Source organism: Clostridium acetobutylicum ATCC 824 (genome assembly GCF_000008765.1).
GTDB classification, from domain to species: Bacteria; Bacillota; Clostridia; order Clostridiales; family Clostridiaceae; genus Clostridium_S; species Clostridium_S acetobutylicum.
This window is the reverse complement of record NC_003030.1, coordinates 919,216-1,380,588: the sequence shown is the minus strand read 5'-3', so window position 1 is coordinate 1,380,588 and position 461,373 is coordinate 919,216. Positions and strand designations below refer to the sequence as shown.

The window sequence follows — 461,373 nt, the reverse complement described above, 5'->3', positions numbered from 1 at the left end:
CCGTACCAATACTGTATGCTTTTTTCAAAAAATCAATCTTAGTAAAATGTTCTCCGAGTATATCTCCAACTAAAGAACCGCCTACGCATCCTATTAGAGACAAAAACAAAACATTTTTGAAAGTCTTACCATTCACTTTATTAACTCCCTACATCAAATATACATCTTTTATAGTTTATCATTTAATATACCGTTAAACAAGTCCTTAAAAAATTATTAAAGATTTTTTTATTTTAATTTAAAAAAAGGAGTAGATTTTTAATATCTCTCCTACTATTTTATCTTAACTAACTCATTATAAAGAAAAGTTTCCTCATTACTTAAATTATTTTTATCAATTCCAGCTGGAAGATCTTCAATATGTTTCTTTATTTCTTGAGTAATTTTATAATTTTTGTACGTATCATCATATTCTTTAATATTGGAACACCATTTTTTCAAAGAAGCCGTTTGTACCGATTTTACATCCTTATCGCCTAACTTGTTTACTGCTTGAAGGTATGCACTAATTATACTATACAATTCGGCATCACCCGGGTCCCCTTTATTAAGATTAATAGTGAATTTATTAAATTCAATCTTATTATCTTTAATAGCTTTTTCATAACTTGAATAGTCTTTTTCAGCACATATTGCATAAATAATCTTATACAAACCATTGCTCTTAACCTCAAAAGGATTTCCTATATTCTCTAAACTGTTAAGTGTCTTATCTGCATTCTCCTTTTTTGAATTAGCAGAACATTGGATTATAAAAAGCTTTCCCCCATTTTCTTTTTTCCCATAGTCATTAGATATGTTTTGTGGATTACCATAACCTTCTGTTCCTTTAATAAACGTCTTAAAAATGAATGTTCCTATAAAAAATGATAAAGCCAAAATAATTGTTAAGCACATCAAAAATGGTATGCTACTGCTTTTCCTATGTTTTAAATCATATCTTGTATATCTCATTTTCTCATCTCCTAAAGTATAATATCACTATGTTATGTATATTAACTCTAAGTACAATTTATGAATTATACATAAAAATTATATGTAATTAAAACCAATTTATATAGCACTATACTTTTTCATTATAACTAAATCTTCCTTATATCCTCTATCTGAATAAAATTCCTTATTTATTCTAACAGTTTTAAAGTCGTTATTTTCCCACAGTTCTATCATATCTTTTTCACTATTCGTGACTCCTGTTATAAAATCAGTCACTCCGAAGCTTTCAGAAAAATACTCTAATATATTCATCAATATATCCTGACTATCTTTATATGAACTGTATCTTTCATCTACATAGAAGTAAGATATCCAAGCCATATTGCTGCTCTTAAATTCTATTCTCCCTCTAAATACCCCTACAAACTTTCCTTTTTTTAATATCTTAGTAAAAAACTCACATTCGCTCATATAGTATTCTAAAAATATTTCTTTTAATTCCTCATCATTTAGGTAAAATTTTTTGTCCTTCAATATTTCTTTTAATTCACCTATATCTTTTTCTTCTATATTCCTTACATATACGTCTCCAAATTTTATATCCACATCAAACATAATTTCACCTCTAGAATTTTAATTCTATATTAAAGCAAATTATCCTTTAATTTTTTATAGGGCTTCTAGTTTAATTCAAGAAGCCCTATAATACTAATCAAATAATTCTTCTTCACTCACTTCTTTAAAATTAGGGATACCAAAAGGTGCTCTATAGTAGCTAAAGCCAGAATAAGCTCTTTTGTAACTTTCCCTATAAGGATTAAAGCCATAAAAACAATTGTCACAAGGTTCATTAAACATATAATTCATGTTATTTTCGTAGTCATTTTCATAATAATCCATAACATTCCTCCTAAAATATTAAATTTATGTATAACTTATATTTTTGTGTATGTAAATTGTTAATTAAACTATTTTCTATATGATATATATATGCTTTCATAATATTTTTATGATTTAAAAAGAAAAATTCACCTTGCTAATAAAACAAGATGAATTTTCACTAAACTATATTATAACTGCGCCATTATTATCGTTTTCTACCTCAAATATCCTCCACCCATCCTTCAGCGAATCAAGATAAGTTTTCATCTTTAAAATGAAGTTCTCATCAGCTTCTTCTAAAACAGCAATCAAGGTAGATCCCGAACCACTTATAAATTCACCAAGTGATCCATATTCTTTTGCTTTTAAAAAAATACTATCTATATTATTTATAAGTTTTTTTCTATAAGGCTGGTGGATCTTATCTTCAAATAAATATCTAAGCTTTTCATTTTCACCATTATTTAATGCAGATACAAGCATGGAACATCTAGATATATTAAAAAGTGCATCTTCCCTTGAATATTCATTAGGCAAAACTTTTCTTGAAAGCTCAGTACTAACCTTAAAATCCGGAACCATAACAGCATATTTAAGCTGTGATTTCACATTAATTCTTGAATATATTATATTTTCCATATCCTTTATGCTTATTATAACTCCTCCTAAAAGAGCTGGTGCAACATTATCTGGATGTCCTTCAATATCCACAGCTATTTTAAGCATATCCTTAATGGTCATTTTTTCATTCAAAAGTGCATTAGCTCCCACTATGCCTCCTACAATACATGCTGCACTACTTCCTAACCCCCTAGAAAGAGGTATATTAGTTTTAGACATATCTATCTTAAAGCCCTTAAATTCTTTATTAAAAAACTCATATACCTTTATAATACTTATGTATGTTAAATTATTCCTATAATTTCTATCAAGCTCACCACCTAAAAGCTTAATCTCAGTTTCACCTTCTGTTTCTTCTATAGTTATTTCGTTATAAAGCTTTAGAGCCATTCCTAGTGTGTCAAATCCAGCCCCCATATTTGCACTTGTAGCAGGTATTTTAACTCTAATCATTTTTTTAACACCCCAATATTGTTTTATTCCATTGCCACTATTTCAACTTTCAACACATTTTTAATTTTCTTTAGTTCCTCTACAATATTTTTTACGTCTCCTGATATACCACTTATATCAAAAGTAATATTGACATTAGCTGTATTATTTATAGGTATATCCTGATTTATTGTAAGTATATTACAGCATCTTTGAGCAAGCTTATCTAATACTTCTGATAAGGTTCCTCTTCTATGTTCAATTAAAATTGATATAGTTACCTTTTGACTTTTAAGTCCATCAGAAACATTAAATACATAGTCCTTATATTTATAATATGTACTTCTACTTATGCCAACTTTCTTGACCGCCTCTGTAATATCCTTTACTTTTGCTGATCTTAAAAGTTCCTTTACCTGTATGACCTCTTCAAATACATCAGGAAGTACAGATGTATCAATAAGTAAATACTTTTTAGCTTCAGTTGTACTAATTTTAATCACCACTTCCATGTTTTTATTTAACAAACACTTGTATGCACTTCAAGAACTAATGTACTAATAATATCACAAAGTACACCTAAAAACAATATTCATCTCTACTTCTAAAATAAACGTATATATTTCCCAAGAAATAGAATAGTAACTTTTATTGTCTTTATCTTAAACTTAAATTTATTAACCAAAAAACACAAAGAAGAGAGGCATCCACCTCTCTTCTCACACATATATATCCAAAATACCGCTGCTCTTTCATTGACACCTATCTAATGATAGGTGGGTGCTCGCAAAAATACTTCTATCTTTTCTTAAAACATAAGAAATCCATATCCATATTTATATATTGAACTCCCGTTTTTAAACTGTAGGTTCAAGATAAGAGCTTGGCGTATACTCTAGAAGATATTTGATTTATAAAGCATTAATACGTTTACTTAAGTTTATTATAACATATAAAAAAATAAAATCAATACTTTTTGAAATGGCATTTTTTAAATAATAATGCACTTAATTATTTAGTTCAAACAATATCAATAAGTTAATGAAGATCACTATTTACTAACTAATTCATCTATAATTCTAACCAACTCTCCAACTTCAGGCTTACTTATCTGAGCATTCGCACCAACTGATTCACCCTTATGCTTTAATTCAGAAGTAATAAGTGATGAAAAAATTATAACAGGAAGCTTTCTAAGAAGAGGGTTTTCTTTTATCTTTCTTGTAAGTGCATGTCCATCCATTTGAGGCATCTCGATATCTGTTATAACTAATTGAACCTCATCTGTTACTCTATCGCCTTTTTCTTTTGAAATTGCTTCAAGATAATCCAAAAGCTGTTTTCCATCATCAAACAACTCCAATTTTGTAAATCCAGCCTTGGTTAAAGTATCCTTTATAAGCTTTCTTATAAGCGTTGAGTCATCTGCCATAGCAATTTTTATATTCGATCTATCTTTATATTCTATATTTCCTATTCTTTCCTGACTTATTCCTGTACTTGGGCTTATATCTGTAACTATTTTCTCAAAATCAAGCATCAATAATATTTTTTGTCCCAAAAGTACGTGTGCTATAACTAGTGAATTTTCAGAAACATCATCTGGCTTTAATATTTCTTCCCATTTAACACGATGAACGCCTATTATTGCATCGATATTAAATGCAACCCTAACCTTATTGAATTCACATATTATTACTTTTGAGCATGATTCAACTTTCGCTCCCTTATTCACTACATACTTTAAATCAACAAGGGTTATTATTTCGTTTCTACACAATATCAGTCCAGCTATTGCAGGATTAGTTTCAGGCAACTTTGTTATTTTTCCTCCGTCTACTTCAACTACTTCCTTAACTTTTATAATATTTATAGCAAAATGTCTATCCCCTATTACGAATTCAAGAATTTCTAATTCTCCCGTTCCTGATTCCAATAATATATTACTTTCCATAATAGCTTCCTACCTTTCAATTTATTTCATATTCATACAATACACTCATATATTAATAAGTTAAGCTTAGAAGTACTACTTGATAAAACCAAGATAAATCTTAACCTATGTACACTGATAACATCCATATTTAGTATTCATAAATTGATAGTTGAACTGGTTTTATTACACTAAAACTTAATCTACATTGATTACAAAATATTAATTCTAAAGACATTATTGAACATGTACAGCTATATAAAACTAGCTTCAATAATATATATCGTAGATTTTATGTAAATTATTATAGCCATTATACAATAAAAATAATTAAAGTAATTAGCTTATGCATACTAAAATATTAAATTAATTAAATCTGCATTTGCAATAACATTGCCATATTACTAATATCTCAAATAGCCTCCATTTTCATCTAGTAACATTTTCCAATGACATCCCCTTAATTATTGCTAACACATTAAAATTCCATTTTCTATATCTAACTATATATTATAAAAAAAAAAGATTTAACAAGAAATTATATTCTCACTAAATCTTTTTTATTTTTACAAGCTTCTACGTAGAGTGGCTTGTACATCTATAATAAACCTCATTTAATATGCAAATATTAATTTTCCAGACACAAGTGATACTGGTTTTGATGTAAGCCAAGTATTTGATACGGTATTATCATAAAAATACAAAGCTCCTTTTGTAGGATCTGATCCATAAAGAGCTGCCTTGGCCGCACTTAAAGATGAAGCTGTAGCACCTTTATTAATCATTCCATTTAAAACAGGCGTGAACTGATAATATCCATTAGATACTTGATATATTACTCCTGTAACAGTATTTGGAAAAGCAGAACTTTGAACTCTGTTTACGATTACAGCTCCTACTGATACCATAGCATTGTAACTTTCTCCACCAGCTTCTGCATTAATAAGCCTAGCTAATAAATCGACTTCAGAGCTTGTACAAGAAATCACATAGCTAGGAGTGGCTGCTGTGGACGTATTAACAGGTATTACTATAACTTGTCCTACTTTAATAATATTATTTGATATATTATTTGCAAGTTGTAAATCACTAAGTAATACTCCAAATCTTTTAGCTATACTATAGAGAGTATCTCCGCTCTTGATAGTATATTTCACATCCGGAACTTTAAGGCTCTGTCCAGCATATATAGCACTTGTCTGCAATTTATTAGCCGACATAAGATAATTATAGTTAGTGCCATAGTTTCTACTTATGCTATAAAGAGTATCTCCACTTTTTACACTATAGGTAGCAGCATGTACAGCATTTTTTCCCATTCCTACAAAGGCTAAAGCCGCTGCAAAAACAAGAAATTTAAACTTAGATTTTATCATATTTTTCTCCCTTCTATTATTGATAAAGGATAATAATTTCCTTTATCAATTTTGCCTCCGAGGTTAGCTTACGGATTCGGGTTGAAGGCACCCTACTTACGAATAGTCGTAAGATTCACCCACAATGTGTTCCCCCGTACTTAAATATTATTAAGATTCGGCACTCTTAAGGATTTATAGCCTAAATCCTACAGCTAAGATTCTAACAGATAAAATCCACCTAATCTATGTAAAATTTATGGAAGCTAAGGAATATTTAATTTTTAAATCAAGTCTCCTTTTTTCAATTCTAATGATATATAAAATGCTTATACATGCCTTTATAACTTATTTATACTATTCTTTTTTTCAATATATAATTTAATATCAATCTTATGATTATCTCTAGGTATTGGAATACCATCCACAATTAAATTTATACTTCATATCACTTTTTACTACCTATTATCTACCATCTCATTCTTACACTATTTACTTTCTATTCAACGGAAAATTTAGTTTTTATCTGCTGGAAACACAAGTCCTATCTGCTTTCTTGCCTCATCCATAATTTCCATTACACTTTTAGAAACTTTAAGTCTCTGTAGCGCTTTTTTAGTATCTTGTTCTTTTACTAATCTTATAAATTCCTCAAGTTCATAGCACATATTATCTTCTATATGTACTCTGGACAAATCTTCCTCTTCTCCATTTCTAAATACTATCTTTACCTTTTCAAAGGTATTGATGTTATCTATTACTATATTTCCTTCTTCCCCTTGAATCTCTGAGCTTACTCTTGAATTAGTTATTTTTGAATACATAACTACAGCTTCCATATTATCATAATTGAATAATATACTTCCTTCCCCATCCACACCCGATTCTAAAAGCACAGCATTTGCCTTTAATTTATTTGGCTCTCCAAACAAATATACCATTGGATGAATACAATAAACTCCTATATCCATAATACTTCCATTAGATAATTCAGGTTTAAAGGCATTTAGGACTATGCCCTGCTTGAATTTATCATACCTAGAAGAATACTGACAGTAATTTCCAAAATATTTTCTTACCTTTCCTATTCTATGGAGGTTCTCCTTAACAGCAAAAAAACCAGGCAAATATTCTGTTTTCATAGCCTCCATTAAAACCATCTTATTTTCCTTTGATACACTTATCATTTTATTTACTTCTTCTACATTAGAAGCAAAGGCCTTCTCACAAAGTACATGCTTTTTATTTTTAAGAAATACCTCAGCTTGCTTTGCATGCATTGCATTTGGTGATGCAATATATACAGCATCTATCAAATCACTTTTAGCCATTTTCTCTAAATCAGTAAATATGTTCTCAGCTCCATATTTTTTTGCAAAATCTCTTGCCTTACTCTCTTCTCTTGAATAAACTGCCGTTAAAGAAAAGTCCTTTACATGATTAGATCCATCTAAAAATTTTTCTGTTATACTACTCGTTCCTACAATCCCAAATCTTATAGTTTCACTCATAAAAATACCTCCTTGTTTTCTTTGGTATACAATGTAAATGTTATCATTAATAATTAGGAAGCTCTCCTAAATCATCACCCTCTATACCATCTAATCTTATTTTAACATATGGATTCCCTTTTATATACTCTATACTTACAATTTCTCTCCTTTCCCACTTGTTATTATTCTTATACATAGTATAATATTTATTCCCATCTTCTATATCAGCAATTAAAAAATCTCTTGAAAATTCAACAGGCATACTCACATTATTATCTTTTATAAAACAAACTTTAGTAGATTGAATAAGATTATTTTTGTCATTTCCATCATAGCGAACAGCATATATCCCATAATCATAAACGTTTTTCAAGGTAGAAGTCCTCCCCTTTAAACTATTTATTATATACATATTTATTTATCTTCTTATGTAGAACAACTCAATCATGTATATTTTGTAAATATGTTACTAAAATTCACTTAAAATCACTAAAAATTATAATTAAGTATAATAAAAAAAGAGAGGTCTTTAAAACCTCTCTCTACATTCAAATGTAAATCCAAAATACCGTTACCCCAATTTTGACACCTATCTCTACGATAGGTGGGTGTCCTCACAGATGCATCTATCTCATTCAATACCGTAAAAGGATTCACATGAAGCACATATACTCATCTAAATATTGAACTCCCTTGTTTGAACTGTAGGTTCAAAATAAGAGCTTCACAAATACTTCAGAAAATCATTTATTTTGGTGCGAAGGACGGGACTTGAACCCGTACGGTTATCCCACACGCCCCTCAACTGGACTGCTCCTCTATGACAGTAAAAGTAGATTTTAGTTCTGAATGTAATTTGAAAGGAGTGTTTACTCTTATATCTAATTCTAATTCCCCTGTACAAGATTGATGGACTATTATTTTATCTACTAACATTTGTAAATCTGCACTAACTAAGTCCTTTTCTTCGATTATTTTATCTATTATTTCCTTGCTTTTCAATAGTCCTGCTTTTGCATTTTTACTTATTTTCTTTACCTCTTGAAAAGTATCTATTTGATTTTCTAGTATATCAATTTTTTCTTTTGTTTCTTGTGTCAACTCTTGAAACAATTCTTCATTTATAAGTTGTTTTGCTAATTGCTTTGCGTAAGCCTTAACCTCGGTTTTTAAAGAAAAAATTTCTCTTTGAATCTTATCTATAGATTTATCATAATTTCTTTTTTTACTATTCCACTTTGTTATAAATTTATCTGCTCGATTTAAATTTTCTTCACATGTTTCTTTTAATCTCTCTAAGAATCCACATAAGATATTATCTAATTCTTCTTCCCTTATTCTATGTGGTGTACATACTGTTTTCCCAAATCTGTGATATGCATTACAAATATATTCAATGCGTTCTATTCCATTCCATTTTCTTTTTTTAGCAACAAATCCACTACCACAATCCTTACATATAAGAAGTCCTGCGTACTTATGTATTTTGCTATTACCTGAAGCCCTAACGTGACCTCTTGTTCTATTTTTCTTAATAGCTTTTGTTTTTTCCCAAACTTCTTCATCTATTATAGGCGGGTAAAAATTTTCATGTATTATTTGTTCATCCTTAGGTATTAAACCCCTTGTTTTATAAATAACGCTTCTTGTCGTAGTATGACATTTAAGTGTTCCAATATAAGCTTCATTTGAAAGTATTCTTGCTATTGTTCTATCACTCCAGATATCTTGTCCGATCCACTTCTTTCCTGCGTGATATACTTTTCCAGATTTCTGAAACTGATGCCAAGATGGTGTGTGAACTTTTTCTTCTGTTAACTGTTGTGCTATTTTTTTATACCCAAATCCACCTATATATAATGAAAAGATTTTTTTGACAACACCTGCGCATTCTTCATCAATCTCTATTTTATTAGTCTGATTATTTTTTTCATATCCAAATGGTGGTACTATAACTAATCCCTCCTTTTGCTTTTGGTGAAACGCTGCTCTGATTTTTCTACTTATATCTTTAGCATACTGTTCATTAAGTATTTGTTTGAACCCTATTAGTATATCATTATTTTCATCCATATTATCAAGATTTTCAGCAATAGATATAACTTTAATCTTTTTAGATCTTAATTCTTCCATAAATAAAGCAGAATAAGCTTTGTGTCTACCTATACGAGATAAATCCTTTACAAGTAAAATATCTATATTGCCATTTTCAATAACTTCTTTTAATTCATTTAAACCTTCTCTATCAAAGGTCATTCCAGAGACATTGTCGTCTTCAAATATCTTAACTAATATATACCCATTGTTCTTTGCATATGTTCTAATAATTTGCTTTTGATTTTCTAAGGATGCTTGTTCCTTATCTTCATCTCTACTTAATCTTACGTAACCATATACCTTTTTTAAGTTTTCTTTTTTCTCTATTATTTTTTCCATTCTAAATTCTCCCTATTATAAAAAATCATAGAGTAGTCATATAATCGTATCTACTCTATGATAAAATTGTAGTACCTTTTTTTTTATTAGTCAATTAGATTATTCCTTCTTAAATATCCTAATGCTAAAGCTTTAAAAAAATCATCAGTTTTCTGCTCCTCTCCTCCTATATGAGTAAATTGAACCTTAGATATATTACTAGCTGAATTGTTTATCTTGAAAATCTCCTGTTGCTTTTCTTCATTTACTTCAATTAATTTCATCTTAAGCATATTCTAGTTCTCTTTTCATTTTGTTTATTATCCTTTTAACAGATTGTTGGACTGCTTGTCTTGTTATGTTATACTTTTTACCTATATCTGTAAAAGACATATCTTTTAATCTTTCTCGAATTAAATTTTGCTGGTTTTTAGGAAGATTTTCTATTAAGCTTCTTATTAATATATTATCTACAATTTCTTTTTCAAAACTTTTTCCATATTTATATTCGTAATCATCTATGGGAATATACTTATCCTTATTTAAAAAGCAAATTAAATTTATTGCTTTTTCTTTTTCAATTCCTAATTCAGCAGAAATTTCAGTTATATCTATATCTTTGTTTTCCAATTGTTTCTCATCAAATAATTTTTTAATTCTTCTCAGATCTTTCCTTTGATATTCTGAGAGATGTATAAGTTCATTCTTTTTACAATAATTCTTCATACCTCCTTCAACACAATGCCTAGCATATGTGGAGAACTTTACGCCTTTATTATAATCAAAGTTTTCCACAGCATTAATCATACTAATTGCACCACTTTGAACCATATCCTCTAACTCTAGAGTTCCAGAACGGTTTATATATTTTCTAGCGATACTCTTTACCAATGTCATGTATTTTTCTACTACTTTATTTCTCTCATTTATATTCAAATTTATCATCTCCGTTTTACTCATTGAATACATTTTATCATACTAAACGCTATAAGTCATTTTATTTTTTCTTCACATATTTTGAACCCATCCCATAATCCTGTTCTTCTTTCGCCATCCTGCATACCGATATATTTACATGCATATATCTCTTTTATACATTTTGTAGTATCGGAAGACCAACATTTATTTTTACATATACTTGATAAATTACAGTTAGATTTATTGGCTCTTGATTTAATTAGTCTTTTATAAGGGCATCCTAAGCAAAATCGTCCTTTGGGAATATATTTTTTAAAACTCCTTTTTTTCATCAATTCACTCCTTTTCTAATTGTTCTAGCTTCAAATAATTTGAATTGCGTACTATCCCATATTTTTTTACTTAACTTAACATTTATTTATTAATTCTTCCACTACCTTATCGTTAACTATTTTTTTCTTAAAATGTTTTGTTAATCAAACATAGGCGATAGATCATATTTCCATCTAGTCTTCTTTTTTTCTTGATTCAAGAGAATTCCATGTAAATTTAGCCATTCCATGGATAAGCTTTTTTTATTTTCATCTATAGCTTGCTTGACTTCTCTACAATCTACGCAATAAGTTCTATCTTTTTCAGATAAATTGAAAATAAATATTCCATTTACATTCTCTTTTTTATGATATTTTATTAGATCATTAATTTGATTAGGTTTAATAACACCATAATTGCTAACCTTTTTAGGAATATACTTCTCTATATTTAAAAATTTAAAACTATGCATTACTTGCGCTATTTTGTACCATTGCTTTCTATTTATTTTAATTTTCTTCATTCGTTTCTTTTCCTTATATTTAGGTGCTATAGGAAAACTAGCACCTTTATGACTTTTTAGTTCAACTAAATGTAACCATTTGTTGGCAAATACAATATAATCACATGGATTATTTATGGTGAACCTAGAACTTGTACCACCATTCCATGATGAAGCACTATCTTTTAATCTAATAACACAATATTTTTCTGGAATAGATTTTTTGAAATCTTCTTCAAATCTTTTACCTGTATTTATAGCCACAAAATACCCTCTTTCTGTTGTATTTTTATAAAATACTTTTTTAATATATTAAGAAGTATTCATTCAAAATATTGTTTTTACTATCTTTTTGTTAGAAGTAGTCTTTTAAATTTCATAATCACCTCCAACAATTTCATCTTTAATAAAGATAGGAATAACCCAAAACAAATAGTACGTAGTTCTTTTAATTTTTTGTCTGTCTGCGTAAGAAACTCTTTTATTTATATGCCTTATAAAGTATCTTTCCTTTTTTCTAATTATTGTACACACTTCCTTTTAGTTCTTTTTTCCATTCATCTAGTAACTTTATTTCATCTATACTAAACAGCGTGTCTTTTTTCTTTCCTAAACACATAATTTTTGTTCCTGATTTTATAAATTCCTGATAACGAGAATAAATACTACTCCATGTTACAGCTTCTATAATCTTACTTTCTTGATTTATAAGTGATACAAAAGCATATTTATTATTTTTTTTATCTACTTTATTTTCTATTGCAAAAATAGTTCCAGCTATTAAACCAATACCTTCTCCCATATCATCAAATGGTTTTAGTATCTTCCTAAGTTCTTTAAATGGATCAACTGTTAAATACATAGACAAAGTTTCAAATTGCCAATCTTCTATACTACCTTGCATATATTTTTCTTCAAATTCTTTATAACATTTCTCATATCTTTCTTTTTCTTTTTTAATATACTTGTTCTTGTTGTATGCATTTAACCTAGCAAGGCATAAATCTTTATCTTTCCAAGTAATTTCATCTTCAACTAAACCTAACTCAAACATTTGTTTTTTTGTTTTAAGGTTTTTTACAGGTTTATATACTGTTGGTGTATATGCTGATTTACAATATTCGTATAAAAGAGTGCTTTTATCTTTATTAAACTCATTAAAAGCTCCTGATTTTATTAATGCTATAGTAGCTCGTTTACCTATATTGCAGCGTGTTATGAAGTCATTAAATGACTGGTATGGTCTGTTATTTATAATATCTGGAATAACAGAATCTCCAACATTTTTAATCATATTTATTCCGAATAATATAGAACTTTTACTTATTGAGAAAAAATCTATAGATTTATTTATATCTGGTTCTATAACTTTTACATTCATTTTCTTGCATTCAATTATATACTTCGCAATTTTTTCATAATCACCTATTTCTGAATTCAATAGCGCTGTCATAAATTCAGTAGGATAATAAGTCTTTAACCATGCTGTAATATAAGAAAGTAATCCATAAGCAGTAGAGTGTCCTTTGTTGAATGAATAAGTAGCTTGTTTCAATAAAAGTTTCCATATGTCTTCTATTTGTTTATCTGCCCATCCTCTTTGCTTCAGTCCATAATGCCATAGAATATGACCATCTTCATCTTTTACTACTTTATCTCTCAATTTTTCTTCAAGCGATTTCATGATTTCCATATCTTTTTTCCCAATGGCTCTACGTGCTAAATCCACCTCTGAATCAGGAAAATTCGCTAATCGGAATATAGATAAAGATTGCTCCTGATATAACAATACTCCATATGTGCTTTGCAATATAGATCTTAAATCTTCATGAATTAATTTCATATTTTCTGGATGTTGTTTGTTTTCTACAAAATCAGGAAACATAGCTTTACATGCAGGTCTATTAAGAGCATTAAGTGCAATTACATCTTCTATATTATCTGTCTGAGCATCAATATTCATTTGACGAGCTTCTGCACTTTCCATTTGGAAAACGCCTATTGTGTTGCCCTTCTTATAGATATTTTTATAAACTTTTGGATCATTTAAATTTATTTTATTTATATCTATATCATCATAAGTTAATTTTGCTAATTTCAAAGCATCATCTATAACATCAAGAGTTTTTAAACCTAAAAAGTCCATTTTTACTAAATGTAAATCGTCTAAAACATTATGCATTTCTAGTTGAATCATTGGCTGTTTATCTTTGTTTAAGCACAATGGAGCATAATCTATAATTGGTTTAGGGGATATGACAACTCCTGATGCATGACATCCTAAAGATTTTGGTAACCCTTCTAACTTTATAATGTATTTAAACCATAATGGATATTTTTTAGCATAAGTTTGTAATTTTTCATTAGAATCTATTATACTTTTTAATTGCTGGTCTTCTTCTATAGCTTCTCCTGTTTCTTCATCATATCTTGTAACTTTTGGAATCATTTTTGCAACAATGTCCCTAACTTGATATGTTAAATCAGGATAAGTATTATTTACCTGAAGAGCTTTTCCTATATCTCTACAGGCAACTTTCGTTGAAAATGAATTGAATGTACATATCGGAGCTACTTGTGTATGAAGAATATCTTCATATTTATTAAATAATTCTTTTGAAATGTCTATAATTTCTTTCCTTCTACGTTTTGACATATCCATATCATAATCTGCTAATGAAGTTCTACCTTTACTTGCAAATCTTGAAAAATCTAAGTTATATCTTAAGCTATTTATTCCTGTAACCCCCATGTCAAACAATGTCAAACAATTTCCTCCTGAACCACGACTAAATCCAAGAGGTATATTTCTTTTTTTTGCTGCCTTGGTTAGCATATATAACATTACAAAATAATCTATATAATGAACATAATCTAAAACTTCATATTCTGATTTAATTCTTTCAATATGTTTTTTCAATTCATTCTTAGGAAGTTTATTTAATTTTTTTTCCTTAAATCCTTTATTAATTAAATACATATAATATTGATTAATATTTTTAAATTCTTTTGGTATGGGTATTTCTGGCATTTGATTAGGAAGTGATAAATCTATTTTTACATTACATTCTTTTGCTATTTTTTCAGTATTACTTATAGCAAGTTCTATATCATCTTTGTCTATTTGTTTCATCATTATTTCTTTTATTTCTTTTTCTGATTTCAAATAACAACCATCATATATTTCTCCAACCTCTCTTTTTTCATTTGTTTGAATAAATATAGAATGGGCTTTTTGATCTTCTTTATTAATATAATGAGAATCGCTAGTCATTATATATGGTGTACCTGTTTCTTTTCCTAATCTTACAATTAATTTGTTCAGATTGGCTTGTTCTATTACATCATGATGCTGCATTTCTAAATAGAAGTTGGGAAATACTTTTTTATATTTATAAATCCATTCTTTAGCTTCATTATATTTATCTGCTAATAATAGCCTATCTATTCTTCCAGCCATGCAAGCACTAGATATAATTAGGTCTTTTGCATAAGGCTCAATTTCTTTTATATCTAACCTAGGTTTTTTATAAAAGCCTTCTAAATAAGAAATGGAGGATAGTTCATAAAGTGCTTTCAACCCTTCGTTATTTTTTGCTAGAAGAATTAAATGGTATCTTGTATCGTCTTTTATCCTTAAATTGTCTGCTTCATAAGCTTCTATTCCTAAAATAGTTTTTACTCCCTGTTTCTCTCCTTCTTTTTGAAAATTAACCATTGAGAACATATTGCCATGATTAGTTATAGCAATAGCTGAATATCCATATTCTTTTGCCTTGCTTATAATCTCTTCTGGTTTAGATATAGCATCTAATAAACTATAGCAGTCATGGCAATGCAACTCTGCGTAAGACATAAATTTATCATCTTCCTTTCAATATACTAAATGTCACAAGTCCTAATCATTTTTAGTGCAACATGTTTTATTCTTTAGTCTAATCTTCTTTTCATCAACAGTTATAAAATTTACTATCTGTTATAGTAAAATAACAAATTCCATCAAAATAAGTATGCTTTTCTTTTATTGTATCTACTATCTGACAATCACTCATTGACACACCACTCCTTGATTTAAAATCTATCTATCCTTTTATATACATTCTCATCTTCTGTATAAAGTAGATATCGAGGGTACTCTTTCTTAGTTCCTTTTTTACACAGCTATTTGTTTATTATTCCATTCCTCTAAAACCTGTTTGAAAATACTTTCTAGTATCGTTACTGGAATACTATTTCCTGCCTGCTTATATAAATCTCTTCGACTATTCACTTTTGCGGCTGCTTCAAAATCTTCTTCTGAAAAGCCTTGTAATAACCAACACTCCTTTTCGGTTAGAAAACGATATTTTCCATTTCCTAGACTGATAACTTGAGCAGGACACCTATCTTGTCGAGTTGTTATTGTATAGCAATAATCTTTTATTATTGTGGCTCTACTGACACCTTTTTTACCTATGGCTCTCAGAATACTAGGTTGGGTAACAGTATAGTACTCATCAACATTAGTTTGTAAAAAAGATGATAAAGGTCTTAGTTTCCTATGCTCCAATTTATCAAAATCAAATTTTTTACCATCTAAACAGCTAATCGTAAAAACTCTTTCCCTACGCTGAGGCAGTCCAAAATCCATAGCATTTAGTATTTCATAGTTATTGGTATATCCCATTTTTTTCATTTCTTCTAAATACTTATCAAAGTTATGTTTCATGTGCTTTGATAGCACATTTTTTACATTTTCCCATACTACAACTCGAGGTTTCCAAATACCCATTTGTTTAATTATGCTGATAGTCTCCCACATAAGACTTGACCTTGTCTCACTACCTTGCTCTGCTCCCTTTTGATACCCTGCTATTGAAAAATCTTGGCAAGGACTTCCATGTATCAAAACATCTGGTTTGAGATTATATCCAATGACATTTTGCGTTTTATACATTAAATCCTTTTTAAACATTTCATTATAAGTTTTTACTGGCTTTGGATCTATCTCTACGTAATCAATAGCCTTTATGTCTATTCCAATATTTTTAAATGCTTTTCTTGGTGCGCCTATTCCTCCGAATAGCTCTAACGTTTTTATTATAATATTTTCCTCCAATCTTCATGTAAATTCTATTTTTTATCTTTAATCCCATATTGACAAGATGGATCAGATGGTGGTCTTGATGCTTTTTCCTTCTCTATTGTAATTTTCTCTTTAACTTCCTCTATGGTTTTACAGCAATCATTACAACAATAAGTGAAAAAATATCTTTGTATTTATCAGATATACTTCTATATAAACTCCTCTGCACTTTACATAAATCCTCTATCTCAAAGCCTTGTTCTTTTTTAAATTCTTTATGACAAAATCTACATTCTTTCCAGAAGAAAGGTTTAATTATTTTAATATTAGGATATGTTGTTACTTTTTTATCTCGTTTCATTTCAATCTTCCTTCAAACTCTAGCGATATACTACAATAGTTTTCATTTGATAAATACTTATTTTTTATATCTATAAATTTATCCCATATTTCAGCCTCAATTGTTATATAACCATTATCATTAATGTGTTCTGTTGCTTTAGTAATTACTCCAATTGGATAATCTTTAGTTCCTTTTTTGATAATTGGTTTACCTATATAATTTTCTAATTTTACCTTATGTTCCTTTTTTGTAATAAATTTAATATGCAAAATTTTCACCTCACATTTTAAATTAGATTGACTAACAACTCATATCATAAACAAGCGTATTGTTTTGAATATCAAATTCTAATAAAGGTTTTATTTGTTCTATTGTCTTTTTTATCTCTTTTTGAATCAAATCTATATTTTCTATAACATCTCCATTTCTCATACAATAGAAATCGTCTTTGTTTATATTGTATTTTTCATATCCCTTATTTAATAATTCATTACAAAAATTATAAAAATTATAGATATCTTCTTTTATTAAAAGAAATTCATCCCTAAAAGAAAATTTTGCATTTTTCTTAAACCAATCATTTATCCAATAATGTTTTCTCCAATAGCATAACTCTTCTTCCTTAGAGCATCCTTCTTTATTAATATAATCTTGATATTCTTCATTTGTTTTTAATTTTATATTTTTAAATTTATATATACTGATATCCATTCCCATAAAATTCGACCTTTCATTGATTTTATTTTACAATTATTTATAAAATCTTAGTTTTATATACTAAATGTCATAAGTTGTTTACAAGAAATCTTTTAATGACTCACATAAAGCTTTTGCTTCATACCAATCTCTAGCCCTCACAAACCTGTTTTCGCTTTTGTTATGGTGTGCATCAAACAAGATTTTATTTCCCTTAAAGTTTTCTAAATTTAGTGGGTTATCATCAATTAAAATATCTAAGTGTACTAAGCCTTTATTATGACAAAATATAATATTTTGATAAGATATAAAAGGGAACTTCTCTTTAATCCAATTTCCTTTATCTTCACATACTTTATAATGTGTTGCTGATACAATATAAATATTAAAAATTGATGTTAATTCCTCTAGGGCTGTTTCAGCAAATGGTTGCACACCTAAATTTCTAAAGAAATGAGGTTCTTTCAGGATATCATAGATTTTTTTACCACATTCAGGCTTTACATAATTTTCTATATCCCAGCCCTTTATATCTGATGGCAATAATTTATCCTTATATATTTCATTATATCGTTTTACCCATTCTCTATCTAACGTGTTTAGAGTTGTATCTAAATCTATTCCTAATGTTGGTTTATTCATTTATAACACCCCACTTAGCTAACATTCCTTTAACTTTTAAAAAATTTTCCAAAGATGTTTTTCCATATACCTTTTCGATATCAGGATCTAATTCTACTTTTTGAAATGCAGTTAAATCATCTAACATCCTTCTGTAAAATTCAAGAAAAAAATCCTTACGGTTACTTTTAACCTTTTCCTTTTCTCGTTCTAAAAATCTTTTAATTTTTGTCTTTTCAGGACATTGTAAAAAAATACCCTTTACATTTTGTTTTCCAAATTTATTTATTAAAGTATAGTATCCACCTTGATCAACAATAATAAATTGGTTTACTTTTGGGTTTACTGCAATTTTGGGTAATCCATAGTACCATATTCCTTCTTTTGTTTTATATTTCCGATACTCTACATATTGATCTAAAGATAAACCATGCAAAAATTCTTTTTCAGTTATAAAATTATACTCTTTACCTTGCTGCTCACCCTCTCGAATAGTTCTAGTTGTATTTGAAATGCAAATACGAATACCTGTGGCAGCATAAAGCATTTTTAATACTGTATCTTTACCAACACATGATCCACCCATAAGAGCAATTAACACTAACGCTCACTCCTTTCAATTTCTTCTTCAAGTAGTATTAACACTAATTTTTTTATTACCCTATTGATTGAGAAATTACCTCTATTTATATCTTGAAAAAGACACTTTCGTGATACATTTCCCATCTTAATAATAATTACGTTCTTTTTTCTATCTACAGATATTTTCAAGTCTTTTATGTTAAATAAATTATTTAAAGATGTTTTTATTTTTTCTTCTTTTCTTTCTTCTTTTTTATAGTTTTCATTTAACTCTTCAATAGCCACATTTATATTTTTTATTACTTCTTTAGCATGTTCAATAGTTTCTGCATCATATGAAAAAAACATTTTATCACCCTTATCGTCTGTTCCCTTTAAATACAAATTATGCTCTGACATATAAGGAGAATCTATACTTTTTAAATTAATACCATTGGTGGCTTTGAATCTAAAACTTCCTCTTTTAATAATCTCCTCATCTTGGTAAAGTATCCTTCCAATAATTAAATTACTCATTTGTCTTAACTCTACTTTTAAAACAACACTTTGTTTAGCTTGAGAATTATTAAAAAGTTTTGCTTCTACAAAACCATACTTTTCTCCTTGAGCGATATCAGAAAAAGATTTAAACTTCTCTTTATATCCTAAATACAAATTGTTAAATTTACCATTTAGACTTGATCCTTTAAACCCATTTATAAAAGCTTCATTTTTAATATTTTTTATAATAAAATTCTTCCCACATATGATATCTATTACATCTCCCACTCTAAATATTTCTCCTTGATTTTTAAATGCGTAATCCCCAATATATCCATAAAAGCTTTCATCTTTTTTATATTTAAGTTCTCCTCGAAAAAGAAACACTTGAATACAATTATCAAAATAAATATCTCCATCTTTTAAATCTTTATAACTTTTAACAATTTTCCAATTATTAAAGTTTTCCTCAAGAATATCTTCTATTGTAGATGCTTCCCTCCCCATAATAAATGGATAACTACAAACACTCTTATTCTCAACAAATATAGATATTCTATTCCCAATTTTTATTACATCTCCAATATGAAAAACTCCTTTAGGTGTTTTTATTTCTTTCCCTATCTCTCCAAAGCAACTACCACTTCTATAATATAACTTTCCTAACATAATACATTTCTCCTTCATATACTAATTGTTATTAGTATATTGAATTTTTTTATTCTTTTAACATTTAGCTATCCTAATATAATAAGGACTACTCTCTATTTACACCTCACTTTCTTTTGAAGAACTCCACTTCTTTATAAGAGTATCCACAAAGCAACCAGAGAAATCCTACTCCAAACCTGTTTGGGTGCCATATTCCTAAAAAAGATAATATAGCCATTAAGCAACAAATTATTACTCCAACAATATCTAATTTTTTAATACTAATCACCACCTTTTCACCTCACAGTTATATTACCATACTAATTGTCATAAGTCAATATAGTATCAATAATAAAGATAAATGAGATATCTACTTTGTATTTCTTATAAGATAAAAACAGCATAAACTTATACATACAAGCTATACTTTCCCCATTAGATATTAAAATAGTGTTGAAATTAAGAGAGCTTATAAGTCTTCTTAATTCCAACACTATTTTACCTTATTACTTTATATCTCTTACCATGGTGCATCAGGAAACATTGATAATATTGATATTCCACCTTTAGTTGTTACCAAAACACCTATTACTAATGTTAAAACTAGCATTGATAAAAACTTTTTGTGCTTTTTTAAAAAGAACATATCTACTCCCCCTATGAAATTCTTTTATTAAAATTATATAATTCTTTAAGCGTTTGTATGTCTTCTGCTTCTAAATAAAATTCTATCAGTTTACATTCGAGATTTCTAGATATTTTTTTCTCCCTTCCACAGATTACAAAAAACTCATCCTTCATTTTTGATATACTTTTTTCATCATTTAGTGAAATATATATATCTATTAAATCTGAAAGTATATCTTTTATCAAAGAGTTACGATTGAATTTTTTAGCATAATTTAAAGCTATATAATAAAATTTTTCTGCCTTTTTTGTTTCATTCAGTTTTGAATGCATTCTTCCTACTTCACAATAAGTATTTGGTAAATACTTATTGTTTTGGTTCAAATTATTTATGTATTCATCTACAATATTTAAAACTTCTTTTGCCTTTTCCTTATTGTTAAGTTCCATATGAATATAAATTGAATTAATTAAAGCCACTAAATAGCTTTGACAGTTATCCTTATTTATATTATTGATTATTCTTTCATTTAAATCTAGACTTTCAGCATACCTCTCAAGTTCTCCAAAACAAACAACTTTTTGATTCATGACAGCATAATACCTATCCATACCTATTCTCTGAACTTTTTTTTCAATCTTTTCTAATCTTTTTAAGGCTTTATCATATTCTTTAAGCTTAATGTAACATAACGCACTATTATACATGAAAATACAATAATATTCTTCATTTATGTTTTTAAAGTTATTTATTGCAAAGTCACAGCACTTTATGTTCTCATCATATTTGTCCATATAAAAATACACCATGGACAATTTTCGTAAAATAGATATAAGATTATCACTATAAATAGTATTATCCATCAATGCTTTGGCTTTTTCGTAATACATACAACTATTATGTAAGTCATTCGTATTAAAAAAGTAATCTCCAGCTAATTCAAAAATAATAATTTTTTTATCAATTATATTCCAATTTACGGTGAAGTTTTCGACTTCATCTAATTTATTTTGAAACATTCCATCCTTATAAACACTTAAATCCTTAAGTTCTGTTATATATCTATCAAGTATTTTATTAGCTTGTGATTCCTCATCCTCTAATAAATACTCTATATCCTCATCAGTCTCTATATCCCGATTGTTACATATTCCCTGTAAATTTTTAAACATAATTTCAGCTGCATGTCTAGTTAGTCTTGCCTTTCCATGTTCTATCTGGCTTATAAGGTTTCTTGTTATTTCATTTCCCGCTAGATCATCTTGATTTAATTTATATTTCTCTCTTAGTTTTTTTAACTTCACACCTGTAGGTAATATCTCATAGACACACATATGACAAAACTCTCCTTACAGTAATAAATTTTATTTACTATATAATAGCATCATATGGAATTAATGTCAAACTAAAAAAAATAGCTCACTATTTCTTCTATATGGTAGTGAGCTATTTTTCTAACATTTTTACTATTTTAATTTATTTATATTGTTCATCTCTATTGAGATTCTCCTGATACTTTATATCTAATTTACTTCTTTTTAAGTATATACCTTCACTATAGAAGTTTCTGAAACTTTAACATTTGAAAATATTATACTAACCTTTATCCTCAGAAAATACATGTTTATTTTTTATATTTATAATCAATCTTCTATATATTTATCTATTTTATTAACATGCTACTTAAAAATATAATATAGAACATATATCCATAATAAACAATATCTAATATTGTAAAGGTAATATTCACCAAGCTTAATTTTGAATATTTATCTATTTTTATCTTAAGCTTTGCTCTATCTTCCAAGTTATTGAGGTCTATTTTTCTTTTGTTTTTAGTAGATTTTATTATAGTAAATGAAATTGTAATAATAAATATACATATCATTATAAGTGTTAGATATTTGTATCTGTCATAATTTAATTCATTGATATAATATCCGATTTCAACAATTATATCTATTGTGACAAGAATAAGTCCCAACAGTCCTATAAGAGAACCTTTTATTAAATTCTCTTTTTCTATCATTCTTGATCTTTTTCGTAAGTATTTAAAATCTTGTTTCTAGATAGAAAAAACAAATATTCAACTAAACTTCCTTTGAATAAATGAATTAAAGACAGTACTAAGAAAATATTGTTAATAATTTCAACATAAATTTACCTCATTTGCATTATTTTATTTTCTGTAAAAATCTCCTTATTGCTATGACAAAGTTCTAAATCCATATTGCTTGTCCTATTATCTTTTTTACAAAGATATTCATATATTAGATCGTTAAAATATTTCTTGAAAATATATCCTTTTCCCTATTTAATTACTACTTTTTCTTGTGATTTCTGAATTTCTATTTTACCTGTTACATCTTCACCAGTTTCTTTGTTATAAACTCTGCCATCAATTATTTCTAACTTAGTTTTTAAGTTTTTCCAATTTAAAGTTTTTACTGTCTGTTCTTCAATAAATGAGGGAAATGTTTTAAGCAAATCTTCATTAAGATCAGGTTTTATAAGTGTTTCCTGTGGTATTTTTATTTGCACTGTACCTGATAAAAATTTCAAGCTATATTGAGTTTTTGTTTTCTTCTTATTTTTATCTGACATTACTGCTTGTTTTAGATTAAAAGCAATCCATTTCTTTTGTTTCTCTAGTTTAGAAATCTGGCTATTTAATTTTAAATCTAAATTATCTTTTTTCTCTTTATAAATAGACTTAAACCTTTCTTGCTGCTCTTCTAACTCTTTATATTTTTCAATAGCATCATCTATGCTACCATCAGAATAAAATGCTAGTTTTTTAACTTCTTCAGCATCTTTTTTCTCCTCATCTGTAATAAATAGAGAATTAAAAAAATCCTCTATACTATTTTTATTGTTTTTATCTATCATTTGGTTTTTTTCTTTATTTTCTGACATAATATATCTCTCCTCTTAATTGTTTTAACTTTTATAACTTAAAGTTCCCAACAACCATAAGCATAATGCCCTAATTGTCTACCACATTCTTTACATTTAACTATATATTCTACCATCCAATGTTCTTCATAGTACTCATTGATATTTCCCAAATTAGTACACCCACAAAAACATTTTAATGGAGTACCATCTTTTGCTATTAATCCATCTTCTATCTTCTTATCAATATATTTTTTATATTCATCTTCCAATATCTATTCAGTCCTTTTCAACAGCATTTAATCATACTAACCGTTATAAGTTCATTACTCTATTCCAGTAGAACCAAAACCCTTATTTGCTCTTTTTGTATTACTTAAATTATCAATTATATTTAATTTGTATCTTCTGAATTTGGCAAAAACTAATTGTCCCAACCTGTCACCTTCATGTATGACAAATGGTTCATTGCTTGTGTTTAATAAAATTATACCTATATCGCCCCTATAATCATTATCAATTGTACCAAGTATAGCGGTAATACCATGCTCTAAAGCAAGACCACTCCTAGGTCTTAATTGGGCTTCTATATTAGGAGGTAACTCAATATGAACTCCCGTTTTTATTAAAATCCTTTTATGAGGGTTTAAATAAAAATCACCTGAAAATTTATGCATTTCTTTACTTTTGGGTAAAATATATCTCCACGCTCTTAAGTCTAGTCCTACTGATCCCTCCGTTTTATACTGAGGTAAAAATCTCATATCTTCAAAATCCACTTTACACTTTATTTTTTTCATAACTTATTTTTATTCCTCTCTATATATATGTTTTTCCGTTACTTGTGATATTCTATCAGCTCTTTCTGCTGCTTTTCCAGCACCAAATCTTTCATCTAAACTTAAATATCCTGTAACTCTTGATATTCCCTGAATATCGTGGCTTCCGCACTTATTGCACTTCATATCTGATGCATCCAAATACTTTCCACAGTCCTTGCAATATCTTATATGAAAATTCATTCCAATATAACTTATATTAGTGTTTTCATAAGCATATTTAACTATATTCATTACAGTTTCTTCATTTGGATAACCATCAAGTTCTATATATGATATATGTCCACCATTACATAATTTGTGATAAGGTGCTTCAATACTTATTTTTTTCTTTATAGATATACCAAAACTAACTGGTATATGATAACTATTAGTATAGTAATCCTTGTCTGTAACGCCTTTTATGTTTCCAAAACGAATCTTATCTTTAGCTATAAACTTTCCAGACAAGCCCTCTGCTGGTGTAGCATAACAGCTCCAATTTAGATTAATTTCTTTTGTCATTTTATCCGTATAATCTCTTATATATGAAATTATCTTAAATCCAAGTTCTTTTGCTTCTTCTGTTTCTCCATGATGATGTCCTGTAAGTGCCACAAGTGTTTCTGCAAGTCCAATAAATCCAATAGCCCAAGTTCCTTGTCTTAAAACTGGTTCTATTGAGTCATTTGATTTTAAATTTTCAGAACCTTTCATAAGGCTTTGTCCCATAACAAATGGTAAATCTTTAACTTTTAACTTTTTAAGCACACTATATCTGTGAAGCAAGCTTTCTTTTGCGATTTCAAGTCTTGAATGTAAAAGTTCAAAGAATTTATCTACATCACCTTTTGCAAGTATACCTAGTCTTGGTAAGTTAATAGTTGTAGGTGCTATATTTCCTCGTCCTATTGAACCTTCTTCACCATTAATATTAGAACATACATAGGTTCTACATCCCATAGTTGCTGGTATTATACCTTTATCATAATACTCTTTATTAAAATCAGCATCTATATTCATAAATGTAGGGTTCATTCTTTTAGCTGTGACTCTACAAGCTAGTTTAAATAAATAATAGTATGGATCATTTTCGTTTCTATTCACGCCACTTTTAACTCTAAAAATTATATTAGGAAAAATTGGCTGTTCACCATTTCCAAGTCCTTTTTCATATTCCTCTAGAAATATTCTACATACAAGTGCAGCATCCTTAGATCTTGGTATTCCAATATTTATAGACGAAAATGGCACTTGTGAACCAGCTCTACTATGCATTGTATTTAAATTATATATTACACCTTGCATAGCCTGATGTATTCTATGTTTTAATTCTTCTTCTATTCTTGTATTATCTATTCTCCCAATTGCACTAAGATTTTTTCTTATTTCCTGTCTAGTTGGCTCAACAAACTCAGCCATATCGTTATCAAAATCAGGATGTGACTGACCTCCAAACATATCATTTTGCGTTGATTGTAGAAGTATGCATGAAAGTTCCGAAGCTGATTCTATCCTCTTTGGTGGTTTTATATATCCATAACCTGTATTAAATCCACTTTGTAGAACTTCTTTTGTCGGAATATGAAGGCAGTTTGTAGTTAAATTATAGCTATCTAAATCATGAATATAAATGTCTCCATTCTCATGCGCTTGAGCTATTTTCCTTGGCATTTTTAATAAGTTATGAACTTTATTAGATTCACTCGCTATTCTAAGAAGCTTTGAACTAAAATTATTCCCAACATTAGCGTTATCTCTATCGGTTTCTACCCCTATCTTGTCTATAATCTTCATAAGATTAGACTTATCTTGTCTTATTTTTGTCCTTTCTTTTCTGTAATCTGAATAAGCCTTTGCAACATTTTTATTATATTTATTTAGGACATCTATTACTATATCTTGAACTTTTTCAATTTCAATTTTTTTCAAGTTTGTTTCATCTATTTTCATCAAAATGTCACATAAAGCATCATCATCCCAACATTCGTTTACTTCGATAGATTTTTCTGCTTTTTTTATTGCATGTTCTATTCTTAATATATCAAAATCCTTTTCTCTACCATCACGTTTTATAACTTTTTTTATCATTAAACTAACTCCTCCTTACATTTTTAAAAACTATATCGTATGGTCAACATAGATATTTTGCATATTCCAACTAGCTACAACACTTGTACCAAATTGATTTTCCAATTCAGATATAGACATAAACCTATATTCTTGTTCAATTTCTGGATATTTGCAATGATCTACTTTAGATATAAACATTTTAAAAGGTCTTACGTATACTTTTTTTTCTCCATACATAGCCTGATACACTACCACCTTTTCCTTATCTTCACTATTTTCAGCTATATAAAGTACTTTATAGTAATTTCCTTTAAAATGCCTATAATATGATCCTTTTTTTATAAGCCTTTCTGCTTTTTCTACTTGAATAGACATATCAGCACTTTTTGAAACAAAAGTAAGTTTATTTACGTTTCCTAGTTTATCTTTTATTTTAAATATAATAAGACCGTTATTCTTCTTATTATGGCTTCCATTAAAGATATTTTCTATTTGGAGTATTTCCCCATCCATTAAAATATCTTTCCATTTAGAATTATTTTTATTTGATTCCATATATCCAATCACCATCTTTCCTTTATAATGTATTAAGTGTTAATAATTAATTACATTATAAAAAATCATTTTATTTTTTTATTCTTGTTGGGCTTAAATAAATCTTTGAATTCACTTAAATCATTTGCTACACTAATTGCTACAATCTTAATTCCTTTAGCAAATTTATGGTTTAAATTATCATCATAAGTTTTATCATAATACTCCTGTTTCTTATCAAAATTTTCTTGATAATTTACTATAATCTCTGGCACAGGAAAGCCCTCTATTTTTATTACTACAGCAACATAACTATAAGCTTGATTTTTTGCCTTTATGAAACATTTATCTAATTCTTGCTTTCTTGTTTTTTTCATATTATTTACACTTCCTTGTTAGATTTTTACTCTTACTATTACTAAAACAAAGTATTTTATTTCAGACTTTATTTTCTTTTCTTTTTAATAAAAATTATAATAGCAGCTACAATTATAAAAATTATTATAAATGTAATTACATCAAACATAACCGATTTCACACCAACATATGACCTATAGCTATAATATCCATTGTTATAAATAGGTTGAGAACTATGAGTTATAGCTCTATATAAAAAATAATTACTCCAAAAATTTCCTTTATACCCACCATAAGAATTATAACTATAGTGACTATGGTTATGATTGTAATAGTGATTATGAACCACAGTAGTGTGATAAACATTTATATTTTTCCTAACTATAACATGTTTTTTAATAGTAGGTATTTTAGCTTTTTTACTTTTCTTTGATGCTATTTTAGTTTTTGGTGCTTTACTAAAGTTTCCTGTTTTAAATCCATTTCTTAAAGTAGAATGTTTTATACCTGATGAATGAGTAATACTTTTACTACTAAATGAATGTGTAGATATATGACTTGATGAAGAATGAAAAGAACTATGAAAACTTCCAGAATGAAACCCACCATGAACTCCCCTTGCGCTAATGCTAACTGCTATAAGTGAAGCAAAAAATAATGAAATAACTAGTAAACTAAATTTTTTTATCATTCAACTTATTCCCCTCTTTTATAATATTTCATCTCTAAATTAAAACATTTTTTCTTTTTTTATTTTTTCTATAATTAATAACATTTTCAGCATATTTATATTGTCTTTTTATATAATCATCTTTTAATGTTCCTCCTGAATAAATCCAATCCCTGACTCTTTGGTAAATGTCATTGAATATATATGGTTTTAGTAAACCAGAACAATATATTAAATCAGATAACCTATTTATACTTATATTTCTCTTTATCATCTATTATCTCCTTTCTAACAGCATTATCTTCCCATTCAAGTAATTTATTTATTCTTGCTTCTAACTTAGGTAATATCTTTTGTTTTTGAATTTCTAGGTTATATCCTTTAATAACTAGATTCTTAAGATAAGTTTTATAGCTAATTATCTTTCCCATTCCCATTACCTCCTTTATACCTTAAATCATTTTCCATCTTATATAGTGAATCAGAAATTTTTTCCAACTTATAATTTAAATTGTCACTATATAACTTTGTGAGGTTTTCTATTTGCTTTATTTTTCCACTCAATGCATTCCAGTTATCAATGGTTGATTGATTTATAAACGCTTTGTTATCTATTGTTTGTCACTTCCCTTCTTATAAAATTCGTATTTTATACGCTTTTAGTGTCTACTACGTTATTTCTCTTTAAATTTAGGAAATCTATTATATCCTATTTGAGGATTATTGGATTCATAAAGTCTTATATATTCAATTTCTTTTTTGTTAACTTCTTTGTCTGTTGCGCTTTCTGACTCCCATAATATTTCTTTCCTTATTGTGAAATCTCTTTTTTGTTCTCTTGTAAAATCTTTTTCTATTAAATCATTATTTGCACTTCCAAAATAGTTAATACTATCGGTCAAATCTTTGCCAATATAAATTTTTCCATTTGGATAAGTTATTCTATATACAACTTTCATAAAACATCCTCCTTTTACCTTATCATGTTATCATACTAAACGTTATAAGTCAAATAAAAAGTGTACTCCCCTATTTGACTCTACTTCCAAAAATATTTTTACAGTTAGTTCTTCATGTGACATAAATCATCTCCACGAATTAGCTATTTTGTACGTTTTATAAAGTGAAAATGCATTGGTAAATCTTTATAGCTTATTTTTTTATAACAGTTTAAATCTTTTATAAAACATTTAAAAAACCCTTTATTGTTCACTCCTGATTTTGATTCTGCTATATAATTTACATTATTAATTTCTAACACAAAAAACTTTTTAGTTTTAATATCTTGCTTAAACGTATTTAATCGAAAATAATCCCAATCAAATTTACCTCCTATTATCCTACCTAATTCACTATACTTACTACTTTTCTTCATATAATAATCTTTATCTGTTCCACCCATAGCTGACTTAACAAATCCACTGCAATTGCAATCAACAACATTATCACATTGACGAATCAAAGAACATCCACCACAACATCTATCATCTTTAAATGTAGGACATTGTGGTTTACCATATGGGATTTTATATTTATTGTTTTTATTTCTATTTCTTGCTTCGAAATTATTACAAATATAAAGTTGTTTCGAATTTTTCACCAAAGTATAATTTTTATTATACTTAAAAATCCTTTTAATAAACTTTATTGTTCTCTTCACCCTTTTCTCCTTTCATTTCTAAAATAGGCTGCACTTATCTTTTCTATACTTAAAAACTTTATTCTTAAATGTTTTTTTATCAATATTATACTTATCGCAATAGCATTTCTTACATAAATAATCTTCATCAGCAACATTACTGAATCCCTTTTCTTGTCCTGCAACTTTTAACGACATTCCAATCTCTTCTGGATTTAGTTTTTTACCACAGCAAAAACATTCTTTTTTAAAGTATTTTTTAGCAAGTTCTTCTGATATACCAAGTAATTTCATAACTTTTTGGATTCTTTCTTTTGTCATTTTGAGCTTTGTAATTTCATAAATCTGGCTTTTACCTTGTTTCCATCTTCCTTCTAACCATTCTTTTAAACTCCATTTTAAATTACTTCCTACACTACATACTTCGTAATTCTTCTCAACTATTTTCATCCATCTACTCCATTGAAAAGGATAAAAATATTGAGTTAATAAATCTATATAATCACTTTGAAAAGGACATATAAGACATCCACAGCGATTATATCCTAGCTTGTACATATGATTTACTTTTATATTATTCATAAGAATATAAAGCCAAATATCTATATCTGTCCATTCAAGAATAGGTAAAAACCTTTTCCAATTCTCAGGAACATTATTTTTCTCTCCCATTGATTTATTTAAATCATAATCATATTTTGATCTATCTGGAGACTCATCTCTTCGCATCCCCAAAATAAGCAAATACTTTTTGTCCTTATCCAAGTAGTCTTTCATCCTACCTTCTTTGTAATTACTGCAACAATTTCTATTTGTAACGCATGGAAGAAAATAATTTTTATCTTCGGTTATCCATTCAATAATTCCTTTTTGGGGATTGTGAATGTTTAACTTATCATTGGGTAGTTCTTTTATGTGTAAATAAGTTTGTGCTGTATCATTTGTCGTATTATTAAAATCAATTTTATAATCTTTGTTTTTAAGCAATGGTAAAATTTTATTTACAAAAATATAGAATAAGACATCACTATCTTTTCCACCTGAATGAGCTAACCTTTTTTCGTGATACCTATATTTCTTTATAAATTTTAAACTTTTACTTACTGACCTATTCTCTAAAAAAATCAACCTATTTTTATTAAGTGATATTTCTTCTTCTAATGTATAATTGTGAAGTACTTTTACTTGCTTTTTATCTCTTACAGCAACTATATTTTTTTCAAATTTGTATATGTTGTTTTTAACAATTTTTATAATATTATCTTCTATTTTAAATCTTATTAGTAATTCTTTGTTGCTTGAATTTAGATATATTTTTGTTCCATTTCTCCAACAATTGTTGGGTATCTTTATTCCTGTTTTTTTCTCAAAGAATAACTTTTCTTCTTCAAAAATTGGTTTCATTTTCTCCACCTTATTTAATTCAAATTGTCTGAACTAAATAAGGATTAAAACATACTTACCTTTAATCTGGTTTCATGATCTTTTGCATTTTCTATGCTCATCACTCTTACCGCCTTAAAGTAAAAATAATGAATATTCTTAGGCGTGTTTTTTACGTTTTAGCCTGTTTTTTTTGCAAAATAATAAGTGACTAAATTACTATTTTGCTATACAACCTCTTTGTGAGGAACTTGAGAATAAAACCAAAATTGTAACTCAAAGAGTTACTAATCCTTTACAACAACTATCAAGAATTTGAACGTTTGATAATTGTCTATTAGGAAATTTTTTATTGAAATCATTTATATATTTATCCAAATATTTTTGCATATCTTCCTCTGGAGAATATGTTTTTATTAAAAAATACATCTCCTTTTCTCTCCTGTTTCCTCGAAAAGTTGTATATCTGAATTTAACCTTATATATGCTTATAGGAATCTCTTCAAGAAAACTTATAACTTGTCTAGGGTGTATTTTCTTTTTAAAAGTACTTTGAATTTTCTCTTTTGAAAAATCATCTTTGTCTGGTAAAAAAGTAATACCATCTATAAGCTTCAACATAGCGTTTATATTAGACATCTTAAAAACAGATCCTTTCATACTAATTGCTATAAGCTATATGACTTTTACTTGTGCGAATTTATTTTTTTCTCCCTTCTTCCACACATAATGGGCGTATACAATAGAGTTGATCTTAGCATCATTAGTAAAACTCATTCTCTATCCCTCCACATTAATTAATAAATAAAAGCAACATAAGCAAATATATAAAAATAAATATTATAAATATCATGTTCTGCAAATGAATTAAAGCAGAAAAAAATGATATAATCGTCATTGTTCCGACTACGAACAGTTTCTTACTCATTATTTTCATTTATAATATATCTCCTGTTGTATATCCTTTTAAAAATTCGAAGTTATCTTTAACATCTTTATAATCTTGTATCATAATTTGCTTTTTCTCTCTTCCTCTAAAATATGAGACTTGAGGTATTCCCATAACACTAAGACTTCTATACAAACCGCTACAAGTAGTCTTAAAGTCTTGTATTTTATCAATAGAATTCCAATATACAAACTCTATATCTCTAAAATTAAATTTTATATGCTTCTTTATCATTATGGTAAAGTCTACTGGCACAACATTCTCCAAAACCACATTTATTGGTTGAAAATTTTTACCTGTTAACCTATTTATTTTCTCTATTTGCTTAATCAAATTTAATGTTAAAAATTCTGCTTTTATTAACAAGTCAAACTTATCTACCTTTTTAAACTCCTTATTTTTTAATTTTTGTTCTAATGTATCAAGCAATTTTTCTAAATTTTCTTTTTTTATTTCTATTCCTGCTGCTCTTTCATGCCCTTGTGATTTTGCTAATTTTGTATTATTTACAATAGTTTTAAAATCTATATTAGACCTTAAACTTCCTATATATTTATCAAAATCTTTTGCTGGATTTGGGTAACTTAAAACTATTGCTGGCTTATCAAATTTACTACAAACTTTTGTAGCAATAACTCCAGCTATGCCTTTATTCTCAACAAATCCAAAAGATACTTTTTTGTTTTCGGAGTTATTTTGCTTCATTTGAAATTCCAAATTGATCATAGATATATCAACCAACTTATTCTGCTTTTCCTTTATTTCTTTTAATTTTTTAAGTAATTTTTTTGACTGTTTTTTTTCTTCTTCAAATAAAAAATCAATTGCTATTTTATTTTCTCTCATCCTTATAGCTGCATTTACCAGCGGTGCCACAGAAAATAATATGGATGTACTATTAAAATCATACGTTCCTATAGCAGTCTTTAATCCAACATTAACAAGGTGCTTAAACCCCATAGTTATAATTAACCTGTTCTCCATATATGATTCACCAACATCCATTACATCCGCTAAGATTCCTGCTGCTGCTAAATCAACATAATTCAAAGCATATTTTGTTTTCATTAGGCTATCTATAGCAAGACAGCCTTTCCATACTACTCCTGCTCCACTTAATTGTTTATTTGGGTAATCTTCAAACTGACTATTAACAATACAAACATTCTGATTGTTAGGCTCATCATGATGATCATATATTATAACTTCAACCCCATTTTGTTTTAAATAATCTTGCTCCTTGTGGTTGCCTGTACTAGAGTCTACAGCAATTAAAATATCTGTATTTTGGATAATATTATCTAAATTAATACTGCTTAAACCATGTTCTTTTCCAATACTATAAGCAATATCAACATTAGGTGTAAAGTTCAACAAATATTTTCTCATAATTGTTCCTGCGGCAGTACCATCTAAGTCACAATCATAGAAGATTGTAAATTTCTTATTTTCTTTTATTCCTTTTATTATTATTTCTGCTGCTTCAAATATTCTTTTTAATTTACTTAATGGAATGAAATCAGAAGGTAATGGATTAAGAAAATGTTTTAAATTTTTTATCCCTCTATTTCTCAAAATATTTTCTATTGATAAATCTGTAGGTTTTTTGTTTAAATTTACCCATTGTTTTTCCACTCGATAACAGGCACTTCCTTTCTATAAACGCTATATAAGATTCTCCAAGTATCTACATTGTCACAAGGAGATTCTTTTTCTTTTTTCATTAAATTCGCTTCATCCTTGATTATAAAGATATTTACAGTCTTTACTGGATACATTAGTTTCTTAATGTTCTCATAAACTTCTTCCTCAGTTACATCTTTATCTAAAGCTAAAGTTATTGTCACATTCATTCGCAACAACTTTTCTGCCTGTACTTCTGAAATGCACTTTCCTCCTATTGCTACTACATTCTTAATTCCTATCCCCCAGAGCTTTATAACAGATTTTTCGCTTTCTACAACTATAACTTCACTTTTTTCTTTTATATATTTTTCATTCTGCCAAGCTCCAAAAAGTATTTTTCCTTTAGGGTAAACATATATTGGAAAATATTTATTTTTATCAATTAACTCATCATCTAATAATCTTCCTTTTACTCCTACTATTTCTCCTGCCGACTCTTCTCTGATAGGAAATATTATTCTTTGACTTATTACATCTAAAAAACATTCCCAATATTTTTGAGTTTTTTCTGAAATCCCTTCATCTAACCATTTTCTATTGGGTATCTTTACAAATTGATTTAAAATGTTTTCTGGGAAAGACTTAAGAATATCTTCTTCTGTTTCCTTTTTACCTGTTTCAACAAAATCTAAAAACTTCAAAAAGCTTGGTTTTTGTTGTTTAGGTTCATAGAAGTATGATAAACCAAGAATATTAGTTATCTTTCTCATAGCCTTTGAAAAAGATAACTTACATAAGAATTCAACTAAAGCTATAATATCTCTACATCTTCTCTGCTGAAAAATTGCACGAGTAAAATCTTCGCAATTCAAATTATCGTTATCAATATAGCAGCAAATAGCAGTTGGATTATTACCATCTGGGTTTGCCGCTTTAATTGTATTGCCATCTTTTCTTACATTATGGCAACCCACTTCTTCTAAAATTTTAATAATCTTTTCAGGAGTTAATAATTCTTTTAATTCCTTTGCTGTCATTTTATCACTCCATATAAAGTAGATTTTACTTTTTTCTCTCTTTCACTTTAAAAAATATTTCATCTAATAAACCGCTATATCCTATTTTAGATATATAATAATCCGTATTTTCTTCATCATAAATCTTAAAATCATTTTTGTTTAAAATATAAATTATTATGTTTAAAATTTCTATCAAAATATTAAAAGATTTACTTTTCATATATTCCCTCCTTCTACAATTACTGTACCATACTAAGTGTTGTAAGTCAAATAAAACCTACTTTACACTTTCTATTAATTCTTCAAACTTTTCTTCAGTTAATATTTTAACTCCAAGTGCTACAGCTTTGTCATATTTAGATCCTGCATTTTCACCTGCTATTACATAATCAGTTTTTTTACTAACACTTCCAGCAACCTTAGCACCAAGGCTCTCCAACTTTTCTTTTATTTCTGTTCTGCTATAATTTTGAAGACTTCCTGTTGCAACTACAGTTTTATCATTAAATACACTTTCTGAAACTTCACTTTCTTCATAAGATGGTTTTACTCCAAGTTTAAATAATTCATTTAGACTTTTTTCTATTTTTTCTTGTTTAAAAAAATCAACAATACTTTTTGCAACAATTGATCCTATATCTTGAACCAAGATAAGCTCAAAATAAGAAGCTTTTTTTATGTTCTCAAAGCTTTTAAATTGCTTACATAAATCTGTTGCTGTTTTTTTTCCTACATTTGGTATACCCAATGAGTATACAAATGAATCAAGATCACATTCCTTACTTTTCTCTATAGCATTTATAAGATTACTAGCCTTTTTGTCTTTAAACTTATCCAATGACATTAATTCTTCTTTAGTTATTCTATATAAGTCAGATATGCTTTTTATGTTTAATTTCTCAAATAATTGTTCTGCTGTTTTCTCACTAAAGCCTTCTATATTCATAGCTTTTCTGCTAGCAAAATGGACTATACTTTTTACCATTTGGGGTTTACAGGACAAAGTATTTTCACAAAATAAATGTACACCTTCTTTTACTATTTCACTGCCGCAATATGGGCATATTGTTGGTGCTTCTATTTCCTTCGTTTCTCCCTCTGTCTCTTCTGTAACTCCCATAATCTCTGGTATTACATCATTAGATCTTCTTAGAAATACTCTAGCACCTTTTTTAATCTTTTTCCTCTTTATATCATCCATATTATTTAATGTAGCTCTTTTAACTATTACTCCAGCTAATTCTACAGGTTCTAAAATAGCTGTTGGATTGATTCTTCCACTTCTGCCCACGTTCCATTCTACATCTATTAGCTTTGTAGTTGTTTCTTTTGCTTTAAATTTATAAGCTATTGCATATTTAGGACACTTTATTGTATAGCCCATTAATCTACTCGTTTCTATATCATTTAATCGAATTACAACTCCATCTATATCGTATTGTAAGCTACTTCTTACCTCTCCTATATTATCAATAGCTTGGTTAATTTCATCAAAATTATTACAAATATTGTACTCAGTTATGTTAAATCCTTGAGATTTTAAAAATAATAAAATTTCACTATATTTTTTTAACTTCTTATCTGTATAGCTAAGATCATAAAATTGAGCTACTAGCTTTCTTCTTGCAGTTTCTTTTATGTTTAAATTTCTCAATGCTCCTGCTGCACCATTCCTTAAGTTTTTAAGTGGTGTTTCATTTACTTTTAAATTACTATTATATTGTTCTAAAGCATTTTTTGTCATTAATGCTTCTCCATGAACATCAATTTCTCCACTATAATTTATAGCATTAGGAAGATTGAGAATGGTTTTACTTTGTTCTGTAATATCTTCTCCTATTTCCCCTGTCCCCCTAGTTGCAGATTTAATTAATCTACTTTCATTGTATGAACAATTTATAGTAAGTCCATCAAGCTTTTGTGTTACAACGAATTGTGGTGAAGGCAATTTTTCACTATGTGTTAAATTATATTGCTCTACAAATTTAACACACTTATTTACAAAAGCTTTAACTTCATCCTTCTTTTGAGCCTTATCAAGACTCCAAAGTTTATTTTTATGATGTGTTTTCTCAAATTTATCAAGGATAATATCACCAACCCTTTGAGTTGGACTATTAGGATTAATATACTCTGTTTCTTCTTCTAATCTTTTAAGCTCATCATACATTATATCATATTCCTTATCAGCTACAATTGGATTATCAAGCACATAATAGCTGTAGGAATATTTATTTAACTTTTCAATTAAATCTTCAATTAGTTTCATTTTATCTAACTTATTTATTAAAATCAGCTCCTCTTTTATTATAATACAGCACTATATATAGTATTATATTATAAATTTTTCACACAATATATAGTTTTTGATTTCTTATAAAGTCAGCTTTTATAATGTATCACTTCCTATTTTTTCATCTAAGTTATCTTCAATGTAAAACTCTTCAATTGGATTTCTAACTCTATTTTCACTATTAGAACAGATCATTGTATACAGAATTGTTAATATATCCTTACTACATTTCTCATAATATATTTTATGGAATTTTTGCCCTCTTACTACATTAGAATTAAATTTTAATAATTTATAGCTTGTTGTTTTAGTACAAATTTCACCACATTCTTTATATAACCTAGTACTAATTATCAATTCATCAATTTCATTTTTAACAAAATCATACTGTTTTTTCATATTTATATCATCATTAAAAAACACTATACCAACTCTTAGTATTTGTTTTTTACTGTTTAATTCATTTATTAATTTTCTTAATCCTTCATCTTTTTCTATCTTTTCTTTTATCATCCCTAAACACCCTTCTTCTACACTCTTTATTCAAGTAATATGGACATAGATAACAACTAAACTTTAGTGTAAAATATTCTTTATTAAAAGTTAATAATTGTTTATTTCTACTAAGATATTTCTTATGATAACACTCAATTGTGTTATAAACACTGAATATGCTTGCAATATTTTGTGAAAGCCATCCCTGATAAAATTCTTCTTTGTTTCTCAATCCATTTATGAACCCATCTAACAAAACCCTTTTTATCTCCTCATACTCATTCGGGGAGCACTCTTTTATCAATATCGTAAACCTCCTCTCGCCAATATATTAATGCTATTAATTCTTGCTCTTTTTATCTTTTCCCATAATCTTTTTTAAACCAAAATAGGCAAACCCTAATTCTTTAAACATTATCTTCCCTTTATCAACTTCATAAATGATAAAATCTTTATCTTTTCCTCCTCTGTTTTTTTCAACTTTTGTCATATAATAAGTTTTATCTACACTTAATATTTCAACTTGTCCATTATCTGGGTTATTAGGTTGTTGAATTTTCACACCTATGTTTTCTTTATCTTTATAATCTAATATTCTTGACATTTTCATCATATCTAAATTATGCTTCATCTGTTTTCCTGAAGCTGTGGCTGTGTTATCTAAAACTTTATTTACTACTGCTTCATCTAATAATTGAAACGTTAGCCATAAAGCCATGTCTAGTCCACGTTTCTTAGGTGATCCAACTATCTTTTTAAACAATTCACTTGTTGCAACAAATTGCTCCCAACTCGCCATATTACTTTTGGAAAATCTAAAAACCTTATATGTGTCATAAAAGACATGACTTATTCCTTTTAGCTTAACTTTTTTTAGGTTTATTTTGAGATTATCATAAGAATAATCTTCAAGTTCCAGAAAATTAATATTGTGATTCTTTTCTATAAATTCCGCTGCCATCTGCACAGCTTCGTCTTCTTCTTCATTGCAAGTACCAGTAACAATTTTTTCTTGATCTACATAAACACCTGTTTTGGGTGCAATTATATTATTAGTAACTGTAGTAAGTAACATTTCTTTCCACTCTTTTTCATCCTGCTCGTTTACAAAAATCGCTAAAGGTGTATTCTTAAAATATGCTAAATACATTGCTATAAAACATACTTCTCTACTCTTTCCTAATCCTGAACCCATTCCACTACCATATACACATCTCGTTCTCCATCCTCTTGTAAATGTGTTTAGAATAGGAAATGGTAATGCAACCCCTATATCTGGCTTCTTCTTTAAATTAGTATAGAATTCTTTCATTCCTTTTCCTAAATCTACTGAATCATTTAAATTTTTTATATATGAACCTACTTTTGCTAATTGCAAGTCATAAGCTTTTAGTATTTCATCAGTTTTCCTTTTTTTTAACTGATCTAAATTATTTCTTACTGGAAAACCTCGTCTATCTAACTCCCTAATTAAATTCCACGTTTTTAATTGCTGATAAATTGTATCAAAATTTTCATAGTTTGCAGCAACTTTAACTAATCTATTTATTGCATTATTACCACCAAAATTTTTAAATGTTTTTTGTGTTTCTTCATCCATTTTAGATACTTGTATACTAACAGTTGTCTCATTTATTTTTTGAACCTGTTTATATGTTAGAGTAAGTACTAAATACAACAATCTTAAATTATCATCTATAAAGTCATATTTAGCTGAAATTAATTCCTCATATTCTACAAGAGTATCAGGTACTCTATATAAATATCCTATTGCTAAAGATTCTGTTGTTATATCTTGTAAAACTTCCATTTTATCGCCTGCCTTTAATGTTAATTTTCTAAACCCATTCATTTTTAATTCTTATTTGTTCTCTCCACATACAAACAACTTCGTTTTATCTATCTTTATTGTCAAAGCCCTTGATTCGTCTTTTTCTAAAGATGTTATATCAAACCCTAATCCTTTTAGATACTCAGCTGCTTTTACTCCATTGGGGTTTCTTTTTACTACAATCCTTACTTTGTCGTAATTATCTTTTACCGCTTCAATTTCCTTCTTTTCCTCATTCTCGATTAATTCAACAGATCCTCCATGAAAAGAGCAATTCTCTATAGTTCTTCTAACTATTCCTTCTGATGTAAAATGACTTCCTTCATACTCGAAGTTATAGTATCGTCCAGTGCCATAATCAACTGCTTTATTTTCATTCATTTCCAAAGCTAGATTGTTGAACTCGTCAAATATCAAATTAAAGTTCTTCTGAATTTTTTTAAGCCTTTTCATATATCCTGTTTCCTTAAGTATCTTTATCTTTTCGTTTTTTATTTTTTTTAAATATCTTTCCTCAACACTATTTATTGCTTTTTTTTCAACCTTATCTATAAATTCTAGACATTCTCTTTTTTTAATCATTTTGATTTCCTCCCTTGATATTAATTAATTTTATATTTACATTTTGGCAAACTTCCACTTAATATTACATTTCCACAAGTTATTCTTCCTAAGTCCTCATCATAACTTGGTACAAACACTAAAACATCAAATCCCATTTTCTTCAAATCATTCTCTATATCTTTATATGGAGTATACGACACATAACCTTTTGTTGTTTTTATATCATTTTCAATAGAAGATACTGTCTTATGCAATGGTGTTATCTTAACCATAAATTTACTTGGATCAAACAATTTCTTCAGCACTTTTGCATCTACTTCATACTCATCTGCTAATGCAAAATTCAAGCAGTATTTCCTTCCCTTTGGCATAGGTAAATCATTTCCTATTGAAGATATCTCATTTAAAGTTAGAGCATTTCCTCTAAACATATCTCTTCTTTGATTTTCATTTGTCGAATTTATACTTAATTGGAGTCCTGCATCACCTTGAAAAAGATTATTTTTTATATCTACCCATTCATTTATTCTATGAGCCAAAAATTTATTTTTATTAGGACACATGGTTGTAAATACTGGATGTATCAAACTTTCTCCAATATAAGGCTTTACTATATTTTTTAAATTTCTTGTAAAATCCAAAACATCATTATTCCATGATGGTTCTCCCATTCTTGCATAGTGTATATTCAATCTTTCTGTACGATCTATTTCTGGATGAAGATTTAAAGCCTGTTCTAACTGTGTTTTTAAATCATTGTAAGTTACATTAACGCCTTTCCCAACTTTAGGCACATCACAAAATTTACACCCTGAATCACAGCCATATTGTGTACTCATGGTTACAACCCATTTTTTAGTTAAAGGTTGTACTTTGCCATTTGGAACTCCTTCTAAATCTCTAGTAATTCCTAAAAAATCAGCTTTAACGTTTACTTCTTTGCCATAGTCACCTAATGATAGAAATTCTAACTTACCTTTATCTCCTTTTATAACACATATATTTCCTGTTGGAACTTCTAAATTTTTCAAGATTATACTTTCTTTTATCATTTTTAAAATCTCCTTTTTGTATACTAACCGCTATAAGTTGTCTATTTTAAGAAATCAAAATCACCTTTATTATCTTCTTGCTTCTCTATATTTTCTGCCTTTATAAATTCAAAACTATTTGTATTAATTTCTGATATTTTTTGCTGATTCTCTTTTCCTTGAAAGCTATCTATTTTATTTTCAATAATAGTCATTATATAATTGGCTTTTTGGTTTTTAGAGTTAAATTCTTTTCCTCCGATAGCCTGTTCAACTTCTTCTTCATAATTTCTGAAACATTCCAAAATTAAATTATATTCATATCCAGCTTTTGAATCTATAATTTTTCCTAATCTTGAAGTGCCATTTCTAAGATCCTGTAATCTTACAACCATATTTGATGGTAAGTTTACATCAAACCATTTTTCTTTTATCCATTCATATAGCTCACACCAACTCTCACGCTCATATTTTGCTCTATCTTCACATTCTTTATGAGCATAATATACATCTGGAATCTTATTTCCTTCTTTATCTACTCTAAATTCCCTCGTTTTTTCTTCATCTTTTAATACTATTTTTTCTTTCCATTTTAAGTTACCTTTTCTATCATGTTTTTGATATGAAGGCAGAATTCCTTTTAGTCCACAATACTTACACTTATGTTCCTTTATCAAAGCATCTATCTCCTTACATTAAAAATTTAATGACCAAACTCTTTTTATATCCCACTATTTCTCCATATTCACCCTTTCTCTTGGAATTATTAATCCATTTACACTCAATATTTTTAGGATACTTTTCAAGTTTATTTTTAAACATTTCTGTAAAATGTGTTAGTTTAGTTATATTATTGTTAGAATTTATATCTATGTTATGATAATACCAAATTTTAATTTTTTTATCTGTACAAAATCTCATCTCATCAAAAATCGTATGCCATCCAAAATCCTCATTACACCAACTACATATGACAAATTCTCTTTCTCCTTTAATATGATTGTAAACAATATTTCTTTTAATCCACAATTCAGTAAATCTCTTTATTACATATTCATCTGACCACTTAAATATTTTTTTATATTCAGATTTCTTTTTAATATAACATATTTTATTAATTAACCAAGCTAAAGGATATATAATTTTGCACCAGTAATCTAATAATTTCTTTTTTAATTTATATAACTGTTGCTGCTTTTTAATATTCATATTTTCCTTATTTCCTTTTGATTATATTTTACTTTTTTTATTTAACTATTTAAAATTGTAACTTATTTAATTTAGAAAATAATATATATGTTATACCTGTATTGATATCGACTCCACCAATTATAAGTCCTTCTTCATTTTCTATTATTTCCATCAATAATGTTTTGTTCTGTAAGTTTTCATACTTAAAAGTTGGAATATTATCTTTGACAGAAAACCTATCAATATAATCCTCCTATTTATATCAAACTATTTTTCTAAAAATCCATCATTAGTTAAATCAAATACTGTTTCCTCTATGATATCTAAATCCCGACCTCCTATATGATAAGTTCCTGAAGGTGTGCACTCTATATACATATCATTAGGAAAACTATCTCCTATTCTTATTGATATCTGCACTACAGGTTGATCATATTCTTCATTAGCATATAAAATTTTATCAGGATTTTCTTCATCCATAAGAAACTTGTGATACCAATTATGTTGGTATTCATATCCACTCCCTTCTAAACACCTCTCACCTTTATCAGCCCATTCTTTTCCTGTTTTAAATCCATATCTTCTTAACTGATCTACACTAATACCTTTTTTCAATTTTAACACTATTTACATTCTCCTTTTTCTTTATAAGATTTTCCACAAAATGGGCAATATCTAACTTGCATATTGACGATTTCGTGTTTATTTTGAATTGTCCCTTTTTTTGTTTTACTTTCATACTCAACCTTCAAGGGCATGTATGGTTTTACAACCCAATGATCTTCTGTATCAAAATATAAATTTTGCAATTTAGCTTCTTTAGTATTTGACTCTGGATGCCTTTTTGAAAAATTATTTTTAATTTTATTTTGTATTTGCTCTATGCAATCACACACAAAAACTCATTCCTTCCTCTCTTTAAGTATTTATGCAGATATACATATATCTGCATAAGCCTTCAACTTTGCTAAACAACAATTATTCTAACTACATATATATTAAATAGCATCAATAAAAATAAAACTCTAGCTAAATTGCTCTCGTTTATCTAATAATTTCTTAATTTCAATACAACTTTTTTTTGCTTGATTAGAACCTGGGAGGACACTTATAAACTCATTACACATTTGCCTTAGTAATTTATTAAGATTTTCATTATCATGCTCAGATAACGTTTTTAAAAGATACTCCCAGAAATTATCATCATAAAACGTCTTTCTTAATTTTAATCCTTCTTCATATATGTTTAAATTTCTTCTTTTATCTTCATAATAAATTTCATATGTTCTAAGGATTGGTTCGTATTTTTCTATATTTTTTATAATTGAATATATACTAAATTTTCCTTTCCCAATAACATTAGAATGTTGACAATCAATTAAAGAATCTAAAATATAGTAGTAATTTTCTTCTGAATAGTCTTTTGCCTTTGAGTATTCCTTTATTTGGAATATTAAAAAATATACATTATTAAAAGGCAACGAATCCCTTTGCATAAGTTTAATAATTGAATACATATCAAGCAGTATATCATAAGCCCTATGCTCTATTTGTTTATCATTCATGATTCCATTATGTGCTACCTCATTTCGATATATTGGAACTTCAAACGCAAAATATGGATAATACATAAGCTTTTGAATTTCATTATCTTCAAAAACTTTATCAAGTTTGTTGATAATAGTACCTTCCTCAACGTTCCTTTCCCCCCCTTTAATTGCAGAACAAAAATCATAAAAAAGCCCTTCAACTTGTATGGCTCCTAAACTTACAAATGTTTGGTATGCCGATTTCTGAAATAATGCTAATAATATTACAAATACTTCTTTTTTAATTTTTAAAATATAATTATTTTTTACATTAGATAAAATATAGTTACTAACCTTTTTATGCGAAATAAAATCTTTAACATATTCGTAGTACTTATCCTCATTAGTTTTCTTTAATTTAATAAGTTCTGCTACCTTATCCTTGTGGAAATGAAAAGCGTCAAAAAATTTCACTGAAACGCTAAAATCATATTCTGGATCATAATATTCTTTATACCAGCTATAATTATCATCCTTTTCAAACATACCAACTTTTTCTAACCCATTCTGTTGAAGTTTCATTCTTTTTTTTAGCTCTGACAATAATTTATTTAAAATATAATTTTCTTTGCTTAATTTAGCTTTTTTGTTTATTTCTATAAAATAACTATGTTTTTTTGATTCATAATTATCTTTATCCTTATTTTTCATAGCATTTATGCTTCTTTCGATATTTTTATCAATTGATTTTAAATCCCTAAAGGCATCAGCTACTAATCTAATAAAATTATTAATAAATTTACAAGCCTGCTCACTAATATCCTCATTTTTTACAAAATTATAATTTTCTACATAAAACTCCTCTATTAAATTTTCAGCAACTTCTTGATTATCAATATTTTTTGCAAAATTCATCAAAATACTTTTTATTGTTTTATCTGTATGTTTATCATCTTTTATGCTTGACAAATTGATTAATGATTTATATTCCAAGATAAATCCTCTCCCCTAACAAGTAAATAATTAATTATGATAAAATTATAAACTTTTTAAAAATGACATACAATAGTAATCAATAGTACCTTTAGAAATTTACCATTCTTAAGTCTCTATTAAATTTCAATATTCTACATTGCCTATACCACGTATTTACATACATAACAAAATTCCACCTCGTCTACACAATACACTGATTTTTTATTTTGCATATAAAAATTTTTTTAATAGTTTTCCTCTATAGTATTGTTAACTTTATTTAATAACCCCTTAAAATCAATATAGTTACCACTAAAACAATTCTCTATAGTTTTTAATTCATAATAAAAAGATTTTTTATTTTTGATAGGTTTTATAATTGAATCTTCAAAAATTATTGTTTTCTTAAGTATTAATACATTCTCATGATTATAAGATATTCTATAAATATCTTGATACTTATTTCTTGAACTATCTGATAATTGAAATTTATAATTAATACCTTCCTTTTCTCTCGTATTTTTTATTTAAGCCTCTCTTATATGTACAAACAGGGATAAAATTATTTTACTTAATTACCCCTGTTGTTTTCACTATACCCTTACTGTTAAGAAATTCCTCTGAGGCTCCTAAAACAAAAACATCCAATTTCATAATTTTATTTCCATCTTGATCATATTTATAATGTATTGCTCTACCCCTATCAACAACAATTAAATCACCAAATCCTTTAATTGATATAATTGTCCCAAATGGAATATCTGGAGGTGCTGCACAATACACATAAGATTCATCAAGTTTCTTTCCACTTTTAGAAATTGCATCATTTTTTCCACAATCAATGCAATTATTTGTATAAAAGCTCAATTCAATTTTTATAGTTTTTAATTCTTTTTGCCTTTTTAATTCAACTTGCTGCTCACATGTTTTTTGCTGTAATATTCTTTGCTTCTCTTTTTCTTCTAAACACAATTTATATTGAACTTTTTGAAACTCTTTATCCCCATCAAATTCAAACTTATCTACCATTTCTGATTTTGGTGGCAAACAAGCCGTTATAGGCTTATTTATTTTTATTGTAGTGTTATTGTTTAAACATAATGTACTTATTACACACAATCCAAATAAGCCTACTCTAGCTCTTTTTGTCAATTACATCACATCCTATTTAAGCATCTTTTATATACAATTGTTTAATTTAAATCTTGTAATTCTTTTAATATTTTCTTAGCAAGATCTACTTCCGAGATAAGATGTGGATCTGTTATACCATTATCAGTTAAAATAGGCATTATTACAGATGGCGCTTTGCCTTCCTTAGTTAGAGTTCCTATTTCTGAAAGAATTTGTTTTATTACTTGTGATAACTCAATCTCATTTTTTTTCCCTGATAGACTCTTTGTTATCTCTTTATTCTTTTCTTCTTGCTGTTCTTTTGATAAAACATCTAAATCCTTTTCTATCCCTGCATTTATAAGTGTTTTTCTTATCGAATCTTTAAAAGCATTTTGAAACTTTTCCATTGCTTCTTCTTCTGTATCAAAAACAATATTGTGATCAAGTCTAACTCTTGATCCAGCAGTAACCATTTCGTCACTCTTAGTCAGTAATACACGTTTTGGAATCTTATTTCCATTTCCATCATCTGCTAATGTCCTTTCACCATAAATAATATATGAAACCAAAGGGTTTATAATTTTTTGTAACCTTTCTGGCATAGTACTAGTGTATATATCATAAGGCTCTCCTTTCTTAGGTGTTACTGTTTTTTTCTCTAAATGACTTATGAATAAAGGCATAAATCCTAGATTTTCAATTCTTCTAATTTGCTCCATAAAATCTTTATCTTTTTCTGAATAAAATTGTCCATGTGGAACTTCTCTTGCTGCCATATAGTTTTTACCATCTAAAATACTTAATCTTTGTAACGTATATCTGTCTACCATACTATACGCTTCATTTACTGTATCAAAAACAAGTACCTTAATTGTATCTCCAATTTCTTCTCTTTTTTCTTCTAACTTATCTATAAATTCTATAAAATCATCCCATGAAAACAATCTCTTAAAGATATTTGCTACATTTCCTTTATAGCCTTTTTCGAAAGGTAATATAATTGCATTAGGGTACAGACTTGATAAAGTTGTTTTCCCCCATTTTGGTTCAGCAACTATCAAACCTGAATACTCTGTAAAATTAACCTTTGGTATATTTTTTTCTACTCCTAATTCACTTAAATCAAAACTCATAATCATTTCTCCTTTTCGTGCTAATTGTTATAAGTGGGAGAAATAAAATTCTCCTCTTTGTAACTAATCTATAATTGGAATGGGAAAACTTCATTATTATTACTATTTTCCATATTTTCTTCAGATGTTCCCCATCCATTATCATCTTCTTGACTTAAATTATCTTGAGATGCGTTTCCATTAAAAATATCTTCTGCTTGTTGTTTTTGTGTTTTCACAAAATCTGTATTTTTATATTTTTTCTTTATATAGCTTTTAGGATCAGCACCTGTTACCAGTAAGCATTTATCAAAATTACTTCCAACTTGTGTTCCCCAATCTGTATTTTGAACCACAACCCTATTTTCTATAATTCCATTAACCTTAACTACATCTCCAAATTTAAATCCTTTTACAACTTTTGCAAACATAGGATTTGTTTCTATATTAACTCTAAACGTAGCTGGCTCAAAACGTCCTGCATATCCAATTATATATGCATATATATATAATCTTTGCTCTTTTTTATCTTCTCTTACTTCTCTTATTGTAATTTCCTGAGTAAAATTATTTTCTTCCTTAAATTTTTCATCACTAAAGTTTATAGGATTAGTACATTGTTGTACTTTCGAAATATTTAATGTATATTGTTCTTTAGTTACACCATCTTTGTTTTGATAAGTACTATATGATGGTTTTCCTATAATTACCACATCCATACCATCTTTAAAATCATCATTAATCCTTTTTGCTAAATCATAATCCGTTTCAATAATCTCATATCCTTTAGGTAATGGATTATTTCTCTTATTCCAATCAACAGCCAACGCCTTTTCCTTTTCTTTGTTATAAGCATATGCATTATCTTGCGTGCATCCAAAAACCTCAACAACTGGACTATTACTATCTGATGTTTGTAAGATAAATCGTATTTTTCTGTAAGCTCTCTTGTCTGCTTTTTCTGGAACATCTTCAAATCCCAATGATTTTCTAGGTTCTGTAAGTCCTTGAATTCTTCCTCTTAATCTAAATGATCCTTTCTGTTCTTGTAAAATTCCTTTATACTCTTGTTTTGCCATTGAAACATTCCTCCTAAAATTTATCATTATATTTATAATACAATACTAAGTGTTATAAGTCAAGTGAAACTAATAGCTCCAAAAAATTTCAGCACCCAACCACATACTGCAATAGGTATAGTTATTTCTCCTGTAAATAATCCTATTATTAAATTACCTATCGTAGGTATAGCAATATGAAACCATGAAAGGATCTCTTGTACCGACCAAGCTCCTATACTTATATTAAGAATTACTAAAAAAATCGGAACAAAACACCCTAAGCATCCTGATTTCTTCATATAAACACACCACCTTATTTTATTTGTTATTTCTTAGATTAAAAATTTTCAGACTACTAGATATTGCTTCTTCTAGTGTGTTGCCATATCCATGACAAAAATGTTTATTATTTAACGGATCACTGACAGGTTCTATGTTCATTATCCTATCAGCTAAATTGCAATGCCACTTATCTTCTAATCTATTTATTAATGGATGGTACTTCTCGTACTTTTTTAAAAATTCTGCTACACAAATTTTCATATTAAAACTCATTCTCCTTTATTTTTTTTATATTGTAAGACTCTATATAATCTGCTTTGGTTTTTAAGCGAATATACCTATTTTCTAGGACTACCAACCCCATATTCTTTCCTTGTAATGCTGCAACAATATCTTTTTTCTTTTTTAATGGTGGATTTAGTCCACTATTATCTGCATATACAGCACAATCACAAGCAGTACCTTTTCCAGATATAAACACCACATCAACAACGTAAACTTCTTTGTTCTCTGCCGTTTGATTCGTTTCTAATGTATCAATTTTCAAAACATAACACCTCTTTATTCTTCTAATATAGAATATGATTCAATCATACTTGTACAAGATATATTCCCTTGAAAATATTTTGTACAAATCCAAATTAAGTGATTATTGCTTTCTAAAATTCCTTTAATTTCTTCCTTTGTAGAACAAAAAAATGCAATATCGCCTTTATTACATACTTTATTCTTTGCTATTCTAGCTTTATGAATGAGTGTTCCATCCCTTAGTAGAATATTCACATATATTTCTTTCACTTATATCTCCTCTCTCTTCTTATAAAAGCTAGTTTTTATAAGAGTTGCACTACCATCTTTGATTTCATATATAGTCTCCACACTATAATCTTTACCACTCCATAAGTCTATTGCTAGAAATATTTTTTCATAAACCTTTTTCAGTAACTTAAATGGCTTATACTTTTTGCTATAACAGGCTTTATTAATATTCCTATACAATATTGTCTTATCGTTTCTTTTACTACACATAGTTAAATGTGCGTTAAAAAAACGAATACGCTTATTGATATTCTTACTTATCTTTTTAACTTGTCTTCTATTCATACAATTACCTCTAATAACTCAGGATTTTCGTAGATGTTGCCAATCACTTCCACCCTGTTTCCATTCCTCACACAATTAAATAAATCTTGATTTGAACGTTTTTTACACATATACAGCAAAGGTACTTTTTCATTCGCACCAAGATACTTCTCCCACTCTTTCCTTTAATCCATTTTTTTGTTGCATATAGCGATTTTGGTAAATCAAAAGTATATTTGATAACATCACACCCATATAATTTTATTTTTAATTCTTATCTATATCTCTTCCTATATCGCCTTTACTCCTCCTTGATCATAAAATTAATTGCTTCTAATTGCCCTACAGATAAGTTTACCCCTTGTAAATCACTAATTGAAATTTGATGAACATCTATTTCATTTTCAATATCTAACAACTCCTCAAAATCTTTGTTCCACTGCTCTTGGTTGTCACTTTTAGGTAACCCTTTTTTATCTTTTAATGGATTTCCATTTTCATCTCTTTTCACATATTTATCTGTTAATTTTTTTGATATTTCATCAAAATTCTTTAATACACTATTAACTTTATTTTTGTTTTTCATTAGTGCATACGAAGCCCTTATTGGTAGCTCTTTTTTCATTAGCTGTTGCATTCCACTTATCCCATTTATCATTTCCCTGTTTGTTATTTTTTTTATCATTTCTAACTCCTCCTAAATATTATTTATATTTAATAAGATATAATTGTAATTGTTTATATAACCTTTTTACACTCTTATATCTTAATTTATAACCTTCTAACAGCTATTGTTTATTCTTATAGTTTGGCTATATTCTACTTCCAATTTGCTTTCACTTTCTATGTTAAATAAAGCTTTTCTCATTTGCTTTTTGTGTGTTTCCTTTTCTTCTTCGTTTTGATATTCGTATTTCCATAGTTTCATTTGACAAATTTCTTTATGAACTTTTCTTAACCTCATTTTTTACTCCTTGTCCTTGCTTTTTTAATGCATTTTATAAAAATAAAATTCATTTAACATAAATTTTATTTTTATAAAATTGTAAAATACTAATCGCCATAAGTGATTAAAATAAAGCGGATACCTCTCTATTCGTTGTAAATGTATATAAATAACACTTATTTATTATCTCTTTATTAGGGATAATACCCATTTCTATTTTTCTTTCATAATAATCATATCTCTTTTTTTCATCTTCTGTAAAAACAGCCATTTTTGCTAATTCCAAAATTTCTTCTATTGCACTTTTACAAAATTCAATGTCTTTTGAATCTTGTAAATTAACATTTATGGGATTGCTTATCTTTTCATTCTGCTTTTCCCCATACTGATATATTCCTACTTGCCAATCCCATTCGTTTATATAAAGAACAACATACCCATAAGAGATAGGTATCATATAAAACCTATCTCCATCTATATTCTCTCCTTTAGATAAGATATACTCTTTAACCTTTTTAAATAAGTCTAATTTTGCCTTTGCTTTAGTTTCATTTTTCATTTTATTATCCCCCTCTATAACTACTTTAATTTTGTTAACCATTTAATAGAGTCTGCTGTTGCATAGCCATAAGCAGCAGCAACAACTTCAATAGATACTCCCTTTTTTAGTAGAAATAACATCTTTGACATTCTAACAATTCTTAAATCTACTTTCTCTAAGTTTATGTTTATTTTCCTAAATTCGTCTTTATATTCCTGCTTAGTTTTAGAAAAAATATTTCTTATTCCTTTCACTTTACCATCAGTACGACATCCTATTAATAGTGCCTTTATAACATAAGGACATTCTTTATAATCTATTGTATATACTCTCCCATCCTTCCCCATCTTCTCCTTTCCCTTTTCATTCTCTATATTATGAAGATCTTTTATAATATCTTTATCTTCTATAATATATTCTTTATTTTTTGTTTTTAATAAAGCTTTTTTATTCAAAAAAGAAATATCTTGCATTTTTAAATTTTGTATTTCATCAGGTTTCAATCCCTCCCAAGATAATTCAATAACTAATCTATCCCTTATACATTGCACAACACCACACATATCTTTATATTGTTTATATGAAATTAAAGTTTCCTTAACTTCATCCTTTTTTACATATCTTGATAAATCTGTAACAGGAAAATTTCCTATAGTTATATTTTCTTCGTATGCAACATAAGCAGCAAACTGTCTGAGAACTAATAAAACTGAATTAACTCCTCTAGGTGTTGATGGTCTTACAATATCCATTAACATTCCTACTTCTTTTCCATTCTTTTGTTCCCACTCCATCAAACCTTTTCCCGTTTTTTCTTCTACTTCTATAATAGTCTTTAGAATTCTTTTGGAAGCTTTTGGGTAAAATTGCGTAAATAAATTATAATAGTATTTACTCGTGTTCTTCATCTTTACTTACTCCTTTCTTAATGATGTAAAAGGACTTAGGAATAATACCCAATTCCTCTATAACAATAGCCTTTTTGTACTTTTTAACAGCTCCTGATGATGTCATATAGCGCACAAAAAGTTCATCAATTTCCTCATCTTCAACTACCACTAACTCTTTATTAACTGTAATAGAAAGAAGCCCTTTTAATCTATTGTTATCTTCAGCAGCCTTTTGTAATGCATTCTTTAAGCTTTGTATATCTTCATCCTTTTTTTGATTTGATCTTTTAAGTTTACTTAATTCTATCTTTAAAACATCCGCATTTGTATCGTTATCAACCTTATTTTTATTTTTTAAATCCTCTTTAAATAAAATATTCTTAAATTCTTCTTGATCCTTTTCTGTTTCAAGAATACTATAGTCTCCCTCTAGCATTTTTTCTATCTCTTTTGAAATAGATATGGGAGATAATAAAAATCTCTTCTTTAGAAATGCGGAAATTTCTAGTTCTTTACCTTTCAAAATTTGATTATCTATATTTAAATTCATTTTTTTCACCTCACAAAATCAATTATAGCAATTCGTATGAAAAAAGTCAATATACTAATTGCTATAAATTAAAAATTCAAAATATCTTATTAAGAGGATTGGCTTCTACTGCATTTTTTAATTGCTCTTTAGAAACATCTGTGTATATTCTGGTTGTAGAAACATCTTCGTGTCCTAATAATTCTTGTAACTGAAATAAATCTACTTCTCCACTTTGATATAATAGAGTTGCAAACGTATGTCTTAATATATGTACTAAAACATCATTGTCACCTTTAATTCCTGCATTGTACATGGCATTTCTGATAGCATTTTGAACAGTTCCTCGTGCTATTCTACCATTTCTTTCTGATAAAAATAGAGCTTTTGTCTTTAAATTTTTTGGTCTTTGTTTAATATATAATTTAACAATCTTTTTTGCCTGATCTGTTAAATAAACTACTCTTTCTTTATTTTCTTTACCTATAATTCTTATTTCTTCTTCTAATATATTATCTACATTTAGGGATATGAGTTCTGATAATCTCATACCTGTTGATAAAAATATTATTATAATACACTTATCTCGAATAGTATTTCTGCTATTAACACTATTTATCAACCTTTTGCATTCTTCTATACTTAATGATTTTGGCAATCTTTTAGGAATCTTAGGTAAATCTCTTTTGTCTATCTTATCAAAAGGGTTATCTAATACAATTTTTTCTTGATCTAAATATTGAAAGAATAACTTTAAACTAATAATTTTTCTTCTAATTGTTGTTGCTGCTCTCCCATTTTTTATTAAGTAGTTAATGAATTTTTTTATCTCCCTATAATCTATATTAACAAAATCCTCATCTTTTGTTATCTGCCTTTTTTTGTTTTTCATATATCTAAACCATACTTTTAAATCATTTAAATATTGTTTTCTAGTTCCTTCAGACTTAACTAAAAGATTTTTTTCATACATTTCAAGTCTTTCTTCTACCTTCATTTTCTTTTTCGCACCTCCAACTCTTTATTTAAATTATTCTTTTCTTTAATCCATACTATAGAAGAAAAAACGTCTCTTAAAAATCTTATTACCTCTATTACAATCTCTAGTAGTATTTTTATTATTCCGAAAAACAAAAATACTCCCATTTAAGCACACCTTACTTTCAGTGGAAGAAAGAATCTGTTATCATGCGATTCGATTTCTTTAAATAAGAACTTCAAATTTTTATGTTTACCATGGTGATGCATACCCACCCCTTGGCGTGTATTTTCATGATATAATACAATTCCTTCCTTCATCACCTGATTTCTTTTAATATACCACGTATCTAATTTACTTTTTATCCTAATAAAATTCCCTATAAAATCATATTTAAAATTATATATTCTACATAAATTTTCTATTTCCTTTTCTTTATTATTCAATACTGTCACCTTCTTTAAAAATCTCTTCTATTTTTTTGTTGATTTCTTCATCTTGATTAGAAAAATACTCGTTATAGTCTTTTTTAAGTTCCTCTAATCTAATCTTGATAGATTCTGATCTTGCCGAACCTGAACCAGCAGCAGAATTATATTTTTCACTTATAGAAGCTCTTCTTTTTCCACTGTAAAATTTTAATAACCAACTTGCTAGTTCTTCTATAGTTTTATCTGATTTAATTACTATAGGTATTATTGTAAGTAAATGCGTTCTTGTAAGAATTCTTTTAGCTATCTTTTTATGTTCTTTATCTTCTGTATTTATTGCTTTCCATATATCTAATATTTTACTATATGCTTTTTTTATCTCTTCTTTTTGTTGTTCTGTAAATTCTACATCTTGCATAAGCGGTCTTATTTTTTTAGTTTCAAAACTAGGGTTTTCTGTATATAACATTGCATACGTCTTTATTACAATATCTTCATTTGTATATTTATTTACCTGCTTTAATGTTAGAGCATTTTTAAATATTTCATGATTACCTAATTCCCTTATTGCATCAAAACTTTTGGCTTTAACTCTTGTTAATTCTATTGCTGATAAAGCTTTTCCATTGTTTAATCTATAAAACATTTCACTTACTTGATCATCTGATAAATCCAAAAAGAAATATACTGTTAAAGAGTAATCTTTTACTCTATCTTGTAATTCCTCTGGTAATTCCTCAAAACTCATTCCATTTACATCAATTGATTCTCCATCTTCTAACTCAACTTCTTCTATTCCATCAAGTTTAAACTTTCCTTCTATAAATTCCTTAATTGCATGACAACGCTGTTTTCCATCCAACATATCATATGTTTTATCTTCATTTCTTGCTGCATAAAAAGCTGGAATAGGATAATTCTGAAACATTGAATCTATAAGCAATATCTTTTTATCAGTTTTCCAACATAAACCACGTTGTACTGAATTGTCAAATCCAAGAGTACCCTTGTCCATCATTTTTGCAATCTGTTTAGCAGTCCATTGTATATTTGATTTTTTTAACATTATTAGAACCCCATTTCTTTTATTATATTTTTGTATATGAAAAAGCTAGTAATTGATTCCACTAACTCTTGCTTAAAGATAAAATTTTTCTATACTTTTTACTTCAATTTAAAGTAAACCTTCTATTTAGTAATCTAATGGCTTTATAGCTATTTCCAATTTGTTCTCTACTGGTTGGATTGATAAAATTGTCCTTTCAAGGTATTCACACTCTTTATCATTCACTTTCATTTTTACCTTAAATTATCCACTTAAAACTCTCATTGATGAACCATGTACTTTTAATGATTTATTAATGAGAGTTCTTTTTCTAATTCATTTTGTCTTTTTTCTAAATTAGAAATTTTCTTTTTCATTTCTGATTCTATTCTCTTTGATAATCTTCTTTCTATTTCAACCTTCACTTCGTTCCAATTTTCTATAGCATAAATTACATATTTCATATAATTCCTATAAAGAAGATCTGTCTTAAATGGTTCTTGTTTCTTAATAGTAAAAAAATATGTTTCTGTTCTTGGTTCAATACGTTTACCATCACAATTAATATGCTTCCAAGAAATCACACAAATATATTCATCTCTAATTTCAAAACCTAGCGTTTCATCTCCACATTTATACAATGAAATTCCTGTATCAATAAAACATGAATATTTTTTCAAGGAATATAAATCATCAAACATCTTATTCCAACCTATATTTCTTTTTTCTGTAATCTCATTTTTTAATTGTACTTGCTCTAATTCTATTTTTCTTAATGTTTTATCAAGTTCTTTTCTTATTTCATATAATCTTTCTAATTTATTCATTTTCACACAACTCCCTATAATTTATTTTTCAATTTTTTCTTTAACAATCTCATTTAATTTGTAATGTTCTTTTAATTTTCTTATATTCATTGTTTGTTTTGAAAGCTATACGTGGAGTTTTCCCCGTATAATAATCTATTTCCACTACACTACTTATTAAATAGCCTTTACTTTCTTGTTTCGCTAAATATTCAAATAGCTCTTTTTTGATTTCTGCTTCTACAATTTCCACCCTTGTATAATATTGTATCCTATATAATTTATTCTCTATTTTTCTCAACCTTTCAACATCTCCATTCAATAGACTATAAAGTAATTTCATTAAAGTTATTAACTAATGATAATTCATCAATTAATATATTACATGAATCATTATGACATAATCTAATTAGTCTATAGTGTCCATTTCTATTACTTTTTTGTTAGTTAAGTATATTGCTTTTTCATCTTGCTTATCTTGATATAAAAAATAAATTTTATCTTTCAAAAATTCTTTTGCTATTTTTTTAAGTTTTACATTATATTTATTATCCTTTGTTATCGCTTTAAATCTACCGTTTCTCAATGGGCAATCACCACAATTTTTATCATAATTCATTATACATACAGTATCTAGTAATATTTTCAATTCATTCATCCTTAACAACTCTCTTTCATAATCTTATTTTTTATTTAAATAACTTTGATGAGTCAAAATATACTTCTTCGCTATTATTATTTCTTACTGCTGACCAATAAAAAGCACTTCTACAAATTCCGCTTAAATATGTTTTTCTTCCTAATACTTCTAAAGCTTTCTTTGTGAGATTTTTTATCATCCATTTTATATACTGTCTTTGATGTTGCTTCTTCAATTTGTATCAAGTCTTCTTCTTTATACCCCATCCTGTTATTGTTTTTTTATCTTCACTTGTTAATTTCATTTTCTACCTCCTAAAATACCTATAAAAGGGTGATTTTATAATTTTCCAATATCCATTTTTTAACTTCATCTAAAGAACCTAAAAGTTTTCTTTTAGAAAAAGTTTCTTGTTCTGAAAGAATTTCTGCTATAATTTGATTGCTACTTTCTTTATATTCTGCATACAAGTCCTCTAAACTTTTGTAATAAGTATTTACAGCGTTTTCAAGTTCCTCTTTCGTATAATTATTTAAGTCTATTGAATGATAGCTAATAGCATATATTTCATTTATTTCAGCTATATTTATTATTTTAAAAATACCTTTAGACACTTCCTTCACAAACTGAAAATCATCAGTTTGTATCCATTCTTTTCTAGCATCTTCTATTTCTTCAATCATCAAATAACCTCCTTTCTGTACTATATAAACCCTTTAAGTTGATTTAATTCATTTTTACGTCTTTTATCATCTTTATGCACCTTATTAGTATTAACTGGTTCAATTATTTTTTTCTTTTTCGTATCCATATCACACCTATTATCATCTTGTTGCACCTCAACGGTACTGCTTTTAATTTGACTTATATTATCGTTCTGCACCGAAAGGCAACCATTTATAGCTAAACGATATAATATTTCTTTAATGGTATCTTGCGCTCTATAAGATTGAGAAAGATAATCTAAAATTTTTTTATCTTTTTCCTTATCTTCATTTAATGTAATATATATTCTCTTACTCATTCTTCTTCACTCTGCCATATTATTTCTGCTGCTCCTGCTGCACCATTCGTATTACTATTTAATGGATCATTGTGTAATTTTGAATTATTTAATGGTAACTTTTCTATTTGTTCTTTTAACATTAAAGCAGTTCCTCCTGTCCAAATCACTTTATATGTTTTTAAGTTAACATAAGCCTTTACTTCATTAAGCACTTCTGTTAAAAAATCCTCGTATTCAATATCACTTATTTCTATTGTCCCATTCTCAACCAGCCTTGGAATGTCCTCTTCTGTGTAGTCTTCACCTTTTGAATTTTCTCTAGTCTTAACCTTTGTATAAAAATCAAAGCTACCCAATTTAATTGTATGCAATAGTTGAATAGCCCCATCTTGTAATACACATATGTTTATTGTTCTGCTGCCTAAGTCTATTATGCAAAGACTACTTTCTTTATCCTCTTCTGATAAGCTAAAATAAGTAGCATAACCCTCTGGGAGAACTATTGTATCATTAATAAGAACTTTTCTCTTTTCTCCGTTGAACTGAAAATTGAACTCTTTTTCTTTTAAATTTTCAATCATCTTTTCCTTATTTTTCATTTGAACTATTGGTAAAAGAGTTACTAAATTAGTTTCTATATTGTCATAATTATTTGCCCTACAAATCGCATAAAGCAATTGTGGCAAATAATTTCTTGCCACCTTGTTAAATTCTTTATTTAATTCGCCAACACCTAGATATGTAATCTTACTTTCTCCTTGCATTTGTATTCTTTCAAACCCTTCTGGGTATGGTTGATAATCGGTAATTTTACTACTAAAATTACCCTGATTGCTTCCTGATTTATATTTGATATTAAAGTTTCCTAAATCAACTACAGTTATCACTTTACATTACCTCTTTCTTTATGTTTAACGTATTATACGTTACTTAATTTTTTTGTAAAAAAATAAGAGACTATATAATAATCTCTTATCGTTTATTCCAATTTTCAAGCATCAATTCCAATTTTGCCTTATGCAGCTTTTCTTCAAAACTCATATTTTTTTCTTTTTCTTTGTCCTCTTCTTCCCTAATCTCACATACTCCTTCTAAGCAGCTTAACCTTGCTGCAACTTCTATTGGCGATTTTTTTAAAAAATCCAACTTTTTAATAAGGTCTCTAAAGTCTTTACTAAAAGTCATTTGCTGTTCAATACCATACAATGTTTCTCCTAAGTCGCTTAATAATTTCTTTTGTTCATGAATTAAATGTTTTTTCATTTCTTCATCAAATTTATTTATATGATCTTTCATAGTATACACTCCCCATACAAAATACTATTTAATAACATTATAATACACTTAGAAACATATATAAATATATTTATCTTGCTTTTGAAAGAATTAAGTTTTCTATATTTATAAAATATTTTTTCTTACCATATTGAAGATAGTCTAAATCTTCAAGTTCTTTATCTTGTCTTAATCTAGGATTAAAATCATAAAAATCATTTATAGTAAATCTCTTACTTGAAAAATCCAATATTCCTCTCAATGAAACATTATAATTTGATTTATACTCAACTTTACCTATATCTTTTAAATATATCTTTATTGATTTTTTTCCTCGCAACCATTTGCCTAATTCTAATAATTCTACAAATGTTTTATTACCTTTTCCATGCTTTACTTGTTCTAAAGCTAATAAAATCAATAATTCTATCTTACTATAAAAAACATACTTCCAATCATCTTCTGTAGATAATTCTTTTGTTAAAACATTAAATTCTATAGTCTTATTATTAAATTGAAATTTAATAATACCATCAATTATATTACCAAAATCCCAATTGTTTACACAATGTTTTTCCTCTTCAAAGTTATATGTGAATCTATAAAAATTTCGAAAAAAATACTCATCATAAAAATTAATTTTGTTTATATTATTGTCAAGAAAAACTTTTAATACTTGTTTCTTTTTTTCTTCTAGCTTAGTAGCTATAATTTTTGATATATCTACTAAGTCCCTTTCTCTATAATCATCTGATTTACACGAACTTACATAATCCATATAAATTTTATTTGGCTGAGATTTGATAATAAAACCAAATAAAGAATAGTCTTTTCTATTATGACTACAACTATTCTCTAACAACAAAACTATTTCTTTTCCTTCTACTTTTAAAAGCTTTTTATCCATAATTTTATCCTTCTTTCTATTTAAATACTAACTGTTAATAGTAGACTTCTAATCTTCTAAATTAATTTCACATATACTTTCTACCCACTTAACAATGGTATCACCAAAGCCGATAAGACCATTCCACGCAGTAACTTCATTTAGGACTCTTGACTTACTCCATTCCATAATGATATTGTCTTTTGAGGTATCATTCTTTTCTAAACCTAATCTTTGCCTGCAATCTTCCATTATATCTTGTGAATACTTTTCCATTTATAATAACCCCTTTCTTATCTCCATGGTATCTTCAAGTTGTGATAACCTACTTAATGACTCCCTGAGTTTCTTTAATAAACTATCTTTTTTATCTTTTGATATTTTACCCTGCTTAAATGCGGCATTAACGACTATAAAATTTTTATTTATATATCCTTCTACCTCTAATTTTTCCTTTTTAATATCCTGTAACATAATTATTCTTCCTCCTTAAGCTCATCTGCAAATGCTTGAATCTCAACACCATTTGATAACCTAACATTATACATTTTTCCTACCTCTTTTTTATCATATAAACTTTTATTAAGTTCATTTAATATTTTACACCCCGCCCATTATATTCTATTAAATCCGTCTGAGTTGTGTTAAACCTAATTTTATAATTTTCTTCTCTTGTCATTTTATCTTCTCTCCTTATTATAAAAAATTACTTTTATTTGCTTTTTTATAATAATTGTTTTAATCCCAATCCTCAAAAATTTCTTCTTTACTCAATAACCCATTTAGATACAATCCACCTAAACATAATTCCATGTCTTGCTCATTACAATCACAAGTTCTGTTGTTATGTTTATCAATATATTCCTGTAATAATTGTTCTTTTTCAACCTCACTCATTTTTAACACTCTCCTATTTTTGTTTTCCCTATCTTCTAGCAGCACTTTAAACAGAATATGATCATAAATAATCCCTAAACCCATAAGCGCCACGAATAACATTATTAGCCCTCCTGTTCTTTTAACTCATCAACTTTATATAAAGGCGATAAGCCATAAGAATTAATACTATTATTTATCTGTTTCTTTATTTCTTCTAAATGACTTTTTAAATTTTTTAGTTCCCCTTTTAACTTTTTTCTTGTTTTTTCACTGCCAATTAAAAGCACACCTGTTTTACCTTCCGTAATAGAATAAACACCTCCACACTTTTCTATAAATAAATCTAAGCCTTGCCATTTTAAATATTCACCTTTAGAAAGCTTAAAGCTTGTCTTATTAATATCTTGCTTATCTCTCACAAGCTTATAATAAGAGCGCATATCTTTGTTATGCTGCTGTCTCTTTTTATATTCTTGTATGCCTTTGTAGTCTTTACTGCTTACGTTATTTAAAATCGTATACGTGCCTTTATCTGTTAGCGGTAACTTAATGCCAGTAAGACAATAAAAAACCTTTTTACTTGTTTTATTACCATTCCATAAAACACGTTTTAAAGCTTCTTTACATTTTGGGTTATCTATATTAAGCGTTAATATTATTAGCTTTTTAAGATAGCTTTCATTGTAGCTGTTCGACTCATTTAAAAACATATCCTTTGCAAGTTCTAATTTCCCATTATCTTTAAAATTTAAAATTTGATTATCCAACCAACTTTTAAACTGATTTTCTTTATTTTTATTCTTTTCTAATACTTGCTGTTCTTTCAGTTTCTTCTCCTTTTCTTCTTGCTGTTCTTTTATCTTCTCTTCCTGTTCCTGCTTTAAATAAATTTTAATATCTTCTATAGTTTTAAAGTTTTTCTTAAGATATAAGGCAAATTTATATAACGTCTTTGTGGTTTTTATATAGCCCTCATTATTTCCAATACCATAAATATTTTTAGGCTTTGTAAGTGTTCCATCCCTCTTATAATGTTGTTCATTTTCGTTGATATAAGTAGCGTAACCACATTGAAACATACGATAAATGATAAAATCTTTGCCCTTCAAGATATAACTATTGTCTTTTATGTGCATACGATATAATGTGTTTAAAGCACTTTCAACCTTACATTTTTGAAAAGGCTTTAAGCTTTTAGTAAACCCTAAGTTACTATTGTTTAACTCTAAAAAATCCATTATTACTCCTCTTTTCTATTGTTTATTAAACTCCATTGTTGTTACATCTAATATTCTTCATTGTCTTCTATGTAATTTGGTGCATAATTAGTATATAAAACTACATCAAAAAGGTTGTCGTATACTTGAACATCTGCAACCTCTTCTCTTGAGCATAATATGTTTTCAATTTCTTCTATACTCTTCTTATCTAATTTACAATTAAACTTTTCCTCTAATTGTTGATTTTCAATTGTATATTGAAAACCACTCATACTGGAATCGCTTTCTTCTTGAACACATTCTATTATATATTTCGAAATTTTTTCATTAAGTGTTCTAGGAAGCCATGCTTCAACAACACTTATAATTTCATCATTTACTAAATGACTATTTATTCTTTGTTTCCATGCATAAAGTTGTAGTCCATTTAAAACATCTTTATTCCTATTTTCACTATCTTTGTATTTATATATAACTGTATACAATTTATTTAGTACCATTTTGTTATTCCCTCTTTTCTTTATACTAATTGTTATAAGCTATTTATTTTATCTTTCTTATACCTATCTAAATCAAATCCTTTAAAATTAAACGAAAACCCGCAAAATATTTCTTTATAGGAATAGTTTATATAATGCCTCTTGAAAAATTTAATTAATCGTGTTGGATCAAGTATAGTAATATCTTGACCTTTTAAAAAATCATATACACTTTTTTTAAAATTATAAGAATACATATCTAAACCATAACGTATTTCATTTTCAACCTCATTTTCTAATAGCAATATATTCACCTCTAATTTGCATATATTATGTTTACTTTGAAACTTCAATTATATTTTCATATAAGTTCTTCTATTGCTTTTAATTGAGTTTTATAAAATTGTTTTTCTTGTTTATCCAGTTCTTCTTCAAGTGATATTCTATGTATAATTAATTTTAAGACTTCTATAGCTTCATCTATGTTATTATCAAGTTCATATAACAACGTATCTAAAGAACTATTACTATCATTTTTCATCATCATATCAATAACATTTTTATACACTATATTTTTTATTATATATTTATTCATTTCATTACTCCTATCTTTTATTTATCTCTTTAGTCTTCCAAATTAAAGCTACTTCTTAATATATTTAGCGCATTTATAGTAATTAATCTATCTTGTTTAAAACTGGATTTCTTATAGTCTTGGCTTATCTTATTTTTATATCCTTTACCTAGGTTATTTAATAAATCACAACAACTATAATCTTTTCTTACGCCTATAGCCTTATATTCACTTCCATTAATTTTTTTATACTCTTCTATAGCTTCCTTAATATTTAAATTTTCTACTACTTTGTTTGCAGTAAATACATAAAATTTATACATAACAATACTTCCTTTCTTATAAACTCTATAAGACACATACACTTAATTATGTGCCTTAACAATTTATAAAATCGTTCTTTTATTCTAATGTGTAGATAAGTATACTAAAAAGCTTCTTCTTCTATCTTTTAACCATTTTATGAGTTTTTCACAAGTACCTTTCTTTACTAAATAATAAGTTTTTGTATCATGCTCATATTTGTATTCCTTTATTTTGCCGTTTTTATAATTCACCCTTATTAAAGCATTATGTATATATATTTCTTCCACTTTATCATAATCGAGCACTTCATCAAGTTTAAAAGTATACTCGAATTCCTCTCTTTTAAATTCCCAATACTCCGAATCTATTACTACCCATATAATTAAATCATCTTTCATTTTTATATTCTCCTTTACTAAAGAATTTTCTATATATTGTATTTTTCTATTGGATACTTAAGGGTATATACGTAACCATCTTTTTATTTTTATCGTCATACACCCTTTTACATTCTCTTAATCCATATTTTAAATTCCCATTACAATACAACGTATCTTTTATACCTTCAATTTTTTCGTACTCTTCTTTAGTTTCACAATAAACTTTTTCACTTTTATAAATCCACACTGTAAAACATTTATCATTAAACTTACTCTTTTCTATGTTTCCTTTATATGCTTGAATCCATGCTGAAAAGATTTCATCATTCTTCCAAGCTCCATATCTACTAGTATATTTGTAATCATCTTCTGGATTAATTGTTATATAAATTTTGTCATAATATTCTGTTGTGTATTTTAAATTTGGAATTTCTTCATATTTCCATACGTTTACTATTGCTTTAAAAGTTATGGCACCATTTCCGCAGCCGCCACAATGTCCCCAATCACGAAAAGATTTTTCCCGTTCACCTATTAATTTTAATTTTGTTGGGATATAAGCCCAAGCGCCACCACTTGTTGAGGTGTTTATCTCATTAAAAGCAGAACAAAGAAATGGTACATATGGTTCTTCACATATGTATATTTTTTTATCTTTGACATATATATTTTCAATATGTGCATTTTTATAGTAGTCTCCATTTTTTGTTGTGTACTCCACTATATCACCAACTTGTGGAAAATTTTTATTTCTACTTCCTTCAATCTTCTTTACCCAACTGTTAGCTTTTTCCACGTCAGATTCATTTAATGTATGTTCATAATCATATGACTTATTTAGCTCCCTTAATTTTTCTAAAGTATACATTTTTATTCCTTCTTCCTTTTTTAAGATTTTATTAGTAACTTTCAACATGAGTAAATGACTTATTTATTACTTCTTCAATTTCTTGCTTATGATGAAAAACATACTCATTAACAATTTTCATATTTTTACTTGTTACCATACTTTCAGGGTCAAAAGATTCACAAGCTATATAAAAAGTACTTTCATCTTTACATTGATTTATAAATGCCATTTTTAAGGCTTTAGGAGCTTTGCTATTTTCTTTTATAAATGTTTCGTATTCCCACAAACTCATGTTCATTGGTGTTAATTCATTTCTTATAATGTCCAATTCAAATATTTCTAAAGGTTGTTTTATTAAGCATTCCAGTGTATATTCTTCTCTTAAATAACTTGGTAAGCATGAATTTATAAAGATTTTTTCTATTTCTGGAATGTCTTTTAAATTATCGCTTTCAAATTCCCATATGCTAAATAATATTTTTACACCCTTTTTCTCTATTTTAAAATATCTTCTATTACCTTCTTTAGCTAACTTTTTTATCATAATTTTATCCTTCTTTCTATTCAAATACTAACTGATATAAGACGTTTAATTTGATTCGTCCTATTCCATTATTTTTTTTATTGCTAAATCTAAAGCATTTAATAACCTTTTATCATTTTGTACTTCTTCATATGTCAAACTTAAACTATCTAGCGTGTCTCCTAATTCATATGTGATACTATATTCATGATTTCCTAATTCATAATAGAACATATCAAAAATAAAGGTATCATTTTTCATAGCTTCCTTTATTTCCTTATCATGACGATTAAGCATTTTTTTAAGTTTGGCTGAATCCGTTCTCTTATAAAAACCCCCAGTATTTCCAAACTTATAAATTTTGTTTGTTTCTGATGGTTCAAGTCCTAATTTTTTCATACCTTCTTTGAATTGTTCTTTAGAAAAGGCAAAGAACATTGGAAAATTATTAACCTCTTTTTGATGTTTTCTTTTCATTTCTATGTATTTATTATTCATTTTTAAAACTCCTTTATTATATTTTATTTTTAATGCTAATTGTCATAAGTGGACTATTCTAATACTCTAAACTCTAATTCTATTTTTCCATCATAAACATAAGCTTTATATGTTGCCATACTAAAAGTTATTTTTAAATAATCTTCTGTACCCATTCCATTGTTAAAATATTTAACCTTGAACCCAAATTTATCACGTCTTAATATTTTAACTTCTGTAATGCTTTTTGTTAATACATCTTCCATTATTCTTTTAATTTCTTTTTTAATAAATTCTCTTTGTTCTTTTTTTGTCATCTTATTATTATCTTCCGCCTTATCATATGTCTTTACAAAATTAAATAATTCTTTAAAAGTATTCATAATAATAACCTCCATTTTTATTTTAATAATATATGTATATATTTATACCCCTTAAGATCATCTTTTTTACAAAAAAGCAATTGCGGAATACGGGGGATTTTGTATCCCACAATTTAAGTTGTTTTAATTTTGAGTTTTTATAAACTCTATGAAGTATATAAAATTAATTATATACTTCAATACAATTTATAAACGTTCTTCTCTATCTCATTATTTTTGCTGATTTTAGATACTATATAAAAATACCCAAAATAAAAAGAATAGATTTTAAATCTATTCTTAAGAATTTATAAAGCTTTTAACTTATTAAATTTACTCTCATGTTCGTTTACTTTTTCATCAATAGCATCTAATTTCTTATCAATATTATCTAGCTTCTCTACAATATTTTCATACATACCTTGTAGTAAACTTAGAAGTTTGTTATATTGTTCATTTTCCATTTTTAACACCCTCTTTACTTATGTATTATATCATAAAATATAAATATCTTTTATATTCTAATTTAAAAATACACCTGTTAATATATTCTTAAATTAGAATATAAGACTATAAAAATGCACACACTTACAGCATGATTTTACAAATATAATATCAATTACTTTAAACTTATTTTTATTTACACAATAAAATATAAGGTAATATATAATTATTTAGATGTCATTTTTATAATCTTATAATAGTGTATTAGTTTAATTTTAAAAATATTTTTCATTCTAGTAATTAAAGAACATGGATATATAAGGACTATATATATTCTTTTATGAATTGTTTTGTCATAGTTTTTTAAAATTAAAAATATAGAAAATAACATTTTAACAATTGAAAATTTACAAACAACGATAGAATAAGTAATTGAACCAATAGAGTTATAAAACGGTCGTTGTAATAAATCGTGCATTCCTTTCACCCTTCCAACCTATTTTCCAAGGTGTTTTCTTATGCTAGTGTTATACACTTTTAAATATCTATGACCATTATCAAATAATAATCGCCACGATATAGCATAGTATAAGTAGCCTATATGAAGCATAGTAATATACTTATTTTTCAAAGTGCGTTATGACCTGATGAAATAATCGAGCCTTACAATTTAATTAGTCCGTAATTTGATGTAAATAATTGTATGCTACCATTGTATTACTGTATAGAATTAACTATTATTTTATGTTATTGTTATATGCTTACTGTTGTAAGTCGTTTAAGTTGTTTCCCTCAAGCACATGTATATAATACAATATATATTTATTTAATTCAATGTGTATTTTAGGTCGAATACTTATTGTGCTAACTGTTATAAGTCATTAATTTAAATTAGCTATGTATACCTGCCTTTTTCGTTTGTTTACTAAGTCGCCTATAAAAGCTATTTATAAATTATAAGTAATACTGCTATATACTCATATAAGGCTATTTAACACGTGTTTATATTTGATATAGAATTGTACTACTATAGTATTAAAAATCAATTATAGACGTTTTAAGCTGAATATATAGTCATAATCTATTTATATATCAATAGTATATTAACCTATAGTATATATTATAGTGTATATCATTAGATATAAGATTATCATTAAATTTAAGAACCTATACAATATATAGTACTAATATGTATGTATTATTCAGCCATAAAAAATACTATAGTTTTTTTATTCCACTATTAATAAAAACAAGTAAACATTATTTTTTTGAAAAAGTAATCAAACAAAAAAATATATTAACTAATAACAAATATTAGTTCATAAAGATTCAACTATAGCTATTTTCTGACTACAACACCCTTTTTTTACAAGAAATTACTTTACATTAGATTAAATATGTATTTAATTCAATGTTTTTCACTCAAACCCTCTACGCTAAGAATATCAATGTGTTTTAAGAATTATTTATTGTCATGATCGTAGGAAAATAAAGCTATTTGCTGCAAGAATTACTACATAGGGGGGTACTTTACGTTTCAACGGGTTTCGGGTTTTCAAAATTTCCCCACCCCTAGTCTCTTCTCTTACTCAGTTAAAATTTAATATTATATACAGTAATTAAAACGGGAAAAAACTCTAAATCCTTTTACATACTTAATTTTTTATATACTTTTCTAACTTTTTTGTTTTTTTAATACCCTTTCACCGTAAATTCTAATCCCTCATACCGTAATTTTCCACCGTAATATTTTTGCTAATTTATTTGCTTAATCCAAAAAATCACGCTTTAACCCTTGATACTATTTTGTTTCACCGTAATTTAATTTTAATATATTCATTGAAAAAACATTTCCTAATAGCTTGCTATATCTAACTTCCTCCGTAATTCAAATTAATGATATTAATTTTGATATCTTAAATCTTTTAAATTGTATTTATTTGACTTGTAACACTTAGTATGATAACATGATAGAAAAAATAAAGGAGATGATTATACGAATATATCTAATTTATATGAAGGTCAACAACTAAAATCTTATAAAGCCCTTTGTAATACTATAGATGAAAAAATAAAGAGTGGTTGTAGTAAAAAAGCTCAATTGAAGCAATTAGAATCTCTATGTTCTTATCATAAAGATGGGAACTCTTTTATTATTGATAAAATTTATTGTCATAAAAAAAGTCTATCTGATAATAGACACAATGGTAATAATTCTGTTTATAATGATAAACTACAATTGTTAATAACTTGTTTACTTGCTGGAACTGATGATGGAACTTTGCTGATTCCTATTAGTAAGCTGTTACAACAACTTAAAATGATAAATAAAGATTATATATATTTTAAAAATGCAAAAAAAGAATTATCAAAAGAAATGAAAATAAATCAAGCATATATCGAAGATTTTTATAAATATAGTTATCAAATGCTAAAAAATGCTTTAAATAAATCTTTAGAATCTTTAGAAAAACGTAAACTTATCTTCTACTCTAAAGAAATACTTATATGTTATCTTGATGAAAACAATACATGTAAATATAGGTTAGCAACTGATATTGAAATTAAAGAAATATTAAGTGCAGAAAAAAACACTTTAGAAGAAATGAATTGTAAATCTGTTTTAGATGTATTCTTAAAAAAACAAATAGGAATATTTAATTTAAAAGTAATAAATAAGCTAAAATTCGATCTTGAAAATACAGAATACTATTTTTCTATATACAAAATAATTAGTAATAAACATCATATAATACAAGCCTTAGAAGAAGATAAACGAGAAGAAGTTGAGAAAAGTCTAAATTTAATAATTCAAGAAAGAATAGAAAAAAACACTAAGGTTAGACGTAACAAGATTTTAAAACAGAGAAATAATGAATGGGGAACTCAAATTTTGCCCATCTACCAAGAAATAAAAGAATCTGAAGAGTATATTGAAAATACTATAAAGTTAATACAAAAGCTTATAAAGCTTAATAAATAATAAAGAATATGAATTTTATTAATTATCTTAAATAATTAACTTTTATTCTTTTTTCTTTGAACCATCTCTTTGTATTTCCAGCAAAGCTGATAAATCCAAAGACCTTCGCCAAAGAAAAAGAACCAAAAAAGAAAGCTCCTTATATTGTTTTCTTTTATATTAAATAAAAGTTGGCTATTTAAAGATACCTATAATAAATAAATATATATTATATAAATATAGATATTTTTAAATAGCCAACTTTTATTTTTTAGAATACTATTAGCTGATTTTAAATAGCCAAGAAAGGATATGATATTTTGAATAATGATAAGCAGCATTATACTTTTACGATAATACCTATTAGGAAATTATTCTACAATGATGCAAACAATTTTGGTATATATACATGTACCATAGAAGACAAACAGGATGTTTTTAATCCTAAAAATACCGTTATAAGCGGTACTATGCCATCTTTAGAATTAGGCAAAGCTTATAAAGTTATGGGGTTTGAATTTATTCATAAAAAATATGGACAGCAATTACAGATAGAAAATGTTGAAATTAAAAAATTAAACTCTTCAGCAGATGAAAGGAATTTTTTAAAGAATATAGTTACTCTAAATCAATATCAAGAGATTATAAAAATTTATAAGTCTCCTATAACTGCTATAACTTCTGGAACTTTTAATATAAGTAAAGTGAAAGGTATTAAAGAAAAATATTTTGAAGTTTTAAAGAAAAAAATAATAAAAAATTTAGAATACATGAATTTTTATTCTGAATTTACAAAAATAGGTTTTAATTTTAATCAAATGAAAAAAATTATAGATTTTTATAAGGGCGGAGAATTATCTTTACAAATAATTAATAAGAATCCTTACAAGTTGTATATGGATATAAAAGGCTTTGGATTTAAAACTGTAGATAGTATAGCTTTAAGTATGGGTATTGAACCTGATAGTAATTTTCGAACTAAAGCAGCTATATTATATTGTTTAGAACAGAAAGAGCAGAATGGCGACACTTATGCTTTTATAGAAGATATTCATCAGCAAGTTGAAAAGCTACTTAATATTAAAATAAATGATATAAAAAACTATTTGGATAAAGAATATTATTATTTTGATGTTTTAAGATTAGCAAAAAGAACAACTTGGGAAACAGAAAAGGACATTTCAGTAAGATTAAAAGAAAAAATAAATAATTCGCAAAAACTTTTTACGAATAATGTTATACATTTGATTCCTGAAATAGAACGAATTTTAAGAATAAAGTATGATGATAAGCAAAAAGAACTTTTTTATAAAATAAATGAAAATAATATATTAGTATTAACTGGGTTTGCTGGTACAGGAAAATCTAGTGTATTAAATGGATTACTAAATTTATTTGATAAAAAAAATATAACATATAAGCTAATGAGTCCAACTGCAAAGGCAGCAAAAAGAATGGAAGAATGCACAGGTAAAAAAGCTAGTACAATTCATAGAGCATTAGGTTTAGCAGAAGGAAAATTTTTAGTAAATGAAAAAAATCCCTTTGCCGAAGATGTGATTATAATAGATGAGACAAGTATGGTTGACATATATTTATTCTTAGCGGTTTTAAAAGGTATAAAGAATACAACAAAACTTTTATGTTTAGGCGATTATGGACAATTAGAAAGCATATCAGCAGGAAATGTATTATTTGACATGATTCAAGGAGGAATTCCATGTGTAAAATTAGAAAAAATTTTTAGACAAAAGGAGGATAGTTCTTTATTAAATGTAATTACAAATATAAGGAATGGAGATAATCCTTTAAAAAATACTCACAAAACTTATTTAGAATTAGGACGAGACTGTAAATTTTGGTTGGGTAAAAAAGAACAAACTTTATCAAGAGTTTTACTTTGCTATAAAGAATGTTTAAAACATTTTTCAAGGGAGGATATAATGGTTTTATGTCCAATGAAAAAAGGAAATTCAGGTGTAAATAAATTAAATCAAGAACTACAAAAAATAGCAAATTCTCAAAATACTGAGGAACTAAAATTAAAAGATTGTGCATACAAAAAAGAAGACTTGGTTATGCATATAAAAAATGATTATAATGCAAATATATTTAGTGAAGATTGCAAAGATACAATAGCTAAAGGTATTTTTAATGGGGATGCTGGTAAAATAGAAAAAATAGATTTAGAAAACCAAAAATTATACGTGTCTTATGATTCAGGTATTGTAGAATATGATAATTCTAATCTAAATGAATTAATGTTATCTTACGCATTGACTATTCACAAAGTACAAGGATCTCAATCTAAAGTTGTAATAGTAGCCTTAGATATGTCTCATTATAAAATGTTAAAAAGAAGTCTATTATATACCGCTGCTTCAAGATGTGTAGAATTATTAATTTTTATATGTGATCCAAAAGCATTTAGTATTGCACTAAATAATAATCAAGTTACACACAAAAACACTTTTTTAGGAGAACTTTTGAAAATAAGTTGATTATTGACTTATTGCAGTTAGTATGTTATTATATATATAATATTAGAAAGAAAGGATTAAAGATGGAGATAAATAAGCAGCAAAAAGAAGTTATAAACCTTAACGAAGGTATTTATTGTGTTAGCGCTGGCGCTGGAAGTGGAAAAACTTTTTCGTTAGTTCAACATATAATTCATTTAGTAAATGATTTGAATATTCCACAAAGTGATATTCTGCTAATTTCTTTTACAAGAGCAGCAGTTAATAATCTAAAAAAAAAGTTAGAAGAAAATTTTATTTATGACGTTTCCGTTCATACTTTTCACAGCCTATCAGCTAAGATACTTAGCGAATATGGGTTGAATGTTTCAAAAACATTACCAGTTTGGAAGATTCAAAAAGAATTTGAGAAAATAAATTCTAATGTTGAGACAGAAAAAATTTTATCGTGGATTGGTTTTCAAAAAAATCATGGAAAAACCCCAAAAGATAAATTTTATCCGATAGAAACAGATTATACAGAAACTGAGCTTAGAGCTATGTTTAAACTTTATGAAAATTTAAAAGAAAAAGAAAACTGTTATGACTTTGAAGATTGGATTATTTTAGCTTTAGAAAAGTTAAAAAAGCATCCCCGTAAATGGAAATATGTAATGGCTGACGAAGTTCAAGATAGTAATGATTTAAATATAGAGATGATCAAACTAATTTCCAAGAATCTTATTTGTGTTGGTGATGTTAGACAAGCGATATATAGTTTTCGTGGAAGCAGTCCTCAATTCTTTTTAAATTTTGATAAAGAATTTAATGGGGCAAAAATACTTCATTTAGATATTAATTATCGTTCTAAAAAAAACATTGTAGACAAAAGTAATAAATTCATAAAACCGTATTTTAAAGATTATAAATATTATTCAGATAGCATAGCAAACTTTAAAGATAATGGAGAAATAAAATATTTTTCTTTTGTGAATAAGTTAGAGGAATCTGAAAAGATATCTAATTTAATAAAAGAAAAGATAACAAAAGGTGAAGATCCTAACAATATCGCTGTTCTCTATCGGTTAAATGATGACTCAAGTTATTTAGAATGTGTTTTAAGAAGAGATAAAATACCTTATTATATTGAGAATGATTCTAGTTTTTTTAAAAGAAAAGAAATAGCTGGAATTATGGGATATTTACGATTAATTCAGAATTCAAAAGATGATGGAGCTTTTTTAGATGTCTGGAATCTAAGAAATATTCCATTAAAATATATGTCAGGTACAATTTTATCAGATATAAGGAAGCAATCAGTAAAAGAAAATAAAAGTTATTTTGAGATTTTTAAAAAAATGGATTTTAATAAAATGTTTCAAATAAGATCAAGAAATGATTTTATAAAAAGCATTGAGAAATTAAAACATAAGAATAAAGTATCTATAAAGCAATTAATAGATGATATAGTAAAAGAATTTAATTTATATCAATGGATAAAAGAAAAATATCCCAATAAAGATGAGCAAGAAGAAAGAAAAGGTTCAATAGACGTTTTGAAATCTTTCATTGTAAATGATGATTTGCAATTTTTTATAGATTTTGTACAAACATCAAATATGAATATTAAGAAAAAAGATAAAGATGGAGTAAAGCTTATGAGTATCCATAGATCCAAAGGACTTGAATGGAAAAGTGTTTTTGTTATTGGAATACAAGATACTAGGTTTCCCAATGCAAGAAATGGCTTGAATGAAGAAGCCAGATTGTTCTATGTTGCTACTACTAGAGCAATTGAGAATCTTTATTTAAGTGAAATTGGCAGAAATAATTCTTTTATATGTCAGTATAGAGATGGTGTAGGCTTACAAAGTAGGGCTGTAGATAAAAAACAATTTAAGAAAGAATTATCTTCTACCACTTATGGCAATTAGTATATAGAAAATATTAGGAGGATTTTAAATGATTTTAGAGTTTGGAAAAGATTATAGAATACGAACAGATGAAAGAAATTTTATTCTACAAAAAAGAGGTGGAAAACCTTCAAAAGCAACACCTGACTACAATATTATAAATCGAAATGAACGCTGGATAGATTGCTTGTATTTTGGTAAGTTGAAATACGCAATAGATCAGATATCTACTGAGATATTAAAAGAGAATACTAACATAAAGATTATATTAAACAAATTAGATGAAGTAAAGAATATCACATGCAAATTCATAAAAGAAATGGAGTCCAGAGGTGAGAAAGTTGAAATGTAATTGTTCTAATTGTGTTTATGCTGGTAGCATATTAAATGATGGGGATCAGCAATGCCTAAGACGAACTCCAAAACTTATTATAATAGAAAAAAAGAATATTTACAAAGAGTGTCCCTGTCACCATTTAAGAGAAACTGAACATTCTGATGATGGATTATTTACACCATCTTTAGAGACGAGACTTATGTTACGACTATTTAAATAATTTTGGATAAATGACTTGTATCATTATGTATGGAGGGATTTAATGAAAAATATGTTTGATGTAACTAAAGGTTGTTATATAAACTCCCTCCAAGCTTCTTTAGTCATGAATCATATGGAGTTTGGAAAGGATATATATACAAAAAAATATCTAGCTTCTCTTGATTATAGTCTAGAACTTATATATCTATACAACATATATAATAAATCGGTAAAGATACTAGATAGGCAAGTTTCTGATGTTATTATAGATATAAAGTTTTCTAGGAATCAAAAGGATAGTAATAATAATGTCATTAGAAATAAACGACAGCTAAGAAAAGAATTGTATGAAAATGGTTTCGTTCTTAATGGAGTAAAGTATATACGGTATAAAAGAACTACTGCAAAATCTCGAAAAGGACATTGTTTATTTATTATAGAAAAATTATATAAAAAAATGATAAATTGGAGTAGATTAAATTTACATTTTGAAGAAAATGAAATACTTGATTTGCCTTCCCTTTTTGCATATGAAAGTTTACCACTGTCTTCAATTGAAGACATTATAGAAATTGATCCTGAGTCAATTTTGATAATAGATGATATTGAAAGTAAATTTTTCAAAAGATGTAGTGTTACAAGATTAAATAAAGAAACTGGCTTATTACAAGCAAAAGATGAAGAAATTGAATTATTTAATAACCTGTTTGATGGACAAAGTTTAGTAGATAAGTCTATTTTTGAAAAGGCTGTTAGAAAAGATAAAGGAATGATGTTACTTAGAAAACAAATGTTTAAATCTTGTGGTTTCAATACAAACATACAGGAATTCTTTGAAGATAATAATATTCTTTTAGTTAAAGATATGTTTGGTGTAGAACATTTAGCAAAAGATATAAAAATGATTATAACTCCATCTTCTTTAAAATTTCTTAAATTTTCATATAAATTCTCTTCAAAAAGAGAATGCTTTGAATATTGGAAAAAACATATTTCTAATGTCTTCGGTATTGTAAAATCAGAACATAAAAGTAAATATAATAATGGCAAAAATAAATTAGCCTACCAACATATTAACAGCTTACCTCTTAATTTCAATGATGTTCAAAATTTAGCACAAGATGAAATAAATTATGTAAAAAAATTAAGAAATGACATTTCTGAATTCAAGAAATATTGTGGATGTTGCGAAGATAGCGGATTATTTATATGTGCTGCTCTTTCAGTAAATGATAATTTCCAATATACAAAATTATTTAAAGATTATAGGAAATATCTAGTAAAAAATTATATAAATAATAACCTAAGATTGGGAAAAATCAAGATACAAAAAGCTGATTATTGTACAATAGTTGGAAATCCTTATGAAATGCTACAAGCAACAATAGGTAAATATAATCCAAAGAAATGTATCTTTTCTGATGGGGAAGTTTATACACCATTATTTAAAGATAGCGAAGAAATTGTTGGTTTTAGAAATCCTCATGTTTGTTCAGGGAATGTTTTATTGGTAAAGAATAAATATGATTGGAGATTAAATAAATATTTTAATTTCACAGAAAATATTGTTGCAGTAAATTTAATAGACTTCCCTTTGCAGGATACCCTGCAAGGATCAGATCAAGATTCTGATACGGTATTACTAACCAATAATAAGATAATATTGAATTCAGCAAAAAAATGTTTTGGAAAGTATAATATACCAGTAAATAGAGTTGAAGCAAAAAAAAAGACAAGAAAATATATTGTTGAAGATATTGTAGATGTAGATTGCACAATATCAGAAAATCTAATTGGACAAATAATTAATTTAAGTCAATTTTTAAATTCTTTATACTGGCATAATAAATTTAATGGTATAAACATAAAAATGCAACAACACATTTATAATTCGATTTCTATTTTGTCTAGCATGAGCCAGATTGAAATTGACAAAGCAAAAAAATTATATGATGTTGACATGAAAAAAATGCTAAAACATATATACACTCAAAAATTTCTTATAAAAGACAAGGATACTCAAAAAATAATACGCCCTGCTTTTTTTAAATATGCTGGTCAATCTAAATCTAGTAATTTTAAATTTATGGATACCCCAATGGATTATTTAAATAAATTAATAAACGATATTCCTCGTGGAAAACATACAAAGCTAATAAAGATAGAGGATATCTGTTGTAAAAGTATAAAAACAAGGGGGTATGCAAATACACAAATAAATTCCATAAAAAAGATTTTTGAAAAAGCTCAAAAACAAATAAATGGTGCGAGAATGAATTGTGAGAATGATAAAGAAAGTGAAAGAAAAACCAAAAATATAATAAGGTGGGTAAAAGCTGGATTAATAGAAAAAATGTCAAATAAAAATATAACTTTACCAACAATGAGAGTTATATTATTCAATTTAGATGATTTTAAAAATTACAAAATGCTTTTACTAGGTACTTTGTTTGTAACTCATAAAAAAGTATTGCTAGAATGTCTAAAAAATGCATAAAATCATTGTAATTTTTTTTGAACACCGCATGAATAAAGGGATAAAGCTATGTTGAAAAGTGGTATTATGGTAGAGATAAAGATAATTCTCTACCTGAGAGTGATTTGGAATAGATCATTTAAAAGGGGGTTTGGTCAGCCTACTGGACATTGTAGACCAAGAAACGTGAGAGTTACTATATTGAATTTTAACTCAATAAAAGTTTCGTTTGTTCTGAAAGGGGAACGCTTAAAAAACCTTAATTTTATTAAAATACAATAGGTCAGGAATTGCTTTTATGTTTTTTAAAGCTATTTCTCCTATTGAATATTTTTCGACTTACGACAATTAGTATATAATATATACATAAGTTTATTTTGGGAGGTTTTATTTTATGGTAAAAAGCGAAAGAACAACAGATTTCAAAATAGAAGGCAAAGGTGAATTGACTATAACTGATACAGGTTTTGATTTTAAAGATGATAAAGGGACAAAAAATATTTCTTTCTCTAAATTAAGAGATATGTTTTCTGGTAAGAATGTTTCTTTTGTATTTAAACAACAAAGGAAAGAAACGCTTTAATTAATAAAGAGAGGTGAAGCTTGTGAATATAAATGGATTAGAAATAGATGATAAATTTGCACAGCATAAAGATGAAGATGATTTTATTTATAAGCTTCGTCTTAATAGTGCTAAATTAGATAAAGAAATTGATGTTGATTGGGAAGATATAGTTGAATTTCTGGATTTAAGCATATCAGGAACACATTTGAGAAAACTTAGTTATGGCTGGAGAGAAGTTTTAGAATACTTCCAACTTAAAGGTGAAGATGGATGGAGCCAATTCAAAAAGTTTTTGCTAGATTTACCTGATAAAAATAGACAATTTAAAGAATTTAAAGGTGAGGAAAATGTTTCAAGTAATTCTAAAACACTTGAAACATTATGTGGATATTCTAGTTGTTTATCTAATCCAGAGGACAAAATTCAAGTGTTTGATAATGGCACAAAATTAACTTTTAATGATGGCAAGAGAGAAGTTAAAATTTCTAAAGATAAAGTTAAGAAAATCAAAGAGTTATATTGTGATGATAATCCTTTGAATATAAATGAGGTTTGCAGAAAACTGAATATTCCTAGAAGAGATTTTAATATGGTGAAGACTGGGTTAAATATAGTACATAATGATGTGCCATATTTGGATCAGGATATTACAGATAATAATATAGACAGTCTTGTTGATACGACTTTAGAAAGAAGAAAAGAAAAGTATTTCATTAAATTGCAGCAACAAGAAATTAGAAAGATGAAACAAGAGTTGGGATACTACAGAAGAGAAGATTATATTTTTAATAATGTAGTTAAAAGACTTAATAGTATAGTCATAACACCTAATAAATATAATGCTAAAATAAAGAAAATTGGCAAGCATAGAGAAGCTTTAATTGATTTAATGGATTTACATTTAGGAATAAAAATTAATAACTACTGGAATAAATATTCTGTTGATGAAGCAAAAAAGAGAGCAGAATTTTTAACCAGACAGGTGATACAAAGGTGTGCCGAAGCAGGAGCGAATGTATTACACTTAAGCTGTTTAGGCGATTTTATTAGTGGACTTATTCATCAAAGTTTACACTTGCAACAAGAAATAGATGTTGCGCAACAAGTTGAAGTGGTAGCAGAGATATTAGAAAAAATGATTGCTGAATTTGCTGATTCTAATGTTTTTGATAAAGTTGTTGTAGCATCTGTAGTTGGGAATCATGGTCGAATGATTCCCCAAAAAGATTCTTCTATAGATAGAGAAAATTTCGAATATCTTATTTATTGGGGTATTAAAAAAGGTTTAAAGAATTTAAAGAATGTTATTTTTGAAGATAATTTTTATGATGATGGAATTATAGTTAAAGAAATTTGTGGAGTTACAATTTTTGAGTGCCATGGTCATAATGGACAAGTAAATAGAATCGCTGGAGATTTAAGTATGATGATTAAAAAGCCAGATGAAATTCATTTGGGGCATTTTCATCAAAATAAAAGTTTTGAAAATATTTGCGTTGAGATATTTATTGGTAGGTCTTTCTCTGGCACAGATGAATATGCTAAAGACAAAAACTTATTTAGCAAAGCTGGACAAAGACTATTCCTTTATGAGGATGGCAAAAGACTAAGTATTCAAGATATTGTTTTTAATTAAAAATATATGGGAAGTTTAATTCTTCCCTATTTTTTTATTATATTATATGAGAAGATATTCATGTATGGAACATGGGCAGATTGTAAATCTGTCGCAAAAGCATTGTAATTTCAATTCTTACCCTTCTCATCAAAAAATGTATAGAAAAGGTGATGTTGTGGCAGTTTTTACCGAATGTATAAAATGTAACAAAAGACAAAAACTATCATCTTTTTATGTAAATAAATTAAATAAAACAAATGAAGGACATGATTTTTGGTGTAAAAAATGTGTGTCAAGCTTTGTAAAAGACAAAAATAGCTTAATTGAATATTGCAAGAAAAATAGAAGACTATTTAAAGAAGATCTTTGGAGTACTCAAAGTGAAAAAATCAAAAATAAATATAAAAATAATTTAGAATTCGAAAATCTTTCTGCTAAACAACAGAAAGATTTTTTATTGAACAAAACAATAAAGGGCTATTTTGGTTCAATGAATAGAGTAAATTATTACTCTTATGATCAAGGTCAAGATAAAGAATTATTAAAAAAAGATATAGTTATAAATAGATCTATTAGTGAAAATGTAAAAGAAAAAGATAAAAAGCCTAAGAAAATATATTCACAAAAATGGATAGGAACATACACTCAAGAACAATTGGATTACTTAAATGATTATTACGAGGATTGTTTAAAAGACTTTAATATTGTTACCAGAAACCATAAAGATTACGCAAGAAAAATTGCTAAAGCAAGTTTAGTCATGGATGAATCTTATAATGACATGATGAATGGTATTAGTGGAGCAGATAAAAGGTATAAAGAAGCAAAAGCTATTTTTGATAGTTTAAGTACATCTGCAAAATTCTCAGAAAAAACCAGAAGCATAAATGATTCTGCTGGTTTTGATAATTTAGGAGAAATTATTCTTAATTTAGAGCAAAATGGATATTTGGCAAAGAAAATTATATTTGATGATCCAGATGATGTTGACAAAATTTCAGCAGACTTTAGGTGGACACTAAATAGCATTGGTGATGGATAAATGAAAAATTTTTCTCAAAAAATATACAAAGAAAACAAAGGGGTATATAAAGATCCTTCTGCTGCTGAAAGTAATAAAATTGTTAAAGAAAACACTGTAGAAAACCCAAAAGAATGGGAAAAGCAGGTTTGGTGGTGGAGACAATATTTGGATATTTTCATAGAAAATTATTTTTCTACAGAGAAATCTCCTGTAAGGTTTTATGATTTTCAAAAAGTTATAGTAAGAGAATGTGGAAATTGCTCCATAGTTCGAGATACAGAAGCTCGTTCTATGGGAAAAACTTTCAAAATGTCAAGAGTATTAGCAGGGCTAGCAATTTTATATCCTCAAAATAAAATACTAATTGTTTCTAATACAGTTAGACAAGCTATTTTAACTGTAAAATATATTAACGACTTAGGTGAAGAAAATGCCAATTTTGCTAGAGAAATAATACAACCTATTAAAATAAGCAAAGATGGAGCTAAAGTAAAATTTAAAAATGGCTCAGAAATTGAAGCAATGGCTATGAACAAAGATGGCAGTAATATAAGAGGAGAAAGAAGGAAGATAATCTATATAGATGAATCAGCTTGGGTTATGAGTAGCGTTATACAGTCTGTTTTAATTCCAATGCTTCGATATAATAGAAAAGTTGTTGAAAATAATAGATTAAAAGGACTTGCTTTTGAAGATTTTTCTTCAAAATTAATAGAAACAAGTTCAGCGTATCTAAAGAGTTGTGACTATTATCAACGATTTAAAGAAACCATACAAGATATTAGAGATGGGTACAAAGATCGTTTTTGTTGTGCTCTGTCGTATAAAACCGCTGTAAGATGTGGCATAGTTGAAGAAGATTTTGTTTTAGAACAGAAAAAGAAAATGCCATTATCTGTTTGGGAAATGGAATGGAACTCTAAATTTGTAGGAGAAACTGAAGGTTCATATTTCCCTTATGATTTAACAGAACCATGTAGAGATTTTTCCCATGTAGAAATACAACAACCTAAGAACTCTATGTCTAGGTATGTTTTATCTCTTGATGTAGCAACATCAGAAGATAAAAAAGCAGATAACGCTTGTATTACTGTTATAAAAATAGTTCCTAAAAATGATGGAACTTATGAAAAATATATTGTTTTCATAAGAACTTATCATGGCTATAGTTTGGAAATGCTTGCAGAGCAAGTTAGGATAACTTGTTGTAGGTTCCCAAATATCATAAAAGTAATTATAGATGCTAATGCAATTGGTGAAGGTGTAGTATCCCTATTAAATATACCTTACGTTGATGATTTAGGACGAGAATATCCTCCTTTAATAAAAGATACTATCGAAGTTTCAGATTCACGAAAGGCTATAAATATTATTAGTGCTATAAAAGCAGATAATAAGAAAAATGAAAATATGGCAGTTCACACTTTATTATTTTTAGAAAATCATTCTCTTCATATACCAATACCTTCTGTAAAAATCAGAAGACAGATTGAAGAACAAAAAATAATAATAAAAGATGATACTGGAACAAAAAGAAAGATATCAAAAGAAGAAGTAGGCGTTTATATAGAAGCTGATGGGTTACAAATGGAAATGGGGAATATTGTTAGAATTAGAACCGCAGCAGGAAATTATTTATATGATGTAAAAAAGAGCACTCAGCATAAGGATAGATACTCTTCTCTTGCTATGGCTTTAGATTTTATTTTTAGTTTAGAAGATAAAAACAGAGGAGATGCTACAGAGAATAGCGGAGATAACTGTTGGGGTAGAAGTATGAATTTTTAGTAAAGGAGGAGTAAAAATAGGTAAAAGAAAAACATCTAAAAACAATATAAGTAATAATTTTTGTTTTGGAGCAAGTCTAGCCGAAGACGACATTGAAAACATTAGGACATATGAAAATAGTACATTTTCTTATAGAGGAATCCCAAGAGGTTATTCTATAGATACTCTTTTGCTAAATCAAGAAAGCAACATAAAACAATTGTTTGAGTTATGCACATATTATTATGCAAAAGAACCCCTCTTAGCCAACTCGGTAAAAAATGTACTTGTACCTTTTAGTATGAGTAGCTGGAAACTAGAAGGAGAAGATGGGGAAATAAAAGACCAGATGCTTGATTATTTAGATAGTATATCAATAGACGATTTATTGAGAGATTTGTTTCATGATTTCTATGTATATCAAAATCTTTTTGGATATATAAAAGAAAATGGTACTCCAGAACTTTTTGCTCCTTGGAGAATAAAGGTATCTTCTATCGCAGAAAACGGAAATCCTGTTTTGGAATTTAGCATAACAGAGATACTTAATAAGCCATATTCTATTACAAATCAAGAGTTTATAGACACTATTTCTAAAGCTTATGATGGTTACCCAATAGAAGTTGTTAATGCAATAAAAGGCAAAAATTGGTCAAACTCTGGTACTGGATGGATTCAATTAAATCCAAAGCATACTTTTTGTATACAAGCTGTAAAAAGTAGATGGAGCAAATATGCAACTCCTGTTATTTGCTCTGCCTTAGAAGCTTTAGGTAAAAAACAGCTTATAAGTATATATGAAGATAGTCAATTAAATAATGGAATGAAATCTTTTCTTCAAGTAAATGTTGGAGATAAAGACCATAAGAAAACTATAAATATAAATGATATTGAACAAGTTGGGAAAATATACAAAGATGCAATTAATGGTTATCCTCTTGCTGTTGTATCTTGGAATGTAGACTCTCAATGGAAAAATATGGATACAAAAAGTCTGTTTGATAAAAATAAATATCAAACTGTAAATGAATCCATTCTTAGTTCTATTGGTATATCTGCTATAGTTGTTACGGGAAATGGTGGAAGTGGTTCTTTTGCTCAGGCAAGTATAAATCTTAGTACTTTAGCGAAAAGGATAAAAGATGGTCAAAACAAAATTGCAAAATTTATAAATTTACTTTTAAAAAGAAAATTTTCAGGAAGAAGTAGTACTTCGGATGGAATTCCTTCCTTTAAATTTGAATCCCTAAATTTACAATCGGAAAAAGATTTTAGAAGTGAAGTTATGCAGCTTTATACTTTTGGATTATTAAGTAGAGAAACGACCTTATCTGAATTAAAATTCGATTTTAAGCAAGAAAAGAAAAGAAGAGAAAGTGAAAATAGTGAAAATTTAGATATTGTTTTCTCTGTTCCACCATCATTTAATCATCAAAGTTCAAATAGTAGTGGAAGACATGAAGAAGAAAATTCAGATAAAGATAAAAGTTTATCTGGTAAGCAGCCAAAGCCTAGCACAGTATCGAATTAAAATTTCGTTAATAGTAAAATTATATAAAATGGCTTTTTTATTTTTAAAAACTATATAGTAAGAAGGTGAAATTTTGCCTGAAAAATTTAAATGCAAAAGCAAAAGAATTATTTCAATTGCAGAGAAACAAGTTGGTTCAGATCTTTTTCTTATTATAGATTTTCTACTAAATGACACTAATACCAATTTAAATGGTGTAAGATATTCAAAAGAATTTTTACAAGAGATAGTTGATAACCAAGAAGAATATGTAGGACTTCCCCTTAAGGTTGATTTGAATAATTTAGTAAGTGGTAATACTGAAAATCTTACCCACAATTATTCTCCAATAACAAATAAGTTTTATAATCAGATGATAGGTTCATTTGTTAAATTTTATAGTACTAAAAGTGATGATGATATATATGAGCTAGCTGGTCAGGTAAGAATACCAAAAGAATTTAAAGATGCTTGCGACATTATACAACAACTATATGAAGATGAAGCTCTTTTTGTAAGTTACGAAATTCTCGTTGGGAAATATACAGAAGAAAATAATGGAGAAATTAAATTTGTTGATGTTGACGAGTCAAATAAATTGAGTGGTTATTCAATTGTTAGTACTCCTGCCGTTGTATCTGCAAAAGCCACAAAATTAGTTGCGGAATTATTAAATATTAAGGAAAGTGAGAATGAAATGGTAAAAAAAATTAACCCTTTAGAGTGGGAAGAGAAAATACTTGCAGAACTAAAAAAGTCTTATAGAAGAACAGAGATTGCAGAATTAAACTATAATCAAGTAATGCTGAGTTTAAGAAGCCAATTAAAAGATAATTTAGGTGATTGCTATTGGAATTTTTATATTTTCTCAAATGGTGTAGATTTTCTTGTAATGGAGAATTATGATGATGGTTCTTTAGTAAGAATTGATTTTACTGTTGATGGAGATAATGTTGTAATTTTAAATGTCTATCCAGTAACTATAAAATATGACTCTATTGAAAATGAGGAGGAAAACGAAATGGCAGAAAAAAAGAAAAATCCTAAAAAGAAGTTAAATGATACAAAAGAAACTGATTCGGATTCAAAAAAAGATAAAGCAGATGATGAGGGAGATGATGAAATGTCTAGTGCGGAAATAGCTGCAAAATTAGAGTTAGAAAAAGTTAAAAGACAAGATGCAGAAAAAAAATTGGAGCAAGCCAATAAAAAAATAAGTACTTTATCAGCTTCAGTTTTGGAAAAAGATAAAAAATTAAAAGATATGGAAGAGCTAAAAGCAGAAAATGAAACTTTAAAAAAAGATAAAGCAGAAAAAGAGTTAGCTGAGAAGAAGATAGCTTTAAAAGCAAAATATGAGAAAATACTTTCAGAAGATACTATGAAAAAGTCAGAAGTTGCAGAAGCTTTAGAGAAAGGTAACGAAGATACTCTCCAAAAAATAGTTGTAGCAGAAGCTTTAGCTTCTTCAGAGAATATCGAAAGACAACCACTAGGAACTCGTATTACAGATAATGCATCCATAAGTGACAATTATATGGTAAGTTTTTTTGGCAAGTAGCATCTTATAACAATTAGTATATGAAAAATATTAGGAGGATTTTTAATATGGCAGGAATGGTTACTATGGGCAACCACAATTATTTAGGTACAATAGAATTAGATAGTAGTGTTAAAGATGGTGTAGAAAATGGTTCTTTTGTTTGTGTTAACTTTGCAGATAAAACAGCAAAACCATGTACTTCTAATACCCAATCAGCATGGTTTGTTGAAAATTTAAATGATAAAACAGATGAAGAACTTATAAATAAAACCGATCATGATTTAACAATAAATGCAGGTGAGAAACTTAGATTGCATAAACTTTTACCTGATGAGCATTTCCAAACAACAAAAGCGGTTGATGGAGATTCCCTAAAGGAAGGAGACGTTGTAGATGTAGGTACAACTGGTTTAATTACTAAAACATCTGGTACACCAGCTCAAACATTTACAATAGATTCTATAGAAACAATATGGGGTGAAAAAACTTTTTGTTGTATAGCAAATTAATTTTTCAGCTTATAGCAATTAGCATATAAAGGAGAAATGATTATGTCAGAAAGAAAAGTTACTCGACATGGAGATGCAGTTAGAATATTTTCTGCTGCGGCAAAAGGAAAATTAAAAAATAGAGTGGAATTAGAAAATGCAAACAGAATAATGAATAAACTTGCAATGAATCCTACTCCTCAAAATAGGTATATGATTGCCCAAATTGTACAATATTCTGTGGAAAATGTAGTTGATGAGGAAACTCAATTTTTAAATCTTATAGCTGATACAAAATTAGATTTAGAGCCTAATGAAAAAGCAGAATTCAAAGTGAAATTAAGAGGAGTTAGAGCTTTTTATTGTGCAAAAGGCAGTACAGTAGAAAGAAGCACAATTTCTCACAAAAATGTACTTCTTGATACCGAAGCTGTTACCGCAATACCAACTATATCAGATATAGATATGAGAAGTGGTAGAGTGAATTTTCAGGAAGTGGTTCAGGATGCAGCTATCGAGATGAACAATAGAATGGTTACTAGAGTTCAAAGTGTTTTACAAAAGGGTATTAGTACATTGTCTAATCCAAATTATGCAACAGGAACAGGATTAGTAAAGGCTACATTAGATGCTCAAATAAGAGCTTTTCAAAGACTTGGTATGCCTGTGTCTTTAGTTGGTGATATAGAAGTTGTTTCAAAACTAGGGGAATTAACTGGTTTTGTTACTGCAAATTCTAATGGAGTAACACAGCAATTTGATCCAATGCTTATAAATGAGCAAAATAAAAATGGTTTTATAGGAACTTATAATAATTGTAATGTCATACAGCTTACAAACCCATTTTCATCAGGATCATTTAGTAATACTATTTTAGATAAGAGCCTTTTATATATTGTCCCAACAGGTCAAAACGATAAAAGATCCCTAAAAGTAGCAAAAGAAAAAGCAATTCCAACTATAGATGATCTCCACTTAGAAGATAGATCCTACGAGATGAGAATGGATGCTGTTTTTGGTGCTGGGTTAGTATTTGGAGATAAATGCTATATAGGAGCGTATAAAGATCTTTCTATTTCTTAATCTAAGTAGAGAATTTTTTTAATTCTCTACTTATTATTTGTATAAAGAAGGAGTTAATATAATGGCGAATACTGAAAAAAAAATAAAAGTAAAAAATTCCACAAAGCATGATGTTGGAATTAAGTTTTTAGATGGAATTAGAAGTATGAATATAAAACCTAATGTAGTTGTCTCTCTAAAGGAAGAAGATCTCGATTATCTTAATGCTGTATCAACTATATTTTTAGGCAAAAGTTTAGAAATTTTAGATAAAGATAAAAAAAATGAGATCTTTGGAGATAATACAAACCAGAAAATGTCTCTATCTCCAGTAGAAATAAAAAAGATATTTGATATGTCTCTTACTGATATGAAAAAAGAATTAGATAATATTACAGAAGATGAATTAAAGTTTACTATATGGGATACAGCAAAAGAAGTTGTAGAAAATTTAACTGCTAGTAAAATAAAATATTTGTCAACTTTCTGTAACAGAGATGTTGAGGAATTAAATATTTCATCTAAAAATAATTCTGCTAAAGAAGAGAAATAAAGGAGGTAGTGTTTTGCCTTCCTTAGAGTATTTAAAACAAGATTTAGAAGAAGAATTAAAACCTTTTGTAAAAGAAATGAATATATTTTTACAGAATATAGATTATTGGCATTATCTAAAAAATGGGCTTAAAAGATTATATGTAGATAAAGGTATTGGAGATAGGTTTAAAGTAGAGTGTAAAGAGATAAAAAATATAAATTCAGAAGAAATTATTGATATAAAAATTTCTAGAGATATAAATTTAACTGAAGAAGAATACATAAAAATCTCTTCAGAACTTAACTTTTTTAAGTGTGCAAGGAGTAATTACATTGACATTGTTAGTTATACAACAGATGCTTTGTCGATAACTAATGCAGATAAACCATATAAAAATTTAAATGAAATCATAAAAGAATTAGAAAATAGACTATTAGATATAGGTTTTTCTTTTAGCTTATCAAAAACATAAGAAGGTGATAAAATTGAACTTTTATATACCACCTCATATAAATGAAAATTTTCAAGATTCTTTGAATTCACCTATAGCAACCTCTTTCATTCTAAATTCAAATTCGCAGAATATTATTAAAGCTATAGTACCAGAAGTAGATCATAGACTAAAAAGTGGTTCATCAACAAAAGGAACAAAACCAATCTACGCAGATATAAATTTTAAGTTAAACCTTGGAGATTATCTTCAAGCAGGTGATGATGAGATTTATATTGTTTCACAATTAAAGATAGAAAAATTCCCCAGATGCTATAGAATTCTAACCTCAGTTATTAATTCAAAAATAGATTTTTTAAGGCTTCAAGAAGCAACTGTAGATAATAATGGTACAATTTTAAAACAGAAAGGTTGGAATTCTATTTTTGAAAAAGAATTCTTATGCTCTATTGATTCTCAGAACTTTGCATTCAAAGCAAATAGTACCTCTATAGGGCTTGAAGCAAGTAATGAAATATCAATTCAAACTCAATTTAATTTTTATACAAAAAAATTGAAAATTGGAGATAGATTATATTGGGGTACAGTTCTATATGAAATAAGTTCATTTAATTTTTCACAAGTTGATATAAACTTCAATAAAGGTTTATTAACAATAATAGCTAGGAGTATAACATTATGACAGTCAAAATTGATGAAAAAAGACTAATAAACGCTATAGTAATAGCTTTAAACAAAAAAATAGATGATGTTTGTAAAATTTTAATAGAATTTATTGTTGCAGAAATCTATCAATCTAATGCTGGTAATCCAGAATGGAAAAATGATGTAATACAATCCATTAAATTTAGAAGTGCTGTAAAATCAAATGCTCTTGTGCGAGAAATAGGCATTTTAAATCAAAACGAAGGAACTATATATAAAGCTATGTTAGAGAATTATGGTATAGGACAAAAAGCAGATATAGAAAATAATCCTTACATAGAAGAATATTTTAATTCAAGTTATTATAATAAAACAAGAGACAATATGAAAATTTACAGCAGACCAAATGAACCTATTTTTGATCCTGATGAAAACGCTTGGAAACAAAGTTGTGCAAAAAGTCGCTATGAAATTCCAGCTTTTTCACAAGGACAAGAAGGCTCGCATTTTTGGGAAGATGTTTTTGGTGCTTCAAGTGGATTGGCAGAAAGTTATTTTAATGAAGCTATTCTTGATGCGATCAATTCAGTAAATTTTGCGGACTATCTGTTAGTAAGAAGTGATTGAATTTATGGGTATAACAGAAGATTATGCTTCTATAACAAAACTATTAACAAATGATTTAAGACTAAAAACATTAATGAAAATACCAACGGAAGATATTGATAACTATGGAAAGTTAGTTACAGAATATTTTATAGAAGGTAAAATTTCATATGTTCCTATTACCAAAAATGATTCATGTAGAATAAAATTTTATGCAGCCCCCTCATTAAGCACAAATAATATTTTTATTAAAAGAGAAACTTTAGTTATAGAAATATATATCCCAAACGAAATTGATAGAGATGAAAATAACTTTTTTAAAAGACGAGGAAATAAAATTGTTGATAGGCTTATACATCTAATTCATAATAAAAGAGTTGCACAAAAATTATTTTTGTTAGAAAATCACAATGAGCTTCCATCCAGTACACCAAATTATTCTAGGATGTTTGTTCAATTTTTATATAAAAAAGTTTATGGGAATTAACTCATAAACTTTTATTTTTTAAGGAGGAAGGTTAATGTCAGAAAAAAATGTAACAGGTTTTATTGCAGATGCTCCAAACGTATTGATAAGATCACGAAAAACCAGAGCCACTTATACTAATCTTACAGCTACTTCTGGAGAAATAACTTTTGGAGGAGATACATTAAAGGTAACAGGTGGATGGAGCTTTTATAATTTAGCAGAAATAGATAAAAGCAAAAGTATAACAGGAAAATTCACAGATGCAGAAATGAATATGTCTTCTCTTGCAATTGCAAGTGGTGGTAGTGTATCACAAGGAAAAAGCGAGTTTGAAATTTTTGGAGATTCATACCAAGTAAATGACGAAGGAAAAATTACTATAAACGATATTGTAAAAGATGGTTCTTTAAGGATAAATGGATATGAACAAATTGCTGATGGAAATGTTGGAGAAGGACAATTTAAAGTTAGTATAGGAAAAAGTTCAACAATTGTTGAATTACCTCCTTCTGATAAAGGTACAATTGTATCCCCATCTTATACTATAGATGTAGACAATATTACTTCTTTATCTGTACAAACAGATGATTTCCCAAAATCAGGGGAAGTTATTATTGATTTCCCTGTTTATGCTGGAAGCGAAGAAGATGAACAAGAAATTACAGGTTATTTACAAATTATAATTTATAAAGCAAAGATTCTCCAATCAACAAAGGTTGGAGGTAATTATAAGACTGCATCAACATTTGATGTACAAATTAATGGTCTTGATCCTAAAAGACCAGATAAAAAAATGTATGATATTAGATTTAAGCCAATTTCTAATACTGTAGATACAATTCCTCCAGCTATATTATCAGTAGTTCCAGCAGATAAATCCACTTCAGCAACTAATGATATAATTTGGACATTTAATGAGCCTATTGATCCTGCTACAGTAACTCTATCTAAATTTTCTCTTATAAGTACTGATGGTTCAAATATAAAGGGTACTTTAACACTATCAGATGATAGAATGACTGTAACATTAAAGCCTAATGTTGCTTTAAATACTGCTACAAAGTATTTAGCAACAGTAAGTGGAGACGTTACAGATTTAGCAGGGAATAGATTAGGAGACAATTTCACAACATCATTTACTACTGCCACATCTTAAGACAAGGTATAAGCCTTGTCTTTATACATATAAAATCAAATAATATTTTAGGAGGAAAAAAATGGGACAAAAAATAGGAATAGGTAATAAAGAATACGAGATAAAACCTGTAAAAATGAAATATATAAAACAGAACTTTTATGCTGATTATTTGCTTATTAAAAAATATGGTTTTTTAAATCTTGTAAGCAAATTTGTTGATGGGGAAACCATTATTATAAATTTTTTAAAGGCAGTTTTTGATAAGGAAGAGCTTCCAAAAGAATTAATTGATAATTTGAACAGTCCTATTCTCAAAGAAATACTAGAAGAAACAAAGAAAATAAATGAAATTGATGATGAACAGAAAAAAAACGAAAAAAGGACTCCAATGATGAAGGAATAACTCTTAGACGAGGTTATTCTTTACTTGGAGTCCATTGTGGATTTACAGAATCAGAAATAGATAACTTTTCGTATGTATTTTTTAAAGATTGTATCGTTGATTTAAGCTTAAAAGTAAGATATGATGGGATAAAAGGCTTAATAGGAAATTCTTATGCTAAAGATGCAGTCAAAATAATACAGGAATATAATCCTATAGAATTTAAATTATCTAAAAGCCAAAAGAAGCAAAAACATAAGCTAACTTTAAATGATATAAAAAATATACAGCCTCTTATCTAATAAAAAACCGAGTGAATTTTCACTTGGTTTTTTTATCCTTTTTAAAAAATAATTCCTCTGTTTCTTTTGAACGATATGGTACAACATTTTTCTTTTTAAGTAATTTAAAAAATATAAAACTCTCTATTATTAAAAAAGAAACTGTAAGTAGTCCTGTAAAATCACTATTCCAATTGAATTTTATCCCAACTATAAAAATTATAATTGCTGGTGAAAAAACCAGTACATAAGGAAAAATTGCTCCTAATAAAAAACAACATATCAGCAAAACAATTGCTAGAATAATCATTTTTATTACCTCCCTCTCATTTTGAATTATACATATTTTTTACATAATGTCAATTTTATCTTTTAAAAGGAAGTGATTTTTAATGGAATCTAATAACGGTGAAAAGTTTATTGGTAGATTAACCTTAGATTTAAATAAACTAAAAGAAGATATAAGTCAGGCTAATAAAATCTTAGAAGATTTATCTAAGGTAAAAATCGACTCTATAGATATTGAAAGTGGTAAAAAATCCATAGAAGTTCTTCGTTCTATAGAAGCAGAATTCGAAAAGCTAAAGACTGCATCTGGAAAATCTTTTGATTCAGATATTTTTAGGAATATAGAAGAACAATTAAGCAAACTTGGAATAACACTTGATTCGAATACAACAAAAATCACAAAATTTTATAAAGGAACATCAGAAGAAGCAAAAAACGGAGCAAACACATTCAAACAAATAACAGAGCAAATAGACGAATTGGGCAGAAAATATCAGGAAATAAAGAACTTAGAAATTAATGAGAATGGAGAAATTTTAGATAAAGGATCAGTTACAAAAGTTACCGAAAATCTTGAAAAAGAAGAAAAAGCTCGTAATGAAATTCAAGCGGCGATTAAAAAAACAATAAATGCTAGAGAAGAAGAACGAAGAACTATTGAAGAGAATCAAGCTAAAAATATAAACAAACAATTAGACCAAGAAGAAAAAGATAGACAAAAGATTGAATCAGAAATTTCAAAAACAATAAATGCTAGAGAACAAGAACGAAGAATTATTGAAGAGAATCAAGCTACAGCTATAAATAAAAGTTTAGAACAAGAATATAGAGATAGACAAAAGATTACAGAGCAACTAGAAAAACAAAGGGTTGCAGAACTTAAAGAGTACACTCAAATTCAAGCTAATAGTTCTGCGTATTTAAAGTTATCAGAAAGTATTTCTCAGATATCAAGTAAATCAAGTTTAGCAATGGGATCAGGAAACGCAAATAACACTTTTCTTGATAGAATGAAAATTTCAGCAGCTTACGCTGGTTCTGCTGTTGTTATTGCATCAGTAACGGGAGAAATTAGAAATGCGATTAGCACCAATACAGAGTATGAAAAAAACCTTGTAGACCTAGGTAGAGTCTTAGATAGTAATAAAAAAAGTCTACAAGATTTTGGACAATATGCAGTTAGAACCTCAAAAGAATTTGGACAGGATCTTGGGGGTATACAAAGTGCTATGTCAAGCTTAGCTGCACAAGGTGTTAGTGCTAAAAAAGACTTAGAAAGTATGACAAAGACTGTTTCATTAGGGTTAAATACTAGTGAAATTACAAACTCTAATGAGATGGTTCAATTGTTAGTATCATCAATGAAGCAATTAGGAATTAATTTTTCTGACTCAGAAAAAGTTTTGGATAGCTGGAATAAAACCGCAGATATTAGCATGGCAAAAACCGCAGATTTTGCTCAGGTTACAGATAAAGCTGGTATGACATCAAAAGATATGGGTATTAGTTTAAATCAATTAAATGGTATTACTGCTGTGCTAGCTGACAATACTGGGAAAAGTGGAAACGAAATAGGTGATGCTTTAAAGTCTATGGAAAATAGACTTGAACGCCCCAAAACATTAGAGACTTTAAGAGGTTATGGTATTGAAGTAATGAAAGATAAAGACCATTTTAAAGATTTTGGAGATATAGTAAAAGAAGTTTCTTCAGCACTCGATAAATTTGGAGATAACACTACTCAGAGCAATAGTATTTTAGATGCTTTGGGTGGGACAATGAGAAAAGACTGGATTGATGTTTTAGCGAAGAATTGGAAAGATGTTGATAAATTCGCTAAACAATCTGCCAATAGTGCTGGTTATTCTGCTAAAAAGAACGCTCAAGCAATGAGTACTGTAGAAAAACAAGTAAAAGTTCTTGAAGCTTCGGTAAAAGAATTTTTTGTTACTCTTGGTCAAAGTGGTGGATTGACAGAAATTAGAACCGTTGTAAATGGTGCAAATGATGTTGTTCAAGCTCTAGAAGGAGTAAATAAGGGTTTTGGTTCACTTTTATTGCTTATTCCTCAAGTAGCCTTAGCAATAAAAGGTTTAAATTTTGCTTCTAACGCTATAACAGGGAAATCATGGAAACAGTTGTTTAATGATCATGGTGGTGAATCAACTGCTTCCATAAAAGCTTACAGTTCTGCTGTAAAAAGCGTACAAAGAGATGTCGCATCAGGTAATATAACTTTGGAAGAATCCGCAACAATTTTAGATGTTATTAGACAAAAGGTAGGTTTAAGTAAGGCTCAAGTAGATATATTTGCAGCAGCAGAAGAAAACTTAAAAGCTAAGGTCGCAGCAGGAACAATGACAGAAGAAGAAGCGTCAGAAGCCTTAGAAGCAATGCAAATAAAAATGAAAGCGACTACTGTTTCAGCAGAAGAAGCTAGTTCTGCAAATAATGCGCTTTCTGTTGCTCAAAAGTCAGCTACTTTAAGTACCATGGGACTTAATTTAGCATTAGGTGGTATTGTTGGTGCATTAACTATAGGTTTGTCTATGGCTATATCAGACATTATCGAAAAACATGAAGAGCAAAAGCAAAAAGTAGATAAATTAAAACAGGGCTATGAAGATTTAACAAAAGCCATGAAGGACAACTCTATCACAGCAGATAATGACGATTATAAAAATTTAGAGAAGGAACAATCAACTTTAGAAAATGCTTTAAAAAGAAAAGCAGAACTAGAAGGCAAAATCAATTCTGTAAATAAATCTAAAAAAAATGATAAATGGGGAAATTCATTAGGCGATACAGGAAAACTTAAAGATTTTCAAAGTGAACTAAACAAAGTAAATAAGGTAATAAGTGAAACTCAAAAAAATTTAGACACTACTGGATATTCTTATGATAAAACTACTGGTAAAATCAAGCTCTTATCAGAAGCATCTGAACAAATTGCTAATAATAAAAGTATTGAGGGTGTTGCTAGAGATCTTACAGAGAATTCAGATAAAGCAAAAACTTCTATAGGACAGCTAATACAATCCTATGTTACTTTATATAAACAATCAGATAAAACAGCCTTGGAATCACAAAAGCAAAAAGGTTTAGCACAACAACTAGCCTTAGTATTTGGTGATTTAACTTTATCAACAGATAAGAATGGAGACACTATTATAAAAAACGCTTCAGCTCTACAAAAGGATACTGAAGCCTTTATAAAAGGAAATGCTGTAGTTAAAGATGCTATATTAAATGATAAGGAATTGCAACAAGCACAAGAAAAAATAAATAAAGCCATACAATCTACTACAAATAGCTACAAATCATATTTATCGTATTCAAATCAAATTGAAAGAAATAACAAACTTGATGCACAATCTGTAGCTGATATAAAAAAAAATCATCAAGAGTTAGTACCATATTTAAATAATACTAAACAATTGTATAGTAAAATACAACAGGGAATTAGTTCTTTTAAAAATACTGTAGTTATGTCATATGCGCAAATGCAAATGGCAGAACAAAAGAATTACTCAAAATTGGGAGCAGAATATCAGCAATATACAAAGCTACAGAGACAAATAAGTAAGAATAAAGGTTCATCCAAAGAATTAGCTGATGCTAAAAAGCAAGTTGGTAAAATCGCTCAGGATTTAGCAAATAAAATAAAAGGGCTTAGTACTGTAACAGATAAAAATGGAAATGTAACTCTTAAAGCTGGGAATAAAGAAAAAGAAATTATAAAAATATTAAAATCAGAAGGTAATACCTATAAAGAATTAGAAAAAATAAAATTAGGTAGTTCAAAATCTACAACCATGATAGAGGATGGCAATACTGCTGTTACTCAGAAACAAGCTCAATATCGTATAGGTTATTATACTAAAGAAGCAAAAATGATAGCTGCAAAGGCAAAAGTAAAAATAAATGCTTCAACTTTAGAGATAAAGGCTGGTCAAGCTTTAACTTCTAAGGCTCAAAAAAACGCAAAAGAAAGAATAAAAGCATTACAAGAGGAAATTGATTCCCTAAAGGAAGCTTCAAAGGAAATTGACAAGCTGTTTGAACAAGCTCAAAGTGCTGCTGACTCATCAATGAATACAGTAGATTCAGATAACATTGGTGACTATGCATCTGAAGATGCGGCAGAAAAGGCTGAGGAAAAAGCAGAAAAGGCTGAGGAAAAAGCTGAAAAAAAACAGCAAGAAGCTGAAGAAAAAGCTGAACGTCAACGAGAAGAAACTCAGAGAAAGGCTGAAGAAGCTCAAAGAAAGGCTGAAGAGCAACAGAGAAAGAGTCTCGAAGAAGAAAAAAAACACATGGATGAAGCTTTGGAATCAAGCTATAAGATAGAAAAACAACACCAGCAAGAAATAATAGATATGTATAAATCTCAACTAGATGAATTAGAAAAAAAACATGCCCTTCAAGAATCTAACAATGAACAACAAGAATATGAAAACAAACTTCTTGAGGATAAGCAAAAATTAGAAAATGCCCAAACAGAAAAAACTGTTAGGGACATAACAACAGGACAATGGATTACTGATAGTGATGCTATATATGAAGCACAAAAACAACTAAATGAAGATCAAAAAGAATATGATCAATGGAAAGAGGAACAAGATTATAAACAGCAAGAAGACACTTTAAATGGGCAATTAGAATCTGCTCAAAGCAAAATGGATGAAATAGAAAATAATTATCAAAATCAAAAAGATAATGTTGATCAATCTTATGAAAGTAAAGAAGAAGCACTTGGTGGATATGTTGATGGAACTGATTATGTTCCTGAAAGTGGTTTTTATGATTTAGTTGAAGATGGTAAACCAGAATTAGTTGTAAAATCTAGCAAACAATTTTTACCAAAAGGCTCAATGGTAATAAATAATGAAAATTTAAACAAACTAGGTTCTATTACAAGCAATCAGGCAACAGAAAAAGCCCCTAGCCCAAATAGCTCAAATGATATAAATGAAATTTCTGTTAACGCAAAACCAATAGTTTCTTTAGTAAAAGATATAACTAAAAGCTTACTGTCTTTCGAAAAAAATTCTTCAAATTTTAGTAAGAATACCTTAAAAAATATTGGGGATGCAATTACCGATAATAAAGAATTAACTTTAACTCCACAACAAAAATTTCAACAAGATATAGATAAAACTATTTCTCAATTTGTTAATAATACAATAAATTATGGTAAGAATAGTGATAAAAATATTGGACAAGGAATATCTGATGAAAAGCAAAATGTTATAGACCCTATTAACCTATTAACTGCTGAAGAAGCACAACTTTTAAATGATTTTTCTAAAAGTTGTGCTTCTTATGGCTCAGATTTAGTTACTGAACTAGGTAATGGAGTAAAGAGTAGTGAAGATAACCTTACAAATATTGTTCAAGATCTAACTCAGAAAGTAATAACTAAATTTAAGGAAGGCTTTGGGATACATTCTCCTAGTAGGGTTATGTATGAGATTGGTGATTACTTAATGCAGGGCTTAATAAATGGTATGTCTGATAATGATGTAACAGAATTTATTAAATCTCAAGTTTCAAGTGCGATAGGTGTGGCTGGTGGAGCAGCAAGCGGAAGTTTATCAGAGTGGATAAGAACCGCCATGTCTTTAACTGGTGTTGGAGAAGAGTGGTTTGCACCATTAACACAAATTATTGAACATGAATCTGGTGGTGACCCTAATAGTATAAACCTTTGGGATATTAATGCTATAGAGGGACACCCCTCAAAAGGTCTTATGCAACTAATAGACGAGAATATGCAAGACTGGCATTTACCTAATTTACCAGATGATATTTATAATCCAATATCAAACATAGCAGCAGGTATAAGGCTTATAGAACATGATTATGGAAACATATTTAATGTTCCAGGCATTAAAGCTTTAGCAGCAGGGAGACCTTATGTGGGTTATGCTAGAGGTGGAAAAGTTGAAGATAATGGTTTGGCTACAATAAATGAATATGGTCAGGAAATGAGAATGTTAAATGCAGGAGATCAGGTGGTTACTGCGCAAAAAACTCAAAGTATAGTTAATTTTGCTGAGAATATTCCTAATTTAATGGCGTCTATAAGAACACCAAAAATTATTTTACCTAGTAGTTTAAATGTTAATGGAAATAGTCCTAATTCTAGTGGATTAGCTAATCAAAGAGTCTTTCATATAAATAACCTAAATGTCCAAGCGAATGATGCAAAACAACTAATAAAAAGCTTGGAACTAATGGTTGAAACAGGAGATTATTAAAGTGTTAGGTTTTAAAATCTAACACTTCTTTTTAATAGGAGGTTATTTAAATGGCAACAATTTTCCAACCAAGTTTTATGTATCCTTATGGTTCTTGTGTAGATTTAAGTGAAGATATCGTTGTTTCTGCAAAAGTTAATGGTATAAAAATAGATTCATATCAATTAAAATTCTATAAAAACGTAGATGGCTCTCTTCTGTGGGATAGTGGAAAAGTTTCATTATCCACTCCACTACCAACAAAAAATCAAAAATATTTAGAAGTTAAAATATCAGCTAATACTATAACTTTTAAGGGTGAAATAAAATGGACTTTAACTTACTGGAATGGTGACGAGTCTATTACATCTCAAGAAAAGATTTTTTACAATATGACAACCCCTATTATAAATCTCTCTTTACCAACTCAGCTTGCTTCTTCGCAAGTCTCTTTTACAGCTACATATTCACAGGCAGAAAATATACAACTTAAGAGTTGGCAAGCAGCTTTATATCCTGTTAGTTATAGGCTTGATGGTGGTCATATTATTGAAAGAGCTGATGGATCGGTTTTAGATAGTGGTCATATTACAGATTTGATAAATAAAAGTGTTGAAAAAAGATACAGTCTAGATGAAGGACATATAAATGATTTAATTGAAAAAATAAAAAAATCTGGTGAGGAGGGTTAATTAAAATGGCAAATAATGTTGATATTATAAGATGCGCATGGGGTTATGAAAATGAAATTCCTGATGTGTTACCAGATCGAATTCAAATGGTAACTAGAGATACAGGTAAAGTTATTATAGGCAATAATGGAACAAATATTGTTATACCTACACAAAAAGATTTATTAAATGTAGAAACAGCGATAGATGATGTGAAAAATTCAGTTTCCTTAGCAGTTCAAACAGCTAGTAATGCACAAGCTATAGCTAGTGACGCTAAAAATACAGCCGAAAATAATTGCGAAAAGATTATAGCGTGTACTACTCAGAATAGACCTGAAATAAATGGAATGCCAATGACAATTTTTGATACAACACTAAACAAACCTATATGGACAAATAAATCATTATCAGGATGGGTAGACGCTACAGGCACATCAGTTTAAAAAAGATAAAATAGCAATTTTATATAAAAAATGGTGGTGTATAAATGATAGTAGAATGCGCTGATGCCCCAATAAAACAGACAGATAAAGAATTTTGTTATGATATAAATGCTAACTTTGATGGACTTTTAAATAATAGAACTTATAAAGTAGTTTTTAAAGCAGAAACTCAAAATCCTATAAATGGCGAGGGAATGAAGCTTGAGGGTAGTGGAACATTTTTTACACAATATGAAGAGATGAAATTAAATCAAAAGCCAAAAGTTACACAATTAGATGAAAAAGGTGGAGTAAAAATAGATTTTTCTAGCTTGGTTACAAACAATGGAACATTAGATGGAGATTATTCTTTTATAAATAACTTTATTTTTTATGAAAATGAAGCTTTATCGTTGCCAGCAAAAACAACACTAACTTATAAGGATAGTGTAATTCCATCCATGGGTAGTATTAATTTTACTATTAAGCTAGACTTACAATTTGATGGTTTAATTTGTAGTTCAATAGATTTAAAATATAAATTTGGGTATTCTAGTCAAAATAGGAAGTTCTATTATACAATAAATGATTTTACGATATATAGCGAAGTTATCAGGATAACTGAAAATCCTTTTTTAGTTATCCTTTTATCTGATCACTTTATTATAAAACAATATAATATTTATAATTATTTAGATAATATTAAAAATTTCAATTTAGATGATTTGCAAACTTTCCCATTAGATTTTATGGTTCAAGAAAACAAATGAGGTGATTTGTATGGAAGTAACAAACAGCTTTGGTTTTAAAAAACCAGCTTTTGGACAAGATCAAAAAATTTTGGATTTAGTAAATATAATAAGAGATAATGCAGATATATCAGAATCTCAATTAAAAAGACTTTCTGATGCTTTAAATGTTTGGGGGAGTCATAATGGATCAATAGTGTTTTACCAAGAAGATCCAAATAAAATTTATATACAACCAGCTCAAGAAGTTGTTATAAGAAGCTCCTACTCTAATGGTTCACATAACTCTGATGCCAAATTAACTGTAGTAGGAGATCTTTATGTATCTGGTGCAAAACATAGAACTGTAAAAACGAAATGCTATGGAAAAATAGGATTAAATGCTTATGAGACAGCAGATTGCTTATTTGGAGATGTTGGCGAAAGTAAATTGGTAAATGGCACATCAACAATAGAATTAGACAAAGTATTTTTAGAAACAGTAAATACAAAAGATTGTTCATACCAAGTATTTTTGACAAAGTACGGTAAGGGAGATATATGGGTAGAAGAAAGAAACCCAACTAACTTTACTGTTAAAGGCACAACAGACATTAAATTTACATGGGAAATTAAGGCTAAACAAAAGTATTATGAAAAGTGCAGACTCCCTGAAATAAAGTGAGGTGGGATAAATTGACTATAGGAGATGGATTTTTAATAGGTAATAGTGTGTCTCCAAGAACATCATTACTAAGTACACCATCAGCTATAAAAAATTCTTTTACAGGGTTAAAATTTTATGGAGGGTATATAATAGATAGTATATTCATCTCAAAAAAGGTAAAAAGTGATATTGAAATAATTAGTGAAACAGTCTGTTCTTTACCTGAATGGACTTGGGACATAGTATTCTTAGCTGCAATGAATGGTACTGTAGATGGAAGTAATATAACAGGAATTATAGAACCTCCTCAAAAATGGCTTTTATACAGAAAAGAGGAAGGTGTAGATTGTTTATATAAAGTTACTGAATTAGATTTAGATACTACAAGCTATATAGATTATAAAGTTGCTGGATTAAAAAATGTCCAGTATTTTTTGTATGCAGCTAGTACTTCCATGATATCTGCCCCTATAGTTTTTGATAAATTTAATACAACCTTTTGTGGTTATTTTTTAATTGACGCAGAAGCAGTAGATAATGGAAATGTATATGATGTAGAGACATACCATTTAGATTTAAATTTATCTACTGAAAAAGTAACAAACAATAATGATGTTACTTTTTTAAAGAATTATACAAAATATGATTCCGTTATTTTTGGAAACAGAGATTTTTTGAGCGGTTCAATAAATAGTATTTTAGGTTATTATAATCCTGATAATGATGAATTAGAATATACTTGGGATTCAGATTACATTGATCAATTCAGAAAATTTATTAATAACCAAAAACAAAAATATCTGAAATTCAAAAATGGAAAAGTTATAAAAGTTGTAACAACAAGTACTAATGGTGTAAGCTTTGAGTACAAATTTGATGATAGTATTTCTCAGCAAATACCAACTGTTACAGTTTATTATCAAGAAGTATCTGATGTTGAAGATTTGATAAGTTAGGGGTGTTTATATGGGGCAAATGTCTTATGAGAGATATGAAGAAATAATAAAAAAGGGTATCTTAAAAACTCCTCTTGTAAAATTGGAAATGTTAAGGCAAGAAGATGAATCAGTTTATGATGAAATAATAAAAACTCCTTTAAAGGGTTCTACTTTAAACATAACAAATCAAAGTGGTTGTCGAAGAAGTCTTACTATGAACCTAAACAACAATGATGGTAGTTTTTTACCAACACCAAATGGTAACCTATGGATAAATACAAAATTCAAATTTTCTATAGGTATTCAAGATACAAATGGAGATACTATTTTTTTTCCTCAAGGCGTATTTTGTTTAGCACATTCTGAACCAGAAGTTACTTCTGAGCTTTCTAATAAAATAGTAACTATTAATGCAAGTGATAAATGGAGTCTTTCTGAGACAGTTACAGGTAGTATTTTTCAAATTGGTATTAATCAATCTATAACAGATAATATAAGGAAAATTTTAAATTTAATAAAGGATTCAAAAAATCCAATATTAAAAACTATTTTAGCAGATATAACACAATATGATTTAAGATGGGATAATAATTCTACTTATGGACAAATTCTTAAAGATTTGGGAAACATGTTTCAAAGAGATTGTTATTATAATGAGATGGGAGTATTGGTATATGAAGATATGCCAAGTACTGAAAGCTTAGAAGTTATATGGAATTTTAATAAATTAGATAGGGTTTATATGTCAGGAAAAAGAGTGTTCAGGTTTGATCAGATGTATAATCAAGTATACGTGCGAAGTGACACAACATCTGGATATACATACAGTGGACTTGCTCAAAATACAGATTTGACCTCAAGTTCAAATATATATTTGAATTCAATAAATACTCTTGACATCTCTGATTCCAAACTACAAAGCGATACTGCTTGTTTAAAAGAAGCTCAATACTTGTTAGAAAAAAACAAAAGAGTGCAGGACTCTATTGAAATAACTTGTTTACCACTTCCTCACGCTACAGTAAATAAAGCTTTTACTATAGAAGATAACAATTTAAGTACGTTTAAGAATTATTATGCTATCCAATCAGTTTCTTTACCCTTAGACCTTTCTCAAAATATGAGTATATTAGGATTTAGATATAATGATACTACTGATTTTCAGGATTTAACAAGTGAAAGTGGTAATATTCACGAATTACCTACGGGGAGATGATAGAATGACTGATGATTCTAATGCAATAACACAAAATGACTTAAGAAAGTTTGTTACTGGTGTAATACTAAAAATAATTGATAAGAGATTATCCGAAAATAAAAATACAGAAATTTATCCAGCAACAATTATTTCTACAGATAGTACAAACCATTATGCAAATATAAAAATTACAACTGGTGGTCAAGTATCTATATTAAATAATGTAAAAAATAAGTCAGTCAATATTTTAAACAATGGAGATAAAGTATTCGCTGTTGCTCCAAATGGAGATCTAAATAACTTGTACGTAGGTACGAATTTAATTGGAAATGGCATAAATGGTCAAGATATTGTAGCAAATAGTATTCAAGCAAATAGTATTCAAGCAAATAGTATAACCGCAGATGAGATTCAAGCTGGATCAATTACAGCTAATGAGATAGCCAGCAATACTATAACCGCAGAAAGTGGAATAATAGCTTCTTTAGATGCAGGAAAAATTACAACAGGAGTACTAAGTGCAGACAGGATAGATACAAATAATCTAAATGCAAGGAGAATAACAACACCTGGTTCAATCCTTCATGGAACTATAGGTTCTTGGCAAGAGGCTACACAAAACATAAATGGTTTTCAGTTGTATAATACTCAAGAAAATCGTTCTGTTTTTAGAATTGCCGATATGAATATGACTTGGGCAGGAGATTTATTAAGATATTCTGTTTTACAAGGCAACGCAGATGGATTGATTTTAACTCCAAGCAATACTACGTACAATTCTAACAACTCTGCAGAAGGTTTTTTAGATGCAGCGGGACAGTTTATCTATCTAGGGGGAGGGACAATAACTCTTGCCAGTGGTGGTCAGGGAGGAAACAGTGTAAATGTTTCTAGTTCAGCTATAGACATAATATGCAATAACACTTCCGCTAATAAAGGTATAGGAGTATCAGCAACTGCCATTGAATTCGAAGTTGGATTCGATGATGGTGGTAAAAGTTGGAATTATCATTTGATACGAAATACAATAGATAATGGCACATCCCAAGATTACTATATTCTAAGTTCTAGAAATGTCATGGACTTTATCATGAACGAGGATAGTAATGGATTAGGAGTACACTGTAACAACGGAACGACTTACTGGGCGTATAACTTTAATGCCAGTGACGAAAGACTCAAAACAAATATAAAGCCAATTACCACAAATTGTTCAAGTATTATAAATCAAATAAACTTAAAAGAATTTGATTTTATAAAAACTGGAGAGCATATAGAAGTTGGTACAATAGCACAGCAATTATCTAAAATAAATAAAAAGTTTTCTAAAATTTTATATACAACAGAAGATGGGACAAACTTTTTTGCCCCCGATTATAATTCTATTTTGCCCTATATTATTGGCGCAATACAAGAATTAAGTGCCAAAAGTAAAAGTTTAGAAACTAGAGTAACTACTTTAGAAAATTCTATTCAAGAGTTAAAAGCATCCAAATAGGGTGTTATTTTTATATAAAAAGAAAGTGTAATGAAAGCAAGAATGTTTTATATCGTTTAGCTATAAATGGTTGCTTTTTGGTGCAGAACGATAATATAAGTCAAATTAAAAGCAGTACCGTTGAGGTGCAACAAGATGATAATAGGTGTGATATGGATACGAAAGATGATGAAATGAATAGTGTCTATTATTACCTTTAAAATATAAAACATGAAATTTATCGTCACAAATTTGGAAAGAAGGATTTATACGGATGGATAATTATATAAAAATAAATTTAGTCAAAGCAGAGCCAAATATATCATGTAGTGGAAATATTCCTAGTTATAAAATTTATGAAGATAATTTTAAAAAATGGATTTGAGATTACAGAGACATCAAGTTGTGTTAATAGAGACAATTATGATGAAAAAATTGGAGCAAAAATCTGTATAAACCAAGCAAAAGAAAAAATATGATTTTGCTTGGTTTTTTATTACAAACAGCTAAAAATGGGGTTGAATAAGTACTAGGAATGATTGAATATGAGAAAGGCTAATACTCAAATTATCAGAAAAAATAGAAGTGGTCTTCCTTATGCCACAGAAGAAAAGTTACAAAAAATAAATAAGAGAAATAAGATATTCTTAGACTTATTTCTAAGCTACTTAAGATTACAGAATAAGTCACAAGATATTTTGAGAGTGTATGAGACAAATATAAAAATATTTCTTGTATGGTTATTGAATTATAGAAGAAATAAAAATTTAAAAAGAATAAAAAATATTGATAAGGTATTATTCAAAAAATTCTTAAATAATACCTTATCTTTGTCCCAAGGAAGAGTTCACAATATTATTGGCACTGTGAATGGCTTCCTTATTTTTTTACAAGAAAATATATAGAGGGTGATAATGTGCCAAGGAAAACTAATCAACATAGGTACGTTAATAATGATAACTGGGATAAAGTAAATCCTTTAAACAAACAGCTTTTCGAAGAATTTATTCAATATTGTGAAGCAGAAGATAAGTCAAAAGAAACTGTAAGGGTATATAAGAGTAACATAAAGATATTTTTAGTATGGTTATTGAAATTTGCTAGAAATAAAAGGTTTGTAGACATAAAGAAAAAAGATATAATGCTATATCAGAATTGGTTGCTTAATACACAAAGATTATCTCCTGCAAGAATAAAACATTTACGAGCACCATTATCTTCAATGTCTTCTTTTGTAGAAGACATATTAGATGATGAATACCCTGAATTTCGGAATATCATATCTAAAATAAAGCCGCCAACCAAGCAAGAAACTAGAGAAAAAACAGTGTTTACAAATGAACAAGTTGAAAAGTTAATTGAAATGCTTATTAAAGATAAAAAATATCAACAAGCTTGCTTTGTAGCTTGTTTGGCTGCATCAGGGGTAAGAAAATCAGAAATATTACAATTTAAAGTTTCCTTTTTTACAGAAAACTCCTTAGATGAAGAAGGAATGTATCATACTCCTAAGATTCGTACAAAAGGACATGGTAAATTAGGAAAACCATTGGTTAAATTTATAATAAAAGATATTGTTAAGCATGCCTTCGATTTATGGATAGAAGAAAGAAAACAACTAGGAATAGATACAGATGATTTGTTTGTAGTTAAGCATAAGGATAAATGGTATCCAGCAAAAGTAAGTACAGTGAATGGATGGATGAACAAATTCTCAAAAATAATTGGAGAAGATTGTTATACTCATGCTTTTAGGCATTATGCTGCTACTTGGCTAAAAAGAAATGGCGCTACAATAGATCAAATAAAAGACTTTTTAGGGCATAATGATACTTCTACAACACAAATATATATAGACATAGATGGTGCGGAAAATATGAAGGGTATGCTTTCATTTATGCATAAAAAAGGAAAAGGAGAAATCAAGAAAGAGGACTAAAAAATGAGTGAAGATTATGATTCAAAACTTTGTGAAAATAAGCATCAAAACATTGATAAAAAAGTAAACGAACATGAGAGTAGATTAAATAATCATTCAGAAAGATTAGATAAACTCGAGCAATATAAATCTAAAAGTGAGGAAAAGATAGACAATTTATGTGTAGATTTAAGAAATCTTACAAGTACGCTAAGATGGGGCATAGGTATTTTAGCTGGTGGAATAATAAGTTTTTTTATCTACTTATTACAATTACACGTAAAATAAAAAGAAGGTGTTTAGATGAAAAATAAAAATAGAATAGTGACTTTGTTAACAGCAGTTTTAGTTATATCTGCTGTTATTTTTATGCCTTTAAATATTCATGCACAAATTTATAAAGGTGTGGATGTGTATGAGTATGATAATATTTCAAATTATCAGCAATTAAAAAGCAATGGTGTTTCTGTAGTCATTCAGAAAGCTACAGAAGGTTTGTGTCACAATGACAGTCTGTTGAATTATAGATATAATGCTATAATTCAAAATGGTTTTAAAGTAGGGTATTATCACTTTGCAGATAATACAGGGCAACCTGTAGCTGAAGCACAACATTTTTTATCAAAAGTTCAAGGGCTTCATAGTGACACAATATTGTGGCTTGATATAGAGAATGAATCTAATTGGACTAAATGGCAAGCAATTGATTACACAAATAAATTTATAGGTTACGTGCAATCACAAGGTTATAGAATAGGACTTTATAGTGGACTTTCATTTTATTATGAATATCTAAAAGGTAATATTACTAATGTGCCTTTATGGTTAGCTTCATATGGTAGACAGCCTGCTCAATTTCCTAATATAGTAAGTTGGCAATATAGTGAAAATGAAAGAATAAATGGCGTTGTTGGAGATATTGATTTAGATTATTTTAATGATAGTATCTTTACGGGACAAGCACCGCGGATGGTACAATCTAACATGCAAGTCCAAACATACAACAGAATTAAAACTATACAAGCTCAATTAAATGCAGTTTTATATTCTAGCAAGCTCGTTGTAGATGGGATACAAGGTAATGCGACTACACAGCAAATTAGAGTATTTCAACAAGTCTGTGGTCTAAAAACAGATGGCATTTGGGGACAACAATGTGTAAATGCAATACAACAGATTTATGGAAAAGATTTATGCGGCAGACCTTATATTCATAGAATACCTACTCGTATTATTCAATATAATATGGGCATACAGTTTGATGGTATATATGGACGAGATACCGCAAGTCATGTACAAGCATGGCAATCATCTCATAGTTTAAAATCAGATGGGTTGTTTGGTTCTCAATCGTGGTTAACTTTATTGTCAAAATAAATAAAAATAGAGAAAATAATTCCATGCAATAAATTACATGGAATTTTATTATAAGGAGAGATGTATAAATGAAAGAATTTTTACAAATTACAGGTGTAACTATTGGAGTTGTTATTTTATTTTTCTTAGCCTATTTTTTGAGATATAAGAAAGTAAATGTTAAGGCTATTTTAGAAGAAATAAAGATGCTAAGTAAAAAGGTAGATGATTTTGCTACCGCTGGTAGTAATATTAGTACAGGAAATGCTAAGACAGGTTTCAATGTCGCAAAAGTTGTAGCTGAGTATGCTTTAACTGCTGCTAATGCCGCTGAAGATAAATTTCTTAACTTAGATAATATAGCAAGTGATCCCACTGGCTCAATAAGAAGAGAAACTGCTACAAATGATATTTACGCTCTTTTAAGAGAAAGCGGTGTAACTATTACAGATGATGTTAAAACCATTGTAGAAAATGAAATTAGAAATACTGTTTTTAGTAATAAAGATATACAACAAATAAATGAAAAAGTAGATAAGCTTATAGCAGAAAAAGTATCTGCATTGCAAAAACAAGTAACTGATTTAACTTCTAAAAACACAGAAGTTAATGGTTTAGTAAATGAGCTAAAGACTAAGATAGCTCAAACTGCTAATGAAAATAATGTTTTAAATACTCAGATAAGCACTCTTACAAATCAAAATACTATTCTAAATGAGAAAATTAAAAACATAAATAATGCAGTATCTCAAACTTCTGCGGATAACATTACGACAGGGGCTATAGATACAGCTAAAATAGCAACAGTAGGAACTATAAGTAATGGACAAATAGCGAAATAATTTTAGAGTAAGACTTTATCTTACTCTTTTTATAAGAGAAAGAAGGTTCTTTATGATACAAACAAGTGGTTTTTATTCCTATAGGGCGACTTCAACAGCCAATCAAGAACTTTTGGATTTTTCTAAATTTACAGATTTACCTTCAGATAGTTTAAGAGCTAAAAAGATAAAGCTAGTACCAGATACTAAGTGTACTATCAGAATAAATAACCTTTCATATACGTGTGCTTTAGAAAATTCTTTTGAAACATTAAAAGAAGATTTTTTTATAAATAGTTTAAAAATAATAGAGCCAAATGTAGGATTCTATATTCAATATTTTGTATAGAAGGTGATAAGATTGAATGTAAATATATCATATTCAAATTTTTTAACAGAGAATGGAGAACAAATTTTAAATAGTATTTCTGCTACTTTAAGTCCACAAACAGAAATGTTATTTAGCATAAAAAAGCAAAACGATAATCAATCTGAAAGCATTTGTAACATAAAGCTTGCAGATAAAATAGGAGTAAATGAGATTTCAGACAATATACAAAAACAAGATGTTAGAGAGCTTATAGAGATGTTAAAAGTAATATATAAAAATATGTAAGGAGATGCTTATATGAATTTCAATACAACTCAAGATGTTACAAATAATATTTTCACAACAACTACCACTTTTGATTCTTATGGAAATCTTGCTATGACAGCCGAAGATGAGCAGGCTCTATTAAAAGATTATCCTTTAAATTTAACTTATAGCGCTATTTCTTTTACAGGAAAGTATACTGTTAATGGAAAAGATATTGTGGAAGACGAAACTAATGGAGATACAGTTTCGCTGGTAATCCCTAATAAAATAATACCTATTGATGAAAACTTTATAGCAAAGTATTCTATTGCAGCAGCACAAGTTTTATCAAGCGAGTTAGGCACAAAATTAACTACTCCAGAATTAGTTGCTCAAGCAAAATGTATTTTATTTAAGGATAAAGTTTTAGCTCAGATAAACACATTGTTGACCGCAGTTAGAGCAAAAGATAACAATTTTGCAAAAACTAATCCAATAAAAACTACCATATAAAAAGGGAGATTTACTTCTCCCCTATCGATTATTTTTTTAATTTTCTTCGACCTAAATTAGAGAATCAAATCTTTTTTATTCCAAAAGCTTCTAGTACAATCAGAATATAAAATTTCAATATTATCTTTGTCCACTTCTATTTTTACAATATTTTCTTTAATAAATCTTTCTAAATCTTCGTATAAAATCTGTTTTTTATGCGACTTATTTAAATGTTTACTCATATGTAATTTTACTAAACTAATAAGATCTTTCTCATGTACAACATTCCTTGGACAAAATTTTGATCCATAATTCTTATAACCACTACATATATAAATATAAATTCCATTATCGTTTTTAAAATTAAAAAACTTACCACAATTCATACATACTATTTTTTTAGAGAATAAATGTTTCATACGATTTTCACTTCCATGATGTTATTTATTATAGATTCCTAAGATATTTTACCATAAATATATAATTAATTTCAAAATATAAAAAGGCTCTTGATAATAATCTAAGAGTCTTTTATGTTTAATTGTTCATTACTTTACTGTCTATTGGTATAACCTTATTTTCTTTACTGAATTCCTGATTGTTATATAACTCCAATATATATTCATTACATAACTCCATTTTTATTCTTAGTAAAAATGGATCAATTACAAAGTGCTTAATTTTATTTTTTAATTCTTTATCGTCCTTACTAATTATTTTTTCTCCATATGTAGATATATTTAATACAGAAGATATATATTTAATATTGTTTTTTCTCAATGACATGTCTAAGCATATTATTGAACCTTCATTTTGACTAGCTTGATCCTTAACGTTTGGTAAATATTGATTTTTTTCTATAGCTTGTCTTTTATCGTGAAAAAATAAAGAATCATATTGTCCATTTATAACTTGATTTGCTGTTGATCTTACATCACTAACAATATTATTAATTTCACAACTATTCGTATTCCTATAATATTTACATTCCCATTTATTCCAAAAGTCAAATTTTTGGAATATACTTATCTCTATATTATCCCTTCCTATACCTGTTACATAGTTTAAACAAATCTCTAATTCTTTTAATAGTTCTTTTATTTGTATTTCTGGTTTCATTGTATCACGAATAATATTGGGTAATTTTTCTTTTTGTGAACTTTTTTCTATATATTCGATTAAGTTATGAAACTTATTATTGCATACAGAAGTTGTGCTAGAAGCAACATTCTGAAGTATATTTTGGGTTTCACTTTTTTTGCTATTCATATGACAATCGCAATAGCTTTTAATAACGCCATACGCAAAAGTAAAAAATATAAATATACTAAACAATATACCACCCAAAAAAGTTAAATCATCTTGTTTATTTACTAATCCTATATTTTTACCAATTACTTTAATAGCCAAAAAAAATATGGAAGGAATAACTGTTAAGCTGCAATTCAGCCAAAAATTTTTTAATATCTTATTATATATTTTATTTATCATCATACCCATAGAACCAAGCAAATTCTATCCTATTAACTCCTTCTGGAATTTGATCAGGATGTAATATATAATATATCTTTTTTAAAATAATGGATATTTTTTTCTCACTACAAAGTTTTACATTTAGCAATATTAATACCCCCTTAATTATTGTTTACTAATTATATATTAGTATAAATTATACTTATTGTCAAATTAAGCCATTATGTTAGTATGATTTCCTTTTATGTGATTATATTCATTAAGTATAATAAAAAAAGAGAGGTCTTTAAAACCTCTCTCTACATTCAAATGTAAATCCAAAATACCGTTACCCCAATTTTGACACCTATCTCTACGATAGGTGGGTGTCCTCACAGATGCATCTATCTCATTCAATACCGTAAAAGGATTCACATGAAGCACATATACTCATCTAAATATTGAACTCCCTTGTTTGAACTGTAGGTTCAAAATAAGAGCTTCACAAATACTTCAGAAAATCATTTATTTTGGTGCGAGAGACGGGACTTGAACCCGTACGTCAATGACACACGCCCCTCAAACGTGCCTGTCTGCCGATTCCAGCACTCTCGCAAAACAATATTTATTTTATATTATAATCTGCATTTTGTCAAGATTATATATTTTACAAAACTCATTTAATATGCTAATCACCGAGTAGTCGCCCTCACAAACGTGCGCGTCTGCCAATTCCGCCACCCTCGCATATTAGTCCCAAAACAGCTGACAAAGAATATTATACTACATAATTTATTTTTGTCAACAACATTAATAAATTTTATATATAAATAAAAAATAGACACATGTATCCTAGAATTCTCTAGTTACATGTGTCTATTTTTAATCATTATCATATAATCTTTTATACACTTTATAATCCATCATTACTTTTTTAACATACTTACTTGTCTCACCATAAGGTATATAGTGAAGTGTCTTTCCGTCCTTAGAGTTTGTCTTATTATTCAGCCACTTTTTCACATTGCCTCTTCCCCCATTATATGCAGCAAGAATTAATGTTTGATCTCCACCAAATTCACTCGACAAATCCTTTAGATACCAACAACCTATCTTTATATTAATTTCAGGATCAGAAAGGTCGTCCACCTTGAAATTTTGCAATCCCATTTTTTCTGCTGCCCATTCTGCCGTTTCTGGTGTTATCTGCATAAGACCGTATGCATCCTTATTAGATCTTGCTGAAGCATTAAAATTACTCTCTACTCTTATTACTGCCATTACAAAATAAGGATCAATATCGTTTTCCTTAGAATACTTCTCTATATAACTTACATATCTTACTGGATAAAAGTGCTTTAATATGTTTCTTGTATTTAACGCTAAGAATAAAGCGATTACTATTATAAAAAATATAAAGATTTTAGCTTTCATTTATTTTCCCTTCATTATACTTACAGACTGCATTATTCTGTCGATTTGTTTAATTGTATTTTCAAATTCGCCACTATTATCAATAATAAAATCAACATATTTCTTCTTTTCTTCTAAAGACATTTGAGAGTTAATTCTCATGATTACCTCATCTTCTGACATGCCATCTCTTTTCTGAACTCTCTTTATCTGAGTAGCTTTATCAACCCATACAAGTATATTTATATCCATGTCCTTATAAATGTCATTTTCAATTAACGTTGGTGCATCTAATACACATACATTTTCATTAAGACTTTCATAAAGTTTCATGGTTCTAACTATGTCTTTTTTTATATATGGCATTATTATGTTCTCATATTCTTTTCTATGAGGCTCACTGTTAAAAATAAAGTTTCCAAATTCTCTTCTTGTAAATTCCCCATTTTCATCAAAGAAATTGTCACCAAACTTATTTCTAACAGCTGTTAATATTTCAGGATGCTCTTTTAGCACCTCTTTAGATACCTCATCTGCATCAACCACAAGAATTTGTCTTTCTTTAAAAATTCTCGAAATTGTGCTTTTACCGCTGCCTATTCCTCCTGTCAATCCAATCTTTAACATTTATCCCCACCACCAAACAGATTATTTTGCTTCATACCAGGTATTTCCTGATTCTATATCTACTTCCAAAGGAACTTTAAGTTCCATAACCTCTTCCATTTCAAGTTTTACTAATTCCTTTACTTTTTCGAGTTCATCCTTATGTACATTCAAAATTAGTTCATCATGCACTTGAAGTATAAGCCTACTTTTAAGCTTTAGTTGCTTTATTTTACTATACACATTAACCATTGAAAGTTTTATAAGATCTGCTGCACTTCCCTGTATAGGTGTATTCATAGCAAGTCTCTCTCCAAAGCCTTTAACAATTTTATTTGATGAGGCTATTTCTGGAATAATTCTTCTTCTGTTCATTATAGTGTTTACATACATATTCTTTTTAGCTGTAACCACTATATCCTCCAAGTATTTTTTTACATTTGGATATCTTTCAAAATAAGTATCAATGTATTCTTTAGCTTCCTTCTTGGATACCTTTATATCCTGAGCTAGACTGAAATCACTTATTCCATAGACAATTCCAAAGTTTACAGCCTTTGCATTACTTCTCATTCTAGACGTAACCTCTTCAATAGGTACTCTAAAAACCTCCGAAGCTGTCTTTGTATGGATATCACTGTGATGTTTAAATGCATTAATTAAATTTTCATCATCAGCAATATGAGCTAAAACTCTTAATTCTATTTGGGAATAGTCTGCTGAAAGTATTATACAATTATCATTTTCAGGCACAAAAACTTTCCTTATTTCTCTTCCCATCTCATTTTTAATAGGTATGTTTTGAAGATTTGGTTCTGTACTTGAAAGCCTACCTGTTGTAGTTACAGTTTGATTAAAACTTGAATGTATCTTTTCATCAACATCTATAACAGGTTTAAGTCCTTCAACATATGTTGAATAGAGTTTTGTAAGCTGTCTATAGTATACAACCTTTTCAATTATAGGATGCTTATCCATCAGCTTTTCCAAAACCTCAGCATTAGTGGAGTAACCCGTTTTGGTTTTCTTTATAACTGGTAAATCCAATTTTTCAAATAATATTTTTCCAAGTTGCTTTGGAGAACTTATATTAAACTCCTCACCTGCCATGTTATATATTTCATCTTTAACCTTTGCTATTTCAACTGTAAATTTATCGCCAATTTGTTGAAGTTTATTTTTTTCAACCTTAAATCCTTCACTCTCCATAGAGGATAAAACTTCTATGAGTGGAAGCTCTACTTTATAGTATAACTCATCCATATCATATTCTTTTATTTTGTCTTTAAGTTTATTGTAAATTTTATCCATAACGTAAACTTCTTTTATTTTAATATCATTGTCTTCTCCCGTCAAATCCAATAAGAGCATCTCTTCCGCCGCGTCTTTTAAATTGTACTCTTTTTTAGATGGATTTATAAGGTATTCTGCTATTGCCGTATCAAATGCCAGATTCTCTATTTTTATGCCATTCTTCATAAGCACTGTATACATATTTTTAGAATCATGTATTATCTTAGCTATTTTCTTATTCTCAAAGAACTCTTTTAAATCTTTGAGAACATCTTCTCTATTTTGCTCAATTATTTTCTTTAAATCTACTATATATGTCTTTTCTTCTACTTTCATAAAAATTGTATCAATATAAATCTTAGAATACAGCTCTCCATTTCCTATAGAATATGACATATAAATTTCAGTATCTTTAATAGCTGAAAATAATTCATGAAATTTTGGAAATTCGTCTATTAAATTATACTCTACAACAAAATCACTTTTTTCCGCTTCAACATTAAGACTTGGAATTTTTTCTATTATACTCTTAAATTGAAGTCTTCTTAAAAGATGTCTAGCACCCTCAACATCAAAACTTTCTTTAGATCTTATTTCCTCAATATCTATTTCAATAGGAACATTAGTCATTATGGTTGCAAGCTTTTTACTAAAAACTGCTTGCTCTGCATAATTCTCTAAGTTCTCTTTTATTTTTTTGCCTTTTATATTTTGTATATTGTCGAGAACATTCTCTACACTGCCGTATTCTTGTATGAGCTTAAAGGCTGTCTTAGGGCCTATTCCTGGTACTCCCGGTATGTTGTCAGAATTATCTCCCATAAGTCCTTTTACATCTATAAACTGAACTGGAGTAACACCAAACTCTTCAATCATTCTATTTTTATCGTATATTTCTTTTTCGGTCATTCCTTTTTTATTTATAACAACCTTAACATTATCATCTGCAAGCTGAAGGGCATCTTTATCCCCTGTAACTATGTATACTTCTATTCCCTTTTCTTTAGCAAAACATGCTAATGTTCCTATGAGGTCATCGGCCTCAAAACCATCTATTTCAAATATGTTTATAGCTAACTTTTCAAGTAATTCTTTTAATACAGGAAACTGCTCACTAAGTTCAGGAGGCATTTTTTTTCTTCCTGCCTTGTAATCCTCGTATTCCTTATGTCTAAAGGTAGGTGCTTTCCTATCAAAGGTTGTAACTATGTAATCAGGCTTTATTTCATCTCGCATTTTTATAAGCATAGTCATAAAGCCATATATTCCATTTGTATGGAGTCCTTCAGCATTTGTAAGTTCAGGCAAAGCATAAAAAGCCCTATTCATAAGACTATTACCATCTAACACAAGCAGTCTTTCCATTTTATCACTCCTAAATTAAGTTTCAATGTTTCTTCAAATTAAGTCACACTCTTTTGTGAAACCTTACAAAACTACAAGTTATATAAGAATTAAAATCACTTGGTGATTGTGTTTTTAATTCTTAACCTTAGTCTATCCTTGGGATTTCACTCTTTTGTGAAACCTTACAAAACTACAAGTTATATAAGAATTAAAATCACTTGGTGATTGTGTTTTTAATTCTTATATAACTTAAGTTTTGTTAAGGTTTCACTATATTATACCACAACTTATAGGTATTTTATAATCAATGCGGTTGCAATATATACAATTAAATTTTACAATATATTATGACATTGTTTGTAACTTTATATGTCTAAATTTTTTAATGGGGTGTTTTAATTGATCAAGAAAAATTTAAGTAAACTCATAAGTGAGGAATTTACAACCTCCATAGATGAAATACATAGATTAAAAGACTTAGGAGAAAATGCTCTTCCTGAAATAGATGCTTCTTTAAAAAAATTCTCAGGTATGAGTTCTAGTTTTATAAATACATTATCACTTTCAGACCTTTTAAATCTTTTAAAAACTAATGGCATCCAAGATGCAAATAAACTTGTAATTGTATCCTCTCTTCTTTTTGAAGAAGGAAAGATTTATGAAGATAACAATAACCTATCTGAAGCTTTTTTTAGATATGAAAGAGCGTTTTATTTAATCTTTGAAGTTTTCGATAAAAATCTTGAATGTGATATAGAAAATTATAAGTCTTTGTCAGATATTGAAGCTGAAAATTTACTTCAATACGAATTAGATGAAGATTTTCTTGAAAAAGTTTTTGAGTATTTTAAGATTACAGAAAACTATGCTAAAGCAGACGATTGCATTTATGAACTTATGAATTCTAGCAGTGATAAGGATGGTTTCAAAAGAAAAGCCGCTGCTTTTTACTCTGAACTTCTTAATAAGTCTGACGAAGAGTTAAAAAAAGGGAATCTTAATAGATCTGAAATTAAAGACTACCTAAATGAACTTTCTGATTATATATAATTATATTAAATCGGCAAGAAATCTTGCCGATTCAATTTTAAAATATGTTTCTAATTTGCGGTGCTAAAAAAGGATTATATATAAATTTCATAATTACGAAAAGAAGCATGCCAACAAATCCACCTACAACAGAACCATTTATTCTTATCCACTGTAAGTCACTTCCAACCTTATCGTCTATAAATTCATTCAACTTCTTGTCGTCGAACTCATTAAGAGTATCTCTTATGAACTTTCCTATTATATAATGCTTTTCCTCAAGTATATCTACAGCAGCCTTCTCTACCCTTTCACAAAGCTTACTTAACTTTTCATTATCGCTAACTACTTCCTCAAACACATCTGAGAAAAGCTTAAACAAAACCTTTGATACAAAATATCCTTCCGTTTCATAATCCTTAAAAACTATTTTAGATTTTGTAAACATCTTATCTACAAACTTTTCTATGTTTTCATCTTTAAAAATATAGTTTTTAAATTTCTCCAATTTATTATCCTGAGAATCTAAGTTATCTAAATATAACTTAATTTCAGTATTTATTTTGTTCCTATAATAATCTTTAGGATTTTTTAATTTTCTAACCCCTTTTAGAAGTTCATCATGGAATATTCTGCTGGCCTCCCTTAGATTAACACTATCGGATGCTTCAAAAATTGATATTCCTATTCTCGCAATAAATCCTCTAGTATTTTCTTCTTTAAGTTTAGCCATTACCTCATATATGTACTCTTGAACCTCATGCTTTTTTACTGAATTTATAAGAAAATCAAAAATATCATCTAAAATTTTTTCCCCATCTTTATTATATATACACGAAAGTACACACTTTATTCTCTTTTCATCATAAAATTCTTGTAAATATTTAGTTTTTAGTTTTTTCACCTTTTCCTTTACTTTATCTCTATCAAGTTTTTCAGCATATTCATTTAATAATTTTATAGTTTTTATATTTATACTATCTTTGTTATTAATAATATTTTCAGAAATTTTATTGGCAATATTATTTTTCTCCATCTTGCTCTTTATAGCTTCTTTACTTAATAATTCATTTTCCACAAAAACAGCAGTAGCTTCTATTATTTTCTTTCTATTTCTAGGAATCAATGCTGTATGAAAAGATATTCCAAGTGGTTTTCTATAAATTGCTGTTATTGCAAACCAATCAGCAATTCCTCCTACAAGTGCTGCTTTAATTACTGTGAAAATAAAATCTGTATATGCATTATTCACAATATAATATTTTAATATAAAGGAAAATATAAAAAACGCTGATACAATGCCAAGAATTACGTTGGCTTTATTTTTATAATTCATATTTCTTACCGTCCTATTTTCAAACTAATATTTTTGTAATTAAAAATACTAACATACCTACTATTCCTCCAACAACAGAACCATTTATTCTTATGAGTTGAAGTTCATCTCCAGCCTTATCATATGCTAAGTTTATTATTTCTTCATCATTATATTTATTTAAGCTTTCTTTTACTAATTCCCCTATTTCCTTATGCTTAGAATCTAAAATTCTTTCAATAATATGAACTATGTATTTGTTTATTTGTTCTTTTCCTAAACTATTTACAACTCTAATAAGTAATTTCGAAAACATATTTTCACTTTCTTTATAATCAATCATTTCACAGTTTTCAGAACAATTTTTACATCTAATACTACATTCCTTTACTGAACTCAATATTGAAGATATTTTTTCTTCATCTCCATCTTCGTAAACATCCAATATAAGATCTTTTATTTTACTCCTGTACTTATCTTTGTTCATCTTTATATCATTTAATCTTTGTATAGTTCTATCTATAATAATGTATGGAGCCAACTTAATATCTCCCTTTAAAACAGTACTCACTATAATTTTTGTTGCAAATCTTCTTCCCGCGCTGTCCTTTTCATACCTATTTATAGTTCTATCAACTATTTCAGAAATAAATTTTGCACTGTCTTCTCTTTTCAAAATTCCTACAACTTTATCAATAATAGCATTTATTCCCACATCATAGATACTGCTTTCTAAAACTTTTGATAAAGCCTTATCTACATATACTTTGTTTTCATATACTCTTTTCTTTAATATCCTTTGAAGTGCATCCTCTGAAAATAACGTCTCCAAGGTTCCATCATTGATAAGCTTCATATTTAATATAAAAGAAAAAAAATCATAATTTTTAATTTTGTTATTAATCTTTTCCCTACTTAAAAGATCATTTTGAACCATATCAACTATAGTAAAAATAAACTTTTCTTTATTTTCTCTAAGTATGTCCGTTCTAAATATTCTTTTAGGCCAGTTTATATTAAAAGGCTTCTTAAAAATAGCAGTAACTCCAAACCAATCTGCTATGCCACCCACAAGTGCAGCTTCACATATACTTTCCATTAACCCTCCGTAAAAGTTACTTCTAAACGCACTACTTATAAAATATCCACCTGCAAAAATAGCCAATAGCATAGTTGCCTTATACTTATTATTTTTGTTCATTTTATTACCCCAAGTTCTTAATAATTTTTTCTCACGAAACGTATCCAGAATTAATACTATATATAGAGTTCCTTATGCACCCTTAGCTTATACCAATCTTAAATGTATAAGTTTATTAAGGCTGTCTTTAATATGCTCTAGTAAAACTCTTAAATTATGAATTATTATACATCAATAAGCTAATACTCTATATGTATATTATATATTAAAACTAGATTTTTTAAAAATTCTTTGCACAAGCACAAACATGAATTGGAGAGATTAAAATGAAAAAAATAAATTCAGCAGTTCTGTCTATAGCATCAAATAGCATGCTAATAATTTTCAAACTTACTGCTGGTATAACAATGAATTCAATTAGTGTACTATCAGAGGGGGTTCACTCTTCTATTGATCTTATAGCTAGTTTAATAGCATTTTTTTCTATAAAGAAATCCTCCTTAAAAGAAGATGACGACCATCCATTTGGCCATGGCAAATATGAAAACGTATCTGGTTTTGTTGAAGCAATACTCATAATGTTTGCCGCAATAATGATAATTTACGAAGCCTTTAATAAATTAGTATCTAATTCACATGTGAAAAATATAGATTCAGGTATATATATAATGCTTATCTCTTCTGCTGTTAACTTATTTATTTCTATAATACTTTTAAAATCCTCTAAGGATACAAATTCTATTGCCCTTGAAGCCGATGGTATGCACCTCTTTACAGATTTTTTTACTTCCTTAGGTGTTTTTTTAGGACTCGTATTATTAAAATTAACTAATATAAAAATTATTGACTCAATAACAGCTTTTTTAGTAGCAATACTCATAATAAAAACCGCAGTTGACTTAATAAAAAAATCTTTAAGAGACTTAGTAGATAGCAGTTTGGATAAAGATGATATAAATAAGATAGTTAAAATAGTAAAAAAATATCCCAACATCAAGGAATATCACAAACTTAGAACAAGAAGATGCGGAAATACAAGAGAAATAGACATTCACATACAAATAGTTGGCACAGATTCTCTAAAAGAAACACATGATATATGTTCCTCAATTGAAGATGAAATAAGAAGAGTTTTTCCTGATTCTTGTACTGTAATACATGCAGAACCATACATTGAAAAGTTCCACAAGAAAAGTCTTACTTAACTTTGTAATAAAATAAAAATTCTCTTCATATTTTAGATTATATAGGGTTTCTAACTTGTTTTGGGAACCCTATAAATGAATTTAAGTAAGCTGGTGATTATCATTAAAGCAAAAAAAATTACTTTCCTAATTCTATTAGTGATTTTTTGTACATCTTTTTCAGGCTGCAATGAACTTATAGATAAGAAGAAACCTTTTAACTTTTATTATACTAATCTGCTTGCAAAAAGTTTTGTAAAAGAGAAGGCTTTAAAATTTTCTTTGATAGATACCTCATATTATAAAAATCACAATTTAACTGCCACTGAAATAGATACAATAAGGGACTTTTTAGTTCATTTGAAGAAACATAATTACATAAACAAGCCTTCAAAACTTCCCGCTAAACCTATGTATAGACTTTTTTTAACCTTCTCAAATTCAAAGTTTGTTATTGATGTATATGACGAGAACTATGCTGCTGTATATCCTTGGGACGGCTACTATCCTAAGGACTTCCTTAATATAAAGGATATACCACCTTCTTGTAATCCATATAATTTTTGCACTTACATCATACCAAGGTAACTTTAAAAATCGACAAATGAATTAATTTTTGGTATATTATTTTTATAAACAATGCAGTTTAAAGGAGGGGATTTTGTGTATCTTAAAGGTGACTTTCACATTCACACAAATGCATCAGACGGAAAATATACTCCAGAAAAAGTATTAGAACTAGCAAAAACTGCTGGTATAAATATACTTGCTATAACTGACCATGACACTACGTCTTCCGTTAAAAAAGCAATAGCTGTAGGAAATGAACTGGGTATTAAAGTGCTTCCAGGTATTGAGCTTTCAACTCTCAAAAATGGAGAAAGCATCCATATCCTTGGATACTTCAGAGATATTTCCTACGAAAATAAGGATTTTCAAAATTTCTTGACAGAAATGCAGAATTATAGAGTATGGAGAGCCAAAAAAATAGTTGAAAACTTAGATACTTACTTTAATATAAAATTAGATTATGCGAGCATTCTAAAAGAAGCAAGCAATGTTATTGCAAGACCACATATCGCACGTGCAATTCTTGCAAAGGGCTATAATTATACTTACGAATATATATTTAACAATATACTGAACAAAGAAAGTCCTGCATACATTCCTAATAAAAAAGTAAGTGTGGAAGAAGGAATTAAACTTTTAAAGGCTGCAAATGCAGTGGTTGTTTTAGCTCATCCCGTTCTAATTAAGAAAACTCCAATAGAAGATTTTTTAAAACTTGATTTTGATGGTATTGAAGCTATTTATCCAATGAATTCCGAATCTGATACTGAAAGATTTTTGAGTTTAGCAAAAATTTATAATAAGCTTGTTACCGCAGGTTCTGACTTTCATACGGATGATTCAAGCGACACGAAGCATGGAAGAATTGGAGAAATATATTTAGATGAGAATAACATAGATATCCTGCTTTCAAAATAAAACTATTTATCAATTTTATTATAAAAAAAGAACCCCACAAGGGTTCTTTTTAATTATTTAAGAAAGCTGAATAGCCATTTTTAGTTTCATATATATCTGCTTTACTTGAAATTTCCCATGGAGCGTGCATATTTAATAAAGCAACACCACAATCTATAACCTGCATACCGTATTCTGCAAGTATATATGCGATTGTTCCTCCACCACCTTGATCTACTTTTCCAAGTTCAGCTGTTTGCCAATTTACACTTTCTTTACTTAATATTCTTCTAAGCTCTGCTATATATTCAGGGTTTGCATCATTGCATCCTGACTTACCTCTTGAACCAGTGTATTTATTAAATACTATACCTTTTCCTAAATAAGCAGAATTTCTTTTTTCCATAACATTAGGATAATTTGGATCAAAAGCTGCACTTACATCTGAAGAAAGCATTTCTGAATTGTAAAGTGCTTTTCTAAGCTTTAGCTCATCGTAATCTCCACATAGACTCATAATATCTGCTACTGTATTTTCAAAGAATTTTGACTGCATACCAGTTGCACCTATGCTTCCAACTTCTTCTTTATCTACAAGTATTGTAATGCAAGTTTTCTTCGCATTTTTCATTTCAAGCATAGCTTCAAAGGATGTATACGCACATATTCTATCATCCTGTCCGTATCCCATTACCATACTTCTATCGAATCCATAATCTCTAGCTTTTCCTGCTGGAACTATTTCAAGCTCTGCAGACACAAAATCCTCTTCTGAAATATCATACTTTTCATTGAGTATTTTCATTATATTATGCTTTACCTTCTGCTTTTCTTCTCCATCTTTAAGCGGAATACTGCCTATTAATATATTTAAGTCCTCTCCTTCAATAACCTTACTTGCCTTTTTCTCAAGCTGCTCACTTGCAAGATGAACTAATATATCTGAAACACCAAAAACGGGATCATTATCATCTTCACCTACACATACATTTACTATAGTTCCATCTTTTTTAACAATAACTCCATGTATAGCTAGAGGCAGTGTAACCCATTGATATTTCTTTATGCCACCATAGTAATGAGTTTCAAGCATAGCTAGATCAGTGTCTTCATAAAGCGGATTTTGCTTTAAATCTAGTCTAGGAGAATCTATATGTGCACCTAATATTTTAAACCCGGTATAAAGTGGTTCTTTTCCTATAAGGAACATTATTAATCCTTTTCCTCTATTATTAGCATAAACCTTATCGCCTTCCTTAAGCGTTTCACCCTTTGCTAATATGTCTTCTATGTTTCTATATCCACTTTTTTCTGCTGTTTTTATAAGTTCTGTTACACATTCTCTTTCTGTCTTGCAATTAGAAATAAAATTTTTAAATCTATCTCCTAATGCAAAAACTTCCTTTAATTGTTTATCGTCGTACTTATCCCATGCATTCTTATATTCTTTTAATAAATCATTTGGCATAAATTTAACCTCCTCAAATAATGAAATTCTTTAGCCTACAATAATTTTATCAACTGGAACATCGTTAATATTCATAATAACTTTATCTATTACCTGAAAGTCATAGCATATTCCAACTTTTACTGCTGACTTATCTAAAAGACTCATATATCTATCGTAAAATCCACCACCGTAACCTATCCTGCCTCCACTTTCATCAAATGCAAGTCCGGGCACTAACAGTAGTTCTATGCTCTCTGGCTCTATGTAATTTGAACTTTTAGGCTCTAAAATTCCATAAGCACTCTTTTCTAAATCAAAAAAACCTCTAATTTCTGCTGCCTCCATTCCCTTTTCCTTGGAAATAACCTTCGGCACAAAAACTTTTTTTCCATCTGCAATTGCTGTTCTTATTATATTATGAGTATCAACTTCACTTTTGTAACTAACGAACACAAATATATTATTAGCACTTTTATATTGTATGCTATTTATGACTTTATTATAAATCATATTATCCTTTATTGATTTTAAATCTGGCTCTAAAGAATCCCTTTTTAAAACCATATTTTTCCTAAGTTCTTTTTTACTATTAATCATAATTTGTAGACTCTTCAATTCTCTTATTAATAGTATCTACAGGAGATATTTTACTGCTTAAATTATATCTATAATTAGCAGCTGCTGCCTCTATTATAACAGCAACATTCCTCCCTGGACGTATAGGCAGCGTCATTTTTCTCACAGGAATATTTAAAATTTTTATGTGTTCATCATCTGTACCAAGTCTATCGTAGTCTCTTCCCTCTTTCCATTGTTCAAGGTATATTACAAGATTTATATTCTTTTCTGACAAAACAGAACTAAGACCATAAAGTGCTGGAACATCTATTATTCCCATTCCTCTAACCTCAAGCATACCAGAAGTTATGTATGGTGATTTTCCAACAAGAACTGATTCAATTTCTTTTATATCTACAGCATCATCTGCAACCAATCTATGCCCTCTTTTTATGAGCTCAAGTGCAGTTTCACTTTTTCCGATTCCACTTTCTCCAGTGATTAGTATACCTAATCCATAGATATCAACTAACACTCCATGAATTCTTGTTTCAGGAGCCAGCTTGTCATCAAGATAGTTCATTATTTTATTTATAAATCTAGTAGTTTGAGCCTTTGACCTTAAAAGCCACCTATTGTACTCTTTGGAACAATCAAGAAGTTCCTTTTGTGGTTTCAATCCTCTTGCAAGAACAATACATGGTGTTTCAAATTGAAAATATTTTCTAATTCTTTTTTCTCTTATTTCTGGAGGCATTGCATTTAGAAAACTCCACTCAGCCTTTCCTATAACCTGCACTCTTTCATTGCCAAAATAATCATAGAATCCGGCAAACTGTAGTCCTGGTCTGTTTATATCACTTAACCCCAGTTTTATTCCATCTTTCCCCTTAACCAAGACCTCTAAATCGAGATTTTCTATTATATCTTCAATACTTACCTGCATTTACTATCCCCCTTCGCCGTAAATCGAACATTTTAATTTTATTCTACCACTAATTTACTTTTATTCAAGTCATGAATAGCTTCAACAAATCTTATTGTACCAGTTTTAGATCTCATTAATATGGAATGGGTTTTTGCACGTTCATTTTTAGAAAATACTATGCCCTTAAGAAGATCACATTCTGTTATTGCTGTAGCTGCAAAAAACACATTATCACTTTTAACTAAATCATCTATCATGAAAATTTTATTTACATCATCTATTCCCATTTTGTGACATCTATCTATTTCTTCCTGAGTATGAGGTATAAGCTGAGCCTGCATTTCTCCGCCCATGCACTTGATAGCTGCTGCGGCTATAACTCCTTCTGGAGCTCCTCCAATTCCCATAAGTATGTCTATTCCAGTATCTTCAAAACCACAAGCAAGTGCAGCTGCAACATCGCCCTCACCAAATAGCTTAACTCTTGCTCCAACTTCTATAGCTGCTTTTACTATGTAGTCATGTCTTTCTCTTTCTTGAACTATAACTGTTAATTCAGATATGTCCTTGTTTAATGCCTTTGCTACATTTAAAATATTCTCTTCAGGAGATTTATTTATATCTATAGCACCTTTTGCTCCAGGTCCCACAACAATTTTCTTCATATACATATCTGGGGCATGAAGTAAACTTCCTTTTGGTCCCATTGCTATTACTGCTATTGCATTAGGTAGTCCCTTAGAAATTAAAATCGTTCCATCTAAAGGATCTACTGCTATATCCATTTCAGGCATATAGTCTTTTCCCATACCAAGCTTTTGACCTATATAAAGCATAGGAGCTTCATCAAGTTCTCCCTCTCCTATTACAACCTGGCCTCTTACTGGCATAAAACTAAATGCCTTCTCCATTCCATCTACTGCTGCTTGATCAGCTCCAATTTTATCTCCTCTTCCCATATACTTTGAAGATTGTAGTGCTGCTGCTTCTGTTACTCTTACTAAACTCATGGATATATCATTATCAAACATGAATTTCCCTCCTTGATTATATTAAACATTTGTTTATAAACACATTGCAACCATAAAAATTTATATATGCGCTATAGTGTCCTAAAGTTTTATTTTTAAGCATACATAAAGTTAAACCTTACTATAAATAACTTATAGCAAATATGTAAAATTCAAGTATGAAATTTCACCTGTTATAGCAAAACTTTTACTTAAAACCCAAAAGTATTATATCATATTAATGGCATAAAACAACCTATAGTGCTACTTAAATACATAATATTTAATAATATATTATTACTAATTTTTCTAAACCATACTACTATATTATCAAATCTAAATAAAATACTCAATTTATTAAAAAGTATATGTATCATAGATAAATAACCCTTTATATCTCGTACTAACTCTTTGTTTCTCATATTGTATCCAATTTGTAAAAACAAAAACTACTATATTAAAATAATATTATTCTTAGACGGTTAGATAGAATTTTATTCAAGCCATCCTTCTAAGAGAATATACTATCATTAATATAGTAGTCATAGCTTTTATTATATAATTTTAAATTAATCCTTTATTCCTACAATTGTAAATGCTTTTTACCATTATTTTTAGAATATTCATGATAACCCTCATCTTTTTTTAGGTTATGATAAAAACTTATAGACAGAACCTATAATGCCAGCATCATTTCTGTGTTTACATGCGCTTACTTCTACCTTTAAATCTTCCCAATACTTGTTTTTCTCTAAGTGATTTAATATATTTTCAACAAAGTCCTTCCTTTCACTTATTCCTCCTCCAATTAGTATTTTCTCCGGATTTAAAATAACTGCAAGATTAAATACAGCACGTGATAACCTTTCAAACCAAGCATCAATTATCTTACTAAGTTCTTTATCCTCTCTTGCCGCCTCAAAAACTTCTCTCCCATCTACTGAAGCCTCTTTATCTATGTTCTTATATTTTTTATATTCCTCTAAAAGACCTCTTGTTGAACAATTTTCACTTATTGTCTTAACCCCATCTGTATCTTCTGTTATTGTCATAAATCCTATTTCTCCACCTCTAAAGTTATGGCCATACAATAATTTTCCATCTGTAATTATAGCACCCCCAATACCAGTTCCAACGGTCATCAGAACATAATCATTACAATTCACTGCATTTCCGCTGTACCTTTCTGCTAAGGCAGCACAATTTGCATCGTTATCTATTTCTATTGGAAGTTCTATATTATCATGAAGAATCTCTTTCAAATTTTGGTTATGCATAACTTCAATAGCACCCGCTTTTTCTGTATGCCCTGTGCAAGGATTTACAAAACCAGGCATACTTATTCCTATTCCTGAAATATCATACTTTAATTTATAGATTTTAATGACTTTTAAAATATCTTCTATGAATTTATTTCTACATTTATAGTTTGTATCATAGGCACCTTTTACCTTTATTTCTCCATTATCATATATAACAGCATGCTTAACCCTTGTTCCACCAATATCAAATCCTATATACTTCTTCACCTCTTAAACCCCCTCTGTAAAATACTTTCTAATATTTCCATGACTTAATCTAATATAGAAAAATATTAGGTTTCTTCGTCTTTCTTATTTAATGTCCAATCAAATATTAATGCAACCCTCCATACTCATATATTCTAGTAATAGATACCTAGAGTATTTTTAACTAGATTAAAGTTTAATTGTAAGCTTATCACAGCTTAACTCTATTTTCACCCCGTCTGCTTCAGACTGCCATTTGCCAGAGGATACTCTTGAGACCTTTTTAATATTTCTTAAAAGTATACTGTATTCTCCCTTAATTCCATTAGTTGCAATTTTTATTTCATCATCTTTTTTTACTGCTGTTATTAAAACTTTTTTAACACCCAAACTATTATAAATACAGCTTTTAGCTATTTTTTCTTCCTGTAACTCAAATATATTAAATGAAGGATTTTTAGTGTAGTCATATTCAGCTTTAGAATCTATATACCCAAAGGTTATTATAGAATTTTCCCTGGCTAAAAGAGGCAAATTCATATAATCATATTCTTCTTCATACCACCTTTCACCATCTAAAACTTTATTAGTTAAGATATTTGTCCATCTACCTTTTGGAATATAATATCTAACTCTACCACTTTCCTTAAATATAGGTGCTACAAGCAAACTGTCTCCAAGCATATATTGCCTATCCAAATATGAACAAGCTTCATCCTCCATAAACTCTAACACCATAGCTCTAACCATAGACACACCTGTTTCAGAAGTTTCACATGCATTTTTATATAAATAAGGCATTAAACTGCACTTTAGTTTTGTAAACTTTCTTGTAACCTCCACAGCTTCTTCATCATATATCCAAGGAACCTTGTATTCACCACTTCCATGATATCTGCTATGAGTGGAAAGTAGTCCGAACTGTGTCCATCTCTTATATAAATCTGCTGTAGTTCCATTTTCAAACCCTCCAATATCGTGACTCCAGAAACCAAAGCCACTTAGAGTAAAGGAAAGTCCTCCTCTTAGAGATTCTGCCATGGAAGTATAGCTTGAAGTACAATCACCACCCCAATGAACTGGAAACTTTTGTCCTCCTACAGTGGCTGATCTTGCAAATAAAACTGCTTCTTTTTCACCCTTTTTTCTTTTTAACAAATCGAAAACAGTTTTATTGTATAGATAAGTATAATAATTGTGCATTTTTTTTGCATTCGAGCCATCATAATAAACTACATCCGTTGGTATTCTTTCTCCAAAATCTGTTTTAAAAGCATCTACTCCCATATCTACTAATTCTTCTAGTTTATTTTGAAACCATACAGTTGCCTTAGGGTTAGTAAAATCTACAACTCCCATTCCTGCTTGCCACATATCCCACTGCCATACCTCTCCATTAGCTCTTTTAAGAAGATATCCATTTTCAACTGCTTCATTAAATAAAGGAGATTTCTGAGCTATATATGGATTTATCCAAACACAAGTCTTTATTCCTTTACTCTTTATTGTTTTAAGCATTTTTTCAGGATTTTTAAACATCCTGTCATCCCATTTAAAGTTGCACCACTCAAATTCCTTCATCCAAAAACAGTCAAAATGAAATACATCAAGAGGGATATCTCTTTCCTTCATTCCATCAATAAAACTATTTACAGTTTCTTCATCGTAATTTGTAAGAAAAGAAGTTGATAGCCATAGTCCAAAGCTCCAAGCCGGTGGAAGGGCTGGCTTACCCGTTAAGGTTGTATAGTTCTCTATTACTTTTTTCAAGCTAGGTCCATTTATTATAAAATACTCTAAATACTCTCCTTCAACAGAAAATTGCACCCTTGATACTTTTTCTGATGCAACTTCAAAAGAAACCTTTTCTGGATGATTTACAAATACTCCATAACCTTTATTACTAACATAAAAAGGTATGTTCTTATAAGATTGTTCACTTCCGGTTCCCCCATCTGCATTCCATATGTCAACTGATTGACCATTTTTCACAAATGGAGTAAATCTTTCTCCTAATCCATATATGAGTTCTCCAACATCTATACTAAGTTCTTCCTTTACATAACTTTCCTCTTCACCCTTTGTTACATATCCAATTCCTCCTGGCAGACTAGCTGTTATAAGCTTTTCTTTATTATAAAAACCTATCCTCCAATTTTCTTTATCTACCTTAGCGCATAAATTTCCCGATTTTATCTTCACTTGTAAAGAGCTCTCTTCACAAACTAAGTCCAATTTTTTATCTTCTATTTCAAAATAAGGTCCAACCTTTAAGTATCCAGCATGATGATATATGCGAACCTTTAAAACATCCTCTAAAGGAGAGGTTATTTCTATTGTTATCATTCCTCCATCTAAAGTTTTCCCTCTATTTTCAATAGTAGTACATGGTGCGTAAATAGTAGCTTTTTTGTCTTCTATCTTAATCTCATAAGCCACCTTTGGATTTATTATTTTATATCCTTCTTTAATAAGCCAATAGCCGTTAGTAAACTTCATAATTACTTACCTCCCATAAATATTGTCACTATTTTTCTCTATTACGTCCTTGTACCAATAAAAGCTTTTCTTTTTAATTCTTCTTAAATCCTTTTGTGAATGTTCATCTCTATTTATATAAACAAAGCCATACCTTTTTTTATAACCATTAAGCCAACTTAACAAATCAGTAAATGACCAAGGTAAATAACCAATTAACTGTACTCCATCATCAATAGCCTCTTTGCAGGCTAACACATGTGCTTTTAAGTACTCTATTCTATAATCATCATTTATTCTTTCATCTTCTTCAAGTCTATCAACCGCTCCAATACCATTTTCCGTTATTAAAATTGGTAAATTATATCTATTAGTTAATCTTCTCAAAGCTATTCTTAAGCCTTGTGGATCTATTTCCCAATTCCATTCCGTTTTCTTAAGAAATGGGTTAGAAATATACTTAAATCCCTTATCTTCTTCACTGTTTTCAACTAAATAAGGATCTTTTTTATCTAAGTTTTCTCTAATTACATTGTCATTTGCCATAACAGTTCCACCATGATAATAATTTAGTCCTATAAAATCAGGCTTAGCTTCTCTTAAAAGCTGTAAGTCCTCTTTGGTTATTTCTGGCATAACCTTTAACTTTTCTAAACGATTTAAAGTAATTGTTGGATATTTTCCGAAACAATATACGTCAAGCCACCAATGATTAAAATACTCCTCTGCCTCATCCCCTGCTAAGACATTTTCAGGCTTACAATCAAAAGAATACACTGGTCCCATTCCAAAACTTGGTCCTATCTTTCCATTTGGAACATATTTTCTAAATGCTTTTATTGCTGAAGCATTGGCCAAATTAACAATATGATTTGCTAAATAGTATTTTTTTATATCTTTAATACCTGGTGGATGAACAGCACATCTGTACCCTAGGTTTGTAAATACATTTTGTTCATTAAAGGTTATCCAGTATTTAACCTTATCCTTAAAGTTCTTAAATAAGGTTATACAGTAGTTTTCAAAATCAGATATTACATTTCTTGATTCAAAACCTCCGTATAAATCCTGAAGCGCCTGTGGTAAATCCCAATGATATAACGTAAGAACTGGTTCAATATTATACTTAAGTAATTCATCTACTAAATTTTTATAAAATTCTAAACCCTTTAAATTTACTTTTCCTCTTCCTTTAGGATATATTCTTGACCAAGACACAGAAAATCTATAGGCCTTAAGCCCCATTTCTGCCATTAACGCAACATCTTCCTTAAACCTATGATAATGATCTACTGCAACATCTCCATTTGTGCCCTCAAAAGTTTTTCCAGGAATCTTAGAAAAGTTATCCCATACAGATTCTCCTTTTCCATCTTCTTTCCAAGCCCCTTCAACCTGGTAGGCTGCTGAAGATGCTCCCCACAAAAAATTCTTTGGAAATTCACTTAACATAACACACCTTCTCATTGATTTTTATAATATTTTTTCTTCTATTTAAAAGTAAAGTATATTTTTCTAGTGAACTTGCTTTAAATTCAAAGAAATCGTATACATAGATTTTACTCATATAATGTATGAATTTATTACTAGTTACCTTAACTTCTTTGCATTTTACATTATATTTATTACTATGTATATTTTACCATGAATTAATTACATTTTTGAAGTACTTTATAAAAACACTTATTGTCTCACTTTAAATTTATTTTTTATACAATACACAAAAAACATAGCAAAAACCATATTGTCTTCACTATGTTTTTTAATGCAATTATTTTATTTTCAAAATTATAGCTAAAAAAACTATAAAAGCTAATCCACCTGTAAAGTGATCTAACATAGATCCTGTATGAACAAGCTTTAAGGATATCTTTTTTTTGATTGGGTAAAAAACTTCTATTCCACTATTTGTAAAGGTATCTGCCACCATATGGGATATAAAACCTACAGCAAAATAAATAAATATATTTCCTAGTAATAACTTAACTCCCACCGTAAACAATATGAGACCTAATATACTATGTGAAAAGCTCCTGTGTTTTGTAAACTTAGAAAATATAATACATCCTACAATAATTAATAATCCTGCATTTGAAAGTTTCAAATTATAAGGAATATAATCTTTAAGTTTATATACTCCCATATTTTTAAGAAATAAATTAGTCTTTTCAACTTCAGGATAAAAATTAGCCATTAAAATATACGCACCTACTATAACTAGTGCAGCATACACTACTATCTTTCGTAAATTATAGCTAACTTTGCTTCTGCTTGTATCTATATCTGGCATTAACGCTCCTAAAACTCCAACTGCTAGACCCACCGCTATATTTTCAGGCGTTGGATTATTTACTGAAAGAACTGCTGCAGAAGACATCAAGCCTATACTAATATGAGTTTTTCCTGTCACAATAAAATCCACCTTTCAGCTTTATAAATTATATTAAAACTTTAATAATACCCTATTATATCATAAGTTAGATGATTCTAATGGGTATTACTAAATAAAATATTGGATTTTAGTATGGTGTCCTTTGTTATAGGTTTCAAGTGACTAGACAAACCTAAAAGTATTACTATAAATTATCCAAGCTCCCCTGGTAAAACGATATCCACCCTCTTTTAACAAATTCAATACCTTGAGCTTGCTGCAATATAGGCTGTCTTCTTATGTACATGTTAAACCCAGTAGAATAAAAGCTTATTTTGCCTTCTTTTGTATCAATTATCCATTTCCATTCTACTCTTTTACTTACATAATCCTTTATGCTGAGATGTTTTATTTCTTCTCTATATACTTTATTAATATGTATTTCTAAATCACTATTACTATCCATATGCATTTCCAGCTTATGTACATTTTCAAATACCAATGTAGCAGGTGAAACCAAAAACTTATAATATTCACCTTCGTTTTTAGAACTTATCCTTTCAAATATGTAGTCAATATCAATCATTAATTTATAATTATACTTATCAAATGCAAAGGCATAAATATTACAATTCTGCCACTTCATTTTATCAAAGTCCCACTCTGTCCAAATTAATTTTTCCATAATATACTTGTTCTCCATATCCTATGCACCTCTTATTATATAACTAATTCCAATGTACTTTGATAACAATTGTATTTTTCCTTCAACATATCTTTTATCGTTTTTCAGCTTATCCATAGAGTCAGATTATACCACTGATTATTGTTGAATTTTGTATAATTGAGTCGTTAAATAAAATTTTTTTTGATTTATGTATTAAAATAGTTCAGCATTTTTCCATTAACTCATGCTCCTTATACATAATAGAAAACGAGCTTACATTTCTGCAAACTCGCTTTTATTATCTATAAACTTAGTAAATATTACTCTGGAACCTTAGTGTATCCTACTGTATTAACATCTACAATTTGCCCATTTACAATTTGAAATACATTCCAAACATCTCCTACTTCATTAGGAGAAATTGTATAAGTTTTAACCAGTTGATTCCCTTTATATACATTTACCTTTGCTCCTGAATTTGACATTAAATTTGAAGTTGTACTTGACTGATCACTATAATCGAAAACTGAATATTTATAAGTTCCATTACCGTCAACATCAAGTGTAACTGTTTCTGGTCCATAACTAGATTGATCATCAACATCTAAGCTTGCAACTTCCTTGCCATTGTCATAAGCCTTCTTAGTATTATAATTCACATGCAATATTGTTCCATCTGCTGTTGTTCCTGTAAGATGTGAATCTAAATCTCTTGGAACTACCCCCCAGGTTAGTACTATACTATATTTTTCATCATTTCTTATTGGTACTAAAGCCGTGTTTTGTTGTACACTTTCATTTGCTGCATTAGCTATAATTGAAAACTCTTGAGCAATATATCCGTCCATTTGAGCTACTGCCGTATAGTTTCCTTCTGGCAAATCAACACTATATTTTCCATTAGCATCTGTATATACAACAATTTCTACTCCATTTTTAGAAAGATATTTATCAATGCCAGTTCCATCATTTATTTTAAACTTAATTGCTGCACCTACTACAAAATTACCAGTTGAAGCATCTTTAATATATCCAGAAGCTGTTGATATCTGAATAGAATTTACTAAATTTAAAATTCTTTCTTGGACAGCCTCTAAGGTTACTAAATTTGCTCCCTTTATTCTTGCATTCACATAGTATAAATTGTAATCAATAACCTCAGTAATATTGACTTCACTATAATCGTTCAAGCTGGCAGTACCATCATTTATTTTCTTTAAAATTTGGTATACATTGAGATCTTGTTCAATTGTAACTTTTACTTCATCTACATTAGTATAGTTTTTCCCTTGTAAATCTGCATTTGCATACACTACTAAGTTTGAATCCAATCCTGTTATTCCTAAAATTCCGTAATCACTAAGCACTGCCTCTCCAGCATTGATTTTCTGGAGTGCCTTATAAATATTTATTTCAGCACTTATTCTTTCTTCTATTTCCTCTACTGTCTTAAAATCTTTCCCCTGCAAATCTGCATTAATGTATATAATTATACTACTATCCACATTTGTTATTCCAAGGGTTGAATAATCAGTAAGTACTGCTTGTCCTTTATTTATTTTTTCTATTATTGCATATATACTTACCCTGCTACTTATCCTATCCTGAACTTCTTGTATTGTCGTGTAGTTTTTACCTTTTAAGTCTTCATTTACATAAACAAATAAACTTGCGTCTATACCTGTTATATTTAAAGAAGTGTAATCAGTTAAAACTGCTTCTCCTAGGTTTACCTTGTTTAAGAATACATATACATTCATTTTTTCATCTATTCTTTTTTGTACATCTTCTATAGTTTTATAATTTAAGCCCTTTAAATCACTATTAACATACACCAAGATATCCTTGTAAACCTCTGTTATACCTAGAGTACTAAAATCCTCTAATGAAGCTGTACCTGAATTCACCCTATCTAATGCAGCCTTAATTTTAATTATTACATTCACTCTTTCACGAATCTCTTCAATATCACTGTAACCCTTTCCTTTAAAATCTGCATTTATTGCATCTACATTTTCGTCAGTTACACTTGTAATCTCAATGTAGTTGTAATCACTTACTGATGCTGTACCTAAATTGATTCTTTGTACTATTTGTTCTATCTTAATACTTATTTCATACTGCGCTACAATTTCATTCACAGATGCTTTAACATCCTCAAGTGACTCAAATAACTTTCCTTTAATGTTGGTGTTTACATACGCTAAGTTTTCATTAGTAACACCTACAGCCCCTGCTGCTTCATAGTCACTTAAGATTCCCTCAGATGAATTTATTCTTCCTAGAACAGTTTGAAGACTAAAAACAGCATCTATTCTTTGTTTTATTTCTTCCACACTTAAATAACCTTTTTCTTTCATATCTTGGTTTACTAAGGCTATATTAATATCCGCAACTCCACTAACTCCAATAGCTGTATAATCATTTACTGAAGCTGTACCCAGATTTATTCTAACAAGCTCTTCATAAACTTTAACTACTTCATCTACTTTAGCTTGAACCTCAGCACTTTCAGCAAAATTTGTGCCTTTCAATTCACAATTTATATACTTTATATTATCCTTTGTAACACCTGTTATGTTTATAGCTTCATAGTCTTCTACAGTTGCACTACCTTTACTAATTACAATGTAAGAATTATATTGCTTAACAAGTACTTCTATTCTAGCCTGAACCGTTGGTGTATCAAAACAATTCTGCAAATCTATATTTAAATTAATATAAGCAATATTTTCTTCTGTTACATCTTTTATTCCTACCTTTGTATAGTCTCCAACAACTGCCTTTCCTGAAGTTATTTTTACATAAGCCTCATACTTTTCTTCAAGTACTTCTACACTGCTTTTTAAAGATGTCAAATCAAAATACTGTCCTTCTTTAATATAAGTATTAATAAATATTATATTTTCTTTCGTTACTCCTGTAATACCCAAGGAAGTATATACATCTACAGTAGCTTCTCCTTTATTTATTTCTTCATAATAACCATATACGCTTATTAATGCGTTTACCTTAGTTTGTATATCAGAAGCATTAAAATAACTACTTTCTTTGATATTTAGATTTATATATGTTATGTTCTCTGTCGTCACGCCTGTAATACCTAAGGAATTGTATATATCTAAAGTAGCTGTCCCTTTATTTATCTCCTCATAAATACTATACTGTCCTACAAACACCGTAACAGCTGCCTTAATTGCATCGATTGTTGTATATTTATCATCTTTTAAATGATCATCTACATATTGTATATTAAATGAGTTAACTACAGTTATTCCCATAAACTCAAAGTCACTTATATTTGCTTCCCCTAAATTAACTCTTCCTATAACAACATCTGTATGTGCTACGGACTGTGTTTGTTCTATAACCACATCAATTTTTGCTTGAAGTTCTTCTCTTGTAGTTAAATTTCCACTTTTAACATAGTCATTTATGGAGGTTATATTAACAGAGGTAACCCCTGTTACCTTAATATATTCATAATCTGCTACAGTTGCTTGACCTAAATTGATTCTTTCATATATTTCTTTTTCCTTTATTATAGCTTCAACCGCTTCTATCAACTCAACCTTGCTATAATATGTATTTTTAACCACCCTATCCATGATATAAGAAATATTTTCTTCTGTAACTATGCTTAATCCTAAAGACTTAACATCTTCTGCAGTAACTTGTCCAGAACTCCATCTTTTTAAACTTTGTATTTCAACGTTAACTTCTGTTATTATATTGCTAATGGCTTCTGGCGATGCATCTCCTCCTTCAATTATTACTTTATTTATATATTTAATATTTTCTTCTGTTACTCCTGTATATCCTGCTATTGTAAAATCTTCTACAGAACCTACTCCATTTTTTATATTTTCAGTAGAAATCCTCACCCTAACAGCTATGTTAATTCCAACTTTAAGCTCCTCAAGAGTAAAGTAATTTTTGCCTTTAAATACTCCATTATAATAGGTTACCTCTTCAATTTTTATTACAATTCCTATCTTTAAATAATCATCGTACGTTGCATCACCATTATTTACTTTGTTATATGAATCATATAGCTTTAAAGCATCTGATACTTTAGTTTTCAGCTCATCTATAGTTTTACAATTGCTTCCTTTAACTTGATTATTTACAAAGGTTAAATTGTCACTGGTAACACCCTCTATCCCAAGCAAATTATAGTCATCTAAGGCTGCACTTCCTGCATTTATTCTGTCCATTGCAGAAAGACGCTTTAAAGAATTATTAACAGAATCCTGTATTTTTCCTTTATTTAAATCGCTGCCATTAGCTTGTTTTGCAGTTTTTATATCATCTCTTATGAAGGATATATTATCTTGTGTTACTGAACTAATATTTAAATTTGTGTAATCATCCGGAGTATCCGTTCCTGCATTAATGTTTTTTAAGGATTTAATTATAGAATTTATATTATCTTGAAGCTTATTTAATGTTTTTATATCTCTATTTTTTAACAGCTCATTCATATCTGTCACATTATCTTCCGTAACACCTGTCAATCCAATAGCATTATAATCAGATACCTTTGCAGTTCCTTTTTTTATTAGGTCATAAAAATCCAATACAGTTTTGTACTCCTCTACTGCGGATTTTATTTCTGCTATATTTAAATTTTTCCCTTTAAGCTGCTTTTTTTCAGCTATAACCGATTTTATATTATCAATATTGTTGTCATCTACTCCATCTACTTGTATGGCATCATAATCTGCTGCTGTACTATCTCCAGAATTTATTCTGCTTAATGGCTCTACAATTGAATTTATCTCCTCAATTGCATTATTTCTTTCAAACCATCCTTTACCGTTTGCCCATCCATTTACATCCTCTAAATTATTTTCATCTACATTAGCTGCTCCAATGAAGTGATAATCATCCAAAGTACCTTGACCTAAATTAATTCTTTCTAAAGCATCTTGAAGCTTACTTAAAGAATCCTTTACCACAGTATTAATTTCGGATGAACTCAAATCACTACCTTTATTTTTTTTAGCAGCACTTATATTTTCATTTAAGAAAGGTACTAAATCTTCCTGTACATTATAAATTTGCAGTGCAGTAAAATCACTTTCGTGGTCATTGGCATTATTAATATTTGAAACCGCTGTTGTTATTTTATCTACAGTACTTAATATTTTACTTATTAAGGCATATCTTTTTCCTGTTAACCATGAATTAATATCTTGTAAATTATTACTATTTACCTGTGTTATTAAAAGAAATTGATAATCACTAACTACTGCTGTTCCCTTAGTCATTCTATCAAAAATGCCTTTGATGCTATCTGAAGTGTTTGCTATAGTGGTTCCAATTTCATCCTTTGTCAAATCTGCACCTTTACTTGTCCTAGCATTCTTTATCTGCTGTTCCATAACCTTAATATTATCTGGCTTCACGTTTGTAAATCCCAAGGAGTTATAATCTGATAAATTTTCTGATCCTGCATTAATACTAGCAATTAATTTTTCTTCATCTGTTTCATTTGAAGATGTTTGAGTATTATTTACAGTACCTTGTACATTTTTTTTAACATCTGCTTGCACTTGAAGATTTTTTGCCTGTTCTTCATAACTATTATCTGGAGTCTTTATTTCATTATTATTAACAGCATTGTTCCCCGACTCAGAAGCTTTTTCACTTGTTACAATTTTACTACTTGAAACATTTTCTGCTGCATAAGCCTTTACAGCATTTAAGTCCATACCCATTTTTGTCCCCAAGGCTAGAACTGATGCAATTAACAAAGTTTTTTTAATATTATTCATAAATTTTCCCCCTAATTAATTTAGTATAAATATAGATATAGGAATAACCCTATATCTATATTTTTAATTCCTTACTATTCCCTATCTCCTGTTATGCTGTTCACATCAACTATTTGTCCATTTTCAACCTTAAATACGTTCCATGTAATTCCTTCTGCATTAGTAGGAACAGTATATGTTTTTATTTGCTCGCTGCCCTTATAAACCCTTACTGTGGCTCCTGATAAAGATAACTTATTTGAAGCTGATGATGAACCATCACTAAAATCAAACACCGAGTAAGTATAGCTTCCCTTTGAATCAACAACAAAAGTTACTGTTTCTGGACCATAACCAAACTTAGCATCTGTATCTAGCGACACCACTGTATCTCCTACTTGAGCGCTTGGAGCTTGATAATAAACATTTATTGACTGACCGCTGCCTGTTGTACCACTAAAATGCGAATCCAAATCCAAAGGATTAGCTCCCCAGGTTAAAACTACGCGATATTGGTTTTCAGATAATGTTTGAGATATAACTATATTCTGTATATTATTTTCAGTGGCCTCACTTGAAATAACCACACTATATACATTAATGTACCCATCTTTTTTTGCTTCAGCTGTGTATGTTCCATCCTCTAAGCTAACAGTATATTTTCCCTGTGCATCTGTATATACCACAACCTCATTACCATTAACTGAATAATAGTCTCCTGATTTATTATCTTGTCCAATCCTAAATCTAATTGCTACTCCCTGTAGTGGATTCCCTGTTTGTGCATCTTTAACTACACCACTTACTGTGTATTGAAGCATCACTAACTGAATATTTTGCAGAACTGTTTTAGCCTTTCCATTTGAAGTAATTACAAAGTTCTGAGTAACGTATCCATCCTTTTTAATTTCAACTGTATAGCTTCCCTCAGGTAATTGAATACTGTATTTTCCTTGAGCATCTACAGTTGCTTCAACAGGTGAGCCATTCTTAGAGAAATAATTTCCTGCAATATTGTTTTCTCCAATTCTAAACCTTATCTCAACTCCTTGAAGTGGAGTTCCTGTTGCTGAATCAGTAATTGTACCACTTACGCTTGATACTATCATGTTATTAAGTATTATATTAATAAATCTTTTAGCATCAGAAACCTGTGGTATATTCATTCCTTTTATTCTGATATTTACATAGGAGATATTGTAGTCAATTACTGTGGTTATTCCAATTGTTCTATAATCGTCTATGGTAGCTGAACCAGAATCTATCTTAAGTAATGCATTATATATTTGAATATTCTTCTCAATTTCTGCTTTTACTTCATCAACGTTCACATAATTTTTGCCTTGCAAGTCTGCATTCACATATGTAAGTATGCTGTCATTTACATCTATAATTCCTAAAGTATTGTAATCAGCTGTAGTTGCTTTTCCTAAATTAATTTGCATTAATGCCCTGTAAATTTCTATTTGTGCTTGTACTCTAGCTATAACTTCATCAGCAGTCTTATAATTCTTATTTTGCAAATCTGTAGTTGCGTATAAAAGTAGTCCATCATTTATATCTGTTAACCCAAGAGCTTTAAAATCGTCAGTTACAGCTTCCCCAATATTAATTCTCATTAAAGCTTCATAGGAACTTATTTTAGCTTCTACTCTTTCAATTATGTCGTCTACATCTTTGTAATTTTGAATTTTCAAGTCTGCATTCACATAATCTAAAATATCTTGATAAACATCTGTAATTCCTATATTAAAGTAGTCGCTAAGTACCGCATCACCTGCACCTATCTTATTTATTACATCTATATTGTTAATGGTATTGTCAACTCTTGTTTGTATGTCTTGAATTTTAACATCCTTTTTATTCTTTAGTTCTGCATTTATATAGATTATGTTGTTATCATTGACATTGTTAATACCAAGTGTCTTATAGTCTACTACTGTTCCAACTCCAGTAACTATTCTGACATAGACCTCTGACAGTTGTACTATTGGTTCAATTACAACCTTAATATTTTCTATAGTTATGGTTATTCCACTTTCCTTAATTCTTTCATTAACAAATTCTATATTTATCTCTGTAACTCCATCAATTCCAATTGTAATGTAATCACTAACACTTCCGTCTCCCTTTGAAACATTGGAGGTCGAATTGATATAATCTATAGTTTTCTTAACTGAATCTCTTATTTCCTGTATAGTTAAATCTCTACCTTTATCTGCTTTTATCTTTTTAATGTCATCATTTACAGCTTCTAGCTTTGATGCATCAACTGCCTCTGTTTGAAGCTTACTGTAATCATCAATATTTCCTATTCCCGAATTAATATTTTTAAGTGAATTTAATATTGAATCTATTTTGTCCTGTAATGCTTTCAATGTTTTACAATCTCTAGTTTTCAGCATGTCGCTTAATGTAGCTACATCATCTTGTTGAACTTGAGCATTTGGATCAACATTTTTATAATCCTGCAAGGTTGTCTGTCCTGCTGCTGCATGATTATAAAAATCCAATAATGTTTTAACCTCTTTTACTACATTAGCTACTTCTGGTATTGTTAAATCCTGCCCTTTGGCTGTTTTTTTCTCAATAATGTTGGCATTAAGGATATCATAATCAATATTTCCTTCATTTGAATCTACCGCATGCGAATTTATGTAATCGTCTTCTGTTCCTACGCCACTATTTATATTATTTATATAAGTCATTATGGTGTTTATTCCATCAATTGCTTCACTTACGTCTCCCCACCTTTGATCCATTGCTAAGCTGTTAACATCCGCTACATGAAGTTGAGGTACATTATTAGCTCCAATAGCCTGATAATCCTCTAACGTTGCCACTCCTGCATCCATATTATCCAATGCAGTATTAATTCTTGCTATAGTAGAAGCAGCTGAATCTGATATCTCAGTTATTGTCAAATCTCTACCCTTGTTCTGTTTTTCTTTAACTATGTTTTTATTAACTAAGTCCAAATAAGGCTGAGTAACACCGCTTACTTCTAAGGCAGTATAATCAGTTTCTCCTCCTTGACCATTATTAATATTTTTAAGAGCATTTGAGGTTTTTGTAGCTACATCCTTAAATTTTGTTACAGTAGCATATCTCTTATGATAAAAATACTTATTTACAGAATCTAGATTTGCATCATTTACAAAAGTTGCACCAAGCAGTGTATAATCCGAAACATTTGCTACTCCATCGTTTATGTTACGAAATGCCTCTTGTATAGCTTCTGCCGTCTGAGATACTATGTCATAAATTTCTACCTCAGATAAATCTGTACCTTCCGCGCTTCTTGCATCAACTATAGCTTTGTTAATGATATCAAGAGTATCAGGCTTTACTTTAGTTTCTCCTATTGCAATATAATCTGACGTTTGAACATTACCTGAATTAATCTTCTTAACCTCATCATCTACGTTTGAAGCAGCTAATACTGACTTATTATTTTGCTGAACTTGTAAATTAACATTCTTATTAATACTTTGAATTTCACTTGATGAACTTACCTTGGGATTTGAATTTTCTTTATTAGAGACTTGATTTTCATTTGACGAGCTTACCTTAGAATTAGAGTCGTTATTCTTATTAACATTCACCTCTTTTTCTTGAACTTCTTTGCCTTTAACATTAATTTCATTACTATTTGAAATTGAACTTTTGTATACGCTGTTATCTGCCGCATAAGCTTTTATTGCAGGCTTACTTAATAACACCGCACTAGTTGTTACTGATATTGAAAATACTAGCAGAATATTCTTAATTCTACTCATATTGTCACCCCCCATATTTTATATTATAGCATCTTTTGCCTTTATATGCCATAATAGTTAATTAAATATGTATATGCTATTTTTATCAACATATTGTAATGTTTTCATTGATATTTTAGTATAATATGTAATAAAATAGAACTTGAAAGGAGTTGGTATAAATGTTAAAAAATAAAATAACATTATTACTATCAAGTATATATATATTAGGATCTATTTCTACTCCAACTTTAGCCTCTGAACTAACAAAAAATTCTTCAGCCTTGACAAAGAGAAGCTCTTCAAATAATTTTTCTTTAAACAAAAACCATGTTTTTACACCTATCACTTCAAATGTAAACGGTAGCAATGCAAAAAACAATTTAAATACCAAGGTACAAACTAACACTGCTTCTAGTTCTATGCCTAATACAAATCCCAAACAAGCTACTAATAATTCTAAAATTCTTGTTAACCCAAAACTTAACCAGGCTTCTTCTCCTAATGAAGGTATTACTCCTAAAAAACAAGCTTCCATACCTTATACAAATGTTACTGATAATAAAAATACCTTCAAAAATGAAAGCTCAATTAATAATGAGGCGCCCATTATACCTAAGGACACTTCTAAAACTAAAAGCACCTCCTCTGCCCAAACTAAAGGCTCTAACGATAACAATATACCTTCTAACAATACTTCTACCAATACTTCTAAAAACGAGAATCCCTCCAATACTGATATTAAGACCACTGAAGCTCCAGCAAATGCGCCTATAAAAGATACTCCTAATAACCAATCTGATTCTGCACTAGCAAAAAATAAAGCTTTATCAAATAACAATCTAGCTGCTGATTCCTCTCAAACATCAAAGGTAACTAGTTCTAATAATGATGCGCCTAAGGTAAACACCACTAGTACTGACAAAAAAGCTTCCAATTTAAATAATGATAGCCAGGACGGCTGGGTAACCAAGGACGGTAAAAAATATTACTATGTAAATGGAGTTCAGCAGAAGGGATTTCAATCAATAAATAAGAGCATTTATTATTTTAATGATGATGGTTCTATGCAAACCGGCTGGCTTAAATATAACAGTAATAGCTACTATTTCGATGCCTCTGGGGTTATGCTAACTGGCCTTCAAAACATTAATGGCACCTATTATGGTTTCAATGATGACGGCAAATTATTAACTGGCCTTCAAGCCATTAATAACAATTATTACTATTTTAATAATGACGGTGTTATGCAAACCGGCTGGATTACCTGTAATGATAGCAAGTACTACTTTGATAATAATGGCGTTATGCAAACCGGATTAGTTCATATCAATAATAAATATTATGGATTTGGAAATGATGGTAAATTGCTAACTGGTCTTCAAAACATTAATAATTATACATACTATTTTGATAGTAACGGTGTTATGCAAACTGATTGGATTACTATTGACGGAAGCAAATACTATTTTTCTGTTAACGGTGTTATGCAAACTGGAATAATTTATATTAGCGGTTATTACTATGGTTTTGCAAATGACGGTAAACTACTAACTGGTCTTCAGGTTATTAATGGCAATAGCTATTATTTTGATACTAACGGAATTAGACTTGTAAGCCGCTGGATTACTATTGATGGAAAGGACTACTACTTTAATCAAGATGGAATACTGACTGATAACTGGATAAATTATGATGGTAAATATTACTTCTATATAAGCGGTGTTAAACAAACTGGTCTTCAAAATATTGATGGTAACTACTATTATTTTGATTCCTCTGGTATTATGCAAACTGGTCTTCAAAAAATAGATGGAAAAACTTATTACTTTGGTGATAATGGAATTAGACAAATAGGTTGGATAACCTACCAAAATAACAAATATTACTTTAATTCAGACGGCAGTATGCAAACAGATTTAAAGATTTATTCTTATTCTACTTCTCCTTATAATTACCATTATCAGTATTACGGTTTTGATAACGATGGTAAATTACTTACTGGTCTTCAAACTATAAAGGGCAATACCTACTATTTTGATTCTAACGGTATTAGCCAAATGGGATGGGTTAATATTGATGGAAAAGACTTTTACTTTAATAGCAACAGCATCATGACTGAAAATTGGGTTATTAATGACGAGAAATACTACTTCTATATAAATAATGTTAAACAAACTGGTTTCCAATATATCAATGGCAAATATTATTACTTTGATCCTGATGGTATAATGCAAACTGGATTTCAAACAATAAGTGGTAATACTTATTACCTTGATGACAATGGCGTTAAACAAACTGGTTGGGTAACTATAAAAGGTAAGGATTATTATTTTGACGGCAATGGTGTAATGATTAATTATTGGGTTTTTGACAACGATAAAACTTACTATTATATTAACGGTAATATGCAAACTGGTGCTATATCTATAAACAATCATTATTATGGTTTTGACGATAATGGCATAATGCAAACTGGATGGCAGCGCATAAATGGCAGGACTTACTATTTCGATAATAATGGAGCTGCTAAAACTGGTTTAGTTACCTATGAAGGAAAAACGTATTATTTTAACACTTATTATGCCTATCTAGATACAGGCTTTATATACTTTAATAATAACTATTACTTTTTAGATAACAACGGAGTAGTAAGAACTGGTTGGATTAATTACTCCAATAATCGTTATTATCTTGATTCAACTGGTGTTAGAGTAACTGGCTTTCAAACTATTGATGGGAACAAATATTACTTTGATTCCAGTGGCGCAATGTGCACTAGCTTTATAACAGTTAACGGAAATACTTATGGCTTTAGTAAAGATGGAATTATGCTTACTGGATGGCAAACTATTTTAAGCAGTAACTATTCATCTTATAACATCTACTATTTTAATTCTGATGGCAGCGCACAGAAAGGCTTCTTTACTTACCTAGGAAAAACCTATTACTTTGAACCAAACTATGGATATATGCTACTTGGATATAACTATATTAATGGGAAGTATTATTATTTTGACAATGATGGTGTAATTCAAACTGGATGGGTTACTGATCGCTCCTCAAAATATTATCTTGATCCATCTGGTGCTGCAGTGACTGGTTTTCAAAACATCAATGGAGATAAGTACTACTTTAATTCCAGCGGCATCATGCAAACTGGTTTAGTTTATGTAAATCCTGATTATTATGGTTTTGATGACAATGGCCATATTCTTACTGGTATGCATTCTATAAATGGATATATATATTATTTCGACTCTACTGGTAAAGCTCAAAAAGGCTTCGTTACTTATTTAGGCAAAACTTATTATTTTAATACAAATATGTATACTGGCTTTGTTAATGCCAATAATAATCTTTACTATTTTGACAATGAAGGCGTAATGCAAACTGGCTGGATTAATTATAATTCCAATAGATACTATTTTAGCGCAACTGGTGCCAGTGTAACTGGCTTTCAAACTATTGATGGTAACAAGTATTGCTTTGATTCCAACGGCGCAATCTATACCGACGTAGTTACAATTAATGGAAGCACTTATGGTTTTAATACAGACGGTATTATGCTTACTGGATGGCAAACTATACGATATAATCGTGGTTATTCTTCATATTTTAACACTTATTATTTCAATTCCGATGGCACTGCCAAAACAGGGTTCTTTACTTATTTAAACAAAACTTACTATTTTAATCCAAGTGATGGCCGTATGCTTCAGGGCTATCAATATATTAATGGAAATCATTATTACTTCGCCCCTGATGGTACTATGCAAACTGGGTGGATTACTAATGGATCTTCAAAATATTATCTTGATCCCTCAGGTGCAGCTGTAACTGGACTGCAGACTATAAATGGTAATAAATATTGTTTTGATTCTAACGGTATTCTTCAGCATAATGGTATATTTTATATTGGCAATACTTATTATGGCTCTGACAATAACGGAATTATGCTTACAGGCCTTCAGTTAATAAATGGTTATCTGTATTGTTTTAATTCTGATGGCTCAGTAAAAACAGGTTTAGTGACTTATCTAGGCAAAACTTACTATTTTGATTCTTATTCAGTATCTGGTTTTCAGAACATAAATAACAACACTTACTACTTTGGAAACGATGGTACTATGCAAACTGGATGGGTCAATTATGGTTACTACCGTTATTACCTTAACGACTCAGGCATTAAGGTAACTGGATGGCAGACAATTGATGGTAATAAGTACTATTTTGACTATTACGGTGCAAAAACAGGTATTGTAAATATTGATGGTAATTACTACGGTTTTAATAATTCTGGAGTTATGCTAACAGGTTGGCAGCATATTAATGGAAGTACTTATTATTTTAATTCCAACGGTATTGCTAATACTGGTTTTATAACTTATTTAGGTAAAACCTATTACTTCGATAGCTATGGAAGAATGCAAATAGGTTCAATGACTATAAATGGTACAAGCTACTATTTCTATGCCAATGGCGTTATGAAAACATCAACTGATAGCCCTAATACTTTGGCAGTTGGTTGGGTACGTGATTCCTACTACTATCAGTACTATTTAAACGCAGCCGGAACTAAATTAACAGGACTTCAAACCATTGACGGAAACACATATTATTTTGATTCTAATGGCATAATGCAAACAGGTATTATAACTATCAATGGAAATCGTTATGGCTTTGGTGTTAATGGAGTTATGCTTTATGGCCTTCAATTTATAAATAATAATACTTACTACTCTAACTCCTATGGAATATCTCAAACTGGCTTTGTTACATTATCAGGTAATACCTATTACTTTGATTCCTATGGAGAAATGCGAATTGGCTTAACCTATATTAATAATAACTATTATTATTTTAATAGCAAAGGTATTATGGAGACGGGGTGGATTTCGTATCTACGCTATGCAAATCCAAATGGTATACTACTAACTGGCTTTCAAACCATAAATGGTAAAACTTATTATTTTAACAGTGATGGTTCCTTACTTTATGATCTTCAATATATCAATGGAAGCTACTACGGCTTTGATAAAAATGGAGTCATGCTTTATGGTCTGCAAACTATAGGTGGTAATACCTACTATCTAAATTCCAATGGTATTTCTCAAAGTGGTTTTATTACTTTAAACGGAAAAACTTATTACTTTGATTCCTATTACGGTATGAGAACAGGTATTCAAAATATTAATAATAACTACTACTTTTTTGGAGACAACGGTACTTTACAGACCGGCTGGATTTCACAGGACAACCTTAGGTATTATGCCAATTCTTCTGGAGTATGTCTAACCGGCCTTCAAACAATTGATGGTAAAAAATACTACTTTAACTCCTACGCACGTATGGAGACTGGTCTCGTATACATTAATAACACTTATTATGGCTTTGACAATGATGGAACCCTACTATACTCTTGGCATAACATAAATGGAAGAATGTATTGCTTCAATACCGATGGAACCGTAAAAACAGGATGGATTAATTATTTAGGAAGATCCTGTTACCTTGATTCAAGTCAAGGCTTCTTAAGTACGGGACTTTTAACTATAGGACATAACATCTACTATTTTGGCAGTGACTATTCTATGAAAACTGGCTGGGTTACCTCCGGCTCTTCAAAGTACTACTTTAATGAATCAGGTATTATGCTTACTGGTTTTCAAACAATTGACGGTAATACTTATTACTTTGATTCCTATGGTAATTCCACTACTGGCACACGATCTATTAATGGAAATTGCTATGGCTTCAATGATGATGGTATTATGCTTACCGGTTGGCAGACTATTAGTGGCAATAATTATTATTTTAACCCTGATGGCACGGCTAAAATTGGTTTAAATACCTATGAAGGTAAAACATATTATTTTTCCACTGGAGGTTACACTCAAACTGGAATTATTAATATAAACAGTAATACTTATTACTTTGGTTATGATGGTGCACTAAAAACAGGATGGATTAGAAATAATTATATTTATTACGCTGATAACAATGGAATTATACAAACAGGACTTAAAACTATCGATGGTAAAAATTACTTATTCAATTACAGTGGTATTATGATGAATGGTATTCAATCAATTAACAATAACTACTACGGCTTCGATAATGACGGCGGTATGCTATTTGGAGTTCATAGCATAAATGGACAAACTTACTATTTCAATGCTGATGGCAGCGTTAAAACTGGATGGATTCCTTATGAAGGAAAAATGTACTATGCAAATCCTTCTTACTGTACTGGCTTTGCAACTATAAATAACAACACTTATTATTTTGATAATAATGGTGCCATGGAAACAGGTATTATAACCGTAGACAATTCTAAGTACTATATAAATTCATATGGTATTAGAGAAACAGGCTATAAAATCATCGATGGTAAAACCTACTACTTTAACCCTAATTATAGCGGTATTATGCAAACTGGTGTAATTTCTCTGAATGGAAACTACTATGGCTTTGATGATAATGGTGTTATGCAAATCGGATTGCAAAAATTGAATGGAAACACCTACTACTTCAATAGCAATGGTACTGCAATAACTGGCTGGACTACTTTAGGTTCAAATAAATATTATTTTAATCCTAATTCTTATGGTGCCGCAGAAGTTGGTATAGAATCTATAAATGGACATTATTACTACTTTAACAATAATGGTATTATGCAAACTGGAGTTCAGCGAATTAATGGCTATGTTTATTGCTTTAACAATGACGGTACTGCTATGAATGGATTTCAGTCTATAAATGGGAATACTTATTATTTAAACATTTATGGCTGTACATACACAGGTTGGCAGACAATTAATTCAAACAGATACTACTTCAATTCAGATGGCGTTATGCTTACTGGAGCTCAAAATATTACCGGATATATTTATGGTTTTGATTCTAATGGAATAATGCTTACTGGCGTGCAAACTATAGCGGGAAATACTTATGACTTTAGTTCCAATGGTACTGCTACTACTGGTTGGGTAATACTTTCAAATAAAACTTACTATTTTAGTCCTTCCTTAGGTTACAAATTAACTGGTTTTATTACTGTTTCAGGGGATAACTATTATCTTGACGCTGATGGCGTACTGCAAACTGGTTGGGTCACAGTTGATGGAAATAAGTATTATCTAAACTCTAATGGTGTAAGGCAAACTGGCTTCTTAACTCTAAATAATAATAAATATTATTTTGATACTAATGGCGTAATGCAGACTGGTTTTACTACTATCAATAACAATGTTTACTACTTTAATGATGATGGTATAATGCAAACCTTGTGGATTACTATTGACTACAATAAATATTATTTTGATTCCACAGGAATTAGACTTATTGGCTTTCAAATAATTGATGGAAAAAAATATTATTTTAATTCAAACGGTATTATGCTTACTGGTGTGCAAACTATAGGAAATAAATTTTACGGTTTTGATAATTACGGTGTTATGCTCACTGGTGTGCAAGATATAGACAATCACACTTATAACTTTAACCAAGACGGAAGTGCCTCTACTGGCTGGACTAAACTTTCTGATAAAACCTATTATTTCAGTCCTTCTTTAGGCTACAAATTAACAGGCTTTCAAACTATTGATGACAAAACTTATTACTTTGACACTGATGGAGCTATTTTAAGCGGCTGGATTACTGCTAACTCTAATAAATATTATCTTGACTCTAATGGTGTAGTTCAAACTGGCTTCTTAACTTTGGATAATAACAAGTACTACTTAAATTCTAGTGGTGTTATGCAAACTGGAATCGTTCCTATAAATGGCACCTATTACGGCTTTGGCCAAGATGGTATTATGCTTACTGGTATACAAAAATTAAATGATCAAACTTACTACTTTAACTCTGATGGTACCATGTTTACTGGGTGGTTTAAGGATTCTTCTTCCTCTCAACATTATTTTGATTCTAACGGCATGATGCTTACTGGTTTAAAAGATGTAAATGGAAATAAATATTATTTTAATGAAAATGGAGTTATGCAAACCGGCTTAATTACTTTTAGCAATAACAAATATTACTTTGATCAAAATGGTATTATGCAAACTGGATGGCAGAACTTAAGTGGATGTAACTATTACTTTAATAATGATGGCGTTATGCAAACTGGAGTTAATACTATAAATGATTCAATCTACGGCTTTGACTCTAACGGCATCATGCTTACTGGATGGCAAACTATTAATTCTAAAACCTACTACTTTGCACCTAACGGAATCGCTAAAAATGGCTGGCTTAACTACCGCGGCAAAAAGTACTATTTCGACCCTCAATACGCTTACATGATAACTGGATTTAAAACTATTACTGGCTGCACATATTACTTTGACCAAGATGGTGTTATGCAGACTGGAGTTGTTTCAATTGACGGTGGTACTTATGGATTTAACTCTTTAGGATTTTTATTAAAGGGCTGGCAAAATATCGATTCTAAAACCTATTATTTTGATTCTAATGGATTGGCTCCTAAAGGACTTAAAACAATTGATGGAAGTATTTATTATTTTTCTTCAGACGGATACCTTGAAAAAGATACTAAAATTATCGTAGACGGTATAACCTATAAAATAAATGACAATGGTACTGCTACTGAGGTTAAAAATATTTAATAATTATATATGCAGAACTGTATGCGACTTTTTTGTCCATGCAGTTCTTATTTTTTACTTAAATCTAAATGAATCAACAATTAATATCTTTAACACTTATGTAACTATTTGACATTTTTTAATTTTTATTGTATTCTTTAAATATTAAGTTAACTTTTTGTAAAATAATTTCATTATAATTAGGAGGCTGTTTATGAAAAAAAGTAAGAAGCTATTAAAAACTTTAACTGCAACTATTTGCACTATGGGAATTATTTGTGCAACTTCTATTACCGTAAATGCCCAATATTCTTTCGACGTTATTTCTGATACTCATATAGGAGCCGATTCATCTTGGGGTGCTTGTAATCATTTAACAGATGCATTAACCTGTATAAAAAATAGTATTAAAGCTGCAAAAAGCAATCCTAATAGCCCTCTTTATAAAAATTATTTAAATGATCAGTGCATAGTAGTAGATGGCGACATAGTTGACTATGCTTCAGATCAAAATTATAAGGAGCTAAGTGATACTATACTAGGCTGTAAAGATTCTAATCTTCCCTATGTATACTTTAACATCGGCAATCATGAATTCAAAACTCAAAGTAGTCCTAATACAGAATGGAATTATACTGATGCACTTAACTTCTTTAACACCAAAACAAATGCAATTCAAAGCTCTCTACTAAGTAATGCTGTAGGCATAACAACCACAGGACGCAATAACTCATATGATTTACAATATATTAATAACAAAAATAGCAGACTCTTTTTCTTAGGTACTGACGAATTACCATCAGATGCTCCAGACACTTCCACTATCGGCAGTAGTCAATTAGGTTGGTTGAGCCAAGCTATTAATGATAATTCAAATGAAGGAAAGCAAACATCAAAAGGTAAAAAGCCTATGTTTATTTTCTCTCATCAACCCGTATATAGCACAGTTTATGGATCTGATCGTGATGATTGGGGCTATATAAACAAGGATGCTAGCTACAATATTAAAAATTTACTCAATGGTCACAATGAAATTGTAATGTTTACAGGCCATACTCACAAACAATTTGATAATAATGATCCTTGGAATTCAGGTAATGGGTATGCTCTAAATGGAGATTCATCAGCTCATATCTTCAGCGTGCCTTCAACTGGTGAAGTCGATAGCAATGGTCCTGAAGGATATCATGTTACAGTATTTAGTGATGGCATCGTAGTAACAGGCGTTAAGTATCAAGCAAATGGTACTTGTAAAACAATGAATACCTACACTATTGATTTTTAATATAAGTAAAAATATAAACTCCAGCTTTTTATTTTAAGTTGGAGCTTATATTTTCATATACATACATTTTAATTTTTGGCTATGTTAATGAACAGTGTTGATAGCATAGTATATAATAATTCATTAAAGTTATTCATCTAATCTCGCTTATAAATTGGAATCTATTTAATTCTCTCTGAAAGCTATTGCATCAACCTGAAAGGCAATTCCATCTCTAATAAACTTTGTTTCATATGCCTTTCTTGCTGGATATTTTCCTTCAAATCTTTCCTTAATTATTTCTCCTAAAAACGATAAATCTTTAATATCTCTAAATAAGCAATCCATTTGTACTACAGATTTCAATGTCAAGCCTATCTTTTCAAGTCTTTCACTCAAAACATCAAATGCACCATTTATTTGGTTTTCGATTGATTGTCCCTCATTCTTCATGCAATAGCTGATATAAACATAATCACCTGCCTCAACAATCGCAGAGTGTGCCCATTCTTTGTCTATTTCTGTTCTTATAATTTCTCTCATTCTACATTCTCCTTGTATTATATTTTCGTTACAAATTCCTATTTATCACTCACTATATCTTACAATTATCCATTTGTTTAATTATATACTATATAGCCACAAATATTTAATTATTTGCATAACTATATATAAATTGCTTCTCTAAATCTAAAGTCTTTTAATTTTGTGTCAGAATGACAAGTATGAGATTGTACCAACAGATTTTTACTCTTAACAGTATCTTTCTCTGTATTAAAGACTTCCAACCATTTAAACCAGTATATATAGTTAGCAAGATATTTAGTTGCAACACCATTAAAACTATCCATCCATTTATTTAGTTTACTATGAAATGCATTAATGTGTTGAATATGATATATACCTTCCTTATGATTACCACGCTTGATTTGTTGCAATTCAATACCTAAATTTTATGCGAACTGAATATAACTCTTATGTGAATCTGTACAAAAGATTGCTTCCTGTCCTGATTTTCCTAAAGCCTGAATATCTCTTTTTACTGACTCTACATTTGGCATAATATGACCTCCATAATTATTTATATAACCATATTATAACCTTTTTTACAACAAGTAACCAATTCCCAAGACTGTTCTTTAACATAGCCTAATTTTCAAATTACTATTCGATATTCCAATCCACCTCCAATTGCAATTTATCTTATCACTTTATAAAAATATATTTACTTTTATGAATTTTTTTGATTAAATGGTTGAATATTACAATGCATAAAGATATAATATATACATCCAAAGTTGTAAATGTTTTCATTTACTTTTTTATTCTATTTAAGGGGGAAAAATTAATGAATAAAAATCTAAAAAGAAATTTAGCTGTTTTGGTAAGTTCTACATTTCTTGTCTCTACAACTATAAATCTAACATCATCAAAGCCTATAAAAGCAGAGAATGCCAGAAAACCTGTTTATTTAAATCCTAATGCAAACACTGAAGCTAGAGTTTCAGATTTATTAAAACGAATGACATTAGATGAAAAAGTTGGCCAAATGCTTCAAGGAGAACTAGGAACCTCTTCTGATAACGCAAAACCAGAGGACTGTATCAATTATACTTTAGGTTCAGTATTAAGCGGCGGTAATGCAGACCCAACTACAGGAAATGATGCTCAAAGCTGGTATGACACTGTAACTAGCTTTGTTGAAGCATCAACACAAAACAGACTTCATATACCTATACTCTATGGAGTCGATGCAGTACATGGTAACAGTAACATAATTGGAGCAACCATATTTCCACACAACATTGCTCTTGGCGCTATTGCAACAGGTAATCTTAATGAGGGTAAAAAAATTGTAAGAAAAATTGGCTCTGCTACCGCAAAAGAAATGAGGGTTACTGACATTCCTTGGACCTTTGCTCCTTGCCTTGCTAATCCACAAAATCCTACTTGGGGAAGAACTTATGAAGGCTTTGGAGAAGACATAAATCTAGCCTCTGAACTTGGTAGCTCCTATATAAAGGGACTTCAAGGTAATGACATTAATGATTTAAAAAAGCCTAACAAGGCTGTTGCCACTATAAAACATTATCTTGGAGAAGGTTACACAGAAAACGGCACTAATCAAGGAAATGTGACCTCAATGACAAAGGAGCAGGTTGCTAAAAATCTTATAAAACCTTATGAAGATGCAGTAAGGGCAGGCGCAAGAACTGTTATGCCTTCTTACAACAGCATACAGGGAGTTAAAATGACTGCAAGCAAATACCTTTTAACTGATATATTAAAGAACAAACTAAAATTTGATGGTTTTGTCATTTCCGATTACAATGCAGCTCAACAAATCACCGCGGATGAAAACGGTAACAGTGTAAGTGGACTTAAAAATCAAGTTAAAGTTTCTATAAATGCTGGTGTAGATATGCTTATGGAACCTAACGATTGGAAAAGCTGTATTGGCTACATTAAAGAACTTGTTGCAGATGAAAAAGCGCATCCTGGTACTGGAATACCAATGTCTAGAATTAACGATGCTGTATCAAGAATATTGAGAGTAAAATTCCAATCAGGGTTATTCGAACATCCTATTTCTAATAACCCTGAAAATAATCCAAAGGTAATGGCACAACTAGGTTCAAACAAACATAGAAAATTAGCAAGAGAGGCTGTAAGTAAGTCTCTTGTACTGTTAAAAAATGATGCTGTAGGTGGAAAACCAATTCTTTCTCAGCTTAAGAAAATGAAAAAAATCTTTGTTGCTGGAAAAAGTGCTAACGATATAGGCAATCAGTGCGGTGGATGGACTATAGACTGGCAAGGAAAGAGTGGTAATACAACCAAAGGAACAACCATACTTCAAGGTATCAAAGATTCAATCAGTCCAAAACAAAATGTTACTTTCAGCGAGGATGGTGCTGGAGCTTCCGGAAATGATGTAGCTATAGCTATAATAGGAGAAACTCCTTATGCAGAAACTAATGGCGATAATCTTAATGGATTAAATTTAGATTCAACTGACAAAAAAACTCTTGCAAATCTAAAAGCTTCAGGTGTACCTACTATTGTTGTACTTGTATCAGGAAGACCAATGATAGTTACTGATTATATAAAGGACTGGGCAGGCTTAGTCGAGGCATGGCTTCCTGGAACAGAGGGTAATGGAGTTTCTGATGTTCTATTTGGAAATAAGGACTTCACAGGAAGGCTTCCAGAAAAATGGGCTTTTTATACAGAAGCATACCCTATAACAAATAGTAATAAACAATATATGCTATTTGATTCAGGCTACGGACTTACTAAAAATCAGGTTACACCAAGGCTTCCTATAACACCAGCACATCCATAAACATAATACTAGAGCACCGCAAAATGATGAAAAATCACCCGCGGTGCTCTTTTATGATTAGTGTAAATATAAATTGAAGTACAATATTACTATAACTTTATAATTTTTTGAGGAATATTGTTTCCAATTTTAAGTTCAGATATCACCATTGATAACAAAATAACTCCACACCCTATAAAGGTATTTATTGTAATTGACTCACAGGAACCATTATTATTGGGTATAAACATTGCAAATATTGTTGCAAATACGGGTTCTGCACAAAATATTAATGCCGTATGAGTAGGCGATGTAAATTTCTCTAAAAACACGATTCCAGTATATGCAACCGCTGTTCCCAATATTCCAGTTATGAATATGCTCACAGTCAGTTGAGTATTAAATACTATAGGTTTCGTTCCTATTATAAATAATACTATATTATAAAATATAGCACAAAACACAACTTGAATTAAGGATAGTAAAGCAGAATCACACTTAGAGCAAAATATGTCAATAAATATTATCTGAAAAGTAATACATATTGCACATAAAAACGAAAACAAATCACCTATATTCAGCTTAAAGTTCACCCCACCAGAAATAAAGAAAAGCCCAACAACAGCAAATAATACTCCTAATACACAAGAAAAATCTATCTTTTTTTTATAATATCCAGCTGATACTAACGGAACAATTACAACACTTAAAGCTGATATAAAGGATGAATTTGATGATGTTGTGAATCTAAGGCTTGCTACTTGAAATGCTAATGATCCAAAAAACATTAGCCCTATTAATGAACCATACAATATTATTTTAGTATTGATAAGCTTTAATTTCTTCCAAAAAATAATTATTAAAATTACGGCAGCCGATGTGAACCTTAATGATAAAAAAGCAAAGATTGATGTATAGCCAAGTACATTCTTCGTTAACGGAAATGATAATCCCCATATTGCAGTAAAAAATAGAAATACTAAATCCACTTTAGTTGACTTTGACATTATTACTCCTCCACAGCGAAAACTTGCCAGTTATGCTATCGACATATTTGCTTTTTCCATAAAATATTGCACCTAAGTATTCTAAATCTTCTTCCAAAGACTCGCCTAATGATTTTACTAATTCATCATCATGTTCAGTAATTAACATTTGTCTTGGAAAATCCACCATCAAAATATCATTACTTTCCCTTGCTTCATTTATTGCTTTTCGTAACTTTTGTTGCTTTGCCTGAGTAATAATAACAGGATATTTTGATATTCCTATATGAGGTTTTCCCGACTTATCCATAATATGCGACTTTCCCATAAAATTATCATTTGCATAAAATCCAATAGAAATCCCAAGATGTCCTATTACATTAAAAGCTACCTCTAGCGGAATATTTACTGCAAGTGTAACTACTATCTTTTTTTCTCTGTAATCATATGATAAATCACTCATATATTCTCTCTCCACTCTCCTAAATTTTATACAAATTCATCCTCAAGCCATCCTTGGGAATCGGAAAAGCTAACAAGACCATGTATTTCTTGTGCTGCCTTATTTAATTCTTTCCTAAACTCTAAATATGATTTCAACGAATCCAAACCAAAATAATATTTAAAGTAATCCCTTTGCATTTCATCCAATGGTACATAATCATTTAAATAGTACTTACCAGGATATGCTTTTAATAATTGATTATAAGCTATAGAACCAGGACTAGGCTCTATAAGATTCCCAACCATTTCTCTAGGCGGTCTCCCCAATTTTTCCGTTATTATGTTTACAACCTTTTCAGCACACTTAATTGTTTTCTTTAATGATTCTGAATTTTCTCCAGGTAAACCCAATACAAAACTTGCTGTTATATCAATTCCTGCTGTAGCTAATGCATCTGCTGCAATTAAACTAGTTTCAGTAGATGTATCTCGTTTATTACAACGACGCAATACCTCTTCATCACCGGATTCGAATCCAATAACAACATCAGTTACTCCAATCTTTTTAAGTTTTTTTGCTATTGATAAATTAACTCTATTAGCCCTTGCGAATATACCTAATTCAAACTTTTTTCGTATATCAGGCTTTATTTCAGCCACTTTTGAGACCCAATCATGGTTATATAAAAAATCATCTCCTACATCAAATATATAGTCTGCTTTAAACTCATCTGCACATATTTTAATGTCTTCCCAAAATTTCTCTGGACTTTTAAATCTTACTCCTTTGTCTGCTCTTCCACAAAATACGCAGCCCACACTATTTTTACGATTGCCGCATCCTTTATGTGAATAAACACGAAGATAATTATTTATAGGGTTAGGGTTTGTAAAGTTACTTTCATTAAGCAATTTTTGATATGGTTTAAAATCTACGATGGAATAATCTAATTTTGGTGCATTTTTTAAATCTAGTTGAAAGTATTTTGTCCTATTAATTTTTCCGTCTTTCATAAAAACCAAATTAGGAATTTCGCTAATATCTCTTTCTTCTAATAGTCCTAGTAAAGACTCCTCTCCATCCTCAATACTTACATAATCAATTAATCCTTGCTGTCTAAAAATTATTGCATCTGCCATTTGGGTCGCATGCTGTCCACCAAGAACATTTATAGAGCCAATGTTATGAGCACTTTTCGCAATTACCAGGGAATTTTCATAAGATATAAGTTGTACACTTTGAGCAACTATATCTGGTTTTTCATCCTCTATAAATTTTATAATGTCCTCCATCGAGTGGGTAACACTCCCATCAAGAATTGATATTCTCACATTTTGCAATCTTTCAGATATATAATTTGCAAGAGCAACTAATCCTAATGGCGGTGCATAGTGTGTTAATGCATCCTTATATTTTTTGTTTATGGGTGTAAAAATTAACGCTATATGTTTTTTCATGCGCTTCCTCCTAAATATATAAAATTTGTATTAATTATACATCTATGTGATGTATTTTACAATATTACCATAAGAGGGAATTATTGAAATTATAAAAAACGCGCATAGATTAATTTAAACAAAACTACGCACGTTTCTTAAATTTAGGTTCTGTAAAGAAATGTTTATAAGTCCATCCTTAAATAAAATAAAGTTATATTCTTTACTTATTATCTTTTTTATTTAATCTCTTATTACTGTTTTTTCTATAACTTCTTGTAATAACTCCAATTACTAATACCGCTATTTTTAAAGTATATAGTCGTGTTGTTAAATTCTTTAAATCCATTTTTTGTATAGAACTTGAGGTTTATTTCAGAATTAGTAATTAAAGCAACCTCTTCTCCACCATGACTAGCTATACAATGTATAAGGCAATCATTTATCATTTTGCTTCCAAGACTTTGACCTTGATATAAATTATCAACAGCTAATGATTCAAGATACCATACAGGTTTATTTAAACTTTTACATGATTTTTCAGCATCACCTAAAAATTTAAAAAAGCGTAAAACATTTAATAAACTGCTTTCTTTAAATAATTTGATACATATATTAATACAATCTGCAATTATTCTAACTTTGTACATTAATGAACACTTAATAAATATTTGTATTATTTTTGGAGGAATTATGAAAGATAGACGATTTGTAAAAACAGAACATGCTATTCGCAAGGCATTTTTAACGCTTTTAAAAGAAAAATCTCTTAACAAAATAAGCGTATCTGAAATTTAAAGAATGGCTGACCTTGGAAGAGGAACTTTTTATTTGCATTATAAAGACACTTATGATTTATATAATACTCTTGAAAACGAACTGTACACTGAAATTTGTGAGTTATTTGAAAAGTCCAATCCATATATTAATGAAAACAACCTTATGCATTTAATCAATAATATTATGGACTATATATCAATACACAGTGATATATTCCAAACCTTTACTCGTTTTGAACTTGAAGGAAATCTGTTTTCTAAACTAAAAAGCTATTTCTATAATAAAGTTTTGCATGAGAGCATAGTACTCTCTAGACCTATAAATAATAATATTGATTATGATGTAGTTGAAGCTACTTTTATTGTTTCAGGTGTTATTGGAGTTATAGAAGATTGGTTAAACAACGGAATGATGATGACAAAAGAAAATGTCTCTGATATACTTCAAAAAATACTAACAAAATTTTAATTCTTACAAATTATAAGCCTTCTATATATTCTTATAATTTGTAATGGGTAAAATAAATTTTTATAAAAAAACACGCATAGATTCATTTACACGAAGCTAAGAACGTTTCTTAAATATTTAATTATAAAATTGTATAATCAAGTAGTTTCTCTATTCCACTTTTTACTGCAAAAGATTTTTCTATTTTTAATCTTTTAATTAATGCTCTTTCTATTATTTCACGACTTTCATTTGAAATTAATTCACCTAGTATATTTACAACCGCACATCTATTTCTATAATATCTATTTTCTAATTCGCTTACCAGTGTATTTAAGTAGGCTTTGTCTCCTAATATATATAAAGCTTTATATATATTAATCCTAACCCATTGAGTATTTTGTTTTTTTAGTATATGTTTAAGGAACTCAATATGTTCGCTTAAATTATTATTTAGTGTAACAAAAATATCTACTAAGGATAATATAGCCTATCCTTTTACCAAACTACTTTTGTCTTTTAGAATTCTATCTTTCAGATGATAAATAACATCATTTGAAGAGCTATTACAAAGAGAATCGCATGCATTAACTCTTACTAATTCTTCTTTATCTTTTAGCAGCTTTATTAGTATATTATCTCCCTCTACATCATTTGACAAAACTAATATTTCAGAAACTTTTACCCTTACTTCATATTCTTCATCTTCGGAAAGATAATCTAAAAACTTATACATATCTTTTGTAAAACAATTCATATCCTCTAATTCTTCAAGCATATTTATTTTCTCAATTGAATTTTTCTCTTTTAGATTAGTTTCAAAATATTTATTTATTATAATAGCACCCTTTAAATACACCTTTAATTATTATTTGATGATATATTATTCTTTATTTTTTAATGCTAACAAAATCTTTAACAGTTTATTAGCAGTTATATTTTTGGGATCTTTAATTAAAATTTCATTAATCCATTTTGATGCGTTATCTAAATCTTTAATTATCAAATATAATTCTGCAATATATATTATATTTTCAATTTTTTCAGGTTCCATTTTATTTATACATAAAAACATTTCAATTGCCTTATTGTAATCTTTCATAAAAATAAATACCATAGCTTTATTGAATAGTGCATCTACACTACTATTATCAAGCCTAAATGCATCATCAAATTCATCAATAGCCATTTCATCTAACCCTATTTTTGAATAACATATTCCAAGATTCAAGTGTACTTCTGGTATAGAATTATTTATTTCTAAAGCTTTTTTATAAAATTCTGTTGCTTTATTGAAATTCTTCATAGTAAAATAGTATATTCCTAAATAAAAATATGTTTCTTCTTCATTTGGATTTATCTTCAAAGCTTTTTGAAAACATTCTAATGCTTCTGAAAACATTTGCTTTTTTATAAATACTCTTCCTAAATTCAATACTGGTCTTTCCCACTCGGGGTAATCATTTATTAATTCACTAAATGTAGAAATTGCAGATTCAAATTGATTTGTTTCTAAATAACAACAACCTATATAATTTAAAGAATTATTATCTAATTCTAATTCATAACATTCTTTAAATAACTTTAATGCCTTTTCGTAATCCTCTGACATGTAATAACCCTCAGCTTTTTTATACAATTTATCAAACGTCATATATTTGTCCTCCTTTAATTTATTCTGCAAAAGCCCTTACAATTAAAACTGCTTCAACAGAAATCGTTTAAGGATCATCTCCCCCTGTAACTCTATATCCTCACTATTGTTGCTATTATAATTGCTGCTGTACCTGCAATCAAAACAATCTTTTGAAGATTACTTTATAAGTTTAAGTGCTCACAGCTATAATTTCTTACTATGAGCACCCTTTAAATACACCTTTAATTATTATAAGTTATAAAACCTAGTTCTTTTTTATTTTACACATATTATTTTAATACCACAGGATATTTACTTTAATTTAACACATCTAAGTTTATCATCTTTTGTTGGATAATATAAATAACCATTAATTATCTTTACTGTGTTCCAAACAAAATAATTATCTACTTTAGACGAATCCCTGCAGTCTACTTGCGATATAGTATTATCCTTAGCAGAATATTTTAAAAGCTTGATTTTTTCATCAGAACTATAAGTCGTAAAATATAAATCTCCTTTATACTCTACCATATCTTCACCTATAACCTCGTTGTCGTTTTTCATTATAATTGTTTCATTTCCATTCTTATAAGTAAATAGTGCTGTAGTGTAGTGATTATCAGAACTATTTGGTATACGTTTAAGAAAATACAAATCATCGTCTATAAATGCAAATCCGTAATATATATCTCTTTTAGGTTCTGATACTCCTTTACCTAAGATAATTTGTGGTTTCATATCGTCTATATTTTCTTTGTAAATGGTAAATGTTCTTTGCCCATGATCTATATAAAACACACTGCCTTTATTTACCTTAAACTGTTCTGCATCATTATTTAAAAGCTTTAATTTTTTAGACGTCATATCAAACAAATATAATGACATAGTCACCTGAAAATATATATTATTATCTCGTATCATAAAATATCTAAATTGATTAGCGTATTCCATATTCTTACCATCTATTATTTTAGAAAGTTCACTTCCATTTTTATCAATACAGAATATTCCAAAGTTCTTTTCATCCACTGTTGAAAAATATATATTTTCCTCAACTAATACTAACTGATTAACATTTTTCTGTTTTAAAATTAATTTACTTTCCCCACTTTTCTTATTGAGCTTATTTATTCCCTTTTTATCAGAGTAATAAATAAAATTATCATCCTCAATAATATCTGAAGTATTATCTAACACTTTATCACTAAGATGTATTGGATAATCTAATTTAACCTTCTTATGCACTGCCACCCTTGTATCATTAACTTTTTTATTACACCCAACTAAACTGAATGTAAATATACAAATTAAAATTAAAACTATTTTCTTCATTTGCTTACCTTGTATAATGACCATCATTATACTTTTCCTTTCATAAAATAACTACAGATTAAGCCAATATCGTATACCTTAATTTGAATCTTCTTTATACTTACCATAACTATCTGTTTTAGTTAATAGTTTATTAATACTTTATTCATAGAGTCAAATTGTACCATATTTTATATGTCGAAATTTGCATTAAATAGTCACAAAAAATTTTTTTGAGAAGTTTTCTAACATTACAATCTTATTTCTTAGCCTTTTGATTTTCTTTTCTACTTGTAATATCTTATCTTCTAATTTTCTAATTTGTTTTTCTGCTTTTCCTACAGCCATTCTAGAACCACCATAATATTATATATTAAGCCAATAAATACATATGCAAACATTATTAATATTGCTAAAATCATCATTATAAATTGAAAACTATATAGTTCTTTAGTAATTTTAAGCCCTTTCTTTGTCACATCTTTCATAATACATTTCTCGTTATATTAAAATGCAAGCTTATCATTTTGTACTGTAACCCACATGAATGTATTTCCTATTTCAGTATGTTAATAAAGTTACAAATAATTATGTGGGGAAACTCAGAATATGCACTCCTAAAATACACATCTAACTATTACAAATTCTATATAACAAATTAATACGAACAAACTACTTGGACTATAATTCTTCAAAAATCTTTCCATATAAAACCTCATATCTTAAAAATCCTATAAAAAAAAACGCACATAGCTTTATTTGCATAAAACTACGCACGTTTTCTAGCTGTTTAATTATGATAATTTATATACTTTATAGATTTATCTTTAATTTTTTATTAATTCTAGTCTGCTTCCTTTAGACATTCTGAATATTCACTTTCTGCTACCACTTTATTGTTAACCATTTCCTCAAAACTATATTTTATATACTATAATCTTCATAAAATAACTTAACTTCATCTTTATTGCATTCAGTAACTTTAAATTTTACACCTATTTTTAATAGTTTTTCTATATCTTGAGCATCTTCAATATAAATACAAGCATATTCTTCATGCGCAACTACACTAAACCAACAGTATCCATTTTTAAAAAAACATAAATCATCAGGAAAATATGGATATTTCCAGTTAAATAATCCTTTTGCTTCTAACAAATATGTTTCTAGTTCTTTACATATACTGTAAACACAAATATCAACACTTGTATATTTACTATAAAATACAACCTTTACACCGGGCCATTCTGTTGGAAAATTTCTCTTTTTAATTAGATATGGTCTTATTTTTTCCAGCAATGGTTCAGTACTTTTTTTAAAAATATCTAAATTGTCATATCGTTCTTTTTTCATTCGTTCAAGACAATTTAAAAACATTAAATAATCTTCTTCATTATTATAATCATTCCTTCTTGGAGGATTAGATATTTTTTCTTCTTCACCGTACCTATATATTACCAGCATACATGCATCAGATTTAGAAACTGCAAAATTAATTATCCCTTCATATGCCTTTAAATTCAACTCTTCCTCTATTAGTATTTTATACATTTTAACTCCCCTATCATATATGATATAAATTAACCTGGGACAATGCTGTTACATTCTTAAGAATTTTAAGGTACAGGAAAAACCATATATGCGGATCACCATGCCCTCCATTAATATGAAAGTGGGGATAGTAACCTTCTTCCATAACTACCTATATTGATTTATTTTGTGTGCAGTATCCTTTAAACTTACATCTACTAATATTACTTTATAGGTTTAAGTGCTCATAGCTATAATTTCTCACTATGAGCACCCTTTATAATTATTACAAATTATAAACCTTAGTTCTTCATTCTTTTTTATTATGTATTTTTTTCAAAAATCCACTTGCCACTTTATTCAAAGAATCTATTTTTAACACTTCGTTAAAATGATTTTCTGCATAACTCAAGTTACCTAATCTGTAATAACACTCTCCTATATTTAATATATTTTCAACATCATTAGGATTGGCTTTATATAAGTCTAATGATGTATATAATGATTGCATATACCTTCCCATACAAAATAATGTTATAGCTTTATTATATATTGCGTCTTCACAATTATTATCTTGTTTACAACACATATCAAACTCTACAATTGCTTCATTATATTTATTTGTTCTAAGATAACATAAACCAAGATGCAAATGTGTTTCTGGTTGAAATTTATTTAAGCGTAGAGATTTTTTCTGACAACAAATAGCGTTTTTATAATCTCTTTTCTTTTCAAAATAAATACCAAAGTAAAAATATACATCTTCATCATCTGGATTAATTACCAATGCCTTATTAAAATAATCTAGTGCCTCTTGGTAAAGTTCTAACTTCAAATAAACTCTTCCTAGATTAAATACAGGTCTTTCCCACTCTGGATATACTTGCATTAATTCTTCAAATGTTGAAATAGCCTCTTCAAATTTATTTAAGTTTAAATAGCAACATCCAATGTAATTCAAAAAATCTTCATTTTTGCTTATTTTATATCCGTTTTGAAAATATTCTAATGCTTTATTATAATCCCCATTAACATAATATTCTTCGCCTTCTTCAAAAATTTTTTCTATATCCACTAATGTTTTTGTACGGTATACACAACTTCTATACCAATAACTCCTCCTTACCTTATCTTATCTTTTATTTCATATTAATATCCTTCTTAGTTAATTCAGTTTTCATATGCTGTAAATTTGTTTTATATATAGTTTGTGTTCTTTGATCATAATCTGTATAAAATATATTTCTATTAATTACTTTGCAATTATCTACATCCTCGTTTATTAGATTTCATGTCAAATAAATATAGCCAACCAGCAATTCTAATAAATATTTTACTACCATATATTGAAAACTCATTAAATTCATCATTTTCTAGAATATTTTCTTCATTATACTTTTCCTTTCATAAAATAACCAAAGATTAATCCAATATCATATACCTTAATTTGAAGTAAGTTATTTAATATAATTCCTCCAAGCCCTTTCTTCTTCTTCTGCATATCTTCTATACTCTTCATCTAATTTTATTGCCTTATTAAGATATTTAATTGACAATTTAAAATCATCTAATTTCATATATACTAATGCTAAATTATAGTAAGCATCAGCATAATCAGCACTAATGGAGATTGCTTTTAAAAACATCTTTTTAGCTTCTTTAAATTCTTCTATTTCATATAAAAATTGACCTTTCATATTATATGGTATATCATAATTTTCATCTAACTTCAAAGCTTCATTACAACATTCTATAGCTTGTTTGAATTTTTTAAGTCTTCCTTGTGAATCTGCTTTAAATACATAAGCTTCTTTGCTGGGTTTAATTTTAATTGATTTATCAAAATTTTCTATTGCTTCTTTATGTTTTTCAAGCGATTGTAGTGCAAAGCCTTTGTTCATATAAATTACACTATCTTTGTTATTTTTTAATGCTTTATCATAATATACTAATGCCTCATTATAATTCTCTAAACAATCATAACAATATGCAATAGAACTATATACCCATCCACTGTAGTAGTAATCATTTTTTATCATTTCTTTATAAATTGAAATAGCTTTGTCAAAATCCTTATTGTTGAACTTTTTATCAGCTAATTCTAACATTTTCTTCTCTTTATTCGTTACTGTTAAATCATCTCCTCTTTCTTCTATAAATAAGTCCACTAACTTATTTGCCTGCTTTTCAGCATCTCTATCACAAAATTCTAATTTTTTAATCCACTGCATATAAATCATTACTTCATACGCTATAGAATATACTACATATTCTCTAAGTTCGATGGTATCATACATATCATTTTTAACTTCTATTCTTATATGTGGATTTCCTCTTTCTTTATTCGGTATAACAAACGATGAAGAAAAACGCTCCTTATCATTTGATTTGCTTTTATATTTATTTTTTATAAAAACAGTAACTTTTATGGGGAATACATATTTACTCCTAAGCCACCTTGTGAACTCAATAATTACATCTCTTAGTTTTAAATCTATATCTTTTTCACATCTGATTCTCAATCCATCGCTATTCATTCCATTACTCCCAATTATCCAATTATTAAAATTTTTTCTATGCACTTTTGCTGATGTGTGTGGGTTTATTAGTCTATTTGGATCCTTATTACTTCTAGATTTAATCTTTGGTTTTTTTCTACTTTTTGTATTTACTTCTCGCCCTTGTTTTTTCCTATTAGCCCTTCCTATTGATAAATTTAATTGATATTACCATTAGTTCTAGCATACGTAATTTTTTATAAGCCCAACTAACAGCTTTATAAACACCATATACGCCTATAGCCCCTACAGTTACAATAATCGCAACTTCTACAACTCCTGGAACAAAATACACAGAACCTGCCACAGCTGCAAATCTTCCATCGCTATCAACCTTATTTACAGGATTATTATTACAATGCACAAATGAATTATAATCCAGTCTCACTGTCATACCTATATTCTCTATATCTATATGTATTTATTTTGTGTGCAGTATCTTTTAAGCTTCCATCTATTGATATTACTTTTCCATAGGTATCGTAAGTATAACTTGTAACCTGTGTTCCTACTTTATCAATTAAGCCTATTATATCATCTTGAGCATTTTTGATATAGTAGTATTCAGTGTCATTTAAGTTCATGCTTAGTAATTTACCATCACTATCGTAAGTGTAATATATTTGATTTGTTCCATCTGTTTCGTAAGTTACCTTGTCACTATTCAATGAAATCAGTAAAACTAAAATCCGTAGATGTATTAAAATAACTTGGAAATAAAAAAATAGCAAGTCTACAATACTTCAAACTCGCTATTTTAAAGCTTTGGTAGCTCGGGCGGGAATCGAACCCTTGATTCTGTGCAATGATTTTTATAAATTTTTATATTCTTTATAGAATTTCCCCCATATGAGGTTTTATAACATATAAGCTTTTATATATTTTTATACATTTTTATACTTATTTAAAACTTGTGTGGGAAAAGTGCGGCAAAAATATTATAAGCTCCAACTTTCTATTTTAAGTTTGAACTTATATTTAAGTGTGCCCAGCATGGGCGTCAACTAAAAAAAGTAGATAATTGGTAATTAAGTCCAATGTCTACTTTTATCTTACAATTTTACTTAGCTGTTGGTTTTCATTCAAAACAACAAATTAAGTTATAAATTTCTTAGAATATATAATTTAGAAGCGTATAAATACTGTACTTATTATAAATATACCTATAAGAAACATAAACTGTATTAAAATCATAGATTTTACAAATTGAAATTTCACATGCTCTTTACCATAATATTCACAACAAATTTCTCTTATTTTTTTCCTGTTTTTCATAAGATAAATCCAATTAGCTATGAACATCCACCCCCCTCCTATTCTTAATATGTACATTCCATCAGCATTAAAAATAAAACTTAAAATTATGGTTAAAATAATGATAAATATATCTATTATTAAGGTTATTTTTGTAAATTCATCTACCCTTGTATTTGAAATACTCATTTACCAATCGCCTCCACTACTTAATTATCACTTTTCTTTTAATTATGTATTAATATCCATGTATAAGTAAAATCCATATGAACTTCTACCTCTAGTGAATAAAGCTTTGGTCCAAATTTATTAAATGATCCTCCAAATTCTTTTCCCCAACCTCTCAAATCAAATATAGAATTAGCATTAGTTATTGATATATTACCTGCTGGTCCTGCCGCTACAGTACCAACACCAATGGATAGTGTAACAGCTAAACCTATTTTACTATGTAAATCCCTCACTATTTGAGCTGATATACCAAGACTTATTCCATCTTCATTAACGAACCTACCCCATTCAGCATTATAATATTAATATCTGCTTTGCAAGTAATATAATTAAGTTTTGTTGTCATACCTATATTCTATATGTATTTGTTTTGTGTTGAGTATCATTTAAGCTTCCATCTATTGATATTACTTTATAAGTTTAAGTGCTCATAGCTATAATTTCTCACTATGAGCACTCTTTAAATACACTTTTAATTATTACAAGTTATAAAACCTAGTTCTTTTTTTATCATACATTTTTTTAATATAATATAGACTTAGATATTAATATAACATTCTCTCTAAATGCTATGGTTTATATATAAATACTGCATAAAACAGTCCTATAAGTATTAATGACAAAACTATTATTCTATGACTCATACCTTTACGCGTTTCTTCAATCTCCTTTTTATTTCCTAGTTTTTTTATTCTTTCATAATTTACTATATCACCCAAAATAAATGTCATTATAAATAAACCACCCATAGCTAAACTCTCCCTATCGGATTTGAAATGACACATTCCTAGACCACTTATACCTAGTAATGGTCCCATTAATGTAAAAAGCATGGTAGCATAAATATTTCTATATTTAATTCCTACAAAAATCGTAATAGGTATTGAGATAACTACATATAGTAAATAAAAGTTTTCAAAATTAGCTTGTCCAGTATTTTTAACTAGTATAAAAAGACTTATCGATATCAATGAAATCATGACTTTATAATTTTCTAATAATTTTTTCATCCTTCATCACCCTATATAATTTAATTAACGCTAAAATATTCCTTTGCCTTTGAGGTAAAAATACCTATCCCAACCGATGAAGCTCCAACTAAAACTACTGTAGCTGCAATTCCAGCAGGAGGATTGACTTCAATTAATGGAGTCGTAGCTCTACCAATTAAATCTCCCGCATAATATGTAGCTGCAAATCCACCAATATCTATAAGCATTGCCGTGACAACCTTTTGTCCAGAATTCCTTTCATAATCTAATATTAGTGAACGTACAGTAAGCCCTGCCGATAGCATTCCTACTTTGTTTCCCATAAACTTTAGAACTTTGTTAAATGGTAATTCTTCATATACCGTTAATTCTACTGGTCTTACCGTTTTAAAAACTCTTGATGTTCTAATCTTATTGTATTTATATCCTGCTGTTACATCTACTGTTGATTGTATCACTGTTGTTTTATACGGATGTTTATCTATAGCTTTGTTTATTTTGCCTGTTATTGATGACATCATTGATCTAATTCCATCTACCATCATTGTTCCAATCATTGTTCCAATCATTGCTCCAATATTTGCCATTGAGAAATCACCATTAACATCACTCATATTTATAAAATTATTTTTACAATATGCATACATATTAGTTGATAATATATCTCCTGTTACAGCCGTTATAACATCAGCATTAACAAACCTACCCCACTCAGCATTATAATATCTGCTTTGTAAGTAGTATAATCCAGTTTCGCTGTCATACCTATATTCTCTATATCTATATGGATTTATTTTGTGTGCAGTATCTTTTAAGCTTCCATCTATTGATATTACTTTTCCATAGGTATCGTAAGTATAACTTGTAACCTGTGTCCCTGCTTTGTCAATTAAGCCTATTATATCATCTTGAGCATTTTTGATATAGTAGTATTCAGTACCATTTAAATTCATACTTAATAATTTACCAGTGCTATCGTAACTGTAATATATTTGATTTGTTCCATCCGTTTCGTAAGTTACCTTGTCACCATTCAATGAAATCAGTAAAACTAAAATCCGTAGATGTATTAAAATAACTTAAAAATTATTATTTTAATACGTCTACGGATCAAGTTTTACTAATGATTTCACTGTACTGACACTTTGTAGTAACTCCAATTACAGTTTTCTCTGTTCTTATTCCTGAATCATTGTAATTGGCAAGCTCTTTTACATACATATCTATTTGATGATTTAAATATGGCATTAGCCACTTAATTTTAAGTTTCGCTTTTTAGATTTAATTACCTTTTATTATGTTCTATATTTCATATTATTATCTTGCTTAGTTTGAAGGCTATAGCCTATAATGTAATATTTTTGCGAAAAATGCTTTAAAATAAAAAATAGCAAGTCTACAATACTGTAAACTTGCTATTTTAAAGCTTTGGTAGCCCCAACGGGAATCGAACCCGTGATTCCGCCTTGAGAGGGCGATGTCTTAACCGCTTGACCATAGGGCCTTATTGTTACGTTGACTCGCTGAACACAACCAACGAATAATATTATATCACTATATTTAATATTTTCAAGTGCTTTTTTTGTACAACTTTGCCATATTATCAAATTACCTTTAATTATCTATTATTTTCTTTAATTAGCTACCAATATTCATATTTTTTATAATTTAAACTCTAGATACAGTTTAAATCCCTATAGCTGTGTTTTATACATAATAAAACACAGCCTTATAATTTAGAAGTTTATAGCTTTTGCTACAGTTTCTATGTCAAAGCTATTACCTACCTCTGAAAATGCAGCAATGGCTTCACTATAACCTGCTTCTTCATCTTTAATGTCATGAATTAAGCATTCTGCCTTTAATGAGAATTCATCCATACAATCATCCACCATTGCTTCAACATTATCCCTTGCTATATCATTTAAGAAAGGAAGATAGTATTTGCTGTACCAATCACCTCTATTTTCATTTTTGTTGCACTCACCATCTGCAAAAGCTCTGGCTGCTTTTATTTCATATTCATCGAAGTTGTAATGAAATTTTATTATAAAAATATCATTACTATAGTTTATCTCTTCTAAATTACTTATTCCTTCATCAACCATGAATTCTAAAATTTCTTTATTATTCATATTTCACCTCAAAAAAATTTTTTTTAATATTTATAAGTTTTTTGGTTAAATTTAATATTAATATCATTATATTATCATACATAACTATAATGTTAAAATTTATATTAGTTTCTTTATAGATTAGTAAGTTTGTAGAATTTTCTTAATATTGCGTTTATACTTCTACTACTTTATATTTTTCATATTTATTATATAATAAGTTCGTATTATTATTTATAACTTGGAGGTATGGCAGATGAACATTGATATATTAGGCGTACCTATCTACTATGGTTCTGATAGAAAAGGAGTAGATTTAGGTCCCAGCAAGTTGAGAGAAAAAAATTTAGCGTCACTTATAGCCAAGTACAATCACAATGTTAAAGATATGGGCGATGTTAATGTACCATTTATATCCGAAAAGGATAAATTTAAATTCAATGATAAAATGAAATTTTTAAAGCCCATAGTTGAAGCGAATACAGAACTCGCAAACAAGGTTTATGAATCACTATCCTCCGGAAACTTTCCATTTGTAGTAGGAGGTGACCATTCACTCGGTCTTGGCAGCATAACGGGTGCAAGTAAAGCTCTTGATAACCTTGCAGTAATATGGATTGACGCTCACACAGATATAAACACAGACAAAACCACAGAAACAGGTAATGTTCACGGAATGCCTTTATCTGCTGCAATGGGTATTGGTGCAAGCGAACTTACAAACATATGCTATAACGGTCAAAAAGTGAAACCAGAAAATGTGTTCATAATAGGAGCAAGATCAATTGATAAGGGTGAATTAGCTCTAATTTATGAAAAAAACCTTACCTTCTATTCAACAAAAACCGTAAAGAGATTAGGTGTTGAGTATATTCTCAAAGAGATTACCGAAAAGCTTTCAAAAAATAATATCAATTCAGTTCATCTAAGTTTTGATATAGATTGTCTTGATGAAACCATAGTACCAGGAACAGGAACACCGGTTTCTGATGGTCTAAATGTAGACGATACTAAACTAATGGTAGAATCTCTTGTTAAAAGCGGTCTTGTTAAGTCCATGGATCTTGTTGAATTTAATCCAGCTTTGGATAAAGATCATCAAACTGAAGATTTAGTTATGGAGTTTATTGACTGTATTTTTAAAAACTTAAAGTAGTACATAGGGAATCTATTTTAGTTTCAAACTAGATTCCCTATATTTTATATAAAATTAATTCATTCTATTCTTTACTTTCTACTTCTCCTAAAAGTTCCTTTGTTGCTGCCTCTGTAAGTATCACTTTTGTTACATCAGAACTTATACCCTTAACTCTGGAAGACTTTTTTATATTAGTTTCTTCAGTATTTTCATCTTTTAAAGAATTCTTAACTTTAACTTTTGTCTTTTCTTTATTCTTCTTTAATTTATCTTCCTTTAGTTTATTTGACCCTTGGTCCCATTCTGTGTAACGTGCCTCTTCTTTTATAAGCTCATACATTTCAGTTGTAAGCTTAGAAACCCTTTGCCAGGTATACTTATCCTCCACAGTCTTTATTGCATTTCTTCTAACCGTTTGAGCTAATGAATCGTTCTTTAGTATTTCAAGTACATTATCCTTAAGGCTTTCTACTGACGAATTTATCATCTTCATACCATTACTTCTATGCTGTATTATCTCTCCAAAGCCTCCTGTGTCAGAAACCACAGCAGGACATCCAGCTGCCATAGCTTCAAGAAGAACTATCCCAAAAGGTTCATAAAGTGATGGAAAGACTGCTACGCTTGCAACTCTATAGAACTTTTTCTTGGTCTTGTTATCCATATATCCTGTAAACAAAAATTTATCTTGAAGTCCTATGCTTTTAACCTTATCTTTAAGTTCCTCTGTCATAGGTCCTGTACCAGCAATTATAAATTTAGTTTTATTGTATTCTGATACTATTCCAGGTGCTGCATCTATTAATATTTGTATTCCTTTTTCAAATACGTGCCTTCCAATGAAAAATACTATCTTTTCATCATCGCATGCATATTTTCTTCTGAATTTTAACCAATCGAAGTCAAAATCAAAGGAATTCAAATCAATTCCATTTGGTATAATCCAAACCTTTTCCTCAGGTGTATTAAATGTATCTACTATTTGCGCCTTCATATAACCACTGCATGCAACTATCTTCCAAGACTCATAGGTTAGCAGCCATTCAGCAGAAGAAATATATCTTTGCATTTCTGTTCTTATTCCATTATTTCTTCCCTTTTCAGTAGCATGAATAGTACATACCATTGGAATTTTATATGACCATTTTAAAACCTTGCCGCAGTATACGCAAAGCCAATCATGAACATGAATCATATCTACTTTTCCAATTTTTTTCATTAGTCTTGTGCATTCTTCAATCATAGAAAAATTAAGGTGCATAACCCATTTAGTAAAATCCTCTGTATCTATTTTATAAGGAGTTACCCTATGTACATATACCCCATCATCATTTTCCTCAACTGGCGCTGTTTTTTCTTCACAAGTTACAACATATACCTCATGACCTAAAGACGCAAGGGCATGGGATAAATTGTACACATGATTAGACAATCCTCCTACATTTTTAGGTGGATATTCCCATGATAACATTAATATTTTCATTATTATTACCCCCTAAAGAACTTTGCATGCTTAATTATATATATTTTACTTTCTAATTATAAATGTTTTTTTATGGAATTTTCAAGTTATATATAATGCAATGTAATATTATTATTATTATTTATAAAATAAATGCATAAAAAAGGTAAATGAAAGTTTAAAGTTATTACCTCATTTACCTCTTTATATATATGCTTATGTTTTTTATTTTAAACTATTTATCAGAAGCTTTATTTATTTATTTCAGAAGCTTCTTTTTTTAAGTTAATAGTGTCCTTTTTTAGGATATCAGCTATTGCAGCTATGCTTCCAAGTGATGAAAGTGTTTCATTTGGCAATATAAGCTTATTTGAAGGTCCTTTAGCCATTTCTTTAAGTGCTTCAATTTGTTTTAAAGCTATAACTGTTTCATTAGTTCCTGATTCTATTATAGATCTGTTTACTTTATTTATAGCCTTAGCTTCTGCTTCTGCAACGGCTTCTATAGCTTTTGCCTTACCTTCTGCTTCAAGAAGTTGTGATTCTTTAAGACCTTCTGCTCTCTTTATGTTTGCTTGTTTTTCTGCTTCAGCTTGAAGTATTTTACCCTGTTTTTCACCTTCTGCTTTAGCAATTTGTGCTTGCTTTTGGCCTTCTGCCTGAAGTATAGTTGCTCTCTTATCTCTTTCTGCTCTCATCTGTTTTTCCATAGCTTGTTGAATTTCAGCTGGAGGAATGATGTTTTTAATTTCAACAGAAAGTATCTTTATTCCATATGCGTCTGTAATCTCATCAACAACTTTTAAAAGCTCTTGATTTATTATATCTCTTCCTGAAAGAACCTCATCAAGTGTCATGTTACCTACGATATTTCTCATGTTTGTTATAGTTGAGTATATTATACCTGATTTATAACTTTCAATATTATAAATAGCGTCTCTTGCATTCATAACCTTATAGAATATTACATTATCAATAGATATTTTTACATTATCCTTTGTTATAACGCTTTGTGGCTGTATATCAAGTATTTGCTGCTTAGTTGAAACCTTAGCTCTTGTAAAATCAGCAAATGGTATTACAATATTCCATCCTGGTTGAAGAGTTCTGTGAAACTGTCCAAGTCTTTCCACCACATATACATATCCAGTAGTTACAACCTTTAGTGAAGTAAAAATAAGTAATAAAATAAGTACCAATACAACAATTAAAACTATCATTATTCAATCTCTCCTTTTTTTCTAATTAAAAGTTTATTTCCTTGAATCCCAGTGATTATAAAACAGTCTCCTTTTTTTATAGCTTCACCAACATTCTTCACAGTCCAATATATTCCATCTACCTTTAGTTTAGAATTTCCAACCTCCATATCAGCTTCAGCTTTTACTTCCCTCCCAATGTATTTTTCCTCCATAAGAGGTGTCTTCCTTACTGTCCTATTTAGGAGTTTTTTAGATAGTGGGTATCCTACACTTAATAAAGCAATACTTATAATTGCAAACAATACAATTTGAACTGTAATTGGTGCTCCAAGTAATCCTGCTATTATGGCTACTACTGCACCTGCACTAAACCATACGAATAAAAATCCAGATGTTCCAAAATCAATTACCACCATAAAAATAGCTATAATTATCCATATTTTTTGGTAATCATTCATAAAATCACCCCCCCTGATGAATATACTTTACATTATTTCTTACTATAAATAAAGTTTCATTTTATCCTTAAAAGGGTTAATTAATACCTTTTATCGTATTTTAGTTTGTCCTTATTCTCAAATCTTATTATAGCATGTTTTTTCGTCAATTATCATTTATATTAAATTTAGTGATATAATAATACTACAAAATGTATAAAGGAGAGTATATTACAATGAATCATAGTTTCGTAAAAATTTCTTCAGCATGTCCAAAAACTAACGTTGCAGATGTTGATTTTAATGTGAAAAATATTAAGTTATGCATAGATAAAGCTTTAGCAGACAATTCAAAAGTTGTAGTATTTCCTGAACTAAGCATAACTTCCTATACCTGCGGTGATTTATTCGGTCAAAGTACACTTATAAATAATTCTTTAAAAGGAATAAAAGAGTTATGTGATTTTTTAATAGATAAGGATATAGTAGTCGTTGTTGGTGCCCCTCTTTTATATAACTACTGTCTATATAACTGTGCCTACGTTCTCTTTAATGGCTCTATACTTGGTATAGTACCTAAAAGTTACATACCTAACTATGTTGAATTCTATGAAAAAAGATGGTTTACAGAAGGACTTAACCTTAAGGGTCAATTTGCTCAATTTCCTTTTCAGCAGGATGTGCCTTTTGGGTGTGATTTAATATTTAGATGCGGTGACTTAAAATTAGGAATAGAGATATGCGAGGACCTATGGGCCCCTATACCTCCAAGCAGTTATTTAAGTCTAATGGGTGCAAACGTAATATTAAACATTTCTGCTTCTAATGAGGTTGTAAGTAAAGCAGACTATAGACGAAGCCTTATTTCAAATCAAAGTGGAAGGTGCATGTGCTCTTACATATATTCCTCTGCTGGAGTTTTTGAATCCTCTACGGATGTAGTTTTCAGCGGTCACTTACTTATATGTGAAAATGGAAGAATACTTTCTGAAAATGATAGATTTGAGAGAGATAATTTAGTCTTGACTTCTATGATTGATTTAGAAAAACTACAAAGCGAGAGATTAAAAAATTCAACCTTTAAGGACAGTGTAAGACTGTGTGACTTTAAGCCTAATTACATAGATTTCAATTTATCAAATTGGGATATAGGAGACTTTGATAGATTCATAGATTCTCATCCCTTTGTGCCTTCAAATGAAAGACAGAGAGAAGAACGCTGCAAAGAAATATTTAATATACAAACTGCAGGTCTAGCTAAGAGATTTACACATACAGGTCTTAAAAGAGCAGTAATCGGAATTTCTGGAGGACTTGACTCCACCCTTGCTCTTGTTGTAACTGTAAAAACCTTTGATATGCTAGGTATAGATAGAAAAAATATAATAACTGTTACAATGCCGGGCTTTGGGACAACAGACAAAACTTATAATAATGCAGTAGATTTATGTAAACATCTAGGCTGCGACTTCAGAGAAATAGACATAGTTCCTGCATGTCTTCTTCATTTCAAGGATATTAACCATCCTGAAGAAAAACATGATGTAACCTATGAGAATGTTCAAGCACGAGAGAGAACTCAAATACTTATGGACATTGCAAACAAGGAAGGTGGTCTTTTGATTGGAACAGGTGATTTATCTGAGCTTGCCCTTGGTTGGTGCACCTACAATGGAGATCATATGTCAATGTACGCTGTGAACTGTTCTATTCCAAAAACATTAGTAAGGTATTTAGTTGACTATGTTGCTGAAAAAGAACTCACAGGAGAAGTTTCCAAAACTTTAATAGATATATTAAATACTCCTGTAAGCCCTGAGCTGTTACCTAAAGATGCAAAAGGAAATATATCTCAGAAAACAGAAGATATAATAGGACCTTATGAACTTCACGACTTTTTCTTATACTATTTTATAAAACAAGGATCAGAACCAGAGAAAATAATATTTATGGCAGAAAAAGCCTTTAAAAATACTTATTCTAGAGAAACTATAGAAAAGTGGTTTAATTTATTTATTAAAAGATTCTTTAATCAACAATTTAAGCGTTCTGCTATCCCCGATGGCCCTAAGGTTGGGACTATAAGTCTTTCCCCAAGAGGAGACCTTAGAATGCCTTCTGATGCTTCCTACAACGGTTGGAAATAGAAATAAAAAAAGTATGCTATAAAATTTTAGCATACTTTTTTTATTTCTATTTGTATATATCAACTATAAGTCCTGATATTTCATCTATAGTACCTGCTATCTGTATCTTTTCCTTTTCTTCACTTAAAAGTGCTTGTGTAAGTTCTTCAAGCTTACTATCGATAGTTTCAACAGTAACAAAGTACTGCGTTTGCCAAAAGCTTATGTCCTTTTTAACTGAATACATGTAATTCAAAACAGATTCAAGATATTCTCGTATAAGATTTTTATATGCCTTAACATCTGCATAACATTTAGTTATACTAAGTCTATTACCTTTTTTCTTTATCTGATCCTGCATATTCTTTAATTCCTGCTCAGATTTCTGCTGCTGTGCAAAATTAAAGCTTTGCGAAAAATCTTTCTTAACCGATACATGCCTGCTATTTGTGTTTACTGGTGTACTCTGCTTTACTCTAGATCTAGAAATCTCCATAAATTCACCATCCCCCTAGTTTCTAATACCATATAATTTTCTCATCTTTTATCTCTTCTTTAATTGTAACAAAATATATCAAAAAAATAAACAAGCAGCCTAAAATATATTAGCATCGGCTGTAAATTCAAATACAAGTTTTTGATATTTTTTCATTCAGGCATATAAACTTCCAAATAACTAACACCAAAAGCCAATTACTATATATTTTAGACTGCTTTAGATATGATTTTAATCTCATATCCAAAATTATTATTTGTATTTTTCAATTAAATATTCATTATTTAAAATACTTTTTTCCCATTTCAATGTAATGCTCAGCATTTTTATCTATTTCAAGCTTTTCGTCTACTGTAAGTTCTCTTATTACCTTAGCTGGACTTCCCATACAAAGTACTCCCCCTGGTATTTTCTTTCCAGATGTAATAAGACTATTTGCACCCACAATAGTGTACTCTCCTATTTCAACATCATCTAAAATAGTTGCTCCCATTCCAATGATACAGTTGCTATTAATAGTACATCCGTGAAGTATAACTCCATGACCTATAGTAACATTATTTTTAATATCTATTCCATTATCATAGGTATTTGTATGCAGTACAGAGTTATCTTGAATATTAGTTCCCTCTCCTATTCTTATATAATTTGAATCGCCTCTTATCACAGCTCCAAACCATACACTGCTATTTTTATCTATATTAACATCTCCAATGATATCTGCACTCTTCGCTATAAAAACAGATGAATGTATATTAGGCTTTTTATCATCATAACTATATATCATTAAAAACACCTTCTAATTATTATTTTTATATATTCTGCTTACACTATATTATCATAGAACTATTTACTTTTAAAATACTTCTTGAATTAAAATCAGATTTATTTTATAATACATATACAATATATAGTGTTGTTTCTATATGTAACCACTATATATAGTTTTAAAATGGAGGAATTTTAATGGAAGACTTGAAAATACTATTTAAAAGATTTTATACAAAAGAGTTAGAAAGCTCTAAAACGAAAACAGTTTACGACCTATTTAAATGGAAAAAAGTCGATGTAAAAATAATAGATCATAAAACAGGAAAAGTACTTACAGATATGAAAGATCTTGAATTCCCCTATGACTATTCTCAAAATGCATGTGACATAATAGCATCAAAATACTTTAAAAAGTCAGGAATACCAAATGAATGTGGCTACGAAAACAGCATGAAAATGGTTGCGCATAGGCTTGTTAGCTTTTGGTGCGAAGCTCTTAAGGATGAGGGAATTATAAAAACTGAAAATGAAGCATCTATTTTTTATGATGAACTCGTATATGCTCTCTTAAATCAAATGTACGCACCAAATTCTCCTCAATGGTTTAACACAGGTTTGTCACTTATATACGGCATAAATGGAGAGGCACAAGGACATTTTTATTATGATTCAAAGGAGAAAAAAGTTCTTCAAAGTAAAGATTCTTATACTAGAACACAGGCCTCCGCCTGCTTTATAATTTCAATTGAAGATAAGCTTCTAGGTTCTCATTCCATCTCTGAACAATATGTAACTGAAACTAAATTGTTTAAAGGAGGCTCTGGAACCGGAACAAATTTTTCTACCATAAGAGCTAAAGGAGAAAAACTTTCTGGCGGTGGAATTTCTTCAGGTCTAATGAGCTTCTTAAAAGGGCTTGATAGAAATGCCGGTGCAATAAAATCTGGTGGAACTACAAGACGTGCAGCAAAAATGCTATGCCTTAATGTGGATCATCCAGAAATAATGGATTACATAACTTGGAAAGCAAAAGAAGAAGATAAAGTAAAAGCACTTGGAAAAATGGGATATGACGCCAGCTTTGAAGGAGAGGCCTACGAGACTGTATCGGGACAAAATGCAAACAATTCCGTAATGCTTTCAGATGAATTTATGAAAAAAGTATGCAACTTAAAAAACAATCCTGATGAAACCATAGAACTTAAGGGAAGAGTAGACTCTTCTGTAAACAAAGTAGAAAAGATTTCAAACCTATGGGAGGCATTTAACAAATCCTCTTGGAGATGTGCAGACCCTTCTCCTCTCTTTTCAGATACCTTAAATGCTTGGCATACATGTCCAGGTGGAGAAGACGGAAACTTTAACGCAGATTATAACAAAATAAACTCTACAAATCCCTGCGGCGAATACGCCTTTTTAGATGATACCTCCTGCAATCTTGCATCAATAAATTTATATAAATTTTATGACACTGAAAATAAAACCTTTGACCTAGAAGGTTACAAGCATGTAATAGGCCTTGTTCAACTTCTCCTTGAAGCTTCTATACATTGGGGGCAGTTTCCAACAGAAGATGTAGCAAGAAAAACTCACATGTTTAGAACCACAGGTCTTGGAATATCAAATTTGGCAGCACTACTTATGGTAATGGGATACCCTTATGATTCAGAAGAAGGAAGAGCTATCTCCTCCTCACTTATCGGTGTACTTACTGGATATTCCTACTACATTTCCTCCTTAATGGCAAAGGAAGTAGGTGCCTTTGAAAAATATAATATAAACAAAGAACACATGCTTAAAGTATTGAGAAACAGTGCAAGAGCTGCTGGAAGTATTGATACACCTTTTGAGAAAATAGGCTATAAACCCTTAGTTGTTAATCATTCTATTCTTGAAAAAGAAGATTTAAGATATATAAGCTCGGAATTAAAAAACAGCTGGAACTCAGCTCTAGAATCTGGAGAAAAGTACGGTTTTAGAAACGCTCAAGTATCTGTCATGGCACCGACTGGAACTATATCCTTTGCAATGGACTGCGCTTCCACCTCCGTAGAACCATTTTTCAGTCATGTGATTTATAAAAAACTTTCTGGAGGAGGTTACATGACCTTAACAAATCCTCTAATACAAGAATCACTTAAGCACCTTGGATATTCAGAAAATGAAATAGAGGATATAACAAACTATATCTTAAGAAAGAAAAAGGTAAAAACTGATGATGGTACAGAATATGAAACCATATTAGATGGAAAAATAGAAGGTGCTCCTCATCTAAAGAAAGAGCATCTTGCCATATTCGATACTGCAAATAAATGCGGCAGCGGAAATAGGTTTATAAGTCCAATGGGTCATATTCTAATGGTTGCTTCAATAGTTCCTTTAATATCTGGTTCCGTTTCAAAAACGGTTAATCTACCAAAGGACGCTTCAGTTGAAGACTTTAAAAATGTAATCATAAACTCTTGGAAACTAGGCGTAAAAGGCATAACCTTATACAGAGACTCCTCAAAGGAAAGTCAGCCTCTTAACACAAGCCTAGACGAAGCCTCAAAAACAGCTCCTGAGGATATGACCTACGCTCAACTATTAAATATGGTAAAAAATATTAACACTACACAAAAATATATAAAACGCGAAAGAGCCGTTGGTATAAGAAATGGCAAAACACACCCTGCTCAAATAGGTGATATAAAAATTTACACAACAGTAAACAGACGTGATAATGGAGAAATATCAGAAGTATACATTACAACAGATAGAGAAGGCACGTTAATAATGGGGCTTTTAAATTCGCTCTCAAAATCAATATCTGTAATGCTTCAATATCACGTTCCGCCTAAGGATATATCTGAAATGCTCCGCGGGCAAAAGTACGAACCTTACGGGTTTGTTCAAAAGCATCCATATATTAAATACGTAACCTCTATTTCTGATTTAATAAGCAAAATAATAGACATAGAACTAAACGATTTTACAAGATGTCAGGTAAAACCAGAAGGAATAAAAGACATCACTCCACAAAAGGAAATAAAAGAAAAGCTGTCTCAGGGAGAAAGACTATATGATATAACCTGCCCAAATTGTTCTTCAACAAGAATGGTTAGAAATGGCACTTGCTACGTCTGCTTAGATTGCGGCACAACCACAGGATGCAGCTAATACTTTAGATTGCCGAATAAAAGCCAAATAGAAACATACTACTCTTTACATCATAAATCCAATAAAAATAAAGTAATATCTTTATACTCTAATGACCTAAAGTCAAATTCACGACTTTAGGTCATTTTTTTATACTACCTGTTTAACAATACTTATATAATCTTGAAGATATTGTGGCAAATAACCGCTCTTTCTATATACAGCAAAAAGCTTAGTTGTGATATTAGGATTACCTATTGAAAAACATAAAGGTGACTTCTCTAAACTTGGATACTTAAGATGAGTTTCCAAAGCAAAGGAAACTCCAAACCCGTGCGCTGCTAGACGAATTGAGCACTCAACACTTCTTGTCTTTAATACCACCTTAGGATTTATATTTAATCTATCAAATATATCTTTTTCCATTTCTCCACTTTTTTGATCTGTATAGTTAACTATAAAATCATCATTTTTAAACCTTTTTATATCAATCCATGGAAATTTGCATCCTTCAAGCTTCTTTCCCTCTTTAGCTAAAGGATGATTTCTTCCAACTACTAATGTAATCTCCTCATCTTTTAAAAGCTCACACCCTAACATTGGATTACTTTTTGAATAATTAAATATAGCTAAATCCGCCTCTCCATTTATCACTAGCTTGTCTAAGTTATTGGATTCTGTTTCCTCTAAAAAATTTATATCCACATTAGGATACAATTTTTTAAACTTAGGAACTGTCTCTGGTATAATATATGGACTTCTTACTATTGAGCAGGCTATATTTAGTCTTCCTTTTTTATGACTTAAAATATCAAAAAATTCATCATCTAAATTTTTCTTTATCCTAAGTATATCCTTGGCGCATTTTATATATCTCTCCCCTGCATAAGTTAAAATAAAGTTATTTCCCATTCTTTCAAAAAGCTTAAGATCTAAATTTTTCTCAAGATTCTGTAAATATTTGCTTAAGGATGGCTGTGATATATATAATTCCTTAGCAGCTTTTGAAATACTATTATTTTTAGCAATAGCTAGTACATACTGCAATTCTTTAAAATCCATTTTACTCTCCCCTAAAATATAGCTTTACTGAATAAAAAATATAGAAAATATGTATTAGTGTTACATTTACTATTATTATATACTAAAGCTAGGTTAAATTTAAATACTATATAAAATGCTTTAATTAATTTGGGGGGTAATAACATTGAAAAAGGGATATATGTATATAGCTTTAACAACCATTATCTTTAGTACAATGGAAATAGCCTTAAAGCTTGTTTCTAAATCGTTCAATCCTATTCAACTTAACTTTACTAGATTCTTTATAGGCGGCTTATTTTTAGTACCTTTTGCTTTGAATACACTGCATAAAAGACATTTATCTATATCAACTAAGGATTTACGTTTCTTTGCCTTATTAGGCTTATTAGGTACCGTTATAAGTATGAGTTTATATCAACTGGCAGTGCAAAATACTAAGGCTTCAGTGGTTGCTGTTTTATTCAGCTGTAATCCAGTATTTGTTACGATTTTAGCATTCTTTCTCTTAAGAGAGGCTATTCACAAAAATAATATTGCTGCACTAATTCTTGAGGTTATTGGCACCATAGTAATAATAGATCCTTTAAATACAAAACTAAGCATACTAGGACTTGCACTTACAATAGCATCAACTTTAATCTTCGCAGCATACGGTGTTTTCGGAAAAAAGAAATGTGCTAAATACGGCGGGATAGTTGTTACCTGCTTTGGCTTTTTATTCGGAAGTATTGAAATGCTTGTTCTAATTGGTATAACTCACATTACTCCAATTGCAAATTTATTTTCTTCTAACGGCATTGCAATTTTCTCTAATATTCCTTTGTTTACAGGGTACTCTTTAAAAAATTTGCCTTTAATGTGTTTTATTTGTTTAATTAATACTGGTGCTGGGTTTGCCTGCTACTTTAAGGCAATGGAAGAAACCTCTGCTCAAACCACTTCTTTAGTTTTCTTCTTTAAACCAATATTAGCACCGATTCTTGCACTAATTTTGTTACATGAAATAATTCCCGTTAATATGATAATTGGTATTTTATTCATACTTGCAGGTTCCATTTCATCTATTTTACCGGAATTGTTAGCTCAAAGACAAACTAAATTAGAAAAAACGGCTTAACTTTAAATATTTAGCTTATAAACGTACCCAAATATACTTATAAATTATATTTGGATACGTATGTAAGCTAAACTTTAATTACTAAATGCTACAAAATAATGATTCTAGAACTACCCGCCATACCAACATACTCTTCTTTATTATCTTTTTTAATATTATTCTTAATTAGCTGAAGCTTATAATTCTCCACTTATCACTATTCCCCAAAAATTTACCTGGTTTCTCAATGCTATTAGCGTCAATAAGGTATGGTTTTCCTCTAAAATTCACATTGTCCTTAAATGCATAACCTAAACGATAGTACCTTTCATCTAATCAAAAGGTTCATTTATGTAAATTTTTCTAAATTTTAAGCTTTTCTTACTTTCAATAATCAAGAAGATTAAAAATACCTACATTGAAACTTATCAATGTAGGTAAAAAATTTATGCTTTAAAGCCAAAAAGCAGCTTCAAATCCACTTCTCACAGATGACTCTATCCTTCCAACAGCTGCTGCATCTCCTATTACTCTTACATTTTCAAACTCAGCTTTACATAAAGCTTCTAAGTCATTGTTTGCTTTTACGCCTAGTGATAACACAACATAATCAGTATCATAATCTACAATTCTTCTCTCAACTATATTTTCCAGTTTTACACCTTTATTAGTTACCTCGAGTAATTTATTTGATGGCATATAGTTAACTTTAAACTTACTTAGCTTATCCATAGCATCTAAATAGTGCTGAACATAGACTCCTTTTCCTATAGCGTCCTGCATCTCTATTATTGAAACATCATTTTTATTTATACATAGAAATTCTGCAGTCTCAAGCCCAGATGATCCTGACCCAATTAAAGCAACCTTTTTATCTATTATCTTTACTTTACCCGTGAGCACATCATCTATGGTATAAACATTTTCTCTATCTATACCCTTGATAGACTTTGGAACTAAAGGAACACTACCTGTTGCAATAAATACTGCATAAGGCTTCATTTTCTTTAGGTACTCTAAAGTAACCTTAGTGTTTAATTTTATTTCAACTCCCATTTTATTGAGCTGAGTTTTTTCATATTCTACAATCCAATCTATTTTTTCCTTTCTTGGAGGTTTATCTGCAACATTAATTTGTCCACCAACGTCAGCTGATTGTTCTAATACTACTGGTTTAAAACCTCGAATCTTAAGTACTCTTGCTGCTTCAAGTCCAGCTACTCCAGCTCCAACAACTGCTACTACCTTATCAGCTCCATTTTTATTGAATTCTTTATACTTAAATTCATGAGCTGCCCTTGGGTTCACTGCACATTTTATAGGTCCTACGTTTGGGATGACTTGATCTAGCAAAGTTTCAAAACAAAATGTACAAGAAATACAGCGATTTATATCCTCATCCCTTCCTTCAAGTGCTTTTTTAGGCCAGTCAGAATCTGCAACCAAAGCCCTTCCAAGCCCAATAAAATCAACTAATTTATCTTCAAGCATTTTTTCAGCAAACCAAGGCTCTTTAATCATGTTTACGGCAATTACTGGAATTTCAACAGCTTCCTTTACTGCCTTAATTCGTTCAGTTCTACACCCCTGGTCATAAGTCATAGGCTCTGAAAGTGAATTAAAGGTCTCATAAATTCCATTTGAAACATTTATAACATCTACACCTATTTTTTCAAGCTCTCTGCATATTTTAATTCCCATATTTAAATCTAAATACTCCTGCTTTACTCCATTTAAATTCAATAGCTCATCTACAGTCAAACGAACACTTATAGGATAATCTTGTCCACATGCATTCTTTATTCCCAAAACTACTTCCTTTACAAAATTAAAACGTTTTTCAAAGCTTCCTCCATATTTATCAGTTCTTTTATTAGTATATGGACTTAAAAATTGGGAAATTAAATATCCATGAGCTGCATGAAGTTCAACACCATCCACTCCTGCCTTCTTTGCTCTTTTGGCTCCATTTATAAAATCCTGAATTATTCCCTCTACTTCGCTTGTTTCTAAAGCACGTGTTTCTTGTTTGCAAACACCACAGGGAATAGCACTTGGCGCAACCACTGGTTTATCTCCATTTAAATTCGAATAAGTTTCCCTACCAGGATGATGCAGCTGTACAAAAAACTTTGTGTTTTCACTATGCAGTGCATCAACCAGCTTTTTTAAAGGTGCTATATGCTCATCTCTTGCTACAGATACCTGACGCCTTGCTGCAACACCATTTTCATCATTTACACGAGTATTTTCTGCAATTATTAAGCCAACCCCTCCCCTGGCACGTTCTAAATAGTATTCCATCATATCATCACCAATAGTTTGATCAGACTTTGCAGCTCCAACAGCTAAGGCCACCATAACTATACGGTTTTTAAGTTCTAATTCTCCTATTTTACCTTTTTCAAATAACTTTTTGTACATGATTTTCCTCCTTAAAGACATTTATTATGTTTACACTTGTTACATAAGATTTTTATTAATCCTGCTAAAAACTTATATCACATTATATGTATATGAATACAATTCTACCCTAAACTTAATTATCCTTTTATATTTGTATAAACGCTAAAAAAGCAGCCCGTACCAAGCTGCTTTAACCTTTATTCTTATAAATGCAAGATACGCTATCCTAAATATACATGCCTAGTAATCCATGTAGTAACTATAAGATAACGTTATCAATTTACCACGGCATTCCAGGATAAAATGCCAATAAAGAACTTTTAAAAAAAGTTACTCCTAAAATTAAAGTCCCCAAAAGTAGTATTGAAAATATTAATTTATGCCTTTTTAAAAACATATGAGTTCACTTCCCTTCCTCTACATTAATTTTGCACTAAATTCATATATTTCTTCTAATGAGTTTATATCCTTTTTATCTAAGTAAACTCGTATTAATTTCAACATTATTTTGGAATTAATTTTATCTTTTTTACCTGAAAGAATGAAAAATTCATTTTTTATATCTGAAATTTTCATTATATTATTCTGAAGTATGTATATGTCAATTAACTCTAAAAGTATATCATCTATTAAAAAATAATAAGAATAATTTTTAGCATACTTCAAAGCCTTTAAATAATGCTCTTCAGCACTTTCCAGCTCGTTTAACTCTCTATATACTTTTGCTATTTCAAAATGAAAATTAGGTAACAGTTTAAACTCTTTATTAATATTTACTAGATTCTCTAATACAAGGTTTAATATTTCTCTTGATTTGTTGAAATTTGAAAGCTTTATATATAATTGTGATAAATTTATAAGTATCATTATATACTGCTCATTATCCTTCTTGTCCATTGAATCTAATATCTTGTTACATATATTTAAACTCTTTTCATAATTCTTAACTGCTTCATAACAGGCTGCCTTTTGCAAAAGTACTTCATAATATTTTTGCTTATCTATTTCTTTTATTATATTTTCAAGCTTAATAAGCTTGTTTAAAGCCTTGTCATATTCCTCTAACTTTATATAGCACAGTGAACTATTGAATAAAAAAATCACTTTATACTTATCATCCATACTAGTAAAACGCTCTAGTGCAAACTCACAGCATTTAGCACCATAATCATATTTTGCTGTATAAAAGTATACCATTGATAATTTCCTTAAAATAGATACTACATTATCAGTAACCATATCTACATTTATTAATGATCTTGCTTTTTCATAGTATATAGCGCTTTTATAAAAATTGTTTATACTACAAAAGTAATCTCCAGCTAATTCAAAAATAACTATTTTTTTGTCCTTTATATCCCAATTTACTAGGAATGCCTCCACTTCATTTAATTTATCAACGAAACTTATATCCTTGTATACAATTAAATCCTTTAATTCTTTTATGTACTGATCAAGTATTTTATTTGCTTGAGATGCTTCATCTTCTATTAAATATTCTATATCCTCTTCAATTGTTATATTCCTTCTATTACAAATCTCCTGTAAATTTTTTAGCATTATTTCTGCTGCATGTCTAGTAAGATTTGCTTTTCCATGTTCTATCTGGCTTATGAGATTCCTAGTTATATCATTTCCAGCCAAACTATCTTGATTTAATTTGTATTTCTCTCTCAACTTTTTTAGCTTTACGCCAATAGGCAGTATTTGATAACTTCTCATATAAATTCTCCTTACTGCAAATGAACTCTTTTTCTATTATTATATCACCATTTTATGGAAATTCAACCATATTTTTTTACATTTAATATATTTATAACAAGATACTGTTAATTTTCAACAAAAGAAGAAGGATGAAAAGTATTACTTTCCATCCTTCTTCTTAACTCTATTTGGCTTTGCTTTGGGTTTTATTACCATTTTCTTGCCTGTATTTCTTTTTTCAGCTCTAGAAGTTTTACTCCAACCTACTACATCAAAGAAGGCATATAATCCAAATAGGAATAATGCCATAACAGCATAATAAACTATTTGATTTATGTTAAAACCCGAAACTCCTATTTTAAGCCTAGCACCAATTATGTTTGCAGCAAAAAACATAATTATTATAAAAGCTAGTATAACCCATTTATTTAGCTTTGATATAAAGAAACGTTTTGTAAAATTATAAACGCTCATTACAGCAATCATAAGTAAAAAAAGTATTGCCAGTGTTTTAATACTAAACGCCATGTGCATTTTCCCTCCTTACATTTCTTCAACTACATCTATTCCTATGAGACTAAGTGCATTTTTTATAACTATTGAAGCAGCCTCAACAAGAGCAAGTCTTGCATTCTTTAATTCTTCATCAGATGTATTTGAAATATTATAGGCATTATAAAATTTATTGAACGCCTTTGCAACCTCTATTACATATCTAGTTATAACCGATGGCTCAAGTCTATCTATAGCATTTAAAATAGCACCGTTAAAGCCTTTAAGTTGTTTTATCAAGTCAAATTCTTCTGCTGAAACAAGTTTATCATAACTTACATTACCTTTTACTTCTCCAAGCTTTCTCAAAATACTCTTTGCTCTTGCATAGGAATATTGAACATATGGTCCTGTCTCCCCTTCAAAACTTAGCATTTCCTTCCAATCAAATATTATGTCTCTTTCTCTTCCATTCTTAAGATAAGTAAATATAACTGCTCCTATTCCAACTTTTCTAGATACTTCTTCCTTATTGTCAAGTTCAGGATTTTTTTCTTCAATAATTTCACTTGTTTTTTGAACTGATTCTTTTAGTAAATCTTCAAGGAATATAACATCACCATTTCTAGTTGAAAGCTTCCCTTCTGCAAATCTTACAAGACCATAACCTACATGAATACAATCCTTTGACCATTCATGACCTGCAAGCTCTAGCGTCTTTAAAAATTGCTTAAAATGAAGTGACTGCTCAAGTCCTACAACATATATGCTCTTATCGAAATTATAGGTCTTTTTTCTGTACTCAGCCGCTGCTAAATCTCGAGTTGCATAGATACTTGCTCCATCAGCCTTTTTAATTATACATGGAGGCATATTGTATTCATCTAGCATTACAACCTTGGCTCCATTACTTTCTGTCAAAAGTCCTTTTTCATTAAGTTCTTCTTCTATTGCATCTATTTTATCACTATAAAAGCTTTCTCCTGTATATGAATCAAACTCAACTCCAATTTGATTGTATACTTTTTTGAATTCTCTTAAGCTTAAGTCTTTAAATTTTGTCCACAGCTCTACTTCTTCTTTCTCTCCGTCCTCAAGTCTCTTAAAGTACATTCTACCTTCGTCTTCCAATAGTGGATCCTTTTCTGCTTCCTTATGGAACTTTACGTATATTCTTAATAATTCTTTTATTGGATCCTTATAAAGAGCATCTTCATCACACCATCTTTTATATGCAGATATAAGTTTACCAAATTGAGTACCCCAATCTCCAAGATGATTTATTCTAACACAGTCATAACCTTCCATTGAAAATATTTTATAAAGAGAACTTCCGAGCACTGTACCGAATAAATGACCCACATGAAAAGGTTTTGCTATATTAGGGGAAGAATATTCAATAAGTACCTTTTTCCCCTCTCCCACTTTTGAACGACCGTAGTTATCTCTTTCACTTAAAACACTCTCTATTGTTTCTTTTGCAAAATCTGCTTTATCAACAAAGAAATTGATATAAGGTCCTAAATTCTCTACTTTTTCAAAACCAGATTGATCTATTTTTTTACATACTTCTTCTGCTATAGCATTTGGAGCTTTTCTTAATACTTTAGCAAATTGGAAACATGGAAGTGCAAAATCACCCATGTCCTTTTTAGGCGGTATCTCTATAATTTTATAAAGTGCCTCAACATCCATATCTACAATTTTATTAATTCTTTCAGCTATTACTTTCTTGTAATCCACAATTTTGCCTCCTTAGATTTAAATATAAAAAAAACGCCTCTACATAACTGCAGAGACGATTATATTTCGCGGTACCACTCTGATTGACCTTATTAATAAAAGTCCACCTTAAAAATTTTAACGCGTTAAGCGGATAATTCATCTCCATGGCTCTATTTCACATATGTCTTAATACTGAACTTTCACCAAAATATCAGCTCGCTTAAAAAATCGACATGCTACTTTCCACTTCATAGATTTTTATATTATTATTATATATTATAACAACATTTATTATACTTTACAATTAAATATTAATCAATAACACTCATGCTTATATACAATATTGCCATCAATTATTGTGTATATTGTTTTTGTAAATACCTCCATTGGATTACCATCGAAGATAGCTATGTCTGCATCCTTCCCTTTCTCAATACTTCCAAGCCTCGACGCAACACCACAAATTTCAGCAGCATTTAGGGTTATTGCATAAAGAGCATCTTCTACTTTCATTCCTTCCCTACATGAAAGTCCAGCACAAATAGGCAGATACTGAATTGGTATAACTGGGTGATCTGTTATTATTGCAGTTTTTATACCCATATTTGCTAATACACCTGGAGTTTTAAAGGTTTTATTTGAGACCTCACTTTTAGATCTTGATGTAAGCGATGGTCCTACTAAAACTGGATACCCTGACTCCTTTACCTTCTCAGGTATTAGGTGTCCTTCTGTGCAGTGATCTAATGTAATATTAATCTTAAACTCCTTTGCTATTCTTATAGCTGTCAGTATATCATCAGCTCTATGAGCATGAACCTTAAGAGGAATATTTCCCTCAATTACCGGAATTAATGCTTCTAGTTTTAAATTCTTTTCAATTCTTTCTCCCTTTGCCTTTAAAGCTTCCTTTTTATTTTTATAATTCTCAGCCTCTGTAAGAGCTTCTCTTAAAAGAGCTGCTATTGCCATCCTTGTTACAGGAGCCTTGCCCTTTCCACCATAAACTCTTTTAGGATTTTCACCTAACGCAGCCTTAACTGCAGCCGGTTCTAGAACAACCATATCATCAATGCATTTTCCGTAGGTCTTCATAAAGACAAATTGTCCACCAATTACATTTGCACTTCCCGGACCAGTCATAACACCTGTAATCCCACCCATAACAGCATCATTAAAAGCAGAATCCATTGGGTTTATAGCATCTATAGCTCTTAAATTTGGTGTAACTGGATTTGAAACCTCATTTATATCAAGCCCAACTTTTCCTATATCCTGCTCATCAATTCCTATATGACAATGTGCATCTATTATTCCAGGAATAACTGTAAAATTTGATGCATCTATTACTTTCATGTATTTATTCTCTTTTATATTTTCATTCACATCAACTATTTTTCCATTATCTATTAAAACGCATCCCTTATCGTAATTCTTGCCTGTCATGGTAATAATTTTTCCATTTTTTATAAGTAACATATATTCTCCCCCATTTATAATATAATAGTCTTGACCATAATTTTTTTATTTAAATTATAGTCTTGAATTATTCTATATTTAATAATATAATGATTATTACAACCATTATATGCAGTTTGAAAAACCTTTTTATGAGTTTATTTTTTTTACATCATATTTTATTACTTTTTGGAAATTATAGATTTACTATACTTATTATAAACTGTATATAGATTACTGTACAAATTATGTTTTCATAAACCACTGTAGTGTACAAATTTAAGGAGGAAAAATGGATAATTTAATACCTATTTTTTTAGGCGCATTACAAATAACTTTATTAGACGTAGTTTTAAGTGGTGACAACATAGGAGTTATCGCATTAGCAACAAAAGATTTACCAAAAACATTAGCAAAAAAAGCCTCTTTTATTGGGGTTGTAGCTGCCGTGACACTTAGAATAATTTTTGCATGCTTAATAACCTACATACTTATGATTCAGTGGCTTCCTATCAAGTTAGTGGGCGGAATAATTTTAGTTAAAATAACCTGGGACTTTATAAAACCTCATGAAGAATCTAGCAATAAAGCAGTACATAATTCAAAAAAAATGTTAGCAGCAATTCAAAGCATAATATTAGCTGACTTTACAATGAGCTTAGATAATGTACTTGCTATCGCAGCAGCTGCAAAAGGACATATAGGTTTGATTGTATTTGGTTTGATTTTAAATATTCCAATAATATTTTGGGGAAGTCAATATGTAGCAACCTTAATGAAAAAATATAAGATAGTAATATATATAGGTGGCGCTATTCTTGCCCACACTGCTTTTTCAATGATATTTGAGGATAGACTTATTAAAAATATAGTTCCTCATTCACTAGGAATTTTTCTACCATATGCTTTTGCTGCCTTAACTCTTCTCTATGGTTTTATAATACTTTCTTTTAGTTCAAGTACTAAGCGTTCAGAAAAAAGCCAAGATGAATGTGCAATAACCAAAAAATAATAAAAAACCGCCATTTTGGCGGTTTTTTATTATTTAGCTGTTGAATCATATTTATTTAACTGTATTCCTTTTATAAACAATAATTAATTTTATATATTAAGCTTAGCTCCATCTATTTGGGACTGCATAATTTGTTTTATATTAGCTTGTACAAAACTATTTAAGCAAAACATCGCTATAAATATAACTATTATAGAAACAACTACCGTAATAATTACTGCCTTATCTTTATCAACTTTAAATATATCCCTTATTATTAAAACTAATGTTACTATAGAAATTATAAGTCCTATTAATTCTACAAAAATACCAACTGAATTAGATATATACGATACTATTATTGATATTAATTTAAAATATAAAAATGGCACTGTGTATACAACGGCAATATTATATATTGTTAAAATATTAACCTTATTTTTATCAACAACATTTAATGCTAGATATAAAACTCCAAATATAACTGCAACGGCAAGTATAAAAACAAAAGCATTTTCAATAAATATCATTCCATATGAAATATGTAAATCTTGTTTTGCATCAAAATACCTACTTGTAGAACCAATAATATTTCCTATAAGTGAACTACCAAGCACTCCTGTAAGTAGCTTCTCTATTCCTGATAATACCTGCTGAATTCTCCACATACCTAATATTGCAGATATAAGCAATAAAATTAATGTTGCTAATATAGAATTATTCCTTGAAGTTCTTTGAACAAATTCTTCAGACGCTGATACAGGTTTTAAAAACACATTTCCTAAACTTTTAACTACTCCCTTAAAATCCAAATTAAGATTTTGAATTTTCCCTACTGCATTTCCCACTTTTGATGATTCTGGTTGCTTAGCTCCACACGCTCCACAAAATAAATCATCATCATTTAATTGTGCGCCACAATTTACGCAATACTTCATAATTTGCCTCCTTCAAAAATAACATTTTTACCAAAATAATTAATAAAAACTACTAAAAATAATATATTATTTATTTCATCTAATATTTTACTACATTTTTTTAACATATTAAAACAAACTAATGTAATTAAAGTAATTTTACTTAGCTTATTGATAAATTCAACCTATCTTAATAGGTTCCTTATCTATAAAAATGTCATGTTTTTTCACATGTTTTCATAAAGCCCTTTATTTTTCTTTTTAAAACTCCTATAATCAATATATAATGTAAGTATTTTACGCTTTTGCATTTTTATATAACAAAATTTCAAAATTATTTCTATATTAAGTATTTAGGAGGGGGATTAATGAAAACAAATGGAATTTCTTTAATTTTAAAAAGATCTGCTATGATTCTATCAATAGCCCTTATAGTGCTAGGTGCCACATATATTGTCAAAACAGATTTTTTAGAAACCTATAATAAAACTTCAAATACCGACAACCTGCAAACTAAACTTTCAAAAAAATCCATAAAAACAAAGAATGTCAGCAACACTAAAACTGAAAAAACAGCTTATCTTACCTTTGATGACGGACCATCATCTAATGTAACTCCTTACATACTTGATACTTTAAAAACCTATGATGTAAAAGCAACCTTTTTTGTTACTGGTAAAAATTCAATAATAAACAAGCTAACTCTCTCAAAGGAAGCGCAGTCAGGAAACTCTATAGGCATAAAAAGCTTTGACAATAATATCACAAAAATATACTCATCTCCAACTGAATACATTAATGATATTAATGAATGTAGAGACATTTTAAGAGCAATACTAGGTGATGGAAAGTTCAATATGAAGCTAATAAGATTTCCGGGTGGTTCTACTATGGTAAGTAAGAATTTCAAAAAATCCATAAAAAAGGCCGGCTATAATTTTGTCGACTGGGATATAGATTCTAAAGATGCACTTAGGACAAAACAAAAATTACCTAACGATATTGTAAATTCAGTTAAGTCCTCTTACAAAAACAACGATAAGATAATAATACTAATGCATGATTCATCTTCCAATGAAGCAACCTTACAGGCGCTTCCAGAAATAATACAATTTTTAAAATCGCAAAATTATGTCTTTAAAACCTTGAAATAAGTTTTTAAGCAATTATACTTCATTTATTTTTATTTTATGTGGTATAATTGCTTTGTTAATAAATTTTAGGAGTGATTTATAGTGCAAAAAACAAAAATGATTTTTACAATAGGGCCCTCTAGTGATTCAGAGGAGAAATTAAAAGAATTAATGAATGCTGGAATGAATGCTGCAAGGTTAAATTTTTCACATGGCACTCATGAAGATCACAAAGAAAAAATAGATATTATAAAAAAACTTAGAAAAGAACTGAACAAAAATGTTGCAATTGTAGTTGACATCAAAGGACCAAAAATTAGAACTCATAATTTTGAAAATGACAAAGCTGAAATAAAAAAAGGTCAAACCTTCACAGTAATGTGTGGAAGCGAAATTTTGGGAAATTCAGAGAAATGCTCCGTTTCTTATGATGATCTTTATAAAGATGTAAAAAAAGGTGGATTACTCCTTGTCGATGATGGTCTTTTAGAATTTGAAATAACTGATGTACAAGACAAAAACATTATTTGTAAGGCAAAAAATAATGGTATTATTTCAAATCATAAAGGTGTAAATGTACCTGGTGTTTCTATAGGTCTTCCTGCTGTAACTGAAAAAGATGTATTAGATTTAAAATTTGCATGTAAAATGCAAGCTGATTTAGTAGCTGCTTCTTTTATAAGAAAAGCAGAAGATGTATCTGTCGTTAGAAAGGTTCTTAAAGAAAATGGTGGAGAAGATATAAGAGTTATCTCTAAGATAGAAACTCAAGAAGGTGTTGATAACATCGATAAGATTCTCGAACTATCTGATGGAATCATGGTAGCAAGAGGAGATATGGGTGTTGAAATTCCAATAGAGGATGTTCCTTCAATACAGAAAATGATAATAAGAAAATGTAATGATGCAGGCAAAATAGTTATAACAGCTACTCAAATGCTTGATTCAATGATAAGAAACCCAAGACCTACAAGAGCTGAGGCATCAGATGTTGCCAATGCAATATATGACGGAACAGATGCTATAATGCTAAGTGGAGAAAGTGCAAGTGGTTTATATCCAATTGAAGCTGCTGAAACTATGGCAAAGATAGCACAAAAAACAGAATCTCAAATAGACTATACTAAAGCTCTTAATGAAAGAAAAGGTGAAATTATAACAAAAATTTCAGACGCTATAAGTCTTGCTGCATGCTCAACTGCTGCTGAACTTAAAGCTGCTGCTATAATAACAGCTACTCAAAGCGGTATAACTGCAAGAATGGTATCTAAATTCAGACCAACTTGCCCTATAATAGCTGTTACACCTCATGATGATGTTGCAAGAAGACTTGCTCTAAACTTTGGTATAACACCTATTACATCTGAAAAAGTTGTTTCAACAGATGAACTTATATCTGTTTCAATAAAAAGAGCACTTAACGAGAATTTAATTAAAAAAGGTGACTTAGTTGTTGTAGTTGCAGGTGTTCCTGTAGGCGAATCTGGAACTACTAATATGTTAAAAATTCAATACACATAAATTTTAACAATAATAAAGCAGGTAATGGTACTACACTTTTACCTGCTATTTTAATTCCTGTAAAATCTTTTTCACCTTTTCACGCCTATCAATGACATTGTTGTTCCCTTTAATTTTTTCTTTTAATAAAAAGTTGTTATAATTTAAGAGTCCCAATTTTATTATCCACATTTCATCGTCACTGCAAACTATAATATTTTTCATAAAGCACCTCCATAAATAATTCTTTCCAATAACTTATTTTTTAAACTTATGTTAAATCTGTATTGAAAATTTACTTTGTATTTTGTATAATGAAAAGTAAATACATTTTGTTATATGTATTAGTTATGTATTAGGGAGGCTTTATTATGGAAAGAACCATAAACGGATTTTTGTTCAAAGGTAAAAGTGATTCCATAAGTGTATATAAAGATGGAAATTTACTAACATCAAAAATTATAGACGGTATACTATTTGAAGAAGATTTTAATAAAATCACAAAAAGATTAGCTGAAGAACTTTTAGCTAACGAAGTAGAAGAAGAAGTAGAAGAAGAAATGTAATCAAAATGTAAAGAATCATCTTAATTTAAGTCTTCAATTTAAATTAAGATGATTTCTCTATATCTATTTAATTCTTTCCTCTAACAACCTATACAAAGAGTCATCATAGTAATCACTTAACATGTCACTATAGTAAAAGGTTCCACCCATAATTCTCTTTATTATATCTCTTTTCCTATAACCTTCTTTATAAAGCTTAAAATTTCTAGTCATAATTTTAGCTTGTCTTTGATTGATTTGAAGAAGCTTTATAAGATCCTTTATTTTATAATATTCATTAGTCAAAATGCTTTCAAGACTTTTTTGCATTTTAAGCTTATACTTTAAATCAACTTTCCTGTCCTTATGAGGTCCATTAATCCCTCTATGGTGCTCGTCACACAAATAAACATAATTAAGAGGAAAATCGAGTCCACCTTGGCTTTTATATACTATATGGTGCCTTTCACCATCTTTACCGCATACAACACATTTTTCTCCCCTCAATGAATCACCGCTCCTTAATTAAATATTATAGTAACTTACACTTATATTTTACACCAAATATCTCATAAGAAAAAGTGTTTAAACTAAACTTTTAAACACTTTTTTCATAATATTTATAATTTTTAATTATTAACTTGTTTGAATTTATTATCTCTAAATAGCTCTATTTCCCTTTTCTGTAAGCTTCCATAAATCAATTTTTACATTACCACCTGTGCAGCAGCTTTTCTTTTTAGGAGCACAACTGCTGCAATCGCAGCCCGATGTCATAATATCCTTCTTTATATATCCAAGTTGTTCAAGTTGAAGTATCATTTGCTCTATTATTGATTCACTCACACCAAGCTCTTTTGCCATTAATTTATTGGAGTAAATTCCTCCATCCTTTAACCTTTTAAGAATTTTCATCAACAAAGCTATCCCTCCTAGTTATAATAATAATATTCATTCTCAATGTTTGGCTATACATATCCAAGCAATCTTCCTACCTGATAGAATATTGTTGCAAGCACCCAACCAATTACGCAAGTATATATAATTACAGCAACTGTCCACTTATTAGAATTTGTTTCACTCTTTACAGCACCTATTGTAGCAACACATGGTACATACAAAAGTGTCATTATCATAAAGGATATAGCTGATAACGGTGTAAAAGTATTATGAATTGCGTGGAAAAGCTGTGTTCCTTCATTAACTCCGTATATTGTTCCAAGAGTACCCACAACGGCTTCCTTCGCTGCAAATCCAGTTATAAGAGCCACTCCTGCTTGCCATGATCCAAAACCTGCTGGTTTAAATATTGGTGCAATAAAGGTTCCTATAATTCCAAGAAGAGAATCTTTACTTCCATACTCAACTCCTGCTGGTAAATCCGCAAGTATCCATACTATTATGCACACTCCTAAAATTATAGTTCCAGCCTTCTTCAAGAAGTGTCCTGATTTTTCCCACATGTGTATTAATATACCTTTAAGTGTTGGGAGTCTATATGGTGGAAGTTCCATAACAAAATATGAAGTTTCCCCTTCAAATACCTTTGAACTAAAGAATTTTCCCGCACATATAGCTACAAATATACCAAGTGCATATAGTAAAAATATTATAATTCCGCCTAAACTAAATATACCAAGCTTTTGTTTTGCGAAAAATGCCCCTACAAACACACCATAAACAGTTAACCTTGCTGGACAAGAAATGAAAGGTGTTATAAGAATTGCAATCATTCTATCCTTTTTACTCTCAAGTGTTCTTGCTGACATTATTCCTGCAACATTGCATCCACTTCCAACAATTAAAGAAACAGCTGTTTTTCCATGAAGCCCTACAGCACTCATAAGTCTATCCATAACATATGCTGCTCTTGCCATATATCCGCTATCCTCAAGAAGAGATATAAGAAAAAACATTATTAAAATCATAGGAAAGAAACCTAAAACAGAACCAACTCCGGCAAAAACACCATCCCTAACAAAGGCACCTATAATCTTAGGTACACCAAAACCATCCAAAGTAAAAGCTATATTAGTTCCAAGCTGTCCAAGAGAATCATTTATCAAATCTGAAAGTGTTCCATTTCCAAAATTTATGGATACTTGATATACTGCAAACATTATTATTGCAAATATTGGTATGCCTAAAAATTTATTAGTTAATACCTTATCAATTTTATCTGAAGTACTTTCTTCTTGTACTTCATTTTTCTTAACACTGTTTTTAACAAATTTACTTATAAGTTCATATCTTTTATCTACTATGAAGGCATCCGGTTCATACCCAATGATGCTAGTTAAATTTTCAATTCCCTCACTAACCTTATGCTTCACTTCGTCATCTTTTATACTATTATCAATATATTTTCTTATGTAGTCATCATTTTCTAAAAGTTTTAAAGATACCCATGCTTTTGGATATTCTAAAGTGACACTAGCTTCATCAATAGCAGCTTTAATTCCATCTACTTCCTTTTGAATATCGCTACCATAATCAATTGTATATAACTCTTCACTTTCAGAATCACCGAGCTTTATTGCATTTTTAACAAGTTCCTTTATCCCCTGCTTTTTCGTCGCTACTGTAGGAACTACTGGTATGCCAATGGATTTTTGAAGTTTTTCAATATTTATATCTATGTTCCTGGTATTAGCTTCATCCATCATATTTAACGCTAATACTACTTTTGCACCTGTTTCTAAAATTTGGGTGGTAAGATATAAATTTCTCTCAAGATTACAAGCATCAACTACATTTATAACTACATCTGGTTTATCCTTTAATATAAAGTCACGAGCTACTACTTCATCTTCTGAATATGCGCCAAGGCTATAAGTTCCTGGTAAATCTACTATAGTTATTTCTCTTCCCTCAAACTTAAGCTTACCTTCCTTTTTCTCTACTGTAACTCCTGGCCAATTACCTACATGCTGCTTTGAACCTGTAAGTTCATTAAAAAGACTTGTTTTACCGCAATTTGGATTACCTGCTAAAGCTACTACTAAATTTCTATTCATCATCAAACCTCCATAAAATTGTAACCTCACTAAACTTCTGCAACCATAACCTTTTGAGCCATTCCCCTATTTAAAGCCAATCTTGTTTCTCCTACCTTAACTACTATATGAGCTGCATCGTTTTTAATAATTCTTATCACTGCACCATTGTTAAAACCCATTTCCATAAGTTTTTTACACATTACTTCAGTTCCTGTTATGTCTCTAACTTCTGCATCTCTTCCTGCTGAAACTATGTTTAAAGGCATTGCTTTATTAATCATTTAAAACCCTCCCTTTTATAAAACTTCAACTAAAATATCCTTAGCTTCACTTTTTCTTAAACTCAAACTATATCCTCTAAGTCTAAGTGCTATTGGATCACCCATAGGTGCTTTTCCCTCAATATATATTTCAGTACCTCTAACTATCCCCATGTCCATTATTTTTCTTCTAACTTTACTCTCTGGTACAATTCCAATAACTTTAACCTTTGATTTTATTTCAACTTCATTAAGACCTATACCTTTTGTCATAATATCACTCTCCTCAAACACTAATAATAAAAAACCATGAATTTGATTTTCATTTTGAAATGATAATGATTATCACTGTGTTTATTCTATTACTTTTCTTGTAAAATGTCAATAGTCCATTCTTTTTTAGTTATTATTTAATTTAAATGTATATATATAACTGTAAATTTACCACAAAATGTGATATATTGTAGTGAGTTTATAATATTAACAAACAAAGGATGAATTTATTTATGACATTTCTAATATCTTTTATCTCATTTATATTATTGATTAGCGTAATATTACTGGACATTGGAAAAAAACTACCTTTACTTAACAAAGCATTTATGAGTATATATCTTATTTTTGCTCCTCATATTGTGCTTATTTATTACCTTATTAATCATCATACCAATATTGGACAAACTAATATTGTGTGTAAATGGATTATTTCAATTGAGATTTTTTTCTTCATTTTTTATGTTTGGTTAAAAGCAAATCTATTTCCAAGTATAAAGAAGCAAGCAGCAAGTCTTAGATTAAGGATAATGATAGGTGGAGAAAGAATTGTTCTATTTGGATTGTACACCTCTCTCATTCAAATATTATTATACATAGTTTATTTAGTAAAAATGAGAGATGCAGCTCCTATTCATATTTTTGTAATAGATCTTATACTTGCTATTATAGCTATCCTCATCTTACTTACAAATGGTATGATCAGGATTTTATGTACTTCTAAAAGATTAAATATAGCTAAAAGATTTATCGTTGGCTTTGTGTGTTTTATTCCAATTATAAATATTTTTGCAATGTTATATGCTTGTCATACAGCTAAAATCGAATATGATCACGACCTATATAAAGTAATCACAAATAAGGAACGCGTGGATTCTCATGTATGTAAAACAAAGTATCCTCTCGTTTTAGTTCACGGTGTTGGATTTAGAGATCTAAAATATATTAATTACTGGGGAAGAATCCCTAAGGAACTGATACGTAACGGTGCAACTATTTATTACGGAAATCAAGAAGCCTGGGGAACTGTTGAATACAATGCACAGTATATGAAAAACAAAATTCTCCAAATCATTAAGGAAACAGGCTGCGAAAAGGTAAATATAATAGCACATTCTAAAGGCGGGTTAGACTCACGTTACATGGTTAGCAAACTTGAAATGGGAAAATATGTAGCATCCCTCACAATGATGTCTTCACCACATAGAGGATGTAAATTTGTTGATATAGCCTGCAAAATCCCCGATAAAATCTACAGAGCTGTTTCAAATTTTTTTGACAAATATTATAAAATTCTAGGTGATAAAAATCCTGACTTCTATACAGCTAGTAGACAATTTTCTACTTACAGTAGTTCAAAGTTTAATGAGGAAGTAAAAGACGTACCGGGGGTTTATTATCAAAGCTATGCAACAGCAGTAAAAAACATATTTAGTGATTATGTAGTATCTATTCCCTACGTTTTATCGAAGCTAACGTCTGGCGAAAATGATGGTTTAGTATCTATTGATTCTGCAAAATGGGGACACTTTAAGGGAGTTATAAGAAATAATAGAAGACGTGGCATTTCTCATGGAGATATTATAGATTTAAGAAGAGAAGATTACAAAGGCTTTGATGTACTTGAGAAGTATGTTGAAATTGTATCAGATCTTAAAGAAAAAGGATTTTAGTAAAAAAGAGTTCATGGCTACTCATAAATTGCCATGAACTCTTTTCTTATAATAAACCTATAAAATCATCTACAAATTTATCGGCTTCGCTGAACTCTTTACTAGCAGGTACGAATTTAAACTTAAGACCATTGTCTGGAGTTTTAAACTTTAAGGACTTTAATCTATCCATCATCATAGGGACACCTTCTCCACTCCATCCATAAGATCCAAATGCAGCTGCTGCCTTTCCTCTATTAACTATAGGACATACTGATGAAAGAACATCCCATACAGGTCTTACAGCGTCTTGATTTATTGTTGGAGAACCAACCAAAACTCCATTAGCATCTGCTATCAATTCAACTATATCTTCCATTTTCATATCAGTTATCTCATGCACTTCTGCCTTTACACCTTTTTTATTTATATCCTCGCATAAATGTTTTGCCATGATACCTGTGTTTCCATAGGCAGTAATATAAAATATTTGAACGTTCTTCTCCTTAGGTTCCTTTTCTTTAGCCCACTCTCTATAAAGCTTCACACTTTCCTCTATATCATTAATATGAACTGGTCCATGGCTTGGAGCTATCATATCAAGCTTTAGATCTTTAATTTTATCTAAACCCATATTTACAAACTTCTTAAAAGGTGACATTATTACATCAAAGTAATATCTCATTTCTGGAAGATAATCTTCTCCACCCTCATCCTTTATGCTTCCATCAGGGCAATAGTGGCATCCCATAACATCACAGGTAAATAGTATATTATTTTCTTTATTATAAGTGAACATTGTATCTGGCCAATGAAGGTTAGGGGCAGATATAAATTCTAATGTATTTTTACCTAAATTAAGCTCCTTCACTTCCATAGCATCTAAACTATTAAATTCATCATTTACTATCTCTTTTAAATACATATTAGCTGCTTTTGATGAAACAACCTTAGCTTCTGGATACTCTTTTATCAATCTATACATAGAACCACTGTGATCTAATTCTGTATGCTGCACGACTATGTAGTCTACCTTTTTGTCGCCTATAACGCTTTTAATACTTTTTAAAAATTCATCATAAAAACCATCTTTTACAGTATCTATTATTGCAACCTTATCATCATTAATTAAATAAGAATTATATGTTGACCCTTTTTTTGTATTCATTATTATGTCAAACACTCTTAATTTTTGATCCTTTACACCTACCCAATATACATTTTCACAAAGCTTTTCAGCACTCATTTTAACTCCTCCTCAACACTAAATAATTATTTTCATTAATTACACCAAAGTTAACCTCAATTAAAATATAATTTATTAACAATTGATTACATTTTGTAACATACGTAAATTTATAGCTGCTTTGGTTTTTTTCTTTCGTATTATTATATATATATTATAACACAAAAATAAAATTATTCAATAATAATTATTAAATAATATAAATTATTATTTAATAAGGCTGGATTTTTTTCCCTTGAAAAAGATATATTCATAGTGCAGCGCTCTTGTAAGTGAAACATACAGTGTCTTCTTATCAAGTTCTGTATCTTTATAATTATCCTCACTGCAATTATAGATAATACTGCAATCAAACTCAAGTCCCTTAGTTATATACGACGGTATGACTATTTTTGTTGTTTCAAAGCTTTTATCATTTTCCCTTATTACTTTCCACTTATTTTTACTATATTTTCTTAGAGCGTCGTTAATTTTTTTGCACTCATCATAAGTTTTTCCTATAATCGCTATATTCTTCTTATCTAGTTTTTCAAGCCTTTCTACAATCTCATCTGCTCTCTCTACAAATTCCTTGTTAGTAGCAAATTCAATTACTTCTGGCTTATCACCATGTCTTAAAACAGGTTTTGCTGGTTCCAATTTTATATCCTGTTTCTTTAAAACTTCATTTGCAAATTCTATTATTTCCACTGTTGAACGATAACTTTGACTAAGTGCTACATAATTGAAATTATCTTCAAAAACATTTTTATTTATAGAAGCCCAATCATTTATTCCTTTATAGTAATATATTCCCTGCCCTAAGTCACCTACTATAGTAAAAGAGTTACTACTACATAAATTTTTTAAAGCTGAAAATTGAAATATACTGTAATCCTGTGCTTCATCTATTATTATGTGTTTAAAGTTAAATTTATCATTTCCTTCTATATTAAATTTTATATACAGCATTGCAGCTAAATCATCACTGTCAATTACCTTTTTCTCTCTATTTTGATTAAATTCTGATTTTATGTGCTTCCAAAGACTTTGTGATATCTTTCCTTTTGCCAGTTCATTGTATACATCTTTGCTATTAAAAAATCTATCCAGAATAACTGCTGTATCTGTATGCTTCCAAGCTTCAAAATAATTGTCCATTACAACTGGTGCATTTTTTATTATGTCATTTCTTTTATTGTCTCTTTCATCGTAAAGAGCTATTAATTTCTTTCTTCTCTCTACTCCGTCCTCCATATTCTTTTTTACTCTTGCAATATTATACTCGTATGTAAAAGAAATTTTATCACAAATGTTTATAATCTTATCCTTTATCTTAAGGTTAAAATACCTTTTTATTTCATCTTTTCTTTTATCTATAGGTAAATGTGACATGTCTTCACAAAAAAGTCTTCTTATTTCCTTCTTATCAAATAAGACATATCCCGCTATTTTAATATCCTCTACAACACTATCCTTTTCTTCAATTGTTTTTAGATATTTATCTATCATTTCCTTAAATAATAGAGAACCTTTAAAATTACTTGTTTTAATTACAAGTTTTTTATCTTCTTCATTTTTATCTTCAAATATGTATGCAAGTTTTTTATCCTTTGTATATACTTTAGATTTTATTCCTAAAACCTTTAAGGCTATATCCTCAAAAGTTTCTTGAACCACAGTATTAGCTCCAAGACTAGGAAGCACATCTGAAATATAATCCAAGAAAATCCTATTAGGCGCTACCACAAGAACATCTTTTCCACTTAAGGACTTATTATACTTATATATAAGGTAAGCTAATCTATGAAGTGCTACAGTTGTTTTACCCGAGCCAGCTGATCCTTGAACTACAAGTGCAGAATTTTTTTCACTTCTTATTATATCATTTTGCTCCTTTTGTATAGTTGCAACTACATCCTTTAACTTACTACTTACATTCTTTTCAAGATTTATTCTTAAAAACTCATCAACTAGATTATTCTCAGAACCACCTTGAGCTTTTAAAATTATTTCATTTATTGCATCATCAAAGGCATCCTTTAGTTTTTTATCCTGTATTAAAAATTTTCTCTTTAGATAAAGTTCCCCATCTACATAGCCTGAATAAATTTTATATGCAACCTTACCAGCAGTACCACTATAATATAAATCAGCAATAGGTGCTCTCCAGTCTATTATCTTTTCTTCTCCATTTCTGCTATCTCCTAGTCCAAACTTTCCTATATAATAGCTCTCAACTTCAGTTCTTTTTCTCTCTCTAAAATCAATTCTCGCAAAGTATGGAGTTACCTTAGCTTCATTGTATTTTTCAAGATTTTTATGTGTAATATTGTAAAGTTTTTCAGTTATTTCTAGTTCTTCACTGTACTTCCCCTTAGATTGTTTTTTTAAATCTACTATTTTGTTTTCAAATTCAACGTTATCTTTTTTTATTTCAGATATCTGATTTTCTATCCAATTTTCAGTATCTTTCAGTTTATCCTCTTCATACTTAAACTCTTTTTGTTCTATAGACAATCACATACACCCCTTATTTCCAACGCGAAAAACTACATTCATAGTTAAATATATAGTTAATATGGTAATAAGTCAACATTTGTAATCATTTTTGTATTGATAAATATCTAACAAAGATGTATATTATATTTAATGTATATACACCTGTATACACTAAAATAATTTACTGTATCTTGTTTACAATAAAAAAAGGAGTGTACTTATTAATGGATCAAAATTTAAAGGAACAAATATTAGAACTAAAACGCCAAAAAAACGCTATAATTCTAGCTCACTACTATCAAAGACCTGAGGTGCAGGAAATAGCTGATTTCATTGGTGATTCATATAATTTAAGTAAAATTGCCAAGGAAAACGATGCTGATACAATAGTTTTCTGTGGAGTTAAATTTATGGCTGAAAGTGCAAAAGTACTGTCACCTCAAAAAAAGGTTCTTCTACCGCAACCAAAAGCTGGCTGTCCAATGGCAGATATGGCAGATGCAGAAGGCCTTGCAGCTCTAAAAGCTAAGCACCCTAATGCAAAGGTAGTCTCGTATATAAACTCTTCAGTTGAGGTTAAAGCATTATGTGATACTTGTTGTACTTCATCCAATGCAGCAAAAATAGTTAAAAGAATAGATAGTGATGAAATAATATTTCTTCCAGATAAGAATTTAGGTTCCTATGTTCAAGAAATGGTGCCAGAAAAAAATATAATTTTATGGGATGGCTTCTGTAAAGTTCATAACATGATAATCCCAACAGATATAGAAGAAATGAAAAATAAATATGGCGATATGAAAATTCTAGCTCATCCTGAATGTTGGAAGCCAGTAAGAGATATGGCAGACTTTATAGGTAGTACAGGTGCAATGATAGATTATGCTGAAAAAGATACGACCTCAGATAAATATTTAGTTGTAACTGAAACAGGAATAATGTATAAAATGCAGGAAAGAGTACCTAATAAGACTTTTTATCCTCTAAGAAGTATGGTTTGTGTAAACATGAAAGCAACTCACTTAGAAGATGTTTATAATAGTCTTGTAAATTCTACTTTTGAAATAAATATAGAAGAAAACTTAAGACAAAAGGCACTTACTTCCCTAGAAAATATGTTAATACTTGGAAGGTGATTTATTTATGAATATTCAAACTGACGTATTAATTATTGGCACAGGGGTTGCTGGTTTATATTCTGCCCTCTCTTTAAAAAATGATATAAAGGTAACTATGCTAACAAAATCAAAAGCTTGTGAATGTAATACTTACCTGGCTCAAGGCGGAATATCAACTGCATTAAATAAAAAAGACGAGCCTCTATTTGTTGATGACACTCTAAGAGCTGGACAATATAGAAACATTAAAGAATCCGTTAAAATACTTGCTGCTGAATCTAAACAAAACATAGATACTTTAATAAACTTTGGTATGAAGTTTGATAAAAATGAAGACGGAAGTTTAAATTATACAAGAGAAGGCGCTCACAGCGTAAATAGAATAGTTCATAGTACGGATGAAACAGGAAAGGTAGTTTTTGAAACTCTTTATAATGAGGTAAAAAAAAGACCTAATATAGAGATTATCGAAAACATTCAGGTGTTTGACTTAATTTCTGAGGACAACATATGTTTTGGAGCTTCAGCACTAAAAAACAATACTATCTATACTTTTCATTCTAAAGCTACCATTTTAGCTTCAGGCGGTATAGGTGGTTTATTTAAAAATTCTACTAATCAAAGAACTCTTACTGCTGATGGAATTGCTATGGCTCTAAGGCATAACATAGACGTTCGCGACTTAAACTACATTCAATTTCATCCTACAGCACTTTATGATAGTAATACTCAAGAAAAAAAATTTTTAATATCTGAATCTGTAAGAGGAGAAGGCGGAAAACTATTAAGCATAGAAAACGAAAGATTTGTAGACGAGCTTCTCCCAAGAGATGTGGTTGCAAATGCTATTTATAAAGAAGAAGAAAAAGACAACAGTAAATATGTATACCTTGATATAACCTCTATGGATGCAGATTTTATAACTAAAAGATTTCCCGGAATATACAAAGAATGTCTTTCTAGGGGACTTGACATAACAAAAAATAAGATTCCTGTAACTCCTGTTCAGCATTACTTCATGGGAGGAATAAAAGTTGATTTTAATAGCTTAACTTCAATGAAAAATTTATATGCCTGTGGAGAAGTTAGCAGCACAGGTGTACACGGAGCTAATAGACTTGCTAGTAATTCACTTCTTGAGGGTCTAGTTTTTTCTAAAAGGGCTGCCGAAAATATAAATCATAGCATTTCCTTCATTGAAAGAAACGAAAAAAATGAGAACTTAACTTTATCTGATGCACTTAGTATTATAAAATGCAACAGAAATATTGTAATAAATAAATTTGAATCCATTTTGGGGGAAAAGAAAAATGAATTGGTCAACATTTGATGATTTTATAAAAAAAGAATTAATAGATGATGGTGCTTATAACGATATAACTACCAATGCAATAATAGAAGAAAGCTCTAAGAGCACTGCAGATATTATTGCAAAAGAAGATGGAATTATAGCGGGTATAGGAATATTTAAACGTGTATTTGAAATTTTTAAAGGAGCAGAAGCTGAATTTACTATTTCTGATGGCTCAAAGGTTAAAAAAGGTGAAATTATAGGCAGAGTTTTTGGAAGCACTCACTCCATTCTATCTGGAGAGAGAACTGCACTTAATCTTATGCAAATCTTAAGTGGTATTGCTACTACAACCTCCAATTTAAATAAACGCTTAGAGGGCACAGGGGTAAAGCTATTGGATACAAGAAAAACTACTCCCGGTATGAGACTTTTAGAAAAATATGCAGTAAAAATTGGTGGAGGATATAATCATAGATTTGGTCTTTCTGACGGCATTTTAATAAAGGATAATCATATAGATGCTGCCTATGGTATAACAAATGCTGTAAATCTTGCCAGAAACAATTCTTCTTTTGTAAGAAAAATAGAAGTTGAAACGGAAACCTTGGACGAGGTTAGTGAAGCTCTTAATGCTAAGGCTGATATAATTATGCTTGATAATATGGATGTGGAGACTATAAAAAAAGCTGTAAAGCTCATAAATAAAAGAGCTTTAATTGAAGTTTCCGGTAACATAACCTTTGAAAATATCCGTGAAAAAGCTGTACCAGGAGTTGACTATATTTCTTCTGGTATGCTTACACATTCCTTCAATGTCCTAGATATAAGCATGAAAAACTTAAGAAATGAAAAATAATACTAAAAGTAGTATAAAAAATCAGATAGATAATTATAAAAAAATGATCCATCTGATTTTTTTATAATTTTTAATTAAGGTATTCATTCAAGTCTTCAATTATACTTTTTAAAACTTTAGAACGACACGTATTTATAAAAAAATGATCTCCATCAAACATTCTCAATTTAAACTGATTTTTTGTTTGTAAAGCTAGTGCCTCCATATCTTTTTTACTTATAATCTTATCATTTTCTCCACACAAGGCTGATATAGGACACTCTAAGGGTTCTTCATTATAATAGTTGTAACCCTCTAAAACAGAAAAATCTGCTCTTAATGTAGGAAGTTTAAACTCAATTAATTCTCTATCTTGCCAAAACATATCTGGCATACCATTAAAGCTTTTTATGGCTTTTAAAAACAATTCATCAGGAAGATGACTTATATCCTTCGTATGATCATATAGCTGAGGTGCTTTAGATCCAGAGAAAAATAATATCTTTGGCGTTAACCCTTTTACTTTTCTTATTCTTCTAGCAAGTTCAAAAGAAATTAATCCACCCATACTGTGACCATATAAAGCAAACGGCTTGTCTAAATACGGAAGTATTTGGAGAACTAATTCATCAATAAGCAAATTAATATCATAAAATTTTTCATCCTTTATTCTATTTTCTCTTCCTGGAAGCTGCACAGCACATAATTCTATTTCCGGCGGCATGTATCTGCACCAACTTCTGTATGCTAAAGCTCCTCCTCCTGCAAAAGGTAAACAGAATAATCTCATTTTACAATCCTCTTTTACCTCTGGGGTCATTATCCAGCGGCTATTATGTATAACATTTTCCATATAACCATTACTCTCCTTTACACTTGGATTTCTTCTATTAATTATATAGTCATTATTAATATTAACACCTATTACTTTTATTGTAAATAAATTAATATATATACAAAAATAATAGTTTATCATGAAAATTTCATAATAAACTATTATCCTTAAAATGCTATTTAATTAAATATGTGATACATTTCTTTATACACAATTTCTTTTTTAGTTATGTACCTATCAATATCTATTGAGAATTTTTCCAAATGAAGCTTCTTATCAAATTTATTTTCTTCTTTTAATTTTTCCTTTATAGCCTGCTCTTCTTCCTTAACATTTAACCTAGTCAAAAATGGTGGAAGCCAACTTTTCTTATTGAATTTAAGATATTCGAACTTAACTATTTCCTCTAATACATCATTTTCTTTTTTTAGAATCTCTTTATTAAAATCCAAAAAAACTTTATAGTATTCACTTGCAGATATACTTCTATTAAAATATCCTTTATGATAAAAATACTCTGAAAGCTTGTAGTAGAAATCAAATGGTGTTTCAAAATCAGAAATCAAAAATTCAACTATATGATCAAACTTTCCTGTGTTGTAATATTTATCTACCACAGAATCCACTCTTTTAAGTATGCTTATTTCCTCGAAGCTTATATCTTTTGTTCTTAAGATTTCATACGGATGATATGGCGAATAGGACATTCCCCACTTCTCTGCCTCTTCTCTCATTGAAGATCCCTTTAAGAGCTTTAAAAATCCAATCTGAAGCTTTTCTGGACCTATAGAGTAAACATCATTAAATGAGTTCTTAAAGGAATTAAAATCCTCACCAGGAAGCCCTACTATTAAATCCAAATGCTGATTTATATTTTTTCCCTCTTCAAGCTTCATTACTATTTCTTTTATATCTTTAAATTCTATGTACCTATTTACATTTTTGAGAACTTCATTATTAGTAGATTGAACTCCAACCTCAAATTGGAATCTCCCTTTAGGGGCGTTTTTTAAAAGCTCAATTTCATCCTCTGTTACAATATCTGCCGTTATCTCAAAGTGGAATACAGTTTCTGTATCAAGCTCCATCAAATACTTCCATATTTCCATAGCAAACTTAGGATTTGCATTGAAGGTTCTATCTACAAATTTAACTATCTTTACCTTTTTATCAGCCAAAAACTTAAGCTCTCTTTTAACTCTGTCTGGATTTAAAAAGCGCACTCCTCTTATAGTGGAAGAAAGACAATATTTACAGTTAAATGGGCACCCACGAGAAGCTTCATAATAAATTATTTTATTTGATAGGTCATCTTCTTCATTGTAGGGAAATTCAAGCAAATTCATGTCAAGAGCTTCTCTTTGTCCTCCATAAAGTATTTGATTTTGACACTTGCTATATACTCCCTTTATCTTAAGATCTTTTCTATCAAATCCATTTTCAAGTTTCCATTTTAAAAACTCTTTAAAACTTTCCTCTCCTTCTCCTTCTATTAAAAAATCAGCAGAACTATTTAATAAGACTTCCCTGCAGTCAAAAGATACCTCCGGTCCTCCATAAAATATCTGTATATTTTCATCAACTCTTTTTATTAAATTACTTAATTTATCTACATACTCACCATTCCATATGTAACATGAAAAGCCTACTATATCAGGCTTTTCATACATTATCTCCTCGAATATTCTCTCAAGCCTATCGTTAATAGAAAACTCCCTTATCTTAATTTGCAAGTCTAATTCCTTTGCGTATGCCTTTAAATATCTCACTGCCAAGTTGCTGTGTATAAATTGAGAATTTATTGCTGTAAGAAGTACTTTTTTCATTGAAATTACCTTCCTTTTTCTCTGCTTTTATGTAATACAGGTCATTTGAACATTTCACATCTATAATTTTAAAATACTGAGACATCATATTGCAAATTTTTTTGCAAGAATTATTAGAAAGTACATTAAAATCATTTACCTCTATGTCTTTTATTTTTGCACCAGGCAAAACTATTCGAATACTCCTCCTAAAAGTTTGAAATATACTTTTATCAACGTCCCACAAATATAGAACGGCATTATCTTTCATGAAGCTATACATGTCCCAAAAAAATTTCTTTTTATCTCTATCCGTTCTTAAGTCCTTAAGTGAAAAAAAAGAAACACAGCTGTCATAGGAATTTTTACCTATATATTCCCTCTGTTCTCTTCCTGAAACGTAGTTTACATCTGAAATATTTTTATTTTTCTTTTTGCATAGTTCATACACTATTCCATAATTTTCACTACCTACATCTAAAACATTCCCATGTAAAACCTCATTTTCTAAATTAATAAATAATCTTTCCATAAATAATACCTCCTATATATTAATATATAAATATAGATATTATTTTTTATCTTAAAATAGTACATAAAAATGAAAAAATATAGGGTATTTAATTTAAACCCTATATTTTTTTATTTACATTACCATTTCTGATGTACTATGGTTTTTGTATATAACCTCATATTTCTCGTAATAATCCATCATTAAGCCAGCTGTGCTCATTTGAGCTTGACATATAATATAATTCGATATTGCATCATACCTAGCTTCTTTATCCTTTATAGTAAAACACTTATTATAAATTTTATTTGCAACTTTTGCATTCTTTCTTATATAATCTCTTGTATTATCACTTCGAATTATTTCATCTGCTTTCATAAATCTATATCCAGATAAAAACTTTTGTATAATCCACATTTCAAAGTTTCTGTGGCTATTTAAAAGTCTGTTGTTAACATGCTGCGGGACAGTTGAATCCTGAATTATGTGGCACGCTGCTCCAAGATAAAATAGAGATTTTTTCTTATCTCCTGCTCTTAGATAGTTTAAAGACATATTATAATATTTTTGAGCTTCATCTACTAAATTAGAAAATCCATATAGTCCTCTTCCTTTTTCAAAATCGAAAAAATGATTTGTTGACTTAAAATCCTGATCTGCCCAAACCGTTCCTTCATTTATAGCTTCAATATTATCACTGAAAAACTTATATTGCTTTGCTTTTCTTTTATTTTTTAATATTTCTACTGCTAGAGAATTTATATATTTATGAATAATGCATGTTGTTTTTATAACTTTCTTTTTAACTGGATTTATGACAAAAAATATTCCTCTAATGGTCTTACCATAAGTACTCTCAAATTTCTTTTTCATACTTTTCCCCCTAGTTTTTCTTAAATCCAAATATAATTATTATTAAAGATGATACACCCATTATACATATAAGCGAATATATAATCTTTTTATCGACTAGAATATTTTCATTTGAAGCGCCCTTATATACTTGTAGCAAACACCCCTCCTTTGAATCTAAAATATACATTCCATCATCAAAAATGTGCATTGCATTGACAAACGATTTATTAGTAAAGTGTACAAATTCATCTTTTACACTTCCGCTAATTTTTATTATGGAATTATCATTTTTATCATACACAAAAATACAATTTTTTATCCCTAAAACTGAATTTTTATCCACTGTAAGAACTCCAAGGCTTCCTACCTTATCATATTCATAAAGTGGGGCTGGAGGGTTTATGTTTGGAACCTTATCAAGCAGTCTTTTATTTCTATTTTTAAATTTTGGAGAATCTACAGGATCACCTCCGCTGTAATCCGGCCAACCATACCATTTATCTTTATCTATTTCATATATATAATCATTATCTCCTTTAACGGGTCTTACTCCTCTATCTTCCATACCTCCTACCGCTGCTATTAGCTTTCCACTTTTATCAAAATCCATCCCACTAACATTTCTTATTCCCCAGGCAAAGGTTTCAGCTGCTTTTGTATTAATATTATAAATAATAATTGAACCATTTCCCGGAAAATGCCCTGGAATTATTTGACCTTTGATATTGGGTGTATTGTACGGAACAAATGCCCCTGTCATTTCGTCTCCAAAATTAATTCCTTTTAAGGTTATGTTTTTAGGAGTAACATCAAAAGTATATGGATTTTCTTTAATCCACTTATTATCCTTTCCCACAACTCCATTATTTGTTGATGAACCGATGGAGGCATATAGATATCCATTTCTTATATTTATAAAAATATCTCTATAATCACCAAAGTTAGGTATGTCATTTACTATTTTCACAAGCTTTTTAGTTTTCAAATCATAATAACTTATATCATGATTGGATGAAAAATACAGCTTACTATTATAATACACCATACACCTTATATTTTCATCATTACTCTTTAATATGTTCTCGGTTTTTCCATTTCTATATATTGCTTGTATACCACTCTTATAAGCCACATAGAAATTTTTATTCTCATCTTCAGTAAAATCAACAGCATTACTAACACCTTTAAATTTTATAAGATACTTCACATTATTATCTTTACATTTAACAGTATATCCATTATGTATATATTTATATATGATGCTAATTGCTGCAAATACAAAAACAATAAATATGATACATTTTAAAATTTTTTTCACTTTATCCTCCTAAAATAAAATCCTCTCAATTCTAAATATATTAACAATATTAAACTATATTCATATTTGATTTTCACATAGTGGCATATATTTAATATAAGTATACATAAATATTATTTGTGATAGTAATTTTAAGGAGAGTGTTTATGAAACTAGAACGTTTTTATAGGGATACAATACTGCTGACAATGTCAAACTTTGCTACTGGAATCTTAAAGTTTATATTTTCAGTTATATTATCTGAAAAACTTGGCGCTGAAGGTGTTGGTCTTTATCAACTTATTATGCCTGTATATGATCTCTTTTGCTGCCTTGTTTGCGGTGGACTTAACATAGCTGTATCAAGAAAAGTTGCTATATTATCTGGAAAAAATGATTACTCTAATGTAAATTCACTTATTAAAATTAGCTCCTTATTTTGCTTTATTTGGTCTTCCTTAGTAGCTGTAATTTTATTCTTCAACTCAAGGTTTATTTCTAATTCTTTTATTAAGGACATGCGTTCCCTATACTCCCTTGAGTTAATTTGTCCAGCCTTAATTTTTGTTACAATATCTGCTATTCTTAAAGGATATTTCTATGGCATATCTAAAGCCAAGGTACCTGCGTACATAGATATATTAGAAAAAGCATCAAGAGTTGGCATAGTAATTGCAATAATTAACATATTCATGCTAAAAAGCATTTCTAAAACTGTTACTGCTGTTTATGGTGTTTTAAGTTTAGGAGAATTTATAAGTTTAATAGCCTTATATATAGCTTTTTTAATTTACAGAAGAAATCTTCGCCCTGTTTATTCTGATAGAGAAAGCTCAGGTCAGCTTATTTTTGATGTATTTTCAGTTTCAATCCCTTTATGTATAAATAGTTTTGTATCTTCACTACTTGCTGCTGCCTCAACTCTTATACTTCCTGTAAGGCTTGTACATGCTGGTTTTTTACACAGTGAAGCTCTTTCATTAATCGGAAAATTTTCAGGGATGGCCTTAATTGTAACTTCCTTTCCTGTTGTAATTATTGTGGCAATGTCCACAGTTTTAATCCCTGAAATTTCTCAAAATCTAAACAAAAGAGATTATTACAGTATTGAAAAAAGAGTTACCCAAGTTCTAAAAATTTCATTTTTTTTAGGAACAATTACTATGATAATAGCTTTGAGTATTCCAAATCTTCTGGGAAAGTTGTTTTTTAGCAGAAATGATTTAGGTAATTACATAGCAGCTTCTGCTCTATCTGTTCCTGTTGATTATACCTCTTTTGCTACATTTTCAATATTAAGTGGTCTTGGAAAGCAAAATAAGCTTCTTATTAACTCTCTTATAGTTTCCATTGAACAACTCATTCTCCTTTATGTTTTAACAGGAATACGATTTATAAATATTTACGGATATGCTATAACTTTATTTGTGACATGTTTAACTGCCTATATATTAAACATGAAAGAAATTAGAAAAGTTTGTTACATACGCTTTTCCTTTGTAGACATGTTTATAGATACTCTACTTTGCATTTTAGTGTACCTGATATTATCCATATTAAATAACATTGTGCCAAATAGATTTATACTTCCTAAAACTCTGTTTATTATTATACTTGGTTTTGTTTTATTCACCTTCGCAATTACAAAAATTAAAGATAAATTAAAATAAACTTATACACCTTATCATGTATAAGTTTATTTTAATTTATCTTCTCATCATAGCTACTATTTTGCTAGGTATACGCCTTCTTAACACTCCTGGCATAAGTTCCATATCACTTTTACGTATTCCACCCACAAACACTAACACTACTCCATAAACAACAACTGCAGCTATCATGGCAAAAATCAATCCTATTAAATTAGCTATATATTGTATTTTGGTAACATAAAGTAGAACAAAATTAAAGGCATAGTACACTCCATAAGAAGCTCCTCCCATGAGAATAGAAGCTATAATAGGCTTTCTCATAAATCTAAACATATGAAATTTCACTCTCATTGACCTCTTCATCAATAAATAATTCAATATTATGGTTGTACTAAATCCTACAATACTTCCAATTATAGTTCCATATATATTTATCCCCGGAATAGCAACTAACACATAGTTTGTTAGTATTTTTACTGCCACACCTATAAGCGAATATAATGTTACTAAATATAATTTACCAACACCTTGAAGTATACTTGTCTGGATCTGAAGTAAACACATAAATACTAATACTTCTGCTCCCATAAGCATAATTCTATATCCTGATACTGAACTTGGATAAATAGCTTTATATATAGGATTACTTAAAGCAGAAAGCCCAACAGCTGATGGTATTGCTATTATAAAACATAATCTAAAAGCAAAATTTATTTTTCCTACCATAGTCTTTTTGTCTTTAACTGCTACTGCTGCTGATATAGCAGGAAGAATAACAACTGCAAGCTGCGTAAGTACTGTTATTGGAACATTTATTAGCGGTTGATATTGTGCTAAATTTCCAACAAGCGCTGTAGCTTTATGTTCTAAAAATCCTGCTGCTAAAAGTCTAGATTTAGTATTTGAAGTATCAAATAATGTACCTAAATTCTGCATTCCAATACAAATGGTTATTGGAAGAGCATAATTTACAATTTTATTAAGTATTTTTCTATTTGATTTCCTCTTAACTCCCTCTGGATTCTTAATATGTGTTTCTCTCTTTCTAGCTATTTCATAGGTTATCATTAGGTATAATGCTGAGACAAAAGCTCCTAAGGTAGTTCCAACAGTAGCTCCTGCACAAGCCTGTGCAATACCATTTTTAAGTAGAAAAGCTGCAAATACCAAAGAAAATACTATATTAAAAAATTGTTCTAAAACCTGTGAAACAGCTGTAGGAGTCATATTTCCATTTCCCTGAAAATATCCCCTATATGTAGATGATACAGAAGTAAATAGAATTGCAGGGCTTAAGGCCATAACTGCCAATTTAGCCTGTGGAAAGTTCATAAAGCTTGCAATAATTCCTGAGGCAAAAAACATAATCACGGACATCACAATTCCTAAAAATATCAAAATTGCTCTGCACATTCTAAAACTCTTAACTGAATCCTTATAGTTTTTTGTTGCTACAAACTCAGAAACCAACTTAGAAATAGCTGTAGGTATACCTGCATTCGTTAGAACATACACAAAAACATATATTTGGTAAGAAACATTGTATATTCCAATTGGTTCCGCTCCTCCAAGTATCCTTGTTAAAAGAGGAACGTATACTAGTGACAAAACCTTACTTATCATTGTTCCAATAGAAAGTACTGCAAATCCTTTAACTGTAGATTGTTTCTTCATAAGACTTACTCCTTAAAATTTAAATACATCTCTCTTCACCTTTTTAAATATTGGCGGAAGTGATTCTGCAATAGTCTTATTTTCCATATAACTCAACTTCTCAGGACAATCTTTAAATATAAGCTTATAAGCATATAGGAATTGATAATTAAGTCCAAACTTGTTTTCAAAATAACTATTTATATCTTTAATTCCATACTTAGGATCTCCCAAAATAGGATTGCCTAAATGACTTAAATGCGCTCTCAATTGATGGCTTCTACCTGTTAAAAGTTCTATTTCAATAAATGAAAATGTTCCACAAGTTTCAACACACTTAATCTCCATAGATATTTGTTTTGCACCAGGCGCCGGTGTATTAATTATTTCTGACTTATTAGAAGATACATCCTTTTTTATATAAGCTTCATAAATTCCATCTTTTATTTTTCCCTTTACAAGAGCATAGTAGTACTTCTTTATTCTTCTTTCCCTTATCATTTCGTTCAAACACTTTAACGCTTCAAAGTTTTTTCCATATATGACTATTCCGGAGGTATTTCTATCCAACCTATTACATGGTGATGGTGTAAATGTAACCTCATTTTCTGGAGCATAGTCCCCTTTATCATATAAATAGGATAAAACATAATCTGTAAGGGTTGGTGAAGTTTTTTCTTTATCTGAATGAACTAAAACTCCTGGCCACTTTTCTACAAGAAGCATATTTTCATCTTCATAAGTAACCTTAAAATTATTTTCAATTCTAGTAAATTTCTTTTTCTTAGCATCAGACCTTATATATTTTATCTCAAGAACGTCCCCTTCTTCAAGGCTATACTTTTCTTTTTTGCATTTTGCACCATTAATTATAACATCACCTTTTCTAAATGCCTTGTAAATTGCACTTAAAGGAACGTCCTTAAGCCACTTTCTTATAAATTTATCTACTCTTTGTCCCGCTTCGTTTGGTCCTATAACTATTTTCATTGTTTCCTCCTATGAACTTTTATTTATTTATCAATCTTTCTAGTGTCTCTACTGCCGCCTTGCATTGAAGTGCTACTCCTATAGGAAGGCAGTCTTCATCCACATCAAAGAGACTTCCATGTGCTGGATTTACTATTCCTTTCTCTTCATTTCTAGCTCCTAAATAATAAAATACTGATGGTCTTTCCATGGAAAAATACGCAAAGCTTTCAACTCCCATACTAGGTTCATCAAGAGCTATTACATTTTCCTCTTTCAAAAGATTCTTTGCTAGACTTTTAAACATTTCAAACATATTATCATCATTATAAAGACAAGGATAGCTTTCTTCTATATCAATTGATGCTGATGTTCTCATAGCAGTGGCTGCACCTTCTACCATTTCCTTCAATCTCTTTTTAGCAAACTCCCTATCTTCTTTTTTCATTGTTCTTATTATTCCACCTATTTTAGCATCTTCTGGTATTACATTTTGTGCTGTAGTACCTCCATGAATGTATCCTATAGTTAAAACCGCTGGATTTACAGGTGAAATTTCTCTACTAACTAGAGTTTGAAGCATATTTACTATATTACACGCAGCGACAATAGGATCTACTCCTGCATTTGGATGTGCTCCATGTGCTCCTCTTCCTTTTATAGTTATTGTAAATGGGTTTGAAGCCGCATTTACAACTCCCTTCTTTATACCTATCTTTCCACATTCTATATCCTCTGAAACATGAAGTCCTATAACTGCATCAACATGTGGATTTTCAAGCACACCCTCTTCTATCATAATTTGTGCTCCACCTGTAGTTTCTTCTGCTGGTTCAAAAAAAAGTTTCACATTTCCTTGAAGTTCATCTTTCATTTTGTTTAACAGCTTTGCAGCTCCCATCAAAATAGTTGTATGCGCATCATGTCCACAAGCATGCATTCTACCATTTACCTTAGAACAATAGCTTCTATTTTCATTGTTCTCCATAAGAGGAAGGGCATCCATATCTCCTCTTAAGCCAACTGTTTTTCCTGTGTTTTTTCCTCTTATAATAGCACATATACCAGTTTTTGCAGTTTCATAGTATTCTATTCCCTCATTTTTTAAAAACTCTTTTACCTTGCTACTGGTTCTTTCAAGTTCAAAGCCAAGCTCAGGATGTTCATGAAAATCTCTTCTTATAGCTACCAATTCATCATACATTACTTTTGCTTCTTCAATATAATTCATTTTAACTTTTCCTCCTATTCCCATTTTACTTCTATAATATCCTTATCATGAAGTTCATCAAAGAAGCTCACTTTTTCACCATTTAAAGTAAGTACAAGATTTCCCTTCACCTGTGTTAAATCAAATTTAAAGTAATCAAATATATCAACGAATTTATACTTTTCTTTTCCTGACATTTTTATTGGATTGCCATTTACAACTACAACTATGGTATTTACATCATCATCTTCTTTTTCTATTTCCTTAGGATGAGACACTACTTCTTGCTCTTCTTTATCTTCTTCAGCCAAAGGAATAATCTCAACTTCTTGTTCCTCTTCCTTAGGCTTTGTGTATATTCTATCTCCTTCTTTTATGTCATAGTTTTCATCAAGCTTTATATTGTTAATATAGTACTCTTTATTTAAGTCACTATCATAATATCTTATATAGTGTATTAATTTAGAAGGATATACAGTTTCCACCTCATCTCCTTCAGAAATTTCTGTGTCTATTGTTACCTTGTTTCCATTTATTATGAATATAGGTTCTAAATTCACAACTTCATCATCGATAAAAAAACCTAAACTGTATAAATTTTTCACATAGTCCTTTATAATAGGAGAAGCATCTATACCATTCTCTGCATACTTTATTTCTATTTTATCATTTTCTTTCACTTCTGAATCTATATTTGCTATTAAACCATTTATCCTTATTTCTGCATTCTTAGCAACAGTTCCAAATGCTACTCTTTTAACGCCATTAAGAATGAACCTTACATTCTTTCCATTTTTACCTATTAAAAGCTTAGGATTTACTCCCGCCTGAACCACTACATCTTTTACTGTGTGAACACGTGCATTAAATAAACTTATTATATTATCATTTAAAATTACATCTATAAAGTCATTTCCAAACCTTCTTATTGCGACAAGTGCTATTCCTAGAACTGTAACTCCTGTACTTCCAAGTGAGTTATCTGTGCAGATACAATCAGTCACAGATTCTCTCCCCTTAATTGCCAATCGCTGAGGTTGGATTTTTAAATTTTCTGCTAAAAGATCCTTAAGCATAGGAGTATGAGCTCCCCCTCCTACTATAAATACTGCATTAGGAGACTTTTCTCCATTTAATTCTATTATTTTATTTGCTACTTCCTCTGCTAATTTCTGAACAGTAGGCTGTATTAATTTTATAACTTCTTCACTTTTTATAGTATTTTCAATTCCAAGAACATCAGTATACTTGATTTCAGTATCCACGTTGCAGCTTCTCTTTATATTCTCTGCCGTATTGAAGTCAACCAAATAATTTTGTGCTATTACCTCTGTTATTTCATCACCTGCAAACGGAACCATTCCATAAGCGCTTATCGTATCCTTTGAACTTATGGCTATATCAGAAGTTCCTGCTCCTACATCAAGAAGTGCTATATTAAGAAGCCTAAGGTTTTTAGGTACCGCTGCTTCCATTGCTGCTATTGGTTCAAGCGTTAGGCTTTTTACATTTAAATTAACCTTATTCATAACAGCATATAGACTTTCTACTATTGACCTTGGCAAAAATGTAGCTATTACATCAACTGCTATGGAATTTCCCTTATGAGAAAGCAAGTTTGAAATTGCATATCCATTTAAAAAATAATTCTTTACACTGTAGCCGACACAGTATAGTTTGCCTTCAGTCTCCTTATTCACCTCATCTTGAGCTTTCTTTACTGCAGTTAATTCAAGTCCTCTTATTACATCCTTATCAATTTCTTTATCTTCATCTATGTTTAATTCAGATCTTACAGCTGTAGTTCTTAGGAATCTACCTGCTGCAGCTATAGCTACATCCTTAAGTTCAAACCCTAGCTCTTCCTCAATCTGGCTTTTAACCTTATTTACTGCTCTAGCAACTAGGTTTATGTCATGAATTTGACCATCTACCATAGCCCTTTCCTCGTGCTCTGTATGCTTTTCAGCTATTACGCTAAACTTTTTATCCTTTATTGAGCCTACAGTTCCTATAACCGTTCTTGTTCCTATATCAAGTGAAAATATTAAATCCTCTATATTAATATTCATTAACGTCAATCCTACCCTTTATTTAAATTTTTTAAATTCTCAAATGACAAATAAAAGTAAAATATAAGGTTTTTCTTCTAAATTGAAAAAAAACCAACCATAACATGACAGTTTTAACTTATCTTCCACACTACTTTATTAAAATTATATAATAATGACCAAAATTATTCAATAAAGTTTCTAGGAAGCGTTTATTTTTTAAATATTCAATATATATTTATGTTTATGCTCTATTTTGCTTTTTTCATACATTATACATTAAAACTAATTTAAAATTTAGTATTTATTCATAATCATTATATGCCTCACATAAATTTTGTGGTGCATTTATAATTTAAATTAATTCATTATACATTAATACTATAGTTTTCTTGCGTAAGTATATATTATCATCACAAATTATTTTTTGCAATTTAAGGTCATATGTAACATATTATCATGTGGTAATTTTTATCTTGTTTTAAAATCACACACTTTTAACACATTTATATGGTAATTATTCCGTATTTAATTGTTATTATTAATAAACAAAATAAGATAATAAAAGGAGTGGTTACCATGGATATTGTAAAAAATATCTACAGTACTTTTATGGATAATAAAAAATTCAAACATCTAATAAAATTTGTTTGTGTTGGATGTTTAAATACCTTAGTAGATTTCGGAATGTTTTCTATATTCAATAGCTTACTTGGCATAAACTATATAATAAGTCAAATAATATCTTACTCAAGTGGAACCTTAAACAGCTATTTATTTAATAAATTTTGGACATTTACAGATACAAGAACAAAGAAAAAAACAATAAGTGAAATTATTCAATTTATTGTAGTTAACGCAGCTTCTCTTGGTGTAAGCTTAGTAGGTCTTAGCCTGCTAATAAATAATAGTCATTTTAACTCATTTTTTGCAAAAATAATCTCAATGGTACTTGCTCAAGTAGTTAATTTCTTAGGGTATAGGTTTTGGGTTTTTGGAAAAATAGCTAAACCACACCATAACAAAGCTGCTTAGTTCCTCTTTTATTTTGATATTGTATAGATACTCTCTAAAATTGCAGTATTTAGTGACATTCACAGAAATTATATAGCTCTTAACACCTGCATCTTATAGTAAAATGCTATTCTACAATAGTTTTACACTATCATATATACCATTAAAAGCAGCTGACAAATTAAAAATCCACTGATGCTTTTAATGTCTATACAGACTCTTCAAAAATAAATTTAAGAAATATGCAGCAACTACAATCCAAAAAATTATTATAAGAACACCAAAAAACCAACTTTTGGGTTTTCCTTCTTTAAAAACCTCTTCTGCTTCTTTACTGCATTCATAAAAAACTTCTTTAGGTATTAATCTAATAGCCAAAGATATTCCTATAGGAACTATAATTAAATCATCTAAATATCCTATAAAAGGTATGAAGTCTGGAATTAAATCAATAGGACTTAAAACATATCCTACAACAACTATTGCGATAAGTTTAGCGTACCATGGCACATCTTTTCTTCTATAAGCAAGATATAGAATTTCCAGTTTCCTTTTTAATCCTGTCTTTTTTTTTAACTTTCTAACCTTTTTATTTGTCCTCATTAGAAATTTTATCACTTTGCTTTCCTCTCTTTTTTTAATCTATTCAACACAGATATCTTTAGTTATCAAAGCATAAAATAATCATAATTTATTTCTGTACAATTTTTATGTATTTTATTTAAATATATTTCATTATTTGACATTTTTATAATTTCAATGTACAATTACATTAAAATATAAAAATAAACACATTATTTAATTGGGGGTAATTTTATGAAAAAGAGAAAAACATTCCTATCACTTTTAATTGCAGCAGTTGCTACCTTTGGTATATACTCTGCAACAGCAATTAAAGCTAGTGCACAATATGAATTTGATGTTATTTCCGATACTCACATAGGTTCAGACGATCAAGGTGGATGGCATGCCACTAAAAATCTCAAAACAACCTTAGAGTGTATAGCAAAATATAACTCAAATGACCAATGCGTAGTATTTAATGGCGATAATGTTGATACAGCTTACCAGGATACTTATGATCAATTGTACAATAATATATCTCAAATTAAGGGCGATTTATCTAACAACGGATATAAAATTCCATACATGTATTTTAACATTGGTAATCATGAATATTCTTTTGGAGGCACTAGCACAGGAAATTATCAAACTTGTCTTAATAATTTCAATTACAACACAAATAGAATCCGCTCACTTATAGGTTCCAGACCAGGTGTAACAGATTCTGCTCGTAATAACTCATACGATTTACAATACATAAATAATAAAAACGATAGACTCGCTTTTTTAGGCACTGACGAAATACCTTCTAATCCATGTGACGCTTATCTTAATCCTAGCCAAATAGACTGGTTAAGTAGCACTATTAGAACAAATAGAAATGAATGGAGTAATTCAAGAGGCAAAAAACCTATGTTTGTTTTCTTACATCAACCTCTACAGTACACTGTATATGGATCAGATCCTACCAATCCAAATTTTTCAGGTTGGGGAACTCTTTTAAATACTGACACTTTAGAGCAATATGCATTAAACGGGCATCCTGAAGTTATAATGTTTACAGGACATACTCACAGAGAATTTAGTAATGCATACTATGGTGACAGCGATAATTTCTGTTCCCTAGGCAGTTCTTCTGCTAGTATCTTTGGTGTTCCTTCTCTTGGAAATACTGACAATGACCCTGAAGGATATCACGTAACTGTATACAGTGATGGTGTAGTTGTTCAAGGCGTTAAGTACAGAAGTGATGGACCTCAACAAGTAAATACACGTACAATAAACTTTTAATAAAGAATGGAGAGAATACTTTAAGTTCTCTCCATCTTTTTAATTCTTTCTTAAATAATTCACCAAACACTAGACATCAACATAATATAGATATGTATATATATTTCAAAGGAGAAGTATAATGCCTACATTTCCTACTCTACGCTTGTATTACGAGGGTCCTTCTGTTAGGATACTTCAAATGAACTTATATGGTTTAAATTATAGGTACAATGGCCTTAAGGTTACTGGTGTGTTTGACTCACTAACTTACGAAGTAGTAAGAGATTTTCAAGTTGAACATAAACTGGTTCCAGATGGCATTGTAGGACCAATTACTTGGAGTGTCCTACTAAGTCAGGTTACTTCCATACAAAACAAACTCAATTCTGTATATTTTACAGTTGGAACTCCAAATGGAATATTTGGACCAGTAACTATTGACGCTGTTACTAGATTCCAAAGTGTTAATGGACTAGTTAAAAATGGTGTTGTAGATCCAAGAACACGGCAGCAATTATTTAATCCTAATCCTGTTATTAATTACAGTAATAGACCTAGCTCCATAAGCTTAAGTTCTTTAAATCCATACGTAGCCTTATTAGCCCAACGTTTTCTTAATTTATGTACTGCTAATGGATTAAATGTTAGGGTAATTCAAGCCTTTAGAAGTTGGTATGAGCAGGATCAATTATATACTCAGGGTAGAACTATGCCTGGTAATATAGTTACTGATGCTCAAGGAGGGGATTCCTATCACAACTGGGGTTTGGCCTTTGACTGTGCACCTGTTGAGAACGGCCAAGTTTCTTGGAATGATATAACTTCCTTTAATGAAATGGGACGACTTGGACAACAGGTAGGCTTGGAATGGGGTGGTAACTGGACTAGTTATGCAATAACCCTTGTGGATGCTCCTCATTTTCAGTACACCTTTGGACTAAGCACAGAACAGCTCTTAAATGGTGCTCGACCTGTATAAAATCTTATTGAGAAAAGAAACCTCCATATTTTATATCTAATATGGAAGTTTCTTTTCTTATATACAAGTAAAATTTCTAATCTGTACTAGATTTAAACCGAATTGTACCCATCTTCCCCTATCATATCTCCATCCAGAAATTGATCTAGTACCTACATACGCAATATAAGACCAAAAAGCTTCTCCATTTTTTAGCCACAAATATGTGTATTTATTATTGCACGGAGATATACTGCTAGAGGCAATAGCATTATAAGTAGTTGTTGGAAATCTAGGTATATAATCTGGCGGCGGGCTTTGTGGGTGGCTTTGATATTGAGCTGGATATTCCTCTACCTTCTGCCTATATCCACCTTGTGAGTAAATATACTTATCATTAAAATATGGGCAGTAAAATTGGCTAGTTCTTATACTGTGGTCTCTATAACCATTCATTTACTAATCTCCTGAAGTTTTTATTGATTCTTTTATTATAATATTCAATTTAACAATATGTGGTGCTAAATATATTTTAATGTTCATCTCAAAGTCTTACATTTTAAATATATAACTTCTGTCCAAGAGATGCAGTCCATTCCTACACCAAACATCGAATTTTAGGGAAAGAGAATCAACATTTGTTTAATTATATACATATATTGAAATTATTGTTATACTAAAAGATGTATTAACTCAAGCTTATTACTTAATTAAAGAAGTTCAAATATATTAAATTATTGTCAAGGAGAAAAGAAAGATGAATATTATTAAAGGACAGACAGAAGACCTATCAGGCGTAATTGATATAATCTCTAACTGTATAAGATATATGAAAAGTCAAGGCATATACCAATGGGATGAATTTTATCCTTCTTCAGATATTATTGAAAATGATATTAAACGTAAGGACTGCTACGTTTTAAAGGATAATGAAAGATGTGTAGCCTACGTTGCAATAAATGAACAGCAACCGCCTGAATACAGTCAAATAGACTGGCTTACTCATGAAAAAAAGATATTAGTTATTCATAGGTTATGTGTTCAGCCCGAATTTCAAGGAAGAGGTATTGCAAAAAAAATATTAAAGTTCATTGAAGATTTAGCTACTAAAAATAACTATTCCAGCATTAGATTAGACGCTTATAGTGGAAATAATAAAGCACTTAAGCTATATTCTAATCTTGATTATAAGAAAGTTGGCCAATTTTATCTTCCAGTGAGAGACCTTCCTTTCTATTGCTATGAGAAGAATATCTAAACTTTTAATTATTATTATAAATACATTTTTTAATTCCATGCCTTTTAATAATTTTACCAATATACAAATTTTAATTGCTATGTCTAAAAATCAAATGCACATCTATATTCATCTTTAAACAGAAGATTTGTATATCCAACGTATCTGCCATTTTGTCTTTCGTAAACTTTAAATTTACCATATGGTGTCTTTAGTGTTTCGAAAACATCAACCTCCCCAACACGTATCTCTGCTTCCACACTAGTAGATGTGATACTTTGTAAATTATGTTGTAATAAGTGCTATTAAAAGCTATAATCTAATAAAGAATAGTAAAATATAGCAAAATAATTGGAGGTTAACAATATGGAAGTAAAATTTTATAAAGGTGTTGAGGATAGTCTGCTAAAATTTGCTGTTATTGTTGCGAGGCACAATGGCAAGTGGGTTTTTTGTAAACATAGAGAACGTAGTACATATGAAGTTCCAGGTGGCCGTAGGGAAGAAAATGAACTAATTCTTGATACTGCAAAAAGAGAATTATTTGAAGAAACAGGAGCATGCGAGTATGCGATAAAACCAATTTGTGTATACTCAGTTATTGGAAAAACTAGAGTTAATAATAGTGGTCAAGAAAGCTATGGAATGTTATATTATTCAGATATTAAAACATTTGGAAAACTACCAAAATCAGAAATAGAAAAAGTATGTTTATTTGAAAACCTGCCTACAAAATGGACATATCCACTTATTCAACCCAAATTAATTGATAAAGTTAAAAATTATATATTATGTAGTATTTCATAGCCTCCACTCTATTCAATCTTTCAGAAAAAATATAAAAAATTTTGTTTTTCCATTTATACCTGAATATTTACTTCTAATCATTGTCTTTATTCATTTTTTCTATCATTTTATCCAATACACTTATATCAAATTCAGCAGACAGGTGATTTAATTTAAGCCAATATGCATTACCCTCAGCATATGATTGAACAGCATCCTTTATAATATTTTTTCTCAATTCTTTCACTATAACAAATGGACATCCAGCTTCAATAAAATCTTTTTTTGAATTGTTCATCTGAGTTATTAAATTTTGTTCAGTTGCTACAACTATTGTATAACTGTAGCCATCTTCTAACTCCACAAAAACATCAATATTATCATCTTTAATATCTTTTAATGTTTCTAATGGTGTTGCAAAACTAATTTTCTTAACTATCATATTACCTCTCCTATTATTTATATTTTTATTTGTTATACATCTTTGTAAGTATACTAATTACCTTTTGCTCATTTGCCTTACTTGCCTTAGCTAGTATCTCTATCTTACCATCAACAATTCTATAAAAAATTCTTGCACCATTTCTGCCTCTTAAATACGAAACATCTTTAAATAAATTTTTACTCCCTAATCCGGGATTTTTGTTTCCTTGTGCTAATTCCTGAATCAGATGATCTGATTCCTGTTGAATTCTTTCATTTGATCCCATTTTTTCAGCTTTCTTAGTTAGCGCAGGATTATCAGCTATTCTTGATACTACTTGGTCCGAATCTTCTCCTATATGAGCATAATTAAAAACACTTTGAGCATCACTTCCAAATTTACCAGATGAATTAGCAAATATGTATCCTCCTGCTACCATAGCTGCGGTACCTATCGCTTCTGCTGGTACAGTAACTGTTCCAAGTGTTGGAACTGCAAGCACATAACCTGCACCATCTACTGCTCCACCACCACCCATAAGAGCTCCACCTACTACCATACTTCCTGCATCCCCAGCAGTTTCTCCTGCCTTTATAGCTGTTAATGCTTTATAATCCTTGTCAGTTTCATACTTATATTCGTAATTATGTTTTATTGTCTCCTCTAAGGCTTTGTTTCCCGCAGAATTATCCACTACAGCACCTGACAAGCCATACATAAATAACAATGGATGTGTTACTACACTTCCTCCTATGTACTTAAAATCAGCTAAGCTTTTATTTAGTCTATCAATTGCCTTAGAAACAAAGTTCTCTGTTTCCTTAAACGCTTCCCCTAACTCTCCTTGAGTCTCATGTATAATTTTTTTACTTTCCTTTGAAGCAAAGTTTAAGAAGCCTTCTGCCTTATGTTTCCATTCATCAAATAAGCCTTCTTTACTATCTTTTATTTTAGCACTTTTTTCATTAGTTTTTCTTAAATCACTTGTACTATTTCCTCTATATAAAATTCCATAAGACACTTTCATTGTATTCGAACTATTCTTATCTGCATTTATTAATGCTGTTTTGGCTCCATTTAATTGAATAGAAAGTTTATATATTTCTTCTGTTACTTCTTTACCCTATTTTAAGACATCATCTATATTCCTTGGTATTTCTATTGATTAATATTATTAAATTCTATATTAAATTTTTATGAGGCAAAATAAAAATGTGCAAGCCAAAAGTTTTCTCTTCATTGCTTGCACAACTTTTTTACTAATAATATTTTGTTTTATCCTACTTTTTCTTTGTAATTCAATAATATATACTTGCAGTATGGTTTCCAATATATAATTTTTCACTGGCATCTTCGCATTAATTTTGCATTCAAAAGTACACTGGTATCAAATCTTCTAGTGTCATTCTTAAACCTTATTTCCGTAACCTCATCTTCAATACTTATAATTTCACCTAAGCCAAAAGAAACGTGCTCTACCTTATCACCTTTTTTATATTTTCCTTCAAAATCATTCAAATTAAGTTTACATTCCTTTATAAATCTTGAAGGCTTTCTAACGCAGCCTTTAAGCTCACTCGTTATAGAAATCCACAAATTTTCTATTGCACGCGTTATTCCAACATAAAAAAGTCTTCTTTCCTCTTCTATATTCTCATCAATACTGTTCTTATGTGGTATATTTTCCTCATCACAGTTTATTATAAATACATTTTTAAATTCCATGCCTTTTACTCCGTGAATTGTACTTAAAAGAACCGTGTCCTTACTTGTATCTACTTTATTTTCTTTTATTTTCTCCCTAACCTCTTCTATATGTGAAAGAAATTTAATTATATTATTATATCCATCACAAGCACTTTTAAATTCTTCAATTATATCCATCATTTCTTCCACATCAAAGCCTCTTTTTTTACAGTAATCTTGAATATAATCACTATAGCCTAAATCTGAAATTATAAACTGCACAGCACTTAAAAGGGACATTTTATTTAAATTTCTTATCTTAGTTTGAAGTTTTTCAATGTCTTTAATTTGGAATATAGGAAGATCCTCTATATTTTTTAATATATCAAAGACACTTTCCATATTGCCATAACTTTTTACTTTTTGAAGATTAACCTTACTTATATACCTAAATGGTCTATTTATTATCCGCAAAAAACTTTCGCGATTAAATTCATCAATACTAAGCCTTAAATACGCAGCTATATCTTTACATATAAAATGTTCAAAAAAATTATACTCCCTATCCAAAAACTTAAAAGGAATATTTCTTCTTATGAAACTGTCAATTAGACTCCTACTTTCAACATTAGTTCTATACAGTATCGCAATATCAGAATAATTATAGTCTGATATGTTTTTTAATTTTTCAATTTCTATTGTTATTTTATCTGCTTCTATATTCTCATTTTTGCTGTTAATTATAGTTATCTTTCCACTGTCTGATTTATTTGCATCTATGTCCTTTAAATTTCTCTTCTCATTATTTGCTATTAAATTCTTGGAAATGTCAACTATATTCCTAACACTTCTATAGTTTGTACTTAGAAATAGCTTTCTTCCATCCTTAAATATCTTATCAAAATCCACCATGCAATCTGGCCTTGAACCTCTAAAAGAATATATACATTGATCTTCATCTCCTACTGCATATATACTGCTTTTTTCACTTAGCATCTTTAAAAGCTTTATTTGAAGAGAATCGGAATCTTGAAATTCATCAACTAAAACATACATAAATAGATTACTGTAGCCGCGAAGGAGTTCAGGTCTTTCCTCAAACATTTTCATACACTCTATTTGAAGATCATCAAAATCCATAAGTGAATTATCCTTCTTATAGCTTTCGTATCTTTCATAGCATTCCTCAAAAATTTTCTTATCTACTTGAGACTTAAAGTCTTCCATGCTGCACTCGCTGCACTTAAGACTTGATATATCGTTTATTACCTCTCTTAGCTTATCATCATTTACTTCATCCATGTACTTCATAAGAACTGATTTAACTATATTGTATTTTTGAATTTCCTCTATGATTTTTATATTTCCTTTATGCCTTGATAGTATCTTATAGAACAAACTATGAAAGGTTCCAAAAAAAGGCGTTTTTCTACTATTAAAATAGTTTATATATCTTCGCTTCATATTTACCGCTGCAGCCTTTGTAAAAGTTATTACTATGATATTGTCAGTGGAGACTTTTTTCAAGCTCATAAGATGCCTAATTCTATTGGTTATTATGCTTGTCTTCTTAATTGAAAAATTATTTAAGTAATCCCTCATATATTCTAAATCCTCTTGTTTTAGAGAATCAGGAACATACTCAGTATTATATACTGGTCCAAATTTACATAGATAATCTACTCTATTAAGAATAACTTGAGTTTTTCCTGCTCCTGGACATGCTACGACAATGCAGTTACTTCCACCATTAAAAACTGCATTTCTCTGCATGTTATCAAGATGTTTATAGCTTTGTTCTATTATTTTATCTCTCAATAAACAAAATTCTCTTTTTACAGCTTCTGAAATCATACCTTACCCACCTAGTTTAAACTTATACTTTCAAATATTTTATTTTTGTTTAACTTATACATTTTATATTTCTTCTAGTAAGTAGTCAAACTAAAAAATTATATAATCATCACATTTTTAATTCTTATCATATTAAAAAATTTTAAACCACTATAATTTCAAATACCTAACCCAATTAATTTTATCTTCGCTTTAAAGCACAGCTTACGAAGATTTCTACATAAGTTATATAAATGTATGTACCACTATGTTGTAAAAATACTTTTAAGGTGGTATGCCACTACATTGCGAAAATATATTGTAATAATTTTGATATGGTATTAGAATAAGTTATAATATATAAATACATTAGTAGGGCTTTTGTTTATATTTAACTATGGAAACCCTACAGGAAAACAAATGCATAACTATACCACTTAAATGATAGGGGAAATTTTTATGGAATTCAAAAAGAATTTTGATATTAAGGATGACAGAAATCTGACAATGCTAGTGGATTTCTACGAACTTACTATGGGAAATGGATACTTAAATAAAAATGTGGGAAATAAAACAGCCTATTTTGATATGTTTTTTAGAAGGGTTCCTGACAACGGTGGCTACTGCATAATGGCTGGTGTGCAACAACTAACAGAGTACCTTTCTAATTTAAGATTTACAAAGGAAGATATAGATTATCTAAGAAGTAAACACGAATTTTCTGAAGAATTCCTTTCATATCTTAAAGACTTTAAATTTGAATGCGATGTATGGGCAGTACCAGAGGGTAATCCTGTATTTCCAAATGAACCTCTTGTAACTGTAAAAGGCCCTGCAATTCAAGCTCAATTTGTTGAAACTATGATACTATTAACAATAAATCACCAAACTTTAATAGCCACAAAAGCAAACAGGATATGCAGAGCTGCTGGAAACAGACCTGTTATGGAGTTTGGTTCTAGACGTGCTCAAGGCTATGACGGAGCTATTTATGGTGCAAGAGCAGCTGTTATAGGCGGTTGCAGCTCAACTGCTTGCACTATATCTGAGCAAATGTTTGGAGTTAATGCTGTTGGTACCATGGCTCACAGTTGGGTTCAATTATTTGATAATGAATTTGAAGCTTTTAAAGCTTGGGCTGATGTATATCCTGAAAATTGCGTACTTTTAGTAGATACTTATAACGTTTTAAAATCAGGTCTTCCTAACGCTATAAAAGTTTTTGATGAAGTTTTAAAACCAAAAGGTATAAGACCTAGCGGAATAAGAATAGACAGCGGTGATATAACTTATCTTACAAAAAAATGCAGAAAAATCCTTGATGAAGCTGGATACAGCGATTGTAAAATTGTAATTTCCAATTCATTAGATGAACATATAATAACAGATGTTCTTCTTCAAGGCGCTGAAGTTGACAGTTTCGGAGTAGGCGAAAGACTTATAACTGCAAAATCAGAACCTGTTTTTGGAGGAGTATTTAAGCTTTGTGCTGTAGAAAATGACGAAGGAAATATCGTTCCTAAAATCAAAATAAGTGAAAACCAGGAAAAGATAACAAACCCAGGCTTCAAAAAAATCTACAGATTGTTCGATAAGGAAACAGACAAGGCTTTAGCGGATTTGATTACTTTAAATGATGAGGTAATTGATGAAACTAAACCTCTTGAAATATTTGATCCTATTTACACTTGGAAGAAAAAGAAATTAACGCATTACTATGTTAAAGATTTAAGAGTTCAATTATTTAAAAAAGGAGAACTCGTATATGAAAATCCTGAAGTTTTAGAAATAAGAAATATAGCAAAAAAAGAAACAGAAAAGCTTTGGGCTGAAGTTTTAAGACTTGAAAATCCACATACTTATTATGTTGATCTTTCAAAAAAGCTTTGGGATCTAAAGCACAATTTACTTGAAAAATATTCTAATGCATTTAATAGCTAATAGGAGGATGTTAAATTGAATTTCTCAAATAGAGTTCACAATATGGATTTTTCACCAATAAGAAAGTTAGTTCCACTTTCAAAGGCTGCTGAAGATAGAGGTATAAAAGTATACCATTTAAATATAGGTCAGCCAGATGTAAAAACTCCTGATACTTTCTTTCAGGGCATTACAAATTATAACGAAAAAATAGTTAAATATTCTGATTCTCAAGGAATAGATACTTTAATAGATAGTTTTATAAGATCTTTGTCTGATTCAAACATATATTTCGAAAAGGATGAAATAATGATTACTCACGGTGGAAGTGAGGCCATACAATTCGCAATAATGGCAACCTGTGATCCTGGTGATGAGATATTAAGTCCTGAGCCATTTTACTCTAACTACAATAGTTTTGCAAAAGTTTCGGGTGCAAAAATTGTTCCCTTTGAAACAAAGATAGAAGATAACTTCCATCTTCCAAAAAAGGAAGAAATCATAGCTAAAATAACTGATAAAACTAAATGTATTATGCTTTCAAATCCTTGCAATCCAACTGGGACAGTCTATTCCTATGAGGAGATGCGAATGCTTGGAGAAATAGCAAAGGAGTATAACTTATTCATCATATCTGATGAAGTTTACAGACAGTTCATATTCGATAACGTTCCATATACTTCAAGTATACATTTAACTGATATACTTGATAGAGTTATTCTCGTTGACAGTATATCAAAACATTATAGTGCCTGCGGTGCTAGAATTGGTTTAGTTGCTTCTAAAAATAAGGACTTAATGCACCAAATACTTAAGTTATGTCAGGCAAGACTTTGTGTTTCAACTATTGAACAATATGCTGCTGCAAATTTAATAAATACAATGGGAAGCTATATAACAGATGTAAAAATGGCCTATAAGAAAAGACGAGATATAATGTATTCAGGTCTTAGTAGTATTCCTGGAGTTATCTGCAGTAAACCTGAAGGAGCATTTTATATATTAGCAAAGCTTCCAGTAGATGATTCAGATGCCTTTGCAAAATGGCTTCTTACAGACTTTTCTTATAACAACGAAACTGTCATGTTCGCTCCTGCTTCAGGTTTTTATGCAACTTTGGGCCTTGGAAAAAGCGAAGCAAGATTTTCATATTGTACAAGTATAGAGGACATAGAGAATTCTATAGTTATACTAAAAAAGGCACTTGAAGAATATAATAAATAAAATTATAAAAAGCATACAATTTTTATGTATGCTTTTTATCAAACCTATATCTTAAATTTATTTATAAACCACTTTAAATTCTTCAAATACTACTAGCATATCCTCTGAAAATTTCTTTCCTTCTTCTTCTAATTCTTTTGTAAAAAAGCTTATATGGGCTCTTTTCCAGTAATCTAAAGATTTGTCTCCCTCTCCCTCTATAAACGCAAGCTCCTCTGTTACTTCCTTAAATGGCAGCACTGTTACCTTAGTAGTTTCAATTACACACTGTGCTGTACCACTATAATCCGTAATTATACTAAAATCACCCTTTTTAGGTAATGGATCATTTTCCAATTCATAAAAGTAGTATAGACTTGTAGTCCCTCTTTTAGTTCCCTTCATTACAAGATCAGCTAAATTATTTGCACTATTTTTATCTCCTCCAAAATACCATGAAGAATACGTTTTTTCAGTATTCTCTATATCTTCTTCTATAAATCCTAAATAATCTGTCCACATTTTCTTTACTGTATCATGTTCTCTTTCCATATTAATGTCCTCCTAATACCATCTAAAGGGCCTGGATATATTCTCCAAGCCCCTATAGCTACTTACCTAAAAAACTTCTAACTATTTTTTTCATTTCATCTTTACTACAAATATCTTTATGAATAACTTTTCTTTCATTAAGTCCTTTAACACCACTTGGTATATCCTTATTTATAACCTCACTCATCTTCTTCATGAGTTCAAAATCGTCGTAAGAAGCATATTTATTATCAAGAGAGGTCATAACTGCATTTGTAAATTTGTATGGACTTGCAGTTGACGCTATAACAGTTTTTGCTTTATCCTTCGTATTCTTTAAATATTTTTCATACACACTATAAGCTACAGCCGTATGAGTGTCTATAAGATATTTATTTTCTTTATACATTTTTTCTATAGCCTTTTTAGTTTCTTCCTCTGTAGCATATCCAGCATAAAAATCCTTAAGTTTTTTCTTCATATTCTCTGTTATATTATATTTTCCGCCTTCACTAAGCTCTCTCATAAAATCAGCCACCTTGCTTGAATCTCTATCGCATACAAGATAAATAAGTCTTTCAAGGTTACTTGAAATTAAAATATCCATGGAAGGTGATATTGTAGTTACAAACTCTCTATTTCTATCATAAGTTCCATTTTCAAAGAAATCATAAAGAACTTTATTGTCATTTGAAGCACATATTAGCTTATTAATAGGCACTCCCATACTCTTAGCAAAATATGCTGCTAGTATATTTCCAAAATTGCCTGTAGGAACAACAAAATTTATCTTTTCTCCAAAATTAATTTCACCTTTTGAGCACATCTTAGAATAAGCATAAAAATAATATACTATCTGAGGAACTAATCTTCCTATGTTAATTGAGTTTGCAGATGAAAATACACAATTATTCTCTTTAAGCTCCTGTATAAATTCTTTGTCCGTAAATATTTTTTTAACTCCGCTTTGAGCATCATCAAAGTTTCCTCTTATAGCCACAACATGTGTATTTTTTCCTTTCTGTGTTACCATTTGAAGTCTTTGAACTTCACTCACTCCATCATTCGGGAAAAACACTATTATCTCGGTACCTTCAACATCCTTAAAACCTTCTAATGCTGCTTTTCCGGTATCGCCAGATGTTGCTGTTAAAATAACTATTTTATCCTGAATTCCATTTTTCTTTGAAGCAGTTTTTAAAAGATATGGTAAAATTGAAAGTGCCATATCCTTAAATGCTAAGGTAGGACCATGATATAATTCTAAAAAATATGTATCTCCTGCCTTTTTTATAGGAGCTATTTCTTCTGTATCAAATTTGCTGTCATAGGCATTTTCAATGCAGTACTTGAGCTCCTCTTCAGTAAAATCGGTAAAAAAAGTCTTCATAACTTTATAAGCTATTTCTTTATAATCCATATTAACAATATCTTTAATATCAAAATCAAGCTCTGGTACTCTCTCTGGTACATACAAGCCACCATCATCAGATATACCCTTTAAAATAGCTCTAGACGCTAAAATACTAACATCATTATTTCTGGTACTTTTATAATATATGTGATTCATCAGTTTTCCTCCAATATTTATTGTATATTTTCTATTCTTATGATATTATCCACGCTCTTTGTATACTTAGAACTTTTAATTCTATCTATAGCACTCTTTATCATTCCTTCATTGGCCGAATGGGTAAAGTACACTACAGTAACACACTCTTCTCTCTTTCCCTTTTGCATAACAGAAAGAAGACTTACCCCCTCTTCTCCAAAGATCATTGAAATTTCTCCAAGAACACCCGGCAAATCCTTGACTGTTATTCTCACATAGTACTCACTTCTTGTTTTGTCCATAGGATTAATTTCTCTATTCCAGTAGTTCTTTTTGACTGTGCTTATAGCTGATAAATCAACATTTCCTCTAAGTATAGATATTACATCTGCAACAACTGCGCTTCCAGTTGGCAAATCACCTGCTCCTCTTCCGTAAAGCATTATATCCCCAACAGCATTTCCTTTTATAAATATTGCATTAAACGAATCATTAACATTTGCAAGAGGATGCCTTTCTGGTATCATAGTAGGATGAACCCTCATCTCAAGTCCCGTCTCAGTTTCTTTTACAATAGCTACTAATTTTATTACATATCCAAACTCTCTCGCAAATTCTATATCTATAGGTTCTATTTTTGTTATTCCTTCTCTATATACATCATCTACATTTATCTTAGTACCAAATGAAAGTGAGCTTAATATAGCAAGCTTATACATAGCATCATAAGCCTCTATATCAGAAGTTGGGTCAGCCTCTGCAAATCCTTTCTCCTGTGCTTCTCTTAGTGCATCATGAAAATTCATTTTTTCAAGAGTCATTTTAGTTAAAATATAATTTGTAGTTCCATTTATTATTCCTATTAATTGTTCAATTTTATTGGCAGTAAGACTTTCATTTATGGCATGTATTATTGGAATTCCTCCAGCAACACTTGCTTCATAATAAAACATAACTCCCTCTTCTTCAGCAGTATCAAATAACTCATCGCCTTCTGTTGCAAGAAGCATTTTATTTGCAGTTACAACATGCTTTTTGTTTTTCATAGCTCTTAATATATAGTCCTTAGCTGGATTTATTCCACCTATTACCTCAATAACTATTTTTATAGACTCATCTTCAAGTATGTCATCAGGGTCTACTGTAAGCAATTCACGAGGTACATCTATTCCCCTATTCTTATCTATATTTCTTACAAGAATTTTTCCAATTTCTATATCATACCCCGACCTTTTTTGTATTTCTTCTTTATTTGTATTGAGTATTTTTAAAACTCCTCTGCCTACATTACCAAGCCCCAAAATTCCTATCTTAATTTTATCCATCTATAGCCCTCCTAAAATTTGATAAAAAGCAAAATATACACTGACATAGGTTTCCTCTAATATTATAATTATCTTAACATGTTTTAGAACAAAATACAATTGTTTGTGTAATATATACATATCTATATAAAGAAAGATGCCTTATAACTTATAGGCATCTAATTAAACATTATTAGCTATATAATTAAACACTAGTAGCCTTACTTCCCTTAAAGGCAAACTTACTGACTTTAGGAAACAAAACCTCTATTACTTCATTTACATCTTCATTATAAGACATATATATTTCATTACCTTCACTATTTCCATTTATAGTGTTAAGATAAATCTTTAATTCACTTTTCAATTCTTCAAAGTTCAGATTAAAATTGTCATACAAAAGTACAACTATAACTACTCTATTCTCTAAACCAAAATTCATACCCACTTTCTTCATAACATCATCATTTATAACATTCTCTAATTCATATAATTTTGTAATTTTTAAATCCTCTATACGAAATCCAGAACCTTCGTAGAAGCTTAGTACCTTACCTATTAGCTTTCTCTCTACAATAGTGGGTTTTAATATTAATAATACTCTTCTCATGCTATTTCCCCTCCAAACATAGCATTCAGAATATTAAGTAATTTTATTCATTTTTATATTGTACCTTTGGAGTACTCTTCTTTAGACAAATATTTATTGCCTTTTATAAAGTAATCATAGTACATCTTTGTTATTCCATCATCACCTAATTTTTCAACACTTTTAAAAGGACATTCTTCCTTTGTATTTTCATTTTTATAAAAAATACATTCCTCAAAACATGAAATCTCCTTTTCTGTAGTAGTTAAAAATGGACAACTTCCCATATATACCCCTCCAAAATAAAATATATATTTTATTATAAACTATAGAATACAAAATATAAAGTATTTTCTCACATTTTTGAAAATTCTACCTCTATAAAAATTTTATATTATTTTTACTTACTATTTATATAATTAACATAATTTATAGTAACTCTTTATTCGTTAACATATTTTTTATGGTATAATTAATCTATATAAAATACTTCATTGTTTATTTCACTAAAGTATAGTTTTACAAGTTTACATGGAGATGATGTCAGATATGAAGAATAAATTACTAAATGCTTCTTTAGCTTTTTTTATTTCCTTTATTTTAGGACCTATATTGCTTTACGTTATTTTAAAATTCACGGTATTTAGTTATATAACTTATTTCTTCACGAAACAATATATAATAGAGATGTACTTATGGGTTTTAATATTAGGCTTCATACTTTTTTTGATATTAAAATCTTCAAGAAATTTTATGATATATAAGTTAAGTAAGATACCAACGATAAAATCAAAAGTTATATCCATAAAAAAGTTAAAAGAAAAATCTATAAATCTTGGAATACTAGAAATAGATGTTGATTCTGATGACATCTATATAGTTAAGTTTAAACATAACAACAAAACCATTGATAAGATAATACAAAAAAATGATATCAAAAGTGATCTTCGAACGGATGAAGAACCATATGTTGAATATAAATACTGGGACTTAATGAGGTTCCTTGATAAGTTTCACAACATAACAGTTCATACAAAAAAAAATTAATTACTAATAATTCCCCCCGATATAAAAAATCAGGGGGAAAGTCTTTATTTCACATACTATAACATTTTTTATTGCATACTTCATCTTATTTATGGGAATACTTTATATACAGTAAATATAATTTTATCTTAATTAGAGGTGAAGCTTATGAATGTTACAACCATATCTCTTAAATACTTTTTCTTTGCCCTTACAATAATAGGTGCTTTACTTTCATTCTATTATAGAAGTTTGGTTTCCAAAACATCCCCAGGAAATAAAAATCGTGAAAAAATTTTAGGAAACATGAAAGATCCTATTTCATGGAGAGAACGTAACAGCAAATTATCCTATATTTCAATGTTTTGGACTGCTGTATCCTTTGTAATTTTTCTGTACTTTCTCTTATTTTCAAGAACAGGTACATTATCTGTGACCTACTTGATTATTTATATAGTATTAATTGCCGCATCATTATACTTTGTCAAATCCAATAAAAAATCTACTGACGCTTAACTCTATAAATAGCATGAATAATCTACTAGGTTTATTCATGCTATTATAGAATTAGCCTATCCATTTAAGACATGCTATGCATATTCTTTACGCTTTATATAATAGGCACCTATTTTTTCTTAATCCATTGCCCTTAGACTCCTAAAATGTTATACTCGTAAAGTAGACTATAGGCTTTCTAATATAATTTATTTTTGTTCTATATGCTATTATTAATTTCTAAAATAAGTGTACTTTTACATAGAAAACCTATATAAAATAAAATTTATTGGAGCGATGACCTTTGAAACGTAAACTTTTATCAATTTTGTTATCTGGAATACTTTCCTTATCTATTTCTTCAAGTGCACTAGCGGCAGTCAATCAACCTGATATTGCTGGAACCTCTGCTATATCAATTGATGCCAAAACTGGAGAAGTTATCTACGCTAAAAATCAAGATGCAAAAGCTTTTCCTGCAAGTACAACAAAATTATTAACATCTATAATTTTAAACGAAAATAAAAAGCCATCAGATTATCTTTATTACTCCGAGAGTGCTAAAGAACAGCCTGAATATTCGTTTGATAAGAATATTCATCCATTAAATGTAGGCGAGAAGCTACCAAGTGATGTTGTATTAAAATCTCTTTTAATGTATTCGGCCAATGATATGGCATATGTTATAGCTGCAAATCTTATAAATAAAATCAACTCTCCTACTGATGAGGTAAAAAAAGATTTTTCTATTATTATGAATAATGAAGTTAAAAAGCTAGGGCTTAAAAATACTCACTTTGTAACTCCCAATGGACTTCATGATCCAGACCATTACTCTACAGCTTATGACATGAGTAGAATAGCCAAAACTGCTTTTTCAATAAATTGGATACTAAAAACAATATCTACACAAAAAACCACAGTAACCCTTAATGATGGTGCAAAACCAGAATTAAAAAACACAAATAAAATAATAGATCCTAAAGAACCAGTTTATGACAAAACCTGCATCGGTGGTAAAACCGGTTATACAAATGAAGCAGGAAGATGTTTAATAACTATATTTAATAGAAATAATAAGAAAATAATAGGCGTAGTAATGAAATCTCAATATGATAAGGATGATGTTCAAGTTTTTAAGGACATGAATAACCTTATTAATTATAGCTACAGCATAAAACCTACTATTTTATATCATAAAAATAAAGTATATAAATATGAAATAATTAAGTACAGGCCTCTAAAATATTTTGGTTACTACAAAACTATAAAGGTTCCTTTAGTACCTAAGGAGGATGTAACTTATTATAAAAATTCCTTTAATGATTCAGAAAAAAAATTAACAGAGAAGATTTCTATTAATCCTTGGAATTTAAGCACTGATACAGCTGTAGGTAATTTAACTTTGAAGGAAAGAGATACTTTAAAACAATACAAGCTTTACCCTTCGATTTCAACTAAAAATATCATGGCTGATAATAAATTCCTATACTCAGGCATAGTCGTAGCCTTCTTAGCTGTTATTGCACTATTAGTCTTTGGTTTAGTTAAATTCTTTAAAGGAAGAAATAAAAGTTCTTGGTAAAATAAAAAACATAGGAAAATATCTTAATATATTTCCCTATGTTTTTTATTTAATATTTCTTTGTATCTTATTCTGTAAGCTTCCTCTATCATTTCAGCTTTAAAATCATCTTCATTCATTTCTAAATCTTTATTTCTCATAATACCTTTTATAGATAATTCAGCTACTTTCTTTATTAGTTTAACTCCATAACCTTTTAAAAGTTCCTTCTCCAAATCTTCTTGACTTCTAACTATTTCTTCATCAATTATATGCTCTATATGAATACCTTTGTTTTTTAATATATAGCTTATCAAAATTCCTCTATTACAACTAATTGGATCCAGTTCTTCACCCATAATTACTATATTAAATCCTTTTACTAGTCCATTTTCTATTCTTGACATTCCACTTTTTACATTTTCACTTACCCTTGCAGTTTCAAAATCATGAGCTTCATTTTTCTCAAAATTAAATTCATCATGCATAGGTATGTAATATATACCTTGATTGTTTAGAAGCTTTTTTAAACTTTCTATATTATCTGACTTATTTCTTATATCAACAACGCAGTTTATACTATATTTATTAATAAGGATATAAATCTCTTCATCTTTTCTAGAACCATATCCTACGGTATAAATTAATTTTTTCATGTAGACCTCTCTTTTTATTTATTTAAATACTGAAAAATATCACTCATAAACTGTGGTAAATTAACCTGCATTTTTGCCGTTATTATGTTTTTGTCAACACAATTTCCTATTCTAACATATTCTCCACCTGCATTAATAACATCATCACTTATAGCTTCCGTACAGGTAACTTTATGTCCACTTAAAACCTTAGCAGATATAAGAACATAATTTCCATCACATATTACTGCTAAAAGTTTGTCTTTTTCTTTCATATGTCTTATTATTCTTTTAACATCATCATTAGTTCTAAGCTTATAAGATGCTGAACCTCCTGGAATTATAACTCCATCATAATTATTCTCATCAATTTCCTCGGCAGATGCATCCACATCAACAATATAACCATGTGTTCCTGTATAATTATATTTACTTCCTGTACCAACTAAGGTTACATCATAACCAGCCTCTCTTAATCTATATAAAGGATACAAAAGTTCTATATCCTCAAATCCATCTTCTACCAATATAATTAAATTAACCATTCACACTTCTCCCTATTATAAGAAAATCAAAGTAAGACTTATCCTATACATATGTTATAGCTTAACTAATTTTCTCTTACTTTGTCTTATTATTTACAAAATCATATCCTATTATTATAATATAATTCTTACACGATTGCACACTTGAAATTTCAACGTAAAAATTACTCATGGTTGCTCTATAAAACTTGACATAAAATATCTAATATTATATTATTAAAATACCGTTTTAATTAGCCTTCACCAATTTTTAGGTGTGAGGCATTTTATAATACTTTTAATATTACATAGGAGTGATTTTAATGGCTGCAAATGAAATAAGAACACGTTTTGCACCTAGCCCTACTGGTTATATGCATATCGGAAACTTAAGAACAGCTCTATATACCTACCTTATTGCCAAACATGAAGATGGTAAATTCATTTTAAGAATTGAAGATACAGATCAGGAAAGATATGTAGAAGATGCACTAGCTGTTATTTACAAAACACTTGAAATGACAGGCTTAAAACATGATGAAGGTCCTGATGTAGGTGGCCCTGTTGGACCATATGTTCAGAGTGAAAGAAAAGGACTTTATCTAGACTATGCTAAAAAACTAGTAGAAAAAGGTGAAGCTTATTACTGCTTCTGCTCTAAAGAAAGACTAGATATTTTAAAAACAAATTCAGAGGCTTTAAAAAGACCTTTTAAGTATGACAAACATTGCGCTAACTTATCAAAGGAAGAAGTTCAAGAAAAACTTGATGCTGGAGTTCCTTATGTTATAAGACAAAATAACCCAACTACAGGCTCTACTACCTTTGACGATGTTATATACGGAAGAATTTCTGTTGATAATTCAGAACTTGATGACATGATTTTAATAAAATCAGATGGATATCCAACATATAACTTTGCCAATGTTGTAGACGATCATTTAATGGGAATAACTCATGTTGTACGTGGAAATGAATATTTATCTTCAGCTCCAAAATACAATAGACTATACGAGGCTTTTGGTTGGAATGTACCAATATATGTACATTGTCCTCCAATAATGAAGGATGCGCATAGTAAACTAAGTAAAAGAAACGGCGATGCTTCCTTCCAGGATTTAATTGAAAAAGGATATCTTAAAGAAGCAGTATTAAATTATATTGCACTTTTAGGTTGGAATCCTGAAGGAACTAATGAAATATTATCTCTTGAAGATATGGTTAAGTTATTTGATTACACTCACATAAATAAATCTCCAGCTGTATTTGACCCAGTTAAATTAAAGTGGATGAATGGAGAGTATGTAAGAAAGCTTAGTCTTGATGAATTTCATAAGGCTGCACTTTCTTATTATGATGGAGTTATAACAAAAGAAAACATAGATTTAAAGAAAATAAGTGAATTAATTCAAACAAGGGTAGAAATTTTTAGTGACATTCCTGAAATGGTGGATTTCTTTAATGAGCTCCCTGATTATGATATAGAAATGTACACTCACAAAAAGATGAAAACTAACCCTGAAATATCATTGGACAGCTTAAAAAATTGCCTTCCTGTTATAGAAAATATAGAGGACTGGAATTTAGATAACATCCAAAATACAATAATGAATTACATCAAAGATTTAGGTGTAAAAAATGGCGTTGTATTGTGGCCTTTAAGAACTGCTCTTTCTGGAAAGAAATTCACTCCTGGTGGTGCTTTTGAAATTGCAGATATAATAGGAAAAGATGAATCTATAAGAAGAATAAAAATAGGAATTGAAAAATTAGAGAAATAGTAGAAAATAACACACATATGCAAAACATATGTGTGTTATTAATTTGATGTTAAACTAATCACTGTTTTTAATCCATCTTCCTTAGTTACAGTGAATTTTCCTGAAGCTATATTATCAATATCATCCTTTGTTTTTCCCTTTAGACAATCAGGTACCTTATCTGGCTTTATATCATCTCCAATAAGTGTTTGGGCATTGGTATCATAGGAATTTATTGTATTGTCCGAGTTATCTGCATTGTATGCATCAATAGCATGACTAAGTGTCCTAGCACTTGCTTGTATATTTGATTTCTCCGCTTTTATTTTATACGCCGAAATGGATGGTACCAAAATGGCTGCTAAAATAGCAAGAATAGCAATAACAATTATTAACTCAATAAGTGTAAATCCTTTATTATTAATTCTATTTTTCACTTTGAATTTCATCTCCGTAATTTAACAAAATTTTATTTATTTTCAATTATAACCATTATACTTTAACTTATACACCTCGTTGATTGCTACTCTTAAGTTTATTTCTATTAATTTGAAAAATAGAATAGTCCCTATCCTCATATATTATATAAATTAAATCAGTATTCCTAAGTAGTCTTGTATTAGGCATGTCGTTTCTTAAAATTGCATACTTGATATTGTACTTTTTAAATACATAAATCATGTAATCATAATTATTTAAAGCTTTAATCTGATCTACAAATGCATTTGTTTTATTAAAATTGTAAGTAAACAAATCCTGACGTGAATCCACAAAAGTTTTTATTCCTCTAAATATAATATATGGACTGCTGTTATAATCGTTAAATGTTCTAGAGTTTTTTATCTCCTGATGTGAATTTATAAAATTACATGCTTTTATTGGATTTTCTGAATCATTTGTAATATATTCAAAATTATGGAAATGAGTATCAAAAAAATATTGCTTTATGCATAAAGAAGATTTAACAATCATAACTACTATGAGGAACCCACAGGTTATGTAATTTAATTTTGGTATTATAGATTTTAATTTTTCAGGTTTTATTCTTGAAACAAATTTCATAAAAAAATCGAAATAAAAGCTATTAAAGTATAAGGATATAACTGGAAGTACGAACAAATATATTACATCCACATGCCTTTTAGCGCTTATAGCTAAAATTATTAATGCTCCACAAAACAAAAAATCCTTAAATTTGATTTTAGATACTGTACAGATACAAACCGTAATACATATTATAATTAAGGCAACTTTATAGTCATATATAGGAGTTATACACCACTCATTTATATACCTATTTATATCTATATTTTTCATCGATAAATACGTATACTTATAAAGATTATATCCATATGGATTTATAAGCACAGTAATTAGACTAAAAATTAAATACTTATAACTAAATGGTATAGTGTAGTATGCAAAAATCATTAAATAAAGAGGATAAATACCCCCATGAATATTAACCCCCAATATTAAAACAATCAATGCAAATAAGTATTTCTTTTTCTCTAACAATATAAAACTACACAAGAGTATAAGTTTTGATATTAAAACGGGTCTATATGTAATATCATAAAAGTCACCAAATATGTAAACCCACATTATTATTAAGGATACTACTTTATTTTTATTTCTTATTAGTGCAAATTTATATACTAGTAAAGCTGTGCTGCAATTTACTATGGTAGAAAAAATTATTACAGAGGTAAACCCTTTAATTTTATATACCAAATAAGCTATAACCCCAAAAAGCCATTCGTGACTTATCCATTTAAGTTTATTTTCAATTCCGTACCATGAAAATATATCCTCACGTGGTATAACCCTATTTTTAATTATATACTCACCAACTTTTATATGCCAAAAACCATCATTTATTATATTTAGCTTTAATCCGCAAACTAAAGCTGTGGTAATGGCAATTATAAAGCATATTCTAAATAATATTACCTTAGTAATTTTGTTATTTAAAATATTATTTTTCGTCATCTTCTACTTCCTTTACATATTTGTTCCAGGTAACAATCATGTTGAATAAACTCTCAACATCCTGTCTATTGTAAAGAAGTATTTTATCCTTTTTATCAGACGGCATTCTTAATGAATATTCCGAATCCTTAACTATCTTACCAAATGTCTTTGCCAATGTAGATCCACTTATAATCTCACTTTCTCTATTTATCTCAAATATTTTTTCAAGATTCTTAAGTCCTACACATCTCTTTGTTACTTTTTCATATTCCTTTTGCAAATCTATGCTTATAAATTCCTTATTCACTTCCATGTTTATATTACTTTTTTTAAATAAATAATTTATAACTGTAAAATCATTATTACCTGAAAAAGTAACAATATAGTCTTTTTTTAATTCAGTTTTAGCTTTTAAAAAATATTCTTCTGCAATTTTTAGTATTCTTTCTGAATCACTTTTATTTTCTATCATATATTGAGTTGTATTTAACTCACCTGATTTTTCATCAAAGTAAGCACATCCAAATACTCCAATACATATAGGTTTTTTATAAACATAATGCTCTAAATCAAAAAATAGAGCCTTAGAATATATTTTATCACTATCTTCCAATTTGAACCTATCAACATCATTGACTTTTAAGCTCGTTACAGCATTTCTCTTAATCAAAATTATCACTCTCTTTTTGCTTATTCAGTAAACCAAATACTTTCTTGATTTAGTCTTACTGTTATAATATGCCAATTAACTTCTAAACCCTACAAATTAATAGCTTACTTATTTTTAATCTAATTCATTATACCATATAATGTAATTTTTTTCATCAAATATTAATATTGCTTTCTAAAATACCTATGATGTACCTTTATATTGTTAATGTATTCTACTACATAATATTAGCATTTTTTAATTATCAATGTGTATAAAATTCAAAAAACAAAAGAAGGTTTTAAAACCTTCTTTTAACCAATATAAAATTGAGGCCTTATATATACTAAAAACTAATAACTGTAATGTATATCTAAAATTAGAATGCAGGCACTACCTCACCCTTATATTTATCATTAATATATTTCTTAACCTCTGGTGATGTTAATGCTTTATTTAAAGCTTTTATATAAGGTTTATCCTTATCTTGCTTTCTTACTGCAAGAACATTTGCATATGGTGCATCTTTAGGCTCTGAAACAATTGCATCCTTTGTAGGATTTAGATTCGCTTGTAATGCATAATTAGAATTAATTATTGAAGCTGTTACATCATCAAGTACCCTTGGGAGCTGTGCTGCATCTAACTCTTTTATTTTTATATTCTTCTTGTTCTCAATTATATCAAGTTTTGTAACAAGGTCAGCCTTTTTTAATTTTATAATTCCATTTTGCTCTAATATTTTAAGTGCTCTTGATTCGTTCGTTGAATCATTTGGAACAGCTATTTCATCACCATCTTTAAGTTCACTTAACTTTTTAATTTTATGTGAGTATAATCCCATAGGCTCAATATGAACTTTAACTGTATAAGTTAAATCCATATGTTTTTCCTTATTGAAAGTTTCTAAGTAAGGTACGTGCTGGAAGTAGTTTGCATCCAAGTCTCCATCATTAAGAGCTGTATTTGGAGTAACATAATCAGTAAATACCTTTACTTTTAATGTATACCCTTCCTTTTTTAGAAGTGGTTTTACAGCATTATTCAATATTTCTGCATGTGGAACTGCTGTTGCTCCTACTACTATTGTTTTCTTATCATTGCTGCTTGTACTACTGCTTGTACTTGAACTGCATCCTGTTAAAGCTCCTATTAAAACTGCTCCTGATAAAAGTACTGATAAAAATTTTTTCTTCATAATTTTTCCCCCTATTTTTTATTTATTTAACCATTAATTTATAAACAAAGTTTCCAAGTGATTGTAAAATTTGAACTATAATCATAAGTATTATTACTGTATAAACCATTACTGTGGTGTTAAACATATTATACCCATACTGCATTGCAGCAGCTCCAAGTCCGCCACCGCCTATTGCACCTGCCATAGCTGAATATCCTATTATATTAATAACTGTAAGAGTAATTCCTAAAACAATAGATGGCATGGCCTCTTTTATCATAACTTTAAATATGATTTGAAAATTACTTGCCCCAAAAGATTTAGCAGCTTCAATTATTCCTGTGTCCACCTCCTTAAGTGAAGATTCTATAACTCTAGCTGCAAATGGAAATGCTCCAATTGTTAATGGAACTATCGCTGCTGTTGTACCTATTTGTTTTCCTGTAATTAATTTTGTGAATGGGAATATCGCAATCATAAGAATTAAAAACGGAAAAGATCTTAACATATTTATTATAAAATCTAATATTTTATATACAATTTTATTTGGCTTTAAGCCATTTTCATCTGTTACAACAAGTATTATAGCTGGTATAAATCCAATTATTATAGCAAATAAGGTAGATACAAAAACCATATAAATTGTTTCCCAAAGTGAAGGTAACAAAATCTGTTTTAATATATCTGTTGTACTCATTATGCCACCTCCCAAATTGCATTATGTGAAACCAAATAATTACATATAACTTCTTTGTTTTCTTCTGAAATGTTTATAACTAAACTTCCCAAAACATCATCTCTAAATCTTTCAAGTTTACCCCATACAATTGAAAAATCCACATTGAGTTCTCTTGCCATTGATGTTATAAGTGCACCTTCACTGCTATTCTTAGGGAATATAACTCTTATGTTTATCCCCTCCTTAGGAAGTACATCATCGTCACTTTGTCCTATAAGTTTCTTCATCTCACTGCTTGGATTTAAAAATAAGTTCTCTACGTCTCCAGTTTCTTTTATAACCCCAGCATCAATTAGTGCGACTCTTTCACATATACCTTTAACAACTTCCATTTGATGTGTAACAATAACTATTGTTATACCAAGTTTAGAATTGATTGTTCTTAACAAATTTAGTATTGATTTTGTAGTATTAGGATCTAATGCAGATGTAGCTTCATCACACAGTAATATCTTAGGGTTTAATGCTAACGCTCTTGCAATAGCTACTCTCTGTTTTTGACCTCCACTTAAGTTTGAAGGCTTACTGTGTATCTTGTCAGTTAAATCAACAAGTTCCAAAAGCTCTTTAACTCTTGAAGCTATTTCATTTTTAGGTACTCCCCAAACTTCAAGCGGCAAAGATATATTATGATATACATCTTTTCTATTAAGCAAATTGAAGTTTTGAAATATCATTCCAACTTCTTTCCTAAATTCTCGGAGATTTTTTCCATTAATTTGCTTCAAGTCTTTTCCAAAAACTATTACATTTCCTTCATCATAAGTTTCAAGCCCATTAATACATCTAAGTAATGTTGACTTTCCAGCTCCACTATGACCAACAATTCCAAATATTTCTCCGCCTTTAATCTTCAGATCAACATCTTTAAGAACCTTATTTCCTGAAAAATATTTAGAAACATTTTTTATTTCTATCATGTCATTCACCTTTTCCCATTAGATTAAAAAATAATAAGAGCCAGAGAATAAACTCTGGCTCTAAAAGCTCGATTTATATTCTCATCTCTCAGCTAGCGCTGCAGGAATTAGCACCTTGTATAATTAACATATACAGGTTGCTGGGCTTCACAGGGCCGGTCCCTCCACCTCTCTTGATAAGTGCACTAATTTATTAATTTCTTTATTTAATATTATAGTTAGTATATATTTAAATGTCAATATGAATTTAGTCTTTTTTATACGCAATTCATATATTTCCAATTTAAATAATATGATTTAATTCAAAAATAATGCCTTAAAAGGAAATTATATCACCTACTTAAGGCTAACACTAAATAATCAAATTCTAATCTCTAATCCTCATCGACAAAATTACGTATCGTCTTTATTTGCTGCAAGGTTAGTGAAACAAATTCACAACCGATTACATAAGAATTATCATTACAGCCTGTCCATCTAACCACCGAAAGACACCAAAATGATGGTTTTCTCTCAATATTAAGAAGAAAACTCACAAAATCTCCTGACCTTAATAGCATTCTGCTTTTAAAGCATATTCCAGATTCTGATATGTTAACTGACTTTAATATTGGCTCCCTATCCTTATATTTTTCATATACGCTCTCATCATTTATTCTAGGATATGAGATTTCTAAGTCTATTCTCTTTCTATTTTTACCTCTTTTTTCTGTTTTATATTTATAAACCTTATGCCTATCACTGATATCAGACTTAGAGGCCAATACCATATAAATTCCCCCTTCGAATTTATGTATAGTTACCTATCTCATATGTATTATATCATAATTCAACATAAATATTAACATCAATTATAAAAACTCTTGTTTTTGTTGAGTAGCCGCCAGTTGACATCAATCTGATTAAATGATACTATTTAATTGAAAATGATATTCATTGCTATTATCTATACATATTAAAAGGGAGTTGAGTTCTATGATTATTGAAATAATAATAACACTTCTTATAATAAGTGCAGCCTTATATGTTTTTTATAAAAACTTTAAAAAAGGAGCAAAAGGTGAATGTAATTGCTGCTCAGGCTCAAAATCCTGCAGCAACTGCTTGCCACATAAAGAAATTAAATAGTATTTTATTATAGGGTTTCTATACATTTTTATATAGAAACCCTATATAAGTTTAAACTTTCAATTTTTCACAAACATACTGCTCAAATTCAGCAGCTATTTTTTTATCCATATCTTTTATTCCCTTAAGTTTATATTCAATTCCAAGCTTATCATACTTTTTTACTCCTAGCGTATGATAAGGAAGAATTTCAAACTTTTCTACTTTATCTATCTTCTTTATTATATCAACTAATTTATCCATGCTATCATAATTATCTGTTATACCTGGAACCATAACATGTCTTACCCATGTAGTTACTTTTAAATCATTAACCTTATCGACAAACCTATAAAATTCTTTAATATTTCCAAGAACTAAATCTTTATATCCCGTATCATTTATATGCTTTATATCAAGTAATACAAGATCTGTATATTTTAAAATTTCTTCATAACTACCACATCCAAAACCTGCTGTATCAACTACTGTATTTATTCCATTTTCCTTGCATAACTTTAAAAACTCTAATAAAAATTCTGGCTGCATTAATGGTTCTCCTCCAGAACATGTAACTCCACCCCCAGATTTATCGAAATAGTTTTTATACCTTTTAACCTTTAACATTAACTCTTCAGCTGAAATTTCCTCACCAGAATTAACATTCCAAGTATCTGGGTTATGGCAGAATGCACACCTAAGCCTGCATCCTTGAAAAAACACAACAACTCTTATTCCCGGTCCATCAACTAAACCCATGGTTTCTATAGAATGAATTTTTCCCAAATTAACACCTCTACATTCTTCCGTGGAATGTTCTCTTAACAACTTCCATTTGCTGTTCTTTTGTAAGTTTTACAAAGTTAACTGCATATCCTGATACTCTTATTGTAAGTGTAGGATATTTCTCTGGATTTTCCATTGCATCTAGAAGAGTTTCACGATTAAGCACATTTACATTTAAGTGATGAGCTCCCTTTTCAAAATATCCATCTAAAATAGCTGATAAATTATTTGCTCTTGTTTCTTCATTCTTTCCAAGTGCATCTGGAATAATTGAAAATGTATTTGAAACTCCATCTTGACATACACTTCTATATGGAATCTTAGCAACACTATTTAAAGATGCCAATGCTCCATTTTTATCTCTTCCATGCATAGGATTTGCTCCTGGTGCAAATGCCTCTCCAGACTTTCTTCCATCAGGTGTTGCTCCTGTTTTCTTACCATACATTACATTTGAAGTTATAGTTAACATTGATAATGTATGTTCTGCATTTCTATAAGCAGCGGTCTTTCTTAACTCTGACATAAATTTATTGACTATCTCAACTGCAATATCATCAACTCTGTCATCGTCATTTCCATACTTAGGGAAATCTCCTTCTACTTCAAAATCTACAGCTATTCCATCTTCATTTCTAATAGGCTTTACTTTTGCATATTTTATTGCACTTAAAGAATCAACTGCTACAGAAAGTCCTGCTGCTCCACAAGCCAAAAATCTATGAACATCTGTATCATGAAGCGCCATAAGTCCTTTCTCATAAGCATATTTATCATGCATATAGTGTATTAAATTAAGAGTATTTACATATAGTTTAGCTACATATTTCATAACCTTAAAGTAGTTTTCCTTAACCTTATCATAGTCTAGCACTTCATCATCTATTCTTTTAATGTGAGGAACTACTAAATCAAATTTCTTTTCATCTACTCCACCATTTATAGCATACAATAATGATTTTGCAAGGTTACATCTAGCTCCAAAGAATTGCATTTGCTTTCCTATCTTCATTGCAGATACACAGCAGGCTATTCCATAATCATCACCATATATAGGTCTCATTATATCATCATTTTCATATTGAATTGCATCTGTTTTTATGGACATCTTAGAACAGTATTTCTTAAATGGCTCTGGAAGATTATTTGACCACAAAACAGTCATATTAGGTTCAGGTGCAGGTCCAAGATTTGTTAATGAATGAAGAAATCTAAAAGAATTTTTTGTAACCAAGGTTTCTCCATTCATACCCATTCCACCTATAGACTCAGTAACCCAATTAGGATCACCTGCAAATAGTTCATTGTACTCTGGAGTTCTTAGATGTCTTTCAAGTCTTAACTTTATTATAAATTGATCTATAATTTCTTGAGCTTCCTTTTCTGTTATTACTCCATTTTTTAAATCTCTTTCTATATATATGTCCAAAAATGTTGAAACTCTTCCAAGAGACATCGCTGCTCCATTATTTTCTTTTATTCCAGCAAGATATCCAAGGTAAGTAAACTGAACTGCTTGTCTTGAATTAGCTGCTGGTTTTGATATATCTATTCCATATTTTAATGCCATTGCTTTCATTTCTTTTAACGCCTTTATCTGTTCAGAAACTTCTTCTCTTCTTCTTATTAAATCTTCAGTCATGTCGCCTTTTAATTCTTTTAAATCAGCTTTTTTGTTTTCAATTAAGCAATCAATACCATATAGTGCTACTCTTCTAAAATCTCCTATTATCCTACCTCTTCCATACGCATCAGGAAGTCCTGTTAATAATCCTACATGTCTAGCTGTTTTCATTTCTTCAGTGTAAGCATCAAAAACACCTTCATTGTGAGTTTTCCTATACTTTGTAAATATATTGTATACATCCTCATCAATTTCGTATCCATATGCTTCTAATGCTTGCTTGGCCATTCTTATACCACCAAAAGGATTTACCATTCTTTTAAGTGGTTCATCTGTTTGAAGTCCATAAATAATCTCATTTTCTTTATCTATATATCCAGCTTCAAAGCTATTTATTCCTGATACAGTTTTGTTATCTGCTTTTAATATACCTTGATTTTTTATTTCATCTAAGAGAAGTTTCTCGCACTTGTTCCAAAGACCCTTTGTTCTATCAGTAACACCTTGTAAAAAATCCTCGTTTCCTAAGTATGGTGTATAATTTTTTTGTATAAAATTTCTTACATCAATATTATTAACCCATGTACCTTCTTTAAAATCGTTCCATTCTTTAATCATACAAAAACTCTCCTTCATTTTAAATTTTTCATTATTCTTGAAATTTTATTTTCAATTACTTAATTTATCCAGAGGTAAAAGAAAAACCACCTGGACATTTCTTTTTGCCCAGGCGGTCGGCTTTTTAAAATCGTACTCCCTGTGGTTATTCCACTTCCGCCGGTTATACGATTCTTAAATCATTTATTATAAAATATCATATTTCTATCTAAGTGTCAATACGCTTTATTCTCGAAATTAAGTGTACTAACTATTCTTCAAAAAATAATCAAGTAAATCTTCTACCGTAACAAGTCCTATTGCTTTTTTATCTTCAACTATAGGAACTGCAAATATACTATTATCTCTTAAAATTTTTCCAACTTCCATTAGATCCGTATTTACATCGACAGTTATTACTTTCCTTGTCATAACAGCTTCTACTGGATAAGTATCATAGTGTCCCTCTTCTATTAGGAATCTATATATGTCTGCTTTAACTACTATTCCAACAATCTCATCATTATTATCTACTACTGGTGCACTATTTACAGTATTGTTTATCATTACTTTAAGTGCATCTTTTAAAGTATCACTATCCTTAACTTTTACAACATTTTTAATCATCATATCCTTTATTACCATATTCCTGTCTCCATTCTCTTAAATTTTGTTAACATATGAAAAACTACATCATATTAAGTTATAAATGATAAAAGACTTACATTTCATCATGTATAACCTAAGCTTTTGCAGCATTCTCCTGTATTTATACACAATTGTTTTTTATTATATCCTTTATACTTATTATATCATAATCTCCGTCTAATATAGCACCAATAGCTTTTGATGCTGCTCTTTTGGATATTTTATCCAAATTAATATCTACTAGTACATTATGCTTTTTCATTAAATAGTTCAAATATTTAAGCTGCTTATCAGTAATATGATCCTCTCTTATGAAATCACATTTCTTTATCTTCCAAAGTATTTTAAATATTTTAGGTAGATTTAATACATCCTCATAATTATGAAGCATAATAGTATATTTTAATTCTTCATCTTTATCCCTTAGGTATTTTTTATATAACTCAACACTAATTCCACCATCAATAGTATCTTCTCTTTTAATACCTATATACTGTTCGACACTTTTTAAATTACATCTTTCAAGTCCAAGCTGTTTTTGATAAGGTCTTATTTTTCTATATAAATCAAAATGTTCTCTTGGCAATGTGAGTTCAATATTATATTTTTTCATTCTTGATTGTATAAATGGTTCATCAAAAGCTTTACCATTGTATGAACACCACATATTGAAGTTCTCTATATCGCCCTTTAAATTTTCTAAAACATATTTCTCTTCATTTAAATCTTCTGCAAAATACTGTTTTATATGAAAAGTATCTTTTACATCATAGTATCCTATAGATATTAATATTATGTTATCCTGTTCTCTATCAAATCCTGTTGTTTCTATATCAAAGTAAACCATTGACTTCATACTATACTCTTTTACTATGTTTTTGTCTATCTCTAACTTTATGTCTTTTTCATTAATATACATAAGAATCCCCCAATCAAGTACATACATTTAAATTATACACCAAATATAATTCTAATAAAATACTATAATTTTATAATATTTTTTATAATTATTTTGATAAAATGGTATTGAATTTGTTATAATATTGTTGTTTACTATAACTTATAGGAGTTGATTTTAATGAATTTACAAGTTAATGGATTGGATGATTTGGATTTACAAATATTACATATTTTGGTTGAGGATTCGAGAACACCTTATTTGGAGATAGCAAGAGAATGTCACGTAAGCGGTGGAACTATTCATGTTAGAATGAAAAAAATGGAAGACATGGGAATCATAAAGGGTACAAAGCTTATAGTAGACAACACTAAATTAGGATATGATATTTGCTGTTTAGTTGGAATATATATCGACAAGGCTGCTTCATATCCCAAAGTACTTGAAGCAATGAGAGATATAAAAGAAATAGTTGAACTTTATTATATTACAGGTGAATTTTCAATTTTCGCAAAAGTAGTCTGTAGAAGTATAGCTGACCTTCAAGATCTTTTACTTAACAGAATACAGGTTGTAGAAGGAGTTCAAAGAACTAATACTTTCATGGCACTTTCTCAACCAATAGACAGAAATGTAGATTTTTCTTAAATTAAGTTTATTTTCTAACATAATCGCTACTCTTTTGCATATAATAATTCTGTAAAAACTAATAAAAGGAGATGTCGATGATGAAAACATTAGATATTATCGCATTGGTTTTTGTCATAGTCGGCGCTATAAATTGGGGTCTAATTGGATTCTTTAGCTTTGATTTAGTTGCCGCATTATTCGGAACCATGTCCTCTTTAACAAGAATAATATATGCAATAGTAGGTATATGTGGATTATATGCAATATCATTTTTAGGAAGAGACAGAGAAGCAAAAGTTGAAAAATAGTTTTTAAAAATTAAATATAGATAATAGTGCAGACCACATTTAATATGGTTCTGCACTATTATTTACATTTTTTTTATTGCCTCTAGAAGTTTTATTGCTGCATTTTTAGGTCCACTCTTCTCCATACCCTTTATGCCAAGACGGGTTCTTATTTGACCTACCTTTACTCCTGTTTCAAAAAACTTATCAAAATATTTGTTTATAAGTTTGTCTGTTTCCTTTTCTTTCTGTACTGGTCCAAAAGGATTTGCAAAAAATGTTGTAACAAGACCCTTTTCTGTAGTAGTTTCCTTTGCCATTCTGATTCCACTTCTAAAAACTTTAACGGCTTCTTCTGGTGAATTAAAGAAGGAAAGTTCATCTCCAGACTTATCATAATTGTTAGCGTATAGAAATAAATCTATAGGGTAGCCCTTAATTATGTCACTATAACTGGCAACTGGTATAACAAGCCTTGCATTCGTTTTGTCAGGATTCATAAATATACTTCTATCAATTTCTCTAAAAGCATATCCTGGATCGAGATCATCGAGTCTAACAAACGCTCCTATCTCAGTTCCATAGCCCATAGGTTTATCATTAGATGGATTAGGCTTTACAACACCCATATCGTCAAATATTACTGTCATATCACTAATATATTCTTCACCTAATTCTCTAAATGCCTCAAGGCTTTCCGATTTTCCTGCACCACTATCTCCCATTATAACTATATTAACATCACTACCGTCTTTTGCAACAATATTAACCATAGCACCATGTATTGGAAGATACCCCCTTTTTATCATTATTAAATTATGCAAGGTAAGGGCCATCTTCTTCATATAGCCAAAGTAGTCAATATTAGCACTGTAATTAATATATCCGAGCATTATGTCATTTTCCTTATCATCGTAAAATATAGTGCGTGTATTCTCTATATTATCTCTTGCCCCAAAGACAAATACTATATCTGGCTTTGTATCTTTATACTCATTTTCTTTAGCTATTTCAAATAGATTGCATAAAGTTATTCCATGAGCCATAAAGTCTCTATGAAAATAAATAAATGCAAGAAGTGTTCCTATTTTTGCAGGAAAGCAAAACCAATGATCTCTATTTATTTTATCCTTAAGAGGGTTTTCAAATACCTCTGAAAATACTCCATCTCTCTTTATTTTTTTGGGATATGATATAAATGGAGGATCTATAAGCACAGAATCTATAATAGGTACACCATTAAGGCATTCATACCCTTCTGGATACTTCCATTTTATACTATTAACAATAATGCCTGCATTAGCACCTGCCGGAAGTTGTCTGTAAACTTTCGGTTTTATGCCTAAAGCATTCTCTTCAATTCTTCTATAAGTGTTAATTATAAGCTGCGAAAATTGAATATTTGAATCTACAAAGCTAACATTTTCAAGTCCATCATTTATTCTACTATTATGAATTACTGTATATCGTTCGAGTTTTCTCCAAAATCCATATATGTCTTCTATTATCTTAATAATCTCATCCTGATTTGATAAAAAGCTTTCATACTTTGGATTTGTTTTTATTATCTCTTCTCTTTTAAAAACCAAAAGAAGCTTAAATACCTGTATAAGGTCATTTACTATTTTATTTTCATTGTCCTCTATCATATTTTCTTCTATATACTTATAATAATTAGAAGTTTTATGTCTTCCCTTTTTTATAAACCTCTCTAATATCTTTCTAAAGCCATAACTGTTTAATATTTTTTCAGATGTATTACAATACTTAGCTGTAAAATTAATTAAAACCTTATCATTACTAATAGAAAATTCCTTTTGCATTTTTATCCCTCGCCCCCAATAAAAAATCAATTTAATTATTTAGTATTAATTTTTATATCAACATTGTGTATTATACCATAAAAGTAATATTATTCCATAATGTAAACTTGCTTTTAAAATATAAATATGTATAGGGTTTTCCTATAATCCTTTAACATTTATGCACTGCCCCATTTTTAGTACATAAAAGGATACCTAAGAAAACCCTATGCTTTACATTATTTTTTTATTTCCCTTTTTAATAACATTGTTATAATTTATAAATTCATAAACATCTTCATCAAATAGATTACAGAAATTTTTAAATTCATTAATATTTAATTCTTCAATAGCTTTATCATTATTTTCGCAGTATATTACAAGCTCTCCTGATATTTTATGGGCATCTCTAAAAGCTACTCCCTTGTTTACCAGATAATCTGCCACATCTGTTGCATTTAAAAATCCACCTTTTACAGCTTCCTTCATAGCCTCTTTTTTTACAGTCATTGTTGCAATCATACCATCCATGACTAAAATACACATCTTTAGTGTATCAAAGGAGTCAAAGAACTGTTCTTTATCTTCCTGCATATCTTTATTATATGCTAAAGGTATTCCCTTCATGATTGTTAACATTGCTATTAAATCACCATAAACTCTTCCTGTTTTTCCACGTATAAGTTCAGCCGCATCTGGATTTTTCTTTTGAGGCATTATACTGCTTCCTGTTGAAAATTTATCATCCATTTGAATAAAACTAAACTCTTTAGTGCTCCATATTATGAGTTCTTCACTTAATCTGCTTAAGTGCATCATACATATAGAAAATGCCGACAGCACTTCTATTATATAGTCTCTATCACTTACCCCATCTAAAAAATTATCTACTGGTTTAGAAAAACCAAGTTCTTTAGAGGTCATTTCTCTATCTGTATCATAAGTTGTACCTGCAAGAGCGCAGCAGCCAAGTGGACTTTCATTCAAATTAGAAATAGCATTGTCTATTCTTTTTTTATCCCTATTAAACATGCTGTAATAAGCCATCATATGGTGAGTAAAGGTAACTACCTGTGCTCTTTGCATATGGGTATAGCCCGGCATTATAAAGTGATTATTTTCTGCTTTATCCTTTATTGTCTCCATAAGCTTATTTATGCACTCAATTATAATATAAGAGCTCTTTTTAACATACATTTTCATATCCACAGCCACTTGATCATTTCTACTTCTTGCGGTGTGAAGTTTTTTTCCAACTGCCCCAATTCTATCTATTAAGTTTACTTCCACAAAACTGTGTATATCTTCATAGTCCCCTTCAATTTTCAATTTTCCACTTCTTATATCTTTATATAAGGATTTAAGTCCACTTAATATTTCTTCACATTCTTCATTATTTATTATTTTGCATTTATTCAGCATTTTTACATGAGCAATACTTCCTTCTATATCTTCTTCATATAGTTTCTTATCAAAGCTTAAAGACGCATTAAATTCCTCCATAAGCTCGCTTTCACTTTCTCTAAACCTTCCACCCCAAAGCTTCATTATTTCTTCTCCAACTTCTTCATAGCTTTTATTTTGCTTGGAAGGCTGAATAAATTTATAAATCCTTGCGCATCTTTGTGATCATATAAATCACTTGCCCCAAAAGATGATATTCCCTCATCATACAATGCATTTTCAGACTCAACACTAGAGACTTTCATATTTCCCTTATATAATTTAAGCTTTACTGTACCTGTCACATTTTCTTCAACTGTATCAACAAATGCATCAAGCGCCTCTCTTGTTGTCGTAAACCATAAACCATCATATACAAGCTCTGAATACTTAAGCGCAAGTACTTGCTTATAGTGATATGCATCCTTATCTACAGTTAGTCTCTCAAGTTGAGCATGTGCTTCATAAAGAAGAGTTCCCCCTGGCGTCTCATATACTCCTCTGGACTTCATTCCAACAAGTCTGTTCTCAACAAGATCTACAACTCCTATACCATTTTCTCCTGCCACTTTATTTACCTTTTCAATAAGCTTAACAGGCTCTAGCTCTTCTCCATTTATTTTACATGGTACACCCTTTTCAAAATATATGCTTATATATGCTGGTTCATCCTTTGCTTCTTCAGGTGGAGTAACACATTTATACATTTCTTCCTTATGCTCATTTTTAGGATCTTCCAAATCCCCACCTTCGTGACTTATATGCCATAAATTCCAGTCCTCGGAATAAATCTTCTCCTTTGTTACTGGAACCTCTACTCCTTTTGATAATGCATAATCTATTTCTGCTTCTCGTGAATCTATATTCCAAAGTCTCCATGGAGCAATTATCTTAATGTAGGGATCCATTGCTGCAATAGCCGTTTCAAAACGCACTTGATCGTTTCCTTTTCCTGTACAGCCATGACATATATATTTAGCTCCTTCTTTATGTGCAACTTCAACTAGCTTCTTTGCAATTAAAGGTCTAGCAAAGGAAGTTCCCAAAAGATATTTTCCTTCATAAGTGGCATTCCACTTTATGGCATTGTATAAATACTCAGTCACAAATTCCTCTTTAACATCTTCAACATATATTTTAGCCGCTCCACTATTTACAGCTTTTTCTTTAACTTTATCCATATCATCTTCTTGTCCTACGTTAACACATACAGCTATTACCTCAACATCATAATTATCTTTAAGCCATGGAATTGTTACAGACGTATCAAGTCCACCTGAATAAGCTAACACAACTTTCTCTTTCATACTATCAGACACCTTTCATGAATACTATTTATAAGTCATAATTTTATATACTCTTCGTGATTTCTTATGGTATTATTATAAATCTTTTCTTATAATTATGCAATATATTTTATAAATATTCATAAAAAAAATAAGAGCCAATAACTTAGCTCTTATTTTTTATCTAATTATTATATATTCTTTATAACTTCATTAGCAAATTCATCAGTTGTAGCATTTCCACCTAAATCAGATGTAACCTTAGTTCCCTCTTTTAAAACCACTTTAATTGCATTATCTATCTTATCTGCTGCTTCAAGTTCCCCTATATATCTAAGCATCATTACTCCAGAAAGTATAGCAGCTGTTGGATTTGCTATGTTCTTACCTGCTATATCAGGTGCTGAACCATGAATTGATTCAAATATCGAAATTTCTTTTCCTATATTTGCTCCTGGCGCTACTCCAAGTCCTCCAACAAGTCCTGCAGCCATATCTGACAGTATATCTCCATAAAGATTAGGCATTACAAGAACATCATACTTTTCAGGATTTTGAACTAATTTCATACTCATAGCATCAACAATCATATCTTCAAATTCTTTTTCCTTATAACCTTCTGCTACTTTTCTTGCACAATCTAAAAACAGTCCATCAGAAAATTTCATTATATTAGCCTTATGTACTGCTGTTACCTTTTTTCTATTTTGTTTAACTGCCATATCGAAAGCAAAATCAGCAATTCTTTCACTTGCTTCTCTAGTTATTATCTTAATACTTTCAGCTGCATAATCACCAATTTTGTGTTCAATTCCTGCATATAAATCTTCTGTATTTTCACGAACTATAATTAGATCTACATCTTTGTATCTTGTAGGTATTCCTTCATATGTCTTTATAGGTCTTACATTTGCATATAAATTAAAAGTTTGTCTTAATGCAACATTTACACTTCTAAATCCACTTCCAACAGGAGTTGTTATAGGTCCTTTGAGTGCTATTTTATTCTTTTTTATGCTTTCTAACACATACTCTGGAAGAGGTGTTCCATACTCATCCATAACCTTTGCTCCCGCTTCAACTATATCCCAAGTTATACTAACTCCTGCTGCCTCTATTACCTTTTTAGCTGCCCCCGTTACTTCTGGTCCTATTCCATCTCCAGGAATAAGAGTTATTGTGTGATTTTTTTTCATGAATGCTGTACCTCCAATATAAAATTTTATATTTATGCAAAAATTGAAAGGGCATAAAGCCCTATTTTATTTTGTGTCTTTTTTTATCTGATTTAATTTTCCACCACATATAAGCATATCCTTTTGTCTTTCTGGTATATCTAGAATCATTTTATACTTTGAATTTTTAGATATATTTTCAACATATACAAAACCTGTTTGAACCTGATTTATAGTATCATTTATCTGAAGTTCATCATTTTTATCTATTTTATCATAATCAGCTTCATTTTCAAAAACAAGAGGTATAATACCATTATTGATTAGATTAGCCTTGTGTATTCTTGCAAATGATTTAGCAAGAACTGCCTTTATCCCAAGATACAGTGGAGCAAGTGCTGCATGTTCTCTACTAGACCCCTGACCATAATTCGAACCAGCTATTATAAATCCACCATTATTTTCTTTTGCATTCTTAGGAAATTCCTTATCGCAAGGTGTCAAACAAAAATCAGCTAAGTGAGGAATGTTAGATCTAAATGGCAATAATTTTGCATTTGATGGCATAATGTGATCTGTTGTTATATTATCCTCAACTTTAATAAGTGCTTTACCATGAAGCTCACTTGCAAGTGGCTTTGCCTTAGGGAATGGTTTTATATTAGGTCCTCTTACTATTTCAACTTCTTCTGGATTTTCTGAAGGACTTACTATCAAGTTATCATTAATTAAAAACTTCTCTGGTATTTCTATTTTTTCTATATTTTCTTTTAGTTCTCTTGGATCTGTTAAAACCCCTGTTAATGCAGAAACAGCTGCAGTTTCAGGACTAACAAGATAAACTTTAGCTGAAACAGTTCCTGATCTTCCTTCAAAATTCCTATTAAATGTTCTAAGAGAAACTGCATCTGTTGAAGGTGATTGCCCCATACCTATACATGGTCCACATGCACATTCAAGTATTCTTGCACCTGCCGAAACAAGATTTGCAAGTGCTCCATTCTTAGACATCATAGTTAAAACTTGCTTTGAACCTGGAGCTATAACTAAAGATACATCTTCATGAATAGTCTTACCTTTTAGTATTTCGGAAACTCTCATCAAATCAAGGAAGGATGAATTTGTACAACTTCCTATGGCTATTTGATTCACCTTAATATTTTTTATTTCAGAAACCTTCTCCACTTTATCAGGACTATGAGGACACGCTACTAAAGGCTCAAGCTTATCCAAATCAACAACAACTTCTTCATCGTATACAGCATCAGAATCTGGCGAAAGTTCCTTAAAATCTTCTACTCTTCCTTGAGCCTGTAAAAACTCTTTTGTTTTTTCATCACTAGGGAAAATAGAAGTTGTAGCCCCAAGCTCAGCTCCCATATTACAAATAGTCGCCCTTTCAGGTATAGAGAGAGATTTAACGCCTTCTCCACAATACTCAAATACCTTTCCAACGCCACCTTTTACTGTAACTTGTCTTAAAACTTCTAATATTATATCCTTTGCTGAAACCATTGAGTTAAGCTTTCCTTTTAAATTAACCTTAACTACCTTCGGATTTATTATATAATATTCACCACCGCCCATAGCAACTGCCACATCAAGACCTCCTGCACCTATTGCAAGCATTCCCATTCCGCCAGCTGTAGGTGTATGACTATCTGATCCAATTAAAGTTTCTCCTGGAACATCAAATCTTTCTAGATTAACCTGATGGCATATTCCATTTCCTGGTTTTGAAAAATATATACCATGCTTTTTAGCTACTGTTTGTATATATAAATGATCATCAGCATTTTCAGGCCCCGTTTGAAGTATATTATGATCTATATATGCAACAGATCTCTTTGTTTTCACCTGATCTATTCCAAGTGCTTCAAACTGCAAATATGCCATAGTACCTGTTGAATCCTGAGTAAGAGTATTATCAATTCTTATTCCTATTTCATTGCCTTTTGTCATTTCTCCTGATACCAAATGACTCTTTATTATTTTTTCAGTTAATGTTAGTCCCATCTAAATCTCTCCTTAATATTTTAACTGGCTCTTGTATTTTCAACATCAATTAACTCTTTAAAATACATTTTTGCCTCTATTTCAAGTTCTTTATTTGTTATTGGAGTTGTCCTTCCATTTTCATATAAATTATCTACCCATTTTTTAATTTCCGCAACCCTGCTATCCTTCTTATCTACTTCATTTTCTTTATTTAGCTTAAAGTAGGTATTAATCCAAGCTGCTATTCCAGCTAAACCTGAATACTCATTAACAGCTACAAGCACTGGTCTATCAAGAATTTTCTCTGTATCAAATATATTATATATCTCCTGATCTTTTAAAATACCATCAGCATGAATACCTGCTCTTGTAACATTAAAATCAGTACCGACAAAAGGTGTTCTAGGTGGTATTTCATATTTCATGCTATTCTCAAAATATTTGGACATCTCAGTTATTGCATGAAGATTCATTCCCGGATTGCCTTTAAGTTGGCAATATTGAAATACCATTCCTTCTAAAGGACAGTTTCCAGTCCTCTCTCCTATTCCTAAAAGGGTGGTATTTACAGCGGAACATCCATGCAGCCATGCAGCCGTAGCATTTGGCACAACATAGTAAAAATCATTATGACCATGCCATTCAAGTGCTGTTGATGGTACACCACAGTACTTTCTAAGTCCACTTATTATTGCTGGAACACTTCTTGGAAGTTCTACACCTGGAAACGCAACTCCTAACCCCAAGGTATCACACGCTCTTATTTTAACTTGAATTCCATACTTATTTGAAAGCTCCATAAGCTTATTTACGAGCGGAACCACAAATCCAAAGAAATCAGCTCTTGTAATATCCTCGAGATGACATCTAGGAACTATACCGTTAGAAAGAGCCTCTTCAACTATCTCTACATATTTATTGTAAGTTTCTGTTCTAGTCATCTTTAATTTTTTGAAAATATGATAGTCTGAGCAAGACATTAAAATTCCTGTTTCTTTGATTCCAATATCCTTAACAAGTTTAAAATCATCTTTATTAGCTCTAATCCAGGTAGTTATCTGTGGGAACTTGTATCCTCTATTCATACATTCCATTAAGGCTTCTTTATCCCGATTTGTATATAAAAAGAATTCAGTTTGTCTTATAACCCCTGTATTATTATCTAATTTGTTTAGATAGTCAAAAATCGTAACTATCTGTTCAACTGTAAATGGTGTCATGGATTGTTGTCCATCTCTAAAGGTTGTATCAGTTATCCATATTTCATCTGGTATATCTACTTTTATTTCATCTGTACTAAATTTAATTTTTGGAACTTCATGGTACGGAAAAATATCCCTATACAAATTTGGCTCCTCAACATCTTTTAGATTTAGTTCTTTCATAAAATCACTTCCTACTATATTTTTTAAAATGATTTTTATTTTTACAATCCTTCATAATTCACTCAATAGAATTATTTATAATAATAAATTCATTTTTACTTTTTTTAAGTCAATCTCTATAAACCCTGTTATTTGTTAGGATTATAGTATACATTATCAATCAATATAATATATATTAACATATTAAAGCAACATTTTCAATTTATAATAAATATTTTTTGAATAATTAAGTTGTTGATATTTCATTTTGCATTTTAATTTTAAAATTGTATATCAATTTATTAACTTAAAATCAATAATATAATAAAAAAAGTTAGCAAACTTCTAAATGTTTGCTAACTTTTTCATTATGTTATATTTTTATCTTGTTTTTCAATTACCCTAAATTGAATTTTTACATTTTTTTCATTCATTCTTATTACAATAAGACTATATTCATTTTCTTTTATTAGTATTCTTATTAAGCTGCTCATATTGTTATCAAACTCATGTATCAAATGCCTATCCAAACTTTCGATATAAATATTTTTGCCACTATCCCTAAAATATAAGTTTTGCCACTCAACTACACCCAAATTTGTATTTTTAATTTTAAATATAATTCCCTCTTCTTTTATATCATCTAAGAGCATTCCGTATCGATTGCTAAGTATAGCATTTCTTAACCTTTCTTCCTTAAGCTTTTTGTAAAGCTCTTTATTCTCCTTATCTAATTTTTCTAATGATTGCTCGAGATTAGTAATGTTTTCATCCAATCTTTTATTTTCAGTTTCCTTCATTTGCAGAAATTTATTTACAAGTTTATTTTTATCCATAGATTTCTCCTTTATTAATCTTAATTATTAACATATAATAGATTTATATACCATGCAAAAGGGGGGATAGTATTATGGATAATCCAATTCAGAAAATTTTGAAAGATACAAATACTAAAGCTAATAAGGTAATAAAAGAAATAAAATTCAATTCAGAAAAAACAACTTTAATTAATGAAATGTACTCCCACCTAATAACCGAAAAGCAGGAGAAAATAATCGAATTAGAGAAAAAACTTAAACAACTAGAAACTTTTAATATAGACTATAAAAAAAGTTTAGATAAGTTAGTAGAAAATAATAATTCCCTAAAACAAAAAGTTTATTCAATAGAATTCCTTTTAATCGAAAACATAAATTCTATAGATTAATTATACTAAAAACAGCTATTATATTTCTACATAATAAAAAAATAAGCCATAAAAATTAATTTTTATGGCTTGCTTTTTTATTATAATAGTAGTTCTTAACAAAATCTCTCATGGAAATAAATATACTAGTAAAAGTAAACATAAGTATCAACCAATAACTAGGAGCTAAGTACATGGAGTACTGCATAAATATAGAACAAACATCAGTATAAGATATTAAGAGCAATCGAAGCAAATAGCTTAAAAATATCCCAGTTGTAATTAGCCACTCATCAGCTAAAAAGTATTTTTTCTTTCTTATACTTAGTAAAAAGCGCAGTGTAATATACACATAACCTATTTAGACCAATTAAAAACAAATACGGATTCAATTCATAATAAATTAAACTAATTTTATTGCTTATAGCTACCTTTGTTTGTCTTTTAGGTATAACATCCTCTTTATTATAAGCAATATTATTTGTTATATATTCTAACTTTCTTACTTGTTCTTTTGTTCCAATACTCGCTATGTTTTTTTCAAACAAAGGTACAATTGTATTGTTATATTTCCTACTTAATTGAAGTGTCTTAACAAGACTTTCTTCCTCCATATTATAATATTGTCCCATATGAACAGTAGTTTTAATGGTCTGAATAAATGATTTAAGCAGCGGCTTAACATATCTATTATCCCAAGGAGATTCAAACATAAAAATATATCCGCCCCTTGTTTTTAATTTTCCCGACTTTATTGCAGCTTCTATTTCTTCTGAAGATTTCTTGTAAAACTCTTGGCTTGATTTTGCATCTTTAATTCCGTACCACTGAACACTGTCAATGACAGCCCAAGCCAACATTGAGCAAGATGCATTTCCTCCTGGTGTAGTAGCTACAAATGCATGATTTTCTAATGTATTTTTTAGCTTGGAAAAAGTAGGCGATACTTTATAAGCTTTTTCTCTCGTTGACTTTGGTATAGGAACCTGAGCCATCCATTCATCTGGTTGTATTATAGTTAAATCTTTAAATAGCCTAGGCAAATAGCCCCCTGTATACTCATTAGTTATAGCTACACCATAACGTGTATAATTTATTGTGGAAACTACTAATATACTTACTATAAGAAAAATAGGAATGACTGTTAACGCCAAAGCTTTTTTCATTCTAACCTTCATTTCTGAATTTTTATCCAAAAATATAAGTACTAGTGTTACAATTAATGCCATACCAACAAACGGTAAGACCCATGGCGAATCCTCTCTCGCAAGCCAAACGGATGATAAGAAAAATCCTGCAACTATACTGTAGCTTAATAACTTATTAAAAGACTCTTTCCTATTCAAATATATTCCTATAATCAAAGAAAATAAAATTACAATTAAATAACTGTATAAAGAATCTCTGTATACCCTTTGAAAAGTCCAAGAAGCAGTAGCTATCGGATTGAACATTAAAATAGTATAAATTATAGCAAGCGCATTTAAATTTGGTATTACCTTTTTTATAACAATTATAAATGTTAACGAAGCCGCGAAACACATTAAAACATTTGAAATAATAAATGGAATACCTATCTTATGTAATAATTCTAAATAAATAGGGAATGTTACACCTTTTGCAAATATGTATTGATCATAACTTCCAAGCCAATTTCCTGCAATTAGATTAGTAGCATTTTTTATCATCATTCCATCATCATATTGATTATTTCCAAATGCCCAAATTCTTACCCCTGTTGATAAGAATAACCTTATTAATAAAATCAGTAGAATATATATAGAGAAAATCCTTTTTTTCTTATTATGCATTTTTGTATTCATTATTAAGTTCCTTTCAATAAAGCTTTCTAACTAGAAAAGAAAACTCTAAATTTAATTAGAGTTTCTTATAAATAATCATACCTTTTTTTTTTAATGAAAGCAATACTTAACTATTGATCTTGCTGATACAAATATGCTGGTAAATGTAAACATAAGTACAAGCCAATAGCTAGGAGCTAAATACATTGGAAATTTCATAAATATAGAACACACATCTGTATATGATATTAAAAGTAGTCTTAAGAAATAACTTAAAAATAATCCTGTCAAAATAAGTAATTCATCACCAAGAACATATTTTTTCTTTCTTGCATTTAAAATAAAGTTTACTAAAATATACACATATCCTAAAACTCCAACAAAGAAGAAAAATGGATTAACCTTATAATATATATTACTAATTGAATTCATTATATTCAACTTTGTCTGACGCTTTGGAATTTTTTCACCTTTGTAATATGCAAGATTATTTGTTATATATTCAAGTTGTCTAGTCTGACTATCTGTACCAAACGAAGAAATATTTAAATTAGATAAAGGCTTGTTTTCATATTTACTCATATGTATAGTCATTCTTAATGTTTCTCCTAAAGATCTAATAAGGGGTTTTATGTAGCTGTTATTCCAAGGAGATTCAAACATAAAAATGTACCCACCTCTTGTTTTTAGCTTTCCTGACTTTATTGCAGCCTTTATTTCCTCTGAAGATTTTTTATAAAATTCCTGACTCGATCTTGCGTCTTTCAATCCATACCATTGTGTACTATCTATAACTGCCCAGGCCAACATAGAGCATGAAGCATTTCCACCTGGTGTAGTAGCTACAAATGCATGATTTTCCAAAGTATTTTTCAACTTTGCAAAAGTAGGTGAAACTTTATAAGCCTTTTCCCTTGTAGATCTTGGTATAGGTACCTGTGGCATCCACTTGTCTGGTTTTATTATTGTAAGCTCTTTAAACAGTTCAGGCAAATACCCACCTGTATATTCATTTGTCATAAATACTCCATAATGGGTATAATTTATTGTTGAAACAGTTAGTATACTTATGATAAGAAATATAGGAATCACTGTAAGTGAAAGAATTTTCTTTAATCTGATTTTAATTTCTAAATTCTTGTCCAAAAATATTAGTACTGCAGTTACAATAAGAGCCACAGCGACAAATGGAGATACCCAAGGCGAGTCTTCTCTTGCAAGCCAAACAGCTGATAGAAAAAATCCTGCTCCCAAACTAAAACATAGCAATTTACTAGAAGATGTCCTTCGATTTAAATATATAGCTATAATTAAAGAAAATAATATAACTACAAGATAACTGTATATTGAATCCCTATACACTCTTTGAAGTGTCCATGAATCAGATGCTATTGGATTAAACATAAGTACTGTGTAAATTATAGCTAGTGCATTAATATTTGGTATTATTTTTTTAATAACTATTATAAAAGTCAAAGATGCCACAAAGCACATTAGTACATTAGCAAAAATAAACGGAAGTCCTATCATATGTATAATATCTAAATAAAGGGGAAAAGTTATTCCCTTTGCAAATATGTATTGATCATATTTACCTAACCAATTTCCTCCTATCAAATTAGCAGCATTTTTTATCATCATTCCATCATCATATTGATTATCACCAAACGCCCAAACTCTAAGTCCTGTAGCTAAGATTAATCTAAATAATAGAATTAATAAAATATATACAACAAGGCCCTTTTTTTTTAGATTATTTATCTTTATCTTCATATTATAATTCCTTTCAAAAATTCGCATTTCATTTACCATATAATTCCATTTAATTGAGTTAACTCATCCATACTAAAATATTAAAATTATAAACTAATATTATCCCCCCTATATCCTCTAATTTCACTATTAAACTATATTCATTATATAACAAAGGAGTACTTTAAATCCTTCTTAAAGTACCCTTAATTTTATCTAAAATAAAATTGATATAAAATATGTAATTTAATCCTGCTTTATTAACTTCAACTCTTCACTTATTTTTTTGTGAAGAATATCAGATAAGTTCATCTTCTGCTCTTTATCCAAATCTGCAATATTTAACGGTTCTAATATAGACATATTAACCACTCCTGGTCTTAACTTTCCCTTAACATCTTCAAAAAGTCTATATCCACCATCGATTGCGATAGGAACAACTACTGCATTAGCTTTTGTTGCAAGCTTTAAACTACCTTTTTTAAATTCTCCCATATTACTACTTTTACTTCTTGTTCCTTCAGGAAATATTGCCATAGAATATCCCTTCTTTAAATTATCTACTCCTTCATTTATAGCCATAAGCGATTTACGTATATCATTTCTATCAATAAACACGCAATGCATCATTTTCATCCAGCTACTTACAATTTTTATTTTCAAAATTTCTTTTTTAGCTATAAATCCTATTTGTTTATCGATTGTGCCCATTATAGCCAAAAAATCTACATTACTCTGATGATTAGAAATAAATACACATGTATCCTTTGGTATATTTTCCATGCCCTTTACATTCACTTTAACACCAATAACCCTAAGCATTGTTTTTGCCCAATTAAAAATCACTTTATGAACTGCTGCTTCATACTCTTGTTCTGGGGCATTTCTTCTTATATAACTAAGTTTTATCTTGAAAAACGTAGTTCTAATCATATAAAAAACAAAATATATGTATAAAAAAATCCATCGCATAAATATTACCTCTTTTAAAATTTTATAGCCACAAAATAATTGTCAAAAAATAAAATGGCTCCGCGAAAAGGATTCGAACCTTCAACCTATCGGTTAACAGCCGAGTGCTCCACCGTTGAGCTATCGCGGAATAACATTTTACCCGGCAATGACCTACTCTCCCACAGGGCTGCCCCTGCAGTACCATCGGCGCTTTGGTTCTTAACCTTCGTGTTCGGTATGGGAACGGGTGTTACAACCAAGCTATGGTCACCGGATTAATTTATTTAGTTTTTGAAAGCACTTTGTACTTTCAAAATTGCATAGTAATCTTAATATATTTACCTTTATATTGGTCAAGCCCTCGACCTATTAGTATCAGTCAGCTTAAAATGTTACCATTCTTACACCTCTGACCTATCACCTGTTGTTCTTACAGGGGTCTTACTAACTTATGTTATGGGAAATCTAATCTTGAGGTGGGCTTCACGCTTAGATGCCTTCAGCGTTTATCCCTTCCCGACATAGCTACCCAGCCGTGCCTTTGGTAAGACAACTGGTACACCAGAGGTCAGTCCATCCCGGTCCTCTCGTACTAAGGACAGCTCCTCTCAAATTTCCTTCGCCCGCGACGGATAGGGACCGAACTGTCTCACGACGTTCTGAACCCAGCTCGCGTGCCGCTTTAATGGGCGAACAGCCCAACCCTTGGGACCTACTTCAGCCCCAGGATGCGACGAGCCGACATCGAGGTGCCAAACCTCCCCGTCGATGTGGACTCTTGGGGGAGATCAGCCTGTTATCCCCGAGGTAGCTTTTATCCGTTGAGCGATGACCCTCCCACGAGGTGTCACCGGATCACTAAGCCCGACTTTCGTCTCTGCTCCACTTGTTTGTGTCGCAGTCAGGCTCCCTTCTGCCTTTGCACTCTACGCGCGGTTTCCAACCGCGCTGAGGGAACCTTTGGGCGCCTCCGTTACTTTTTAGGAGGCGACCGCCCCAGTCAAACTGCCCTCCTAGCTATGTCCCGTGACCAGTTTCATGGCCTCCGGTTAGAACCCCAGTACTGTCAGGGTGGTATCCCAAAGACGACTCCACAATCCCTGACGGAACTGCTTCCAAGTCTCCCACCTATTCTGTACAGACAATACCGAGATTCAATGCTAAGATACAGTAAAGCTCTACGGGGTCTTTCCGTCCAATCGCGGGTAGCAAGCATCTTCACTTGCACTACAATTTCGCCGGATTTGCTGTTGAGACAGTGCCCAAATCATTACGCCATTCGTGCGGGTCGGAACTTACCCGACAAGGAATTTCGCTACCTTAGGACCGTTATAGTTACGGCCGCCGTTTACTGGGGCTTAAGTTCATGCCTTCGCTTGCGCTAAGCATTCCCCTTAACCTTCCAGCACCGGGCAGGCGTCAGCTCCTATACTTCAGCTTTCGCTTTAGCAGAAACCTGTGTTTTTGATAAACAGTTGCTTGGGCCTATTCTCTGCGACCTACTCTCGTAGGCACCCCTTCTCCCGAAGTTACGGGGTCAATTTGCCGAGTTCCTTAACAGCAATTCTTCCGATGGTCTTAGGATTCTCTCCTCACCTACCTGTGTCGGTTTGCGGTACGGGCACAGAGCTCCTGGATAGAGACTTTTCTTGGCAGCATGAAATCAGATATTTCGGTAGTAAACTACCTCACCATTACACCCCAGACTTAACGAAAGACGGATTTTCCTATCTTTCATCCTCAGTGCTTAGACGTACTTCCAATAACGTACGCATATCCTATCCTCCTGCGTCATCCCATTTCTCATAACGTTACTCTGCGGTATCGGAATATCAACCGATTGTCCATCACCTACGCCTTTCGGCCTCGGCTTAGGTCCCGACTTACCCTGGGCGGACGAACCTTCCCCAGGAAACCTTAGGTTTTCGACCACTAAGATTCTCACTTAGTTCTCGCTACTTATGCCAGCATACTCTCTCCTGTACAGTCCACCGCTCCTTTCGGTACGACTTCAGCCCATACAGGATGCTCCTCTACCACTTGTACGAAGTACAAGTTCACAGCTTCGGTGTTAGATTTTAGCCCCGGACATTTTCGGCGCAGGATCTCTTGACTAGTGAGCTATTACGCACTCTTTTAATGTATGGCTGCTTCTGAGCCAACATCCTAGTTGTCTTAGAAATCCCACATCCTTTACCACTTAATCTATACTTTGGGACCTTAGCTGGTGATCTGGGCTGTTTCCCTTTTGACTACGGATCTTATCATTCGCAGTCTGACTACCATGATTCAAGTATCCAGCATTCGGAGTTTGATAAAGTTCGGTAACTGTTGTCAGCCCCTACCTCATTCAGTGCTCTACCTCCGGTACTCATTCATGGCGCTAGCCCTAAAGCTATTTCGAGGAGAACCAGCTATATCCGAGTTCGATTGGAATTTCTCCCCTATCCACAGCTCATCCCATGGTTTTTCAACACCATTGTGGTTCGGGCCTCCACGGAATTTTACTTCCGCTTCACCCTGGCCATGGATAGGTCACCCGGTTTCGGGTCTACAGCATGCAACTATACGCCCTATTCAGACTTGGTTTCCCTTCGGCTGCGCACCTTAAGTGCTTAACCTTGCTGCATACCGTAACTCGCTGGCTCGTTCTACAAAAAGCACATCATCACACATTAACGTGTTTTGATCGGTTGTGGACACACGGTTTCAGGTTCTATTTCACTCCCCTCCTGGGGTTCTTTTCACCTTTCCCTCACGGTACTTCTTCACTATCGGTCACTAGGTAGTATTTAGCCTTGGGAGGTGGTCCTCCCAGCTTCCCACAAGGTTTCACGTGTCTCGTGGTACTCTGGTACAGATCGGGCTTTTTTCTCTTTTTACCTACAGGACTATTACCTTCTATGGTTTAACTTTCCAGAAATCTTCGGTTAAGATATAAAGCTTTAATGATCTGACCGCAACCCCGGAAACAAGTTTCCGGTTTGGGCTCTTTCCGTTTCGCTCGCCGCTACTAAGGAAATCGATTTTTCTTTCTCTTCCTCCAGGTACTTAGATGTTTCAGTTCCCCGGGTTTACCTCTATATACCTATGAATTCAGTATACAGTTCATGGGGTTACCCATGAGAGTTTCCTCATTCGGAAATCTTCGGTTCACAGGCTATTTGCGCCTACCCGAAGCTTATCGCAGCTTATCACGTCCTTCATCGGCTCCTAGTGCCAAGGCATTCACCATGCGCCCTTTGTAGCTTGACCTTAAGTAAATATATTTAAATTCAAACAACAAAGAATTAACTTTGCCTTGCTTTAGAGTATTACTCTATATTGATTACTATGCAATTTTCAAAGTACAAATTTAGAGAGAATTAAACTCTCAAAATTAAACAGAGAACAAAGAACCTTCATGGAAATTACATTTCCATGTCGACTCCTTAGAAAGGAGGTGATCCAGCCGCAGGTTCTCCTACGGCTACCTTGTTACGACTTCACCCCAATTATCAACCCCACCTTCGACCGCTGGTTCCAAAAGGTTACCTCACGGGCTTCGGGTGTTGCCGACTCTCATGGTGTGACGGGCGGTGTGTACAAGACCCGGGAACGTATTCACCGCGACATTCTGATTCGCGATTACTAGCAACTCCGGCTTCATGTAGGCGAGTTTCAGCCTACAATCCGAACTGGGATGGGGTTTTGAGTTTTGCTCCACCTTGCGGTATTGCATCTTTTTGTCCCCACCATTGTAGCACGTGTGTAGCCCTAGACATAAGGGGCATGATGATTTGACGTCATCCCCACCTTCCTCCCGGTTAACCCGGGCAGTCTCACTAGAGTGCTCAACTAAATGTTAGCAACTAATGATAAGGGTTGCGCTCGTTGCGGGACTTAACCCAACATCTCACGACACGAGCTGACGACAACCATGCACCACCTGTCATCCTGTCCCCGAAGGGACTTCATCCATTACGGACTAATTCAGGAGATGTCAAGTCTAGGTAAGGTTCTTCGCGTTGCTTCGAATTAAACCACATGCTCCGCTGCTTGTGCGGGTCCCCGTCAATTCCTTTGAGTTTTAATCTTGCGACCGTACTTCCCAGGCGGAATACTTATTGTGTTAACTGCGGCACAGAAGGAGTCGATACCTCCTACACCTAGTATTCATCGTTTACGGCGTGGACTACCAGGGTATCTAATCCTGTTTGCTCCCCACGCTTTCATGCCTCAGCGTCAGTTACAGTCCAGAAGGCCGCCTTCGCCACTGGTATTCTTCCTAATCTCTACGCATTTCACCGCTACACTAGGAATTCTGCCTTCCTCTCCTGCACTCCAGACATCCAGTTTGAAATGCAGCCCCCAAGTTAAGCCCGGGGATTTCACATCTCACTTAAATATCCGCCTACACATCCTTTACGCCCAGTAAATCCGGACAACGCTTGCCACCTACGTATTACCGCGGCTGCTGGCACGTAGTTAGCCGTGGCTTCCTCCTATGGTACCGTCATTATCGTCCCATAAGACAGAGTTTTACGATCCGAAGACCTTCATCACTCACGCGGCGTTGCTGCATCAGGGTTTCCCCCATTGTGCAATATTCCCCACTGCTGCCTCCCGTAGGAGTCTGGACCGTGTCTCAGTTCCAATGTGGCCGATCACCCTCTCAGGTCGGCTACGCATCGAAGCCTTGGTGAGCCGTTACCTCACCAACAAGCTAATGCGCCGCGGGTCCATCTCATAGCGAATAAATCCTTTGGCTCAAGAATCATGCGATTCTCGAGTATTATGCGGTATTAATCTTCCTTTCGAAAGGCTATTCCCCACTATGAGGTAGGTTACCCACGTGTTACTCACCCGTCCGCCGCTGGGAACCGAAGTTCCCCGCTCGACTTGCATGTGTTAAGCACGCCGCCAGCGTTCGTCCTGAGCCAGGATCAAACTCTCAATTTAAAAGTTTGATTAGATACGTCCAAATCTCTATAGACTATGATGGTCAATTTCGTGTAATACTTCATCAATGAAGCTCACTATAGATTACTATTAGTTTTCTTCATTTCTTCGTCTTACACAAAACCCCTCATCATTATCAATATGAGGTTCTTCTGAATCCTTTATACAGATGCTAATCTGTATTCCTTTAGCTCATCGCTAAATTTATTTAAATAGAATAAATTCTATTCAAAAGAATTGCTGGTTCTTTAATTCTCTGTTTAATTTTCAAAGTTCAATTGTTTGCTGCACTAGACAGCTTATATATATTATCATTTTGAAGAAACTTTGTCAACACATTTCTAAAAACTTTTTTATTTTTAAAAATTACAAACTTCAATCAACGAATAATATCATACCACATTTATTCATATTGTCAATAAAAATTTATGCATGAATTATAATGCATTTTTAACGCAATAAGAATTCATGCATAAAACAATAATTCTAAAGATTATATATATGATTTAATTCATCTGTGCATTTCTTATCATACTTACCATTTATATAATCTTTTGCAGTCTCATGAAGTTCCACATAAAATTTTTCTCTATCACTTACTTTATTTTCTTCAACTAATCTATCTGTAGGATTATCTCTCATAATAATATTCCATTCATCCATGTCAAGATAATCTTTATAGCGGTTATACTCACCTTTTTCTACTCTTTCAAAGTATTCTCCATCATAAAATAAAATCACCTCTCCTTCTGAAACCATAATTTTTCTTACAAAACTGCATATAGGAAATTTTAACTTATCTGATACCACTATTACCATAAGTTTTCCCTTTTCCTTAACTAACTTTACACATCGTATTCTATCCATTCCTATAATATTTTTTATCCATTTATTCTCTTTAATAATATCTTCTATAATCTCTGAATAGTTCATTTATTAAAACTCCCCTTTTCTTTAATTATAAAATTATTATTATCCTTTATTTAATATCTATACAGTACAATACTAAATAGAATTTTGTTATTAAATAATAATGGAGAAGCTAATTAAAGCTTCTCCTTAACCACTACTATATTAAAATCAACTTATCACTTTAGTAAATCCTAACACTAAAACAATTATACCAATAGCTAACCTATATACAGCAAATATTCTCATTGGTTTCTTTTTTAAGAAACTTATAAATCTGTCAACTACGACTAATGCTACTATAAAAGCTACTATAAATCCTACAGCCAGTCCTAATATTTGAACACTTGAGAGTACTACGCTATTTTTAATTAAAAACAATAGAGATGCTCCTAACATCATTGGAATTGCAAGAAAAAAAGAAAACTCGGCTCCTGCAACTGTCGCTACACCAACTATCCAAGCTCCTATTATTGTTGATGCTGATCTTGACATTCCAGGCCATAAAGCTAGACATTGAAAACATCCTATTACAATTGCCTGCTTAATAGTTATTTCATCTACACTTTTTATTTTTGCTCTTTTTCGATATTTATTTTCGGCAAAAATCATCCATACCGCACCTACCATAAGAGCAGCAGCAACTGGTGCGGGGAAAAACAGTAGCTTATCTATCTTCTTTTGAAAAGGCAAACCTATTACTATAGCCGGTATACATGCCACAACTATATTAGTCCAAAATTTAAATCCAGGCATTGTATTATAACCTTTTACAAAAAATTCTCCTACTACCCCAATACCTGATTTTTCGTGTTCTTTCATAGATGGAAATAAGTTTGATGGCTTAAGTGCAGAAAATATTTTATCCCAATACAAAACCACTATTGCAAGTATAGCACCAAGCTGTATTATTATTTCGAACATATGTATGTATTCTGCACCATATAAAGATACCGGCTTCGCCCCTTCTTTAAATCCTATTATACTTCCTAAGATTATCATATGTCCTGTTGAGGATACAGGTAAAAATTCAGTTACTCCCTCGATTATTCCCTCTAAGATAATTTTAAATATAAATATTAAATTTGTATACATTATACGTCTCCTTTCAGCAACCAATTTGCAAAAGTACACAGACTAATTATACTATTTAAATTATCTTATTAAAATAGGATTTTATATTTTTAACAAATTATTATAGTTAACTTCCTTAAAATTATGCGTATATTGATGTAAATATTAAAATTATGTATTATAATATTAGACATTGGAGGTGTTCAAAATTAATATAAGAAGTTTTTTCAGCATAATTATTTCTAAAATGATAATAGGAATATCCAGTAGACTTTTTAAAGGTGGAACAAATTTTCCCGGCAGAGTAGCCTTAAAGATAGATAAGAATATTCTTTCTACGGTAACCAAAAATTACAATATAGTATTTATAACGGGAACCAACGGAAAAACTACTACCACTAATTTAATCTACAGCATACTAAAATCAAGTGGCAAAGAGGTAATAACAAACAATACAGGCGCAAATCTAAAGCCAGGAATAACTTCGTGTTTCATAAAAAACTTTAAATTTAGTGATTCAAAAGAAAAATATGCAGTAATAGAAATTGATGAGGCTAATTTGAAATTTTTAACAGAATATACAAAACCAAAGGCTATAATTATAACTAACCTTTTTAGAGATCAACTTGATAGATATGGAGAAGTTTACACTACTCTATTAAAAATAATGGAAGGAGTTAATAAGGCTCCCGAAGCAACATTAATATTAAACGGTGACGAATCCCTTCTCGGAAACTTAGATGTACCTAATAAAATTATGTACTACGGCTTTGACTGTCCTATTAACGAAGAAAACAAAATAAGTATAAATGCAGATGCTAAGTTCTGTAACAAATGCAAACATCCTTATGAATATGAATTTATAACTTATAATCATTTAGGAAAGTTCTTCTGCAGTAACTGTGGATACAAAAGACCTAATTTAGATTATTATATTGATAGTGTAAAAGCTCTTGATCCTTCTGGTTCCTCAATATCTATAAATGGTACAGACTTTTATTTAAATCAACCTGGTGTATATAATATATATAATGCACTATGCGCTTACTCTGTAGCAAAATTTTTAGGTATAGAGGACGATACTATATTTGATTCTCTAAAGAATTCAAAAAGTAGTTTTGGAAGACAAGAAACCATAGATATAGCCGGAAAAAATGTTAAAATAATTTTAGTAAAAAATCCTGCCGGATACGATGAAGCTATCAAAACTATATCTCTTGATAAAAGAGAATTAAGCTTAGCCGTTTTATTAAATGACAATTATGCTGACGGAAGAGATGTATCTTGGATATGGGATGTAGATTTTGAAAAACTAAGCAATTTAAATATAAATAAGGTTATGGTTTCGGGTATTAGACTCTACGATATGGCTATACGCCTAAAAGTTGCCGGTCTTAATAATGATAACTTTGAACTTGAAAATAACTTTGAAGAATTACTTAATAGTATGAAGAATTGTGATGGTGAAATAATTTATGTACTTGCTACATATACTGCAATGATAGACCTTAGGAAATTCCTTTATTCTAAAGGCTTTATAAAAAAACTTTGGTAATTGGTGGTGAAAGTATTGGAACTAAATATATGTCATTTATATCCCGATTTATTAAATGTGTATGGTGATATTGGCAATATAAGAATATTAAAATATAGGGCTGAAAAAAGAGGCATTAAAGTAAATATATCAAATGTATCATTAAAAGATAACTTTGATAAAGATGCTTATGATATCGCCTTCTTTGGTGGGGGACAGGACTATGAACAATCAATAGTTTCTGAGGACCTTACAAATACAAAAAAAGAATCAATAAGGGACTATATAAACAGTGAAAAAGTATTTATCGCTATTTGCGGAGGCTACCAACTTTTAGGAAAGTATTACACTACACCTGAAGGAGAAAAGCTTTCTGGGTTAGATATATTAAATATATACACAGAGCCTGGAGATAAAAGATTTATAGGAAATACTGTTATAAAAAATGAGCTTTTTAACGAAACTTATGTTGGTTTTGAAAATCATTCTGGAAGAACATACATAAATGATTTAAAACCTTTTGGAAAAACCATTGTTGGATATGGAAATAACGGAAGCGATGGATATGAAGGTTGCATCTATAAAAATACTTATTGTACATATTTCCATGGTTCACTACTCTCCAAAAATCCCGAGCTTGCTGATAGATTTATAAAAACAGCCCTAGAATTAAAATACAAAAAAGAAATTATATTAGACCCAATAGATGATTCTCTTGAATTTAAGGCAAAAGAATTTGTGATTAACAGAGAAACAAATACTAAATAATTTTTAAATGAGGTGACTTTTATAAAGTATCAACTATATAAAAGTCACCCAATTTTATTTATCTATTTTTTGTTTTTTATTCATAACACCCATACGTATTAATTCCTTTCTTTCCTTTTCACTTATATTGTCAAAAGTTTTGAATTTATAGTCTTTTTCCTTTAAATACTTTGCAATTTCACTAATAGACTCAACTGTAGTTTTTTTATAATATGAGTCATGCATCAATATAACAATAATTTTCTGATCCTTACATTGTTTTTTTACATTACTAATTATTTTTTCTCTCGAAACATAATGAGCCTCTGCATCACCCGAACATACATTCCAGTCTACATAATTCATATTCCTTTTTAGTATGCCTTTTCTTATACTGCTAACAACATATTTATTATATCTACTATATGATCCACCTGGCATTCTTACATATTTCAATTCTTTTTTATTTTTCTTAACCTTATTTATGAATCCTATACACTTATCTAAATCGTCATTATAATTATCTAAACTTTTATATATAGATAATTTATGCGTATAACTGTGTGGCATTATGCACATTTTATTTTTAACAAGTTCCTCCATAGCCTTTGTATGCTCTTCTCCCTTTTCACCTACTATAAAAAAGGTTGCCTTTATCTTATTTTTATTTAGTTCATTAATTATTTTAACTGTATTATTAGGTGTTGGGCCATCATCAAAAGTCAAAAAAGCAATTTTCTCTTCTTTCTTGCCTAAAATCCCCTTACTTTCTGCTTTCGCATTAATGGGAAGTAATAAAAAGATTAATATAAAAATCAAATATTTTTCTTTTGCCTTTTTCATTTATTAACATCTCCATATATATTGTTTTCCTTTTTAGTATTGCTTTTTAGAAAAAAAAAATAGAAGGTAATATAATCCTTACCTTCTATTTGTCATTTCTTAAAATAAATTTATTTTTTTACTATTGTAAGCTTCGAATCAGAGCCCTCTATTTTCAAGATGTCACCCTCTGAAATCTCTCCTGATATAAACATTTTAGCTATATGAGTTTCAATAGTATTCTCTATATATCTCTTCAATGGTCTTGCACCATAAACAGGATCATATCCTTCTTCTGCTATGATTTTTTTAGCTTCCTCAGCAATATCAATCTTTATATTTTTTTCTTTAAGCTTTGATTTTATATTTTCAAGGAATATATCAATTATTTTTCCTATTTCATTAATGGATAGTGGCTTAAACATAATTATATCATCAAGTCTATTTAAAAATTCAGGCTTAAATCTACCCTTTAATTCATTCATGACTTTATCTTTAGTTTCCTCATCAACATTTGATACCCCCTTATTATTAAGAAGGTGCTCACTGCCTATATTGGAGGTCATTATAATTATGGAATTTTTAAAATCAATTGTATTGCCCTTATTATCTGTAAGTCTTCCATCATCAAATATTTGAAGGAATATATTGAATACATCACTATGTGCCTTTTCTATTTCATCAAATAGTATTACACTATATGGTTTTCTTCTAACAGCTTCTGTAAGCTGTCCTCCTTCTTCATATCCTACATATCCTGGAGGTGATCCTATAAGCCTTGACACGGAATACTTTTCCATGTACTCTGACATATCAATTCTTATTATATTATCTTCACTATCAAACATAACTCTTGCTAAGGTTTTGGCGAGTTCTGTTTTTCCAACTCCTGTTGGACCCAAGAATATAAATGAGCCTATAGGTTTACTCATATCTTTAAGCCCTGCTCTTGCTCTAATAACAGCATCCGCAACTGATTTAACAGCTTCAGTTTGACCTACTACTCTTTTTTCAAGCTCATCTGAAAGTCTCATTAACTTATTTCTTTCACCTTCAACCAATTTTGAAACAGGTATTCCAGTCCATTTTGAAACTATATTAGAAACTTGTTCTTCTGTTACTTCTTCTTTAAGCATTGCATTTTGCCCATTTTGTTTTATCAGATTTTCTTTTTCTTCAATTTCATGTTCAAGCTTTGGCACCTCACCATATTTAAGTTCTGCTGCCTTATTCAAGTCATATTCTCTTTCCGCTTTTTCAATCTGACCTCTTATTTCATCTAATTTTGTTTTAAGTTCCTTTATACCTTGTATTTGAGCTTTTTCTTTGTCGTATTTAGCTGTCATTGCTTTATCTTTATCTTTTAAATCACTAAGTTCTTTTTGTATGGATTCAAGCCTTTCACGAGAAAATTTATCACTTTCCTTACTTAAAGCCTCTTTTTCTATCTCCATTTGAAATATTTTTCTTTTCAGCATATCCAATTCAGTTGGCATACTATCTATTTCCATTCTTACCATTGCCCCAGCTTCATCAATTAAGTCTATTGCTTTATCTGGCAAAAACCTTCCTGTTATATATCTATCAGACAACTTTGCAGCTGCAACTATTGCATTATCATGTATTCTAACTCCATGGTGTATTTCAAATCTTTCTTTCAGTCCTCTAAGTATTGATATAGCATCATCAACTGTAGGTTCATCTATCTGAACCTTTTGGAATCTTCTTTCAAGAGCCTTGTCTTTTTCTATATACTTTCTGTACTCATCAAAGGTTGTAGCCCCTATACAGTGAAGTTCTCCCCTAGCAAGCATTGGTTTTATTATATTTCCAGCATCCATTGCGCCTTCTGTTTTTCCAGCCCCAACTATAGTATGAATTTCATCTATAAAGAGAATTATCTTCCCTTCACTTCTCTCAACTTCCTTCAATACAGCTTTAAGTCTCTCCTCAAATTCACCTCTGTATTTTGCACCAGCAACCAATGATCCCATATCAAGAGAAAATATTATTTTGTTTTTTAACCCCTCTGGGACATCTCCTCTTACAATTCTCTCTGCAAGTCCCTCTACTATAGCAGTTTTACCAACTCCTGGTTCACCAATTAGCACTGGGTTATTTTTGGTTCTTCGTGATAGTATTCTTATAACTCTTCTTATTTCTTCGTCTCTACCTATAACTGGATCTAATTTGTGTTTTTTTGCATCTTTAACAAGATCTCTTCCATATTTATTTAGCGCATCATAAGTACCCTCAGGATCTGAAGTATCAACTCTTTGGTTTCCCCTTACTTCCCTGAGTGCTTTTAAAAATTCTTTTTTAGAAATATTGTTTTTATCTAAAATGCTCTTTATTGCTCCACTATCTATGTCCATTAATGCAAGCATAACATGCTCTACACTTATATATAAATCTTTAAAATCTCTTGATATTTTTTCTCCCCTTACAAATACCTCTTCAAATCTTCTTGTAGCATAAATAGAAGCATTTTGTGCACCTTCTCCAAGTACTTTAGGCATTCTATCAAGTTCAGCTTCTGTATCTCTTTTAACAGTCTCCACATCAGCACCCATTTTGCCTAATATGTTTGGTATAAGTCCATCTTCTTGGGATATAATTGCCATAAAAAGGTGGATTGTATCAATTTGTTGATGATTATACCTTACAGCTATAGTTTGACAATCATTTATAGCTTGCTGAACTTTTAATGTTAATTTATCAACATCCATACTTTCACTTCCCTTTTAACATAATTCATAATTTTATATAAAATTACATGAGCAATAAAATTTACATTTTATTGCTCATGTTAATTGCTAAATTAAAATATCTAAGAGCATCTTTTACATTGCCCAATGTAGAGTACATATTTCCCATTTCCATATATCTTGTATAGATATCATCCTCATTTCCACTCTTTATAAGGAGATCCAAAGCCAAATTCATATACATTTCATAAGATTCAAGATCATTTGATGCCTTAAATATTCTTGATTTTAAATAATAACATCTCTCCATAAGAACACTGTTTTCTATTCCTATAGAATAATCTAATATAAGATCACATATTCCTCTGTATCTTTCTAAATTATTGCGTCTTGAAACCTCATTAACCAATTCCACTATAAAAGGAATGTATTTATTTTCAATTTTTCCTTGAAATTGTTCTAAAGCTTTAGCAATGTATCCTTTTGCTTCTTCCACTTTTTCATCATTAATCATCTTCAGTGCACAAACATACATAACCCTTGCCTTAATTTCACTATTAATATCACAGTAATTCTCAATCTTTTCCTTATAGTAATCAAATTGATCAATATTCTTTTTTAAACACAGAAACATCATTACACTATATATTTTTGCATGTTGATTATCAGTATCAACATATTCAATAAGTTCTAACAATTCTTTCTCCAATTCATATGCATTATCGTAATCCTCGCATAAAATATAGCTTAATGTTTCGTAGTAATAACTTTCTATCAACATTTTGATTCTCTTTTTGTTTTCTGAGAATCCAGTTTTTAATTCTTTTCTAACTCTACTATAATAATTTATAGCTTGACGGTATTCTCTACTAGCAAGAAGATATTTTCCTATATCAAGGTTATACATAGATCTATTATCACAATCTGTCACCTTTCGACATATGTCATAATACTCTGAAGTTAAACTTTGAACTATATCAAGCTTATTTTTATTAACATACAAATTAAATAATTCATGCATAAATTGAAACGCAATATCATAATATTCATATTGCTCTGCATAGTATACATTGTATCTTAGATACTCGTCCTTTTTTCCTTCTTCAATATCTTTCAAATTATCAAGATTACTCTGAAATTGATCTTTAACATCATACTTTAAGTAGTCAAGAGCAACATTAAGCTTTTTAGCCACAAATTCTAAAATTTCATTATCTGGAGTTATCTTTCCATTTTCGATGCAGCTCATCTTAGATACGGATACTTTATCATCACATATATCTTTTAGTGTAAGCCTCTTATAAATTCTTGCTCTTTTAATTTTTTCACCAACAGATAATATTTCCATCCTTCTCACACCTATCCGATTACAAATCCTTCAATACACCTATCTTTTTGAATTTTTCTATACCACTATTTAGATATTTGGCAGCTTCTACATCATCGCCATTATCAATATAGTACTTTCCAATTATTACCGAAAACTCAGCAGCTTCTTTTTCAAGTTCCATATTTTCAGCATACTGAAGCGCTCTTAGTAAAATATTTTCAGCTTCTTTTAAGCTCCTATTTAGAATACTTATTCTATACTTAAGCATATAGTATTTAAGTATATCAAATACATTATTCCCATCTATGTTTTCTTTTATTTCATTTAAAACCTTTTGAGAATTTTCAGTATCTTTGAGTTTTATATAATTTTCACAAATATTACATAATGTTTCTATAAATTCATGTCCTTTTGTTTTCTTTCTTATTTCTTTTGCTTTATTTAAATGTATGAATGATTCCTCTATGTTTTCAAATTCATAGAATAATTTTCCTAACTCATTTTCTATATCTGCTACCGCAAACATATTATCATTTTCTTTAAAAGCTTTAAGTGCCTTCTTAGAATACTTTATTGCATTATCAACATCTCCACTTTTACTATATTCCTTAGATAGTATAAGTAGTGTTCTTGCATATTCCTTTTTGTTTTCAAGCTCTGCAAATTTTTCTTTAGCCATTAAACAGTATTTAATTGTTTTATTGCTATTATTCATCTTAAAATAAACTAGGGACATATAATAATAAATTTCACCTATTAGAAAATCATTTCCTATGTCGTTATCTCTTGAAACTCTTTCAGCTTGTTCGAAATAACTACAAGATGAATTATATGCCTTTAAATTAAGTGTTATTTTACCAAGGTTTATAAACGTATTGATTATATCCTCATAGTGATTTAATTTTATAAAAAGAACATTTGATGAAAGAAAAAATTGCTGTGCTACCCCTAACTCGTTCTTATTCATATTTATGCATCCATATAAATATAGCGTTCTCGCTTTTCTATAAGAAATCTTATAATTTTCTGCATAATACATTGCCTTTTCAAGATACTGTTCAGCTTCCATAAGTTCATCATTAAGCATATATGCTTCTGCTGTATTTTCATAATATACACATATTTTTTCAGCTTGTGTTTCTTCTGATTCCATTAAATATTCAACTGATGTATTAAGCGCACCGGCAAGATATTCAAGTAAATCCATACTTGGGTTTGATTTACCGGATTCAACCAGACTTATTTGCCCCGGTGTAATCCTGTCTCCAGCCAAATCCTTAAGTGTCATATTTAATTCTTTTCTTCTCGCTTTAATTTTTTCTCCCAAAGACAATATTTCCATACGTATCTTCCTTTACTCGCTCATGTGATTTAATTGAATTTAATTTTTTTATCAATTATTGGCATTTATATGGTATTACTATATAAATGTATTTTTATTACGTAATATGATTATACCATATTTTTTCTTAAAATTCCAAGAGTCAAGCACTTTTTTTAAGTCTTTTTAAATAAAAAATCGGATATTTCTATCCGATTTTTTTATTTACTCCACATTTTCATTGAATCTATTATATCTTCTGCAGTATCCCTTATCATTCTACTTGATTTTCTAAATTTTTTTCTAGCACTCTTACTAAGCTGTGGTGCAATAATCATCCCCGTAACTGCTCCTATAACTGCTCCTGTTGTTACACCTTTTAAAGATTTCATAAGTACACTCCTCTCACCTACAAATTTAGATAAAAATAGTAAATCAATTTCTTTAATAAAAAACCTTCACCTTTTAGAACAGTTTTTATTTATGAAATTATATTACATGATTTATTCGCTAATATGTTATGCATTTTTAATATTTTTAAACATTTGATTTACTTGTTTTATTTACCAATAGACATGGGACAAATATTCTGTATAATGTATTATGTAAACCAGATTAGTATCTAGGAGGATATAGAATGAAATATCTAAAAAATAAACATTTTATCGTTCCTGCGTTTATATTTTTGTGCTCTTTAACCTTATTTGCCTCTTCCTTAGTTAGTATTAATAAGACACAATATAAAATGTATATAAATTTCGAAAAAGATATCAAAGCAAATAAAGTTGAAACTGTATACCTAACATCCTCCCCTAAAATAACTGTACAATTAAAAAGCGGGTCAGTATATACTACAGATAATCCAAGGACAGATAATTTTAAGGAAAATCTGTTAAAGAATAGTATAAAGGTATCCGAAGATGATTTTAAACAGTCAAAAAGTACAGTTTACCTATTAATTCTTGCAATCTCTACACTGTATTTCATTACTTCATTGATTAAGGTCTTTAAGATATCGATTCCAACAAAAAAAGCCTTTGCAGTTGATAAACTAGAAACAGACAGCATAGAAAATGTAGGTGTTAAATTTAACGATGTTGCAGGTAACGAAGAGGCAAAAGAAAGCGTTCAGGATATAATTGATTTCCTTAAAAATCCAGAAAAATACAACTTATATGGTGCAAGAATGCCAAAAGGAGTTATTTTATATGGTGAACCTGGTACAGGAAAAACAATGCTGGCGAAGGCTATTGCCGGCGAAGCTAATGTTCCATTTTATGCAATGTCAGGTTCAGACTTTATACAAGTTTATGTAGGCGTGGGAGCTAGTAGAATACGACAGCTCTTCAAAAAAGCACGTTCAAATGGAAAAGCTGTTATTTTTATAGACGAAATAGACGCTATTGGTAAAAAACGTGATGGTGGAAAATCCGGTGGCTCTGAAGAAAGAGATCAAACCTTAAATGCACTTTTAACTGAAATGTCTGGTTTTAAGGAAAAAGAAGGTATAGTTGTTATTGCCGCAACCAATAGAATTGATGTACTTGATAGTGCTCTTCTTCGTCCAGGTAGATTTGATAGGCATATTGAGATAAATCTTCCAGATATTTCTGCAAGAAAAAAAATCTTAAGCCTTTTAGTAAAAAACAAACCTGTTAAAGATATTGATTTAAACGATTTAGCACAAAAAACAGCATATTTTTCTGGCGCCAAACTAGAAAATTTAGTTAATGAAGCTGCAATACTTGCCTGTAAAGAAAATAGTTCTTTTATTGAAAATCAACATATGGATAAAGCCTTTTCAATTGTAATTGCAGGTTATGAAAAGGTTGATAGATCACATATAAGCCTGACCGATAAAAAAATAACTGCTTACCATGAATCCGGACATGCTCTAGTATCATTAAAGGTACTTCCTGAAGAAAAAGTATCAAAGATAACTATAATACCAAGCACCAATGGTTCTGGCGGTTACACCTTAAGTATACCAGAAGATAAAATGTATCAAAACAAAGAATATATACAAAATAGAATTAGAGTTTTGCTTGGTGGTAGAGCTGCTGAGGAAATAATCTTTGGAAAGTCTTCTATAACTACTGGTGCTTATAACGACCTGCAAAAGGTAACTAGCGCCGTAACAAAGCTTGTAACACAATATGGTATGGGATCAAGTTTAGGACTTTTAAACGCAGATGCATTATCAGAAATCAACTATTCTGTTTCAACTTCAGTAATTGATGAATGTAAAGATTTAGTAGAAACATTATATGAAGACACAAAAAATATTTTACTTAATAACAAACATATACTTGAGAATATGTCTAATAAGCTTTTAGATGTAGAAACTCTTAATTATGAGGACATACAAGGATTAAATATTCAATAAAATATCATAGCAAAATAATAAGAATGGTTTTTATAATTAAAAAACCATTCTTATTATTTCTCCCATATTGTTCTTCCTAAAATAACCGATACTACAACTCCGCCTAAAAAGCCTCCAAAGTGGGCAAAAATATCTATATTAGGTATAGTAAAACTTATAAATATGTTTAATGCAAAAACTCCTACCATATTTGCAAAAAATGCTTTTCCAATTCTTTTTCTTAATTTAAATCCAAATACTATAGCTGCACCTAGAAGACCAAAAATGGCACCCGATGCACCAACTGACAGGCTTTCTCTGCTAAAGATGTAACTAAAAAATGAAGCTGTAATTCCTGATATGAAATATATAGCAGTATATCTAAGTTTGCCATAAATATTTTCAAGCATATACCCCATAGAATATAATGAATACATATTAGCACCAATATGAGTTATGCCGGCATGTAAGAACATACATGTTATAAGTCTATAATATTGTCCATTGTCTATTAGCACACTATTTTTTGCTCCCATAAAGTTAAGAACTTGATTACTTATAGCAACTGGATTACCAGAAAGCCAGGCTGAAATCCCATAAACTATAAAATTTATAACAATTAATATCCAAGTTACTCTCATATCTTTTTTTTGTTCTTGCTCTCTGCTTTGAAGTTCATTTAAGAATAGTGTGATTATCTCAGCAATATTGGTTCCTGTCTCCTCTGCATAAAGTATTTTGTTTTTTAAACAGTCTATAACTATAATATTACCTTTTCCATGATTTTGTACATATTTTTGAAATGAGCTATCATTTTCTACTAATAGCACCTTAATAATATTTTCACTACTAATATCTTGAATATTTTCATGCTCTGAATTTGAATAATCTATATATTCAAATTTATCTTCAGCTGAAAAAATCACATACTTCTTAATCTCATTATTAACAAAAGAAACACCCCAAAATTGTGTATTTTTATCCTGATATTTAAATTCCTCAAGAAGACAGTGCCCTCTTGTTGATAAGCTCTCAATTATATATTTTTCAGACTTTTCCATACATCCTCCAAAAGCTTAAATATACTCATCCTTTTTTCCTTGCATACTCTTAAATATTCTATCCATTTCTTGTTTTATCAAACTACATAATTCATATATTCTATTTTGCATCTCAGTATGTTCCTCTATAAAATCAAATTTAACAAGCCATGTAGGATTGTATTCATCATCCACTTCACTTATATCAAAACCTTTTTCTGTAAACAGTTCCTCGTTAAAAAGATCATAACAAGCTGAATATTCCCAATCTTCAACATCATTTTTTGTATTAAACCATGCCTTTATCTTATCACCATCGTAATACATTTTCATTATGTATTCTGCTCCATCATTTACCTCGTAACTTCCAATCTCTTTCAAAAAATTATTGTCATTTTCTTTCTTCTCAAATAAAACTAATGATGTAAAATCCATATCAATTAATCCTTCCTTAAATATTTTTATATATAAGTATTGTTTTTTATATATTTTAGCAATATAATTATTTTTGTAAATATTTTACAATTATTAGAGGTGCATCTATGCTTAAAAATTTTATTTTCAAAAATAAGAAACCACTCATTGCGGCTTTCTTAGTCATTTTAATTATATTTTATATAGATCATAGAATTAATTTGAACAAGCTACATGATATAACCTATGCTGCTGATTATTATATGACTTCTGGAGTTTTTAATACCCATAAACTTTACAAGGTTGATTCTTATAACCTAAAATTTTCTTCTAATGATGAATCTATATTATTCGTAAGTGGAATTGAATCGAAATCTCCCCACAAAACTATAACCTATAAACTTACCATGCTAAGAAATTCATCAGGAATATGGAAATTAAAACATATAGAACAAGCTAATCCTTTAAACTAACTTAAGAATTCTTTTCATTGTTTGATTTATCCATACAATCTTTGCACAGCGCTTTCATTTTTAGTTCATGATCTATTAAAACAAACCCAGTTTTATTCTTTATAATTTCCTCTACTTGGTCCATTGGACATTCTATTTCTATTTCTTTATTACACATATTGCATTTTAGTACATGCTTATGTGTATCTCCTTTTATTTTGTAACTATACTTACCATTTCCTAAATCGACTTTACTCACAACATTTTTTTCTTCAAATAAATCTAAACTCCTATAAACAGTAGATAAGTCTGCAAACTTTCCATTATCATTGCAAATTTTGTATATTGTCTCTACCGTAAGGGCATCATTAGCATTATTCAATATTTTTAATATTTTAAGCCTGCATTTAGTAATTTTAATGTTATGACTCTTCAGGTACGTTTTCAAATCCATAATCTCACCTTGGTATCTTATTAAAAATATACAAAAATATATTGTATTCTTCATACTAATTATATCACAATTCTTTACCATACGGAAAACAATGTAAAACTTAAATAATGCCTTTTTACAATTTCAAGCAAAAAAATATGCCCCCTATAAAATGAGAGGCATATCTTAATCTTATATTAAAAAAACATCATCTTTAATCCAAATATAACTAATATAATTCCTCCTATATAGTCAGCATATTTACACACTAATTGTATTCTCTTCAAATACCTTGATATAATAAATGCAATTATTGAAAGAATTAAGGTTACTATTCCTATAAAAACGGAATCTCCTAATATAACATAATTACTTGAAATTTTATTAAACATAGTGAATCCAACTACAGCCGCATCTATACTTACTGAAATTCCTAAAACAAAATACATTTTAAAGTTTAATAACAGCTTTTCTTCCTTATTATCAAACCCTTCCTTTATCATAAATGCACCTACAAATGCAATTATCATTCCACCAATAATCTGAGGTACATATGTTATGTATGTATTAAAAAGAAATCCCGAATATGCCCCTATAAAGGTACACAAAAATTGAAAAAAGCCAAATGAAATAGCGAATAATAGCTTATTCTTTCTTTTTACACAACTATCAAGTCCAATACTAAGAGCAACTCCAAAAGCATCCAGCGATAATGCAATTGCAACCACAAATAAAGAGTATATATTCATAAATTCCTCCTGCCAACTTACTCATAGCGATTACTTCCCTTAAATATTTATGCTTTTCACATAATATAATCTTTAATTAAAGTTTATTCACTAAATTAAAGCTCTTTTAATACTATTTTTCATATAAATCTTTATATACAATTTCAAAAACATGAAGTGCATCACTTATTCTATCTTTTAAAAGATATTTCTTATTCTCAAGTTCCTTCAATCCTATATCTGTTATGTTGTATATTTTCTGTTTCTTTTTACTTTCATCATTCCATTTTCCAGATATAAAACTTTTCTTTTCCATTTTTTTTAATATAGGGTATATACCACCAGTGCTTGGAATCCATAAGCCATCAGTTCTCTTTCCAATTTGGTTTGCAATATCATTTCCATTTGTAGGCGCTAAACTCAATATAAAGAGAACATAAAGGGGGAGCAGTCCTTTTGTAAATACTTGGCCAACTGCTTCACCTTCTTTTTTTATTTTCCTTATTTCTGCAAGTTTCTGCTTATATTCCTCGTAGAGTTTCTTTTCCTCTTCTTTAATATCTAATTCATTTCTATGCATATTATTCCTCTAATAGTACAAGTCCAACAAGACCTGGCCCACTATGAACTCCTGAAACCGGACTTATACATCCATTATAAAAAGCATTGTTAATATTTGGAAGCTCTTTTACTTTCTTAAAAAATTCTTTTGATTCTTTTTCAGCATCACCATGCATTACATATGCTCGACATTTACTATTTTTAGTAATATCTTTTGCTATTTCCATTACTCTATTTAGAGATTGCTTTCTACCACGAACCTTATCGTACGCATAATAGACACCATTATCATCCACTGAAACTATAGGTTTAATATTTAAAAGCTTTCCTATTGTTCCTGCTATTTTTCCTATTCTACCACCTTTTTTTAAATAGTCAAGAGTGCCTACAACAAAAAACAGATGTATTTTTTTCCTTATCTCTGGTATAGCCTTTACAATTTCATCAAAGCTTTTATTGTTATGAATCATCTTAGAACATTCTTCAACTAATGCACCTTCACCTAAAGATATTAGCTTTGAATCATATATAAAAGATTTAATTTTACTATGTTCATCAGCAATCATTTTTAGTCCATTAAATATTCCTGAGAGACCACTTGAAAGGGTTATACCTATCGCATGAGTATATCCTTCTTCCTCTAGCTTTTTGTATAAATCCTCCATATCCTGAAGTGATGGCATGGAAGATTTAGGTACTTCAATCTCAAAATTCCTATATACCTCTTCAGAAGTTATATCTACTTTGTCTTTATATTCTTTATCTTTATATATGATTCTGAATGATAATACATTTATATCATTCTCTTTTATAAACTCCTCAGTCAAATCAGCCGTAGTATCCGTTATAATCGCTATCTTTTCCATATATATTATTCTCCTTCTTAATTTAGCACACAACTTTAAATAATCATTTACATAAAGTCAATTAATATTTTTTATATAATACTATATTTTATTTCCCAAGTTTTAGAGGTTATTCAAAACTTTATTTAATTATACCATTATCACTATTGATATATCAATAGTGATAATGGTATAGTCTTAAAACCTCTTCTTTATTATATCTATAGTCGTTAATAAACCTATTGAAACTAAAATATACAGCCCGCACCATAATCACTTGTTGATTGTGATTTTTTCTTTTGGTCTTATTCTTACTTTGAAAAAGTTAATAAACCTATTGAAACTAAAATATATAGCCCGCACCATAATCACTTGTTGATTGTGATTTTTTCTTTTGGTCTTATTCTTACTTTGAAAAAGTTAATAAACCTATTGAAACTAAAATATATAGCCCGCACCATAATCACTTGTTGATTGTGATTTTTTCTTTTGGTCTTATTCTTACTTTGAAAAAGTTAATAAACCTATTGAAACTAAAATATATAGCCCGCACCATAATCACTTGTTGATTGTGATTTTTTCTTTTGGTCTTATTCTTACTTTGAAAAAGTTAATAAACCTATTGAAACTAAAATATATAGCCCGCACCATAATCACTTGTTGATTGTGATTTTGGTACGGGCTATATATTAAGTTTCATAAGGTTTATTATAACAAATACAAGACTGCGAAGAAGTGACATACGCTGCCACCCATTACAAATAGATGCCATATGGCATGATTGTATGGAATTTTATCGAATAGAAATAATAGAGCTCCTAGGGTATATACTATTCCTCCAGCAACTAAAAATACTATTCCTGTAAAAGGCATAGATGCTAATAAGGTTTTAAAGTATATTACAATCATCCACCCCATTATTACATAGAGTAATGTAGATAATTTTTCAAATTTACCACAGAAAAAAACCTTTAGTGTGATTCCAATAATTGCTGCTATCCAGACAACAGAAAATATTATCCAACCTCCATGATGTCTAAGAACCGTTAATGAAAATGGAGTATATGTTCCTGCAATTAGTATATATATTGAAGCATGATCAAATATCCTAAAAACTTTCTTTGCTCTTTTGTTAAAGATGCTGTGATATAGAGTAGAAAATAAGTATAGTATGAAAAGGCACGCACCATAAACAGAATAACTTACAACATACCATGCATTCCCATTCCTCGCTGCAAAAACTACTAGAATAACAATTGCTGCAATTGCTAAAGCTGCACCAACTAAATGCGTTATAGCATTTGCAATTTCTTCACCCTTTGTGTAAAAACTATCTTCCTCCATTTTAGCACCTCCATTAATTACATTTGCGATTATTTGGTTATCATATTATTTAATTTTAACCATTACAAACTTTATTATATATTCTACGGGTTAAATATGTAAATAAAAAAAACAAAATCATCTATATAATTAATAAATGATTTTGCTTTTTTATTATTTATTTATACTAAAAGACAATAGTTTCCTCATATCAATTTTCATATATGAATAACTTTCTCCTCCTGCCAATTCCGAACCATCTTTATAATCACCCGGTTCACAATTAAAGCTTATATTGTTACCATCGCTTGTACAAACTATAGTTCCATTTTCATCAGTTCTGTACACAGGTATATTCATTGCTTCTAACTTATCCATTGTAACCTTATGTGGATGCCCATAATCATTACCTAATCCGCAGCTTATAACAGCATATTTAGGATTAACTGCATTTAAAAAATCTTGTGAACTTGAGGTATGACTTCCATGATGTCCAACTTTAAGAACATCTGCGCTTAAATCAAATCCTGCATTAATCATATCCGGCTCATTGGAACTTTGTGCATCTCCCGTAAACATAAATTTATTATTTCCATAGGTTAATTTTATGACTATTGAGTACGTATTTAAATTTTCACTATTCGTATTTATTGGACCATACACTATACAATTTGCACTACCAACTTTAAATGTACTTCCTACCACAGGATTTGTTGCTGTAAGCCCCTTATTTCTCATTGCTTGTATTACATCTTTATATGTCTGAGTATTAGTAGCTACATTTGGCATATATATAGTTCCAATATTGAAATTATTGATTACTTCATCTGCTCCACCTATATGATCTTCATGCGGATGAGTAAGAACTAAATAGTCAATTTTCTGCACATTTTGATTCTTTAAGTATGACATTAAATTACTAGTTGATTCATTGGTTCCTGTATCTATAAGCATATTCTTTCCACCACATTGTATTAGTTCACTATCGCCTTGTCCAACGTCTATATAATGAACTTTTAGATTATTAAAATTTGCCGCCATAACATTAACATTGCCAACCTTAGACCATGCTGATAAAAACATAATTGTAAAAATAAAACAAAAAATCAAACTTAGTTTTTTTATATTATTACGCATTTTATTTCCTCCCCTTTATGTATTTTTAATGTAATTGTATCAATATATCCCATACACTTTCAATGAATTTTCTATTTTTTTACATAACCTTAACTTTAAATGCAAATTTTTTAACTTTTTAATATTAATTATTAAAAATCACCCCAAAATCATATTATTTTGGGGTGTCTTCTTAAACCGCTTCTTTTTTAGTTTCTAAAAATTGAACCTCTTCACCAACAACTTCAGTGATATACTTTCTATTGCCATCAACATCTTGATAAGTTCTAACTTGAAGTCTTCCAGATACACCAACAAGATAACCTTTTTTCATGTATCTTGCAACATTTTCAGCAGTTTTACCCCAAACTGTAACTGGAATAAAATCAGCTTCATTTTCTCCATTTGTATTTCTTACTCTTCTATTAACTGCAATAGTAAAATTACATCTATTGTTTCCAGTAGTTTCTATTTGCTTAATACTTGGATTCTTAGTCATTCTTCCTATCAAAAGTATTTTATTCATATATTTTCTCCTCATTTAATAATATTAATTTATTATTATTGTTTCCAAGTTTTAAACTAATAAACATTTATGTAATATTATTATAAAATATTTCTATAAAAAAACAAGCTAGGCATAATATCTTAACCTAACTTGCTTTTTTATTCTTATTTATTATTTTTTAGCACTTCTTCACTTGTCTTAATAACATTTTCCTTAGTGAATCCAAACACTTCGAAAAGTGTTTCAGCTGGTGCTGAAGCTCCAAAATGATCTATTGAAATGATTTCCCCATCAATTCCAGTATATTTATGCCAACCAAATGAAGATGCTGCCTCTACTGCAACACGAGCTCTAACGCTGCTTGGCATAACACTTTCTTTATAAGCCTTATCCTGCTTATCGAAAAGTTCAAAGGATGGAACACTGATAACTCTTGAATCTATTCCTTTATTTAAAAGTTCTTCTTGTGCCTCATACACCAATTCAACTTCTGAGCCTGAAGCCATAAGAAGCATATCTGGAACATCCTTTTTAGAATCTTTTAGTGTATACGCACCTTTTAATAAACCTTTTCCAGTTTCATTATACAAAGGAAGCTTTTGCCTTGTAAGTACAAGTGCTGTAGGTCCATCTTCTCTTTCTAATGCGTATTTCCATGCCTCTACAGTTTCCTTTGAATCACAAGGTCTCAATACTGTTAAATTAGGTATACTTCTAAGTGCTGCTAACTGTTCTATTGGTTCATGAGTTGGTCCGTCTTCTCCTACTCCTATACTATCATGAGTAAGCACATACACAACAGGGAGATTCATAAGAGCAGACATTCTCATTGCACCCTTCATATAATCACTGAATACAAAGAAAGTTGATACGAATATTTTTAGTCCGCCATGTGCAGATACTCCATTTGCAATAGCAGCCATAGCATGCTCTCTTACTCCAAAGTGAAGATTTGATCCACTTCTATCATCAGAAGAAAAATCACCCTTATCATTCATGTATGTTTTATTTGATGGTGCTAAGTCAGCAGATCCACCTATTAAATTTGGCACTACATTTGCTATTATATTTAATGCTTTTCCTGATGAATCTCTTGTTGCCATAGGTTTTTCTAACTCTTTAAATGCATCAATTTCATCTAGCTTTACTTTTACTTCACCATTCATCCAAGCATTAAATTCATCAAATAAATCAGGATATTTTTCTTTATATTTATTTAAAAGTTCATTCCAGTTACTTTCATTTTCTTCAAATGTTTTTTGAAGCTTTTTTATATGCTCTTTAACTTCTTCTGGAACATAAAATTCTTCTTCATAATTCCAATTTAAATTTTTCTTTAATCCACTTACTCCAGTTTCTCCTAGTGGAGAGCCATGAACTCCAGCTGTTCCTTGATTTGGTGAGCCAAAGCCTATTACTGTTTTAGCTATAATGATTGATGGTTTATCGTTTTGCTGTTTTGCCTTTTCAATTGCTTTACTTAAACTACTTACGTCAGTTCCATCTTCAACGTTTATTACATTCCAATCATATGCTTTAAATCTTTCTCCAACATTTTCCTTAAATGCTATATCAGTATTTCCTTCTATTGAAATATCATTATCATCATATATTACTATTAGTTTTGATAATCCTAAAGTTCCAGCAAAAGAAGCAGCTTCGCTAGCTATTCCTTCCATCATACAGCCGTCTCCGCTTAAAACATATGTATAGTGATCAACTATATCAAAACCCTGTTTATTGAATTTTGATGCAAGATGTGCTTCTGCAATAGCCATACCTACACCATTAGCTATACCTTGACCTAAAGGTCCTGTGCTTATCTCAACACCTGGGGTAACTCCATATTCAGGATGTCCTGGTGTTATACTCTCCCATTGTCTAAAATTCTTTAAATCATCTATGGAAATCTTATAGCCAAATAAGTGAAGAAGTGAATACAAAAGCATAGATGCATGACCAGCAGATAAAATAAATCTATCTCTATTGACCCATTTAGGATTTGAAGGATTGTGTTTTAAATACTTTGACCAAAGTGTATACGCTACAGGTGCTGCTCCTAGTGGGGTACCTGGATGCCCTGAATTGGCCTTTTGAATTGCTTCAGCTGATAAAATCCTTATGGTATTTATTGATAATTCATCAATGTTCATATTTTTATTATCCTCGCTTCCCGTTGTTTAAATATTTTATTAGTATCCTTTAACCTACACTAATAATACACAATAAACTATATATTTTCAATAGGTCTTCTCTCTTGTTTTTTGTTAAGAATTTTCTCATTTCTCTTCTGAAGCTCTTTTTCTATATCTTCAAGTTTTATATTTTTATAATTTAAAAGCACTAATGTGTGATATATAACATCACATATTTCATTTATTAAATCCTCTTTGTTATCATCCTTTGAGGCTATTATAACTTCAGTTGTTTCCTCTCCGACTTTTTTCAGTATCTTATCTATTCCCTTTTCAAATAGATAATTTGTATATGACCCTTCAATTGGATTATTCTTTCTATCCTCAATAACATTATACAATTTACTTAGTATTTCATTTTTATCCATTACTTTGCCCCTCCATCTTCAAACTCAAAGCTCCTATAAAAACAACTTCTATTTCCAGTATGGCATGCAGCTCCCACCTGTTTTACTTTTATCAAAATAGTATCTCCATCACAATCAATGCCTATACTTTTTACGTATTGAAAATGTCCTGAGGTCTCCCCCTTATTCCAATAACTTTTTCTTGATCTACTCCAAAACCAGGTTCTTTTCGTATCTACCGTCCTTTTTAGAGCTTCCTCATTCATATAAGCCAACATTAAAACCTCGCCGTTTTCATCATCCTGAACTATTGCAGGGATAAGCCCCTTTGAAAAATCCATCATTTCTAATATTTTTTTATATTCCAAACAAATCACCACCAAGCTTTATAATCTAACTTGAATACTATTTTCTCTTAAATAGTTTTTAACTTCTCCAACTGTATACTCTTTATAATGAAAAAGTGATGCCACAAGTGCTGCATCAGCTGAAGTCTTTTTAAATATTTCATCAAAATCTTCAAGCCTTCCACATCCTCCTGAAGCTATAACCGGTATCCTAACTGCATCACATACTGCACCTGTGAGCTCAACATCATATCCATTTTTAGTACCATCTGCATCCATACTTGTAAGAAGTATTTCTCCTGCACCAAGACTTTCACATTTTTTAACCCATTCTATGGCATCTAAACTTGTATCTACTCTTCCTCCATTTATAAAAACATTAAAGCCTCCTGTTTCTATATTTCTTCTTGCATCCACTGCAACTACGACACATTGACTTCCAAATTTTTTTGCAGCTTCATTTATAAGCTCTGGATTTCTTATTGCTGCTGAATTTATAGATATCTTATCTGCTCCTGCCCTCAATATATTTTTAAAATCATCTACATCTCTTATTCCACCACCTACTGTAAGTGGTATAAATACCTTCTCTGCCGTTCTTCTTACCACATCTATCATGGTATTTCTGCCTTCATTTGTGGCACTTATGTCCAAAAATACTATTTCATCTGCGCCTTCTCTATTGTAAAAATCCGCTATCTCAACCGGGTCACCAACATCCTTTAAGTTAACAAAATTGACACCCTTAACAACTCTTCCCATATCAACATCAAGACATGGTATTATTCTCTTTGTAAGCATACCTTTCACCTCTTTTCTATTACAGCTATGGCTTCCTTAAGATTAATTTTTTCGCTATATATTGCTTTTCCAACAATAGCTCCGTATATATTCATTTCTTTCAATTTAATAAGATCATCTAAATCCTTTATTCCACCTGAAGCTGTTATATTACAGTTTACATTTTCCTGTAGTTTTTTAAGCATATCAAAATTAGGTCCCTTTAACGTTCCATCCTTACTTATATCTGTTAGAATTATATCTTCTGTGCCCATATCCTCCATTATTTTTGCAAACTCTATGTAGTTTATTTTGCTCACATTAAGCCATCCATTTACTGCAACATATCCATCTTTTGCATCTATTCCAACTGCTATACTCTTACCATATTCCTTTATAGCTTCTCTTGTAAATTCTTTATCCTTAAGAGCAGCCGTTCCTAATATTATTCTTTTAACACCTATATTTATAAGTTTTTCAACAACCTTTATATTTCTTATTCCTCCACCTAATTCTATGGGAACACTGGTAACCTGAACTATACTTTTAACAGCATCTAAGTTTATAATTTCCCCTTCTAAAGCACCATCTAAATCAACCACATGTATATATTTTGCTCCATCATTTTCAAAAGACTTTGCCGTTAATGCTGGACTTTCCGCAACGACACTTGATTTTTCAAATCTTCCTTGATAAAGTCTTACACATTTTCCCTGCTTTATATCTATTGCCGGTAAAATTATCATATTATATCAACTCCCAAAAGTTTTTAAGTATTGTAAGTCCTATCTCTCCGCTTTTTTCTGGATGAAACTGAATTCCAAATATATTTTTATAGCTTACAACCGCTGGCAACTTAGTCCCATAATCACAATATGCATTTAGATTATTTTTATCCGCCAATTCTGCATAGTAAGAATGAACAAAGTACACATAGCTTCCTTTTGAAACTCCCTTTAATATATTGCACTCTCTAGGTATATTTAAACTATTCCATCCCATATGTGGAATTTTAAACTCTGTTTTCATTTTTCTTATTTTTCCGCCTATAAGTCCAAGCCCTTTTGTGTTTGTAACCTCTTCACTCTCATCAAATAGAAGCTGCATTCCAAGGCATATTCCCGCAAAAGGTTTTCCATTTTTAGCTTCATTTATAATTGTTTTATCTATCCCATTTTCTTTTAAACTACTCATAGCATCAGGAAAAGCTCCCACGCCTGGAAGTATTATAGCATCACTTTTTTCTATTTCCTTTGAATCAGAGGTTATAAACGAATTTGCCCCAATATAATCGAAAGCTTTCTTAACACTAAGGAGATTTCCCATATCATAATCTATTATAGCTATTTTTTTATTCATACTTAACGCCCCCTTTATATACTTCCTTTTGTTGACATAACTCCTTTTATTCTTGTATTTTTGCTAACAGCCTCACTTAAAGCTCTTCCAAAGGCTTTAAATAATCCCTCTATCATATGATGATTATTCTTCCCGTAAATTACTCTAGCATGAAGGGTTATTCCAGCATTAAATGCTAGTGCTCTAAAAAATTCTTCTACCATTTCAGTTTGAAAATCTCCAAGCTTTTCGCAGGTAAATTCTCCATCAAAAACTAAAAACGCTCTTCCACTTATATCCATAGATACCTGACACAAGCTTTCATCCATAGGGACAAATGAAGTTCCATACCTATTTATGGATTTCTTATTTCCTAGTGCTTTATTGATACACTCACCTATTACTATCCCTGTGTCCTCAACAGTATGGTGACTATCAACTTTTAAATCCCCTATAACCTTTACTTTTAAATCTATAAGTCCATGTTTACTCATAAGCTCTAGCATATGGTCAAAAAAACCTATCCCTGTATCTATATCATATTTTCCTTCACCATCTAAATTTATATCAACCTCTATGCTGGTCTCGGTGGTTTTTCTCTCTATAAAGGCTGTTCTTTTTTCTTCCACTACTTTCACCTCTTATTTAAATCTTACTTTAATTGAATTAGCGTGTGCTGTAAGTCCTTCTGTTTCAGCAATCTTAACTACCTTATCATTCACATTTCTAAGAGCCTTTTCTGAATAATATAAATAACTTGACTTCTTAACAAAATCATCTACCGAAAGTGGAGAAGAGAATCTAGCTGTTCCACTTGTAGGAAGCACATGATTAGGTCCTGCCATATAATCCCCTAAGGGTTCTGGAGAATAGCTTCCTAAAAATATTGAGCCTGCATTTTTTATATCATTCAAATATTCAAAGGGATTAGGCGTTATGATTTCAAGATGTTCTGGAGCTACAACATTTCCTATTTCTATGGCTCTACTTATACTATCTACCAATATTATGGCACCAAAATTCCTTAAAGCTTCAAGTATTATTTCCTTTCTACTTAATCCCTCTACTTGAAGTTTTATCTCTTCTATAACCTTACCTATAAGTTCTTTTGAAGTTGTAACTAAAATAGATGAGGCAAGTGTGTCGTGTTCTGCTTGTGACATTAAATCTGCAGCTATAAATTTAGGATTTCCTGTTTCATCTGAAATAACAAGTATCTCACTTGGACCTGCTATCATATCTATATCTACAAATCCATATACACTTTTCTTTGCCATTGCAACAAATATATTTCCAGGTCCTACAATCTTATCTACTTTATCTATTGTCTCAGTTCCAAATGCAAGCGCTGCAATTGCTTGAGCTCCTCCTACCTTATATATCTTATCAACTCCAGCTAAATCTGCTGCAACTAGAATGCTCGGATTTACAAAGCCGTCTTTCATAGGTGGAGTAGTCATTATAATTTTATTTACTCCTGCAACCTTAGCAGGTACTGCGTTCATAATAACTGATGAAGGATATGCCGCTGTTCCTCCTGGTACATATATACCAACTTTATCAAGTCCCCTTACTGTTCTTCCCATTACAATACCATTTTCCTTAGTTATAACATATGAATTTTGAACTTGTTTTGAGTGATACTCCTCAATGTTTTCCTTTGCAGTTTTAAGGGCACAAATAAAGTCATTCTCTACTTTACTGTAAGCAGCTTTTATTTCTTCTTTTGTAACCTCTATACTTTGAAGCTCTACTTTATCAAATTTGCTAGTGTATTCAATAAGTGCTTTATCTCCATTTTCCTTTACATTATCTATTATGAATTTCACTGTTTTAATTATCTCAGCATTTTCTTTTCCCTGTCTCTCCTTTAATGACTGAAAGTACTTTTCCCCATCCAAACTGCCATCTTGTATTATTCTTATAATATCTTCCAACTCTAACTCTCCCTCTCAACATAATTTTTTACTTTTTGTATTATATCCGTTATCCTATCCTTATTAAGCTTCATACTTGCCCTATTTACTATCATTCTTGCACTTATATCGCATATATCATCAAAAATTACAAGACCATTTTCTTTAAGTGTTGTTCCTGTCTCAACTATATCTACAATTGCATCCGCTAGATTAAGTATTGGTGCAAGTTCAACAGAACCTTCTATCTTTATTATTTCAACATCTATTCCCTTTTCTCTGAAATATTCTCTTGTCACATTGGGATACTTTGTTGCTATCTTCATTCTGTTAAATCCCTCATTTAATTTAAAACTTGAAATAGACGCCAAAGAAAATTTACACTTTCCAACCTTTAAATCCAAAACCTCATAAAAATCCTTTTTCATTTCAAGAAGAGTGTCTTTTCCAACTATTCCTATGTCAGCTGCTCCATGCTCAACATAAGTTAACACATCAGGTGCCTTTACAAGAACAAAATCTATACTATTCTTAAAATCATGGAATATAAGTTTTCTGCCTTTATCCTTAAGTTCACTACAATCAAGTCCTATATTTTCAAAAATCTCCACAGCGGCCTTCTCAAGCCTTCCCTTTGTAAGTGCAATCCTAATTGTTTTATTTTTGTCCATAATAGTTTTCCTCCACAATTGTTTTGCCTGTATCTGCATTAAAGATTTTACTAATTTTATTTTCAATACAATATTTTTTTGTTTCCTCTATATTGTCAAAAAGGCTTACCTCTGCCCTTTTCCCTTCCGAATTCAATTTAGAAACTGCCTCATATGCCTTTTCTATATTACAGCTAGAAGCAAAAACAACATACCTATCTCTTGAATATAAATTTTCTCTTACACAATCATCAAGCGCTGCAACTAAATTATCAACATTTATAGCAAGCCCAGTTGCAGGAATATCATACCCAAATTGTCCTAATAGCTTATCATATCTTCCACCACTTAAAAGGTCATCTCCAATTCCATGGGCATATCCTCTAAAAATGAGACCCGTGTAGTAATTTATATGCTGAACCATTCCTAAATCTATTAAAATATATTCTCCAAAACCAGCTCTTTTAACAATATCATATAAGTCTCTAACCTTTTTTAATGCCTCAATAGCTTGCTTATTAGACGTTAATTGCTCAGCTTTTTCTATAACTTCCTTTCCTCCAAATAAATTAGGTAGATTCATAAGTACTTTAGAACTTGTTTCACCAATTAGATCGCTATTCCTTAAAATAAACTCCTCAACCTTACTGAAATTCTTATTTTCAATAAAATTTCTTAACTTTTCTGTATCCTGTTCTTTTAATGCTGTGTCTGAAATTATACTCTTAAAAAATTCAACCTGTCCTATTTCAATTTTAAAATTTTTAAGCCCTGTCTTTAAAATAGCTTTTATAGCTGTAATTATAACTTCTGCGTCTGCCTTAAGGCTTGAAAAACCAAGTATCTCTATTCCCGATTGAGTGATTTCACTTATTTTCCCATTAAGAGCCTTGTTCATCCTATATATATTACCTGTATAACTTAATTTTAAAGGATATACCCTATTTTTAAGTTTTGTAGCACATATTCTTGCAATGGGTGTTGTCATGTCAGGTCTAAGAACTAGAATTCTTCCTGTATTATCAAATAGTTTATACATCTTTTCCTGACTTATGGGTTGATTTTCAAGATTATATACATCGTAAAATTCCAAAGTTGGTGATCTAACTTCTTCATAACCAACATTTATATAGCTATTTCTTAATATATTTTCAATGTTATTTTTTATTGTGCATTCCTCAAATAATATATCCCTAGAGCCTTCTGGTATATATTTTTTTAAATTTATCATAACTTCACTTCCCATTTTGAACTTTGTTCTTTACCGCTTTAACACGCTAACGTATTAATTCATTAAATATATACTATCAATTTATTGTCCCTATGTCAATTCTTTTCTCACTTTTCCTACAATTCGCTAGTATATATTGTTCTACTTATACAAAAAATTATTATAGGATTTTTTAGCTTAAGATAAAGAAATCCTTTTATAAAGAAAATTTTAATGGAGGTGCACTATGAGTAATAAAAATTCACGAGAAACTGAAAATAGATTAGATGAGCTTACAAACTTAGTTGAAAAAAATACAAGAACTGAAAGACACCTAGAACAACACAGTGATATATCTTCACCTCAAGCTCTAAGCATGGCTAAAGGAAAGCAAGAAAGAAGATGTGAAGAAATAAATGACTTAAAACAAAAAATATTAAACGATACCAACAGCAAAAATGATGAGATAGAGAATACTGAAAAAAGATACAGATATGCAGAAGGATATATAGACCATAATGCTGATAATATGAATAAATCTGCTCTTGAAAATATGGAAAAGAAACAGGAAAATAGAAGAGATACTCTTAATTCTCTTAAATAATAATATAAGTGGAAACCAAAGTAGGTTTCCACTTATATTATAGCTTAAACAAATTCAAACAGATACTTTTAAATATTCCTCCACAACTACCGCTGCTGCCCCTGTAGAAAAAATATTTCCTTTAAAATGTCCTTCGCGTATAAGCTTAATTTTATGATTTTTAATTCTATCAAATACTATTTTAGTTAAAACATCGTAGAAAGTTTTTGAATTAGCAATTAAGCTTCCACCTAATACTATTGCCTTTAAACCTAAAACTTGTATGTAATTAGCTAAAGCTATTCCAAAAATCACAGCTGAATTTAAAATTACCTCCTTGGATAAGCTATCTCCCTTATTAATGGCATTTTCTAAATCCAAAAGCTTAATCTCTCTTAAATTTTTCTTAATTATGGTCTTCCTTCCACTTTTTACTTTTGAGCAAAAATTATTAATTATACTACTTTCTGACACATAATTTCCCAGGAAATCAAACTTATTTTTGTTATTTATAATTAACATATTCGAGAAAGCATCTTCTTTATTATTTATCGTTCTTAGAACTTGTCCTGATAGCACCACTCCACTTCTGATGATCTCTGTGCAGTTAAAATACGCCATATTTGAAATTCTCCTATTAAATCCATATAAATATTCTGCTAACGCTGCAGAATTTGCACCATTTTCAATAATCACCCTACTTGAAAGTTCCCTCTCAAGTTCACTTTTTAATTTTGTATACCCACTACATTTAAAGCTTGCAACATTTAAAACTGAAACTCCAACACCAAATAAAGTTAAAACGTCTAATCTAAGTTCGCCTACAACTTTATTTATGCAGTTAATTATTTTATCTGCAATTTTTTTCTCACTTAGTATACCTTTTAAATTAATTCTGTCCTCATAAAACAACTCTAATTTGATGTTTGTAAATACTATATTTATAAATTCCCTTGATATATCTATTCCTATAATATAAAAGCCACATAAATTTACGTTATACATTATAGGCTTTCTTCCCCCTGCTGAGTCCTCTATTCCATATTCGACAATTAGTCTTTCATCCTCAAGAGGCCTCATCAAACGATTTAATGTAGTCAACTTCATATCTATATTTTTTAGTATTTCTTTTTTTGTCATAGCACCTTTCTTCTGAAGTAAATCAAATATTCTTTTACTTCTATCATCTAATTCTATTGACATTCCCATAACCACCTATACCTTTTTCAATACAAAATCGTATATGCTAAAATAGTATTTTATTTTGAAACTAATTTTCAATTGTAACTATTCAAATTATCAAATTTTTTAAAAATCGAAAAAACTCTTCTTCTTCGCATTTCCATATAAAAAACAAAGAGGTCAAGCTTTATTTAATAAAGCTTGACCTCTAGTATTTCTAGTCAGTCAAAACATATTATTCTTATGTAACTACCATAGCTTTGTGTTAACACCTTAAAAATTAGTTGTCAATTTAAATTTTACTTTTCTCCCCTTATTTAAACTTTCTATCTTAGTCTTATCTTTTGACTTGCCTCTATTTGTATAACAACACCATCTTGAATAATTAATGTTATAGAACCATATTTTATTTCCTTTAAAAGTTTTGAGATTTTTTCCTCATACCTTTCCCCTTTAATAGTTTTAGACTTATTAATTTTATAATCTAAATCATTCATAAAAGTCCCCCCGTAAACCAACAAACTAATTTATCATACTATTTATATCTATATACTATGTTTTTAATTACAACCTTGCCAAATAAATTTTTCGTTATCTTACTAAACCAATTTAATTAATATGATTAATGCAATTTTATAACTATTCCTTTTTATTGTCAATAGATTTTTTACAAAAATATCATTATTATGAAAAATATTCATAAAGTTGTTGACAAAGGATTTTTATTATGTATAATTAAATTAATAAGTGTTTTGTTTCGAAAACTTAATATTTCCTTATCAAGAGAAACGGAGGGACTGGCCCAATGATGTTTCAGCAACCAAGGTTTTATACTTATGGTGCTAATTCCAGCAGGATATTTTCTGAAAGATGAGGAGCGACTATTTAAACATTTTTATTTTGTTAATAGATCCTCTTCTTTTAAAAGAAGAGGATTTTATTTTGTTAATAATAGAACCAACTTATTATTATTTGGTTTTATTCTATTAAAAGTGGTGGTATAGGACATATTTTATTAAAAGAAGAGAGAAATACCTCCAATATTTCTCCCTTCAATTCCATAAGCTTATAGATTTTACCCAATCTATCCTAAAATATTTTTACTAAAATACCTGTCACCTCTATCTGGAAAGATAGTAACTATATTACCACTTTTAATCTTTTTACTTAATTTAATTGCTGCTGCCATAGCTGCACCAGATGAACTTCCAACTATCAGTCCTTCTTTAAGGGCAAGTTGCCTTACCATATGAAAAGCCTCAGCATCATTAACCTTAATAACTTCATCTACAAGATTCATATCCATGGTATCTGGAATAAAATCATTTCCTATACCTTCGATATCATAGCTAGCTTCCTCTCCTCCACCCATGGTAGAACCTTCAGGATCAGCAAGTACACCCTTTATATTTGGTTTTTTCTCTTTTAAAAACTTTAATACACCAGCATAGGTTCCTCCACTACCAGCACCTGCAACTACATAATCAATGTTGCCTTCAAGATCTCTATAAATCTCAGGTCCTGTAGTTTCATAGTGTGCCAATGGATTTGCTTGGTTTACGAATTGACCAAGACTTATAGAATTAGGTATGGTACTCAAAAGCTCATTTGCCTTCTTAACTGCTCCCTGCATTCCTTCCTCTCTAGGCGTATTTATAATTTTTGCACCAAATGCTTTCATAAGCGTCTGCTTTTCTATAGAAAACTTCTCAGGTACAACAAAGATTACATTATACCCTTTGTTTATAGCTGCAAGTGCTATTCCTATACCTGTATTACCCGCTGTGCCTTCAACTATGGTATAACCTTTTTTTAGTTTTCCCTTCTTTTCTGCATCCTCTATCATATAAACGCCTACTCTATCTTTTACACTGCCTCCTGGATTCAATAATTCAAGCTTAGCAAAAATATTCACTCCACTATTTAATCCAAAGTTATTGATTTTTATTATAGGAGTGTTTCCTATAATTTGTCTAATGTCGTCTATATAGTTCACTATTTTTCACTCCCCTCAAGAGCTTTCAACAAGTCTTCTATTAAATCATCACCATTTTCAATTCCTACAGAAAGTCTTATTAAGTTATCTACAATACCAACTTTCTGTCTTATTTCATATGGAATTGCTGCATGTGTCATACTAGCTGGATGGCATATAAGTGATTCAACTCCACCTAAACTTTCTCCAAAGGTAATAAGTTTTAAATTCTCAATAAACTTTTTATAGTCGTATTTTTCATTTATAACAAATGATATTATTGCGCCATAACCAGAAGCCTGCTTTTTTTGGACCTCATGCCCTATATGCTCCTCAAGTCCAGGATAGTATACTTTTTCTATTTCTTTTCTATGATTTAACAGAGAAGCTATCTTCTTTGCATTATCAGTATGCCTATCCATTCTTACTGCAAGAGTTTTTATACCCCTTATAAGAAGAAATGAATCAAAAGGTCCAAGTACTCCTCCAGTTGAATTCTGTATAAAATGAAGCTTTTCAGCTAAATCTTTATTGTTAACCACTACAAGACCCGCCACCAAATCACTGTGTCCACCTAAATACTTTGTAGCGCTATGAAGTACTATATCTGCACCAAGTGTTAGTGGTTTTTGAAGATATGGTGTCATAAAGGTATTATCAACTATAGTAAGAAGATTGTTTTCTTTTGCTATACTTGAAACAAGCTTAATATCCGTAATATCCATAAGTGGATTAGTAGGACTTTCAATGTATATAGCCTTTACATCCTTATCTATATTATCCCTTATCTCTTGAACCTTTGAAGTATCAACTATTTTATAACCTATATTAAAATGATTAAATACCTTATCTAAAACTCTAAAAGTTCCACCATAAACATTGTTTGATATAATTATTTTATCTCCTGTTTTAAATAAAGATAAAACTGCTGTAATAGCTGCCATTCCAGAAGCAAATGCAAAACCAGATTGACCTTCCTCTAAATCTGAAATAAGCTTTTCAACAGCTTCTCTTGTTGGATTTCCTGTTCTTGAATATTCATATCCTTTGTTTACACCTAACTTTTCTTGTTTAAAGGTTGAAGTTTGATATATAGGGACATTTACTGCACCTGTATATTCGTCTCCATCTTTTCCTCCATGAATTACCAATGATTCTATTTTCATTTTTCTCCTCCTAAAATTTATTTTGCAGCTTTTGCTATAAATATTGAAGTTTCAGTGTGCTCTCCCCTACTTGAGGTTCCTTTGCATTTTAAATCTGTATTTTCAATATCTATATTTTTAAAGCCAACATTTTTTAACCACATATCAATTTGTTCATTAGAAAAACCAAGCCACTCGTCAAACATTTCTTCTCTTGCCCACTTGCCATTATGCTCTGAAACATCTGATATAACTACTGTACCATCTTTTTTTAGAACTCTGTACATTTCCTTTATTGCTTTTTCAGCATCCTTGATATGGTGAAGCGCCATATTTATAAATACTGCATCAATGGACTCATCAAACAGAGTTACACTTGTAAGTGAAGATTTTAGTAAATATATATTATTAAGCTTTTTGTCATGCGCTGACTTTTTTAGTTCTCTAAGCATATTATTGGAATTGTCTAATCCAAATACCATATTTGCGTCACTTGCAAGAGCAAGACTTATAAAACCTGTACCACACCCAAAATCAGCCGTTATCTTATCCTTAATACTAACCTTAGATAAGACCTTATACTTTAACCTTTCCTCAAAATATTCACTTCTTATTACATTCCAACTAGCGGCAATGTTATCAAAATACTGCATAGAACCCATAATATACACTCCCCTTAAAATTTATAAAAAACAAGTTTTAATATACTTTATAGAAATTGCATACTAAGAGTACTTAATTTTTAAATAAAAAAACTTCCCCCCCTAAAATATAGAGGCAGAAGTTTACTCCGCGGTTCCACTCTAATTATCACATAAAAACTAATATGACAACTCATAACTTAGGTACTAACATACCATAACGCTTTAATCGGGCGTACCCGCTGCCGTCTACTATAAAAATTTTAGTATATATTAATTTCACATTTCGAGGCAGTACTCCAAGATGCATTCGCATAAACTTAATCTTAATCTCTTTCAGCCAGGGAGATCTCTCTGTTAAGTTTTATTTATGCTACTATTTCTTATCACAGTATTTAATTAACTTATTTTTTTCTTTAAGATATTATATTATAGTTACAACCTTTTTGTAAACAGATTTTTTCTTATTTTTCATATCTGATAAGTAGGTTTTTGTTGATAACCATATGTTTACATTACTTATACTAGCAAATGTAAATATATATGTCAACAAATTTTATGCTGAGGCATATAGTATCTTTTAGAATATATTTTCTATTTATATAGATATGGCTAAATTTATAACTCCCATCTTTAACCTCAACATATAACTATCCTTAAAATTTTTGTCAATTTTTTTTCAGTTCTTAATCATTTTATCTCCTAAGTATTTATATTTTTTTATTTTTTATCTAAATTTTTCATCTCAGTATCTAAACTTTCAAAGCTTGTTTTCACTAACTTTAATTCTTTTATCAGTTCCTCTAACATATCACAGTCCTTTTTCATTGCACTATAAAATCCAGGAAACGTTGAATCAAATTCTTTTTTAGCATCGCCTTCCCATGTATCTTCCATTTTACGTAATTCATTTTCTAAATCACATAAAATATCATGCAATCTAACTTTACTATCGCTATAAACTTTTATGGTTTCTTCAAAAATACTTGCATCAATTTCAATATCACATCTATCTACCATTAAACTCCATCTTTTTCTACATATGTATCATTTATTACTATCTATAAAACTTTGTTTTAATCATCTTATCCTCTGCATCAAAGCTTGACACTATATTATTTACAGCCGCTACATCATTACCCATATTATCCTGCATTTCTTTTACCATTTTAACTATCTTATTATACTCAGTGGTAATAGAATCCACTGCACTTCCTTTTATTCCATCTTCTATATGCCTATTGGATAAGTGAATCAAATTATATGTCTCTTTAACTTTTTCCCCAACTGCTTTTAAATCCTTTATTACATCATCACAAGCCTTCTCGTCTATTCTTATTTCATCAGAATTCATCCTTAACCTCCTACAAATCTTTTATCTATAACAACTTTCACTTTTACCACTTAAGAATTCCTTTAATTGTTCATCTAATTCTATAACTTTCCTATATGCTGGATTTAATTTTATAACTGTGTTCAAATCTTCTTTAGCAGCTTCATATTTATTTAGACTTATTCTATTTCTCGCTCTCATCAAATATACTTCCAAAGCATCATTATCTAAGTCAATTATATACTCATACAATTCTTCTGCTTTTTCATAATCTTCTATATCCCTCAAACAATTTGCTTTAAAAAAATTCAACTTAACATCATATGGATATTTGATGATTAAGAAGTTATACTTTTTTATTGCTTCCTTATAAGCCTCTTTTGCTTCCTCGTTTTTGCCCATTTTTTCAAATTCAAAGCTCTATAATAGTACGAATTAATTAAAACAGATTCCTCTCCACTTAATCTTTCTATTATTTCTTTGAAAAATTCTTCTGCATCTTCATGTTCTCCTAATAACATGCACAGGTTTGCCTTTGCAAAAACACCTTCCATATTATTCTCATGAAATTCTAAAATTTTATCATATGTTGATTTCGCTTCATCAATCTTTTTTAGATAGGTAAGCAAATCTCCTTTTTTTAGTATTAATAGAACATTACCTTCATCAAATAATAATGCTTTTTCTGTGCATTCCAAAGCTTTTTCAAACTCTTTCTGTTTTTCAAACAATACAGCCTTGTCATAGCATAATGTCATTTGTTCACCTAATAGAGCTTCTCCCCTACTTATAGTCTCAAAGGCTTTTTCTATTTTGCCCATCTCACCCAAAAGCATCGCCTTAAAATGATATACTTCTTCATTATCTACTTCAATTTTAAGCACTCTATTATAGCACTCTAAGGCTTCGTAGAATTTTTTAATTTTAATTAACACTGCAGCCTTCTTATTTAGAGTTATTATATTTTGATCATTTATTATTAATGCCCTATTTAACCACTTTATGGCATCATCTAATTCTCCAATTGACTCCATACAAAGTGCTAAATTATAATATACTCCCTCACTCATTTCTCCCAAATAAATAGATCTATTGTAAAGTTCTATAGCTTTCTTTATATTATCTTTATAAAAAAACATTACATTTCCTTTTCCAAAATAAGCTTTTCCTTCATTGGGATACTTTATTATAAGCTTATCATAACAACTCACAGCATCATCGACTTTGTTCATAGCCAAGCAAAGCGCTGCCTTATTTAAATAGGCTTCTTTAAAATTTTCATCCTCTTTTATAGCCTTATTAAAATACTTTAAAGCTTCATCCCCAGCATTTCTTTCAATAAATATTAATCCTCTATTATTTAATTCCTGTGCTCTTAAAACATTTTCATTTTCCATAAATAGTATTTTCTCCTTTGTTACTAAGCTTTTCCTTCATTACGTATGTTTAATTTAATTCTGGATGTAGACTAATTCTCTACATTTTATTTTTTGCTTCCTCTTCATACTTCTTTGCTAGCTCCATTCTGCTATTTACATATTCATTCAATCTTTTTCTTTTACGCTTTTTTTCCGCTTTCTCTTCACATTCTGTAATTTCATTAGTAGATTCTATACTTTTTTTATAATCATTTTTTTTATCTGCATAAGCTATAAAATCTTTAAACTCACCATTTTTTTTATATATTGGCTCAAGATAATATTCATAATTGTCATTATCCTTACATTTATATTGCGGAAATCTTAACTTACATTTTACACCATCAATGTAAAATGCCGTATTATATACTACACCTCTCACTCTTTCAATATCATATATAATGTATTCAATTTTATCTAATCTATCTTCTTTCAACAGTTCTGTGTATTTTTTTATTTGTCTTTTATACCACCTATAGATACGGAACCCTATTATTCCCAACCCTATAAAAAACAGATTGCATAAAATATCATCAAATTCTATTCCAAAACTTATAATCTTTTCAATATCTCCACATATGATCAATATACTTATTGTCAAAAAAAATATTGCCATTCTCTTTTGAAATCTTATCATCTTTCTCCCCCTAGTACGACCTTTATTTCCTCAAAAATTGGCTTGATTTCACCTGGAAAATAATTAAAATGAAAACTGCCTTGTACATCTTCTGTGTTATATAAAGTTCCCCCTGCTGGTATATTATACAAACTAGCTTTTATATCCCTATAATTTTTATTTAAATCCCTAATACTTTTGTTGTATTTATTTTTTGCGTTTAATGTATTTTTTTCAAAAGTTTCAAGCTGATCCTGCTGAATTAATAAGTCCTGCTGAAGCTGAGGCAATTTATTTCCATCCTTCTTTAATAAATTTTTATCCTTATAAAATTGATTTTTATAAGGTTCAAAATTTGTCTTACCTACATTCTTTTTAAGTTTTTTTAAATCCACTACCTCCTTTTTTGCATTATTGATTCCATTAATTTTATTTTTAGTAGCCATCATCGCATCCATATGTATTTTTTCAGCATTATTAGCTGCCTCTAAGGTTTTATTAGCACTTGATGCTTCTGCTTTTTTTAAAGCAGGTAATTTTTCTACATCCTTTCCCAAGGATGTAACACTATGTCCCACATTTAAAACTGTTACTGTTGCAGACGTCCTATCATACAACGTCTTTCCAGAGCTACACCAGTAAGAAGGATTTTTAACGCCTAAAATTTTAGCACTATACCATCCTGCTCCTCCAAAAATACTTTGAAAAAGATCATACCCAGAACTGTCCTCTTCACTTTTTCTTTCTACTTTTCTTTGATATATAGCTGAAGCTGCCGTACCTATGTTATCTAGACTCATAACTCCTCCTGCAGCACTCAATGCATCCCAAGCTTTCCAAGTTATTCCTGCCTCCGGCAATGTAACAATACAAACCCCAATTGCTCCTGTTTCCAATGTTATAGTAGTTGTCTTTTTAAGAACAAATTTATTTCTATCAACCCACGACTCCACAGCATCAATTGGTACACCAATTCCACCTATAACTGGTACCCTTTCTACCTCTTCCCCGAAATTTAAAAGTCCAACTTTTTTTCTGTAAGTATAACCACTCGTCTTTAGCTTACTTGCACACTTCTTATCTACATCAGTGAATCTTTTTACCATATAATCTATGTTTGAATTTATTTTTCTTATTTCACCTTCTAATTGATTTACTGCTTTCAACTCACGCTTCAAATTTTTTAACTCTATTTCTATAGACCTTGATTTATTTTTTAATGAAAATTTATCTACTGCTGATTTTAACCCCTGTTTTGCCTCATTTATTTTTAAAAGTCCATTTCTCATATCTACTTTTAAACTTTGCATTTCCCCTGTAGAAATTCCAATTTTACTAACTTTATTTATTTTACTAATATTTAATCATCCTCTTTAAGTGTTTTAGTAATAACCAGCGTTCATTTAATTTTGAGGATATTGTGGATAACTTGAATTAACAGCATTATCCTCTCTCTTTTGAGTGTAATCCGACTTTTGCTGTGCTTCCTTCATATCCTCCACTCATTTTTGTTCACTTGCTTCATTTACAGCCTTTGACATAGCTTTTGCTATATCACCATCTGTATTTTGATAAGTTTCTGATATATCATATAAAGCTTTAGAGTATTCTTGTAATATTTCCGTATATGTATTAAGCTTTCTATCTAAAATAAGATATGTTTTTTCAAAAGCCGTACAACTTTCTCCATACCATGAATCAATTAATTGTGTTGTTGATTTTTCTATACTTTTCTTTATATCTTCACATTCTAAAGCCGCCTTATCAAACATATCTGAAGCATTTACTAGTTATTTTACACCAACTTTAATTTTATCTGCCATTATTCTTCCTCCACTAAAGTCTTAGCTGTACTTTATAACTAAAACCTTTATATACTTCTAATCTTTCAATAACTATTTCTATGTAAACTTCAAAATATAGGTTTTTCATGAAAACTATATATAATAACACCATTGTTTTTTAATATCTATCCTTAATATCCTTTTTTTAATAAATTTTATTGTATTTTTTTATTCAAATTAAACTTAGCGTTAATATACTTTAACTAAAAAAGAGACAAATTTTATTACTGTAGTATTTGTCTCTTGAAATATTTATTACTATATTACTATTATTTTTTTGAAAGAACCTTTAGAGCTAAATCACTAAAATAGTTGGCTGCAACCATTAGCGCATCCTCTTTTAGATTGTAATTTGCTTTATGCCACTCTTCTGTTCCATCAACTCCCATCCACACAAAAAAAGATGGCACTACAGTTTGATAAAAGGAAAAATCCTCTCCTCCTAAATTTCTCTTAGCTTCAACATACTTGTAACCATTATCCTCAGCTGCTTCAATACATAAGTCCTTAAACCTAACATCATTTTCTAATACTGGTGAATAGGAAAACCATTTAAATTCTATTTTTCCTCCTAAAGCTCTTGCTATTCCTTTAGCTGTCCTCTCCATCAAATTTCTTATTTCTTCACGTATGTTATTGTTAAAGGTTCTAACTGTTCCCTCCATTTCTGCACTATCAGAAATAACATTCCAAGTGGTTCCCGAATTAAATCTTGTTATACTTATAACCACACTTTCAATTGGACTAATGCTTCTACTTACAACTGTTTGCATTGAAGCTACTATTTGGCTGGCTACTACAATAGGGTCAATGCATTTGTTAGGTATTCCTGCATGCCCTCCAGACCCAATAACCTTAATTTCAAATCTATCAACACTTGCCATAAGCTCTCCAGATCTTATTCCTATAGTTCCAACAGGCAAATCTGGCTTATTATGCATACCAAATATACAATCCACATCTCTAAGTACGCCTTCCTCTATAATATACTGTGATCCCTTACCTGTTTCTTCTCCTGGCTGAAATATTATTCTAACACGCCCATAAATTTCAGCTTTTCTTTTACTTAGAATTATGGCTGTTCCAAGTATTGCTGCTGTATGAAAATCATGTCCACAGGCATGCATAATACCCTTATTTACAGAAGAAAACGGAAGTTCTGTTTTTTCTTCTATTGGAAGTGCATCAATATCTGCTCTAATTGCTACTGTTTTCCCCTCATGTTCACCTTCTATTTCTGCTACAACACCAACTTCAATAGGAAAATCTAATACCTTTATGTCATTCTCATAAAGCCACCTTTTAATTCTCTTTGTTGTCTCATATTCTTTCATTGATAATTCAGGATGTTTATGCAATTCTCTTCTATAACCTATTAACTTTTTTAAAAACTCTTCTTGTTTTTCTATAGTGATCATTCTCTAATCTCCTTTAGCAAAAATACAACTCTAACTTTAATTATTATTTTATTTACTTGACTTTATTATTACAATATGTAAAATCTAATTAAAAGTAATATATTTTATGTTAGGAGTGATTTTATATGCCATTTATAAATTCTACAGTAACTGTTAAGTTAGACAAAGAAAAAGAAAGCACACTAAAGGTAGAGCTTGGAAAAATAATAGAGCTGCTTCCTGGAAAAAGTGAAGATTGGCTTATGGTTGGATTTAAGGATAATTATCCACTTTACTTTAAAGGGGAGAAAAAAGATAAGGCTGCTTTTATTGAAGTTAAAATATTTGGCTCAGCAGATAAGGCTTCAAAAAATAAATTGGTTTCTGCAATATCTTCTTTGATGGAAAATGAGCTTTCAATACCTAAGGATTGTATATATATAACTGTTGATGAGGTTTCAAACTGGGCCTGGAACGGTTCTTTATTTTAATTAAAAAGACTGAGGTAAATTTTTACCCCAGCCTTTAATTCTTATTTTGTTGATGAAAATGAAGTTATCTTTCCAGATATATATTGTCTTAAAGTCATAAGATCTCTTCCATTTACAGTTCCATCACCATTTACATCTGCTGCTTTTTTATCTATTGTTACATCCTTACCTGCTATATATTGAGTAAGTACCATAACGTCTCTTCCATTTATTATTCCATCATCATTAACGTCTCCTAAAGTAACACTTGGTGTAGGTGTAGGTTGAGAACCATCTATGTCTCCATAAACAATACCTCTTCCATTAGTTCCAACAAAAACTCGTCCATATTTGTTAGGATCTCCAGTTATGCAGTAGTCTGGGGAACCATATTGGTGAGCATCATCATTTATTCTTACCCAAGTTGCACCTTCATCATCTGAACGGAATATTCCCGCTGTTCCATCAATTGTAGCATCCATGTATATAGCTGGATATCCATCATCTGTTTTGGATTTTCCAAGACCTACTGTATCAGAAGCATCAACACCAGATACTTTTGTGAATGTTGCACCAGAATCAGTTGAATGCCATAATCCGTCTTTTCCTCCAGCAATCCAAATATCACCTTCATGACCTATAACAGTCTTAAAGATTCCTTTGCCTTTTGTAGGAAGACCTGTTTGTGAACTTTGAGTAAATGTTGCACCTGCATCAGTACTAATATAGAATTTACCATTTAAGAAACCATAGAATTTCTTTGGATTTACACGGTCTGATCTAACCTTTGCTCCCTGTGGAAGACCAGAACACGGTGTCCATTTATTACCATTATCTGTGCTATATGCTGCATTAGCACCTTCCTCTGGAGACCATACTATAGTTTTAGCATCAGCACCAGCTGCTACAGTTCCTGCTTTATAAACTCCTGATATATTGCTTCCAGCTGAGAACCAGTTCTTACCACCATCGTAGGAAATTCCACAATCTTTATCTTGTTGATTTTTACTAGTATCAACATTTCCAACACGAACAACAAAGTTAGGAACACTTTCTGCATAATCAATGCTTGTTGTAGCACTAAAGTTAGGTGTTGTCATCATTTTACTTGGAACTTTAGTTATGTCATCATGATAAAATCCGCAGTCATCTCCAACAGCGCTTAAAAGTTGTGCGCCTTTTGTTGGTACTACAACATCATTTACTGCACATTCTTCAATTCCATTTGCCTTTACAGAGATGTCTACATTCTTACCTTTATCCCAATTAGTCAAATCATCAGTTCCATAAAGAGTTGCACCTGTACCGTAGAACATTCTATCCGAGTTAAATGGATCAATTTCTAAGTCTCCCATCATCCAGCCTAATTTAACTAATGGATCTGGTGGTGTTACCCCGGTCTTACCCCAATCAAGCCAAGGTTGTGCTGAGTAATCTAAGTTATATCCCAAAGTACGGTTTGGATATCCATTCCAATCCCATATAGGTTTCCAGGTCTTACCTGCATCTGTACTTCTGTATATTTCTTCATCCGGCCACCATCTATTTAAAGTTGCAACTACAACATTATTTGGATTTTGTGCATCTACTGATATTCCTCCAAAACCAGATTTAGTGTCACCTACTGCAGGTGGAGTTATGTTTGTCCATTCTCCTGTTTTGGTATTATACTTCCAAACTTGTCCATCTGAGCCGTCATATGGTCCGCAAGTATTGCTATATGATATATAAAGCATACCATCGGAAGCAAGTATACCATGATGTGGAAGATATCCTTTTGGCTGTCCTTTAACTGCACTCCATGTCTTTCCTCCATCATTAGTAACGTAAATATTGTTTCCTGTCTTATCTGCTGCACCAACATACATAGTTTGAGTTGGGCTTCCTTTTGTTCCTGTTGAAGGATCAAAGGTTTCCCAAACTACTCCAACTTTATCTGCTGTATATTCATTTTGAGGATCTTGTACATAGTCGCCTGTATCAGGGAAATTATCAACCTTAGACCATGTTTGTCCATAGTCTTCACTTTTCCAAAGTCCATTACCACTTCTAGCTCCAAGATAAAGTATTTTATCATCATTAGGATCTATTTGAAGTCTTTCTCCCATATTTCTTCCCGGCATATTACCTCCTACCTTAAATGGAAGTTGGTATCTTTTCCATGTGTTACCTTTATCCTGTGAACTAAGAATATATGCATTTTCATCTTGCCAATCATTTGTGTACAAACCTGCTGCTATATAAACACGATTAGTGTCTATTGGGTCAGTTGCTATACTTTCGCAGCCAAGCATTGTCCAATCAGAAAATCCATCAGTAATTGGAATCCACTTATTATTAGCCTTGTCCCATCTATATGCTCCTCCCATATCTGTACGAGCATATATTAAATCTTTTTCTGTTTTATTAAATATAACTGCTGGAACATATCCACCAGCACCTATCTTTGCATTATCCCACTTATATCCTTGGCTTTGAACTGAAGCTGCTGCCTTATTAGCTGCTGCACTTATATGTGTTACAAAACCAGTTGTGAAAATTATGCTAAGTCCTGCAACCATGCTAACAATCCTTTTATTCATTTTAAGTTCCTCCATTTCATTTTACATATAACAGAGATGTCTAAAACATCACCTGTTATCTCATTAGTTTATTTTAAATAACTCTATTTTGACATTACAATCTTTACTATTTCCATAAGATCACGTCCGTTAACTACTCCATCTCCATTAACATCTGTATTAGCCTTATTTATATTTACACTTTGACCAGCTAAGTATTGTCTTAATACCATAAGATCACGTCCATTAATTACCCCATCACCATTAACATCACCTTTTAATCCAGGCATAGTTGGCATATCTATAGGAAGCTCTGGATGTTCTGTTTTAAATTCATCAAAATCAGGAGCTGTTTTACCTACACAATTTACTGAAGCATCAGTCCATGCCCATAGCATATATCCGCTGTATCCGTTGTTTACTAAGCCATCAAGCACCTGCTTATGTGACATTTTAAGTGAAGAATTCTGTGTATCTGGCATCATTTCTCCTATTATTACAGGTTTGTCAAACTTTGCTTTTAACTGAGATACTGGAGTTTTAAGTGGATTGAAATATGGTGTTGCCCAGTCATACCAATGGAAATCATAAAAATCCAATCCAAGACCCGACCAAAAATCGTACTGCTCTCCAAGCCATTTCAAGCTTGCAGAACCAACGCTTACTGGCTGTTTAGCATACTGATGTATACAATCAACAACATCTTTAACAAAAGATCTAAGTGTACTTAATGACCATCCTTTAATTGAGTCTCCAGGATTGCCTCCATCTGCACTAGAAATTGTCCACTCTGGTTCATTTATAACATCCCAACCCATTACTCCTGGATTATCTCCAAGTGCTTTAACAACAGGTGTAACTGCATTATCTATATAGCTTTTACGAATAGTTGGATCATCTATTATACTTCCATGATAAAAACTATTATTTGTTTTAGCTACGTCAAAGCTAGTAAGTGTAAAATATATCTTCATATTTTTTGAATAAGCATAATCTGCAGCCTCTTTCATATGATCAGTCCACTTATCTGGAAGACCAGTACAAACTCCTTTTCCATCCTGTGAAGAAAATAATGGAGAAGCGTACATATTGCAGAACACCCACCATCTTACTGTGTGTATTCCTTGAGCTGACATATTATCAAAATCTGCTTTTATTTTTGCAAATCTTGTAGTCCATCCATTATCATTAAAGTCATTATCCCATTCATCCCAAGCATAGTTTGCACCTAAAGGAAAGTACTTAGAACCATTCATCCAGTTTATTCCTGGCTTATTATCTGTAGTGTCTGCTGCCTTTACCTTAGTTATACTTGAAAAACTAACTAAGGTGCTTAAAAACACTCCCGCAACAACAGTTGATATCACTTTTAGTTTTTTCATTCTATTTCATCTCCATTTTAATTGTTACTGACTTTCTTTATGAGCTCCATTAAGTCACGCCCATTTACTGCTCCGTCACCGTTTATATCTAGAGCATTTTTATCAATACCACTAACTGTTTTACCAGCTAAATATTGCCTCATCATAACTATGTCACGTCCATTTACTACTCCATCATCATTTAAATCTCCCAAAATGGTATTAGTAGTATTGCTGTCTTTTACATCTGGATCATTTATCTTTTCTACACTTTGATTTTGACCAAAATAGTTTGAAATTCCAGCAAGTGCCCCTACAAAACCTGCATTGTAATCTATTGCTACCTCTGAATGCTGATATTCTTCTATATTCTCTATATAACTATCATTTTGGTCTGGTCCTCCTACCAAGGCTCCATAAAGAATGTGCTTTTCAGGTTCAGTTTTCTTTTCACCAGCACTTTCGTTTCTTCCACTAGCGGCTCTATGATGTGGATATTTAGGGTACTTGCTACCAAATCCAACTTCATAAGACATTCCCTGTGGATTAGTCCCTAAAATATAGTCAATTTGACTTTTAGCAAGATTCATAGCCTCGCTGTCATTTGACGTCTTATAGTACACAAGAGCTAGCATACATTCTGCTGCCGTATATCTTAAGGTTCCCCAACCTGTTCTAAACTTCAAACCACCAGGAGTAGTAGTAACAGAGTTTGTCCAATAATCAATGTTTCCTTTAACTATGTTTTTGTATTTAGCATCACCTGTTATTTGAGCCATTTTTACAAAAACTCCTCCAAGTACATCATCCCAGCAGTGTGTCCAATTATATTGATAATACTCATTTATGTTAGCGGATTGAAGAAAAGATTGTGCATCGCTTAGATAATTGTTGTTATTGGTTGCCTCGTAAAGCCATATAGCCCCCCAAGAAAGGTCATCTAAGTATCCCGATGATGTGTAAAAACCACCACTTTGACTCATCCCCTTGTAGTTCTTTCCTAAATTATATAGATTTTCTGCTGCTGTAAGACATTTATTAGCATAAGCAGAATCTACATCTTTATAATTAATGTACATAAGAGCTAAAGCTGCTGCCGTGTTTCCACATACATCTGAAGCTGGTGTACTAGGTGTTGCCTTATAAAGCGTAGGTCTAGAGGTTGTTTGAAGTTCAGGTGGTCCCCAATAGGAATGGTCAGTATTTCCATCTCCACATTGATAGTAAAATGTATTATTATCAGGGTAGCATTTCAAGAAATAATCAGTAAAATGCTTCAATATATTAAGCATATACTTATCCTGTCCCTTTTTTACAAAGGTATCCTTGAACTCATAATAAGCCCATCCTAAGGTTGATGCTGAATACGCCTGTGGCAGACCAAATTTAACATGGTCTCCTGCATCGTGAAAACCTCCTGTCAAATCAAGACCAACATCCTTACCGTCATTTTCATGACAGCCGCTTCTCCACTTTAACCTATTATTTCCGGCATCAGCTCCACACCAATTAGCTTCATAAAACATAATTGATTTAGAAAAAGCATCTACATAATTATGTTTTTGATCATTGGTATCTGCTGTTATCGTTAACGGCTTGATTTGCGTTCCCAAAAGTAACACCATAGTTAAGCAAGCCACGAGCTTTTTCATATAAAATCCCCCTTTAAAACTACTTAATTTATACAATCTGATTCGAGCAAAGCAGCTTACTGTTTACCTGAAATTAATTTAATTAAAATCACTAAATCTCTTCCATTTACTATACCATCACCATTTAAATCTGCTGCTTTTAAGTTTATGTTTGGATTATTTCCTGCAAGATACTTTCTAAGCTCCATAAGGTCTCTTCCATCAACAGTATTATCACCATTAACGTCACCGGTCTTAACCTCAACTGAACCTGGCTCATTTCCAAATATCTTTACTCCATTTTTGTATACAGGTATATTCTCCGAAATATTTGTACTGTCACTCTTAAGATTTTGTCTTGAAAAATCATTTGATGCATCAAGACATTTTGCATTATAAGCTGTTATAGCAAACTGCATTTCAGCTTTTCCATATAGTTGTCCTGGCCATGAAGCCTCAACATAATAAATGTGCTTAGCTTCATCATAAGGAATAAAACCAGATAAGGTTCCCCCTCCTGCTGCATAGTTAGCTCTTACCCCAACATCATTTACAGTATATCCTTTCTTATATAATTCACTTAAATCTACATAATATCTAAAGGACATACCTTTTTCATAGTGTGGTGGAAGAAGAGATGCATTGTGTATAAATGCTTGTATTGTACATTCTTCATTGCTTTCCTTCATTATATTTGCATCAACATAGTACTGTGGTGAGTTTGCCTCAATACCAGGTACATCTTCTGGAAGATTATCTCCTCCATAGTAATTAGACATACCTGCAAGTGCGCCTACAAATCCAGCATTATAGTCAATAGCAACTTCTGAATTCACATACTGATTTACATCATCAGAATAATCATCACTAGTGCCATCTGGACCTCCAACTAAAGCTCCATAAAGCAAGTGTTTTTCAGGATCTGTCTTTTTTTCATAACCTGGAGCTCCTTCCATTCTTCCACTAGCAGCTCTGTGATGAGGATTTTTAGGATAATTGTTTCCAAAGCCTACCTCATATGAACTATTTCTAGGATTACTTCCAAGCATGTAATCAATTTGGCTCTTTGCAAAATTTAAATATTCTTCATTTTTTGAGGTTTTGTAGTACACAAGTGCAAGCATACACTCTGCAGCTGTATATCTTAAGGTTCCCCAAGAGGCAATGTATTTTAATCCTCCAGGAGTTGTTGGAGCGTCTTTAATCCAATAATTTAAGTTTTCTTCAGCTATAGCCTTATACTTGGGATTATTTGTAAGTTGTGCTAACTTTACAAAAACACCTCCAAAAACATCATCCCAACAGTGAGTCCAGTGATTTGAATAACTGTTATCTCCACCAATTCCCTTTGCTGTTAAAAAGGAATCTATATCTGTCATATAGCTGTTATCATTTGTTGCTGCATAAAGCCATACTGCTCCCCAAGAAAGATCATCTAAGTATCCAGTTGAACCGTAGAAGCCTCCACTCTCACTTAAGCCCTTATAAGTTTTTCCAAAATCATAAAGATCCTTTGCTGCTGTAAGACATTTATTTGCATACTCAGCATCCACGTCTTTATAATTAATATACATAAGAGCAAGAGCTGCTGCTGTACTTCCACACACATCTGACGCTGGCTTATCTGGTGTTGCAGCGTATAGAGTAGGTCTTGTAGTTATATCAAGTGTTTGGAGCTCAGGTGGCCCCCAATAAGAGTGGTCCGTTGTTCCATCTCCACATTGATAATAAAAAGTAGTTTTATTAGGATAGCATTTAAGAAAATAATCTGTAAAATGCTTTAATATATTTAACATGTATTTATCTTGTCCTTTTTTTACAAAGGAATCTTTAAATTCATAATAAGCCCATCCCAAAGTTGATGCCGCATAAGCTTGTGGCAAACCAAACTTAACATGGTCCCCTGCATCATGAAAGCCTCCAGTTAGATCAAGTCCAACATCTTTTCCATCATCTTCATGACATGGACCGCGCCATTTAAGTCTATTATTTCCTGCATCTGGTCCACACCAATTAGCCTCATAAAATAATATTGACTTAGAAAAAGCATCTACATAATTATAGTTTTTATCCTCTGTACTCTTAGCTGCTTGAACAGGCGTTATCTGCATGCATATCATGAAAACTGTTACCAAAGTAGCTAACAACTTCTTCATGCATATTCCCCCTTTACATGCAATAATTTACTATTTTTCAAAAACAAGCTTTATAAGCTCCAGAAGATCTCTTCCATTTACTGCACCATCATTATTCAAATCTGCTGCATTTAAGTCTATGTTAGATGTACTTCCTGCTAAATATTTTCTTAACTCCATTAAATCTCTTCCATTTACAACACCATCACCATTCACATCACCTTTTACACTACTTTTTTGAGCAGTAGTTAAAACAATATGAACTGCAGTAAGAGCTGGTATTTTATATGTGAACTTATTTCCACTTATTGAACTTACATCATCTCTCTTAGTAATATTAGAGCTATTACTGTCAAAGCCCCATACTTGACCTGATGTATAGTTTTTATTGCTACTTACATTGAAATTAAAATTAATTGAATCTGTGTAATTTTTATTCATTACAATTATATCCATTTTATTGCCATCATTACTTGTTACAGAAGCATAAGTTGAACTATTGTTAATATCTGAAGTATCACACTTTACATCTGTATCTCCGTACTTTGAGTTATTGCCATCATAATTGTTATACAAATTAAAAGCAGATTGTACATAATTATTTTTGTCACTATTACATTCCCAGTAAGTTGCAAAATAAACTCCATATTTACCGAAGACACCAAGTGCATCAGCTTGTGCTATTCCTCCTGAAATGTGATCTTCTCCGCCGTAGTTGTACTCTGAAAATGATAGTTTAGTTCCTGGATAGTATTTATCAATTGATGATTTAACCTTAGGTATTAGTGGCAATCCCCACTTGCACCACTGACCTATCCAGCTGTCCTCTGTGTAAGTTGAATCCCATAAACTTCTTGGAGCCTGCATTCTTGCTTTATTACAATCTACATTAGAAGTATCACTAGTTGTTACTCTTTGTCCGCCACCTTTAGCCTCTGGATACCAATGAAGATCCAATGCATCTAAAAGTCTTTTTCCTGCAGCATCTGAGTTTTTCTTCATATTATCAAGATAGTAATCTATAAACCACTGATAATTTCCTTTAACACTGCTCCAGTCAGGTGAACTATTGAAATCGTTAAATGCACTAAAACCAAACAATGCTGGTCCAAAGGTTTCAGCTGCTGGATCTATTTTCTTTACAACTTGTGCAAGCTGCGTATCCTTATCCAATACTTCAGAACATTTAGTTTTATCTGGATGAATAAGTGGATGTGTGCTTGGCCAAAGTGAAGGCTCGTTATCTAATGAATATCCCTTTATTCCTTTCGAACCTGATGCACTTCCATATTTATTTACAAGATAGTTAACAAACTCATCCATGTAAACAGAGCCATCTGTTGTATCTGGCGTAAGTGATAATGGGCCATTCTTATTAAACTCAACTTTTTTCCATTTTGATGATGGTGCCACATCTGTATTTGCAAGAGGACCACTCTGATCAGCTGCAACATATCCACCTGCTTGAAGTGTTACAAGTGAGTATGGTACTCCCATTGCAAGTGACTTATCATGGAAAGCTGTATAAACTGAAGCTGGCTCATTATACTTTTCCTTAGGAACATCATAAAGTGTAAGCCAATAATTATCGCTTTCATTCTTCCAATCTGTTCCTGCATTCGAATCATTATTTTCCCAATTGTATCCTGTAGATCTATTTCCACCAATTCTTCTTGCTGTAACCTTAGCATTGCTAAAATCCTGATTTGTACCATATATATATGGACTTATAGCTTGTTTTTCAGCATTTGTATCAATATTTACATTTACATCCGCTGTATCTGCAAAAACTTTTAACCCACTCACAGGTGTAAGTACCATTGACGAAAAAGCTATTGCCAATGCAGACACTAAAATTTTATTTCTTTTCATTTTAAGCTCCCCCTATTTAATTTCTATTTCACCTTTATTAGTAGTAACTGACACACCTTTTTGATTCTTATCATAGAATTCAGGATTGCCATTAAAGCTTATTTGAGTTTTTCCCTTTTTAGCATCATCTTTTATTTTCAAGTTTAAAGTTACAAAATCCCCATTTTTTGATATCAATTCTTTTCCTATATTTTTATCTGAGTACGAATATAAAATTGTAATAACACCATTTTTGCTATCCACATTGTACTCAAGGTTATCTTTAGGATCTTTTAGAATTTCTCCTGGTGAAATACCAGAAACGTCTAATTTACTAGCATCATATTTTATTTTAAAATCGCAGCAAATAACATTCTTTTTAGCTACATTACTTGCCTTAACTTTAACCTCCACATTACTTCCTGTTTTTCCGCTACTACTGCTTATCTTTAAATTAGACTTTTCACTGCTTACAAGATTAGCGGATACAGTACTCTTTGTGTCGTTTGATTTACAACCTACCGTACCAATAACTAGTAAACTCAATATTACTGCTGTAATTATTCCTTTTTTCTTCATTGAATACTCTTCCTTCCGTTATTTTCTTATAAGATTTAAGGATTCACACTAGAAATCTTTCTGATTAACTCCATAAGGTCACGACCATTTATTACCCCATCTCCATTTATATCTGCAGAATCCTTATTTATATCTGTAGTTTTTCCTGCTATATATTTTCTAAGCTCCATAAGGTCACGGCCATTTACTTCTCCATCTCCATTTATATCACCAACTACTACATTTCCCTTAGGCTCATTACCATAAACCTTTACGCCAGCATCATATACTGGAATATTTTTATCTAGCGTTGGAGTATCTCCAGGTGTTTCTTCAACTCCTGTGTATGAAAAATCATTTGAATTATCCCAAGTAGCGTTATCTGGTGCTGTCATTCTAAATTGAATTTCCTTTTTGTATGCTGATTGACCACCAGGATATATCTTTGTTCCTGTAAAATCTACATTTACATAGTATATGTTGTTCTTTTCATCCCAAGGTATAAGCTGGGATGCAGTTCCGCCTTCATTATAGTTTGTAGTTACCTTTATATCACTTGCTTTATATCCTTGTTTCACAAATTCACTTATATCAATGAAATATTTAAATGATAATTTATCCGTAACCCTTGCAGGCCATCCCGTCTTGTTGTATATTTTTGATTTTATTTCTTCAAAATTTTTACCTGTTGCATTTACTGCTGCTTCAACATAAAACTCATCGTTAGTAGGCTTCTCAATAGCATTAAAATTATCTATTGGCTTTCCACCATACTTACCGTACATACTTGAAAGTGTTGCTACTAAACCTGCATTATAGTCACAAGCTGGCTCATTTTGATTGAAATTAGCAACATCATCATCAAATTTGTCGTTTTGATCTGGTCCTCCAACCATTGCACCATAAAGTGTATGCCTGCTGTAGCCTGGTACAGTTTTATCATCAAACCATGAGCTTTCAGCTGTTCTATGATGTGGATGCTCTGGAGGATTTACACCAAATCCTACTACATAACTTCTCCCGCTGCTTCCAAGTGCATAATCAACCTGACTCTTTGCAAAATCTTCGTAAGCTTTAGCTTTACTTGCATCACAACCAGACCATTTTGAATAAGTATCAGCTAAAAATGCAGTCGCTAACGAATATCTTAATGGTCCCCAAGAACTTATCCATGCTAAACCCTTAGGAGTATATTGTACTTTATTGCCATCATATCCAACAGTCCAGTAATCTAAGTTTCTCTCAACTGAATCCTTGTATATTTGCTTATTTGTAAGCTCAGCTAAAAGTACTTGCGCTCCATAATGAACATCATCCCAGCACATACCCCATTTATAGGATATAATATCTGTTTGCTGTTCTCTGCTCCAGTTATCTACATACGCTTCTGCCTTATCTAAATAACTTTTATCGTTTGTTGCCATATAAAGCCAGCAAGCTGCCCAAGACAAATCATCATAGAACGATGTTGAACTATAGTAGCCATTTGCAGCTGTATATCCTTTATCGCTTCTAGTTTTATCTGCAAAATTGAACAAATCCTTTGCATGGCTCAAACATTTATTTGCATAATCTGCATCATCATTCTTAAAATTTAAAGCTGTTGCTGCAAGAGCTGCTGATGCCTCTGCTGTAACTGCTGAACCTGGATTATCGTCATCTACCTTAAAGGATGGTCTATCCATTTGCATTACTTCAGCTGGTCCCCACCATTTATGGTCAAGTCCTGAATCTCCAACCTGATAATAAAACACATCAGGAGCTGGATGACATTTCATCAAAAAATCACTACACCACTTCATATCACTTGTCAAATATTTTAGTTGTCCACTTTTTTCATATGAATCTCTATTTTGATATAAAGACCAACCTAGCATTGTAAGTGTATATGACGCTGGAAGATTGAATTTAACATGGTCACCAGCATCGTACCATCCTCCTGTAAGATCTAATCCAACGTCCTTACCATCATCTAAACCCGAATCACCTCTCCAGTTATCTCTCTTATCTTGTGGTAATTTACCTGAACGCTCAAACTCGTAAAACATCAAGGATTTTTGAAGTGCTTCACCATAATTAAAATTTGTATTAGTTTCATCGGCCATTACTTTTCCATCTGTTAAATTCATAAATCCGCCCATCATAGCTGTCGTAATAAAAACTGCTATTAAACTTTTTAATCTCTTTTTTACCATATATTTTCACCACCAAATCTTTATAAATGGTAACTAAAATTATTTTGTAAATAAAGATATACCACTTCTCAATTCAAATTCCTATAAAATTTTGAAGTGGTACATCCTAATTTAATTTTATTATTGGTTATTTGATATCATTTTTATGAGCTCTACAAGGTCTCTTCCATTAATTACTCCGTCACCATTAATATCTGCTACATCTTTATTTATAGTTGTTATTTGACCTGATATATATTTTCTAAGTTCCATTACATCTCTTCCATTAACTGCACCATCGCCGTTAACATCACCTTTTTGAACCTTTATTATTGTCGTAGGTTGTACATGTGTACCATTTTTACCCAAATTCACTTCATGATCCAACCCTTCAAACTTACCACTAGCATCGTCTTTCCATAATGTAGGCTGTACTAAAGCTAATTTTTTAGTATCTATTGTTTTGAAATCATATTCAAGAATACCACCTGTATCACCTGAATTTGCATTTAGACACCAAAAAGTATGGTTCATTTTGTTATCGGAAATAAGTTTAGCCATGTCTGTCATCCACTGTTCATTCTTTCCTCCGTCCATATTTCCTCCCCATTCACCTATAAGTAATGGAGCTATATTCTTTTCTTGTATATAGAACCAGCTTGGACGCCATATATCATTCAAAAGACTTTGTTCTGTAAAGTCACCATCAAACCATGTTTGGTCTGATACACCAGGTCCATAATCATGCGGCGAGTATACAACTTGATTTTTATATGGGGCTAAATCTACAGGATAATCTTTAACACCTCTTAGATTTCCTCCCCACCAACCACCGTAGTAGTCATCAGGATTTGTACTTCCAGCTGCTGTTCCCTCTTTAGGGTAAGTCTCTACTCCTTCAACAACTATGAGCATCTTAGGATTTATATCTAAAATCTTTTTACCAACCTTTTCTGCTTCGTATCTCCAGTTGTCTTCATCTGTTGTATCATTCCACTTAGCAGAAGTTTCTGCTCTATAAGCTTTTCCATGTGGCTCGTTAAATATATCTGCTGCTATAACCGTATCATCGTTCTTATAGCGATCAGCAAGATATTGCCAACATTTTTCATAGTCATCTGTAGTATATTTACTTGTATACCAAGTAGCTGTCTGTCCACCACTTTCAATTCTGTGCATATCTAGCATAACTTTGACGCCAACTTTTTTACTATAAGCTATGACATCATCAAGTATTTGAAGGCTATTTTGTCCCTTTAATTCAGGACTTATATAATCGTTTATTGAATCTGGAGTAGGATAAACTCCTTGACGCCACTGATTTACAAGTTCAACAGATAATGGCACTCTAAGAGTGTTAAATCCATTATCTGCAACTATATTAAGAATATTGTCAAGCCTATTAGCCCACAAGCCATGAAAACAGTAATTTGGAGTCTCAAGTCCAAACCAAGCTATACCAGTCATTCTAACCTGATTACCATAGTCATCTAAAAGCTTACTTCCATCACTGTGAAGATAATCGTTAGAATTACTTACATTAACATCATCTGCGTAGGCTACATTACCAAATGCAAGACATGCTGCCATGAACGATGCAAAAATAGCACTTAAGCAAAACTTTTTTTTTTCATATCAAACACTTCTCCCATAAATTAAGATTCTACTAACCTATTTTGCAATTAATTTAGTAAGTTCCATAATATCTCTTCCATTAACTACACCATCATTATTAACATCTGCTGCAGCTAAATTTATTTTACTAGCATCTAACTTACCTGCTAAATACTGTCTAAGCTCCATAAGATCTCTTCCATTAACTACGCCGTCTCCATTTACATCTCCTGGTGTAGCTGTATTAGCGAATAAAGTTCCATAATTTGCATTTGCTATAGCATACTCACTTTCTGCCCAGAAACGATGATAGTTAAATGTACTTGACTTTCCTGCTTCAACATCAGATTTAACTCTAGCATAATCAGGATCATTCTTATATTGTGAACGTATGTCTATGAATTTATTTCCTGATTTAATTACATCTCCATTAGGCATTGTTCCTGTCCAACCTTGTGGGATATAAACTTCTTGATTGAATACACGGCTATAGTCCATTTGTTCTGGTGCTGATACACCCTTTGCATCCTGATAGTTTTTCCAGATATCATCAAGTATAGTTTTTGAAAGTGCTTGTGAATCCTTATCTCCTGTAGCTGCTGCATAGTATGCAAGTGCATCTGCAGTTGATGAGCTTGTACCTATATCAGTAGTATATGAATCAACATTTACATGTAAGTTAGGATTTCCTGTATAAGATCCTGTCCATGTATCTGGTTGTCCAGTCCAACTTAATTTTGATGGTACTTCAAATGTTCCTGCACCATTTGGATTTACTTTAACTACAGATTTAATCCATTTAACCCATTTGTCAAGTAAAGCTTTTGCTTTTGGGTCTTTTGATTGATAGTAGTATTGAGCCATACGCTGCATTGACCATGACTGCATTCCAAACCATGTGTTACTACCTGGATCATGGTAAACTGGTTCTTCTTGATATCCCATTCCATCAAATGTAGCTGTACCTTCTGGCCATGCTTCATAACGACCATGATTTGAGTTACTAGCACCACCTGCTATAGCTCCCTCTGAAGATTGTAACCATTGATAGAAATCTACCTGAGTTGTTAAACTCTTTGCCCAGTCAGTTGCACCAGTTGCTGATTTAGGTTTGAATTGACTATCAGTTGAAAGTACCCATGCAGTTAAAGGATTTTGATATCCAAAATGACTGTGACTGCAGCCTATTTTCCAAGACCAATCATTATTTTGAGATCCACCCCAAGCATAATACCAAGAAAGTAAATAATGCATTGAATCTTTACCATTTCCTGCTTGAGTTGAATTTCCTATTTTTCTAAAATATTTATCAAACATAGCATATCTTAAGTAATCTCCCATTTTAGAAGCTTTACCTACGATTGAGCTTAAATCTACTCCATCCTCTTTAGCTGCTTGTGCTGCTTCATAAGTTGCCTGTATTGCACGAGCATCAGCATCTGGTGCATCTGTGTATTTAGCTTGTTTTGCATAGCTATTATCTCCTGTGAATAAGTCAAGATATCCATTTTTTCCACCATATTTGAAAGCATCCCAACATGGTTGAGGTACTGTTTCAAAAACAGATTCCTGTTCTCCTCTTTGATAAGTGTTTATATAAACATTTTTAGATGTTCCATCTTCATGATTTCCAAAGCCATACCAGTTGTCAACATCCATTAACCAATGCATTCCATACATATCTGAAGTTCCATATGCTGATTTAAGCTCATCACTTATTGGATCTTGTCCTTTTGCTGCTCCTTGATCCATTCTAGATGGATACTTACTTGGATCTTCCCATTCTGGTGAATATGTTGCTGGACTACTAGCGTTATATCTATCCATACCTGGTTGATCTTGGTGTGATGGAATCATATACTTTTCAGCTGTATCCCATGCGGTATTCACTCCACTAAAGTTTCCTGTGATTTTTCCCTGCATTGCTTCAAGCCACATATAATAACTGAAAGCTTCACTTGTAGTTTCATGACCATAATCAGGTGCCTCAACCATAAAGGTTTCAACTGAGTGATATGGAACACCATCTTTACTGAAATATCCATTATTAGCATCATGCATTTTATTGTACATTGTTTCAAATCTTTGAGTATACGCATTATCTACTTTTAAGGATGAATCTGTAGTTGTAGCAGCTGCAACTTTATTAGTTAATAATCCAGATAGAGAACCAAATATAACTGTAGATGTAAGAGCTACAGCCATTATTTTTTTAAAATTCTTACTTATCTTTAACATATTTTTCTATCTCCTTTAAAAATAATTAATTAAAATTTTATAGTATACTGCCGCTATCCTATAATGGCGGCAGTATTATGTCATTGATTATTCAACAGTTATTTTTCCATTTGTTGATACATGATCTATATCTGTATCACTTTCATCTGCAACAATGAAACCTGATGAATTTACTGTTAAATCGCTATCACCAGTTGCTGCACCTGAATTTACAACAAAATCTATATTTGCTATAACTCCATCTGCACTTATTGGGAATTTCTCAAGTGTTGGATCTGTAAATGTAATACTGATTTTTCCTGCTGATGTCGTATTAGCAATAAAGCTGTAGTTATCAGTATCTTTTACAAGATCTGTATTAGGAAGTACATCCTTAACAGTAAACTTACTTGCATCATAATCTATTTCCATGCATATTAAACCTACTGGTGTTGTTACTTTACTTATAGTTACAGGCACCTTAACAGTATCTCCTGCTTTTCCTGATGCAGCTCCTACTGCTAAAGTAGTTTTATTTACTACTGCTTTTCCCTTAACAACAACAGTAAATGTACCTGCATTTCCTGCACTAAAATCAACTGTATATGTGTAAGTTCCTGCTGCTAGAGTAGCAAGATAGCTTTGGCTTAGTGTAATTCCATCACTTGTTACTGTGTAATCACTTCCAGCCTTAAGAACACTAGCGTTTGCGTCCTTTACATCTGTGATTGTATTGCCATTAAGTGTAACACTGACAGCTTGATCCTGTGGTGCTGCTGGATCATAAGTTACACTAGAAGTATTTACAGACGAATTTACAACAACTGGTGCTGAACCTGTGATTGTTATTTTTCCATCTGTTGATGCATGATCTACATCCTTATCATTTTCATCTGCAACAATGAAACCTGATGGATTTACTGTTAAAGCACTATCCCCTGCTGTTGCATTTGAGTTTATGATAAAGTCTAAGTATGCAAGAATTCCATCTGCACTTATTGGGAATTTCTCAAGTGTTGGATCTGTGAATGTAATACTGATTTTTCCTGCTGTTGCAGTATTTACTATAAAGCTGTAGTTATCAGTATCTTTTACAAGATCTGTATTAGGAAGTACATCCTTAACAGTAAACTTGCTTGCATCATAATCTATTTCTGCACATATTAACCCTACTGGTGTTGTTACTTTACTTATAGTTACAGGTACCTTTACAGTATCTCCTGCTTTTCCTGATACTGTTCCTACTGCTAAAGTAGTTGCACTACTTACTACTGTTTTTGCTTTAACAACAACAGTAAATGTTCCTGCATTTCCTGCACTAAAATCAACTGTATATGTGTAAGTTCCTGCTGCTAAAGTAGCAAGGTAGCTTTGGCTAAGTGTAATTCCATCACTTGTTACTGTGTAATCACTTCCAGCCTTAAGTGTATTACCACTTGCATCTTTTACATCTGTAATTGTATTACCATTTAAGGTAATGCTAACAGCTTGATCCTGTGGTGCATTTTGATCATAAGTTACACTTGAAGTATTTACTACTGAATTTTCAGCAACTGGTGTTGAACCTGTAACTGTTATTTTTCCGTTAGAAGCTGCATCCTGTATATCTTTATCATTTTCATCTGCAATGATAAATCCTGATGGATTTACTGTTAAAGCACTATCCCCTGCTGTTGCATTTGAGTTTATGATAAAGTCTAAGTATGCAAGAATTCCATCTGCACTTATTGGATAGTTTGCAAGTGTTGGATCTGTAAATGTAATACTAATCTTACCTGGAGTTGATGTATTTACTATAAAGCTGTAGTTATCAGTATCCTTTACAAGATCTGTATTAGGAAGTACATCCTTAACAGTAAACTTGCTTGCATCATAGTCTATTTCTGCACATATTAAACCTACTGGTGTTGTTACTTTACTGATAGTTACAGGTACCTTTACAGTATCTCCTGCTTTTCCTGATACAGTTCCTACTGCTAAAGTAGTTGCACTACCTACTACTGTTTTTCCTTTAACAACAACAGTAAATGTCCCTGCATTTCCTGCACTAAAATCAATTGTATATGTGTAAGTTCCTGCTGCTAAAGTAGCAAGATAACTTTGGCTAAGTGTAATTCCATCACTTGTTGCTGTGTAGTCACTTCCAGCCTTAAGTGTATTGCCACTTGCGTCCTTTACATCCTTAACTGTATTGCCATTGAAAGTAATACTAACAGCTTGATCCTGTGGTGCATTTTGATCATAAGTTACACTTGAAGTATTTACTACTGAGCTTTGAACAACTGGTGCTGAACCTGTAACTGTTATTTTTCCATTAGAAGCTGCATCTTTTATATCTTTATCATTTTCATCTGCAACTATTAATGTAGCTGGATCTACTGTTAAAGCACTATCTCCTGCTGTTGCATTTGAATTTATAATAAAGTCTAAGTATGCAAGAATTCCGTCTACACTTATTGGATAGTTTGCAAGTGTTGGATCTGTAAATGTAATACTAATCTTACCTGGAGTTGATGTATTTACTATAAAGCTGTAGTTATCAGTATCCTTTACAAGATCTGTATTAGGAAGTACATCCTTAACAGTAAACTTACTTGCATCGTAGCTTATATCCATACATATTAAACCTACTGGTGTTGATACCTGGCTTATAGTTACAGGCACCTTTACAGTATCCCCTGGATTTCCTGATACTGTTCCAACTGACAATTTTACAGTTTCATTCTTTACAACATTAATAGTTATTGTCTGTGATGCTCCTCCACCATTAAAATCAAGTGTTAGAGTGTATTGACCTAAGGCTAAACCTGCAAGATAAGATTGACTTAATGTGATTCCAGTATCTGTTACTGTATAATCCGTTCCTTGAACAAGAGTCTTACCACTTTGATCAACAACATCTTTAAGTGTGTTACCATTTAAATCTATTTTAACTGGCTGATCAGTTGCTGAACCTTGTTCAACATTTATTTGAGATGGAGTTACAACTGGAGTACCTATAACAGTTACACTTCCATCCTTTGGTGGGTTACAATCTATATCATTATCATTTTCATCTGCAAGTATTAATGTAGTTGGGTTTACTTTCAAATCATATTTTCCTGCTTTTTCACCAGCTACAAGGAATTCTAAATATGCAAATATTCCATCTGTACCTATTGGATAAGTTCCAAGAGTTGGATCTGTAAATGTAATACTAATCTTACCTGGAGTTGATGTATTTACTATAAAGCTATAGTTATCAGTATCCTTTACTAAATCTGTAGGAACTACATCTTTTGCAGTTAACTCTGTTGGATCATAGTTTATTTCCATATCTATTAATCCTATTGGTGTTTTTACTGTACTTACACTTACAGGAACCTTTATAGTATCTCCTTTTTTTGCTCCTGTAACATCTCCAACAGTAACATTTGTAGCATTTGAATTCTTCACTGTAACTGTTACTGCTGCTGTTTTAGTAGAATCATCACTAGCTTTAAATGTTATTGTCTGATCACCTAGTGGAAGAGTTGAAAGATATGCTTTACTAAATGTTACAGTTCCATCATCTGCTACAGTATAATCTGTTCCTTTTACAAGGTTTCCTTTAGGTCCTACCACATCACCAAGTGTATGTCCATTTAATTTAAGAGCAACATTCTCATCTTGAGGTGCTACTTTATCAAATACTACACTTGCAGGATCTACTGTTATACCTGCTGTATCTGTAACTGTAAGTGCTAATGGTTTACTTATAGTTGTAGTGCCTTTAGCAAAATTAAAATTAAAGCTATGTTTGCCTAATGCTAATTTTGCAAGATAAGCCTTGCTTAATACCAAGTTACTTCCTGATATTGTATAATTTGCAGCATCAACAGCTGTTCCGTTCTCATCTGTTAATCCTGATAATGTAAATCCGTTTAATTGCATAGCTACATTTACATCAGTTGGATTAGCTGTATCAAATGTAGCAGTAGTTGGAGTAATAACTGGGTCTACTACTGGTGGATTTCCGAATACAAGATCTCCATTAACATAACCTGTTATCTTATCCCAGTCAGTAAAATCACTTGCATTAGAAGTAAATGAATAATCGTTTGATTGATCATAATTACTCCAGTCATTCTTTGCAACTCTGCATTGAACTTCAAGTGAAGAACCTGCATCAAGTTGTCCTGCTCCATTTGAGAAGCTTATCTCAAGATAATGATCAGCAGTAGCTGTTGCATTATCCATAGCTACAAAAGTACCCACTACATTACTTGTAATTGTTTGGTAGTTATAACCATTAAGCATACCAGCATGGTCGCACCAAAAATTTTCATCCTGAGTACCATCAGCTGTAAAATAGTATCTTAATTTTAAAGTTGTTAAATCTAAAGGTGCTCCAGTATTATTTGTGATTTTAAATTTAGGAGCAATAGTATTCATGGTTGTACTAGTATTTGTATCAGCAAATTGTATTTGAACACCCGAATTGCTTGCTTTTACTGTATCAGCGAAGACATGATTTTTAGAAATACCTAAAGATGCTGTCATCATAAACATTCCTAGAATGGCAATATTTCTTTTTTTCACTGTTTTAACCCTCCATTTATTATAAGCTGTTAGCAAAAAACATTTTGTCAGTACATATAAACAAAATTAATTACCCTTAAACCCCTTTTTTCATCCCCCTTTTATTAAATTAATGGTTTTACGTCCCTTCAAAATGAATTGCAATTTTAGTAAATTATACTCTTTACAATAATTTATATTTTGTTTACATTTTAAATTATAGTTAATTACTTTACAAACTTCAAACTTAATATAAAATTGACATTTATTGAAATAAACTTATTCATATAAACATTTATCTCATTATTATTCATGCTTGTAATTTCTTTATTTTACTTTAGTTTTCTCTTTTCTTATTAAAAATTATGTACAATTCCTCTTTTTAATTGCATTTTAAGTAAATTTCGCAAAAAAATAAAAGCAGATGGTTTAAATGTACAGTTAAAACTTTACGTTTGCACATTTTTTACCACCTGCTAAAAACTTCACTTATTCAGTTGTCATTTCTCCAATATGAACCTCATTAACCAATTATCTTGTTAACAATCATCTTTTACTCCATTATAATTACAGCGTAAAGTTTTGTATTTCTCTCTCAAGTTCCTCTACAACTTGTTCTAATTTTTGAGACATCTTATTAAATTCACTCATACTAGCTGATACTTCTTCTGTAGTTGCAGATACTTCCTCAGAACTAGATGCTGATTGTTCTGATGCTGCTGATATGCTTTCTAACTTACCAAATATAAAGTTCTTACTCTGATAAGTGTCATTTATAGAGCCCCTTATATTTTCTATTTCTCCTACTAAACTATTTAAAGACTCTAATATCTTATTAAATATTTCTTTAGTCTCTTTAACTGATTCAGTTTGTTCCTCTGATAATTTTAGAGAAACATCTATTGATTTAAATACTACACTATTTTTACTTTTTATATCTTCAAGAAGTTTTTTAACCTCTTTTGTTGCTGATGTTGATTCCTCTGCAAGCTTTCCAATTTCTTCAGCCACCACAGAAAATCCCTTTCCTGCTTCTCCCGCTCTAGCAGCTTCAATTGCTGCATTTAAAGCCAACAAATTTGTTTGCTCTGAAATACCATTTATAGTATCTGTAATGTTTCCAATAGCATTAGATGTTTCAACCATATCCTTTACAGTTCTTGATACTTCCTTAGACGAATCGTTAGAAACCATAGTTTTATCAATAAGAACCTCCATTATTTGAAGTCCATTTTTACTTAAACTATTAGTATTTTTAGATAACTCATCTATATTTTCTGTCATGTTTTTAATTGATGTAATTTTGTCACCTAATTTATTAAATTCATTAACGCTATTTGTTATATCCTCCGCTTGTGAATAAGCCCCCTGCGCAACTTGATCAATAGTTTGTGCAACTTCATCTACAGCACTGCTAGTTTCTCTCGACATAGTTAATATTGTTTTTGATGAACTCATTATGTTATCCGAAGATTGCTTTATTCTGCTTATTAAATCATGTATTTTTTGTATCATATCATTGAAATAATCAGCCATCTTGCCAAACTCGTCCTTTGAAGTAATATCAACTTTTTGCGATAAATCACCATCAGCTCCAAGCTTAGCAACCTCAACTATTTTGTTTATGTTCTTTGTAAAGGTCTTACTTATTAATATAGAAACAATAGCTGCCAAAGCTAAAATTATTATTATTACAACTACAGTTGTACCTAATACTGAAGACGTGCTCCTTGTAAGTTCTCTCTCATTCATAGAACCTACTATCTTCCATCCTAATTCGCTATTTTCTTTAAACACTACAAATTGCTTTTCACCTTGATTTTTATACTGAATAAAACCTGACTTTTTACTATTAATATTATCCCAAATGCTAGACTTAGTTATATTTTTCTTTCCTATTTCTGATTTAGTCGGATTAACAATCATAGTTCCTTCCTTATCAGTTATATATATATATCCTTCTCTACCAATTTTAATACTTTTCATATCATTGCTTAATTTACTTAAATCAACGTCCATGCAAACCACGCCTACAAGCTTTTCATTATTATACACAGCTTTTGATATGGAAATTATGCTATTTTTAGTAGCTGCATCTACATATACCTCACTAAAAATCACCTTTCCTTGACCTGAAACTGCATTCTTGTACCAGTCTCTAGTTGTTGGATCATATCCTTCTGGAAGATTAACCTTGGGATACAAATACAACTTCTTAGAATTACTTGCAAAATACACATTTAATGCATCCTTGTTATTCTCTTTTATTTCTTGAAGAGATGATGAAACATATGCTTCAAAATCAGGATGATCATTTACATTTTGTATATCATAATTTCCTGCAAGAATTCCTATATTATTCTCCATGGTTTGAAAATAATTATTTATACTCCTATTTACTTCTGTCAAACTTTGTTGAGAGTCACCATTTAACTTTTCCATTAAAATATTGTATACATTCTCATATGAAATAGCACCAAATATTATAATCGGAATCATACAGACCAAACTAATGGTTATAATTAGCTTACTCCTTATACTTTTACTCAATTTTCTCCACCCCTTAACCATAAATTTTACAATAATTTGCTAAAAAATACATATATAATATAACATAACATGAGCTTATTTGACAAAATAAATATCTTCAATATTTGATACTATCTGGGTTGTTAATGGTTTTCAGATACTGAATTGCTAATTTTTTATGCTTTCTTTATAGTTTATAAGTATTTCTCTTCTAAATAAGTAGACATATTAAACAATAATTATTGAAATATTATATTGATATAAAATAAAAAAATGTTAAAATTAATATGTTATTATGGTATTTAAAATAAAATATCAGAGAGCTTATTAACTTATAATTTTATTTAGAAGGTGGTGAAAAATCTGCTGTTTTAAATTAAAACCGCAGATAACTGAATGCGTCAACATTTTCTCTCAAGAACTGAACTATTAATAGGAAAAGAAAGATTAGAAAAATTAAAGAATAGTAAAGTAATAGTTTTCGGCATAGGCGGTGTTGGAAGTTATGCTGTAGAGGCACTTACAAGATCTGGAGTTGGACGAATTGTATTAATAGACGACGATACCGTATGCCTTACAAATATAAATAGACAAATCCAAGCTACTTTTAAAACAATAGCAAAACCTAAGGTAGATGTTATGAAAGAAAGAATTTTGGATATCAATCCCAATTGTCAGGTAGAAACTCACAGAATTTTTGTTACTGAAGATAACATAAGCGATTTAATAGCACCAGATACAAATTATGTTATAGATGCTATTGACACCGTTTCAGCTAAGATATCACTTATACTTTGGTGTCAAAAAAATAATATAAATATAATAAGTTGCATGGGCACTGGAAATAAATTAGATCCAACAAGGTTTGAAATTACAGACATATATAAAACCTCAATTTGTCCTCTTGCAAAAGTTATGCGACATGAGCTTAGAAAAAGAGGTGTTAAATCTCTTAAGGTTCTTTATTCTAAAGAAATGCCTATGAAACCAAAATCAGATGAGGTTATAACCTGTAAAGAAGGATGTGTGTGTGCAAACGGTTCAAGAAAATGTACCGCCAAAAGACAAATACCTGCAAGTATATCCTTTGTTCCTCCCGTTGCTGGAATGATTATCGGAGGAGAAGTCATAAAAGATATAATGGATAGTTAAAAATTTAGCGGCATTAAAGCCGCTAAATTTAGTTATTTCATATTATCTTAACAAATACTTTTCTATCTCTCGGTCCATCAAACTCAGTAAAGTATATACCCTGCCAGGTTCCTAGCTTTAGCTTACCATTTTCAATAATGATCTGCTGACTCGATCCCATTAAAGATGCTTTTATATGTGCGTGTGAATTTCCCTCTACATGCTTGTAGTCTCCAACCTTAGGGAAGACCTTATCTAAATTAACTAAAATATCTCTAGTAACATCTGGGTCTGCATTTTCATTTATAGTAATACCAGCTGTAGTATGTGGACAAAATACTACAGCCATACCATCTGAAACACCACTTTCATCTACTGCTTTTTTAACTAAGTTTGTTATATCAATAAACTGATCATCATTAGAAGTTTTTAATGAATATTCAATTACACCTTTCATTTAACCACCTCAATTTTTAGCTTAGTTCTCTTAAGAATTTCGCAAACTTATTAAGATCATCCTTATTTGAAAAAGCCGCCTGAGCTCTTTTTGCATTTCCGCCGCCTCTTCCATTGTATTCCTTTATATTTTCCTTGAATATCTTTCCACATTCTATATCATCAATTCCATTTTGTGCAAATAAAATTCTATTATCAACACCCGAAGTTAATATAATAACGGCCTTTTCATCTTTAATTCCATCATATATTTCCTCTAAAAAGCTAAAATCTCCATCTTCATAATGCTCAAATATAACACCATTATTATTTTTTTCTTTAATTTTCTCAACTTCAAGTTTAGCCTCATTTTTCTTATATTCTAAAAGCTTTTTCTTTAAATTAGAGATTTCCTCCATGGTTGTTTGAACCTTATTTAAAATATTATCTTCATCTATTGAAAGATTTTTTTGAAGTTTAGTTATTATGTTATGCTCCTTACTGTATTCGTCAAATGCTCTTCTACCACATTTAAAATAAACTCTCGTCATACCTTTATATTTTTCAGTTCTGAGTACCTTTATTATTCCAACTTCTCCAGTTCTCACAACATGGGTGCCACAACAAGCACTATAATCTACATCACCAAGCTGAACTATTCTTATTTTTCCTTCAGCTTTTATTGCCTTTCTAAGAGGAAGCTTTTCAGCCTCAGGTTTACTCATGAAGTAAGTTTTAGTTTCAACATTTGCATATATGTATGCATTTGCTTCAGCCTCTATCTTTTTTATCATGTCATTAGTTACTTCTTCCATGTCTATATCTATGGTTACATAATCTTCTCCCATGTGGAAACCATAGTTTACACCATTATATAATTTGAAAAAAGCCGCTGAAAGCAAATGTTCACCAGTATGCTGCTGAATATTATCCTGTCTTCTTAAAAAATCCACCTTACACTTAGCAGTATTACCTTCTGGTCTCTCCTTCATTACATGATATATTGTGTCACCTTTTTCATAAACATACTCTACAGGTATATTATTTATTGTTCCTAAATCACAAGGCTGCCCTCCACCTTCTGGATAAAAACTAGTTTCATCTAAAACAATCTCGTATTTCCCATCATTCTCCAATACATCAACTATTTTTCCCTCTGACTCACATATATATGGATCATCATAAAATAATTTACGTGTCATAAATTCATCTCCTTCATATTAATACAAGTATAGTTCATTAATAAATAAATCACAATGTAGCCCTTATATATTCTGCTGACATTTCTCCAGCTTTTCTGTTCTCCAAGGGACTACCTTCATTAGATTCATGTATGTATAAAGCATTTCCTACTATAAAAACTCCTGGTACATTTGTATTGATTTCATTTCTCTCTTTGTTTAATATTTTTATATTAGCCTCTCTTAAAATTTTATCATTTGGATTCAATTTTAATGCTAAAATCAATGTATCACAGGAAATAAACTTTTCTCCATTTTCATCCGAAATATAAATCCCTTCTATCCTCTCGCTTCCTTTTATTTTCACTATATTATAATTGTAGAGAAAAGGTATATTTATTTCTGCTAGAAATTCTATTATTTCATTTCTTTCATCAAATCCAACCTCACTATCTATCACTGCTTTAACTTTTCCACCTTCAATAAATATTCTATTAGCAAGAGCATTACCAATTTTATTTGCTCCTAGTATAACTATACTTTTGCCTGGCATATATCCATGTATATTTATAAATCTCCCTACGGTAAGCGCAGAATAAATTCCACTTAAGTCCTTAGTTAATACTCTTATAGATTTTTGAGGTTTTTCTACTGCACCAGCTGCAAAAATTATACTGCAAGCTTTTATTTCTATTATCCCTTCATTAGGACTTACAGCTGTAATAACCTTATTTTTACTTATTTTAATTACAGTAGTATTTAGTTTATATTCTATATTTAACTCTAAAAATTCATCTATAAATCTTTGAACATATTCTGTTCCCGTAAGCTCCTCTTTAAAATCCTCCATTCCAAAACCAGTATAAATACATTGATTCAATATGCCACCTAGGCTATCCTCTGCTTCAATTAGTACTATATCTTGCACTCCCGATTTTTTAGCAGAAATGGCTGCTTGTAATCCAGATATACCGCCACCCACAATCACTAAATCATGATTCTCCATTATTAACTCCTCCAATTGGAATAATCTATACTATATTATATTATAAACCATATTATAAATTTTTTTAATCAATTTAATATATGAATTTCTCTTTTCTCTGATATAATATAATTAAACATAAACTTGATTGTTATAAACTTGAAACATTGGAGATGATAATACTTATGGTTACTTGTTCTGTATGTAAGAAAAATGTTGCAGTTATATTTACAAATAAAGTAATAGACGGTAAACAGGAATTAGTTGGCTTGTGCCTACCTTGTGCAAAAAAACTAGGTATCTCGCCTTTGACACAAATAATCGATACAAAGGATATGAAGGAAGATGATTTTCAAAATTTAAGCAGTCAAATGAATGATATGCTTAAAAATATTGATTTAGATAAAGTTTCAGATGAAAGCGGAAACGGTGGTGGACTATTAAACTTTTTTAATAATGCCTTTAATAATTCTGAACAGCCTGAAAATAAAAATTCTGAATATAATAATACGAAAAATGATAAAACCCATAAAAAAAACAAAAAGAAGAAATATCTTGATTCTTATGGAATAAACCTAACCTTAAAGGCTAAAAATGGTGAAATAGATACTGTTATTGGAAGAGAACGCGAGGTAGATAGACTCATCCAAATTTTAAATCGAAGAACTAAAAATAATCCTATATTGATAGGTGAAGCTGGTGTTGGTAAAACAGCAATAGCCGAAGGTTTTGCTGTGAGAATAGCAGAAAAAAATGTTCCTGCGAGATTTCTTGATACCGAGGTATACATGCTAGAACTTAATTCAATAGTAGCTGGAACACAATTTAGAGGACAGTTTGAAGCACGTATGAAGGGAATTATTGATGAAATAAATCAATTTAAAAATGTAATTTTAATTATTGACGAAATTCACAACATAATAGGGGCTGGTAATGCAGAAAGTGGATCATTGAGTGCTGCAAATATTTTAAAGCCTGCTCTTGCAAAAGGAGAACTTCAGCTTATAGGTGCAACTACAATAGAAGAGTATAGAAAATATATAGAAAAAGATTCCGCTTTAGAAAGACGTTTTCAACCTATCATGGTAGAAGAACCAACCATTGAACAAACTATTGAAATTGTAAAAGGTATTAAATCCTATTACGAAATTTACCACAAAATAACAATACCTGATGATGTAATTGAGAGCGCAGTAAGATTATCTGGTAGATATATATCTGATAGATTTTTCCCAGATAAAGCTATTGATGTAATTGATGAAGCTGGTTCTAGAGCAAATCTTAAAAATAAAGGTCTTGTTGAATTGGAAGCATTAAAAACAGAACTCTCAAATATACAAAATGAAATAACTAAATGTGCAGAATCAAACGATTTTGAGAAGGCTGCTGAATATAAAGTAGAAGAATGTAAGGTTCAAACAAAAATAGATAACTTCAGTAAGGAATACAGTAATGTAGTATTAACATTAGACGATGTTGCTTCAGTTGTTGAATCTTGGACCAAAATTCCAGTGCAAAAGATAACAGAAATAGAGGCAGAAAAACTTTTAAATCTTGAAGAAAGACTTCATAAAAGAGTAATAGGTCAAAATGAAGCTGTATCAAGTGTTGCTAGAACTATTAGAAGAAACAGATCTGGATTTAAAAAACTAAAAAAACCATCTTCCTTTATATTTGTTGGACCTACTGGAGTTGGAAAAACAGAACTTGTAAAAACTCTAGCCTCAGAACTTTTTCAGAACGAAAAAGCTTTAATACGAGTAGATATGTCTGAATACATGGAAAAACATACTGTATCTAAGTTAATAGGGGCTCCTCCTGGATATGTTGGATACGACAACGGTGGTCAGTTAACTGAAAAGGTAAGAAGAAATCCTTATTCTGTTATACTACTAGACGAAATAGAAAAAGCCCACCCAGATGTATTTAATATACTACTTCAAATACTTGAAGATGGAAGACTTACTGATAGTCAAGGAAGAACTGTTAACTTTGAAAACACAATAATAATTATGACATCAAATGCTGGAACAAATTTAAAATCAAGCGGAATAGGTTTTTCACGTGATGATTATTCATCTCTTTCAGGTAAAATTAAGGATGTACTGCGTGAAACCTTCAGACCTGAATTCCTAAATAGAATAGATGAAACAATTATATTCACAGAATTAAATAAAGATGAACTTATGAAAATCATAGACTTAATGCTTAAAGAAATAATAAATGAAGGTAAAGACAAGGATATAGCTATAGAAATATCAGAGGATGTAAAGGACTTTATTTTCTCTAATGGCTATGACAAAAAATATGGTGCTCGTCCTTTAAGGCGCACAATACAAAAGTATATAGAAGATGAACTAGCCGAATTCTATATAAAAGGAATATATAAAGAAGGAAGCAAAGTAAGAATATATATACAAGATGAAAAAATAGCATTTGAATAAAAAAATCTCCGCTGATATGCGGAGATTTTTTATTACTATAGATCTGAAAACTCTATGTTTATTTTCTGTTTCTTATTAAATTTATTACTTTCTATAACTTTTGCATTATCATCATCTAAATTCCTAACAGGAAGATCTATTATAAATTCACTTCCTACATTTAATTCACTTTCAACCCTTATTTGTCCTCCATGCATCTCTATTAGAGACTTAACAATAGAAAGTCCAATTCCACTACCTTCTTTTTCCCTTATAAGAGTTTTATTAACCTGTATAAATCTTTGAAATATCGTTTCTTTCATATCTTTAGGAATTCCAATTCCGGTATCTTTAACTCTTATTTGAATACTGTCATTCTTATCATAAACATTAACTGTTATTTTACCGCCTTTCGGTGTAAACTTTACAGCATTGGATAATAAATTTAGCATTACTCTTTCTATTTTATCTGAGTCAACAGGCATAAATTTTTCCTCTACATCCGTATCAAATACAATGTCTATCCCTTTACTCTTAACAAATTCTATTACGGACATTGTGATATCTTCTATCACACTTACAATTTCTACTGTATGAAGATCAACACTCAAATACCCTGCATCTATCTTTGTTATGTCTATCAAGTTATCTATAATCTTAGTTAATCTATAAATATTTTGATTCATAATCTTAAGATATTTTTCAAACCCATCTTTATTATCATTGTCCATATTTAATCTGACAAGTTGCATTGCAGAAGCCAATATATTAAGTGGAGTTCTTAATTCATGTGATAAATTTGAGAAAAACTCCTTTCTTACCTTATCATAATAGAGAGTTTGCTCCAATTTCTTTCTATTTGCTTCATTTTTCTTCTTTTCTGTCATATCTCTAATTATAGTTATAAACGTCCCATTATTATGCGAAAAGGTTGTTGTGGCTGCTTCTATAATTATTTTTTTCCCCATTGCAGTTACAAGCCTTTCTTCAATAAAATCACAAGGCATACCCGTCTTCATCGTTTTATCTATTCTTGCTTGTGCAAGTTCCTTATAATCTTCATGTATAAAATCAACTATATTTTTACCTATAATATCCTTTACATCCTTAACCTCTAAAAGCTTTATAGCCTTGTCATTTATGAAGTTACACTTTCCATTGTCGTGAATAAATATGGCTTCCGGCATAATTTGAAGTATCTGCATATATCTTTGTGAACTTATTGAAAGAACCTTGCCTATGGATTCTTTTATCATATTTTCATTTAAAAGCTTTTTATTAACTCTTTCAAGCTCAATATTTTTATCATTAAGCTCCTTATTGATCGTATTTATTCTAAAAAATATATCTTGGTATGGATCTATAACAGATTTAATCATTATTTTTCTATGAACTATATATATTGATGATATTCTAAAAATGATATTAATATACAATAGAATTTGGTTGCCGCTACTATTATAATCAATAAATATAATTGATATAATTCTGAATATAGAGCAGACGATAAATGTATATACTATATCATTGCCAATTTTCTTCTTTCTACATATAAATAGAATCATTGATATAGACAAAATAGTTACAGATATTATCTTTGTTGCATATATAATTGCAATTATATCCACCTTATTTACATATGTATGTAATAGTTTATAATCATAAGTAATCATAATTACAACTATTGCAAATAAAGCATACAACCATACTGCATATTTTAATTTTCCTTTTTTATTTAAAACTAAACTTAAGAATAGTGTTGAAAAAGCATCTACAAAGATTCCAATCATAAATAGCTTGTATACATACTGCAAATAATTCTTTTGATATAATATGTTAAGACTAGAATTAAAGTAGAAAATACCAATGCAAAAATACACTATTCCGGCAGTTAAAATCAAGATATCTTTTGTATATTTATAGTTACTTATAGAATTTGCAAATATACTTATAGCCAGCATAGACACCATTATTTGTATTAAAAAATACAATAATACAAAATCTACTTTTCCAACAAAACTGCAAGTTATAATTATTATACCTGCACCAACAAAACCATTTACAACAAAATTAACATCTCTTACTCTACTCTTCAATCTATTAAACACATTAAAATTCCCCTTCGCCTATAGGGCTAAAATCAGCTGCACAATAACTTAAGCTTTTTTTTAAGTGATGTTGTATCAATCTTAAACAATATATTTACTTCTATAGTAAAAGATTTTATCAGTTCATTATACTCCTTCATGTATGGGTAATCCTTTAGTGCACTGCACTGCATAACCTCAAGATGCTTGTTTATTCTAACTTCATAATCAAGCAACTTATCTATTTGACAATAGTAATCGAATAGTTGTTGGAGTTCATCACGCGTAAGCTTAGAAGATATACTACTGAAAGCCTCAATCCAATTTTTTAATATAGTGACACTACTTATTTTTATAAAAGTAAATCTCTTATTTTCAAATAACCTACTTGTTCTTTCTATGTCAGCTTTTATAATTCTAGAGTAATTTCTTATATGTTCATTATCTTGTATCATTCTTATTTTCTTCTTATACCATATGGATCCAAAAATAGACATAAAACATCCTATTAATATACCTAATATAGTAAATTCAAAACCTATTTCTCCAAAAACCTTTTTAGTTCCAGTATTGTTAGCTACTATAGAAAAAGTTATTCCAATTACCAACACAACAAAAATCACTAGGGATATAATCAAAAATATATTTTGAGATATATACCTGTAAAAAATATGCTTTCTTTTTTTGGGATTTTTCACTTCTCTGCTTACATTTCTCGTATACACTCCCGAAACCATGCAAACCCACACCTTTCATATCAACTTATGCGGTTTCTAAAATTGTAAATATATTACATTTTTATTGTAATACATTCTTCCCAAAAATACAACCATTTTTTTACAATTTATCTTTCCCCTAGTTTCAAATTAGGTATAGCATTTAAATCAAGAGGTGCAATATTTCCTTTTTTAAACTCAAAATACGCTGCACTTCCAATCATTGCTGCATTATCAGTGCATAGTATTGGTGCTGGAAACAATACATCTATCCCATTCTCTCTTCCTCGACTTACCATTGTCTCCCTTAAGAAGCTGTTTGAGGCCACACCACCTGCAACTGCTATTCTATCTATCTTCTTTATTTTACAAGCCTTAATAGTATTATCAACCAGGAAATCAACAACATTTTTTTGAAATGATGCTGCAACATCTGCTCTATTTATTTCTTTTTCTTGCATCTTCATAGTATTTAAATAGTTGAGTACTGCAGATTTAACTCCGCTAAAAGAGAAATCCAAAGAATTATCATGAAACTTAGCTCTTGGAAATTGAAGTGCACTTTCATCTCCTCTTTTAGCCATTTCCTGAATCTTAGGTCCACCTGGATAACCAAGACCTATAGCTCTTGCAATCTTATCAAAAGCTTCTCCTGCAGCATCATCTCTCGTCTGACCTAAAACTTCAAACTCACCGTAATCTTTCATATATACTATAAAAGTATGTCCTCCAGATACTACAAGACATGCAAATGGAGGCTTTAAATCTGGGTATTGTATAAAATTTGCACTTATATGTCCTTCTATATGATTAACTCCTATAAGAGGTTTGTTTATTGAGTACGCAAGTCCTTTGGCATATTGAAGTCCTACAAGAAGCGCTCCTACAAGTCCCGGTCCATATGTAACTCCAACAGCATCAATATCTTTAAGCTCTACACCAGCTTCTTTTATAGCATCCTGAACCACCAATGATATATTTTCGATATGCTTTCTTGATGCTATCTCTGGAACGACTCCTCCGAACTTTTTATGTATATCTATTTGCGATGATATTATATTAGATAATACCTTTCTGCCATTGACAACAACAGCCGCGGCAGTTTCATCACAACTACTTTCTATTGCAAGTATCTTAATGTCTTTACACATTTAATATTCCTCCAACTCTTCTGGCATTTTACTATATTATTTTATCACATACCAATACATTTTTAAATCAATATATCTTTTGAACGTATGTTTGTGTTATACTTATATATTATATAAACTACATGCACTAGTAATTCTATAATCTTGAGAGGGAGTAATTATGAAAAATTTGTACGCTAAAGTAATTGTTGGTGGTTCACCTATATCAAAATCAAATTTTAAGTTATCTAACATAAACGGAAGAGCTATCCTACCTTATAACTCTGGACAATATCATGATAGATATGCCATTTATGAAGAAACAATAGCATATGAGGCTCGCTCTCAAAATCCAAATACAGTAATTTCTGAATCAATTATAGCAGTTTTGAAGGTATTTTATAAAAGTAAAAAAAGGCATCCAGATACAAATAATATAACTAAAAGTATTTTTGACGGAATAGAAAAAAGCGGAATTATAGTAAATGATGCTCAAATAACAAGAATAATTATTGAAGAATATTATGATATGATTAATCCTAGATTCGAACTTGAACTTTTTGCTGAAAGTAAATTCAAAATGAAGTATTCTATCCTCAAAAAAGAGGAAGAAGATGAACCCATACTTTATGATCCACCTTCAAATAAAAAAAGACTTATTACCAAAACACAAAAGCCCAAAAAATCAGCTCAAAATGGTACAATAACTTGCAGTATATGCGGAAAAAAAGTCACCAATGATAATATAATTTGGGCAAATAAAGGAACTACAGCTCTTTGCAAAAATTGCTTAAAAAAATCATTTTGAAAGCATATTTTTAAGAGCCGTTATTCCCATAACATATCCATAAAATCCAAATCCGCAAATTTGTCCAATACATGCAGGAGCTGTTACAGATTTTCTTCTATATTCTTCTCTTGTGTGTATGTTACTTATATGTACTTCAACCGTTGGTATATTTATTGATTTTATAGCATCATATATAGCTATGCTGTAGTGAGTATATGCGCCTGGATTTATAACTATTCCATCAACCTTGTTGTAGGCTGCCTGAAGAAAATTTATTATTTCTCCTTCTATATTACTTTGCATTACTTCTACTTCAATACCTATTTTACTTCCTTCATCCTTTATAAATTTGCACAAATCCTCATAAGTTCCTTCACCATATATTTCTTTTTCCCTTATCCCCAAAAAATTTATATTAGGACCATTTATAACAAGAATCTTCATTAAATTCCCTCCCCTTCAAGGTATTTTTTTATGCTTAAAACAACTCTATCTATAGATCCATCATTTAAAACCTGATAATCACAGTAGTTAATGTATAATTTGTATCTTTCTTCATAGAGCTTAAGAATTCTGCTCTTTCCATGTTCTAAAAGAGGTCTATTTTCAATATCAACATCTTCCATTATCTTTTCTGGCGGCCTATTTATAAATACTATCTTTCCTTTTTTCTTTAAACAAAGTATATTTTTTTCCCTTGTTACTGCGCCTCCTCCTGTTGCTATAACGGAGTTCTCCTCAAAACTAAGTTCTTTTAGGGCTGCACTTTCTAAATTTCTAAAAAATTCTTCTCCTCTTTTAAACATATCGGAAATCTTCATATTATTTCTATCTTCTAGATATTTATCAGCATCATAAAATTTCATATTTAGCTCTTTTGATAAAATTTTACCTATTGTACTCTTACCGCATCCAGGCATACCTATAAGTACTAAATTCATGATTTTATTTTTTCCTCCAAAACTTCAAATATTTCATCAACTATGATTTCATCTATAGAAATATCATTCCATATCTCTTCTGACGCTGCAGCCTGGCTAACTAACATATAAAGACCATTTACAGCCTTTACTCCACTCTCTCTAGCATACTTTAAAAATAAAGTTTCTACTGGATTATATATTAGATCTACAGCTGAAGAAAACTTAGCTACAACTTCTTTATCTACAGGCGATTCCCCCTCTTTTGGATACATACCCTTTGGAGTACAGTTAATTATAACATCTCCCTTTAAATTTGAAAGTTCATCATAACTTATGACTTTAAATTCTCCGTAAATCTCAGAAGTCTTTTCAGGGTTTCTAGTAACCACATATATGTCTTTTGCAAAGTTGTCCTTTAAATACTGAAGCACAGCTCTTGCTGCTCCACCACTTCCTAAAACAACACATATATTATTCTTTATTTCAACCCTAAATTTACTAAGCATTTTTCCAAATCCAATGTAATCTGTATTAAACCCACTTATGCCTTCTCGTGAAAACTTCAAAGTATTTACAGCCCCTATTTTTCTTGCTTTCTCTGAAATTTCATATAGCTCCTTCATAACCTCCACCTTATAAGGTATTGTTACATTTAATCCACCGCATTTTATAATTTTAAAGGTATCTACTGATTCTTTAAGCTTTTCTTTTGGAACCTCAAACAAATTATATATTCCCTTAATGCCTACCTTTTCAAAAATAAGCTTATGAATATATGATGAATGGCTGTGTCCTAACTTTTCTCCTATAAGACCATAAATTGATGTATTAACACTCGTTTTTTCTTCATTATAAATTCTTTTTCTCTCCAACTTTTTACTTAGGTTCATAAAATTAATATAAAACTCCTTAAGAACCTCAGAATATTCCTTATTCTTTAAGTAACCTATATTTTTATCTATAACTTTTTTTTCTCTTTTGCTATCACTAACTGGAATACTATTTTTTTCTTTATACTCAGCAACTTCCATAACCAAATTCATTCTTTTTTCAAAAAGCTCTGTTATAATTTTATCTACCTCGTCTATTTCTTTTCTTATTTCTTCAAGTTCCTTCATTAAAATTACCACCTCAAATAATATCTAATATGGATAATGCACATGCAGCCTCAACAACAGGTACTGCCCTTAAAACAATGCAAGGATCATGCCTACCCTTTATACTTATCTCCTCATTTTCCATGGTTTTCATGTTTATAGTTTTTTGAGGTTTGTAAATAGAAGCAGTAGGCTTAAAAGCAGCTCTAAACACCAATGGCATTCCACTTGTTATACCGCCTAATATACCACCATTGTTATTCGAATAAGTTTTTACTATTCCATTTTTGGTATAAAAATCGTCATTAGCCTCTGACCCCTTCATTTTGGTTATATTAAAGCCTTCTCCAAATTCTACACCCTTTACTGCTGGAATTGAAAATAGCATATGACTTAATATACTCTCGCAAGAATCAAAAAACGGGTCACCCTTTCCTGCTGGAAGGTTTAAAGCACAGCATTCTATTATACCTCCAACAGAATCTAAATCATTTTTAGCTTTAAGTATAACCTCCTTCATTTCCTCACCTTTTTTATCATCTAAAACAGGAAAAGCCTTCTTTGTCAACGATATAAGTGTTTCACTATCTATATTTACCTTATCAAAATACTTCTCTTTTGTATCCTTTATACTAAGAATATGACTCCCTATTATAATGTTATCCTTAAAAAGTATTTGCTTTGCTACGGCACCTGCAAATACCAATGGTGCCGTAAGTCTTCCTGAAAAATGGCCACCGCCTCTATAGTCATTAAAGCCTTTATATTTGATAAATCCAGTATAATCCGAATGACCAGGTCTTGCAAAATCCTTTACATTAGAATAATCCTTTGAATGCTGGTTTCCATTCCATATAATTGCGCAAAGTGGTGTTCCCGTAGTTTTACCATTAAAAAATCCACTTACAATTTCAAAGTTATCCTTTTCATTTCTTTGAGTTGAATATTTTGTTCTTCCGGGTGCTCTTCTCTCCATTTCAGAATTTATAAATTCAAGGTCAAGCTCTACTCCTGGTTCAAGTCCGTTTATTACAATTCCAATCGCCTTTCCATGGGACTCTCCAAAAATTGATAATTTAATTTTATTCCCCCAAACTCCACTCATGTACATCGCCTCCTAATTGTTTCAAATCACTCCAAAACTGTGGATATGACTTAGAAACGCATTCACTTCCATTTATAGTAACACTCTCTTCACACCTTAAAGCTGCAATTCCAAGTGCCATCGCAATTCTATGATCATTCCAGCTTTCCACTTCTCCACCTTTTAATTTTTCTTTTCCCTCAATTAGAAGCCCATCTTCTAATTCAACTACTTCTGCTCCAAGCTTATTTAATTCTGTAGCCATTGCTTTAAGCCTATCTGATTCTTTTATCCTAAGCCTTGCTGCATTTACTATCTTTGTAGTTCCTTCACTTAATGCTGCAACTACTGATAATATAGGAACCAAATCGGGACACTGTGATGCATCTATTACAATTCCATGGGTATGAGATTTCTTAGAACTAAAGCTTTTCTCATCTATAGCTCCACCCATTTTCTTTAATATATCTAATATAACCTTATCACCTTGCAGAGAACTAATATTTAAATCCTTACAATTTATATTTCCATTTAAGATTCCAGCTGATAGCCAAAAAGCAGCTTGAGAAAAATCTCCTTCAACCTTATATTTTGTACCCTTGCATTTTTGATTTCCCTTTATAAAGAAGCTCTTATAAGCTTTATTTTCTATCTCTATTCCAAATTTTTTTAACATATCTATGGTCATATCAACATATCCCACAGATTCCAAATTAGTTGTTATATTAATAATTGAGTCCCCCTCCAAAAAAGGAAGAGAAAACATAAGTCCACTTATGAATTGGGAGCTTATATTCCCAGGAAGGTTAAACATCCCAGCTTTAAGCCTACCTTTTATTTGAAGTGGGAGTACCTTTCCTTCTGGATGTGAGTACGCAATTTCCTTCTCATCAAATATATTAAAATAAGAATCTAATGGTCTGTAGGATAATTTTCCCTGACCGTCAAACACAACATTTCTTTCTTCTATAAGTGATATTGGAATTAAAAATCTCACTGTAGAACCCGATTCACTGCAATCTATATATACTTTTTCTTTACTTACTAGCTTTTGCTTTTTTATTTTCAGTGTTGAGTTATCCTTAGCATCTTCTATTATTAATGCCCCCAATTTACTCATTCCAATACATGTAGCCTTTATATCTTTAGAATAACTTATATTTTCTATAGTACTTTCTTCTTCTGAGAGAGCTGCACATATTATAGCTCTATGACCTAAACTTTTTGATGGAGGTATTTTTATATCTCCTTTTAAACAACATGGATTTATTTTAACACAATTCAAAATTCATGCCCCCTTCAAACTACACGTAAATACTTATAAGTTTCTTTACTTTCTACCTTTTCTATAAAGCAATCTCCTATATCTTTTAAAAGAACCAAATTTATAAATTTTCCTCTGCTTTTCTTATCCAGCGCTGCAATTTCATAAATCCTTTCATTTTTAAGATTGTCTATATTAAAAGGTAAACTATATTTTTTTATGATATTTTTAAGTTTCTCAGTTGTACCTTCTTTAGTAATTCCTAATCTTTCGCTATTCTTAGTTATTGAATACATTCCATATGCTACACATTCACCATGAGTAAATTTTTCATAATGAAAAAATTCTTCTACTGCATGACCTATAGTATGACCAAAATTCAATATCATTCTTTCTCCATTATCCTTTTCATCATTTTCAACTACCTGTTTTTTTATTCTACAGCAGGCATGTATAACATATTCTATATTGTCCATAAGTTCATTATCATCTTTAAACTCTTCTAGCCTTTTAAATAATTCGCCATCCCTTATAGCCCCATACTTTATAACTTCTCCCATTCCATCATGAAGAAATCTTATATCTAAAGTCTTTAAAAAAAGTGGATCGATAAAAACTGCCTTAGGTTGATAAAAATTCCCTACTAGATTTTTTCCCTGCTCTAAATCCACAGCAACTTTACCACCTATACTGCTATCAATTTGTGCTAAAAGAGATGTTGGAATTTGAATGTAGGATATCCCCCTTAAATAAGTTGCAGCTGCAAAACCTCCTATATCTCCAACAACTCCGCCTCCAAGTGTAACTATAAGGTCACTTCTTGTAATTCTAAACTCTGCAAGACGTGAATATATATCTGTCAGCGTCTTTATATTTTTACTCTTTTCCCCTGCTTTTATAACTATTTTAAACACATCGTATCCAAAATCTTTAATATTTTTCTCAAGCTTTTCGCCATAAAATTTATTTACATTATCATCTGTTATTAAAACTATTTTCTCCCCAGAATAAAGCTTTGAAATTCTTTTACCAATATCATTCATTATGCCCTTTTCAATGAATATACTGTAGCTATTTTGTCCTAATTCCATCTCTAAAGTTTTCAAACCGTTCCCTCCTTTTTAGAAGCTGCATCTTTTAAAAACTGTTTTATATCATTAACATTTTCTTCTTTTATAAAACCTTTTATCTGATTTAGGCTTTTTTGAAATTCTTCTATCGAATCAATTATATTCTTTTTATTTCTCATAAAAAGCTGGCACCACAAATCTGGATTGATCATAGCAACTCTTGTAGCATCTCTAAAACTTCCTCCAACAAAATGTTTTATATCATCTGCAGACTTTGTATTCATAAGAGAAACAGCAATAACATGTGGAAGTTGACTTGTAAATGCAATTATTTCATCATGTTTTTCAGGTGTAACCTCTGTAATAGATGTGCAACCAATACTTCTTATAAATTTTTTCATAAATTCTATTGTATCTTTTTTATTTTTTACTGTAGGTGTTAAAATATAGTTTGCATTATTAAATATATTCTTAGATGCATTTGAAAATCCACTTACTTCTTTACCAGCCATAGGGTGTCCACCTAAAAATTCAGCACTATCTCCTAAAATACTCTGTATGTAACTTATATTATCTTCCTTTATGCCAAGAACATCTGTTATTATAGCCCCTTTTTTAAAATTATTCACATTGTTTTTTACAAATTGTACTAATGCTTCTGGATATATAGCAATTATAACAATATCAGATTTTTTGAGGGGGATATATGCATTTTCTATGCTATATCCCTCATCAATTATATCCATTTCAGCTGCATTTTTAAGGGTATTATTATCTAAGTCAACTCCCCATATATGACCTTTATTTTTTTCTTTAAGCGCCATGGCATATGATCCGCCCATGAGTCCAAGCCCTACAATAGTTAAATTAATATTAAATTCTCCATCCTCCACAAAATCACCCCCAGCTGAAATATCTTTTATACTTGTTTTCCTTCTATTTCTGCAATAGCTCTAACTTTCTTCATGATTTCATCAAATTTATCTGGCTTTATTGATTGCTGTCCATCACTCTTAGCGTTAGCAGGATCATTATGAACTTCTATCATAAGTCCATCAGCTCCAACTGCAACCGCCGCTTTAGCTAAAGGTTCAACCATCCACCACATTCCAGCAGCATGACTAGGGTCAATAATTACTGGCAAGTGACTTAATTTCTTTATTGCAGGAACAACGCTTAAATCAAGTGTATTTCTTGTGTAAGTTTCAAATGTCCTTATTCCTCTTTCACACAATACTACATTTTCATTTCCTTCTGACATAATATACTCAGCTGCCATAAGAAATTCTTCAATTGTTGCGCTTAATCCCCTTTTCAATAATATTGTTTTTCTAGTTTTTCCCAATTCCTTTAGAAGTGTGAAGTTTTGCATATTTCTTGCTCCTACCTGTATAACATCAACATCCTCTACAAATCTATCAATAAAATCTGCACTCATGATTTCTGTTACTATTGGAAGTCCTGTTTCTTTTTTAGCAAGTTTAAGAAGATCTAAACCCTCTAATTCCAATCCTTGAAAACTGTAAGGTGAAGTTCTTGGTTTAAAAGCTCCTCCTCTTAGAAAATTAGCCCCACTTTGTTTTACTCTTTTCGCAATTTCAACTATTTGCTCTTCACTTTCTACTGAGCAAGGTCCTGCTATAACAGCAAGTCTTTTTCCTCCTATTTTGCTTCCATCTACATCCACTATAGTATCCTGTGGATGAAAGTGTCTTCCAGCCTTTTTATAAGGTTCCTGAACTCTCACAACTTTATCAACATTTTCATTTGCCTGAATTCTCTCAATATTCACTTTACTCGTATCTCCTATTACTCCTACAACAATGTAGTCTTTACCATGTGATACTGTTGTTTCACAGCCATCACCCTCTATTGCCCTCTTAATTTTTTCAATTTCTGATTTTTCAGTATTTTGTTTAAATATAATTACCATCTTTTGATAGCCCCTTTCTGTTTTCTGTTCTTGTTTTTTTATAAAAAAAATAGGGCTCATATGAGCCCTATATTTAAACAATAATTGATATTCTTAAATATCTTGTGTTGCCTTAACATTCAACACAATTTAAATTGTAAAACTCATTAGAAAGAAAATTTATTATTTTTTGATATGCAAAAAAACCAACGCTACTAAAGTAATAATAGCCTAGGCTGAACCAATAATAATTTTTAGTTGTATTTTCCTTTCTAATAGTATCCATATTATTCACTCCATAAACAAATTTATTTTGATGTTGTAATTATATATCATTTTTACAACATGTGTCAATAGAAATATTAAAATAACATATGCTTATTGTTGCCTAATATGCTATTATTATATATAAAATACATATATATTAGGAGATAGATGAAATGCTTCCTTTGAAATTAAAAATAATACCTTCAAACAAATACAAGCAATATTTTCTTGTATTCATAGCCTTGTTATCTTTATTATTACTAGGCGTATACATAGTAAATTCAAATGAAAATTCATATAAAAAGACCATTGCAAAAGTACTTTCCATATCGGAAAATAACTTCAAATCAGAAACCTCAGACGGAAGATATGAAGCTATGAAAAAACAGCATATAACTGCAGTAATTCTCAACGGAAAGTACTCCGGTAAAGAAATAAAACTAGAAAATATAGTTTCTTATTCACAAATAAATGATATAAATCTACATGTAAATGATAAGGTATTTATATCACTATCACAAAATGTAAAGGGAAACGCTAAGTCCATTAAGATACTTGAACTAAAACGTGATAAATATGTATTTTACGTGGCTTTCATTTTTATATTACTTATAATTGCAATATCAGGTAAAACAGGACTACGCTCCTTAGTAAGTGTGGTAATAAATATAGTAATATTCTCTATAGTAATAGAGCTTTTTTTGAATAACTTTAGTATCGCATTTATATTCTTAACAGCTATGCTGCTTTTTACAGTTTTATCTCTTATTATGGTGTCAGGGTTAAACAAAAAAACAATTTCTGCAGTGGTTTCTACTTTGCTTGGAACAACAATAACAATTTTAATAGCTATAGCTGCAATAAAATTAAATAACTCAAACGGAGTTAGGTTTGAGGAGATGGAATTTTTAACTCATCCGCCTGAAAAAATGTTTTATATAGAACTTTTAGTAGGTACCTTAGGTGCTATTATGGACATAGCAATTTCAATTTCAGCTGCTATAAATGAACTTTATTTAAAAAATCCAAGTATAGAAACAAAATCACTTATAAAATCAGGATTAGAAATAGGCAAGGATATTATGGGGACTATGTCAAACACTATGCTTTTTGCATATTTTAGTGGAAGTATTCCTTTTATAATACTGCTTCTTAGAAATCAAACTCCTCTCTACAACATACTAAATGAAAATTTATCTCTTGAGATACTGAGGGCCCTTACCGGAAGTATAGGAATAGTAATTAGTATACCTATTTCTATCTTTGTAGCTGTAGTACTTTTAAATAATAAAAGAATAGGAGAATTTATAAAATCATGAATGTTCCATTTTTATTACTTATCATTCTTTTTATCTTGATGATAATAGTTGGAGGAAAAAGAGGAGTAAAATCATTTTTTACACTGATTCTTAATTTCGTAATAATGCTAATTCTGTTAATTTTAATAGGCGCTAAGTTTGACCCTTTAAAGGTAACAATAATAGGATGTATTATAATAACAATTACTACCTTATTTTTTATAAATAGCTTTAATTTAAAAACTTTATCCTCTTTATTTTCTGTTGTCATAGTAGTTGCGTTAACTCTTATAATAACCTACAACCTAAGTAGTAAAGCTCAAATACAAGGTTTTGGAAAAGAACAAGCAGAATCGTTAGGTTACCTATCTACCTACGTACAGCTAAATTTCTCAAAAATAGTATCGTGTCAAATACTTTTGGGGCTACTTGGAGCCATAATAGATGTATCCATATCTATATCTTCTTCGCTACATGAACTATATTTAAACAATCCTTCTCATACAAAATATGAGCTATTTAAATCTGGTATTAACATTGGCAAGGATATTCTTGGTACAATGACAAACACTCTTCTTTTCGCTTATATAGGAAGCTTTATGACACTTTCAATATATTTCAGTGAAGTGCATTATTCCTTTTATGACATACTAAACACCAAGGTATTTTGCTCTGAACTATTTCAAAGCTTCTCCAGTGGTATAGGTATAATCCTAATAATTCCAATTACTTCTTTTATAACTTCAAGACTTCTGTTTTCTAAAAGATTAAACCATAACGGTAACAAAAAATCCTATTCAGCTTAAGTAAAACATGAATAGGATTCTTTGTTATTTATTTTTTGTTCCAAAATATTGTCCTTGTATTATATCATCACTTATATTAAACGCTTTTGAAAGATGTTTCTTATCCTCTGCTGATGGATTTCCTAAAATTTTTCCATTAGTTAAAAGATCATAATCCTTATTAGTATTTAAAAGATTTCTTCCCATGACAGTTTGTTCGTAGTATTTTTTGTCCACTCCCATAGTATATAAGATTGTAGGCATTAAATCTATTTCTCCACCTGTCACATTCTTCTCCTCTTGCTGCATTTTTCCGCTTCCATCATACACTATAAGAGGTATTTTCATTTGATCATCTATCATCCAATTCTTTATGCCAGGCATTTTAGGAATCTCGCTTTGAAAATACTTGTGTATACCTGTATGATCACCATAAATCACAACTACAGTATTTTGGAGTACTCCTGCATTTCTAAGTTTATCTAAGAATATACCAATTTGTTTGTCGGTATAGTGTATACACTGCATATACCCTCCCATTTCAGTACTATCAAATGCCTTATCTAATTTTAGTTCTCTGTATTTCGTAGGAAGAACAAATGGTGTATGGTTTGTAAGTGTTACAACAAAATCATAAAAAGGTTTTTGTTCATTTACTATCATAGGTTCAAGTTGCTTTAAATAAGCTCCATCAGATATTCCCAAATTTATCTTTTCATATTCATTAAAATGTGATGAATCTATAGTTCTATCAAATCCACCCATTGCACTTAAAGCAGGCATCCAATTCCAATACATTGCCTTATCTGGATGTATTGCCATAGTATAATACCCATATTTCTTCATTATAGAAGGAAGAGAATTATACTTATTATCAGGGAATCTAAAAAATGTACTTCCCCTTCTAACTGGATATATTGATGCATTCGTCATTAAATCAGCATCAGAACTAACTCCCAAATTCACATTTTCATGGTAATTTGAAAAGTATATGCTATTCTTAATCATTTTATTTAAATTTGGTGTTACTTCTTGTCCATCTATCTTCTGATTTATTACAAAGTTCTCAAGAGACTCTGTCTGAATTACTAATAGATTTTTTCCCTTAAACATTCCTTTATATTTATTATCAGGAAGATTTTCTTGATTTTCTTTGTACCATGCCTTTATTTTGCCTTTATCCTTCTTATTTAAAGCAAGAGGCTTTAAATCACTAAAAAAGTCAATACCATCATACACATGATATCCTATAGGCGATATTCTTTCCATAGTGTATATAGGGTTCCATCTAGAAGCTGTCCAGTATTTATATGTGTAGTTGTGAAATATTCTTATTGAAACCGGAATATACAACATAGCTACCAAAATAAATATAGCAAAAAGCTTTATATTTCTCTTACACTTTTTATAGCTGTTCCTAGAAAATAAATATACCGCAGCAATGATTACTAAATCAACTACAAATATTAAATCTTCCTTATGTATCATTGCTATTATACTTCCCTGAAGGTCGTCCAAATTTGTTGTTTCCTTGAGTAAATGAAATGATAAAAATGAATTAAACCCTCTGTAATACCAAAGATCTCCCAAAAGTATTATTGACATAATTAAATTCAATACTATAAGCGCCGTACCTCTTGCTCTATTTTTAAATAAAAGTGCTATAGACAGATATCCAAGTGTAAATATTATTAAAATAGAATAAGATGCTATATTGAAAAAACCATTGAATACCGTTAGTAAGTTCGCGTTTGTAATTGTTGTAAATCCAATAAATATAGAAAACTTCAAAATCAAAATAAAGAAAGTTATAATAAATAATACATCAAATTTTATTGTTTTAAACTTATCCAAAAACTTATTCATATGTTTTTCCTCTCTAAGTAAATTATTACATATTAAATGCAGCTTTTTAAAGCTGCATTTAATAAACCAATATTCAGTCTCAATATAGCATATCACATTTTTTTACTTATATGAATATATTTTTACTAATTTTTTTTAGCTTATCTACCAAAAATATGTTAATATTCCAAAATAATCAACTTCCTTTTTATTTATAGAAATTTAAAATTCACAACATCAAATACACCTTTATCTGTAATTCGTATCTCTGGTATAACTGGAAGTGCTAAAAACGCAAGAGTCATAAATGGCTGAATATCCTTATTTACACCTAAAGTATTATGGCATATATTTATCATTTTTGAAACTCTTTCTGCCACAAACTCCATTGATTTATTGGACATTAATCCTGCTATTTCTAATTCAAGTGTTTCAATTATTTTCCCATCTAAACTTATTGTTATCCCTCCTCCAACTCTTTCTATTTCATTTACAGCCTTCACCATATCCTCATCGTTATTTCCAAGAACTATTATATTGTGTGAATCATGAGCTACTGTGGATGCTATTGCTCCCCTTTTAAGTCCAAAGTTTTCTACAAGACCTATTCCTATACTTCCAGACTTCTTATGCCTTTCAATTACTGCAACTTTATTTATTCCATAATTGAGCTCGCATTTAAATATACCATTACTAAGATTGACTTTTCTCTTTACGTTTTTAGTTGATATACTGTTTAAAGCTACGGAAATAATGCTGCAAACATCTGTATCTAATTTTAGTTCTAAATTTTCTTCACTTACTTTTTTTATATTAACTGTATTGCTGACCTTCGTAATATCGCTTTTACTTCCCATATCCTTTAAATGCTTATTGTCCTTAAATACCACTTCTCCACTTTTTATTACCATGTTTACTTTAACATCCTTTAAATCCTCCAAAACAACTAAATCAGCTTTATATGAAGGTGCAATTGCTCCAACTCTTTCAAGCTTATAGCATTCAGCTGCATTAATACTTGCCATCCTAATAGCCGCTGTATTTTCAATTCCATTATATATAGCTCTTCTTACACAATTATCCATATGCCCTGATTTTAAAATATCATCTGGATGTCTATCATCTGCACAGAACATAATTCTTCTTTCATTTTTAGCATTAACTCCTTTTATAAGTATATCTAAGTTTTTTGCTGCAGAGCCTTCTCTAATTGCTATATACATTCCGTTTCTTATCTTCTCATTCATTTCTTCTATACTGCTGCACTCATGATCAGTTTTTATTCCAGCCAAATTATATGCATTTAATTCATTTCCTCTAACTGAAGGTGCATGACCATCAACTATCTTATTATAACTTCCTGCAAGCTTTAATTTATTTAGTACTTCCTCTTCTCTACTTAATACACCAGGATAGTTCATCATTTCACCTAAGCCAAGCACTCTATCACTGTCAATCAATTCCTTTAAGTCCTCAGCCTTAAGAACTGCACCTGAAGTTTCAAAACTAGTTGCCGGAACACATGATGAAAGCATAAAAAATACATCAAGTGGCATATTCTTTGTTTCCTCCATCATGTATTTTATCCCATCCATTCCACACACATTAGCTATTTCATGTGGGTCAACAATTATAGTTGTGGTTCCCCTTGATATAACTGCTCTTGCAAATTCCTTAGGCGAAACCATAGATGATTCTATATGCACATGTGAATCTATAAATCCAGGAGCTACATATTTATTACTTAAATCTATTTCAGTTTTTCCTTTATATTTCCCTATTCCTATTATAGTGTCCCCATCTATAGCAAGATCTCCACGTATTATCTCACTTGAAAATACATTTACTATATTACAATTTTTAAGTACAAGTGAGGCTTCTTTTATTCCCAATGCTTTTTCTATTTTTTCCTCAATACAATACATATAAGTCACCTTTAATAATTTATTTTATATATAAGGATATTATAATTTCTATCTTTTTTCAAGAAAAATCACAAAGCTCATACTTACAATAATCTCTTATAATAAAATTTTAGTTAGCATTCTCTAAAACAGGAAATCCTACTCCAAACACTGTTCCTAAAGATATACACACTGAATTTGGATAGTTTGAAAATTCAGCAGCCATAGCAGTACCATCATGTATTAATTTAATTTTAAATTCTCTTTTGGTTATTCTATATAAGGAACAGGATAGATATTTTTCATAATTATTTGTTAAAAGCCTCAGTTTTCCGTACCCACCCCTATTAGCCATAATTCCATTTCTAACATAATTAGCCACACTAATTACTATATTATCTTGGACTTTTTTTACTTTATCTTGTATTTCTTCAAGTGTTCTTACAATTATGCTTAAGAGATATTTATGCAAATTAATAGCTTCCTTTTTTTCTTCTCTAACATCTTTAAAACTGCATAATATATGCTTAGATAAAACCTTATTTAAATTTATAATATCTTTAGCTCCATCCTTGCCAATTGTCACCAGACCCCTCTTTATAAAAGTTTGTCCCCAATCAAAGACCAAATATACTTCTTCCCCATTATTTTCTTTTATATATCTACTACAACCTTTTATACCTATGTTTGACGAATTTTGGCTTAATATAATGTTATACCCATCTTCATTTGAATTTTCAAATACCTTATATGCATGATACCTCAAATTTTCACCAAGCTTTGAACTTGAAAGTCCACCTGCCAAAATTACATTTTTAATACTCTTCCAATAATCCCAATGCCTTTGATCCCAATCCTTTCTCTTAAGTCTGTTCTCTTTTTCACCTTTCTTTAAGATTAATAAAATAACTCCTAACCTCTCACCAAATAACTTAACAATATTATTTGCTATCCTCTTAGATAAACAATAATCACATTCCAAAAAATCATTTAAGTACTGAGGTAAAATCTTCTCCTCTATTTTATCAACATCTAAGTTTAATTCATTAGCATTTTTCTTAATTTCTTTTATGAATAATTCTGTAGAAAATACTTCTATTGCAGTTTTACCTTGCAAATTTTTATTAACTTTATCAGTTGGCATTTTTTCTATAACTAAATTGTTTATGGATGCATTCGGACATAAAAAACCATTTTCAAAAAAAGGATTATCCATATTCTTTCCACCTTAATTCCATTTTGAATATATTATATAGAATTCACCAAGACTTTATTACCTTTATACTAAATTTTGCTATATACGTTTCTATTTAAACTTAAAATAAATGGACACTGCATTAAAGCAGCGCCCATTTATTTTAATAGGTTCTTATTTTTATCTAATTTCACCATTAGTTCCTATAATAACTTCTCTAAAAGGTACTATAACTTTTGCTTCAAGCATAGCAGTCTTTACTGCTGAAACTATGCCTGAACAGCAAGGTACCTCCATTCTAACAACTGTTATACTCTTAAGGTCATTAAGTTCTATAATTTCTTTCAACTTATCTTTGTAATATGTAACATCATCAAGTTTTGGACATCCTATTACTGTTATATGATTCTTTATAAAATCATTGTGAAAGTCACCATAAGCATAGGCTGTACAATCTGCAGCTACTAAAAGATTAGCATTTTTAAAATATGGAGCTCCTGGACTTACAAGCCTTAACTGAACTGGCCACTGCATTAACTCTGAAACAGAAGACCTATCTTCCTTTACTTTAGCTAAAGGCTTAGCTACTCTTTCTATTTTTTTAGCCATAGCTCCTGGACATCCACAGGGTTTAGCTAACTTTGATTTTTTCTTTTCTTCAATTCTTCTCTGAACTGCCTCTTCATCATATTCCTTACTTTCTCTCTCTATTATAGTTATTGCATCAACTGGACAATGAGGTAAACAATCTCCTAAACCATCACAATATTCATCAGATAAAAGCTCTGCTTTTCCATTAATTATTTCAATTGCATTTTCATGACATGCTTCACTACAAAGTCCACATCCATTACATTTATCTTTATCTATGTTTACTATTTTTCTTTTCATTTTTTTCCTCCTAAATATAAAGTTCCGCAAAATAAAATTACTTGTCTTTATGATTAAATTATATTAAAATTATATAAATATATCAGTAACATATGTTACACAAAAAAGTATTGGGAGAAAAACATGGATAAAAAAATTTTAACCGTATTAAAACATTGTATCTTATTTTCAAAAATTGAAACTCAGGAAATTGATCATTTATTTTCATCTATAAATTACTCAATAAAAGAATACTATAAAGATGAAACTATCGCAATTGAAGGCGATACGTGCAATAAAATTGGAATAGTATTAAGCGGTTGTGTTGAAATACAGAAAATTTACGAATCTGGTAAAAGTCTTACAATAACAACACTAGAAGAAAGCAAGATATTTGGTGAAGCAATAATATTCTCCAATAAAACAAGCTATCCTTCTACAATAATAGCATGTACTAAAAGTACTATAATTTTTATTCCCAAAGCCTCAATATCTAAATTATGCAGCGACAATTCCCTTTTCCTTAATGGCTTTATGTCTCTTCTATCTAATAAGATATTGATGTTGAATAAAAAATTAAAAAATATGTCTTATCATACTATAAGAGAGAAAATATCAAACTATATACTTGAACAGTACGAAGCTCAAAATAACTTAACTTTTAAAATGAATAAGTCAAAAAAACAGTTGTCTGAAATGCTTGGAATTCCAAGGCCATCATTATCTAGAGAATTCATAAACCTACGTGAAGAAGGAATTATAGACTTTGATAGAACATCTATTACAATATTAGATATTAACTCTTTAAAAGAAATTTTAGAAGCTGCAGAATAATAACTTATGAGTTTATTTCACCTATCTTCTTCATTTCGATCATTATAATGATTGTTGTGACTGCAAAAGCAAGAAAATCAGAAGTTGGTCCTGCTGCCCAAATGCCGTTTAATCCAAAAAACCTTGGAAGTACTATAAGCGAAGGAAGTAAGAATATTACTTGCCTTAAAAGGCTTAAAAGCATTGACTTTTTAGCCTTACCAACTGCCTGAAAGTAATTAGTACAAACCGCTTGAGGCCCTATTACTGGAAGCATCAAAAGAAAAATTGATATTCCTCTTGTTCCAACCCCTATAAGCTTCATGTCGTTTTTATTAAATAGCGATATAATTTGTGTTGGGAATATCTGTACAATAATAAATCCCAAAAAAGAAATACATAATGCTGAAAGAACAGCATACCACAGAGCTTTCTTTACACGTTTTATATTTTTTGCCCCATAATTATATCCTATTATAGGTTGAGAACCTTGATTTATTCCAAATATAGGCATCAATATCAACATTTGAATGCTGCTTATAAGTGAAAAAGCTGCAATTGAAGTGTCTCCACCGTACTTTTCTAAGCTTTTATTAAATGTAATGGTAATAAGACTTGCTGCAAGCTGCATAGCAAAAGGTGACATACCTATTGATATTACCTCTCTTACTACTTCTCTTCTAAGTCTTATATTCTCTCTTTTTATCTTAAGGAAACTTTTTCCTTTTATAAAATAATAAAGAACCCATACAGAGCAAACTGCTTGAGAAACTATTGTTGCCAGTGCTGAACCTCTTACTCCTAACTTTAAAACAAAAATAAAAAGCGGATTCATGATAAAATTCAAAACTGCTCCTATAAGCATAGTTTTCATAGCCATTTTAGGGTCGCCTTCAGCTCTCATCGTTGAATTAAGACCAAATCCCATATTTTGAAGAATCACTCCAGATAAAATTATAACAGCAAACTGCTTAGCATAAGGCATTGTATTTTTACTTGCCCCCAAAAGCTTCAGCATAGGTTCAAGAAATATTAGTCCAAAAAAAGTTACTACTAAAGAAAATATAATTAAAAGCGTAAAGGTATTTCCAATTATTTTTTCAGCTTGTTTTACCTTTTTCTGACCAAGTTTTATAGAGACTAGAGCAGAACATCCTATACCTGCAAGCATTCCAAATGCAAGTATAACATTACTTATTGGATATGTTATAGCTACGCCAGAAAGCGCAGTAGAATTTACCCCCCTTCCAACAAATATTCTGTCAACAATACTATATAAAGCATTAACTACCATCCCTATTATAGATGGTATTGAAAATTTTAAAAGAAGCTTCCACACTCCTTCCGTTTCAAGTTCATTAGGTTCATTCATCGTATTTCTCCTTCCTACATGTCTCTTATAATTTAGCTTACATCTATAAATTCTAAATACTTTTTATCAATAAATCAACTCCCTTGCAAATTAACCAAAAAATAAACTTAGAGTATAAAATACACTTTATACTCTAAGCAATAATTTATATGACATAGTTGTATATCATAATAAAATGAAATAAACTTCCTGCCATAACAAATAGATGAAAAATCTCATGAAATCCAAAGTACTTAGCATTTCTTACTGGCCACTTTAAAGCATATATAATTCCACCCATACTATAAACAATTCCACCTAAAACCATGAAGATTATTCCAGGAAGTGCCATAATTCTACTTATGGGTGCAAAAGCAAATACAACAATCCATCCCATAGCTATATAAAATAAAGTATATAACCATCTAGGTGCATTAAACCATACAAGCTTTAATACTATACCTAATATGGCAACTGCCCATATTAGAAACAATATTATATTACCAATCTTACCATTAAGAGTTATTAAACATATAGGAGTATATGTTCCTGCAATTAAAACAAAGATCATCATATGATCAATTTTCCTTAAAATTGTTGTTAAACGCCTAGATACATTTATCAAATGATATGATGCACTGGCTGAATATAGAAAAATTAGACTTACTCCAAAAATTATAGACGCAGCAATACTAATCTTACTGTCCGCAACTATAGAGTGATGAACCATACAAACCAAAGCAATTATAGATAAAACAGCTCCCACCAAGTGAGTAATTCCACTTACAGGATCCTTTAATTTCGAAAACATACTATCACCTTCTAATAAAATTTTATCATGTAGTTTTTAAAACTACTTATCACTATATCAATATAATACAACATGTATAATTATATTGCAATATAAATTTTAAAGAAGCTTCATATATTTATATTCTTTACAATATTACTAAAATAAATTCATGTTGTTACCTACAAAGCAATGCTATATAATATAAAAAGGTGATAATATGAATGATGAAATTTTAGAATTAGCTAAACAAATACTCGATTATACTCCAATTAAAAACCATGAAATTCCAGATATAGATTTGTATATGGATCAAGTCACATCTTTTATGGAAAATAAGCTTAAAGCCTTTAAAAGAAGTGATGATGATATTATCTTAACTAAAACTATGATAAATAATTATACAAAAAATAAATTAATAGCTCCTCCTATTAAAAAAAAATACAGCAAAGAAAATATGATGATGTTAATATTTATATATCATCTAAAGCAGACACTTTCAATTGGTGATATAGGAGATTTACTAAATTTCATGGTAAGTTCAACTGATGGTATAAATATTGACGATTTATATGATAAGTTTTTATTAGCACAAAAGAATTCTTCCGCTTCATTTATAAAAGGCTTAGATGATAAATTAAATTTTTTAGACAAAACTAACACTGAAGATAAGACTAAAAACGAACAGCTCTTCTTATTAATATCAGAATTAATTTTAAGTGCAAATATACAAAAAAGAATGGCTGAAAAAATTATTGATTGTTATTTTAAAGATAGTGATAATAAAAAATAACTATGATGCCTTACTGGCACCATAGTTATTTTTTATTCTTCCGTATTTGAAGTTATGTCTGCTCCGAACCATTTTTCTGATATTTTCTTTAAGGTTCCATCTTTTCTCATTGCTGCTAATGTTTTATTTATTTTATCTACTTTTTGCTTGTTTGCAGTGTTTTTAATAAATGGATATGCATTTTCCATATTCTCTATAGGCTTTCCTGCAAGCTCAAGATCGTATTTTGAGTTCTTTATAGTATCCATTATAGCAAGTTTATCCTCTACAAGTGCATCTGCTCTTCCTAAGTTAACCTCAGAAAAGATTGAATTATAATCACTGTACTGTTTTATATTAACTTTCCCACCATTAGCATTATATTTTTCTATAGCTTTATAGAAATTCATTCCTGATTCAACTGCAACTGTTTTTCCATTTAAATCTTTTAAAGATTGTACTGAATTATTTCCTTTTTTAACTGCAAGTTGAACTCCTGAGTAAACATATGGATCTGAAAAATAATATTTTCCTTTTCTTTCTTCTGTAACTGTAACCTGATGAGCTACTGTATCGACCTTTCCAGAATCAAGCATACCTATTAAGCCATTCCAATTAGCTATTACATACTTAACCTTCCAATTATTTCTCTTTCCAATTTCATTCCATACATCAATCTCAAGGCCCTTTACCTTATCCTGGCTCTCACCTTGATTTATAAACGCAAACGGCCTATAGTCAGTAGAAGTACCTACTTTTATAACATTCTTATCGCTATTATCACTATTTGATGTGCCGCTTTGTGTACATCCAGTGAATATTCCTACACTCATTAATAATGCCATTGATAATGTAATTAACTTCTTCTTCATTTTTTATTTCCTCCTAGTGTAACTTTTTTATAAATTGATTTACCCTATCATTATTAGATTTCTCAAACACCTCTTCTGGTGTTCCATATTGAATTATCTTTCCTCCGTCAAGGAAAACAATTTTGTCCGCTATCTCTCTTGCAAAACTCATTTCATGAGTAACTATTATCATTGTTAGATGCCTGCTTGCAATCCCCTTTATTACATCTAAAACCTCTCCTACCCATTCTGGATCAAGAGCTGATGTAGGTTCGTCAAATAAAATAATCTCAGGCTTCAATACCATTGCTCTAGCTATACCAATTCTCTGCTGTTGCCCCCCGGAAAGCCTTGATGGATAGCTATTCGCCTTATCCAAAAGTCCTACCTGCTTAAGCGCTTCTAAACTTACTTTTTCAGCTTCATCTTTAGGCATTTTTTTTACAACCCTAAGAGCCTCCATTACATTTTCCAATGCAGTTTTGTTCTTAAACAAATTATAATTTTGAAATACCATAGAAGTTTTTTTTCTTAGACTATATACTTCATCTTTGCTTATATTCTCAAAATCAACTCTTACATCTCCTATAAGTAAAGTTCCGCTATCTGGTCTTTCAAGGTAATTCAAACATCTAAGAAAGGTAGACTTACCAGTTCCAGAAGGTCCTATAACTGCTACTATTTCTCCAGCTTTAATCTCTAAACTTATTCCTTTTAAAACCTCATTATCTCCATAAGTTTTATGAAGACTTTCAATTTTTATCATATACTCACCACCTTAGTATGCCCTTGATATTCTTTTTTCAATAATTCTTTGAAGAAAGTTAAATATCTCAACAGTCACCCAATATATTATTGCTAAAGAAAGATAACTTTCCATAACCTTAAAACTAGAAGCCGCATTCATTTGTGCTCTGGCTAAAATTTCTGTTAAACCTAGAACAAAAGCAAGAGATGAACTTTTTAACAAATCCACAAATTGATTTCCTATTCCTGGGATTGCCACTCTTATTGCTTGAGGATAAATTATTCTAGTAAACGCTTGAAATTTAGTCATTCCAACTGACAAAGCTGCCTCCATTTGTCCTTTTTCAACTGACTCTATAGCTCCTCTTATTATTTCTGCCATATAAGCTGAACCACATAAACTAAGTCCTAAAATCATTGCCTCAAGTGGCGTTACATTTTTCAGAGGTTTTATTAGTTGTGGAAGTCCATAATAAAAAACAAATAATTGTACCAAAAGCGGTGTTCCTCTAAAAAAAGATATATACACTCCTATAACTTGAGATAATCCCTTTATTTTAAGCATCTTTATAGGTGCAAGAATAGTTGCTATAACAAGTCCTATAATTGTTGATATTACCGCCATAAATATCGTATAATGAATATACTTTAATAAATCCGGAAATGAATTCAAAAAATATCCAACGCTAAAATTCATCTTTATTCCTCCTACCGTATAGGTGCTTTAATATTCTTGAATAAAATACCTACTAAACTAATATGTTTAATACTATACACATTTTAAACTTATATTCACAAAATGTCAACATTTTTTTAACTTTTTAAAATATAAGATAGATATATTAAGAAAAATTTATCTTATTAATTATTACATAATAAAAGCTTCTACACTTAAACTTAATCTGTGAATATAATTTATTTATTGTACACAGATTAAACTTAAATATAGAAGCCCTAATTAACTGTTAGAATTATTTATACATATATTCCCTAGTCCAAGATATTTCATCGTTAATATCTTTTGTAAAAAGAAATTGATGTATATCAATATTTCCACTATTAAATGATGCTGCACAAGCATTTAGATATAATCTCCACATTCTTATAAAAGGCTCTTCCTTCATTTTTTTAATCTCATCCATAGCATTTTCAAAATTTTCTGCCCAACATTCAAGTGTCTTACCATAATGTCTTCTTAAACTTTCAGCATCTACTAAATAAAAATCTTGTTCTGAAATATTGTTAACTAATTCTCTAACAGCAGGAACATATCCGCCCGGGAAAATATAATTATTTATCCAGGTATTTGTACCGCCTTTTTTTACTCCTGTTATACAATGAAGAAGTGAAATTCCACCTTTATTAAGAAGCTTGTTCACTGTCTCAAAGTATTCAGCTATATTCTCCTTACCTACATGCTCTATCATTCCAACACTTACTACTCTATCAAAAGTTCTATTTTTTATCTCTCTATAATCTTCAAGAATTACATCAACTCTTCCTTCAAGTCCTTCTTTTTTCACTCTTTCCTTAACAACCTTAAATTGTTCTTCACTTAAAGTAACTCCAAGAGCTTTAACTCCATATTCCTTTGCAGCGGTTATTATAAGTTCTCCCCAACCGCATCCTATATCTAACAAAGTAACGTCTTTCTTTAGGGATAATTTTTTTAATATATGTTCAACTTTATTTTTCTGTGCCTGCTCTAAACTGTCATTAGGGGATTTAAAATATCCACATGAATATGTCATTGTTTTATCTAGCCATAATTTATAGAAGTCATTTCCTATATCATAGTGAAACTTTATATCTTTTTTACTTTTTCTAATTGTATTAGGTAAGATTTTAATGAGCTTGGAATACTTTTCTCCATTTCTCATAAAGCTTTCTTTATTGTTGTATAGTGATTGGATAACATCTTCAACACTACCTTCAATATCAAGCTTTTTCTCCATGTATCCTTCACCAAATGCCATTGAAGGATCTTTTATGACATCTCCTTTAGATATAGGCTCATTAAAAATTATCTTGAATTTACTCTCACCTTCACCGTATTTTTCTGTTTCACCATCCCAGAACCTTACTTCACATGTGTCCGAAAAAAGTCCTTTAAACAAAGTTTTATAAAATAATTTGTTTGTATCCATTTTTCTCACTCCCAAGATTATATTTTAACTATGTCCATTTATTTTATTTAATAGCATTGACATATTATTAAGCGTTTGAATAAGTAACTCTAAGTCTTCATCATTTAAATGTGCTAATCTTTCAGCAAAAGACTTGTTCAAAACCTCTTTGCATTTATCAATAGTAAGCTTTCCATTTTCCGTAAGAGAAATATATATTATTCTTCTGTCGTTATCATCATACAGCCTACATGCCAAATCATTTTTCACCAAGCAATCTACCCATGATGTTACATTAGGCTTATGAGCACAAAGAACTTTTCCTAAATCAGTAATAGTAATCTTTTTATGATTATTTAATGCAAATAGTACTCTTATGCTTGAATTTGATAACTCACAATGATAAAAGGTACTTTCAAGTAACCCAAACATAGTTTTAGCGAAAGCGGGCATTACATAAAAAATATCATTAACAATTTCATCAATTTGATCATTCCCCATGTTAGTTACTCCTATTTTTTTGTTATATTTTATAACTATTATATATAGTAACATTTTTTTTGTCAAATTTAGTCTTACATATTATTACTAAGAAAAAAAAGATTATAAGTAAATATAAAACTCATAATCTCTATAGTTTATTCTATAAAATATGTATTTAATTACTACTATTTTTTACCGTAGAAAGAATTATCGTTGTAAGTATAATACATCCGCTTCCAAGCCATTCTAGAACACTAAAATGGAGATTAAAAAATGCTAAAGATAAAATCGCTGCTGACAATGGTTCAAAAGCACCAAGAATACTGGCTTCTGTTGGTTTTATATACTTTATACTCTCCATGTAAAGCCAAAATGGAATAAGTGTTCCAATTATAACCACAACCGCTACACAAGAAATTGATACTAATGATATATGCCCTTTAAACTGGAAGGGACTGTGTACAAATGACATTAAAACACCACCTATAACCATTCCCCAACCAGCAACTAAATTAGATCCCCACTTAGCTAGTATTCTTCTTGGCTGCAACGTATTAACTGCAGCTGCAATTGCAGAAAGAATTCCCCAAAATAATGTTATTCCAGAAATATTTATAGTTTTTATATCACCTTTTGTAATTATAAAAAATGTTCCTATAAGAGCTAAAATTATACCTATAACTTCATAGAGGCTTGGCAACTTTTTTAAATGTACTATTAAATATATTGTAATTATTACTGGTGAAAGATATTGTAGTATTGTAGCCGTTGCTGCATTGCTGTATTTAATAGCAACAAAATATGTATATTGAACTGCTAACATACCCCCGAAGCCAAACATAATAAAACTAAAAATATCATGTCTATTTTTAAACACTTTAAATATATTTTTTTTAGTAGCTACATATGTGGCTGCTAATAAAAGAACACCTGAAATGATAAGCCTAATTACCACAAGCCATTCTGGACTAAAGTCTTCCATTTGAAATAAATACTGCGCAGCTATACCAGATATTCCCCATAGAGTTGAGGCTAATACAGCAAATATAAGTCCTTTTTTTCTTAAGTTACTATCTACTATATTTTCATTTGTCATATTAATTTACACACCTTTTTATTAATTGATAGCGCACTATAAAAAATTATGCATGCATCTCTATATGCACACATAATTTAATAATCTATATAATAATCGTAACATAGTCATAATTTTTATACAATAAAATATTGATTACAGTACCCTACTTTTCAGGAGCAATTTTCTTTACATTAGAGTGCCCTAATTCATTTACTGCATTTTCTATCGCTGCATCGATTAAATGCTTTTTGCTTTCATCAACTTCTATATTAAGCTCTTTTAAAACATTCAAGACAACACTCTCTGCAACCTTTGCCCTATCTTCCTTACTTATATTACCTGCATGATACAATTGTTCTGCATCACCAACTGCTATTTGCGCCCATTTTTGAACTATTTGTAGAATATTAACTACATTGTTATTTGGCATTGTAGTTTTTATAACATTTAAAATTTCTCCCGAAGAATCCACAGCCTTTTTAGTTTGATCAAGCATATTCTCTATATTTACTCCTCTTTTTTTTAATATAGGAAATATAACAAGCATTACTATAACTACTCCTGCTAATATTCCAAGAATTCCTGACCATGTTATTAATTCAATATTTGTCATAATAATCACTCTCCTATGGCATAATATTCATAAAAACAAAAAAAGTGCAATATGTAAATTGCACTTTTAGAAAGAATTTAAATTTAACCTTTTAATTAAAGAAATTCTATTAAGTCTTTTCCAAGCTTTTTTATTCTAGCAAGTGAGTAAATATCGTATCCCTTTTCCTCAAGACACTTTCTTCCTTTTTGGAAAGACTTTTCAATTACAATACCTATACCTGAAACTTCCGCTCCTGCGGTTTCAACTAAACGTACAGCTCCTAATGATGCCTCTCCATTTGCTAAAAAATCATCAATGATTAGTATTTTATCCTTGTCCGATATATACTTTTTAAGCAGCGTAAGCTCATAGTCTGATCCCTTAGTAAATGAGTGTACTGTAGTTTGGTATACATCTTCCGTCAAGGTATTTGGCTTTTGCTTTTTTAATATAACCATAGGTATATCCATTTGAAGTGCTGTCATAACAGCTGGTGCTATTCCAGAACTCTCAATAGTAAATATTTTTGTTATACCTCTTGCAGAAAAATATTCTTTAAAATACGTTCCAATTTCATACATTAACTTTGGGTCAACATTATGATTTAGAAAAGAATCAACCTTTAGTACATATTCATTCAGAGCCTTACCTTCTTCTAATATTCTTTTACATAATTGTTCCATGAAAATTACACTCCTTACTTTTTTTCCTTTAGTATTAAATTCAATACAAGCGCTGCTATAGTTCCTGTAGATATTCCTGAAGAAAAAATCATCTTCAAGCTTTCAGGTAAACTAGACAATATCTCTGGTCTAAATGTAACTCCTAAACCAAGCCCTATCGAAGTAGCTATTATAAGTATATTTCTATTATTTAAATTCACATGGCTTAGTGTTTGTATTCCTGCCGCTGCAACTGTTCCAAACATAACTATTCCAACACCACCTAATACAGGTTGTGGCATAATATTTATAATTCCAGAAAACTTTGGAACTAAACCTAACACCATCAAAATTATTCCTGCTACTAGTGTAACATATCGACTTGCAACTTTAGTAAGAGGTATTAGACCTACATTTTGACTAAAGGAAGTATTAGGCATTGCCCCAAACATCCCTGCAAGTATGCTTCCAATACCATCAGAAAGCACTCCCTTTGAAATTTTACTGTCATCCTTAATACCTGATATTTCATTTATAGCTCTAAGATTTCCTACTGTACTTATTACAGAAACAAAATAAGCAGGTATAAAAGGCAATAGTGCACTAATATTAAATTTCACACCATATTGAAATATACTAGGAATACTAATAATTTTAAGATTTGAAATAGTAGAAAAATTCACCATTCCCAGTGGTATGCATATAATATATCCTACTACCATACCTATTAAAATTGAAGCACTACTAACTAATCCTCTGCCATAATGATTTATAAGTAAAGTAATAACCATTACTATTAAAGCAATACTGATATTTTGAAGCGATCCGTAGTTTTTAGTTCCTGATCCACCTGCCGCCCAATCTATTGATACTGGTAACAGCGTAAGCCCAATAAGGCATACTACTATCCCCGTCACAATTGGAGGAAAAAACTTCATTATGTATTTTATAAAAAAGCTTAAAATAACAACAATAACTGCTCCGAGTATTGTAGCTCCAAAAATTCCAGCAAGACCAAATTTCTTTCCAACAACTGCTGCTGGCGCAACAAAAGTAATATCAGTTCCCATAATACAAGCAACTCTTGCACCAACAGAATATACACCCTTAGATTGTATAAGTGTTGCAACACCAGCCATTAAAATAGCAGCACTTAAAAGTGCAGTAGATGTTTTTGCATCAAGCTTTAACGATGATGCTACTATTATTGGAACTACAATAATACCACCAAATGCAGCAAATATATGCTGGAAGGCGAGTAAAATTCTCGAAAGTAATTCTGGTTTATCTTCAACTCCATAACTTAATTCAATTTGTGTCTCTTTTTTAATCTTTTCTTCCATTCTTAGTTCTCTCCTATTTTAGTATTGTCCTACACTAGATAAGAAAACATACTAGGATATATTAATTATAGACAAAATCATTGTAATAAATACTTTTGTTTATAATTATTTTCAGATTTTCATCCTTATACGTCCATATCTAATTTCTCACACCAAAATCCAAACCTCTACCTAAAAATACTAAAATATCAGACACAAGTATAATTTTAATAGACTACAATTATTGCTTAACCTATATTTTTTGTATAAAAAACCTCATAATTTATGGAAACAAACAACTAATGTATACTTCAAATTGCAAAAGCTTGCTAAATTTTCATACATAGTCAATATTTTAATTTCCGTATTAATGAGGTATATAGATAAAATATTATTATATTATCAATAACACCCCGTAGTCTGCTATTTATGGCAGCAGGTAGAAACTTCCGGACCATATTACCGGTGTATACGAGAAATTTAGTTTTTTATATAGGGAAATAAGTTAGTTTTAACTATTATATCCCTTACTTAACGATTATAACATATTTATTTACACATTCACATTTAATTTTCACTTGTAATTTGACACCTTTAATACAATAATTGTTATTATTAATATTGTTAAAACGTATTCAAATGCAATAAAAAGGATTTTTAGATTTTATGAAGAATATTAAATTAATTGATTAAAGATTGGAGTTTCTTATATTATGGAGTCATTAGTAAATGAACTTGAAAATATAGAAGTACTTTCAAAAAAGGATATAGTAACTTTAAAAAACTATATTCACAAAAAGTATGCTAATTTTTCAAGTGCTGAAAAATCAAAGATTCTATCCAAAGCAGTCCATCAAATTCTTGATAAAAACATAAAAGGACTTAAAGGTGACTGTTATGATATCCTTAAAAGCCATTTATTAAAGACTCTAATATCCTCAAATAATCAATCCTCCATAAAACTGATTGATATACTAAACAATTATCTTTCTCTCACAGATAATTCCAACGATTATTCTGATAGTATTTTAAACTGGCTTAATCACCATATAAAAAAAGAAATCTCAAAATCAGAACTTGAGACAGCCTTCAATTTAGATTTTCAAACTACAAATAAAATTGAAACTCCAATTAAAACTCCTTGCAATGATGGGATTAATATTAAACCTCTAGTTTTTTGTATTCCATTAATTATAGTTATAATTATATCAGTATATTCATTACGATACGGAAGTTTTTTATCTTTTACTTCATCTTCATCAAAATCAAAGTTGACTGCAATAAAGTCAGCTACACATAATAAATATTTTAATACCACTTCCCCAAAACTTCCTCTACAATTTAAATATAGAGATATAAATACTACTGCTCTTAGAAAATATTTAACCCAAAGGCACTCACTATTAGCTTCTGAACCATACTTCTCTAAGATTATAGAGGTTGCTAAAAAAAATAATCTAAACCCTCTTGTTCTATTTGCAATAAGTGGTCAAGAACAAGGTTTTGTGCCAGTAGATACACCTAATGCAAAAAAAATAGCTAATAACCCTTTTAACGTATATCACAGTTGGAAGGAATATAATACAAGCATAGAAGATTCAACAAGAATAGCTGCAAAGACTATAATAAACCTATGCGATGATTTACCTAAAGAAACTGACCCTTTCCATTGGATAAATAAAAAATACGCCGAGGACCCAAATTGGGGTACTGGCGTAGAGAACATATTCAACGAGCTAAATAATAATTTATGAAATAGTACCTATCGTGGTACTATTTCATAAATTATATCCTGAGTAAAACTCACAGGGGACGTTATATCATTTATAATACCTATATCTTCGTTTTTAAGGCACGTAACAGCTCCATTCACATCATATTTAACTTCTCCCCTATTAATTAATCCTGTTTTTTTATCTACATTAATATTTCCATTTGCCTTTCCATTTAAATCAACCTTAGCTTTTGTTCCACCAAAATCAATTTGCTTACCTTTATCATTAGCCACAATGTTATCATTTTCTTCTATATCTAAAGATTTTTCATGTTCTTTCTTTAATGTGTATTTACTAGTAATATCCATACTAAATTCTTTATTAGTTTTTAACTTTCTTTGCCAACTATCACCTTTTTTTACACTGCTTGCATTTGTATAATTCATAGCATCCTCTATGTAAACCTTCATAGACTCATCTTTAAAATTATCTTCCAAATTATCTCTTAAAACATTCTTCATGTTTTGGTCTAAAGAAACATCATTATCCACAGCATCTACCAAACTACCAGCACCATGAATACTTAAAACCTTACCATTTTTATTCAACTTAACTGTGTACTTTTTTGCCATTATATTCTTATATATTTTATCCACTGGACCATTATCTCCATTTTTAGAATTGTAATCAATGGTTCCTTTTGATGTTGTAAAATGTGAGTTTATAGAATTATATTTATAAGAAAAAGTCACATTCTGATCCTTATCAACGCTATCTACATCCATATCTATATACATATCTTCTTTATCCTCAACACTACTATCCTTTTGAATAACTTTAATACTAAATTTTGAATCATTTATACAGTGCAGCCTATACTTGTCCCCTTTTTTTAAATTTAATTGCAGCATTGAACTCTTCTTATTATCACAAGCAGATAGCATTCCAATAATTAAAAAAGTAAATATAATTATAATTCCCTTTTTAAATTTCATTTGTTCCTCCTATTGATATAAAGTTTCTAAATTAATTTTTTCTTTATAACCTGTAATTATTTATATTGTTAAATTTCTTTAATAATTATAGTATAAACAAAAAAATTGTAAGTTTCTATAAACCGTTCTTATCTTTTTTAAATTATGTATAATGTAATAAAATGCCAACATTGAATCTCTGCTATAGTAACACTTTTATATAAATGCAGAAATAATCCTAGATTATATTTTCAATATATAAATATATTATTTAACACTGCAAATACTATAATTATATATTGTATATGTAACTTGCTTTAATTCCATAAAAATGTTATATTATTCAATAAGAAATATTAATAAACAATTACTATTGATTATATTTAAAATGGCGAGGATTGATATATATGAAGAAAGAAAAAATTTTAGATCTTGTTATAATTGGTGCTGGTCCTGCTGGTCTTACTGCAGGCATATACTCTTCTAGAGCAAAACTTGATTTCATAATTCTTGAAAATGAACTAGTTGGAGGTCAAATACGAGAAACACCTTCAATAGAAAATTTTCCAGGATTTGATTCGATTTCTGGTGCTGATCTTGCAGATAAAATGCAGGAACATGCTGAAAAAGCTGGCGCCGTAATAGATGAATTTGGGAATATAACCTCTGTTAAACTTACTGATACTGAAAAGATAATAGAAACTAGTGATACTATATATAAACCAAAATCAGTAATAATAGCAACTGGTTCCAAAAGTAGACCTCTACCAGTTCCAGAAGAAAAGAAACTTCGTGGAAAAGGAATTCATTACTGTGAGCTTTGTGATGGTGCAATGTATGACGGTAAAGATATTGTGGTAGTAGGAGGAGGAAATTCCGCAATAGATGCAGCTATATTCCTAACTAAATATGCTAAAAATCTTACTGTTGTTCATCGTTCAGAAAAACTAAGAGCAGAAATGAGAAGCCAGGATGAATTGTTTAAGCATAACAATGTAAAACTTTTGCTGAATACTCAAATAAAGCATGTTGAAGGTGAAAACTCTATAGAGAATATTGTTTTAGAAAATTCAAAGACAGGTGAAAAAAGCTCTTTAAAAGCAGATGCAATATTTGTTTATATAGGAACTATGCCAAAAACAGAGCTTTTCAAAGATTTTATAGATTTAACAGAGCTAGGTCACATAAAAACAAATGAAAATCTAGAAACAAATATAAAGGGTGTTTTTGCCGCTGGCGATGTTAGAGAAAAAGAAATACGTCAGCTAACTACCGCAGTGAATGACGGCTCTATAGCTTCACTTATGGCTGAAAAATATATTAGAAATTCATAAAAATAAGCTGCTGCATTAAGTTCTCCTTTTTTATAATAATGCAGCAACTTATTTTTACTCATTTTCAGAAAAGTTATTATATCCAAATCCTCCTGCTGTAAATAGTACTAAAGCTATGAGTAAAACTATAATTGAATTTGGAAATACTTTAGCTTTTTCCACACTATCCATTATCCAGTAAAAGGGAGTCAGTTTCCTAAACTTACTTAAATTAGAGTTTGCAGCATTCCCCCCCACAATATTTATGTATACCATTAATAAACATACAATTGATGATCCTGTAGAAGCTACTTTGTCATTTTTTAATATTCTTGAACCTACTATAACTATACCTATGCATATAATACTACTAAGTGCTATATTTAAAACGGTAACCCCCATATTTTGAATCTTATATCCACACATTACAGCACTTAGTAAGAATGAAATTGAATATAAAATAGTTTGAGTAATAAACATTGCAAAATACATTGCCCATACTATAATATATGTTTTGTGCTTAGTAACCGAAAGCCTCTTAAGTACTCTATCTTTCCTTAATTTAATTAAATCCATACTAAAATTCATAGAAAATAACATCATGCAGTATATAATCAAAAATGTCAAACCTGTACTATCTAATAAAGAGCCTCTATATTCTCTATATTTTAAAATCAGATTACTTTTTCCCTCATTACCTGTACCTTTGACCATCAAACTTATCTTACTCTTCATTTCATTTTCAAAAGCCTCATTATAACTTACATCATCCGTTTTATATGAAATTATTTTTGGCACTCTACCATTGTTTATATTTACTGTAAAGTCCTTTTCAATTTCATATACCCCTGAATAATTATTATTCTTAAGCTCCTTAATTGCCACATCTTTTTTATTAAATACATCTTTAACCTTTAAATATTTAACTAATTCACTTCCACATCTTCCCTTATCTAAATTTACTATTGCTATTTTATCATCAGCATCTGTACCAAAATTACCCAAATTAAAGAAAGTAACAAATCCCGTTAATAATATAGGTACAACAATCATTGAAGCTGTATACCTAAAATTCTTTAGATATCTTCTACAATTAGCTAATACTATAACAAAAAAGTTCACCACTTATTCCTCCCAAGATACCTTAACTTTAGCTAAAGATATTATATAAAGCACAAAAGAAACCACAACCATAATAATTAAATTTTTCTCAATATTTCCTAAAGAATTGTAAGTAATTATATTTTTGTAAGCCTCCGAGACAAATTTCAAAGGTTCAAACTTCATAAAACCTATAAAAACTGTATTTGCTTTAACTTTAGGAATAAATCCGCCACCTAGACATGTCTCAATCAAAAGTAATGTAGTAAGAATCACATTAGCTGAATTTTTTTTCAAGAAAACAATAAAAAAACCTGACGCTGAAGCTACTATTAAGCTTTGTCCTATTAGTAATACAATTAAATTTATAAAGTTAATATTAAAAAATGCAAATTTAGCTATCATAAAAGCAGCTATATATAGCATACCTAAACAAAATCCATATACAAAATATATTAAAATATAGTAATTAAATATATTAATTTTGGTTAATGGCATGGACATCATTCTTTTAAACATACCGTTTTCTTTTTCCAAGTAATGAGCTTTAGAACAAGACATAATCATTATTATCATTATATACGTTATAATAGTTGCTGCTTCCGATTCATAAGAGGATATGGACTTTTCATTGTTTACAGACTTAGTTTGAATGATTTCGATATTAAAGATATCTTTACTTTTTACCTCTTCGTTATAATTTTTAATAACACTTTTTATAAGCTCTTTGTTATGTTCTGAAACCTGTTTTTTTTCATCTACTACTACATAAAGTGAATTTTTATTTTTTCCCTTTTTTAATGTTATACTATAATCACCCTTTTTAGATAACTTAAAAAATCTCCTCATGTCTTTTCTATTAAATATATCCTTAAAATCATGTGATACTTTACTATTATCCTTATCCACTATAGTTATACCAACTTTGTTTTCTTCTACTTTATAAACTCCTTTAGAAAAATAACTCATAACAAAACATATGGAAAGTGGAAAAATAGCATACAATAAAACAATTTGCTTCCATCCTACAAATAGTCCCTTCATGGTTAGTGTGCTGATAATCCTTGCTCTCATTTATTTCACCTAATCCCTTAACTTTTTCCCTGTAAGAGAAAGAAATACTTCTTCTAATGAAACTTCGCTTTTGTTAAAATCAATTATTTCTATATTCTCTTTTACTGCTGCCTCTAGTAAATTCCTAATCTGAAATTTCCATTCATCTATTAAAATTTTTATTGTACCATCCTCCACAAATACATTTCTCACACCTGAAATTTCTTTTAACCTCAAAAGAAATTTTTCATCGAAAGTATCAACTTTAAGTTGTATTGTTCCATTCATATTTGAAAGTGCTTTTATTTCAGTCTTAGAACCTCTTGCTACTTCTTTTCCGGAATCTAATATAAATATATTTTTACAGATTAACTCGACTTCTTCCATATAATGCGATGTATAAATAACCGTTGTATTTTCTTCTTTATTAACCTTCTTTATATATTCAAAAATGCAGTTTCTCGACTGTGGATCTACTCCAACTGTAGGCTCATCCATTATAAGAATCTTAGGATTATGTATTATAGCCACTGCAAGATTAAGTCTTCTCTTCATTCCTCCGGAAAACTTTTTAACCTTCTCATTTTTTCTATATAATAATCCTGTAACCTCAAGCACTTCATGTATTCTTTCTCTAAGTTTTTTTCCATACATACCATAAAAAGAACCAAAATACCTAAGATTATCATAAGCCGAAAAATCCTCCATTAAGGCTAATTGTTGCGGTACAAGTCCTATTAGTCTTTTTGCTTCCACAGGCTCCTTCAAAATAGAATGACCTCCAAGCTCAATATCACCACTGTTTGGACTTAAAAGTCCTGTCATTATATTTATAAGTGTTGATTTTCCTGCTCCATTAGGACCTATAAAACCAAAAATATCTCCCTTTTTCACCTCAAAGGAGATATTATCAAGAACTAATTTATCATTAAATCTTTTAGTAACATTTTTTACCTCAACCATATTATTCAAAAAATCACTTCCTTTTATAGAACCTTTATTTTTAAGTACATTTTATAACTACTAGTTATTTTTTTGAAGTTACTTAAGTCACTATGTTATTTTTAAAGGCAAATATTGTTACCTGTGTTCTATCCCTTAAATTCAATTTAGAAAATATAATGCTTATATTATTCTTTATGGTTCCTTCAGAAAGAAAAAGTTTCTCTGCTATCTCCTTATTAGATAATCCACTAGCAATTTCTCTTACTATATTTATTTCCTTGTCACTCAAATCATATTTAGTCTTAACCTCTTCTAATGCTTGCTCTTTATTGTATTCTCCATTTTCACTTAATATTTTTGATGCAACCTCTGGATTAATTACTACATTTCCTTTAAAAGCTGCTTTTATGCCTTCATAAATAAGCTCATAATCACTATCTTTTAGTATATATCCTGATGCCCCATACTTAAGTGCTTCATGAATATATTTAACATCATTAAAAGTTGTTAGGATCAAAATCTTTATATCCTTAAATTCCTTCTTTATAAGCTTAGTACCCAAAACTCCATCACATTTAGGCATCCTTATATCCATTAAAACAACATCAGGACTACTTTGTCTACAAACCCTAAGTGCCTCTTCTCCATTCTTAGCAGTTCCAACAACTTTTATATCTTCATAGGTTTCAAGTATTATCTTTAATCCATCAACTACTAATTTCTCATCATCTACAATTACGACCTTAATATTATCCATTATTTTCGCCTCCAGAATATACTTTAAGTTTTTCTCTTTTAGCTAGCTCTATTTTTACAGTAAATCCTTCATAAGGTGCAGTCTTATATTCAAAATATCCTCCAAGCTCCTTTACCCTTTCTCTCATACTTTTCATACCTACTCCTTCAATAATACTCTGGCATCCTTGTCCATTATCTTTTAATGTAACAAGTAAATTTTTTTCACTAAATGCCATTATTACATCAACCCTAGATGCCCTTCCATGCCTTGCACTATTAGACAAGAACTCCTGAACTATCCTATATAGTACAAATGATTGATCAGAATTTAGTGACCATTTTTCTTTTGTAAAAGCTAATCTGACATCTATGTTGGCCATCTTTTTGAAATTACTTATAAGTTCCTCAATACTTAATATCCCCTCATATTCTTCGAATTCCTTAGGTTTTATTGCTCTTACAGCTGCTCTAACTTCATCAAGACTTTTTTGAGTAAACTTTCTTAAGTTTTTTGTAAGAAGCTCTGCCTTCTCTGGAGCCTTCCTTATAATCTTCTCAATGGCTCCAAGCTGAATAACCATTGTAGATAATGAATGTCCTACACTATCATGTATTTCTCTGGAAATTCTATTTCGCTCTCTTAAAAGCGTTAACTCTTCAACAGAAGAAGCATACATCTCTAAGTCCCTATTAGCCTTTTTAAGCTTTTCTTCTGATATTCTTAATCTGTCATAAAGATCTTGAGCTTCAATTTTCTTCTCATTTTCATATTTATTGAAATAAAATACAGCTATAATAATAATTGAAACACCAAGATTCATTATCTTATAGTTCAAACTATAATTGAAAGAAAAATAAACACCAATTAAAATTATCACAACATTAAAGGTAGAAGCTAAAAATTTCTTAAACATTACATTAGCATCTATAGCTAGCAATATTAAATATGTAAATAGATATCCTGAAATCCAAAAATTACATATGACAACAAGAACTATCTCAAGAATAAAAGATATAATTTTATGAATATACTTATTTAAAGAGAAGGTTCTTAACTGATGATTTATTATAAGTATAAGCATTAATGTAATATTCTGTGCATTAAATTCCTTCCCTCCAAAAATAATTCCAACAATCATAAAAACTAGTGTAAAGTACTTTATAAATACAAACAATTTCTTATTATCCATATTTCCTCCGATATTTATAATATTATAATAATAACATATAAATGTTTTGAATGTACTAAAAAAAGCTCTCAAAATAATATAACTTTGAGAGTTTTTTTAGCTAACTTTTGAGCAGCATAAATTTTACGCAAACATCAATTTTATCATTCAATATATTTGCATTTATTTGTCCACCCATTTTTTCTGTAAGTTCTTTAGCAATAGATAAGCCTAGGCCTGTACCATTTCCCGACCTGGTTTTGTCCGCTATATAAAATCTATCAAAAATATTTTCATTAGTACATCCCTCTAAATTCATTGCATTATTGCTAATTTTTAGAATAACAGTATCCTCCTTTATCTTCAGCTCTAATTCTATATAGCTTTTAGCATACCTTACTGAATTTGTAATTAGATTATCAATTATCCTTTCTAAAGCACTTTGATCTGCAGCTATGTAAAGATTCTCGCATATACTAATTTTAGGTTCTATACCACTGCTTTTAAAATCAACATATCTTGAAAACATTACTTCTTCTAGTGTCCTAGATAAATTAATTCTTTCTATATTTAGCTTAAAATTAGGCGAATCAATTAATGACAATCTATAGAAATCATTTAATAGCACCTCAAGAGTTTCTGCTCTTTTTTCTATAACTTCTATGTAATCTCTTTTTTGATAGTTTTCTAAATTATCCTCTTTTAAAAACTTAATATATCCCTTTATCGCCGTAAGTGGTGTCCTAAGATCATGTGACATATCTGATATAGCTTGTCTAAGTCTATTTTCCGATTTTTTCTTTTCTGCTTCGCAATTTGATTTTGCATAAAGCGTTTCATTTATACTCTTAGACAACTTTTCAATTTTTTTATTTAATAAGCTTATTTTTAGCTTTTCATCACAATTATCTCTGTTAATATGTTCAAGCTTCTCTGTCATTACCTTTAACTCTTTACTGACTAAATAATCACGGACAAGCAACCCTGTTGAAAAAATTATAAGAAGAAATAGTAAAAAAATCATCTACTTGCCCTCCGTTCATAATCTATTTCATATCTGCTTTTTTTAATGCTTCAATACTTAATGCAGTACAAATAGCTGTAGTCATAAGACATATAAATAACATTTTTCCTGCAGTAAATACAGTTATTTTATCTAATATACAAATAGATGGTATAGCAAAAACTGTTTTATAGTAAAAATATTTAACGGTGCTATTCCTAAGAGACATTGCTGTGCCAAATCTATTTATTATATCTATTAGATAAAATAAGGCTATTGTTATTGCAATGTTCTTTGTAATAAAAGAAATCATTGTTACAATACTTCCTATAGCTAAATACACAAATAACATAATAACCGAAACTTCAAACATGTATTCGACGCTGTATTTTTCGCCATAACCGTTCCTTATACTATTTATAACAAAAGTGCATATTGGGAAAATAAAACTTATAATAGCTACTCCAATACAAAATACAATTGCTTTAGAAAGTACAATATTTATTCTTTTATGGCCTGATACAATCAAATTCTTTATGTATCCTGAGTGAAATTCTTTCCCTATAAAATATCCAAATGCGCCAATAATAAGTGTATTAAATATAAATTCCTGTAAAGGAAAGGACTGCAGGAACATATCTTGTCCTGTTTTATTCAAAAGATAGTTTTCTTTAATAGGAATAAGTACAAACATGCTCTGCATAATCATAAGAACAATAAACAAATAAAAAACTTTAGAACGTTTCAATTTATAAAACTCAACTTTTAAAAGATTAAACATTTTTATTCCTCCAAACTAGCTTTGAGAAATAATCCTCAAGGTTATCTCCTTTTAAAGCAATTTCGTCAACTAAACTTCCATTATTTAAAAGAACAGAAGCTACCTTACTAGGCTCATCTAGATATTCATATAATTTTATAGCATTATCATGCATAACCTCGTAATTTTGAGTTTTTAATATTCTTTCTATGGTAAAAACAGCCCTCTCAGCGTTATCAGTTCTTATGTACAAAAACTTTTGACACCTTTCCTCTAACTCTCTTGAAGTAATTTGTTCAACTAACCGTCCATTATGAATTATTCCATAAGAATTTGCAAATTGGTATAGTTCACTTAATATGTGACTTGATATTAAAATAGTAACATCAAACTCTTTATTTAACTTATTGAGAAGCTTTCGTATTTCAATTATACTCATTGGATCAAGTCCATTAATAGGCTCATCTAAAATTAAAAACTCTGGATCTCCTATCAAAGCCATGGCTAATCCAAGCTTTTGTTTCATTCCCATAGAAAGTTTTCTAACTTGCTTTTTCCTTTCATTATAAAGTCCAACCATCTTAAGAACTTTATCTATAGACTCTCTTCCTGGTATGCCCTTTTGAATTCTATTGATTTCTAGGTTATCGTATACACTAGAGTAATCATAAAGTGCTGGTGTTTCTATAAGACACCCCATCCTTTTTCTCATATTCTCTATATTCCTAGTGTCATTTTCACCAAAAAGCTCAATGGTTCCACTATCTTTAATTATTAATCCTGATATTAGTTTCATTAATGTGGTTTTCCCTGCACCATTTTGTCCAATGAATCCATATATATCACCTTTATTAATGGTTATATTGACATTATCTAACACAGTTACATCTTTATACCTTTTTGATAAATTAACTGTCTTCAGTACTGCATCTTTCATAAAAATCCCTCCTATGCTTTAATAATAAAACACATAACATAAGAGAAGTTAAAGCAATTCTTAAGAAATTCTTAAATTTTTAATCTATACCCCATTCCCCATACTGTTTCTATGTATTCTTCCTTAGAATTTGCCTTTAAAAGCTTATTCCTTAAATTGCTTATATGTACATTAAGGGTATTATCATCTCCCATATAGGTATCTTCCCAAACACTTTCAAATAAATTAGCTTTCGAGAATACCTTCCTTTTATTTAACAGTAAGACTTCAAGAATCTTAAATTCTCTATTAGTAAGCGACATTCTCTGTCCATTTACAATAACCTCCATAGCCACACTATCCAGTATCATATCTTTAAAGACTATTTTACTATTAAAACTTTCATCTTTTCCAAATTTAATATATCTTCTTAAATTCGAATATATTCTCGCATCAACATCATCCATATCAAAAGGCTTTGTAATATAATCATCTGCACCAATCTTAAGCATTCTAACCTTTGTATCCTTTGAAAGTTTCGCTGAAATAACAATAACCGGCATTGCACTTATTCCACGTACTTTTTGAAGCAACTCATCTCCGCTTATTCCTGGAAGCATTAAATCTAGAAGCATCAACTGAAACTCCTGAGTCTTTACATGAAGAAGAGCCTCAGTTCCTGAATAGGCTTGCACAACATTATAGCCTTTCCTCTCAAGCATTATTTTAAGCATATTATTTATATCATTATCATCTTCTACTACGATTATATTTATATTTTGTTCCATAAAAATCTCCTTAACAGTAAATCCTTACTCTAATTATACAATATTATCTTCAAAATTTTAACCAAATATAAAAAGAGTCATCTTTACATGACCCTTTATATATTATATAAGATTATTTATAGGACTCATTGGTCCTAAAAGATTCTTTATTTCTGTGTAAGGTATAGGAATCCTAAATAATCCATAGTAATATGGTGTATAGGCATAAACCTGATAATAAAGTACAAGTTTATCATTTGTTAAATAAAACTCCTGATCATTTGTAACACCTTTATAATCCTCTATAAGCTGAATATTATTATCTTTAATATACTTCTTTACAATTGTAGTAAGCTCACCTAAGTAATTCATTTTAGGATTGAACAAATCACTAAAACTATACACCTTTCCTGTTCTTGTGTTTACTGTTATAGAAGAATATACTGTAAGACCGTGAGCTGCCCTATTCATATAAGTGTAAATGCTAAATAAAATACTTAAGATATAATTTCTATTAACTCCAATCTCATATGCTCCAAATACTTCACTTAAATCAATCTTTTCCGTAAGAAGTACTTGATTTTTAAAAAGCTCACTTACTTGATTTACTATATCCTCATTTACCTTTGTTTTCACTTTTTCATCCTGTAAGTTTATTATTAATGGATAAGTTATACTGAACTTCTGAGGCGTAAGCTTCTGTTCATCCAAAGCTACTTTACCAACCATAGTTTTTTGAACTCTATGTCCATTTTTATCTAAAAAATACGGACAAATATAATACATACATATACCCTCTAAAAAATTCTATCTTTAAATATTATTAATGTAGAAAAATATATATGCTAGCTACAACTTTTATGTACTAAAACTTTACTTAATCATTAAGACTCCATTATCTATTATGTTTGCAAACTCTTTTGTCTCTCTTATTTTATTTATTGCTATAATCTCATGTGGGTTTTTTGCATTATCTTCTATAATTTTTTCAAACACATCCACATCATGCCACTTTTCAAATTTGTATCCGGAACTATGGTATGTTCCTGAAAGCTTAAAATCAAAATATTCATGAAAATTTTTACTTCTTGTATTTGAGGAGGTCACAAGAGCATACATATTACAATAACCTTGAATTTTTAACGTTTCTATTAAGGTATAGTAAAGAGCTTTACCTATCCCCTTCCCTTGATACTTATCATCCACATATATTGATAAATCCACTGCCCAATCATATGCAGCTCTTTCATTAAAACTTGATGCATATGCATATCCAGCTACTTTCTCATCAATCTCACATACTAAATATGCATACTTATTAGATATATTAGAAACTTTCTCAGTAAACTTCTGAATACTCGGAATATCGTAATCAAAGGTTATAGCTGTATTTTGTATAAATGGTTTATATATATTTAAAATTTCTTCACTGTCTTCCTTTTTTACTAACCTTATGTTCTTCACTAAAACTCACTCCCCTATGTTTAATATACTGCTATTATAATATATTATTTAAGTATAGGGAAACAAATTGATTTTTACATGTAATAATATTATAAACATCTCAACTATACTATTAAAGTATATGTTAAAAAGGATGTGTTAAGATGTGGAGCAAATCCCCCTTACCAAGAATTGCTTACTTTTCTATGGAATATGCCATTGATGCTTCCATAAAAACCTATGCCGGAGGTCTCGGTATTCTTGCAGGAGATTATCTAAAAGGTTCTAAAGACTATAATTATCCTATAATCGGTATTGGAATAAAGTGGAAGCAAGGCTATACTGATCAGCTTATTGATGAAAATAGTAATGTGTATGATACTTATCACAACTATAAATATGATTTTTTAAAGGATACCAAACTAAAGGTAAAAGTAAAAATATATGAAAAAGATGTCACTTGTAAAATATGGCTTTTAGATAAGTTTAAGCTAGCACCTCTATATCTCCTAGATACTGATTTACCAGAAAACGATAATAGGTGGATTACAAACCAACTTTACGGTGGTTTTGAAGATTCAAGGCTTGCTCAAGAAATTGTTTTAGGAATAGGTGGAGTAAGGGCACTAAGGGCACTTGATATTAATGTAGACGTATATCACTTTAATGAAGGTCACGCACTCTTCGCAGGTTTTGAATTAGTACGTGAAAAAATGAATACAGGTATTCCATTTGATGAGGCAGTGAAAAAATCAAAAGAAGAAATAGTTTTTACAACTCATACCCCCATCATAGAAGGAAACGAATCTCACTCAATTTCAAGAATGATAAGTATTGGGGCAAACAATGGTTTTACAATAGAACAGCTCATTTCTTTAGGTGGCTGCCCTTTTAACATGACTGTTGGAGCCCTAAGACTTTCGAGAATATCAAATGCAGTTTCCAAATTACATGGAGAAACTGCAAATAAGATGTGGAAAAACATTAAAAATAAATCAAAAATAATAAGCATAACAAATGCAATTCATATTCCAACTTGGGTAGACGAAGATATGCTTAAAGCTGCTGAAGACTCTAATTCAAACAACTTATGGACTAATCATATAAAAAACAAAAGAAAACTAATCTCCTTTGTTAAAGAAAGAAATGAGATAGAACTTAACGAAAATTCTCTTTTAATAGGATTTTCGAGGCGTGCTGCTCCTTATAAAAGAAGCAATCTAATATTTTCAGACATGAAAATCATCTCTCCTCTGCTTAAGGATGGTAAAATTCAAATAGTTTTTTCAGGTAAAGCTCATCCTCTTGATGATACTGGCAAAGACATAATAAAGAATCTAGTTAATTTTTCAAAACAATATCCTTCTTCAGTTGTTTTCCTTGAAAATTACGACATGACTATAGGAAAACTTCTCACTCAAGGATCAGATGTTTGGCTTAACAATCCTAGACGACCACTAGAGGCTAGCGGCACTTCTGGAATGAAGGCAGCTATGAATGGCGTACTAAATTTAAGTACACTAGATGGTTGGTGGCCAGAAGCATGTAGAGATGGAATAAATGGCTGGCAATTTGGGGATGGTTTGCAATCTGATGATATTTATTTTATAGATAAGCATGATGCAAATGCATTATATGAAGTGCTTATGAATAAAGTTATTCCTACCTTCTATCTTGAAAGGAAAAAATGGATTTCCATGATGAAAAATAGTATTTTATCAACTAAAGATTACTTTTCAGTAAAAAGAATGCTTGAGGAATATTATTCAAAAATATATATAAAATAAATTAGAGAAAACATTTATAAGTTTCCTCTAATTTATACTCAGAATTTCTTTCCCATAAAATTATTTTGATAATTTTATGGATTCTCTTTCTTTAAGAAAAGTATCTATTATAAAATGATTTTTTTCAATTTCTTTATTTACACTATCGATAAGCAGCTTAGCAGCATGGTAACCAAGCTTCTCTGCATTAATATCAACAGATGCAAGTGGAGGGTTTTGATATTCACCTAACGGAATATTGTTAAATCCTACAACTGATATACTTTCTTCACCTATCTCCCTTAGAAGTTTTAGAACACCAAAAGCTAATAAATCATCTGTAGTTACTACCAAAGATGGAGTTTTGACCTCTAATATCTTCTTCATAGCCGTATAACCTTCTTCTTCTGTAAAGCTCTTTTGCTCAACTATAATTTCCTCATCTACTTCTCTTCCATGGGCAAGCAATGCTCTTTTATATCCATCAAGTCTATCCCTTGACATGTTCATTTCCTTAGCGGCACCAATAAAAGCTATAGATTCAGCACCTCTTTTAATTAAACCATCAACAAGATCATACATAGCCTTAAAATTGTCATTATCAACCCACATAACTCCTTTTGATTCTTCAGGTCTTCCAATAACAACAAATGGATACTTAAGCCGCTTTAAAAAGTCTATACACTTATCATTTTTTCTTACTGTCAAAAGTATAATACCATCAACAAGCTTACTCTGAACATATTTTTTTATAAGAGAGACCTCTTCCTTTTCACTGCTTCCGAAATCATACATTATATAGTACTCGTTTTCATGTGCACATAAACTTATCCCTCTCATTGCTTTTATAAAGAACGGATTTCTAAATAGGTTCTTAGCCTCATTTGGTACTATAAGCCCAAGAATTTTTGTTGAGTTATTTGCCAAACTTCTTGCTATGGCATTGGCATGATAGTCCAATTTTTTTATAGCCTTTATCACTCTCTCCTTGGTTTCACAACTTATTTTATTACTGTCATTTAGAACCCTAGATACCGTTGAAGGCGAAACATTTGCAAGTTTTGCAACATCCCTTATAGTAGCCGCCATTATATCACATCCTTTTTGTACATTATTTTTTATCTACTAAGTTAGACAACCGCTTTTATATACTAAACAGTCTATATTATCAAGGTTTTTTTGTCAATTATGTTTTTGTTATCCAAAATATAATATATTAAATAAAAGGTGCTTTAATATTAAATTAAAACACCTTTTATATGGGAATTTATTATTTAAATAGCTTCAATATCTATTTCTCTTATAGAATTTACTACAATATCTGCTTTTGAATGTACTTGACTTCCTGAGTCAGGGTTTCGAAAGCCTATACATTTCATCCCCGCAGCCTTTGCCGCTGCTATTCCATGAGTTGAATCTTCTAAAACTACACATTCTTCTATATTTACTCCTAGCTGTCTAGCTGCCTCTATATAAATATCTGGTTCAGGTTTTCCCTTTGGAACCTCTTCACCACAAATGATTTTATCAAATCTTTCTATTATACCGAAAGTCTCAAGTACTGCCTCAATAAATTTTCTAGGTGAAGAAGAAGCTACAGCTATCAATATGTTTTTATCCTTAAGTTTGTCCACTAATTCTATTATACCTTCTATTGGTTTAATTTTGCGTTGTTTTAATAAATTTGTTTTAATTCTTATCTGTTCCTTTAATACATCATCAATATTTTCCTCAAACTTAAATTTTTCCTTTAAAACTCTTAGTATTTCTGGATTTGTCATTCCTGCAAACCCTTCCATTTCTTCTTTCTTTAAAACAATCCCTAATTTTTTAAATATCATAGTATCTACTTCATAATGAATAGGTTGACTATTAATTATTACTCCATCCATATCAAATATAAATGCTCTCATTATACTAATTCCTCTCTATAATTATTATTTAACTTTACTTATGTAAACAATGCATAAATTCAACAACTCTACTTCCCTCAACCTTATAAGCTTGACCCTTTGAGCAGAATATAGATGTTGAAGTATACTCTATGTCTTTATTTTTATTATAATTTATATTATGAATGACCTCTTCTCTGTTATGACATACATCATATCCATCAAAATTAAGACTAATTCTCCCTCTTCCCTTCGTAAAAGAAGACAAAGAAGCTGGATAATCCATAAACTCCACAACAGGTCCTCTCCCCTCTATAACACATTTATTCTCTCTAATATATGGAGGATTAAATTCACCGCTCATCTTATTAATGTCTGCCATAACTCTTCCCATTGAATCACTATTCACTTCAATTTTAAAACTATAAAATGGTTCTAAAAGCACATTTTCAGTACTTTCAAGGCCTTGTCTTAAAGCCCTTAAGGTTGCCTCCCTAAAATCTCCGCCGCTAGTATGTTTAACATGATGTCTTCCATCTATTAATACTACTTTTATATCTGTAACAACAGACCCTGTTAGAATGCCATGATGTTCCCTCTCAAATATATGTGTTTTTATGAGATTTTGCTCACCAAGTGTAAGACTTTCAGTTTTGCATTCACTAATAAAAGTTATACCGCTATTTAAAGGTGCTGGCTCTAATTTAAGATATACCTCGGCATAATGCCTTAAAGGTTCAAAATGGCCATAACCATTAGTCTTTTTAGCTATGGTCTCTTTGTACAAAACCTCACATGGACCGAAATCCACTTCTAAATTAAATCTATCCTTCATAATAGCTTTCAAGATTTCTAACTCTATTTTTCCCATAACATGTATTTCAAGGCTTCTAAGCTTTTCATTCCATAATATATTTAAAGAGGGTTCCTCCTCTTCTATAATTTTAAAATATTCTAAAACTTGATTCGCATTAATACCTTCATCAAATACAACCTTTGATTTTAAAGTTGGAATCATATTATATTTGATCTTATCTGAAAAAGAGCCAACAAAGTCACCTGACCTAACATTTTTAATTCCTACTACTGCAAATAGCTCACCTGCAGCCGCCTTATGTTCTGTCTTGTACTTATTCCCATTATAAAATCTAATGTCTTCAATTTTCTCACTGGAATTTTCAACTCTAACCTCATCCTTTACCTTCACACTACCTTTAAGCGCCTTTATATACACTATCTTATTTTTGTTATCATCATATCTTATCTTATATACTAAACCCAAAAATTCTTCTGTCTCATTATATTCAGTATAGGTTATCAAATTCATTTTTTGTAAAAAATATTCTATTCCTATATCTTCTAGTGCTGAACCTGTAAAACATGGAAATATTATATTTTTCTTTATCATTTCCTTCATTGAATTAAACCATAAATTCTCTTCATAGCCAGAACTTAAATAAATCTCGCATAAATCATCGTTATTTTCTGCAATAAATTCAATTGTGTTTTCGTTCATTTCATTTCCTTCAATAAGGAAAACTTTTGACGTTAGATTTTCTACTATTTCTTTGATTACTTTCTCTTTACTTGCATTTAATCTATCCATTTTATTTATAAAAAATATGGTGGGAACATTATATTTCCTAAGAAGTCTCCATATGTTTTCAGTTTGACTTTGAACACCGTCTACTCCACTTATTATTAATACAGCATAATCCATAATCTCAATGGCTCTCTCCATTTCAGGAGAAAAATCTATGTGTCCTGGGGTATCAACTAAAAAATAAGTTGAACCTTTAAATTCAAAAATAGCCTGCTCAGAAAAAACTGTTATTCCTCTTTCCTTTTCAACCAAGCTATTATCAAGAAAAGAGTCCTTGTGATCAACTCTTCCTCTTTTTCGTATACTATTGGTATGATATAAAATTTGTTCTGCTAAGGTAGTCTTACCCGCATCAACATGCGCCAACAATCCTATTGTTCTATTCATAATACACCTCAGAAAATATTTTTTTACGTACTATATATAATCTTAATTTTATGGTAACATATAATTAACATATTTTTGTATTTATGTTAATTATTATCATACTAAAATAACAATTACCACCTTCATACAGTAAGGAGTGATAAATTTGGTTACCTTTTATGACTATAAATCAAGTAACCTAGATGCTTGCAGTGATATTGATAAATGTCTAAAAAAATTATGTACCTTAATGAACTTTCAAATTATAGGAATAATAACTTTTTCAGATCATAAAAAAATGCTTTATTCAGAAAGAATGTTCATACAATTTAAAAATAAGTATAAAAAATCGAAAAAATATATTATTAGAGAAATTTCTTCTCTTAAAGATTACGCTATAAATTTATTTTTGGACAAGAAACAAGTACTATTATATAGCAAAGACTCTTCATACGCCACACTTATCCCTGAAGCAAATTCCGAAATATATATACCTCTACTAGGAGATGATGAAACCCTAAATGGCGCAGTCTATTTATGCAGTATAACAAAAACTGATGAAAAGCTTGATCTTATGGCTCTAGAAAAATTGAGAGTAAAAAATGTTATTGATAGTATTAACAGATTGTACAAAATAATATATCTAATAAGCGAAAAGAGACGTTTTGTTTTTAGTATTATAAACACATTTTCTGAAATAACACGTGAAAAGGATTTTTTTATGCTGCTTCACCCATATCATGTTGCCAATTTTTCAAAAGAAATAGCAACACGTATGGACTTATCAGATGAACTTATAAGGATGACATACCTTTCAGGAATTCTACACGATATAGGCAAAATTTATATTTCCGAAGCAATACTAAATAAAAAAGGTCCTTTAACAGAAAAAGAATTTAATGTTATAAAAAGCCACAGTATATACAGTTCTAATCTTATTAAAAATATAACTGAATTAGATGATATAGCCAAAATAGTTAGACACCATCACGAAAGCTATGATGGTACAGGCTATCCTGATAATCTAAAAGGAGAAGATATTCCACTAATAAGCAGAATTATAAAAGTTGCAGATTCTGTAGACGCTATGCTATCTCCTAGAAGTTATAAAAAATCTAAAGACATAAATTATGTAATTTCTGAATTGAGAAAATATAAGGGTATTATTTATGATCCAAAGGTTACTGACAGTATGCTAGATATATTAACTGGTCGTCTTAAACCATCACAAAACACACATTTAAACGCTATAAACTGGAGTACACTTACTATAACTACAAATAAAGAAATTTATTCAATAGAGGGTTCCCTTATAAAATATAAAATAGGCTATTTATTTAAAACAGATAAATTTAATTTTATAAAAAATATTGATAAATCTGACATACTGGCGAGTAATATTTATATAAGCGAAAGTACAAATGAGATTATTGAGTACAAAGTAAAAATAGAATATATTAGCGAAAATGAAATACTTTTATCAGATTTTAAATATGTAGTTTACCAAGATTCCTTTAATATATTTTGGGATCTAAAGGCAGAACTTCAATTTGATACGTATAATACTCACGATGTTGAGATATGTAAAATTGGAGGAAATACTCTTATGTTTTATGTTCCTATTAATTCTATAAAACATTATGAAAAAGATAAAATTATAAATCTTAAAATATTTTTTGAAGACGATACCATCATAGATATATCCGGTAAGATACTTCAAAATTTTAATGTTGGAGATTTTAGCTACTATGATTTTGCCTATGTAAATATACTGCCTAAAAATAAAGATGAAATTTTTAGGCAACTTTTCAGGCATCAAATACAATTAAAAAATTTATATAACAAATAATAGAGGGTTGTATATTCCCTCTTTATTTATTGTCATTTTTAACATTTACGCTTTTAATTTATTTAATTAAACCAAATATTATTTTTATTTTTGTCTATTTTGGATATATTACATTTCTTAATAATATGTTAAATTATATATAACATTTTTATTAATTTGTTAAAGTAATAAATATTATATTGATATTATATCAAATATTAATGATAATCTTTAATTTTTTAGAGGAGGTATTCAAAATGGCAAACTCAAATTTAAAAAAAGATAACTTAAGTATAATTGAAACCATAGCTTTATCTGTTGCAATTATTGCTCCCACCGCTGCAATGTCCATTAACGTCTCTCTCATGTCATTATCCGCTTCTTTCTCTGAACCTCTTATATTTTTCATCTCAATGGTCATAGTAGGTCTTGTATCCTATTCAGTTATTAAATTTAATCATTATTTTTCTAGTTCTGGTTCTCTTTATACCTTTACTGAAAAAACCTTGGGTGAAAAATTTGGTTTTTTAACAGGTTGGGCTCTTCTACTTGCATATGTAATGTTAGCTGCAGGCTGCTGTGCTGAATTAGGAGCATTTTTCAGTAAATTTCTAAACTATTTTGGTATACAAATAGCTTGGCTTCCACTTTCTATGTTTTTCTCCTTAGGTATAGTAATTCTTGGTATAATTGATGCTAAAATAAGCACAAGAATTATGCTTGCTATGGAGGGCATTTCTATACTCTTAATTTTTATTTTATCCATTGTTATCTTATTTAAAGTTGGCTCTACTAAAGGCCTAAGCCCTATTCCGTTTAAAACAAACAAAAACAGTTTCTCAACTCTAGCAAGCACTTCTGTATTAGCATTTTTATCTTTCATAGGCTTTGAAAGCGCTTCTAGTCTTGGAGAAGAAACAAAAAATCCAAAAAAATTTATACCTCTTGCCATAGGAAGTGCTGTATTTGTCACTGGTATATTTTATCTACTGTCAAGCTATAGTCAAGTTATAGGCTTCGGTGTTGACGCAAAAGGACTTAAAGCTCTATCAACCTCCTCTTTGCCTTTAACTGATTTATCTACTAAATATATATCCAGAACTTTCGGAATATTTTTACTTTTTTCAGCTTCTCTTTCATGCTTTTCTTGCTCACTTGGTTCAGCATGTGCTGGTTCTAGAATACTGTTTGCAATGAGTAAAGATGGTATTATATCTAAAAAGTTATCTATAATCCACAAAAAACATTGTACACCTTACATTGGAATAATATTAATTACCATTGTAGCAATGTTTCTTCAACTTATATTATTTAAGAAGGATGGAATTGAGGCTTTTAATTATCTAGCTACTATTGGTTCCCTTGCCATAATAGTATCATATTTATTTACAAGTATTGGAGCAGTAGTATTTTTTAAAAGAACAAAAGAAATAAAAAATTTAAATATTTTTATTCCAATACTATCTATAGCTGCTCTTTTATATGTATTGTATGCCAATATTTATCCTATTCCAGAGTTTCCAACCAACACCTTTCCTTATATCGTTCTAATTTGGTTAGTCATTGGATTTATTTTAAATGAAAGGTTCAATAAAAATGCCAAAATTGCTGTTTTAGACATAGCTAAAGAAGGTTTGGATTTATAAACTTATAGGTTGTGTAATTACATTTTTGTACACACAACCTATAATTATTTCTTTAAAATTTTATACATATATAACTTAAGCTTCCGTATTCATAAATTCTACATAACACTTCAGGATTTTCTTTTAAATTTCCACTTCCAAGAGCTATAAATAATGGGACAATGTGTTCTTCCCTTGGAACAGCTATTTTCGCATTTGGTGCTAGCTTCCTATAATTAAATAATGATTCAAGATCCTTATTTTTAACTTTATTAATAATCCAATCATCAAACTCAACTGCCCAAATATCTGGAGTACTATTATTCCATTTTAATGTTTTTAGATTGTGAACAGTTGCACCACTTCCAATAACTAGTACATCTTTATCGCTTAATTCCCTAATTGCCCTTCCAATATTATATTGTTTATCAATTGGCAAATATGGATTCACAGAAATCTGCACTACTGGCACATCTGCTTTTGGAAACATTAACTTAAGTATACTCCATGTACCATGATCAAGTCCTCTTTTCTCATCAAAAACATTATCTATATTTCTTTTATTAAGAAGATTACTTATATCCTTCGCTACACCCTTGGAACCAATCGCAGGATAGTCAACAGCGTAAAGCTCATCCTTAAATCCATAAAAATCATGAATAGTTTTGTAAGCCTCATCTCTAAAGCATATAGTAGTTGTCTCTTTTTCAAAGTGTGCCGTGAATACTACAATTGCTCTTGGTTTAATTTCACTTCCAAGCTTTTGTAGACATTTAGTATACTGATTGTCCTGTAATATCAATTCTGGAGATCCATGGCATATAAACATAGGCGAAATCATACATACTCCTCCTTAATTAAAATTCATTAAACTTCACAAATTCATCTACAGGTTTTCTATATCCTCTTAATCTTCTACTTTTAGTATCTTCCTTTCCCATCGATATCAATATTGCTATTTCATATCTTTCAGGTATATTAAATAATTTACGCATTTTTTCATTATCAAAACCTATCATAGGGCATGTATCCCAACCTTTATATTTAGCAGCAAGCATAAACATCATTGCTGAAATAGAAGCATTTCTTATGGCTTCATCATGCTTAAAGCTTTCTCCCCTACCTTCATAAAGGTTTTTTATATCATTTAAAATATTCTCGTAGTCAAACTTTGAAATCATCTTTAAATCAACCATTCCAGAATACAATTTATCAGCATCCTTATAAGCCTCTTTATCTCCTAAAACAAGTATTGCAGCTGAAGCCGTATGGAGCTTGTATTGATTAAATGCTGCAGTTCTTAATTCCTCTTTTTTATTTTTATCTGTTACAACAATATAATTAGCATGCTGTATATTAAAGCAAGAGGGTGCCAACTTAAGCAAATCAAATATCTCGATAAAATCATTTTTAGGTATTTCTATTCCATCCAAAAAATTATTTGCAGAACGTCTTTCTTCAACAATTCTCTTAAAATCCATCATATTATTTACCTCCCATTTGTATCCCTTGACAAGCAATGTTTATAATTTTATATCTAATAACTTTTAAATATCAACTTACTTTATGTAACTATATTATAATAACCTACTTACTTTTGTCAAGTAAATATGATAAAATACTTTATGGAGATGATAATATGGATACATTTAAATTATGCCCTCATTTTGAAGCTGCTTTTGAATTACTTGGAAAAAGGTGGACTGGATTAATAATTCATTCTTTGTTAAAAGGTGCAAAAAGATTTTCCGATATACAAGATATAATTCCAAATCTAAGCGCACGTATGCTTACTGAAAGATTCAGAGAATTAGAAAAACAAGGCATTGTAGTTCGTAAGGTATATGCTGAAACTCCTGTACGCATAGAATATGAACTTACAGAAAAGGGCAGAGAACTAGAAAGCGTTATGCAAGAAATTCAAAAATGGGCGGAAAAATGGACGTAATCTACCTATAGGAAAGCCAATCCAACTAATTATTTATCTATTCTAAATTGTATATTGGTTTTCCTGTAGTATATTTCTACATTTCTTAAATTACACGGTTTAGAAACTTACTTACAAGTTATATAGCTGTGCTTTGGATTTATTTTTATTAATATTTATGTTTAATTCAATTTATACAAAAGCAAAAATTCTTATAAGGAGGAATTTAATTGACTAAAAAAATATCTAGTATAGAAAACAATGCTAAATTGAATTTTCTAATGCAGAACTTAATGATAATCGTAGGTAGTTTAATAGTTGCTCTAGGTTTTAATTTATTTTTAAGTCCAAGCAAAATAGCCTCTGGTGGTATGGTTGGTTTATCTCTTTTAATAGAACAATTATTCCATATAGAACCAGCTATAACTCAATGGGTAGGAAATATCCCCATTTTCTTCTTAGGATTATTTTTTCTAGGTAAAAGATTTACCTTAAAATCTGCTCTTGGAACAGTTATTCTACCTTTATTTATACTTATTACCAAAAACCTGCCACCAATAACCTCCAATGCATTACTAGCATCTATATATGGAGGTGTTCTTTCAGGAATAGGACTGGGCTTGGTATTCAAAGGAAATGGTTCTACCGGTGGTACCTCAATTATAGCCTCAATTTTTAATAAATTTACAGGAGTATCTATCGGAAACTCTCAAGCTTTTATCGATGCCGTTGTCATAATAGCATCTGGATTCATATTTAATGCAGAAAAAGCCTTATATGCAATTTTATCATTATTTATAATAGGAAAAGTCATTGACCTAGTTCAACTTGGATTTAAGAGCTCAATAGTTGCTTTTGTAATATCGGACAAGGCTGAAGATATAAGACAAGGTATTATAGAAGAACTTGATAGGGGTATAACAAAATTATCTGGCTGTGGTGGTTATACTGATGAAGAAAAAACAGTATTAATGGTAGTAATGGAACATACTGAAGTAAATAAATTCAAAAAACTTGTTTACGAAAAGGATAAAAATGCTTTCGTTATAATAAGCAACACACACGAAGTACTTGGTCAGGGTTTTAATTTAAGTAGAATTAAAAACTAGATCATCTCTTATATTGGAGGTTTTTTATGAAATTATTGCAACTCTTTAACGATAAGAAATTTTTCAAGGCTGCTTTTGGGCTTGCAATCCCAATAATCATTCAAAACTTTATATTATCTTCACTTAATTTAGTAGATAATATAATTATAGGCGGTCTTGGAGAAACTGCTATTGCTGGAGTAGGTCTCGCAAATCAATATTTCTTTCTTTTGGATTTAGCTCTTTTTGGTACTGCTAGTGGAGCCTCAATTTTTACTGCACAATATTGGGGAAAAAGAGATACTAAAAATATAAAGAGAGTACTTGGTATTTGTTTGATCACTACCATAATCTTATCTGGAATTTTTACAATAGGCGCTTTAGCTTTTCCAAATATTATAATAGGCTTTTTTTCTCAAGACAAAAACGTAATTTCTTTAGGTGCAAATTATCTTAGAATAATATGTTTTAGCTATATAGTTACTGGTATTTCTTTTGCCTATTCAATTATTTTAAGAACTGTAGGTCAAGTAAAGATTCCTATGATAGTAAGTGGTACAGCATTAGCTATAAATACATTCTTAAACTTCTCACTGGTCTATGGAATTGGCTCCTTTCATGGAATCGGAGTATATGGTTCTGCTATCGCTACCTTAATAGCTCGTTTTATTGAATTTTTCTTAATGCTTCTTGCTATTTACAAGTTAAAGCTTCCTATAGCCGCAAAGCTTCATGAACTACTAGACTTATCCACTACTTTTGTAAAAAGATTTTTCAAAGTTGCGGTACCTGTTATGCTTAATGAGAGTATGTGGGGTCTTGGTGTTACAGCTTACGCTGCTGTTTATGCTCATATGGGAACGGCTGTTATTGCTGCAACTAATATTACTTCAACAATAGATAGGTTATCAATGGTAGTGTTTTTCGGCTTTGGAAATGCAGCTGCAATAATGATTGGAAATAGAATTGGACAAAAAGACGAGAAAACTGCATTTTTGTATGCAAAACGCTTTATTATTTTAAGTCCTTTTATTGGAATCTTTATGGGAATCATACTTTATACTAGTTCGCCAGCTATTCTATATGCCTACAACATAAATAGTCAGGTTCATATGTATTCTAAAGAAATCCTTCATATCATAGGAATGTTTCTTTGGATAAAGATATTTAATTATACAAATGTAGTAGGGATTTTAAGAAGCGGAGGAGATACTAAATTTTGCCTCATGCTTGATATGGGCGGAATGTGGCTTGTAGGTGTTCCTTTTGTTGCATTAACAGGTATATATTTTAAACTTCCTATAGGCATTGTTTATTATTTTGTTTTCATGGAGGAGTTTGTAAAATTACTTGTTGGTCTTCCAAGGCTTCTATCTAAAAAATGGATTAATAATTTGGTCTCAAAACCAAGTGAAGTTTCGATCTGAGGTAAGTGATAAAAAATCACTTACCTTTTTTATATTTTACCTAAACTTATATTTATATGTATTTAACTTAATTTTATTCATATTAAAAACTTTTAATTATAATAAAACTGTTTATAATTAAAAGTTTAATAATAAACCACTGATTTTATTTGAATTAATAGAATGTTTTACTAGATAATCTTACTAGATGATAGCTAATCTGTCACATTAATTGTTGCTTTTGCATTTTTTCATTTATTTGTTAAATAGTAATGACTTTTTTCCTGCATTTATGTATAATAGTAACTGAAGGGAGTTGGTTAATATGTCTATGTTCTTATTAATAGGTTTATTATTTTTAATATCAGGATTAATACCTGACTACACTTTAGATGTTTACACGATTCCTAAAGAATTTGAAAATTATCCTGAAATATCACAGATGAAATTTTATGATAGGTATTTAATAAAAAAAGGCGTATAGGCGCCTTTTTTATTTATTTGCATCACTTTAAAGTTTTGTAGTTAAATCCTTTATAAGTAAGATTTAATACGGTTGTTTTTCACTCTTCTAATTCTCCTAAAAAAATAGCTAAGTTTCTCTAACATATTAAGCTGTAACCACAAATTAAATCCATGTTGGAGAATGTTTTAATATAAAAAAACAGGAATCTTCTACAACTCTACTTCGATTTATAGAAAATTCCAAAATTTATATAATACTATTCTTTATCCCCTTCTATGTTTTTTATAATTGCTACTTGATCCGGTAAATCTCCTATTTCAATTTTTATTTCCGTAAGAGGATCTATTAATTCTTTGTTATAACTTTTAAGATATTCAGAAAGATTGTTTTCATTAACCATGCTTTCTTTATTAACTACTACAGCCATTTTACTTACTTTGAATATTTTTCCTCTTCTACAGCATTCAGTCAATCCTTGTGATATTTTACTTAACAGTGTAACATCTTGCACACCTCATACCCCCACTTTAACTTTATATATAATTTATATATTAAAATTCAAATTAATATTACCCATAATAACGAAAAAACAGTTGAATCTTCGGGGGAAATTCAACTGTTTTATAATATAAACTTGTTATTCATTAGCCTGCATTTATATTAACACTTATTTATTAATACATTATATATAATTTATTAACTGTTTATAAATTTCTCATAAATAACTTTATATTACATATAAGCTTTTAATCTGCATACAAAAAGCTTACCTATCTATAATTATTTTAATAAAAACACACCACTAAGGATACCCTATAACTATATAAATACGCAAAATAACTGGAGGTAATAATAATGTTAGAGAATAATCTATTAAAGTTATTAAACGATCAGGTAACCAAAGAATTCTATTCAGCATATTTTTATCTTGATATACATAATTATTTCATTTCAAAAGGCTTAGATGGTTTTGGTAACTGGTTCTATATTCAAACTCAGGAAGAAAAAGATCATGCAATGCTATTTCTTAAATATGTCGAAATAAACAGTGAAGATATAACCTTAGGAAACATTCCCGCACCATCACTTAACTTTTCAGATATTTCAACTCCTCTTGAAACTACATTAAAACATGAAAGGGGAATAACAGCATCAATAAATAAGATATATGAAGCTGCTTTTTCAGTTAAAGACTTTAGAACAATGCAATTTTTAGATTGGTTTGTTAAGGAACAAGGAGAAGAGGAAAAAAATACTGAAGACCTTGTAAGAAAATACGAGTTATTTGGCTCAGATTCAAAAGGATTATATTTATTAGATTCTGAACTTAAAACAAGAGTATACACTCCAGCAACTCTTGTACTTTAAATCTAAAAAAGGTGAAAGCATTATAATCATATAGCTTTCACCTTTTGGTTATTGAATTTCGACCTTAAACTTGCCGTTAAAATACTCTTCAACTCTCAATAAAACTTGTGCTGTTCTCTCTGCATACTGTCCAAGATATCCCTTACTATCATTAAAATTTTTCCATACTATTTTCAATGGCATCTTAGTTTCTCCTGTTAAACAATCCCAAAGTGCATCTAAATTTTTACCATAGTATTCTGGGAATTTAAGCTCTTTTTTTAATATACGATGGAGATTATCTTTGTCTTTAAATTCTTTGCCATCAATAGTAACTATTTTCATTTATATCACCCTAATTTTTAATAATAACGTGTAAATGTTTCATAATGATCTGATGTTCCATAAATAAGTCCATCATTTGAATATACTAGTCTATCTGCACCTCTATGTCCACCAAAATAATTTATGTCACATTCATGCCATACTCTTCCCCTTTTAGTTGGAAGAACTCCTTCAGAATTAGTAAATATATCTCCGCCTATACTTTTACCCGGAGCATAATCCCATAAGTTTTCACCTGGTGTCCATCCAAGTTCTTCGGCATTCTCCTTAGTTATATAATTGTCTGGCAAATATCCATATTCATGTATATAATCGGCAACTCCTTGGAAATCATTAATTACAGCATCATTATAATCATTTCTGTAATAATTACTTTGTTTAACGGGCGCTGATGTTTTAGCTTGTACACAAACTACGTTGTTTAAAAAAGCTCCAAAAATCATAAATACAAGCGTAAAACAAATAGCTGCAAAATTCTTCTTTTTCATATAATACACCTCTTTGTAATTTAATTATGCCAGTAATTTCTGATTTTAAAGTTAAAGTTATTCTTATTTCTCTAAGAATATTGTATTATACGTTTTAATACATTTCATTCTTTATATTCAAATATATTCCATGAAGTAAATGTTATCATTTATATTTTTCTTCAATTCTTTCGTTATCTTGCAATCTTACTCCACATAATGTTAATTTTATCACTTACATTCTATAACAATCTCATATTTATGTCTATTCTAAATCCTAGTAATTTTTATTTTCTTTGAACATTTACTGAAATTTTTCCTTTAAATTTGCTATAAGCAGCATCCAGCACATACTTACCAGTTTCCTTTACAGTTATTTTATCACTTCCTTTTATATTGGTTTTAAATACTCTAATTATTTTCCCTTTATTATTAGTTATTTCTATTATTAAGTTTCCACTTTCAACTTTTGAATTATATCTTATTAAAATTTCATCTCCACATTTAGCTGTAAAGCTCCCTTTAGATTTACCAGTAACTGCATAGTTACATTCCTTATTCAACATTGCTAAATTAGATTGGCAAGCAGTAAAAACAGCTGCACAAATTAGAATCAATAAGAAAATTAATATTATGCTCTTCTTCATATATCTTCCCCCTAAAATATTTCTTGCACACTATTAACAATTATATACTTTTACGTATTTTAATTCAAAATGTTTTCAATACATTTACACTTATAAGTAGTACAAGCCCCCTATAAATTACAGTAATTACTTAAAACTTAACATGTAATTATTGATTTATTTAAAATTTAATGTATAATTATTTATTGTCGAGTTTAGTATATATAAACTTTCAGTTTACATATACTATAAGAGAAACCAAATGAAATTTTAACTTATACATGAAATTAGTAATGAGATTTAACCATGCATAAGTTAAGTTTTTATACGGCTCTTTTCTTATTAATACTTTATTAAAATTATTTTACATAGGTGATTTATGGATATCGGAGAAAAAATAAAAAGGCTTAGGATTGAAAAGCAATTAACTCAAGAAGAACTTGCTAATCGATGTGAACTATCGAAGGGCTTCATATCTCAAATAGAGAGAAATCTAACCTCACCTTCAATAGCAACTTTAACTGATATCCTCGATGCTTTAGGGACAAATTTACCTGATTTTTTCAAGGAGGATAATCAGGAGAAAATAGTATTTAAAAAGGATGATATGTGTGAAACCTCTGATGAAGAATTAAAATACAACCTTAAGTGGCTTGTTTCAAATTCTCAAAAGGATTCTATGGAACCTGTTATGTTAACACTTTACGAGAATGGCTCCTACCTTGAAGATGAACCTCATGAGGGAGAAGAGTTTGGCTATGTTTTAAAAGGAACTATATATCTTAAACTTGGAAATAAAAAATTCAAAGTTAAAAGCGGAGAAAGTTTTTACTTTAAGCCAAACGTGAATCATCAAATTTCAAATGCTGGAAAAAAAACAGCCAGCATCATTTGGATAAGCACTCCACCATCCTTTTAACATTTATAAAAAGAGGTGTTAAATTTAACTATGGAAAAAGACATACTTATTGAACTTAAGAACGTTTCAAAGAAATATGGCGAAAATTATGTAATTAAAAATTTGAACTTATTTGTCAGACGAAATGAATTTCTTACATTTTTAGGTCCAAGCGGATGCGGTAAAACAACAACCTTAAACATGATTGCTGGTTTTGAAACTCCTGATGAAGGAAACATAATATTTGAAGACAGTAGTATAAATATTGTTCCCCCTCACAAGAGGCAAATAAATACTGTGTTTCAAAAATATGCTCTTTTTTCACACATGAATGTATATGAAAATGTAGCCTTTGGTCTTAGGATAAAGAAGCTTCCAGAAAAACAAATAAGGGAAGAAGTTGAAAAAATGCTTTCTCTGGTAGACTTAAAAGGCTTTGAAAAAAGATCAACTGATTCTTTAAGCGGTGGTCAACAGCAGAGGGTAGCTATTGCACGGGCGCTTGTAAATAAACCAAAGCTTCTTCTTCTAGATGAACCTCTTGGTGCTCTTGATTTAAAACTTAGAAAAGAAATGCAGCTTGAACTGAAAAACATACAACAAAAACTTGGAATAACCTTTATCTTTGTGACTCATGATCAAGAAGAGGCACTTACCATGTCTGATACTATTGTAGTATTAAACAAAGGTACGGTTCAACAAATAGGTACCCCTGAAGATATATACAACGAACCTAAAAATAAATTCGTTGCAAATTTTATAGGTGTAAGTAATATTTTAAATGGAGTTATGCTACACGATTACAAGGTAAAATTTGATGATGAAACTTTTGATTGCGTAGATACTGGATTTAATGAAAATGAAGATGTTGATGTTGTTGTAAGACCTGAAGATATAAAAATTGTGTCCAAAGAAAATGGAAAACTCTTTGGAAAAGTTATTTCTGCTGTTTTTAGAGGTGTTCATTATGAAATCAAGGTTGAAGTAAAAAATACTACGTGGATAATCCATAATACAAAGCATGTAAGAGTTGGAGATAGTATTGGCTTAGATATTCTTCCTGATGATATACATATTATGAGAAAGGAAAAAATAGATGAAGAAGCATAGACGTTCCATTTCGCAATACCCCTACTTCTTATGGAGCATACTCTTCATACTTGTACCAATTTTTCTAGTAATATATTTCAGCCTTACAAGCAGCGACAGCACTTTCACCTTAAACAACTATAAAAAATTATTTAATTCCACTTATATGTTAGTATTTTTTAATTCAATAAAACTAGCACTTATATCTACTATCATTTGTTTCTTTTTAGGATATCCTGTAGCTTATATACTTTCAAAGTCAAGCACAAAAATAAGAAATATACTTATGCTTTTTCTTATAATACCAATGTGGATGAACTTCCTTTTAAGAACCTATGCATGGATGTCTATACTTGGTAGAAACGGAATAATAAGCACTATACTTTCTTTTTTAGGATTTAAACCTTTAGATATATTGTATACAGATGCTGCTGTAATACTAGGAATGGTTTATAACTTTCTTCCATTTATGATTATTCCTATATATACAGTACTTATCAAAATAGATAGAGATGTTTTAAAAGCGGCTTCCGACTTAGGAGCGAATCGTTTTATTATATTTAAAAGAATAATCTTTCCTTTGAGTATACCTGGAGTTATGTCTGGTGTTACAATGGTTTTCATGCCTGCCGTATCAACCTTTGTTATATCAAAACTTTTAGGTGGAGGACAATTCATGCTCATAGGAAATTTAATAGAATCTCAATTTACAACTGTTGGCGATTGGTATTTTGGTTCAGCTATATCAATTTTAATGATGGTTATAATACTTATTTCTATGGCTGTACTTTCAAAATTTGATAGCAAGAGCGACTTGAAAGGTGGTGGACGTCTATGGTAGAAAAATGGTTAAAAAGATTTTATTTAACTCTAACATATATATTTTTATATGCCCCTATAGTTTTTCTAATGGTGTTTTCTTTTAACTCAGAGAAATTTTCATCACATTGGGGACATTTTTCTTTAACTTGGTACAAAGCCTTACTTCAAGATGATAGAATTCTAACTGCTCTCTACTATACAGTACTAGTTGCCATAGTATCATCTATAATATCTACTATTTTTGGCACAATAAGTGCTATAGGAATAAGTAAAATGTCACCTCTACCTAAAAAACTATTACTTAACGTAAATAATATACCTGTTTTAAATCCAGATATAGTTATGGCAGTATCCTTAATGACATTGTTTATATTTTTAAAGATTCCTTTTGGACTAACAACGCTTATTATAGCTCATATTGCATTTTCTGTTCCTTACGTAATACTATCTGTTCTTCCAAAACTAACCCAGCTACCTACTGATATTGTGAAAGCTGCTTTAGATCTTGGAGCAACACCTAGCTACGCAATGAGAAAGATAATACTTCCTCAAATAAAATCAGGAATAATTGCAGGTTTTTTATTCGCCTTTACAATGTCTATAGATGATTTTGTAATAAGCTTTTTCAATACTGGAAACGATGTTACAAACCTCTCAATAGAAATATACTCTATGGCTAGGCGTGGAATTACACCTGAAATAAATGCACTATCAACTTTAATGTTTGTAACTATTCTTATTTTATTACTGCTTGCAAATAGAAAAAGTATTATATCTAAGGGGGAAAAGAAATGAAAAATATAAAGAAAATCATAGCACTTGCTGCAACAGTCATCTTAACTTGTTCTTCTCTAACTGCCTGCAACTTAAAACCTGGTTCAGATAAAAAAACAATAACTGTTTTTAACTGGGGCGAATATATTGATAAAGATATTCTTAAGGATTTCACAGCAAAAACTGGTATAAAGGTAAACTACGAAACCTTCTCAACTAATGAAGAAATGTATGAAAAAGTCAAATCAGGAACTAATAATTATGATCTTATATGTCCATCTGATTACATGGTGGATAGAATGATTAAAGAAAATTCAGTTCAGAAAATTGATTTTAAGAGTTTATCCAATTATTCTAATATAGATAACAAATATAAAAATTTAAGCTATGATCCAAAGAATAGCTATTCAGTACCATATATGTGGGGAACAATTGGCATAATATATGATAAAACTCAAATTAAAGATAAATTAGATAGCTGGAATGACCTATGGAATCCTAAATATAAAGATAAAGTATATATGTCAGATGACATGAGAAATTCCTTGGGCATATCACTTAAACGCCTTGGATACTCAATGAATTCAAAAAACAAAAATGAAATATCAAAAGCATCTAGTGCACTAATAGAACAAAAAAAGCTTATAAACCCTGTATATGTTGGTGATGAAATCAAAGATGACATGAGAAACGGAGAAAAGCCAATAGGCGTTATTTATTCAGGAGATGCAGCTGTACTGATGAATGAAAATCCAAACAAATATGAATATGTAATTCCTAAAGAAGGAACAAATTTGTGGTTCGACAGTTGGGTTATACCTAAAAACGCAAAGAATAAAGAAGCAGCTGAAAAATTCTTAAATTACTTACTTGATGCAAAGGTAAATAAGAAAAATGTTGATTATATAGGTTACGGAACTCCAAACACAAAAACCTTTGATATGTTAAATGATAAAGTAAAAAATAACAAAGCATCATATCCTGACGATGCCTCCTTAAAGAATTCAGAAGTATTTACAGACTTAGGAAACTTTAAAAAACTTTATAATGATGCCTGGGTTAATATAACAGCTAAAAAATAATATAAAATGATGACTTCTTTCAATTAGGAAGTCATCATTTTATATTTCTGTTAATGTTATGTGATTTTTCTACTATTTTATGATATTTTAATTTTTAGAACTACTTTTTTTATATTCATAGGCTTGTCAAAAGTGCAGCCTGGTTTATGCCCATCATTAGGGAAAAATATACAGAAATAGTTATCCTCTAAATTTATTTTTGAAGATAATTTACCATCCTTATAAAAAATTACATCTTTTTCGTCAGAGTACGCTTCTTCTACACTTAAATTTTGAATTGGCGACCATTCGATAAATTCTTTTCCCTTAACAATGTACTGAATATCAATATATTTTTCATGGGACTCAAATTTTTTTTCACTTTTATCTTTTGTTTCATAGCTTTGTACTGATGCATAAACATTATCAGAATCAATTTCATATTTTCCATCCGAAAGCTTCTGTATATCTGTATTCTTTAAAAATTCAAAGGCCCTTTCCATTTCTTTGTTCATGTTAACATACAGACTTGCATTTTCTAATTTATCAACTATCATTTTACTCCTTCTTTTTTGCTTTATTTTTATAACAATTTTACACTAGTGGTATATTTTAAACTATATTACTTTTTTGTTATTATATATTATTCACTTTTATTTTTCAAGCATGTTTGTAGTTTATATAATAATTACATCGATAATCACTTTCAACCAATTATACTTTATTTAAACTGGACTTTATGAAATTTACTAACTAAAACAGCAGCTAATGAAAACATAATAGAAAAAGCGATTAATACCATCATCGGATTTATTGAACCAAATCTTCCATTCTGCATATACTGAACAGATTTTATAATCCATCTATTTGGCGTTACATCACTTATTCTTCTTAATCCTTCTGGCATAATTTTATAATTTATAAAAGTTCCACCTACAAGTGACAGTATAAGACTTATAGCTGCCGAAAACATATTTGCATATAATTCTTTATTAAATATGCACACTATAAAAGTTCCAAAGGTAGTCATCACAAGAGTTAATATTAAGCCATATGAAAGCATTTTTAAAAATGAAATCCCTATATATATTCCAAAAATAGCCATTAAACTATTGGCTATAAAAAGCTGAATATAGCTGAATATATAATTGTATATAACATTACCAAATATATATTCAAATTTACTATTTGGTGAATACATATATCTATAATAGGTGTTTTCTTCTCTATCTCTTATAATAACAGCACCATTTACAACTGAAGTAATTAAAAGCACTGTAGCTAAAAAAGCTATTATTCTTTCGGACTTTGATAGTCCACCAATCTGCTCGTCTTTTACAATTCTCTCCATGTTTAAAGTTTTATTTTGAACCAAATATGCTTTTATCAGTTTTTTCATATCTTCATTTGTCTTTTTATCCCTAACATTATAAAATTCAAAATACTTACTCATATTATTAAATGAGTTTTTACCTAATTTCCTCTTTATAGTAACCACAGCATCATACTTTCCTAAAATAACTTCAGTTTTCATAAGTTCACCATGACATACTTTGGCATTTATTCCTCTAGTATGCTTAAGCATTTTTACTATTCTATCGCCTCCTTTAGATTTTATTTTCTCATTTACCCCTATATTAAGCGATGGTGAACTTACATAATTTACTACAATAGCTAAAATTATTGCAGCTACTGGAACCAAAAGATTTATAAAGAACTTTTTCTTATTTGAATAGGCTCTTTTAAAATTCGCAATAAATACCAACCATATAGTTCTCATTATAAAAACACCTCCTTATTAAATAAAATTGATGCCCCAATTGAAAATATAATTCCAAAAACTAGAGTAACAAGTATAGTTCCCACCAAAATAGTTTGACTTTTATCATATACCTCCGATATAATCCCTCTGTTAATCCATGTAAATGGAGAAATATAGCTTACCTTCTCAAAAGTTCTCCCAAGTGCCCCTACAGGGAAAAAGCATCCTCCAAGTACTCCAAGTATTGAAATTGGTATATTTAAAATTCCCTTTATTGTTTTGAAATTTTTCATAACTATACCAAGAAATATTCCAATAGCTGCTGCCATAAAATTTTCAGTAAAGAACAAAATTAATATTTTTAATGTACTACCTTCAAAATTAACGCTTAATAAAACTTTACTAATTATCAAAAGTATCAAACTACACCCCCATGAAATTACAGTACAGGATATAATTTTAGACAATACTATAGCTGAATTATCTATTGGTGCACTTAAAAATCTATATGCTGTTTTACTAAGGCTCTCATCTTTAGCTACATAAGCCATTGTAATGATATTTGTAAATATGAAAAATGGTATTAAAACAATTACGTAATAATAACTTGATGTAATAGATTTATCTCCTTTAAAGTAATTTACGGCAAGATACTCATAAAGCAGTATAAGAATCATTGGATATACAATGTTGTATATTATCAAAAAAAATCCTTACATCTCTTTCTAAATCCATAACTAAGTAATACAAAAAATCCTTTCATAGCTTTTCCCCCTAATCTCTTAAAGCTTTTCCTGTAAGACACAAAAATATTTCTTCTAAATTTTCTTTATTGTACTTGGCTTTTATAAAATCTTTTGATCCATCTTCAATAATTTCTCCCTCATCCATAATTATTATCTTATTACATACACTTTCAACCTCCTCCATATAATGTGATGTATAAATTATTGTTGTACCATTTTCATTAAGCTTCTTAACTGTTTCAAGAATATTATTTCTAGATTGAGGATCTATTCCCACAGTAGGTTCATCCATAATTAAAAGCTTGGGTTTATGAGCTATAGCGCAGGCAATATTAAGTCTTCTTTTCATTCCTCCTGAAAAACTAGTTGGAAGGTCATTTTTTCTTTCCCATAATCCAACAAATTTTAGCGCTTCTTCTACGTTTTCTTTAAGCCTTTTTCCTCTAAAACCATAGAGGCTACAGAAGAATTTTACATTATTGTATGCTGTAAGATCAGAAAAAACAGCAATATCTTGTGGTACTACACCTAAATTTGATTTAAAAAAATTCTTATTCTTAATAATGTCTTTATCCTTAAAAAAGATATCTCCTTTATCAAAATCAACTACTGTAGATATAATGTTTATACTTGTGCTTTTACCTGCGCCATTGGGTCCCAAAAAACCAAGTACTTCACCATCTTCAACATTAAAACTAATTCCCTTAACGGCCTTCCTTTCTCCATAGCTTTTTTCAATATTTTTCACCTTTAAAATATAATTCATCGCTATTCCTCCTGTATTTTATATTGGTTATACAACGTTGGATATTAATTTTATTTTTTAAGGAAACTACGAAAGCTTCCTTTATAAACACTATTCAACTTTACAAAACATAATAAGTCTAATGTTTTCTTAAAAGTTTAATCAAAGTTTCTATTTTTTCCTCAACATCAGTTGGATTCTTCATTATATCATCTGCCACATTAGATATCTGTTTCACCACATCTCCATCTTCGCATTTACTCTTGTATTGTACATCTTCTAGAGCTCCAAAATCAATTTTTCTTATTAACTGTTCTACTCCTTTAGAAAATTTAATTATCTCATCAATCTCCTCAATAAGAGTTTTATGCCATTTAATTTGATTGTCTAAATTAGCTATAACATTATCAAAATGAAGTATTTCAACCTTAAGCGTTGCTTCTGAAACCTTAATTTTTCTGCCGTCTTCCCACCACTTTTTTCTTTGCTCTAAACTTTGTATATGCTGTCTTGTAAGATCTATAATTTCATCTCTTTCCAATCTATTAAACATAAGATATATCATAAATTTATCTGCTTCAACATTATCAATAGGTTTTAATAATTCTTCTTTTAAAACTCTTCTTAGTTCTTCTACACCTTTGTCGCTAATAGCATATATTTTTCTTATTCTTGCTCCTGTTCTTTCTTCCCTAAGTGTAAATATAAAACCGTCTTTTTCAAGCTTGTTTAAGGCATAATATATCGAACCAGATTTCACCTTAGCCCACTGATCCATTCCATCTATTTCTATAAACCTTTGTATATCGTAACCATATGTAGGTTTTACACTTAAAAAATATAAAACTAATGCTTTAACCATAACCTTCTCCTTTTTATGCTGTGCTAATATATATATTATACCCAACATTGGATATTGTCAATGTTATTTTCCATAACAAGGCAATACTATTTTAAAATTTGTTCTAGTTGTATCACTTTCCACCTCTATATTACCACCAGTTATATCTATAATATTTTTTGCTATAGCAAGTCCCAACCCAGAACCACCTAATTTATCTGACCTTGACTTATCAACTCTATAAAATCTTTGAAAAATATATGGAATATCTATAGCTGGTATAGGCTCACCATAGTTTATAAAATTAAGTACCGCCATATCTCCTTTTCTTTGCACCGATACATCCATAATCTCACTTGTTTTAGAATACTTTATACAATTAATAATAATGTTTTCAAAAGCCCTTATTAAAAGCACAGCATCTCCTAGAACATACAATTTTTCATCAGTAAGCTTTAGCCTACACCTAATGCCGGCCTTTTGAAAATTCAACATATACTCTCCAATAAGCTGTTTTAATAGCTCTGCAATATTTATTTCTTTTTTACATAACTTCATAGAATGTTCGTTTAAGGTAGTCAATTGAAATAAATCATCTATTAGCACTTTAAGTCTTTTTGTCTTATTATATGCAATATCAATATAGTACCAAAGAGCAACCTCATCCTTATATTGATCGTTTTCTACAAGCTCTAAATATCCTAAAATTGATGTAAGTGGTGTCCTAAGATCATGAGAGACATTTGTTATTAAATCAATTTTTGTTTTTTCTATTTCTTTTTCCTTTTTCAATATAAAATTAAACTTTTCTACAATCTCATTAATTCCTTTTGCCAAATTACCAAATTCATCTTCCCTCTTAACTGGTATAATAACTTTAAAGTTTCCTTTTGCTATTTCACTTGTACTTTCACTTAAATTTATAAAATACTGTACTTTCCTCTTTAATAATAAATGACTCCATATAACAAACACAAAAAAATACATAACAATACTAAATTTTTTCACATCACAAAACAAGAATTTAGCTGTCATTAACGTATTTTCATTATACCTTATTAAAACTTCTTCTAAAGCATTTTTAACAATCAACATTAAAATTACTGTTATTGTTGAAAGCATTAATATAAGTATAAAATATCCAAATATTTTAAGTTCAATCTTATACACTGCTTGCTTACTCAATTTTATACCCAACTCCCCAAACTGTATGAATTAATTTTTCTCCATTTAATTTCCTTTCAATTTTATCTCTAAGATTACTTATATGAACCATAACTGTATTATTTGACTGAAAGTACTTTTCCTTCCACACAGTTTCAAATATTTCTTCTGCACTAAAAATCCTTCCCTTATTAATAGCCAATAATTTTAGTATCTCGAATTCTGTTGCCGTAAGTATTATCTCATTATTATTTATTAATACAGTATGGGTTGACTTTTTTATTGTTAAAGTTCCAAGCACTATGTCATCTAAATCATCTTTATTACCTCTTGTATCAAATAAATACGTTCTTCTAAGAAGAGTCTTTACCCTAACTATAAACTCTAACTGATTAAAAGGCTTTGTTATATAGTCATCTGCCCCAGTTAAAAGACCTTTGATTTTATCACTATTTTGAACTTTAGCACTTAAGATTATTATAGGCACATTTAATTTTTCTCTAATCTTTCTACAAACCTCTATACCGTCTATATCAGGAAGCATTACATCCAAAATTACTAATTTAGGTTTTTCATTATTAATCTTACTTATTGCTTCACAACCATTAGTAGCTTTTATAATTTCATATCCCTCATTGCTTAAATATATTGAAACTAAGTTTAAAATTTCTATGTCGTCATCTACAACAAGTATTTTTAGCATTTTATCCCCTTCCTCACTACTTTAAGTACACTATTATAAAGTTAGCAAAAAGCTTCCCCTCTCTGTTGTTTCCCCAAACTGAAATCATTGAATTTTTTTTCAACGTATATAATTTTTTTTCATTAACTTTTATGTTTGTAATTGTCATTGTATTATCTTTATAGTCATCTCTCTCAAAGTAAACCTTAGTTGACTTATTAAAGACTATATCTATATTTCTTTCACCTTTGTCATGTGATTTTCCTCCTTTATTTTTATTATATATGCTTACTTTTTCGAGTTTTATATCATTCTCTTTTATTTGCACAGTATGTCCTACAGCATCAGCGCTAATTTTAGGAATATCACGTCCTCCATTAATTACTTCCTTAAGTTTTGTCAAATTAAGCATTACACCATACTCTCTAAATGCTACAATCGAACCTGTTATTAAAAATATTACTGTAATACACATAATACAAAAATTCTGGATTACAACTTTACTTGAAATTTTTCTTAAACAAGTAAGTACTGAATACCCTGCAACTGCTCCAAGGGTATTCAGTATAATATCATCTATATCACTGCTTCCTATTTCCAAAACATACTGTGTAACCTCGAAAAACAAACTCAAACCAAAGGAAGCTATTACTGTACTTCTAATTCTAGAAAAACGTTTATTCAATGTAGGAACAAGATATCCAAATGGCATGAACACAATTAAATTTCCGGCTAAATTGGCAAAAGCTCTAAAGCTCCCCATTTCTTTATAGGTGTCAATAAATTGAATAATTGATTTAAAAGGTATCAAATTAATAGACCTTGACTTATTGTATCCTTTAAAAATCTGTAGAAATGATATGCTTTTAAATAAAATTATTTTAAATAAGGCTATTATGTAAATTATAAATAGTCCAAATAAAATCACCTTAAATATCTTCTTTTTATTTTTAATCTTTTTCACATTAAATCCTCCTATAATAAAACTTTATAGATTTACTTTAATATTATTAGTTAAAAATAAATTTAATTAAATCTTAAGAACTATAAAGATTATCTTTATATATTTTAGTCACATTAATTTAGTAGTTATATTCCAAGATGCTATCAGTATATTACTCTTATCTCATATTAAAATTAATTATATTGAAAATGGAAGTAATTATGATATAATTGTTATGCTATTTTAGAATATTTTTAATTAAATTAAATTAAATCAAAAATTCAACTTAAGGAGTAATTTATGAAAACAATCAAATATTTAAAATCAAATTTGCCGTCGTTTTTTAAAAAATTAACTATACTTTCACCTTTATTCATTTTTTTACTTACAGGCTGCAATTTAAACTCAAAATCTGTAACTCTTTCTCTTTCTAGTAAGTTTTATTCAAATGATAAAGCTGTATCTATTAATTACAATCCTACGCAGTGGCAAGAAGGCACTAATAGAGGTCAAAATGCAATTGCCTTAAAGAAAAAAAATACAGATGCCTTAGTCGGTGGTCTAAAATGTAATAGTTATTCAGAAAATCTAACAGAAGATGAGTACATTTCTGCCCTTGAAAATACATATAAGAAGAATTCCATTGAAGGCAGTACTTCAACTAGCTACATAAAAGTAGAAAATAAGAAATACGCCGTTGTTCACAGCAGGGTTCGAGCTGATAATTCAATTATAGATTCCGACACCTTAGTAGTTATAAATGGAGATTATCAATATGAATTTAAATTTGAGGCTTCTGATGATAGCTATAAAAAATATAACTATAGAGATATGATTATGAACATGTTTAAAACACTTAAAGTATATAAGAAAGCTTCTCCTAATCCCGACACTAAAAATATAAATATAAAAGATTTAAACGGTTCCTGGGGAATTAAAAACAGCAACAGCACTACTGATAAGAGACTAGTATTAAACAATGATAGCTCTTTCAAAATTTACAAACAAAGCGCTGATGAAAAGAATGTTATTACAGGAACCTATATATATTCTAAGGATAATATTCTAACTTTCACACTAAGTAAGGTTATAAATGATGGACAAGAAGTACCTATAACTGCAAGTAAAGTTATAAAATTTAAAGTAACCTACCTTAAAGGCAATACTATACACTTAACTAATACATCCTCTTTAAGCTCATATTCATATGTTAGATTAGACAACTAGTAAAAAGAATTTGTATATTTTTTTCTATCTTATCTTTATAATTTTTAAATTTTCAAGCAATACTATACATATTATTGTTTATAAAAAAATACAAGTTGTTAAATTTTTAATTATAGTACAGCCGATATATTTAAATTTAAACGATAATCCTGTAGAACTCAACGAAATTTGTCCTATATAATACAGTATTCTTATTTGTAACTAAAAATTTTTGTTTTCTTTTTAACAATTTTAGATTATAATAACTTTAGTAAAGAGAAATTTTTCAAATATTATTTTCTCTAAAAAATATTTATTTTTGGAGGTAAAGTTATGTTAGTATCAGCAAAAGAAATGGTAGATAAAGCTAGAGAAGGTAAATATGCTGTTGGTCAATTCAATATCAATAACTTAGAATGGACTAAAGCAATATTATTAACTGCTCAGGAAAACAAATCTCCTGTAATTTTAGGTGTATCTGAAGGAGCAGGAAAATATATGGGTGGTTATCACGCTGTAGTTGGAATGGTTAACGGATTAATGAAAGATTTAAATATAACAGTTCCAGTTGCATTACACTTAGATCATGGTAGCTATGAAGGTGCTTTTAAAGTAATCGAAGCTGGATTTTCTTCAGTAATGTTCGATGGTTCACACTATGATATAGCTGAAAATATAGAAAAGACAAAAGAAGTTATAAAAGCTGCTAATGCAAAAGGACTTTCTGTTGAAGCAGAAGTTGGTGCCATAGGTGGAGAAGAAGATGGAGTCGTTGGAAGCGGTGAAGTTGCAGATCCTGCTGAGTGCAAAAAAATAGCTGATTTAGGCGTTGATATACTCGCTGCTGGAATCGGAAATATACATGGTGTATATCCTGCAAACTGGGCTGGATTAAGATTTGACGTATTAGAAGACATAAAAAATGCAGTAGGAACTATGCCTCTTGTTTTACACGGTGGTACTGGAATTCCTGATGATATGATTGCAAAAGCTATATCACTTGGCGTTGCAAAAATCAATGTTAATACTGAATGCCAATTAGTATTTGCAGAAGCTACTCGTAAATATATTGAAGAAGGAAAAGATAAGCAAGGAAAAGGCTTTGATCCACGTAAATTATTAGCTCCTGGTTTTGAAGCAATAAAAGCTAAAGTAAAAGAAAAAATGGTTTTATTTGGTTCAGTAAACAGAGCTTAATACTAAAAAGCAACCTATTATAGGTTGCTTTTTTTTATTTCATAAATAAAATTATGTAAATTTCTATTTTTACACACATAATAAATCATATTTATTCGTTATTCTTTGATAATTCTAAAAAAAACTATCTTTTAACAATATTCTTCATATTTTCAAATCTAATCAGCTTATATTGGCAAATGTATTGGTTATCCTATGTATACAACTCCCAAAATATACAGTATAATATATCTGTAAACAAAGTAAATTTTATTTATTACTTTTATCAAGGAGGCTATATACTATGTTTAAAAATTTATTTTCAAAAGCAAAAATTTCACTTCTAACATTTGCTTTTCTAGGAACATCTTTATCAGGAGCTTATAGTGCATGTGCCGCAACTGTAAATCCACATGATATGACATCACAACAAATTGTTAATGATATGAAGGTTGGTTGGAATCTAGGAAACACTTTGGATGCTTCTCCAGATGAAACAGGTTGGGGAAATCCTAAAACTACAAAGGCAATGATTGACAAAATTAAAGAAGCTGGCTTTAATACTGTAAGAATACCTGTATCTTGGAGTAGCCACATAGGTGCTGGTCCTAGCTACACTATTGATCAAGCTTGGCTTAATAGAGTTCAAGAAGTAGTTAATTATGTAATCCAAGATCATATGTATGCTATATTAAATACTCATCATGATACTTCTTGGATTATACCAACTTACAATAAAGAAGCTGCATCAACTGATGAACTCACAAAGGTTTGGGGACAAATTGCAAATCGTTTTAAAGACTATGATAGTCATTTAATTTTTGAAACATTAAACGAACCTAGAATAGTTGGTTCACCTGAAGAATGGAATGGTGGAACTGCTGAATCTCGTGATGTAATTAATAAATTCAATTTAACTGCTGTAAATACTATAAGAAGTACTGGTTCAAATAACTCATCTAGATTTATTATGGTTCCAACTTACGCAGCTTCTACAGCAACTGCTGCTATGAATGATTTAGTTATACCAAACAACGATAAAAGAGTAATAGTTTCACTACACATGTATGCTCCATATAGTTTTGCAATGGATCCTAAAGGAACTTCCCATTGGGGAGGAGAAGCAGATAAGGATGCGCTCGATGGCCAACTTAATGCAATTTACAATAAATTCGTAAAAAATGGTCAGCCTGTAGTTATAGGCGAATTTGGTTCAATTAATAAAAATAACGAAAGTTCAAGAGCATCATTAGCAAAATTTTATGTTTCAGACGCAAGAAAAAAAGGAATAACCACAGTATGGTGGGATAATGGCAAATCTGCTGTTGGAGACGATAATTACGGTATATTAGATAGAAATAATCTAACATGGGTTTTTCCAAAACTCGTAAGAACAATAGTTAACTCAGCTAGATAGAATACAAAATAGGAGAATATAAGATATTCTCCTATTTTTGTTGAGTAGTAAAATGTAATTATTGGAATTATATTGAATATACATATCATACATAGCACAATATATCAACAATTTTATATATGCAAAATCATCATATAATTCTAATTATATAGAATTATTCTCCTTATTTTATATATTTCAAGCTTTTTATTAATATACCTCTTTATTATATTAAATTATATTAAATTTAATGTATACAACGTATACAAAATTAAGAATATAAAGTATAATATATCTGTTAAAGTAATAATATTATCATTTATTATTACTTCTATATTAAGGAGGTAACACATTGTTTAGACGTTTATTTTCGAAAGTCAAAATTTTGTTTTTGGCATTAACTTTACTTGGAACATATTTAACTTTAAATCTTAATACAGTTGTAGCTACTAATAACACAAAAACGAAAACAAAAAAAATAACATCTTTACAGATTGTTAAAAATATGAAGGTTGGCTTAGATTTAGGTAACTCATTAGATTCACCTTTTAACGAAACAGATTGGGGAAATCCTAAAACAACCAAATCCATGATTACAAAAATTAAGCAAGCCGGATTTAATACTGTGAGAATTCCAATAACTTGGAATAGTCATATAGGACCAGCTCCTGATTACACAATAGATAATGCTTGGCTCGACAGAGTGCAAGAAGTAGTAAACTATGCTTATGACAATCATATGTATGTTATCATAAATCTTCATCATGAGGATTCTTGGCTTATACCAACTTACGCTAACAAAGATGCGGCTACAGCTGAACTTACAAAGCTGTGGACACAAATTTCAAATCGCTTTAAAAATTATAATGACTCACTAATATTTGAAACAATGAATGAACCTAGATTAATAGGTACACCTGAGGAGTGGTATGGCGGAACTTCAGAAGCTCGCGATGTTGTTAATAGCTATAATCTAGCAGCTGTAAATGCTATAAGAGACACCGGTGCAAAGAATTCATCAAGATTTATTATGATACCAACATATGCAGCCTCTTCAGATAAAATTTCAATAAACGGCTTAAAAATTCCAAATAATGATAAGAAAATATTAATATCTCTTCATGCTTATATACCATACAACTTCGCAATGAATGTCAATGGAACTTCATCTTGGGGAAGCGCAAAGGATAAAAAAGAATTAGACAGCACTCTTAATGCGATTTATAAGAAATTTGGCAAAAAAGGCTATGGTGTGGTAATTGGAGAATTTGCATCAGTGAATAAAAATAATGAAAATCAAAGAGCATCTCTAGCAAAATACTATGTTAGTGCCGCTAAAAAGAGAAGTATTGCTCCTATATGGTGGGATAATGGTGTTTACTCTTCTGGAGCAAAAGATAGTTATGGTATATTTAATAGAAATACGCTTAGATGGGAATGCCCTAAAATAGTGCATGCTTTAACGGGATTAAAAGTAAAAAAATAAGGAAGGCCTAATAGGTTTCCTTATTTTTTTATTCTAAATTTAATCAAACTAGGTTATTAAATACATTTATAATACCGTAATAAAACTTCTTCAATTTCCCTAAAATTTATATATTTAAAGTGTTCTATAACTATACTTCCATTCATAAATATAATAACTTCTGGAACAGTAAATATTTTAAAATCAGCAGGAACTGAAGGCAAGTTGCCAGTGTTAACTTTAACTGAGGAAATTTTACTGTATTTTTTACTTATAGCTTCAATTAAGGGGTCTAATGCATAACATATTCCGCTATTATCAGATCTAAAGTACATAAGCACAAGTTCATTGTTTTCTATGTATTTTCTTATTTCTTTTATGGATTGTAAACTTTCCATAACTTCACCACCTATTTACTTAATAGTCACTAAAATTAAGAGATGGTAGCTTTACCTTCCTCTTAATTTTAGTATTTTGTCTAAAATGTCTTTACTAAAATTTACTTACTCTGCACTCTTTAAAGATTCTATCATATCAATTTTATAAAACCTTCTATACATAGCAATATTTACAATTACAGAAAACGCTATGGTAAGAAAAATTGAAATCAAAATGTATAACGGTTCTACAGTTCTTAAAAACATCATTACATTTGTCTCAGTCGTAGTTATTACAAATACGTCTAAAAGCATTCCAACACCTATACCTACTAAACTGCCTATTATTGTTAATATAATATTCTCTCTATAAATGTACATCGCAAGTTCTTTATCATAAAATCCTAGTACCTTTATAGTTGCAAGTTCTCTATTTCTTTCATTTATATTTATATTTGTAAGATTATATATAACTACAAACGCAAGAACTCCTGCCGATACTATTAAAACTAAAACTACAGAGTTTAAGCTTTTTGTGCTCTTATTAAAGTCAAATCGTGTATTATTTTTAAAGCTTACTGCACCTATATTTTTAATACCCGAAATAATTTTAGATGTTGTATTTTCAGCACTACTGGATTTACTCTTTAAAAGTCCATAAAATGCATTGAATTGTGCATTTTCCCCAGTAACTTTTTTATAATATTTAGGACTCATATAAATATAATGCTGTATATAGTGTTTTGTTATATCAAATATTTTAACTCTTATAATTCTGTTATCTACAGTTATATTAAATACGTCACCTTTTTTCTTATTCATTAATTTAGCAATCTTTTCCGTTACTATAACTCCATCATCAGAAAGCTTTAATTCACCACTATCATTGAAAAGTTCTATATATTCATTTAGTTGTGCTTTTTTCTCAGGTACTACAATGTTTATGTCTTCATTATTATTGTCTTCTTTCCTTACAGTGGCATTTTTTGAATAATAAAATAGTACTGATTTTATATTGGAATCACTATTAACCTTATCTTTAATCTCTTTCTTCTCACTATCATCTATATTTTTGTTTATTGTGGTCTGCATATCATATTTATACACTGAACTAAACTGCTTTTCTACTGCACCTATTACTCCACTCTTAATCCCAAACCCCGTTATCATAAGTCCTGTACATGCAGCTATTCCTATTACTGTCATTAAAAATCTCTGTTTGTATCTAAATATATTTCTAGCAGTAACCTTTTTTGTAAAGCTAAATCTTTTCCATATAAAGGTCATTCTTTCTAGCAATATTTTTTTGCCTGCCTTAGGAGGTTTTGGTCTCATAAGTGATGCCGGAACTTCCTTTAGCTCATCAAGAACTGCAATGGCTGATGCTACTGTTGTAAATACAACTGCTATTATAACTGCCTCAATGGAAATAACACTATCAAAAGACGAGTAATGTGGTACTGCATATAAAGATCCATATGCATTTACTATAAGTGGTGGAAATACCTCAAATCCGATAATTATTCCTAACAAGCTGCCAATAATACTTGCTGTAAATGAATAAATTAAGTAATGAGATACTATTACTTTAGGTGAATATCCAAGTGCCTTAAATGTGCCTATTTCAGTTCTATTTTCTTGAACCATTCTAGTCATTGTGGTTAAACTTACAAGTGCTGCAACAAGGAAGAATATTAAAGGAAATACTTTTCCTATATTATCTATTCTATCACTGTCCTGACTATAGTTTACGTAACCTAAATTTTCATTTCTACCGAGCACATAAGTATCTGGTTTTTTTACCTCATTCAATTTATCTCTATTTTTTCGTATTTCACCTTCAGCATTATTAAATTTATTATTTGCATTTGTCTCTTCTGTCTTTAATTTTTCAGTGTTTTCATTTATCTCCTTTTCAGAATCGTCAATCTTTCTCTTTGCAGCATTTAGTTTTTCCAAGCCTTCATTCTTTTTGGAATTCAGCTCTGTTTCTCCCTTAGCTATCTTATCCTTGCCTGCATTAATTTGATTGAGTGCATTCTGGAGCTGGACTTCTCCTGAAATAAGTGCTTTTTCATTATCTTGTATTGTCTGCTTTTTAGAAGATATTTCTGACTGTGCTGAATCAAATTTTGCTTTTGCTCCTTTGATATCAAAGTAAGAACTTATTTTTTCAAGACTATTACTGCTTTTTAGACTCTCATACATATCATCAAATTCTTTTCCTTGAATATCTTTTGTATATACATCATTTAAATTATTATATATTTCCTTACATGTTATATCCGAAGGATTGTTTTTAAGATTGTTCTTAGCGTCAGAAACTGCTTTTCCTAAAGCTGCTGAAATCCCTTCTGCTGCTGCATGCTTCTGATTATCTAAATTCTGCTGTCCTAATACAATTTGATTTTCAGCACCTTCTAAAGTGCTTTTACTCTTTTGTGCATCAGCTAATTTTGAATTTATTATGGTTTCACTTTGCTGAATTTCACTCTTCTTATTCTGAATTTCATTTTCTGCACTTGTAATTTGAGTTTTAAAGTCATTTTGATTTTTCTGTAATTGAACCTTTCCATCATTAAGTTTAACTACTGCATCATCGAGCTTTTTATGTGCATCTATAAATTTATCTTGAGCTTCTTTCTTAGAAGCACTTAACTTATCTTCTGCATCTTTTATTTTATCCTCTGAATCCTTTACTATGTCCTTACGCCTTGCTTCTCCTCTTTCTTTTACAAAAGTCTTAAGCTTTTCCTTTACATTAACTATAGACGCTTTATATTTAGCATTTTGGGCAAGACTATCTTTAGAGTAAGGTTCATTTATCTTAACATAAATAGAGGTATATACATCATTTTTAAAAGCCTCTGGCATTATATATACAAAACCTTTAACATTTCCATTTCCAACAGAACTAATTTGTCTTTGCGCAGATATATAAAGAGGAGAAGTTACTGTTCCAACTATTTTAAAACTGCAATTTTTAAGTCTATCCTCTATATTAGTATCATTCCCTGATTTTAGCTTTAAAACATCTCCTATTTTAAATTTATTCTCTTTTAAAAACCGTTCTTCTACCGCTAATTCTGTATTTTTACTTGGAAGCCTGCCTCTTACAACTTGAACTTTATTTACACCATTTTTTTTAGGTAATGACTCTACATTTAAAACTATTGTATCTTTGCCATTTTCAATAACAGCATCCATTGACTTGGATCCCTTTGCAGCTTTTACCTTACTTAGCTTTCTCACTTCTTTTACATCTTTATCTGTTAAACCTAATGTTGATATGAGCTTAAAATCCATGAAATTACTATCATTAAAATACTTATCAGCAGACATTTTCATATCGGGACTTGAAGCTCTAACTCCAACATAAAAAGAAACACCAACTGCTATAATTATTAATATAGATAAGAATCTTGAAAGTGTTGTAGATATACTCTTAAATAAGTTCTTAAAGAATGTTTTTTTCATTTTACCACTCTATACTTTCTATAGGCACTGGGGTTTGATTCTTCTTTACACTCTCAACTCTTCCATTTTTAACATGTATTATTTTATCTGCAATTGGAGCTATAGCTGAATTATGTGTTATTAATATAACTGTCATATTATATTGTTTTGAGGTATCTGCTAGAAGTTTTAAAATTGCCTTTCCTGTATTATAGTCTAGTGCTCCTGTAGGCTCATCACACAATAGAAGCTTTGGATTTTTAGCTAATGCTCTAGCTATAGATACTCTCTGTTGTTCTCCTCCTGAAAGCTGTGAAGGAAAATTATACATCCTATCCTTAAGCCCAACACTTTCAAGCACCTTAACAGGATCCATTGGATTTTTGCATATCTCAACTGCAAGTTCTACATTTTCTAGTGCATTTAAATTTTGAACTAGATTATAAAATTGAAATACAAAACCTATATCATCGCGCCTGTATTTCGTTAGCATCTTTTTATTGTAATTACTTATCTCATTTCCATCAACGCTAATACTGCCTGAACTTGCTTGATCCATTCCACCTAAAAGATTTAATATTGTTGATTTTCCTGCACCACTAGCACCTAATACAATGACAAACTCACCTTCATCTATAGAAAAAGATACTCCATCCACAGCTTTAATTGTAACCTCACCCATATTATAAATTTTTCTAACATCTCTAAGTTCAATAAAACTTTCCACCTCTATGCCTCCTTTACATTCAAATTTCTTGAATATCAAGCTTATCTATTATATTTCCATAAAAAATATCTATCAAGTTGACAATGAGTTTCCTTACCTGTGTTTTATTTTTCTTTTTTCTTAAAATTATCGCTATATCATCCACAAGATTATGAGCTAAAAGCTCTATTATAAAGTTATCTTTAATTGTTCTTTTATTCATATAAAGCTCATACTCAAAACTTGTAGTTACTGTATTAGTTATAAAATCAATAAAAATCTGTCTGCAGTTCTCATACTTAGAACCTGTACTGCTATTCAAAAGCATTGATAATTCATCACAGTTTTCTTCAAATATCTCTATAACCTTTTCCATTAGCTCATAAAAGATTGCCTGCGCTTGTTCATTTACCTCAACCTCAGAAAATTGATGCAAATACTTAATAAGTTTTTTATATACGGGGTCTATAATTTTTTCATATAAATCCTCCTTACTTCCAAAGTATTTATAGAAGTTTCCCACAGAAGTTCCAGCATTCTTAACTATAGTTCTTACAGAGGCATTTGTATAACCTAACCTTAAGAATTCCTTTAAAGCCTCATCTATTATTCTTTTTCTCATCTCTTCTTTCAAATATTGCATTAGAAAACCTCCGTTCTCTTTTAAAGTTTACTGTAATTTTATTTTGTTGTCAATAATGCTATATACTTAATAATCCAATTTTTCTACTATGAATACGTATACTTCCAAACAATAAAAATCAGTTTTCCTTAACACTTGAGGGTTATTTAAAAACTGATTTTCATTCATAAAATATATTACTTTAACAACAATCCCAAGTATAATAAACTTTAGAAAAATCTTTATTTTTTAAATCATCGGAGGCTATAAAAAAATTTGCTACTCCAGAATCTCCAAACATAATTCCACACTCGTCGTCCATATCAAGCTGCAACAGAAGTGTATCATAACTTTTATCGTCTCTTGGGTCTCCCTGCGTAAAACCAGGATATCCTCCTACTCTATTACCATATCCATCAAATACCTCATAACTTTCCTTCTCCTGATTTTCTGTAAAAACAATTCCCTCGAATACTTTATTAAACTTATTATCCTCTACAGATACAGGCATATTCCTTAATGTGAATAGCATTTTACCCTCATGCTCATATGGTGGATAAAATTGCTCGTTATCTTCCACTAATGGTACATTTTCTACTAAATTTTCTTTGTTATTATTTACTTTTTCAACATATCTAACAACAAAGCCATCCTCTTCATACAATCCATACACATCATCTCTTTTAACATAAAACTGTAAAATCCCCTCACTCGGAAAATCTTTTATACCATGAATTTCTTCAAAATTAATTTGTGCTAAAAAAAAGTATGGTACTCCATCTTTATCTTTAGGATACTCTTCTATTTTCTCCATATAAGGGCATCCTCCTAGTTTACTCTCCCAAGGAAGTGTTTTTCCTTTCTTATATGTAATTTCATTTGAAACCTTCATTGTCTTTAGTATTCTATCTTCAAATTCCTTAAATAGTTCAGGAATTTCAATTTTATCCATAGGTTTATTCTCCTTTTAATTTTTTATATTATTGTGTTTTCAAAAAGATGTTTCTCAAACAGATACACTGTATTTTTGTAACAAGTCAACCTCCTCTCTACTTTTTTCAGTAATTCCAACAGAAAAACACTCTTATACTAATAAAAATATAATACTACTTTTATATTAACATCTAACTGAAAAATAAAAAATGAGTTTCTAATAAAAATTTAGAAACTCATTTTTCAACTCTACTTTTTTCTGCTATTTAATAATTCATGAAGTACATATGTAGCATCCATAAATTTAGCTATTGATTCATCTTTGTTTAATTTATGAATTATTCTAGATATAAGTTCAGACATATCAACCTTTCTGAACCATTCAGTTTTTTCAAGTTCAGGTGGTATATAAGTTAAATTAGTTGAATAAACTCTTGATATTATATTATCATCATAATATTTTTGGAACTTTTCTAACCCTTCTGTAAAGAATGCAAAAGTAGTAGCAACATAAATATTTCTAGCCTTTCTTGCTTTAAGTTCCTTAGCTATATCTAAAACAGATTCTCCTGAAGCTATCATATCATCAACGATTAAAACATCTTGATTTTCAACATCTCTTCCCATATATTCATGTTTAACTATAGGATTCTTACCATTTACAATTGTTGAATGGTCTCTTCTCTTATAAAACAATCCAACATCAACACCTAAAACACTTGAATAGTATATAGCTCTATCCATAGCACCAGTATCAGGACTTATAACAAGCATACTATTTTTATTTACTTCTATATTTTTTTCTTCCATGATAATTGTTTTCACTATATCATATGTTGGATACAAATTTTCAAATGACATTAATGGAATTGCATTTTGTACATTAGGATCATGTGCATCAAAAGTAAGAACCTCTTGAACTCCCAATCTCTCTAATTCTTGAAGTGCTAAAGCGCAATCTAGGGATTCTCTTCCCTTTCTTCTGTGCTGTCTTGATTCATATAAAAGCGGCATTATAACTGTTATTCTTCTAGCCTTTCCTCTTATAGCTGATACAGTTCTTTTTATATCTTGGAAATGTTCATCTGGACCTTTATGGTTCTCTATTCCAAACATATTATATGTACAACTGTAATTTCCTACATCACAAAGTATATAAATATCCTTACCTCTTACAGATTCCGATAATTTAACTTTACCTTCTCCATTTGAAAAACGTATTTCCTGAGTTGGTATTAAAAAAGAGTCTTCTGATTTTCTCTTTGTTTTAATACGATTATCAATTTTCTGTCCTAGCTCCCTGCAGCTTTCTAGTGCAACTATTCCAAGTTCACCATTCCTATAGTTAAAATCTTGACTATTCATTTTCATCCTCCACAACTTTTATATTCCTTAATTAATTCTAGGTATTCAATCAAATTATGTCAATAGTTATTCATTTACAATTAAATATTTATAATCTTTACAAAATTCGTTAAATATTTTTAACATATATTCAATCAATAAGGGGACATATATATTAATATTGCGAATTTTATCAAGTTATATGTAGAATTAAATTTTATTTTCTACATTTTAATTCTATTTCTTCCACTTTCTTTAGCATAATATAAAAGTCTATCAGCATTATGTATACATACCTTCTTACTAAAACTGGAGTTTTCATATATTCCACCACTTATAGTCACTCTTATACCATTTTCAAATAACAGATTCTCTATGTCTGTTCTAATTCTTTCCGCTATTATAAAAGCCTCTTTCTTATCTGTATTTGGAAAAACAACTATAAATTCTTCCCCTCCATATCTTCCAACAAAATCTTCTTTTCTTAAATTTCTTATTATAGCATTACTTACTACACTCAGAACATTATCTCCTACTAAATGACCATACTTATCATTAATTGATTTAAAATAATCTATATCCATCATAAGTATAGTAAATAATTTTTTATATCTAATGTAATCACTAATCTCTTTATCCAGTATTTCCTCTATGTGGTTTCTATTATACATTCCCGTAAGATTATCTTTTATGGATTTTTCATATATAAGCTTATTTTCATGTCTCAATTTTTCAATTTGAATGATTTCGGAACAATACTTAGCTACTATTGTACAAGTTTCAATAAGTATAAGAATAAACATTGATATTACAAAACTTGATCTGCTATATACTGCCCCGCCATCAGCTGGTGAATCATTTATACAATTTAATATTACTATAGAAAATGCAACAATTGACACTCCACTTCCTACTACTTTATTTCTTATCTTTCCTATTAAAAACACTAATATAATAATTATTATAATGTACAATATAGGCTGAGCAAAAAACATAAATTTATCATAAAGTATATTATCTGTTACAATACACATTGTTATATATACAAAATAAAAAACGAATATTCCATAAACTATTTTATTAGATAAATCATAAAATTTCTTCTTTATAAACAATACATAGACTGGTATCCATAAATAGTTTGTCAGAACATCAATTTTACTCAATATTTCAAAAGATATGTATGGAAATAAGTGTACTATTATTATTTCATTAAGAAAAAGACATTTAAATTGAACAAAAACTCCTAGTATTGAAAGGTATAGTAATACTTTGCTTTTTTTAAGCTTAAAAGCTATAATTAAAAATATTAACTCTGTAACTATTAACCCACCAAACACTATAAGATCTATGCTTGCATTTATTATAAATTCATTCATAATTTTATCTTTTGTACTAAAATATATAGGCTTAATCACATGAAAAATATTTATGTGATTTGAAGGTTGAATTACTATATCTATAATGCCATTTTTCGCGGTAAAATAGTAGTATCCAGGTAAGTATACCTGTCTTTCACTATAATAACTCTTGTTAACTATCCCAGCTTTATCCTGTAGAATTCCATTTATCCAAACTTTAGAATCCATTAAAAGCTCATCTATCTTTAAGCCATAAACTACATCATCTTTAGCTTGCACCATTAAGTGAAGCGTCATATACTCATCAACTTTTCCTTTAAGCTGATCTTTTAATTCACTAGGCACCGTTAAATATCTACTGCTTTTCTCTCCCTTCAACTCAGATGGAATTAGCAATTTGTTATTGTAAAGTTCTAATTGACCTTCTAATTTTACAATTTTATTTTTGTCAAAATCATAATTCTTTAAATTTATGTTTCCTTTATAAACATTTACCCTAACTGTTTTATTATTAAACAGATAATTATGTATACCTAACCATAAAATAATTAATACAATAACAACTATAATTTTTTTCATATATTTTGCACTCCACTATAACCATATTATATTAAATAATATATTAGTGTATAACATTTATCAATAGTTTGAGTCGAATTTTGTATTTTATTGTTGTTTTTTATCATTGGCTTTTCTATAAAAAGAGACTTTAAACTTGTATTGTTATCTCTTTAATAACTAACAAATTTAAACTCCCTATTATTTCAGTTGAACTTTTATTAATGTGTTGTACTCTGTGCTATTATCTTCAAGTCTTCGTTATCAACCTTGCCGTCTCCATTAACTTTAAATGTAAGCTTTAACACTTGGCTATCTCCACTAATATTACTATTTTTCCGTCTACTTCTACATCTTATATTTACATTACAAAAACTGAGATTAATCCAAACAAAAGTATTATAAAAAACAGAAAACTTTTGTTTTTTTACTTAATTTATTTTTCACTATGTTATCCCACCTATATAATTTCTTAACGCATATTTACCTTTTATCTCTCATACTATCTTTGTATAAAGCTTTGATTTCTCATGGTATAAGATGTATAATTAAAGTATATTTTGATTAATTTACTATATTTATTCATAAAATGAAATAAATCCATATTATTAACTTTTTTACAAAAATATAAACCTTAAGTGCTTCAACAAATAAAATCTTGGGAGTGATAATTATGTTGCATTATGTACATGTTGGAAACAAGAAAAGTCCAAATACACTGCTTTTTGTTCATGGAAGCGGATGCAATTTAAAAATATTTGGAGAACTTGAAAAATATTTAGAAGATTATAATTGTATACTTCTCGATTTAAAGGGACATGGTGAAAGTAAGGGTCAATGTCCTTCTACTGTATATGGCTATATTGATAATGTTGCTAACTTTATAACAAATAGCGAAGTAACTAAACACCAAAAAAATATTACTTTAATTGGATATAGCATGGGGGGAGCTATAGTTTTGGGAGTAGCATTAAAAAAATTGCCGAATGTAAGAAAAGTTGTATCCTTAAGCGGCGGTGCTAGATTTGACAAACTAGATAAAGATTTTATGGAAAAAATTTATCACAATCAACTTGACAATAACTATTTACTAGAATGTATTGGAGGTATAGATAATCCACTATCTGAAAAATATTTTGAAACACTTGAAAAGGATCCAGATATAATGATAAATGATTTGATTGCCTGTAAGCTTATTGATTTAGTTGATAATTTAAAAAATATAGATATACCCGTAAAGGCAATTGTAGCAAAAGATGAGCTACTTACTCTAGTAGAATATTCCGAAATCATAAAGAAAGAAGTTGAAAATTCAGAATTAAAAATCTTTGAAACCGGTAAGCATTTCCTATTAGTAGTAAATGCTAAAGGAGTAGCTGAAGAAATTAAAAACTTCATATAAAAAATAATTTCTTCATACAAAATTATGATGGGGTGATTATGGTGAATTCCAATTTATTAAATAAAACCGAAAAAAAAATGAATTCTTTTTTATTTACACTAAGTCTTTCGATGCCCGTTATAGCATTTATTTTTGTAAAATTCTTTTTAAACGGAACTTATTATAAAGATTCAATTGCATTCATAGGCTGTCCTATAGCATTATTAGTAAAATTATTTGAAAAACCTCTTAACAAATATGCAAAATATTTGTATATTTCTATAATTCCTTTTATCGGCGGAATAGTTATCGCATATTCTAATGATGGAAAATTTGGCGCTATGACTCAAGCTTATTTTCTAATGTTGTTATTGGCTGTAGCATATTATGATAGGAAAGTAGTTTTGGTAGAAAGTATTGTAACAATAGCTTCAAATTCTATAATGGGCTTTATTTTTAAGGATTCATTTTTAAAATTAAACAGTTTTCCTGTATGGATTTTTTTATTATTCGAATTTGTGACAGCTGCTATAATAGCTGCTGTGGTTGCTGATCAGACTTACAAAATATTTTGTAATCTTGAGACTAAAGAGTCTGAATCCAATAAACTATTAGATTCGCAGAAAAGGTTAACAAAAAGCGTACGTAATATAGTTAATACCTTAAAAAATTCTTCCAGCTTTATATATGATTCAATAAATAATTTCAACTCCTCATCTCAGCAAATATCACAATCTTCTCAACAAATTGCCTCAGGCTCAATAAATCAAAATAACGAAGTTGAAATTACTTTTAAAACTTTTAATAATTTAGCAAATAGCATAACAAATGCAGAGGATAAAATAAACACTACTATAGATAGTATTAATAATTTAAAATCAAATAATAACTCAGGTATGGCTTCTATAGATGATCTTTCAGATAAATTTAATGAAAATATAACCTCAACAACTACCGTATTTAATGAAGTTGAAAATTTATCACAAAAATCAAATTCAATAAGAAATATAATACAAACTATAAATGGAATTGCAGAACAAACAAATCTTTTAGCTTTAAACGCTGCAATAGAAGCTGCTAGAGCTGGTGAATCCGGAAAAGGTTTTGCTGTAGTCGCAGAAGAAATAAGAAAACTTGCAGAACAATCTTCCTCATCTACAAAAGAAGTGTCAGATATACTTAGTGAAATAATAAACATCGTTCATACCACTCAAAAAACCATGAAACATAATAAAGAAATAATGAGTGAATCTGATAATAAATTATCAACAACCGTAGACTGTTTTAAATCAATTTTAGTATCTTCTGATAATATAGTTGATCTAATAAATTTACTAAATGAAGAACTTAAAAAAATAAAAAAATTAAAGGATATTTCACTTGATTCTATGAAAAAACTTTCTACACTTTGTGAAGAATCTGCTGCTGCAACAGAAGAAGTAAGTGCATCCACAGAAGAACAAGCTGCTTCTATTGAAACTATTGTAAATTCAATGAATGAAGTAAATTCTACTATAAGCGATTTATCTAATCTTTTAAGTGAAGGGAATAATAAATAAAATATTGTCTATATTATGTTAAAAATATTAAAAATTGACTTCTTATAACATTTAATGTAAAATAAAGTATGTATTTCTTATATTGTACAGTATTACAAATAAGTGATATATACTTATTTTCCTATGCCCTAAATAAAATTTTAATTAATAGAGGTGTAATAAATTGTTAAGTAATAATGCTGTTATTAAAGACATAGCGTACTATCACCCCGATAATTTAGTTGGTAATGACTACTTTATAGAGCATTTTGACAAGCAAGGTATAGACATACGAGGCCTATTAAAATCTTCTGGTAGAAAATATAGATACATATCTGATGATGAAAATGAGACCATACTTACAATGGGAATCAAAGCAGCAGAAAAGCTCATAGAAAAATCGGATATAGATCCACAAAAAATAAACTCTATAATATTTTCTACTAGCACACCTGAGTATATTTCTCCTACCAACGCAATAAAACTTCACGAATCTATAAGAGCAGGTTCTAAATCAACAGTTTACGATTTAAATGCTAATTGCGCTGGCATGCTTGTGGCAATCGACCAAGCTAGCAGAGCTATGAGGAGTAATCCTGATATAAAGTATTCTCTAATTGTAGGTTCTGATCAACTAAATAGATACTCAAGATTTGATGAGGCTATTACATATGCAAACTTTGGAGATTCCGCTTGTGCAATCATATTGGAAAACACATATAATACCGATAATGGTTTTATAGATTCGGATTCGTATACTAATTCAAGTACACATGATAAAATCGTTCTTCCTGCTAAAGGTCTATCATCTACAATACACAACAAGCACTTATCTGTTAAAGATAAGCTAGTGCATTGGACACGCTTTGACAACACTGGTACTTTTTTTAGTGCAAAAATATCTATAGAAACACTTCTAAAAAAAAATAACCTAAAAAAAAGTGATATAAAGAAATACTTTCTTTCACAATTTGCTGTACAAAGTATTCAATATATATGTGCTCAATTAAATGAAGATGAGAATAAATTTGTATTTATAGGAGATAAATACGGATACACTGGTACAACAAGTCCATTATTAGCTTTTGCAAAAACCATAGAAAATAATGAACTAAATAAGGGCGATTATGTTATCTTTTGGACAGTTGGAGCTGGTTCAACATGTGAATGCATACTCTACAGATACTAATATAAGGGTTTTGAAGCCTATTAAATATAGGTTATTCAAAACCCCTAATTATAAAACAAATTATAGTTATTTACTACACTCAATACATTCCCTAAGGAGAATTAATATTTTAACATCACTCATCTTTACTATATATTTTTCTAACCATTCCTTAAAATTTTGAAAAGATAAATTGGTTAGAACCTTTTCTTCATAATTTATTTATCAGATCATTAAATAATACTGTAGCAAATATATTATATGTATTTTAAAATTCACTTTGTTTATTATCAATTTTTATCATTTTTTTGTATGGCAAATAATGCATTAATGTAATATAAAGAGCCAAATTTTATTATATGCCTATATACTCCCTTGACTTTTTTCATAATTATATTAATAACCGCAATTAAGAACCTCTTAATTGCCATAAAGTTTACTTGAATAAACTATAAATTTAGAGCTTTCTATAGCTGCAAATAGTGCATATTTTATATCTCTTTTAAAGTCCTTTTCCTCAAGCTTATATTCTTTTTCAATATTAAATATTATTTTTTTAATGCTGCCACCATAATCTCTGCATCCAAAATAATTTAGTTTTCCTTTTAAAAACATCATTGTAAAATTACTATCAAGCTTTACCTCATAAATTAAATGTTCTAAAATCCCCTTTTTTTCATTTCCGTCTCTGTGATATATACAAAAATAGTCACAAATATAATGACAAACAATTCCTAATGCTAGAGAAAACTTTCTTATTGAATTGTTATACTTAACAAGTTTATTAGAATATTCAATTAAAGAATCTAAGCTTTCGTTTAATGTGTGTGAACACTTTATTTCTTTATTAATAAAATCCGGCTTTATATTTCCCAAAGCAAATGCAGCCATATCCAATTTAAAATTAAAATTATTATACAAGTTTTTATATACAATGTATGAAATAAGCAAATGGGTATTAGTTATCATATCCTCCCCTCCCACTTTCATAGTATTCTTAAAAGTTTATATATTTAATTTAGTTTTGGTTAACTTTGTGTAAAAATAAAGACTGTTTCAAAATATTATTTTGAAACAGTCTTCTATTTAATTATAAGAAAATCTTTAATTTTATCTAAACATATTATTTCCAGAAACTAAAATTCATGTATGAAGGAATTTTATTTTCTCTAATTTCCTCTCTCATTTTTGCTATTGAACTATCAAACTCAGCTCTTATAGCTGCTTGTCTTGTTGTATCTACAATTGATACAGTTCCTCCACTTGGTTGCTTTAAGCCTTTTACTCTAAAAGCTTGTGCATTTTCAAATGTTCCAGCCTTCATCAAATCAAGTACATAGTCACCTTTTAAATTTCCAAAGCCCATGCCATTTGTAAGATTTATAGTACCACTTCCATTATTCTCATCAAAACCCTTTGAGATGTTATCAACTGCTGTGCAATCTGTAAGATTTCTAACACCACTGGTTTGAGGTCCATATTTTGAAGAACCCGAACCCATTTTAAATCCATTACCATTACCACTGCATTTTCCAACTGTCATATCAGTATCTACAGGAAGATTGTTTGCCTTATCGTAATCACCTGTAAATACCTTAGGATCTCCATTGTGATATGCTACACAATGATCATAAGTTACATCAACATCATTTACTCCAAAACTATCCCATGCATCATCTGAATTTTCAGCAGATACACAGTGTGAAAATACAGTTCCAGTTCCAAGATATAATTTAGCTGCAAAACCGTCAGCATTTCCACCACTTGTTAAAATGTCAAAGTTTCTATAAGCTACACATCCTGTTACATGGGTATTATTAGGGCGTACATCCTTTCCTAACTTTTCAAGTCCCTTACTTCCCGAAATTTGAATACCTGCATCACCATTATAACGGAATACACAATTAACAATAGTATTGTTATCTGGCTTTCCAACATTAGTATTCTCAGGGTTAGCTTGATCAAAATTTGGCTTTATAAGAATTCCATTGTCATAAGCTTTTTCAACTATAAGACCCTTTATCGTATACTGTCCACCTGTTATTCTAATTCCAGTATAGGCATCTCCGGTTTTCTTTGGGCTAAGTTTTTGAGCCGTTGTTCTAAAAGATGTAAAATCAAGCACTGGAGTATATCCATCTGCTGCTTCTATAGTAATATTTGAGTCAATTTTATCAAGAACCAACTGGCTTGTACAATCAAGTTTATTAGCTGCTATTTGTATTGTTTGACCACTTGTTGCCGAAGCAACTGCTGCCTTTAATTCATCGAAAGTAGCAACGGTAACAACATCCTGTAATGTTGAACCTACTGATTTACCTACCTGTGCATTAAATCTAGAAGAGGCATTTGCCTTTATACTTGATGACATCCCATAAAAAGATACACTTGATAAAATAACTGCCGAAACAACCGCTTTTGATAATCTCCTTTTAGTTTGCTTTAACATTTTAAAAACTCCCCTTATTATAGATTTTAATTAAAAAAATCAATTATTTTAGTTTTATTACACCAAAAATGACAATGTTATGTATGCAATTTACATCTATTGATTTAATATTTATCGTAACAAAACCTTTTATTATATTTTACTATTTATTGTTATCGTTAACAAACATCATTTATCGGCAAATTTTATATATTTATTAGCATATACAAATTTAGGTTTTCAAAGTTTATATTCTCCTAATCTTTACTCCATATTAAATTAAATTTTTATTTTTACTATCAATAAATAAGGAAACTAAAAAGCGTATTATAAATCTCTTCATGTATTAAGGAATTTATAATACGCTGCACATACACCTTCATAAGACACCATACAAGAACCTACAGGATGATCAGGTGTGCATGCTTTTTTAAATAGCGAACATTCTATTGGAGTTATTTTCCCTTTAAGTATATCTCCACATCTACATTCAGAACTGCTATCGCATTCTTTATAATTTATATTAAACTGTTTTACAGCATCAAATTGCTCATATTCTGTATTAATCTTATATCCACTTTTTTCAATGTTCCCTATTCCTCTCCATGTGCTATCAGTAACTTCAAATACTTCTTTTATATATCTTAATGCCGTAACGTTACCCTCATCTCTTACTACCCTCTTATATTCATTTACTATTACTGAAGCATTGTTATTTATAATATCTATAAGTACCTTTAAGCCCTTAAGTATATCCAACGGCTCAAAGCCTGTTACAACACCAGATACATTATACTCACTGCTCAAAAATTCATATGGTTTTTTTCCAATAATAGCACTAACATTTCCAGGAAGTAAAAAACCAGTTATGTTAAGTTCCTTATCTTCTACAAGTGTCCTCATAACTGGAGGAACCATCTTATTTGACGTCAAAAAAAATATATTCTTAACACCTCTTTTTTTAGCCTCCAATATTGTAATTGCTGTAATAGGTGTTGTTGTTTCAAAACCTACAGAAAGAAAGACTACTTTTTTTAACGGATTATTTTCTGCCAAAGTCAATGCATCCATTGGTGAATAAACTATTTTAATATCAGCTCCCTCAGCTTTTCTTTTCATTAGAGAAGTTTTTGTTCCCGGAACCCTTATCATATCTCCAAAAGTTGCAATGATAACCTCTCTACTTAAAGAAAGCTCTAAAGCAGTATCAATATAACCTTGAGACGTAACACAAACGGGACACCCCGGCCCAGAAATCAACCTTATATTACTTGGAAGTATATCTTTAATTCCATATCTAAATATAGCCATAGTATGACTGCCGCATATCTCCATTATATTTATTTTTTTCTTAGTAAGTTTCTGTATTAATCTCACAAGAGTTTTTGCATAATCCCCATTTCTAAATTCATCAACATATTTCATTATTTTATTCCTTCTCTATTATTTAAAATTTCGTTTGCCACAATGATCTGTCCTAAGGCAATACCTCCATCATTTGTTGGTATTTCTTTATTTGTATAAACTATAAAAGCCTCTTTTTTTAAAGAATCAACTAAATTTTTTAACAAATAGGAATTTTGAAATACTCCACCGCTTAAGGCTACCTGATTAATCGCAGTTTTCTTCCTAAGCAATTTACATACATCCTTTGAAAATTCAACTACAGTATTATGAAATTTAGAGGACATCTCCCCCATGGTAACCCCTGATATTTTATCTTGTATAATACCTTTTATAACTTTATCACCCTCTATAATATAGTTATCATCTTTAAATCTTATATCATATTCATAATACTGCTTACATTTTAATTCAATAACTGCTTCAAGCTCACTAGCTGCCTGTCCTTCATACGTAATATTATCTCTAACTCCAATTAAGCTTGCAGCTGCATCAAATAAGCGCCCCATACTAGAGGTTTCCGGACAATTTATATTTGCTTTAATTATATCTATAAGCTTAATTGCCTTTTCACCATATAATTTCATTATAGTTTTCAATAAGTGTTTTTCATTATATTTACCAGATTCAAAAACACTGTAAATATAAGCTACAGCCATTCTCCAATTTTCTCTTATTGCCATTTCAGCGCCAGGCATTTTCACATATTTAAGATGTGCAAGCCTGATAAACTTTTTTGTATCACAAATAAAAAATTCCCCTCCCCATACTTTTTTATCTGTTCCATACCCTGTCCCATCATAGGCAATTCCTATAACTTTTCCTTTAACTTTATTTTCTGTTAAACAACTAACTATATGAGCATGATGGTGCTGAACCTCTATTTTAGGTAGCTTTGAATAATTGTCGTATATAATAGATAAATAATTGGGATGCATATCACAAGCTATATACCCCGGAGTAAATTTAAATATTTTTTCAAAATGTCTAATGTTATTTATGTACCTATCTATGGTTTCCACATTTTCTAAATCGCCATTATATTGACTTAAAAACATAAAATTATTCTTTGCTATACAAAATGTATTCTTCATATTAGATCCACAAGCCAATATTTCTCTTACGTTATCACTTTTAATTGGATTTGGTGTATATCCTCGTGCTCGTCTTATAACACATTCTTGTCCATTTACTACCCTTACAATTGAATCATCTATTGGCACATTTATATCTCTATTATGTTGCAAAAAATAATCTGCAATATTTCCCAGTTTATCAATTGCGCTTTCATTTTTATACTCCAAAGGCAGTCCATGGGCATTTGCACTAGTCATTATAAGAACCTCTATATCATCTGAAAATAGCAAGTAATGTAATGGAGTATATGGAAGCATAACTCCCAATGTTTTTTGATATGGAGCTATCACCTTAGGTATTTTATTATAATTAGATCTATTTAGTATAACTATAGGTTTTACTTTACTTTTTAGTAATTTCTCTTCTTTATAATTTACACTGCAATACTTTTTTGCAGTTTCAATATCTTTAACCATAACAGCAAATGGTTTATGTTGTCTATTCTTCTTCTGTCTAAGCTTCTTTATTGCTTCTTCATTCTCTGCGTCACAAACAAGTTGAAAGCCGCCTAAGCCTTTTATAGCAAAAATTTTGCCTTCTTTAAGCTTTTTTCTTGTCCAATTTAATTCGTCATCGACTTCTATTTTTACTCCATTATGATTTTCAATCCAAATATGAGGACCGCAAATTTTGCAGGAATTAGTTTCAGCATAAAATCTCCTATTGTTATAATCATTGTATTCTTTATCACAAGCTGAACACAGCTTAAATTTGTTCATAGTCGTGTTTTTTCTATCATACGGAATAGCCTTTAATATAGAAAATCTAGGTCCACAATTTGTACAACTAGCAAAGGGATACTTATACCTTTTACTTGATGGATTTGTGATATCCTCAATACATTTTTCACATATACCTATATCAGGGGAAATGAGAGTAGTTTTATTATATTTATCCTCACTTCTTTTTATTTTAAAACTCCTGTAATTCACAGCTGTTTTTTCCTCAATAGCGATATTTTCTATTCTACACAAAAAAGGTTTATCATATTTCAGTTTATCAATGAATTCATATAAATTTGAACTTTCACCTTCTACATCAATATATACCCCAGCAGAATTATTGCTGACCCAACCCTTTAAACCAAGCAAACTAGCCTGTCTATAAACAAAAGGTCTAAAACCCACACCTTGTACAATCCCTTCTATTTTTAATAATAACCTTTTAAACATGATATCCTCCAATGCTTTTAATTCTTAACATATTCTAGGGAACTGTTCACCAGACGACATATCTACTATTCTCTTTCCTCCAACAACAGTTTTCAAATATACCTTATAATGAGTTTCTTCAACTACTTTTCCAATAATAGCAGCATTCTTGCCCAATACATTCTTTTTCATCTCTTTAAGCACATTTAGTGCATATTCTTTGGGTACAAAACAACAAAGCTTCCCCTCATTAGCAATATATAATGGATCTAAACCAAGTAATTCACACGCTCCCTTTACTTCCTCACTTACAGGTATATTCTCATAATTAAGCTCAACAGATACATCACTAGCTTCTGCTATTTCATTTAAAACTGCTGCAATGCCCCCTCTAGTAGCATCTCTGATAACATGAATATCTTTACATACCTTGAGCATACAACCTACTAATTCATTTAAAGGATCACAATCACTTTTCAATTCTCCATATATATCTATTCCACTTCTTTCACACATAATACTCATACCATGTTCTCCAATATTTCCATTCACAATAATTAAATCTCCAACCTCTGCCCTACTAGCACTAATATTTATATTATTATACAGCTCCCCTATGCCTGTAGTATTTATATACACACCATCTACATTTCCCTTTTCAACCACCTTAGTATCTCCAGCCACAATTTTAACTCCTGCTTTTTTAGCAGTTTCGGCCATAGATTTTACAATGAGCTCAAGGCTTTCCATTGAATATCCTTCTTCTATAATAAATGCACTTGTTAGATAACATGGTCTTGCACCACTTACTGATAAATCATTTACTGTTCCACACACTGCAAGTTTACCGATATCCCCTCCCTTAAAAAACTGCGGAGAAATGACAAACGAATCTGTTGTAAATGCAATTCTAGTACCAACTAACTTTATTTGTGCAGAATCATTCATCGCTTTTATAATATTATTATCAAAATATTTCACAAACAAATTATTTATTAGACTACTAGTTTGTTTACCACCACTTCCATGGCTTAATAATATCTTATTCTCCATTTTAGTTTTCACCTTCCTACTTACCTTCTACAGACTAAAATATTTAATCGTCTGATAACTTCCTTAAAATCTCAAGAGTTTCTTTTGCTGCCTTTTCATCAATTATTTCAATTGCACAGCCCGCATGAATTAAAACATATTGTCCAATCTTAACCTCAGGGACAAGATGCATAAACACCTCTCTCTTTAAATTTCCAACTTTAACAACACCCCTACAATCACTTATTTTCAAAACTTCTCCTGGAACAGCCAAACACATACTAACTCCTCCTAATAAAATTCTTCTATAAAATTAAAGTATATGTTTTTTTAAATCAATGAATTCGTATCTAGAAATATAAAAAAACTGCACATAACATATAAGAATTTGCTAATCCCTATATGTTATGTGCAGTTTTTTAAGTTTATTTATTTTATCTAATAATATTTCAAATAAGTTTTACAGTACATAAAAACCCCTGAGTAAATACTCAGGGGTTAAAGCTCTATTACTTATGCAAGTGTAATATTTTCAGCTTGAAGTCCTTTTGGTCCCTTAACAACATCATAAGAAACTTTTTGACCTTCTTCAAGAGTTTTGTATCCATCTACATTTATTTGAGAATAGTGAGCGAAAACATCGTTTCCATCTTCTCCTGTAATAAATCCAAAACCTTTTTCTCCATTAAACCATTTAACTGTACCAGTCATATACTGTATACCTCCAAAATTTTATTGATCTTAAACTCATTGTAATACCTCACCAATAAAATTCCTTAACTACCAAATCTTACTAAGTGCTAATTGAAATATATTGTGCTGCATTATTTACTATTAAATTTAAGTCTTGATTAAGATTACCACAGTTTCATAAATAAATCAACTTTTTTATATTATTTATATTCCAAATATATGTTGTTATAAAATACTTATTACTTAATTTCGCCTTATAATATTGACATAAGAATATATATTTACAGTATTTTATTATAAAGTTGACAAATAAACCTTAACTTATTTTCGATATTATTATAAATTTTTTAATATATATTAAGCTAATCTATACTTTATGTCTTAACTTTTTTATTTTTAAGCTTCTTTTTAATTTCATCTCTTACTTCAAGATTACTATATAATTCAGCTCCTACTTCCATCATGTTTTTTTCTATTGCAGCCATTTTAAGTTTTGTTCTAGTTAGCTTTTTACTCATATATATTTCCTCCTTTCATTATTATATTCTTCAATAAATTTTTTTTTATAAATATATTTTGATAAATTTTTTAATAATTAAATATATACAATAAATCCTATAATATACTGTGTATTTAATAATTTAAAATTTATAATCGCCTTACATATGCAATATGATTAAAACATTTTATATGTTTTTGTATTATGATATAATAAAACTCACTTAAATAACACTATATTTTAACAAAGGAAAGGAAATAACTATGAAAAAAATAACTATCATATGTTTAAGTCTATTCTTAATTATGTTACCAGCCTGTACTAATTCTACTAAGATAAAAAAACTTACAACTGAAGACATAAAAAAATACACTTCGCAAATGAAATCCGATCCTCTAAGTGGCGACATAACTCTGAATGGAAAAAAGTACTCTCTACCTATGAAAGCAAAACAACTAGTAGATGATGGTTTTAAATTTAATGATTACGCAGATAAAGGACAACCATTAAAGGATGGATATTACGTACAATCAATACATATGGATGATGGCAGTAAAAGTGAAGAAAGCAAAATTGATGTAACACTTTTCAATACAAGTGGAGCTACTGTTAAATTTGATGATGCAATGCTTGGGGCTATCGTTGTAGCTAAAACAAGTTCTTCATATAAAAACACAGTAGTGCTGCCAAAAGGAATCACCCTTAACTCAACATATAATGACGTCATCAAAGCGTATGGTGCTCCAAAAACTGACTATATGAAACAAGCTGGTTGGATAATTTATTACAATACAGATATAGGAAATTATGGTCAAGAGCTTCGCATTTACTTTGACACACACTCAAAAACTATTACTTCCATAAATCTAAAAAATATTCCATACAAAAATTAGATAAAAAACCGTATTGCATAAACTCAATACGGTTTTTACTTTACTTATATTTTAAATTTTTTAATTTGCTTTTCTAATTCTGAAGAAAGATTATTTAATTCTCCTGCTGAAGTTGTAAATTCACTCATTACTGCTGTTACTTCTTCAGCTGTAGCTGATACCTCCTCTGCACTTGCAGATGACTGTTCTGAAACTGCTGATATGTTGTGCATTCTTCCGATTAACTGAGTCTTTTCCCTGTTAGTTTCAATTGTTGCTGACTGAACCAATTTTATTTGATCAATAATTTCATTAATACACTTAAGTATTTTATTAAATATCTCTTTTGTATCATTAACTACCTCACTTTGCTCACCTACAATTATATTAGATAGCTCCATTGACCTTACTGCACTATCTGTTTTATCCTTAATTCCTGAAATCAATTCTTGAATCTCATTAGTTGCAGAAGTAGACTGTTCTGCAAGTTTTCGAATTTCATCTGCAACTACAGAAAAGCCTTTTCCAGCCTCTCCAGCCCTAGCTGCCTCAATTGCCGCATTCAATGCTAATAGATTGGTTTGATCAGCTATTTCATTAATCGTATCTGTAATCATTGATATTTTATCAGTTTCCTCTTTCATTGCCGAAACAACCGAAGTTACACCTTTAGATGCCTCTATATTCTTTTCTGTTTTATCTGTAAGAGAATGCATAACCTCTAAGCCTTCATTACTCAATTTATTTGACTTATCAGATGTACTAATCATATCATTTGTCAATTTATCTATCTCATCTATTTTTTCAGCAAGATTATTAATAGCTTCCACACTAGATTGTATATCATGAGCCGTTTCAGATGCTCCTTGAGCAACTTGATCTATGCTTGTTGCTACCTCATTTACAGCATTATTCGTTTCTAAAGCCATCCTATTTACATCACCAGAAGTTTTAGATATTACTTGTGAGGAAGAGGTTAAGCTCAATATTAATTCACCTATTTTTGTTGTCATAACATTAAAACTATTTCCTAATTCCTCAAATTCATCTTTTGTCCTTATATTAACCTCAGCTGTCAAATCTCCTTGAGAAGCTTTTTTAAAAATTTCCTTTAATATTATAATTTTCGAAGTTATACTTCTACTTACAAAAATTGCTATAACTGTTCCAATAACTGCAATTAAAACAAATATAGTTATACCAGCACTTTGAATGGACTTTGTTTTAGATGTTAACTCACTTGTAGGCATGGATGCCATCATCTTCCATCCTGTTCTATTATCTGTATTATAAACTATGTATTTTTGTTTGCCCTTATAACTGTAGGTTTCAAAACCACTAGATGTTTTTTTTACATCCTTCCAGTAACTTAGAGCAGTCACTGTAGAATTATTTCCAAGAAGACTTTTATCCGGATGAGAAATCATAACTCCATTTGAATCAGTTACAAATATATATCCAGATTGTCCAATCTTTGTGTTAGATAGTTTTTTTGATAATTCATCCAAACTTAAATCCATTGATACTACTCCAACAACTTTGCCGTTATTTTCAATAGTCTTTGACAATGAAATTACCATCTTTCCCGTACTAGCAGCTTTATATGGACCTGTATAAACTATCTCTCCTGTTTTATTAAGAGCATTTTTATACCATGGTCTCATTGTAGGATCAAAACTATCTGGCATCTTAGTCTTTGGGCAATTTACAAAATTTTTATTTGGCTCCCCTATGTAAACTTTCAAAATATCATTTCTACTTTTCATTACACTTTCAAATAAATCATATGCTCCTTGTGCTCCCCTGGGATCATTATCCATATTTTTCAGCATAGGATTTTCAGCCATTAAATTTATTTCTGATTCAAATACAGAAAAATAGTTATCCATAGAGTTACTAACTGCTTTTAAAGTTTCCAAAGTTGAGGATTGAAATTGATTTGATAAAAGTTCACTAGCCTTATAATAATTATAAACTCCAGAAATCATAATTGGTATTAAACATAATAATAGCAATATTGCCACCAGTTTGACTCTTATACTTCTAAAATTCACTCCTGACTTTTCATTCATTTAAAACACCTCTTCAATCGATTTATAATAGTATTTATTATTTATCGATTTTTTTCGACTAATCTTTATTAATGTTGAAGTTATAATCATTATAAAGCGCCTTAACTTGTAACAAAGTTGAATCTTTTTTAATTGTTTTATATTTACCACAAAATTACGATTTTATTAAACAAAATAGTTGATAAATAAGCGTAAATTACAATAAAAAAAAGCCGCCTATAGTTAATAAAAAAACAACTATAGGACAGCTCTTTACCTGTATTTTAATTTTATTTTACAACTTTACTTCCATCTGATACTAAAGTAGAACTATAATTTTTAACTTTAGCCATTAAATCTGGATTTATCACACTACTTGTATCATCTGCATCAGTAAAGTTGAATATTAAATCTCCACCATCAACTCTTCCTGCATAACTAGTAACACTTTCCTTAACATCGTCTGGTGAATCTGGTTGATACTTATACATTACTGAACTTGTATCAAAGTTATTATAAGTAGTTCCTCCAACTAAGGTTTTATATGTGCTTGGAACAACTTCATTTCTTGATGAAGCTAAATACGCATCAAATTGAATAGGATCCTGATTTGCATAAACAAGTCTTGTAGCCCCCTCTATTTTATTGTTGTATGCTTTTATCATACCACCGTCTTCTCCTGAAAAATCTCCTTTGCTGTCATAAAATATATCAGTACCCTGAAGTGAGCTTAACATTGGGTACTTGCAATCTCTAAAGTAATTAGCTTCTACAAATGCTGAAGCTCCCTTTGTAACACCAACTCCATATTTTGCATTTCCATCAAAATAGTTATTATAAACATGAACTGATCCAACCCTTATACGAGGATGTCTCGAATCAGAATGATCAAACCAGTTATGGTGATATGTCACATAGTAATTTTGTGTATCCTGCATACCACAAAGTGATGATTTACCAGAATCATGGAAGTGGTTGTAAGAAACTGAAACAAAGGTTGAGTCTTGTTTTATATCGCAAGATCCATCACCTTTAACTTGGTCTGCATCATGTCCTGCAGCACCATAGAAAAGGTCATTATTATGAACCCAAATATTCTGATTATCTGTGTCAAGTGATATTGCATCATCACCAAACATCATGATTCCTACATTTCTAAGTTCTAAATTACGAGCATCACGAATTAAAAATCCCCAACCATAAGCTGTAGCATCCTTACCTACACCTTCAAAAGTAACATTATAACAACCTTTTAACTGTATATATGTGTGCTCATTAAGTCCTGTAATATCGGATGCCTTAATTTCGCCTATCATACGAATAATAAGTGGACTTTTATCATAGCCTTTTTGACGTCCAGCTAAAATATTTACAAGACCTGTACAAGTAGTTTTAGTTCCTTTTGCATTTGTTACAACATTTTCAGTTACAGTGTTTACATTACTAGCTGTAATATATAATATCTCAGCATTACTTGCTACTGTACCATCATCATTATATCCACCTGAGCTTGTCTTCATTGGTGATGCAGGCGAAAATGCAAACCCTTCTCTTTTATTTGCTTTTACTGTTAGGGCTTGTGTAGTTGCTTCTTCATTAATAGCATCCACACCATTTACAACAGGAACTATCTTTAATACATAATTTCCAGCAGCTAAACCTAATACATCTGCTCTAAATGATGACGGATATTGTCTAATCAGTTCATCATCAATTTTTGTATAACTAGAGTCTAGTGCATCTGCTGCCTTGTAATAAACATTATATGATGCAGCGCCTTGAACTGGACTCCATTCAACATTAGCAGATTCTAAAGAACCTTCACTCTCTAATATAGATACTGCTGATGTCTCTACCGCCTTAGTTACTGATGACACATAATTTTTTCCATATTTAGTTGAAGCATTAGCGCTAAAAGTTGCACTTATTGCCATTGATGATGCTAAAATAGCCACCAATAATCTCTTTGAAAATCTTCTTCCCATTTTTTATCCCCTTTTCATATCTTTTTGTTTACGATAAACATATTCTTCCTTACTAATGTTAATTTTCTTGGTTACGCAGCTTTGTTTAACGTTAACAATTACATTATTACAAAAAATATAAATATTGTCAATATATAATTATAATGTAAATAAATTAGTTGTTTTTTTACAAATATCTTTTATCTTTGTATGCATCTTACTATACTTTTTTCACTATTTATTAATGATATTTTAAAGCAAAAATGATTATTTTATTTAAATGAAAGTATATGCTCGTAAAAATGTATATAAAAATAGCAGGTTACAATAAAAAATAAATTTTATCATACCCTGCTATTTCCTATTGAAGATTTTTCATAAAGTTTGGATCTGCCTTTGAAAAATCCACATCTTTTATATGCTTACTACCATCAAAGTTAGGACTTTCCATAGAACCACCAAGTGAACTAATTATATCCTGCGCCTTTTTCTCATTGTTTTCATCAGTATTTACTATAACCTTGTAATTTACATTTGTTATTTCTTTAAATCCTCCCATGCCACTTACCATTGGACTCGCTGCTCTAAGAGGAGAACTATCTGCTTCTCCTCCTCTCAAACCTGAATTCACTACTAAATCAGAATTACTTGATGTAGGAATAAATCCTGGATGCCTTACACTACTTCCTGTTTGATAGTGATCATTTATATCTGTAAAAGCTTCGATACCTTCACTTTTAAGTTTACTTGCTGCCTCATTTGCATTCTTTATTCCTCTAAAAAAAGCTTCTATTTTCATATTTGCCTCCCACATTAAATGTTATTCCTATACTATTTTTAATTTTCACGTACTTTTTATACATTTAATGTTTTTGTAAACTACTTTCTAAAAGAACATATTTATATTTTCCTTCAATTGTATCTTTTCCGTAGCTTTCTGTTACTTTCCCCTCTTTTATAAATGCCCCAATTGCTGTGGACCTTCTTTTTTGGAGATTATTTATTATAGTTTGAGTCATTGCATTTCCTAAACCAACATGCTCTTTTTTAACCCCCATGTACAACATAACATAGTTTTTGCTTCTTATTTTCTTTAAAAGCACATTTATTATTGTAAACAAATTAAATTTTCTATATAGCAAATTTTTATAGTCTGGCATACCTATAAAAAATGCCACAGTTTCTCCTTTAAAATAAACTAACTTTACCATAGAAAAATCTAAAATATATTTATAATTCCCAAAAATTTTTAAAAAATCTTCTTCATTAAGATATTTAAATATAGGGAAATCACTATATAACTCTATTATCATCTTATATATTTCACATATAGCTTTATTGTAATCCATTTTTTTAGGGCTTACTATCTTGTAGCCCTTTTTTATAAACTCCTCATACCTTCTCCTGATTTTTTCCTTTTCAAAATTACGTGGAAGCTTTTTATAAATATTAGATATATACGTTTCACTTATACTGTAGTCATTTTTCAAAAATAAATCCAAATAATATTTTTTATTATAAGGTTCTGATACATATGGCCTGTCTTCAAATTTATTTATTTTCATTCTATACTTTAGCCAAAAGCTTGCATCAACAGGTCCAATTATTTTTTTGTAGTTGCCTCTTTTACAAAACTCTTTTACTGCTTGAAAAAGTGTTTTAGCACATTCTTCATCATATATACACTCAAAAAAGCCAATATATGCATTCGAGTCATTTGGGTATGTTGTAATAACACATCTTGCTGCTACTTTTGAATCCTTATATACAAGAAACTTATTAAGCTTAAAATACTTTGAGAGCAAGTGTTTTCCTAATAAAAGTTCCTTTTCTTCACTTTCATTTTGAGCTATCTCTTTTTTTGAATAAAGAAGCCTCGGAAGCTTTAAAAAATCCTTTATATATTTTTCTTCTCTATCAAAGTTAATTATTTGGTACACGCTTCATCACTCACTCTCTCAATTTTTCCAGTACTTCCGTCCATTCTTATCATATCGCCACTTTTAAAAATACTAGTCACCTTATTAACGCCTACAATTGCTGGTATATTTAATTCCCGGGAAATAATAGCTGTGTGCGAAAGCAGTGAGCCCTTCTCCGTTATTATTCCCTTCGCTAGCGTAAGTAAAAATACCCATCCGGGATCTGTCATTTTAGTAACAATTATTTTATCTTTTACATCTCTAGACATCTTAGGGTTTTCTATAACAATTATTTCTCCCTCCACCACTCCATTAGAGCACGGAATTCCACCTATACCACTTTTGTCTTCTCTTATTGGTGTAGAATTTATATTTAAGTGATTTTTATTAAATATCTCCTCAGAAAAAATCAACCTAGAGTAAGCTGGTAATTCTTCATACATTTTATATTCTTTTTTTCTATACTCTACAAGCTTTTTAAAATCATACTCTTTGCCTTTTATATATTCAAATACTTCATCCGTATACAGGTAAAAAATATCCTCTATATGATCTATTTTTCTGTCCTTAAAAAGATTGTTTCCTATAGCTAGAAATATACTTCTAACCATTCCATAAACTCTGCTCCTGTTTAATCTCGAGCTTTCTCTGTTTTTTATTCCAATAAGAGCCTTTGAACTAAATAGCTTAATCAGTTTTTTATCCACAAAACCGCATTTATCAAACATTTCTTTCGATATAAAACTTTCAGATTTATTACATAACGTTTGATATCTATCTTCTAACCTATCCTTATCCCTTGTATATTCCAAAATTTTATCAACCAAAAGTATAGGCGAAGTCCTAAAAGTTTTGCTTTCTAATTTCAATTCCTCTAAAGCTCGATCTCCATACGCATCTATGTATCCTTCAAATTTTTCTACAAAATCAGAAGAAGTGTTTTTTAAATATTTACAAACCATATCATTGCTGTTTAATTCACTTAACTCTCCAATTAATTTATCATCACTAGATACATATATTGAAAGTTCAATCAAACTTTTAATTGGTTTTAGGCTTTCAATATTGCTAATTCCTGAAATATACTTATTAGTTTCAAACTCAAGATTCTTAAGCTTTAGTTTTTCTAGTTCAGCCTTTAATAAACCAGTAAATACAAATGCATATATATCATTTAATAAGGTTATATCCCAATTTTTTAATAAAATTTTAGCTACACTATCATACAAATCAACTAATTCTTCATTACTTAAATCCTCTTTATACTCTTCATTAAAGTACCTTTTTACTTGTAGAAAATTTAAATTTAATCTATCCATCTCTTTTGTAACATTGAAAGCTTCATGTATGGCATTTAAATATATTTTAATCTTTTGAAGAAATGTAATATCATTGCCTTTTTTTTCATGTTCTTTATTATTTACTCCCATCATTTCCTGCCATATAGGTATTATTTTCTTCCTAAATGGCAAAAACTTCAAAACCGTATACCAATTACTTATCTTATAATACATTCTGCCATTTGCACTATGCACCATTTCTCTTAAAACAGTATCATACTTTTCAACTAATGCTCTTTTCGGAAAACATCTCATGGCTAGTGCCTTGAACACCCTATAATAAGCCTCACTAACAAAGGAATCTGTAAGTGGAAGTGTTATATTAGGATAGCTTTCAACAATATTGCTATTATCAAGTATTGTAACATCTTTATCTCCAAGTGTAGTTATAGGTCTAACCTGAAGTATATATAATTTATCATGTTTTATAGAAAATTCTATATCTATATATTTTTCAAATATACTTGTTAGTTTGTCCGACACTTTTATAATACTCTCAAAAATACTCTCCTTTAAGATAGGAGATTTCAGCTGATTTTCATAGTAATATAAATTATCTGTAATATTATAATAGTAAGTAGTAGTTTCAACCTTATCCTCTACAACCTGGTTTCCTGTTCCTTTTCCACACACTAGAACCATTTCATTTAAAATACCTTGTGGATTAGCTGTAAATACTACACCAGATAAATCTGCATCTATCATTTCTTGAATTATTACACTCATTTTTAAAGAAGAAAAAGAAATGCTTTTATGATAATTATATTTCAAAACATTTTGAGAATACAAAGAACTCCAACACTTAACAATGTTTTGAAATAAATCTTCTCTTGATACATTAAGGTAGGTATCAAATTGCCCTGCAAAGGAAAATTCTTTTGAATCTTCTACCAATGAGGATGATCTCACTGAAAATAAACTTACTTCCTTGAAATTCTTCTCTAAGTATATATCTATTTCTTCTTTTATTTTTTCATCTAATTCTACAATCCTAAAAATTTCTTTTATGCTTTGGCTTACAGCTTCTATTGACTTCCCATCCTTAAAGTCTACATTTTTAATAATTTTCTCTATTAAATCTGCACTATCTTTTAAATGATACTCCATGCATTCATGTGTTATACAAAAAAAGTCAGGCACATTTATGCTACTATTTTTCATTTTGGCTAAATTATATGCCTTAGAACCCTCTTTTAAGATTTCTTCATCTCCACTATCCATGATATATTTATTCATAAATACCATCCTCACATAACGAAAAGATTTAAGATTTCCATTATCAAAACTAAAAGTGCAGTAATATATAAGTACACCTCTACTCTTTTTCCAAGCTTAAACTTTTTAGGGCTTTTTATAAACTCTATACAATTGTAAACAAGCCAAAAATATCTTACTGTTAAAATAATAACCATTATAATTGAAAGTCTATAAGCTAATATATTTGTAGTTATCATTTCGCAAAATATTACAAGCATTACAAACATGGTTGCTTTTTTATATCCAAATAATTTTGAATAGGTCACATATTGATTTTCATCATCTGGAGCCTTTATTTTTCTACTAACCTCCCAGGCTAATGCAGGAAAGTATAAGGTTACGCATATTAAAAGTGTAGTTCCTGTAAACACAGGTAGCTTATATTTAATGCAGGCAAATGAGATTATATAGTAATCTAAAATTAATTCAACTGGATTATGAGTAATAAGCGCCAGCACCAAATTAGGTTGGATATATTTTTTAGCAAAAAACCATAGTGACATTAAAACTCCATAGATAAGCAGCACTATAAAAAATAACACATTATTCATAAATACCAAATTCAAAAATATCATTAAAGCATAATCTATTGTAAGTAAAATCCACAAATCTCTTTTGGTAACTCTTCCAGATGGCAACGGTCTTTTGGGAAAATTAATTTTATCTGTTTCATAATCCTTTAATTCATCTGCTATTCTTAAAGCTAACCAAAAGCCAAACACTGTAAATACACCAACAAATTCTTGAATGCCAATTCTAAAAGATGAAATATGATTACTTAACAATGTAATCATATATATTTCAAAAAACAAAGTTAAACTTAAAATCAATCTCGGCAGTAGTGGATACATTTCTTTTAAATAAACATTTAACCTTTTAATCATTTGTTTCTCCTATCTTTTCTCCCATTTTTATCTTTGTTTCAATTCCTGCTTTAGAATACTCCAAAATATCCTCGTCCATTTTAATAACCTTTTCTTTAAAAAGCAGCACTATTGTTGATCCCCCAAAACAAAAATAACCTTTCTCATCACCTTTTTTAAAGACTTTAATTGAATGATTTTTTATTTTTCCAACCAAAAGAGCACCAACCTCAATTTGAATTACTTTACCAAAGTTTCTTGTTTTCAAGACTGAATATTCTCTATTATTTTCACTATAAACCTTATATCTTTTAGATGATATAGGTCCTACAGTATGCAATCTTCCATTTATAACTTTTCTATACTTTAAACTTCCATCATCTATAAAACAGTATCTGTGGTAATCGTCCACTGTTAACCTAAATATTAGGCAAGTTCCATTCTTATATTCTCTTGAAAGCTTTTCGTCATTTAACAACTCTCCTACAGTATATATACTATTTTTAATATTCATTTTTAAATCATCATCTATTTCATATACCATAAGTTTAGAGTCTGCTGGTGATATCAAGTGACTTTTTTCTTTAGAAAAACTTCTTTTACCCTCAAGAATTTTTCTTGTAAAAAAATCATCAAAAGAGGTATATTCTTTTTTTTCATATTCACTCATATCAATTTTATATTCATTAATAAAGGGTTCAATTTTTTTAATTGAGCCCTTATTATTATTAAAAATAGCATTTATTTTTGAAAACAATCTTGTTGAAATAAATAATTTTAAAAGCATTCGTCCTAAAATAGTATTGTATAAAAATTTAAGTTGTCCATTTTTATATTGCTTTTCATAATAGATTTCTTTTAAATCTCTATTAAATATTGTTATACTCATTTTATACACCTATGAATATTATTCCAAGTGACATAAGCACTGCTAAAACAACAAATACACCATATGCAATTCCCTTAGGCTTTTTTATTTTAATATTAGCTACAAATAGAAATGCAACTACTGCAATAATAATTGTATATATAAGTAAAAAAATATGTCTATCTAGACAAAAGGATAGAAGCCAAAACAACGGAAAGATCATTGCCGAACAGGTTACAGGTAATCCACTATAATAATCAACTGGTTTATCTCTATTTGAATCCATAACTTTTATATTAAAGAAACCTAAACGTGTAATCGCAGCTAAAGTAAATGCAGTATAAATTACTACATGATACCACTTATTTAATCCTAGACCATAAAATATTGAAATTGGCAGAGCTGAAAAGCATATAACGTCTGCTAGAGAATCAAGCTGTATTCCGAACAACTTTTCATCTTCTGTTCTCTTGCACATTCTAGCAATCTTTCCATCAAAAAGGTCACATACTCCTGCTATAACTAAACATAGTATTGCATATCTAATATCGTGCTTATCAGCTAAGTACATACCTACCATTGCTGATGCTATTCCCATATATGTTACGATTACTGATCTGTTATATATTCCTATGAACATGTTAAATTCCTCCTTCAAGCAGTGTAATTTCTCCTGTTGTCCCATTAATTGAAATTCTACTGCCATCTTTAATTAGCTTTGTTGCATTATGAGCACACACAATACATGGCATACCATACTCTCTTGAAACAATTGCAGCATGACATAATAAACCACCATACTCTGTTACAATTCCTTTTAGCATTGCAAATTTACTTGTCCATCCTGTATCTGTAAACTTAGTTATCAATATATCTCCAACCTTTAAGGTTTCAATTTCCTCCAAGTCTTCTATTACTCTAGCCGTTCCTGTAACAATACCGTTATTACAACCAACTCCTATTACCTTATTTGAAGCTACTTTCTTGCTTTCATTTATACCTTCAAACTTAGTACCTATTTCGTTTTCATTCTCAAAGTTTCTAAATGATTGATAGTATTTTCTATTTCTTAATACTATAGCCTTTATCTCTTGTTTTGTTTTTCTTCCATCGATAAAATCCCATATATCAAAGATCTTTAGATACCATATATCATCTTCATCTTCTATTATGTCATAGGCTTTATATAGTTTTGCTAATTTTAAGGTATATATTCGTATTATGTAATAAAATTTTGTGGTCATATCTCTAAATTCTTCACGCCACCACAGCATTTCTCTCATTTTTTCAACTTCTTTTATTATTATACGATATTTTTTATCAGAAACCTTCTCTTTTATATTTTCAATTTGCCTAGTGTATCTTTCAATTTGCCTTTTTTTATCATTTCTTGGACTATAACTGTCATCAAGCAAAATAGTATCTTTAAACATTTTTATAAGAGTATCTACATCTTCGAAGTAACAAGGATACGTAACATCTAATTCCTTTTTAGAATGATGCCCATAATTATTCACATATTTCTTAAAATCAATCATAAAATATTTCTCGGTATTTTTATAATATTCATCTTTTATCTCTTCTACTGTTGAGCTATTCCAAAAGCTAAAGCTATTTTCATCTTTAATTATGTTTCTTGTAATATCCCACATATCGTAAAAAGGGCGAAGATGTGAAACTTCATTTAATCCACCAATTAAATCTAAATACTGACTTTTATCTAAATACTTCAAAATTTTATTCTTAAAAATTGTTTGATGAATGGTATTTATGAATATTTGCCAAAAGTAAGTTCCTTGACTGGTTAGGTAATCATCTTTAATTAAGTCATACCAGATAGTTTCAAATTCCTTAAGTGAATATTCAGTTTCATAATCCTCTATGTATTTAGAGTATTTGCCTAGGATTTCATTTTTATATGCTTCAAGATTTTTATTATGATTCTTTACTATCTTTCTTTGAGCAAACGCTATTCTAATTACCTTTATAATAGATGCAGGAGTTAATTTAGTTGTGTTTCCTTCTCCTTTATAAGTTATTTTCACCCCAAATTCATTATCAAAGTCTATTTCCTTATATCCTGGAATTTTTCCCATTGCTTTTTTAACAACACTCATATTCCAATATGGACGACCATAAAACATATCTCCCAATTTATTTAATTCTTTTTCCTTTAAAATATTTGATTGAAGTATAAATTTCTTTAGAACAGTTTCCCAAATATACTCATATAAACTCCACATAGCCGGAGTACAAACAGATGCTGAAACTCCACTGTCTTTAAAATTAGCAGTAGTCCATTCATCCTTTATTTTTGAGTACTTAATTTTTGTAATTGCCCTTACCTGTAAAATGTATAGCTTGTCCTTTTCTATTGCAAATTCAATATCTGAAGGATACCCAAAATGCATTTGAATATTTAAAGCTGTGTTCATTATTTTCTCTAGTTCTTCTTTACTTAAAAGGCTATTTGTTTCACTGTACTCGTACTTATCCTCAAACCAATTATAAATATATCTTTCAGGAACTACTTGCCCACTTACTATAGCTTCTCCCAAACCTTCTGTTACCTCAACAACCATTTCTTTATCTATTCCTGTTATGGGATTTACCGTAAAAGCTACTCCACTTTTCTCTGATTGAACCATTTCTTGAACTATAACAGCCATTTCAAGTTCTCTTACCTCTAAATTATTATCAATAAAATAAGATAAAACGCCTTTTGTATACATTGATTTATAGCAATCAATAATAGCTTTCTTTATTTCCTCAATACCACCTATATTTAAAAAGGTTGAATACTGTCCTGCAAAAGATAAATTATCTAAATCTTCTTTTAATCCACTACTTCTAACAGCGTATTTTACTCCCTTTTTTAATCTCTTATCTATTTCATTGACTAAACTATCCATAATTACAAAGTCATCAAAAATACTAGCTAGTTTTATGCTTAAAACATCTATGTTAGATTTATTTATAGTAGATAATATATTTTTTATATCTTCTTCTTTTTCATTGTAGGAAATGATTTCTTTATATGTATTACTGTCAATAACAAACCCATCTGGAACTCTAAATCCCTCTTTTCTCATTTCTATTAAAGACTTAGCT

General features: G+C 29.9%; 441 protein-coding genes, 3 tRNA genes, 3 rRNA genes, 3 other RNA genes, 1 pseudogene, 5 riboswitches and 2 other annotated features (2 of these 458 cut by a window edge). Of the genes and pseudogenes, 111 read left to right on the top strand and 340 right to left on the bottom strand.

What is annotated here, in order from left to right:
• From CA_RS06545 to CA_RS06065, 96 genes are all read right to left on the bottom strand, one after another.
• Positions 1 to 136, bottom strand: the 5' portion of a protein-coding gene (locus CA_RS06545) for a DUF4321 domain-containing protein (protein WP_010964552.1). The gene continues 125 nt to the left of window position 1, outside the view; 136 of the gene's 261 nt are visible here — the first part of the coding sequence; the start codon lies at positions 134 to 136; the stop codon falls past the left edge of the window.
• A gap of 137 nt (positions 137 to 273) precedes the next feature.
• Positions 274 to 954 carry a hypothetical protein gene (locus tag CA_RS06540; RefSeq protein ID WP_010964551.1) on the bottom strand — a complete coding sequence of 227 codons (681 nt, stop codon included), beginning with the start codon at positions 952 to 954 and terminating at the stop codon, positions 274 to 276.
• A 99-nt stretch (positions 955 to 1,053) separates the two neighbouring features.
• A complete protein-coding gene (locus CA_RS06535; protein WP_010964550.1) occupies positions 1,054 to 1,551 on the bottom strand; it encodes a GNAT family N-acetyltransferase in 498 nt (165 codons plus the stop codon).
• Between the two features lie 93 nt (positions 1,552 to 1,644).
• Positions 1,645 to 1,836 carry a hypothetical protein gene (locus CA_RS06530; protein WP_010964549.1) on the bottom strand — a complete coding sequence of 64 codons (192 nt, stop codon included), beginning with the start codon at positions 1,834 to 1,836 and terminating at the stop codon, positions 1,645 to 1,647.
• A 165-nt stretch (positions 1,837 to 2,001) separates the two neighbouring features.
• Entirely contained in the window at positions 2,002 to 2,892 is an 891-nt protein-coding gene (gene thrB / locus CA_RS06525) for a homoserine kinase (RefSeq protein WP_010964548.1), read from the bottom strand.
• A gap of 23 nt (positions 2,893 to 2,915) precedes the next feature.
• The gene (locus tag CA_RS06520; protein ID WP_010964547.1) at positions 2,916 to 3,383 is read right to left on the bottom strand and encodes an ACT domain-containing protein; all 468 of its coding nucleotides are present in this window, start codon (positions 3,381 to 3,383) and stop codon (positions 2,916 to 2,918) included.
• Between the two features lie 214 nt (positions 3,384 to 3,597).
• Positions 3,598 to 3,776: non-coding RNA, 6S RNA (gene ssrS / locus CA_RS06515), on the bottom strand.
• A gap of 146 nt (positions 3,777 to 3,922) precedes the next feature.
• A complete protein-coding gene (locus CA_RS06510; RefSeq protein ID WP_010964546.1) occupies positions 3,923 to 4,825 on the bottom strand; it encodes a chemotaxis protein in 903 nt (300 codons plus the stop codon).
• A gap of 593 nt (positions 4,826 to 5,418) precedes the next feature.
• Positions 5,419 to 6,180 carry a LysM peptidoglycan-binding domain-containing protein gene (locus CA_RS06505; RefSeq protein ID WP_010964545.1) on the bottom strand — a complete coding sequence of 254 codons (762 nt, stop codon included), beginning with the start codon at positions 6,178 to 6,180 and terminating at the stop codon, positions 5,419 to 5,421.
• A gap of 37 nt (positions 6,181 to 6,217) precedes the next feature.
• Positions 6,218 to 6,353: riboswitch (cyclic di-AMP (ydaO/yuaA leader) on the bottom strand.
• A 321-nt stretch (positions 6,354 to 6,674) separates the two neighbouring features.
• On the bottom strand, positions 6,675 to 7,670 hold the full coding sequence (locus tag CA_RS06500; RefSeq protein WP_010964544.1) for a Gfo/Idh/MocA family protein: 996 nt from the start codon (positions 7,668 to 7,670) through the stop codon (positions 6,675 to 6,677).
• A 46-nt stretch (positions 7,671 to 7,716) separates the two neighbouring features.
• On the bottom strand, positions 7,717 to 8,025 hold the full coding sequence (locus tag CA_RS06495; RefSeq protein ID WP_010964543.1) for a DUF3892 domain-containing protein: 309 nt from the start codon (positions 8,023 to 8,025) through the stop codon (positions 7,717 to 7,719).
• Positions 8,026 to 8,205: 180 nt separating this feature from the next.
• Positions 8,206 to 8,397, bottom strand: a non-coding RNA gene (gene ssrS / locus CA_RS06490) — 6S RNA.
• Between the two features lie 56 nt (positions 8,398 to 8,453).
• Entirely contained in the window at positions 8,454 to 10,088 is a 1,635-nt protein-coding gene (locus CA_RS06485) for a recombinase family protein (RefSeq protein ID WP_010964541.1), read from the bottom strand.
• Positions 10,089 to 10,174: 86 nt separating this feature from the next.
• Positions 10,175 to 10,360: a hypothetical protein gene (locus tag CA_RS06480; protein WP_010964540.1), complete on the bottom strand. Its 186-nt coding sequence runs from the start codon at positions 10,358 to 10,360 to the stop codon at positions 10,175 to 10,177.
• A complete protein-coding gene (locus CA_RS06475) occupies positions 10,353 to 11,012 on the bottom strand; it encodes a sigma-70 family RNA polymerase sigma factor (protein WP_014518904.1) in 660 nt (219 codons plus the stop codon). Before CA_RS06475 ends, CA_RS06480 begins: the two co-directional genes overlap by 8 nt.
• Before the next feature lie 47 nt (positions 11,013 to 11,059).
• Positions 11,060 to 11,317 carry a hypothetical protein gene (locus CA_RS06470; protein WP_010964538.1) on the bottom strand — a complete coding sequence of 86 codons (258 nt, stop codon included), beginning with the start codon at positions 11,315 to 11,317 and terminating at the stop codon, positions 11,060 to 11,062.
• 140 nt (positions 11,318 to 11,457) lie between these two features.
• Positions 11,458 to 12,063 (bottom strand): hypothetical protein, encoded by a 606-nt coding sequence (locus tag CA_RS06465; protein ID WP_010964537.1) that lies wholly within the window; start codon positions 12,061 to 12,063, stop codon positions 11,458 to 11,460.
• 253 nt (positions 12,064 to 12,316) lie between these two features.
• The gene (gene dnaE / locus CA_RS06455) at positions 12,317 to 15,655 is read right to left on the bottom strand and encodes a DNA polymerase III subunit alpha (RefSeq protein WP_010964536.1); all 3,339 of its coding nucleotides are present in this window, start codon (positions 15,653 to 15,655) and stop codon (positions 12,317 to 12,319) included.
• Positions 15,656 to 15,952: 297 nt separating this feature from the next.
• Complete coding sequence (locus CA_RS06450) at positions 15,953 to 16,897, bottom strand: DNA cytosine methyltransferase (protein ID WP_010964535.1); 945 nt, start codon at positions 16,895 to 16,897, stop codon at positions 15,953 to 15,955.
• Positions 16,898 to 17,006: 109 nt separating this feature from the next.
• On the bottom strand, positions 17,007 to 17,225 hold the full coding sequence (locus CA_RS06445) for a hypothetical protein (protein ID WP_010964534.1): 219 nt from the start codon (positions 17,223 to 17,225) through the stop codon (positions 17,007 to 17,009).
• A complete protein-coding gene (locus CA_RS06440; RefSeq protein WP_242663048.1) occupies positions 17,222 to 17,485 on the bottom strand; it encodes a hypothetical protein in 264 nt (87 codons plus the stop codon). The genes CA_RS06445 and CA_RS06440 overlap by 4 nt, the downstream gene beginning before the upstream one ends.
• Before the next feature lie 22 nt (positions 17,486 to 17,507).
• Positions 17,508 to 17,924 (bottom strand): hypothetical protein, encoded by a 417-nt coding sequence (locus CA_RS06435; protein ID WP_010964532.1) that lies wholly within the window; start codon positions 17,922 to 17,924, stop codon positions 17,508 to 17,510.
• A gap of 78 nt (positions 17,925 to 18,002) precedes the next feature.
• Complete coding sequence (locus tag CA_RS06430) at positions 18,003 to 18,545, bottom strand: 5' nucleotidase, NT5C type (protein ID WP_010964531.1); 543 nt, start codon at positions 18,543 to 18,545, stop codon at positions 18,003 to 18,005.
• Entirely contained in the window at positions 18,538 to 19,125 is a 588-nt protein-coding gene (locus tag CA_RS06425) for a guanylate kinase (protein ID WP_010964530.1), read from the bottom strand. The genes CA_RS06430 and CA_RS06425 overlap by 8 nt, the downstream gene beginning before the upstream one ends.
• Entirely contained in the window at positions 19,125 to 20,255 is a 1,131-nt protein-coding gene (locus CA_RS06420) for a hypothetical protein (protein ID WP_010964529.1), read from the bottom strand. Before CA_RS06420 ends, CA_RS06425 begins: the two co-directional genes overlap by 1 nt.
• Before the next feature lie 502 nt (positions 20,256 to 20,757).
• Entirely contained in the window at positions 20,758 to 20,883 is a 126-nt protein-coding gene (locus CA_RS20325; RefSeq protein WP_275541664.1) for a hypothetical protein, read from the bottom strand.
• Positions 20,884 to 20,894: 11 nt separating this feature from the next.
• Positions 20,895 to 22,199 (bottom strand): helix-turn-helix domain-containing protein, encoded by a 1,305-nt coding sequence (locus CA_RS06415; RefSeq protein ID WP_010964527.1) that lies wholly within the window; start codon positions 22,197 to 22,199, stop codon positions 20,895 to 20,897.
• Between the two features lie 329 nt (positions 22,200 to 22,528).
• The gene (locus CA_RS06410) at positions 22,529 to 22,894 is read right to left on the bottom strand and encodes a hypothetical protein (protein ID WP_010964526.1); all 366 of its coding nucleotides are present in this window, start codon (positions 22,892 to 22,894) and stop codon (positions 22,529 to 22,531) included.
• A gap of 281 nt (positions 22,895 to 23,175) precedes the next feature.
• Positions 23,176 to 23,781 (bottom strand): host-nuclease inhibitor Gam family protein, encoded by a 606-nt coding sequence (locus tag CA_RS06405; protein WP_010964525.1) that lies wholly within the window; start codon positions 23,779 to 23,781, stop codon positions 23,176 to 23,178.
• 38 nt (positions 23,782 to 23,819) lie between these two features.
• Complete coding sequence (locus CA_RS06400; protein ID WP_010964524.1) at positions 23,820 to 24,032, bottom strand: hypothetical protein; 213 nt, start codon at positions 24,030 to 24,032, stop codon at positions 23,820 to 23,822.
• Positions 24,033 to 24,086: 54 nt separating this feature from the next.
• A complete protein-coding gene (gene dut / locus CA_RS06395) occupies positions 24,087 to 24,560 on the bottom strand; it encodes a dUTP diphosphatase (protein ID WP_010964523.1) in 474 nt (157 codons plus the stop codon).
• A 9-nt stretch (positions 24,561 to 24,569) separates the two neighbouring features.
• Positions 24,570 to 26,669: an anaerobic ribonucleoside triphosphate reductase gene (locus tag CA_RS06390; RefSeq protein WP_010964522.1), complete on the bottom strand. Its 2,100-nt coding sequence runs from the start codon at positions 26,667 to 26,669 to the stop codon at positions 24,570 to 24,572.
• Positions 26,670 to 26,699: 30 nt separating this feature from the next.
• Positions 26,700 to 27,206 carry a DUF1653 domain-containing protein gene (locus CA_RS06385; RefSeq protein ID WP_014518903.1) on the bottom strand — a complete coding sequence of 169 codons (507 nt, stop codon included), beginning with the start codon at positions 27,204 to 27,206 and terminating at the stop codon, positions 26,700 to 26,702.
• 65 nt (positions 27,207 to 27,271) lie between these two features.
• Complete coding sequence (locus CA_RS06380; RefSeq protein WP_010964520.1) at positions 27,272 to 27,562, bottom strand: hypothetical protein; 291 nt, start codon at positions 27,560 to 27,562, stop codon at positions 27,272 to 27,274.
• 68 nt (positions 27,563 to 27,630) lie between these two features.
• Positions 27,631 to 28,233 (bottom strand): hypothetical protein, encoded by a 603-nt coding sequence (locus CA_RS06375; RefSeq protein WP_010964519.1) that lies wholly within the window; start codon positions 28,231 to 28,233, stop codon positions 27,631 to 27,633.
• A gap of 34 nt (positions 28,234 to 28,267) precedes the next feature.
• Positions 28,268 to 28,486: a DUF6877 family protein gene (locus tag CA_RS06370; protein WP_010964518.1), complete on the bottom strand. Its 219-nt coding sequence runs from the start codon at positions 28,484 to 28,486 to the stop codon at positions 28,268 to 28,270.
• Positions 28,458 to 28,643, bottom strand: coding sequence for a hypothetical protein (locus tag CA_RS06365; protein ID WP_010964517.1), 186 nt, complete (start codon positions 28,641 to 28,643; stop codon positions 28,458 to 28,460). The genes CA_RS06370 and CA_RS06365 overlap by 29 nt, the downstream gene beginning before the upstream one ends.
• Before the next feature lie 243 nt (positions 28,644 to 28,886).
• A complete protein-coding gene (locus CA_RS06360; RefSeq protein WP_010964515.1) occupies positions 28,887 to 29,171 on the bottom strand; it encodes a GIY-YIG nuclease family protein in 285 nt (94 codons plus the stop codon).
• 143 nt (positions 29,172 to 29,314) lie between these two features.
• Positions 29,315 to 29,872 (bottom strand): hypothetical protein, encoded by a 558-nt coding sequence (locus tag CA_RS06355; RefSeq protein ID WP_010964514.1) that lies wholly within the window; start codon positions 29,870 to 29,872, stop codon positions 29,315 to 29,317.
• A gap of 18 nt (positions 29,873 to 29,890) precedes the next feature.
• Positions 29,891 to 31,255 (bottom strand): phosphoadenosine phosphosulfate reductase family protein, encoded by a 1,365-nt coding sequence (locus CA_RS06350; RefSeq protein WP_010964513.1) that lies wholly within the window; start codon positions 31,253 to 31,255, stop codon positions 29,891 to 29,893.
• 255 nt (positions 31,256 to 31,510) lie between these two features.
• The gene (locus CA_RS06345; protein WP_010964512.1) at positions 31,511 to 31,873 is read right to left on the bottom strand and encodes a hypothetical protein; all 363 of its coding nucleotides are present in this window, start codon (positions 31,871 to 31,873) and stop codon (positions 31,511 to 31,513) included.
• A gap of 298 nt (positions 31,874 to 32,171) precedes the next feature.
• Entirely contained in the window at positions 32,172 to 33,818 is a 1,647-nt protein-coding gene (gene recJ / locus CA_RS06340) for a single-stranded-DNA-specific exonuclease RecJ (protein WP_010964511.1), read from the bottom strand.
• Positions 33,800 to 34,846: a toprim domain-containing protein gene (locus CA_RS06335; RefSeq protein ID WP_010964510.1), complete on the bottom strand. Its 1,047-nt coding sequence runs from the start codon at positions 34,844 to 34,846 to the stop codon at positions 33,800 to 33,802. The genes recJ and CA_RS06335 overlap by 19 nt, the downstream gene beginning before the upstream one ends.
• A gap of 25 nt (positions 34,847 to 34,871) precedes the next feature.
• Positions 34,872 to 35,048 carry a hypothetical protein gene (locus tag CA_RS06330; RefSeq protein WP_010964509.1) on the bottom strand — a complete coding sequence of 59 codons (177 nt, stop codon included), beginning with the start codon at positions 35,046 to 35,048 and terminating at the stop codon, positions 34,872 to 34,874.
• Between the two features lie 57 nt (positions 35,049 to 35,105).
• A complete protein-coding gene (ligA, locus tag CA_RS06325; RefSeq protein ID WP_010964508.1) occupies positions 35,106 to 37,097 on the bottom strand; it encodes an NAD-dependent DNA ligase LigA in 1,992 nt (663 codons plus the stop codon).
• Between the two features lie 120 nt (positions 37,098 to 37,217).
• Positions 37,218 to 37,634: a hypothetical protein gene (locus CA_RS06320; protein WP_010964507.1), complete on the bottom strand. Its 417-nt coding sequence runs from the start codon at positions 37,632 to 37,634 to the stop codon at positions 37,218 to 37,220.
• On the bottom strand, positions 37,606 to 37,920 hold the full coding sequence (locus CA_RS06315) for a hypothetical protein (RefSeq protein ID WP_010964506.1): 315 nt from the start codon (positions 37,918 to 37,920) through the stop codon (positions 37,606 to 37,608). Before CA_RS06315 ends, CA_RS06320 begins: the two co-directional genes overlap by 29 nt.
• A gap of 36 nt (positions 37,921 to 37,956) precedes the next feature.
• A complete protein-coding gene (locus CA_RS06310) occupies positions 37,957 to 39,426 on the bottom strand; it encodes a replicative DNA helicase (RefSeq protein ID WP_010964505.1) in 1,470 nt (489 codons plus the stop codon).
• Positions 39,427 to 39,477: 51 nt separating this feature from the next.
• Positions 39,478 to 40,029, bottom strand: coding sequence for a hypothetical protein (locus tag CA_RS06305; protein ID WP_010964504.1), 552 nt, complete (start codon positions 40,027 to 40,029; stop codon positions 39,478 to 39,480).
• A 20-nt stretch (positions 40,030 to 40,049) separates the two neighbouring features.
• On the bottom strand, positions 40,050 to 41,063 hold the full coding sequence (locus CA_RS06300) for a radical SAM protein (protein ID WP_010964503.1): 1,014 nt from the start codon (positions 41,061 to 41,063) through the stop codon (positions 40,050 to 40,052).
• Positions 41,064 to 41,104: 41 nt separating this feature from the next.
• Entirely contained in the window at positions 41,105 to 41,719 is a 615-nt protein-coding gene (locus CA_RS06295) for a hypothetical protein (RefSeq protein WP_010964502.1), read from the bottom strand.
• Between the two features lie 13 nt (positions 41,720 to 41,732).
• Positions 41,733 to 42,251 carry a hypothetical protein gene (locus CA_RS06290; RefSeq protein WP_010964501.1) on the bottom strand — a complete coding sequence of 173 codons (519 nt, stop codon included), beginning with the start codon at positions 42,249 to 42,251 and terminating at the stop codon, positions 41,733 to 41,735.
• A gap of 249 nt (positions 42,252 to 42,500) precedes the next feature.
• A complete protein-coding gene (locus CA_RS06285) occupies positions 42,501 to 42,857 on the bottom strand; it encodes a hypothetical protein (RefSeq protein ID WP_010964500.1) in 357 nt (118 codons plus the stop codon).
• A complete protein-coding gene (locus CA_RS06280; protein WP_010964499.1) occupies positions 42,857 to 43,129 on the bottom strand; it encodes a hypothetical protein in 273 nt (90 codons plus the stop codon). The genes CA_RS06285 and CA_RS06280 overlap by 1 nt, the downstream gene beginning before the upstream one ends.
• A 129-nt stretch (positions 43,130 to 43,258) precedes the next feature.
• Entirely contained in the window at positions 43,259 to 44,755 is a 1,497-nt protein-coding gene (locus tag CA_RS06275) for a hypothetical protein (RefSeq protein WP_010964498.1), read from the bottom strand.
• Positions 44,756 to 45,304: 549 nt separating this feature from the next.
• The gene (locus CA_RS06265) at positions 45,305 to 45,889 is read right to left on the bottom strand and encodes a 3D domain-containing protein (RefSeq protein WP_010964496.1); all 585 of its coding nucleotides are present in this window, start codon (positions 45,887 to 45,889) and stop codon (positions 45,305 to 45,307) included.
• Positions 45,890 to 45,930: 41 nt separating this feature from the next.
• Complete coding sequence (locus tag CA_RS06260) at positions 45,931 to 46,986, bottom strand: ATP-binding protein (RefSeq protein WP_010964495.1); 1,056 nt, start codon at positions 46,984 to 46,986, stop codon at positions 45,931 to 45,933.
• Between the two features lie 68 nt (positions 46,987 to 47,054).
• Positions 47,055 to 48,044, bottom strand: coding sequence for a hypothetical protein (locus tag CA_RS06255; RefSeq protein ID WP_010964494.1), 990 nt, complete (start codon positions 48,042 to 48,044; stop codon positions 47,055 to 47,057).
• Positions 48,045 to 48,103: 59 nt separating this feature from the next.
• Positions 48,104 to 48,325 (bottom strand): hypothetical protein, encoded by a 222-nt coding sequence (locus CA_RS06250; protein ID WP_010964493.1) that lies wholly within the window; start codon positions 48,323 to 48,325, stop codon positions 48,104 to 48,106.
• Between the two features lie 19 nt (positions 48,326 to 48,344).
• Positions 48,345 to 48,569 (bottom strand): hypothetical protein, encoded by a 225-nt coding sequence (locus tag CA_RS06245; RefSeq protein WP_010964492.1) that lies wholly within the window; start codon positions 48,567 to 48,569, stop codon positions 48,345 to 48,347.
• A 1-nt stretch (position 48,570) separates the two neighbouring features.
• Positions 48,571 to 48,855 carry a hypothetical protein gene (locus tag CA_RS06240; protein ID WP_010964491.1) on the bottom strand — a complete coding sequence of 95 codons (285 nt, stop codon included), beginning with the start codon at positions 48,853 to 48,855 and terminating at the stop codon, positions 48,571 to 48,573.
• 14 nt (positions 48,856 to 48,869) lie between these two features.
• Positions 48,870 to 49,106, bottom strand: a complete 237-nt coding sequence (locus CA_RS06235; RefSeq protein ID WP_010964490.1) for a hypothetical protein — start codon at positions 49,104 to 49,106, stop codon at positions 48,870 to 48,872.
• Positions 49,107 to 49,412, bottom strand: coding sequence for a hypothetical protein (locus CA_RS06230; protein WP_010964489.1), 306 nt, complete (start codon positions 49,410 to 49,412; stop codon positions 49,107 to 49,109).
• Positions 49,409 to 49,522: a YopX family protein gene (locus CA_RS20460; RefSeq protein ID WP_141104732.1), complete on the bottom strand. Its 114-nt coding sequence runs from the start codon at positions 49,520 to 49,522 to the stop codon at positions 49,409 to 49,411. The genes CA_RS06230 and CA_RS20460 overlap by 4 nt, the downstream gene beginning before the upstream one ends.
• 170 nt (positions 49,523 to 49,692) lie before the next feature.
• Entirely contained in the window at positions 49,693 to 50,076 is a 384-nt protein-coding gene (locus CA_RS06220; protein ID WP_010964488.1) for a hypothetical protein, read from the bottom strand.
• A 96-nt stretch (positions 50,077 to 50,172) separates the two neighbouring features.
• Entirely contained in the window at positions 50,173 to 50,355 is a 183-nt protein-coding gene (locus tag CA_RS06215) for a hypothetical protein (protein WP_010964487.1), read from the bottom strand.
• Positions 50,356 to 50,461: 106 nt separating this feature from the next.
• Positions 50,462 to 50,896 (bottom strand): hypothetical protein, encoded by a 435-nt coding sequence (locus CA_RS06210; protein ID WP_010964486.1) that lies wholly within the window; start codon positions 50,894 to 50,896, stop codon positions 50,462 to 50,464.
• A 20-nt stretch (positions 50,897 to 50,916) separates the two neighbouring features.
• Positions 50,917 to 51,786, bottom strand: a complete 870-nt coding sequence (locus tag CA_RS06205) for an integrase (RefSeq protein ID WP_010964485.1) — start codon at positions 51,784 to 51,786, stop codon at positions 50,917 to 50,919.
• Positions 51,770 to 52,318, bottom strand: a complete 549-nt coding sequence (locus tag CA_RS06200) for a hypothetical protein (RefSeq protein ID WP_010964484.1) — start codon at positions 52,316 to 52,318, stop codon at positions 51,770 to 51,772. Before CA_RS06200 ends, CA_RS06205 begins: the two co-directional genes overlap by 17 nt.
• Before the next feature lie 76 nt (positions 52,319 to 52,394).
• Entirely contained in the window at positions 52,395 to 53,294 is a 900-nt protein-coding gene (locus tag CA_RS06195; RefSeq protein WP_010964483.1) for a tyrosine recombinase XerC, read from the bottom strand.
• Positions 53,291 to 53,443: a hypothetical protein gene (locus CA_RS06190; RefSeq protein WP_158306564.1), complete on the bottom strand. Its 153-nt coding sequence runs from the start codon at positions 53,441 to 53,443 to the stop codon at positions 53,291 to 53,293. Before CA_RS06190 ends, CA_RS06195 begins: the two co-directional genes overlap by 4 nt.
• Complete coding sequence (locus CA_RS06185) at positions 53,444 to 53,731, bottom strand: hypothetical protein (RefSeq protein ID WP_242663047.1); 288 nt, start codon at positions 53,729 to 53,731, stop codon at positions 53,444 to 53,446.
• Positions 53,715 to 54,773 carry a DUF262 domain-containing protein gene (locus CA_RS06180; RefSeq protein WP_010964481.1) on the bottom strand — a complete coding sequence of 353 codons (1,059 nt, stop codon included), beginning with the start codon at positions 54,771 to 54,773 and terminating at the stop codon, positions 53,715 to 53,717. Before CA_RS06180 ends, CA_RS06185 begins: the two co-directional genes overlap by 17 nt.
• Positions 54,774 to 55,054: 281 nt before the next feature.
• Positions 55,055 to 55,579 carry a hypothetical protein gene (locus tag CA_RS06175; RefSeq protein ID WP_014518898.1) on the bottom strand — a complete coding sequence of 175 codons (525 nt, stop codon included), beginning with the start codon at positions 55,577 to 55,579 and terminating at the stop codon, positions 55,055 to 55,057.
• 49 nt (positions 55,580 to 55,628) lie between these two features.
• Complete coding sequence (locus tag CA_RS06170) at positions 55,629 to 55,859, bottom strand: hypothetical protein (protein WP_010964479.1); 231 nt, start codon at positions 55,857 to 55,859, stop codon at positions 55,629 to 55,631.
• Between the two features lie 108 nt (positions 55,860 to 55,967).
• Positions 55,968 to 56,216 (bottom strand): hypothetical protein, encoded by a 249-nt coding sequence (locus CA_RS06165; protein WP_010964478.1) that lies wholly within the window; start codon positions 56,214 to 56,216, stop codon positions 55,968 to 55,970.
• A gap of 31 nt (positions 56,217 to 56,247) precedes the next feature.
• A complete protein-coding gene (locus CA_RS06160) occupies positions 56,248 to 56,433 on the bottom strand; it encodes a hypothetical protein (protein ID WP_010964477.1) in 186 nt (61 codons plus the stop codon).
• Positions 56,434 to 56,521: 88 nt separating this feature from the next.
• Positions 56,522 to 56,881 carry a hypothetical protein gene (locus CA_RS06155; RefSeq protein WP_010964476.1) on the bottom strand — a complete coding sequence of 120 codons (360 nt, stop codon included), beginning with the start codon at positions 56,879 to 56,881 and terminating at the stop codon, positions 56,522 to 56,524.
• Between the two features lie 20 nt (positions 56,882 to 56,901).
• The gene (locus CA_RS06150; RefSeq protein ID WP_010964475.1) at positions 56,902 to 57,222 is read right to left on the bottom strand and encodes a hypothetical protein; all 321 of its coding nucleotides are present in this window, start codon (positions 57,220 to 57,222) and stop codon (positions 56,902 to 56,904) included.
• Positions 57,219 to 58,091: a ParM/StbA family protein gene (locus CA_RS06145; protein WP_010964474.1), complete on the bottom strand. Its 873-nt coding sequence runs from the start codon at positions 58,089 to 58,091 to the stop codon at positions 57,219 to 57,221. Before CA_RS06145 ends, CA_RS06150 begins: the two co-directional genes overlap by 4 nt.
• 85 nt (positions 58,092 to 58,176) lie before the next feature.
• Positions 58,177 to 58,500, bottom strand: a complete 324-nt coding sequence (locus CA_RS06140) for a hypothetical protein (RefSeq protein ID WP_010964473.1) — start codon at positions 58,498 to 58,500, stop codon at positions 58,177 to 58,179.
• Between the two features lie 70 nt (positions 58,501 to 58,570).
• Complete coding sequence (locus CA_RS06135) at positions 58,571 to 59,386, bottom strand: hypothetical protein (protein WP_010964472.1); 816 nt, start codon at positions 59,384 to 59,386, stop codon at positions 58,571 to 58,573.
• Between the two features lie 48 nt (positions 59,387 to 59,434).
• Positions 59,435 to 59,641 carry a hypothetical protein gene (locus CA_RS06130; RefSeq protein ID WP_010964471.1) on the bottom strand — a complete coding sequence of 69 codons (207 nt, stop codon included), beginning with the start codon at positions 59,639 to 59,641 and terminating at the stop codon, positions 59,435 to 59,437.
• Complete coding sequence (locus CA_RS06125; protein ID WP_010964470.1) at positions 59,642 to 59,839, bottom strand: hypothetical protein; 198 nt, start codon at positions 59,837 to 59,839, stop codon at positions 59,642 to 59,644.
• Positions 59,840 to 60,103: 264 nt separating this feature from the next.
• Positions 60,104 to 60,364 carry a hypothetical protein gene (locus CA_RS06120; protein WP_010964469.1) on the bottom strand — a complete coding sequence of 87 codons (261 nt, stop codon included), beginning with the start codon at positions 60,362 to 60,364 and terminating at the stop codon, positions 60,104 to 60,106.
• 2 nt (positions 60,365 to 60,366) lie between these two features.
• Positions 60,367 to 61,482: a hypothetical protein gene (locus tag CA_RS06115; protein ID WP_010964468.1), complete on the bottom strand. Its 1,116-nt coding sequence runs from the start codon at positions 61,480 to 61,482 to the stop codon at positions 60,367 to 60,369.
• Between the two features lie 47 nt (positions 61,483 to 61,529).
• A complete protein-coding gene (locus tag CA_RS06110; protein ID WP_010964467.1) occupies positions 61,530 to 61,964 on the bottom strand; it encodes a hypothetical protein in 435 nt (144 codons plus the stop codon).
• 32 nt (positions 61,965 to 61,996) lie between these two features.
• Positions 61,997 to 62,257: a hypothetical protein gene (locus CA_RS06105; RefSeq protein ID WP_242663046.1), complete on the bottom strand. Its 261-nt coding sequence runs from the start codon at positions 62,255 to 62,257 to the stop codon at positions 61,997 to 61,999.
• A gap of 47 nt (positions 62,258 to 62,304) precedes the next feature.
• On the bottom strand, positions 62,305 to 62,538 hold the full coding sequence (locus tag CA_RS06100) for a hypothetical protein (RefSeq protein ID WP_010964465.1): 234 nt from the start codon (positions 62,536 to 62,538) through the stop codon (positions 62,305 to 62,307).
• 29 nt (positions 62,539 to 62,567) lie between these two features.
• Positions 62,568 to 62,840, bottom strand: coding sequence for a hypothetical protein (locus CA_RS06095; RefSeq protein ID WP_010964464.1), 273 nt, complete (start codon positions 62,838 to 62,840; stop codon positions 62,568 to 62,570).
• An 84-nt stretch (positions 62,841 to 62,924) separates the two neighbouring features.
• Positions 62,925 to 63,221: a hypothetical protein gene (locus CA_RS06090; protein WP_010964463.1), complete on the bottom strand. Its 297-nt coding sequence runs from the start codon at positions 63,219 to 63,221 to the stop codon at positions 62,925 to 62,927.
• A 46-nt stretch (positions 63,222 to 63,267) separates the two neighbouring features.
• The gene (locus CA_RS06085; RefSeq protein ID WP_010964462.1) at positions 63,268 to 64,071 is read right to left on the bottom strand and encodes a DUF4121 family protein; all 804 of its coding nucleotides are present in this window, start codon (positions 64,069 to 64,071) and stop codon (positions 63,268 to 63,270) included.
• A gap of 31 nt (positions 64,072 to 64,102) precedes the next feature.
• Positions 64,103 to 64,597: a hypothetical protein gene (locus tag CA_RS06080; protein WP_010964461.1), complete on the bottom strand. Its 495-nt coding sequence runs from the start codon at positions 64,595 to 64,597 to the stop codon at positions 64,103 to 64,105.
• Positions 64,598 to 64,657: 60 nt separating this feature from the next.
• Positions 64,658 to 65,074, bottom strand: a complete 417-nt coding sequence (locus tag CA_RS06075; RefSeq protein WP_010964460.1) for a DUF7659 family protein — start codon at positions 65,072 to 65,074, stop codon at positions 64,658 to 64,660.
• A 53-nt stretch (positions 65,075 to 65,127) separates the two neighbouring features.
• The gene (locus CA_RS06070) at positions 65,128 to 65,436 is read right to left on the bottom strand and encodes a hypothetical protein (RefSeq protein ID WP_010964459.1); all 309 of its coding nucleotides are present in this window, start codon (positions 65,434 to 65,436) and stop codon (positions 65,128 to 65,130) included.
• A 287-nt stretch (positions 65,437 to 65,723) separates the two neighbouring features.
• Positions 65,724 to 65,879 (bottom strand): hypothetical protein, encoded by a 156-nt coding sequence (locus tag CA_RS06065; protein WP_013913541.1) that lies wholly within the window; start codon positions 65,877 to 65,879, stop codon positions 65,724 to 65,726.
• 2,081 nt (positions 65,880 to 67,960) lie between these two features.
• Between CA_RS06065 and CA_RS06055 the strand changes: the two genes are divergently transcribed.
• From CA_RS06055 to CA_RS05950, 21 genes are all read left to right on the top strand, one after another.
• Positions 67,961 to 68,842 (top strand): hypothetical protein, encoded by an 882-nt coding sequence (locus CA_RS06055; protein ID WP_013913540.1) that lies wholly within the window; start codon positions 67,961 to 67,963, stop codon positions 68,840 to 68,842.
• Between the two features lie 299 nt (positions 68,843 to 69,141).
• Positions 69,142 to 71,322, top strand: coding sequence for an SF1B family DNA helicase RecD2 (locus CA_RS06050; RefSeq protein ID WP_010964457.1), 2,181 nt, complete (start codon positions 69,142 to 69,144; stop codon positions 71,320 to 71,322).
• A 62-nt stretch (positions 71,323 to 71,384) separates the two neighbouring features.
• Positions 71,385 to 73,214: an ATP-dependent helicase gene (locus CA_RS06045; protein ID WP_010964456.1), complete on the top strand. Its 1,830-nt coding sequence runs from the start codon at positions 71,385 to 71,387 to the stop codon at positions 73,212 to 73,214.
• Between the two features lie 28 nt (positions 73,215 to 73,242).
• Positions 73,243 to 73,545 (top strand): hypothetical protein, encoded by a 303-nt coding sequence (locus tag CA_RS06040; protein ID WP_010964455.1) that lies wholly within the window; start codon positions 73,243 to 73,245, stop codon positions 73,543 to 73,545.
• Positions 73,526 to 73,750: a hypothetical protein gene (locus tag CA_RS06035; RefSeq protein ID WP_242663045.1), complete on the top strand. Its 225-nt coding sequence runs from the start codon at positions 73,526 to 73,528 to the stop codon at positions 73,748 to 73,750. The genes CA_RS06040 and CA_RS06035 overlap by 20 nt, the downstream gene beginning before the upstream one ends.
• 42 nt (positions 73,751 to 73,792) lie before the next feature.
• The gene (locus tag CA_RS06030) at positions 73,793 to 76,228 is read left to right on the top strand and encodes a hypothetical protein (RefSeq protein ID WP_010964453.1); all 2,436 of its coding nucleotides are present in this window, start codon (positions 73,793 to 73,795) and stop codon (positions 76,226 to 76,228) included.
• Positions 76,229 to 76,601: 373 nt separating this feature from the next.
• On the top strand, positions 76,602 to 76,790 hold the full coding sequence (locus tag CA_RS06020; RefSeq protein WP_010964451.1) for a hypothetical protein: 189 nt from the start codon (positions 76,602 to 76,604) through the stop codon (positions 76,788 to 76,790).
• A gap of 13 nt (positions 76,791 to 76,803) precedes the next feature.
• Entirely contained in the window at positions 76,804 to 78,408 is a 1,605-nt protein-coding gene (locus CA_RS06015; protein WP_241393165.1) for a hypothetical protein, read from the top strand.
• Positions 78,409 to 78,472: 64 nt separating this feature from the next.
• The gene (locus CA_RS06010) at positions 78,473 to 79,432 is read left to right on the top strand and encodes a hypothetical protein (RefSeq protein WP_010964449.1); all 960 of its coding nucleotides are present in this window, start codon (positions 78,473 to 78,475) and stop codon (positions 79,430 to 79,432) included.
• The gene (locus tag CA_RS06005; protein ID WP_010964448.1) at positions 79,433 to 81,202 is read left to right on the top strand and encodes a terminase large subunit domain-containing protein; all 1,770 of its coding nucleotides are present in this window, start codon (positions 79,433 to 79,435) and stop codon (positions 81,200 to 81,202) included.
• A gap of 280 nt (positions 81,203 to 81,482) precedes the next feature.
• Positions 81,483 to 82,712: a hypothetical protein gene (locus CA_RS06000; protein WP_241393167.1), complete on the top strand. Its 1,230-nt coding sequence runs from the start codon at positions 81,483 to 81,485 to the stop codon at positions 82,710 to 82,712.
• Positions 82,713 to 82,785: 73 nt separating this feature from the next.
• Positions 82,786 to 84,252, top strand: a complete 1,467-nt coding sequence (locus CA_RS05995) for a cell envelope integrity protein TolA (RefSeq protein WP_010964446.1) — start codon at positions 82,786 to 82,788, stop codon at positions 84,250 to 84,252.
• Positions 84,253 to 84,299: 47 nt separating this feature from the next.
• Positions 84,300 to 84,743 carry a hypothetical protein gene (locus tag CA_RS05990; protein WP_010964445.1) on the top strand — a complete coding sequence of 148 codons (444 nt, stop codon included), beginning with the start codon at positions 84,300 to 84,302 and terminating at the stop codon, positions 84,741 to 84,743.
• A gap of 42 nt (positions 84,744 to 84,785) precedes the next feature.
• On the top strand, positions 84,786 to 85,805 hold the full coding sequence (locus CA_RS05985; RefSeq protein ID WP_010964444.1) for a hypothetical protein: 1,020 nt from the start codon (positions 84,786 to 84,788) through the stop codon (positions 85,803 to 85,805).
• Between the two features lie 61 nt (positions 85,806 to 85,866).
• Complete coding sequence (locus CA_RS05980; RefSeq protein ID WP_010964443.1) at positions 85,867 to 86,337, top strand: hypothetical protein; 471 nt, start codon at positions 85,867 to 85,869, stop codon at positions 86,335 to 86,337.
• Positions 86,338 to 86,350: 13 nt separating this feature from the next.
• Positions 86,351 to 86,791: a hypothetical protein gene (locus tag CA_RS05975; protein ID WP_010964442.1), complete on the top strand. Its 441-nt coding sequence runs from the start codon at positions 86,351 to 86,353 to the stop codon at positions 86,789 to 86,791.
• Between the two features lie 13 nt (positions 86,792 to 86,804).
• Positions 86,805 to 87,452, top strand: a complete 648-nt coding sequence (locus CA_RS05970) for a hypothetical protein (RefSeq protein WP_010964441.1) — start codon at positions 86,805 to 86,807, stop codon at positions 87,450 to 87,452.
• The gene (locus CA_RS05965) at positions 87,449 to 88,042 is read left to right on the top strand and encodes a hypothetical protein (RefSeq protein ID WP_010964440.1); all 594 of its coding nucleotides are present in this window, start codon (positions 87,449 to 87,451) and stop codon (positions 88,040 to 88,042) included. The genes CA_RS05970 and CA_RS05965 overlap by 4 nt, the downstream gene beginning before the upstream one ends.
• 4 nt (positions 88,043 to 88,046) lie before the next feature.
• The gene (locus CA_RS05960) at positions 88,047 to 88,508 is read left to right on the top strand and encodes a hypothetical protein (protein ID WP_010964439.1); all 462 of its coding nucleotides are present in this window, start codon (positions 88,047 to 88,049) and stop codon (positions 88,506 to 88,508) included.
• 34 nt (positions 88,509 to 88,542) lie between these two features.
• The gene (locus CA_RS05955; RefSeq protein WP_010964438.1) at positions 88,543 to 89,646 is read left to right on the top strand and encodes an Ig-like domain-containing protein; all 1,104 of its coding nucleotides are present in this window, start codon (positions 88,543 to 88,545) and stop codon (positions 89,644 to 89,646) included.
• A gap of 61 nt (positions 89,647 to 89,707) precedes the next feature.
• Positions 89,708 to 90,031 carry a hypothetical protein gene (locus CA_RS05950; protein ID WP_010964437.1) on the top strand — a complete coding sequence of 108 codons (324 nt, stop codon included), beginning with the start codon at positions 89,708 to 89,710 and terminating at the stop codon, positions 90,029 to 90,031.
• Between the two features lie 300 nt (positions 90,032 to 90,331).
• Here CA_RS05950 and CA_RS05945 read toward each other — a convergent pair whose 3' ends face one another.
• Positions 90,332 to 90,601, bottom strand: coding sequence for a hypothetical protein (locus tag CA_RS05945; RefSeq protein WP_010964436.1), 270 nt, complete (start codon positions 90,599 to 90,601; stop codon positions 90,332 to 90,334).
• Between the two features lie 82 nt (positions 90,602 to 90,683).
• Here CA_RS05945 and CA_RS05940 point away from each other — a divergent pair, with 82 nt between their 5' ends.
• The 17 genes from CA_RS05940 (at position 90,684) to CA_RS05860 (ending at position 108,110) form a co-directional block, all read left to right on the top strand.
• The gene (locus CA_RS05940; protein WP_010964435.1) at positions 90,684 to 96,842 is read left to right on the top strand and encodes a phage tail tape measure protein; all 6,159 of its coding nucleotides are present in this window, start codon (positions 90,684 to 90,686) and stop codon (positions 96,840 to 96,842) included.
• A gap of 50 nt (positions 96,843 to 96,892) precedes the next feature.
• Positions 96,893 to 97,513, top strand: a complete 621-nt coding sequence (locus tag CA_RS05935) for a hypothetical protein (RefSeq protein ID WP_010964434.1) — start codon at positions 96,893 to 96,895, stop codon at positions 97,511 to 97,513.
• A gap of 5 nt (positions 97,514 to 97,518) precedes the next feature.
• Positions 97,519 to 97,938 (top strand): hypothetical protein, encoded by a 420-nt coding sequence (locus tag CA_RS05930; protein ID WP_010964433.1) that lies wholly within the window; start codon positions 97,519 to 97,521, stop codon positions 97,936 to 97,938.
• A 44-nt stretch (positions 97,939 to 97,982) separates the two neighbouring features.
• Positions 97,983 to 98,687, top strand: coding sequence for a hypothetical protein (locus CA_RS05925; protein ID WP_010964432.1), 705 nt, complete (start codon positions 97,983 to 97,985; stop codon positions 98,685 to 98,687).
• A gap of 10 nt (positions 98,688 to 98,697) precedes the next feature.
• Complete coding sequence (locus tag CA_RS05920; protein WP_010964431.1) at positions 98,698 to 99,330, top strand: hypothetical protein; 633 nt, start codon at positions 98,698 to 98,700, stop codon at positions 99,328 to 99,330.
• 11 nt (positions 99,331 to 99,341) lie between these two features.
• Positions 99,342 to 100,268: a hypothetical protein gene (locus tag CA_RS05915; protein ID WP_010964430.1), complete on the top strand. Its 927-nt coding sequence runs from the start codon at positions 99,342 to 99,344 to the stop codon at positions 100,266 to 100,268.
• 10 nt (positions 100,269 to 100,278) lie between these two features.
• Positions 100,279 to 101,466 (top strand): hypothetical protein, encoded by a 1,188-nt coding sequence (locus CA_RS05910; protein ID WP_010964429.1) that lies wholly within the window; start codon positions 100,279 to 100,281, stop codon positions 101,464 to 101,466.
• A 4-nt stretch (positions 101,467 to 101,470) separates the two neighbouring features.
• Positions 101,471 to 102,946 carry a tail fiber domain-containing protein gene (locus CA_RS05905; protein WP_010964428.1) on the top strand — a complete coding sequence of 492 codons (1,476 nt, stop codon included), beginning with the start codon at positions 101,471 to 101,473 and terminating at the stop codon, positions 102,944 to 102,946.
• 335 nt (positions 102,947 to 103,281) lie between these two features.
• Entirely contained in the window at positions 103,282 to 103,404 is a 123-nt protein-coding gene (locus CA_RS05900) for a Gp49 family protein (RefSeq protein WP_013913538.1), read from the top strand.
• Between the two features lie 66 nt (positions 103,405 to 103,470).
• Positions 103,471 to 103,830, top strand: a complete 360-nt coding sequence (locus tag CA_RS05895; protein WP_010964426.1) for a hypothetical protein — start codon at positions 103,471 to 103,473, stop codon at positions 103,828 to 103,830.
• An 11-nt stretch (positions 103,831 to 103,841) separates the two neighbouring features.
• A complete protein-coding gene (locus CA_RS05890) occupies positions 103,842 to 104,864 on the top strand; it encodes a tyrosine-type recombinase/integrase (RefSeq protein WP_010964425.1) in 1,023 nt (340 codons plus the stop codon).
• Between the two features lie 3 nt (positions 104,865 to 104,867).
• Positions 104,868 to 105,131 carry a hemolysin XhlA family protein gene (locus CA_RS05885; RefSeq protein ID WP_010964424.1) on the top strand — a complete coding sequence of 88 codons (264 nt, stop codon included), beginning with the start codon at positions 104,868 to 104,870 and terminating at the stop codon, positions 105,129 to 105,131.
• 36 nt (positions 105,132 to 105,167) lie between these two features.
• Entirely contained in the window at positions 105,168 to 106,220 is a 1,053-nt protein-coding gene (locus CA_RS05880; protein ID WP_242663058.1) for a GH25 family lysozyme, read from the top strand.
• Positions 106,221 to 106,288: 68 nt separating this feature from the next.
• Complete coding sequence (locus CA_RS05875; protein WP_010964422.1) at positions 106,289 to 107,041, top strand: hypothetical protein; 753 nt, start codon at positions 106,289 to 106,291, stop codon at positions 107,039 to 107,041.
• A gap of 52 nt (positions 107,042 to 107,093) precedes the next feature.
• Positions 107,094 to 107,369, top strand: a complete 276-nt coding sequence (locus tag CA_RS05870) for a hypothetical protein (RefSeq protein ID WP_010964421.1) — start codon at positions 107,094 to 107,096, stop codon at positions 107,367 to 107,369.
• 12 nt (positions 107,370 to 107,381) lie between these two features.
• Entirely contained in the window at positions 107,382 to 107,636 is a 255-nt protein-coding gene (locus CA_RS05865; protein WP_010964420.1) for a hypothetical protein, read from the top strand.
• Between the two features lie 12 nt (positions 107,637 to 107,648).
• Positions 107,649 to 108,110, top strand: a complete 462-nt coding sequence (locus CA_RS05860) for a hypothetical protein (protein WP_010964419.1) — start codon at positions 107,649 to 107,651, stop codon at positions 108,108 to 108,110.
• 56 nt (positions 108,111 to 108,166) lie between these two features.
• Here CA_RS05860 and CA_RS05855 read toward each other — a convergent pair whose 3' ends face one another.
• The 8 genes from CA_RS05855 to polA form a co-directional block, all read right to left on the bottom strand.
• On the bottom strand, positions 108,167 to 108,511 hold the full coding sequence (locus CA_RS05855) for a zinc ribbon domain-containing protein (RefSeq protein ID WP_010964418.1): 345 nt from the start codon (positions 108,509 to 108,511) through the stop codon (positions 108,167 to 108,169).
• 118 nt (positions 108,512 to 108,629) lie between these two features.
• Positions 108,630 to 109,604: a hypothetical protein gene (locus CA_RS05850; RefSeq protein WP_010964417.1), complete on the bottom strand. Its 975-nt coding sequence runs from the start codon at positions 109,602 to 109,604 to the stop codon at positions 108,630 to 108,632.
• Entirely contained in the window at positions 109,573 to 109,713 is a 141-nt protein-coding gene (locus CA_RS05845; RefSeq protein WP_158306563.1) for a hypothetical protein, read from the bottom strand. The genes CA_RS05850 and CA_RS05845 overlap by 32 nt, the downstream gene beginning before the upstream one ends.
• 162 nt (positions 109,714 to 109,875) lie before the next feature.
• Positions 109,876 to 110,067: non-coding RNA, 6S RNA (ssrS, locus tag CA_RS05840), on the bottom strand.
• Positions 110,068 to 110,075: 8 nt separating this feature from the next.
• Positions 110,076 to 110,159 (bottom strand) — tRNA-Leu (locus CA_RS05835).
• 267 nt (positions 110,160 to 110,426) lie between these two features.
• Positions 110,427 to 110,978: a lytic transglycosylase domain-containing protein gene (locus CA_RS05830; RefSeq protein ID WP_010964415.1), complete on the bottom strand. Its 552-nt coding sequence runs from the start codon at positions 110,976 to 110,978 to the stop codon at positions 110,427 to 110,429.
• Positions 110,979 to 111,584 (bottom strand): dephospho-CoA kinase, encoded by a 606-nt coding sequence (gene coaE, locus CA_RS05825; RefSeq protein ID WP_010964414.1) that lies wholly within the window; start codon positions 111,582 to 111,584, stop codon positions 110,979 to 110,981.
• A 21-nt stretch (positions 111,585 to 111,605) separates the two neighbouring features.
• Positions 111,606 to 114,221 carry a DNA polymerase I gene (gene polA, locus CA_RS05820; protein ID WP_010964413.1) on the bottom strand — a complete coding sequence of 872 codons (2,616 nt, stop codon included), beginning with the start codon at positions 114,219 to 114,221 and terminating at the stop codon, positions 111,606 to 111,608.
• 381 nt (positions 114,222 to 114,602) lie between these two features.
• Between polA and CA_RS05815 the strand changes: the two genes are divergently transcribed.
• Positions 114,603 to 115,253 carry a DUF6483 family protein gene (locus tag CA_RS05815; protein WP_010964412.1) on the top strand — a complete coding sequence of 217 codons (651 nt, stop codon included), beginning with the start codon at positions 114,603 to 114,605 and terminating at the stop codon, positions 115,251 to 115,253.
• Positions 115,254 to 115,290: 37 nt separating this feature from the next.
• Here the strand turns inward: CA_RS05815 and CA_RS05810 are convergent, their stop codons facing one another.
• Positions 115,291 to 116,568 (bottom strand): DUF445 domain-containing protein, encoded by a 1,278-nt coding sequence (locus CA_RS05810; RefSeq protein ID WP_010964411.1) that lies wholly within the window; start codon positions 116,566 to 116,568, stop codon positions 115,291 to 115,293.
• 19 nt (positions 116,569 to 116,587) lie between these two features.
• Positions 116,588 to 117,748: a DUF445 domain-containing protein gene (locus CA_RS05805; protein ID WP_010964410.1), complete on the bottom strand. Its 1,161-nt coding sequence runs from the start codon at positions 117,746 to 117,748 to the stop codon at positions 116,588 to 116,590.
• A 266-nt stretch (positions 117,749 to 118,014) separates the two neighbouring features.
• Between CA_RS05805 and CA_RS05800 the strand changes: the two genes are divergently transcribed.
• The 3 genes from CA_RS05800 (at position 118,015) to CA_RS05790 (ending at position 120,360) form a co-directional block, all read left to right on the top strand.
• Positions 118,015 to 118,893: a cation diffusion facilitator family transporter gene (locus tag CA_RS05800; protein WP_010964409.1), complete on the top strand. Its 879-nt coding sequence runs from the start codon at positions 118,015 to 118,017 to the stop codon at positions 118,891 to 118,893.
• A 75-nt stretch (positions 118,894 to 118,968) separates the two neighbouring features.
• On the top strand, positions 118,969 to 119,460 hold the full coding sequence (locus tag CA_RS05795) for a DUF4883 family protein (protein WP_010964408.1): 492 nt from the start codon (positions 118,969 to 118,971) through the stop codon (positions 119,458 to 119,460).
• 75 nt (positions 119,461 to 119,535) lie between these two features.
• Positions 119,536 to 120,360 carry a PHP domain-containing protein gene (locus CA_RS05790; protein WP_010964407.1) on the top strand — a complete coding sequence of 275 codons (825 nt, stop codon included), beginning with the start codon at positions 119,536 to 119,538 and terminating at the stop codon, positions 120,358 to 120,360.
• A 49-nt stretch (positions 120,361 to 120,409) separates the two neighbouring features.
• Here CA_RS05790 and CA_RS05785 read toward each other — a convergent pair whose 3' ends face one another.
• The 11 genes from CA_RS05785 to CA_RS05730 all read right to left on the bottom strand — a co-directional run bounded on the left by CA_RS05785 (position 120,410) and on the right by CA_RS05730 (position 140,847).
• Positions 120,410 to 121,807, bottom strand: a complete 1,398-nt coding sequence (locus tag CA_RS05785; protein ID WP_010964406.1) for an aminopeptidase — start codon at positions 121,805 to 121,807, stop codon at positions 120,410 to 120,412.
• A 30-nt stretch (positions 121,808 to 121,837) separates the two neighbouring features.
• Positions 121,838 to 122,386, bottom strand: a complete 549-nt coding sequence (locus CA_RS05780) for a 5-formyltetrahydrofolate cyclo-ligase (protein ID WP_010964405.1) — start codon at positions 122,384 to 122,386, stop codon at positions 121,838 to 121,840.
• Complete coding sequence (gene hprK / locus CA_RS05775; protein WP_010964404.1) at positions 122,379 to 123,293, bottom strand: HPr(Ser) kinase/phosphatase; 915 nt, start codon at positions 123,291 to 123,293, stop codon at positions 122,379 to 122,381. The genes CA_RS05780 and hprK overlap by 8 nt, the downstream gene beginning before the upstream one ends.
• Positions 123,294 to 123,331: 38 nt before the next feature.
• Positions 123,332 to 124,306 (bottom strand): class II fructose-bisphosphatase, encoded by a 975-nt coding sequence (gene glpX, locus CA_RS05770; protein WP_010964403.1) that lies wholly within the window; start codon positions 124,304 to 124,306, stop codon positions 123,332 to 123,334.
• A 629-nt stretch (positions 124,307 to 124,935) separates the two neighbouring features.
• A complete protein-coding gene (locus tag CA_RS05760) occupies positions 124,936 to 125,814 on the bottom strand; it encodes an ROK family protein (RefSeq protein ID WP_010964401.1) in 879 nt (292 codons plus the stop codon).
• 168 nt (positions 125,815 to 125,982) lie between these two features.
• Complete coding sequence (gene yicI, locus CA_RS05755) at positions 125,983 to 128,292, bottom strand: alpha-xylosidase (protein WP_010964400.1); 2,310 nt, start codon at positions 128,290 to 128,292, stop codon at positions 125,983 to 125,985.
• Positions 128,293 to 128,298: 6 nt separating this feature from the next.
• Positions 128,299 to 129,723, bottom strand: a complete 1,425-nt coding sequence (locus tag CA_RS05750) for a glycoside hydrolase family 1 protein (protein ID WP_010964399.1) — start codon at positions 129,721 to 129,723, stop codon at positions 128,299 to 128,301.
• 319 nt (positions 129,724 to 130,042) lie between these two features.
• Positions 130,043 to 130,681: a metal-dependent hydrolase gene (locus CA_RS05745; RefSeq protein ID WP_010964398.1), complete on the bottom strand. Its 639-nt coding sequence runs from the start codon at positions 130,679 to 130,681 to the stop codon at positions 130,043 to 130,045.
• 166 nt (positions 130,682 to 130,847) lie between these two features.
• Entirely contained in the window at positions 130,848 to 131,327 is a 480-nt protein-coding gene (locus CA_RS05740; protein WP_241393169.1) for a hypothetical protein, read from the bottom strand.
• Positions 131,328 to 131,629: 302 nt separating this feature from the next.
• On the bottom strand, positions 131,630 to 137,089 hold the full coding sequence (locus tag CA_RS05735; RefSeq protein WP_010964396.1) for a carboxypeptidase regulatory-like domain-containing protein: 5,460 nt from the start codon (positions 137,087 to 137,089) through the stop codon (positions 131,630 to 131,632).
• A 74-nt stretch (positions 137,090 to 137,163) separates the two neighbouring features.
• Positions 137,164 to 140,847: a carboxypeptidase regulatory-like domain-containing protein gene (locus tag CA_RS05730; protein ID WP_010964395.1), complete on the bottom strand. Its 3,684-nt coding sequence runs from the start codon at positions 140,845 to 140,847 to the stop codon at positions 137,164 to 137,166.
• Between the two features lie 161 nt (positions 140,848 to 141,008).
• On the opposite strand from CA_RS05730, the gene CA_RS05725 reads away from it, so the two are divergent.
• Together CA_RS05725 and CA_RS05720 are read left to right on the top strand one after the other, a co-directional pair.
• Positions 141,009 to 149,462, top strand: coding sequence for a hypothetical protein (locus tag CA_RS05725; RefSeq protein WP_010964394.1), 8,454 nt, complete (start codon positions 141,009 to 141,011; stop codon positions 149,460 to 149,462).
• A gap of 193 nt (positions 149,463 to 149,655) precedes the next feature.
• Positions 149,656 to 150,726, top strand: a complete 1,071-nt coding sequence (locus CA_RS05720) for a metallophosphoesterase family protein (protein WP_010964393.1) — start codon at positions 149,656 to 149,658, stop codon at positions 150,724 to 150,726.
• A 165-nt stretch (positions 150,727 to 150,891) separates the two neighbouring features.
• On the opposite strand, the gene CA_RS05715 is transcribed toward CA_RS05720, so the two are convergent.
• Both CA_RS05715 and CA_RS20175 read right to left on the bottom strand, forming a co-directional pair.
• Positions 150,892 to 151,248, bottom strand: a complete 357-nt coding sequence (locus CA_RS05715; RefSeq protein ID WP_010964392.1) for a RidA family protein — start codon at positions 151,246 to 151,248, stop codon at positions 150,892 to 150,894.
• Positions 151,249 to 151,370: 122 nt separating this feature from the next.
• Positions 151,371 to 151,724, bottom strand: a pseudogene (locus tag CA_RS20175) (IS1595 family transposase); the annotation flags it as partial.
• Between the two features lie 329 nt (positions 151,725 to 152,053).
• On the opposite strand from CA_RS20175, the gene CA_RS05710 reads away from it, so the two are divergent.
• Positions 152,054 to 154,051: a glycoside hydrolase family 3 protein gene (locus CA_RS05710; RefSeq protein ID WP_010964390.1), complete on the top strand. Its 1,998-nt coding sequence runs from the start codon at positions 152,054 to 152,056 to the stop codon at positions 154,049 to 154,051.
• Positions 154,052 to 154,140: 89 nt separating this feature from the next.
• On the opposite strand, the gene CA_RS05705 is transcribed toward CA_RS05710, so the two are convergent.
• The 4 genes from CA_RS05705 to CA_RS05690 form a co-directional block, all read right to left on the bottom strand.
• Complete coding sequence (locus CA_RS05705) at positions 154,141 to 155,037, bottom strand: DMT family transporter (RefSeq protein ID WP_010964389.1); 897 nt, start codon at positions 155,035 to 155,037, stop codon at positions 154,141 to 154,143.
• Positions 155,021 to 155,479, bottom strand: coding sequence for a DUF2000 domain-containing protein (locus tag CA_RS05700; protein ID WP_010964388.1), 459 nt, complete (start codon positions 155,477 to 155,479; stop codon positions 155,021 to 155,023). Before CA_RS05700 ends, CA_RS05705 begins: the two co-directional genes overlap by 17 nt.
• 26 nt (positions 155,480 to 155,505) lie before the next feature.
• Complete coding sequence (locus tag CA_RS05695) at positions 155,506 to 156,918, bottom strand: B12-binding domain-containing radical SAM protein (RefSeq protein ID WP_010964387.1); 1,413 nt, start codon at positions 156,916 to 156,918, stop codon at positions 155,506 to 155,508.
• Between the two features lie 245 nt (positions 156,919 to 157,163).
• Positions 157,164 to 157,547, bottom strand: coding sequence for a GNAT family N-acetyltransferase (locus CA_RS05690; RefSeq protein ID WP_013913537.1), 384 nt, complete (start codon positions 157,545 to 157,547; stop codon positions 157,164 to 157,166).
• Positions 157,548 to 157,590: 43 nt separating this feature from the next.
• On the opposite strand from CA_RS05690, the gene CA_RS05685 reads away from it, so the two are divergent.
• Positions 157,591 to 157,695 (top strand): AcrR family transcriptional regulator, encoded by a 105-nt coding sequence (locus tag CA_RS05685; protein ID WP_010964386.1) that lies wholly within the window; start codon positions 157,591 to 157,593, stop codon positions 157,693 to 157,695.
• Positions 157,696 to 157,728: 33 nt separating this feature from the next.
• The gene (locus CA_RS05680; RefSeq protein ID WP_010964385.1) at positions 157,729 to 158,145 is read left to right on the top strand and encodes a TetR-like C-terminal domain-containing protein; all 417 of its coding nucleotides are present in this window, start codon (positions 157,729 to 157,731) and stop codon (positions 158,143 to 158,145) included.
• Between the two features lie 469 nt (positions 158,146 to 158,614).
• On the opposite strand, the gene CA_RS05675 is transcribed toward CA_RS05680, so the two are convergent.
• The 16 genes from CA_RS05675 to CA_RS05600 form a co-directional block, all read right to left on the bottom strand.
• Positions 158,615 to 158,902, bottom strand: coding sequence for a HEAT repeat domain-containing protein (locus CA_RS05675; protein ID WP_010964384.1), 288 nt, complete (start codon positions 158,900 to 158,902; stop codon positions 158,615 to 158,617).
• A 105-nt stretch (positions 158,903 to 159,007) separates the two neighbouring features.
• Positions 159,008 to 159,778 carry a tetratricopeptide repeat protein gene (locus CA_RS05670; protein WP_010964383.1) on the bottom strand — a complete coding sequence of 257 codons (771 nt, stop codon included), beginning with the start codon at positions 159,776 to 159,778 and terminating at the stop codon, positions 159,008 to 159,010.
• Positions 159,779 to 160,072: 294 nt separating this feature from the next.
• Positions 160,073 to 161,122, bottom strand: coding sequence for a hypothetical protein (locus tag CA_RS05665; RefSeq protein ID WP_010964382.1), 1,050 nt, complete (start codon positions 161,120 to 161,122; stop codon positions 160,073 to 160,075).
• Between the two features lie 162 nt (positions 161,123 to 161,284).
• Positions 161,285 to 161,422 (bottom strand): hypothetical protein, encoded by a 138-nt coding sequence (locus CA_RS05660; protein WP_158306562.1) that lies wholly within the window; start codon positions 161,420 to 161,422, stop codon positions 161,285 to 161,287.
• 576 nt (positions 161,423 to 161,998) lie between these two features.
• Entirely contained in the window at positions 161,999 to 162,625 is a 627-nt protein-coding gene (locus CA_RS05655; RefSeq protein ID WP_010964381.1) for a hypothetical protein, read from the bottom strand.
• Between the two features lie 289 nt (positions 162,626 to 162,914).
• On the bottom strand, positions 162,915 to 163,679 hold the full coding sequence (locus CA_RS05650) for a tetratricopeptide repeat protein (RefSeq protein WP_010964380.1): 765 nt from the start codon (positions 163,677 to 163,679) through the stop codon (positions 162,915 to 162,917).
• A 382-nt stretch (positions 163,680 to 164,061) separates the two neighbouring features.
• The gene (locus CA_RS05645) at positions 164,062 to 165,141 is read right to left on the bottom strand and encodes a tetratricopeptide repeat protein (RefSeq protein WP_010964379.1); all 1,080 of its coding nucleotides are present in this window, start codon (positions 165,139 to 165,141) and stop codon (positions 164,062 to 164,064) included.
• Between the two features lie 157 nt (positions 165,142 to 165,298).
• A complete protein-coding gene (locus tag CA_RS05640; RefSeq protein WP_010964378.1) occupies positions 165,299 to 165,556 on the bottom strand; it encodes a hypothetical protein in 258 nt (85 codons plus the stop codon).
• Positions 165,534 to 165,830 (bottom strand): hypothetical protein, encoded by a 297-nt coding sequence (locus CA_RS05635; protein ID WP_241393170.1) that lies wholly within the window; start codon positions 165,828 to 165,830, stop codon positions 165,534 to 165,536. The genes CA_RS05640 and CA_RS05635 overlap by 23 nt, the downstream gene beginning before the upstream one ends.
• Before the next feature lie 457 nt (positions 165,831 to 166,287).
• Positions 166,288 to 166,605, bottom strand: coding sequence for a hypothetical protein (locus CA_RS05630; protein ID WP_010964376.1), 318 nt, complete (start codon positions 166,603 to 166,605; stop codon positions 166,288 to 166,290).
• Between the two features lie 38 nt (positions 166,606 to 166,643).
• Positions 166,644 to 166,880, bottom strand: a complete 237-nt coding sequence (locus tag CA_RS05625; protein ID WP_013913536.1) for a hypothetical protein — start codon at positions 166,878 to 166,880, stop codon at positions 166,644 to 166,646.
• A gap of 336 nt (positions 166,881 to 167,216) precedes the next feature.
• Positions 167,217 to 167,657, bottom strand: coding sequence for a hypothetical protein (locus tag CA_RS05620; protein ID WP_010964375.1), 441 nt, complete (start codon positions 167,655 to 167,657; stop codon positions 167,217 to 167,219).
• A gap of 20 nt (positions 167,658 to 167,677) precedes the next feature.
• Positions 167,678 to 168,676, bottom strand: coding sequence for an RHS repeat-associated core domain-containing protein (locus CA_RS05615; RefSeq protein WP_241393171.1), 999 nt, complete (start codon positions 168,674 to 168,676; stop codon positions 167,678 to 167,680).
• Positions 168,677 to 168,749: 73 nt separating this feature from the next.
• Positions 168,750 to 168,887 (bottom strand): hypothetical protein, encoded by a 138-nt coding sequence (locus tag CA_RS05610; protein WP_158306561.1) that lies wholly within the window; start codon positions 168,885 to 168,887, stop codon positions 168,750 to 168,752.
• A 181-nt stretch (positions 168,888 to 169,068) separates the two neighbouring features.
• Positions 169,069 to 169,143 (bottom strand) — tRNA-Glu (locus CA_RS05605).
• 232 nt (positions 169,144 to 169,375) lie between these two features.
• The gene (locus tag CA_RS05600) at positions 169,376 to 169,774 is read right to left on the bottom strand and encodes a hypothetical protein (RefSeq protein WP_010964373.1); all 399 of its coding nucleotides are present in this window, start codon (positions 169,772 to 169,774) and stop codon (positions 169,376 to 169,378) included.
• 235 nt (positions 169,775 to 170,009) lie between these two features.
• Between CA_RS05600 and rocF the strand changes: the two genes are divergently transcribed.
• Positions 170,010 to 170,909, top strand: coding sequence for an arginase (rocF, locus tag CA_RS05595; protein ID WP_010964372.1), 900 nt, complete (start codon positions 170,010 to 170,012; stop codon positions 170,907 to 170,909).
• 64 nt (positions 170,910 to 170,973) lie between these two features.
• On the opposite strand, the gene CA_RS05590 is transcribed toward rocF, so the two are convergent.
• The 3 genes from CA_RS05590 to CA_RS05580 all read right to left on the bottom strand — a co-directional run bounded on the left by CA_RS05590 (position 170,974) and on the right by CA_RS05580 (position 174,013).
• On the bottom strand, positions 170,974 to 172,374 hold the full coding sequence (locus CA_RS05590) for a glycosyltransferase family 4 protein (RefSeq protein WP_010964371.1): 1,401 nt from the start codon (positions 172,372 to 172,374) through the stop codon (positions 170,974 to 170,976).
• A 230-nt stretch (positions 172,375 to 172,604) separates the two neighbouring features.
• Entirely contained in the window at positions 172,605 to 173,576 is a 972-nt protein-coding gene (locus tag CA_RS05585; RefSeq protein WP_373886725.1) for an SPFH domain-containing protein, read from the bottom strand.
• Positions 173,573 to 174,013: an NfeD family protein gene (locus CA_RS05580; RefSeq protein ID WP_010964369.1), complete on the bottom strand. Its 441-nt coding sequence runs from the start codon at positions 174,011 to 174,013 to the stop codon at positions 173,573 to 173,575. The genes CA_RS05585 and CA_RS05580 overlap by 4 nt, the downstream gene beginning before the upstream one ends.
• Before the next feature lie 215 nt (positions 174,014 to 174,228).
• Here CA_RS05580 and CA_RS05575 point away from each other — a divergent pair, with 215 nt between their 5' ends.
• Positions 174,229 to 176,139 carry an NAD(+) synthase gene (locus tag CA_RS05575; protein WP_010964368.1) on the top strand — a complete coding sequence of 637 codons (1,911 nt, stop codon included), beginning with the start codon at positions 174,229 to 174,231 and terminating at the stop codon, positions 176,137 to 176,139.
• A gap of 46 nt (positions 176,140 to 176,185) precedes the next feature.
• Here the strand turns inward: CA_RS05575 and CA_RS05570 are convergent, their stop codons facing one another.
• A complete protein-coding gene (locus tag CA_RS05570) occupies positions 176,186 to 176,614 on the bottom strand; it encodes a YaaR family protein (protein WP_010964367.1) in 429 nt (142 codons plus the stop codon).
• A gap of 280 nt (positions 176,615 to 176,894) precedes the next feature.
• The gene (locus CA_RS05565) at positions 176,895 to 177,401 is read right to left on the bottom strand and encodes a gamma carbonic anhydrase family protein (RefSeq protein ID WP_010964366.1); all 507 of its coding nucleotides are present in this window, start codon (positions 177,399 to 177,401) and stop codon (positions 176,895 to 176,897) included.
• Between the two features lie 179 nt (positions 177,402 to 177,580).
• On the opposite strand from CA_RS05565, the gene CA_RS05560 reads away from it, so the two are divergent.
• On the top strand, positions 177,581 to 180,544 hold the full coding sequence (locus CA_RS05560; protein WP_010964365.1) for a vitamin B12-dependent ribonucleotide reductase: 2,964 nt from the start codon (positions 177,581 to 177,583) through the stop codon (positions 180,542 to 180,544).
• 129 nt (positions 180,545 to 180,673) lie between these two features.
• Here CA_RS05560 and CA_RS05555 read toward each other — a convergent pair whose 3' ends face one another.
• The gene (locus tag CA_RS05555) at positions 180,674 to 181,585 is read right to left on the bottom strand and encodes a LysR family transcriptional regulator (RefSeq protein WP_010964364.1); all 912 of its coding nucleotides are present in this window, start codon (positions 181,583 to 181,585) and stop codon (positions 180,674 to 180,676) included.
• A gap of 145 nt (positions 181,586 to 181,730) precedes the next feature.
• Here CA_RS05555 and CA_RS05550 point away from each other — a divergent pair, with 145 nt between their 5' ends.
• Positions 181,731 to 182,684, top strand: coding sequence for a DMT family transporter (locus tag CA_RS05550; protein ID WP_010964363.1), 954 nt, complete (start codon positions 181,731 to 181,733; stop codon positions 182,682 to 182,684).
• Positions 182,685 to 183,116: 432 nt separating this feature from the next.
• Here the strand turns inward: CA_RS05550 and CA_RS05545 are convergent, their stop codons facing one another.
• The 5 genes from CA_RS05545 to CA_RS05525 form a co-directional block, all read right to left on the bottom strand.
• The gene (locus tag CA_RS05545) at positions 183,117 to 185,087 is read right to left on the bottom strand and encodes an FAD-dependent oxidoreductase (protein WP_010964362.1); all 1,971 of its coding nucleotides are present in this window, start codon (positions 185,085 to 185,087) and stop codon (positions 183,117 to 183,119) included.
• Between the two features lie 399 nt (positions 185,088 to 185,486).
• The gene (locus CA_RS05540) at positions 185,487 to 186,791 is read right to left on the bottom strand and encodes a helix-turn-helix domain-containing protein (RefSeq protein WP_010964361.1); all 1,305 of its coding nucleotides are present in this window, start codon (positions 186,789 to 186,791) and stop codon (positions 185,487 to 185,489) included.
• A 141-nt stretch (positions 186,792 to 186,932) separates the two neighbouring features.
• Positions 186,933 to 187,301: a hypothetical protein gene (locus tag CA_RS05535; protein ID WP_014518889.1), complete on the bottom strand. Its 369-nt coding sequence runs from the start codon at positions 187,299 to 187,301 to the stop codon at positions 186,933 to 186,935.
• A gap of 15 nt (positions 187,302 to 187,316) precedes the next feature.
• Entirely contained in the window at positions 187,317 to 189,008 is a 1,692-nt protein-coding gene (argS, locus tag CA_RS05530; protein WP_010964359.1) for an arginine--tRNA ligase, read from the bottom strand.
• Between the two features lie 48 nt (positions 189,009 to 189,056).
• Positions 189,057 to 189,251: a binding site (T-box leader), on the bottom strand.
• A 54-nt stretch (positions 189,252 to 189,305) separates the two neighbouring features.
• Complete coding sequence (locus tag CA_RS05525; RefSeq protein WP_010964358.1) at positions 189,306 to 190,469, bottom strand: amidohydrolase; 1,164 nt, start codon at positions 190,467 to 190,469, stop codon at positions 189,306 to 189,308.
• 271 nt (positions 190,470 to 190,740) lie between these two features.
• Between CA_RS05525 and CA_RS05520 the strand changes: the two genes are divergently transcribed.
• A complete protein-coding gene (locus CA_RS05520) occupies positions 190,741 to 191,460 on the top strand; it encodes a TerC family protein (RefSeq protein ID WP_010964357.1) in 720 nt (239 codons plus the stop codon).
• Positions 191,461 to 191,549: 89 nt separating this feature from the next.
• On the opposite strand, the gene CA_RS05515 is transcribed toward CA_RS05520, so the two are convergent.
• Positions 191,550 to 192,377, bottom strand: coding sequence for a zinc ribbon domain-containing protein (locus CA_RS05515; RefSeq protein WP_010964356.1), 828 nt, complete (start codon positions 192,375 to 192,377; stop codon positions 191,550 to 191,552).
• Between the two features lie 347 nt (positions 192,378 to 192,724).
• On the opposite strand from CA_RS05515, the gene CA_RS05510 reads away from it, so the two are divergent.
• Both CA_RS05510 and pyk read left to right on the top strand, forming a co-directional pair.
• Positions 192,725 to 193,510 carry a polysaccharide deacetylase family protein gene (locus tag CA_RS05510; protein ID WP_010964355.1) on the top strand — a complete coding sequence of 262 codons (786 nt, stop codon included), beginning with the start codon at positions 192,725 to 192,727 and terminating at the stop codon, positions 193,508 to 193,510.
• A gap of 81 nt (positions 193,511 to 193,591) precedes the next feature.
• The gene (gene pyk / locus CA_RS05505) at positions 193,592 to 195,010 is read left to right on the top strand and encodes a pyruvate kinase (protein WP_010964354.1); all 1,419 of its coding nucleotides are present in this window, start codon (positions 193,592 to 193,594) and stop codon (positions 195,008 to 195,010) included.
• A gap of 45 nt (positions 195,011 to 195,055) precedes the next feature.
• On the opposite strand, the gene CA_RS05500 is transcribed toward pyk, so the two are convergent.
• Positions 195,056 to 195,214, bottom strand: coding sequence for a hypothetical protein (locus CA_RS05500; RefSeq protein ID WP_010964353.1), 159 nt, complete (start codon positions 195,212 to 195,214; stop codon positions 195,056 to 195,058).
• Positions 195,215 to 195,360: 146 nt separating this feature from the next.
• On the opposite strand from CA_RS05500, the gene CA_RS05495 reads away from it, so the two are divergent.
• Positions 195,361 to 195,555: a hypothetical protein gene (locus CA_RS05495; protein WP_010964352.1), complete on the top strand. Its 195-nt coding sequence runs from the start codon at positions 195,361 to 195,363 to the stop codon at positions 195,553 to 195,555.
• 63 nt (positions 195,556 to 195,618) lie between these two features.
• On the opposite strand, the gene CA_RS05490 is transcribed toward CA_RS05495, so the two are convergent.
• The 5 genes from CA_RS05490 to CA_RS05470 form a co-directional block, all read right to left on the bottom strand.
• A complete protein-coding gene (locus tag CA_RS05490) occupies positions 195,619 to 196,041 on the bottom strand; it encodes an HNH endonuclease (RefSeq protein WP_010964351.1) in 423 nt (140 codons plus the stop codon).
• Between the two features lie 153 nt (positions 196,042 to 196,194).
• Positions 196,195 to 196,449: a FeoC-like transcriptional regulator gene (locus CA_RS05485; RefSeq protein WP_241393197.1), complete on the bottom strand. Its 255-nt coding sequence runs from the start codon at positions 196,447 to 196,449 to the stop codon at positions 196,195 to 196,197.
• Positions 196,450 to 196,502: 53 nt separating this feature from the next.
• Positions 196,503 to 198,554: a ferrous iron transport protein B gene (feoB, locus tag CA_RS05480; protein WP_010964349.1), complete on the bottom strand. Its 2,052-nt coding sequence runs from the start codon at positions 198,552 to 198,554 to the stop codon at positions 196,503 to 196,505.
• Positions 198,555 to 198,580: 26 nt separating this feature from the next.
• Positions 198,581 to 198,814: a FeoA family protein gene (locus tag CA_RS05475; protein WP_010964348.1), complete on the bottom strand. Its 234-nt coding sequence runs from the start codon at positions 198,812 to 198,814 to the stop codon at positions 198,581 to 198,583.
• A 15-nt stretch (positions 198,815 to 198,829) separates the two neighbouring features.
• A complete protein-coding gene (locus CA_RS05470) occupies positions 198,830 to 199,066 on the bottom strand; it encodes a FeoA family protein (RefSeq protein ID WP_010964347.1) in 237 nt (78 codons plus the stop codon).
• A 233-nt stretch (positions 199,067 to 199,299) separates the two neighbouring features.
• On the opposite strand from CA_RS05470, the gene CA_RS05465 reads away from it, so the two are divergent.
• The gene (locus CA_RS05465; protein ID WP_010964346.1) at positions 199,300 to 200,739 is read left to right on the top strand and encodes a lipase family alpha/beta hydrolase; all 1,440 of its coding nucleotides are present in this window, start codon (positions 199,300 to 199,302) and stop codon (positions 200,737 to 200,739) included.
• Between the two features lie 46 nt (positions 200,740 to 200,785).
• Here CA_RS05465 and CA_RS05460 read toward each other — a convergent pair whose 3' ends face one another.
• Both CA_RS05460 and helD read right to left on the bottom strand, forming a co-directional pair.
• The gene (locus CA_RS05460) at positions 200,786 to 201,964 is read right to left on the bottom strand and encodes an FprA family A-type flavoprotein (protein WP_010964345.1); all 1,179 of its coding nucleotides are present in this window, start codon (positions 201,962 to 201,964) and stop codon (positions 200,786 to 200,788) included.
• A gap of 207 nt (positions 201,965 to 202,171) precedes the next feature.
• On the bottom strand, positions 202,172 to 204,463 hold the full coding sequence (gene helD / locus CA_RS05455) for an RNA polymerase recycling motor HelD (protein WP_010964344.1): 2,292 nt from the start codon (positions 204,461 to 204,463) through the stop codon (positions 202,172 to 202,174).
• A 206-nt stretch (positions 204,464 to 204,669) separates the two neighbouring features.
• Between helD and nadA the strand changes: the two genes are divergently transcribed.
• The 3 genes from nadA to nadC are packed head-to-tail and all read left to right on the top strand — an operon-like array spanning position 204,670 to position 207,713.
• Entirely contained in the window at positions 204,670 to 205,581 is a 912-nt protein-coding gene (gene nadA, locus CA_RS05450) for a quinolinate synthase NadA (protein ID WP_010964343.1), read from the top strand.
• 7 nt (positions 205,582 to 205,588) lie between these two features.
• A complete protein-coding gene (locus CA_RS05445) occupies positions 205,589 to 206,893 on the top strand; it encodes an L-aspartate oxidase (protein WP_010964342.1) in 1,305 nt (434 codons plus the stop codon).
• On the top strand, positions 206,874 to 207,713 hold the full coding sequence (gene nadC / locus CA_RS05440) for a carboxylating nicotinate-nucleotide diphosphorylase (protein ID WP_010964341.1): 840 nt from the start codon (positions 206,874 to 206,876) through the stop codon (positions 207,711 to 207,713). Before CA_RS05445 ends, nadC begins: the two co-directional genes overlap by 20 nt.
• A 70-nt stretch (positions 207,714 to 207,783) precedes the next feature.
• Here nadC and CA_RS05435 read toward each other — a convergent pair whose 3' ends face one another.
• The 5 genes from CA_RS05435 to CA_RS05415 all read right to left on the bottom strand — a co-directional run bounded on the left by CA_RS05435 (position 207,784) and on the right by CA_RS05415 (position 213,016).
• On the bottom strand, positions 207,784 to 208,545 hold the full coding sequence (locus CA_RS05435; protein ID WP_010964340.1) for a thioesterase II family protein: 762 nt from the start codon (positions 208,543 to 208,545) through the stop codon (positions 207,784 to 207,786).
• 161 nt (positions 208,546 to 208,706) lie between these two features.
• The gene (locus CA_RS05430; RefSeq protein WP_010964339.1) at positions 208,707 to 210,353 is read right to left on the bottom strand and encodes a B12-binding domain-containing radical SAM protein; all 1,647 of its coding nucleotides are present in this window, start codon (positions 210,351 to 210,353) and stop codon (positions 208,707 to 208,709) included.
• Positions 210,250 to 210,864 carry a hypothetical protein gene (locus CA_RS05425; protein ID WP_010964338.1) on the bottom strand — a complete coding sequence of 205 codons (615 nt, stop codon included), beginning with the start codon at positions 210,862 to 210,864 and terminating at the stop codon, positions 210,250 to 210,252. The genes CA_RS05430 and CA_RS05425 overlap by 104 nt, the downstream gene beginning before the upstream one ends.
• A gap of 114 nt (positions 210,865 to 210,978) precedes the next feature.
• Complete coding sequence (locus tag CA_RS05420; protein WP_010964337.1) at positions 210,979 to 211,716, bottom strand: phospholipase C; 738 nt, start codon at positions 211,714 to 211,716, stop codon at positions 210,979 to 210,981.
• 10 nt (positions 211,717 to 211,726) lie between these two features.
• On the bottom strand, positions 211,727 to 213,016 hold the full coding sequence (locus CA_RS05415) for a PQQ-dependent sugar dehydrogenase (protein WP_010964336.1): 1,290 nt from the start codon (positions 213,014 to 213,016) through the stop codon (positions 211,727 to 211,729).
• A gap of 146 nt (positions 213,017 to 213,162) precedes the next feature.
• Here CA_RS05415 and spoVB point away from each other — a divergent pair, with 146 nt between their 5' ends.
• A complete protein-coding gene (gene spoVB / locus CA_RS05410) occupies positions 213,163 to 214,665 on the top strand; it encodes a stage V sporulation protein B (RefSeq protein ID WP_010964335.1) in 1,503 nt (500 codons plus the stop codon).
• A gap of 36 nt (positions 214,666 to 214,701) precedes the next feature.
• Here spoVB and CA_RS05405 read toward each other — a convergent pair whose 3' ends face one another.
• Genes CA_RS05405 through CA_RS05390 form a run of 4 tightly spaced genes read right to left on the bottom strand, consistent with a single transcriptional unit; the run spans position 214,702 to position 220,551 of the window.
• The gene (locus tag CA_RS05405) at positions 214,702 to 216,321 is read right to left on the bottom strand and encodes a putative polysaccharide biosynthesis protein (RefSeq protein ID WP_010964334.1); all 1,620 of its coding nucleotides are present in this window, start codon (positions 216,319 to 216,321) and stop codon (positions 214,702 to 214,704) included.
• Between the two features lie 12 nt (positions 216,322 to 216,333).
• The gene (locus CA_RS05400) at positions 216,334 to 217,290 is read right to left on the bottom strand and encodes an RluA family pseudouridine synthase (protein ID WP_010964333.1); all 957 of its coding nucleotides are present in this window, start codon (positions 217,288 to 217,290) and stop codon (positions 216,334 to 216,336) included.
• A 19-nt stretch (positions 217,291 to 217,309) separates the two neighbouring features.
• Positions 217,310 to 218,500 carry a M20 metallopeptidase family protein gene (locus tag CA_RS05395; protein WP_010964332.1) on the bottom strand — a complete coding sequence of 397 codons (1,191 nt, stop codon included), beginning with the start codon at positions 218,498 to 218,500 and terminating at the stop codon, positions 217,310 to 217,312.
• Between the two features lie 14 nt (positions 218,501 to 218,514).
• The gene (locus CA_RS05390) at positions 218,515 to 220,551 is read right to left on the bottom strand and encodes a cell division protein FtsA (RefSeq protein ID WP_010964331.1); all 2,037 of its coding nucleotides are present in this window, start codon (positions 220,549 to 220,551) and stop codon (positions 218,515 to 218,517) included.
• Positions 220,552 to 221,109: 558 nt separating this feature from the next.
• Between CA_RS05390 and CA_RS05385 the strand changes: the two genes are divergently transcribed.
• The gene (locus CA_RS05385; RefSeq protein WP_010964330.1) at positions 221,110 to 221,565 is read left to right on the top strand and encodes a GtrA family protein; all 456 of its coding nucleotides are present in this window, start codon (positions 221,110 to 221,112) and stop codon (positions 221,563 to 221,565) included.
• A gap of 180 nt (positions 221,566 to 221,745) precedes the next feature.
• Here CA_RS05385 and CA_RS20455 read toward each other — a convergent pair whose 3' ends face one another.
• Positions 221,746 to 222,162 carry a YkvA family protein gene (locus tag CA_RS20455; protein WP_010964329.1) on the bottom strand — a complete coding sequence of 139 codons (417 nt, stop codon included), beginning with the start codon at positions 222,160 to 222,162 and terminating at the stop codon, positions 221,746 to 221,748.
• A gap of 198 nt (positions 222,163 to 222,360) precedes the next feature.
• On the opposite strand from CA_RS20455, the gene CA_RS05375 reads away from it, so the two are divergent.
• Together CA_RS05375 and CA_RS05370 are read left to right on the top strand one after the other, a co-directional pair.
• Entirely contained in the window at positions 222,361 to 223,398 is a 1,038-nt protein-coding gene (locus CA_RS05375; protein ID WP_010964328.1) for a metallophosphoesterase family protein, read from the top strand.
• 121 nt (positions 223,399 to 223,519) lie between these two features.
• The gene (locus tag CA_RS05370) at positions 223,520 to 224,359 is read left to right on the top strand and encodes a peptidoglycan-binding protein (RefSeq protein ID WP_010964327.1); all 840 of its coding nucleotides are present in this window, start codon (positions 223,520 to 223,522) and stop codon (positions 224,357 to 224,359) included.
• Between the two features lie 57 nt (positions 224,360 to 224,416).
• On the opposite strand, the gene CA_RS05365 is transcribed toward CA_RS05370, so the two are convergent.
• Positions 224,417 to 224,794: a hypothetical protein gene (locus tag CA_RS05365; protein WP_010964326.1), complete on the bottom strand. Its 378-nt coding sequence runs from the start codon at positions 224,792 to 224,794 to the stop codon at positions 224,417 to 224,419.
• A 301-nt stretch (positions 224,795 to 225,095) separates the two neighbouring features.
• Here CA_RS05365 and CA_RS05360 point away from each other — a divergent pair, with 301 nt between their 5' ends.
• The gene (locus tag CA_RS05360) at positions 225,096 to 225,596 is read left to right on the top strand and encodes a GNAT family N-acetyltransferase (RefSeq protein WP_014518886.1); all 501 of its coding nucleotides are present in this window, start codon (positions 225,096 to 225,098) and stop codon (positions 225,594 to 225,596) included.
• 83 nt (positions 225,597 to 225,679) lie between these two features.
• Here CA_RS05360 and CA_RS05355 read toward each other — a convergent pair whose 3' ends face one another.
• On the bottom strand, positions 225,680 to 225,835 hold the full coding sequence (locus tag CA_RS05355) for a hypothetical protein (protein ID WP_013913535.1): 156 nt from the start codon (positions 225,833 to 225,835) through the stop codon (positions 225,680 to 225,682).
• A gap of 106 nt (positions 225,836 to 225,941) precedes the next feature.
• Here CA_RS05355 and CA_RS05350 point away from each other — a divergent pair, with 106 nt between their 5' ends.
• Complete coding sequence (locus CA_RS05350; protein WP_010964324.1) at positions 225,942 to 226,382, top strand: NUDIX hydrolase; 441 nt, start codon at positions 225,942 to 225,944, stop codon at positions 226,380 to 226,382.
• Positions 226,383 to 226,455: 73 nt separating this feature from the next.
• On the opposite strand, the gene CA_RS05345 is transcribed toward CA_RS05350, so the two are convergent.
• The 3 genes from CA_RS05345 to CA_RS05335 form a co-directional block, all read right to left on the bottom strand.
• The gene (locus tag CA_RS05345; protein ID WP_010964323.1) at positions 226,456 to 226,803 is read right to left on the bottom strand and encodes a hypothetical protein; all 348 of its coding nucleotides are present in this window, start codon (positions 226,801 to 226,803) and stop codon (positions 226,456 to 226,458) included.
• 25 nt (positions 226,804 to 226,828) lie between these two features.
• Complete coding sequence (locus CA_RS05340) at positions 226,829 to 227,812, bottom strand: hypothetical protein (RefSeq protein WP_010964322.1); 984 nt, start codon at positions 227,810 to 227,812, stop codon at positions 226,829 to 226,831.
• Between the two features lie 314 nt (positions 227,813 to 228,126).
• Positions 228,127 to 230,325 carry an ATP-dependent helicase gene (locus CA_RS05335; RefSeq protein ID WP_010964321.1) on the bottom strand — a complete coding sequence of 733 codons (2,199 nt, stop codon included), beginning with the start codon at positions 230,323 to 230,325 and terminating at the stop codon, positions 228,127 to 228,129.
• 438 nt (positions 230,326 to 230,763) lie between these two features.
• On the opposite strand from CA_RS05335, the gene CA_RS05330 reads away from it, so the two are divergent.
• Both CA_RS05330 and CA_RS05325 read left to right on the top strand, forming a co-directional pair.
• Positions 230,764 to 232,245, top strand: coding sequence for a nicotinate phosphoribosyltransferase (locus CA_RS05330; protein ID WP_010964320.1), 1,482 nt, complete (start codon positions 230,764 to 230,766; stop codon positions 232,243 to 232,245).
• Positions 232,246 to 232,260: 15 nt separating this feature from the next.
• Entirely contained in the window at positions 232,261 to 233,448 is a 1,188-nt protein-coding gene (locus CA_RS05325) for a pyridoxal phosphate-dependent aminotransferase (protein WP_010964319.1), read from the top strand.
• 57 nt (positions 233,449 to 233,505) lie between these two features.
• Here the strand turns inward: CA_RS05325 and CA_RS05320 are convergent, their stop codons facing one another.
• The 5 genes from CA_RS05320 to CA_RS05300 form a co-directional block, all read right to left on the bottom strand.
• The gene (locus tag CA_RS05320; protein ID WP_010964318.1) at positions 233,506 to 233,979 is read right to left on the bottom strand and encodes an ASCH domain-containing protein; all 474 of its coding nucleotides are present in this window, start codon (positions 233,977 to 233,979) and stop codon (positions 233,506 to 233,508) included.
• Positions 233,980 to 234,037: 58 nt separating this feature from the next.
• A complete protein-coding gene (thrC, locus tag CA_RS05315; protein ID WP_010964317.1) occupies positions 234,038 to 235,528 on the bottom strand; it encodes a threonine synthase in 1,491 nt (496 codons plus the stop codon).
• 17 nt (positions 235,529 to 235,545) lie between these two features.
• Complete coding sequence (locus tag CA_RS05310; protein WP_010964316.1) at positions 235,546 to 236,835, bottom strand: homoserine dehydrogenase; 1,290 nt, start codon at positions 236,833 to 236,835, stop codon at positions 235,546 to 235,548.
• Positions 236,836 to 237,019: 184 nt separating this feature from the next.
• The gene (locus CA_RS05305) at positions 237,020 to 237,424 is read right to left on the bottom strand and encodes a nucleoside-diphosphate kinase (protein ID WP_010964315.1); all 405 of its coding nucleotides are present in this window, start codon (positions 237,422 to 237,424) and stop codon (positions 237,020 to 237,022) included.
• 53 nt (positions 237,425 to 237,477) lie between these two features.
• Positions 237,478 to 237,690: a hypothetical protein gene (locus CA_RS05300; RefSeq protein ID WP_010964314.1), complete on the bottom strand. Its 213-nt coding sequence runs from the start codon at positions 237,688 to 237,690 to the stop codon at positions 237,478 to 237,480.
• A gap of 262 nt (positions 237,691 to 237,952) precedes the next feature.
• Between CA_RS05300 and CA_RS05295 the strand changes: the two genes are divergently transcribed.
• From CA_RS05295 to CA_RS05285, 3 genes are all read left to right on the top strand, one after another.
• The gene (locus tag CA_RS05295; RefSeq protein ID WP_010964313.1) at positions 237,953 to 238,450 is read left to right on the top strand and encodes a hypothetical protein; all 498 of its coding nucleotides are present in this window, start codon (positions 237,953 to 237,955) and stop codon (positions 238,448 to 238,450) included.
• Positions 238,451 to 238,597: 147 nt separating this feature from the next.
• Positions 238,598 to 238,945 (top strand): hypothetical protein, encoded by a 348-nt coding sequence (locus tag CA_RS05290; protein WP_010964312.1) that lies wholly within the window; start codon positions 238,598 to 238,600, stop codon positions 238,943 to 238,945.
• Positions 238,946 to 239,228: 283 nt separating this feature from the next.
• Positions 239,229 to 240,509, top strand: coding sequence for a D-alanyl-D-alanine carboxypeptidase family protein (locus CA_RS05285; RefSeq protein ID WP_010964311.1), 1,281 nt, complete (start codon positions 239,229 to 239,231; stop codon positions 240,507 to 240,509).
• A 23-nt stretch (positions 240,510 to 240,532) separates the two neighbouring features.
• Here CA_RS05285 and CA_RS05280 read toward each other — a convergent pair whose 3' ends face one another.
• Together CA_RS05280 and CA_RS05275 are read right to left on the bottom strand one after the other, a co-directional pair.
• On the bottom strand, positions 240,533 to 241,144 hold the full coding sequence (locus CA_RS05280; protein WP_010964310.1) for a DUF488 domain-containing protein: 612 nt from the start codon (positions 241,142 to 241,144) through the stop codon (positions 240,533 to 240,535).
• Positions 241,145 to 241,158: 14 nt separating this feature from the next.
• Positions 241,159 to 241,668, bottom strand: coding sequence for a type 1 glutamine amidotransferase (locus tag CA_RS05275; RefSeq protein ID WP_010964309.1), 510 nt, complete (start codon positions 241,666 to 241,668; stop codon positions 241,159 to 241,161).
• A gap of 302 nt (positions 241,669 to 241,970) precedes the next feature.
• On the opposite strand from CA_RS05275, the gene gltX reads away from it, so the two are divergent.
• On the top strand, positions 241,971 to 243,428 hold the full coding sequence (gene gltX, locus CA_RS05270) for a glutamate--tRNA ligase (RefSeq protein WP_010964308.1): 1,458 nt from the start codon (positions 241,971 to 241,973) through the stop codon (positions 243,426 to 243,428).
• A gap of 38 nt (positions 243,429 to 243,466) precedes the next feature.
• On the opposite strand, the gene CA_RS05265 is transcribed toward gltX, so the two are convergent.
• From CA_RS05265 to CA_RS05235, 7 genes are all read right to left on the bottom strand, one after another.
• A complete protein-coding gene (locus tag CA_RS05265) occupies positions 243,467 to 243,844 on the bottom strand; it encodes a prepilin-type N-terminal cleavage/methylation domain-containing protein (RefSeq protein WP_010964307.1) in 378 nt (125 codons plus the stop codon).
• A gap of 67 nt (positions 243,845 to 243,911) precedes the next feature.
• On the bottom strand, positions 243,912 to 245,399 hold the full coding sequence (locus CA_RS05260) for a hypothetical protein (protein ID WP_010964306.1): 1,488 nt from the start codon (positions 245,397 to 245,399) through the stop codon (positions 243,912 to 243,914).
• Positions 245,386 to 246,051, bottom strand: coding sequence for a ribonuclease H-like domain-containing protein (locus CA_RS05255; RefSeq protein WP_010964305.1), 666 nt, complete (start codon positions 246,049 to 246,051; stop codon positions 245,386 to 245,388). The genes CA_RS05260 and CA_RS05255 overlap by 14 nt, the downstream gene beginning before the upstream one ends.
• A gap of 358 nt (positions 246,052 to 246,409) precedes the next feature.
• The gene (locus tag CA_RS05250) at positions 246,410 to 247,228 is read right to left on the bottom strand and encodes a MetQ/NlpA family ABC transporter substrate-binding protein (RefSeq protein WP_010964304.1); all 819 of its coding nucleotides are present in this window, start codon (positions 247,226 to 247,228) and stop codon (positions 246,410 to 246,412) included.
• A 22-nt stretch (positions 247,229 to 247,250) separates the two neighbouring features.
• Positions 247,251 to 247,907 (bottom strand): methionine ABC transporter permease, encoded by a 657-nt coding sequence (locus CA_RS05245; RefSeq protein ID WP_010964303.1) that lies wholly within the window; start codon positions 247,905 to 247,907, stop codon positions 247,251 to 247,253.
• The gene (locus tag CA_RS05240; protein WP_010964302.1) at positions 247,907 to 248,869 is read right to left on the bottom strand and encodes a methionine ABC transporter ATP-binding protein; all 963 of its coding nucleotides are present in this window, start codon (positions 248,867 to 248,869) and stop codon (positions 247,907 to 247,909) included. The genes CA_RS05245 and CA_RS05240 overlap by 1 nt, the downstream gene beginning before the upstream one ends.
• 78 nt (positions 248,870 to 248,947) lie before the next feature.
• Positions 248,948 to 249,052: riboswitch (SAM riboswitch) on the bottom strand.
• Between the two features lie 191 nt (positions 249,053 to 249,243).
• Positions 249,244 to 249,639 carry a PilZ domain-containing protein gene (locus CA_RS05235; RefSeq protein WP_010964301.1) on the bottom strand — a complete coding sequence of 132 codons (396 nt, stop codon included), beginning with the start codon at positions 249,637 to 249,639 and terminating at the stop codon, positions 249,244 to 249,246.
• A gap of 205 nt (positions 249,640 to 249,844) precedes the next feature.
• Here CA_RS05235 and CA_RS05230 point away from each other — a divergent pair, with 205 nt between their 5' ends.
• Positions 249,845 to 249,997 (top strand): FeoB-associated Cys-rich membrane protein, encoded by a 153-nt coding sequence (locus CA_RS05230; protein WP_010964300.1) that lies wholly within the window; start codon positions 249,845 to 249,847, stop codon positions 249,995 to 249,997.
• Between the two features lie 51 nt (positions 249,998 to 250,048).
• On the opposite strand, the gene pflA is transcribed toward CA_RS05230, so the two are convergent.
• The 4 genes from pflA to CA_RS05210 form a co-directional block, all read right to left on the bottom strand.
• A complete protein-coding gene (pflA, locus tag CA_RS05225) occupies positions 250,049 to 250,762 on the bottom strand; it encodes a pyruvate formate-lyase-activating protein (protein ID WP_010964299.1) in 714 nt (237 codons plus the stop codon).
• 10 nt (positions 250,763 to 250,772) lie between these two features.
• Entirely contained in the window at positions 250,773 to 253,004 is a 2,232-nt protein-coding gene (pflB, locus tag CA_RS05220) for a formate C-acetyltransferase (RefSeq protein ID WP_010964298.1), read from the bottom strand.
• Between the two features lie 99 nt (positions 253,005 to 253,103).
• Positions 253,104 to 253,181: riboswitch (ZMP/ZTP riboswitch) on the bottom strand.
• A 69-nt stretch (positions 253,182 to 253,250) separates the two neighbouring features.
• Entirely contained in the window at positions 253,251 to 253,628 is a 378-nt protein-coding gene (locus CA_RS05215) for a CBS domain-containing protein (protein ID WP_010964297.1), read from the bottom strand.
• A gap of 124 nt (positions 253,629 to 253,752) precedes the next feature.
• Positions 253,753 to 254,550, bottom strand: a complete 798-nt coding sequence (locus CA_RS05210; RefSeq protein WP_014518885.1) for a ribonuclease H-like domain-containing protein — start codon at positions 254,548 to 254,550, stop codon at positions 253,753 to 253,755.
• Between the two features lie 159 nt (positions 254,551 to 254,709).
• Between CA_RS05210 and CA_RS05205 the strand changes: the two genes are divergently transcribed.
• Together CA_RS05205 and CA_RS05200 are read left to right on the top strand one after the other, a co-directional pair.
• Entirely contained in the window at positions 254,710 to 255,177 is a 468-nt protein-coding gene (locus CA_RS05205) for an Lrp/AsnC ligand binding domain-containing protein (RefSeq protein WP_010964295.1), read from the top strand.
• A gap of 80 nt (positions 255,178 to 255,257) precedes the next feature.
• On the top strand, positions 255,258 to 255,467 hold the full coding sequence (locus CA_RS05200) for a DUF378 domain-containing protein (RefSeq protein WP_010964294.1): 210 nt from the start codon (positions 255,258 to 255,260) through the stop codon (positions 255,465 to 255,467).
• A gap of 62 nt (positions 255,468 to 255,529) precedes the next feature.
• On the opposite strand, the gene CA_RS05195 is transcribed toward CA_RS05200, so the two are convergent.
• The 7 genes from CA_RS05195 to CA_RS05165 all read right to left on the bottom strand — a co-directional run bounded on the left by CA_RS05195 (position 255,530) and on the right by CA_RS05165 (position 265,350).
• A complete protein-coding gene (locus CA_RS05195) occupies positions 255,530 to 257,269 on the bottom strand; it encodes a phosphoenolpyruvate carboxykinase (protein ID WP_010964293.1) in 1,740 nt (579 codons plus the stop codon).
• A 213-nt stretch (positions 257,270 to 257,482) separates the two neighbouring features.
• Positions 257,483 to 258,796, bottom strand: coding sequence for an argininosuccinate lyase (gene argH, locus CA_RS05190; RefSeq protein WP_010964292.1), 1,314 nt, complete (start codon positions 258,794 to 258,796; stop codon positions 257,483 to 257,485).
• The gene (locus CA_RS05185) at positions 258,796 to 259,998 is read right to left on the bottom strand and encodes an argininosuccinate synthase (protein WP_010964291.1); all 1,203 of its coding nucleotides are present in this window, start codon (positions 259,996 to 259,998) and stop codon (positions 258,796 to 258,798) included. Before CA_RS05185 ends, argH begins: the two co-directional genes overlap by 1 nt.
• A 170-nt stretch (positions 259,999 to 260,168) precedes the next feature.
• Positions 260,169 to 261,173, bottom strand: a complete 1,005-nt coding sequence (locus tag CA_RS05180) for an isocitrate dehydrogenase (NAD(+)) (protein ID WP_010964290.1) — start codon at positions 261,171 to 261,173, stop codon at positions 260,169 to 260,171.
• Between the two features lie 66 nt (positions 261,174 to 261,239).
• Positions 261,240 to 263,168 carry an aconitate hydratase gene (locus CA_RS05175; RefSeq protein ID WP_010964289.1) on the bottom strand — a complete coding sequence of 643 codons (1,929 nt, stop codon included), beginning with the start codon at positions 263,166 to 263,168 and terminating at the stop codon, positions 261,240 to 261,242.
• Between the two features lie 20 nt (positions 263,169 to 263,188).
• Positions 263,189 to 264,535, bottom strand: coding sequence for a 2-isopropylmalate synthase (locus CA_RS05170; RefSeq protein WP_010964288.1), 1,347 nt, complete (start codon positions 264,533 to 264,535; stop codon positions 263,189 to 263,191).
• 347 nt (positions 264,536 to 264,882) lie between these two features.
• Positions 264,883 to 265,350 (bottom strand): hypothetical protein, encoded by a 468-nt coding sequence (locus CA_RS05165; RefSeq protein WP_010964287.1) that lies wholly within the window; start codon positions 265,348 to 265,350, stop codon positions 264,883 to 264,885.
• Positions 265,351 to 265,424: 74 nt separating this feature from the next.
• On the opposite strand from CA_RS05165, the gene CA_RS05160 reads away from it, so the two are divergent.
• Positions 265,425 to 265,721, top strand: a complete 297-nt coding sequence (locus CA_RS05160) for a hypothetical protein (protein ID WP_010964286.1) — start codon at positions 265,425 to 265,427, stop codon at positions 265,719 to 265,721.
• A 272-nt stretch (positions 265,722 to 265,993) separates the two neighbouring features.
• On the opposite strand, the gene CA_RS05155 is transcribed toward CA_RS05160, so the two are convergent.
• The 9 genes from CA_RS05155 to CA_RS05115 all read right to left on the bottom strand — a co-directional run bounded on the left by CA_RS05155 (position 265,994) and on the right by CA_RS05115 (position 277,153).
• Complete coding sequence (locus CA_RS05155) at positions 265,994 to 267,523, bottom strand: hypothetical protein (RefSeq protein ID WP_010964285.1); 1,530 nt, start codon at positions 267,521 to 267,523, stop codon at positions 265,994 to 265,996.
• 90 nt (positions 267,524 to 267,613) lie between these two features.
• Positions 267,614 to 269,275, bottom strand: coding sequence for a hypothetical protein (locus CA_RS05150; protein WP_241393172.1), 1,662 nt, complete (start codon positions 269,273 to 269,275; stop codon positions 267,614 to 267,616).
• 225 nt (positions 269,276 to 269,500) lie between these two features.
• A complete protein-coding gene (locus CA_RS05145; protein WP_010964283.1) occupies positions 269,501 to 270,226 on the bottom strand; it encodes a lysophospholipid acyltransferase family protein in 726 nt (241 codons plus the stop codon).
• Between the two features lie 55 nt (positions 270,227 to 270,281).
• Positions 270,282 to 270,356 (bottom strand) — tRNA-Asn (locus CA_RS05140).
• Between the two features lie 10 nt (positions 270,357 to 270,366).
• Positions 270,367 to 270,483, bottom strand: a 5S ribosomal RNA gene (rrf, locus tag CA_RS05135).
• 74 nt (positions 270,484 to 270,557) lie between these two features.
• A 23S ribosomal RNA gene (locus CA_RS05130) occupies positions 270,558 to 273,463 on the bottom strand.
• Between the two features lie 180 nt (positions 273,464 to 273,643).
• A 16S ribosomal RNA gene (locus tag CA_RS05125) occupies positions 273,644 to 275,149 on the bottom strand.
• Together the 16S, 23S and 5S rRNA genes with 1 tRNA gene alongside form the textbook arrangement of a ribosomal RNA operon.
• Positions 275,150 to 275,635: 486 nt before the next feature.
• Positions 275,636 to 276,082: a hypothetical protein gene (locus tag CA_RS05120; protein WP_010964282.1), complete on the bottom strand. Its 447-nt coding sequence runs from the start codon at positions 276,080 to 276,082 to the stop codon at positions 275,636 to 275,638.
• A 147-nt stretch (positions 276,083 to 276,229) separates the two neighbouring features.
• Positions 276,230 to 277,153, bottom strand: coding sequence for an undecaprenyl-diphosphate phosphatase (locus CA_RS05115; RefSeq protein WP_010964281.1), 924 nt, complete (start codon positions 277,151 to 277,153; stop codon positions 276,230 to 276,232).
• 178 nt (positions 277,154 to 277,331) lie between these two features.
• Here CA_RS05115 and CA_RS05110 point away from each other — a divergent pair, with 178 nt between their 5' ends.
• Entirely contained in the window at positions 277,332 to 278,687 is a 1,356-nt protein-coding gene (locus CA_RS05110; RefSeq protein ID WP_014518882.1) for a Mur ligase family protein, read from the top strand.
• A gap of 15 nt (positions 278,688 to 278,702) precedes the next feature.
• Positions 278,703 to 279,434 (top strand): type 1 glutamine amidotransferase, encoded by a 732-nt coding sequence (locus tag CA_RS05105; protein ID WP_010964279.1) that lies wholly within the window; start codon positions 278,703 to 278,705, stop codon positions 279,432 to 279,434.
• 54 nt (positions 279,435 to 279,488) lie between these two features.
• Here the strand turns inward: CA_RS05105 and CA_RS05100 are convergent, their stop codons facing one another.
• From CA_RS05100 to CA_RS05080, 5 genes are all read right to left on the bottom strand, one after another.
• Complete coding sequence (locus tag CA_RS05100; RefSeq protein WP_010964278.1) at positions 279,489 to 280,256, bottom strand: polysaccharide deacetylase family protein; 768 nt, start codon at positions 280,254 to 280,256, stop codon at positions 279,489 to 279,491.
• A gap of 110 nt (positions 280,257 to 280,366) precedes the next feature.
• Positions 280,367 to 282,964: an ATP-dependent chaperone ClpB gene (gene clpB / locus CA_RS05095; RefSeq protein ID WP_010964277.1), complete on the bottom strand. Its 2,598-nt coding sequence runs from the start codon at positions 282,962 to 282,964 to the stop codon at positions 280,367 to 280,369.
• A 61-nt stretch (positions 282,965 to 283,025) separates the two neighbouring features.
• Complete coding sequence (locus tag CA_RS05090) at positions 283,026 to 284,291, bottom strand: helix-turn-helix domain-containing protein (RefSeq protein WP_010964276.1); 1,266 nt, start codon at positions 284,289 to 284,291, stop codon at positions 283,026 to 283,028.
• Positions 284,292 to 284,310: 19 nt separating this feature from the next.
• Entirely contained in the window at positions 284,311 to 285,615 is a 1,305-nt protein-coding gene (locus tag CA_RS05085; protein ID WP_010964275.1) for a helix-turn-helix domain-containing protein, read from the bottom strand.
• A 200-nt stretch (positions 285,616 to 285,815) separates the two neighbouring features.
• Positions 285,816 to 285,986, bottom strand: coding sequence for a YtxH domain-containing protein (locus tag CA_RS05080; protein WP_010964274.1), 171 nt, complete (start codon positions 285,984 to 285,986; stop codon positions 285,816 to 285,818).
• A 245-nt stretch (positions 285,987 to 286,231) separates the two neighbouring features.
• Here CA_RS05080 and CA_RS05075 point away from each other — a divergent pair, with 245 nt between their 5' ends.
• Positions 286,232 to 287,980, top strand: coding sequence for an ATP-dependent metallopeptidase FtsH/Yme1/Tma family protein (locus CA_RS05075; protein WP_010964273.1), 1,749 nt, complete (start codon positions 286,232 to 286,234; stop codon positions 287,978 to 287,980).
• A gap of 53 nt (positions 287,981 to 288,033) precedes the next feature.
• Here the strand turns inward: CA_RS05075 and CA_RS05070 are convergent, their stop codons facing one another.
• Both CA_RS05070 and CA_RS05065 read right to left on the bottom strand, forming a co-directional pair.
• Complete coding sequence (locus CA_RS05070; protein ID WP_010964272.1) at positions 288,034 to 289,020, bottom strand: rhomboid family intramembrane serine protease; 987 nt, start codon at positions 289,018 to 289,020, stop codon at positions 288,034 to 288,036.
• Positions 289,021 to 289,035: 15 nt separating this feature from the next.
• Entirely contained in the window at positions 289,036 to 289,434 is a 399-nt protein-coding gene (locus CA_RS05065) for a DUF6762 family protein (protein WP_010964271.1), read from the bottom strand.
• Between the two features lie 107 nt (positions 289,435 to 289,541).
• Here CA_RS05065 and CA_RS05060 point away from each other — a divergent pair, with 107 nt between their 5' ends.
• Positions 289,542 to 289,886 (top strand): hypothetical protein, encoded by a 345-nt coding sequence (locus CA_RS05060; protein ID WP_010964270.1) that lies wholly within the window; start codon positions 289,542 to 289,544, stop codon positions 289,884 to 289,886.
• Position 289,887: 1 nt separating this feature from the next.
• Here CA_RS05060 and CA_RS05055 read toward each other — a convergent pair whose 3' ends face one another.
• From CA_RS05055 to CA_RS04975, 17 genes are all read right to left on the bottom strand, one after another.
• Positions 289,888 to 290,319 (bottom strand): Fur family transcriptional regulator, encoded by a 432-nt coding sequence (locus tag CA_RS05055; protein WP_010964269.1) that lies wholly within the window; start codon positions 290,317 to 290,319, stop codon positions 289,888 to 289,890.
• Between the two features lie 176 nt (positions 290,320 to 290,495).
• Complete coding sequence (locus tag CA_RS05050) at positions 290,496 to 291,047, bottom strand: manganese efflux pump MntP (protein WP_010964268.1); 552 nt, start codon at positions 291,045 to 291,047, stop codon at positions 290,496 to 290,498.
• A gap of 112 nt (positions 291,048 to 291,159) precedes the next feature.
• Positions 291,160 to 291,606 carry a PadR family transcriptional regulator gene (locus CA_RS05045; RefSeq protein ID WP_010964267.1) on the bottom strand — a complete coding sequence of 149 codons (447 nt, stop codon included), beginning with the start codon at positions 291,604 to 291,606 and terminating at the stop codon, positions 291,160 to 291,162.
• Position 291,607: 1 nt separating this feature from the next.
• A complete protein-coding gene (locus CA_RS05040; protein ID WP_010964266.1) occupies positions 291,608 to 292,453 on the bottom strand; it encodes a DegV family protein in 846 nt (281 codons plus the stop codon).
• A 687-nt stretch (positions 292,454 to 293,140) separates the two neighbouring features.
• Positions 293,141 to 293,776, bottom strand: coding sequence for a PAQR family membrane homeostasis protein TrhA (gene trhA, locus CA_RS05035; protein ID WP_010964265.1), 636 nt, complete (start codon positions 293,774 to 293,776; stop codon positions 293,141 to 293,143).
• A gap of 153 nt (positions 293,777 to 293,929) precedes the next feature.
• Complete coding sequence (locus CA_RS05030; RefSeq protein WP_010964264.1) at positions 293,930 to 294,892, bottom strand: ComEC/Rec2 family competence protein; 963 nt, start codon at positions 294,890 to 294,892, stop codon at positions 293,930 to 293,932.
• 172 nt (positions 294,893 to 295,064) lie between these two features.
• Positions 295,065 to 295,397, bottom strand: a complete 333-nt coding sequence (locus CA_RS05025; protein ID WP_010964263.1) for a single-stranded DNA-binding protein — start codon at positions 295,395 to 295,397, stop codon at positions 295,065 to 295,067.
• Positions 295,398 to 295,543: 146 nt separating this feature from the next.
• A complete protein-coding gene (gene tkt, locus CA_RS05020; RefSeq protein ID WP_010964262.1) occupies positions 295,544 to 297,532 on the bottom strand; it encodes a transketolase in 1,989 nt (662 codons plus the stop codon).
• A 77-nt stretch (positions 297,533 to 297,609) separates the two neighbouring features.
• The gene (gene hisE, locus CA_RS05015) at positions 297,610 to 297,942 is read right to left on the bottom strand and encodes a phosphoribosyl-ATP diphosphatase (protein ID WP_010964261.1); all 333 of its coding nucleotides are present in this window, start codon (positions 297,940 to 297,942) and stop codon (positions 297,610 to 297,612) included.
• Positions 297,942 to 298,289 carry a phosphoribosyl-AMP cyclohydrolase gene (hisI, locus tag CA_RS05010; RefSeq protein WP_010964260.1) on the bottom strand — a complete coding sequence of 116 codons (348 nt, stop codon included), beginning with the start codon at positions 298,287 to 298,289 and terminating at the stop codon, positions 297,942 to 297,944. The genes hisE and hisI overlap by 1 nt, the downstream gene beginning before the upstream one ends.
• An 18-nt stretch (positions 298,290 to 298,307) precedes the next feature.
• Positions 298,308 to 299,069, bottom strand: a complete 762-nt coding sequence (hisF, locus tag CA_RS05005) for an imidazole glycerol phosphate synthase subunit HisF (protein WP_010964259.1) — start codon at positions 299,067 to 299,069, stop codon at positions 298,308 to 298,310.
• Positions 299,070 to 299,074: 5 nt separating this feature from the next.
• Positions 299,075 to 299,794, bottom strand: a complete 720-nt coding sequence (hisA, locus tag CA_RS05000) for a 1-(5-phosphoribosyl)-5-[(5-phosphoribosylamino)methylideneamino]imidazole-4-carboxamide isomerase (protein ID WP_010964258.1) — start codon at positions 299,792 to 299,794, stop codon at positions 299,075 to 299,077.
• 1 nt (position 299,795) lies between these two features.
• Positions 299,796 to 300,407, bottom strand: coding sequence for an imidazole glycerol phosphate synthase subunit HisH (hisH, locus tag CA_RS04995; RefSeq protein WP_010964257.1), 612 nt, complete (start codon positions 300,405 to 300,407; stop codon positions 299,796 to 299,798).
• A 14-nt stretch (positions 300,408 to 300,421) separates the two neighbouring features.
• Positions 300,422 to 301,015 (bottom strand): imidazoleglycerol-phosphate dehydratase HisB, encoded by a 594-nt coding sequence (gene hisB, locus CA_RS04990; RefSeq protein WP_010964256.1) that lies wholly within the window; start codon positions 301,013 to 301,015, stop codon positions 300,422 to 300,424.
• A 12-nt stretch (positions 301,016 to 301,027) separates the two neighbouring features.
• The gene (gene hisD / locus CA_RS04985; RefSeq protein ID WP_010964255.1) at positions 301,028 to 302,323 is read right to left on the bottom strand and encodes a histidinol dehydrogenase; all 1,296 of its coding nucleotides are present in this window, start codon (positions 302,321 to 302,323) and stop codon (positions 301,028 to 301,030) included.
• 2 nt (positions 302,324 to 302,325) lie between these two features.
• On the bottom strand, positions 302,326 to 302,973 hold the full coding sequence (hisG, locus tag CA_RS04980; protein WP_010964254.1) for an ATP phosphoribosyltransferase: 648 nt from the start codon (positions 302,971 to 302,973) through the stop codon (positions 302,326 to 302,328).
• Positions 302,960 to 304,183, bottom strand: a complete 1,224-nt coding sequence (locus CA_RS04975) for an ATP phosphoribosyltransferase regulatory subunit (RefSeq protein ID WP_010964253.1) — start codon at positions 304,181 to 304,183, stop codon at positions 302,960 to 302,962. The genes hisG and CA_RS04975 overlap by 14 nt, the downstream gene beginning before the upstream one ends.
• A 226-nt stretch (positions 304,184 to 304,409) precedes the next feature.
• Here CA_RS04975 and CA_RS04970 point away from each other — a divergent pair, with 226 nt between their 5' ends.
• Positions 304,410 to 304,766 carry a hypothetical protein gene (locus tag CA_RS04970; protein ID WP_010964252.1) on the top strand — a complete coding sequence of 119 codons (357 nt, stop codon included), beginning with the start codon at positions 304,410 to 304,412 and terminating at the stop codon, positions 304,764 to 304,766.
• A gap of 54 nt (positions 304,767 to 304,820) precedes the next feature.
• Here the strand turns inward: CA_RS04970 and CA_RS04965 are convergent, their stop codons facing one another.
• The 13 genes from CA_RS04965 to CA_RS04905 all read right to left on the bottom strand — a co-directional run bounded on the left by CA_RS04965 (position 304,821) and on the right by CA_RS04905 (position 316,317).
• Entirely contained in the window at positions 304,821 to 305,948 is a 1,128-nt protein-coding gene (locus CA_RS04965) for an ROK family protein (protein ID WP_010964251.1), read from the bottom strand.
• Between the two features lie 305 nt (positions 305,949 to 306,253).
• Complete coding sequence (locus tag CA_RS04960) at positions 306,254 to 306,424, bottom strand: YezD family protein (RefSeq protein ID WP_010964250.1); 171 nt, start codon at positions 306,422 to 306,424, stop codon at positions 306,254 to 306,256.
• Between the two features lie 276 nt (positions 306,425 to 306,700).
• Positions 306,701 to 306,804: riboswitch (SAM riboswitch) on the top strand.
• A 207-nt stretch (positions 306,805 to 307,011) separates the two neighbouring features.
• The gene (locus CA_RS04955; RefSeq protein ID WP_010964249.1) at positions 307,012 to 307,923 is read right to left on the bottom strand and encodes a PLP-dependent cysteine synthase family protein; all 912 of its coding nucleotides are present in this window, start codon (positions 307,921 to 307,923) and stop codon (positions 307,012 to 307,014) included.
• A complete protein-coding gene (locus CA_RS04950) occupies positions 307,923 to 309,068 on the bottom strand; it encodes a bifunctional cystathionine gamma-lyase/homocysteine desulfhydrase (RefSeq protein WP_010964248.1) in 1,146 nt (381 codons plus the stop codon). Before CA_RS04950 ends, CA_RS04955 begins: the two co-directional genes overlap by 1 nt.
• Before the next feature lie 17 nt (positions 309,069 to 309,085).
• Positions 309,086 to 309,709, bottom strand: a complete 624-nt coding sequence (locus tag CA_RS04945) for a class I SAM-dependent methyltransferase (protein WP_010964247.1) — start codon at positions 309,707 to 309,709, stop codon at positions 309,086 to 309,088.
• Positions 309,710 to 309,817: 108 nt separating this feature from the next.
• Positions 309,818 to 310,087 (bottom strand) — a binding site (T-box leader).
• 321 nt (positions 310,088 to 310,408) lie between these two features.
• A complete protein-coding gene (locus tag CA_RS04940; protein ID WP_010964246.1) occupies positions 310,409 to 310,708 on the bottom strand; it encodes a WXG100 family type VII secretion target in 300 nt (99 codons plus the stop codon).
• A gap of 37 nt (positions 310,709 to 310,745) precedes the next feature.
• Complete coding sequence (locus tag CA_RS04935; RefSeq protein ID WP_010964245.1) at positions 310,746 to 311,042, bottom strand: hypothetical protein; 297 nt, start codon at positions 311,040 to 311,042, stop codon at positions 310,746 to 310,748.
• A gap of 21 nt (positions 311,043 to 311,063) precedes the next feature.
• On the bottom strand, positions 311,064 to 311,423 hold the full coding sequence (locus tag CA_RS04930) for a tetratricopeptide repeat protein (protein ID WP_010964244.1): 360 nt from the start codon (positions 311,421 to 311,423) through the stop codon (positions 311,064 to 311,066).
• Complete coding sequence (locus CA_RS04925; RefSeq protein ID WP_010964243.1) at positions 311,378 to 312,418, bottom strand: tetratricopeptide repeat protein; 1,041 nt, start codon at positions 312,416 to 312,418, stop codon at positions 311,378 to 311,380. The genes CA_RS04930 and CA_RS04925 overlap by 46 nt, the downstream gene beginning before the upstream one ends.
• A gap of 79 nt (positions 312,419 to 312,497) precedes the next feature.
• Entirely contained in the window at positions 312,498 to 313,076 is a 579-nt protein-coding gene (locus tag CA_RS04920) for a hypothetical protein (RefSeq protein ID WP_010964242.1), read from the bottom strand.
• Positions 313,073 to 314,365 (bottom strand): membrane protein, encoded by a 1,293-nt coding sequence (locus CA_RS04915; RefSeq protein ID WP_010964241.1) that lies wholly within the window; start codon positions 314,363 to 314,365, stop codon positions 313,073 to 313,075. Before CA_RS04915 ends, CA_RS04920 begins: the two co-directional genes overlap by 4 nt.
• Before the next feature lie 192 nt (positions 314,366 to 314,557).
• A complete protein-coding gene (locus tag CA_RS04910; RefSeq protein WP_010964240.1) occupies positions 314,558 to 314,827 on the bottom strand; it encodes a WXG100 family type VII secretion target in 270 nt (89 codons plus the stop codon).
• 341 nt (positions 314,828 to 315,168) lie between these two features.
• Positions 315,169 to 316,317 carry a M20 peptidase aminoacylase family protein gene (locus tag CA_RS04905; protein WP_010964239.1) on the bottom strand — a complete coding sequence of 383 codons (1,149 nt, stop codon included), beginning with the start codon at positions 316,315 to 316,317 and terminating at the stop codon, positions 315,169 to 315,171.
• A 125-nt stretch (positions 316,318 to 316,442) separates the two neighbouring features.
• Between CA_RS04905 and CA_RS04900 the strand changes: the two genes are divergently transcribed.
• Entirely contained in the window at positions 316,443 to 316,787 is a 345-nt protein-coding gene (locus CA_RS04900; protein WP_010964238.1) for a phenylpyruvate tautomerase MIF-related protein, read from the top strand.
• 41 nt (positions 316,788 to 316,828) lie between these two features.
• On the opposite strand, the gene CA_RS04895 is transcribed toward CA_RS04900, so the two are convergent.
• The 11 genes from CA_RS04895 to CA_RS04845 all read right to left on the bottom strand — a co-directional run bounded on the left by CA_RS04895 (position 316,829) and on the right by CA_RS04845 (position 339,957).
• Entirely contained in the window at positions 316,829 to 319,348 is a 2,520-nt protein-coding gene (locus tag CA_RS04895; protein WP_010964237.1) for a dockerin type I domain-containing protein, read from the bottom strand.
• 83 nt (positions 319,349 to 319,431) lie between these two features.
• Positions 319,432 to 320,709, bottom strand: a complete 1,278-nt coding sequence (locus CA_RS04890) for a dockerin type I domain-containing protein (protein WP_010964236.1) — start codon at positions 320,707 to 320,709, stop codon at positions 319,432 to 319,434.
• A 17-nt stretch (positions 320,710 to 320,726) separates the two neighbouring features.
• Complete coding sequence (locus CA_RS04885) at positions 320,727 to 322,340, bottom strand: glycoside hydrolase family 9 protein (protein ID WP_010964235.1); 1,614 nt, start codon at positions 322,338 to 322,340, stop codon at positions 320,727 to 320,729.
• 56 nt (positions 322,341 to 322,396) lie between these two features.
• Complete coding sequence (locus CA_RS04880; RefSeq protein ID WP_010964234.1) at positions 322,397 to 324,475, bottom strand: glycoside hydrolase family 9 protein; 2,079 nt, start codon at positions 324,473 to 324,475, stop codon at positions 322,397 to 322,399.
• 30 nt (positions 324,476 to 324,505) lie between these two features.
• On the bottom strand, positions 324,506 to 326,326 hold the full coding sequence (locus tag CA_RS04875; RefSeq protein ID WP_010964233.1) for a glycoside hydrolase family 44 protein: 1,821 nt from the start codon (positions 326,324 to 326,326) through the stop codon (positions 324,506 to 324,508).
• Positions 326,327 to 326,338: 12 nt separating this feature from the next.
• The gene (locus CA_RS04870; protein WP_010964232.1) at positions 326,339 to 326,884 is read right to left on the bottom strand and encodes a cohesin domain-containing protein; all 546 of its coding nucleotides are present in this window, start codon (positions 326,882 to 326,884) and stop codon (positions 326,339 to 326,341) included.
• A 35-nt stretch (positions 326,885 to 326,919) separates the two neighbouring features.
• Positions 326,920 to 329,058: a glycoside hydrolase family 9 protein gene (locus tag CA_RS04865; RefSeq protein ID WP_010964231.1), complete on the bottom strand. Its 2,139-nt coding sequence runs from the start codon at positions 329,056 to 329,058 to the stop codon at positions 326,920 to 326,922.
• 120 nt (positions 329,059 to 329,178) lie between these two features.
• The gene (locus CA_RS04860; protein ID WP_010964230.1) at positions 329,179 to 330,627 is read right to left on the bottom strand and encodes a cellulase family glycosylhydrolase; all 1,449 of its coding nucleotides are present in this window, start codon (positions 330,625 to 330,627) and stop codon (positions 329,179 to 329,181) included.
• 81 nt (positions 330,628 to 330,708) lie between these two features.
• Positions 330,709 to 332,889 (bottom strand): glycoside hydrolase family 48 protein, encoded by a 2,181-nt coding sequence (locus tag CA_RS04855; RefSeq protein ID WP_010964229.1) that lies wholly within the window; start codon positions 332,887 to 332,889, stop codon positions 330,709 to 330,711.
• An 87-nt stretch (positions 332,890 to 332,976) separates the two neighbouring features.
• Entirely contained in the window at positions 332,977 to 337,428 is a 4,452-nt protein-coding gene (locus CA_RS04850) for a cohesin domain-containing protein (RefSeq protein WP_010964228.1), read from the bottom strand.
• Between the two features lie 546 nt (positions 337,429 to 337,974).
• Positions 337,975 to 339,957 (bottom strand): methyl-accepting chemotaxis protein, encoded by a 1,983-nt coding sequence (locus tag CA_RS04845; protein WP_014518879.1) that lies wholly within the window; start codon positions 339,955 to 339,957, stop codon positions 337,975 to 337,977.
• A gap of 375 nt (positions 339,958 to 340,332) precedes the next feature.
• On the opposite strand from CA_RS04845, the gene CA_RS04840 reads away from it, so the two are divergent.
• Positions 340,333 to 341,088, top strand: a complete 756-nt coding sequence (locus CA_RS04840) for a tRNA threonylcarbamoyladenosine dehydratase (RefSeq protein ID WP_010964226.1) — start codon at positions 340,333 to 340,335, stop codon at positions 341,086 to 341,088.
• Between the two features lie 37 nt (positions 341,089 to 341,125).
• Here CA_RS04840 and CA_RS04835 read toward each other — a convergent pair whose 3' ends face one another.
• The 3 genes from CA_RS04835 to CA_RS04825 are packed head-to-tail and all read right to left on the bottom strand — an operon-like array spanning position 341,126 to position 343,689.
• Positions 341,126 to 341,524 (bottom strand): secondary thiamine-phosphate synthase enzyme YjbQ, encoded by a 399-nt coding sequence (locus tag CA_RS04835; RefSeq protein WP_010964225.1) that lies wholly within the window; start codon positions 341,522 to 341,524, stop codon positions 341,126 to 341,128.
• A gap of 16 nt (positions 341,525 to 341,540) precedes the next feature.
• A complete protein-coding gene (locus CA_RS04830; RefSeq protein ID WP_010964224.1) occupies positions 341,541 to 342,704 on the bottom strand; it encodes an alanyl-tRNA editing protein in 1,164 nt (387 codons plus the stop codon).
• Between the two features lie 49 nt (positions 342,705 to 342,753).
• Positions 342,754 to 343,689: an NAD(P)/FAD-dependent oxidoreductase gene (locus tag CA_RS04825; RefSeq protein WP_010964223.1), complete on the bottom strand. Its 936-nt coding sequence runs from the start codon at positions 343,687 to 343,689 to the stop codon at positions 342,754 to 342,756.
• Positions 343,690 to 343,853: 164 nt separating this feature from the next.
• Here CA_RS04825 and CA_RS04820 point away from each other — a divergent pair, with 164 nt between their 5' ends.
• Positions 343,854 to 346,112 carry an ATP-dependent Clp protease ATP-binding subunit gene (locus CA_RS04820; RefSeq protein ID WP_010964222.1) on the top strand — a complete coding sequence of 753 codons (2,259 nt, stop codon included), beginning with the start codon at positions 343,854 to 343,856 and terminating at the stop codon, positions 346,110 to 346,112.
• Between the two features lie 35 nt (positions 346,113 to 346,147).
• On the opposite strand, the gene CA_RS04815 is transcribed toward CA_RS04820, so the two are convergent.
• From CA_RS04815 to tsaD, 3 genes are all read right to left on the bottom strand, one after another.
• A complete protein-coding gene (locus tag CA_RS04815) occupies positions 346,148 to 348,199 on the bottom strand; it encodes a PAS domain-containing sensor histidine kinase (protein WP_010964221.1) in 2,052 nt (683 codons plus the stop codon).
• Positions 348,200 to 348,231: 32 nt separating this feature from the next.
• Positions 348,232 to 348,789, bottom strand: a complete 558-nt coding sequence (locus tag CA_RS04810) for a hypothetical protein (protein ID WP_242663044.1) — start codon at positions 348,787 to 348,789, stop codon at positions 348,232 to 348,234.
• A gap of 233 nt (positions 348,790 to 349,022) precedes the next feature.
• Positions 349,023 to 350,045, bottom strand: a complete 1,023-nt coding sequence (tsaD, locus tag CA_RS04805) for a tRNA (adenosine(37)-N6)-threonylcarbamoyltransferase complex transferase subunit TsaD (protein ID WP_010964219.1) — start codon at positions 350,043 to 350,045, stop codon at positions 349,023 to 349,025.
• 160 nt (positions 350,046 to 350,205) lie between these two features.
• On the opposite strand from tsaD, the gene CA_RS04800 reads away from it, so the two are divergent.
• Positions 350,206 to 350,832, top strand: coding sequence for a RusA family crossover junction endodeoxyribonuclease (locus CA_RS04800; protein WP_010964218.1), 627 nt, complete (start codon positions 350,206 to 350,208; stop codon positions 350,830 to 350,832).
• On the opposite strand, the gene aroQ is transcribed toward CA_RS04800, so the two are convergent.
• From aroQ to CA_RS04755, 9 genes are all read right to left on the bottom strand, one after another.
• A complete protein-coding gene (gene aroQ / locus CA_RS04795) occupies positions 350,824 to 351,258 on the bottom strand; it encodes a type II 3-dehydroquinate dehydratase (RefSeq protein WP_010964217.1) in 435 nt (144 codons plus the stop codon). The genes CA_RS04800 and aroQ overlap by 9 nt on opposite strands.
• Complete coding sequence (locus CA_RS04790; RefSeq protein WP_010964216.1) at positions 351,258 to 351,755, bottom strand: shikimate kinase; 498 nt, start codon at positions 351,753 to 351,755, stop codon at positions 351,258 to 351,260. The genes aroQ and CA_RS04790 overlap by 1 nt, the downstream gene beginning before the upstream one ends.
• On the bottom strand, positions 351,752 to 352,855 hold the full coding sequence (gene aroE, locus CA_RS04785; RefSeq protein WP_010964215.1) for a shikimate dehydrogenase: 1,104 nt from the start codon (positions 352,853 to 352,855) through the stop codon (positions 351,752 to 351,754). The genes CA_RS04790 and aroE overlap by 4 nt, the downstream gene beginning before the upstream one ends.
• Positions 352,856 to 352,868: 13 nt before the next feature.
• On the bottom strand, positions 352,869 to 353,939 hold the full coding sequence (aroC, locus tag CA_RS04780) for a chorismate synthase (protein ID WP_010964214.1): 1,071 nt from the start codon (positions 353,937 to 353,939) through the stop codon (positions 352,869 to 352,871).
• Entirely contained in the window at positions 353,917 to 355,203 is a 1,287-nt protein-coding gene (gene aroA / locus CA_RS04775) for a 3-phosphoshikimate 1-carboxyvinyltransferase (RefSeq protein WP_010964213.1), read from the bottom strand. Before aroA ends, aroC begins: the two co-directional genes overlap by 23 nt.
• A gap of 14 nt (positions 355,204 to 355,217) precedes the next feature.
• Positions 355,218 to 356,288, bottom strand: a complete 1,071-nt coding sequence (aroB, locus tag CA_RS04770) for a 3-dehydroquinate synthase (protein WP_010964212.1) — start codon at positions 356,286 to 356,288, stop codon at positions 355,218 to 355,220.
• A complete protein-coding gene (locus CA_RS04765; RefSeq protein WP_010964211.1) occupies positions 356,285 to 357,145 on the bottom strand; it encodes a prephenate dehydrogenase in 861 nt (286 codons plus the stop codon). The genes aroB and CA_RS04765 overlap by 4 nt, the downstream gene beginning before the upstream one ends.
• Positions 357,146 to 357,171: 26 nt before the next feature.
• Entirely contained in the window at positions 357,172 to 358,185 is a 1,014-nt protein-coding gene (gene aroF, locus CA_RS04760; RefSeq protein ID WP_010964210.1) for a 3-deoxy-7-phosphoheptulonate synthase, read from the bottom strand.
• Positions 358,186 to 358,297: 112 nt separating this feature from the next.
• Entirely contained in the window at positions 358,298 to 358,450 is a 153-nt protein-coding gene (locus CA_RS04755; protein ID WP_010964209.1) for a hypothetical protein, read from the bottom strand.
• Positions 358,451 to 358,604: 154 nt separating this feature from the next.
• Between CA_RS04755 and CA_RS04750 the strand changes: the two genes are divergently transcribed.
• Both CA_RS04750 and CA_RS04745 read left to right on the top strand, forming a co-directional pair.
• A complete protein-coding gene (locus CA_RS04750; protein WP_010964208.1) occupies positions 358,605 to 359,750 on the top strand; it encodes a YibE/F family protein in 1,146 nt (381 codons plus the stop codon).
• Positions 359,747 to 360,535, top strand: a complete 789-nt coding sequence (locus CA_RS04745; RefSeq protein WP_010964207.1) for a YibE/F family protein — start codon at positions 359,747 to 359,749, stop codon at positions 360,533 to 360,535. Before CA_RS04750 ends, CA_RS04745 begins: the two co-directional genes overlap by 4 nt.
• A 24-nt stretch (positions 360,536 to 360,559) precedes the next feature.
• Here the strand turns inward: CA_RS04745 and CA_RS04740 are convergent, their stop codons facing one another.
• The 4 genes from CA_RS04740 to CA_RS04725 all read right to left on the bottom strand — a co-directional run bounded on the left by CA_RS04740 (position 360,560) and on the right by CA_RS04725 (position 366,349).
• Positions 360,560 to 362,380, bottom strand: coding sequence for an LTA synthase family protein (locus tag CA_RS04740; protein WP_010964206.1), 1,821 nt, complete (start codon positions 362,378 to 362,380; stop codon positions 360,560 to 360,562).
• 191 nt (positions 362,381 to 362,571) lie between these two features.
• The gene (gene ade / locus CA_RS04735) at positions 362,572 to 364,284 is read right to left on the bottom strand and encodes an adenine deaminase (RefSeq protein WP_010964205.1); all 1,713 of its coding nucleotides are present in this window, start codon (positions 364,282 to 364,284) and stop codon (positions 362,572 to 362,574) included.
• A gap of 109 nt (positions 364,285 to 364,393) precedes the next feature.
• Positions 364,394 to 365,479 carry a hypothetical protein gene (locus CA_RS04730; RefSeq protein ID WP_010964204.1) on the bottom strand — a complete coding sequence of 362 codons (1,086 nt, stop codon included), beginning with the start codon at positions 365,477 to 365,479 and terminating at the stop codon, positions 364,394 to 364,396.
• Positions 365,480 to 365,638: 159 nt separating this feature from the next.
• Complete coding sequence (locus CA_RS04725; protein ID WP_010964203.1) at positions 365,639 to 366,349, bottom strand: ATP-binding protein; 711 nt, start codon at positions 366,347 to 366,349, stop codon at positions 365,639 to 365,641.
• Positions 366,350 to 366,472: 123 nt separating this feature from the next.
• On the opposite strand from CA_RS04725, the gene CA_RS04720 reads away from it, so the two are divergent.
• Positions 366,473 to 367,162, top strand: a complete 690-nt coding sequence (locus tag CA_RS04720; RefSeq protein ID WP_010964202.1) for a Crp/Fnr family transcriptional regulator — start codon at positions 366,473 to 366,475, stop codon at positions 367,160 to 367,162.
• A 4-nt stretch (positions 367,163 to 367,166) separates the two neighbouring features.
• Here the strand turns inward: CA_RS04720 and CA_RS04715 are convergent, their stop codons facing one another.
• Together CA_RS04715 and trhA (CA_RS04710) are read right to left on the bottom strand one after the other, a co-directional pair.
• Positions 367,167 to 368,513 (bottom strand): MATE family efflux transporter, encoded by a 1,347-nt coding sequence (locus tag CA_RS04715; RefSeq protein WP_010964201.1) that lies wholly within the window; start codon positions 368,511 to 368,513, stop codon positions 367,167 to 367,169.
• A 145-nt stretch (positions 368,514 to 368,658) separates the two neighbouring features.
• Positions 368,659 to 369,303: a PAQR family membrane homeostasis protein TrhA gene (trhA, locus tag CA_RS04710; protein ID WP_010964200.1), complete on the bottom strand. Its 645-nt coding sequence runs from the start codon at positions 369,301 to 369,303 to the stop codon at positions 368,659 to 368,661.
• A gap of 199 nt (positions 369,304 to 369,502) precedes the next feature.
• Here trhA (CA_RS04710) and CA_RS04705 point away from each other — a divergent pair, with 199 nt between their 5' ends.
• Entirely contained in the window at positions 369,503 to 370,075 is a 573-nt protein-coding gene (locus tag CA_RS04705; protein ID WP_010964199.1) for a DUF1836 domain-containing protein, read from the top strand.
• A 32-nt stretch (positions 370,076 to 370,107) separates the two neighbouring features.
• On the opposite strand, the gene CA_RS04700 is transcribed toward CA_RS04705, so the two are convergent.
• The 9 genes from CA_RS04700 to CA_RS04660 form a co-directional block, all read right to left on the bottom strand.
• A complete protein-coding gene (locus CA_RS04700) occupies positions 370,108 to 370,926 on the bottom strand; it encodes a transporter substrate-binding domain-containing protein (RefSeq protein WP_010964198.1) in 819 nt (272 codons plus the stop codon).
• Positions 370,927 to 370,939: 13 nt separating this feature from the next.
• Entirely contained in the window at positions 370,940 to 371,671 is a 732-nt protein-coding gene (locus tag CA_RS04695) for an amino acid ABC transporter ATP-binding protein (RefSeq protein ID WP_010964197.1), read from the bottom strand.
• A 12-nt stretch (positions 371,672 to 371,683) separates the two neighbouring features.
• Positions 371,684 to 372,349, bottom strand: a complete 666-nt coding sequence (locus CA_RS04690) for an amino acid ABC transporter permease (RefSeq protein WP_010964196.1) — start codon at positions 372,347 to 372,349, stop codon at positions 371,684 to 371,686.
• A 274-nt stretch (positions 372,350 to 372,623) separates the two neighbouring features.
• Positions 372,624 to 373,799, bottom strand: a complete 1,176-nt coding sequence (locus tag CA_RS04685) for an SAM-dependent methyltransferase (protein ID WP_010964195.1) — start codon at positions 373,797 to 373,799, stop codon at positions 372,624 to 372,626.
• A gap of 24 nt (positions 373,800 to 373,823) precedes the next feature.
• Positions 373,824 to 374,279 (bottom strand): MarR family transcriptional regulator, encoded by a 456-nt coding sequence (locus CA_RS04680; RefSeq protein ID WP_010964194.1) that lies wholly within the window; start codon positions 374,277 to 374,279, stop codon positions 373,824 to 373,826.
• Between the two features lie 157 nt (positions 374,280 to 374,436).
• Positions 374,437 to 375,357: a DMT family transporter gene (locus CA_RS04675; RefSeq protein ID WP_010964193.1), complete on the bottom strand. Its 921-nt coding sequence runs from the start codon at positions 375,355 to 375,357 to the stop codon at positions 374,437 to 374,439.
• 145 nt (positions 375,358 to 375,502) lie between these two features.
• Positions 375,503 to 375,952 (bottom strand): hypothetical protein, encoded by a 450-nt coding sequence (locus CA_RS04670; protein ID WP_010964192.1) that lies wholly within the window; start codon positions 375,950 to 375,952, stop codon positions 375,503 to 375,505.
• 95 nt (positions 375,953 to 376,047) lie between these two features.
• Complete coding sequence (locus CA_RS04665; RefSeq protein WP_010964191.1) at positions 376,048 to 376,617, bottom strand: xanthine phosphoribosyltransferase; 570 nt, start codon at positions 376,615 to 376,617, stop codon at positions 376,048 to 376,050.
• Between the two features lie 14 nt (positions 376,618 to 376,631).
• On the bottom strand, positions 376,632 to 377,939 hold the full coding sequence (locus CA_RS04660) for a uracil-xanthine permease family protein (RefSeq protein ID WP_010964190.1): 1,308 nt from the start codon (positions 377,937 to 377,939) through the stop codon (positions 376,632 to 376,634).
• A 375-nt stretch (positions 377,940 to 378,314) separates the two neighbouring features.
• Positions 378,315 to 378,413: riboswitch (purine riboswitch) on the bottom strand.
• Positions 378,414 to 378,631: 218 nt separating this feature from the next.
• Between CA_RS04660 and CA_RS04655 the strand changes: the two genes are divergently transcribed.
• Positions 378,632 to 379,672: a glucosaminidase domain-containing protein gene (locus tag CA_RS04655; protein ID WP_010964189.1), complete on the top strand. Its 1,041-nt coding sequence runs from the start codon at positions 378,632 to 378,634 to the stop codon at positions 379,670 to 379,672.
• A gap of 8 nt (positions 379,673 to 379,680) precedes the next feature.
• Here CA_RS04655 and CA_RS04650 read toward each other — a convergent pair whose 3' ends face one another.
• Positions 379,681 to 380,628, bottom strand: a complete 948-nt coding sequence (locus CA_RS04650; protein WP_010964188.1) for a DUF6263 family protein — start codon at positions 380,626 to 380,628, stop codon at positions 379,681 to 379,683.
• Between the two features lie 386 nt (positions 380,629 to 381,014).
• On the opposite strand from CA_RS04650, the gene trxB reads away from it, so the two are divergent.
• The gene (trxB, locus tag CA_RS04645; protein WP_010964187.1) at positions 381,015 to 381,941 is read left to right on the top strand and encodes a thioredoxin-disulfide reductase; all 927 of its coding nucleotides are present in this window, start codon (positions 381,015 to 381,017) and stop codon (positions 381,939 to 381,941) included.
• A gap of 54 nt (positions 381,942 to 381,995) precedes the next feature.
• On the opposite strand, the gene CA_RS04640 is transcribed toward trxB, so the two are convergent.
• From CA_RS04640 to CA_RS04590, 11 genes are all read right to left on the bottom strand, one after another.
• Positions 381,996 to 383,042, bottom strand: a complete 1,047-nt coding sequence (locus CA_RS04640) for an ABC transporter permease (protein WP_014518877.1) — start codon at positions 383,040 to 383,042, stop codon at positions 381,996 to 381,998.
• A 3-nt stretch (positions 383,043 to 383,045) separates the two neighbouring features.
• Positions 383,046 to 384,095, bottom strand: a complete 1,050-nt coding sequence (locus CA_RS04635; RefSeq protein WP_010964185.1) for an ABC transporter permease — start codon at positions 384,093 to 384,095, stop codon at positions 383,046 to 383,048.
• A gap of 9 nt (positions 384,096 to 384,104) precedes the next feature.
• Complete coding sequence (locus CA_RS04630) at positions 384,105 to 385,037, bottom strand: ABC transporter ATP-binding protein (protein WP_043943612.1); 933 nt, start codon at positions 385,035 to 385,037, stop codon at positions 384,105 to 384,107.
• Between the two features lie 82 nt (positions 385,038 to 385,119).
• A complete protein-coding gene (locus CA_RS04625) occupies positions 385,120 to 385,776 on the bottom strand; it encodes a response regulator transcription factor (RefSeq protein WP_010964183.1) in 657 nt (218 codons plus the stop codon).
• Positions 385,769 to 386,947 (bottom strand): sensor histidine kinase, encoded by a 1,179-nt coding sequence (locus CA_RS04620; protein ID WP_010964182.1) that lies wholly within the window; start codon positions 386,945 to 386,947, stop codon positions 385,769 to 385,771. The genes CA_RS04625 and CA_RS04620 overlap by 8 nt, the downstream gene beginning before the upstream one ends.
• Before the next feature lie 100 nt (positions 386,948 to 387,047).
• A complete protein-coding gene (locus CA_RS04615; RefSeq protein ID WP_010964181.1) occupies positions 387,048 to 387,950 on the bottom strand; it encodes a sensor histidine kinase in 903 nt (300 codons plus the stop codon).
• 22 nt (positions 387,951 to 387,972) lie between these two features.
• A complete protein-coding gene (locus CA_RS04610; RefSeq protein ID WP_010964180.1) occupies positions 387,973 to 388,710 on the bottom strand; it encodes an ABC transporter permease in 738 nt (245 codons plus the stop codon).
• A complete protein-coding gene (locus tag CA_RS04605; protein WP_010964179.1) occupies positions 388,703 to 389,626 on the bottom strand; it encodes an ABC transporter ATP-binding protein in 924 nt (307 codons plus the stop codon). The genes CA_RS04610 and CA_RS04605 overlap by 8 nt, the downstream gene beginning before the upstream one ends.
• Before the next feature lie 71 nt (positions 389,627 to 389,697).
• Positions 389,698 to 390,393, bottom strand: coding sequence for a response regulator transcription factor (locus tag CA_RS04600; protein ID WP_010964178.1), 696 nt, complete (start codon positions 390,391 to 390,393; stop codon positions 389,698 to 389,700).
• 102 nt (positions 390,394 to 390,495) lie between these two features.
• Complete coding sequence (locus CA_RS04595; protein WP_010964177.1) at positions 390,496 to 391,158, bottom strand: DUF3298 and DUF4163 domain-containing protein; 663 nt, start codon at positions 391,156 to 391,158, stop codon at positions 390,496 to 390,498.
• An 87-nt stretch (positions 391,159 to 391,245) separates the two neighbouring features.
• The gene (locus CA_RS04590) at positions 391,246 to 391,836 is read right to left on the bottom strand and encodes a GNAT family N-acetyltransferase (protein WP_010964176.1); all 591 of its coding nucleotides are present in this window, start codon (positions 391,834 to 391,836) and stop codon (positions 391,246 to 391,248) included.
• Positions 391,837 to 391,979: 143 nt separating this feature from the next.
• On the opposite strand from CA_RS04590, the gene glgP reads away from it, so the two are divergent.
• A complete protein-coding gene (gene glgP, locus CA_RS04585; RefSeq protein WP_010964175.1) occupies positions 391,980 to 393,602 on the top strand; it encodes an alpha-glucan family phosphorylase in 1,623 nt (540 codons plus the stop codon).
• Positions 393,603 to 393,662: 60 nt separating this feature from the next.
• Here glgP and CA_RS04580 read toward each other — a convergent pair whose 3' ends face one another.
• The 3 genes from CA_RS04580 to CA_RS04570 all read right to left on the bottom strand — a co-directional run bounded on the left by CA_RS04580 (position 393,663) and on the right by CA_RS04570 (position 397,463).
• A complete protein-coding gene (locus CA_RS04580) occupies positions 393,663 to 394,670 on the bottom strand; it encodes a LacI family DNA-binding transcriptional regulator (RefSeq protein ID WP_014518875.1) in 1,008 nt (335 codons plus the stop codon).
• Positions 394,671 to 394,855: 185 nt separating this feature from the next.
• Positions 394,856 to 395,494 (bottom strand): HAD family hydrolase, encoded by a 639-nt coding sequence (locus CA_RS04575; RefSeq protein WP_010964173.1) that lies wholly within the window; start codon positions 395,492 to 395,494, stop codon positions 394,856 to 394,858.
• Between the two features lie 34 nt (positions 395,495 to 395,528).
• On the bottom strand, positions 395,529 to 397,463 hold the full coding sequence (locus CA_RS04570; RefSeq protein WP_010964172.1) for an elongation factor G: 1,935 nt from the start codon (positions 397,461 to 397,463) through the stop codon (positions 395,529 to 395,531).
• A 145-nt stretch (positions 397,464 to 397,608) separates the two neighbouring features.
• Between CA_RS04570 and CA_RS04565 the strand changes: the two genes are divergently transcribed.
• A complete protein-coding gene (locus CA_RS04565; protein WP_010964171.1) occupies positions 397,609 to 399,291 on the top strand; it encodes an HD-GYP domain-containing protein in 1,683 nt (560 codons plus the stop codon).
• Between the two features lie 236 nt (positions 399,292 to 399,527).
• Positions 399,528 to 400,916, top strand: a complete 1,389-nt coding sequence (locus CA_RS04560) for an APC family permease (protein ID WP_010964170.1) — start codon at positions 399,528 to 399,530, stop codon at positions 400,914 to 400,916.
• Positions 400,917 to 400,968: 52 nt separating this feature from the next.
• Here the strand turns inward: CA_RS04560 and CA_RS04555 are convergent, their stop codons facing one another.
• On the bottom strand, positions 400,969 to 401,736 hold the full coding sequence (locus tag CA_RS04555) for a DODA-type extradiol aromatic ring-opening family dioxygenase (protein ID WP_010964169.1): 768 nt from the start codon (positions 401,734 to 401,736) through the stop codon (positions 400,969 to 400,971).
• A gap of 16 nt (positions 401,737 to 401,752) precedes the next feature.
• Positions 401,753 to 402,379: a nitroreductase family protein gene (locus CA_RS04550; protein ID WP_010964168.1), complete on the bottom strand. Its 627-nt coding sequence runs from the start codon at positions 402,377 to 402,379 to the stop codon at positions 401,753 to 401,755.
• A 155-nt stretch (positions 402,380 to 402,534) separates the two neighbouring features.
• On the opposite strand from CA_RS04550, the gene CA_RS04545 reads away from it, so the two are divergent.
• From CA_RS04545 to CA_RS04530, 4 genes are all read left to right on the top strand, one after another.
• Positions 402,535 to 402,843, top strand: coding sequence for a winged helix-turn-helix transcriptional regulator (locus CA_RS04545; protein ID WP_010964167.1), 309 nt, complete (start codon positions 402,535 to 402,537; stop codon positions 402,841 to 402,843).
• 209 nt (positions 402,844 to 403,052) lie between these two features.
• Positions 403,053 to 403,931, top strand: coding sequence for a YitT family protein (locus tag CA_RS04540; protein ID WP_010964166.1), 879 nt, complete (start codon positions 403,053 to 403,055; stop codon positions 403,929 to 403,931).
• A gap of 26 nt (positions 403,932 to 403,957) precedes the next feature.
• Positions 403,958 to 405,337, top strand: a complete 1,380-nt coding sequence (locus CA_RS04535) for an MATE family efflux transporter (protein ID WP_010964165.1) — start codon at positions 403,958 to 403,960, stop codon at positions 405,335 to 405,337.
• A gap of 304 nt (positions 405,338 to 405,641) precedes the next feature.
• Positions 405,642 to 405,800, top strand: coding sequence for a hypothetical protein (locus CA_RS04530; RefSeq protein ID WP_013913531.1), 159 nt, complete (start codon positions 405,642 to 405,644; stop codon positions 405,798 to 405,800).
• Between the two features lie 238 nt (positions 405,801 to 406,038).
• Here the strand turns inward: CA_RS04530 and CA_RS04525 are convergent, their stop codons facing one another.
• Entirely contained in the window at positions 406,039 to 406,293 is a 255-nt protein-coding gene (locus CA_RS04525; protein ID WP_010964164.1) for a hypothetical protein, read from the bottom strand.
• A 344-nt stretch (positions 406,294 to 406,637) separates the two neighbouring features.
• On the opposite strand from CA_RS04525, the gene CA_RS04520 reads away from it, so the two are divergent.
• Positions 406,638 to 407,150: a ferritin gene (locus CA_RS04520; RefSeq protein ID WP_010964163.1), complete on the top strand. Its 513-nt coding sequence runs from the start codon at positions 406,638 to 406,640 to the stop codon at positions 407,148 to 407,150.
• Positions 407,151 to 407,198: 48 nt separating this feature from the next.
• Here the strand turns inward: CA_RS04520 and CA_RS04515 are convergent, their stop codons facing one another.
• From CA_RS04515 to CA_RS04505, 3 genes are all read right to left on the bottom strand, one after another.
• Entirely contained in the window at positions 407,199 to 407,474 is a 276-nt protein-coding gene (locus CA_RS04515) for a barstar family protein (RefSeq protein WP_010964162.1), read from the bottom strand.
• A gap of 17 nt (positions 407,475 to 407,491) precedes the next feature.
• A complete protein-coding gene (locus CA_RS04510) occupies positions 407,492 to 407,962 on the bottom strand; it encodes a ribonuclease (protein WP_010964161.1) in 471 nt (156 codons plus the stop codon).
• Between the two features lie 266 nt (positions 407,963 to 408,228).
• Entirely contained in the window at positions 408,229 to 408,588 is a 360-nt protein-coding gene (locus CA_RS04505) for a hypothetical protein (RefSeq protein ID WP_010964160.1), read from the bottom strand.
• Between the two features lie 358 nt (positions 408,589 to 408,946).
• Here CA_RS04505 and CA_RS04500 point away from each other — a divergent pair, with 358 nt between their 5' ends.
• The 5 genes from CA_RS04500 to CA_RS04480 are packed head-to-tail and all read left to right on the top strand — an operon-like array spanning position 408,947 to position 413,232.
• On the top strand, positions 408,947 to 409,486 hold the full coding sequence (locus CA_RS04500) for a helix-turn-helix domain-containing protein (RefSeq protein ID WP_010964159.1): 540 nt from the start codon (positions 408,947 to 408,949) through the stop codon (positions 409,484 to 409,486).
• 30 nt (positions 409,487 to 409,516) lie between these two features.
• Entirely contained in the window at positions 409,517 to 410,575 is a 1,059-nt protein-coding gene (gene potA, locus CA_RS04495; RefSeq protein WP_010964158.1) for a spermidine/putrescine ABC transporter ATP-binding protein, read from the top strand.
• On the top strand, positions 410,562 to 411,395 hold the full coding sequence (locus tag CA_RS04490) for an ABC transporter permease (protein ID WP_010964157.1): 834 nt from the start codon (positions 410,562 to 410,564) through the stop codon (positions 411,393 to 411,395). The genes potA and CA_RS04490 overlap by 14 nt, the downstream gene beginning before the upstream one ends.
• On the top strand, positions 411,389 to 412,171 hold the full coding sequence (locus tag CA_RS04485) for an ABC transporter permease (protein ID WP_010964156.1): 783 nt from the start codon (positions 411,389 to 411,391) through the stop codon (positions 412,169 to 412,171). Before CA_RS04490 ends, CA_RS04485 begins: the two co-directional genes overlap by 7 nt.
• Positions 412,168 to 413,232 (top strand): ABC transporter substrate-binding protein, encoded by a 1,065-nt coding sequence (locus CA_RS04480; protein WP_010964155.1) that lies wholly within the window; start codon positions 412,168 to 412,170, stop codon positions 413,230 to 413,232. The genes CA_RS04485 and CA_RS04480 overlap by 4 nt, the downstream gene beginning before the upstream one ends.
• A 77-nt stretch (positions 413,233 to 413,309) precedes the next feature.
• On the opposite strand, the gene CA_RS04475 is transcribed toward CA_RS04480, so the two are convergent.
• The 8 genes from CA_RS04475 to CA_RS04440 form a co-directional block, all read right to left on the bottom strand.
• Positions 413,310 to 413,768: a YhcH/YjgK/YiaL family protein gene (locus CA_RS04475; RefSeq protein WP_010964154.1), complete on the bottom strand. Its 459-nt coding sequence runs from the start codon at positions 413,766 to 413,768 to the stop codon at positions 413,310 to 413,312.
• A gap of 164 nt (positions 413,769 to 413,932) precedes the next feature.
• Positions 413,933 to 414,991 (bottom strand): ABC transporter permease, encoded by a 1,059-nt coding sequence (locus CA_RS04470; protein WP_010964153.1) that lies wholly within the window; start codon positions 414,989 to 414,991, stop codon positions 413,933 to 413,935.
• Positions 414,991 to 415,677 carry an ABC transporter permease gene (locus CA_RS04465; RefSeq protein WP_010964152.1) on the bottom strand — a complete coding sequence of 229 codons (687 nt, stop codon included), beginning with the start codon at positions 415,675 to 415,677 and terminating at the stop codon, positions 414,991 to 414,993. Before CA_RS04465 ends, CA_RS04470 begins: the two co-directional genes overlap by 1 nt.
• A gap of 70 nt (positions 415,678 to 415,747) precedes the next feature.
• Entirely contained in the window at positions 415,748 to 416,485 is a 738-nt protein-coding gene (locus CA_RS04460) for an ABC transporter ATP-binding protein (RefSeq protein ID WP_010964151.1), read from the bottom strand.
• 118 nt (positions 416,486 to 416,603) lie between these two features.
• On the bottom strand, positions 416,604 to 417,326 hold the full coding sequence (locus CA_RS04455; RefSeq protein WP_010964150.1) for a PadR family transcriptional regulator: 723 nt from the start codon (positions 417,324 to 417,326) through the stop codon (positions 416,604 to 416,606).
• 63 nt (positions 417,327 to 417,389) lie between these two features.
• A complete protein-coding gene (locus CA_RS04450) occupies positions 417,390 to 418,490 on the bottom strand; it encodes a sensor histidine kinase (RefSeq protein ID WP_010964149.1) in 1,101 nt (366 codons plus the stop codon).
• Positions 418,483 to 419,172 (bottom strand): response regulator transcription factor, encoded by a 690-nt coding sequence (locus tag CA_RS04445; protein WP_010964148.1) that lies wholly within the window; start codon positions 419,170 to 419,172, stop codon positions 418,483 to 418,485. Before CA_RS04445 ends, CA_RS04450 begins: the two co-directional genes overlap by 8 nt.
• A 16-nt stretch (positions 419,173 to 419,188) precedes the next feature.
• Positions 419,189 to 420,115: a VanZ family protein gene (locus tag CA_RS04440; protein ID WP_010964147.1), complete on the bottom strand. Its 927-nt coding sequence runs from the start codon at positions 420,113 to 420,115 to the stop codon at positions 419,189 to 419,191.
• Positions 420,116 to 420,394: 279 nt separating this feature from the next.
• Here CA_RS04440 and CA_RS04435 point away from each other — a divergent pair, with 279 nt between their 5' ends.
• From CA_RS04435 to CA_RS04420, 4 genes are all read left to right on the top strand, one after another.
• Positions 420,395 to 421,321 carry a hypothetical protein gene (locus CA_RS04435; protein ID WP_010964146.1) on the top strand — a complete coding sequence of 309 codons (927 nt, stop codon included), beginning with the start codon at positions 420,395 to 420,397 and terminating at the stop codon, positions 421,319 to 421,321.
• Positions 421,322 to 421,633: 312 nt separating this feature from the next.
• Positions 421,634 to 422,497 (top strand): class II fructose-1,6-bisphosphate aldolase, encoded by an 864-nt coding sequence (gene fba / locus CA_RS04430; protein WP_010964145.1) that lies wholly within the window; start codon positions 421,634 to 421,636, stop codon positions 422,495 to 422,497.
• A gap of 283 nt (positions 422,498 to 422,780) precedes the next feature.
• Positions 422,781 to 423,893, top strand: a complete 1,113-nt coding sequence (locus CA_RS04425; protein ID WP_010964144.1) for a glycoside hydrolase family 5 protein — start codon at positions 422,781 to 422,783, stop codon at positions 423,891 to 423,893.
• 331 nt (positions 423,894 to 424,224) lie between these two features.
• Positions 424,225 to 425,358 (top strand): glycoside hydrolase family 5 protein, encoded by a 1,134-nt coding sequence (locus CA_RS04420; RefSeq protein WP_010964143.1) that lies wholly within the window; start codon positions 424,225 to 424,227, stop codon positions 425,356 to 425,358.
• Positions 425,359 to 425,414: 56 nt separating this feature from the next.
• Here the strand turns inward: CA_RS04420 and CA_RS04415 are convergent, their stop codons facing one another.
• The 7 genes from CA_RS04415 to CA_RS04385 form a co-directional block, all read right to left on the bottom strand.
• Positions 425,415 to 425,735, bottom strand: a complete 321-nt coding sequence (locus tag CA_RS04415) for a thioredoxin family protein (protein ID WP_010964142.1) — start codon at positions 425,733 to 425,735, stop codon at positions 425,415 to 425,417.
• Positions 425,736 to 425,840: 105 nt separating this feature from the next.
• Positions 425,841 to 429,191, bottom strand: coding sequence for an FtsX-like permease family protein (locus CA_RS04410; RefSeq protein WP_010964141.1), 3,351 nt, complete (start codon positions 429,189 to 429,191; stop codon positions 425,841 to 425,843).
• A 1-nt stretch (position 429,192) separates the two neighbouring features.
• Positions 429,193 to 429,897 (bottom strand): ABC transporter ATP-binding protein, encoded by a 705-nt coding sequence (locus CA_RS04405; RefSeq protein WP_010964140.1) that lies wholly within the window; start codon positions 429,895 to 429,897, stop codon positions 429,193 to 429,195.
• Positions 429,898 to 429,916: 19 nt separating this feature from the next.
• Entirely contained in the window at positions 429,917 to 430,519 is a 603-nt protein-coding gene (locus CA_RS04400) for a TetR/AcrR family transcriptional regulator (protein WP_010964139.1), read from the bottom strand.
• A gap of 181 nt (positions 430,520 to 430,700) precedes the next feature.
• On the bottom strand, positions 430,701 to 431,450 hold the full coding sequence (locus tag CA_RS04395; RefSeq protein WP_010964138.1) for a YwqG family protein: 750 nt from the start codon (positions 431,448 to 431,450) through the stop codon (positions 430,701 to 430,703).
• A gap of 230 nt (positions 431,451 to 431,680) precedes the next feature.
• On the bottom strand, positions 431,681 to 432,796 hold the full coding sequence (locus CA_RS04390) for a ribose-phosphate pyrophosphokinase (RefSeq protein WP_010964137.1): 1,116 nt from the start codon (positions 432,794 to 432,796) through the stop codon (positions 431,681 to 431,683).
• 203 nt (positions 432,797 to 432,999) lie between these two features.
• Complete coding sequence (locus tag CA_RS04385; RefSeq protein WP_010964136.1) at positions 433,000 to 434,715, bottom strand: sensor domain-containing diguanylate cyclase; 1,716 nt, start codon at positions 434,713 to 434,715, stop codon at positions 433,000 to 433,002.
• A 652-nt stretch (positions 434,716 to 435,367) separates the two neighbouring features.
• Here CA_RS04385 and CA_RS04380 point away from each other — a divergent pair.
• The 3 genes from CA_RS04380 (at position 435,368) to CA_RS04370 (ending at position 438,802) form a co-directional block, all read left to right on the top strand.
• Positions 435,368 to 436,096 (top strand): alpha/beta fold hydrolase, encoded by a 729-nt coding sequence (locus tag CA_RS04380; protein ID WP_010964134.1) that lies wholly within the window; start codon positions 435,368 to 435,370, stop codon positions 436,094 to 436,096.
• Between the two features lie 38 nt (positions 436,097 to 436,134).
• Entirely contained in the window at positions 436,135 to 437,634 is a 1,500-nt protein-coding gene (locus CA_RS04375; RefSeq protein WP_010964133.1) for a methyl-accepting chemotaxis protein, read from the top strand.
• A 163-nt stretch (positions 437,635 to 437,797) separates the two neighbouring features.
• Positions 437,798 to 438,802 (top strand): ketoacyl-ACP synthase III, encoded by a 1,005-nt coding sequence (locus CA_RS04370; RefSeq protein WP_010964132.1) that lies wholly within the window; start codon positions 437,798 to 437,800, stop codon positions 438,800 to 438,802.
• Between the two features lie 399 nt (positions 438,803 to 439,201).
• On the opposite strand, the gene CA_RS04365 is transcribed toward CA_RS04370, so the two are convergent.
• From CA_RS04365 to CA_RS04330, 8 genes are all read right to left on the bottom strand, one after another.
• Complete coding sequence (locus CA_RS04365) at positions 439,202 to 439,750, bottom strand: zinc dependent phospholipase C family protein (RefSeq protein ID WP_010964131.1); 549 nt, start codon at positions 439,748 to 439,750, stop codon at positions 439,202 to 439,204.
• A 154-nt stretch (positions 439,751 to 439,904) separates the two neighbouring features.
• The gene (locus tag CA_RS04360; RefSeq protein WP_010964130.1) at positions 439,905 to 441,230 is read right to left on the bottom strand and encodes a pectate lyase; all 1,326 of its coding nucleotides are present in this window, start codon (positions 441,228 to 441,230) and stop codon (positions 439,905 to 439,907) included.
• A 318-nt stretch (positions 441,231 to 441,548) separates the two neighbouring features.
• Positions 441,549 to 442,634, bottom strand: a complete 1,086-nt coding sequence (hypD, locus tag CA_RS04355) for a hydrogenase formation protein HypD (protein WP_010964129.1) — start codon at positions 442,632 to 442,634, stop codon at positions 441,549 to 441,551.
• Positions 442,634 to 444,922, bottom strand: a complete 2,289-nt coding sequence (gene hypF, locus CA_RS04350) for a carbamoyltransferase HypF (protein ID WP_010964128.1) — start codon at positions 444,920 to 444,922, stop codon at positions 442,634 to 442,636. The genes hypD and hypF overlap by 1 nt, the downstream gene beginning before the upstream one ends.
• A 24-nt stretch (positions 444,923 to 444,946) precedes the next feature.
• Positions 444,947 to 445,954, bottom strand: a complete 1,008-nt coding sequence (hypE, locus tag CA_RS04345; RefSeq protein WP_010964127.1) for a hydrogenase expression/formation protein HypE — start codon at positions 445,952 to 445,954, stop codon at positions 444,947 to 444,949.
• 43 nt (positions 445,955 to 445,997) lie between these two features.
• The gene (locus tag CA_RS04340; protein WP_010964126.1) at positions 445,998 to 446,213 is read right to left on the bottom strand and encodes a HypC/HybG/HupF family hydrogenase formation chaperone; all 216 of its coding nucleotides are present in this window, start codon (positions 446,211 to 446,213) and stop codon (positions 445,998 to 446,000) included.
• A 233-nt stretch (positions 446,214 to 446,446) separates the two neighbouring features.
• Positions 446,447 to 446,644, bottom strand: a complete 198-nt coding sequence (locus CA_RS04335) for a cold-shock protein (RefSeq protein WP_010964125.1) — start codon at positions 446,642 to 446,644, stop codon at positions 446,447 to 446,449.
• A 356-nt stretch (positions 446,645 to 447,000) separates the two neighbouring features.
• On the bottom strand, positions 447,001 to 447,144 hold the full coding sequence (locus CA_RS04330) for a hypothetical protein (protein WP_158306560.1): 144 nt from the start codon (positions 447,142 to 447,144) through the stop codon (positions 447,001 to 447,003).
• 244 nt (positions 447,145 to 447,388) lie between these two features.
• Here CA_RS04330 and CA_RS04325 point away from each other — a divergent pair, with 244 nt between their 5' ends.
• Positions 447,389 to 448,018 (top strand): hypothetical protein, encoded by a 630-nt coding sequence (locus CA_RS04325; RefSeq protein WP_010964124.1) that lies wholly within the window; start codon positions 447,389 to 447,391, stop codon positions 448,016 to 448,018.
• Positions 448,019 to 448,062: 44 nt separating this feature from the next.
• On the opposite strand, the gene CA_RS04320 is transcribed toward CA_RS04325, so the two are convergent.
• The 9 genes from CA_RS04320 to CA_RS04280 form a co-directional block, all read right to left on the bottom strand.
• Positions 448,063 to 450,069, bottom strand: a complete 2,007-nt coding sequence (locus CA_RS04320) for a methyl-accepting chemotaxis protein (RefSeq protein WP_010964123.1) — start codon at positions 450,067 to 450,069, stop codon at positions 448,063 to 448,065.
• 269 nt (positions 450,070 to 450,338) lie between these two features.
• Positions 450,339 to 452,033: a pectate lyase family protein gene (locus tag CA_RS04315; protein WP_010964122.1), complete on the bottom strand. Its 1,695-nt coding sequence runs from the start codon at positions 452,031 to 452,033 to the stop codon at positions 450,339 to 450,341.
• Between the two features lie 340 nt (positions 452,034 to 452,373).
• On the bottom strand, positions 452,374 to 452,811 hold the full coding sequence (locus tag CA_RS04310; RefSeq protein WP_014518873.1) for a hypothetical protein: 438 nt from the start codon (positions 452,809 to 452,811) through the stop codon (positions 452,374 to 452,376).
• A 64-nt stretch (positions 452,812 to 452,875) separates the two neighbouring features.
• Complete coding sequence (locus CA_RS04305; protein WP_010964120.1) at positions 452,876 to 453,952, bottom strand: hypothetical protein; 1,077 nt, start codon at positions 453,950 to 453,952, stop codon at positions 452,876 to 452,878.
• On the bottom strand, positions 453,940 to 456,510 hold the full coding sequence (locus CA_RS04300; RefSeq protein ID WP_010964119.1) for a phosphoenolpyruvate synthase: 2,571 nt from the start codon (positions 456,508 to 456,510) through the stop codon (positions 453,940 to 453,942). Before CA_RS04300 ends, CA_RS04305 begins: the two co-directional genes overlap by 13 nt.
• Before the next feature lie 11 nt (positions 456,511 to 456,521).
• Entirely contained in the window at positions 456,522 to 457,415 is an 894-nt protein-coding gene (locus tag CA_RS04295; protein WP_010964118.1) for a UbiA family prenyltransferase, read from the bottom strand.
• Positions 457,408 to 458,283, bottom strand: a complete 876-nt coding sequence (locus CA_RS04290; protein WP_010964117.1) for a phosphatidylserine decarboxylase — start codon at positions 458,281 to 458,283, stop codon at positions 457,408 to 457,410. The genes CA_RS04295 and CA_RS04290 overlap by 8 nt, the downstream gene beginning before the upstream one ends.
• Position 458,284: 1 nt before the next feature.
• On the bottom strand, positions 458,285 to 458,902 hold the full coding sequence (locus tag CA_RS04285; RefSeq protein ID WP_010964116.1) for a CDP-alcohol phosphatidyltransferase family protein: 618 nt from the start codon (positions 458,900 to 458,902) through the stop codon (positions 458,285 to 458,287).
• 1 nt (position 458,903) lies between these two features.
• Positions 458,904 to 461,373, bottom strand: the 3' portion of a protein-coding gene (locus CA_RS04280) for a PEP/pyruvate-binding domain-containing protein (protein WP_010964115.1). Its footprint extends 50 nt past the window's final position; 2,470 of the gene's 2,520 nt are visible here — the last part of the coding sequence; its start codon lies off the right edge, out of view — the gene reads right to left on this strand; it ends in the stop codon at positions 458,904 to 458,906.

What these genes read in the sequence shown, in the direction of transcription:
- CA_RS04545 (WP_010964167.1), top strand. Translation starts at nt 402,535, where the DNA reads ATGGATACATTTAAATTATGCCCTCATTTTGAAGCTGCTTTTGAATTA.
- CA_RS05335 (WP_010964321.1), bottom strand. Translation starts at nt 230,325, where the DNA reads ATGATTTCAGAAGCTGTAAAAAGAGAATTTTGTTTATTGAGAGATAAA.
- thrB (WP_010964548.1), bottom strand. Translation starts at nt 2,892, where the DNA reads ATGATTAGAGTTAAAATACCTGCTACAAGTGCAAATATGGGGGCTGGA.
- CA_RS04470 (WP_010964153.1), bottom strand. Translation starts at nt 414,991, where the DNA reads ATGAGAACTATATGGTTGGTATTTATTGCGAATTTTAAAAGAGCCTAT.
- CA_RS05515 (WP_010964356.1), bottom strand. Translation starts at nt 192,377, where the DNA reads ATGAAGTATTGCGTAAATTGTGGCGCACAATTAAATGATGATGATTTA.
- CA_RS04670 (WP_010964192.1), bottom strand. Translation starts at nt 375,952, where the DNA reads ATGACAAATATTGAATTAATAACATGGTCAGGAATTCTTGGAATATTA.
- CA_RS04605 (WP_010964179.1), bottom strand. Translation starts at nt 389,626, where the DNA reads ATGAAAGATGCAGTACTGAAGACAGTTAATTTATCAAAAAGGTATAAA.
- CA_RS06065 (WP_013913541.1), bottom strand. Translation starts at nt 65,879, where the DNA reads ATGGAAAATGAACAATATAACAAACTTCTAAGTTTACTACAAGGTATG.
- CA_RS04625 (WP_010964183.1), bottom strand. Translation starts at nt 385,776, where the DNA reads ATGGATAATATTAAGGTCGTAATTGTAGATGATGAGAAATTAGTAGTT.
- CA_RS05280 (WP_010964310.1), bottom strand. Translation starts at nt 241,144, where the DNA reads ATGAAAAAATTAATTTATACCGTAGGATATGGTTCTAGAAAAGATGAA.
- aroE (WP_010964215.1), bottom strand. Translation starts at nt 352,855, where the DNA reads ATGAAGGAACTTGAAGAAATAAGAAAAGAAATAGACGAGGTAGATAAA.
- CA_RS05260 (WP_010964306.1), bottom strand. Translation starts at nt 245,399, where the DNA reads ATGACGAAAAATAATATTTTAAATAACAAAATTACTAAGGTAATATTA.
- CA_RS05215 (WP_010964297.1), bottom strand. Translation starts at nt 253,628, where the DNA reads ATGGTAATAAAGGATATGATGATTAAAAATGTTGTAAAAGTTAAGGAT.
- CA_RS05495 (WP_010964352.1), top strand. Translation starts at nt 195,361, where the DNA reads ATGGAAAGAACCATAAACGGATTTTTGTTCAAAGGTAAAAGTGATTCC.
- CA_RS04745 (WP_010964207.1), top strand. Translation starts at nt 359,747, where the DNA reads ATGAATGTTCCATTTTTATTACTTATCATTCTTTTTATCTTGATGATA.
- CA_RS05630 (WP_010964376.1), bottom strand. Translation starts at nt 166,605, where the DNA reads ATGAGTATTTCAAATACAAGGGTAGATGAATTTACAAAAATAACCTTA.
- CA_RS06190 (WP_158306564.1), bottom strand. Translation starts at nt 53,443, where the DNA reads ATGGGAGTATTTTTGTTTTTCGGAATAATAAAAATACTACTAGAGATT.
- CA_RS05295 (WP_010964313.1), top strand. Translation starts at nt 237,953, where the DNA reads ATGAAGAATAAATTACTAAATGCTTCTTTAGCTTTTTTTATTTCCTTT.
- CA_RS05375 (WP_010964328.1), top strand. Translation starts at nt 222,361, where the DNA reads ATGAAAAAGAGAAAAACATTCCTATCACTTTTAATTGCAGCAGTTGCT.
- CA_RS04910 (WP_010964240.1), bottom strand. Translation starts at nt 314,827, where the DNA reads ATGTTTGATAAGGCGGCTTTAGAATGTGAAGATATAAAGAAAAGTATA.
- CA_RS04330 (WP_158306560.1), bottom strand. Translation starts at nt 447,144, where the DNA reads ATGAGTAAAAAGCTAACTAGAACAAAACTTAAAATGGCTGCAATAGAA.
- CA_RS05045 (WP_010964267.1), bottom strand. Translation starts at nt 291,606, where the DNA reads ATGCATAGAAATGAATTAGATATTAAAGAAGAGGAAAAGAAACTCTAC.
- CA_RS05720 (WP_010964393.1), top strand. Translation starts at nt 149,656, where the DNA reads ATGAAAAAAAGTAAGAAGCTATTAAAAACTTTAACTGCAACTATTTGC.
- CA_RS06020 (WP_010964451.1), top strand. Translation starts at nt 76,602, where the DNA reads ATGGTAAAAAGCGAAAGAACAACAGATTTCAAAATAGAAGGCAAAGGT.
- CA_RS06130 (WP_010964471.1), bottom strand. Translation starts at nt 59,641, where the DNA reads ATGGAAAAGTATTCACAAGATATAATGGAAGATTGCAGGCAAAGATTA.
- CA_RS06500 (WP_010964544.1), bottom strand. Translation starts at nt 7,670, where the DNA reads ATGAGTGAAACTATAAGATTTGGGATTGTAGGAACGAGTAGTATAACA.
- CA_RS04415 (WP_010964142.1), bottom strand. Translation starts at nt 425,735, where the DNA reads ATGGAAAGTTTACAATCCATAAAAGAAATAAGAAAATACATAGAAAAC.
- CA_RS06365 (WP_010964517.1), bottom strand. Translation starts at nt 28,643, where the DNA reads ATGGGAAAGATAATTAGCTATAAAACTTATCTTAAGAATCTAGTTATT.
- CA_RS05525 (WP_010964358.1), bottom strand. Translation starts at nt 190,469, where the DNA reads ATGTTACTTATAAAAAATGGAAAAATTATTACCATGACAGGCAAGAAT.
- potA (WP_010964158.1), top strand. Translation starts at nt 409,517, where the DNA reads ATGGAAAAAGACATACTTATTGAACTTAAGAACGTTTCAAAGAAATAT.
- CA_RS06195 (WP_010964483.1), bottom strand. Translation starts at nt 53,294, where the DNA reads ATGAAGGTAGAAGAAAGACTTGAAATGTATGAAAAAAATCTTTTAGTT.
- CA_RS05320 (WP_010964318.1), bottom strand. Translation starts at nt 233,979, where the DNA reads ATGGAAAGAGAACATGATACAGTAAAGAAAATGTGGACAGATTATTTA.
- CA_RS05065 (WP_010964271.1), bottom strand. Translation starts at nt 289,434, where the DNA reads ATGGATTTTACATCATTAGTTTTATTTGAGAAGAAAGAAAATGACAAT.
- CA_RS05420 (WP_010964337.1), bottom strand. Translation starts at nt 211,716, where the DNA reads ATGAAAAAGAAATTTGAGAGTACTTATGGTAAGACCATTAGAGGAATA.
- CA_RS05100 (WP_010964278.1), bottom strand. Translation starts at nt 280,256, where the DNA reads ATGAAAAAGGCAAAAGAAAAATATTTGATTTTTATATTAATCTTTTTA.
- CA_RS05725 (WP_010964394.1), top strand. Translation starts at nt 141,009, where the DNA reads ATGTTAAAAAATAAAATAACATTATTACTATCAAGTATATATATATTA.
- CA_RS05940 (WP_010964435.1), top strand. Translation starts at nt 90,684, where the DNA reads ATGGAATCTAATAACGGTGAAAAGTTTATTGGTAGATTAACCTTAGAT.
- trxB (WP_010964187.1), top strand. Translation starts at nt 381,015, where the DNA reads ATGAAGAAAGAAAAAATTTTAGATCTTGTTATAATTGGTGCTGGTCCT.
- CA_RS06300 (WP_010964503.1), bottom strand. Translation starts at nt 41,063, where the DNA reads ATGATAAAAGAAAGTATAATCTTGAAAAATTTAGAAGTTCCAACAGGA.
- CA_RS06095 (WP_010964464.1), bottom strand. Translation starts at nt 62,840, where the DNA reads ATGTATAAATTTTATGTATTTACTGCAAACAAAGTAGTAGAAAATTTA.
- aroF (WP_010964210.1), bottom strand. Translation starts at nt 358,185, where the DNA reads ATGGTAATTATATTTAAACAAAATACTGAAAAATCAGAAATTGAAAAA.
- CA_RS06005 (WP_010964448.1), top strand. Translation starts at nt 79,433, where the DNA reads ATGAAAAATTTTTCTCAAAAAATATACAAAGAAAACAAAGGGGTATAT.
- CA_RS05675 (WP_010964384.1), bottom strand. Translation starts at nt 158,902, where the DNA reads ATGCTTGAAGAATTAGAGGATATGAATTGTTTTACAAAAGATATGTAT.
- CA_RS04475 (WP_010964154.1), bottom strand. Translation starts at nt 413,768, where the DNA reads ATGATAGTTGATAAATTAGAAAATGCAAGTCTGTATGTTAACATGAAC.
- CA_RS05340 (WP_010964322.1), bottom strand. Translation starts at nt 227,812, where the DNA reads ATGAAAGTGTCTTATGGAATTTTATATAGAGGAAATAGTACAAGTGAT.
- CA_RS05665 (WP_010964382.1), bottom strand. Translation starts at nt 161,122, where the DNA reads ATGATGGTCATTATACAAGGTAAGCAAATGAAGAAAATAGTTTTAATT.
- CA_RS06030 (WP_010964453.1), top strand. Translation starts at nt 73,793, where the DNA reads ATGAAAAATATGTTTGATGTAACTAAAGGTTGTTATATAAACTCCCTC.
- CA_RS04820 (WP_010964222.1), top strand. Translation starts at nt 343,854, where the DNA reads ATGGTTACTTGTTCTGTATGTAAGAAAAATGTTGCAGTTATATTTACA.
- CA_RS06410 (WP_010964526.1), bottom strand. Translation starts at nt 22,894, where the DNA reads ATGATAGAAAAAGAGAATTTAATAAAAGGTTCTCTTATAGGACTGTTG.
- CA_RS06380 (WP_010964520.1), bottom strand. Translation starts at nt 27,562, where the DNA reads ATGAAAAAAACAAGAAAGCAAGAATTAGATAAATGTTTCATAAAGGCA.
- CA_RS06045 (WP_010964456.1), top strand. Translation starts at nt 71,385, where the DNA reads ATGGAGATAAATAAGCAGCAAAAAGAAGTTATAAACCTTAACGAAGGT.
- CA_RS06080 (WP_010964461.1), bottom strand. Translation starts at nt 64,597, where the DNA reads ATGATAAAAAAGTTAGCTAAAGAAGGTAATAGAAGATATTTTAAAATA.
- CA_RS04655 (WP_010964189.1), top strand. Translation starts at nt 378,632, where the DNA reads ATGGAGTCATTAGTAAATGAACTTGAAAATATAGAAGTACTTTCAAAA.
- CA_RS04295 (WP_010964118.1), bottom strand. Translation starts at nt 457,415, where the DNA reads ATGATTAAAAGGTTAAATGTTTATTTAAAAGAAATGTATCCACTACTG.
- CA_RS05660 (WP_158306562.1), bottom strand. Translation starts at nt 161,422, where the DNA reads ATGGCTGTAGGAAAAGCAGAAAAACAAATTAGAAAATTAGAAGATAAG.
- CA_RS06250 (WP_010964493.1), bottom strand. Translation starts at nt 48,325, where the DNA reads ATGAAGAAATCAGGATGCTTAGGGTGTTTTGTTCCGATTTTTTTAGTA.
- CA_RS04870 (WP_010964232.1), bottom strand. Translation starts at nt 326,884, where the DNA reads ATGAAGAAAAAAGGAATAATTACAGCAGTAATATTGAGTTTACTAGTT.
- CA_RS04505 (WP_010964160.1), bottom strand. Translation starts at nt 408,588, where the DNA reads ATGAAGAAGAGCATAATATTAATTTTCTTATTGATTCTAATTTGTGCA.
- CA_RS04455 (WP_010964150.1), bottom strand. Translation starts at nt 417,326, where the DNA reads ATGGTTAAAGCATTAGTTTTATATTTTTTAAGTGTAAAACCTACATAT.
- CA_RS05250 (WP_010964304.1), bottom strand. Translation starts at nt 247,228, where the DNA reads ATGAAGAAAAAATTTTTATCAGTACTTTTATCAGGAGCAGTTTTAATA.
- CA_RS06290 (WP_010964501.1), bottom strand. Translation starts at nt 42,251, where the DNA reads ATGAATATTAAAAAGCAGCAACAGTTATATAAATTAAAAAAGAAATTA.
- tsaD (WP_010964219.1), bottom strand. Translation starts at nt 350,045, where the DNA reads ATGTGTAAAGACATTAAGATACTTGCAATAGAAAGTAGTTGTGATGAA.
- CA_RS05800 (WP_010964409.1), top strand. Translation starts at nt 118,015, where the DNA reads ATGAAAAAAATAAATTCAGCAGTTCTGTCTATAGCATCAAATAGCATG.
- CA_RS05460 (WP_010964345.1), bottom strand. Translation starts at nt 201,964, where the DNA reads ATGAGTGCTGAAAAGCTTTGTGAAAATGTATATTGGGTAGGTGTAAAG.
- CA_RS04835 (WP_010964225.1), bottom strand. Translation starts at nt 341,524, where the DNA reads ATGAAAGGTGTAATTGAATATTCATTAAAAACTTCTAATGATGATCAG.
- CA_RS06345 (WP_010964512.1), bottom strand. Translation starts at nt 31,873, where the DNA reads ATGTCTAATATAAACGCTATGTTGAAGCTTATAGATGGTATTACTTTT.
- CA_RS05195 (WP_010964293.1), bottom strand. Translation starts at nt 257,269, where the DNA reads ATGCAAAAGGAATTTTCTATTAGTAATGATAAGGTTTTAATTAATTTT.
- CA_RS06535 (WP_010964550.1), bottom strand. Translation starts at nt 1,551, where the DNA reads ATGTTTGATGTGGATATAAAATTTGGAGACGTATATGTAAGGAATATA.
- CA_RS05210 (WP_014518885.1), bottom strand. Translation starts at nt 254,550, where the DNA reads ATGTATATTAATGAAAAAGACATAAAGTTAGAGATAGACAAAAACATA.
- CA_RS05575 (WP_010964368.1), top strand. Translation starts at nt 174,229, where the DNA reads ATGAATCATAGTTTCGTAAAAATTTCTTCAGCATGTCCAAAAACTAAC.
- CA_RS05330 (WP_010964320.1), top strand. Translation starts at nt 230,764, where the DNA reads ATGGAATTCAAAAAGAATTTTGATATTAAGGATGACAGAAATCTGACA.
- CA_RS04435 (WP_010964146.1), top strand. Translation starts at nt 420,395, where the DNA reads ATGAAAACAATCAAATATTTAAAATCAAATTTGCCGTCGTTTTTTAAA.
- CA_RS04720 (WP_010964202.1), top strand. Translation starts at nt 366,473, where the DNA reads ATGGATAAAAAAATTTTAACCGTATTAAAACATTGTATCTTATTTTCA.
- CA_RS05555 (WP_010964364.1), bottom strand. Translation starts at nt 181,585, where the DNA reads ATGGATTTTAAAGAATTGCAGTATGTACTAGCTATTGCTAAAAATAAT.
- yicI (WP_010964400.1), bottom strand. Translation starts at nt 128,292, where the DNA reads ATGAAGTTTACTAACGGCTATTGGCTTATTAAAGAAGGATATAAAATA.
- CA_RS04375 (WP_010964133.1), top strand. Translation starts at nt 436,135, where the DNA reads ATGGTGAATTCCAATTTATTAAATAAAACCGAAAAAAAAATGAATTCT.
- CA_RS04860 (WP_010964230.1), bottom strand. Translation starts at nt 330,627, where the DNA reads ATGGCAGCATGTCTTGCATTTGGTAATGTAGCCTACGCAGATGATGTT.
- CA_RS05855 (WP_010964418.1), bottom strand. Translation starts at nt 108,511, where the DNA reads ATGAAACATTTATTCTCTAAAAAAATAGTATGTATGAATTGTGGTAAG.
- CA_RS04635 (WP_010964185.1), bottom strand. Translation starts at nt 384,095, where the DNA reads ATGAGAGCAAGGATTATCAGCACACTAACCATGAAGGGACTATTTGTA.
- CA_RS20325 (WP_275541664.1), bottom strand. Translation starts at nt 20,883, where the DNA reads ATGTTCTTTTTAAAAAAGCACAAAAAGTTTTTATCAATGCTAGTTTTA.
- CA_RS05075 (WP_010964273.1), top strand. Translation starts at nt 286,232, where the DNA reads ATGAAATATCTAAAAAATAAACATTTTATCGTTCCTGCGTTTATATTT.
- CA_RS04930 (WP_010964244.1), bottom strand. Translation starts at nt 311,423, where the DNA reads ATGGGCAAAAACGAGGAAGCAAAAGAGGCTTATAAGGAAGCAATAAAA.
- CA_RS05875 (WP_010964422.1), top strand. Translation starts at nt 106,289, where the DNA reads ATGAAAGAATTTTTACAAATTACAGGTGTAACTATTGGAGTTGTTATT.
- thrC (WP_010964317.1), bottom strand. Translation starts at nt 235,528, where the DNA reads ATGAATCACATATATTATAAAAGTACCAGAAATAATGATGTTAGTATT.
- fba (WP_010964145.1), top strand. Translation starts at nt 421,634, where the DNA reads ATGTTAGTATCAGCAAAAGAAATGGTAGATAAAGCTAGAGAAGGTAAA.
- CA_RS04615 (WP_010964181.1), bottom strand. Translation starts at nt 387,950, where the DNA reads ATGATTTTTTTACTATTTCTTCTTATAATTTTTTCAACAGGGTTGCTT.
- CA_RS05245 (WP_010964303.1), bottom strand. Translation starts at nt 247,907, where the DNA reads ATGAGTACAACAGATATATTAAAACAGATTTTGTTACCTTCACTTTGG.
- CA_RS06445 (WP_010964534.1), bottom strand. Translation starts at nt 17,225, where the DNA reads ATGAAACGAGATAAAAAAGTAACAACATATCCTAATATTAAAATAATT.
- CA_RS05475 (WP_010964348.1), bottom strand. Translation starts at nt 198,814, where the DNA reads ATGATTAATAAAGCAATGCCTTTAAACATAGTTTCAGCAGGAAGAGAT.
- CA_RS05115 (WP_010964281.1), bottom strand. Translation starts at nt 277,153, where the DNA reads ATGTATACAAATTTAATATTTATATTTAAAATTATCTTAGAGGGAATA.
- CA_RS05395 (WP_010964332.1), bottom strand. Translation starts at nt 218,500, where the DNA reads ATGAATTATATTGAAGAAGCAAAAGTAATGTATGATGAATTGGTAGCT.
- CA_RS04490 (WP_010964157.1), top strand. Translation starts at nt 410,562, where the DNA reads ATGAAGAAGCATAGACGTTCCATTTCGCAATACCCCTACTTCTTATGG.
- CA_RS04920 (WP_010964242.1), bottom strand. Translation starts at nt 313,076, where the DNA reads ATGATAAGATTTCAAAAGAGAATGGCAATATTTTTTTTGACAATAAGT.
- CA_RS06505 (WP_010964545.1), bottom strand. Translation starts at nt 6,180, where the DNA reads ATGATAAAATCTAAGTTTAAATTTCTTGTTTTTGCAGCGGCTTTAGCC.
- CA_RS05300 (WP_010964314.1), bottom strand. Translation starts at nt 237,690, where the DNA reads ATGGGAAGTTGTCCATTTTTAACTACTACAGAAAAGGAGATTTCATGT.
- CA_RS04285 (WP_010964116.1), bottom strand. Translation starts at nt 458,902, where the DNA reads ATGTTCATAGGAATATATAACAGATCAGTAATCGTAACATATATGGGA.
- CA_RS06110 (WP_010964467.1), bottom strand. Translation starts at nt 61,964, where the DNA reads ATGGTACTAAATAAATTGTATACAGTTATATATAAATACAAAGATAGT.
- CA_RS04365 (WP_010964131.1), bottom strand. Translation starts at nt 439,750, where the DNA reads ATGATAACTAATACCCATTTGCTTATTTCATACATTGTATATAAAAAC.
- CA_RS05960 (WP_010964439.1), top strand. Translation starts at nt 88,047, where the DNA reads ATGGGTATAACAGAAGATTATGCTTCTATAACAAAACTATTAACAAAT.
- CA_RS05290 (WP_010964312.1), top strand. Translation starts at nt 238,598, where the DNA reads ATGAATGTTACAACCATATCTCTTAAATACTTTTTCTTTGCCCTTACA.
- CA_RS04715 (WP_010964201.1), bottom strand. Translation starts at nt 368,513, where the DNA reads ATGAATGAACCTAATGAACTTGAAACGGAAGGAGTGTGGAAGCTTCTT.
- CA_RS06075 (WP_010964460.1), bottom strand. Translation starts at nt 65,074, where the DNA reads ATGAATAATAAATACATAGAAATGAAAAGAAAACATCAAAAAGAGGTT.
- CA_RS06115 (WP_010964468.1), bottom strand. Translation starts at nt 61,482, where the DNA reads ATGGATTTTTTAGAGTTAAACAATAGTAACTTAGGGTTTACTAAAAGC.
- CA_RS05735 (WP_010964396.1), bottom strand. Translation starts at nt 137,089, where the DNA reads ATGAATAATATTAAAAAAACTTTGTTAATTGCATCAGTTCTAGCCTTG.
- CA_RS04380 (WP_010964134.1), top strand. Translation starts at nt 435,368, where the DNA reads ATGTTGCATTATGTACATGTTGGAAACAAGAAAAGTCCAAATACACTG.
- hisH (WP_010964257.1), bottom strand. Translation starts at nt 300,407, where the DNA reads ATGAATAAAAAAATAGCTATAATAGATTATGATATGGGAAATCTCCTT.
- CA_RS05240 (WP_010964302.1), bottom strand. Translation starts at nt 248,869, where the DNA reads ATGATAGAAATAAAAAATGTTTCTAAATATTTTTCAGGAAATAAGGTT.
- CA_RS05390 (WP_010964331.1), bottom strand. Translation starts at nt 220,551, where the DNA reads ATGAATATTAATATAGAGGATTTAATATTTTCACTTGATATAGGAACA.
- nadA (WP_010964343.1), top strand. Translation starts at nt 204,670, where the DNA reads ATGGATCAAAATTTAAAGGAACAAATATTAGAACTAAAACGCCAAAAA.
- CA_RS05085 (WP_010964275.1), bottom strand. Translation starts at nt 285,615, where the DNA reads ATGGAAATATTGTCTTTGGGAGAAAAAATTAAAGCGAGAAGAAAAGAA.
- CA_RS05345 (WP_010964323.1), bottom strand. Translation starts at nt 226,803, where the DNA reads ATGATAGTTAAGAAAATTAGTTTTGCAACACCATTAGAAACATTAAAA.
- CA_RS04685 (WP_010964195.1), bottom strand. Translation starts at nt 373,799, where the DNA reads ATGGATACAAACAAATTATTTTATAAAACTTTGTTTAAAGGACTTTTT.
- CA_RS06230 (WP_010964489.1), bottom strand. Translation starts at nt 49,412, where the DNA reads ATGAATAGAAGACAAGTTAAAAAGATAAGTAAGAATATCAATAAGCGT.
- CA_RS04915 (WP_010964241.1), bottom strand. Translation starts at nt 314,365, where the DNA reads ATGCAAAGTTTAAAAGTAGATATGAGAAATGGACTTTTAAAAATAAAT.
- CA_RS05305 (WP_010964315.1), bottom strand. Translation starts at nt 237,424, where the DNA reads ATGAGAAGAGTATTATTAATATTAAAACCCACTATTGTAGAGAGAAAG.
- CA_RS05985 (WP_010964444.1), top strand. Translation starts at nt 84,786, where the DNA reads ATGTCAGAAAGAAAAGTTACTCGACATGGAGATGCAGTTAGAATATTT.
- CA_RS05445 (WP_010964342.1), top strand. Translation starts at nt 205,589, where the DNA reads ATGAATATTCAAACTGACGTATTAATTATTGGCACAGGGGTTGCTGGT.
- CA_RS06125 (WP_010964470.1), bottom strand. Translation starts at nt 59,839, where the DNA reads ATGTTACAGGATATTAAAAAGGAAAAATTAGAGGTAGAAGGATATATA.
- CA_RS04620 (WP_010964182.1), bottom strand. Translation starts at nt 386,947, where the DNA reads ATGGATAATAAGAAATTGTTTGTATTTATAAAGTACTTTACACTAGTT.
- CA_RS05175 (WP_010964289.1), bottom strand. Translation starts at nt 263,168, where the DNA reads ATGGGACTAACATTAACTGAAAAAATAATAAAGAGTCATTTGGTATCA.
- CA_RS05785 (WP_010964406.1), bottom strand. Translation starts at nt 121,807, where the DNA reads ATGCCAAATGATTTATTAAAAGAATATAAGAATGCATGGGATAAGTAC.
- CA_RS05080 (WP_010964274.1), bottom strand. Translation starts at nt 285,986, where the DNA reads ATGAAATCTTTAAAAGGTGTAACAACAGGAGCAGTTATAGGAGCAGTT.
- CA_RS04690 (WP_010964196.1), bottom strand. Translation starts at nt 372,349, where the DNA reads ATGAATTTTAGCGTTGGATATTTTTTGAATTCATTTCCGGATTTATTA.
- gltX (WP_010964308.1), top strand. Translation starts at nt 241,971, where the DNA reads ATGGCTGCAAATGAAATAAGAACACGTTTTGCACCTAGCCCTACTGGT.
- CA_RS05620 (WP_010964375.1), bottom strand. Translation starts at nt 167,657, where the DNA reads ATGAAAAAATTATTAGAAAATTATAAAGTCATGATTTCATTGATATCG.
- CA_RS05780 (WP_010964405.1), bottom strand. Translation starts at nt 122,386, where the DNA reads ATGATTAATAGTAAAAAAGAACTTAGGAAAAATATGGTTTTAAAAAGG.
- CA_RS05535 (WP_014518889.1), bottom strand. Translation starts at nt 187,301, where the DNA reads ATGGCGTTTAGTATTAAAACACTGGCAATACTTTTTTTACTTATGATT.
- CA_RS04960 (WP_010964250.1), bottom strand. Translation starts at nt 306,424, where the DNA reads ATGAATGATTTAGATTATAAAATTAATAAGTCTAAAACTATTAAAGGG.
- CA_RS05965 (WP_010964440.1), top strand. Translation starts at nt 87,449, where the DNA reads ATGACAGTCAAAATTGATGAAAAAAGACTAATAAACGCTATAGTAATA.
- CA_RS04880 (WP_010964234.1), bottom strand. Translation starts at nt 324,475, where the DNA reads ATGAAGAAGTTGTTAGCTACTTTGGTAACAGTTTTCATGATATGCATG.
- CA_RS05205 (WP_010964295.1), top strand. Translation starts at nt 254,710, where the DNA reads ATGAATTTACAAGTTAATGGATTGGATGATTTGGATTTACAAATATTA.
- CA_RS05405 (WP_010964334.1), bottom strand. Translation starts at nt 216,321, where the DNA reads ATGAAGAAACAATCTACAGTTAAAGGATTTGCAGTACTTTCTATTGGA.
- CA_RS04425 (WP_010964144.1), top strand. Translation starts at nt 422,781, where the DNA reads ATGTTTAAAAATTTATTTTCAAAAGCAAAAATTTCACTTCTAACATTT.
- CA_RS05695 (WP_010964387.1), bottom strand. Translation starts at nt 156,918, where the DNA reads ATGAAAAAACATATAGCGTTAATTTTTACACCCATAAACAAAAAATAT.
- rocF (WP_010964372.1), top strand. Translation starts at nt 170,010, where the DNA reads ATGAACATTGATATATTAGGCGTACCTATCTACTATGGTTCTGATAGA.
- CA_RS04610 (WP_010964180.1), bottom strand. Translation starts at nt 388,710, where the DNA reads ATGTTTAATCTTTTAAAAGTTGAGTTTTATAAATTGAAACGTTCTAAA.
- CA_RS04340 (WP_010964126.1), bottom strand. Translation starts at nt 446,213, where the DNA reads ATGTGTTTGGCTGTTCCAGGAGAAGTTTTGAAAATAAGTGATTGTAGG.
- CA_RS04695 (WP_010964197.1), bottom strand. Translation starts at nt 371,671, where the DNA reads ATGATAAAAATTGAAAGTCTTCATAAAACTTATGGAGATAATGAGGTT.
- polA (WP_010964413.1), bottom strand. Translation starts at nt 114,221, where the DNA reads ATGGAAAGACTGCTTGTGTTAGATGGTAATAGTCTTATGAATAGGGCT.
- CA_RS04830 (WP_010964224.1), bottom strand. Translation starts at nt 342,704, where the DNA reads ATGACACGTAAATTATTTTATGATGATCCATATATATGTGAGTCAGAG.
- CA_RS06100 (WP_010964465.1), bottom strand. Translation starts at nt 62,538, where the DNA reads ATGAATAAATATATAATAAAAAATATAGTGTATAAAAATGTTATTGAT.
- CA_RS06470 (WP_010964538.1), bottom strand. Translation starts at nt 11,317, where the DNA reads ATGAAAAAAAGGAGTTTTAAAAAATATATTCCCAAAGGACGATTTTGC.
- CA_RS06415 (WP_010964527.1), bottom strand. Translation starts at nt 22,199, where the DNA reads ATGTGTGTCTATGAGATATTACCTACAGGTGTGAAGTTAAAAAAACTA.
- CA_RS05430 (WP_010964339.1), bottom strand. Translation starts at nt 210,353, where the DNA reads ATGAAAAAAGTACTTCTTACAGCAATAAATTCTCAATTTATACACAGC.
- CA_RS05235 (WP_010964301.1), bottom strand. Translation starts at nt 249,639, where the DNA reads ATGGTATTGGCCTCTAAGTCTGATATCAGTGATAGGCATAAGGTTTAT.
- CA_RS05155 (WP_010964285.1), bottom strand. Translation starts at nt 267,523, where the DNA reads ATGAATACAAAAATGCATAATAAGAAAAAAAGGATTTTCTCTATATAT.
- CA_RS05830 (WP_010964415.1), bottom strand. Translation starts at nt 110,978, where the DNA reads ATGAAAGCTAAAATCTTTATATTTTTTATAATAGTAATCGCTTTATTC.
- CA_RS04460 (WP_010964151.1), bottom strand. Translation starts at nt 416,485, where the DNA reads ATGAATTATATTTTAAAGGTGAAAAATATTGAAAAAAGCTATGGAGAA.
- CA_RS04310 (WP_014518873.1), bottom strand. Translation starts at nt 452,811, where the DNA reads ATGAAAATAGAAGCTTTTTTTAGAGGAATAAAGAATGCAAATGAGGCA.
- CA_RS05510 (WP_010964355.1), top strand. Translation starts at nt 192,725, where the DNA reads ATGAAAACAAATGGAATTTCTTTAATTTTAAAAAGATCTGCTATGATT.
- CA_RS05580 (WP_010964369.1), bottom strand. Translation starts at nt 174,013, where the DNA reads ATGAATGATTACCAAAAAATATGGATAATTATAGCTATTTTTATGGTG.
- CA_RS06360 (WP_010964515.1), bottom strand. Translation starts at nt 29,171, where the DNA reads ATGAAAGTTGTATATAGAATAACTTATCCAAATGGAAAAATTTATATT.
- CA_RS04855 (WP_010964229.1), bottom strand. Translation starts at nt 332,889, where the DNA reads ATGTTAAAGATAAGTAAGAATTTTAAAAAAATAATGGCTGTAGCTCTT.
- CA_RS05275 (WP_010964309.1), bottom strand. Translation starts at nt 241,668, where the DNA reads ATGGTTAATTTAATTATATTGGTAGAAGATGGATTTGAGGATATAGAA.
- CA_RS06135 (WP_010964472.1), bottom strand. Translation starts at nt 59,386, where the DNA reads ATGGATAAAAAGCTTTTAAAAGTAGAAGGAAAAGAAATAGTTTTGTTG.
- CA_RS04885 (WP_010964235.1), bottom strand. Translation starts at nt 322,340, where the DNA reads ATGAAAAAGCTCGTGGCTTGCTTAACTATGGTGTTACTTTTGGGAACG.
- CA_RS04940 (WP_010964246.1), bottom strand. Translation starts at nt 310,708, where the DNA reads ATGGTAGATAGATGTGATATTGAAATTGATGCAAGTATTTTTGAAGAA.
- CA_RS05470 (WP_010964347.1), bottom strand. Translation starts at nt 199,066, where the DNA reads ATGACAAAAGGTATAGGTCTTAATGAAGTTGAAATAAAATCAAAGGTT.
- CA_RS04895 (WP_010964237.1), bottom strand. Translation starts at nt 319,348, where the DNA reads ATGAATAAAAGGATTGTTAGCATGGTTGCAGGACTTAGCATAATTTTC.
- CA_RS04675 (WP_010964193.1), bottom strand. Translation starts at nt 375,357, where the DNA reads ATGACAAATGAAAATATAGTAGATAGTAACTTAAGAAAAAAAGGACTT.
- CA_RS05710 (WP_010964390.1), top strand. Translation starts at nt 152,054, where the DNA reads ATGAATAAAAATCTAAAAAGAAATTTAGCTGTTTTGGTAAGTTCTACA.
- CA_RS04875 (WP_010964233.1), bottom strand. Translation starts at nt 326,326, where the DNA reads ATGAAAAGAAATAAAATTTTAGTGTCTGCATTGGCAATAGCTTTTTCG.
- CA_RS05565 (WP_010964366.1), bottom strand. Translation starts at nt 177,401, where the DNA reads ATGATATATAGTTATGATGATAAAAAGCCTAATATACATTCATCTGTT.
- CA_RS05645 (WP_010964379.1), bottom strand. Translation starts at nt 165,141, where the DNA reads ATGAATAGCGATGGATTGAGAATCAGATGTGAAAAAGATATAGATTTA.
- CA_RS04800 (WP_010964218.1), top strand. Translation starts at nt 350,206, where the DNA reads ATGAAAAATTTGTACGCTAAAGTAATTGTTGGTGGTTCACCTATATCA.
- CA_RS06435 (WP_010964532.1), bottom strand. Translation starts at nt 17,924, where the DNA reads ATGGGAATGGATATCAGTATATATAAATTTAAAAATATAAAATTAAAA.
- CA_RS04550 (WP_010964168.1), bottom strand. Translation starts at nt 402,379, where the DNA reads ATGATGGATTTTAAGAGAATTGTTGAAGAAAGACGTTCTGCAAATAAT.
- CA_RS05810 (WP_010964411.1), bottom strand. Translation starts at nt 116,568, where the DNA reads ATGAATTATAAAAATAAAGCCAACGTAATTCTTGGCATTGTATCAGCG.
- CA_RS05795 (WP_010964408.1), top strand. Translation starts at nt 118,969, where the DNA reads ATGAATTTAAGTAAGCTGGTGATTATCATTAAAGCAAAAAAAATTACT.
- CA_RS05895 (WP_010964426.1), top strand. Translation starts at nt 103,471, where the DNA reads ATGAGAAAGGCTAATACTCAAATTATCAGAAAAAATAGAAGTGGTCTT.
- CA_RS06370 (WP_010964518.1), bottom strand. Translation starts at nt 28,486, where the DNA reads ATGATAAAGAGAAATATAAGTATAAATAGGTTATCTGATTTAATATAT.
- CA_RS05520 (WP_010964357.1), top strand. Translation starts at nt 190,741, where the DNA reads ATGGATAATTTAATACCTATTTTTTTAGGCGCATTACAAATAACTTTA.
- CA_RS06260 (WP_010964495.1), bottom strand. Translation starts at nt 46,986, where the DNA reads ATGAGTTTTGATTTAAGTGAATTAGGAGTAGAAAAAAATATACCAAAG.
- CA_RS05750 (WP_010964399.1), bottom strand. Translation starts at nt 129,723, where the DNA reads ATGTTAAGTGAATTTCCAAAGAATTTTTTGTGGGGAGCATCTTCAGCA.
- CA_RS06090 (WP_010964463.1), bottom strand. Translation starts at nt 63,221, where the DNA reads ATGAAAGATGATTTAATTATATGGGTAGTAATAGATTCGGAGTATTGG.
- CA_RS05030 (WP_010964264.1), bottom strand. Translation starts at nt 294,892, where the DNA reads ATGCGTAATAATATAAAAAAACTAAGTTTGATTTTTTGTTTTATTTTT.
- CA_RS05925 (WP_010964432.1), top strand. Translation starts at nt 97,983, where the DNA reads ATGATAGTAGAATGCGCTGATGCCCCAATAAAACAGACAGATAAAGAA.
- CA_RS04575 (WP_010964173.1), bottom strand. Translation starts at nt 395,494, where the DNA reads ATGAGAGCATTTATATTTGATATGGATGGAGTAATAATTAATAGTCAA.
- coaE (WP_010964414.1), bottom strand. Translation starts at nt 111,584, where the DNA reads ATGTTAAAGATTGGATTGACAGGAGGAATAGGCAGCGGTAAAAGCACA.
- CA_RS04325 (WP_010964124.1), top strand. Translation starts at nt 447,389, where the DNA reads ATGAAAAAAATAACTATCATATGTTTAAGTCTATTCTTAATTATGTTA.
- CA_RS04360 (WP_010964130.1), bottom strand. Translation starts at nt 441,230, where the DNA reads ATGTTAAAGCAAACTAAAAGGAGATTATCAAAAGCGGTTGTTTCGGCA.
- CA_RS05920 (WP_010964431.1), top strand. Translation starts at nt 98,698, where the DNA reads ATGGAAGTAACAAACAGCTTTGGTTTTAAAAAACCAGCTTTTGGACAA.
- CA_RS06215 (WP_010964487.1), bottom strand. Translation starts at nt 50,355, where the DNA reads ATGAGGTTAAGAAAAGTTCATAAAGAAATTTGTCAAATGAAACTATGG.
- CA_RS05350 (WP_010964324.1), top strand. Translation starts at nt 225,942, where the DNA reads ATGGAAGTAAAATTTTATAAAGGTGTTGAGGATAGTCTGCTAAAATTT.
- CA_RS05610 (WP_158306561.1), bottom strand. Translation starts at nt 168,887, where the DNA reads ATGCCATATTTAAATCATCAAATAGATATGTATGTAAAAGAGCTTGCC.
- CA_RS04400 (WP_010964139.1), bottom strand. Translation starts at nt 430,519, where the DNA reads ATGCAATATTTGAAAGAAGAGATGAGAAAAAGAATAATAGATGAGGCT.
- CA_RS05655 (WP_010964381.1), bottom strand. Translation starts at nt 162,625, where the DNA reads ATGTATAAAATACTAATAGAGGAAGAGTTGAATTTAAAGGCATATGAA.
- CA_RS05180 (WP_010964290.1), bottom strand. Translation starts at nt 261,173, where the DNA reads ATGAAAAAAAATCACACAATAACTCTTATTCCTGGAGATGGAATAGGA.
- aroC (WP_010964214.1), bottom strand. Translation starts at nt 353,939, where the DNA reads ATGAGTGGAGTTTGGGGGAATAAAATTAAATTATCAATTTTTGGAGAG.
- clpB (WP_010964277.1), bottom strand. Translation starts at nt 282,964, where the DNA reads ATGGATGTTGATAAATTAACATTAAAAGTTCAGCAAGCTATAAATGAT.
- argH (WP_010964292.1), bottom strand. Translation starts at nt 258,796, where the DNA reads ATGAAGCTTTGGGGTGGAAGGTTTAGAGAAAGTGAAAGCGAGCTTATG.
- CA_RS06305 (WP_010964504.1), bottom strand. Translation starts at nt 40,029, where the DNA reads ATGATTAAAAAAAGAGAATGTCTAGAATTTATAGATAAGGTTGAAAAA.
- CA_RS04510 (WP_010964161.1), bottom strand. Translation starts at nt 407,962, where the DNA reads ATGAAAAAGAAGAATTTTGCAGCTATTTGTTTTACGCTTGTATTTATG.
- CA_RS05900 (WP_013913538.1), top strand. Translation starts at nt 103,282, where the DNA reads ATGAAGATAATTTTAAAAAATGGATTTGAGATTACAGAGACATCAAGT.
- CA_RS05545 (WP_010964362.1), bottom strand. Translation starts at nt 185,087, where the DNA reads ATGTACAAAAAGTTATTTGAAAAAGGTAAAATAGGAGAATTAGAACTT.
- CA_RS06510 (WP_010964546.1), bottom strand. Translation starts at nt 4,825, where the DNA reads ATGGAAAGTAATATATTATTGGAATCAGGAACGGGAGAATTAGAAATT.
- CA_RS06150 (WP_010964475.1), bottom strand. Translation starts at nt 57,222, where the DNA reads ATGAGTAAGAGAATATATATTACATTAAATGAAGATAAGGAAAAAGAT.
- CA_RS05910 (WP_010964429.1), top strand. Translation starts at nt 100,279, where the DNA reads ATGGGGCAAATGTCTTATGAGAGATATGAAGAAATAATAAAAAAGGGT.
- CA_RS04630 (WP_043943612.1), bottom strand. Translation starts at nt 385,037, where the DNA reads ATGGTTGAGGTAAAAAATGTTACTAAAAGATTTAATGATAAATTAGTT.
- CA_RS05705 (WP_010964389.1), bottom strand. Translation starts at nt 155,037, where the DNA reads ATGTCAAAGTCAACTAAAGTGGATTTAGTATTTCTATTTTTTACTGCA.
- CA_RS04485 (WP_010964156.1), top strand. Translation starts at nt 411,389, where the DNA reads ATGGTAGAAAAATGGTTAAAAAGATTTTATTTAACTCTAACATATATA.
- CA_RS06175 (WP_014518898.1), bottom strand. Translation starts at nt 55,579, where the DNA reads ATGAATAAATTAGAAAGATTATATGAAATAAGAAAAGAACTTGATAAA.
- CA_RS06310 (WP_010964505.1), bottom strand. Translation starts at nt 39,426, where the DNA reads ATGGAAGTTTTACAAGATATAACAACAGAATCTTTAGCAATAGGATAT.
- CA_RS04900 (WP_010964238.1), top strand. Translation starts at nt 316,443, where the DNA reads ATGCCATTTATAAATTCTACAGTAACTGTTAAGTTAGACAAAGAAAAA.
- CA_RS04410 (WP_010964141.1), bottom strand. Translation starts at nt 429,191, where the DNA reads ATGAAAAAAACATTCTTTAAGAACTTATTTAAGAGTATATCTACAACA.
- CA_RS05700 (WP_010964388.1), bottom strand. Translation starts at nt 155,479, where the DNA reads ATGAGTGATTTATCATATGATTACAGAGAAAAAAAGATAGTAGTTACA.
- CA_RS05590 (WP_010964371.1), bottom strand. Translation starts at nt 172,374, where the DNA reads ATGAAAATATTAATGTTATCATGGGAATATCCACCTAAAAATGTAGGA.
- CA_RS04700 (WP_010964198.1), bottom strand. Translation starts at nt 370,926, where the DNA reads ATGAAGAAGAAGTTAATTACATTATCAATGGCATTATTAATGAGTGTA.
- CA_RS04905 (WP_010964239.1), bottom strand. Translation starts at nt 316,317, where the DNA reads ATGATCACTATAGAAAAACAAGAAGAGTTTTTAAAAAAGTTAATAGGT.
- CA_RS05230 (WP_010964300.1), top strand. Translation starts at nt 249,845, where the DNA reads ATGATTATTGAAATAATAATAACACTTCTTATAATAAGTGCAGCCTTA.
- CA_RS04515 (WP_010964162.1), bottom strand. Translation starts at nt 407,474, where the DNA reads ATGAAAATAGTTACTATTGATGGCAAAGAATTTAAAGACAAAGATAAT.
- hypD (WP_010964129.1), bottom strand. Translation starts at nt 442,634, where the DNA reads ATGAAATATGTTGATGAATTTAGAAATGGGGATTATGCAAAAACTCTT.
- CA_RS04665 (WP_010964191.1), bottom strand. Translation starts at nt 376,617, where the DNA reads ATGGAACAATTATGTAAAAGAATATTAGAAGAAGGTAAGGCTCTGAAT.
- trhA (WP_010964265.1), bottom strand. Translation starts at nt 293,776, where the DNA reads ATGGAGGAAGATAGTTTTTACACAAAGGGTGAAGAAATTGCAAATGCT.
- glpX (WP_010964403.1), bottom strand. Translation starts at nt 124,306, where the DNA reads ATGTTTGATAATGATATATCCATGAGTTTAGTAAGAGTAACAGAAGCA.
- CA_RS04335 (WP_010964125.1), bottom strand. Translation starts at nt 446,644, where the DNA reads ATGACTGGTACAGTTAAATGGTTTAATGGAGAAAAAGGTTTTGGATTT.
- CA_RS04390 (WP_010964137.1), bottom strand. Translation starts at nt 432,796, where the DNA reads ATGAATAGTCAAGATTTTAACTATAGGAATGGTGAACTTGGAATAGTT.
- CA_RS06085 (WP_010964462.1), bottom strand. Translation starts at nt 64,071, where the DNA reads ATGTATACTTTAGAAAAATTAAGGGAGCTAAATAAGTCATATGATTAT.
- CA_RS04680 (WP_010964194.1), bottom strand. Translation starts at nt 374,279, where the DNA reads ATGGGGAATGATCAAATTGATGAAATTGTTAATGATATTTTTTATGTA.
- CA_RS06430 (WP_010964531.1), bottom strand. Translation starts at nt 18,545, where the DNA reads ATGAATAAACCAACATTAGGAATAGATTTAGATACAACTCTAAACACG.
- CA_RS05715 (WP_010964392.1), bottom strand. Translation starts at nt 151,248, where the DNA reads ATGAGAGAAATTATAAGAACAGAAATAGACAAAGAATGGGCACACTCT.
- hisG (WP_010964254.1), bottom strand. Translation starts at nt 302,973, where the DNA reads ATGGACAAAAATAAAACAATTAGGATTGCACTTACAAAGGGAAGGCTT.
- CA_RS04445 (WP_010964148.1), bottom strand. Translation starts at nt 419,172, where the DNA reads ATGCTAAAAATACTTGTTGTAGATGACGACATAGAAATTTTAAACTTA.
- hypF (WP_010964128.1), bottom strand. Translation starts at nt 444,922, where the DNA reads ATGTTTAAAAGGTTATTATTAAAAATAGAAGGGATTGTACAAGGTGTG.
- CA_RS04320 (WP_010964123.1), bottom strand. Translation starts at nt 450,069, where the DNA reads ATGAATGAAAAGTCAGGAGTGAATTTTAGAAGTATAAGAGTCAAACTG.
- pflB (WP_010964298.1), bottom strand. Translation starts at nt 253,004, where the DNA reads ATGATTAAAGAATGGAACGATTTTAAAGAAGGTACATGGGTTAATAAT.
- CA_RS06255 (WP_010964494.1), bottom strand. Translation starts at nt 48,044, where the DNA reads ATGGCAAAACAAGAGTATAAAGGAATTTTACAAGAACAGAAAGGATCA.
- CA_RS04945 (WP_010964247.1), bottom strand. Translation starts at nt 309,709, where the DNA reads ATGGGTTCTATGCAGTATTTTGATAACATTGCCGCTAGTTGGAATGTA.
- CA_RS05050 (WP_010964268.1), bottom strand. Translation starts at nt 291,047, where the DNA reads ATGAATATATACTCTTTATTTGTGGTTGCAATTGCATTATCGCTGGAT.
- CA_RS05485 (WP_241393197.1), bottom strand. Translation starts at nt 196,449, where the DNA reads ATGAAAATTCTTAAAAGGTTAAAGGATGGAGGAATTTACTCCAATAAA.
- CA_RS05980 (WP_010964443.1), top strand. Translation starts at nt 85,867, where the DNA reads ATGGCGAATACTGAAAAAAAAATAAAAGTAAAAAATTCCACAAAGCAT.
- CA_RS05935 (WP_010964434.1), top strand. Translation starts at nt 96,893, where the DNA reads ATGGCAACAATTTTCCAACCAAGTTTTATGTATCCTTATGGTTCTTGT.
- dut (WP_010964523.1), bottom strand. Translation starts at nt 24,560, where the DNA reads ATGAAAAAAATAAAGTGTAAAGTGGATTTTGAAGATATGAGATTTTTA.
- CA_RS06390 (WP_010964522.1), bottom strand. Translation starts at nt 26,669, where the DNA reads ATGATAAAAAAAGTTATAAAACGTGATGGTAGAGAAAAGGATTTTGAT.
- CA_RS04705 (WP_010964199.1), top strand. Translation starts at nt 369,503, where the DNA reads ATGAATGATGAAATTTTAGAATTAGCTAAACAAATACTCGATTATACT.
- CA_RS06205 (WP_010964485.1), bottom strand. Translation starts at nt 51,786, where the DNA reads ATGAAGAACACGAGTAAATACTATTATAATTTATTTACGCAATTTTAC.
- CA_RS04925 (WP_010964243.1), bottom strand. Translation starts at nt 312,418, where the DNA reads ATGGAAAATGAAAATGTTTTAAGAGCACAGGAATTAAATAATAGAGGA.
- CA_RS06140 (WP_010964473.1), bottom strand. Translation starts at nt 58,500, where the DNA reads ATGAAAGATCATATAAATAAATTTGATGAAGAAATGAAAAAACATTTA.
- CA_RS06375 (WP_010964519.1), bottom strand. Translation starts at nt 28,233, where the DNA reads ATGATAAAAAAATTTAGTTTACTAGTTATTTCATTATTTTTTGCTTCA.
- CA_RS04300 (WP_010964119.1), bottom strand. Translation starts at nt 456,510, where the DNA reads ATGAATAAATATATCATGGATAGTGGAGATGAAGAAATCTTAAAAGAG.
- CA_RS06420 (WP_010964529.1), bottom strand. Translation starts at nt 20,255, where the DNA reads ATGTTAGGAAAGTTATATTATAGAAGTGGTAGTTGCTTTGGAGAGATA.
- CA_RS05955 (WP_010964438.1), top strand. Translation starts at nt 88,543, where the DNA reads ATGTCAGAAAAAAATGTAACAGGTTTTATTGCAGATGCTCCAAACGTA.
- CA_RS05070 (WP_010964272.1), bottom strand. Translation starts at nt 289,020, where the DNA reads ATGGAAAAGTCTGAAAAATATATAATTGAGAGCTTATCAACAAGAGGG.
- hypE (WP_010964127.1), bottom strand. Translation starts at nt 445,954, where the DNA reads ATGGAGAATAAGATATTATTAAGCCATGGAAGTGGTGGTAAACAAACT.
- CA_RS06320 (WP_010964507.1), bottom strand. Translation starts at nt 37,634, where the DNA reads ATGATAAAAGAAAAGATAGAAAAAGATGAAGGATTAAGAAAATTAATA.
- CA_RS06165 (WP_010964478.1), bottom strand. Translation starts at nt 56,216, where the DNA reads ATGAATGAATTGAAAATATTACTAGATACTGTATGTATAATGAATTAT.
- CA_RS06335 (WP_010964510.1), bottom strand. Translation starts at nt 34,846, where the DNA reads ATGACAGCAAAGGAATTAAAAGAATTATTAACTCCTGAAAAGATTATT.
- CA_RS05385 (WP_010964330.1), top strand. Translation starts at nt 221,110, where the DNA reads ATGGATATTGTAAAAAATATCTACAGTACTTTTATGGATAATAAAAAA.
- CA_RS06480 (WP_010964540.1), bottom strand. Translation starts at nt 10,360, where the DNA reads ATGCTTAAGATGAAATTAATTGAAGTAAATGAAGAAAAGCAACAGGAG.
- CA_RS04725 (WP_010964203.1), bottom strand. Translation starts at nt 366,349, where the DNA reads ATGAAAAGAAAAATAGTAAACATAGATAAAGATAAATGTAATGGATGT.
- hisE (WP_010964261.1), bottom strand. Translation starts at nt 297,942, where the DNA reads ATGGATAAAAATGAAATACTAAGTAAATTGTATAATGTTATTGAGGAT.
- CA_RS05310 (WP_010964316.1), bottom strand. Translation starts at nt 236,835, where the DNA reads ATGGATAAAATTAAGATAGGAATTTTGGGGCTTGGTAATGTAGGCAGA.
- CA_RS05425 (WP_010964338.1), bottom strand. Translation starts at nt 210,864, where the DNA reads ATGGAAAGATTATTTATTAATTTAGAAAATGAGGTTTTACATGGGAAT.
- CA_RS06385 (WP_014518903.1), bottom strand. Translation starts at nt 27,206, where the DNA reads ATGGAATCAAATAAAAATAATTCTAAATGGAAAGATATTTTAATGGAT.
- CA_RS05805 (WP_010964410.1), bottom strand. Translation starts at nt 117,748, where the DNA reads ATGAACAAAAATAATAAGTATAAGGCAACTATGCTATTGGCTATTTTT.
- CA_RS05685 (WP_010964386.1), top strand. Translation starts at nt 157,591, where the DNA reads ATGAAAGATAGACGATTTGTAAAAACAGAACATGCTATTCGCAAGGCA.
- CA_RS06070 (WP_010964459.1), bottom strand. Translation starts at nt 65,436, where the DNA reads ATGAATACTTTTAAAGAATTATTTAATTTTGTAAAGACATATGATAAG.
- feoB (WP_010964349.1), bottom strand. Translation starts at nt 198,554, where the DNA reads ATGATGAATAGAAATTTAGTAGTAGCTTTAGCAGGTAATCCAAATTGC.
- CA_RS05120 (WP_010964282.1), bottom strand. Translation starts at nt 276,082, where the DNA reads ATGAACTATTCAGAGATTATAGAAGATATTATTAAAGAGAATAAATGG.
- CA_RS05055 (WP_010964269.1), bottom strand. Translation starts at nt 290,319, where the DNA reads ATGGATTTGAAAACGTACCTGAAGAGTCATAACATTAAAATTACTAAA.
- CA_RS05400 (WP_010964333.1), bottom strand. Translation starts at nt 217,290, where the DNA reads ATGAAAATAGTTATAGGACCAAACGAAGCGGGACAAAGAGTAGATAAA.
- ligA (WP_010964508.1), bottom strand. Translation starts at nt 37,097, where the DNA reads ATGAAACTAATTGAAGATTTAATTGAAAAGTTAAATAAATATTCCTAC.
- CA_RS05945 (WP_010964436.1), bottom strand. Translation starts at nt 90,601, where the DNA reads ATGATTATTCTAGCAATTGTTTTGCTGATATGTTGTTTTTTATTAGGA.
- CA_RS05150 (WP_241393172.1), bottom strand. Translation starts at nt 269,275, where the DNA reads ATGAAGATAAAGATAAATAATCTAAAAAAAAAGGGCCTTGTTGTATAT.
- CA_RS20460 (WP_141104732.1), bottom strand. Translation starts at nt 49,522, where the DNA reads ATGTGTAAAAAACGTTCAAATCAAGATTTATTTAATTGTGTGAGGAAT.
- CA_RS04315 (WP_010964122.1), bottom strand. Translation starts at nt 452,033, where the DNA reads ATGGGAAGAAGATTTTCAAAGAGATTATTGGTGGCTATTTTAGCATCA.
- CA_RS04595 (WP_010964177.1), bottom strand. Translation starts at nt 391,158, where the DNA reads ATGTATTATATTTGTCCGTATTTTTTAGATAAAAATGGACATAGAGTT.
- CA_RS05640 (WP_010964378.1), bottom strand. Translation starts at nt 165,556, where the DNA reads ATGACAGTGAGACTGGATTATAATTCATTTGTGCATTGTAATAATAAT.
- CA_RS05090 (WP_010964276.1), bottom strand. Translation starts at nt 284,291, where the DNA reads ATGGAAATATTATCTGTTGGTGAAAAAATTAAAAGAGCAAGAATTTAT.
- CA_RS05165 (WP_010964287.1), bottom strand. Translation starts at nt 265,350, where the DNA reads ATGGATAAAAATAAACTTGTAAATAAATTTCTGCAAATGAAGGAAACT.
- CA_RS06245 (WP_010964492.1), bottom strand. Translation starts at nt 48,569, where the DNA reads ATGAAAATTTGTGTAGCAGAATTTTTAAAAAAGTACGAGAAGTACCAT.
- CA_RS05885 (WP_010964424.1), top strand. Translation starts at nt 104,868, where the DNA reads ATGAGTGAAGATTATGATTCAAAACTTTGTGAAAATAAGCATCAAAAC.
- CA_RS04580 (WP_014518875.1), bottom strand. Translation starts at nt 394,670, where the DNA reads ATGGCGGCTACTATAAGGGATGTTGCAAAACTTGCAAATGTTTCGCCT.
- CA_RS06200 (WP_010964484.1), bottom strand. Translation starts at nt 52,318, where the DNA reads ATGAATTTAAATATAGATAATCAAATTTTGAAAGGTAAAGAACTAGAA.
- CA_RS05160 (WP_010964286.1), top strand. Translation starts at nt 265,425, where the DNA reads ATGGATAATCCAATTCAGAAAATTTTGAAAGATACAAATACTAAAGCT.
- CA_RS04650 (WP_010964188.1), bottom strand. Translation starts at nt 380,628, where the DNA reads ATGAAATTTAAAAAGGGAATTATAATTATATTTACTTTTTTAATTATT.
- CA_RS05560 (WP_010964365.1), top strand. Translation starts at nt 177,581, where the DNA reads ATGGAAGACTTGAAAATACTATTTAAAAGATTTTATACAAAAGAGTTA.
- dnaE (WP_010964536.1), bottom strand. Translation starts at nt 15,655, where the DNA reads ATGTCTTACGCAGAGTTGCATTGCCATGACTGCTATAGTTTATTAGAT.
- CA_RS06040 (WP_010964455.1), top strand. Translation starts at nt 73,243, where the DNA reads ATGATTTTAGAGTTTGGAAAAGATTATAGAATACGAACAGATGAAAGA.
- CA_RS05465 (WP_010964346.1), top strand. Translation starts at nt 199,300, where the DNA reads ATGACATTTCTAATATCTTTTATCTCATTTATATTATTGATTAGCGTA.
- CA_RS06540 (WP_010964551.1), bottom strand. Translation starts at nt 954, where the DNA reads ATGAGATATACAAGATATGATTTAAAACATAGGAAAAGCAGTAGCATA.
- CA_RS05435 (WP_010964340.1), bottom strand. Translation starts at nt 208,545, where the DNA reads ATGGAAAATGTTATACATAATAGCCGCTGGATAATGACCCCAGAGGTA.
- CA_RS06485 (WP_010964541.1), bottom strand. Translation starts at nt 10,088, where the DNA reads ATGGAAAAAATAATAGAGAAAAAAGAAAACTTAAAAAAGGTATATGGT.
- CA_RS05905 (WP_010964428.1), top strand. Translation starts at nt 101,471, where the DNA reads ATGACTGATGATTCTAATGCAATAACACAAAATGACTTAAGAAAGTTT.
- CA_RS05670 (WP_010964383.1), bottom strand. Translation starts at nt 159,778, where the DNA reads ATGACGTTTGATAAATTGTATAAAAAAGCTGAGGGTTATTACATGTCA.
- CA_RS05145 (WP_010964283.1), bottom strand. Translation starts at nt 270,226, where the DNA reads ATGCGATGGATTTTTTTATACATATATTTTGTTTTTTATATGATTAGA.
- CA_RS05500 (WP_010964353.1), bottom strand. Translation starts at nt 195,214, where the DNA reads ATGAAAAATATTATAGTTTGCAGTGACGATGAAATGTGGATAATAAAA.
- aroQ (WP_010964217.1), bottom strand. Translation starts at nt 351,258, where the DNA reads ATGAAGATTCTTGTTATAAATGGTCCTAATATAAATTTTTTGGGGATA.
- CA_RS05990 (WP_010964445.1), top strand. Translation starts at nt 84,300, where the DNA reads ATGGCAGGAATGGTTACTATGGGCAACCACAATTATTTAGGTACAATA.
- CA_RS06010 (WP_010964449.1), top strand. Translation starts at nt 78,473, where the DNA reads ATGGAACATGGGCAGATTGTAAATCTGTCGCAAAAGCATTGTAATTTC.
- CA_RS04750 (WP_010964208.1), top strand. Translation starts at nt 358,605, where the DNA reads ATGCTTCCTTTGAAATTAAAAATAATACCTTCAAACAAATACAAGCAA.
- CA_RS05740 (WP_241393169.1), bottom strand. Translation starts at nt 131,327, where the DNA reads ATGGAAAAATTAATTTGGACAGAGTGGGACTTTGATAAAATGAAGTGG.
- CA_RS06330 (WP_010964509.1), bottom strand. Translation starts at nt 35,048, where the DNA reads ATGAAAAGTAAATCTTTTAATATTTTGATAGAAATTTTAAACATAATA.
- CA_RS04890 (WP_010964236.1), bottom strand. Translation starts at nt 320,709, where the DNA reads ATGAAAAAACTAAAAGTGATATCAACTGTTGTTGCGGGAGTGTTTTTA.
- CA_RS04535 (WP_010964165.1), top strand. Translation starts at nt 403,958, where the DNA reads ATGAAATTATTGCAACTCTTTAACGATAAGAAATTTTTCAAGGCTGCT.
- CA_RS05170 (WP_010964288.1), bottom strand. Translation starts at nt 264,535, where the DNA reads ATGAAAGAACTAAATCTAAAAGATGTTGAGGAGCCAAATTTGTATAGG.
- spoVB (WP_010964335.1), top strand. Translation starts at nt 213,163, where the DNA reads ATGAAACTAGAACGTTTTTATAGGGATACAATACTGCTGACAATGTCA.
- CA_RS04840 (WP_010964226.1), top strand. Translation starts at nt 340,333, where the DNA reads ATGCGTCAACATTTTCTCTCAAGAACTGAACTATTAATAGGAAAAGAA.
- CA_RS04500 (WP_010964159.1), top strand. Translation starts at nt 408,947, where the DNA reads ATGGATATCGGAGAAAAAATAAAAAGGCTTAGGATTGAAAAGCAATTA.
- CA_RS06530 (WP_010964549.1), bottom strand. Translation starts at nt 1,836, where the DNA reads ATGGATTATTATGAAAATGACTACGAAAATAACATGAATTATATGTTT.
- CA_RS04825 (WP_010964223.1), bottom strand. Translation starts at nt 343,689, where the DNA reads ATGGAGAATCATGATTTAGTGATTGTGGGTGGCGGTATATCTGGATTA.
- CA_RS06120 (WP_010964469.1), bottom strand. Translation starts at nt 60,364, where the DNA reads ATGTTATTCGTGGCGCTTATGGGTTTAGGGATTATTTATGATCATATT.
- CA_RS04600 (WP_010964178.1), bottom strand. Translation starts at nt 390,393, where the DNA reads ATGGAACAAAATATAAATATAATCGTAGTAGAAGATGATAATGATATA.
- CA_RS04520 (WP_010964163.1), top strand. Translation starts at nt 406,638, where the DNA reads ATGTTAGAGAATAATCTATTAAAGTTATTAAACGATCAGGTAACCAAA.
- CA_RS06000 (WP_241393167.1), top strand. Translation starts at nt 81,483, where the DNA reads ATGAGTAGCTGGAAACTAGAAGGAGAAGATGGGGAAATAAAAGACCAG.
- CA_RS05600 (WP_010964373.1), bottom strand. Translation starts at nt 169,774, where the DNA reads ATGAATAATAAAGAAATTTTAGAATTCATGGTTGATGAAGGAATAAGT.
- CA_RS05060 (WP_010964270.1), top strand. Translation starts at nt 289,542, where the DNA reads ATGCTTAAAAATTTTATTTTCAAAAATAAGAAACCACTCATTGCGGCT.
- CA_RS04865 (WP_010964231.1), bottom strand. Translation starts at nt 329,058, where the DNA reads ATGGTAAAAAAGAGATTAAAAAGTTTAATAGCAGTTTTTATTACGACA.
- CA_RS04290 (WP_010964117.1), bottom strand. Translation starts at nt 458,283, where the DNA reads ATGAGTATAACAATATTTAATAGAGATTTAAAAGAAATCTATTATGAA.
- CA_RS05730 (WP_010964395.1), bottom strand. Translation starts at nt 140,847, where the DNA reads ATGAGTAGAATTAAGAATATTCTGCTAGTATTTTCAATATCAGTAACA.
- CA_RS06210 (WP_010964486.1), bottom strand. Translation starts at nt 50,896, where the DNA reads ATGAAAAATGAAACTAAAGCAAAGGCAAAATTAGACTTATTTAAAAAG.
- CA_RS04385 (WP_010964136.1), bottom strand. Translation starts at nt 434,715, where the DNA reads ATGAAAAAAATTATAGTTGTTATTGTATTAATTATTTTATGGTTAGGT.
- CA_RS06405 (WP_010964525.1), bottom strand. Translation starts at nt 23,781, where the DNA reads ATGTCAGAAAATAAAGAAAAAAACCAAATGATAGATAAAAACAATAAA.
- CA_RS06180 (WP_010964481.1), bottom strand. Translation starts at nt 54,773, where the DNA reads ATGTTAAAAAAATCAAATATACAATGGACTGCTAAACAGATTGCAAAA.
- CA_RS05870 (WP_010964421.1), top strand. Translation starts at nt 107,094, where the DNA reads ATGATACAAACAAGTGGTTTTTATTCCTATAGGGCGACTTCAACAGCC.
- trhA (WP_010964200.1), bottom strand. Translation starts at nt 369,303, where the DNA reads ATGTTTTCGAAATTAAAGGATCCTGTAAGTGGAATTACTCACTTGGTG.
- CA_RS05185 (WP_010964291.1), bottom strand. Translation starts at nt 259,998, where the DNA reads ATGAAAGAGAAAGTTGTGTTAGCTTATTCAGGTGGACTTGATACGTCT.
- CA_RS06520 (WP_010964547.1), bottom strand. Translation starts at nt 3,383, where the DNA reads ATGGAAGTGGTGATTAAAATTAGTACAACTGAAGCTAAAAAGTATTTA.
- CA_RS05930 (WP_010964433.1), top strand. Translation starts at nt 97,519, where the DNA reads ATGGCAAATAATGTTGATATTATAAGATGCGCATGGGGTTATGAAAAT.
- CA_RS05540 (WP_010964361.1), bottom strand. Translation starts at nt 186,791, where the DNA reads ATGAGAAGTTATCAAATACTGCCTATTGGCGTAAAGCTAAAAAAGTTG.
- CA_RS06155 (WP_010964476.1), bottom strand. Translation starts at nt 56,881, where the DNA reads ATGATTGAAGAAATAGAAGATGCTAGAAAAGAATGGATACAAACTGAT.
- CA_RS04395 (WP_010964138.1), bottom strand. Translation starts at nt 431,450, where the DNA reads ATGGATAAAATTGAAATTCCTGAACTATTTAAGGAATTTGAAGATAGA.
- CA_RS05200 (WP_010964294.1), top strand. Translation starts at nt 255,258, where the DNA reads ATGAAAACATTAGATATTATCGCATTGGTTTTTGTCATAGTCGGCGCT.
- CA_RS04570 (WP_010964172.1), bottom strand. Translation starts at nt 397,463, where the DNA reads ATGAATAGAACAATAGGATTGTTGGCGCATGTTGATGCGGGTAAGACT.
- CA_RS06220 (WP_010964488.1), bottom strand. Translation starts at nt 50,076, where the DNA reads ATGATAAAAAAAATAACAAACAGGGAAATGATAAATGGGATAAGTGGA.
- CA_RS05040 (WP_010964266.1), bottom strand. Translation starts at nt 292,453, where the DNA reads ATGGAAAAGATAGCGATTATAACGGATACTACGGCTGATTTGACTGAG.
- CA_RS05365 (WP_010964326.1), bottom strand. Translation starts at nt 224,794, where the DNA reads ATGAATGGTTATAGAGACCACAGTATAAGAACTAGCCAATTTTACTGC.
- CA_RS04730 (WP_010964204.1), bottom strand. Translation starts at nt 365,479, where the DNA reads ATGGATAATCCTTTTTTTGAAAATGGTTTTTTATGTCCGAATGCATCC.
- CA_RS05570 (WP_010964367.1), bottom strand. Translation starts at nt 176,614, where the DNA reads ATGGAGATTTCTAGATCTAGAGTAAAGCAGAGTACACCAGTAAACACA.
- ade (WP_010964205.1), bottom strand. Translation starts at nt 364,284, where the DNA reads ATGTATTGTATTGAGGAAAAAATAGAAAAAGCATTGGGAATAAAAGAA.
- CA_RS04790 (WP_010964216.1), bottom strand. Translation starts at nt 351,755, where the DNA reads ATGAATTTAGTACTTATAGGTATGCCTGGATGCGGTAAGAGTACAATA.
- nadC (WP_010964341.1), top strand. Translation starts at nt 206,874, where the DNA reads ATGAATTGGTCAACATTTGATGATTTTATAAAAAAAGAATTAATAGAT.
- CA_RS05025 (WP_010964263.1), bottom strand. Translation starts at nt 295,397, where the DNA reads ATGAATAAAATACTTTTGATAGGAAGAATGACTAAGAATCCAAGTATT.
- CA_RS06475 (WP_014518904.1), bottom strand. Translation starts at nt 11,012, where the DNA reads ATGATAAATTTGAATATAAATGAGAGAAATAAAGTAGTAGAAAAATAC.
- CA_RS04480 (WP_010964155.1), top strand. Translation starts at nt 412,168, where the DNA reads ATGAAAAATATAAAGAAAATCATAGCACTTGCTGCAACAGTCATCTTA.
- CA_RS04555 (WP_010964169.1), bottom strand. Translation starts at nt 401,736, where the DNA reads ATGATTTCGCCTATGTTTATATGCCATGGATCTCCAGAATTGATATTA.
- CA_RS05950 (WP_010964437.1), top strand. Translation starts at nt 89,708, where the DNA reads ATGGGACAAAAAATAGGAATAGGTAATAAAGAATACGAGATAAAACCT.
- CA_RS05360 (WP_014518886.1), top strand. Translation starts at nt 225,096, where the DNA reads ATGAATATTATTAAAGGACAGACAGAAGACCTATCAGGCGTAATTGAT.
- CA_RS04950 (WP_010964248.1), bottom strand. Translation starts at nt 309,068, where the DNA reads ATGAAAATAGAATCATTGGTAATTCATGGAGGAAAAGATGGAGACGAA.
- CA_RS04560 (WP_010964170.1), top strand. Translation starts at nt 399,528, where the DNA reads ATGGCAAACTCAAATTTAAAAAAAGATAACTTAAGTATAATTGAAACC.
- hprK (WP_010964404.1), bottom strand. Translation starts at nt 123,293, where the DNA reads ATGCAGGTAAGTATTGAAGATATAATAGAAAATCTCGATTTAGAGGTC.
- hisF (WP_010964259.1), bottom strand. Translation starts at nt 299,069, where the DNA reads ATGCTTACAAAGAGAATAATACCATGTCTTGATGTTGATATGGGAAGA.
- CA_RS04975 (WP_010964253.1), bottom strand. Translation starts at nt 304,183, where the DNA reads ATGATAAATTTAAAAAAATATATACCAGAAGGCTCTAGGGATATATTA.
- tkt (WP_010964262.1), bottom strand. Translation starts at nt 297,532, where the DNA reads ATGAACATTGATGAATTATCAATAAATACCATAAGGATTTTATCAGCT.
- CA_RS04755 (WP_010964209.1), bottom strand. Translation starts at nt 358,450, where the DNA reads ATGGATACTATTAGAAAGGAAAATACAACTAAAAATTATTATTGGTTC.
- CA_RS05370 (WP_010964327.1), top strand. Translation starts at nt 223,520, where the DNA reads ATGCCTACATTTCCTACTCTACGCTTGTATTACGAGGGTCCTTCTGTT.
- CA_RS04660 (WP_010964190.1), bottom strand. Translation starts at nt 377,939, where the DNA reads ATGGAAGAAAAGATTAAAAAAGAGACACAAATTGAATTAAGTTATGGA.
- CA_RS04740 (WP_010964206.1), bottom strand. Translation starts at nt 362,380, where the DNA reads ATGAATAAGTTTTTGGATAAGTTTAAAACAATAAAATTTGATGTATTA.
- CA_RS04970 (WP_010964252.1), top strand. Translation starts at nt 304,410, where the DNA reads ATGAGTAATAAAAATTCACGAGAAACTGAAAATAGATTAGATGAGCTT.
- CA_RS04530 (WP_013913531.1), top strand. Translation starts at nt 405,642, where the DNA reads ATGTCTATGTTCTTATTAATAGGTTTATTATTTTTAATATCAGGATTA.
- CA_RS04935 (WP_010964245.1), bottom strand. Translation starts at nt 311,042, where the DNA reads ATGAATTCTGATGAAATAAGAATAGACGAGAAGGCTTGTGATGATGTA.
- hisA (WP_010964258.1), bottom strand. Translation starts at nt 299,794, where the DNA reads ATGATAATTTTACCGGCAATAGATATAAAGCAGGGAAAATGTGTAAGA.
- glgP (WP_010964175.1), top strand. Translation starts at nt 391,980, where the DNA reads ATGTGGAGCAAATCCCCCTTACCAAGAATTGCTTACTTTTCTATGGAA.
- CA_RS06350 (WP_010964513.1), bottom strand. Translation starts at nt 31,255, where the DNA reads ATGAAACCAATTTTTGAAGAAGAAAAGTTATTCTTTGAGAAAAAAACA.
- CA_RS04965 (WP_010964251.1), bottom strand. Translation starts at nt 305,948, where the DNA reads ATGTCAATAGAATTAGATGATAGAAGTAAAAGAATATTTGATTTACTT.
- CA_RS05690 (WP_013913537.1), bottom strand. Translation starts at nt 157,547, where the DNA reads ATGTACAAAGTTAGAATAATTGCAGATTGTATTAATATATGTATCAAA.
- CA_RS05860 (WP_010964419.1), top strand. Translation starts at nt 107,649, where the DNA reads ATGAATTTCAATACAACTCAAGATGTTACAAATAATATTTTCACAACA.